At 70.4% G+C, this 454,634-nt stretch carries 419 protein-coding genes, 1 tRNA gene and 10 pseudogenes (2 of these 430 running past the window's edge); 202 read left to right on the top strand and 228 right to left on the bottom strand.

Annotated features, from left to right (window positions below; translation table 11 throughout):
• Positions 1–1,585, bottom strand: partial view of a substrate-binding domain-containing protein gene (locus ACGFY5_RS12555; RefSeq protein WP_392719709.1) — the 5' portion only. Its footprint begins 41 nt before the window's first position; 1,585 of the gene's 1,626 nt are visible here — the first part of the coding sequence; it begins with the start codon at positions 1,583–1,585; its stop codon lies beyond the left edge, outside the window.
• Positions 1,585–2,361 (bottom strand): DUF4062 domain-containing protein, encoded by a 777-nt coding sequence (locus ACGFY5_RS12560; RefSeq protein ID WP_392719710.1) that lies wholly within the window; start codon positions 2,359–2,361, stop codon positions 1,585–1,587. The genes ACGFY5_RS12555 and ACGFY5_RS12560 overlap by 1 nt, the downstream gene beginning before the upstream one ends.
• A gap of 103 nt (positions 2,362–2,464) precedes the next feature.
• Here ACGFY5_RS12560 and ACGFY5_RS12565 point away from each other — a divergent pair, with 103 nt between their 5' ends.
• Both ACGFY5_RS12565 and ACGFY5_RS12570 read left to right on the top strand, forming a co-directional pair.
• Positions 2,465–2,863 carry a hypothetical protein gene (locus tag ACGFY5_RS12565; RefSeq protein ID WP_392719711.1) on the top strand — a complete coding sequence of 133 codons (399 nt, stop codon included), beginning with the start codon at positions 2,465–2,467 and terminating at the stop codon, positions 2,861–2,863.
• A 24-nt stretch (positions 2,864–2,887) separates the two neighbouring features.
• Positions 2,888–3,478, top strand: a complete 591-nt coding sequence (locus ACGFY5_RS12570; RefSeq protein ID WP_392719712.1) for a class I SAM-dependent methyltransferase — start codon at positions 2,888–2,890, stop codon at positions 3,476–3,478.
• Here ACGFY5_RS12570 and ACGFY5_RS12575 read toward each other — a convergent pair.
• The 4 genes from ACGFY5_RS12575 to boxC are packed head-to-tail and all read right to left on the bottom strand — an operon-like array spanning position 3,475 to position 9,863.
• On the bottom strand, positions 3,475–5,073 hold the full coding sequence (locus ACGFY5_RS12575) for a diguanylate cyclase domain-containing protein (RefSeq protein WP_392719713.1): 1,599 nt from the start codon (positions 5,071–5,073) through the stop codon (positions 3,475–3,477). The two genes, ACGFY5_RS12570 and ACGFY5_RS12575, sit on opposite strands and share 4 nt — an antisense overlap.
• A 26-nt stretch (positions 5,074–5,099) precedes the next feature.
• A complete protein-coding gene (locus tag ACGFY5_RS12580) occupies positions 5,100–6,647 on the bottom strand; it encodes a benzoate-CoA ligase family protein (RefSeq protein WP_392719714.1) in 1,548 nt (515 codons plus the stop codon).
• Positions 6,648–6,659: 12 nt separating this feature from the next.
• A complete protein-coding gene (boxB, locus tag ACGFY5_RS12585; RefSeq protein ID WP_392719715.1) occupies positions 6,660–8,102 on the bottom strand; it encodes a benzoyl-CoA 2,3-epoxidase subunit BoxB in 1,443 nt (480 codons plus the stop codon).
• Positions 8,103–8,147: 45 nt separating this feature from the next.
• Positions 8,148–9,863, bottom strand: coding sequence for a 2,3-epoxybenzoyl-CoA dihydrolase (boxC, locus tag ACGFY5_RS12590; protein ID WP_392719716.1), 1,716 nt, complete (start codon positions 9,861–9,863; stop codon positions 8,148–8,150).
• Positions 9,864–9,933: 70 nt separating this feature from the next.
• Here boxC and ACGFY5_RS12595 point away from each other — a divergent pair, with 70 nt between their 5' ends.
• The 4 genes from ACGFY5_RS12595 to ACGFY5_RS12610 all read left to right on the top strand — a co-directional run bounded on the left by ACGFY5_RS12595 (position 9,934) and on the right by ACGFY5_RS12610 (position 13,644).
• Positions 9,934–10,767: a PaaX family transcriptional regulator C-terminal domain-containing protein gene (locus ACGFY5_RS12595; RefSeq protein WP_392719717.1), complete on the top strand. Its 834-nt coding sequence runs from the start codon at positions 9,934–9,936 to the stop codon at positions 10,765–10,767.
• A 1-nt stretch (position 10,768) separates the two neighbouring features.
• Entirely contained in the window at positions 10,769–11,617 is an 849-nt protein-coding gene (locus ACGFY5_RS12600; protein ID WP_392719718.1) for an amidohydrolase family protein, read from the top strand.
• Entirely contained in the window at positions 11,614–12,807 is a 1,194-nt protein-coding gene (locus ACGFY5_RS12605) for an MFS transporter (RefSeq protein WP_392719719.1), read from the top strand. The genes ACGFY5_RS12600 and ACGFY5_RS12605 overlap by 4 nt, the downstream gene beginning before the upstream one ends.
• Before the next feature lie 135 nt (positions 12,808–12,942).
• Positions 12,943–13,644, top strand: coding sequence for a hypothetical protein (locus ACGFY5_RS12610; RefSeq protein WP_392719720.1), 702 nt, complete (start codon positions 12,943–12,945; stop codon positions 13,642–13,644).
• 16 nt (positions 13,645–13,660) lie between these two features.
• On the opposite strand, the gene ACGFY5_RS12615 is transcribed toward ACGFY5_RS12610, so the two are convergent.
• From ACGFY5_RS12615 to ACGFY5_RS12645, 7 genes are read right to left on the bottom strand one after another with little or no spacing between them, the layout of a single operon-like run.
• On the bottom strand, positions 13,661–14,680 hold the full coding sequence (locus ACGFY5_RS12615; protein WP_392719721.1) for a LacI family DNA-binding transcriptional regulator: 1,020 nt from the start codon (positions 14,678–14,680) through the stop codon (positions 13,661–13,663).
• Positions 14,677–15,558, bottom strand: coding sequence for a PmoA family protein (locus ACGFY5_RS12620; RefSeq protein ID WP_392719722.1), 882 nt, complete (start codon positions 15,556–15,558; stop codon positions 14,677–14,679). The genes ACGFY5_RS12615 and ACGFY5_RS12620 overlap by 4 nt, the downstream gene beginning before the upstream one ends.
• Entirely contained in the window at positions 15,540–16,637 is a 1,098-nt protein-coding gene (locus ACGFY5_RS12625) for a Gfo/Idh/MocA family protein (RefSeq protein WP_392719723.1), read from the bottom strand. The genes ACGFY5_RS12620 and ACGFY5_RS12625 overlap by 19 nt, the downstream gene beginning before the upstream one ends.
• Positions 16,634–17,242 (bottom strand): hypothetical protein, encoded by a 609-nt coding sequence (locus tag ACGFY5_RS12630; protein ID WP_392719724.1) that lies wholly within the window; start codon positions 17,240–17,242, stop codon positions 16,634–16,636. The genes ACGFY5_RS12625 and ACGFY5_RS12630 overlap by 4 nt, the downstream gene beginning before the upstream one ends.
• 2 nt (positions 17,243–17,244) lie before the next feature.
• The gene (locus ACGFY5_RS12635; protein WP_392719725.1) at positions 17,245–18,072 is read right to left on the bottom strand and encodes a carbohydrate ABC transporter permease; all 828 of its coding nucleotides are present in this window, start codon (positions 18,070–18,072) and stop codon (positions 17,245–17,247) included.
• Entirely contained in the window at positions 18,069–19,022 is a 954-nt protein-coding gene (locus ACGFY5_RS12640) for a carbohydrate ABC transporter permease (protein ID WP_392719726.1), read from the bottom strand. Before ACGFY5_RS12640 ends, ACGFY5_RS12635 begins: the two co-directional genes overlap by 4 nt.
• Positions 19,022–20,293: an ABC transporter substrate-binding protein gene (locus tag ACGFY5_RS12645; RefSeq protein ID WP_392719727.1), complete on the bottom strand. Its 1,272-nt coding sequence runs from the start codon at positions 20,291–20,293 to the stop codon at positions 19,022–19,024. The genes ACGFY5_RS12640 and ACGFY5_RS12645 overlap by 1 nt, the downstream gene beginning before the upstream one ends.
• Before the next feature lie 216 nt (positions 20,294–20,509).
• Between ACGFY5_RS12645 and ACGFY5_RS12650 the strand changes: the two genes are divergently transcribed.
• The 3 genes from ACGFY5_RS12650 (at position 20,510) to ACGFY5_RS12660 (ending at position 23,604) form a co-directional block, all read left to right on the top strand.
• Positions 20,510–21,616, top strand: a complete 1,107-nt coding sequence (locus ACGFY5_RS12650; protein ID WP_392720488.1) for a Gfo/Idh/MocA family protein — start codon at positions 20,510–20,512, stop codon at positions 21,614–21,616.
• A complete protein-coding gene (locus ACGFY5_RS12655) occupies positions 21,609–22,682 on the top strand; it encodes a dihydrodipicolinate synthase family protein (protein WP_392719728.1) in 1,074 nt (357 codons plus the stop codon). Before ACGFY5_RS12650 ends, ACGFY5_RS12655 begins: the two co-directional genes overlap by 8 nt.
• A 124-nt stretch (positions 22,683–22,806) precedes the next feature.
• A complete protein-coding gene (locus ACGFY5_RS12660; protein WP_392719729.1) occupies positions 22,807–23,604 on the top strand; it encodes a sugar phosphate isomerase/epimerase family protein in 798 nt (265 codons plus the stop codon).
• Here ACGFY5_RS12660 and ACGFY5_RS12665 read toward each other — a convergent pair.
• Positions 23,596–24,291, bottom strand: coding sequence for an alpha/beta hydrolase (locus tag ACGFY5_RS12665; RefSeq protein WP_392719730.1), 696 nt, complete (start codon positions 24,289–24,291; stop codon positions 23,596–23,598). The two genes, ACGFY5_RS12660 and ACGFY5_RS12665, sit on opposite strands and share 9 nt — an antisense overlap.
• 79 nt (positions 24,292–24,370) lie before the next feature.
• Here ACGFY5_RS12665 and ACGFY5_RS12670 point away from each other — a divergent pair, with 79 nt between their 5' ends.
• Positions 24,371–24,925 (top strand): TetR/AcrR family transcriptional regulator, encoded by a 555-nt coding sequence (locus tag ACGFY5_RS12670; RefSeq protein WP_392719731.1) that lies wholly within the window; start codon positions 24,371–24,373, stop codon positions 24,923–24,925.
• Here ACGFY5_RS12670 and ACGFY5_RS12675 read toward each other — a convergent pair.
• Positions 24,913–25,776, bottom strand: a complete 864-nt coding sequence (locus tag ACGFY5_RS12675; RefSeq protein ID WP_392719732.1) for an AraC family transcriptional regulator — start codon at positions 25,774–25,776, stop codon at positions 24,913–24,915. The two genes, ACGFY5_RS12670 and ACGFY5_RS12675, sit on opposite strands and share 13 nt — an antisense overlap.
• 80 nt (positions 25,777–25,856) lie before the next feature.
• On the opposite strand from ACGFY5_RS12675, the gene ACGFY5_RS12680 reads away from it, so the two are divergent.
• The gene (locus ACGFY5_RS12680; RefSeq protein ID WP_392719733.1) at positions 25,857–26,891 is read left to right on the top strand and encodes an acyl-CoA dehydrogenase family protein; all 1,035 of its coding nucleotides are present in this window, start codon (positions 25,857–25,859) and stop codon (positions 26,889–26,891) included.
• Between the two features lie 7 nt (positions 26,892–26,898).
• The gene (locus ACGFY5_RS12685) at positions 26,899–27,270 is read left to right on the top strand and encodes a VOC family protein (RefSeq protein WP_392719734.1); all 372 of its coding nucleotides are present in this window, start codon (positions 26,899–26,901) and stop codon (positions 27,268–27,270) included.
• 39 nt (positions 27,271–27,309) lie between these two features.
• On the opposite strand, the gene ACGFY5_RS12690 is transcribed toward ACGFY5_RS12685, so the two are convergent.
• From ACGFY5_RS12690 to ACGFY5_RS12705, 4 genes are all read right to left on the bottom strand, one after another.
• The gene (locus ACGFY5_RS12690) at positions 27,310–28,320 is read right to left on the bottom strand and encodes a LacI family DNA-binding transcriptional regulator (protein WP_392719735.1); all 1,011 of its coding nucleotides are present in this window, start codon (positions 28,318–28,320) and stop codon (positions 27,310–27,312) included.
• Complete coding sequence (locus ACGFY5_RS12695; RefSeq protein ID WP_392719736.1) at positions 28,317–29,126, bottom strand: carbohydrate ABC transporter permease; 810 nt, start codon at positions 29,124–29,126, stop codon at positions 28,317–28,319. Before ACGFY5_RS12695 ends, ACGFY5_RS12690 begins: the two co-directional genes overlap by 4 nt.
• A complete protein-coding gene (locus ACGFY5_RS12700; protein WP_392719737.1) occupies positions 29,123–29,953 on the bottom strand; it encodes a carbohydrate ABC transporter permease in 831 nt (276 codons plus the stop codon). The genes ACGFY5_RS12695 and ACGFY5_RS12700 overlap by 4 nt, the downstream gene beginning before the upstream one ends.
• 65 nt (positions 29,954–30,018) lie before the next feature.
• Positions 30,019–31,344, bottom strand: coding sequence for an ABC transporter substrate-binding protein (locus tag ACGFY5_RS12705; RefSeq protein ID WP_392719738.1), 1,326 nt, complete (start codon positions 31,342–31,344; stop codon positions 30,019–30,021).
• A gap of 137 nt (positions 31,345–31,481) precedes the next feature.
• Here ACGFY5_RS12705 and ACGFY5_RS12710 point away from each other — a divergent pair, with 137 nt between their 5' ends.
• The 3 genes from ACGFY5_RS12710 (at position 31,482) to ACGFY5_RS12720 (ending at position 35,837) form a co-directional block, all read left to right on the top strand.
• Positions 31,482–33,266, top strand: coding sequence for a hypothetical protein (locus ACGFY5_RS12710; protein ID WP_392719739.1), 1,785 nt, complete (start codon positions 31,482–31,484; stop codon positions 33,264–33,266).
• Entirely contained in the window at positions 33,263–34,924 is a 1,662-nt protein-coding gene (locus ACGFY5_RS12715) for an amylo-alpha-1,6-glucosidase (RefSeq protein ID WP_392719740.1), read from the top strand. Before ACGFY5_RS12710 ends, ACGFY5_RS12715 begins: the two co-directional genes overlap by 4 nt.
• Before the next feature lie 61 nt (positions 34,925–34,985).
• Positions 34,986–35,837, top strand: a complete 852-nt coding sequence (locus ACGFY5_RS12720; protein ID WP_392719741.1) for a hypothetical protein — start codon at positions 34,986–34,988, stop codon at positions 35,835–35,837.
• 1 nt (position 35,838) lies between these two features.
• On the opposite strand, the gene ACGFY5_RS12725 is transcribed toward ACGFY5_RS12720, so the two are convergent.
• Positions 35,839–36,228: a VOC family protein gene (locus ACGFY5_RS12725; protein ID WP_392719742.1), complete on the bottom strand. Its 390-nt coding sequence runs from the start codon at positions 36,226–36,228 to the stop codon at positions 35,839–35,841.
• 69 nt (positions 36,229–36,297) lie between these two features.
• On the opposite strand from ACGFY5_RS12725, the gene ACGFY5_RS12730 reads away from it, so the two are divergent.
• Both ACGFY5_RS12730 and ACGFY5_RS12735 read left to right on the top strand, forming a co-directional pair.
• Positions 36,298–37,209, top strand: a complete 912-nt coding sequence (locus ACGFY5_RS12730) for an ATP-binding cassette domain-containing protein (protein WP_392719743.1) — start codon at positions 36,298–36,300, stop codon at positions 37,207–37,209.
• Positions 37,206–37,976: an ABC transporter permease gene (locus ACGFY5_RS12735; protein WP_392719744.1), complete on the top strand. Its 771-nt coding sequence runs from the start codon at positions 37,206–37,208 to the stop codon at positions 37,974–37,976. Before ACGFY5_RS12730 ends, ACGFY5_RS12735 begins: the two co-directional genes overlap by 4 nt.
• Before the next feature lie 26 nt (positions 37,977–38,002).
• Here ACGFY5_RS12735 and ACGFY5_RS12740 read toward each other — a convergent pair whose 3' ends face one another.
• Entirely contained in the window at positions 38,003–41,215 is a 3,213-nt protein-coding gene (locus ACGFY5_RS12740) for an ATP-binding protein (RefSeq protein WP_392719745.1), read from the bottom strand.
• Positions 41,216–41,248: 33 nt separating this feature from the next.
• Between ACGFY5_RS12740 and ACGFY5_RS12745 the strand changes: the two genes are divergently transcribed.
• Entirely contained in the window at positions 41,249–41,725 is a 477-nt protein-coding gene (locus ACGFY5_RS12745) for a nucleoside deaminase (RefSeq protein ID WP_392719746.1), read from the top strand.
• Here ACGFY5_RS12745 and ACGFY5_RS12750 read toward each other — a convergent pair.
• Both ACGFY5_RS12750 and ACGFY5_RS12755 read right to left on the bottom strand, forming a co-directional pair.
• The gene (locus tag ACGFY5_RS12750) at positions 41,722–42,885 is read right to left on the bottom strand and encodes an LLM class flavin-dependent oxidoreductase (protein ID WP_392719747.1); all 1,164 of its coding nucleotides are present in this window, start codon (positions 42,883–42,885) and stop codon (positions 41,722–41,724) included. The genes ACGFY5_RS12745 and ACGFY5_RS12750 overlap by 4 nt on opposite strands.
• 19 nt (positions 42,886–42,904) lie before the next feature.
• Positions 42,905–43,879, bottom strand: a complete 975-nt coding sequence (locus ACGFY5_RS12755; RefSeq protein WP_392719748.1) for an NADP-dependent oxidoreductase — start codon at positions 43,877–43,879, stop codon at positions 42,905–42,907.
• Positions 43,880–43,960: 81 nt separating this feature from the next.
• On the opposite strand from ACGFY5_RS12755, the gene ACGFY5_RS12760 reads away from it, so the two are divergent.
• Positions 43,961–44,557 carry a TetR/AcrR family transcriptional regulator gene (locus ACGFY5_RS12760; protein WP_392719749.1) on the top strand — a complete coding sequence of 199 codons (597 nt, stop codon included), beginning with the start codon at positions 43,961–43,963 and terminating at the stop codon, positions 44,555–44,557.
• Here ACGFY5_RS12760 and ACGFY5_RS12765 read toward each other — a convergent pair.
• On the bottom strand, positions 44,487–44,978 hold the full coding sequence (locus tag ACGFY5_RS12765; RefSeq protein ID WP_392719750.1) for a MarR family winged helix-turn-helix transcriptional regulator: 492 nt from the start codon (positions 44,976–44,978) through the stop codon (positions 44,487–44,489). The two genes, ACGFY5_RS12760 and ACGFY5_RS12765, sit on opposite strands and share 71 nt — an antisense overlap.
• 77 nt (positions 44,979–45,055) lie before the next feature.
• Here ACGFY5_RS12765 and wrbA point away from each other — a divergent pair, with 77 nt between their 5' ends.
• The gene (gene wrbA / locus ACGFY5_RS12770; RefSeq protein ID WP_392719751.1) at positions 45,056–45,673 is read left to right on the top strand and encodes an NAD(P)H:quinone oxidoreductase; all 618 of its coding nucleotides are present in this window, start codon (positions 45,056–45,058) and stop codon (positions 45,671–45,673) included.
• Entirely contained in the window at positions 45,670–47,001 is a 1,332-nt protein-coding gene (locus ACGFY5_RS12775) for an MFS transporter (RefSeq protein WP_392719752.1), read from the top strand. Before wrbA ends, ACGFY5_RS12775 begins: the two co-directional genes overlap by 4 nt.
• On the opposite strand, the gene ACGFY5_RS12780 is transcribed toward ACGFY5_RS12775, so the two are convergent.
• Complete coding sequence (locus ACGFY5_RS12780; protein WP_392719753.1) at positions 46,975–47,385, bottom strand: MarR family winged helix-turn-helix transcriptional regulator; 411 nt, start codon at positions 47,383–47,385, stop codon at positions 46,975–46,977. The two genes, ACGFY5_RS12775 and ACGFY5_RS12780, sit on opposite strands and share 27 nt — an antisense overlap.
• A gap of 54 nt (positions 47,386–47,439) precedes the next feature.
• Between ACGFY5_RS12780 and ACGFY5_RS12785 the strand changes: the two genes are divergently transcribed.
• From ACGFY5_RS12785 to ACGFY5_RS12795, 3 genes are all read left to right on the top strand, one after another.
• Positions 47,440–48,114 carry an alpha/beta fold hydrolase gene (locus ACGFY5_RS12785; RefSeq protein ID WP_392719754.1) on the top strand — a complete coding sequence of 225 codons (675 nt, stop codon included), beginning with the start codon at positions 47,440–47,442 and terminating at the stop codon, positions 48,112–48,114.
• Between the two features lie 12 nt (positions 48,115–48,126).
• On the top strand, positions 48,127–49,536 hold the full coding sequence (locus ACGFY5_RS12790) for a diguanylate cyclase (RefSeq protein WP_392719755.1): 1,410 nt from the start codon (positions 48,127–48,129) through the stop codon (positions 49,534–49,536).
• Between the two features lie 68 nt (positions 49,537–49,604).
• The gene (locus ACGFY5_RS12795; RefSeq protein ID WP_392719756.1) at positions 49,605–50,354 is read left to right on the top strand and encodes a TetR/AcrR family transcriptional regulator; all 750 of its coding nucleotides are present in this window, start codon (positions 49,605–49,607) and stop codon (positions 50,352–50,354) included.
• On the opposite strand, the gene ACGFY5_RS12800 is transcribed toward ACGFY5_RS12795, so the two are convergent.
• From ACGFY5_RS12800 to ACGFY5_RS12810, 3 genes are read right to left on the bottom strand one after another with little or no spacing between them, the layout of a single operon-like run.
• Positions 50,251–50,790: a MarR family winged helix-turn-helix transcriptional regulator gene (locus ACGFY5_RS12800; protein WP_392719757.1), complete on the bottom strand. Its 540-nt coding sequence runs from the start codon at positions 50,788–50,790 to the stop codon at positions 50,251–50,253. The genes ACGFY5_RS12795 and ACGFY5_RS12800 overlap by 104 nt on opposite strands.
• Positions 50,787–52,007, bottom strand: coding sequence for a 2-hydroxyacyl-CoA dehydratase (locus tag ACGFY5_RS12805; protein WP_392719758.1), 1,221 nt, complete (start codon positions 52,005–52,007; stop codon positions 50,787–50,789). The genes ACGFY5_RS12800 and ACGFY5_RS12805 overlap by 4 nt, the downstream gene beginning before the upstream one ends.
• On the bottom strand, positions 52,004–52,987 hold the full coding sequence (locus tag ACGFY5_RS12810) for a 2-hydroxyacyl-CoA dehydratase (protein WP_392719759.1): 984 nt from the start codon (positions 52,985–52,987) through the stop codon (positions 52,004–52,006). The genes ACGFY5_RS12805 and ACGFY5_RS12810 overlap by 4 nt, the downstream gene beginning before the upstream one ends.
• 50 nt (positions 52,988–53,037) lie before the next feature.
• On the opposite strand from ACGFY5_RS12810, the gene ACGFY5_RS12815 reads away from it, so the two are divergent.
• The gene (locus ACGFY5_RS12815) at positions 53,038–53,430 is read left to right on the top strand and encodes a nuclear transport factor 2 family protein (protein ID WP_392719760.1); all 393 of its coding nucleotides are present in this window, start codon (positions 53,038–53,040) and stop codon (positions 53,428–53,430) included.
• Here ACGFY5_RS12815 and ACGFY5_RS12820 read toward each other — a convergent pair.
• From ACGFY5_RS12820 to ACGFY5_RS12835, 4 genes and pseudogenes are all read right to left on the bottom strand, one after another.
• Positions 53,417–53,617: a hypothetical protein gene (locus ACGFY5_RS12820; protein WP_392719761.1), complete on the bottom strand. Its 201-nt coding sequence runs from the start codon at positions 53,615–53,617 to the stop codon at positions 53,417–53,419. The genes ACGFY5_RS12815 and ACGFY5_RS12820 overlap by 14 nt on opposite strands.
• 61 nt (positions 53,618–53,678) lie before the next feature.
• Complete coding sequence (locus ACGFY5_RS12825; protein WP_392719762.1) at positions 53,679–54,275, bottom strand: cadmium resistance transporter; 597 nt, start codon at positions 54,273–54,275, stop codon at positions 53,679–53,681.
• Entirely contained in the window at positions 54,272–55,462 is a 1,191-nt protein-coding gene (locus ACGFY5_RS12830) for a CaiB/BaiF CoA transferase family protein (RefSeq protein WP_392719763.1), read from the bottom strand. The genes ACGFY5_RS12825 and ACGFY5_RS12830 overlap by 4 nt, the downstream gene beginning before the upstream one ends.
• Before the next feature lie 8 nt (positions 55,463–55,470).
• Positions 55,471–55,809: pseudogene (locus ACGFY5_RS12835) on the bottom strand (Lrp/AsnC family transcriptional regulator); the annotation flags it as partial.
• Between the two features lie 4 nt (positions 55,810–55,813).
• On the opposite strand from ACGFY5_RS12835, the gene ACGFY5_RS12840 reads away from it, so the two are divergent.
• Positions 55,814–56,467 (top strand): AzlC family ABC transporter permease, encoded by a 654-nt coding sequence (locus ACGFY5_RS12840; protein ID WP_392719764.1) that lies wholly within the window; start codon positions 55,814–55,816, stop codon positions 56,465–56,467.
• Entirely contained in the window at positions 56,460–56,783 is a 324-nt protein-coding gene (locus ACGFY5_RS12845; protein ID WP_392719765.1) for a branched-chain amino acid transporter permease, read from the top strand. The genes ACGFY5_RS12840 and ACGFY5_RS12845 overlap by 8 nt, the downstream gene beginning before the upstream one ends.
• Here the strand turns inward: ACGFY5_RS12845 and ACGFY5_RS12850 are convergent.
• Together ACGFY5_RS12850 and ACGFY5_RS12855 are read right to left on the bottom strand one after the other, a co-directional pair.
• Positions 56,780–57,469 carry an alpha-ketoglutarate-dependent dioxygenase AlkB gene (locus tag ACGFY5_RS12850; RefSeq protein ID WP_392719766.1) on the bottom strand — a complete coding sequence of 230 codons (690 nt, stop codon included), beginning with the start codon at positions 57,467–57,469 and terminating at the stop codon, positions 56,780–56,782. The genes ACGFY5_RS12845 and ACGFY5_RS12850 overlap by 4 nt on opposite strands.
• Before the next feature lie 69 nt (positions 57,470–57,538).
• Positions 57,539–58,612 (bottom strand): BMP family ABC transporter substrate-binding protein, encoded by a 1,074-nt coding sequence (locus tag ACGFY5_RS12855; RefSeq protein ID WP_392719767.1) that lies wholly within the window; start codon positions 58,610–58,612, stop codon positions 57,539–57,541.
• Positions 58,613–58,984: 372 nt separating this feature from the next.
• Between ACGFY5_RS12855 and ACGFY5_RS12860 the strand changes: the two genes are divergently transcribed.
• Together ACGFY5_RS12860 and ACGFY5_RS12865 are read left to right on the top strand one after the other, a co-directional pair.
• Entirely contained in the window at positions 58,985–59,719 is a 735-nt protein-coding gene (locus ACGFY5_RS12860) for a GntR family transcriptional regulator (RefSeq protein WP_392719768.1), read from the top strand.
• 10 nt (positions 59,720–59,729) lie between these two features.
• Positions 59,730–60,899: an alpha-hydroxy-acid oxidizing protein gene (locus ACGFY5_RS12865; protein WP_392719769.1), complete on the top strand. Its 1,170-nt coding sequence runs from the start codon at positions 59,730–59,732 to the stop codon at positions 60,897–60,899.
• Here the strand turns inward: ACGFY5_RS12865 and ACGFY5_RS12870 are convergent.
• The 5 genes from ACGFY5_RS12870 to ACGFY5_RS12890 all read right to left on the bottom strand — a co-directional run bounded on the left by ACGFY5_RS12870 (position 60,896) and on the right by ACGFY5_RS12890 (position 64,895).
• A complete protein-coding gene (locus ACGFY5_RS12870) occupies positions 60,896–61,102 on the bottom strand; it encodes a hypothetical protein (RefSeq protein WP_392719770.1) in 207 nt (68 codons plus the stop codon). The two genes, ACGFY5_RS12865 and ACGFY5_RS12870, sit on opposite strands and share 4 nt — an antisense overlap.
• Positions 61,103–61,317: 215 nt before the next feature.
• Positions 61,318–61,953: a hypothetical protein gene (locus ACGFY5_RS12875; protein ID WP_392719771.1), complete on the bottom strand. Its 636-nt coding sequence runs from the start codon at positions 61,951–61,953 to the stop codon at positions 61,318–61,320.
• Positions 61,954–62,389: 436 nt separating this feature from the next.
• Positions 62,390–63,202 carry a siderophore-interacting protein gene (locus ACGFY5_RS12880; protein ID WP_392719772.1) on the bottom strand — a complete coding sequence of 271 codons (813 nt, stop codon included), beginning with the start codon at positions 63,200–63,202 and terminating at the stop codon, positions 62,390–62,392.
• 53 nt (positions 63,203–63,255) lie between these two features.
• Positions 63,256–64,074 (bottom strand): alpha/beta hydrolase, encoded by an 819-nt coding sequence (locus tag ACGFY5_RS12885; RefSeq protein ID WP_392719773.1) that lies wholly within the window; start codon positions 64,072–64,074, stop codon positions 63,256–63,258.
• Positions 64,071–64,895: an MBL fold metallo-hydrolase gene (locus ACGFY5_RS12890; RefSeq protein ID WP_392719774.1), complete on the bottom strand. Its 825-nt coding sequence runs from the start codon at positions 64,893–64,895 to the stop codon at positions 64,071–64,073. The genes ACGFY5_RS12885 and ACGFY5_RS12890 overlap by 4 nt, the downstream gene beginning before the upstream one ends.
• Before the next feature lie 70 nt (positions 64,896–64,965).
• On the opposite strand from ACGFY5_RS12890, the gene ACGFY5_RS12895 reads away from it, so the two are divergent.
• Positions 64,966–65,298, top strand: a complete 333-nt coding sequence (locus ACGFY5_RS12895) for a winged helix-turn-helix transcriptional regulator (protein ID WP_392719775.1) — start codon at positions 64,966–64,968, stop codon at positions 65,296–65,298.
• Between the two features lie 33 nt (positions 65,299–65,331).
• Here ACGFY5_RS12895 and ACGFY5_RS12900 read toward each other — a convergent pair whose 3' ends face one another.
• From ACGFY5_RS12900 to ACGFY5_RS12930, 7 genes are all read right to left on the bottom strand, one after another.
• Positions 65,332–66,900 carry a long-chain fatty acid--CoA ligase gene (locus ACGFY5_RS12900; protein WP_392719776.1) on the bottom strand — a complete coding sequence of 523 codons (1,569 nt, stop codon included), beginning with the start codon at positions 66,898–66,900 and terminating at the stop codon, positions 65,332–65,334.
• Positions 66,901–66,909: 9 nt separating this feature from the next.
• Positions 66,910–67,956 carry an ABC transporter ATP-binding protein gene (locus ACGFY5_RS12905; RefSeq protein WP_392719777.1) on the bottom strand — a complete coding sequence of 349 codons (1,047 nt, stop codon included), beginning with the start codon at positions 67,954–67,956 and terminating at the stop codon, positions 66,910–66,912.
• On the bottom strand, positions 67,949–69,655 hold the full coding sequence (locus tag ACGFY5_RS12910; RefSeq protein ID WP_392719778.1) for an ABC transporter permease: 1,707 nt from the start codon (positions 69,653–69,655) through the stop codon (positions 67,949–67,951). The genes ACGFY5_RS12905 and ACGFY5_RS12910 overlap by 8 nt, the downstream gene beginning before the upstream one ends.
• Positions 69,652–70,764, bottom strand: a complete 1,113-nt coding sequence (locus tag ACGFY5_RS12915; RefSeq protein WP_392719779.1) for an ABC transporter substrate-binding protein — start codon at positions 70,762–70,764, stop codon at positions 69,652–69,654. The genes ACGFY5_RS12910 and ACGFY5_RS12915 overlap by 4 nt, the downstream gene beginning before the upstream one ends.
• A gap of 148 nt (positions 70,765–70,912) precedes the next feature.
• Positions 70,913–72,562 (bottom strand): FAD-binding dehydrogenase, encoded by a 1,650-nt coding sequence (locus ACGFY5_RS12920; RefSeq protein ID WP_392719780.1) that lies wholly within the window; start codon positions 72,560–72,562, stop codon positions 70,913–70,915.
• Entirely contained in the window at positions 72,555–72,860 is a 306-nt protein-coding gene (locus ACGFY5_RS12925) for a DUF4387 domain-containing protein (RefSeq protein WP_392719781.1), read from the bottom strand. Before ACGFY5_RS12925 ends, ACGFY5_RS12920 begins: the two co-directional genes overlap by 8 nt.
• A complete protein-coding gene (locus ACGFY5_RS12930; protein ID WP_392719782.1) occupies positions 72,857–74,209 on the bottom strand; it encodes an acyclic terpene utilization AtuA family protein in 1,353 nt (450 codons plus the stop codon). The genes ACGFY5_RS12925 and ACGFY5_RS12930 overlap by 4 nt, the downstream gene beginning before the upstream one ends.
• Before the next feature lie 99 nt (positions 74,210–74,308).
• On the opposite strand from ACGFY5_RS12930, the gene ACGFY5_RS12935 reads away from it, so the two are divergent.
• Positions 74,309–75,037 carry a GntR family transcriptional regulator gene (locus ACGFY5_RS12935; RefSeq protein WP_392719783.1) on the top strand — a complete coding sequence of 243 codons (729 nt, stop codon included), beginning with the start codon at positions 74,309–74,311 and terminating at the stop codon, positions 75,035–75,037.
• A gap of 55 nt (positions 75,038–75,092) precedes the next feature.
• The gene (locus ACGFY5_RS12940; protein ID WP_392719784.1) at positions 75,093–76,415 is read left to right on the top strand and encodes an alpha/beta hydrolase family protein; all 1,323 of its coding nucleotides are present in this window, start codon (positions 75,093–75,095) and stop codon (positions 76,413–76,415) included.
• A gap of 54 nt (positions 76,416–76,469) precedes the next feature.
• Here ACGFY5_RS12940 and ACGFY5_RS12945 read toward each other — a convergent pair whose 3' ends face one another.
• Positions 76,470–77,132 carry a response regulator gene (locus tag ACGFY5_RS12945; protein ID WP_392719785.1) on the bottom strand — a complete coding sequence of 221 codons (663 nt, stop codon included), beginning with the start codon at positions 77,130–77,132 and terminating at the stop codon, positions 76,470–76,472.
• Positions 77,129–78,283 carry a sensor histidine kinase gene (locus ACGFY5_RS12950; RefSeq protein WP_392719786.1) on the bottom strand — a complete coding sequence of 385 codons (1,155 nt, stop codon included), beginning with the start codon at positions 78,281–78,283 and terminating at the stop codon, positions 77,129–77,131. The genes ACGFY5_RS12945 and ACGFY5_RS12950 overlap by 4 nt, the downstream gene beginning before the upstream one ends.
• A 95-nt stretch (positions 78,284–78,378) precedes the next feature.
• Here ACGFY5_RS12950 and ACGFY5_RS12955 point away from each other — a divergent pair, with 95 nt between their 5' ends.
• The gene (locus ACGFY5_RS12955; protein ID WP_392719787.1) at positions 78,379–79,083 is read left to right on the top strand and encodes a glycosyltransferase; all 705 of its coding nucleotides are present in this window, start codon (positions 78,379–78,381) and stop codon (positions 79,081–79,083) included.
• A gap of 48 nt (positions 79,084–79,131) precedes the next feature.
• Here ACGFY5_RS12955 and ACGFY5_RS12960 read toward each other — a convergent pair whose 3' ends face one another.
• Positions 79,132–80,031 (bottom strand): LysR family transcriptional regulator, encoded by a 900-nt coding sequence (locus ACGFY5_RS12960; RefSeq protein ID WP_392719788.1) that lies wholly within the window; start codon positions 80,029–80,031, stop codon positions 79,132–79,134.
• Between the two features lie 76 nt (positions 80,032–80,107).
• On the opposite strand from ACGFY5_RS12960, the gene ACGFY5_RS12965 reads away from it, so the two are divergent.
• Together ACGFY5_RS12965 and ACGFY5_RS12970 are read left to right on the top strand one after the other, a co-directional pair.
• Positions 80,108–81,196 (top strand): tartrate dehydrogenase, encoded by a 1,089-nt coding sequence (locus ACGFY5_RS12965; protein WP_392719789.1) that lies wholly within the window; start codon positions 80,108–80,110, stop codon positions 81,194–81,196.
• 78 nt (positions 81,197–81,274) lie between these two features.
• A complete protein-coding gene (locus ACGFY5_RS12970) occupies positions 81,275–81,772 on the top strand; it encodes an RDD family protein (RefSeq protein ID WP_392719790.1) in 498 nt (165 codons plus the stop codon).
• A gap of 42 nt (positions 81,773–81,814) precedes the next feature.
• Here ACGFY5_RS12970 and ACGFY5_RS12975 read toward each other — a convergent pair whose 3' ends face one another.
• Complete coding sequence (locus tag ACGFY5_RS12975) at positions 81,815–82,246, bottom strand: amino acid permease (RefSeq protein ID WP_392719791.1); 432 nt, start codon at positions 82,244–82,246, stop codon at positions 81,815–81,817.
• The gene (locus ACGFY5_RS12980) at positions 82,206–82,439 is read right to left on the bottom strand and encodes a hypothetical protein (protein WP_392719792.1); all 234 of its coding nucleotides are present in this window, start codon (positions 82,437–82,439) and stop codon (positions 82,206–82,208) included. The genes ACGFY5_RS12975 and ACGFY5_RS12980 overlap by 41 nt, the downstream gene beginning before the upstream one ends.
• A gap of 42 nt (positions 82,440–82,481) precedes the next feature.
• On the opposite strand from ACGFY5_RS12980, the gene ACGFY5_RS12985 reads away from it, so the two are divergent.
• Both ACGFY5_RS12985 and ACGFY5_RS12990 read left to right on the top strand, forming a co-directional pair.
• Entirely contained in the window at positions 82,482–82,658 is a 177-nt protein-coding gene (locus ACGFY5_RS12985) for a hypothetical protein (RefSeq protein WP_392719793.1), read from the top strand.
• Between the two features lie 116 nt (positions 82,659–82,774).
• Positions 82,775–84,169 (top strand): alkaline phosphatase PhoX, encoded by a 1,395-nt coding sequence (locus ACGFY5_RS12990; protein WP_392719794.1) that lies wholly within the window; start codon positions 82,775–82,777, stop codon positions 84,167–84,169.
• 39 nt (positions 84,170–84,208) lie between these two features.
• On the opposite strand, the gene ACGFY5_RS12995 is transcribed toward ACGFY5_RS12990, so the two are convergent.
• Both ACGFY5_RS12995 and ACGFY5_RS13000 read right to left on the bottom strand, forming a co-directional pair.
• Positions 84,209–85,108, bottom strand: coding sequence for an SMP-30/gluconolactonase/LRE family protein (locus ACGFY5_RS12995; RefSeq protein WP_392719795.1), 900 nt, complete (start codon positions 85,106–85,108; stop codon positions 84,209–84,211).
• 23 nt (positions 85,109–85,131) lie between these two features.
• Complete coding sequence (locus tag ACGFY5_RS13000) at positions 85,132–85,893, bottom strand: SGNH/GDSL hydrolase family protein (RefSeq protein ID WP_392719796.1); 762 nt, start codon at positions 85,891–85,893, stop codon at positions 85,132–85,134.
• 133 nt (positions 85,894–86,026) lie between these two features.
• Here ACGFY5_RS13000 and ACGFY5_RS13005 point away from each other — a divergent pair, with 133 nt between their 5' ends.
• Positions 86,027–87,277 carry a SpoIID/LytB domain-containing protein gene (locus tag ACGFY5_RS13005; protein WP_392719797.1) on the top strand — a complete coding sequence of 417 codons (1,251 nt, stop codon included), beginning with the start codon at positions 86,027–86,029 and terminating at the stop codon, positions 87,275–87,277.
• A 46-nt stretch (positions 87,278–87,323) separates the two neighbouring features.
• On the opposite strand, the gene ACGFY5_RS13010 is transcribed toward ACGFY5_RS13005, so the two are convergent.
• Positions 87,324–87,740 carry a CBS domain-containing protein gene (locus ACGFY5_RS13010; protein ID WP_392719798.1) on the bottom strand — a complete coding sequence of 139 codons (417 nt, stop codon included), beginning with the start codon at positions 87,738–87,740 and terminating at the stop codon, positions 87,324–87,326.
• 168 nt (positions 87,741–87,908) lie between these two features.
• Between ACGFY5_RS13010 and ACGFY5_RS13015 the strand changes: the two genes are divergently transcribed.
• The 7 genes and pseudogenes from ACGFY5_RS13015 (at position 87,909) to ACGFY5_RS13045 (ending at position 94,554) form a co-directional block, all read left to right on the top strand.
• Complete coding sequence (locus ACGFY5_RS13015; protein ID WP_392719799.1) at positions 87,909–88,478, top strand: DUF4142 domain-containing protein; 570 nt, start codon at positions 87,909–87,911, stop codon at positions 88,476–88,478.
• Between the two features lie 58 nt (positions 88,479–88,536).
• Positions 88,537–89,050, top strand: a pseudogene (locus ACGFY5_RS13020) (DUF3626 domain-containing protein).
• A 15-nt stretch (positions 89,051–89,065) separates the two neighbouring features.
• Entirely contained in the window at positions 89,066–90,187 is a 1,122-nt protein-coding gene (locus ACGFY5_RS13025; RefSeq protein WP_392719800.1) for a YibE/F family protein, read from the top strand.
• Positions 90,188–90,268: 81 nt separating this feature from the next.
• A complete protein-coding gene (locus ACGFY5_RS13030; protein WP_392719801.1) occupies positions 90,269–91,738 on the top strand; it encodes a diguanylate cyclase in 1,470 nt (489 codons plus the stop codon).
• A gap of 39 nt (positions 91,739–91,777) precedes the next feature.
• Positions 91,778–92,329 carry an RNA polymerase sigma factor gene (locus ACGFY5_RS13035; protein WP_392719802.1) on the top strand — a complete coding sequence of 184 codons (552 nt, stop codon included), beginning with the start codon at positions 91,778–91,780 and terminating at the stop codon, positions 92,327–92,329.
• Positions 92,326–93,357: a hypothetical protein gene (locus ACGFY5_RS13040; RefSeq protein ID WP_392719803.1), complete on the top strand. Its 1,032-nt coding sequence runs from the start codon at positions 92,326–92,328 to the stop codon at positions 93,355–93,357. Before ACGFY5_RS13035 ends, ACGFY5_RS13040 begins: the two co-directional genes overlap by 4 nt.
• A gap of 102 nt (positions 93,358–93,459) precedes the next feature.
• Positions 93,460–94,554, top strand: a complete 1,095-nt coding sequence (locus ACGFY5_RS13045) for a hypothetical protein (RefSeq protein ID WP_392719804.1) — start codon at positions 93,460–93,462, stop codon at positions 94,552–94,554.
• Positions 94,555–94,560: 6 nt separating this feature from the next.
• Here ACGFY5_RS13045 and ACGFY5_RS13050 read toward each other — a convergent pair whose 3' ends face one another.
• From ACGFY5_RS13050 to ACGFY5_RS13095, 10 genes are all read right to left on the bottom strand, one after another.
• Positions 94,561–97,203 carry an ABC transporter substrate-binding protein gene (locus ACGFY5_RS13050; protein ID WP_392719805.1) on the bottom strand — a complete coding sequence of 881 codons (2,643 nt, stop codon included), beginning with the start codon at positions 97,201–97,203 and terminating at the stop codon, positions 94,561–94,563.
• Positions 97,204–97,359: 156 nt separating this feature from the next.
• Positions 97,360–98,106, bottom strand: coding sequence for an SRPBCC family protein (locus tag ACGFY5_RS13055; protein WP_392719806.1), 747 nt, complete (start codon positions 98,104–98,106; stop codon positions 97,360–97,362).
• A 4-nt stretch (positions 98,107–98,110) separates the two neighbouring features.
• Positions 98,111–98,965, bottom strand: a complete 855-nt coding sequence (locus ACGFY5_RS13060) for an FAD binding domain-containing protein (protein WP_392719807.1) — start codon at positions 98,963–98,965, stop codon at positions 98,111–98,113.
• Positions 98,962–101,439: a xanthine dehydrogenase family protein molybdopterin-binding subunit gene (locus tag ACGFY5_RS13065; protein ID WP_392719808.1), complete on the bottom strand. Its 2,478-nt coding sequence runs from the start codon at positions 101,437–101,439 to the stop codon at positions 98,962–98,964. The genes ACGFY5_RS13060 and ACGFY5_RS13065 overlap by 4 nt, the downstream gene beginning before the upstream one ends.
• Complete coding sequence (locus ACGFY5_RS13070; protein WP_392719809.1) at positions 101,436–101,903, bottom strand: (2Fe-2S)-binding protein; 468 nt, start codon at positions 101,901–101,903, stop codon at positions 101,436–101,438. Before ACGFY5_RS13070 ends, ACGFY5_RS13065 begins: the two co-directional genes overlap by 4 nt.
• Before the next feature lie 51 nt (positions 101,904–101,954).
• Positions 101,955–103,175, bottom strand: coding sequence for a transcriptional regulator (locus tag ACGFY5_RS13075; protein ID WP_392719810.1), 1,221 nt, complete (start codon positions 103,173–103,175; stop codon positions 101,955–101,957).
• A gap of 37 nt (positions 103,176–103,212) precedes the next feature.
• Positions 103,213–104,370, bottom strand: coding sequence for a VWA domain-containing protein (locus ACGFY5_RS13080; RefSeq protein WP_392719811.1), 1,158 nt, complete (start codon positions 104,368–104,370; stop codon positions 103,213–103,215).
• The gene (locus ACGFY5_RS13085; RefSeq protein ID WP_392719812.1) at positions 104,367–105,236 is read right to left on the bottom strand and encodes an AAA family ATPase; all 870 of its coding nucleotides are present in this window, start codon (positions 105,234–105,236) and stop codon (positions 104,367–104,369) included. Before ACGFY5_RS13085 ends, ACGFY5_RS13080 begins: the two co-directional genes overlap by 4 nt.
• On the bottom strand, positions 105,237–106,346 hold the full coding sequence (locus ACGFY5_RS13090; RefSeq protein WP_392719813.1) for a CDP-glycerol glycerophosphotransferase family protein: 1,110 nt from the start codon (positions 106,344–106,346) through the stop codon (positions 105,237–105,239). It lies immediately after the preceding gene.
• A 53-nt stretch (positions 106,347–106,399) separates the two neighbouring features.
• Positions 106,400–107,989, bottom strand: coding sequence for a methyl-accepting chemotaxis protein (locus ACGFY5_RS13095; RefSeq protein ID WP_392719814.1), 1,590 nt, complete (start codon positions 107,987–107,989; stop codon positions 106,400–106,402).
• Positions 107,990–108,093: 104 nt separating this feature from the next.
• On the opposite strand from ACGFY5_RS13095, the gene ACGFY5_RS13100 reads away from it, so the two are divergent.
• Genes ACGFY5_RS13100 through nrfD form a run of 4 tightly spaced genes read left to right on the top strand, consistent with a single transcriptional unit; the run spans position 108,094 to position 114,050 of the window.
• Positions 108,094–108,807 carry an ANTAR domain-containing protein gene (locus ACGFY5_RS13100; protein ID WP_392719815.1) on the top strand — a complete coding sequence of 238 codons (714 nt, stop codon included), beginning with the start codon at positions 108,094–108,096 and terminating at the stop codon, positions 108,805–108,807.
• Positions 108,808–108,836: 29 nt separating this feature from the next.
• A complete protein-coding gene (gene fdh, locus ACGFY5_RS13105; protein WP_392720491.1) occupies positions 108,837–112,133 on the top strand; it encodes a formate dehydrogenase in 3,297 nt (1,098 codons plus the stop codon).
• The gene (locus tag ACGFY5_RS13110) at positions 112,126–113,019 is read left to right on the top strand and encodes a 4Fe-4S dicluster domain-containing protein (RefSeq protein ID WP_392719816.1); all 894 of its coding nucleotides are present in this window, start codon (positions 112,126–112,128) and stop codon (positions 113,017–113,019) included. Before fdh ends, ACGFY5_RS13110 begins: the two co-directional genes overlap by 8 nt.
• Positions 113,020–113,078: 59 nt before the next feature.
• Entirely contained in the window at positions 113,079–114,050 is a 972-nt protein-coding gene (gene nrfD / locus ACGFY5_RS13115) for an NrfD/PsrC family molybdoenzyme membrane anchor subunit (RefSeq protein WP_392720492.1), read from the top strand.
• 40 nt (positions 114,051–114,090) lie between these two features.
• Here nrfD and selD read toward each other — a convergent pair whose 3' ends face one another.
• Positions 114,091–115,083 (bottom strand): selenide, water dikinase SelD, encoded by a 993-nt coding sequence (gene selD / locus ACGFY5_RS13120; protein ID WP_392719817.1) that lies wholly within the window; start codon positions 115,081–115,083, stop codon positions 114,091–114,093.
• A gap of 26 nt (positions 115,084–115,109) precedes the next feature.
• Between selD and ACGFY5_RS13125 the strand changes: the two genes are divergently transcribed.
• The 5 genes from ACGFY5_RS13125 to ACGFY5_RS13145 all read left to right on the top strand — a co-directional run bounded on the left by ACGFY5_RS13125 (position 115,110) and on the right by ACGFY5_RS13145 (position 119,452).
• On the top strand, positions 115,110–115,820 hold the full coding sequence (locus tag ACGFY5_RS13125) for an NADPH-dependent F420 reductase (protein WP_392719818.1): 711 nt from the start codon (positions 115,110–115,112) through the stop codon (positions 115,818–115,820).
• 5 nt (positions 115,821–115,825) lie between these two features.
• A tRNA-Sec gene (locus ACGFY5_RS13130) sits at positions 115,826–115,921 on the top strand.
• A 27-nt stretch (positions 115,922–115,948) separates the two neighbouring features.
• The gene (selA, locus tag ACGFY5_RS13135) at positions 115,949–117,250 is read left to right on the top strand and encodes an L-seryl-tRNA(Sec) selenium transferase (protein ID WP_392719819.1); all 1,302 of its coding nucleotides are present in this window, start codon (positions 115,949–115,951) and stop codon (positions 117,248–117,250) included.
• Positions 117,238–119,160, top strand: a complete 1,923-nt coding sequence (gene selB, locus ACGFY5_RS13140; protein ID WP_392719820.1) for a selenocysteine-specific translation elongation factor — start codon at positions 117,238–117,240, stop codon at positions 119,158–119,160. The genes selA and selB overlap by 13 nt, the downstream gene beginning before the upstream one ends.
• A 64-nt stretch (positions 119,161–119,224) precedes the next feature.
• A complete protein-coding gene (locus ACGFY5_RS13145; protein WP_392719821.1) occupies positions 119,225–119,452 on the top strand; it encodes a hypothetical protein in 228 nt (75 codons plus the stop codon).
• Here ACGFY5_RS13145 and ACGFY5_RS13150 read toward each other — a convergent pair.
• Entirely contained in the window at positions 119,449–119,862 is a 414-nt protein-coding gene (locus ACGFY5_RS13150; protein WP_392719822.1) for a rhodanese-like domain-containing protein, read from the bottom strand. The two genes, ACGFY5_RS13145 and ACGFY5_RS13150, sit on opposite strands and share 4 nt — an antisense overlap.
• A 91-nt stretch (positions 119,863–119,953) precedes the next feature.
• On the opposite strand from ACGFY5_RS13150, the gene ACGFY5_RS13155 reads away from it, so the two are divergent.
• From ACGFY5_RS13155 to ACGFY5_RS13195, 9 genes are all read left to right on the top strand, one after another.
• Complete coding sequence (locus ACGFY5_RS13155; protein ID WP_392719823.1) at positions 119,954–120,727, top strand: GntR family transcriptional regulator; 774 nt, start codon at positions 119,954–119,956, stop codon at positions 120,725–120,727.
• 85 nt (positions 120,728–120,812) lie between these two features.
• Positions 120,813–121,952, top strand: coding sequence for a trans-sulfuration enzyme family protein (locus ACGFY5_RS13160; RefSeq protein WP_392719824.1), 1,140 nt, complete (start codon positions 120,813–120,815; stop codon positions 121,950–121,952).
• A 31-nt stretch (positions 121,953–121,983) separates the two neighbouring features.
• The gene (locus ACGFY5_RS13165; protein ID WP_392719825.1) at positions 121,984–123,117 is read left to right on the top strand and encodes a PucR family transcriptional regulator; all 1,134 of its coding nucleotides are present in this window, start codon (positions 121,984–121,986) and stop codon (positions 123,115–123,117) included.
• An 80-nt stretch (positions 123,118–123,197) separates the two neighbouring features.
• On the top strand, positions 123,198–124,373 hold the full coding sequence (solA, locus tag ACGFY5_RS13170; protein WP_392719826.1) for an N-methyl-L-tryptophan oxidase: 1,176 nt from the start codon (positions 123,198–123,200) through the stop codon (positions 124,371–124,373).
• 17 nt (positions 124,374–124,390) lie between these two features.
• Complete coding sequence (locus ACGFY5_RS13175; protein WP_392719827.1) at positions 124,391–125,038, top strand: ABC transporter permease; 648 nt, start codon at positions 124,391–124,393, stop codon at positions 125,036–125,038.
• A complete protein-coding gene (locus ACGFY5_RS13180) occupies positions 125,031–125,999 on the top strand; it encodes an ABC transporter ATP-binding protein (protein WP_392719828.1) in 969 nt (322 codons plus the stop codon). Before ACGFY5_RS13175 ends, ACGFY5_RS13180 begins: the two co-directional genes overlap by 8 nt.
• Positions 125,989–126,780 (top strand): ABC transporter permease, encoded by a 792-nt coding sequence (locus tag ACGFY5_RS13185; RefSeq protein WP_392719829.1) that lies wholly within the window; start codon positions 125,989–125,991, stop codon positions 126,778–126,780. Before ACGFY5_RS13180 ends, ACGFY5_RS13185 begins: the two co-directional genes overlap by 11 nt.
• A 9-nt stretch (positions 126,781–126,789) precedes the next feature.
• Positions 126,790–127,719, top strand: coding sequence for a glycine betaine ABC transporter substrate-binding protein (locus ACGFY5_RS13190; protein WP_392719830.1), 930 nt, complete (start codon positions 126,790–126,792; stop codon positions 127,717–127,719).
• An 11-nt stretch (positions 127,720–127,730) separates the two neighbouring features.
• Positions 127,731–128,852, top strand: coding sequence for an aromatic ring-hydroxylating dioxygenase subunit alpha (locus ACGFY5_RS13195; protein ID WP_392719831.1), 1,122 nt, complete (start codon positions 127,731–127,733; stop codon positions 128,850–128,852).
• On the opposite strand, the gene iolC is transcribed toward ACGFY5_RS13195, so the two are convergent.
• Positions 128,841–129,773, bottom strand: a complete 933-nt coding sequence (iolC, locus tag ACGFY5_RS13200; protein ID WP_392719832.1) for a 5-dehydro-2-deoxygluconokinase — start codon at positions 129,771–129,773, stop codon at positions 128,841–128,843. The two genes, ACGFY5_RS13195 and iolC, sit on opposite strands and share 12 nt — an antisense overlap.
• A gap of 155 nt (positions 129,774–129,928) precedes the next feature.
• On the opposite strand from iolC, the gene ACGFY5_RS13205 reads away from it, so the two are divergent.
• Positions 129,929–131,167 (top strand): alpha-hydroxy-acid oxidizing protein, encoded by a 1,239-nt coding sequence (locus ACGFY5_RS13205; protein ID WP_392719833.1) that lies wholly within the window; start codon positions 129,929–129,931, stop codon positions 131,165–131,167.
• On the opposite strand, the gene ACGFY5_RS13210 is transcribed toward ACGFY5_RS13205, so the two are convergent.
• Positions 131,151–131,792 (bottom strand): CoA transferase subunit B, encoded by a 642-nt coding sequence (locus tag ACGFY5_RS13210; RefSeq protein ID WP_392719834.1) that lies wholly within the window; start codon positions 131,790–131,792, stop codon positions 131,151–131,153. The genes ACGFY5_RS13205 and ACGFY5_RS13210 overlap by 17 nt on opposite strands.
• A complete protein-coding gene (locus ACGFY5_RS13215; protein WP_392719835.1) occupies positions 131,789–132,541 on the bottom strand; it encodes a CoA transferase subunit A in 753 nt (250 codons plus the stop codon). Before ACGFY5_RS13215 ends, ACGFY5_RS13210 begins: the two co-directional genes overlap by 4 nt.
• A gap of 91 nt (positions 132,542–132,632) precedes the next feature.
• Here ACGFY5_RS13215 and ACGFY5_RS13220 point away from each other — a divergent pair, with 91 nt between their 5' ends.
• Positions 132,633–133,415 carry an IclR family transcriptional regulator gene (locus ACGFY5_RS13220; protein ID WP_392719836.1) on the top strand — a complete coding sequence of 261 codons (783 nt, stop codon included), beginning with the start codon at positions 132,633–132,635 and terminating at the stop codon, positions 133,413–133,415.
• Positions 133,416–133,433: 18 nt separating this feature from the next.
• Here ACGFY5_RS13220 and ACGFY5_RS13225 read toward each other — a convergent pair whose 3' ends face one another.
• Complete coding sequence (locus ACGFY5_RS13225; protein ID WP_392719837.1) at positions 133,434–133,907, bottom strand: MarR family winged helix-turn-helix transcriptional regulator; 474 nt, start codon at positions 133,905–133,907, stop codon at positions 133,434–133,436.
• 105 nt (positions 133,908–134,012) lie between these two features.
• On the opposite strand from ACGFY5_RS13225, the gene ACGFY5_RS13230 reads away from it, so the two are divergent.
• A complete protein-coding gene (locus ACGFY5_RS13230; RefSeq protein ID WP_392719838.1) occupies positions 134,013–135,167 on the top strand; it encodes an FAD-dependent monooxygenase in 1,155 nt (384 codons plus the stop codon).
• Here ACGFY5_RS13230 and ACGFY5_RS13235 read toward each other — a convergent pair.
• Together ACGFY5_RS13235 and ACGFY5_RS13240 are read right to left on the bottom strand one after the other, a co-directional pair.
• Complete coding sequence (locus ACGFY5_RS13235; protein WP_392719839.1) at positions 135,164–135,844, bottom strand: potassium channel family protein; 681 nt, start codon at positions 135,842–135,844, stop codon at positions 135,164–135,166. The two genes, ACGFY5_RS13230 and ACGFY5_RS13235, sit on opposite strands and share 4 nt — an antisense overlap.
• Complete coding sequence (locus ACGFY5_RS13240) at positions 135,837–137,168, bottom strand: TrkH family potassium uptake protein (protein WP_392719840.1); 1,332 nt, start codon at positions 137,166–137,168, stop codon at positions 135,837–135,839. Before ACGFY5_RS13240 ends, ACGFY5_RS13235 begins: the two co-directional genes overlap by 8 nt.
• Positions 137,169–137,201: 33 nt before the next feature.
• Between ACGFY5_RS13240 and ACGFY5_RS13245 the strand changes: the two genes are divergently transcribed.
• Positions 137,202–138,005, top strand: coding sequence for an inositol monophosphatase family protein (locus ACGFY5_RS13245; RefSeq protein ID WP_392719841.1), 804 nt, complete (start codon positions 137,202–137,204; stop codon positions 138,003–138,005).
• A gap of 321 nt (positions 138,006–138,326) precedes the next feature.
• Positions 138,327–139,385, top strand: coding sequence for a hypothetical protein (locus ACGFY5_RS13250; protein ID WP_392719842.1), 1,059 nt, complete (start codon positions 138,327–138,329; stop codon positions 139,383–139,385).
• On the opposite strand, the gene ACGFY5_RS13255 is transcribed toward ACGFY5_RS13250, so the two are convergent.
• Positions 139,332–142,088: a glycoside hydrolase family 2 TIM barrel-domain containing protein gene (locus ACGFY5_RS13255; RefSeq protein ID WP_392719843.1), complete on the bottom strand. Its 2,757-nt coding sequence runs from the start codon at positions 142,086–142,088 to the stop codon at positions 139,332–139,334. The genes ACGFY5_RS13250 and ACGFY5_RS13255 overlap by 54 nt on opposite strands.
• Before the next feature lie 172 nt (positions 142,089–142,260).
• On the opposite strand from ACGFY5_RS13255, the gene ACGFY5_RS13260 reads away from it, so the two are divergent.
• Positions 142,261–143,151, top strand: coding sequence for a DMT family transporter (locus tag ACGFY5_RS13260; RefSeq protein WP_392719844.1), 891 nt, complete (start codon positions 142,261–142,263; stop codon positions 143,149–143,151).
• Here ACGFY5_RS13260 and ACGFY5_RS13265 read toward each other — a convergent pair.
• Genes ACGFY5_RS13265 through ACGFY5_RS13285 form a run of 5 tightly spaced genes read right to left on the bottom strand, consistent with a single transcriptional unit; the run spans position 143,056 to position 148,505 of the window.
• Entirely contained in the window at positions 143,056–144,189 is a 1,134-nt protein-coding gene (locus ACGFY5_RS13265; protein WP_392719845.1) for an SIS domain-containing protein, read from the bottom strand. The two genes, ACGFY5_RS13260 and ACGFY5_RS13265, sit on opposite strands and share 96 nt — an antisense overlap.
• Positions 144,186–145,439, bottom strand: a complete 1,254-nt coding sequence (locus ACGFY5_RS13270) for a hypothetical protein (protein ID WP_392719846.1) — start codon at positions 145,437–145,439, stop codon at positions 144,186–144,188. The genes ACGFY5_RS13265 and ACGFY5_RS13270 overlap by 4 nt, the downstream gene beginning before the upstream one ends.
• Positions 145,436–146,245 carry a carbohydrate ABC transporter permease gene (locus ACGFY5_RS13275; protein ID WP_392720494.1) on the bottom strand — a complete coding sequence of 270 codons (810 nt, stop codon included), beginning with the start codon at positions 146,243–146,245 and terminating at the stop codon, positions 145,436–145,438. The genes ACGFY5_RS13270 and ACGFY5_RS13275 overlap by 4 nt, the downstream gene beginning before the upstream one ends.
• Positions 146,245–147,168 carry a carbohydrate ABC transporter permease gene (locus ACGFY5_RS13280; RefSeq protein ID WP_392719847.1) on the bottom strand — a complete coding sequence of 308 codons (924 nt, stop codon included), beginning with the start codon at positions 147,166–147,168 and terminating at the stop codon, positions 146,245–146,247. Before ACGFY5_RS13280 ends, ACGFY5_RS13275 begins: the two co-directional genes overlap by 1 nt.
• A complete protein-coding gene (locus ACGFY5_RS13285; protein WP_392719848.1) occupies positions 147,168–148,505 on the bottom strand; it encodes an ABC transporter substrate-binding protein in 1,338 nt (445 codons plus the stop codon). Before ACGFY5_RS13285 ends, ACGFY5_RS13280 begins: the two co-directional genes overlap by 1 nt.
• Positions 148,506–148,672: 167 nt before the next feature.
• On the opposite strand from ACGFY5_RS13285, the gene ACGFY5_RS13290 reads away from it, so the two are divergent.
• Entirely contained in the window at positions 148,673–149,428 is a 756-nt protein-coding gene (locus ACGFY5_RS13290; protein WP_392719849.1) for a DeoR/GlpR family DNA-binding transcription regulator, read from the top strand.
• 34 nt (positions 149,429–149,462) lie between these two features.
• Here the strand turns inward: ACGFY5_RS13290 and ACGFY5_RS13295 are convergent, their stop codons facing one another.
• Positions 149,463–150,422, bottom strand: coding sequence for an NADPH:quinone oxidoreductase family protein (locus tag ACGFY5_RS13295; RefSeq protein ID WP_392719850.1), 960 nt, complete (start codon positions 150,420–150,422; stop codon positions 149,463–149,465).
• A 191-nt stretch (positions 150,423–150,613) separates the two neighbouring features.
• Between ACGFY5_RS13295 and ACGFY5_RS13300 the strand changes: the two genes are divergently transcribed.
• From ACGFY5_RS13300 to ACGFY5_RS13325, 6 genes are read left to right on the top strand one after another with little or no spacing between them, the layout of a single operon-like run.
• The gene (locus ACGFY5_RS13300) at positions 150,614–151,441 is read left to right on the top strand and encodes an STAS domain-containing protein (protein WP_392719851.1); all 828 of its coding nucleotides are present in this window, start codon (positions 150,614–150,616) and stop codon (positions 151,439–151,441) included.
• 1 nt (position 151,442) lies between these two features.
• Positions 151,443–151,856: an STAS domain-containing protein gene (locus ACGFY5_RS13305; protein WP_392719852.1), complete on the top strand. Its 414-nt coding sequence runs from the start codon at positions 151,443–151,445 to the stop codon at positions 151,854–151,856.
• A gap of 8 nt (positions 151,857–151,864) precedes the next feature.
• A complete protein-coding gene (locus ACGFY5_RS13310) occupies positions 151,865–152,281 on the top strand; it encodes an anti-sigma regulatory factor (RefSeq protein ID WP_392719853.1) in 417 nt (138 codons plus the stop codon).
• Complete coding sequence (locus tag ACGFY5_RS13315) at positions 152,269–153,339, top strand: ATP-binding protein (RefSeq protein WP_392719854.1); 1,071 nt, start codon at positions 152,269–152,271, stop codon at positions 153,337–153,339. The genes ACGFY5_RS13310 and ACGFY5_RS13315 overlap by 13 nt, the downstream gene beginning before the upstream one ends.
• Positions 153,336–155,063: an ATP-binding protein gene (locus ACGFY5_RS13320; RefSeq protein WP_392719855.1), complete on the top strand. Its 1,728-nt coding sequence runs from the start codon at positions 153,336–153,338 to the stop codon at positions 155,061–155,063. The genes ACGFY5_RS13315 and ACGFY5_RS13320 overlap by 4 nt, the downstream gene beginning before the upstream one ends.
• Complete coding sequence (locus tag ACGFY5_RS13325) at positions 155,060–156,637, top strand: SpoIIE family protein phosphatase (RefSeq protein WP_392719856.1); 1,578 nt, start codon at positions 155,060–155,062, stop codon at positions 156,635–156,637. Before ACGFY5_RS13320 ends, ACGFY5_RS13325 begins: the two co-directional genes overlap by 4 nt.
• Here the strand turns inward: ACGFY5_RS13325 and ACGFY5_RS13330 are convergent.
• Positions 156,623–157,774, bottom strand: coding sequence for an acyl-CoA dehydrogenase family protein (locus ACGFY5_RS13330; RefSeq protein ID WP_392719857.1), 1,152 nt, complete (start codon positions 157,772–157,774; stop codon positions 156,623–156,625). The genes ACGFY5_RS13325 and ACGFY5_RS13330 overlap by 15 nt on opposite strands.
• Positions 157,771–158,622, bottom strand: a complete 852-nt coding sequence (locus tag ACGFY5_RS13335; RefSeq protein ID WP_392719858.1) for a 3-hydroxybutyryl-CoA dehydrogenase — start codon at positions 158,620–158,622, stop codon at positions 157,771–157,773. The genes ACGFY5_RS13330 and ACGFY5_RS13335 overlap by 4 nt, the downstream gene beginning before the upstream one ends.
• A 73-nt stretch (positions 158,623–158,695) precedes the next feature.
• Here ACGFY5_RS13335 and ACGFY5_RS13340 point away from each other — a divergent pair, with 73 nt between their 5' ends.
• On the top strand, positions 158,696–159,382 hold the full coding sequence (locus tag ACGFY5_RS13340; RefSeq protein ID WP_392719859.1) for a TetR/AcrR family transcriptional regulator: 687 nt from the start codon (positions 158,696–158,698) through the stop codon (positions 159,380–159,382).
• Between the two features lie 3 nt (positions 159,383–159,385).
• On the opposite strand, the gene ACGFY5_RS13345 is transcribed toward ACGFY5_RS13340, so the two are convergent.
• On the bottom strand, positions 159,386–159,748 hold the full coding sequence (locus ACGFY5_RS13345) for a winged helix-turn-helix transcriptional regulator (protein ID WP_392719860.1): 363 nt from the start codon (positions 159,746–159,748) through the stop codon (positions 159,386–159,388).
• A 49-nt stretch (positions 159,749–159,797) separates the two neighbouring features.
• Between ACGFY5_RS13345 and ACGFY5_RS13350 the strand changes: the two genes are divergently transcribed.
• Complete coding sequence (locus ACGFY5_RS13350) at positions 159,798–160,661, top strand: aldo/keto reductase family oxidoreductase (protein WP_392719861.1); 864 nt, start codon at positions 159,798–159,800, stop codon at positions 160,659–160,661.
• 44 nt (positions 160,662–160,705) lie between these two features.
• Here the strand turns inward: ACGFY5_RS13350 and katG (ACGFY5_RS13355) are convergent, their stop codons facing one another.
• The 3 genes from katG (ACGFY5_RS13355) to ACGFY5_RS13365 form a co-directional block, all read right to left on the bottom strand.
• The gene (katG, locus tag ACGFY5_RS13355) at positions 160,706–162,973 is read right to left on the bottom strand and encodes a catalase/peroxidase HPI (RefSeq protein WP_392719862.1); all 2,268 of its coding nucleotides are present in this window, start codon (positions 162,971–162,973) and stop codon (positions 160,706–160,708) included.
• Positions 162,974–163,017: 44 nt separating this feature from the next.
• A complete protein-coding gene (locus ACGFY5_RS13360; RefSeq protein WP_392719863.1) occupies positions 163,018–163,443 on the bottom strand; it encodes a Fur family transcriptional regulator in 426 nt (141 codons plus the stop codon).
• Between the two features lie 70 nt (positions 163,444–163,513).
• Positions 163,514–164,371, bottom strand: a complete 858-nt coding sequence (locus ACGFY5_RS13365) for a Gfo/Idh/MocA family protein (protein WP_392719864.1) — start codon at positions 164,369–164,371, stop codon at positions 163,514–163,516.
• Between the two features lie 36 nt (positions 164,372–164,407).
• Between ACGFY5_RS13365 and ACGFY5_RS13370 the strand changes: the two genes are divergently transcribed.
• A complete protein-coding gene (locus ACGFY5_RS13370) occupies positions 164,408–165,868 on the top strand; it encodes a cryptochrome/photolyase family protein (RefSeq protein ID WP_392719865.1) in 1,461 nt (486 codons plus the stop codon).
• A 76-nt stretch (positions 165,869–165,944) separates the two neighbouring features.
• Here ACGFY5_RS13370 and ACGFY5_RS13375 read toward each other — a convergent pair whose 3' ends face one another.
• The gene (locus ACGFY5_RS13375; protein ID WP_392719866.1) at positions 165,945–167,666 is read right to left on the bottom strand and encodes a sensor histidine kinase; all 1,722 of its coding nucleotides are present in this window, start codon (positions 167,664–167,666) and stop codon (positions 165,945–165,947) included.
• A gap of 53 nt (positions 167,667–167,719) precedes the next feature.
• Between ACGFY5_RS13375 and ACGFY5_RS13380 the strand changes: the two genes are divergently transcribed.
• Together ACGFY5_RS13380 and ACGFY5_RS13385 are read left to right on the top strand one after the other, a co-directional pair.
• Positions 167,720–168,961 carry an APC family permease gene (locus ACGFY5_RS13380; protein WP_392719867.1) on the top strand — a complete coding sequence of 414 codons (1,242 nt, stop codon included), beginning with the start codon at positions 167,720–167,722 and terminating at the stop codon, positions 168,959–168,961.
• 219 nt (positions 168,962–169,180) lie between these two features.
• Positions 169,181–170,479 (top strand): citrate synthase, encoded by a 1,299-nt coding sequence (locus ACGFY5_RS13385; RefSeq protein WP_392719868.1) that lies wholly within the window; start codon positions 169,181–169,183, stop codon positions 170,477–170,479.
• An 82-nt stretch (positions 170,480–170,561) separates the two neighbouring features.
• Here ACGFY5_RS13385 and ACGFY5_RS13390 read toward each other — a convergent pair whose 3' ends face one another.
• The gene (locus tag ACGFY5_RS13390; RefSeq protein WP_392719869.1) at positions 170,562–170,906 is read right to left on the bottom strand and encodes a VOC family protein; all 345 of its coding nucleotides are present in this window, start codon (positions 170,904–170,906) and stop codon (positions 170,562–170,564) included.
• A gap of 53 nt (positions 170,907–170,959) precedes the next feature.
• Here ACGFY5_RS13390 and ACGFY5_RS13395 point away from each other — a divergent pair, with 53 nt between their 5' ends.
• Complete coding sequence (locus ACGFY5_RS13395) at positions 170,960–171,946, top strand: helix-turn-helix transcriptional regulator (RefSeq protein WP_392719870.1); 987 nt, start codon at positions 170,960–170,962, stop codon at positions 171,944–171,946.
• Here the strand turns inward: ACGFY5_RS13395 and ACGFY5_RS13400 are convergent.
• Positions 171,870–172,538 (bottom strand): response regulator, encoded by a 669-nt coding sequence (locus ACGFY5_RS13400; RefSeq protein ID WP_392719871.1) that lies wholly within the window; start codon positions 172,536–172,538, stop codon positions 171,870–171,872. The two genes, ACGFY5_RS13395 and ACGFY5_RS13400, sit on opposite strands and share 77 nt — an antisense overlap.
• On the bottom strand, positions 172,535–173,683 hold the full coding sequence (locus ACGFY5_RS13405) for a sensor histidine kinase (RefSeq protein WP_392719872.1): 1,149 nt from the start codon (positions 173,681–173,683) through the stop codon (positions 172,535–172,537). Before ACGFY5_RS13405 ends, ACGFY5_RS13400 begins: the two co-directional genes overlap by 4 nt.
• A gap of 142 nt (positions 173,684–173,825) precedes the next feature.
• Between ACGFY5_RS13405 and ACGFY5_RS13410 the strand changes: the two genes are divergently transcribed.
• The 5 genes from ACGFY5_RS13410 (at position 173,826) to ACGFY5_RS13430 (ending at position 183,460) form a co-directional block, all read left to right on the top strand.
• Entirely contained in the window at positions 173,826–175,946 is a 2,121-nt protein-coding gene (locus ACGFY5_RS13410; RefSeq protein ID WP_392719873.1) for an MMPL family transporter, read from the top strand.
• Between the two features lie 141 nt (positions 175,947–176,087).
• Positions 176,088–176,978: an ABC transporter ATP-binding protein gene (locus tag ACGFY5_RS13415; protein WP_392720496.1), complete on the top strand. Its 891-nt coding sequence runs from the start codon at positions 176,088–176,090 to the stop codon at positions 176,976–176,978.
• Positions 176,979–176,989: 11 nt separating this feature from the next.
• The gene (locus ACGFY5_RS13420) at positions 176,990–177,634 is read left to right on the top strand and encodes an ABC transporter ATP-binding protein (RefSeq protein WP_392719874.1); all 645 of its coding nucleotides are present in this window, start codon (positions 176,990–176,992) and stop codon (positions 177,632–177,634) included.
• A gap of 16 nt (positions 177,635–177,650) precedes the next feature.
• Positions 177,651–180,758, top strand: coding sequence for an FtsX-like permease family protein (locus ACGFY5_RS13425; protein ID WP_392719875.1), 3,108 nt, complete (start codon positions 177,651–177,653; stop codon positions 180,756–180,758).
• Positions 180,755–183,460, top strand: coding sequence for an FtsX-like permease family protein (locus ACGFY5_RS13430; protein ID WP_392719876.1), 2,706 nt, complete (start codon positions 180,755–180,757; stop codon positions 183,458–183,460). Before ACGFY5_RS13425 ends, ACGFY5_RS13430 begins: the two co-directional genes overlap by 4 nt.
• Before the next feature lie 81 nt (positions 183,461–183,541).
• On the opposite strand, the gene ACGFY5_RS13435 is transcribed toward ACGFY5_RS13430, so the two are convergent.
• Entirely contained in the window at positions 183,542–184,507 is a 966-nt protein-coding gene (locus ACGFY5_RS13435) for an aldo/keto reductase (protein WP_392719877.1), read from the bottom strand.
• Between the two features lie 77 nt (positions 184,508–184,584).
• Here ACGFY5_RS13435 and ACGFY5_RS13440 point away from each other — a divergent pair, with 77 nt between their 5' ends.
• Entirely contained in the window at positions 184,585–185,154 is a 570-nt protein-coding gene (locus ACGFY5_RS13440) for a TetR family transcriptional regulator (protein ID WP_392720497.1), read from the top strand.
• 19 nt (positions 185,155–185,173) lie between these two features.
• Here the strand turns inward: ACGFY5_RS13440 and ACGFY5_RS13445 are convergent, their stop codons facing one another.
• Entirely contained in the window at positions 185,174–185,860 is a 687-nt protein-coding gene (locus ACGFY5_RS13445) for a FadR/GntR family transcriptional regulator (protein ID WP_392720498.1), read from the bottom strand.
• Positions 185,861–185,975: 115 nt separating this feature from the next.
• On the opposite strand from ACGFY5_RS13445, the gene ACGFY5_RS13450 reads away from it, so the two are divergent.
• Genes ACGFY5_RS13450 through ACGFY5_RS13475 form a run of 6 tightly spaced genes read left to right on the top strand, consistent with a single transcriptional unit; the run spans position 185,976 to position 192,776 of the window.
• Positions 185,976–187,268: an enolase C-terminal domain-like protein gene (locus ACGFY5_RS13450; protein ID WP_392719878.1), complete on the top strand. Its 1,293-nt coding sequence runs from the start codon at positions 185,976–185,978 to the stop codon at positions 187,266–187,268.
• A 30-nt stretch (positions 187,269–187,298) separates the two neighbouring features.
• Positions 187,299–188,339, top strand: coding sequence for a sugar ABC transporter substrate-binding protein (locus ACGFY5_RS13455; protein ID WP_392720500.1), 1,041 nt, complete (start codon positions 187,299–187,301; stop codon positions 188,337–188,339).
• On the top strand, positions 188,329–189,831 hold the full coding sequence (locus tag ACGFY5_RS13460; protein ID WP_392719879.1) for a sugar ABC transporter ATP-binding protein: 1,503 nt from the start codon (positions 188,329–188,331) through the stop codon (positions 189,829–189,831). Before ACGFY5_RS13455 ends, ACGFY5_RS13460 begins: the two co-directional genes overlap by 11 nt.
• Positions 189,821–190,891 carry an ABC transporter permease gene (locus ACGFY5_RS13465; RefSeq protein ID WP_392720502.1) on the top strand — a complete coding sequence of 357 codons (1,071 nt, stop codon included), beginning with the start codon at positions 189,821–189,823 and terminating at the stop codon, positions 190,889–190,891. Before ACGFY5_RS13460 ends, ACGFY5_RS13465 begins: the two co-directional genes overlap by 11 nt.
• Positions 190,888–191,781: an aldo/keto reductase gene (locus ACGFY5_RS13470; RefSeq protein WP_392719880.1), complete on the top strand. Its 894-nt coding sequence runs from the start codon at positions 190,888–190,890 to the stop codon at positions 191,779–191,781. The genes ACGFY5_RS13465 and ACGFY5_RS13470 overlap by 4 nt, the downstream gene beginning before the upstream one ends.
• Positions 191,782–191,792: 11 nt before the next feature.
• Positions 191,793–192,776, top strand: a complete 984-nt coding sequence (locus ACGFY5_RS13475; protein ID WP_392719881.1) for a DUF3500 domain-containing protein — start codon at positions 191,793–191,795, stop codon at positions 192,774–192,776.
• Here the strand turns inward: ACGFY5_RS13475 and ACGFY5_RS13480 are convergent.
• Positions 192,773–193,630 (bottom strand): LLM class F420-dependent oxidoreductase, encoded by an 858-nt coding sequence (locus ACGFY5_RS13480; protein ID WP_392720503.1) that lies wholly within the window; start codon positions 193,628–193,630, stop codon positions 192,773–192,775. The two genes, ACGFY5_RS13475 and ACGFY5_RS13480, sit on opposite strands and share 4 nt — an antisense overlap.
• 87 nt (positions 193,631–193,717) lie before the next feature.
• Between ACGFY5_RS13480 and ACGFY5_RS13485 the strand changes: the two genes are divergently transcribed.
• Entirely contained in the window at positions 193,718–194,389 is a 672-nt protein-coding gene (locus tag ACGFY5_RS13485) for a hypothetical protein (RefSeq protein ID WP_392719882.1), read from the top strand.
• Between the two features lie 86 nt (positions 194,390–194,475).
• Here ACGFY5_RS13485 and ACGFY5_RS13490 read toward each other — a convergent pair whose 3' ends face one another.
• The 3 genes from ACGFY5_RS13490 to ACGFY5_RS13500 form a co-directional block, all read right to left on the bottom strand.
• Entirely contained in the window at positions 194,476–195,963 is a 1,488-nt protein-coding gene (locus ACGFY5_RS13490; RefSeq protein WP_392719883.1) for a DUF222 domain-containing protein, read from the bottom strand.
• A gap of 222 nt (positions 195,964–196,185) precedes the next feature.
• The gene (locus ACGFY5_RS13495) at positions 196,186–197,637 is read right to left on the bottom strand and encodes an FAD-binding protein (RefSeq protein WP_392719884.1); all 1,452 of its coding nucleotides are present in this window, start codon (positions 197,635–197,637) and stop codon (positions 196,186–196,188) included.
• Between the two features lie 36 nt (positions 197,638–197,673).
• Positions 197,674–198,996, bottom strand: a complete 1,323-nt coding sequence (locus ACGFY5_RS13500; protein WP_392719885.1) for a cytochrome P450 — start codon at positions 198,994–198,996, stop codon at positions 197,674–197,676.
• A gap of 75 nt (positions 198,997–199,071) precedes the next feature.
• Between ACGFY5_RS13500 and ACGFY5_RS13505 the strand changes: the two genes are divergently transcribed.
• Entirely contained in the window at positions 199,072–199,725 is a 654-nt protein-coding gene (locus ACGFY5_RS13505) for a TetR/AcrR family transcriptional regulator (protein WP_392719886.1), read from the top strand.
• A 20-nt stretch (positions 199,726–199,745) separates the two neighbouring features.
• Here ACGFY5_RS13505 and ACGFY5_RS13510 read toward each other — a convergent pair whose 3' ends face one another.
• On the bottom strand, positions 199,746–201,152 hold the full coding sequence (locus tag ACGFY5_RS13510) for an L-serine ammonia-lyase (protein WP_392719887.1): 1,407 nt from the start codon (positions 201,150–201,152) through the stop codon (positions 199,746–199,748).
• A gap of 26 nt (positions 201,153–201,178) precedes the next feature.
• Between ACGFY5_RS13510 and ACGFY5_RS13515 the strand changes: the two genes are divergently transcribed.
• On the top strand, positions 201,179–201,841 hold the full coding sequence (locus ACGFY5_RS13515; protein ID WP_392719888.1) for a GntR family transcriptional regulator: 663 nt from the start codon (positions 201,179–201,181) through the stop codon (positions 201,839–201,841).
• Here ACGFY5_RS13515 and ACGFY5_RS13520 read toward each other — a convergent pair.
• From ACGFY5_RS13520 to glyA, 5 genes are read right to left on the bottom strand one after another with little or no spacing between them, the layout of a single operon-like run.
• Positions 201,834–202,343, bottom strand: coding sequence for a sarcosine oxidase subunit gamma (locus ACGFY5_RS13520; RefSeq protein ID WP_392719889.1), 510 nt, complete (start codon positions 202,341–202,343; stop codon positions 201,834–201,836). The genes ACGFY5_RS13515 and ACGFY5_RS13520 overlap by 8 nt on opposite strands.
• A complete protein-coding gene (locus ACGFY5_RS13525) occupies positions 202,336–205,020 on the bottom strand; it encodes a 2Fe-2S iron-sulfur cluster-binding protein (RefSeq protein ID WP_392719890.1) in 2,685 nt (894 codons plus the stop codon). The genes ACGFY5_RS13520 and ACGFY5_RS13525 overlap by 8 nt, the downstream gene beginning before the upstream one ends.
• Entirely contained in the window at positions 205,017–205,265 is a 249-nt protein-coding gene (locus ACGFY5_RS13530; protein ID WP_392719891.1) for a sarcosine oxidase subunit delta, read from the bottom strand. The genes ACGFY5_RS13525 and ACGFY5_RS13530 overlap by 4 nt, the downstream gene beginning before the upstream one ends.
• Before the next feature lie 10 nt (positions 205,266–205,275).
• On the bottom strand, positions 205,276–206,490 hold the full coding sequence (locus ACGFY5_RS13535; protein ID WP_392719892.1) for a sarcosine oxidase subunit beta family protein: 1,215 nt from the start codon (positions 206,488–206,490) through the stop codon (positions 205,276–205,278).
• Positions 206,490–207,752, bottom strand: a complete 1,263-nt coding sequence (glyA, locus tag ACGFY5_RS13540; protein ID WP_392719893.1) for a serine hydroxymethyltransferase — start codon at positions 207,750–207,752, stop codon at positions 206,490–206,492. The genes ACGFY5_RS13535 and glyA overlap by 1 nt, the downstream gene beginning before the upstream one ends.
• Before the next feature lie 164 nt (positions 207,753–207,916).
• On the opposite strand from glyA, the gene ACGFY5_RS13545 reads away from it, so the two are divergent.
• Positions 207,917–209,923 carry an Hsp70 family protein gene (locus ACGFY5_RS13545; protein ID WP_392719894.1) on the top strand — a complete coding sequence of 669 codons (2,007 nt, stop codon included), beginning with the start codon at positions 207,917–207,919 and terminating at the stop codon, positions 209,921–209,923.
• Here the strand turns inward: ACGFY5_RS13545 and ACGFY5_RS13550 are convergent.
• The 10 genes from ACGFY5_RS13550 to ACGFY5_RS13595 all read right to left on the bottom strand — a co-directional run bounded on the left by ACGFY5_RS13550 (position 209,846) and on the right by ACGFY5_RS13595 (position 219,705).
• Entirely contained in the window at positions 209,846–210,988 is a 1,143-nt protein-coding gene (locus tag ACGFY5_RS13550; protein WP_392719895.1) for a sodium:calcium antiporter, read from the bottom strand. The two genes, ACGFY5_RS13545 and ACGFY5_RS13550, sit on opposite strands and share 78 nt — an antisense overlap.
• A 13-nt stretch (positions 210,989–211,001) precedes the next feature.
• On the bottom strand, positions 211,002–212,069 hold the full coding sequence (gene pqqE, locus ACGFY5_RS13555) for a pyrroloquinoline quinone biosynthesis protein PqqE (RefSeq protein ID WP_392719896.1): 1,068 nt from the start codon (positions 212,067–212,069) through the stop codon (positions 211,002–211,004).
• Positions 212,062–212,337, bottom strand: coding sequence for a pyrroloquinoline quinone biosynthesis peptide chaperone PqqD (gene pqqD / locus ACGFY5_RS13560; protein ID WP_392719897.1), 276 nt, complete (start codon positions 212,335–212,337; stop codon positions 212,062–212,064). The genes pqqE and pqqD overlap by 8 nt, the downstream gene beginning before the upstream one ends.
• Entirely contained in the window at positions 212,334–213,053 is a 720-nt protein-coding gene (gene pqqC / locus ACGFY5_RS13565; protein WP_392719898.1) for a pyrroloquinoline-quinone synthase PqqC, read from the bottom strand. Before pqqC ends, pqqD begins: the two co-directional genes overlap by 4 nt.
• Positions 213,050–213,874: a pyrroloquinoline quinone biosynthesis protein PqqB gene (gene pqqB / locus ACGFY5_RS13570; RefSeq protein ID WP_392719899.1), complete on the bottom strand. Its 825-nt coding sequence runs from the start codon at positions 213,872–213,874 to the stop codon at positions 213,050–213,052. The genes pqqC and pqqB overlap by 4 nt, the downstream gene beginning before the upstream one ends.
• A 1-nt stretch (position 213,875) precedes the next feature.
• Positions 213,876–213,959, bottom strand: a complete 84-nt coding sequence (gene pqqA, locus ACGFY5_RS13575; RefSeq protein WP_063725736.1) for a pyrroloquinoline quinone precursor peptide PqqA — start codon at positions 213,957–213,959, stop codon at positions 213,876–213,878.
• Between the two features lie 30 nt (positions 213,960–213,989).
• A complete protein-coding gene (locus tag ACGFY5_RS13580) occupies positions 213,990–215,687 on the bottom strand; it encodes a PQQ-dependent dehydrogenase, methanol/ethanol family (protein ID WP_392719900.1) in 1,698 nt (565 codons plus the stop codon).
• Positions 215,688–215,701: 14 nt separating this feature from the next.
• Entirely contained in the window at positions 215,702–216,163 is a 462-nt protein-coding gene (locus tag ACGFY5_RS13585; protein WP_392719901.1) for an MSMEG_3727 family PQQ-associated protein, read from the bottom strand.
• Positions 216,164–216,275: 112 nt separating this feature from the next.
• Positions 216,276–218,270, bottom strand: coding sequence for a catalase/peroxidase HPI (katG, locus tag ACGFY5_RS13590; protein ID WP_392719902.1), 1,995 nt, complete (start codon positions 218,268–218,270; stop codon positions 216,276–216,278).
• A 91-nt stretch (positions 218,271–218,361) separates the two neighbouring features.
• Entirely contained in the window at positions 218,362–219,705 is a 1,344-nt protein-coding gene (locus ACGFY5_RS13595) for a LytTR family transcriptional regulator DNA-binding domain-containing protein (RefSeq protein ID WP_392719903.1), read from the bottom strand.
• 120 nt (positions 219,706–219,825) lie between these two features.
• Here ACGFY5_RS13595 and ACGFY5_RS13600 point away from each other — a divergent pair, with 120 nt between their 5' ends.
• Positions 219,826–220,284 carry a DUF3237 domain-containing protein gene (locus ACGFY5_RS13600; protein ID WP_392719904.1) on the top strand — a complete coding sequence of 153 codons (459 nt, stop codon included), beginning with the start codon at positions 219,826–219,828 and terminating at the stop codon, positions 220,282–220,284.
• A 57-nt stretch (positions 220,285–220,341) separates the two neighbouring features.
• Here ACGFY5_RS13600 and ACGFY5_RS13605 read toward each other — a convergent pair whose 3' ends face one another.
• On the bottom strand, positions 220,342–221,502 hold the full coding sequence (locus ACGFY5_RS13605) for a phosphotransferase family protein (RefSeq protein WP_392719905.1): 1,161 nt from the start codon (positions 221,500–221,502) through the stop codon (positions 220,342–220,344).
• A 243-nt stretch (positions 221,503–221,745) separates the two neighbouring features.
• Here ACGFY5_RS13605 and ACGFY5_RS13610 point away from each other — a divergent pair, with 243 nt between their 5' ends.
• Complete coding sequence (locus ACGFY5_RS13610; protein WP_392719906.1) at positions 221,746–223,626, top strand: glycoside hydrolase family 3 protein; 1,881 nt, start codon at positions 221,746–221,748, stop codon at positions 223,624–223,626.
• 44 nt (positions 223,627–223,670) lie between these two features.
• Positions 223,671–224,723 (top strand): flavin-containing monooxygenase, encoded by a 1,053-nt coding sequence (locus ACGFY5_RS13615; protein ID WP_392719907.1) that lies wholly within the window; start codon positions 223,671–223,673, stop codon positions 224,721–224,723.
• On the opposite strand, the gene ACGFY5_RS13620 is transcribed toward ACGFY5_RS13615, so the two are convergent.
• Positions 224,707–226,416, bottom strand: coding sequence for an acyl-CoA synthetase (locus tag ACGFY5_RS13620; RefSeq protein WP_392719908.1), 1,710 nt, complete (start codon positions 226,414–226,416; stop codon positions 224,707–224,709). The genes ACGFY5_RS13615 and ACGFY5_RS13620 overlap by 17 nt on opposite strands.
• 138 nt (positions 226,417–226,554) lie before the next feature.
• Between ACGFY5_RS13620 and ACGFY5_RS13625 the strand changes: the two genes are divergently transcribed.
• Entirely contained in the window at positions 226,555–227,181 is a 627-nt protein-coding gene (locus ACGFY5_RS13625; RefSeq protein WP_392719909.1) for a lysoplasmalogenase, read from the top strand.
• On the opposite strand, the gene ACGFY5_RS13630 is transcribed toward ACGFY5_RS13625, so the two are convergent.
• From ACGFY5_RS13630 to ACGFY5_RS13640, 3 genes are read right to left on the bottom strand one after another with little or no spacing between them, the layout of a single operon-like run.
• Entirely contained in the window at positions 227,178–228,017 is an 840-nt protein-coding gene (locus ACGFY5_RS13630) for an LLM class flavin-dependent oxidoreductase (protein WP_392719910.1), read from the bottom strand. The genes ACGFY5_RS13625 and ACGFY5_RS13630 overlap by 4 nt on opposite strands.
• Before the next feature lie 19 nt (positions 228,018–228,036).
• Positions 228,037–229,275 (bottom strand): alpha/beta fold hydrolase, encoded by a 1,239-nt coding sequence (locus tag ACGFY5_RS13635; RefSeq protein WP_392719911.1) that lies wholly within the window; start codon positions 229,273–229,275, stop codon positions 228,037–228,039.
• A gap of 12 nt (positions 229,276–229,287) precedes the next feature.
• A complete protein-coding gene (locus tag ACGFY5_RS13640) occupies positions 229,288–230,829 on the bottom strand; it encodes a S8 family peptidase (RefSeq protein WP_392719912.1) in 1,542 nt (513 codons plus the stop codon).
• A gap of 108 nt (positions 230,830–230,937) precedes the next feature.
• On the opposite strand from ACGFY5_RS13640, the gene ACGFY5_RS13645 reads away from it, so the two are divergent.
• The 5 genes from ACGFY5_RS13645 to ACGFY5_RS13665 all read left to right on the top strand — a co-directional run bounded on the left by ACGFY5_RS13645 (position 230,938) and on the right by ACGFY5_RS13665 (position 235,559).
• On the top strand, positions 230,938–231,117 hold the full coding sequence (locus tag ACGFY5_RS13645) for a hypothetical protein (protein ID WP_392719913.1): 180 nt from the start codon (positions 230,938–230,940) through the stop codon (positions 231,115–231,117).
• Positions 231,118–231,238: 121 nt separating this feature from the next.
• Positions 231,239–232,063, top strand: coding sequence for an alpha/beta fold hydrolase (locus tag ACGFY5_RS13650; protein ID WP_392719914.1), 825 nt, complete (start codon positions 231,239–231,241; stop codon positions 232,061–232,063).
• A 68-nt stretch (positions 232,064–232,131) separates the two neighbouring features.
• The gene (locus ACGFY5_RS13655; protein ID WP_392719915.1) at positions 232,132–232,977 is read left to right on the top strand and encodes an arpA protein; all 846 of its coding nucleotides are present in this window, start codon (positions 232,132–232,134) and stop codon (positions 232,975–232,977) included.
• A gap of 12 nt (positions 232,978–232,989) precedes the next feature.
• Positions 232,990–233,796, top strand: a complete 807-nt coding sequence (locus tag ACGFY5_RS13660; protein ID WP_392719916.1) for a class I SAM-dependent methyltransferase — start codon at positions 232,990–232,992, stop codon at positions 233,794–233,796.
• A complete protein-coding gene (locus ACGFY5_RS13665) occupies positions 233,793–235,559 on the top strand; it encodes a choline/carnitine O-acyltransferase (RefSeq protein ID WP_392719917.1) in 1,767 nt (588 codons plus the stop codon). Before ACGFY5_RS13660 ends, ACGFY5_RS13665 begins: the two co-directional genes overlap by 4 nt.
• On the opposite strand, the gene ACGFY5_RS13670 is transcribed toward ACGFY5_RS13665, so the two are convergent.
• Together ACGFY5_RS13670 and ACGFY5_RS13675 are read right to left on the bottom strand one after the other, a co-directional pair.
• On the bottom strand, positions 235,545–237,584 hold the full coding sequence (locus tag ACGFY5_RS13670) for a WD40 repeat domain-containing protein (RefSeq protein WP_392719918.1): 2,040 nt from the start codon (positions 237,582–237,584) through the stop codon (positions 235,545–235,547). The two genes, ACGFY5_RS13665 and ACGFY5_RS13670, sit on opposite strands and share 15 nt — an antisense overlap.
• A 36-nt stretch (positions 237,585–237,620) precedes the next feature.
• Entirely contained in the window at positions 237,621–239,075 is a 1,455-nt protein-coding gene (locus ACGFY5_RS13675) for an MDR family MFS transporter (protein WP_392719919.1), read from the bottom strand.
• A gap of 80 nt (positions 239,076–239,155) precedes the next feature.
• On the opposite strand from ACGFY5_RS13675, the gene ACGFY5_RS13680 reads away from it, so the two are divergent.
• Positions 239,156–239,755 (top strand): TetR family transcriptional regulator, encoded by a 600-nt coding sequence (locus tag ACGFY5_RS13680; RefSeq protein ID WP_392719920.1) that lies wholly within the window; start codon positions 239,156–239,158, stop codon positions 239,753–239,755.
• Here the strand turns inward: ACGFY5_RS13680 and ACGFY5_RS13685 are convergent.
• A complete protein-coding gene (locus tag ACGFY5_RS13685; RefSeq protein WP_392719921.1) occupies positions 239,742–239,888 on the bottom strand; it encodes a DUF1059 domain-containing protein in 147 nt (48 codons plus the stop codon). The two genes, ACGFY5_RS13680 and ACGFY5_RS13685, sit on opposite strands and share 14 nt — an antisense overlap.
• Positions 239,889–239,944: 56 nt before the next feature.
• Here ACGFY5_RS13685 and ACGFY5_RS13690 point away from each other — a divergent pair, with 56 nt between their 5' ends.
• Complete coding sequence (locus tag ACGFY5_RS13690) at positions 239,945–241,477, top strand: alpha/beta hydrolase (protein ID WP_392719922.1); 1,533 nt, start codon at positions 239,945–239,947, stop codon at positions 241,475–241,477.
• Here the strand turns inward: ACGFY5_RS13690 and ACGFY5_RS13695 are convergent.
• Positions 241,440–242,117, bottom strand: coding sequence for a DNA alkylation repair protein (locus tag ACGFY5_RS13695; RefSeq protein WP_392719923.1), 678 nt, complete (start codon positions 242,115–242,117; stop codon positions 241,440–241,442). The genes ACGFY5_RS13690 and ACGFY5_RS13695 overlap by 38 nt on opposite strands.
• Before the next feature lie 125 nt (positions 242,118–242,242).
• Here ACGFY5_RS13695 and ACGFY5_RS13700 point away from each other — a divergent pair, with 125 nt between their 5' ends.
• Entirely contained in the window at positions 242,243–243,166 is a 924-nt protein-coding gene (locus ACGFY5_RS13700) for a DUF808 domain-containing protein (protein ID WP_392719924.1), read from the top strand.
• Here the strand turns inward: ACGFY5_RS13700 and ACGFY5_RS13705 are convergent.
• Genes ACGFY5_RS13705 through ACGFY5_RS13715 form a run of 3 tightly spaced genes read right to left on the bottom strand, consistent with a single transcriptional unit; the run spans position 243,160 to position 245,644 of the window.
• Entirely contained in the window at positions 243,160–243,720 is a 561-nt protein-coding gene (locus ACGFY5_RS13705) for a TetR/AcrR family transcriptional regulator (RefSeq protein WP_392719925.1), read from the bottom strand. The genes ACGFY5_RS13700 and ACGFY5_RS13705 overlap by 7 nt on opposite strands.
• Positions 243,717–244,649, bottom strand: a complete 933-nt coding sequence (locus ACGFY5_RS13710; protein WP_392719926.1) for a carbohydrate kinase family protein — start codon at positions 244,647–244,649, stop codon at positions 243,717–243,719. The genes ACGFY5_RS13705 and ACGFY5_RS13710 overlap by 4 nt, the downstream gene beginning before the upstream one ends.
• Positions 244,650–244,663: 14 nt before the next feature.
• On the bottom strand, positions 244,664–245,644 hold the full coding sequence (locus tag ACGFY5_RS13715) for a GlxA family transcriptional regulator (RefSeq protein WP_392719927.1): 981 nt from the start codon (positions 245,642–245,644) through the stop codon (positions 244,664–244,666).
• Positions 245,645–245,696: 52 nt separating this feature from the next.
• Here ACGFY5_RS13715 and ACGFY5_RS13720 point away from each other — a divergent pair, with 52 nt between their 5' ends.
• Positions 245,697–246,038 carry a cupin domain-containing protein gene (locus tag ACGFY5_RS13720; RefSeq protein ID WP_392719928.1) on the top strand — a complete coding sequence of 114 codons (342 nt, stop codon included), beginning with the start codon at positions 245,697–245,699 and terminating at the stop codon, positions 246,036–246,038.
• Positions 246,039–246,049: 11 nt separating this feature from the next.
• On the opposite strand, the gene ACGFY5_RS13725 is transcribed toward ACGFY5_RS13720, so the two are convergent.
• Both ACGFY5_RS13725 and ACGFY5_RS13730 read right to left on the bottom strand, forming a co-directional pair.
• Complete coding sequence (locus ACGFY5_RS13725) at positions 246,050–246,580, bottom strand: hypothetical protein (protein ID WP_392719930.1); 531 nt, start codon at positions 246,578–246,580, stop codon at positions 246,050–246,052.
• A gap of 90 nt (positions 246,581–246,670) precedes the next feature.
• Entirely contained in the window at positions 246,671–248,065 is a 1,395-nt protein-coding gene (locus ACGFY5_RS13730; RefSeq protein ID WP_392719931.1) for a sugar porter family MFS transporter, read from the bottom strand.
• Between the two features lie 95 nt (positions 248,066–248,160).
• Here ACGFY5_RS13730 and lexA point away from each other — a divergent pair, with 95 nt between their 5' ends.
• Positions 248,161–248,790, top strand: a complete 630-nt coding sequence (gene lexA / locus ACGFY5_RS13735; RefSeq protein ID WP_392719932.1) for a transcriptional repressor LexA — start codon at positions 248,161–248,163, stop codon at positions 248,788–248,790.
• Positions 248,791–248,798: 8 nt separating this feature from the next.
• Positions 248,799–249,815, top strand: a complete 1,017-nt coding sequence (locus tag ACGFY5_RS13740) for a MaoC family dehydratase (RefSeq protein ID WP_392719933.1) — start codon at positions 248,799–248,801, stop codon at positions 249,813–249,815.
• Positions 249,816–249,819: 4 nt separating this feature from the next.
• On the opposite strand, the gene ACGFY5_RS13745 is transcribed toward ACGFY5_RS13740, so the two are convergent.
• The 7 genes from ACGFY5_RS13745 to ACGFY5_RS13775 all read right to left on the bottom strand — a co-directional run bounded on the left by ACGFY5_RS13745 (position 249,820) and on the right by ACGFY5_RS13775 (position 257,318).
• Positions 249,820–251,028, bottom strand: coding sequence for a CoA transferase (locus ACGFY5_RS13745; RefSeq protein WP_392719934.1), 1,209 nt, complete (start codon positions 251,026–251,028; stop codon positions 249,820–249,822).
• A complete protein-coding gene (locus ACGFY5_RS13750; RefSeq protein WP_392719935.1) occupies positions 251,025–251,879 on the bottom strand; it encodes an SWIM zinc finger family protein in 855 nt (284 codons plus the stop codon). Before ACGFY5_RS13750 ends, ACGFY5_RS13745 begins: the two co-directional genes overlap by 4 nt.
• 4 nt (positions 251,880–251,883) lie before the next feature.
• Positions 251,884–254,895: an SNF2-related protein gene (locus ACGFY5_RS13755; RefSeq protein WP_392719936.1), complete on the bottom strand. Its 3,012-nt coding sequence runs from the start codon at positions 254,893–254,895 to the stop codon at positions 251,884–251,886.
• Positions 254,896–254,927: 32 nt separating this feature from the next.
• Positions 254,928–255,164, bottom strand: coding sequence for an Atu4866 domain-containing protein (locus tag ACGFY5_RS13760; RefSeq protein ID WP_392719937.1), 237 nt, complete (start codon positions 255,162–255,164; stop codon positions 254,928–254,930).
• A gap of 245 nt (positions 255,165–255,409) precedes the next feature.
• Positions 255,410–256,420 carry a Clp protease N-terminal domain-containing protein gene (locus ACGFY5_RS13765; protein ID WP_392719939.1) on the bottom strand — a complete coding sequence of 337 codons (1,011 nt, stop codon included), beginning with the start codon at positions 256,418–256,420 and terminating at the stop codon, positions 255,410–255,412.
• A 69-nt stretch (positions 256,421–256,489) separates the two neighbouring features.
• Positions 256,490–257,014, bottom strand: a complete 525-nt coding sequence (locus ACGFY5_RS13770) for an SRPBCC domain-containing protein (RefSeq protein WP_392719940.1) — start codon at positions 257,012–257,014, stop codon at positions 256,490–256,492.
• On the bottom strand, positions 257,004–257,318 hold the full coding sequence (locus ACGFY5_RS13775; protein WP_392719941.1) for an ArsR/SmtB family transcription factor: 315 nt from the start codon (positions 257,316–257,318) through the stop codon (positions 257,004–257,006). The genes ACGFY5_RS13770 and ACGFY5_RS13775 overlap by 11 nt, the downstream gene beginning before the upstream one ends.
• 57 nt (positions 257,319–257,375) lie before the next feature.
• Here ACGFY5_RS13775 and ACGFY5_RS13780 point away from each other — a divergent pair, with 57 nt between their 5' ends.
• The 5 genes and pseudogenes from ACGFY5_RS13780 to ACGFY5_RS13800 all read left to right on the top strand — a co-directional run bounded on the left by ACGFY5_RS13780 (position 257,376) and on the right by ACGFY5_RS13800 (position 263,701).
• On the top strand, positions 257,376–258,986 hold the full coding sequence (locus ACGFY5_RS13780) for a PucR family transcriptional regulator (RefSeq protein ID WP_392719942.1): 1,611 nt from the start codon (positions 257,376–257,378) through the stop codon (positions 258,984–258,986).
• Positions 258,987–258,996: 10 nt separating this feature from the next.
• On the top strand, positions 258,997–259,602 hold the full coding sequence (locus ACGFY5_RS13785) for an FMN-binding negative transcriptional regulator (protein ID WP_392719943.1): 606 nt from the start codon (positions 258,997–258,999) through the stop codon (positions 259,600–259,602).
• A complete protein-coding gene (locus ACGFY5_RS13790; RefSeq protein WP_392719944.1) occupies positions 259,599–261,017 on the top strand; it encodes an amidohydrolase in 1,419 nt (472 codons plus the stop codon). Before ACGFY5_RS13785 ends, ACGFY5_RS13790 begins: the two co-directional genes overlap by 4 nt.
• The gene (locus ACGFY5_RS13795; protein WP_392719945.1) at positions 261,014–262,630 is read left to right on the top strand and encodes an MOSC domain-containing protein; all 1,617 of its coding nucleotides are present in this window, start codon (positions 261,014–261,016) and stop codon (positions 262,628–262,630) included. The genes ACGFY5_RS13790 and ACGFY5_RS13795 overlap by 4 nt, the downstream gene beginning before the upstream one ends.
• 83 nt (positions 262,631–262,713) lie before the next feature.
• Positions 262,714–263,701: pseudogene (locus ACGFY5_RS13800) on the top strand (FAD-dependent oxidoreductase).
• Positions 263,702–263,757: 56 nt separating this feature from the next.
• On the opposite strand, the gene ACGFY5_RS13805 reads toward ACGFY5_RS13800, so the two are convergent.
• From ACGFY5_RS13805 to ACGFY5_RS13815, 3 genes are read right to left on the bottom strand one after another with little or no spacing between them, the layout of a single operon-like run.
• Complete coding sequence (locus ACGFY5_RS13805) at positions 263,758–264,936, bottom strand: M20 family metallopeptidase (RefSeq protein ID WP_392719946.1); 1,179 nt, start codon at positions 264,934–264,936, stop codon at positions 263,758–263,760.
• Positions 264,933–266,507, bottom strand: a complete 1,575-nt coding sequence (locus ACGFY5_RS13810; protein WP_392719947.1) for a hydantoinase/oxoprolinase N-terminal domain-containing protein — start codon at positions 266,505–266,507, stop codon at positions 264,933–264,935. Before ACGFY5_RS13810 ends, ACGFY5_RS13805 begins: the two co-directional genes overlap by 4 nt.
• On the bottom strand, positions 266,504–267,574 hold the full coding sequence (locus ACGFY5_RS13815; protein ID WP_392719948.1) for a DUF917 domain-containing protein: 1,071 nt from the start codon (positions 267,572–267,574) through the stop codon (positions 266,504–266,506). Before ACGFY5_RS13815 ends, ACGFY5_RS13810 begins: the two co-directional genes overlap by 4 nt.
• Positions 267,575–267,647: 73 nt before the next feature.
• Here ACGFY5_RS13815 and ACGFY5_RS13820 point away from each other — a divergent pair, with 73 nt between their 5' ends.
• The gene (locus tag ACGFY5_RS13820) at positions 267,648–269,120 is read left to right on the top strand and encodes a PucR family transcriptional regulator (RefSeq protein ID WP_392719949.1); all 1,473 of its coding nucleotides are present in this window, start codon (positions 267,648–267,650) and stop codon (positions 269,118–269,120) included.
• A 14-nt stretch (positions 269,121–269,134) separates the two neighbouring features.
• Here the strand turns inward: ACGFY5_RS13820 and ACGFY5_RS13825 are convergent, their stop codons facing one another.
• From ACGFY5_RS13825 to ACGFY5_RS13845, 5 genes are read right to left on the bottom strand one after another with little or no spacing between them, the layout of a single operon-like run.
• Entirely contained in the window at positions 269,135–269,986 is an 852-nt protein-coding gene (locus ACGFY5_RS13825) for an alpha/beta fold hydrolase (RefSeq protein WP_392719951.1), read from the bottom strand.
• The gene (locus ACGFY5_RS13830) at positions 269,986–270,747 is read right to left on the bottom strand and encodes an ABC transporter ATP-binding protein (protein WP_392719952.1); all 762 of its coding nucleotides are present in this window, start codon (positions 270,745–270,747) and stop codon (positions 269,986–269,988) included. Before ACGFY5_RS13830 ends, ACGFY5_RS13825 begins: the two co-directional genes overlap by 1 nt.
• Positions 270,744–272,504, bottom strand: a complete 1,761-nt coding sequence (locus ACGFY5_RS13835; RefSeq protein ID WP_392719953.1) for a dipeptide/oligopeptide/nickel ABC transporter permease/ATP-binding protein — start codon at positions 272,502–272,504, stop codon at positions 270,744–270,746. The genes ACGFY5_RS13830 and ACGFY5_RS13835 overlap by 4 nt, the downstream gene beginning before the upstream one ends.
• Positions 272,504–273,508 (bottom strand): ABC transporter permease, encoded by a 1,005-nt coding sequence (locus ACGFY5_RS13840; RefSeq protein ID WP_392719954.1) that lies wholly within the window; start codon positions 273,506–273,508, stop codon positions 272,504–272,506. The genes ACGFY5_RS13835 and ACGFY5_RS13840 overlap by 1 nt, the downstream gene beginning before the upstream one ends.
• A complete protein-coding gene (locus tag ACGFY5_RS13845; protein WP_392719955.1) occupies positions 273,508–275,103 on the bottom strand; it encodes an ABC transporter substrate-binding protein in 1,596 nt (531 codons plus the stop codon). The genes ACGFY5_RS13840 and ACGFY5_RS13845 overlap by 1 nt, the downstream gene beginning before the upstream one ends.
• Before the next feature lie 654 nt (positions 275,104–275,757).
• Here ACGFY5_RS13845 and ACGFY5_RS13850 point away from each other — a divergent pair.
• Positions 275,758–276,348, top strand: a complete 591-nt coding sequence (locus tag ACGFY5_RS13850) for a hypothetical protein (RefSeq protein ID WP_392719956.1) — start codon at positions 275,758–275,760, stop codon at positions 276,346–276,348.
• A 9-nt stretch (positions 276,349–276,357) separates the two neighbouring features.
• Here ACGFY5_RS13850 and ACGFY5_RS13855 read toward each other — a convergent pair whose 3' ends face one another.
• Entirely contained in the window at positions 276,358–277,782 is a 1,425-nt protein-coding gene (locus tag ACGFY5_RS13855) for an NAD-dependent succinate-semialdehyde dehydrogenase (RefSeq protein WP_392719957.1), read from the bottom strand.
• Positions 277,783–277,865: 83 nt separating this feature from the next.
• On the opposite strand from ACGFY5_RS13855, the gene ACGFY5_RS13860 reads away from it, so the two are divergent.
• Positions 277,866–278,744, top strand: a complete 879-nt coding sequence (locus tag ACGFY5_RS13860) for a LysR family transcriptional regulator (protein ID WP_392719959.1) — start codon at positions 277,866–277,868, stop codon at positions 278,742–278,744.
• Here the strand turns inward: ACGFY5_RS13860 and ACGFY5_RS13865 are convergent.
• The 10 genes and pseudogenes from ACGFY5_RS13865 to ACGFY5_RS13910 form a co-directional block, all read right to left on the bottom strand.
• Positions 278,717–280,330: a PucR family transcriptional regulator gene (locus ACGFY5_RS13865; protein WP_392719960.1), complete on the bottom strand. Its 1,614-nt coding sequence runs from the start codon at positions 280,328–280,330 to the stop codon at positions 278,717–278,719. The genes ACGFY5_RS13860 and ACGFY5_RS13865 overlap by 28 nt on opposite strands.
• A gap of 9 nt (positions 280,331–280,339) precedes the next feature.
• A complete protein-coding gene (menC, locus tag ACGFY5_RS13870) occupies positions 280,340–281,446 on the bottom strand; it encodes an o-succinylbenzoate synthase (protein WP_392719961.1) in 1,107 nt (368 codons plus the stop codon).
• A complete protein-coding gene (locus ACGFY5_RS13875) occupies positions 281,443–282,261 on the bottom strand; it encodes a GNAT family N-acetyltransferase (protein WP_392719962.1) in 819 nt (272 codons plus the stop codon). The genes menC and ACGFY5_RS13875 overlap by 4 nt, the downstream gene beginning before the upstream one ends.
• Complete coding sequence (locus ACGFY5_RS13880; RefSeq protein ID WP_392719963.1) at positions 282,258–283,349, bottom strand: M20 family metallopeptidase; 1,092 nt, start codon at positions 283,347–283,349, stop codon at positions 282,258–282,260. Before ACGFY5_RS13880 ends, ACGFY5_RS13875 begins: the two co-directional genes overlap by 4 nt.
• A complete protein-coding gene (locus tag ACGFY5_RS13885; protein ID WP_392719964.1) occupies positions 283,349–286,540 on the bottom strand; it encodes a serine hydrolase in 3,192 nt (1,063 codons plus the stop codon). Before ACGFY5_RS13885 ends, ACGFY5_RS13880 begins: the two co-directional genes overlap by 1 nt.
• Positions 286,541–286,557: 17 nt before the next feature.
• A pseudogene (locus tag ACGFY5_RS13890) lies at positions 286,558–287,274 on the bottom strand (ABC transporter ATP-binding protein); the annotation flags it as partial.
• Positions 287,271–289,064, bottom strand: a complete 1,794-nt coding sequence (locus ACGFY5_RS13895) for a dipeptide/oligopeptide/nickel ABC transporter permease/ATP-binding protein (RefSeq protein WP_392720505.1) — start codon at positions 289,062–289,064, stop codon at positions 287,271–287,273. The gene ACGFY5_RS13895 and the pseudogene ACGFY5_RS13890, both read right to left, overlap by 4 nt.
• Before the next feature lie 60 nt (positions 289,065–289,124).
• Positions 289,125–290,108 carry an ABC transporter permease gene (locus ACGFY5_RS13900; RefSeq protein ID WP_392719965.1) on the bottom strand — a complete coding sequence of 328 codons (984 nt, stop codon included), beginning with the start codon at positions 290,106–290,108 and terminating at the stop codon, positions 289,125–289,127.
• A gap of 1 nt (position 290,109) precedes the next feature.
• Complete coding sequence (locus ACGFY5_RS13905; RefSeq protein ID WP_392719966.1) at positions 290,110–291,699, bottom strand: ABC transporter substrate-binding protein; 1,590 nt, start codon at positions 291,697–291,699, stop codon at positions 290,110–290,112.
• Positions 291,696–293,090: a serine hydrolase domain-containing protein gene (locus tag ACGFY5_RS13910; protein WP_392719967.1), complete on the bottom strand. Its 1,395-nt coding sequence runs from the start codon at positions 293,088–293,090 to the stop codon at positions 291,696–291,698. Before ACGFY5_RS13910 ends, ACGFY5_RS13905 begins: the two co-directional genes overlap by 4 nt.
• A 151-nt stretch (positions 293,091–293,241) precedes the next feature.
• Between ACGFY5_RS13910 and ACGFY5_RS13915 the strand changes: the two genes are divergently transcribed.
• From ACGFY5_RS13915 to ACGFY5_RS13930, 4 genes are all read left to right on the top strand, one after another.
• The gene (locus tag ACGFY5_RS13915; RefSeq protein ID WP_392719968.1) at positions 293,242–294,453 is read left to right on the top strand and encodes a glycosyl hydrolase family 8; all 1,212 of its coding nucleotides are present in this window, start codon (positions 293,242–293,244) and stop codon (positions 294,451–294,453) included.
• Between the two features lie 37 nt (positions 294,454–294,490).
• The gene (locus ACGFY5_RS13920) at positions 294,491–295,396 is read left to right on the top strand and encodes a pentapeptide repeat-containing protein (RefSeq protein ID WP_392719969.1); all 906 of its coding nucleotides are present in this window, start codon (positions 294,491–294,493) and stop codon (positions 295,394–295,396) included.
• A 205-nt stretch (positions 295,397–295,601) separates the two neighbouring features.
• On the top strand, positions 295,602–295,760 hold the full coding sequence (locus tag ACGFY5_RS13925; RefSeq protein WP_392719970.1) for a hypothetical protein: 159 nt from the start codon (positions 295,602–295,604) through the stop codon (positions 295,758–295,760).
• Positions 295,760–295,927: a hypothetical protein gene (locus ACGFY5_RS13930; RefSeq protein WP_392719971.1), complete on the top strand. Its 168-nt coding sequence runs from the start codon at positions 295,760–295,762 to the stop codon at positions 295,925–295,927. Before ACGFY5_RS13925 ends, ACGFY5_RS13930 begins: the two co-directional genes overlap by 1 nt.
• A gap of 3 nt (positions 295,928–295,930) precedes the next feature.
• Here the strand turns inward: ACGFY5_RS13930 and ACGFY5_RS13935 are convergent, their stop codons facing one another.
• Both ACGFY5_RS13935 and ACGFY5_RS13940 read right to left on the bottom strand, forming a co-directional pair.
• Positions 295,931–298,831, bottom strand: a complete 2,901-nt coding sequence (locus tag ACGFY5_RS13935; protein ID WP_392719972.1) for a BTAD domain-containing putative transcriptional regulator — start codon at positions 298,829–298,831, stop codon at positions 295,931–295,933.
• Positions 298,832–298,841: 10 nt separating this feature from the next.
• Positions 298,842–299,099: a PspC domain-containing protein gene (locus ACGFY5_RS13940; protein WP_392719973.1), complete on the bottom strand. Its 258-nt coding sequence runs from the start codon at positions 299,097–299,099 to the stop codon at positions 298,842–298,844.
• A 140-nt stretch (positions 299,100–299,239) separates the two neighbouring features.
• Between ACGFY5_RS13940 and ACGFY5_RS13945 the strand changes: the two genes are divergently transcribed.
• The gene (locus tag ACGFY5_RS13945) at positions 299,240–301,381 is read left to right on the top strand and encodes a hypothetical protein (protein WP_392719974.1); all 2,142 of its coding nucleotides are present in this window, start codon (positions 299,240–299,242) and stop codon (positions 301,379–301,381) included.
• Here the strand turns inward: ACGFY5_RS13945 and ACGFY5_RS13950 are convergent.
• Entirely contained in the window at positions 301,351–302,097 is a 747-nt protein-coding gene (locus ACGFY5_RS13950) for an alpha/beta fold hydrolase (protein WP_392719975.1), read from the bottom strand. The two genes, ACGFY5_RS13945 and ACGFY5_RS13950, sit on opposite strands and share 31 nt — an antisense overlap.
• 5 nt (positions 302,098–302,102) lie before the next feature.
• A pseudogene (locus ACGFY5_RS13955) lies at positions 302,103–302,297 on the bottom strand (LLM class flavin-dependent oxidoreductase); the annotation flags it as partial.
• 98 nt (positions 302,298–302,395) lie between these two features.
• Between ACGFY5_RS13955 and ACGFY5_RS13960 the strand changes: the two are divergent.
• Both ACGFY5_RS13960 and ACGFY5_RS13965 read left to right on the top strand, forming a co-directional pair.
• The gene (locus tag ACGFY5_RS13960; protein ID WP_392719976.1) at positions 302,396–302,887 is read left to right on the top strand and encodes a sensor histidine kinase; all 492 of its coding nucleotides are present in this window, start codon (positions 302,396–302,398) and stop codon (positions 302,885–302,887) included.
• A gap of 26 nt (positions 302,888–302,913) precedes the next feature.
• The gene (locus ACGFY5_RS13965) at positions 302,914–304,215 is read left to right on the top strand and encodes a PQQ-binding-like beta-propeller repeat protein (RefSeq protein ID WP_392719977.1); all 1,302 of its coding nucleotides are present in this window, start codon (positions 302,914–302,916) and stop codon (positions 304,213–304,215) included.
• A 6-nt stretch (positions 304,216–304,221) separates the two neighbouring features.
• Here ACGFY5_RS13965 and ACGFY5_RS13970 read toward each other — a convergent pair whose 3' ends face one another.
• On the bottom strand, positions 304,222–305,373 hold the full coding sequence (locus ACGFY5_RS13970; RefSeq protein WP_392719978.1) for a heme-binding protein: 1,152 nt from the start codon (positions 305,371–305,373) through the stop codon (positions 304,222–304,224).
• 182 nt (positions 305,374–305,555) lie between these two features.
• Between ACGFY5_RS13970 and ACGFY5_RS13975 the strand changes: the two genes are divergently transcribed.
• Complete coding sequence (locus ACGFY5_RS13975) at positions 305,556–305,936, top strand: hypothetical protein (protein ID WP_392719979.1); 381 nt, start codon at positions 305,556–305,558, stop codon at positions 305,934–305,936.
• On the opposite strand, the gene ACGFY5_RS13980 is transcribed toward ACGFY5_RS13975, so the two are convergent.
• Complete coding sequence (locus ACGFY5_RS13980; protein WP_392719980.1) at positions 305,933–306,979, bottom strand: aldo/keto reductase; 1,047 nt, start codon at positions 306,977–306,979, stop codon at positions 305,933–305,935. The genes ACGFY5_RS13975 and ACGFY5_RS13980 overlap by 4 nt on opposite strands.
• A 77-nt stretch (positions 306,980–307,056) precedes the next feature.
• Between ACGFY5_RS13980 and ACGFY5_RS13985 the strand changes: the two genes are divergently transcribed.
• The gene (locus tag ACGFY5_RS13985; RefSeq protein WP_392719981.1) at positions 307,057–307,587 is read left to right on the top strand and encodes a TetR/AcrR family transcriptional regulator; all 531 of its coding nucleotides are present in this window, start codon (positions 307,057–307,059) and stop codon (positions 307,585–307,587) included.
• A 29-nt stretch (positions 307,588–307,616) separates the two neighbouring features.
• Here ACGFY5_RS13985 and ACGFY5_RS13990 read toward each other — a convergent pair whose 3' ends face one another.
• Positions 307,617–308,741 carry a nucleotide disphospho-sugar-binding domain-containing protein gene (locus ACGFY5_RS13990; protein WP_392719982.1) on the bottom strand — a complete coding sequence of 375 codons (1,125 nt, stop codon included), beginning with the start codon at positions 308,739–308,741 and terminating at the stop codon, positions 307,617–307,619.
• A 75-nt stretch (positions 308,742–308,816) separates the two neighbouring features.
• Between ACGFY5_RS13990 and ACGFY5_RS13995 the strand changes: the two genes are divergently transcribed.
• The gene (locus ACGFY5_RS13995; RefSeq protein WP_392719983.1) at positions 308,817–309,419 is read left to right on the top strand and encodes a TetR/AcrR family transcriptional regulator; all 603 of its coding nucleotides are present in this window, start codon (positions 308,817–308,819) and stop codon (positions 309,417–309,419) included.
• A gap of 26 nt (positions 309,420–309,445) precedes the next feature.
• On the opposite strand, the pseudogene ACGFY5_RS14000 reads toward ACGFY5_RS13995, so the two are convergent.
• Positions 309,446–310,864 (bottom strand): annotated as a pseudogene (locus ACGFY5_RS14000) (diguanylate cyclase); the annotation flags it as partial.
• Positions 310,865–310,970: 106 nt separating this feature from the next.
• On the opposite strand from ACGFY5_RS14000, the gene ACGFY5_RS14005 reads away from it, so the two are divergent.
• Complete coding sequence (locus tag ACGFY5_RS14005) at positions 310,971–311,432, top strand: hypothetical protein (RefSeq protein WP_392719985.1); 462 nt, start codon at positions 310,971–310,973, stop codon at positions 311,430–311,432.
• On the opposite strand, the gene ACGFY5_RS14010 is transcribed toward ACGFY5_RS14005, so the two are convergent.
• Positions 311,424–312,227 (bottom strand): crotonase/enoyl-CoA hydratase family protein, encoded by an 804-nt coding sequence (locus ACGFY5_RS14010; protein ID WP_392719986.1) that lies wholly within the window; start codon positions 312,225–312,227, stop codon positions 311,424–311,426. The two genes, ACGFY5_RS14005 and ACGFY5_RS14010, sit on opposite strands and share 9 nt — an antisense overlap.
• A 102-nt stretch (positions 312,228–312,329) precedes the next feature.
• On the opposite strand from ACGFY5_RS14010, the gene ACGFY5_RS14015 reads away from it, so the two are divergent.
• The 9 genes from ACGFY5_RS14015 (at position 312,330) to ACGFY5_RS14055 (ending at position 321,518) form a co-directional block, all read left to right on the top strand.
• Entirely contained in the window at positions 312,330–313,481 is a 1,152-nt protein-coding gene (locus ACGFY5_RS14015) for an ROK family protein (RefSeq protein ID WP_392719988.1), read from the top strand.
• 16 nt (positions 313,482–313,497) lie between these two features.
• A complete protein-coding gene (locus ACGFY5_RS14020) occupies positions 313,498–314,811 on the top strand; it encodes an ABC transporter substrate-binding protein (protein ID WP_392719989.1) in 1,314 nt (437 codons plus the stop codon).
• Positions 314,808–315,734 (top strand): carbohydrate ABC transporter permease, encoded by a 927-nt coding sequence (locus ACGFY5_RS14025; RefSeq protein WP_392719990.1) that lies wholly within the window; start codon positions 314,808–314,810, stop codon positions 315,732–315,734. The genes ACGFY5_RS14020 and ACGFY5_RS14025 overlap by 4 nt, the downstream gene beginning before the upstream one ends.
• A complete protein-coding gene (locus ACGFY5_RS14030) occupies positions 315,731–316,564 on the top strand; it encodes a carbohydrate ABC transporter permease (protein WP_392719991.1) in 834 nt (277 codons plus the stop codon). The genes ACGFY5_RS14025 and ACGFY5_RS14030 overlap by 4 nt, the downstream gene beginning before the upstream one ends.
• Positions 316,561–317,793 carry a 6-phospho-beta-glucosidase gene (locus tag ACGFY5_RS14035; RefSeq protein WP_392719993.1) on the top strand — a complete coding sequence of 411 codons (1,233 nt, stop codon included), beginning with the start codon at positions 316,561–316,563 and terminating at the stop codon, positions 317,791–317,793. The genes ACGFY5_RS14030 and ACGFY5_RS14035 overlap by 4 nt, the downstream gene beginning before the upstream one ends.
• Positions 317,790–318,761: an N-acetylglucosamine kinase gene (locus ACGFY5_RS14040; RefSeq protein WP_392720506.1), complete on the top strand. Its 972-nt coding sequence runs from the start codon at positions 317,790–317,792 to the stop codon at positions 318,759–318,761. Before ACGFY5_RS14035 ends, ACGFY5_RS14040 begins: the two co-directional genes overlap by 4 nt.
• Positions 318,762–318,844: 83 nt before the next feature.
• Complete coding sequence (locus tag ACGFY5_RS14045; protein ID WP_392719994.1) at positions 318,845–320,032, top strand: glucose-1-phosphate adenylyltransferase family protein; 1,188 nt, start codon at positions 318,845–318,847, stop codon at positions 320,030–320,032.
• A 30-nt stretch (positions 320,033–320,062) separates the two neighbouring features.
• Positions 320,063–321,037, top strand: coding sequence for an SDR family NAD(P)-dependent oxidoreductase (locus tag ACGFY5_RS14050; protein WP_392719995.1), 975 nt, complete (start codon positions 320,063–320,065; stop codon positions 321,035–321,037).
• On the top strand, positions 320,994–321,518 hold the full coding sequence (locus tag ACGFY5_RS14055) for a TetR/AcrR family transcriptional regulator (RefSeq protein WP_392719997.1): 525 nt from the start codon (positions 320,994–320,996) through the stop codon (positions 321,516–321,518). The genes ACGFY5_RS14050 and ACGFY5_RS14055 overlap by 44 nt, the downstream gene beginning before the upstream one ends.
• Positions 321,519–321,521: 3 nt before the next feature.
• Here ACGFY5_RS14055 and ACGFY5_RS14060 read toward each other — a convergent pair whose 3' ends face one another.
• Complete coding sequence (locus ACGFY5_RS14060) at positions 321,522–322,538, bottom strand: NAD(P)-dependent alcohol dehydrogenase (RefSeq protein ID WP_392719998.1); 1,017 nt, start codon at positions 322,536–322,538, stop codon at positions 321,522–321,524.
• Between the two features lie 75 nt (positions 322,539–322,613).
• On the opposite strand from ACGFY5_RS14060, the gene ACGFY5_RS14065 reads away from it, so the two are divergent.
• Positions 322,614–323,015: a YchJ family protein gene (locus ACGFY5_RS14065; RefSeq protein WP_392719999.1), complete on the top strand. Its 402-nt coding sequence runs from the start codon at positions 322,614–322,616 to the stop codon at positions 323,013–323,015.
• A gap of 38 nt (positions 323,016–323,053) precedes the next feature.
• On the top strand, positions 323,054–324,883 hold the full coding sequence (locus ACGFY5_RS14070) for a protein kinase (protein ID WP_392720507.1): 1,830 nt from the start codon (positions 323,054–323,056) through the stop codon (positions 324,881–324,883).
• Here ACGFY5_RS14070 and ACGFY5_RS14075 read toward each other — a convergent pair.
• The 6 genes from ACGFY5_RS14075 to ACGFY5_RS14100 form a co-directional block, all read right to left on the bottom strand.
• Positions 324,877–326,640: a flavin-containing monooxygenase gene (locus ACGFY5_RS14075; protein WP_392720000.1), complete on the bottom strand. Its 1,764-nt coding sequence runs from the start codon at positions 326,638–326,640 to the stop codon at positions 324,877–324,879. The two genes, ACGFY5_RS14070 and ACGFY5_RS14075, sit on opposite strands and share 7 nt — an antisense overlap.
• A gap of 61 nt (positions 326,641–326,701) precedes the next feature.
• Positions 326,702–327,124 carry a S26 family signal peptidase gene (locus ACGFY5_RS14080; RefSeq protein ID WP_392720001.1) on the bottom strand — a complete coding sequence of 141 codons (423 nt, stop codon included), beginning with the start codon at positions 327,122–327,124 and terminating at the stop codon, positions 326,702–326,704.
• Positions 327,121–328,968, bottom strand: a complete 1,848-nt coding sequence (locus ACGFY5_RS14085; protein ID WP_392720002.1) for an ABC transporter ATP-binding protein — start codon at positions 328,966–328,968, stop codon at positions 327,121–327,123. Before ACGFY5_RS14085 ends, ACGFY5_RS14080 begins: the two co-directional genes overlap by 4 nt.
• A 1-nt stretch (position 328,969) precedes the next feature.
• Positions 328,970–329,512, bottom strand: a complete 543-nt coding sequence (locus tag ACGFY5_RS14090) for a hypothetical protein (RefSeq protein WP_392720003.1) — start codon at positions 329,510–329,512, stop codon at positions 328,970–328,972.
• Between the two features lie 14 nt (positions 329,513–329,526).
• On the bottom strand, positions 329,527–330,090 hold the full coding sequence (locus tag ACGFY5_RS14095; RefSeq protein ID WP_392720004.1) for a MauE/DoxX family redox-associated membrane protein: 564 nt from the start codon (positions 330,088–330,090) through the stop codon (positions 329,527–329,529).
• A gap of 13 nt (positions 330,091–330,103) precedes the next feature.
• The gene (locus ACGFY5_RS14100; protein ID WP_392720005.1) at positions 330,104–330,298 is read right to left on the bottom strand and encodes a hypothetical protein; all 195 of its coding nucleotides are present in this window, start codon (positions 330,296–330,298) and stop codon (positions 330,104–330,106) included.
• Positions 330,299–330,521: 223 nt separating this feature from the next.
• On the opposite strand from ACGFY5_RS14100, the gene ACGFY5_RS14105 reads away from it, so the two are divergent.
• The 6 genes from ACGFY5_RS14105 to ACGFY5_RS14130 all read left to right on the top strand — a co-directional run bounded on the left by ACGFY5_RS14105 (position 330,522) and on the right by ACGFY5_RS14130 (position 338,123).
• A complete protein-coding gene (locus ACGFY5_RS14105) occupies positions 330,522–330,701 on the top strand; it encodes a hypothetical protein (RefSeq protein ID WP_392720006.1) in 180 nt (59 codons plus the stop codon).
• A gap of 14 nt (positions 330,702–330,715) precedes the next feature.
• On the top strand, positions 330,716–332,521 hold the full coding sequence (locus tag ACGFY5_RS14110) for an ABC transporter ATP-binding protein (RefSeq protein ID WP_392720008.1): 1,806 nt from the start codon (positions 330,716–330,718) through the stop codon (positions 332,519–332,521).
• The gene (locus tag ACGFY5_RS14115; protein ID WP_392720009.1) at positions 332,518–333,006 is read left to right on the top strand and encodes a S26 family signal peptidase; all 489 of its coding nucleotides are present in this window, start codon (positions 332,518–332,520) and stop codon (positions 333,004–333,006) included. The genes ACGFY5_RS14110 and ACGFY5_RS14115 overlap by 4 nt, the downstream gene beginning before the upstream one ends.
• Before the next feature lie 83 nt (positions 333,007–333,089).
• Positions 333,090–335,174, top strand: a complete 2,085-nt coding sequence (locus ACGFY5_RS14120; protein ID WP_392720010.1) for a transglycosylase domain-containing protein — start codon at positions 333,090–333,092, stop codon at positions 335,172–335,174.
• A 31-nt stretch (positions 335,175–335,205) separates the two neighbouring features.
• Complete coding sequence (locus tag ACGFY5_RS14125) at positions 335,206–335,826, top strand: phosphatase PAP2 family protein (RefSeq protein ID WP_392720011.1); 621 nt, start codon at positions 335,206–335,208, stop codon at positions 335,824–335,826.
• Positions 335,827–335,873: 47 nt separating this feature from the next.
• Positions 335,874–338,123 carry a hypothetical protein gene (locus ACGFY5_RS14130; RefSeq protein ID WP_392720012.1) on the top strand — a complete coding sequence of 750 codons (2,250 nt, stop codon included), beginning with the start codon at positions 335,874–335,876 and terminating at the stop codon, positions 338,121–338,123.
• Positions 338,124–338,402: 279 nt separating this feature from the next.
• Here the strand turns inward: ACGFY5_RS14130 and ACGFY5_RS14135 are convergent, their stop codons facing one another.
• Positions 338,403–342,119, bottom strand: a complete 3,717-nt coding sequence (locus ACGFY5_RS14135; protein WP_392720013.1) for an ABC transporter ATP-binding protein — start codon at positions 342,117–342,119, stop codon at positions 338,403–338,405.
• 97 nt (positions 342,120–342,216) lie between these two features.
• On the opposite strand from ACGFY5_RS14135, the gene ACGFY5_RS14140 reads away from it, so the two are divergent.
• Positions 342,217–342,681, top strand: a complete 465-nt coding sequence (locus ACGFY5_RS14140; RefSeq protein ID WP_392720014.1) for a heme-degrading domain-containing protein — start codon at positions 342,217–342,219, stop codon at positions 342,679–342,681.
• 33 nt (positions 342,682–342,714) lie between these two features.
• Positions 342,715–344,961, top strand: a complete 2,247-nt coding sequence (locus tag ACGFY5_RS14145) for a glycoside hydrolase family 3 C-terminal domain-containing protein (RefSeq protein ID WP_392720015.1) — start codon at positions 342,715–342,717, stop codon at positions 344,959–344,961.
• A 40-nt stretch (positions 344,962–345,001) separates the two neighbouring features.
• Here ACGFY5_RS14145 and ACGFY5_RS14150 read toward each other — a convergent pair whose 3' ends face one another.
• Together ACGFY5_RS14150 and ACGFY5_RS14155 are read right to left on the bottom strand one after the other, a co-directional pair.
• Entirely contained in the window at positions 345,002–346,561 is a 1,560-nt protein-coding gene (locus ACGFY5_RS14150; RefSeq protein ID WP_392720016.1) for a phosphatidylserine/phosphatidylglycerophosphate/cardiolipin synthase family protein, read from the bottom strand.
• A 10-nt stretch (positions 346,562–346,571) separates the two neighbouring features.
• Positions 346,572–347,228 (bottom strand): TetR/AcrR family transcriptional regulator, encoded by a 657-nt coding sequence (locus tag ACGFY5_RS14155; RefSeq protein WP_392720017.1) that lies wholly within the window; start codon positions 347,226–347,228, stop codon positions 346,572–346,574.
• A 91-nt stretch (positions 347,229–347,319) separates the two neighbouring features.
• Here ACGFY5_RS14155 and ACGFY5_RS14160 point away from each other — a divergent pair, with 91 nt between their 5' ends.
• Both ACGFY5_RS14160 and ACGFY5_RS14165 read left to right on the top strand, forming a co-directional pair.
• Positions 347,320–349,344, top strand: a complete 2,025-nt coding sequence (locus tag ACGFY5_RS14160) for a 2Fe-2S iron-sulfur cluster-binding protein (RefSeq protein ID WP_392720508.1) — start codon at positions 347,320–347,322, stop codon at positions 349,342–349,344.
• 9 nt (positions 349,345–349,353) lie between these two features.
• Positions 349,354–350,370, top strand: a complete 1,017-nt coding sequence (locus ACGFY5_RS14165) for a Gfo/Idh/MocA family protein (RefSeq protein WP_392720018.1) — start codon at positions 349,354–349,356, stop codon at positions 350,368–350,370.
• A 2-nt stretch (positions 350,371–350,372) separates the two neighbouring features.
• On the opposite strand, the gene ACGFY5_RS14170 is transcribed toward ACGFY5_RS14165, so the two are convergent.
• Positions 350,373–351,044: a GPP34 family phosphoprotein gene (locus tag ACGFY5_RS14170; protein WP_392720019.1), complete on the bottom strand. Its 672-nt coding sequence runs from the start codon at positions 351,042–351,044 to the stop codon at positions 350,373–350,375.
• On the bottom strand, positions 351,041–352,558 hold the full coding sequence (locus ACGFY5_RS14175) for an alpha/beta hydrolase (RefSeq protein ID WP_392720020.1): 1,518 nt from the start codon (positions 352,556–352,558) through the stop codon (positions 351,041–351,043). The genes ACGFY5_RS14170 and ACGFY5_RS14175 overlap by 4 nt, the downstream gene beginning before the upstream one ends.
• A gap of 214 nt (positions 352,559–352,772) precedes the next feature.
• Here ACGFY5_RS14175 and ACGFY5_RS14180 point away from each other — a divergent pair, with 214 nt between their 5' ends.
• Positions 352,773–353,432, top strand: coding sequence for a bifunctional DNA primase/polymerase (locus ACGFY5_RS14180; RefSeq protein ID WP_392720021.1), 660 nt, complete (start codon positions 352,773–352,775; stop codon positions 353,430–353,432).
• Between the two features lie 108 nt (positions 353,433–353,540).
• Here the strand turns inward: ACGFY5_RS14180 and ACGFY5_RS14185 are convergent, their stop codons facing one another.
• The 3 genes and pseudogenes from ACGFY5_RS14185 to ACGFY5_RS14195 all read right to left on the bottom strand — a co-directional run.
• Positions 353,541–354,611 (bottom strand): hypothetical protein, encoded by a 1,071-nt coding sequence (locus ACGFY5_RS14185; RefSeq protein ID WP_392720022.1) that lies wholly within the window; start codon positions 354,609–354,611, stop codon positions 353,541–353,543.
• Between the two features lie 4 nt (positions 354,612–354,615).
• A complete protein-coding gene (locus ACGFY5_RS14190; RefSeq protein ID WP_392720023.1) occupies positions 354,616–354,963 on the bottom strand; it encodes a sigma-70 family RNA polymerase sigma factor in 348 nt (115 codons plus the stop codon).
• Between the two features lie 10 nt (positions 354,964–354,973).
• Positions 354,974–355,195 (bottom strand): annotated as a pseudogene (locus tag ACGFY5_RS14195) (hypothetical protein); the annotation flags it as partial.
• A gap of 27 nt (positions 355,196–355,222) precedes the next feature.
• Here ACGFY5_RS14195 and ACGFY5_RS14200 point away from each other — a divergent pair.
• A pseudogene (locus ACGFY5_RS14200) lies at positions 355,223–355,618 on the top strand (class I SAM-dependent methyltransferase); the annotation flags it as partial.
• 7 nt (positions 355,619–355,625) lie between these two features.
• Here the strand turns inward: ACGFY5_RS14200 and ACGFY5_RS14205 are convergent.
• A complete protein-coding gene (locus ACGFY5_RS14205; protein WP_392720024.1) occupies positions 355,626–356,273 on the bottom strand; it encodes a phosphonatase-like hydrolase in 648 nt (215 codons plus the stop codon).
• Positions 356,273–357,016 carry a GntR family transcriptional regulator gene (locus ACGFY5_RS14210; RefSeq protein WP_392720025.1) on the bottom strand — a complete coding sequence of 248 codons (744 nt, stop codon included), beginning with the start codon at positions 357,014–357,016 and terminating at the stop codon, positions 356,273–356,275. Before ACGFY5_RS14210 ends, ACGFY5_RS14205 begins: the two co-directional genes overlap by 1 nt.
• A 142-nt stretch (positions 357,017–357,158) precedes the next feature.
• Between ACGFY5_RS14210 and ACGFY5_RS14215 the strand changes: the two genes are divergently transcribed.
• From ACGFY5_RS14215 to ACGFY5_RS14230, 4 genes are read left to right on the top strand one after another with little or no spacing between them, the layout of a single operon-like run.
• Entirely contained in the window at positions 357,159–358,274 is a 1,116-nt protein-coding gene (locus ACGFY5_RS14215; RefSeq protein ID WP_392720026.1) for a TIGR03364 family FAD-dependent oxidoreductase, read from the top strand.
• A gap of 19 nt (positions 358,275–358,293) precedes the next feature.
• Complete coding sequence (locus tag ACGFY5_RS14220; protein ID WP_392720027.1) at positions 358,294–359,262, top strand: phosphate/phosphite/phosphonate ABC transporter substrate-binding protein; 969 nt, start codon at positions 358,294–358,296, stop codon at positions 359,260–359,262.
• Between the two features lie 10 nt (positions 359,263–359,272).
• On the top strand, positions 359,273–360,097 hold the full coding sequence (gene phnC, locus ACGFY5_RS14225; protein WP_392720029.1) for a phosphonate ABC transporter ATP-binding protein: 825 nt from the start codon (positions 359,273–359,275) through the stop codon (positions 360,095–360,097).
• Complete coding sequence (locus tag ACGFY5_RS14230) at positions 360,094–361,800, top strand: PhnE/PtxC family ABC transporter permease (RefSeq protein ID WP_392720030.1); 1,707 nt, start codon at positions 360,094–360,096, stop codon at positions 361,798–361,800. Before phnC ends, ACGFY5_RS14230 begins: the two co-directional genes overlap by 4 nt.
• Here the strand turns inward: ACGFY5_RS14230 and ACGFY5_RS14235 are convergent.
• From ACGFY5_RS14235 to phnG, 8 genes are read right to left on the bottom strand one after another with little or no spacing between them, the layout of a single operon-like run.
• Positions 361,797–362,939 (bottom strand): alpha-D-ribose 1-methylphosphonate 5-triphosphate diphosphatase, encoded by a 1,143-nt coding sequence (locus ACGFY5_RS14235; protein ID WP_392720031.1) that lies wholly within the window; start codon positions 362,937–362,939, stop codon positions 361,797–361,799. The two genes, ACGFY5_RS14230 and ACGFY5_RS14235, sit on opposite strands and share 4 nt — an antisense overlap.
• A complete protein-coding gene (locus ACGFY5_RS14240) occupies positions 362,936–363,649 on the bottom strand; it encodes a DUF1045 domain-containing protein (protein WP_392720032.1) in 714 nt (237 codons plus the stop codon). The genes ACGFY5_RS14235 and ACGFY5_RS14240 overlap by 4 nt, the downstream gene beginning before the upstream one ends.
• A complete protein-coding gene (gene phnL / locus ACGFY5_RS14245) occupies positions 363,646–364,323 on the bottom strand; it encodes a phosphonate C-P lyase system protein PhnL (RefSeq protein WP_392720033.1) in 678 nt (225 codons plus the stop codon). Before phnL ends, ACGFY5_RS14240 begins: the two co-directional genes overlap by 4 nt.
• A complete protein-coding gene (gene phnK / locus ACGFY5_RS14250) occupies positions 364,320–365,069 on the bottom strand; it encodes a phosphonate C-P lyase system protein PhnK (protein WP_392720034.1) in 750 nt (249 codons plus the stop codon). Before phnK ends, phnL begins: the two co-directional genes overlap by 4 nt.
• A complete protein-coding gene (locus ACGFY5_RS14255) occupies positions 365,066–365,887 on the bottom strand; it encodes an alpha-D-ribose 1-methylphosphonate 5-phosphate C-P-lyase PhnJ (RefSeq protein ID WP_392720035.1) in 822 nt (273 codons plus the stop codon). Before ACGFY5_RS14255 ends, phnK begins: the two co-directional genes overlap by 4 nt.
• Positions 365,880–367,004, bottom strand: a complete 1,125-nt coding sequence (locus ACGFY5_RS14260) for a carbon-phosphorus lyase complex subunit PhnI (RefSeq protein ID WP_392720036.1) — start codon at positions 367,002–367,004, stop codon at positions 365,880–365,882. The genes ACGFY5_RS14255 and ACGFY5_RS14260 overlap by 8 nt, the downstream gene beginning before the upstream one ends.
• Positions 367,004–367,993, bottom strand: coding sequence for a phosphonate C-P lyase system protein PhnH (locus ACGFY5_RS14265; protein WP_392720037.1), 990 nt, complete (start codon positions 367,991–367,993; stop codon positions 367,004–367,006). Before ACGFY5_RS14265 ends, ACGFY5_RS14260 begins: the two co-directional genes overlap by 1 nt.
• Entirely contained in the window at positions 367,990–368,427 is a 438-nt protein-coding gene (gene phnG, locus ACGFY5_RS14270) for a phosphonate C-P lyase system protein PhnG (RefSeq protein WP_392720038.1), read from the bottom strand. Before phnG ends, ACGFY5_RS14265 begins: the two co-directional genes overlap by 4 nt.
• 93 nt (positions 368,428–368,520) lie before the next feature.
• Here phnG and phnF point away from each other — a divergent pair, with 93 nt between their 5' ends.
• Complete coding sequence (phnF, locus tag ACGFY5_RS14275; RefSeq protein ID WP_392720039.1) at positions 368,521–369,249, top strand: phosphonate metabolism transcriptional regulator PhnF; 729 nt, start codon at positions 368,521–368,523, stop codon at positions 369,247–369,249.
• Positions 369,250–369,293: 44 nt separating this feature from the next.
• Here the strand turns inward: phnF and ACGFY5_RS14280 are convergent, their stop codons facing one another.
• Positions 369,294–370,010: an NIPSNAP family protein gene (locus ACGFY5_RS14280; protein WP_392720040.1), complete on the bottom strand. Its 717-nt coding sequence runs from the start codon at positions 370,008–370,010 to the stop codon at positions 369,294–369,296.
• Between the two features lie 42 nt (positions 370,011–370,052).
• Here ACGFY5_RS14280 and ACGFY5_RS14285 point away from each other — a divergent pair, with 42 nt between their 5' ends.
• The 3 genes from ACGFY5_RS14285 to ACGFY5_RS14295 all read left to right on the top strand — a co-directional run bounded on the left by ACGFY5_RS14285 (position 370,053) and on the right by ACGFY5_RS14295 (position 372,524).
• Complete coding sequence (locus ACGFY5_RS14285; protein ID WP_392720041.1) at positions 370,053–370,634, top strand: TetR/AcrR family transcriptional regulator; 582 nt, start codon at positions 370,053–370,055, stop codon at positions 370,632–370,634.
• Between the two features lie 73 nt (positions 370,635–370,707).
• Positions 370,708–371,913, top strand: coding sequence for a sensor histidine kinase (locus tag ACGFY5_RS14290; protein ID WP_392720042.1), 1,206 nt, complete (start codon positions 370,708–370,710; stop codon positions 371,911–371,913).
• The gene (locus tag ACGFY5_RS14295) at positions 371,910–372,524 is read left to right on the top strand and encodes a response regulator (protein WP_392720043.1); all 615 of its coding nucleotides are present in this window, start codon (positions 371,910–371,912) and stop codon (positions 372,522–372,524) included. The genes ACGFY5_RS14290 and ACGFY5_RS14295 overlap by 4 nt, the downstream gene beginning before the upstream one ends.
• Positions 372,525–372,559: 35 nt before the next feature.
• Here the strand turns inward: ACGFY5_RS14295 and ACGFY5_RS14300 are convergent, their stop codons facing one another.
• The 3 genes from ACGFY5_RS14300 to ACGFY5_RS14310 all read right to left on the bottom strand — a co-directional run bounded on the left by ACGFY5_RS14300 (position 372,560) and on the right by ACGFY5_RS14310 (position 375,296).
• The gene (locus ACGFY5_RS14300; protein ID WP_392720044.1) at positions 372,560–373,021 is read right to left on the bottom strand and encodes an Lrp/AsnC family transcriptional regulator; all 462 of its coding nucleotides are present in this window, start codon (positions 373,019–373,021) and stop codon (positions 372,560–372,562) included.
• Positions 373,008–374,282: an APC family permease gene (locus tag ACGFY5_RS14305; protein WP_392720045.1), complete on the bottom strand. Its 1,275-nt coding sequence runs from the start codon at positions 374,280–374,282 to the stop codon at positions 373,008–373,010. The genes ACGFY5_RS14300 and ACGFY5_RS14305 overlap by 14 nt, the downstream gene beginning before the upstream one ends.
• 108 nt (positions 374,283–374,390) lie before the next feature.
• Positions 374,391–375,296: a LysR family transcriptional regulator gene (locus ACGFY5_RS14310; protein ID WP_392720047.1), complete on the bottom strand. Its 906-nt coding sequence runs from the start codon at positions 375,294–375,296 to the stop codon at positions 374,391–374,393.
• A 70-nt stretch (positions 375,297–375,366) separates the two neighbouring features.
• Here ACGFY5_RS14310 and ACGFY5_RS14315 point away from each other — a divergent pair, with 70 nt between their 5' ends.
• Positions 375,367–376,182, top strand: coding sequence for an SDR family NAD(P)-dependent oxidoreductase (locus ACGFY5_RS14315; protein ID WP_392720048.1), 816 nt, complete (start codon positions 375,367–375,369; stop codon positions 376,180–376,182).
• Here ACGFY5_RS14315 and ACGFY5_RS14320 read toward each other — a convergent pair.
• Positions 376,175–377,437: a glycosyltransferase gene (locus ACGFY5_RS14320; protein WP_392720049.1), complete on the bottom strand. Its 1,263-nt coding sequence runs from the start codon at positions 377,435–377,437 to the stop codon at positions 376,175–376,177. The genes ACGFY5_RS14315 and ACGFY5_RS14320 overlap by 8 nt on opposite strands.
• 92 nt (positions 377,438–377,529) lie before the next feature.
• Here ACGFY5_RS14320 and ACGFY5_RS14325 point away from each other — a divergent pair, with 92 nt between their 5' ends.
• On the top strand, positions 377,530–379,284 hold the full coding sequence (locus ACGFY5_RS14325) for a BTAD domain-containing putative transcriptional regulator (RefSeq protein ID WP_392720050.1): 1,755 nt from the start codon (positions 377,530–377,532) through the stop codon (positions 379,282–379,284).
• A gap of 55 nt (positions 379,285–379,339) precedes the next feature.
• Positions 379,340–380,542 carry an alpha/beta fold hydrolase gene (locus ACGFY5_RS14330; protein ID WP_392720051.1) on the top strand — a complete coding sequence of 401 codons (1,203 nt, stop codon included), beginning with the start codon at positions 379,340–379,342 and terminating at the stop codon, positions 380,540–380,542.
• Here ACGFY5_RS14330 and ACGFY5_RS14335 read toward each other — a convergent pair.
• Positions 380,539–381,189 carry a response regulator gene (locus tag ACGFY5_RS14335; protein WP_392720052.1) on the bottom strand — a complete coding sequence of 217 codons (651 nt, stop codon included), beginning with the start codon at positions 381,187–381,189 and terminating at the stop codon, positions 380,539–380,541. The two genes, ACGFY5_RS14330 and ACGFY5_RS14335, sit on opposite strands and share 4 nt — an antisense overlap.
• A complete protein-coding gene (locus tag ACGFY5_RS14340) occupies positions 381,182–382,348 on the bottom strand; it encodes a sensor histidine kinase (RefSeq protein WP_392720053.1) in 1,167 nt (388 codons plus the stop codon). The genes ACGFY5_RS14335 and ACGFY5_RS14340 overlap by 8 nt, the downstream gene beginning before the upstream one ends.
• Positions 382,349–382,545: 197 nt before the next feature.
• Here ACGFY5_RS14340 and ACGFY5_RS14345 point away from each other — a divergent pair, with 197 nt between their 5' ends.
• Positions 382,546–383,976 (top strand): FAD-dependent monooxygenase, encoded by a 1,431-nt coding sequence (locus ACGFY5_RS14345; RefSeq protein ID WP_392720054.1) that lies wholly within the window; start codon positions 382,546–382,548, stop codon positions 383,974–383,976.
• On the opposite strand, the gene ACGFY5_RS14350 is transcribed toward ACGFY5_RS14345, so the two are convergent.
• The 3 genes from ACGFY5_RS14350 to hppD are packed head-to-tail and all read right to left on the bottom strand — an operon-like array spanning position 383,973 to position 386,970.
• Positions 383,973–385,139, bottom strand: a complete 1,167-nt coding sequence (locus ACGFY5_RS14350) for a mandelate racemase/muconate lactonizing enzyme family protein (RefSeq protein ID WP_392720055.1) — start codon at positions 385,137–385,139, stop codon at positions 383,973–383,975. The two genes, ACGFY5_RS14345 and ACGFY5_RS14350, sit on opposite strands and share 4 nt — an antisense overlap.
• Positions 385,140–385,191: 52 nt before the next feature.
• On the bottom strand, positions 385,192–385,785 hold the full coding sequence (locus ACGFY5_RS14355) for a GNAT family N-acetyltransferase (protein WP_392720056.1): 594 nt from the start codon (positions 385,783–385,785) through the stop codon (positions 385,192–385,194).
• Between the two features lie 39 nt (positions 385,786–385,824).
• Positions 385,825–386,970 carry a 4-hydroxyphenylpyruvate dioxygenase gene (gene hppD / locus ACGFY5_RS14360; RefSeq protein WP_392720057.1) on the bottom strand — a complete coding sequence of 382 codons (1,146 nt, stop codon included), beginning with the start codon at positions 386,968–386,970 and terminating at the stop codon, positions 385,825–385,827.
• Between the two features lie 117 nt (positions 386,971–387,087).
• Here hppD and ACGFY5_RS14365 point away from each other — a divergent pair, with 117 nt between their 5' ends.
• The gene (locus tag ACGFY5_RS14365) at positions 387,088–387,582 is read left to right on the top strand and encodes an Lrp/AsnC family transcriptional regulator (protein ID WP_392720058.1); all 495 of its coding nucleotides are present in this window, start codon (positions 387,088–387,090) and stop codon (positions 387,580–387,582) included.
• Here the strand turns inward: ACGFY5_RS14365 and ACGFY5_RS14370 are convergent.
• Positions 387,559–388,374, bottom strand: a complete 816-nt coding sequence (locus tag ACGFY5_RS14370; protein WP_392720059.1) for a PaaX family transcriptional regulator C-terminal domain-containing protein — start codon at positions 388,372–388,374, stop codon at positions 387,559–387,561. The two genes, ACGFY5_RS14365 and ACGFY5_RS14370, sit on opposite strands and share 24 nt — an antisense overlap.
• Positions 388,375–388,410: 36 nt before the next feature.
• On the opposite strand from ACGFY5_RS14370, the gene ACGFY5_RS14375 reads away from it, so the two are divergent.
• Positions 388,411–389,106 (top strand): VC0807 family protein, encoded by a 696-nt coding sequence (locus ACGFY5_RS14375; protein ID WP_392720060.1) that lies wholly within the window; start codon positions 388,411–388,413, stop codon positions 389,104–389,106.
• 7 nt (positions 389,107–389,113) lie between these two features.
• On the opposite strand, the gene ACGFY5_RS14380 is transcribed toward ACGFY5_RS14375, so the two are convergent.
• Positions 389,114–390,571, bottom strand: coding sequence for an MFS transporter (locus ACGFY5_RS14380; protein WP_392720061.1), 1,458 nt, complete (start codon positions 390,569–390,571; stop codon positions 389,114–389,116).
• A gap of 86 nt (positions 390,572–390,657) precedes the next feature.
• Here ACGFY5_RS14380 and ACGFY5_RS14385 point away from each other — a divergent pair, with 86 nt between their 5' ends.
• The 4 genes from ACGFY5_RS14385 to ACGFY5_RS14400 all read left to right on the top strand — a co-directional run bounded on the left by ACGFY5_RS14385 (position 390,658) and on the right by ACGFY5_RS14400 (position 394,588).
• The gene (locus tag ACGFY5_RS14385) at positions 390,658–391,269 is read left to right on the top strand and encodes a TetR/AcrR family transcriptional regulator (RefSeq protein WP_392720062.1); all 612 of its coding nucleotides are present in this window, start codon (positions 390,658–390,660) and stop codon (positions 391,267–391,269) included.
• Between the two features lie 169 nt (positions 391,270–391,438).
• Positions 391,439–393,025: an amino acid permease gene (locus ACGFY5_RS14390; protein ID WP_392720063.1), complete on the top strand. Its 1,587-nt coding sequence runs from the start codon at positions 391,439–391,441 to the stop codon at positions 393,023–393,025.
• A complete protein-coding gene (locus tag ACGFY5_RS14395; RefSeq protein ID WP_392720064.1) occupies positions 393,022–393,771 on the top strand; it encodes an SDR family NAD(P)-dependent oxidoreductase in 750 nt (249 codons plus the stop codon). The genes ACGFY5_RS14390 and ACGFY5_RS14395 overlap by 4 nt, the downstream gene beginning before the upstream one ends.
• 109 nt (positions 393,772–393,880) lie before the next feature.
• The gene (locus ACGFY5_RS14400; RefSeq protein ID WP_392720065.1) at positions 393,881–394,588 is read left to right on the top strand and encodes a hypothetical protein; all 708 of its coding nucleotides are present in this window, start codon (positions 393,881–393,883) and stop codon (positions 394,586–394,588) included.
• On the opposite strand, the gene yicI is transcribed toward ACGFY5_RS14400, so the two are convergent.
• From yicI to ACGFY5_RS14440, 8 genes are all read right to left on the bottom strand, one after another.
• Positions 394,528–396,804 (bottom strand): alpha-xylosidase, encoded by a 2,277-nt coding sequence (gene yicI, locus ACGFY5_RS14405; RefSeq protein WP_392720510.1) that lies wholly within the window; start codon positions 396,802–396,804, stop codon positions 394,528–394,530. The genes ACGFY5_RS14400 and yicI overlap by 61 nt on opposite strands.
• On the bottom strand, positions 396,801–399,011 hold the full coding sequence (locus ACGFY5_RS14410) for a glycoside hydrolase N-terminal domain-containing protein (protein ID WP_392720066.1): 2,211 nt from the start codon (positions 399,009–399,011) through the stop codon (positions 396,801–396,803). Before ACGFY5_RS14410 ends, yicI begins: the two co-directional genes overlap by 4 nt.
• Positions 399,011–399,883, bottom strand: coding sequence for a carbohydrate ABC transporter permease (locus tag ACGFY5_RS14415; protein ID WP_392720067.1), 873 nt, complete (start codon positions 399,881–399,883; stop codon positions 399,011–399,013). Before ACGFY5_RS14415 ends, ACGFY5_RS14410 begins: the two co-directional genes overlap by 1 nt.
• Positions 399,873–400,769: a carbohydrate ABC transporter permease gene (locus ACGFY5_RS14420; protein ID WP_392720068.1), complete on the bottom strand. Its 897-nt coding sequence runs from the start codon at positions 400,767–400,769 to the stop codon at positions 399,873–399,875. Before ACGFY5_RS14420 ends, ACGFY5_RS14415 begins: the two co-directional genes overlap by 11 nt.
• Positions 400,769–402,070 (bottom strand): ABC transporter substrate-binding protein, encoded by a 1,302-nt coding sequence (locus ACGFY5_RS14425; RefSeq protein WP_392720069.1) that lies wholly within the window; start codon positions 402,068–402,070, stop codon positions 400,769–400,771. The genes ACGFY5_RS14420 and ACGFY5_RS14425 overlap by 1 nt, the downstream gene beginning before the upstream one ends.
• Positions 402,071–402,136: 66 nt before the next feature.
• The gene (locus ACGFY5_RS14430) at positions 402,137–404,080 is read right to left on the bottom strand and encodes a beta-galactosidase (RefSeq protein WP_392720070.1); all 1,944 of its coding nucleotides are present in this window, start codon (positions 404,078–404,080) and stop codon (positions 402,137–402,139) included.
• Positions 404,077–405,234, bottom strand: coding sequence for an ROK family protein (locus ACGFY5_RS14435; protein WP_392720071.1), 1,158 nt, complete (start codon positions 405,232–405,234; stop codon positions 404,077–404,079). Before ACGFY5_RS14435 ends, ACGFY5_RS14430 begins: the two co-directional genes overlap by 4 nt.
• A 38-nt stretch (positions 405,235–405,272) precedes the next feature.
• The gene (locus ACGFY5_RS14440) at positions 405,273–406,001 is read right to left on the bottom strand and encodes a class I SAM-dependent methyltransferase (protein ID WP_392720072.1); all 729 of its coding nucleotides are present in this window, start codon (positions 405,999–406,001) and stop codon (positions 405,273–405,275) included.
• An 81-nt stretch (positions 406,002–406,082) separates the two neighbouring features.
• On the opposite strand from ACGFY5_RS14440, the gene ACGFY5_RS14445 reads away from it, so the two are divergent.
• Positions 406,083–406,943 carry an AraC family transcriptional regulator gene (locus ACGFY5_RS14445; protein WP_392720073.1) on the top strand — a complete coding sequence of 287 codons (861 nt, stop codon included), beginning with the start codon at positions 406,083–406,085 and terminating at the stop codon, positions 406,941–406,943.
• A complete protein-coding gene (locus tag ACGFY5_RS14450; protein ID WP_392720074.1) occupies positions 406,944–407,501 on the top strand; it encodes a maleylpyruvate isomerase N-terminal domain-containing protein in 558 nt (185 codons plus the stop codon).
• Between the two features lie 4 nt (positions 407,502–407,505).
• Here the strand turns inward: ACGFY5_RS14450 and ACGFY5_RS14455 are convergent, their stop codons facing one another.
• The 8 genes from ACGFY5_RS14455 to ACGFY5_RS14490 form a co-directional block, all read right to left on the bottom strand.
• Positions 407,506–408,201, bottom strand: coding sequence for a TetR/AcrR family transcriptional regulator (locus tag ACGFY5_RS14455; protein WP_392720075.1), 696 nt, complete (start codon positions 408,199–408,201; stop codon positions 407,506–407,508).
• On the bottom strand, positions 408,183–409,166 hold the full coding sequence (locus ACGFY5_RS14460) for a branched-chain amino acid ABC transporter permease (RefSeq protein WP_392720076.1): 984 nt from the start codon (positions 409,164–409,166) through the stop codon (positions 408,183–408,185). Before ACGFY5_RS14460 ends, ACGFY5_RS14455 begins: the two co-directional genes overlap by 19 nt.
• Positions 409,163–410,035 carry a branched-chain amino acid ABC transporter permease gene (locus tag ACGFY5_RS14465; protein WP_392720512.1) on the bottom strand — a complete coding sequence of 291 codons (873 nt, stop codon included), beginning with the start codon at positions 410,033–410,035 and terminating at the stop codon, positions 409,163–409,165. Before ACGFY5_RS14465 ends, ACGFY5_RS14460 begins: the two co-directional genes overlap by 4 nt.
• Complete coding sequence (locus ACGFY5_RS14470) at positions 410,032–411,264, bottom strand: ABC transporter substrate-binding protein (RefSeq protein WP_392720077.1); 1,233 nt, start codon at positions 411,262–411,264, stop codon at positions 410,032–410,034. Before ACGFY5_RS14470 ends, ACGFY5_RS14465 begins: the two co-directional genes overlap by 4 nt.
• A gap of 22 nt (positions 411,265–411,286) precedes the next feature.
• On the bottom strand, positions 411,287–411,979 hold the full coding sequence (locus ACGFY5_RS14475; RefSeq protein ID WP_392720079.1) for an ABC transporter ATP-binding protein: 693 nt from the start codon (positions 411,977–411,979) through the stop codon (positions 411,287–411,289).
• On the bottom strand, positions 411,972–412,721 hold the full coding sequence (locus ACGFY5_RS14480) for an ABC transporter ATP-binding protein (protein ID WP_392720080.1): 750 nt from the start codon (positions 412,719–412,721) through the stop codon (positions 411,972–411,974). Before ACGFY5_RS14480 ends, ACGFY5_RS14475 begins: the two co-directional genes overlap by 8 nt.
• Positions 412,718–414,328, bottom strand: coding sequence for a tannase/feruloyl esterase family alpha/beta hydrolase (locus tag ACGFY5_RS14485; protein ID WP_392720081.1), 1,611 nt, complete (start codon positions 414,326–414,328; stop codon positions 412,718–412,720). The genes ACGFY5_RS14480 and ACGFY5_RS14485 overlap by 4 nt, the downstream gene beginning before the upstream one ends.
• 110 nt (positions 414,329–414,438) lie before the next feature.
• Positions 414,439–416,190 carry a helix-turn-helix domain-containing protein gene (locus tag ACGFY5_RS14490; RefSeq protein WP_392720082.1) on the bottom strand — a complete coding sequence of 584 codons (1,752 nt, stop codon included), beginning with the start codon at positions 416,188–416,190 and terminating at the stop codon, positions 414,439–414,441.
• A 124-nt stretch (positions 416,191–416,314) separates the two neighbouring features.
• Here ACGFY5_RS14490 and ACGFY5_RS14495 point away from each other — a divergent pair, with 124 nt between their 5' ends.
• From ACGFY5_RS14495 to ACGFY5_RS14525, 7 genes are read left to right on the top strand one after another with little or no spacing between them, the layout of a single operon-like run.
• Positions 416,315–417,922 carry a long-chain fatty acid--CoA ligase gene (locus ACGFY5_RS14495; RefSeq protein ID WP_392720083.1) on the top strand — a complete coding sequence of 536 codons (1,608 nt, stop codon included), beginning with the start codon at positions 416,315–416,317 and terminating at the stop codon, positions 417,920–417,922.
• Entirely contained in the window at positions 417,912–418,436 is a 525-nt protein-coding gene (locus ACGFY5_RS14500) for a cupin domain-containing protein (RefSeq protein ID WP_392720084.1), read from the top strand. The genes ACGFY5_RS14495 and ACGFY5_RS14500 overlap by 11 nt, the downstream gene beginning before the upstream one ends.
• 13 nt (positions 418,437–418,449) lie before the next feature.
• On the top strand, positions 418,450–419,451 hold the full coding sequence (locus ACGFY5_RS14505; RefSeq protein WP_392720085.1) for a sugar ABC transporter substrate-binding protein: 1,002 nt from the start codon (positions 418,450–418,452) through the stop codon (positions 419,449–419,451).
• A complete protein-coding gene (locus ACGFY5_RS14510; protein ID WP_392720086.1) occupies positions 419,448–420,935 on the top strand; it encodes a sugar ABC transporter ATP-binding protein in 1,488 nt (495 codons plus the stop codon). The genes ACGFY5_RS14505 and ACGFY5_RS14510 overlap by 4 nt, the downstream gene beginning before the upstream one ends.
• A complete protein-coding gene (locus ACGFY5_RS14515) occupies positions 420,932–421,888 on the top strand; it encodes an ABC transporter permease (RefSeq protein WP_392720087.1) in 957 nt (318 codons plus the stop codon). The genes ACGFY5_RS14510 and ACGFY5_RS14515 overlap by 4 nt, the downstream gene beginning before the upstream one ends.
• Positions 421,885–422,850 carry an ABC transporter permease gene (locus ACGFY5_RS14520; RefSeq protein WP_392720088.1) on the top strand — a complete coding sequence of 322 codons (966 nt, stop codon included), beginning with the start codon at positions 421,885–421,887 and terminating at the stop codon, positions 422,848–422,850. The genes ACGFY5_RS14515 and ACGFY5_RS14520 overlap by 4 nt, the downstream gene beginning before the upstream one ends.
• Positions 422,847–423,662 carry an SMP-30/gluconolactonase/LRE family protein gene (locus ACGFY5_RS14525; protein WP_392720089.1) on the top strand — a complete coding sequence of 272 codons (816 nt, stop codon included), beginning with the start codon at positions 422,847–422,849 and terminating at the stop codon, positions 423,660–423,662. The genes ACGFY5_RS14520 and ACGFY5_RS14525 overlap by 4 nt, the downstream gene beginning before the upstream one ends.
• Before the next feature lie 4 nt (positions 423,663–423,666).
• On the opposite strand, the gene ACGFY5_RS14530 is transcribed toward ACGFY5_RS14525, so the two are convergent.
• From ACGFY5_RS14530 to ACGFY5_RS14540, 3 genes are read right to left on the bottom strand one after another with little or no spacing between them, the layout of a single operon-like run.
• Positions 423,667–424,551, bottom strand: a complete 885-nt coding sequence (locus ACGFY5_RS14530; protein WP_392720090.1) for an MBL fold metallo-hydrolase — start codon at positions 424,549–424,551, stop codon at positions 423,667–423,669.
• Positions 424,551–425,444: a helix-turn-helix domain-containing protein gene (locus ACGFY5_RS14535; RefSeq protein WP_392720091.1), complete on the bottom strand. Its 894-nt coding sequence runs from the start codon at positions 425,442–425,444 to the stop codon at positions 424,551–424,553. Before ACGFY5_RS14535 ends, ACGFY5_RS14530 begins: the two co-directional genes overlap by 1 nt.
• Positions 425,445–425,496: 52 nt before the next feature.
• The gene (locus ACGFY5_RS14540) at positions 425,497–426,687 is read right to left on the bottom strand and encodes an MFS transporter (protein WP_392720092.1); all 1,191 of its coding nucleotides are present in this window, start codon (positions 426,685–426,687) and stop codon (positions 425,497–425,499) included.
• A gap of 80 nt (positions 426,688–426,767) precedes the next feature.
• Here ACGFY5_RS14540 and ACGFY5_RS14545 point away from each other — a divergent pair, with 80 nt between their 5' ends.
• Together ACGFY5_RS14545 and ACGFY5_RS14550 are read left to right on the top strand one after the other, a co-directional pair.
• On the top strand, positions 426,768–427,127 hold the full coding sequence (locus ACGFY5_RS14545) for an ArsR/SmtB family transcription factor (RefSeq protein WP_392720093.1): 360 nt from the start codon (positions 426,768–426,770) through the stop codon (positions 427,125–427,127).
• A gap of 16 nt (positions 427,128–427,143) precedes the next feature.
• Positions 427,144–427,314, top strand: a pseudogene (locus ACGFY5_RS14550) (phytanoyl-CoA dioxygenase); the annotation flags it as partial.
• On the opposite strand, the gene ACGFY5_RS14555 reads toward ACGFY5_RS14550, so the two are convergent.
• From ACGFY5_RS14555 to ACGFY5_RS14580, 6 genes and pseudogenes are all read right to left on the bottom strand, one after another.
• On the bottom strand, positions 427,298–428,107 hold the full coding sequence (locus ACGFY5_RS14555; protein ID WP_392720094.1) for a nitroreductase family protein: 810 nt from the start codon (positions 428,105–428,107) through the stop codon (positions 427,298–427,300). The pseudogene ACGFY5_RS14550 and the gene ACGFY5_RS14555 overlap by 17 nt on opposite strands.
• Entirely contained in the window at positions 428,107–428,445 is a 339-nt protein-coding gene (locus ACGFY5_RS14560; RefSeq protein WP_392720095.1) for a hypothetical protein, read from the bottom strand. Before ACGFY5_RS14560 ends, ACGFY5_RS14555 begins: the two co-directional genes overlap by 1 nt.
• The gene (locus tag ACGFY5_RS14565) at positions 428,442–430,283 is read right to left on the bottom strand and encodes a glycosyltransferase (RefSeq protein WP_392720096.1); all 1,842 of its coding nucleotides are present in this window, start codon (positions 430,281–430,283) and stop codon (positions 428,442–428,444) included. The genes ACGFY5_RS14560 and ACGFY5_RS14565 overlap by 4 nt, the downstream gene beginning before the upstream one ends.
• A gap of 14 nt (positions 430,284–430,297) precedes the next feature.
• Positions 430,298–430,749: pseudogene (locus ACGFY5_RS14570) on the bottom strand (bile acid:sodium symporter family protein); the annotation flags it as partial.
• 87 nt (positions 430,750–430,836) lie between these two features.
• On the bottom strand, positions 430,837–431,958 hold the full coding sequence (locus ACGFY5_RS14575; RefSeq protein WP_392720097.1) for a hypothetical protein: 1,122 nt from the start codon (positions 431,956–431,958) through the stop codon (positions 430,837–430,839).
• Between the two features lie 80 nt (positions 431,959–432,038).
• The gene (locus tag ACGFY5_RS14580; RefSeq protein WP_392720098.1) at positions 432,039–432,941 is read right to left on the bottom strand and encodes a LysR family transcriptional regulator; all 903 of its coding nucleotides are present in this window, start codon (positions 432,939–432,941) and stop codon (positions 432,039–432,041) included.
• 96 nt (positions 432,942–433,037) lie between these two features.
• On the opposite strand from ACGFY5_RS14580, the gene ACGFY5_RS14585 reads away from it, so the two are divergent.
• Genes ACGFY5_RS14585 through ACGFY5_RS14630 form a run of 10 tightly spaced genes read left to right on the top strand, consistent with a single transcriptional unit; the run spans position 433,038 to position 442,076 of the window.
• A complete protein-coding gene (locus ACGFY5_RS14585) occupies positions 433,038–434,162 on the top strand; it encodes an LLM class flavin-dependent oxidoreductase (RefSeq protein ID WP_392720100.1) in 1,125 nt (374 codons plus the stop codon).
• Positions 434,159–434,983: a fumarylacetoacetate hydrolase family protein gene (locus tag ACGFY5_RS14590; protein WP_392720101.1), complete on the top strand. Its 825-nt coding sequence runs from the start codon at positions 434,159–434,161 to the stop codon at positions 434,981–434,983. The genes ACGFY5_RS14585 and ACGFY5_RS14590 overlap by 4 nt, the downstream gene beginning before the upstream one ends.
• Positions 434,980–435,876: an ornithine cyclodeaminase family protein gene (locus ACGFY5_RS14595; RefSeq protein ID WP_392720102.1), complete on the top strand. Its 897-nt coding sequence runs from the start codon at positions 434,980–434,982 to the stop codon at positions 435,874–435,876. The genes ACGFY5_RS14590 and ACGFY5_RS14595 overlap by 4 nt, the downstream gene beginning before the upstream one ends.
• Positions 435,873–436,784, top strand: coding sequence for a 4-hydroxy-tetrahydrodipicolinate synthase (dapA, locus tag ACGFY5_RS14600; RefSeq protein WP_392720103.1), 912 nt, complete (start codon positions 435,873–435,875; stop codon positions 436,782–436,784). Before ACGFY5_RS14595 ends, dapA begins: the two co-directional genes overlap by 4 nt.
• The gene (locus tag ACGFY5_RS14605) at positions 436,774–437,898 is read left to right on the top strand and encodes a cytochrome P450 (protein WP_392720104.1); all 1,125 of its coding nucleotides are present in this window, start codon (positions 436,774–436,776) and stop codon (positions 437,896–437,898) included. The genes dapA and ACGFY5_RS14605 overlap by 11 nt, the downstream gene beginning before the upstream one ends.
• 2 nt (positions 437,899–437,900) lie before the next feature.
• Positions 437,901–438,104: a ferredoxin gene (locus ACGFY5_RS14610; protein ID WP_392720105.1), complete on the top strand. Its 204-nt coding sequence runs from the start codon at positions 437,901–437,903 to the stop codon at positions 438,102–438,104.
• Positions 438,101–438,577 carry a flavin reductase family protein gene (locus tag ACGFY5_RS14615; RefSeq protein ID WP_392720107.1) on the top strand — a complete coding sequence of 159 codons (477 nt, stop codon included), beginning with the start codon at positions 438,101–438,103 and terminating at the stop codon, positions 438,575–438,577. Before ACGFY5_RS14610 ends, ACGFY5_RS14615 begins: the two co-directional genes overlap by 4 nt.
• Complete coding sequence (locus ACGFY5_RS14620) at positions 438,574–440,094, top strand: AMP-binding protein (protein WP_392720108.1); 1,521 nt, start codon at positions 438,574–438,576, stop codon at positions 440,092–440,094. The genes ACGFY5_RS14615 and ACGFY5_RS14620 overlap by 4 nt, the downstream gene beginning before the upstream one ends.
• Positions 440,081–441,223, top strand: a complete 1,143-nt coding sequence (locus ACGFY5_RS14625) for a cupin domain-containing protein (protein ID WP_392720109.1) — start codon at positions 440,081–440,083, stop codon at positions 441,221–441,223. The genes ACGFY5_RS14620 and ACGFY5_RS14625 overlap by 14 nt, the downstream gene beginning before the upstream one ends.
• A gap of 55 nt (positions 441,224–441,278) precedes the next feature.
• Positions 441,279–442,076 carry an META domain-containing protein gene (locus ACGFY5_RS14630; RefSeq protein WP_392720110.1) on the top strand — a complete coding sequence of 266 codons (798 nt, stop codon included), beginning with the start codon at positions 441,279–441,281 and terminating at the stop codon, positions 442,074–442,076.
• Here the strand turns inward: ACGFY5_RS14630 and ACGFY5_RS14635 are convergent.
• Positions 442,053–442,913, bottom strand: coding sequence for a helix-turn-helix transcriptional regulator (locus ACGFY5_RS14635; RefSeq protein WP_392720111.1), 861 nt, complete (start codon positions 442,911–442,913; stop codon positions 442,053–442,055). The genes ACGFY5_RS14630 and ACGFY5_RS14635 overlap by 24 nt on opposite strands.
• Positions 442,914–443,000: 87 nt before the next feature.
• On the opposite strand from ACGFY5_RS14635, the gene ACGFY5_RS14640 reads away from it, so the two are divergent.
• Positions 443,001–443,504 (top strand): SRPBCC family protein, encoded by a 504-nt coding sequence (locus tag ACGFY5_RS14640; protein WP_392720112.1) that lies wholly within the window; start codon positions 443,001–443,003, stop codon positions 443,502–443,504.
• Here the strand turns inward: ACGFY5_RS14640 and ACGFY5_RS14645 are convergent.
• Positions 443,489–443,839 carry a GNAT family N-acetyltransferase gene (locus ACGFY5_RS14645; protein ID WP_392720113.1) on the bottom strand — a complete coding sequence of 117 codons (351 nt, stop codon included), beginning with the start codon at positions 443,837–443,839 and terminating at the stop codon, positions 443,489–443,491. The two genes, ACGFY5_RS14640 and ACGFY5_RS14645, sit on opposite strands and share 16 nt — an antisense overlap.
• Positions 443,840–443,963: 124 nt before the next feature.
• Here ACGFY5_RS14645 and ACGFY5_RS14650 point away from each other — a divergent pair, with 124 nt between their 5' ends.
• The 5 genes from ACGFY5_RS14650 to ACGFY5_RS14670 are packed head-to-tail and all read left to right on the top strand — an operon-like array spanning position 443,964 to position 447,727.
• Positions 443,964–445,019, top strand: a complete 1,056-nt coding sequence (locus ACGFY5_RS14650; RefSeq protein WP_392720114.1) for a Rieske 2Fe-2S domain-containing protein — start codon at positions 443,964–443,966, stop codon at positions 445,017–445,019.
• Positions 445,016–445,255 carry a hypothetical protein gene (locus ACGFY5_RS14655; RefSeq protein ID WP_392720115.1) on the top strand — a complete coding sequence of 80 codons (240 nt, stop codon included), beginning with the start codon at positions 445,016–445,018 and terminating at the stop codon, positions 445,253–445,255. The genes ACGFY5_RS14650 and ACGFY5_RS14655 overlap by 4 nt, the downstream gene beginning before the upstream one ends.
• Before the next feature lie 11 nt (positions 445,256–445,266).
• On the top strand, positions 445,267–446,178 hold the full coding sequence (locus tag ACGFY5_RS14660; RefSeq protein WP_392720116.1) for a PDR/VanB family oxidoreductase: 912 nt from the start codon (positions 445,267–445,269) through the stop codon (positions 446,176–446,178).
• Positions 446,179–446,198: 20 nt separating this feature from the next.
• Positions 446,199–446,966, top strand: coding sequence for an IclR family transcriptional regulator (locus tag ACGFY5_RS14665; protein ID WP_392720117.1), 768 nt, complete (start codon positions 446,199–446,201; stop codon positions 446,964–446,966).
• A gap of 17 nt (positions 446,967–446,983) precedes the next feature.
• On the top strand, positions 446,984–447,727 hold the full coding sequence (locus ACGFY5_RS14670) for a phosphotransferase family protein (protein WP_392720118.1): 744 nt from the start codon (positions 446,984–446,986) through the stop codon (positions 447,725–447,727).
• On the opposite strand, the gene ACGFY5_RS14675 is transcribed toward ACGFY5_RS14670, so the two are convergent.
• Entirely contained in the window at positions 447,716–449,152 is a 1,437-nt protein-coding gene (locus tag ACGFY5_RS14675) for a hypothetical protein (protein WP_392720119.1), read from the bottom strand. The genes ACGFY5_RS14670 and ACGFY5_RS14675 overlap by 12 nt on opposite strands.
• Before the next feature lie 219 nt (positions 449,153–449,371).
• On the opposite strand from ACGFY5_RS14675, the gene ACGFY5_RS14680 reads away from it, so the two are divergent.
• Both ACGFY5_RS14680 and ACGFY5_RS14685 read left to right on the top strand, forming a co-directional pair.
• A complete protein-coding gene (locus tag ACGFY5_RS14680; protein ID WP_392720120.1) occupies positions 449,372–450,481 on the top strand; it encodes a HesA/MoeB/ThiF family protein in 1,110 nt (369 codons plus the stop codon).
• Entirely contained in the window at positions 450,478–451,716 is a 1,239-nt protein-coding gene (locus tag ACGFY5_RS14685) for a hypothetical protein (RefSeq protein ID WP_392720122.1), read from the top strand. Before ACGFY5_RS14680 ends, ACGFY5_RS14685 begins: the two co-directional genes overlap by 4 nt.
• A gap of 174 nt (positions 451,717–451,890) precedes the next feature.
• Here ACGFY5_RS14685 and ACGFY5_RS14690 read toward each other — a convergent pair whose 3' ends face one another.
• The 3 genes from ACGFY5_RS14690 to ACGFY5_RS14700 all read right to left on the bottom strand — a co-directional run.
• On the bottom strand, positions 451,891–453,327 hold the full coding sequence (locus ACGFY5_RS14690) for a flotillin family protein (protein ID WP_392720124.1): 1,437 nt from the start codon (positions 453,325–453,327) through the stop codon (positions 451,891–451,893).
• A gap of 10 nt (positions 453,328–453,337) precedes the next feature.
• Positions 453,338–453,859 carry a hypothetical protein gene (locus ACGFY5_RS14695; protein WP_392720125.1) on the bottom strand — a complete coding sequence of 174 codons (522 nt, stop codon included), beginning with the start codon at positions 453,857–453,859 and terminating at the stop codon, positions 453,338–453,340.
• Positions 453,860–454,004: 145 nt separating this feature from the next.
• A protein-coding gene (locus ACGFY5_RS14700) for a hypothetical protein (RefSeq protein WP_392720126.1) crosses the window boundary here: on the bottom strand, positions 454,005–454,634 show its 3' portion. Its footprint extends 627 nt past the window's final position; 630 of the gene's 1,257 nt are visible here — the last part of the coding sequence; the start codon falls outside the window, past its right edge; its stop codon occupies positions 454,005–454,007.

Consider the following 454,634-nt stretch of genomic DNA (forward strand, 5'->3'; position numbering starts at 1 on the left):
CGGTGGTGAGATCGCCGGTGCGGCCGAGCACGGGGGCGTGCCGGTCGAGTTCGTCGAGCATCGGATGCGGCAGGCGGATCGGCACGACGTAATGGACGACGTTCGGTTTGGACGTCGCCACAGCCTCCAGCAGTTCACGCCGGCGCCCTTCCGACGCCACCGTGTCCGCGCGGGCGGTCAGCGTGATCACCGCGCGCGTCTCGGGGTTCTGCGGGTCCGGGTCGAGTTTCTCGAGGTGTTCGGCGGCGCCGACCATGGCTTCGAGCAGCGGCGTCCGCCGGGTGGTCGTCGCGGTGGCGTCACGCAGGGCGTCGGGGAGCGTGTCGGCGAGTTCCTGGGGACGCTCGAAGCGCGGATCGTCGGGCGCGCCCGGCCGCCGCGGCAGCGGATCGACGAGCCCGTCGGACGGATCGGGGAACCCGACGAGCGCCACGTGGTCGGTGTCGGACAGGCGCCGCAGCGAGGTCCGCAGACCGGCCCGCAGCGCGGCGCGCTCGGCGTCGGTGAGCGGCACCGACTCGTCGAGCAGGATCGTCAGCCGGACGCGACGGCGCAGCTCGTCGGTCCATTTCTGCAGGACGGCCTGCACGACGCTGCTCTCCCGGAACCACTCCGACCCCCTCCGCACCGGCCCTTCGAACCGACGCGCGGCGAACTCCTTCCGGCCGACGGTCCCGGCCAGCCGGCGCTCGAACGCGTCGGCGAGGGTCTTCACCGCGCCGCTCAGGTGCGGCCGACGCACGTACGGGTGGTCGGTGCGCGCGCTCTCGTTGCGGATCGGCAGCGCTTCCAGCGTCGACGCGAGCTTCGGGTACTGCGCGAACAACGCGCCCTGCAGAACGATCGCGTCCGCGCCGTGCAGGAGCGACCGCGGCTGCTGGGCGGCGTCGAGTTTGCCGAGGAAATCGACGATCTCGGCGGGATACCAGGCGACCGCGCGTTCGATCTGCAGGGCGAGCGCCGGTGAGGGTCCGCTCCGGATGCGCTCGACGCCCGGCAGCGGTCGAGTCGACCCGGCGCGGTAGGCCAGCAGCGTGGACATCGCGCCGGACGTCGAGTCGCGGGCGTTCTCCTTGATCAGGAGCAGACGCTGCTCGGCGACGGCGTCGCGGATGTCGCTCCAGGTGGGGGGCTCTGTCGGAGTCCAGCCCAGCGCGGCCGCCCGGTCCTTCGTCACCGCGATGACCATCCGGCTCGAGGCGAGCGAACGTCCGATCCGGACCCGTTCGGACGCGGGCAGGCTGCTGTTGAGCAGGTTGACCCAGAGCGAGTCCGACGGGAGCCAGACGTCGGGGGCGTCACCGGGCGCGCCGCCCCACAGGTCCTCCAGCTCCTTCTCCGCGAGCCCGGACGACTTGCCCTCGACGCGCACACACGTGCCGATCGACCGCGCGACCGCCTCCACGGCACCGGGGCGTTGCCGCTTCCCCGTGTACTTACCGGGTTCGATCGAGGACCACACCTGCAATATCGCCGAACCACCGCACAGGTTGGCCGACTTCGTCGGCACCAGGATCCACGCCGCCAGGATCACCACCGACCCCGCGAGCACACTCACCGCGTTCGCGATCGCCGCCCGCCGCATCACACCACCCGCAGCGCGGCCAGCCGCACCAGGCAGCACACGGCGAACGTGGCCAACCCGACACCGACCACGATCGGCTGGCCGATCCCCGCGTGGTGCACGAGATTCCGGGCGACGAGAGCCGCCGACCCGAGCGTCGCCATGACACCGGCGATCGTGATGCCGCCGGGCGATGTGACGTCGGCGAGCAGCTGACGGCCCCGGCTCCGGCGGGTGCGGGTCAGCACCGCCTGCTCGACCTCGCGGGCCAGCGCGTGCGGAGCCGACGGCAGCGTCCGCTTCCCCGGATCGACGCCGATCCGGGCGCGGAAGTGTTCGATCGGTCCGCGGTCGGAGTCCATGTCGCTGGGAAGCCACGGCAGGTTGTCGGGGGCGACCCAGAGAATCCGCGGACGACCGGCGCCGGTCGCGTGGGCCAGCTCCAGGTCGGTGAGCGACTCGTCGTGCCGGTTCGGGCGGGGACCGTAGCGCCAGGCGTAGAGGCCCAGGAACAGGTCGCAGCCCTCGATCTCCGCGAGCCGGGCCGGTAACGGCGCTTTCGGCCGGCCCGGACCGGGAGGGTCGCCCAGGGGCTGCGCGCCCAGCCGGCGGAGCGTCTCGATCACCGTCGTGCGGTAGCGATTGAGGTCGTCGAGCGTCGCGGAGACGTAGACGTGCAGGCAGGGCGTCACGGTGCGGCGCCGGAGCTTCCGCAGCGCCGCCTGCGCGAGTAACGACACGACGATCACGATGCCGACGCCGGACTGCTGGTACATCCCCAGCACGACTTCATCCATAGTGGATCCCACCCCGATCCGAGCTGACGTATGTGTACGTACCGCCCGGACGGGGGCGATCGTAGCAAACAGTCAGTGGTGGGACAAACGTTCGCGTTGATCGGTGGCCCGAGCGAGGGCGAACGTCCTACCTTCCGGCCATGGCCGAGATCCAGGGTTCCGCGACGGATGCCGCACCCGCTCGATCGCCCTCGCCACGTCCTGCGCGGCATTCGTCGCGGTCCCGAATCTCGGCGCGCTGTTCGGCCGCGGCGAGCGCCGCTCCGGCGGCCGCGAGACGAGCCGCCGCACGGGCTGGCCACTGACCGGCGCGTACGTCACGAACCCGGCCTGGTCGCTGGCCGCCCCGGCCGCGGCCACGTCCGGCTGGGGCCTGCTCACCACCGCGCTCTCCCCCGCACGGCCCCGCAGCGTCCGCCTGGCCGCCGCAGCGGGCGCCGCCGCGATCACCACCGGCCTGGCGATCTCCCGCCGCGCGACGAGCAGGACAATGGACGGGTAGACCCCGACCAGGATGAGGTAGCCGGTGACCGAGGAGAACGCCTGGCTCCGGATCGTCGCGAAGGATCCCGGGCACTCGGAGCGGTACGTCCAGCGGTTCCGGCGCCTGGCGGCGCAGGGCCGTGACCTGGCCGGTGAGGCCCGCTTCATCGACGCGATGGTGCCGCGCAACGCCCGCGTGCTGGACGCCGGTTGCGGCACCGGCCGGGTGAGCGGCTTCCTCGCCGACGCCGGCCACCACGTCGTCGGCGTGGATCTGGACCCGCTGCTGATCGCCGAGGCGCGGGCCAACCATCCGGGGGCCGAGTGGATCGTCGGTGACCTGTCGGAGCTGGCCCTGCCGGGCGCCTTCCACGTGGTCGTGTGTGCGGGCAACGTGATGACGTTCGTCGCGCCGTCGACCCGCGTCGAGATCCTGCGCCGTTTCCGGACACACCTCGCGCCCGGCGGTCGGGTCGTGACCGGCTTCGGCGCCGGCCGCGAATACGAGTTCGACGACTTCCTGGCCGACGCGAAGGAGGCCGGGCTCACGCCGGACGTGCTGCTCGGCACCTGGGACCTCCGCCCCTTCGCCCCGAGCTCGGACTTCCTGGTGGCCGTGCTCAGCGTGCCCTAGGCCTCCACGTACCGGTTCTTGCCGGCGTTCTTCGCCGTGTACATCGCGGCGTCGGCCTCGCGGATGAGCTCGTCGGCGTCGGTTCCGGCACCGCTGATCACGATGCCGATGCTCGCCGAGATCTGCGCCTGCGCGCCCTCGACGTCGATCGGTGCCTGCAGTTCCGCGATGACCCGTTCCGCGGTCCGGCGGGCGTCGGCGGCGGCGGTGAGCCCTTCGAGGATGATCGCGAACTCGTCGCCGCCGAACCGGGCCACGGTGTCCACCGCGCGCAGGCCGTCGCGGAGTCGCTCGGCCACCGTGCGCAGCACCGCGTCCCCGGCCTGGTGCCCGAGTTGGTCGTTGACCTGCTTGAACCCGTCCAGATCGACGAAGAGCAGCGCGACCATGCGTTCGGCGCGGGCGTGCGTGGCCAGAGCGTGGGTGAGGCGGTCGTAGAACAGCGTCCGGTTGGCCAGGCCGGTCAGTGGGTCGTGGAACGCCAGCCGCTGCAGTTCCTGTTCGCGTTCCCGCAGTTGGGCCTCGACGCGTTCGCGCCGGGCGATGTCCAGGCGCAGGGCGGCCGTTGCGTCGTCGACCTGCTGCAACGCGCGGCCACGGCTGCCGGCGAGCACCCCGGTCAGGACGCCGAGCAACAGCGTCAGCGCGATGCCGGCCGCGAGCGTGAACCGGCTCATCCCCCGGTCGGTCGCGGCGATCAGCCGCGTCGTGGGCCAGATCGTGAGGTGCCACCGGCGCTGCCCGACCAGGACCGTGCGCTCGCGCATCAGCGAGTCGTCGCGCACCAGTTTGGCCGGTTCGACGCTGGAGAGGACAGTGCCCTGCGCCGTCGCCTCGGTGACGTCGGCTTGCACCGCGCTCTGGCTGCGTTCGAGCAGTTCGCTGGAGAGGAAGTCCTGCCCGCGCACCGGCATGACGATCCACCCGGCGAACACGTGCCGCGACGTGGTGCCGAGCCCGGTGTAGACCGGCACCGCCAGCAACACCGACTGTTGCCGCTCACGTGCGGGCAGACCCTGGTCACGCAGGAGGGTGTACGCGGGACTGATCGCCAGCGCTCCGTTCGCCCGAGCGGTCTCGAGGGCTTCTGCGGGCTGCGCGCGTTGCATCAGATCGGCGCCGATGACACCATTCGAATTGTCGAGCACATGTTCGATGACGATGAACGCGTGCTCGGACTTTCGTGGCGCGGGACGCAGCGTCAATGCGGACGCACCCCGCTTGCGCCAATACGCCTGCACGCCCGGAACCTGCGCGGTCGTCGCGGGGACGATGAAGTTGACACTGGCGGCACCGGCCAGCCGCGAGTTGTCCAGCCCGGCGGTGATCCGGGCGAAGTCGTCGCTGCTCAGGTCGGACTGGGCGCCGACCGCGGCGGCCAGGTCGTGCAGCGTCTCGCCGTAGCGGATGACCCGGTCGCTGACCGCCGTCGACAACTCGTCGGCATAACGGTTCATGACCTGCCCCGTGTACCGCTCCTCACCGGTGTCGACGACGTCGTACACGGCGGTGGTGACCACACCGCCGATGATCAGGACAGCGGCGACCAGGGCGAGGCCACTCCGCCTCCACCCACCCAGCCAGCGCACCCCCACACGGTCACAATCGGCACGGTCGGCCGCTAGGTGAGGCGCTCCACTGCTATCTCGCGGACGCGGAAGCGCTGGAGCTTGCCGGTCGCGGTCACCGGCATCGCGTCGAACAGGAGTATGTGGCGTGGGCGTTTGAACGCGGCCAACCCGTCCCGGCAGAACTCGGTCAGGTCCGCTGCCGTGACCTCCGAACCCGGTGCGAGCACCACGCACGCGACCGGCTTGTCGAGCCCCGCGGCGTCCGGCACCGACACGACGGCGACCTGAACGACGTCGGGATGGGCTCGCAGATGCTCTTCGACCTCGGTCGGAGACACCCAGATCCCGCCGGCCTTGATGATGTCGTCGGTGCGGCCGAGCGAGCTGTAATAGCCGTCCGAGCTCCGGACGTACGTGTCGCCGGTGCGCACCCACGGGCCCTGGAACACCCGCCGGGTGATCTCGGTCCGCGACCAGTACCCCGACGCGGCCGAACTACCCCGGACGTACAGGTGCCCGGGGGTACCGTCCGGCACCGCGAGACCGTCGTCGTCGACGATCTTCGCCTCGTACCCGGCGACGATTTCCCCGGTGGTCCCCGCCCGGGTGCGTCCGGGCCGACCGCTGATGAAGATGTGGAGCATCTCCGTCGACCCGATCCCGTCCAGCATCTCGACGCCGAAGAACTCGGTGAAACGGGTGAACAGGGGCGCCGGGAACGCCTCACCGGCCGACACGCACGCCCGGACCCCGGCGAACGTGTCCGGCGGCAACCCCGCCGACAGCAGCGCCGCGTAGTACGTGGGCCCGGCGAAGAACAACGTGGGCCGGTGTTCCTGCAGCGTCCGCATCGTCGCTTTGGGGTTGGGACGCGAGCGGTCGAGCACGGTGCGGGCGCCGACGGAGAACGGGAACGTCAGGCTGTTGCCCAGGCCGTAGGCGAAGAAGATCTTGGCGACCGAGAAGCAGACGTCGTCGGGCCCGATGCCCAGAACGTCGGTCGCGTAGGTCTCGGCGGTGTCGCGCAGGGACCCGTGCCGGTGGACCGCGGCTTTCGGCGTGCCGGTGGTGCCCGAGGTGTAGAGCCAGAACGCTGTCGACTCGGCAGTGGTCGGGTATGCGCCCACGGGGGTTCCGGCAGCCAGGAACGACTCCCACGGCCACACGGGGACTCCGCGCACCGTCGGCACCGGCCCTTCGAACACCACCACGTGCGCCAGGTCCGGCAGCCCCTCCAGCGCCGGGGCCAGCTCCGCGAACTCCGACGACAGGACGACGACGCGCGCCCGGCTGTCGGTGGCCAGCAGCCGGATGTCCTTGGGCTTGAGCATCGTGCTCACCGGAACCGGTACGGCCCCGATCCGCATCGTGCCGAGGAACGCGGCGACGAGTTCGGGTGAGTCGCCCATGCAGAGCAGGACCCGTTCCTCGGGGCGCAGGCCGGTGGAGTGCAGTGCGGAGCCGAATGCTTTCACCGACGTGTCGAGCTCGGAGTAGGTCACCTCGCGCACGGAGGAGTCGAGGTCGATCGCGGTGATCGCGACGCGGTCGGGAGCGTGCCTGCCGATCAGCCAGTCGGCGGCGTTGAAGAGATCCACGGTGACCCCTCGTCAGAACCGGACGTAGTCGTATTCGACCGGTAGGTCGTTGATGCCGTGCGCGGGCGGGGAGATCCAGCCGGCGAAGTCGCCGGGTTCGTGATGGGGCACCATCAACGCGGCGACCCGGGCGCGGTCTTCGTCCGACGGCAGGCACGCTGCGACGGCCGCCGGGTCGTCGGTGATCGTGCCATCGGGCAGCACGTGGTGCCCCGAGAACACCCCGACCCGCCGGTTGAAACCCTCGTGCGGCAGGTACAGCCGTGCGTCGACCCCGGCCTTCTCCAGCTCGGTGTTCCAGCGCTTGACGCCGGTCGCGCAGTCGGCCGCGTACTCGTTGCGCAGGTCGAGGTTGAGCGCGGTGAGCAACGGCACGGTGTCGTGCGCAATGCGCCCGTCGCGGATCGCCGGCACGTCCATCGTGAGGTCGGTGAGCTGGTGGTCGTCGTTGCGCCGCGTCTCCATCCAACGGCCCTTGAGGCCCGCGGCGTAGTAGGCCGCCGCGTTGGACGAGGTTTCGGCGCCGAACAGGTCCATCGAGACCGCGTACTGGAAATTCAAATACTTCTGGATGACGCTCAGCGGGATGCCACCGTGGTCCCAGATGTCGTCGGTGCCGTGCTGTTTCATGAGCTCGGCGGTGCGCTGGACCGTGCGCTGCACCCCGGTGGTGCCCACGAACATGTGGTGCGCTTCTTCTTTCAGCATGAACGTGCAGGTGCGGGCCAGCGGGTCGAAGCCTGACTCCTTGAGCGTGCCGAGCTGGTACTTGCCGTCACGGTCGGTGAAGTACGTGAACATGAAGAACGACAGCCAGTCGGTCGTCTCCTCGTTGAACGCACCGAGGATGCGCGGCGAGTCGTAGTCACCGGAATTGCGTGTGAGCAGCTCGTCGGCCTCTTCCCGGCCGTCGCGCCCGAAGTAGGCGTGCAGCAGGTACACCATCGCCCAGAGGTGACGCCCCTCTTCGACGTTGACCTGGAACAGGTTGCGCATGTCGTAGAGCGACGGGGCGGTCATGCCCAGGTGCCGCTGCTGTTCGACGCTGGCCGGCTCGGTGTCGCCCTGGATGACGATCAGGCGGCGCAGCTCGCTGCGGTACTCCCCCGGCACCTCCTGCCAGGCCGGTTCGCCTTTGTGGCGGCCGAAGTTCACCTGGCGGGCCGGGTCGCGCTCGGCGAGGAAAATGCCCCAGCGGTACTGCTCCATCGGGACGCGGTCGAAGTGCGCCCAGCCGTCGCGGCCCACGGCGATCGCGGTGCGGAGGTAGACGTCGTGCGTCGGGATCGACGGGCCGAGCGTCTTCCACCAGTCGAGGAACTTCGGCTGCCAACCTTCGAGGGCACGCTGTAAGCGCCGGTCCCCGGCGAGGTTGACGTTGTTCGGGATCCGTTCGCTGTAGTCGATCCGCGAAATGGGGCCGTCGGGCGCCGGGGCGTTGCCGATCTCAGACATGTCGAGCTCGCTTCCGGTGGCTGGGTTGGCGCCGCGCCATGGGGGTCACACGCGCTTGCGGTCGAAGTCAGCGCGCTGACCGGTGCCGTAGCGGCGCAGGGCGCCCTCCGGGCCGGCGGCGTTCGGACGCTGGAAGATCCAGTTCTGCCAGGCGGTGAGGCGGCCGAAGACCTTGGTTTCCGGGGTCTCGGCGCCGGCGAAGCGCAGGTTGGCTTCCAGGCCGGTGAGGGCGTCGGGTGAGAAGCTGGCCCGCTCTTCGAGGGCCAGGCGGATCTCGTCGGCCCAGTCGAGGTCGTCGGGGGCGCTGGTGACGAGGCCGAGTTCGTCGGCTTGTTCCGCGTTCAGATCCCGGTTCGCGGCGCCCAGGGCCGCTGACAGGTCGTCCGCGCTGCCGACGAATCGGGTCCGGAGCCGCGAGGCGCCGTTGCCCATCGTCAGCAGGCCGTCGTTGAAGGCGTCGAGCCTGAGCACCGCCGGGGGTAGGGGCCTCCCCTCCTGATCGAACGGCCCGTCCTCCTCGAACTGGCCGGTGAGCATGTACTGCCGGTCCGCGGCGAACGCGATCTCGGCCAGCGTTCCGACGAAGCAGCTGCCCGGTTCGATCAGCGCGAACAGGCTGCGTGAGCTGGTGTCGAGCCGCTTGAGCGTCCGCCGGTAGTAGCCCACGATCTCGGCGACGAGCCAGTCGTCGAGGTTGTCCAGCAGGAACGCGTCGTAGGCGACCACGTCGGCCGGATCCCCCGACGTCGTGAGCAGCCAGGTGCCGACGTCCAACTCGTTCGTGCGCAACCGCAGGATCGCGTCGTCCAGTTCGCGGGTGGTGGCCAGCAGCCACGAGGCGTCGCCCTCTTTGTGCAGCTGATCGACGTCGCCCGGAATCGCAGTAGGCCCGGCCACGACGAACGTGGCCGTCCCCGCCTCCCGATCGATGTCCACCCGGACGTGCGGATACGCGAGCCCGTTAGCGCTCATCTCCCGCCGGAGCGGCGTGAGAGCGACGCCGCCTCCCCCGGCCGCGGGTGTGCTGCCGGTCGCGGGAGCGGTGCCGGCGCCGTCCGCGCGGGTGCCTCGGCGGGGGGAGCGGGCGGCTGCGTCGGTGGCGCGGCGGGCCACCTCGGCGTCGAAGTCGCGAGCCTTGGCGACGGCGTCCACCAGCCGCCACTGCACGGCGCGCTTCCCGCGCACGCCTTCCGCCGTGGTCGCGAACACGTCCGCCAGATCACGACGAACACCCCGCTTGTCGACGACACGAGTGAGCCCACCGGTACCGGGCAGCACACCGAGCAACGGAACCTCGGGTAACGACACCGCCGAGGAGTTGTCGTCGATCAGCACGATCTCGTCGCACGCCAGCGCCAGCTCGTAGCCCCCGCCGGCCGCGGTGCCGTTCACCGCCGCGATGAAGTGCAGCCCCGGCTCGTCCATGCTGTTACGCGTCTCGTTCGTGAACTTGCAGAAGTTGACCTTCCAGCTGTGCGCCGACCCGGCCAGCATCTTGATGTTGGCGCCCGCACAGAACATGCGCTCGAGCCCACTGGTGACCACGATCACTCGCACGTCAGGGTGCTCGAATCGGACCCGCTGCAGGGCGTCGTGGAGCTCGATGTCGACGCCGAGGTCGTAGCTGTTCATCTTCAGCTCGTAGCCGGGAACGAGCCCGCCGGTCTCGTCGACGGCGAGCGTCAGCGTGGCGACGGCACCGTCCACGGCGAGCGACCAGTGCCGGTAGCGGTCGGGAGCGGTGTCGAACGAGATGTCCACGCCCCCATCCTGAAACCTGCTACATCTGATCCGCAAGGGTTCGGACCGATGTAGTGAATAGAATGAAGGCGTGACCACGGAACCGGTCGTCTCGCGACGGCAGCAACTGGGGGCGGCGAGCGCACCGAGTCTCCTGCTGACGGTCCTGGGCGAGTTCGTGCTCCCCGGCGGCCGCCCGGTCTGGACCGCGACGCTGCTCGAGGTGATGAGCGAGCTGGAGATCGCGGAGAAGGCGATCCGGCAGGCGATCATGCGCACCGCCGACAGCGGGTGGATCGCCGGTTCGCGGGTGGGCCGCGAGACCCAGTGGGAGCTGACCGAGGCCGGTGTTCGCCTGCTGCGCGAGGGCACCGACCGGATCTTCGGATTCGCCGGTGCCGCCCGCCCCTGGGACGGACGCTGGCTCGTGACCAGCGTCAACGCACCGGAGAACCAGCGCGCACTGCGCTCCAAACTGCGGACGCAACTCGGCTGGGCGGGCCTGGGCGCGCTGAACGGCGTCACGTGGGTGACGCCGTGGGTCGACCGCGAGCCGGAGGTCGCGGACGTGCTCGCGGGGCTCGGACTGCCGGGCTGGTCGTTCGTGGCCTCGTCCGGCCGGATCGGCGACGAACGGTCGCTCACCCGTACCGCGTGGGACCTCGACGAGATCGAACGCCGCTACGAGTCGTTCCTGGATCTCGTCGGACGCCGCCGTCCCCGTACCGACCGCCAGGCCCTGCTCGCCCAGATCCGCCTGGTACAGGAGTGGCGCCGGTTCCCGCTGCTGGACCCCGGGTTGCCGCGGGAACTGCTTCCGCCGCGCTGGAACGGGCATCGTGCCGCTGAGGTGTTCCGGGAACGGCACGCGGTGTGGGCGCCGCGGGCCCAGGCGGCGTGGGCAGTGCTGAGCAGGAGGTCCTGACGTGCTGGATGGTCATCGGCTGGTCGACGCGCACGTGCACGTGCCGGTGCTGGGCTCGGTGAAGCCCGCGTGGACGGAGTGGGCGCGCCAGTTCGGGCGAACCGGGATCCTCGAGGAGGTGTGGGACGCCGACGGGCTTCCCCGCCCCGCTGCCCTCGACCAACTTTTCGCCGACGAAGGCGTCGATACGGCGCTGTTGTTCTGTGAGTACAGCCCTCTCGCGACCGGCTACCAGAACTTCGACGACCTGTTGCCGCTCGTGGAGCAGAACCCGGTGCGGTTCCGGCCGGTCGCGAACGTGAACCCGCACCTGCACCACCCGATCGCCGCGGAGCTGACGCGACAGCTCGATCTGGGTGCGGCGGCGCTGAAGCTGCATCCGGTGCACGGCGGGTTCCGGGTGTCCGACGCGGCGCTGTACCCCGCGTACTCCGTGCTGGGGGAGCGGGGCGTGCCGCTGATCGTGCACTGCGGCACGTCGAGTTTCCCGGGGTCGACGAATGCGAACGCGGACCCGGTGTTCGTCGACACCGTGCTCCGCGACTTCCCTGATCTGACGGTCGTTCTCGCCCATGGTGGGCGCGGTTGGTGGTACGACGCGGCCGCGTTCCTCGCGCTCTCGCGGGAGAACGTCTGGATCGAGCTGTCCGGGCTCCCGCCGAAGCGCCTGCCGGAGTACTACGCGCGGTTCGACCTGGCGCGGTTGTCGCGCAAATGGATCTACGGCACGGACTGGCCGGGCGTTCCCGGTCAGGCGTTGAACGCGCGGGCGATCGCGTCGTTGATACCGGCGGAGGTCGTGCCGCTGGTGTGGGCCGGGAACGCGTCTCACGTGTACGTGGGCCTGTGAACGATCAGCGCCGGATCCTGTTCGTTCTCGTCGTCTCGCAGGTTCTGAGCGGCGCTGGGCTGGCCGCCGGCCTCACGGTCGGTGCGCTGCTGGCCGAGGAGATGCTCGGCTCGACGACGCTGGCCGGGTTGCCGAGCGCGCTGTTCACCGCCGGGTCGGCGCTGGCCGCGGTCGTGGTGGGGCGCGTGTCGAACTCGTACGGCCGGCGTCCGGGGCTCGCGCTGGGGTATCTCACCGGGGCGCTCGGCAGCCTCGGAGTGCTGGTGGCCGCGGTCACGGACAATGCGGTGCTGTTGTTCGTGTCGCTGTTCGTGTACGGGGCCGGTGTCGCGACGAACCTGCAGGCGCGGTACGCCGGAGCGGACCTGGCCTCGCCGGAGCGACGGGCCCGGTCGGTGTCGCTGGTGCTGGTGGCGACGACGCTCGGCGGGGTCGTGGGACCGAATCTGGCCGCTCCGACCGGCGCGTTGGCGTCGTCGTTCGGTATTCCGTCGCTGGCGGGGCCGTTCCTGCTGGGTGGGACCGCGTACGGGCTGGCTGCCCTGGTGTTGTTCGTGTGGTTGCGGCCGGATCCGTTGCTGGCGGCGCGGAAGCTCGCGTCTGTCGCTCCCGAGGCCCCGGCGGCTCTGCGGCCCGGGCTTTCGCTCGGGGTGACGGTCATGGTGGTGACCCAGCTGGTGATGGTCGCGATCATGACGATGACGCCGGTGCACCTGTTCGACCACGGCCACGGGACGGGAGCCGCCGGGCTGGTGATCGCGATCCACGTGGCGGCGATGTATCTCCCGTCGCCGGTGACGGGGTGGCTCGTCGACCGGTTCGGGCCGGTGACGGTGTCGGTGGTGTCGGGGGTGACGCTGCTGGCGTCGGGGTTGCTGGCGGCGGTTGGCACCGGGGTCGCGCTGCTTTCCCTCGCGTTGGCGCTGCTCGGGCTGGGGTGGAACTTCGGGCTCCTCGCGGGGACCGCGCTGATCACCGACGCGGTGCCGTTGGAGACGCGGGCCCGCGTTCAGGGGCTGGTGGACGTCTCGATCGCGGTGTCCGGCACCGCCGGTGGGCTGGCGTCCGGGGTGGTCGTGGCGGCGGTCGGGTTCCCGTGGCTCGCGGCCGTGGCCGGCGTCCTGTCCCTGGCGATCCTCCCGGCCGCGTTGCCCACGATCGCCCGCACCCGCGAGCCCGCCCGCTCCTGAGCGGTTGTGCGTGGGCTCCGCCTCCCCCGTGGCGACGGAGCCGCTGCTGAGAACGTCGCATGTGTACGCAGTCGGCAGAAGGGGAAGGGCCACAAGTCGCCAGGATCGAACACATCGATTGACGGGGTGCGATTCGTGGACACGGATGCCATCCGGGAACAGCTGGCCGAATCGCGCTTCTACGCCGCACGCGGTGAGCGACCGCCCACGCGCGAGATCCGCGATACCGTCGCCGTGCAGAACACGCTGGTGGAGCTGTGCCGACGGGCCGCGTCGGAGTTCCTGGAGGTGCACGACCCGACGACCGGCAGCACCGCGGGGCCGCCGCCGGGGCACCACCAGTCGATGCTCGACATCGATCGCGCCATGATGCGCCGAGGTGTCACGCTCCGGCTGCTGCGCCCGCTCGCCGCCCCGACCGGGGACTACCTGCCGCGCGTGCGCGCCGAGGGCGCGGGTGTCCGCTTGTTCCGATCGACGTCACCTAAGCTGACCATCGTCGACCGGCGCGTGGCGATGCTCCCCCGGCACCCCGGCACGCAGTCGTTCCGCGAGGGCGCGTTACTGATCACCGACCCGTCGGTGGTCGTTGCGCTCACGGCGCTGCACCGCACGGTGTGGCAGTCGTCGTCACCGCTGGAGGGCGCGGCACCCCCGCACCTGGCCCCGGTACTGGACCTCGTGCTAGCGGGCATCCCCGACGTGGCAGCCGCCCGCCGCCTCAACATCTCCCCGCGCACCTACACCCGCCGAGTAGCCGAACTCCTCGACCTCCTGGGTGCCCGCTCCCGAGCCATGGCCGGCGCCGCAGCCGAACGCCGAGGCTGGCTCCGCTAGATGCGCCGGCGGGGCGTCAGGTGGGGAGGGGGCGGGTGCTTTCGCGGAGGACCACCTCACCCGGGATGGTCACTACTCGAGGGGATGGTGAGGGGTCGGGGGCGAGGGCTAGTTCGGCGGCGTTGCGGCCGAGGTCGCCCAGAGGTAGGCGCACGGTGGTGAGGGACGGGGCGACGTCGCGCAGCGTCGGGATGTCGTCGAAGCCCGCTACCGACAGATCGCCGGGCACCGAGACACCTCGTTCACGCAGGGCCGCCATCGCCCCGACCGCCATCACGTCGTTCACCGCGAACACGCACGTGACGTCCGAGGGAAGGTCGCCGACGGCGTGGTAGCCGCCGTCGCGGGTGAACGGCCCGTGCAGGACGTGACGCACCTCCCCACCGGCGGCGGTGACGCCGGCGCGGAAGCCCGCGAGTCGGTCGCGGGCGGTGAGGAGCGGTTCCGGGCCGGCGAGGACGGCGAACCGGCGGTGGCCGAGGCCCGCGAGTGCGACCGCCAGTGCGCGGGCTCCCTCGGTGTTTTCCGGCTCGACGGTGTCGGTGCCGAGCAGCGGCTGGCTGATGCACGCGACCCGACCGCCCCCCGAGCGGAACGCCTGAACCTCGCGGGCCAGGCGGCGCGTCTGTGTCGCGTTCGACGTGCGACTCCCGGCGAGGATCAGCGCTCGTGCGCGCTGGGCCCGCAGTAACGCCACGTGGTCGAGTTCGCGCTCCGCGCTGGCCAGCGTGGATCCCAGCGACACGATGAGGCCCCGCTCGTCGGCGGCGGCCATGACTCCCGCGGCGATCGTGGAGAAGTACGGGTCGGCGATGTCGTGCACCACGAGGCCCACGAGGCTGCTGGATCCTCGGGCGACTGCCTGTGCGTGCAGGTTCGGCACGTAGTCCAGTTCCGCGGCCGCGGCGAGCACCCGATGGCGCAGGTCCGCGCCGACCGACCGCTCACTGCCGTTGAGCACCCGTGACGCCGTGGCGACCGAAACCCCCGCTCGACGCGCCACTTCGGACAGCGTCGCCGCCGGTTGGCTCGTCATCCCGTCCCTCCCCACCCCTCTGCGGCCGCGGCCAGGGCGGATATCTCGTCGGCTGGGCGGCGGCCGTCGGTGATCAGGATTCGCACTCGCCGTGTGAGCGTGTCGCCGGGCGCCAGGTGCACCGGGTCGGTGTACGCGAGTGCCGAGCCGACGCCCGGGTAGGCCGCCACCCGGACGAACCACGGATCGGCCGCGGTGGCGGCGTCTCCCGGTAGGAAGACCAGCGTATATGCCTGCGACGGCGCCCCCGAGTCACCACCCACGGCCACCCACGGCGCCACCCGCCCGTGCACCCCTTCCTCACCGTGCACCACGCCCACGGATTCGTCCGATCGGAGCGGCCCGAAGACGTTCACGGGCGCCGCAGAGGCGGGGAGGCGCCAGAAGAAGCCTCCGTAGCCTGCGTTGGCGCGGCCGTTGGTGCCGGGGCTGCCCAGGATGACCGGGTCGGTCAGGGCCTGGAGGGTGAAGGAGAAGTCCAGTTGCCAGTGGTCGTTGGCCGCCGTGGCGCGCAGCGTGCGGTCTTCGGTCAGCACTACCCGACCGTCCCTCGCCACCCAGTCGTGCACGCTCGTCAGCGGATCGTCGCTCAGGAACGCGCGGTGACGCACGTGGCCTCGGTCGTCGCGGTCCTGGTAGCCGTCCTCGCGGCGGTACGTCCGCCCGCCCCAGAAGTTCGTGCCGTTGACGTCCTGGATGCCCACGTTGCACCCGAGGTGCCAGCGGTGGTCCACGGGCGCGGCATCCGTGACGCCGACCCCGCCCAGCGTCCGCACCGGATGCAGGTACGGCCGCGGTGACACGAACGGTTCGAGCTCGGGCTCGTACACGTGCCGGGCCACTTCGCGACCGGAAACGATCAACGGCCGGTCGCCCATGGCACTCCCTGTTCGGTGAACGTCCGCAGGGTCTCGGCGGCGGCTAGTACTGCGTCGTCGACGCCGAGGACTTCGCGGCGCGTGTCGGGGCCCGTTCCGGTCTCGCGGTAGTACTCGGCGGGGATCGGTCTCGGGTCCGGGGCCCGGCGCACCGCGTCCAGGACCTGCGTGAAACCCGCTGTCGACGCCAGCGGGACGCGCAGGTCCCCCGGGGCGTGGAGGTGCTCGATCAGGTCGGTGAGCAGGTCGACGCGGTCGTAGCGGCGGTGGTGGACCGCGTCGGCGGTGGTCACCTCGACCACGTCCTCGGTGTAGTGGAGGGTCACGCGGCCGCGGTTCCCGTGGACGACGATCGTCGGAGTGCGGTGGTGCGTGGCGCAGAGCGTGACGGCAAGGGTCACTGGCACGCCGTGAGCGGTGACGATGCGGATCGCGGCGGTGTCGTCGGACTCGATCGGGTAGGCGCGGAAGAGTTCGGGGACAGTTCCGGTGACCGTGCCGTCGGTGAGGGCTAGTGCGGTGGCCACCATGTGTGCGAACGGGTTGGTGAGGGCGCCGTCGACGACGGGGACGTCGCCGAGGCGGCGGCGGCCCGCCCAGGGGGCGCGGTCGTAGTAGCCGATCGTCCGGATCCAGGTTCCGGCGCCGCCGATGCCGTGGATCTCGCCGATCTGCCCGGACGCGATCACGTCGCGGACGGCGTCCACGGCGGAGGAACCCAGGCTCTGGAAGCCGACCTGGCACGGGACGCCGGTTTCGTCGACGCCGGCGCGGAGGCGTTCGAACTCGCCGAGCGTGGGGGCCGGGGGCTTCTCGAGGAGGACCGCGCGGCCGGCGCGGAGGGCGGTGAGGGCCAGGTCGACGTGCGTGTGGATCGGGGTCGCGATGAGGACCACGTCCGGGTCGACGCGTTCGATCAGCTCGCCGAGGTCCGCGGACCACGGAGTACCGGACACCTCGACCGGATCACACACCCCCACCAACTCGGCCTCACCCTGCTCCGCCAGCCGCGCGATGTTCGCGCGATGCCACTTGCCATGCCCGTGAGCCCCCACCAACACCACCCGAGCCCGCCTCACGCGTGCGCCTTCGAGTGGTCCCGTTCGGACGGGCCCCAGCTCGCCCGAACGGGACCGGTCTCGGGTGGCACGCGCGATGCCGCGAGGGCCACCGTGCGGCGGTAGGGGATGGCCACGGCGGCCAGCGCCAGGACGCCGGGGACCAGGGTGATCATCAGCGGCACGGTCAGGGACAGAATCACGGAGACCGCCACCGCGGCGAGCAACAGGGCCGTGTCCGTGGGGTGGCGGAGGAGGTCCACCCCGGCCCGACGAACAACCGCGCTCCACGGCACACCCGGCTCCCAGCGTGCGGCCGCCGCGAGCCCGAGCAGGGCGATCACTCCCAGCGTCCCCGCCAGCAGCGCACCGCCCGGAGCTCCCCTGGCCACCGCCATGGCGTCGCCCAAAAGCAGTAACGGAAACCCGAGCACCCCCGGGTGCGAGCGGAGCACCCCCAGCAACTCGGTGCCGTAACCGCGCACGGTGACCGTGGCGCCGGGCGACAGCACGCGGCAGGCGGCGGTCAGCGCCGCATAGGCGGTCACGACAGGCAACGACGCCAGGAACGTCAAAACCCCGACCAGCAGCACGTCGGCAAAAAGCGTGAACCGGTTGGAAAACATCGTCACCCCTTCAACCCGGACGTGCTCACGCCCTCGACGAGGAATCGCTGGAACGCGAGGAAGAACAGTCCGATCGGCACGAGCGTGAGCACCGACATCGCGAACATCGGGCCGTACTGCGACGTACCGGTCTGGTCGATGAACAGTCGCAGTGCGAGCGGCAACGTGTAGTTCTCGGGCGTATTCAGATAGAGGAGCTGGCTGAAGAAGTCGTTCCACGTCCAGATGAACGTGAAGATCGTCGTGGTGATGAGAGCAGGCCTGATCAGCGGCAGCATGATGTGCCAGAACGTGCGAGCGGGTCCGCACCCGTCGATGCGCGCGGCTTCGTCCAACTCGGACGGGATACCGCGCATGAACTGCACGATGAGGAACACGAAGAAGGCGTCGGTCGCAAGGAACTTCGGCAGGATGAGCGGCCAGAACGTGTCGACCATGTCCAGCGACTGGAAAATCGCGTACTGCGGAATGATGACGACGTGGTGCGGCAGCATGATCGTCGCGATCATGAAGGCGAACAGCGGGCCGGAAAGCCGGAACCGCAACCGGGCGAACGCGTACGCCGCGAGTGAGCACGAGACGACGTTCCCGATCACCGCTCCCCCGGCGACGATCACCGAATTGAGCAGGAACCGCCAGAACGACGTCCCGCCGATGCCGTCCAGCGCGTGCGCGTAGTTCGAGAAGTCCCAGTGCCGCGGGAGCAGCGACAGGCTCGACGTCACCTCGTCCGGGGGCTTGAACGACGTGCCGAGCAGCCACACGATCGGGTAGAGCAGCACCACGAGCCCGGCCAGACAGACCAGGTGCCAGCCCAGTCGGCGCGTCATGACTGCCCCTTGTCGTCCGTGTAGAACACCCACAGGCGGGCCGACCGGAAGATCACCGCTGTCACGATCGCGATGACGATCAGCAGCATCCAGGCCATTGCCGACGCGTAGCCCATGCGAAAGTCGGTGAAGCCGCGTTGGTAGAGGTAGAGGGTGTAGAACAGCGTGGCGTCCGAAGGACCACCACGCCCCCCACTCACCACGTACGCCGGTGTGAAGGCCTGGAACGCGTGAATCGTCTCCAGCACGAGGTTGAAGAAGATCACCGGCGACAGCATCGGCAGGGTGATGGCCCGGAACGTCTGCCAGCGGTTCGCGCCGTCCACCGCCACGGCGTCGTACAAATCAGTGGGGATCTGTTTGAGCCCGGCCAGGAAGATCACCATCGGGGCACCGAACTGCCACGCGGCCAGAAAGATCAGCGTGAACAACGCGTACTGCGGCTGCCCCACCCAACTCCCGGTCTCCCAGCCCAGCGCCGCGAGCCCCCGCTCGAAGCCGGCGCCCTCTCCGAACAGAGTGCGCCATACCAGCGCGATGCTCACCGACGCCCCGAGCAGCGACGGGGCATAGAACGCCGAGCGGTACAGCCCCTGCCCGGAGCGCGTCCGGTTCAGCAGCAGCGCCACCGCGAGCGCCAGCGCCAGCTTCAGCGGCACCGCGAGGAGCACGTACTTGAGCGTCACCCAGACCGACGTCAGGAAGCGCCCGTCCTCGGTGAACATGCGCCGGTAGTTCTCCAGCCCGACCCACGTCGGCGCGGAGAACAGGTCGTAGTCGGTGAACGAGAGGTACAGCGACGCGACCATCGGGCCGATCGTCAGCAGCAGCGCGCCGGCGATCCACGGCGAGAGGAACAGGTAGGCGATGCCGCCGGTGCCTCGCCGCCGCACCGGCCGTTCCACGCCACCGACCGGCGGCGTGGAACGGGTGGGGGTGGCGAGCGCCATTAGCCGTTCAGCTCCTGCGCGGCCCTGGTGAAGAACTCCTCGGCCGCCTTGTCAACGGTGAGCTTCCCGAACGCGATGTCCTCGTTCATCGTCTGCCAGTAGTCCTTGATCGCGCTGTTGCCCTTCGGCGGTGCGGGCGGCGCCGGCACGAGCTCGCTCTCGATGCTCTTCTCGTACTCGTAGACCGCCTTCTGCGCCCCGGTCAGCGTCGCGCCGACCGCGTCGCGGTTGGTGGTGTTCGGCGGCAACCCGCGGCCGACGCCGAGAATCGTGGCCGCCTCGGGGTCGTTGGTCAGGAAGTCGACGAGTTTGTCGGCGGCGGATCGGACCTTTGTCTTCTGCGAGATCGACAGGTACATCGACGGCTTGGCGTAGGCGCCGAGCTTGCCGGTGTCCGACGGGTACGGCGCCAGTCCGACCGGCTTGCCGAGCACCTCGTAGTACGACGGGACGGTGGAGTCCCAGCTGTTCTCGGTGTACGAGAGCCGCATGCCCATCGGCATCTTCTCGATCGAGCCGTCGATCGTGGCGGTGACCTTGCCCGGCGTCGACGCCTTCTGGGTGCGCAGGTCGTTGATCAGCGTCAGGTACTCCGTGAGCTGGTCCTTGCCGAAGCCGAGCTTGCCGTCTTCGGTGTAGAGGTTGCCGCCGTTCTGCAGCAGCCAGGCCTCGTACGACTCCCACTGCCAGCCGATGTCCGTGACGCCGCTCGCCTTGCCGCCGGACGTCTGCGTGAGCTTCTTGCCGTTGCTGAGGAAGTCCGCCCACGTCCAGCCCTTGGCGGGCGGCTTCAGGCCCGCCTTCTGGTAGGCCTCCGGGTCGAACACCATCACGTAGGTCGTCTGGCCCATCGGGACGGCGTACAGCTTGTCGTCGACGACGCCGGAGTCCTTCACCGACTCGGCGACCTTGTCGGTGACGCCCTCGTCGAGCTCGGCCAGCACGTGCCGGTCGGCGTATTCGCGCAGGTAGGCGCGGTCCATCTGGAAGACGTCCGGCGCGTTGCCGCCGGCGGTCTCGGTGGCCAGCTTCTCCCAGTAGGGGTTGAAGGCCGAGTACGACGTCTTGATCGTGATGTTCGGGTTCTTGGTGTGGAACGCGTCGAGAGCCTGCTGCGTGGTCTTGGCCCGGTCGGCGCTTCCCCACCAGGAGAACCGGAGGGTCACCTTGGCGTTCGGGTCTTCGCTGGAGTCACCGCCGCCGCCGCAGGCCGCAGTGGCGAGCAGTGCGGTCGCGGCGAGCGTGGCGAACACGGAACGGAGTGTGGGCATTGGGGGTCGTCCCTTCCCGCGGGGCGGAGCCGCGATGACGGGGAAGCACGCTGGGAAAGCGCTTGCCGACGGACCATAGGGGCGGCCCCGCTCCACTGTCAACGGTCCGTTTCCCGGGTATTTCAACGGTTGACACACGGGCGTTCCACCCGCCACTTTGGAAAGCGGTTTCCGACGTGAGGAGGCAGCGTGAAACAACGCACGCTCGGCATCGCCATGAACGGTGTGACCGGCCGGATGGGCTATCGCCAGCATCTGGTCCGATCGATCCTGGCGATCCGGGACGAGGGTGGCGTCGCCCTACCGGACGGCACCCGCGTGGTACCCGAGCCGGTGCTCGTCGGCCGGGACGCGTCCAAACTCGAGGCGCTCGCCGCGAAACACGGCCTGGAACGTTGGACCACCGACCTCGACGAAGCCCTCGCCACCTGCGACGTCTACTTCGACTCGCAGGTCACGCAGGCCCGCGAGAAGGCGATCAAGTCCGCGCTCGCCGCCGGGAAGCACGTCTACACCGAGAAGCCGCTCGCGGAGACGCATGCCGGGGCGCTCGAGCTCGCGAACCTGGCGTCGCAGGCGGGCGTGCGGCACGGCGTCGTGCAGGACAAGCTGTTCCTGCCCGGTCTGCTCAAGCTGCACCGGCTACTGGAGGGCGGCTTCTTCGGCCGGGTGCTCTCGATCCGCGGCGAGTTCGGCTACTGGGTGTTCGAGGGTGACTGGCAGGACGCGCAGCGTCCGAGCTGGAACTACCGCGCCGAGGACGGTGGCGGCATCACGCTCGACATGTTCTGCCACTGGTCGTACGTGCTCGAACAGCTCTTCGCGCCGGTTTCCGCAGTGACCGCGGTGACCGCGACGCACATCCCGACGCGCTGGGATGCCGGCGCGGAGTACCCGGCCACGGCCGACGATGCCGCATACGGGATCTTCGAGCTCACGAACGGGGTGATCGCGCAGATCAACTCGTCCTGGGCCACTCGGGTCAACCGCGACGAGCTGGTCGAATTCCAGGTCGACGGGGTGGAGGGCAGTGCGGTCGCCGGCCTGCACCACTGCCGGATCCAGCATCGCGCGGCCACGCCGAAGCCGAGCTGGGACCCGGACGCGCCGACCACGGAGCGGTTCCGTGCGCAGTGGCAGGACGTGCCCGACAACGGCGTCCTCGAGAACGGTTTCAAGGTGCAGTGGGCCGCGTTCCTGCGCCACGTGTGTGCCGATGCTCCGTTCCCGCACGATTTCTACGCCGGGGCGCGGGGGGTGGCGCTCGCCGAGGCCGGATTGCGGTCCGCGGCGCAGCGGCGGCGGGTGGTGCTGGATGCCTGAGGTCCGCACCGTGTTCAGTTCTCGGGTCGCGTTCGCGGCCGCACACGTGGTGGCCGATCCGTCCGCTCTGACCGCACCGGGGGCGCCCGCCGCGCTGGATTGGGACGCCACGCTGGCGTTCCGGCAGCACCTGTGGTCGTGGGGGTTCGGAGTCGCGGACGCGATGGACACCGCGCAGCGCAACGCGGGGTTGGACTGGGCGGCGACGCGGACCCTGATCACGCGTTCGGCGTCAGTGGCGTCGGGGCCGCTGGCCTGCGGCGCGGGGACCGACCACGTCGGTGACGTGGTGTCGCTCGCGGAGGTGGTGGCCGCCTACGAGGAGCAGGTCGCGTTCGTCGAGGGCGCCGGGGCGCAGGTCGTACTGATGGCGTCGCGGCAGTTGGTGCGGGTCGCGCGGGGGCCCGAGGACTACATGGCGGTGTATTCGGGGCTGTTGAAGCAGACCGCCCGGCCGGTGATCCTGCACTGGCTGGGGCCGATGTTCGACCCGCACCTGGCCGGTTACTGGGGCTCGTCGGACGTGCCGGTCGCGACCGAGACGCTGCTGTCGATCATCGGTGAGAATCCCGGGGCCGTGGACGGGGTGAAGGTGTCGCTGTTGGATGCCGCGCACGAGGTGGAGTTGCGGCGGCGGTTGCCGTCGGGGGTTCGCCTGTACACGGGGGACGACTTCCACTATCCAGCCCTGATCCGGGGTGACGAGTTCGGCTACTCGGACGCGTTGCTCGGAATTCTCGACCCGATCGCGCCGGTGGCCGCGACGGCGTTCGCGTGCCTGGACGCGGGGGATCTCGCCGGGTACGACGCCGCGCTGGAGCCGACCGTGCCGCTCGCCCGGCACCTGTTCGGGGCGCCGACGTCGGCGTACAAGACCGGGATCGTGTTCCTGGCGTGGCTGGCCGGGTACCAGCCGGCGTTCGCCATGGTCAACGGGGCAACCACGGCACGCAGCGTGCCCCACCTGATCGAGGCGTTCCGCCTCGCCGACCAGGCCGGCCTCTTCCCCGACCCGGATCTGACGGCGGCCCGGATGCGCGCGTTCCGCACGGTGCACGGCGCATGAGCGGCCTCCCGCGCTCCGCGCCGAGCGGGCGTGCGCGCTCCGCGCCGAGCGGGCGTGCGCGCGGCCGGGGACCGATCTACCCGGCCTGTCCCGCGCTGAGGGAGCCGACCGCGGAGGTTGAGGCGTGAGCCTGTCGTTGAATCAGAAGACGATCAATCGGGCCTCGCTGGCGGAGGCCGTGGAGGTGTGTGCGCGGCACGGCATCGAGGCGATCGGGGTCTGGCGGGAGCCGCTCAACGACTCCGGGGTCGAGCGGGGCGCCAAGCTCGTGCGTGACGCGGGGCTGCGCGTGTCGTCGCTGTGCCGGGGCGGTTTCCTCACCGGCGACGACACCGAGGCCGCGCTCGCCGACAACCGAAGGGCCATCGACGAAGCCGTAGCCCTCGGCACCGACACGCTGGTGCTCGTGGTGGGCGGCCTACCACCGCGCTCCCGCGACCTGGCGGGAGCCCGGCAGCGCGTCGCCACGCGTATCGCAGAGCTGGCGCCGTACGCGGGGGAAGCCGGCGTACGGCTCGCCCTCGAACCCATGCACCCCATCTACTGCGCCGACCGAGGCGTCCTCTCCACCCTCGACCAGGCCCTGGACCTCGCGGAAACCTTCCCGGAAGACCGGGTCGCCGTCGTCGTCGACACCTTCCACGTGTGGTGGGACCCCCGCGTACTCCCGGCCATCGCCCGCGCCGGCGCCCGCATCGCCGCCTACCAGGTCTGCGACTGGATCACGCCCCTGCCACCCGACGCCCTCCTCGCCCGCGGTCTCCCCGGCGACGGTCACATCGACTTCCGGACGCTCGGCGCAGCCGTCACCGAGGCGGGGTACCGCGGCGACACCGAGGTCGAGATCTTCCATGCCGACGTCTGGGCGGCCCCGTTCGACGACGTCGTCGCCGAAGTCGTCCGTCGCTTCGCATCAACCTAGCTTGAGCAGCAGCTCGGCGAGCTCGTCCGGCACCGTGACCATGCAGTCGTGGCCGCTGTGCAGCTCCCACACGGTCTCCCCCGCCGGAACGGGCCGGCGCGTGATGCCGTCGATCTCGAAGCCCACGCAGTGGATGTGCGTCCGCGGAATCGTGGCCACCGCCGGGTGGTCCAGCCGCACCGGCTGCTGGTACGCCAGCACCGGCTCGTCGACCAGCATCGACCGCACCCAGGCGACGTCGTCCGGGTCCGTGACGCCGAACAGGCCGTGCGGTGCGGGCAACTCGGGCAGCGGCCCGACCCGCCCGTCGGCTGCGGCGTCGATCAGGACCTGGGTGATCGGCATGACGTCGACAGCGGTCTCTCCGTCGACCGGCACCATCGCGTCCAGGTAGACGAGAGTGGCGATCCGGTCCGGGACGCGGTTCGCGACCGAGGACACGACCAGCCCGGCGTAGCTGTGGCCGACGAGAATCACGTCGGTGAGGTTTTCCGCGACGATGAGCCCGGCGACGTCGTCGACGTACGTCTCGAGCCCCACCGACGGGGTCATCGGGTGTGGGGAGTCGCCGTGGCCGGTCAGCGACGGAGCCAGGACACGGTGGCCGGCCGCGGTCAGCAGCGGAACGACGCGGTCCCAGGCGCGGCCGTCGTGCCAGGCGCCGTGGACCAGCAGGTAGGTGCTCATGAGGTAACCTTTTCGAGTAAGCGGGACACCGTCCCGTTTGAAGATACGGGACAGTGTCCCGGTTAACCAGGGGGGTGGCGTGAAAGAGAAGCGCGCCGACGCCCGGCGGAACGAATCCGTGCTGCTCAACGCGGCCGCCGCCGTGTTCGTCCGGTCCGGCGTCGAGGCGCCGATCCGGGAGATCGCGACCGAGGCCGGGGTCGGAACCGCCACGATCTACCGGCACTTCCCCACCCGGGCGGACCTCATCGTCGCGGTGTACCGGCATCAGGTGGAGGCGCTCGCCGAGTCGGGCCCCGCCCTACTCGGATCCGCCGCGACGCCGTTCGAAGCGCTCCAGCGATGGTTCGACGAGTTCGTCGACTTCGTCGTCACGAAGTTGGGGCTCGCCGCCGTGCTGCAGTCCGACGACCCGTGTTACGACCCGCTGCACGCCTACTTCCTCGAGCGCCTCGAGCCGGTGTGCACGCAGCTCCTCGCCGCCGCGGCCGCGTCCGGTGAGATCCGCGCCGGCCAGGACGCGCAGGAACTCATGCGCGGCGTCGGCGGCCTCTGCGCCGGCCACAACCACCCGCGCTACGACGCCCGCCACCTCGTCCGCCTACTGATCGGCGGTTTGCGTCAGCCGGCCTGAGACCGGAAGCGGCCGGGGGCGATGCCGTAGCGGCGGCGGAACGCCGCGGCGAAGCCGAACTCGGTCGCGTACCCCACGCGCCGCGCGATACCGGCGAGCGGCGTCGACGTCTGTCGCAGCAGCCGGGCGCCGGTGCTCAGCCGCCAGTCGGTCAGGTACGCCATCGGCGGGACGCCGACCGCCGCGGTGAACCGCCGCGCGAACGACGTGCGTGACATCCCGGCGACGTCGCTGAGCTGCGGCACGGTCCAGGGGCGCTCGGGCGCCGCGTGGATCGCGTGCAGCGCCTCGGCGATGCCCGGCTCGGCGCCCAGCGCCCAGCCCTGTTCCTCCAGCTGACGCAACGCGTGCACGATCAGCAGGTCGACCAGGGCCGCACGCCCGGCATCCGACCCGGCCCCCGTGAAATCCGCGACCAGCATCTCCACCAGCGCTCGCAGGCCAGGATTCGCGGCGTGGTCCGGGGTGAGCGCGACCAGGCCGGGTAACCGCTGGAGCAGCGCGGGCGGGCGCCCGTCGAGGGCATAGGCACCGCAGAGGAACTCGAAGTCGGCGGCGCCCTCCGGCTCCGGCCGGTGATCGACGTCGAACACCGGCAGCTCGTCGAGGCGGCACGGTGCGTGCGCCAACCCGTGCTCGGCGAGCGCCGCGGTGAAGATCATGTCGCCGGGGCGCACCCTCACCGGGGCGTCGTCCGCGGTGACCAGCCAGCCCTCACCGCGCAGCAGGACGTGGAAACCCAGTACCGCGATCGGCGGGAACCGGATCCCCCAGGCCCCCGACGACGTGATCCGCCGCGCCTTGGCGCGTCCGATCCGGACGCTGTCGATCGCAGCGGTGATCATGTCCATCAGCACCGATGGTAGCCGTGCGTATCTACCCGGGCGGCTGACGCATGGTGACCGACGTCGGTAGCTGCTGAGGTTGGCGCATGAACGAGATCCTGGCCGCCAACGCCGAGAAGACCGAAGAACAAGGCCATCCGACGGCGGAAAGCCTGCAGGCCGCGCGGGAGGTCGGCGCCTTCGCGCTACGGACGCCGCAGAAGTACGGAGGCACGTGGGCGGACGCCACGCGGGTCGCGCGCCTGCTCAGCGAACTCGGCCGGGACTGCCCGTCCACCGCGTGGGTCGCCGGGACGTGTCTGACGTCGAAGGCGCTGGCGGTGGGCACGGTGAGCGCGGACGTCGAGCGGGAAATATTCGCTGACCCGGACGCGCTGTTCTGCGGGTCGGGCAGCCCGGCCGGTGGGCATGCCGAGCGCGTTCCCGGCGGGGTTCGGCTGACCGGCCGGTGGGCCAGCGCCTCCGGTTGTGAGGACGCCACGTGGGCCGGCGTCGGCGTGATGCTCGACGGCGTGTTCTCGTACGCGCTGGTGCCCACCGCCGACCTGACGATCGACCGCACGTGGCACGTGGCCGGGATGCGTGGCACCGGCAGTCACACGCTCGTCGCGGACCTCGTCGTGCCGGACGAGCGGATCGGCCCGTTGCGGCTTCCCGGCCCGCCGGAGGACATGCTGGTCTACGGCCTGACCGCGCTCGGTCCGGTCGTCGGCGCGACGTTCGGCGCGCTCGACGTCATCAACCGGATGTTCGCCTCGGACCGCAAGCCGTACATGACGCAGTACGCGAGCATGGGCGAGTCTCCCGGCGCCCGCCACTGGCTAGCCGACGCCACCCGGCTGGCCCACCGCGCGGAACGCACGATGCTGGCCCTCGCCGCGGCGGCGGACGCCGAAGGCTTGACCGCCGACGACTACGCGCTGCTGCACGCCGACATGGCCGACTCCGCCCGCGACTGCCGCACCGCCGTCGAGCTCATGCTCGACCTCCACGGCGCGAGCGGCTTCACCACCAGCAACCCCCTCCAGCGCTTCTGGCGCGACGTCGCCGTCGGCAGCCGCCATCCCCACCTCAACCCGTACCTCGCAACCGAACGCCTCGGAGCCGCGCTGAGGGGATGATGCACGCATGACGGACTCCGTGTTCCCGGTCATCAACGCCCGCGAGATCGCACCTGTCCGCGCCTTCTACGAGCGGGTCTTCGGCGCGCAACTGGCCTACCGGTTCCCGGAGGAGGGTGAGGCGGTCTACCTCACCCTCCGTATCGGCACCGGCCAGGTCGCGATCGGGCTCGGCACCGAGCCCGCCCTCTACGGCGAGGTGCCGCTCCCCGCGACCGGTCACGCCGTCGACCTGTGCCTCTACGTCGAGAACCTCGACGCGGCGGTGACTGCCGCGGACACCGCGGTGGTCACCGCCCCGGCCGACATGCCCTGGGGCGAACGCGTCGCCTACCTCCGCGACCCGGCCGGCACGATGCTCCTGGTGATCCAGGCCTGAACGTCCTGGGGGCGGATGACCCACCAGAGTGTTCACGGCTCAGCGAGGCGCCGCGCCCGTCGAACCGCGCAGCCTGATCTCCGGCTCGATCAGCATCTCGTCGGTGCTCACCGGCCGCCCCCCGATCAGCGTGGTCACCATTCGGCCCACGTTTTCGGCAATGCGATCGGTCGGCTGACGCACTGTCGTGAGCGGCGGGTTCGTGTAGTCCAACAGCGGCGAGTCGTCGTACCCGATGATCGACACGTCGCCCGGCACTGTGAGCTTCGCCCGGGACACCGCCCGGTACGCGCCGAGTGCCATCTCGTCGCTGGACGCGACCAGGCCCGTGGCACCCATCTCGAGCAGCGTCGCCGCGGCCTGCTGCCCACCCTCGAAGTTGAAGTGCCGCCGCACCACGAAGTCGGGCCCGTCGGGCAGGCCGAGGCCGTCCATCGCCGCGACGAACCCCTCCACCCGCCGGTCGGCCGGAATGTTGTCCACCGGCCCGGCCAGGAGACCGATCCGTCGGTGCCCGAAATCGTACAGATGCGACACTGCAAGTGACGCCGCCTGCCAATCGTCGGTGGAGACCACCGGCGACTCCACGTCGGGGAATCCGCCGTTGATGCACACGAACGGAATCCCGCGCGACTGGATCAGCTGCGTCACCCGATGGTCGGCGTTCGCCAGCGTGTTGCTCGACGACAGGAAGATGATCGCCGCGACACCGGAGTCGATCAGCGCCTCGACGTAGTCACGCTCCTGCGGCGTGCCCGGATACACCGGACAGATCACGGTCTTGAGCCCGTGCGGGCTGAGCTCGTTCTCGATCCGCTCGGCCTGCTGCGCGAAGATCGGGTTCTTCAGCGACGGCGCCAGCACGAGCACGAGCGAGCTGTCCAGCGGCCGCTCGTACCCGATCTTCCGCAGCGCCTGCTCCACCGCCTGCCGGGTGGCGGCCGACACCCCGTACTTGCGGTTGAGCACCCGGCTCACCGTCGCTTCGCTGACGTCGGCCAGCGACGCGACCTCGGCGAGACTGAAACGCTTGCGGGAGGGGGAACTCACTGCTTCACCGACCCGGCGAGAAGGCCCGCGACGAACTGACGCTGCAGGAAGAGGAAGAGGATCAGCACCGGGACCACGGAGAGAAAGGTACCGGTCAACAACTGGCCGTAGTCCGTCGAGCTGACGCCCTGCAACGACGCCAGCGCCACCGGGATCGTGTACGCGTCCTGGGTCCGCAGCACGGTCAGCGGATACACGAAGTCGTTCCACTGCCCGAGGAACAGGAAGATCGCGAGCGCGGACAGCGCCGGCTTCATCACCGGCAGCACGATCCCGAAGAAGATCCGCAGCTCACCGGCACCGTCGACGCGCGCCGCGTGGATCAGCTCGTCGGGCACCGCGTACATCGACTGGCGCATCAGGAAGATGCCGAACGGCACCGCGAGGTTCGGCAGGATCAGCGCCGGATAGGTGTTGAGCCACCCCGCCGACACCATGATCTTGAACAGCGGCACGAGCGTGACCTGCGACGGCAGCGTCATCGACGCGAGAATGACGCCGAACAGCAGGCCCCGGCCACGGAACGTGAACTTGGCGAACGCGTATCCCGCCGAACTGCAGATGATGACGCCCAGCACGGTGGAGATCGTCGACACGAGCACCGAATTGCGGATCGCGGCCCCGAACTGGTGCTCGGTGAACAGCCCGCGCAGGTTGTCCCAGAACGCCGACCCCGGTAGCAGGTGCGGTGGGGTCGAGAAGATGTCGCCGGTCGTGTGCGTGGTCGCGATGACCAGCCACACGAACGGCGCGACCATGATCAGCGCCCCGAGCGCGATCAAACCCGTCAAGAACCGAGAGGTCACGACCGCCTCCGCAAGAGGAGCATCTGCCCGACGGCCACCAGCACCACGAGCAGCGTCAGCGCGTACCCGATCGCCGACGCGTAGCCGAAGTCGAAGTACTGGAACGCGTTCTGGTAGAGGTACATCCCGATCGTCAGCGTCGCGTTGTCGGGCCCACCGTTCGTCAGCACGTACGGCTCCTCGAACAGCTGCAGCGTCCCGATCGTCGACAGCACGACGGTCAGCACGATCGACGGACGCAGACCCGGCACCGTCACGTGCCAGAACTTCTGCCACGGCGACGCCCCGTCCACCGACGCGGCCTCGTACAGCTCCTGCGGGATCGACTGCAGCTGCGCCAGGTAGATCACCGCGTTGTACCCGAGGTAGTGCCAGGTCAGCCCCATCACGATCGACATGCGAGCCCAGAACGGGTCACCGAGCCAGCTGATCCGCGGCAACCCGATCGACGTCAACACGTAGTTGAGGAAGCCCTCGTCGGTGTTGAGCAGCGCGGAGAACAGGATCCCGTAGGCGATCAGGCCCATCACGATCGGGACGAAGTACGCGACCCGGAAGATCGACCGGCCCTTCAAGAGCCGGGAGTTGAACGCCACCGCCAGGAACACGGCGATGACCAGCATGATCGGCACCTGAATCGTCAGGATCAGCACCGTGTTGCGTACCGCGGTCCAGAACAGCGGGTCGCCGACGAGCCGGGAGAAGTTCTCCGTGCCGACCCACGTCGTCGCCCCGCCCTGGTTTCGCGTGAACGAAAGGTACAGCGCATAGAGCACCGGGTACGCCTTGAACGCCAGGAACAGCACCAGGACTGGCGTCAGGAACATAAAGGGCGTGAAACGCCCACGGCGGGGCCGTCGAACCGACGGCGCCCGCGTGAGAGAAACAGACATCAGGCGACGTCACGCCCGGTCTGCGAGGCCAGCAGATCCGCGGCCTTGTCCAGGGCGGCCTTGGGCTGCGCACCCTTGAGCAGCACCTGCGTCTGCGCGTCGGTGTAGGCCTTCAACGCCCGCGAATAGTCCTTCGTGTAGTAGCTGCGGGTGACCGGTTTCTTCAGCTCCTCGACGAAGAACCGGTTGGCGTCGAAGCCGTCGAAGTACGGCAGCGGTGCCGTGAACTCCGGTGTCGCCCACATCGGCTCGTAGCCCGGGAACAACCCGGACGCCTTGTAGACGAGCTTCCAGCCCTCGACGCTGCCCAGCGCGAACTTCACGAACTCGTAGGCGGCCTTCTTGTGCTCACTGGCGTTCGCTATCGCCAGGTACGTCGACCCGGCGAGCGCCGAGGTCTGACCGCCCTGCTTCGTGGCGAGCGGCGAGCGGATCCCCCATTTGCTCTTCAGCGCCGGCGCGTTCTCCGGGAACACCCCCGCGACCCATGCGGCGCCCGGGATGATCGCGACCTTGGTGTCGCCCTTGACCTGCGCGATGAAGTTGTCCCAGCCGCCCGGCACGTCGGCGACCACACCGGCGTCGTTGGCCTTCTTCAAGAACGTGAGCGCATCGACGCTGCCCGCGTCGTTCAGCGAGATCTTGCCGTCCTTGTCGAAGAAGAACGTGCCGTTGAGCCGGGCCAGCAGCTGCCAGAAGTTCGCGGAATCGGCCTCCGAGGCGGCCTTGTCCATCGAGAACAGCGACGCTCCGGTCTTCTGCTTGAGCTTGACGCCGGCGGCCAGCAGGTCGTCCCAGGTGGCGATCGCGGACATGTCGACGCCGGCCTGCGCGAACAGGTCCTTGCGGTAGTAGACGGCCGAGGTGTTCACCTCGTACGGAATCCCGTAGGCATTGCCCCTGGTGTCCGACCCGTCGGCCCAGACCCCTTCCGGGTAATCCTTCTCGAGGTCCTTGGCGCCGAGTTCGTTCAGGTTGGCCAGGCCGTCCGGGAACGTCTCGATGTAGTTGGCCATGTAGTCGCTGCCGAGGTTGACGACGTCGGCCAGCCCGACACCACCGGCGGCCATACCCGTCGTGACCTTGTCGTAGATCGCGGGGTTGCCGACGTTCTCGATCGTGACCGTGATGTTCGGGTGCAGCTTCTGAAACGCCGGCACAGCGGCTTTGAGGCCGTCGCCGGGCTGGTCCCACGTCCACACGGTGATCGTCTGGGTGTCCCCGAGGTCGTTGCCGCTGCCGCTGTTGCCGCCGCAGCCGGACAGGGCGGTGACGCCGAGGGTGACCCCGATCAGCGCGAGGGCTCCTAACCGCAGTGGTCGCATGACTCCGGATCTCCTCTGATCTGGATGAGTGTTACGGTCATTCTTGCAAAAAAGATCTGCAAATTTGCATGACAGGCCTGCAAGGTACCGAGCAGGTGTGACGACCGCAACCCCCGCCACCAGCCAGGAAGGGTTCGATGACGCCCTCCACCACCGCCGAGCTCACGCGCGTCGACGCGAGAACCTGGACCGCGACCGGCGCCGGCCCCCTCGAGTTCGGCTTCCCGCCCGGCCCGGTGTTCCTGCTCGACGGCGACCACGTCCTGCCGGGCGGCGGGACCGGACGCGACCGCTGCTGGGTCCTCCCGGCGGCAGCGGGCACGGCCTGGTTGATCAGCGCCGATGGCGAGATCTCGGCGGAACAGGGCCACGTGCGCGTCCACGCCGGCACGGCGACACTCGTCGAACACCGCGCCCGCCCGCACGCCGACGTCACCGGCGCCGAGTTCACGCTCGACTTCCCCGGCGCGGACGAACTCGCCGACGCGTTCGCCGGCTTCTACTGGGGCACGATGCTCCCCTCCGTGGTGGAGCGCACGCTCGCCGCCGACTACCCCGACTCCGAGGGGTACGTGCTCAGCACGCTCGCGGACAAGTACGCCGGCACCTATCCCGACGTCGACCACGAATTCCAGGTCAAAGGCCGCATCGCGGCCGGAAGCACGCTCGATCTGGCCGTCGTCCGCCGCATGATCGAACTGCAGCTGCGCATGATGCGCGAGGATCCGCAGCAGCTCTGGCGCGACCCGTGCGCGGTACAGCCCGACGGCACCCGCGAGTACCACGTCCGCCGCAACAGCCGGGACGGCCGGGAGAACGCGGTGATGTTCCTGGTCACCGGCAACGTCGAGGTAATCGAATCGATCTGGCTGTACGTCGCACGCAGCAAGGACCTCGACTGGCTCCGCGCCCACATCGACGACATCGAGGGCGCCGCGTCCTGCGTCGAGGACTGCATGGACCCGCTCGGGCGTCTCTGGTCGGACGTCTACTACGAGGACCAGGTCATCAAGGACGGCCGCGAGACGATGGCCGCGTCACTCGCCGCGCACTCGTTCGAGCTGCTGGCTTCACTGGAAGCGCTGCTGGGCCGCGACGGCTCGCGGTGGCTGACGCTCGCGGAGAAGCTGACGGCCGCGATCGCCCAACCGCTCCCCGTCGGCTACTGGGATCCGGAGCACAACCGATTCGTCGACTGGGTCGACCGCTCCGCGGTCGTCCACGACCACGTGCACCTGCTGGCCAACGTGCTTCCGGTTCTCTTCGGTCAGGCCGACGTCGATCAAGCGCGCGACGTTCTCGCACTGGTCGAACGCGAGCTGGACGAGTTCCAGCGCTTCCCCACGTTCCTGGCTGCCCGGATCGCCGACTACACCGACAGCGAGATCGGCGACGGCGGACCGTACGACCTGTGCGCGGCCGGGCGCTACTGGTGCTGGGACGCCGCGTTCTGGTCCTGGCGCCGCAACGGCCGGATGTTGTTCGACCAGCTCACGACCGTGGCCCGGCAGGGCGCCGCCGAGGACTACGTCATGGGCGAGCGCTACGACATGAACCACGTCTACTACACCGACGGGACGCCCTGGCACGGCGCCGCGCACTACTACGAGTACCCGTGCGTCTTCACGTGGGTGCTGTTCTGCGAGTTCCTCGGCGTCCGGCCGTCGCTGGACGCGGACCTGGCGGTCGCGCCGCGGCTCGTCTCACCGGGAACGGTGACGCTGCCCCAGGACGCCTATCAGCTGCACTACGCCTACCGCCCGGACGGGTTCACGCTGCAAAACCTCGCGTCCACTCCGCGCACGTTCGCGCTCGATCTGCGCGCTCTGTTCCCCGCCGAGCCGCGGACCGTCGAGCTCGGTCCCGGCGAAACCCTCACCGTCGCGCGCGAAGACCGACTCCCCCGAAGGACCCCCCGTTGAGCCTCCCGATCGACATCACCGGCACCCCGTTCTCCCGGCGCGGCTCGTACTTCGCGATCTCACGGGTCCCGGACGGCATCCATCTGCGCACCGTCCGCGGTGACGCCCGCCAGCGCGAGATCCTCCGGTTCAGCCTCGGCGGCGTTCCGACGGTGGACGTCCGCCCGGGGATGCTGACGCTGGCCCGCGACCCCGCGCGCGTCGATGTCGCCCTGTCCGGGAGCGGCCGGGCGATCCTGCGCGTCACCGGGAACGTGACGCTCGACCTGCGCGTACGCGACCAGTACGACGTCGTCGTCGAGGAGAGTGCCACCGCGTGGCGCTTCGTCGACGCCGGCGCCAACCGGAACTACCGGCTGCGCCTCGCCGGTGGCGCCGCGCACCTCGACTCCGCCTGGGACGGTGTCCGCAACATCCGGGCCCGTCTCGTCGTGAACGGCCCGGCGCTCCTCGTCGTCGACGAATTCGGCAGTTCGGCGCCCGCCGACGCCGAACCGGACTTCGACGCGGTCGTCACGTCCGCCGAGGCAGACTTCGCGTCCTGGCTCCACCGCCACGCCCCGGCGGCCGACGTCGGCGCGGGTGGGTTCGACGCGGCGGTGCGAGTCGCCGCGTTCGTCACGTGGGCGGCGATGGTGCCGGCGGGCGGCCTGCTGCGCCGCGAATCGATGCTGATGTCCAAGAACCGGATGACGAACATCTGGAGCTGGGACCACTGCTTCAACGCGATGGCGCTGTGGCGTGACCCGACCGCGGCCGCCGACCAGATCCGCACGCTCTTCGACCACCAGGACGAGCACGGCTGCCTGCCCGACTACGTCAACGACGCGGTCGTCGAGCGCAACTTCGTGAAGCCGCCGGTGCACGGGTGGTCGATCGCCTGGCTGCTGGACCGGGGCGGCCTGCCGTTCGCGGAGGCCGAGACGCTCTACGAGCCGCTGGCGCGCTGGACCGACTGGTGGTTCACGCACCGTGTCTACGGCGACGACGGCATCCCGTCCTACAACCACGGCAACGACTCCGGCTGGGACAACTCGACGGTGTTCGGCACCGGAGTGCCCGTGCAGAGCCCCGACCTGCTCGCGTTCCTGGCCCTGCAGATGCTCGCGCTGGCCCGCATCGCCGACCACCTGGGGCGGCCGAACGACTGGCGCGAACGCGCCGAAGCCACGGTGCAGACGATGTCCGATCACTTCTGGCTCGACGGCCGGTTCATCGCCCGGCACACCGTCTCGCAGCGGCCGATCGAGTCCGACAGCCTCATCACGCTGATGCCCCTGGTGCTCGGTGAACTGCTTCCACGAGCCCAGTTCGACGCCACGGTGCGGCGCCTGCTCGACGGCGGGTACCTCACCGCCCACGGCCCCGCCACCGAACCACCGCACAGCCCCGAGTACGTCGCCGACGGCTACTGGCGCGGACCGATCTGGGCGCCCACCACGATGTTGCTGGTCGACGGGTTGCGTCGCGGAGGTCGCCAGGACATCGCCGACGAGATCACCCGCCGGTTCGTGGCGACGTGCGCGGCGGCCGGCATGGCGGAGAACTTCGACGCGGTCACCGGCGACGGTCTGCGCGACCCGAGCATGACGTGGACCGCGTCGGTGTTCCTGTGTCTGGTCGGCACGGGCGCGCCGTTACTGCCGACGGGCGTCTGAGCGCGGGCGGCAGCCGTCCGTCCGCAGTAGAACGGCAGTGGCGGTTGAAACGCTGCACCCCATGCTCACACCGTTCAAGCCCCGCGTGCGTGCGCTGGGCGCCGTCGCCGTGCTCGCGCTCCTGCTGGCCGGCTGCAGTCCGATCCTCGACGAAGCCGAGAATGCCGCGACGGCGAGCCCGTCGGTCGCCCCGCCGTCGAGCGCGCCGGCGAAGACACCTCGCGAGAAGCTGACCGGGTCGGTGCCGACCTACCGGACGCCGTCCTACTCGTGGTCGATGGTCAACGAGGGCGTGCGGGACGGCTGGACGGCGAGCAAGGGTGTCGTGGACCCGCCCGGCAAGACGTTCCTGCTCGAGAATGTCGTCCGGGACGCCGCGTCCGGAGTGAGCACGATCTGGCACATCCGCGTCGTCCATCCGAAGACCTGGGTGTGGATCGAACTCGACAACCCACGGAACGAAGACGGCTTCCCGGAGTTCCCGACGAAGTGGGGGCTGCTCGAGCAGGAGCAGGTCGAGGACAGCGGGCCCGCACTCGGCTGGGACCTCTGGAGCAAGGACCCCGCCAACGTCGGACTCCTGTTCCGCGAGATCGTCGACGCCAAAGAGGCGGGTCCGGGCGTGTTCACGGGCACGATCAACATCCAGAAGGCCAAGCTCGCCGAGGTCGTCGACGAGAAGACCCTGACGGCGCTCGGCGCAAAGGCGAAGGCCGTCCCGTTCCGTGCGCTGCTCGACCCGCAGGGACGGATCCTGGACCTCGTGCTGAAGGTGCCGGGCACCGCGAAGACCAAGCCGATCACGCACTGGATCGCCTACCGCGACTACGGGGCGGCCACCGTGACCAAGCCGCCCACCGCCGCCGAGACCGCCCCGACCACCGACGACGTGTACGAGCTCATCAACTCGTGAGTCAGTCGAGGCAGAACTCGTTGCCTTCGACGTCCTTCATCGCGATCATCGACTCGTTCTCCTCGTCGGCGTACAGGATGTACAGGCGCTCCGCGCCGAGTGCGACCAGCCGGGCGCACTCGGCTTCCAGCACCGCCACGCGCTCGTCGCCGACGAGCCCGGTGCCGGCGCGGACGTCGAGGTGCACGCGGTTCTTGACGACTTTTCCTTCGGGAACACGCTGGAAGTACAGGCGCGGCCCGGCGCCGGTCGGGTCGCTGCACGCGCAGTTCCCACCCGGCTCGTCCGGCGGCGCCGACAGCTCGTAGCCCAGCACCTCGCACCAGAAGCGAGCGACCCGCTCGGGTTCCGCGCAGTCGAACGTGACCTGAACCTCTTTGACCGTTGGCACGGGTCCACCTTAGGGCGCTGAAACCGCCGTGAAACCGCGGTGATCCGGTGTCGGCCCAGGCTCTGCCGCATGACGAATGCCATCGAACTGACCGGCCTGCGCCGGTCCTACGGAAACCAGGTCGTGCTCGACGACCTGGACCTGCAGGTGCCCGAGGGCACGATCTTCGCACTGCTCGGCCCGAACGGGGCCGGGAAAACGACGACGGTCCAGATCCTGTCGACGCTCATCCGCCCCGATTCGGGCCAGGCGCGCGTTTTCGGCCACGACGTCGTGAAAGCCCCCGACGCGGTGCGGAAAGCGATCGGCGTCACCGGCCAGTTCTCCGCGGTGGACGACTACCTCACCGGCGAGGAGAACCTGCGCCTGATGGCCGATCTCCACCACCTGGGCCGGGCGCAGGGTCGCCGGAAGATCGGTGATCTGCTCGGACGGTTCGGTCTCACCGACGCCGCCCGTCAGGGCGCGGCGACGTACTCCGGTGGCATGCGGCGCCGCCTCGATCTCGCGATGGGCCTGGTCGGCAGCCCGCGGGTGATCTTCCTCGACGAACCGACCACCGGCCTGGACCCCCGCAGCCGCCGTGACCTGTGGCAGATCGTGCGGGACCTGGTCACCGACGGCGTCACGATCTTCCTCACCACGCAGTACCTGGAGGAAGCCGATCAGCTCGCCGACCGTATTGCGCTGCTCGACCGCGGCCGGCTCGTCGCGCACGGCACTCCGGCTGAGCTCAAGCGGTTGGTGCCCGGTGGTCACGTCGAACTGCACTTCGCTGACGAGACCCAGCTCGCTACCGCCGCCGCGCTGTTGGGCGCGACTCCGGACGGGGACTCGCTCGTCCTGCGGGTGCCCGCCGATGGCAGCGTGCAGTCGCTCAAGGCCCTGCTCGACCGCCTCGACACCGCCGCGATCGGTGTGGACGCACTCACCGTCCACACCCCCGATCTCGACGACGTCTTCCTGGCGGTGACCCGATGAGGGACTCGCTGACGATGACCCGCCGCCAGTTGCGGCACCTGACCCGCGGGTTCGCGACAACGCTGATGCTGCTGGCGGTGCCGGTCATCTTTCTGCTGCTGTTCGTGTACGTGCTCGGCGACACGCTCGGCAACGGCCTGGGCGGCGGCTCCGGCGGCCGCGGCGCCTACGTCAACTACGTGACGCCGGGCATCCTGCTGATCACGATCACCGGTGCCGTGCAGGGCACGGCGATCGCGGTCGCGATGGACATGACCGGGGGCATCGTGGCCCGCTTCCGCACGATGGCGATCGCGCGGGTGTCGGTGCTGACCGGGCACGTCGTCGCGAGCGTGCTGCAGAACGTCGTCAGCCTGGCGTTGGTGCTGGGTGTGGCCGTGCTGATCGGGTTCCGGGCGTCCGCGTCGGCGGTGGAGTGGCTCGCGGCCGCGGGGCTGCTCGCGTTCACCGCGTTCGGGTTGATCTGGCTGTCGGTCGCGCTCGGGTTGGCGACGAAGAGCGTCGAGGCTGCGAGCAACCTGCCGATGCCACTGCTCCTGCTGCCGTTCTTCGGCAGCGGATTCGTGCCCACCGACTCGATGCCGACCGCTCTGCGCTGGTTCGCCGAGTACCAGCCCTTCACGCCGATCATGGAGACCGTGCGTGGTCTGCTGCTCGGCACGCCGATCGGCTCCGGCGGCGCGCTCGCGCTCGGGTGGTGCGCGGCGATCGCGCTGATCGGCTACGCGTGGTCCAAACACCTCTACAACCGCGACCGCACCCGCTGAGCGAGGACCGCCGCCCGCCCCGGGCGCTAGGCCGGGCGGCGCTCCGCGAGCAGGGCCAGGGCGGCCGCGCGGAGACCGGCGCGGTCGTGACCGGCGTAGTGGGCCACCGCGTCGTGGTACGCGGTGGCATCCGCGCGTTCGGCGTCGGCGCGGGCGGACCTGGCGGACATCGTCGGCTGGAAGTTGCGCAGGAAACGGAAACGTTCGGCAAGCGCGATCATCCGCGCGGGGTTCGCGGTGTCACCGCGGGCGAGGTCGGCGGTCGCGATCGCGCGGAGCAGCGTGCCGCACAGCGCCTGCTCGACCAGGTACGGCGGCGGATTGGCGGGCGGGTCGGTGAGCAGCTCGACGAGGCGGCCGGGCAGGGCGTCGGCGACGTCGCGGATGCGGTCGAGGTGACCGTGACGCGCGTGCGCGACGACGGCGACCGCGCGGGCCTCCACCACCCAGGGGTCGAGCTCGTGCGGAATGACGGTGTCCACCGCGTTCTGCACGAGGTCGACGGCCCGCCGCCACAGCTGGAGCCCACGCTCGGTATCGCCACGCGCGAACGCCACCTCCGCGCGGACGCCGGCGTCGTACCCCGCGGTCTTGGCGACGATCTCCTGGTCGAACGCGAGCTGGGCGAGTCCGTCCAGCCAGCGTTCGGCCTCGTCGACGTCGCCGATCTGGAGGTTGGCCAGCACGAGCCAGGACCGGGTGCCGACCGCGTTCGTCGGAGCGCCGAGCCGCTGGAGCACCGGCAGTGCCGCGGTGAGCTCGTCCCGGGCCTCGACCCCCTGCTCGAGCTGCAGACAGAGTTCCGCGACCCGACAGCGGGCGGTCGCGTTCATCCACGCCACGCTGGTGTCGGGCAGCAGGTCGAGAGCGCGCCTGGCGGCTTCCAGCGCCGCGTCGACGTTGCCGTCGGCTTCCCAGTAGTAGCTGGCGAGCGCGTTCGCGGCCCCGGCGACGAGGGGTTCGGTGCTGTGGCAGAGCCGGTACAGGGCGGCCGGGTCCTCGAGCGCGCTCACGACGTGGCCGCCGGCGCGGACGAGGGTGTCCGGTGGGGCGGTGCCGAGGCGGCGCAGGGCGACCAGCGAGCGCACCGGTCGCGCTCCGGCGATACCGAAGGTGGCCGCGGCCGACATCGTGAGGGCGGTGCGGGTGGCTTCGACGAGCTCGGGCTCGGGACGATAGTGCGAGAGGGGCCAGGACGTCTGCTCGATGAGCGTCGTCAGGCGGGTGTAGTTGGAGTCGAGCGTCCAGAGGGTGCTCAGGACCGCGGTGACGGCGGCGGTGGTCGGGCGGTCGTCGTGCGCCAGGGCGAGGCGTAGGGCGTGGAGCAGGTTCTCGTGTTCGGCGTGGACGGTGGCTGCCGTGGCGTAGGGGTCGGGACCGAGGAGCGCGTCGGAATGGGCTGCGCCGAAGTGTCGGGCCCAGGTGAGAAAGTGTCCGGCGACGTCGGCAGGGCGGTTTTGGGCGCTGAACTCCCGGACGGTCTCGAGCATGCGCAGGCGGGTGTCGGTGACTTCGAGGAGGGAGTGGTCGGCGAGGCGTTCCAGCGTCCCGGTCGAGACGCCGAGGGCTGCGGCGGCGTCGGTGGTGAAGCCGTCGGGGAAGATCGAGAGGGCGCGCATCGCGTCTTGAGCGCCGGTTTCCAGGAGGTTCCAGCTCCAGTCGACGACGGCGCGCAGGGTGTGGTGGCGGGCCGGGGTGTCGCGGGTGCCGCCCCGGAGGAGCGCGAACCGGTCGTCGAGTCGTTTCGCCAGGTCGGCGACCGGCATGATGCGCACCCGGGCGGCGGCGAGCTCGATCGCGAGCGGAAGGCCGTCGAGGTGGTCGCAGATTTCTCGGACTTCCGCCGAGGGCAGCTCGGCGTTCGGCCGCGCCGCACGGGCGCGTTGTTCGAAGAGTTCGACGCTGGTGGGCCGGTCGAGTTCGGGGAGGTGGTACACGGCTTCGGACGAGAGGCCGAGGGGTGTGCGGCTGGTCGTGAGGATGCGTAGCTCGCCGGTGTGCGCGACGAGCGTTGCGACCACGTCGGCGACGGCGCCGACGACGTGCTCGCAGTTGTCGAGCACGAGGAGCGCGGGGCCGGCCGCGAGCGCGGCGACGACGGCCCCGACCGGGTCCGCGGCCGGTCCGCGCGCCCCGGGCCCACGCGCCTCCCCCGCACCGAGCACGGCCGCGATCTCGTGCGCGACATCGTCAGCGGAGGTGCCGCCGCGGCCGGCGGCCACGGGTGTGGCGGGAGTTTCGGGGGGTAGGCCGGCCAGGGGGACGGCGGTGATGGTGGGGAAGGTGGCTCGGCGGGCTACCGCGTTGGCCAGGCGGGTTTTGCCCAGGCCGCCGGGGCCGAGGACGGAGGTCACGCGGGAGGAACGGAGGAGCGCCTCGACCGCAGTGACGTCGTCGTCCCGGCCGAGGAGCGGGTTCGGTTCGTGGATGACACCGCGGCGGAGCGTCGGGGCCGTACCGCGGAGGAGGCGCTCGTACTCGGCCTGGAGGGCGGGACCCGGATCGGTGCCGAGGTCGTCGCGGAGTGCGCGTCGGTACGTGTCGTAGCGGGCCAGGGCGGTGGCCGGGCCCATCGTCGCGGCCTCGCACCGAAGCAGCTCCCGCAGCACCTCCTCGTCGCGGGGTTGCGCGGCGGCGAGCTCCCCCAGCGGCCCCGCCGCCTCGGCGACCCGCCCGAGCCGCGCCAGCGCGAGCGCCCGAGCCCGTACCAACCCCCGGAACGTGCTGACACGCTGCGCCCGCAGGACCTCGAGCGCCCCCTCGGCTCCATCCGCGGCGCCGCCGGCAGGGCCCCCTGACGCCGCGGCGGCCGCAACGCCGCCTGCTGCCGTCGGCGGGACGGCCGGCGACAGGGGGTCGTACAGCGCCAGGCCGGACTCGGCGTGGGAGAGGGCGCTGGCGGGGTCGTCGTTGCGTTCGGCGCGGGCTGCTGCGGCGGCATGGAGTTGGACGGCGGTGGTGTCGACCTGGTCGTCGGGGAGTGTGAGCCGATAGCCGGTCGGGGTGCGGGCGATCGCGTCGGCGCCGAGCTGGGACCGTGCCCGGGACACGAGAATCTGCAGCGCCTTGGGCGGATTGTCCGGGCTCTCGTCGGGCCAGAGCCCCTGGACGAGCCTCCCGACCCCGCACCCACTCCGCAGGTCAGCGGCCAACAACGCGATCAACGCCTGGACACGCGGGCCCGTGATCTCCCGGCCACGGTAGGCAACCCGTGACAACAGGAGAAGATCAGGGCTCACCGAGTCAGCGTATCGATCCACCGTGGAGGATCCATGACCGATTTCGACACCGCTCACCTCGAACGCTGCGTCGAGCTCGCCGAGGAGGCGAAGCGGCGTGGCGACGGGCCGTTCGGGTCCGTGCTCGTCGGCGCCGACGGTGTGCGGCTCCACGAGGACAGCAACCGGGAGGCCAGTGACGGTGACCCGACCGCCCACCCCGAGTTCACGCTCGCGCAGTGGGCCGCGGCGAACCTCTCGCCGGAGGCGCGGGCCGCCGCCACGGTGTACACCTCCGGGGAGCACTGCCCGATGTGCTCGGCGGCCCACGCGTGGGTGGGTCTCGGCCGCGTCGTGATCGCCGCTTCCGGCGCGCAGCTGGCGTCGTGGCGGCAGGAGTGGGGCCTTCCGGCATCACCGGTGCGCCCCCTCTCCATCACCGACATCGCCCCGGGGATCGAGGTCGTCGGTCCCGTGCCCCCGTTCGACGACCGCATGCGGTCGATCCATCAGGCGGCCGCCGGCCGCTAGCCCTTCTCCTGCTCGTACTTCTGCGTCATGTGGGCCACGGCGTCCAGCTGCGTCTGCGCGTGGGCCGACCGGGCGCCACTCGCGCGGTCCTTCGCCGCCAGCGTGCTGGCCGCCTGCCCCTGGAACTCCGGGAACACCTGCTGCGCGATCAGTTCGAACGACCGCTTCGTGGCTTGCGGGTTGGCCCACTCGTGCCCGAGCAGCAGGAACGCCCCGAAGCCGCCGGACTGGTCGACGAGCCTGCGCACCTGCGCCCGCGCGTCCTCCACGGTGCCGATCGCACCGATCCCGGCCTCGTTGATGTAGTCGATCATGCCTTTGACGTCGGCGCTGCTCCCGACGTCCATCTGCGGGAACGCGGCCACCTTCTGGAAGTACGTGAACCAGTGCTCGATGCCGTACTCGACGTCGCGGTAGGCCTGTTCCCGGGTCTCCGCGATGTGCATGAGCCCGACGAGCCGCCACCCCGCCCGGTCCGGCGTCGGCTGCCCGAAGTGCGCGGCCCGTTCCTCGACGACGTTCCAGTGGTGGGCCAGCGCGTCGAACCCGTCGGGGGTGAGCGTCGCCCCGATCGAGAGCAGGCCGATGCCGTGCTGGCCGGCCATGCGCGGCCCGGTCGGCGAGGCCACCGCGGCCACCGCCACCTCGAAGCACGGATCCGTGTACGGCCGCAGCTGCAGCTGGGCGTCGACGAGGGTGTGGGTCGTGGTCTGACGGGTCACCGTTTCGCCGCGGAGCAACCGCAGGATGATGTCGAGGTTCTCGCCGAGCAGCTCGCGGGTGTCGGTGGGGTTGAGGCCGATCATCGCGGAGTCGGTGGGCAGGGAGCCCGGCCCGCAGCCGAGCATCGCGCGGCCGCGGGTGAGGTGGTCGAGCATGACCATGCGGTCGGCCACCCACAGTGGATTGTGGTACGCGATCGAGGTGACGCCGGTCCCGAGCTTGATGTGCCGCGTCCGTTCGGCCGCCGCCGCAATGAAGATCTCGGGCGACGCGATGAGCTCGGACCCCGCGGAGTGGTGCTCGCCGATCCAGGCTTCGTCGTAGCCCAGGGCGTCGAGATGTTCGACGAGTTCCAGGTCGCGCTGCAGGGCGAGCGTCGGGTTTTGACCGGGCTTGTGGAAGGGGGCCAGGAAGGTGCCAAAACGAAGTCGGCTCATCGTCCGAGTATGACCCAGATCACACTCCATGGGCCGTCTGGAAATTGGACACGATGAGCTTGCCGGTGGTGTGGCGGCGGGCGAAGTCGACGCAGGCCTGCGGGGCGTCCTCGAACGTGTAGCGGCGGCCGATCGTGACCGGTAATTCCCCGGCGACGAGAAGTTCGGCGACCTCGCGCATTCCGCCGTGGGTCGCGTCGAGGTCGAGCACGAACCGGGCGTCGATGTCGTCCCGGAGCTCGCCGGCGACGGGCGCGGTGATCGTCAGCAGCCGACCGCCGGGGCGGAGTGCCCGGGCGATGCCATCGAGCTGGTCACCGGGCAGCGTCAGGTTGAATGCGATGTCCACGTCCGACGGATAGTCGCCGTACCCGATCGTGGTGCCGGCGCCGAGCTTCTCGAGGAGCTCGGCGTCGGCCGGGGTGGTCGTGGCGATCACCCGCGCGCCGGCGCGGGCCAGCACCGGAAGCAGCGCGGTGCCGACGCCGCCGGTGGCGCCGACCACCAGGGCGGTCTCGCCGGGCTGCACCGCCGCGGTGCCCATCAGCGCGAGGACGGTCAGACCGACGGTGGGCACTGCCGCCGCCTGGTCGACGGGCAGCGCGGCCGGGCGGTGGGCGATCAGCGGGGTGTCGGCCTCGAACACTCCGTACTCGGCCAGCGCGCCCGTGCCGAGCGACGGCCGCGTGGCGCTCGCCATCACGCGAAGCGCGCGCGGAACGGACTGGCCGAACACCTCGTCGCCGACGCGGTAGGCAGTGACGCCCGCTCCGACGGCGGTGACCGTACCGGCGAAGTCGTTGCCCACGACGTGCGGGAACACGAGCGGGATGACGTCGCGGAAGTCACCGCTGGGCAGCCGGACGTCCGCGGGGTTGATCGACGCGGCGGCGATCCGCACCTGGATCTGACCGGGACCCGCCTCCGGCGTCGGGACGTCGGTGACGACGTAGTTCTCCGGTGCTCCGTAGGCGATCGCAGCGACAGCTTTCATGACGTCCCCCAAGCGGACCGAGCGGTCAGGTTAACGCCGCCGACCGTAGCCAGAAACGGACCGCCGGGTCAACTTGTTAGGATGCGGGACGTGAGTCCGCTCCGCGCCGATGCCGCACGCAACCGCGCGCTCCTGCTGGCCGCGGCGGCCGACGAGTTCGCGGAGCACGGTGTGGACGCGTCCGTCGCCGACATCGCGCGCCGGGCAGGCGTCGGCAAGGGCACTGTTTTTCGGCATTTCCCGACGAAGGACGACCTGGTCGCGGCGATCGTGCGCAGCCGGGTCGAGGAGCTCAACGCGGTCGCCGAGGAGCTGCTCACCGCCGATGAGCCGGGCGCCGCGCTGTTCGAGTTCGTCACCGTGGCCGCGCGGCGGCAGCGCGAGCGGGACCTGTCGTTTCTGCAGAGCGCCGGGGCGCAGACCCCGATCGACGCCCAGCAGCGGATGGCCGAGCTCATCGACCGGCTCGTCGACCGGGCCCGCGACCACGGCGCCGTCCGGCCGGACATCACCGGTACCGACGTGCTGCTGCTGATGTGCGCGCCGAACTACGTCGTCGGGTACGCGCCGAACGCGTCGCCGGACCTCTGGCAGCGCTACCTCGCGATCATTGTCGACGGTCTGCGCCCGGAAGGCGCCCGGCCGCTGCCCCAGCCTCCGCCGGACGGCCTGGGCTGACCACGTTCTCGCTCATCGCGGTGAGGATGGTCGGGAGGTCGGCGACGACGCGGTCCGGCAGGCCGGCGACGGTCTCTTCCGCGAGTCCGATCCAGAGCTTTTTGACCTGGTCAGCCAGGGTTTGGCCGCTCTCGGTGAGCTCGACGACGGTCGCGCGCTTGTCCGAGGGCGCCGGCGCGCGGCGGATGTGGCCGGACGCTTCGAGCTTGCGTGCCATCAGCGTGACGCTGGGCGGCTCGCAGCCGAGCGCGTCGCTGAGCTGAGCCTGGATCCGCGGTCCGGTCCGGTCGAGTTCGAGCAGGAACGCCTCCTGGCCGGGGTGCAGGCCGAGCGGCGCGATCAGCGCCGCGGCCCGCGCGCGGTGACGCAGGCTCAGCAGGCGAACGGCCTGATTGAGCGCGTCGGCATACCCAGCGTCCACAGTGCCTCCTTGACAACCGATTTAGTTATGCGCATAACATTATGCGCGTAACTAAATGCTACCGCGAGGAGCCGGCCGTGGCCGTGAAGATCGCCGTCATCTACTACAGCGCGACGGGCACCGTGCACGCGCTCGCGCAGGCCGTCGCCGAGGGTGCGGCCGCGACCGGGGCCGACGTGCGATTGCGGCAGGTCGCCGAACTGGCGTCCGCGACGGCGATCGACGCGAACCCGCGGTGGCGGCAGCACGCCGACGCCACCGCGTCGTTGCGAGAGGCGTCGATCGACGACCTGGTGTGGGCCGACGCCTTCGCATTCGGAACGCCGACGCGATTCGGGGCTCCGGCCGCGCAACTCAAGCAGTTCATCGATCAGACCGGTGGCCTGTGGCGGGACGGAAAGCTGGCCGACAAGCCGGTGACCGCGTTCACCTCGGCGTTCAACCGGCACGGCGGCAGCGAGGCCACGATCTTGTCGCTGAGCAACGTCTTCTACCACTGGGGTGCGTTGATCGTCCCGCCCGGATTCACCGACCCGGCGGTGTCCGCGGCCGGGGGCAACCCGTACGGAACGTCGTCGACCGGGGAAGGTCCCGACGCCGCGGCGCTGGCGGCGGCCCGGTACCAGGGGCAGCGGCTGGCCGCGACGACGATCCGGCTGGTCGAAGGCCGGAACCTCGCGGCCGTGACGTCGTGACGACCGACGCCGTACGGACCGGAGCGGCTCGCCTGGTCCTGCCGCTGGTGTGTGCCTGTCAGTTCATGGTGATTCTGGACGCGTCGATCGTGAACGTCGCGCTGCCGTCGGTCCGGCACGATCTGGGCTTCTCCCCTACCGGTCTGGCGTGGGTGGTGAACGGCTACCTGCTGACTTTCGCCGGCCTGCTGCTGCTCGGGGGGCGCGCCGCGGATCTGTTCGGCCGGCGCCGGATGCTCGTCGCCGGGCTCGTGCTGTTCTCCGGGGCGAGCCTCGTCGCCGGGCTGGCGACCACGCCGGAGGTGTTGGTCGCCGCCCGTGCCGTGCAGGGTTCGGGGGCCGCGCTGCTGGCGCCCGCCACGCTCGCGGTGATCACGACGTACTACACGGCACCGCAGGAACGGGCCCGCGCGTTCGGCGCCTGGTCCGCGGCCGGTGGGGTGGGCGGGATGGCCGGTGCGATCGCCGGGGGCGCGCTCACCGCGGGTCTGTCGTGGCGGTGGGTGTTCCTGATCAACGTCCCGATCGGGGCGGTGCTGATCGCGACCGCGCTCGCGTCGCTGGACGGTGCGCGCGCCGAACGGCGGGAGACGCTCGACGTCGCCGGGGCGGTGACCGGGACGGTGGGCCTCGCCACGCTGGTCTACGGGGTCATGGAGGGGGCGTGGGCGCCGGTGCTGGCGGGCGTGTTCCTGCTCGTCGTGTTCGTCGGAGTGGAGGCGCGGTTCGCTGCGCACCCGATGATGCCGCTGCGCCTGTTCCGAAGTCGGGCGGTGTCGGTCAGCAACGTGCTGCTGGTGCTGTTCGGTGGGATCGCGATCGCGATGTGGTACTTCACGTCGCTGTTGCTGCAGAACGTGCTCGGGTACGGCCCGCTGCGGGCCGGGCTCGGCCAGACGCCCGCGGCAGTGACGTTCGTGGTGGTCGCGGGTCTGCTGCCGCGCGCCCGGCCACGGGCGCTGGTACTGGCGGGGTGCGCGTTCTTCACCGCCGGTTTCTGCTGGCTCGCGGCGAGCAGCGACAGCGGGTACCTCACCGGCGTTCTCGGACCCACGCTGCTGATCGCGGTCGGCATCGGGCTGACGTTCCCCACGCTCATGGCCGCGGCGACCGCGGATGCCCCGGAGAGCGACGCCGGCACCGTCGGCGGCCTCGCCAACACCGCGAGCCAGGTCGGCGGCTCGATCGGCCTGGCCGTCCTGGCGACGGCCGCCGCCGGTCCCTCGCCGGCTCGCGGCTACGACCTGGTGTTCCTCCTCGCAGCCGGACTCGCCGTGGCGATCGCAACGCTCAGCACGCTCCTACCCCGCCAGCGCCTTCTGCAGTAGCGCGAACAGCGCGCCACGCTCCCCCGCGTTCAGCACCCCGAGCGTCTCGGCGAGCACCTCGTCGAGGATGCCGGAACCGGCCTCGTAGGCAGCCCAGCCGTCCGACGTGAGGCGGTGCTTCACCGCCCGACCCCTACCCTCCACCCGCTCGAGCAACCCGCGCTCGATCATGCGCCTGCTCAGCTCCCCCATCGACTGATCCGTCTGGAACGTCAGCTCCGCGAGGGCATGCAGCGACGCGTCGGGATTGCGGTGCACGTGGCGGAGGACGTCCCACTGCACCAACGACAATCCGGCGCGCTCCGAGAGCCGGCGATTGCCCTCGCGGTGATGGCGCCACTGCAGCCGCTTGAGCGCGAGACCGACGTCCTGGTTCGAAGGCACGTCCCGACCTTACCAAGGTTGCTTACCTAAGGAACCTGATCTACGGTTCCTTACATGACTTCCTACCTTCTCCTCCACGGCGGCGGCGGTCCCGCCACGATGACCGGCTTCGCCGACCTCCTCGCCGAGCGCACCTCCGCCCGGGTCGACGTCCCGACCCACCCCGGCTTCAGCGGCACCACCCGGCCGGACTCCCTGTCCTCGACCCGTGACCTCGCCGCGCACTACGTCGCCCACCTGGAGGAAGACACCGTCGTCATCGGCAACTCGTTCGGCGGCTGGCTCGCCGCCGAGATCGCCCTGTCGAACAGCCCCCACGTCAGCGGCGTGGTGATCGTCGACGGCATCGGGATCGACGTCGAAGGCCACCCGGTGACGAACGTCCGAGGCCTGGCTCCGGCGCAGATCCAGCAGCTGTCGTGGCACGACCCGTGCAAAGCCCCGCCGGCCGGCAAGCCCGACGTCGAGGCACTGCTCGCCTACACTGGCCCGACGATGTCCGACCCGACCCTGCGCGACCGGCTGGCCGACGTCGACGTCGACGTTCACGTCGTCTGGGGTGAGAGCGACGGCATCGTCGACATCGAATACGGCAAGGCATACGCGAACGCGATCGGCCAGTCTACGTTCACGGTGTTACCCGAGACGGGGCACCTACCCCAGGTCGAGACGCCCGAGGAACTGCTCAACTCGGTGCTCGGCCGGACGATGGGTCGGCATAGCCGTTGACCAGGAGCGGCCGTGAAGAGAACGCGTCTGATCGTCGGTGTGCCGCTGCTCGCCGTGCCCCTGCTCGTCGTCGCGTTCGTCGACGGCGGCGGTCTCTCGGCCGTCGGGATGCACACCTTTGCGGTCGCGGACGCGATCGGGCTCGTCGGGATCGTCATCGGCCTGGTGCGCTACCGTCCGCGCTTCGTCGCGCCCTGGCTGTGTCTCGTCGGAGTCGGTGTCGTCCAGGTGTCGGCGGACATCGCGATCACCGTCGGCGGTCTGATCGATGCGGCCGGCGTCGTCTTCCTCCCTCGCTACCCGCTCTACGCGCTGGCGCTGCTGCTCTGGGCACGCCGACGACATCCCGGGCGCGACGCGGCGACCTGGATCGACCTGGGCATCGTCGGGGTCGCGCTGGCGCTGGTGTCGTGGGTCTTCCTCATCTCACCCCAGCTCTTCGACGGTGAGCACCACGGCTGGACGACCGGGACGACGCTGGCCTACCCGGTGATCGAGCTGGTGCTGATCTCGCTGGGGCTGCGGCTCTGGCTCGGCGCCCCGCAGCGCACGCCGGCGATGTATCTGCTGGGAGCCGCGCTCCTGCTCTACCTGGCCGCCGAGATCGTGTTCTCGACGTTCACCGTCGCCGGTGAGGCCGCGGTGTCCGACCTGTGGAACGTGCTGTTCCTGGTGCCCGGCCCGCTGACCGCGGCGGCGGCACTGCACCCGTCGATGGCACGGCTGGGCGACCGGGTGCCCGAGACGACCGCGTCGGTGACCGGGCGCCGGCTGTTCGTGCTGGCCGTCGTCGCGGCGGTACCGCCGGGCGTGTTGGTCGTTCAGTACTGGCGCGGAGCCGACCTGCACGTGCTGCCGATCGCCGCCGCGTGCGCCGCGCTGACGTCGCTGGTGCTCACCCGGATGTGGCTGCTGGTGGTCGAGCAGCGGCGCATCGCGGTGACTGACGGCCTGACCGGCCTGAACACCCGGCGCCGGTTCGAGGAGGAGCTCACCGCGCAGTTCGATCGTTCGCGCGCGATCGGCGTCATGCTGCTCGACGTCGATCACTTCAAACAGGTGAACGACGTCTACGGGCACCAGGCCGGGGACGCCGTGCTCGAAGAGCTGGCGCACCGCCTGACGAAGGCGGTGCGGGCCGGTGACCTGGTCGCGCGCTACGGCGGCGAGGAATTCGCGGTGCTGCTCGGTTCGTCGGACCTCGCGACGACCGAGGTCATCGCCGAACGCACGCGGCAGGCGGTCGCGTCGGAGCGGTTCGTCGTCGACGGTGGCCTCGAACTGCCGGTCACCGTCTCGATCGGCGTCGCCGTGTGGAACGGGACGCCCGACATCGAGGCACCGGCCGACCTGCTGCGGGAGGCCGACCGACGCCTCTACAAAGCCAAGGCCGACGGCCGGAACCTCGTCGTCACGACCTGACGAAGTACGGTGACCGGCGATACCACTTCGCGCACTAGGAACAACGGTGTTGTCATAAGCTTCCTCGCATGACTCGGGTGCCGACGACACGGCGGCGACGCCGGCCGACCAAAACGGGCGTCGTGCTCAGCCACGAGCTCATCGTGAAGACCGCGATCCGGTTGATGCACGAGCACGGGTCGGAGGGGCTGAGCGTGCGGCGGCTCGGCATCGCGCTGGGCGCCGACCCGTCGAGCGTCTACCGGTACTTCCGTAACACCGACGACCTGATCCGTGCGGTCGCCGACGACCTGATCGGCCAGTACCTCGCGGACTTCGCGCCCGGACCCGACTACCGCAGCACGCTGCGTGACCTCGGCATCCGGATCCACGCGGCGCTGGTGGCCGAGCCGCGCATCTCCACGCTGACCGCCTCCCGCGTCACCGGCCGGCCGCACGAGATCCGCGTGATCGAGCTCGGCCTCGGGATCCTGCGGAACGCGGGGTTCTCCACCGCGGAGTCGGCCCGGCACTACCACGCGTTCATCGACCTGACGCTCGGCTTCGCCTCGCTCGACTCGTCCGCGGCGACGCTCGTGCACGGCACCGAGGAATCCGACGACGCCGTCTGGGGTGCCGTCTACGCGCAGCTGCCGGGCGACGCCCACCCTAACATCGCGGCCTGCGCGCATGCGCTCGAAGAGACGATGCGCACGAGCGCCTACCCGCGTGCCCTCACGGTGTTCCTCGACGGGCTCGAGGCGCAGCTGCGACCCGGCGAGCCACCACGTCCGGCTGAGCGCGGTTCCACTGCGGACCGTTCTCGGTCGGCCCGGTGATCGGTGCGCCCAGCCCTTCGGCGCAGCGGTGCAGCAGCTCTTCGAGTTGGGTCCGTTCGGGATCCGTGAGCCCGGAGCACATCGTGTTCTCCAGGTCGGCGCCCTCGCGCTCGCACGCCTCGACGACGTCCGTGCCGGCGGCGGTGAGCCGGGAGAGCAGCACCCGCGCGTTCTCCCTCGACACCTGCCGGGACACCCACCCGGCCGCGATCAGCGTCTGCAGTACCTGGTTCGCGCCCTGTGCCGAGACGCCCAGCGTGCGGGCGAGCGCCGCGTTCGACAGGTCCGGTTGGCGGCGCAGCAGGAACATCGCCCGGTACTCGGCCTCGCTCATTCCGTGCCCGGCCAGTCGGGCGGTGAACTCCGCCTGGTACAGCCGGGAGACGTAGCGCAGCGCGTGCCGGAGGTTCGGCTCGGGACTGCGGACCGGCTTCACAGCCGCGTGTCCAGGAACTCGGCGATCCGCCGCCGGATCTCGTCGGGATCGGCGGTGCGGGCGTCGGCGTTGCTCGCGCGGAGCTCCAGGACCGGGATGCCGTGGTCTTCGAGGGCGCGGGTGGTGAAGGAGCTTCCCGGTACGTCGTCGGCGACGAGGTGCACGACTCCGTCGACGCGGTGGGATTTCGCTTCCTTGACGTACCACTCCCCTGCCCACGGGGGTGTGTAGAGCCCGTCGGTGAGGCCGACGAACCGTGCCGCGAGGGTTCTGATCGGGTCGTCGCCGTAGCGGGCGTACCCGTCGGCGGCGATCGCGAGGTACATCGACCAGACGAACACCGCGTGGTGGCTTTCCTCGAAGCTCGTGAACAGCGACATGTCACCCCAGAGGCCTCGGCCGATCCACATGAGCCGGATCTTCTCGCCGGGGCAGACCGCGTCGCCGCGGGTCACCGCCTCGCGGACCTCGTCGTTGAGGCGCGTCGCCGCCTCGACCGCCCATTCCGAGCCGCGGTGCCACTGCGGGATCATCACGCCCGGGATCACGTCGCCGAGGTTCACCGGCAGACGCTCCGCGCCCGCGATCAGATCCCGGGTGGAGCGGTTGATCTCCGCCTGCCGGTTGCCCAGGTCCAGGATCAACTGCAATTTCTCGACGTCGAACGCGCGGTCGGTGAGGCGTTCCGTGGCGGCGATCAGGAGCCGGATCTCGGCTTCCATGAGGTCGAGCCGTTCGCTGCCGTAGGCGCGTTCCCAGTCGTGGGGCAACAGGTCCCACCATCCTGGCGGCGCGGGATCGAGCGCGGTGCGTTCGAACGGGAACACCTCGGTGCCGAACTGTTCGTGCCAGGCGTCGCAGATCTTGCCGACCGCGTCGTCGGACAGGTCGGCGACGAACATCGACGGGGTCGGCAGGCCGCCCCAGGGGCGGTCGGCGGTTTCCAGGAACATCTCGCCCAGCGACAGGACGTCGTACTGGCGGATGTAGTCGGGGTAGCCCAGCTCCGCCAGCTTCCGGAGCGCCGGGGTCGCCTGCCGCTTGGCCGCGATGATCGATGCCCACCACTGGTTGACGACGTACGGCACGTCCATCGCGCGGAAGATCTCGTGCGGGGTGTCGGCATTGGCCAGCACCAGTGGGGCGCCGGCGGGGCGCTCGTGCAGCGCGGCGAACCACGCCTTCTGGTACTCGGCCACGGAGGAGCGGGTCTTCATGCCGTGCCTTTCCGCAGCGCGTCGACAGCGTCCAGCACGTCGTCGTAATTGTTCTGTTGCCGGAGGCAGACCGCGGACGGCTCCACCGCCGCCCGTTGCCCCGGCACATCCCACGCCGGCCCGGTGTCGTGCTCGCGCACCACCGCGAGCAGCGCATCCGCCCGGCACGCGCGAAACTCCTGCGCCGTCCAACCGGCGCGCGCAGTCTGGGTAGCGCTCGGGCCCGCGGGGCCACCGTTGAGGTGCAGGTCGCCCCAGTCGTGGTCCTCGCCGACGATGTTCGCGCCGCGGTCTTCGACGGCTCGGTAGAGGTCGGGGTGGTGCTGGGTGCTGCCGGTGTAGAAGAGCCGGAACGCCGGGGCCTCCTCGTCGCCGACCGCCTCGACGAGCCGGCGCGCCTCCTCCGGCGGGTACGTCGCCGCGATGCCGACGCACTGCAGGAACGTCGTGCCCCGCACGGTGCCGGTCGTGCGCCGACGCTGTTGCAGCGCCCGGAGCGTGTCGTCGAGAGCGGCGTACCGGTTCGCGGCGTCGTGCTGGCGGTCGGCGTCGAACTCGACGCCGACCCAGCGACCGACCACGTCGACGGTCCGCCGGAGCTGACCGGCGTTGAAGGCCACTGTCGACGGTCGATCCAGGTGGAGCACCTGGCAGAGATGCACCGGAAACGGCAGCCGGAGCCCGCGCAGCACGTAGAACAGGTTCAGCGACCCGACGCTGTCCCGGCACACGACGAGCCCGGCGAGGTAGTCGAAGCGCCCGTCGAGGATCTGCGTGAGGATCGAGAGCACGGGGGCGTCGGTAGCGGCACCGAGCAGATCGAGCGCGGCCGACGACGGCGCTTCGCCCGTACCCGCGAGCCGCACGGGGTGCGCGCCGAGCCCGGCCACCAGCGACGGCGGCAGGTCACCGCCCACCACCCCCACGACCGGCCCGGCCAGGGCACCCGCTGCTTCGTACCGCTCGACGTACGCTCGCACGACCACCCCTTATCAAGGAGCTTGACACTACCACGGTCTACGGTGACCCGATGGACATCACGACCGCGGTCGAGGAGCACTGGCGCGCGTCAGAGATCGGCGACGTGGACGCCGAGCACGCGATCTACGCCACCGACGCGATCCTCGACTATCCCCAGTCGGGCGAGCGCTACCGAGGCCGCGCCGCGATCGCCGCCCAGCGCGGTGGGCACCCGGCGAACCGCCACTTCACGCTGCTGCGCGTCACCGGCAGTGACAACCTCCGGGTGAGCGAGTGCGTCATCACCTACGACGGTGCGCCCAGCTACTCGGTCAGCATCATGGAGTTCGCCGACGGGCAGGTGGTGCACGAAACGCAGTACTTCGCCGACCCGTTCGGCACGCCCTCGTCCCGGATCCGGCTCGCTGAGCCGATGCCGGGGCGCACGATCACACCGGCGTGAGTGCGATCGCCCCATCGCACCAGTCGGTGTACGCGTCGAACAGGTGCTCGTCGCTGATGTCCGGCGTGCGCTTGCTCTCGAGGAGCTCGCGGCCGGCCGCGGTGTCGGAGACGATCCGGCCGTCGACCAGGCGAATCGTGTCGAGCACGTCGCCGGTGTCGACGTCGATCATCTGTAGTGCCGTCACAGCGCGCTCCTTTGTGCGCCCCCATGCTCTGCCGCCATGGTCTCGTATCCAACCAAACCGGCTAGAGCCCGAACGCACCGCCATCGACGAGGATCAGCACGCCGAGACCGATGAGGACGATCGGCAGCAGCACGTGCCCCCACCGCGAGAGCACCCGCGCGATCGCGGGACGCGTGGCGAAGTAGCGCCCGGCCGCCACCCACACCGCGACCAGGATCAGGAACACGACGACGTACACGCTGGTGCTGCCCGCTCCGGCGGTGGCGAAGACCGGCACGTAGACGCCGATGTTGTCACCGCCGTTGGCGAACGTGACAGCGGCGACCTCGAGGGCACGCGGGCCTTTCGCCGACGCCTCCCGTGCGTCCTCGGAATCGTGCCGGTGCCTCCACGCGCTCACCGCCGCCTTGATGCCGAGCGCGAGCGGCAGCAACCCGAGGTACGGGATCACACCCTCGGGCAGGAACGACGCCCCGAACGCGGCGGCGCCGGCGACGACCAGAATCCCGACGAACCCGAGGTACTGCCCGACGGCGATGTTCCGGGCCGTGCCGCGGTGCCCAGTGCCCTGCGCGAAGAACAACGCCAGGATCAGGATGTCGTCGATGTTGGTGACGGCGAACAGGCCGACCGCCTGACCGATGACGTCGAGGTTCACGCGGATTGTTCGGCGATGCCGCGGGTGAGGAGGTCGTCGGTCTCGTGGGCACTGAGGCCCGCTTCCAGCAGCAGGGCCCGCGTATGGGAGCCGAGCGCCGGGACGTCACCCATCCGCGCCTCCACGTCCGCGAACGTCACCGGCGGCAGCAGTGCTTTGACGGAGGCGTTCTCGGTGCGGACGTCCCGCCACCGGTTGCGGGCCTCCAGCTGCGGATGCGCGATCACCTCGTCCAGCTCCCGGATGTCGGCCGCCGGAACCCCGGCCGCCGCGAGCCGCTCGTCGAGCTCTTCCGTCGACCATTTGACGGACTGTTCCGCGACGGCGGCGTCGCATTCGGCCCGGTGGGTCACCCGGTCGACGTTCGTCGCGAACCGCGGATCGTCGGCCAGCTCCGGGACGTCGAGGACCTCGCTGACCAGCGTCCGCCATCCCGAGTCGTTCTGCACGCCGATCAGGATCGTGCCGTCCTTGGTCGGGTACGAGTCATATGGCGCGATCGCGGTGTGGCTCAGCCCCATCCGCGCGGGCTGCTGCCCCGTGTACATCGACGTGTACAGCGGATACCCCATCCACTCGACGGTCGCCTCGAGCATCGACACGTCGACGGCGGCGCCGACCCCCGTGCGCGAACGGCGCAGTAAGGCCGCCAGTACCGACTGCACGCAGTACATACCCGCCGCGATGTCCGACGTCGCGATGCCGGTCTTGGACGGTGTCTCGGCGGTCCCGGTGATCGAGACCAGCCCGGACTCGGCCTGGATGAGCATGTCGTAGGCCTTGCGCTGCTCGTACGGTCCGCCGACGCCATAGCCGGAGAGGCTCACGGTGACCAGCTCCGGGTGCTCGGCGCGCAATTCGTCGGCGCCGAGCCCGAGGCGCTTCGCGGCACCGGGCGCCAGGTTCTGCACGAACACGTCCGCGTTCGCGATGAGGGTCTGCACGATGGCGACGCCTTCGGCCGACTTCAGGTCGACGGCCAGCGACTCCTTGCCTCGGTTCAGCCAGACGAAATGCGCGCCGGTGCCGTGGACGACGTGGTCGTAGTCCCGGGCGAAGTCGCCGCGCCCGGTCCGCTCGACCTTGATCACCCGGGCGCCCATGTCTGCGAGGTGCCGGCTAGCCAGGGGCGCGGCCACGGCTTGCTCCAGTGCGACGACCGTGACGCCGTCCAGGGGTTGTTCCATGTCCCCCATCATCGACGAAGCTTCAGGAGTTTCATCGTGATGCGGGAGTCGACGCGGGCGATGGCGGGGTCCCCCATCAGTTGGGTGGTGAGCCACCGCTCGTAGGCGGGCAGGTCGGCGACCTGCACCCGGATCAGGTAGTCGGGCAGGCCGAACATGCGACGCAGCTCGGCGACCTCGTCCATCGCGGCGAGCCGCGCCTCGAACGCTTCGACGGTCGCGAGGTCCTTGGCGACGAGGTCGGCGTGGATGATGACCTCGAAGCCGCGGCCGAGCGCGTCGGGATCGACGATCGCCGCGTAGCCGGTGATGACGCCGTCGGCTTCGAGCCGGCGGACGCGGCGCAGCGGCATGGTCGATCTACGCGCCGCCGCCCGCGAAAGTGGCGTCATCTGGGCAGGGCTGTTCGCGCTGGGCATCGGGCTCGGCGTGCTCGTCACCAGCCACGACCTGCCGTGGTGGCTCGCCCCGGCGCTCTCCGCGACGGTGTTCGCCGGCTCGGCCGAGTTCATCCTCGTCGGCATGCTGGCCGCCGCCGCCCCGGTGGCGACGATCGCGCTGACCACGTTCCTGATCAACTCCCGGCACCTCTTCTACGGCCTGTCGTTCCCGCTGCACCGGGTGCGCGGGCGGCTGCGCAAGGTCTACAGCGTGTTCGCGCTCATCGACGAGGCGTACGTGTTGCTGGCCGGTCGGTCGCGCAGCAGCGCCCGGATGCTGTGGACGCAGTTCGGGCTGCACGCGTCGTGGGTCGCCGGTTCGCTGACCGGCGCGCTGGCCGGGAACAGCGTGCTCAGTGACGTCCGCGGGATGGGTTTCGTTCTGACGGCTCTTTTTGTCGTTCTCACGCTCGACGCGTTCCGCGCCCGACCCGACTGGGTGACCGCCGCTCTGGCCGCCGGGTCCGCGGGCGTGGCGCTGGTGGTGGCGCCGGGATCGATGCTCCTGGTCGCGATGACCGTTTTCACCGCGAGCCTGGCCGTGCGCCACTACCGCCATGCCTGACCCGGCCTATCTCGCGGGCGCGCTGGGCGCGGCCGTGGCGATCACGGTGACGCTCCGCGCGCTGCCGTTCGTGGTGAAGGGCGCGATCGCCGAGTCCCCGTTGCTGGCGAACATCGGCCGGTGGATGCCGCTGGGCGCGGTCGGGATCCTGGCGGTGTACTGCCTGGCCCAGATCGACCTGTCACCGGGCGGCCTGGCCCAGGTCGTCGGTGTGGCGGTAACTGTTGTCATCCACTGGTGGCGCCGCAACGCGGTGCTGAGCATCGTGGCCGGCACTGCGGCCTGCCTCGCCTTGACGAACTGGGCGCTCGCCTAGCTCGAACGCGCATCCGATCGAGCTGGTGGCGCTGTTCGCCCCACGGCTGGGACGGTTGCCACCGAGAAGTTCACGCTCAGGCGCGCGCCGGCGACCTGCTTCTGCTTGGGCACGGAGTGCCGGTAGTCGCGCTGGCAGCGCCCACCCATGACGACGAGGTCTCCCCCATGGGTGACGATCGTCGTGCTGGGGCCGCCGGCCTCGGGGCGGATCAGGAACCGGCGGGTCGCGCCGAGGCTGAGCACCGGGATGACGGCCTCGGCCTGCTTGTCGGCCGGACGGTCGGCGTGCCAGCCGGTGCCGTCGTTGTGGTCGCGGTACCAGTTCATCCAGAGCCGCGCGTAGGGCCGCTCGTACTGGGCCGACAGAATCTCGGTGACGTAGTGCAGGACCGGCTGCGGAGCGTCGGCGAGGACCGGGCACTCGGCGGTGAGGCGCGGTTCGTCGACCTCCCGCGTGTACATCCAGCGCGACCGCTGCTCCCAGTCGGCCTCGTCCATCAGCATGCGCATGAGCGCTTCGTCGCCGCCGAGCCAGCCGCGGACGTGATCGACCCACGAGGTCTCGTCGAGCTGGATCCGCTCGGCAGTGGCGAACGTGGCGTCGACCGTGACGGGGAGCCCGCCGGTGCGCGTCAGATCAGGTTCACCGGAAGGCCCGAGCGAGAACAACGCCTGCTCGATCATCGCCTCGAGACTATCTCGCTGACCGTGGTCAGCGGCGCGCTCGTTGGTCGAGCGCGCCGGGCCGACCACTCAGGCGCCGAGCTTCGCTACCTCGGCGTCGACGTTGATCTTGCCGCTGCCGACGTCCTTGATGAACGTCTCCAGCGCAGTGTTCTGCTCCGGCGTTCCGCCGCAGATCTTCACGGTCGGGACCGGGTCCTTACCGAGGTGCCATTCACGGGCGACGCCCATTTTGAGCTTGCCGTCGGCGAAGTCCTGCAGGGCCGCGGCGAAGTACTCACCCGGGTCGAAGATCGACGAAACCTGGAACGTGGGGCTGGTCGAGTCGCAGCGGTCGGTGCCCGGCGTCGACAGGATCAGGTTCTTGCTGTTGCCGAACTTGGCGACCGCGTCGGTCGCGCCACCCAGGTAGGGATAGAGCGCCTTGACGCCCTGGTTGGCCTGCGCCTGCGCGGCTTCGGTGGCCTTGCCGGAGTCGTTGAAGTCACCGGTGTAGGTGGTCACCAGCGTGGCCTGCGGAATCACCGTGCGGATGCCGGCCTTGAACGCCTTCGCGGCCTGCACGGAGAAGTCGGCCTCCGGTCCGGTCACGTACCCGGCCTTGGTGTAGCCCTTCTCCTTCATCAGCAGCCCGTTGGCGTAACCGGTGGCGAAGATGACCTCGTTGATGAAGTCACGCGAGATCGTGATCTTCGGCGTCTGCTTCAGGTCCTGCTGCGCCGGCACGTACCAGGCGGTGTTGCCGCAGACCGACTCCTCGGACGCGCTGATCGCGTCCTTCAGCTCGCTGGCGCCGAGCGCGACCATGTCGACCTTCTGGCGGCACAGGTTGCGGGCCTGGTTGAGGGCGTCGGCCTGGTTGACCGAGCCGACCTTGATGAGCTGCCAGCCCTGCTTGTCGGTGAACTCCTGCGCCTTCGCGACGAAGCTCTCGTAGTAGCCGTTGTCGTTGAGGTCACCGGGGCTGAGAACGCCGATGACGACCTTGCCGTCGCCGTTGATGTCCGGGCCGGACGTGCTGGTTCCCGTTCCGGCCGACGACGCGGAGCTGGTGTCCGCGGTGTCGTCGGGACTTGTGCACGCCGCGAGCGGGACGACGAGGCAGGCCACTACAGCGGCTGCCCGCAGGGAGAGGCGTCTCATTACTGCTCCTCGATGGAGAGGGAGGGGGCGCGGTGAACAGCGAGAGCCCTGGTCAGAGCTATGCGCGTGGGGTCAGCGTCATCTCGGCATATTTCAGCGCTGCGTCTCTCACGTCAAGAGATGATGTCGCGCAATGCGAAACGCGAGCGGTAGTCGACCGGGTAAGTCGCGTCCCGAGCAACATCCAGGGCCGGGAAGCACACGCTTCCCGGCCCGTGCCACGTCTCCCCCTCGTGACCGCCTGCAGATAGTCAGGCCTACGACCGCGAGGTGGACCGGGCCGCCGGTCGGGTCGGCGTCGGCCACCAGCCGAACGGGACGCGGAAGACGCGTCCCGGGGCGGCTGGCCACGGCACCTCTAGGGTGTCAACCGTGGGAACGAGAATTAGCAAGTCGGCAACCGCGCCCCGGTACGTGGCGATCGCCGGTGAGCTGCGTGACCGCATCACGCAGGAGAAACTCGCGCCCCACACGCTCATGCCGTCCGAGCGGGAGCTCAGCGAGTCCTACGGCGTCAGCCGCATGACCGCCCGGCACGCCCTGTCGCTCCTGGAGAACGAGGGCTACGTCTACCGGCGCCCGCCCCGTGGCACGTTCGTCGCCGAGCCCCGCGTCGCCTTTCGCATCGGCAGTTTTTCGGACGAGATCACCCGGGTCGGTCGACGGCCGGCCGCCGTCGTGCTCTGGGCCGAGGAGCGGGAGCCGACGCCGTCGGCGCGGGCGGCGTTCGACCTCGCCCCGGGCGAGACCGTGCACGCGCTGCACCGGCTGCGCACCGCCGACGACGAGCCGATCGCGCTGGAGACCACCTATTTCCCCAGCGCGCTGACTCCCGGTCTGCTCGGCCAGCCGCTGACCGGGTCGCTGTGGGAGCTGCTGCGCCTGCACTACCGGATCGTGCCGACGCACGCGCAGGCCACGATCCAGTCGATCGTCATCGACGACGCGTCCTGCGCGCGCCTGCAGGTGCGCCTCGCGTCCCGCGGCATCCTGCTCACCCGCCGCACCTTCGATGACGAGGGTCGCTGCATCGAATTCGCGCGCGACGCGTACCGCGCCGACCGCGCGTCCTTCGAAGTCGAGGCGCAGATTCCGGTGCCGATCTAGGCTCTGACGCATGTCCCAGCCGTTCGGGAATTACCAGAACGAGATCTACTTCAACGGTCTCTCGGGCGTCCAGCCGCCGTATCCGATGGTGTTCGCCGAGCTGGCGGAGCGGGCCGAGGCCGCGCTGCCGCCCGGCATCTGGTCGTACGTCGCGGGTGGGGCCGGGGACGAGCACACGCAGCGCGCGAACGTCGCCGCGTTCGCGCGGTGGGGGCTGATGCCGCGGATGTTCGTCGGCGCGTCCCAGCGCGACCTGACCGTCGAGCTGTTCGGGCACACGTACGCGTCGCCGCTGTTCATGAGCCCGATCGGCGTCATCGGGCTGTGCGCGCAGGACGGTCACGGCGACCTGGCGACCGCGCAGGCCGCCGCCCGCACCGGCGTGCCGATGGTCGCGTCGACGCTGTCGGTGGATCCACTCGAGGACGTCGCCGCATCGTTCGGCGACACTCCCGGCTTCTTCCAGCTGTACACGCCCACCGACCGCGAGGTCGCCGAGAGCCTCGTGCACCGCGCGGAGAAGGCCGGCTACGCGGGCATCGTCGTCACGCTCGACACGTGGGTGACCGGCTGGCGCCCCCGCGACCTGCGCACCGCCAACTTCCCCCAGCTGCGCGGCCACTGCCTGGCGAACTACCTGGACGATCCGGTGTTCAAGTCCCGGCTCGCCAAGCCGGTCGAGGACGATCCGCAGGGCGCGATCCTGCACTGGGCGCTTTCCTTCGGAAACCCGCTCACCTGGGATGACCTGCCCTGGCTGCGGTCGCTCACGTCGCTTCCGCTCCTCGTCAAAGGCATCTGCCATCCTGACGACGTGCGCCGCGCCGCCGACGGCGGGGTCGACGGCATCTACTGCTCCAACCACGGCGGACGTCAGGCGAACGGCGGGTTGCCCGCACTGGATTGCCTGCCCGGTGTCGTGGAGGCGGCGAACGGGCTGCCGGTGTTGTTCGACTCCGGGGTGCGCAGCGGTGTCGACGTCGTCAAGGCACTGGCGCTGGGGGCCACCGCGGTGGGCGTCGGGCGTCCGTACGCGTACGGGTTGGCGCTCGGTGGGGTCGACGGGATCGTGCACGTGCTGCGGTCGCTGCTCGCCGAGGCGGATCTGACGATGGCCGTCGACGGCTACCCGACGATCGCCGATCTCACCCCGGACACCGTGCGCGCGGTGGCGTACTAGTAGCCGAGTCCGTTGAGGATTCGTTGGACTGTTTCGGCTACGCCGGACTTGCCCTTCGGGGGGCGGGCGGCGGCTAATTCCTTCTCGCCGACGATGAGGCGCATCAGGTCGTCGACCTTGGCGGTGACGTCCGGGCGGTCCGCGTCCACGGCGGCGGCCCTGAGCTCCAACGAGAGCTGCAGCAAGCGGGCGGATTGCGTCATGCACCGAGCGTAATCAGGTGATGCCACTCCCACCGGGGTGCTCCCCCACGCGGTGCGGCGCACCACCGCATCCCGTGCACTCCGGCCACGACACGACGAGCGGCACCGGCGCGAGTCGGACGGAGTTTCGGTCGATGTCGCCAGCGCGGACGGACCTGGTCGTGCCTCGTTCGTCGCGCATCGGACGTGCCTGGCCGAACGGCTCGATGCGCGTTTCAGAGGCGACCGGGCGAGGGTCGCGAGTCGGCGATCGCGGCGTTGCGCTCGGAGACGAGGCGCGCGTAGGTGGAGGGCGACAGCCGGTCGAGTCGGAGGGTCCAGGGGACGCCGACGCCCTCGGGCTTGGTGGCACCGAGCCGGACGGTGTAGGGGGCCGCTGTCCCGTTCGTGACGTTCAGCGCGCCGTCCAGATAGCACCGGCCGGCGACGCAGATCGAGAGCGCCAACACCGGTGCGTTCACCGAGCTGTCCGCCGTGGACACCGTGAAGCGTGCCGTGAAAGGCCACGACACCCGGCTGCCGTTCGCCGGCGACACGATCCGCGTGCGGGTCGCTGGCTTCTGCGCCGAGGGCGTGGTTGACGCCGCGGGCGTCGCGGCCGTAGGCGCCGTCGGGGCCGGGGCGGTGGGCGTCGGGGCCGCGGGCGTGGGAGCGGCCCCGCCTGCCGGATCGGGCGCGGTCCCGGTGCCGCGGATGACGCGCTCCGGCGCGGAGGGTTCCGCGCGAACGGTCCCGTCCGTGCCCTCCGGTCGCACGAGCACAACCGCCACAACCACCACCGCGACGACACCCGCGAGCCCAGCGAGCAGCCCTCCCACCACGCGCCGCCGCCGCCCGGACCGCGACCTCACCGCACCAGCCGATGCCGCCGCACCAGGCGGTCCTGCTACGCCGGAGGGTGCCGCCAGGCCAGTTGGTGCCGCTAAGCCAGGCCGTGCCGTCACGCCCGTGGGTGTTGGGGAGAGAGGCGGGTCGGTGGAGGGCCAGAGGCGGGGTATGGCTTCGGAGGGCCAGGGGATCGGCCCCACTGCGGGCGGCCACCGCCTCGCCGAGCAGTTGCCGAGCCCTGGCCAGGTCACCGTCGCGAGCCTGCAGGCCCGCGAGTTGCCGCATCGAGCCCAGTACCTCGGGGTCGCCCTGCGCCAACCGCGGCCGCCGCTGCCAGACGGCACGCTCGAGAAGCTCCCTCTGTGGCGACGCGGAAGACTCGGACACACGGCCAATGCTGCCCGCCAGCCCCACGGGGATTCCCCCGGGGGCCCGCTTAGCGTCGCGTCCGGTGACGAATCACGCGGGTGAGCCGGGGTGCTTCCAGAAGCCGGAGAACGTGATGCGGTCCTTGGGCAGGCCGGAGCGCACCAGGTGGCGGCGGCCCTCGGTGGCCAGCGTCGACTCGCCGACGACGAACGCGTAGCCGTCCGACGCGGGCCGGAACTCCCGGACCGCCTCGAGCGCCGCACGGCCGGGTACGGCGTCGGGGTCGTTGCGGGCGATCCACGTGATGTCGACGCCGGGCGGGGCGTCGAGCACTCGGCGGTCGGCGCTGGTGGGCACTTCCTGGATGACCCGGCCGACGGCGTCCGCCGGCAGGGAACGCACGATCGCGACGGTGGACGGCAGGCCGCTCTCGTCGGCGGCGATCAGGTACTCGGACGTGTCGGCCGGCGGGTCGAACAGGACGCCCTGGTCGAGCAGGGCGAGCGGGTCGCCGGCCCGGGCGTCGCAGGCCCAGAGGGCAGCCCGGCCCTCGAGGCTCCCGTCCGGGCCGCGGTGCAGCACGAACTCGATGTCGAGCTCGGCCTTGTCGGCGCGGAAGTCGGCGACCGTGTAGTTGGCGCAGTGCGGGCGCTGGTCCTCGGGGATCGCCAGGTAGGGCTGCCACCACGTCGAGCCTTCGAACGCCGGGAGGACCAGGCACTCCTGGTGCTTGAACGGGACGAAGAAGCGGAACCAGTGGTCGAAGCCGCGCCACTCGAAAGCGGCCAGTTCCTCGCCGGTGACGGTGACGCGCTGCATCGAGGGCGTCAGTTGCTCGGTGCGGACCACGTTCGCACGGAACATCCGAGGGTTCTCGGGCATCAGCCGGGGCTTCTTCGACACCAGGTAAGGCTAACCTGTATTAGGTCACTCTGTGCGACAGGGAGTGGTGTGGATCACTTCACGTATCGGTGCAGAAAGGTGGTTGTGGCGTCGGCTGCTTGCGTGACGTAGGGCTCGACGTCGTACAGGTCGATGTGTTGTTCGGCGTCGAGCCAGCGGATCTCCTTCGGGCCCGGGGCGGCGTCGTAGACGGCTTCCGCGAGTGCCGGCGAGCAATACGCGTCCGTTCGGCCGTGGACGACGAGGAGCGGGACGTCGTGCAGGAGGGGTGCCGCGCCCAGGGCGTCGAACGTGAGCAGTGAGTGCAGGGAGCCGTAGGTGACCCGGTTGTCCCAGTGAGCGGCGGCCGAGCGTTCGGTGCCGTAGTAGGCGAATGGTTCGTCGCCGCCCATGGCGGCTTCGGCGCCGTTCGGGGCCACGGCGGGGAGGGTTTCGTCGTAGCGGTCGAGGAATCCGCGCAGGGTGGTGCGGTAGTTCGCGTCCGCGAAGTGGGCCGGACTGTTGTAGCCGCCGGCGATGCCGACGACGGCCCGGATCCGCGGGTCGGTGGCTGCCGCTGTGAGCGCGTAGCCGCCGCCCAGGCAGACGCCGACGACGGCGACGCGGTCGGTGCCCAGGAACGTGACCGCGGCGCGGAGGTCGGCGAGCTTGCCCTGGCTGTCTTCGTGGCCGCGGCGGCCTTCGCTCTCGCCGAAGCCGCGGTGGTCGAAGGCGAGCGTCGTGAAGCCCCGCTCGTGCAGCAACTCCGCATACCGTCCGACCACCTGCTCCTTCACCCCCGTGAACGGCCCGGTCAACACCACCGCCGGCCCGTCGGTCTGCCGGAGCTCGCCGACGAGCTGGAGGCCCTCGGCCTCGAACTGAACCCTCATGCCGGCACGCTCTCATTCGCCAGTTCGGCGGCGACCGCGTCTGCGCCGAGGCTGATCATCCAGGTCAGGGGCGCGTCCGGAAGGAAGCTCGTCATCATGGCGGTGAGTTCGTCCTTCTGTACCTCGTCGAGTCGCGGAACCCCGGCGGAAAGCCGACGCACCACCTCCCGGTACATCAACAGGTAACGCCGCTGGTCGGCGAACATGCCGACGTCACCCGGCGCACCGTGCCCCGGATACAACCTGGCCCCGGCCAACGCCTCCGGCAGCGACGACAGCGCGTCGAGCCAGCGCCCCGTGTGCCCGTCGGCGGTGTACGGATGCGTACCCGGGAACGCGAGGTCACCGATGAACGCGTCGTCGCCGAGCGTCACGTACGAGTCGGCGTGACTCTCGGCCTCCCCCACCGTGTGCACGGTGAACCAGAGCCCGCCGAGCCGCACCGCCTCACCGTCGGCGAGCCGAGCAGAAGGCACCCGATAAGTACCGGGCCACTCTTCGCCGTAGACCGGCTTCCACTGCTCCCGCTTCGCGTCGGCGATCGACGCGATCGCGTCCGCGACCGGCGCGGCGGCGTACACCGGCACGTCGTCGCCCGCGAGCAACGGAAGCCCGTTGAAATGATCCGGGTGCGCGTGCGTGACGAACACGCCGAGCAGCGGCTTCTTCAGTGCGTCGATCCGGGCGGCCAGCGCCGTGACGTCCGAGACCAGGAGATTCGCGTCGATCAGGACGAGGCCGGAAGCTGCCTCGACGATGTAACTGTTGACGAGCAGGCCCGCCTCGGCGGCGGTGTAGGTGTGGATGCGGTAGTCCCTCATGGACTTCACGCTAGGTTGGGAGTCCCGGGTCGGACAGAAGGCACTTTCTGGTGCCCTTTCGGAGGTGCTGATGTCGCTCGTCATCCCCGACGTCCTCGAGGAGAGCTGCACGACGCGCCAGGCGCTGGAACGGCTCGCGTCGAAGTGGCGCGTGCTGGTGATCTATGCGCTGCTCACCGGTCCGCAGCGCCACGCCGAGCTGCGGCGTCGCGTCGCCGGGATCACGCAGAAAGTGTTGACGCAGACGCTCCGGGAGATGGAGCAGGACGGCCTGGTGGAACGGCGGGTCCTCAAAGAGGACCCGCCGCAGCACGTCGAATACGCCCTGACGCCCCTCGGCAAAACACTGCAGGAACCGTTAGCGGCGATCTGCGCCTGGGCCACCGACCACGGCCGCCCGTGACCCGGCACCCGAGGGCGCCGGGCCGAACGGACGTCAGGACAGTTCGCGCTTGAGGATCTTGCCGGTCGCGGTCATCGGCAACGAGTCGACGATCTCGATGACGCGCGGGTACTTGTAGGCCGCCATCTTCTCGCGTGCCCACGCGCCGAGCTCGTCGGCGGTCAGGGTCGCCCCCGGCGCCAGGATCACGTACGCCTTGATCTCTTGACCGTGGCTCTCGTGCGGTATCCCGATGACCGCGCACAGTGAGACGTCGGGGTGCTGCATCAGCGCCTCCTCCACCTCACGCGGGTAGACGTTGAAGCCGCCCCGGATGATCATCTCCTTGGCGCGGTCGACGATGTAGTACCAGCCGTCGGAGTCGGTGCGCGCCAGGTCGCCGGTGCGGAACCAGCCCTCCTCGTCCAGCACCTCGGCGGTGGCGTCAGGCCGACCCAGGTACCCCTTCATGACGTTGTGCCCGCGGATCGCGATCTCGCCGACCTCGTCGGGACCCTCGATCGTCTTCCCGGTGGGGTCGACCAGCTTCATCTCGACGCCGGGGATCGGGATACCGATCGAACCGGGCCGCACCGGCGCCTCGGGCCGCGAGAACGACGCGATCGGTGAGGTCTCCGAGAGCCCGTACCCCTCGAGGATCGTCACGCCGAACCGCTCCTGGAACCGAGTGTGCACGTCCACCGGCAGCGCAGAACCACCCGACGACGCGATCCGCAGCCGCGACGCCATCGCCTCGACCTCGGACGCGCGGTCCGGCCCCACCGAGTCCAGCGCCCCGAGCAGGCCCCAGTACATCGTCGGGACCCCGGAGAAGAACGTGATGTTCTCGCGCAGCATGAGCTCGAGCGCCGCTTTCGGATCCCAGCGCGGCAGCATCACGATCGTGCCACCGTAGGCGATCGGCCCGTTCTGGCAGACGGTCTGCCCGAACGAGTGGAACAGCGGCAGCACGCAGAGGATCGTGTCGGGCCGCTCGGCGTCCGACCCGACCAGCGACGACCCGGCCACCGCGTTGTCACGCATGTTGCGGTGCCGCAGCTCCGCACCCTTGGGCTGACCGGTGGTGCCCGAGGTGTAGAGGATCACCGCCGTGTCGTCCTCGTCGGTGTCGACGGTGGTGAACGTCGCCGGCTGGGTCAGGGCGGCCGACGCCAGCGTTTCGACACCCTCGATGGGCGACGGCGCCGAAAGTTCCGCCGTGATGACGAAGAAGTCCGTGCAGCCCTCGACTTCGGAGAAGCCCTCGTGGCCCCACTGCGCCATCGGCAGTTCCGGCGTTCCTTCGAAGCAGAAGTACGCCTTCGCGCCGGAGTCACGCAGGTGGTAGGCGATCTCCGAGCCTTTGAGCAGGACGTTCAGCGGTACGACCGCCGCGCCGGCCTTCAGGATGCCGAAGTAGGCGATCGTGAAGTACGGCAGGTTCGGGCAGCTCAGGGCGACGCGGTCACCCCGGCCGATCCCCCGCGCGGCCAGGGCACCGGCGACCATGTTCGCCATCGTGTTCACGGCCCCGTAGTTCAACCGGGTGTCGCCGATGACGATCGCATCCCGCTCGGGGTACGAGGCGGCGGTCTTCTCTAGCAACGTTGCGAGGTTGTACACACAATCCCCTCAGGATTCGAAGACGCGGATCGCGTCGGGCGGTAACTCCACGATCATCTCGGAGCCTTCGTCGATTGGAGTGAGACTTCGGACAAGAATGTCTCGGTCCCCCAGTCCAAGGATCGCGCGGTAGTGGTCTCCGAGAAACGCCCGAGAACGGACTTTTGCCGTCACAGTGTTGGTTCTACCCGAGTCAACGTTCTGCACGAGGATGCGTTCCGGACGGATGGCCAGCCGGACGTCACCCTCTGCCTGAAGGGGAATCGTCAGCGGCGTCCCCAGCCCCGACAGCCACACCTGATTGCCCGCGGCCCGCCCCGGCAGCACGTTGACCGTCCCGACGAAGTCGGCGACGAACTCGTCGGCCGGCTCGTGGTAGATCTCCTCCGGCGTCCCGATCTGGCGCACGCGACCGGCGTCCATCACCACGATCCGGTCGCTCATCGAGAGCGCCTCGTCCTGGTCGTGGGTCACGAACACTGTCGTCACGCCGATCCGCTGCTGCAGCCCACGGAGCCACTCGCGCGCGCGTTCGCGCAGCTTGGCGTCAAGACTGGAGAACGGTTCGTCGAGCAGCAGCAGGTCCGGCGGGTGAGCCAGCGCGCGGGCCAGCGCCACGCGCTGCTGTTGCCCGCCCGAGAGCTCGTGCGGGTAGCGCTTCTCGTACTTCCCGAGTTCGACGAGCTCCAGCACCTCGCGCACGCGCGCGGCCCGTTCGGCCCGTCCGACCCGGCGCAGTTTCAGCGGGTACGCCACGTTGTCGTGCACCGACAGGTGCGGCCACACCGCGTACGACTGAAAAACAACACCACAATTGCGACGTTCTGGAGCGACGTCGATCCGGCCGGCGTCGAACACGACGGTGTCGCCGAACGCGATAGTGCCGCGGTCGGGCGAGTGGAGGCCGGCGATCGACCAGAGCGTGGTCGACTTGCCGCACCCGCTCGGGCCGAGCAGCGTGAAGAACTCGCCGTCACGCACGTGCAGGTCGAGGTCCTCGAGCACCGTCTGGGCGCCGAAGCTCTTCGCGACTCCGGTCAGCGTCAGATCAGGCATGGGCGCGCACCCCCGGGAAGAGTCGGCCCGCGCCGAGAACAGCGAGCGTGATGGCCATTTGGATGACGCCGAACGCGGCGACGGCTCCGCCGGCGCTGGTCGCGGCGAGCTGCAGCATCGTCAGCCCCATGACCGGGGTCCGGTCCGTGACGAGGAAGACGGCCGGGTCGGCATCGTTGAGCAGGGAGACGAACAGCAGGATGAAGCAGGCCGCCATCGCGGGGGCGGACAGGCGTAGCGCCACGCTGACCGATGCTTGCCACCACGTGGCCCCGGACGTACGGGCCGCCCGATCGAGGTCCTGCCCGATCGCGGCCAACGCCGGATAGAACACCCCGTACCCGAGCGCGAGACTCCGCACCGCGAACGCGAGCCCGATCCCCCACAGCGAGCCCCGCACGACGCCACTCGGGTCGAGGATCGCGAACGACCAGAAGAACGCCATGCCGGTGACGAGCCCCGGCATCATCCGCGGCCACATCACGGCCTGCTGCAGCGAGCCGCGGAACCGGAACGTCGAGCGGTGCGCGACGACGGAGATCACCGCGATCGCACCCGTCGCGAGCAGCCCGCCGACACCGGCGATGAGCAGGCTGTTGATGATCGAGTCCGACCAGATCGGGTTGTCGGAGATCGCGGAGAAGTTGTCGAGCGTCAGTACCGACCACGGGGTGATCAGCGGCGTCAGGATCGACGTGAAGGCCGACAGGAGGACGCCGGCCAAGGGCACCACGACGAGGACGCCGAGCACGAACGCGAATGCGGCGGCGACGGCCCACCGGGTGCGCCCGAGATCCACGGTGCGCGATGCGGACGCTTTCCCGGTGACAGTGGTGTAGCGGGCGGTGTCGCCGACCAGCTTGTTCCGGGCCACGAGGAGCCCCGATACGCAGATCAGGAGGAAAACGGCGCCGGCCGACACCAGCCCCTGGTTCGGCGCCGCCGCGGTGACCCAGTTGCGGTAGAGGTACGTCGACACGAACGTGATGTTCTTGGAGAAGCCGAGGATCAGCGGCAGCCCGAGCACCTCGAACGACACCGCGAAGACGAGGATCGCCGAGTTCAGCACGGCCGGGCGCAGCAGCGGCACGGTCACCGAGATCAGCGCCCGCAGCGGACGGGCACCGGCGCTGCGGGCCGCGTCCTCCAGCGCCGGGTCGATCTGAACCACCGTCGAGCGGCAGAACAGGAACACCGTCGGCGCGGCTACCGTCGTCGCGACCAGCGCCATGCCCGGCAGCGAGTACAGGTCCACCGGGAACGTGACGAACGTGTTGAGCGACAGCCACGACGACACGTATCCCGACGGCGCCCACATCGCCATCCAGCCGACGATCAGCACCAGGCCCGGGAGCATCACCGGCAGGATCAGCACCCCGGTGAGCACCCGCCGGAACGGCACGTTCGTCCGGGTCAGCAGCACTGCCGACCCGACCCCGAGCGCTACCGACAGCACTGTCGTCAGTCCCGCGAACACCGCGCTGTTGCCCACTGCCGACCACCACGCCGAGTCGGTGAGCAGGTCGGCGAAGTTCGCGAGCGTGACGTGCCCGCCCGACCGGTAGAGCGGCGTCGACCACAGCGACGCGAGCGCGATCGGCACGACCGGCCCCACGACGACGACCAGCGTCAGCACCCAGATGGCGTAGTGACTGACGCTGACCCGCCGTCCCCGCAGGGCCGGGAGGGCCAGACTCATCGCCCGAAAGCCTTGTTGAAGCGGGAGATCAGCGCCGGTCCACCGGACGCCAGCGACGGGTCGTAGGTGCCGACGAGCAGGTTGTCCTTCCCCACGATCGCCGTGACCTGCGCCAGGCCGAAGTCGCACTTCACCCCGTCGCGGTAGGGCGTGAAGCCGCCCTGGCACGCGGCCTCCTGGCCCTTGACCGACAGCAGCCAGTTCAGCCAGACCTTCGCGGCGTTCGGGTGCGCGGCCTTGGTGGTCACGCCGATGCCGCGCGGCAGCAGCGGGGTGCCGTCGGTGAGGTAGGTGTAATTCACGACCTTGGCGACGTCGTCGACGATGAACGCGCGCACGTTCCCGGAGACGAAGAACGCCGCGGCGTATTGTCCCTGGGCGAGCTTGGTCACCAGCGGCCCGTTGTCCGATTCCACGGCCGCGTGCGCGCCGATCGTCTCCAGCGTCTTCCAGCCGGCGTCGCCGTACTTGTCCAGGTAGGCGCTGGTGGCGCCGAACTGGATGACGTTCGAGATGTCGGTGGCGCCGATCTTGCCGTCAAGTTGCGGCGCCATCGTCGCGAGCTCGGCCATCGTCTTGGGCTGCTTGGCTTCGGGCAGCAGGGCCTTGTTGAAGACCGCGATGACCGGGTCCTCGGAGAACGCGTACAGGCCCGGGGCGAGCACGGCGTAGTCGGGCAGGTTCGCCTGGTTCGGGTCCTCGTATTTCAGGACGTTGCCGCCCTGCAGGAACGAGAGCCAGCCGACGGCGTCGCTGCTCATGATCACGTCGCCGGTCGAGCCGCCCGAGGCCACCTCGGTCTCATAGCGCTGGAACATCTCCTTGTTGCCGAGCGTCAGGCTGCGGACCTTGATGCCGGGGTTGGCCGCTTCGAACGCCTTGATGAGCGGCGTCATCTGCTGATCTTCGCTGTTGGTGTAGAGCAGCACCTCGCCCTCTTTCTTGGCCGCCGCGAGCGTCGCAGCGTCGACGGGCGTGACCGCGGAGGCCTGGCCGACGTCCGCGGTGGCGGAAGGCTGGGACGTGGTGCTGTCACCGGCGTTGCTGCCGCACGCGGCGAGGGTCAGCGCGGCGGTGAGGGCGAGGGGCAGTAGCGCGGTCCTTCGCATGATGAACCTCGGAGGGTCGTCGGCGGCGTCGCCGGAAGGAAGCAGGAGGCGATGCTATTGCAAAGATTTAGCGAGTTGCAGATGTCTTTTGCGATGGAAACCTTTCGCTGAGCGAAAGGTGCTGGCGGGGGGTGCTGAGCGAAAGGCGTCAGACGATCGCGCGTGCTGCGGCGCGGCCGGCCACCCGGCCGGAGAAGAGACAGCCCCCGAGGAACGTGCCTTCGAGCGCGTTGTAGCCCATCATTCCGCCGCCGCCGAAGCCGTTGACCTCGCCGGCCGCGTACAGGCCGGGGAACGGGGTGCCATCGGCGCGCAGGCACCGGCCGTCCAGGTCGGACTCGAGGCCGCCGAGCGTCTTGCGGGAGAGGATCTGCAGCCGTACCGCGATCAGCGGCCCGGACGCGGGGTCGAGCAGTTTGTGCGGTGCGGCGGTGCGCGAAAGCTTGTCGCCGCGGTAGTTGCGTGCACCGCGGATCGCGGTCAGCTGCGCGTCCTTGCTGAACGCGTTGTCCACTTCCCGGTCGCGCGCTTCGATCAGCGTCCGCAGCTCGTTCTCGCCCAGCTCCGGGGCGTCGGCATCGGCGATCTTGTTCATGCCCGCCACCAGCTCGGCGAGCGTGTCCGCGACGACGAAGTCGGCGCCGTGCTTCATGAACGCCTCGACCGGACCCGGCGCCCCGCCGCGGACCCGGGACAGGACCAGCTTGACGTCCTTGCCGGTCAGGTCCGGGTTCTGCTCGGAGCCGGAGAGCGCGAACTCCTTCTCGATGATCTTCTGGGTGAGCACGAACCACGAGTAGTCGTAGCCGGTCGTCCGCAGGTGGGCGAGCGTGCCGAGCGTGTCGAAGCCCGGGAAGTACGGTGCGGGCAGCCGTTTCCCGGTCGCGTCCAGCCACAGCGACGACGGGCCCGGCAGGATCCGGATGCCGTGGTTCTCCCAGACCGGATCCCAGTTGCGGATGCCCTCGACGTAGTGCCACATCCGGTCCGGGTTGATCACCCGGGCGCCGGCGGCCTCGGTGATGCCCAGCATCCGGCCGTCGACGTGCGCGGGGACCCCGGAGACCATCGTCTTCGGCGGCGTTCCCAGCCGGGCGGGCCAGACCTTCCGCACCAGGTCGTGGTCCCCGCCGATGCCGCCGCTGGTGACGATCACGGCCTGCGCGCGCAGTGCGAAGTCCTCGACGACGATCCGGGACGACGCCTGTCCGCGGCGCGCCGCCGTCGCCTCGAGCACCCTTCCGTGCACCCCGACGACCGTCCCGTTCTCGACGACCAGACCGTCGACGCGGTGCCGGAACGCCAGCCGGATGTGTGCACTCGCCCGCACGCGCCGTTCGAACGGCGCCACCACTCCGGGTCCGGTCCCCCACGTGATGTGGAACCGCGGCACCGAGTTCCCGTGCCCCTCGGCCCGGCCGTCACCGCGCTCTGCCCACCCGACCAGCGGGAACACCCGGTGGCCCATCCCCCGGAGCCATTCGCGCTTCTCACCGGCCGCGAAGTCGAGGTAGGCCTCGGCCCACGCGCGGGGCCAGTGGTCCTCCTCGCGGTCGAACTGGGCGCTGCCCAGCCAGTCCTGCCGGGCCAGTTCCCGCGAGTCGCGGATGCCCATGCGCCGCTGCTCCGGCGTGTCCACGAGGAACAGTCCGCCGAGACTCCAGAACGCCTGGCCGCCGAGCGACTGCTCGCCTTCCTGGTCGAGCAGGATCACCGAACGGCCGGCGTCGGCCGCCTCGGCGGCGGCGACCAGGCCGGCGAGGCCGGCCCCGACCACGAGAACGTCCGCGTCAGCCACGGTGCACCTCTAATATCGCCAGGGGGACGTGATGCTGGCCGGCGTGCATGTCGCGGTCACGCAGCGAGCCCTGCGAGACCGGGCGCGGGAACGAGATCTTCACGATGTTCAGCGACGGGATGCGAAAGATCTGGATCGTGTCGGCGTCGACCCGGTAGAGGTCGGCGACCAGCCGTTCGTCGATGAACTGGACGGCCTCGTAGCCGTCCGGGTCGCGCATGAACAGTTCCATCGTCACCCAGAACGGGCCGGCGTTCTTCGACCGCACCTCGAGCGCGAGGTCGCTGATCGTCGTCATTTCGTGGCTCCGTACTCGATGCGGAACAGGTCGGTCGGTTCGCTGTCCACGACGTGGTTGAGCACGAACTCGTACGCGGCGCCCCGCTCGGTCTCCGCGGGTGAGCCCGCGAACGCGAGGCTGGGCAGGTAGTGCATCTCGGCCGTCGGCAGGTGCAGCATCAGCGGGTTCGCGACCTTCGCGACCGCGGTGGCGGTGGCCTGATCGGGTGCGTTGACCAGCAGCATCACGCCGACCTCGCGCGGCGGCCCGGCCTCGAACTCCAGCTCGTCGAGTACCCCGTTGTAGCCGTAGAGGCGCAGGTCGAACGCGTACTCGTCGTCGTTCAGGCCGAGCGTCTGGGACACCCGCTGACGCAGGTGCGTGCGTAACAGATCCGCCCACGACTCGACGTCCGCGAGGATCAGCGGGTCGCGGATCGCGGTGAACGAGGTCGTTTCGTAGCCGGTGATACGGGCGCCTTCGAGCTTGATCGTGTGCTGGTCGGCGGTGTGGAACTTCGAGCCTTCGACGCGGACCGTGCGGTCGTCGACGGCCACGTAGGTCGCGTCGCGGACGTCGAGCGTGCCGTCCGGCTCGCGCATCTCGAACGGGTTCACGGTCTCGTAGAGCATGTGGGCGGCGACGGTGAACGGCGTGCAGGCGCTGTCCGCGGCGAGCGGCTCGATCGTGAAGCCGGTCCCATCGATCGTGGTGTAGACGCCGCCGCCGCGCGGGTTCGTCGTGCACTGGCCCCCGCACTCGACGATCTTCGACGCGTGCCAGGTGGGACCGGCCGGCATGCCCTGCATCAGGGGGAACGCAGCGGCGACGGCGGTGTCGGTGGCCCGACCCGCGAAGACGATCTGGGCACCCGCCCGCAACGCCTCGACGATCGGGTGGTGGCCCATCATGCCGACGATGTGCGTGCAGCTCTCGAGCGTTTCGGCGGTGAGCTCGCCGAGCGGCGGGAGCGGGTGGATGTGGTCCAGACGCTCTTTGAGCGCGGCCGGGGTTTGTTCACTGTAGATCCGGGCGACGCGCAGATTCAGGCCCTCCTCGGCCATGATCTCGGCGGCGATCCCGGCCACCCAGTCGACGCCGGCGTCGGTGCCGCTCGTGCCGCACGACCCGATGATCAGCGGCACCCCGGCCCGGGCCGCGGCTCGGAGCAGGCTGCGCAGGTCACGGGCCACGGCCTTCGCTGTCGTCTTCGCGCTGGCCGAGCCGAGGTAGTACGGCCCGGAGTCGGTGGAGCCGCCGTCCACCGTGATCACGTCGACGCCGAGCTCGAGGCCGCGCTCGATGGTGGCCTCGTCCCAGCCGGCGCCGAGCATGCCGGTCGGCGTCAGCATGCGTACTTGGTCCATGTGACTCCTCTGTCGCTGGAGCGCTCACCGTAATTTGCTATAGCAAGTTCGTCAACCATTGCTTAAATCATTGCGATGGCTGAGCGATAAGCTCGCTCGGTGGTCACCGAATCGCTCGCAACGCTCACCAGCGACACGCTCGCCGACCAGGCCTACCGGTCGGTACGGGCGGCGATCGTTACGGGCGAACTCCGGCCCGGCCAGAAGGTGACCGAGCGCGGCCTCGCCGAGCGGCTGTCGGTGAGCCCGACGCCCGTCCGGGAGGCGATTCGTCGGCTGGAGCAGGACGGGCTGCTCGAACGCACCGGTCCCCGCACGGTGAAAGTCTCCGACCTCGGCGACACCGCGCTGCAGGACCTCGCCGAGGTCGAGGTGGCGTTGCGCGGCATGGTCGCGCGGTTCGCGGCCCGCCACGCGACGCCGGAGAAGCTCGACAACCTCGACACGATCCTCGACGAGGCCGACGACCTGCGGATCCTGATCACGCAGCGGCTCGCCGACGGCGCCTCGACGACACGGCACATCAACCAGCTGCTCGACACCGTGCAGCGGTTCAACGACGCGGTCAACGCGTGTGCCGGCAACCCCGTGCTGGTGCGCCTGCTCGACCAGACCCGGGTGTTCTCGCAAGCGGAGAGCCGTGCCCGGCGGCTCGAGCGCGCCACCGAGGACCCGCACTTCGGCGAGGAGCGCTGGGCGACCCACCGCGCGCTGGTCGACGCCCTGCGTGAGGGGGACGAAGTCACTGCCGAAGCCGTCGTCATCGAAGACGCGCGGGGCGGGCTGGACGCGTTGTTGTCCGCGGGGCATCCCTCCACGGAGGTATAGCCGCTACCTCCCGCAGGGGACGACACTCCTGATCGGGCACTCCTACCTTTCGGCCGTGATCGATGTGACGAAGCTCTTACAGCGAACCGTGTCCGGCGCGCTCGTCGCCGCGGCACTCGTGACGACGCTCGGCGGCGCCGCGATCGCCGCACCGCACGCGTGCCCGGAACCGCTCACCGACACGGCCTCCTGCTACTCCGGCCAGGACGCCGACGGCGCGTACTACACGATCGCCGTCCCGAAACGCTGGAACCGCTCGCTCGTCGTGTACGCCCACGGCGGGCCGGGCTTCACCGCCACGGCCGAGGAACCGGCCGCGGACCTCGCCGAGTGGGCGGTGCTGGTCGAGAAGGGATACGCCTGGGTCGCCTCGTCGTACCGCCGGGGTGGTTACGGCGTGCGGATGGCCGCCGCGGACACCGAGAACGCCCGGAAGACGTTCGTCGAGACGATCGGCCGGCCGTCGCGGACGTACCTGCACGGCCAGTCATGGGGAGGCAACGTCGCCGCGAAGGCCGCCGAGGTGTATCCCCGCTCGTGGGACGGTGTGCTGCTGACCAACGGGCTGCTCGCCGGTGGGTCGCGCGGTTACGACGCCCGCGTCGACCTGCGCGCGGTGTACCAGTACTACTGCCGCAACCTCCCGGGACCGGCCTGGCAGGGCCTGCCGAAGGACTCGACGCTGACCCCGGACGATGTTCAGGCGGGGCTCGAGGCGTGCACCGGGAAGGCCGGGAAACGTACCCCCGCACAGCAACGGAACCTCGACGACATCCTCGCGGTGACCCGCCTGCCCGAGCGCACGCTCGACGTCCACCTGCAGTACGCCACGTTCCTGTTCCAGGACATCGTGTGGAAGCGCCTGGGCGGCCGGAATCCGTTCAGCAACCAGGGCGTGCGCTACACCGGGTCGCACGACGACCGGGCGCTGAACGCCGGGATCGAGCGGTTCGCCGCGGATCCCACCGCGCGCCGGGACCTGTCCTACGACAGCGACCTCACCGGGCAGGCACGCATGCCGGTGCTGACGTTGCACGCGATCGGTGACCCGCAGGTGTTCGTCGAGAACGAGTCGGCCTACCGGGCGCACCGCCTGGTGCAGACGTTCACGACCGAGACCGAACACGGAGGTCTGGCCACCGGCGAGTACGTCGCCTCGATCGACGCACTGGACGCGTGGGTGCGCACGGGTCGCGCGCCGTCGCCGCGGTCGATCGCGGCGTCCTGCACCGGGACGTGTTTCTACGATCCGGGGTACGACCCGGCGCCGTTCGCCACGAAGGTGCGGCCCCGTCCCGGGGGCACGACGTGGCCGGCGATGACCGCCGCGCAGGAGCACGCGTGGAGCCGGATCGACGGGGTGGGGATAGCTCCCTAGGGAGCGAGCGTGCGGCGGAGGGCTGGGTGCGCCCAGTCGGCGCGCGGCGGGAATCTACTGCTGCTGGCCCGGCTTGACCAGGCCGTTCTCGTAGCCGAAGACGACGGCATGGACGCGGTCGCGCAGGCCGAGCTTGTGCAGGATGCGGCTGACGTGGGTCTTCGTGGTCTGCTCGGCGATGAACAGCGTCTCCGCGATCTCGGCGTTGGACTTGCCGGTCGCCACCTGCACGAGCACTTCCCTCTCGCGGTCGGTCAGCGCGGCGAGGGCACCCATCCCTGTTCCGGCAACCGGCTGAGCGTCGATGAAATTCTCGATCAACCGACGCGTGACGCGCGGGGACAGCAGAGCTTCACCCTCCGCGACGACGCGGACCGCACGCATCAGCTCGTCGGGACCGGTGTCCTTGAGCAGGAACCCGCTCGCGCCGGCACGCAGGGCTTCGTAGACGTAGTCGTCGATGTCGAACGTGGTCAGCATGAGCACGCGCGCTGACTGTCGCCCGCCGAGGATCTCGCGGGTCGCGGCGAGACCATCGAGCACCGGCATCCGGACGTCCATCAGGATCACGTCCGGGCGCAGGCTCCGGCAGCGGTCGACGGCCTCCTTCCCGTTCTCCGCTTCGCCGACGACAGTCATGTCCTCGGGCGAGTCGAGGATCGCGCGCAGCCCTGCGCGGATCATCGGCTGGTCGTCGACGACGAGAATGCGAATCACTTCTGCTCCAGGGGGAAGAGGGCCTCGACGCGGTACCCGCCGTCGGGTCGGTAACCGGTGGTCAGCTGCCCGCCGGCCGAGCGGACCCGTTCACGCATGCCGAGCAGGCCGTGCTTGACGCGGTTGGCGTCCTCCATCGGCGCCGGCGGCCGCGTGGGCGGCTCGTTGACCACCTCGACGTGCAGCTCACCGTCCGCGGTGGCGACGTCCACCCGCACGCGCGCGCCCGGTGCGTGCCGCACGACGTTGCTCAGTGACTCCTGCACCAGCCGGAACACGGTGAGCTCCAGCGCTTCCGGCAGCTGTCCGACGGGACCGACCCGCAGGTCCACCTCGACGCCGCCGTTCTTCGCGGACTCGACGAGTTCGCCGAGGTGCCCGAGGTCGGGCATCGGTGCCAGTTGCCGACCGGCGTCCTCCTCGCGGAGCACGGACAGCAGCTGACGCATTTCGCGCAGTGTCGTCTTCGTGCCGGCGGCGATCCGGTCGAACTCGGTGCGCGACTCGGGGTCCATGTTCGGGATCCGGTACGCGGCCGACGTCGCCTGCATGTGGATCACCGACATGCCGTGCGCGACGACGTCGTGCAGCTCGCGGGCGATGCGGTTGCGCTCCTCGACCAGCGCCCGCTGCGCCTGTTCCAGCTCGACGTCACGACGCGCCTTGGCCAGCTCACGCCGGACCGTGCCCCGCTGCCGGACGACGACCGCGGCGAACAGGATCAGCACCGAGATCAGCGCGTAGATGATCTGGTTCTCGGCGGTGTCGTCGCCGGATCGATCGTTCGGGTCGAGCAGCACGAGCACGATGCAGAGCAGCACGCTGCACCACCAGGTCGCCACGGCCGCGCGCCAACCGGTGCGCAGTCCGATCAGGCCGATGTGCGCGATGAGCACCGCAGTGACCGGCGCGGGCAGGGGCCACGACGCGGCGAGCGCGAGCACCGACGCCCCCGCGAACTGCACGGCGGTCGCCGGCCAGGGCCGGATCAGGGCGAGCGGCAGCGCGGCGCACTGCGCGCTCGCGGCGGCGAAAGCGACGAGTGGCGGCACGTCGAAGGCCGTCGCGGTGGTCGACGTGACGACGACGAGCAGGAGCAGCGCCACGGCGCCGACCGCGAGCCACGCCCGGCGAGGTACGGATTCATCCATCACGAGCCACGGTACCTAGGGGTGACCTCCGGAAACGTCGGCCCGCAGGGGCATCGGGCCCCCTACCGGAGAGTGACACCGTTCGGCTCTCCCGCGTGACGCCCGGTGCGGAACCTTCGTACGCGGCGTCGTTGGCGATGGCGGCCGGGGTGCGGGGGCGGGTGATGCCGATCTCGTGCGGGATCGATCTGTCGCGGTTCGCCGCAGGGACGTCGGGGGCTTCGTTCCGGGCGAAGCACCGGCTCGATTCGCGGCCGGTGGTCACGTATGTCGGGCGGCTGGACGTCGAGAAGAATGTGGACGTCGTCATTCGGGCTTGTGCGGTTTTGGGGCTCGACGCTCAGCTGTTGATCGTGGGGGTGGGGGCGGAGCGGCGGCGGCTTTCCGCGCTGGCCTCGTCGTTGGGCGTTCCGGTGACGTTCGCGGGGTTCGTTGCGGACTGTGACCTGCCGGCCGCGTATGCCGCGACCGACGTCTTCGTCAACGCGGGCACCGCTGAGTTGCAGAGTCTGGTGACGTTGGAGGCGCTCGCGTCCGGGAAGCCGGTGGTGGCGGCGGATGCTTCGGCGCTGCCGCACCTGGTGCTCGACGGCACGACCGGGTATCTGTTCCCGCCGGGGGATGCTGCGGCGTTGGCGGACCGGTTACGGCGGATGGTGTCGGACCCGGAGGGGCGGGAGCGGATGGGGGCGGCTGCGCGTCGGCTCGCGAAGCATCACGATCAGGACCGGACGATCCGGGCGTTCGAGCAGTTGTATGCGTTCGGTACCGATCGGGTGGCGCTCAAGGCGGTCAGCTGATGCCGTTGCCGCTGCTGTTTCTGGTCACGACGCGCGATGCGGGCGACATCACTTTCCTGCCGTAGCAAGTCGCGCCGGCAACGTAGCGGCGAGGTGATCGATGAAGTCGCTGGTCCGCCGCGGCACGTGCCGATCGCTGTCCAACAGTGCGTAGATGTCCGCGGGCGGCGTCGGCACGTCGGGCAGCACCCGCACCAGCGACCCGTCGTCCAGGAATCGCTGCACTTGCCACATCGAGCGCATGATGATTCCCCGCCCCTCCCGCGCCCAGTCGGTGACGATGTCGCCGTCGTTGCTGGAGAGCGACCCACCCACCCGGATCCGCTTCTGGTTCGCGGCGTCCCCGAAGCGCCACAGCGCGAAGTCGCCCTCGTTCTCGCGCAGCACGATGCAGTCGTGCGACGCGAGATCTTCCACGGAGGCGGGCTCGCCCCGGGCCGCCACGTACGCGGGCGCGGCGCACGGCACCCGCCGGTTCTCCGCGAGCCGCCGCAGCCGCAGCGTCGAATCCGGCGGTGAACCGACGTGGATCGCCACGTCGAACTCCCGGCGGTGCGGCCGCAGCGGCAGCGCGGACGTCCGCAGTTCGCAGTGCAACGCCGGCCGGGCCGCCGCGAACTCGCCCAGCAGCGGGGCGATGTGCGCCCGGCCCAGCCCGAGCGTGGCGTGCACGATCAGCGAGCCGCGGACGTCACCGCTGACCAGATCGTCCAGCTCCCGGACCTGGTCCAGGATCTGCTCGACCCGCTCGGCGTAAACGTCGCCCTCCGACGTGAGCGTCAACCGCCGGGTACCGCGCTGCACCAGACGGACGCCGAGCCGCTGCTCCAGCGCCGACAGCCGCTTGCTGACCACGGGCAGCGACCAGCCCAGTTCGCGCGCCGCGGCGGTGAGCGTCTCGTTGCGCGCGACGACACGGAAGAACGCCAGATCGTCGATGGAGCTCATTGCTTTTCCGTACGTGAAAGGCAGCCTTGCCGTCAAGCGTCTTGCGATGCCCCCGCAGCTCACGCAGGGTACGGGAATGTCTCAGCGCTACCGCATCGCGGTGATCCCCGGTGACGGGATCGGAACCGAGGTCGTCCCCGAAGGCCTCCGAGCCCTGCGGAAGGCAGCCGACGCGTACGACTTCGAACTCGACGTCGAGGAGTTCGACTTCGCCAGCGCGGCCTACTGGGAGCGCCACGGCACGATGCTGCCGGGTGACTGGCAGTCGACGCTCGAAGCGTTCGACGCGATCTACTTCGGCGCGGTGGGGTGGCCGGAGGTCGTGCCCGACCACGTGTCGCTCTGGGGCAGTCTGCTGCAGTTCCGCCGGGTGTTCGACCAGTACGTGAACCTGCGGCCGTGCAAGCTCATGCCGGGTGTTCGCAGCCCGTTGGCCGGGCGCGCGCCGGGTGAGATCGACTTCGTCGTCGTGCGGGAGAACACCGAGGGTGAGTACTCCAGCATCGGTGGACGCATCTTCGAGGGCACGGAACGCGAGACCGTGCTGCAGGAGACGGTCATGACGCGGCACGGCGTCGACCGGGTGCTGCGGTTCGCGTTCGACTACGCGCGGAAGCGGGACGCGAAGCACCTGACCTCGGCCACGAAGAGCAACGGGATCTCGATCACGATGCCCTATTGGGACGAACGGGTCGAGAAGATGGCCGCTGACTTCTCGGAAATTCGAACGGACAAATACCATATCGACGCTCTGGCAGCGCATTTCGTGCTGAACCCCGATCGTTTTGACGTCGTGGTGGCCAGCAATTTGTTCGGCGACATCCTGTCCGACCTCGGACCGGCGTGCACCGGGACGCTCGGCATCGCACCGAGCGCGAACATCAATCCCGAGCGGCGGTACCCGAGCCTGTTCGAACCCGTGCACGGCTCGGCGCCCGACATCGCCGGCCAGGGCATCGCGAATCCCATCGGCCAGATCTGGTGCGGCGCGATGATGCTCGAACACCTGGGCCAACCCGATGCCGCCGCAGACGTTCTCGCCGCCATCGAGGCGGTACTGGCCGAGCAGCCCGAGACCCTCACTCCCGACCTCGGCGGACCCGGGACCACAGCAGGCCTCGGCCGAGCCGTCGCCGCCCGCCTGGGCAGCCCGGCCGGCGGGTAGCTCGCCGTCGACCGCTGAACCGGAGGGCCGGGGCGGCCGTGTTGGGCTCAGACACCGGCGAAGGAAGAATCCTCTCTCGTGACGCAGCCATCCCAGACCGCGCAGCCCGACAACGACGCCCTGCCCGACGACTCCGCCGACTCGGCCGAGTGGACCGAGGTCAACTCCCAGGGCACGCGGGCCGGGCGGCCCGCCGCGCTGGTCCGTCGCGCCGGCGCGCGGATCGTCGACTTCGCGGTGTGCGGCGCCGTGGCGTCCGCGCTGCCGTGGTGGGTCGCGGCGCCCGTGTCCGTCGTTTGGCTCGTCGTGCCGGCGTGGCTGGCCGGTGCCACCGCCGGTAAGTGGCTGTTCGGAATGCGCCTGACCCGCTACGACGGCGCCCGGCTCACGTTCGGCCGGGCGCTCGCCCGCGAGGCGTTCGTCGTCGGCAGCTTCGTTCTCACGCTGATCGCCATGCTCAACACGCTGGTCATGGTCAACGACCCGCGCGGGCAGGGCTTCCAGGACAAGATCGCCGACACCGTCGTAGTCGACGCGAAAACGACGGGGCGAACCCCGGCGCCCCGTCGGCAGTGACGCATCGCCAGGCTCCGCCGCCGCCGCGGCGGTGATGCTTCCTCAGGCCTCGTCGACGGCCACGTGCGTGTGCGGGATGTGGATCACGCCTGGTAGATCACCGCGATGGCGAACCAACCCCATCGAGAACAGCGGTTTGCCGTCCTCGTCGTGACCGGCCGGGAAGTGGTCGGTGCTGCGGTGCCTGATCCGCACGACCAGCAACGGCAGCGTGACGCCCGCCCCCACCACGATCGACGTGACGACCGGCGTACCGGTACGCGGCGAGACTTTGCCGAGCGCCTTCGAAAACGGCAGCGCACCTTCGCGGGCCATCGAGTACGTCATCCGCGCGCCCAGGATCAGCAGGCCACCACCGAGACCGGACGTGGTCAGCGCCCTGATGATCGTCTTCGGCGTCGTCTTGCGCGGTGAGTGCGTCTCCTCGGCGAGCTCACCGGCGGAGTCGAACCCCACCATGACGTACGCGGCCATCAGCGACGACGCCAGCCAGGCCATAGAGGTAGGTGCCGCTGCCCTCCCAGCCGGTCGTGTGCAGCACCACCGACGGGCCACGCTCCGACAGCGCGAACAGCACCCCGATGAGGATGACCACGCCGACGATCTCGATCGCCACGACCTGGCACCCCGCCCTCGACCAGGTCGCCGCGAACCCGATCGGCGCCAACGCGAGAATGGTCGCTACACGAACTTCGCCAACCTCCTCGGCATGGCGTCACTCGCGATACCGGCCGGCGCCTCCTGCCTCGGCAAGGCGATCGGCGCGGTCACCCTCGCCGACGGCCGTACCGTCCGGGGATTCCTCGCCGAACCCATCGCGACCCACGGCGCGGACGACATCACCTCCCACGGCTCCTGGCCCGCAGCGCTCGCGGCGATCCCGTGACTACTGGGCGGACCGACAGTTCGCCGAGACGTCAGCGCGCGTTTGTCCGCTACACGCTGTACTTGCCCTTACTGTCCACGGTGCATCGGGAAACGCGTCGACAAGGAGCTCTCCCCATGACCGAGGCAGTATCCCGCCGTTCCGCACTAGCCCTCGGCACCGCCGGTGCCCTGGGCATCACGTTCGCTGGAAGCATCGACGCGATCGCGGGCACCGCCGCCACGGCCGCGGCGACGAGCCAGACCGGGACCTCGGGCTACGGCCCGCTGGTGGCTGACCCGGCCGGCCTGCTCGCCCTTCCGAAGGGCTTCAAGTACACGATCGTGGCGGAGGCCGGCAAGACGAAGCTCGAGTCGGGCCAGCCGACGCCCAGCGACGCCGACGGCACCGCGAGCTTCCCCGGCCAGCGCGGTCTGACGCTGGTCAACAACCACGAGAACGACGGCACCGAGCCCTACCCGGTGCCCGCGCTCGAAGGCCTCACGTACGACCCGGCCGCCAAGGGAGGCACGACGAACATCGACGTCGACCACCACGGCAAGCGGATCCGCGAGTACGTCAGCCTGGCCGGCACCCACAACAACTGCGCCGGTGGCAAGACTCCGTGGGGCACGTGGCTGACGTGCGAGGAGACCGAGCAGAAGGCCGTCGCGCCGTTCACGAAGGACCACGGGTACGTCTTCGAGGTCGACCCGTTCGACCGCGCGGCCAACAAGAACCCGGTGGCGCTGAAGTTCCTCGGCCGGTACTCGCACGAGGCGGTCGCCGTCGACCCGCACAACCACACGATCTACCTCACCGAGGACGCCAACGAGCCGCACGGCCTGTTCTACCGCTGGACGCCCCCGGAGGGCTTCCACGGCGGCAAGGGCGCCCTGCGGCGGCTGGCGGCCAAGAGCGACACGGCCGGCAAACTGCAGGCCCTGAGCGCCTCCGCCGACGGCAAGCACGTCGCCGACCTGTCCCAGGCGACGAAGCCGGGCACGAGGTACAAGGTCACCTGGGTGGACGTGCCGGACCGCGACGCCAAGAGCGTCTCGGTGCGCAAGCAGTTCCCGGCCGGGCAGGTCACCGGTAGCCGGAAGCTCGAGGGCGCGTGGTGGGGTCACCACGGCGCGTACTTCGTCGCCAGCTACGCGCGCAAGGACGACGGCAGCGTCGCCGAGCACGACGGCCAGGTGTGGTTCTACGACCCGCGGTCCAGCACGATCACGCTGGAGACGATCTTCGGTGTCAACAAGACCCCGGAGAAGGACGGCGCGTTCGACGGGCCGGACAACATCACGGTGTCGCCCTATGGCGGCGTGATCCTCGCCGAGGACGGCGAGGGCGTCCAGCACCTGATCGGCGTCACCGACCGGGGTGCGTCGTACGCGCTGGCGCGCAACGACTTCAACGGCAGCGAGTTCACCGGCCCGAACTTCAGCGCCGACGGTTCGATCCTGTTCGCGAACATCCAGACGCCGGGTTACGTCTTCGCGATCACGGGCCCCTGGACCCGCGTTCGCTGACCCACTGGCCCGGCCGTCGACGACGGCCGGGCCACCGGGTTACGGGCGGCCGGCGTGCGGGACGTCGACGGTGGCGCTCAGGAGAACAGCTTCCCGCACCGGCGCGCGCAGGTGCTCGTAGAAGTCCGGTGCGGCGCACATCAGCAGCGTCCGTCCGTCCTCGCCGCCGAGCGCGCAGGCGAACACGCCGAGGTTGTCGGGCGCGCGGATCTCGTCGACGATCTCGCCGCCCGGCGAGACCCGGATGACCCGGTTGCCGACGGCGTCCGCGGCCCAGAGGTGACCGTCCGCGTCGAGCGTGCAGCCGTCGGGAGCGACGACGAGCTGCCCGAGGACCTCCTCGGTGGTGGTGCCGGTCGGCGCGGGAGCGAATTCGGCCCACACCCGCCGGTTGGACAGCGACCCGTCCGCGCCCAGGTCGAACGCGGTGTACCGGTTGCCGAGCGTCTCGCCGACGAGCAGCGTCGAGCCGTCCGGGGTGATCACCGAGCCGTTCGGGAAGAACAGTCCGTCGGCGACGACGGTCACCGTGCCGTCGGGGTCGACGCGCTTGAGCCGGGCGGTCTGCAGGTTGCCGCCGCCCATGAGGTCGAAGCCGAAGTCACCGACGTAGATGCGGCCGGCCTCGTCGATCACCAGGTCGTTGAGGTGGCCGCCGCAGTGCGGGGACAGGTCGGCGTACTCGGTGAGCGCGCCGTCGGCCCACCGGAGCAGGCGGTGGTCCTTCATCGAGACGATGACGAGTGAACCGTCGGGCAGCCAGCCCAGCCCGGACGGCTGCGCGTCCACCTCGGTGAGCACCGTTTCCGTGCCGTCCGGGGTGATCCGGCTGACCGTGTGCCGGTAGAAGTCCGACACCCACCAGGTGCCGTCCCGCCATCGGGGTCCCTCGAAGAATCCGCCGCCGCTGAAGACCGTCCGAACGTCTCTGTCCGTCATGAGCAGCACGTTAACCGTGGGACTCAGGTCACGGCCAGGGTCAGGAGCAGTTCGTCCGCGATCGCCCGCATCCCCGCGGCGTTCGGGTGGAACGCCCCCGTGTTCGCCTGGAACCCGTTCACCCACGGTTCGGGAGTACCGACGCCGTGCCCGGCGCTGAGCACGGACGCCTGGATGAGGTCGGTGCCGGTGTTCTGCGCGGCCATCGTGAACGCACCGTTGACCCGGCGTCCGAGGGCACGCAGCGCCCGGTGCTGGGCGTCGTCGAACGGTTCCGCGGTGATCTTCTCGTCGAAGATCGTGAGGTAGTCGACGAGGACCACCCGCGCGCCCGGCGCCCGGGAACGGACCGCCTCGACGATCGTCCCCAGCCCTTCCACGACAACGTCGGTGTCCAGCACCGGCACCGGACCGCGGGCCAGCCGGTTGCCCAGCGGGCGGGTGAACCAGCGGCGCCGGAAGCGGTTCGCGAAGGCCAGGCGGAGCACGGTGGCGAGGTAGCCGAGGTCGTTGCCGCCGACGGTGACCGTGACCAGGTCCGCGCCCTCCGGCACACCGCTGAGCTGCGGCGGGAACGTCTTCCGGGCGACCCGCTGCGGTTGGTCGAGGACCGTCGCGATCGTGGCGCCGCCCACCGTGAGGTCGGTGAGCTCCGCGCCGAGCCCCTCGGCGACGAGATGGGCGTAGTTGGCCCCGGAGCGCCCCGCGGCCCCGTCGACGACCGGCGGGATCCCCGGCCCGGACGCGAACGAACTACCCAGCGCTACGACGTGTCGGTACGGCATGGGCCCATCCGATCAGGTGCCGCTCGGTTACCGGACAGGAGGGCCCTGGTTGCGCGGGGCAACGCGTCCTCATCCCGCAACCGAACGCGCCGAAATGCCTGGTGTAACCCACGAGACGAAGGGGGGCGCACCAATGGCCCGCACCGCCACGATGCTCCGCCGCAGCGCCCTCCTGCCGGCTGCCGCGCTCGTCGCCGCCATGGTCGGCGGCGGACTCGCGTCACCCGCCCAGGCGGCCGCGCCCACGGCCAACGCCACCGCCGTCTCGACGACCGGCGTCACCGTCTACGGCGCGGGCTTCGGCCACGGCCGTGGCCTGAGCCAGTACGGCGCCAAGGCGGCCGCGAAGAAGGGCCTGACCGGTGCGAAGATCGCCGGCTTCTACTACCCGGGTGCGGCGCTGACCTCGAAGGGCAACCCCGCGCTGCGGATCCGCCTCTCCGCGATCGACGGCGGCAACTTCACGTTCTCGCCGGTCACCGGCACGACCGTGAGTGGCATCGTCGCCACCGCCGCCACCGGCAAGAAGGTGACGCTCCCCGCGCAGCCCGGCTGGCACGTGGCCCGCAGCGGCGCGAACTACGTCGTCCAGAAGAAGGTCGGCAACCGCTGGACGACCGCCTACACGCTCGCCGCGCCGGTGACGTTCAGCGGACCGAAGACGCTCAAGCTGACGTACAACAAGGCCAAGACCGACTGCCGCGGCGGTGGCACGGTGACGTTCGACGGGTCACTGACCGCGACGACCTCGGACAACGCCCCCCGCTACGTCGCGAAGATGCCGATCGACACCTACCTGCGCGGGGTCGTGGCGTCCGAGATGCCCTCCAGCTGGCCGGCCGCGGCGCTCCAGGCGCAGACCCTGGCCGCCCGCACCTACGCCACCGCGAAGATCTCCGCGAGCCGCTACTACGACGTGATCGACACGCAACAGAACCAGTGCTGGGACGGTGCGGTGTCCGAGACCGCCGCCACGAACGCGGCGATCACCGCGACCGCGGGCAAGGTGCTCACGGTCGGCGGCAAGGTCATCAGCGCGGAGTTCTCCTCGGACTCCGGTGGCTTCACCGCGACCGGCGGCGTCAGCTACCTGCCGACGAAGGCCGACCCGTACTCGCTGGCGTCCGGCTCGCCGGCGATCAACTGGGTGAAGGTCGTGACGCCGGCGCAGCTCGCCGCGATCGACGGCCCCGCCGGCCTGCTGAAGGTCACCGCCGTGAAGGTGACGAAGCGCTCGAGCGGCGGACGGTGGGGCGGACGCGCGGATTCGTTCGACCTGACCGGCACGGTGGCCGGTGGCAAGACGACCACGGTGTCGATCACCGGTACGACGTTCCGCGTGAAGCTCGGCCTGAAGAGCACCTACCTCGGCTTCAGGAAGTAAGCCCGACTGACCGGCCGGCGTCCTCCAGGACGCCGGCCGGCTGCGTTCACGGGCTGGTGAGCGCGTCGAGCAAGTCCCCGACCGGCTGATCGGACAGCGCCCTCGCCACGTCGGCGAGCGCGACGATCCCGACCAGGTCGTGACCGTCGATGACCGGCAGCCGTCGCACCTGGTGCGTCTTCATCGTCTGCAGGATCTCGGCCGCGTCGTCGTCGGCGCCGATCGTGACGGGCTTCCCCTGGGCGAGTTCGCCCGCGCGGACGTCACCGGGCGCGCGGCCCTGGGCGATCGCCTTCACGACGATGTCCCGGTCGGTGATCATGCCTTTGAGCCGATCGTCCGAGCCACAGATCGGCAGCGCGCCGACGTCGAGCTCGGCCATCCGCCGGGCGGCGTCGGCCAGGGTTTCGGTCTCCGCGACGCAGTCCGGTTGTGGCGTCATGATTTCTCGGGCGGTGGGCACGGGTGCCTCCTCGAGTCGTCGGACTTCGGTGCCCCCGGATACCCGCCTGCGCCCGCCTGATTCGGTGACCGCGCGAAATCATTCGGCAACACAATCGACGCAACGCCGCATGGGGCGCGCCGTCCAGGGCATTCGGCGGCGGCCATGCCCCACACACAGGGAGTTCCCATGCAGGCACAGCACGCTTCGCCACGCCGCGTCATCGTCGCGGGAGTGGCTGCGCTCGCCACGCTCTTAGCCGTCCTGATCGGTTCAGCGGCTCCGGCAAGCGCGACGACAGGTGTGAACACGCAGGACCGCACCTACCTTCGGGCAGCCCACCAGGCGAACCTGGCCGAGATAACGGCGGCCAAGATCGCGCTGGACAAGGCCACCGAACCGGTGACCAAGCAGCTCGCCCGGGTGTGGATCCGGGACCATAGCAGGCTGGACGCCGCTCTGCGCCCGGTTGCCCGCAAGCTCGGCGTCGCCCTGCCGGCGGCGCCGAACGCGCAGCAGCGGGCGCTGGCCGCGAAATACCGGGCCACGTCCGGCCCGGCATTCGACCGGCTCTGGATCTCCACCCAGATGACCGCTCACCACCAGGCGATGGCCCTCGGTGACGCGGAGCTCCAGAAGGGCTCGGCGGCGCCGGTCAAGAAGCTCGCGCGCGACGCGGCACCGGTGATCGCCAAGCACGGCACGCTGCTCGACAAGGCGGCGAAGATCGTCGACGGCGAGCACTGCAAGCACCATTGAGTAGGACGGGCGGGGCGGCGCGTGATCTGCGCGCCGCCGCGTTCGGCAGGATGAGCCCGTGCTCGACCTGACCTACGCCGCTCTCGCGCTCGCGCACGTCGACTCGCTGGCCCGTGGTGAAGCGCTCGATCCGTCGCTTCGGGTCACGCTGCACTTCCACCCCGACCGCGTCGCGAATGGCGTCGACATTCTGCGGTTGATGGCCGCTGACGGCCGGTACCGGTCGCAGTTCGAGACCGGCACCAGCAACGGCGGGCTGACCGCCCACCCGGGCGGCGACCGCTGGCGCTGGGAGAGCCGCCTGTTCGCGCAGGCGTACGACGACGCCCCACCCGACGCCCGGCCGGTCTACGGGTCGCTCAACCCTGCTAGCGCGGTACGCGTGTCGAAACCGCCGCTCAGGCCCTCGGCGTGCCGATCGAGTGGCACACCGGGTTCGCGACACCGTCGACACGATCGCGGCGAACCCCGACTTCCGCGGCCCGCACATCGTCACGGCCGCCCGCACCGGCGCGGAGGACGAGCAGGTGCTCAAACGGATCTGGCACTACACCGCCCGATTCGGCGGCTGACTAGGGTCGACGGCTATGCGTGCTCCGTGGCGACCCGTCCTGGTGGTCATTCTTCCGATCGCGCTGCTCACGATCGTCGCAATGGTCTGGCTGTGGCCGTCCGGAGCAAGGACGGCCGCGGACGACACGCAGTACGTCGACGGCACCGTCAGCACGGTGGTCCACGCGGCCTGCACGTCGGAGGAGGCCGCGCAGGCGGCCGGTCGCACCGACTGCGGCGGTATCGTGCTCCGCCTGACCAGCGGCCCGGACGCCGGCGAAGACGTCACCACCGACGTCCCGAGCGGCCCCGGCGCCCCGGACGTCCACGAAGGCGACGACGTCGTCCTGCTGTACCTGCCCGACACGCCGGTGGGCGAGCCGTACCAGATCGCCGACCACCAGCGCGGCACCCAGCTGTGGGTACTCGGCGCGGCATTCGTGCTGGCAGTCCTCGCGTTCGGACGGTGGCGCGGACTGAGCGCGCTGGCCGGCCTCGCGGTGACGTTCGCCGTCCTGCTGTTCTTCGTCGTACCGGCGATCCTCCACGGTGAGCCGCCGCTGCTCGTCGCGATCGTCGGCTCCGCGGCGATCATGCTCGCTGTGCTCTACCTGACGCACGGCGTCGGCACGTCGACGTCGGTCGCGGTGATCGGCACGCTGACCAGCCTCGCCCTGACCGGCGCGCTGTCCTGGCTCGCGGTGCGCGCCCTGCACCTGACCGGCGTCGCCGACGAGCAGGCCAACTACGTCGGCATCACCCACGACGTCAACCTGCAGGGCCTGCTGCTGGCGGGCATCCTGATCGGTTCGCTCGGCGTGCTCGACGACGTCACCGTCACCCAGGCGGCCACCGTCGACGAGCTGGCGCGGGCCAATCCGGCGTACCGGTTCGGGCAGCTCTACCGGTCGGCCACCCGGGTCGGCCGAGCGCACATCGCCTCGGTCGTGAACACGATCATCCTGGCCTACGCCGGGGCGTCGCTGCCGCTGCTGATCCTGATCACCGACAGCGGGCAGGGCATCGGCCGCGTCCTGACCAATCAGTTGGTCGCCCAGGAACTGGTCCGCAGCGCCGTCGGGACGCTCGGCCTGATCTCCGCGGTACCGATCACCACTGCGCTGGCCGCCCTCACCGCGTCGAGGGAATTGCGCTGAACATCCGCCCGGGGACGGAGCGCGCGTTAACCTGAGCCACAGTGGCTCCCTCCCCGACAAGCCTCAACCGATGATGAGCGCATGAGACGTGTCCCCGCGGTGCTCGTACCGGTCTTCGCCGCTGTCTGCGGTCTGCCGGCCGCGTTCCTGCCGGGGAGTACGTTCGCACACGTTTCGTACCTGATCGGCTTCAGCACCCTGGTCGGCCTCGGCTGGGCGCGTCTGCGCATGCTGTCGGGCCCGCAGCGCACGGGGTACGCGTTCATCGTCGCCGCGCTCAGCGTCTGGCTCACCGGTGACCTGCTGCAGGACGCGCTGCGTTGGCTGACCGGGCCGGTCGGCGACGTGTCGCCGGCCGATCTGCTGTGGATCAGCGGCTACCCGCTGCTCGGGATCGGACTGGTGCGGCTGGTCCGCTTACGCGCGCCCACCCGCCTGCGCGAAGCCGTGCTCGACGCCCTCGCGATGGCCACCGTCATGGCATGGCTGTGCTGGCAGTTCGTGATCCGGCCCGCCGTCGAGAGCGCCCAGCTGTCGCTGGCGGTCGTGATCGGCTCGATCTATCCGCTGGGTGACGTCCTGCTGTTCGCCGCCGGCGCGATCCTGGTGCTGGCCCCCGGCTCCAAGCGCGGCCCGACCCGCTACCTGATCGCCGCGCTCGCGATCTCGCTGATCGGCGACATCGCGATCTCCCTGCTTCCCACGCTGGTCGACGATCTGTCCCGCATCGTGCAGGCCGACCGCCTCGACGGCGTCCTCTTGGTGTCCAACAGCCTCTACGTCGCCGCGGTGCTGCACCCGGACGCCGCCCGCATCGCCGAGCCCGACAGCTCCCGCGAGGAACGCCTGCACCCGGCGCGCGTGATCTTCCTGGGTATCGCGCTGGCGGCGCTGCCGATGTTCGCCGGGCTCCAGTCGATCGAGGGCATGGTCGGCCGGGTGTCGCTCCTCGTCTCGATCGCGGTGCTGACCGCGTTGATCCTGGTCCGGTTCGTCCTGGTGGTGCGTGAACAGGAGTCGGTGCGCGCGATGCTCGCGCACCAGGCTCATCACGACCAGCTCACCGGGCTGGCCAACCGGCAGGCGCTGCACGCGGCGCTGGATCTGGCGCTCAACCGCGCGCGCGAGATCGGCGCGCCCTACGCGCCCGTCCTGTTCTATCTCGACCTCGACGGCTTCAAGCAGGTCAACGACCACTACGGACACGCCGCCGGCGACTTCGTCCTCGCCGAGTTCTCCCGCCGCCTCAAGGCAGAACTGCGCACTGGCGACGTCGCAGCGCGGCTCGGTGGGGACGAGTTCGTCGTGCTGTCGGAGAACATCAACACCGACGACGAGGCCCAGGCACTCGCGGACCGGCTCCGGGGCCTCACCGTCGAACCGGTGACCCGCGCGACCGACGAGCGGTTCTCCATCGGCGTCAGCGTCGGCGTCGCGGCGGCCGGCCAACTCGACCAGCTCGACTCCGACGCCCTGCTCGCCGCGGCCGACGGGAGCATGTACTCCCAGAAATCCCGCCGCTTCCCACCCCCGGACCTCGTTTCCGCCTGAAAGCCGTCACGATGCGGGCCAGCCGAACATGGAGTAGGCGTGACCTCCGGATCAGAGGACCGTTTCCGACGGATCTACGCCGCGAACTTCGACCCGCTGCTCGCGTACGCGCTCCGACGCGTCGAGCAGCCCGAGGACGCCGCGGACGTCGTCGCCGAAACGTTTGTCGTCGTGTGGCGGCGCAGCCGCGACGTGCCACCCGACGACGAAGTCCGGCTGTGGCTCTACGGGGTGGCCCGGCGGGTGCTGGCCAACCACCACCGCGGCGGGCAGCGACGGGAGCGCCTCGGCGAGCGATTACGGCAGCGGCTGAAGGCCGCGGTCCCGGTCGATCCCGGTACCGAGGTGCCGCAGCGGCTCGTGGTGCGCGACGCGCTGGCGCGCCTGGGCGAACTCGACCGCGAGGTCCTCATGCTGACGTTCTGGGAAGGGCTCGAGCCCCGCGAGATCGCCGCCGTACTGGGGCTGAGCGCGCCGACAGTGCGGTCGCGCCTGTCCCGGGCCCGTTCCCGGTTGCGTGAACTCGTCGGTCACGATTTCGACGTGCCCGGACATGTAGTCGATGTCATGCCGACCGAGGAGGGCCGATGACCGACGACTTCGACCGGGCGATCCGCGACGCGGATCCCTACCGACCGGGTGTGAGCGACGGGCTCGGCACCGCGGCACAGGATCTGCTGGAGGACATCGTGTCGATCACCGAAACCCCCGCGCGAAGGCGCCTGTACATACCGCTGGTGGGCACCGGAGTGGCCGCCGCGGTGATCGCCGGCGTGTTCGCGCTCTCGACACCGGACGCCACCCCGCCCGACCGGGCCCCGGTGACCAGCTCGTCGTCCAGTGCGGTGACGTACTCGGCGCTCGCGCTCAAAGCAGCCGAGCAGAACCCGCGGCTGCTGATCGACGAGCCCGGATGGACGGTGAACTACCTCGTCGGATTCGCGGACAAGACCGGGTCGATCCGGTGGGCCCGCAACGGCGTGGAGGTCGAGATCAACTGGCGTCCGGCCGAGTACTACGAGAGCTACCACGCAGACCGCCTCGACGCCGGGAAGTCCGAGCCGGTGACGATGGCCGGCCGCAAGGGCGTTCTGTTCACGAACAGCCCGACCGACTACGGGGTGATGCTCCCGCCGAGCGGGGCGAACTTCGTCGAACTGCAGACGACCGGGCAGTGGACGCGGGCACGGTTCGACGAGGTGGTCTCGCACGTGGTGCAGGTGGACGTGCAGCAGTGGCTCGCCGCGTTGCCACCGGAGATCGTGACGCCGGACCGGATCCGAGAGCGGGCGGACGAGGTACTGGCCGGGGTGCCGCTTCCGCCCGGGTTCGACAAGGCGTCACTCGCTGACCTCGGCACGAACGACGCGTACCAGTTCGGTGCGCAGGTGGCGGGCCGGGTGGGGTGCGGATGGATCGCGGAGTGGGAGCGGGCCACGAAGGCCGGCGACGCCGCTGCGGTGAAGCGAGCCGCCGCCGCGTTACGGAGCAGCCACGGCTGGAAGTTCCTGAAAGACATGGACGCCGAAGGGGACTACCCCGAAGTGTTCTGGGAGCTGGCCGACCAGGTGGTGGCCGGGACCGCGCCCGAGGGGTACCAGGACTCGCTGGGTTGCTGATCCCTGGCGTGCCGTAGCGACGCGTGACGCGGTGACTACGATGTTCCGCAGTGTGCCGGACGCATCGGGGGCTCCGGACGCAGTGCGGAACGGGGACCGTGCATGCCCGACGAGTTGAATCCGGTCGACGGTCCGATCCGGACGGCGACTGCGGCTGAGTTCGTCGGGGAGTTGAACCGCCTGCACCACTGGGCGGGGCGCCCGCCCTACCGGACCCTCCACGATCAGCTGTCGCCGAGCACGGTGTCCGACGCGCTGCGCGGTAAGCACCTCCCACGGCCGCCTCGGCTGGAGTTCGTCGAGGCGTTCGTGGGGGCGTGTCTGCGGTTCGCGGGCTTAGCGGACGCGCGGGTCGAGGTCGGCGTCGAGACGTGGCGCCAGGCCTGGCGTCGGATCGGCACACCGGCCACCCCGGACACGGCGGCCGGGACGGCGGCCGGGACCGCCGGGGCCGCCGAGGCGTCGGCGGACGACCCGGCCGTCGCGCCGGCGGGCGCCGAGGCGGCCGACACTGTTGCCGACGCCCCAGATGGAACGAACGTGCCGGTCGCGTCGCCGCGGCCGGAGCCGACCGGCGGCCCCTACTCCCGGCGGGGAGCCTCCCGGCGGGGAGCCCTGCTGGCGCTGGCAGCCGCGTTCCTCGTCGGCGTCGTCGTCGGCGGGGCCACCCTCTGGCTGGTCGACCCCCGCGATCCTCCGGCGGTCCACGCCTCGGACCCCGCACCCAGCGACTGCCTCCCCGCCGACGCGCCGCCCCCGCCGGGCCGCGAAATGTTCGATCCGGCCGAGGACACGTCGGCCTGGCTCCCGAACAACAACCGGGTCGACCTCCGTCGCGTCGACAAGGGCGTCTGGCGCGCCGGTGTGCACGGCGGCGGCATCGCGAGACCCTCTGACCTGCTCGTGATCCGACGCCCCGTCTCCGTCGTCGACAACCACCACTACGCGCTCACGGTCACCGCGTCCGCCAGCCGTCCGGTCACGGTCCGGATCCGCTTCCAGAACAGGAACTCGGCCGACTACGACCCCTTTCACAATGTCCCGTACACCGTGACGCCGCAGGCGTGCCGACGGACGATGTCGTTCCTCGTCCACACGACGACCACCGGCGGCGAGTTGATCTTCCTCGTCGGCGGTCTCGAGGACTTCGACCTGACGCTGACCGCGGTGTCGCTCGTCGACCAGGGGCCGAAGTAGGCGCGCTCAATCGGCCGGACACCCGGTGTCCGGACCGGGCCGGTTCGACGAGCTCAGCCGACCGCAGAGAAACACCCTCGTCGGTTCGTCGCCGTCGCGCTCCGGATCGACCCGCAGGATCACCACCATCTTCCCGCGGGAGACCTGGGCGTTGTTCTTCAGGTTGATCACACCGCTCGTGCCCCGCTGCTCCCCTCTCTCGTTCAGACCGTTGTGGACGTCGTTCCTGCGCTGGTTCCCCGGCCCCTTCACCCACCGCAGTGCACCGCGGAGCAGCGTGATGCTGTCGTGCGCGAGCAGTGCGTGCCCGTCCAGAGCATCGCGAGTGCACGGCTGGTCGAACAACTTCCGGTACCCGGCATAGAACGTCTCGGGCGCGACCTTCGCGGCTCCCGGCGCGACCTCCGGGCAACCTGCGTCGCCCCAGGCCGCGCTGCTGGCGAACGAGAGGTAGTCGACGGTGGGGGTCGGATAGTCGTCGGTGTTTCCGTCGGCCACGTACCGGGTCACGTCGTCGCCGGCGAGCACGTACGCGCTGCGGCTCTCGCACGAAACCGCGTTCAGGAACTGGCTGAACGTCGCGTCCCCACGACCCGCGTAGAAGAGAATCTCGTCCGCCGGGCAGCGGTCGTTGAAATCCCCGATGATGTCCTGGGCCGTGTTGCCGGCCGTGTAGCCGTGGACGTCGACGACGTCGAGACCCTCGGCCTCGAACGCCGTTGTCGCGTCCTCGGCGAGGTTCCGGCTGTACGCGTCGTCGGGGTCGTCGGAGTAGAAGATGCGGACCTTCTTCCGCGGAATCTTCTGCCGGGCGTAGGCGGCCGCGACCTTGGCCTCCCGGCTGTTCTGCGGGTTGACCTGGCGATAGTAGTTGGGTGCCGCGTCCGGCAGCGTGTCCGCGGACGTCGCGATCCCGATCATCGGCAGGTACGCCGCTTCGAAGATCCGCAGTGCCGCCTCGGTCTCCGCCCGGCTCACGCTGAATCCGACGACCGCACCCACTGACGGGTCCTCGTCGGCATAGTCCCGCACACGTTCGGCGACCTCCACGGCGTCACGCATGGCGGGTCCGGCGTTGGCCAGCAGGACGCGCGTCGGGAGCCCGGACACGTTGTTGGCGTCCTGCGCCACCGCGATGCCGCGGAGTTCCTCGACCGTCGCCGCGCTGCTCCGGGTCTCCTCGGGTGAGAGATCGGCGAAATAGACGACGGTCAGGTGCCGGTCCGCCTTCGCTGCGATCGCGTTCTGGGAGTGGATCGCATCGAGTGCCTGACGCGTCTCGGGATCGTCGGCGAAGCCGCGGAACGTGGGTTCGGCGAGGCCGACGCAGGAATCCGAGGACTCACTGACCCAGACGTCGGTGACACCGCCGAGCTGCCATCGATCGCAGCGGTCCTCGTACCAGCGGACAGCCGTCCACCCGGCCGCGACCAGCGCGACGACGACGATCGTGGTCAGCACCCCCCGCATCGCCCCCGCCGAGCGACGGATCGTCGGCAGGACCACATCGTTGACGTCCTTGTCCTCGCGGTTCGCCGTGCCGGAGTCGACGTCGTCCTGCCACGCGAGCGGAACGAGATACGCCTGATCCGCCCGGCCGATCCGGGGCGGGTTCGCTGTCCAGCCGTCGACGACGTTCCTCGCCTCGGTCACGGAGCGCACGTCGGCGCCGTCCGCGAACAGGCTGCGGTCACCGGTAGCGAGGACGACCAGCGGATCGCCGACGCCCACGTCGTAGCGGACCTGGCTGATCGAATGCAGCAGCAGGCCGGCGGCATTGGACCCGGCACCACGCACCAGCAACACCGGGTAGACCGGTCGCCGCGCAGGGCGGAGGCGACTGAGGAGGCGACGGCGGTACGCGCGGCGGAGGTCCTCCAGGAAGGCGTGAACCAGGAGCAGCCGCGCGTGCTTCTCGGCCTCGTCCGTCTCGCGGTAGCCCTGCCGGCCGGTGACCTCGGCGGCGAAGGACAGGAACGAACGCGGTGTGGCTGCGCCGCGGAGGTAGGGCTGTCGGCGGAACCATCGGTACGGACGCCGGAACCTGACGGTGTAGGAGAACCACAGCGGCCGGAAGATCCACCAGCCACCGATGATCGCCGCGCCGAGCACGCCCGTCAGAGCCTGACCGAGGGCGCTCACTCTCTTGGTGTCGTCGTCCGCGGGTGTCTGCGTGGCATTGCCCAATAAGCGGGTCAACTCGCGCTTCCGGGCTTCGGACGTGGTGATCGCGGACTGGTTCTGGTTCAGCAGCCAGACGGCCAGTTCGAGGTGCGGGAACTTCAGCCCGTTTCGACGGTCCTGGTCGCGCGACAATGCATTGACGGCCTGGTCGAGCGCTGGATAGACCTGCCGCGCTTCGTCGCCGAGTGAATTGTCCGGGACGGGGTCGGTGCCCGCCGCGGTGAGGACGGCGAGCGGCACCTTCTCCGTTCTGATCTCCGCGAGCTTGTCGTGTGTCTTCCCGAGGGACCACGAACCGCGATCCTCGTGCTGGTCGGTCCCCCCCGTCGCGGGACCGACCAGCACGAGGATCGGCCGGGCGCGTTTCCCGGCTTCCTCGGGTAGGAGCCGCGCCGGGCGCCGGACGTAGCCGACGACGATGTCGACGACACCGGCGGCGCCGATGAACCAGCGTGGCGACGACACAGGCTCCCCCGTCGTGACTCGGAGCCCTCGTGGGCATCACTGAGCTCGACTGTGTCAGTCACGGTTCTGTCCCGACACGTGCGCGGACAACGCCGGACATCCCCGAACAGCACCGGACGCCCGAGCGGGTGCTCGGGCGTCCGGTGCTGTTCGGGGTCAGCTGGAGCGGCGGCGGAGCAGGCGGACGATCACCGCCAGCGCCACCAGCACGGCCAGCGCCGGTTTCCAGTAGGACCTGGCGAGGACCGGGAGCACTGTCGCCCCGAGGTCCAACGCCTCCGGCTGCGGAGGCGAAGTCCGAACCACCCGCCCCGCCGAGGCCGTAGCCACCGCCTGCGCCGCAGGCGAAGGCGTCCTGGCCGCAGGCGTGTCCGCCGCGGGCGAAGGCGTCCTGGCCGCAGGCGTGTCCGCCGCGGGCGGCGGGGGCGGGGGCGTGGGCGTGGGCGCCGGATCTGCGGCGGGGGCTAGTTGTTGGGCTAGGCAGTCCACGAACTGCCCGAGGAGTTTGTCGGAGACGTCCTGGATCAGCCCGCGACCGAATTGCGCCGGCTTCCCGGTGATCGCGAGGTCCGTCACGACCTCGACGTCGGTGCCCCCGTCGGCAGCCGCCGCCATCGAAAGCGTCGCGGTCGCCGACGCGGTCCCGTTACCGCGCTTGTCCCGTCCCTTCGCCTCCACCACCATCCGGTGCTTGCTCTCGTCCCGCTCGGAGAACGACCCGCTCCCGTTGTAGACGAGCGCGATCGGACCGAGCTTCACCTTGCACGACCCGGTGAACTCGTCCCCTTCCACCGACGTCACCTGCGCCCCGGGGAAGCACGCAGCCACCCCCGACACGTCCTGGAAGTGCGCCCACGCGTCGTCGATCCCCGCAGGAACGTGGAATTGGTGAGTCAGATCCATCCGATCACGCTCCCGCAGCGGCCAGCACGGCTCGCCTGGTGAGTACCCGCGCGAGGTGCTGCCGATACGCGGCGTCGCCATTGAGATCCGACGGCGGACTGGTCCCGTCTGCGGCATGCGCGGCCGCGGCACCGACCGCCTCGGCGGTCACCGCAGCCCCGACCAGCGCGGACTCCACCGACGACGCCCGCAACGGCGTCGACCCCATGTTCGCCAGGGCTATCTTCGCCTCCGCGATCGTGTCACCGGAGACCCGCACGGTCGCCGCCACCGCCACGATCGGCCACTGGTGCGCGATCCGCACGAACTTGGCGTGGTGCGCGCCCCAGCCGGTGTGCTTCGGGATCCGCACCTCGGTGAGGATCTCGTCCTCGCCGATCGCAGTCTCGAACAGACCGGTGAAGAACTCCGTCGCCGGCACCGTACGGGCGCCCCCGGGGCCGGTGATGACGAACTCGGCCCCCAGCGCGAGCGCCGGTCCGCCCAGGTCACCGGCCGGGTCGGCGTGGGCCAACGCCCCGCCGAACGTCCCGCGGTGGCGGATCTGCGCGTCGGCCAGGTGCTCCACGGCCTGCGTGATCAGGTTCGCGTGCGCGGCGACCAGCGGATCCCGCCCGACGTCGGCATGCGAGGTCATCGCACCGATGACGATCGCGTCGCCCTCCTCGCGGATCCCGCGCAGCGACGGGATGCGACCGAGGTCGATCACCACCTCGGGCGCGTTGAGCCGCATCCGCAGCACCGGCAGCAGGCTCTGCCCACCCGCCAGGATCTTGGCGTCGTCACCGTGCTGCGACAGCGCCGCGACCGCCTCCTCCAGCGTGGTCGGCGCCAGGTAGTCGAACTGTACGGGGATCACTGACCCGCCCCTTCCTGGTTGCCCTGCGTCGCCGGATCGGCGTCACCGAAGTGCGGCGCGGCCGCCTCGACCGTCGGCGTGTGCGCGGAAGCGCCGTTGATCGCTTTCCACACCCGCTCCGGCGTGCACGGCATCTGGATGTCGTGCACCCCGAGGTGCCGCACCGCATCCACCACCGCGTTCACCACCGCCGGAGTCGACGCGATCGTCCCGGCCTCCCCCACGCCCTTCGTCCCCAGGGTGTTGCTGGTCGCGGGTGTGATCGTGTGGTCGATGTCGAAGCTGATCGTGTCCGCCGCGGTCGGCAGCAGGTAGTCGACGAACGAGCCGCTGACCAGCGTCCCCGCGTCGTCGTACACCGCCTCCTCCCACAGCGCCTGCGCGATGCCCTGCACGAGCCCGCCGTGCACCTGACCGGCGACGATCAGCGGGTTGATCACGGTGCCGATGTCGTCGCACGCCACGTACTTGCGCATGTTCAGCTCACCGGTCTCGGTGTCGATCTCCATCGCGCACAGGTGGGTGCCGTGCGGGAAGCTGAAGTTCACCGGGTCGTACGTGGCGTCGGAGTCCAGCGAGGGCTCCACACCGTCGGGAAGGTTGTGCGCGGCGAACGTGGCCAGCGCGACCTCCGCGATCGACGTCCCCTGGTCGGTGCCCCGCACGGAGAACCGGCCACCGGAGAACTCCAGGTCGTCGACCGACGCTTCGAGCAGGTGCGCCGCGACGACCTTCGCCTTCTCGATCACCTTGTCCGCCGCACGAACAACTGCCTCGCCACCGACGACCAGCGACCGCGACCCGTAGGTGTCCAGCCCGCGATGCGAGATCTGGGTGTCGCCGTGCAGCACCTCGACGTCCTCGAACGGCACCCCGAGACGGTCGGCCACGATCTGACTGAACGCCGTCTCGTGCCCCTGCCCGTGCGGCGACGCGCCGGTGACCACCTCCACCTTGCCGGTCGCGAGCATCCGCACCGACGCGTGCTCCCAACCGCCGGCGCCGTAGTCCAGCGACCCCAGCACCCGCGAGGGCGCCAGCCCGCACATCTCGGTGAACGTCGAGATGCCGATGCCCAGTTGCACGGGGTCGTTCGACTCGCGCCGCTTGGCCTGCTCGGCGCGCAGCTCGTCGTATCCGAACATCTCCTTGGCGCGCGCGGTCGCCGCCTCGTAGTTGCCCGAGTCGTAGGTCAGCCCGGCGACCGTCGTGAACGGGAACTCCTCGTGGGTGATCCAGTTCTTCTCCCGGATCTCCAGCGGATCGACGCCCACCTCGGCGGCGAGCTCGTCCATGATCCGCTCGATGCCGAACGTGGCCTCGGGCCGACCCGCACCGCGGTACGCGTCCGTCCAGGTCTTGTTCGTGAGCACGGTCTGGCACGCGAAGTGGTACGCCGGGATCTTGTAGATCGCGTTGAACATGAACGCGCCGAGCACCGGCACACCACCGCCGACCAGCGCCACGTACGAGCCGAGATCGGCGAGCAGCTCGACCTTCAGGCCGGTCACGGTGCCGTCCGCTGTCGCCGCGAGCGTCAGCTTCTGCCACTGGTCACGGCCGTGGTGACCGGCGACCAGCGACTCCGAGCGCGTCTCGGTGTACTTCACCGGCTTGCCCAGGCGCCGGGCCAGCAGGAACGTGATGAACTCCTCCGGCGTCGACTGCAGCTTCCCGCCGAAACCGCCGCCGACGTCCGGCGCGATCACGCGCACCTTCGACTCGGAGATGCCGGTGACAGCGGCCAGCAGGAACCGCAGGATGTGCGGGATCTGGGTGGCCGACCACATCGTGACCTGCTCGCCGGTCGGGTCGACGACCACCGACCGCGGTTCCATGAACGCCGGGATCAGCCGCTGCTGGCGGTATTCGCGCTCGAGCACGATCCCGCCGTTGCGCGCCTCGGCGATCGCGCTCTCGACATCGCCGCCCGTGCCGGCGGTCCCGGAGTCGAAGACCCACAGCGCCGACTTGTTCGTCCCGAGGTCGGGGTGGGCGAGGACCGCGCCCTCCTCCACCGCGGCACGGAGATCCAGCGCCGCCGGCAGTTCCTCGTAATCGACGTCGACGAGCTCGGCGGCGTCGCGTGCCTCCGCGGCGCTGCGGGCCACGATCACGGCGACGACCTCACCCGCGAACGTGGCGCGGTCGACCGCGATCGGCGGGTGCACGGGCGTGACCTGGTCGGGTGTGATCGGCCAGGCGTTCGGCAGACCGCCCTGCTCCTCGGCCACGTCCCGGCCGGTGATGACGCTGACGACGTTCGGCGCCTCCGCCGCCGCGGACGTGTCGATCGACAGGATCCGCGCGTGGGCGAACGGTGACCGCACCATCGCCAGGTGCAGCATGCCGGGCAGCACGATGTTGTCGGTCCAGCGCGTGCGGCCGGTGATCAGCCGCTGGTCTTCCTTACGGCGCCGATCGCGCCCGATCTCGGCCGCCGGCGTGCTCGGGTGTTCGTCGAGGGCGGTCATTTCTGACCGCCTTCCGCCGCGTACTGCACGGCCTTCACGATGTTGTGGTAGCCGGTGCAGCGGCAGAGGTTGCCCTCCAGCCCGAGGCGGATCTCCTCCTCGGTCGGGTTCGGGTTCTCGTTCAGCAGGTCGACCGACTGCATGATCATCCCGGGTGTGCAGTAGCCGCACTGCAGGCCGTGGCACTCGCGGAACGCTTCCTGGACGGGATGCAGGCGACCGTTCGTCGACAGTCCCTCGATCGTGGTCACTTCCGAGCCGTCGGCCTGCACGGCGAGGACGTTGCAGGATTTGACGCTACGGCCGTCGAGATGGACCGTGCACGCGCCACAGTTGCTCGTGTCGCATCCGATGACGGTGCCGGTCTTACCGAGTTGTTCTCGCAGGTAGTGGACCAGCAGCGTGCGCGGTTCGACATCGTCCGACACGTTCTGGCCGTCGACTTTGAGGCTGATCCGAGTCATGTGCGTCACACTAGGCAGCGCCTGGTTGGCTGCCGGTTGGACACACTGTGACTACCCGATTGCGAGCCGAGCCTTCAGTAGCGGGATCGCGGGGTGCGGCGGGACCAACCGGCGCAGGCAGGCGTCCACCACCTCCCGGTCGTACGGCGCGAGCTCCTCGCTGTAGCGCAGCACGGCGTCGGGCTGGGGATCGGCGAGCAGCGCCTCGCGCAGCGCGACCGCCACGTAGTCGGCGAGTTCGCTCAGCGCCGGGGAGTTCGTGCCGGGCAGCAGGTCTCCCCCGTACGCGTCGACGGCCTCGGACACGTGACCGCCGCGGATCAGCGCGAGCACGTGCTGGACGTCGGTGGCGGCGGGCATCAGCAGCCGGTACGGCCGGGACGCCAGCTGGCCGCCGAGCGCTCGGCGCAGGTGGCTGACCTCGGCTTTCAGCGTCGAGAACGTCACCGCTTGGTCGCCGTAGACCATCGCGTGCAGCTGTTCGAGCGAGAGCCCCTCGGGGTGGAGGGCCAAGAGCGCCAGCACCTCGGTCTGGCGTCGGTTGAGCAGGAGCCGGTAGCCGTCGAGCCGGGTCTCGGCGGTGCCGAGCAGCGTCATGACCAGCCCCGGGTCAGCCGTCTCCGGCTGCGCGGTGGGGTGCGAGACGGAGTACGGAATGGCGTTCTCGATCAGCCGCGCCATCACCCGGGCGGTGGCCAGCCCGATCGGGTGCGTGCGGTCCCACGTCGTCGACAGGTCGAGGACGCCGAGCCGCCGGCCGGTGACCGGGTCGTGCACGGGCGCCGCCCAGCACACCCAGTTGCCGACGATCCGCGCGTAGTGCTCCGCGCTGAACACCATCGACGGGGCGTCCAGGCGGTTGGCCAGGTCGAGCGCGTTCGTGCCCATCGACTCGTCGTCCCAGCGCGCCCCGGCGACGAAGTGCACCTGCTCGGCCTTGTTGCGCATCACGCGGCCGCCGTACGTCCAGAGGATGCGGGTATCGGCGTCGGTCACCGCGATCACGAGGTCGCCGTCCTCGGCGGTGCGGCGCAGTTCGGACTCGACCGACTCGACAGCGGCCTGCAGCGGCGTGTCCCGCCAGACCGCGTCGGTCTCGGATTCGTCGGTCATCGGCGCGGCCGCGACCTCGGTGGAGACCCGCGCTTTCACCGAGCGCCCCCAGCTCAGCAGAATTTCCGGGCGCACTTCCGCCGTGACGTCACCGTGCTCGGTGAACATCGTCCACGCGCAGACCGCTTCCATCCGGCGCGTGTGCAGGTCATCAGCCATCGCGGACCTCGGTGTCCTCGGGATGGGCCCACGGTAACTACGCCCGCGCGACGACGTCCAGCAACTCGGCGAACGCCGCCAGTGAGTGCCCGGCGACGAAGTCGTCCACATGCGGCAAAGCCGCCCTAATACCGCCCTGAACGGGGGCGTACGAGGCCTTCCCTCGGTGCGGGTTCACCCAGACGACGCGGTGCGCGATCCGCTGCAGACGCGCCATCTGCTCTCCCAGCAGCGCCGCGTCGCCGCGCTCCCAGCCGTCGGAGAACACGACGACGACGGCGCCCCGGGCCACACCCCGGCGGCCCCACCGGTCGAGGAACACCTTCAACGTCTCGCCGAGCCGGGTGCCGCCGGACCAGTCCGGCACGGCCTGGCCGGCGGCGATCAGCGCCCGCTCGGCGTCGCGGGCGTCCAGCGCCCGGGTGAGGCGCGTCAGCCGGGTACCGAGCGCGAACGTCTCGACGCTCTTCGAACCCACGCCGACGCGATGGGCCAGCCTCAGCAGGGCGTCCGCATAGGCACTCATGGAGCCGGACACGTCGACGAGCAGCACCACCGGACGTGCCCGAAGGGCGCGGCGACGCCACTCGAGCTCGGCGGGCTCGCCCATCCGGCGCAGGCTCGCACGCAGGGTGCGGGACGCGTCCAGCGAACCCCGGTGCCAGGGCCGCAGGCGACCGGAGCGACGCACCGGCAGCCGGACGTCGAGCGTGGCGAACATCGCGGCCAGCCGCGCCTTCTCGTTCGCGCTGAGCACCGCGATGTCACGGTGCCGGAGCACCTCCGCCGCACTGGCCTTGGCCTGCACGATGTCCTCGTCACCGGCCTCGCCGGCTCCGCCGGACTCGTTCTCGGGCAACGGCGAGTACGACGTCGTGGCGCTGGGCGGTGCCTGGCGACGCCGGGGGAGGCCGGCGCGGGGATCGAAGTAGGCCTCGTAGACCTGGTCGTAGCGCTCGAGGTCGGCCGGGGAGCCGCAGAGCGTGGCGCGGCCGGCGAAGTAGGTCGCCCGCGCCTCGTTCGCCCCCGCCAGCGATGCCGCCTCCAGGAAGCTGGCAGCTCGGTCGTGCGTGACCGGCACGCCCGCGGCGCGGAGCGCGACGCTGAACCCCAGCAGGATCTCGTCCGCCTCACGGACCGTCGCGGCCGAGGTCGACGAGGCCGCCGAGTCGGCGATGCCGGCCAGCTCGGTCATGCCGCCAGCAGCCGGTCCAGCGCGTGGCGCACCTTCTCGGCGTCCTCCCGGTACTTGACCAGCGCGCCGAGCGTGCTCGCCGCGGACTCCAGGTCGAGGTTCGCGACGCCGAGCATGTGCAGTGCGCGGGCCCAGTCGAGCGTCTCGGCGACGCCCGGCGGCTTCTGCAGGTCGATCTCGCGCAACGCCTGCACCGCGGCGACGACCTGCCGGTTGAGCTCGGACGACACTTCCGGTGCCCGCGAGCGGACGATCTCGATCTCGCGCTCCAGGCCCGGGTGGTCGATCCAGTGGTAGAGGCAGCGCCGCTTGAGCGCGTCGTGCAGCTCCCGGGTGCGGTTGGAGGTCAGCAGCACGATCGGCGGCACGGCGGCGGTCACCGTCCCGTACTCGGGGATCGAAACCTGGTAGGTGGAGAGCACCTCGAGCAGGAACGCCTCGAACTCGTCGTCGGCGCGGTCGATCTCGTCGACCAGCAGCACCGCCGGCGCCTCGCGCAGCGCGGCCAGCACCGGCCGGGCGAGCAGGAACCGGTCGTCGTACAGCGACTTCTCGGCCTGCTCGGCGTCGACGCCACCGGAAGCCTCGAGCGTGCGCAGATGCAGGATCTGCCGGGGGAAGTCCCAGTCGTAGAGCGCCTGGGTGGCGTCGATGCCCTCGTAACACTGCAGCCGGATCAGCGGCAGCGCGAGCGTCTGCGCGATCGCCTCGGCGAGCGCGGTCTTGCCGGTGCCGGGTTCGCCCTCCAGCAGCAGCGGCCGCCGCATGCCGAGTGCCAGGAACGTGACGGTGGCCAGCGCGTCGTCGCACAGGTAGCCGGTCTCTCCGAGGCGAGCGGAGATGTCAGCGGCCGAACGGAGCTCCATTCACCGAAGGCTACGTGTCGAACCGCCGGGCCGGGGCGGGGTCGTCACGCCGAGCAGTTCGACGACGCGGTCCGCGGCGTGGCCGTCGTCGGCGTGGCAGAACGTGGCGCGGAACCGGTCGTACGCCGACTGGTAGCGGGTGACCACCGCGTCGAGGGCAGCCAGTGCCGCCAGCACCTGCTCCTCGGTCCGCAGCACCGGTCCGGGCGGGTCCGCGGTGAGGTCGAAGTAGAACCCGCGCAGCCGGTCGCGGTAGTCGTCGAGGTCGTAGGCGTAGAACAGCAGCGGTTTGCCGGTGACGGCGAAGTCGAACATCGTCGAGGAGTAGTCGGTGATCAGGACGTCGACGGCCAGGTAGAGGTCGCGGATGTCCGGATAGTCGGAGACGTCGATCAGTGAGCGGTGCTCCGCCGGGTCCAGTCGGTGGGTCACCAGGCTGTGCGTGCGGAGCAGGAGCGCGTGGTCGCCGCCGAGCACGTCGGTGAACGTCGCCGGGTCGAGGCGGAGCGCGAAGTCAGGCCGGCCCCCGGCAAGGAACACCTGGTCGTCGCGCCAGGTGGGGGTGTACAGCACCGCGGTCGTGGAGTCGGCGATACCCAGGCTCGCGCGCAGGTCCGCCCGGACCTTGTCGCCGTCGGGTGAGCTGAGCAGGTCGTTGCGCGGGTAGCCGGTCTCGTGGATCGGGCCGCTGAAGCCGAACGCGCGCCGCAGCCGCGGTGTGCTGGCCCGGTTGGGCGAGAGCAGGTCGTCCCAGCGCGCGACGTCCTTGCTCAGGGTCTCCAGCCGGCCTTCCGGCGCCCAGCGGACGTCGTGGTGGATGCGCTTGAGCGGCGTGCCGTGCCAGGTTTGCACGTAGCGGGTGCCAGGCCGCTTCTGCCAGTCCAGCGCCAGGTGGTCATTGGAGATCACCAGGTCGGCGTCCTCGAGCGCCGCCACGCACTCGGCGCCGCCGAAGGGCACGGTCTCGACGTCCGGCGGGAAGTCGGCCCGCCGCGCCGGAGCGGCGAGCCAGCGGTGCTCCCAGTCCGGCCGGACGTCGCGGAGACGCTCGTACACCGCCCGCGGGTTGCAGCTGTAACGCCCGGAAAACGAGTTGTAGACGACCCGCACTGAGCCTCCCCGATCCGGCAGACGAGGAGCCTCTACTACCCAGACGCCGGACGTCAGTAACGCAAACTGCTGAGGCTGGTGCGTACCGCCGAGGCGATCTCGGTGAGCCGGGCGGCGGTGTCGGCGGCCGTCGCCGCCCCGCGGGTGGTCTGGGCGGCGACGTCGGCGACGCCGGAGACGTTGTCGCTGATGTCGCGCGAGCGGGTGGCGACCTCGTTGACGTTGCGGCTCATCTCGGTCGTCGTCGCCGACTGCTCCTCCACGGCGGCGGCGATCGTGCTCTGGGCGTCGTTGATGCGGTTGATGACGTCGGTGATCTCGGCGATCGCGTCGACGGCAGCGGTCGAGTCACGCTGGATGGCCGCGACTCGGCCGGCGATGTCCTCGGTCGCCCGGGCGGTCTCCTGCGCCAGGTCCTTGACCTCGTTCGCGACGACAGCGAAGCCCTTGCCGGCCTCCCCCGCCCGCGCGGCCTCGATCGTGGCGTTCAGCGCCAGCAGGTTGGTCTGCTCGGCGATCGACGTGATCAGCCGCACGACCGTGTTGATCTCCTCGGACGACTCCCCGAGCTGCCGCAGCACCGCCTCGGTGTTCGCCGTCGACTGCACGGCGTGCGACGCCACCGACGCCGCTTCGCTGGTGTTGCGGGCGATCTCACCGATCGACGCGCCGATCTCGTCGGAGCCGGCGGCAACCGTGAGGATGTTCTGGGTGATCGTCGCCGAGGCGTCCGACGCGGTCTCCGCCCGGGCCGCGGACTCCTCCGCGTTGCCCCGCAGCTGGTTGGCGACGCCGGTCAGCTCGTCGGAGGCGCCCGCCAGCGCGGTCACGTTGCTGTCGACGTCACGCAGCACCGCGCCGAGGCGTTCGGTGGCCGTGTCGAGGGCCGCGCTCATCCGGCCGACCTCGTCCCGGCCGGTCACCTCGGTGCGCTGGTCCAGCCGCCCCTGCGCCATGCCCTCCAGCACCGTGACGGTGCGTCCCAGCCGCGCCGCGATCGAGCGTCCGACCAGCAGCGCGAGTGCCACGCCCAGCACGATTCCGAGCAGGATCAGGCCGACGATCAGCAGCCGGGCCGAGGCGTAGGCGCTCTGCGCGGCCTTTATCGAGGCGGCGGCTGCCTTGTCCTCGATCTCCCTGAGGTCGTCCAGCGCGTCCGACATCGCGTTGATCAGCGGCGTGGCCTTCGCCTTGCGCACGGCGATGAACTCGACGTCCGCGTTCGCCATCGCCAGCGGGATGAGCTGCGTGTCACGCACCGTGCGGTAGGAGGCCAGCGCGGCGGCGAACGCGTCGCGCGCCTTTTCCCGACCCGTCATGTCGGTCGCGATGTACGCCTCCCACCGCTCGGTCAGGTGGGCGTCGGCCGCCTGCAAAGCGGTCTTCGCGGCGGTCAGATCTGCGACCTGGGACTCGATCAGCAGGTTCAGCAGCTGGACGCGCATCTCACCGACGTCCGCGTCCACGTCGCCGAGCTCGGACACGGCCTGTAGCGAGTCCCGGTAGAGGCCCTTGATCCGGTCCTGCGCGCCCCCGAGCTTCGACAGCCCGACGCTGCCCACCACCAGCAACAACGCGCACACCACCGCGACGACCAGCAGCAGCTTGCGGGACACGGGCAAGTCGGAGAAGACGCGCCGCACCTGTTCACCCCCGGAAGACGTTTTCCGTAGCATCGGCGGCTGCGGCAGCCGCATGAGACGAACACGACGACGACTCCGGTAGCCGGAGGGGCAGGATGGAGCCCATGGATCTCACCTCGGACCAGATTCGTGAACTCACGGCCCTCGGCGGGTTGGTCCTCGGTCAGGACGATCTGGTCGGCACGCTGCAGGAAATCACCCGGGTCGCCTGCCGCGTCGTCCCGGGTGGAGAAGCCTGTTCGATCACGACGTTCGAGAACGGCCGGCCCTCGGCCCCCGCGTTCAGCGACGAATGGGCCCGGTCGCTGGACGAGCTGCAGTTCGCCGAGCAGGAAGGCCCCTGCCTGGACGCGGCCCGCACCGGAAACGTCTTCCGCACCCGCGACCTCGCCGGCGAGAGCCGCTGGCCCGCGTACGCCGAGCGGGCCGTCGACTCCGGTGCGCGCAGCTCGCTGTCCATTCCGCTGCACAGCGACGGCGTGAACTTCGGCGCACTCAACGTCTACTCGCGCAAACCCGACGCGTTCACCGGTGAGGCGGTCGCGCTGGCCCAGCTGCTCGGCGGCCTCGCCGGGCAGTCCAGCCAGGTGGCCGCGGCGTTCTTCCACCACCGCGACCTGGCCGGGCAGCTGCGTGAGGCGATGCGGTCCCGCGCGGTCATCGACCAGGCGATCGGCGTCCTCATGGCACAGCGGAAGATCACCGCGGACGCGGGGTTCAACGTCCTCCGGGAGACATCCCAGCATTTGAACGTCAAACTGCGGCAGGTGGCGCAGGAACTCGTCGAAACCGGCGAACTACCAACCCGACGCGTTTAGGACTTCTCTGCGGTGGCATGCTGGCGCTCGTGGGAGTGCGGACGTGGATCGAGAGCTGGCCGGTCTACCGGCAGCTGACCGGTACGGACCCGTTGGGCCGAGGCGCGGCGACCCAGTCGCCCCATTCGAAGACGCTCACGCCGCGGACGGCCGAGGCCGACCGTGTGGCGCATTCGGTCTGCCCCTACTGCGCGGTCGGCTGCGCCCAGAAGGTGTACGTCAAAGACGACGAGGTCGTCCAGATCGAGGGCAACCCGGACTCGCCGCACAGCCGCGGCCGGCTCTGCCCGAAGGGGTCGGCCAGCAAGCAGCTGGTCACCGGTCCGCACCGTGAGCAGAAGGTGCTCTACCGGAAGCCCTACGCCACCGAGTGGACCGAGCTCGACCTCGAAACGGCCATGGACATGGTCACCGACCGGTTCCTCGACGCCCGGCGGCGCGGCTGGCAGGACACCGACGAGAACGGCCACGTCGTCCGGCGGACGCTCGGCATCGCCAGCCTCGGCGGCGCCACGCTGGACAACGAAGAGAACTACATCATCAAGAAGTTGTTCACGGCGGCCGGCGCGATCCAGATCGAGAACCAGGCCCGTATTTGACACTCCTCCACGGTCCCCGGTCTGGGGACCTCGTTCGGGCGCGGCGGCGCCACCAACACGCAGCAGGACCTGGCGAACGCTGACTGCATCGTCATCATGGGTTCGAACATGGCCGAAGCGCACCCGGTGGGTTTCCAGTGGGTGATCGAAGCCAAGAAGCGCGGCGCGCGGATCATCCACGTCGACCCGCGGTTCACCCGGACGAGCGCGTTGGCGCACCAGTACGTCTCGCTGCGCGCGGGTAGTGACGTCGTCTTCCTGGGTGCTGTCGTCAACTACATCCTGAGCAACAACAAGGACTTCCGGGAGTACGTCACCGCGTACACGAACGCGTCCTACCTGGTCGACGAGAAGTTCCAGGACACCGACGAGCTCGACGGGCTGTTCAGCGGGTACGACCCGGAGACGGCCAGCTACGACATGTCGTCGTGGCAGTACCAGGGCGCGGAAGAGGTCGACGACGAGCCGGGGCAGAGCAGCTCCGAGGCCAAGGAGCAGGCCACCGGGCTGCAGCACGAGTCCGGCGGTCCGCCGCTGCACGGGCCGACGCACCCGCCGTCCGACCCGACGCTGCAGGACCCCAACTGCGTCTTCCAGGTGCTCAAGCGACACTTCGCGCGGTACACGCCGGAGATGGTCGAGGAAGTCTGCGGAGTCTCGCCGCAGGACTTCCTGGAGGTCTGCGAAGCGTGGACGTCGAACTCCGGGCGCGAGCGCACCACCGCGGTGGTCTACGCGGTCGGCTGGACCCAGCACACCGTCGGCGTGCAGTACATCCGCACGTCAGCGATCATCCAGCTGCTGCTGGGCAACATGGGCCGGCCGGGCGGCGGGATCATGGCGATGCGCGGGCACGCCAGCATCCAGGGCTCCACCGACATCCCGACGCTGTTCAACCTGCTGCCGGGCTACCTGCCGATGCCGAGCGCGTCCACCCACACCGACCTGGACACCTACATCGACGGGATCGTCGGCGACAAACAAAAAGGCTTCTGGGCCAATGCCGACGCCTACACCGTGTCGCTCCTCAAGGAGTACTGGGGCTCGGCGGCGACCGCGGAGAACGACTACTGCTACGACTACCTGCCCCGGCTCACCGGCGACCACGGCACGTACCGCACGGTGATGGACATGGTGGACGGGAAGGTCAGCGGGTACTTCCTGCTCGGTCAGAACCCGGCGGTCGGCTCCGCGCACGGCAAGCTGCAGCGCCTGGGCATGGCCAACCTGGACTGGGTCGTCGTCCGCGACCTGGCGATGATCGAGAGCGCCACGTTCTGGAAGGACTCGCCGGAGATCGAGACCGGCGAGATCGTGCCCGAAGAGTGCCGCACCGAGGTGTTCTTCTTCCCGGCCGCGGCGCACACCGAGAAGGAAGGCACGTTCACCCAGACGCAGCGGCTGCTGCAGTGGCGCGAGAAGGCCGTCGAGCCCACGGGCGACCAGCGTTCCGACCTGTGGTTCTTCTACCACCTCGGCCGCCGGCTCAAGGCCAGGCTGGCCGACTCGAACGACCCGCGCGACAAGCCGATCCAGGACCTCAACTGGAACTACGGCTTCACCCCCGACCCGGAGCGCGGCGACGAACCCGATGCCGCGTCGATCCTGAAGGCGATCAACGGCTACAACCTGACCACCGGCGAGCTCGTCGACGGCTACCTGGACCTGAAGGCCGACGGCACGACGGCCTGCGGCTGCTGGATCTACTCGGGCGTCTTCGCCGACGGGGTGAACCAGTCGGCGCGCCGGGAGCCGCGCGACGAGCAGGACGAGACCGCTGCCGAATGGGGCTGGGCGTGGCCGTACAACCGGCGCATTCTCTACAACCGCGCCTCGGCCGACCCCGACGGCAAGCCGTGGAGCGAGCGGAAGAAGTACATCTGGTGGGACGAGGAGAAGGGCGAGTGGACCGGTAAGGACGTTCCGGACTTCGAGAAGACGAAGCCGCCGTCCTACCGGGCGCCGGACGGTGCCACCGGCGTCGACGCACTGCAGGGCGACGACCCGTTCGTGATGCAGGCCGACGGCAAGGGCTGGCTGTTCGCGCCGAGCGGGCTGCAGGACGGTCCGATGCCGACACACTACGAGCCGCACGAGTCGCCGTTCGGCAACGCGCTGTACCGCCAGGCCGGCAACCCGACCCGGAAAGTCTACGGGCGGGCCGACAACCCGTCCGACCCGTCGCCGCCCGAGGAGCACGCGGACGTGTTCCCGTTCGTGCTCACGACGTCGCGGTTGACCGAGCACCACACGGCCGGTGGCATGAGCCGCACGCTCCCGTACCTCTCGGAGCTCCAGCCGGCACTGACCATCGAGGTCTCCCCGCAACTGGCGGCCGAGCGCGGGCTGGAACACCTGGGCTGGGCCACAGTGGTCACGTCGCGGACGGCGATCGAGGCCCGGGTGATGGTGACCGAGCGGATGCGTCCGCTGCGCGTGCAGAACACGACCGTCCACCAGGTGTGGATGCCCTACCACTGGGGCAGTGTGGGGCTGGTGACCGGTGACTCCACGAACGACCTGTTCGGTGTGGCGCTGGACCCGAACGTGCTGATCCAGGAGTCGAAGGTCGCCACCTGCGACGTGCGCCCGGGACGGCGTCCGCGCGGGCCGGAGCTGCTGGACTACGTCGCCGACTACCGGAAGCGGGCCGGCATCACCACCGAGACCGGGACGCACGTGCAGACGGGTGGCCCGGCGCACGTGGAAGAGGACGCGAGTGAATAGTTTCTACGGCCCCCTCGAGAATCCTGCCGCGGACGCGGGGTACGTCGAGCCGCCCGCGCGTAAGGGATTCTTCACCGACACGTCGGTGTGCATCGGCTGCAAGGCGTGTGAGGTCGCGTGCAAGGAGTGGAACGGGGTTCCTGACGATGGGTTCAACCTGCTCGGGATGTCGTTCGACAACACCGGTGAGTTGAGTGCCAACACGTGGCGGCACGTAGCCTTCATCGAACAACCGGCTCCCCCGGCGCGGGAGCTGGTGGAACTCGGCATGCCCGGTCTTTCGCGGCCCGGTGACGGTAGCGGGGCCGAGACGCGGCAGGACTTCCGGTGGTTGATGTCGTCGGACGTCTGCAAGCACTGCACGCACGCCGGGTGCCTGGACGTGTGCCCCACCGGTGCGTTGTTCCGCACCGAGTTCGGCACGGTCGTCGTCCAGCAGGACATCTGCAACGGGTGCGGGTACTGCGTCTCCGGGTGCCCCTACGGGGTCATCGATCGACGTGAAGACGACGGGCGTGCGTGGAAGTGCACGCTGTGTTACGACCGGTTGCGTGACGGGGAGGAGCCGGCGTGCGCCAAAGCCTGCCCCACGGACTCGATCCAGTTCGGTGATCTGGACGAACTGCGGGCCCGGGCCGCGGAACGGCTCGACACGTTGCACGCGGAAGGCGTCGGCGAAGCGCGGTTGTACGGCGAGAACCCCGAGGACGGGGTGGGCGGCGACGGCGCGTTCTTCCTGCTCCTGGACGAGCCGGAGGTGTACGGCCTGCCGCCCGACCCGGTGGTTCCCACCCGCGACGCGGGACGCATGTGGAAAGCCGCGGGCCTGGCCGGTCTCGGCCTCGTCGCCGGGGCCGTCGCGGCCTTCGTCGGGAAGCGGCCGTGAGCGGCGAGGGGCGCCGAGGCGGCGGGCGGCGGGGGGCCGATGGTGGACGCGAGCAGTCGATGGTGCCCCGGGCCGAGTTCCAGTCGTATTACGGGCGCCAGATCCTCAAGACGCCGGTGTGGAAGGAGGACATCGCCTACTACTTCTTCCTGGGCGGGCTGTCGGCCGGATCGTCGCTGCTCGCGGCGGGCGGTGACCTGACCGGTCGACCCGCACTGCGCAAGGGCGGGCGGATTGGCGGGCTGCTGGCGCTGACCGCCGGTACCTATTACCTGATCGTGGACCTCGGGCGGCCCGAGCGGTTCCACCACATGCTGCGGGTCGCGAAGCCGACGTCACCCATGAGCATGGGGACGTGGGCGCTGTCGGCGTACGGAGCGGCGCTCGGGGCGGCGGCGACCGCCGAGTTCGTGCCGCGGCGCTGGTCGCGGCTGCACCGGTTCGCGCAGCTGGCCGCGCGGCCGGCCGGGCTGGTCGCGGCGGCCGTGGCGCCGGCGGTCGCTTCCTACACCGCGGTGCTGATCTCGCACACCGCGGTGCCGTTCTGGAACACCGCGAAGGACGAGTTGCCGTTCGTGTTCGTCGGGAGCGCGGCGGCGAGTGGGGCGGGGTTGGGGATGATCCTTGCTCCGCGTGATCAGGCCGGTCCCGCGCGACGGCTCGCCGTGATCGGGGCCGGGATCGAGCTCGCGGCATCCCATCGGATGGAGGGGCGCCTCGGGCTCGTCGAGGACGTTCTGCACGAGGAGAAGCCGCATCGGTACCTGACCGCGGCGAAGTGGCTCACGGTCGGTGGCGCGGTGGGCGCCGCGCTGTTCGCCCGCCGCTCCCGCACTGCCGCCGCGATCTCCGGCGCGGCCCTCCTGGCCGGCAGCCTCTGCCAACGCCTGGGCGTCTTCCATGCCGGCGTCGAGTCGACCCAGGACCCCAAGTACGTCGTAGCCCCCCAACGCGAACGCCTGGCCCAACGCGACCGCGCGGCCGCACCCGAGCAGCCGGCCCCACCGAAGCAGCCGGCCCAACCCGAGTAGCCGGCGTAGCCCCGCGGACAGCCGTCGCGGGCGGCGCGTGTCAGCGGACGCGTACGGTGATCCCGGGCTCGGCCGGCACCAGGCGGCCCACTACCGGGTAGCCGGGGATCTCGCCGGCTACGAGGAGGCCGCCGGAGGTCTGGGCGTCGGCCAGGAGGAGGGCCTCGTCCTCGGACACGGCGCCGGCGTCGAGGTGCGGGCGGACCCAGTCGAGATTGCGCCGGGTCCCACCGCTGACGAACCCGTCACGGAGTGCCTCGCGCGCGCCGTCGAGATACGGCACCGCAGCGGCCTCGATCTCCGCGGTCACCCCGCTGGCCCGGGCGAGCTTGTGCAGGTGACCCAACAGACCGAACCCGGTCACATCAGTGGCCGCCAACGCCCCGGCCTCCAACGCCGCCACCGACGCCTTGTCGTTCAACGTCGTCATCGCGTCAATAGCCTGCGGGAACACGTCACCGGTCTGCTTGTGACGCGAGTTCAGCACACCGATCCCGAGCGGCTTCGTGAGCGTGAGCGCGACCCCCGGCGTCCCGGCGTCGTTACGCAGGATGCGATGGGGGTCCACGAGCCCCGTCACCGCCATCCCGTACTTCGGCTCCGGGTCGTCGACGCTGTGCCCGCCCGCGACGTGACACCCGGCTGCGCGCCCCACGTCCAGTCCCCCGCGCAGCACCTCGCGCACCAGGTCGAACGGCAGAACCTCCCGCGGCCACCCGAGCAGATTCACCGCGACGACCGGACTCCCGCCCATCGCGTACACGTCGGACAACGCATTGGTCGCAGCGATCCGCCCCCAGTCGTACGGGTCGTCGACCACCGGCGTGAAGAAGTCCGCGGTAACCACCACCGCACCGGCGGGCGTCCGCACGACCGCGGCGTCATCCCCGTCGTCGAGCCCCACGAGCAGCTCGTTCTCCGACGAAATCGGGGCTCCGACGAGCCCCTTGACCGCGTCCTCGAGCTCCCCGGGCGGAATCTTGCACGCACATCCGCCGCCGTGCGCGTACTGGGTCAGCCGGTAGATCGTCACGCGGGCAACCCTATGCCGGGGGAATCATGCGCGCCCGTCGGCGGTTGCCGGTTCACATGACGACCATCGGACTCATCGGTAGCGGCAACATCGGCAGCACCCTGGCGCGACTCGCGGTGGGCGCGGGCCACCACGTCGTGCTCAGCAACAGTCGCGGACCGGAAACGCTCACCGAGCTGGTCAGCGAGCTCGGACCCCGCGCTCGGGCGGCGTCCGCGGTCCAGGCCGCAGCGGCCGGTGATGTCGTCGTCGTGACGGTGCCGCTCAAGAACTACACCCAGGTGCCGGTGGAGCCGCTGCGCGGCAAGGTCGTCATCGACACGAACAACTACTACCCGGACCGCGACGGCCGGATCGCCGAGCTCGACGACGAGTCGACCACCACGAGCGAGCTGCTCCAGGCGCACCTGCCCGAGTCGTTCGTCGTCAAGGCGTTCAACAACATCTTCTTCAAGCACCTCGCTGGGCAGGTGGGCGAGGAGGACCGCTCGACGCTGCCGATCGCCGGTGACAACGAGGGCGCGAAGGTGACAGTCACCACGCTCCTGGACTCCCTCGGATACGACGCGTACGACGTCGGGCCGCTCTCCGAAGGCTGGCGGTTCCAGCGCGACACCGCCGCGTACGTGACGCCCTACGCCGGGCCGGACCAGGACTTCAACGGGGCGGGCCACCGGGTCGGTGTCGACGAGCTGAAGGCGCGTTTGGCCGAGGCGGTACGGTACCGGGACATGTGACACAGGGAGACGTTTGGGTGGCTGGTGCCCCCCGCGGTCTTCAAAACCGTAGTGGCCGAGGATCTCGGTCAGGCGGGTTCGATTCCCGTCCGTCTCCGCCACGTTCGTTCCGACCTAGAGTTCGCAGCATGGATGTTCGTCGTTCGATCCCCCGCACCGACGCGGCGCTGGCCGACCCACTGCTGGCCGACGCCGTCGCCCGGCTCGGACGGGCCCGGGTGAAGGCGGCGGTCGTCGAGGCGCAGCAGCAGGCGCGCGCCGGGGCGCTGGCCCCGTCGGACGTCGTGGCCTCGGCGGCGGCCAGCTTGCCGCGGCTGGCCACGTCGCTGCGGCCCGTGCTCAACGCGACCGGCGTGGTGCTCCACACGAACCTCGGTCGGGCGGTGCTGTCCGACGCCGCAGTGGAGGCGCTGCGGGCGGCGGCCGGCTCGACGGACGTCGAAATGGATTTGGAGTCCGGACGGCGGGCGAAGCGCGGCCGGGCGACGCTCGGCGCACTGGCGGCAGCGGTGCCCGACGCGGGCGGTGTGCACGTGGTGAACAACGGTGCCGCCGCGCTGGTGCTCGCCGCAACCGCGCTGGCCGCCGGACGGGAGATCGTGGTGAGCCGGGGTGAGCTCGTCGAGATCGGGGACGGGTTCCGGCTTCCTGACCTGCTGGAATCCACCGGTGCGCGGTTGCGCGAGGTGGGTACGACGAACCGGACGACGCTGGCGGACTACCAGGCGGCGATCGGGCCGGAGACCGGGTTCGTGCTGAAGGTGCATCCGTCGAACTTCGTGGTGACGGGGTTCACCGCGGACGTGTCGGTGGATGCGCTGAGCACGTTGGACGTGCCGGTGGTGGTCGACATCGGATCGGGGCTGCTGGCCCCGGACCCGCTGTTGCCGAACGAGCCGGACGCGGCTACGGCCTTGCGGGCCGGGGCCTCGCTGGTGACCGCGAGTGGCGACAAGTTGCTGGGCGGGCCGCAGGCGGGGTTGGTGCTCGGGCAGGCTTCGCTCGTCGAGCAGTTGCGGCGGCACCCGCTGGCTCGCGCGTTGCGGGTGGACAAGCTGACGCTGGCGGCTTTGGAAGCCACGCTGACCGGCCCGTCGACGCCGACCGCCGAGGCGCTGCACGCCGACGTGGAGTCGCTGCGCGAACGGGCGCTGAAACTGGCCGCGGCTCTGCAAGCCGACGGCATCGCGGCCGAGGCCGGTCCGAGCGACGGGGTCGTGGGCGGGGGCGGCGCGCCCGGGGTGGTGCTGCCGTCGTACGCGGTGATGCTCCCCGAGGCCTGGTCCGCGCTCCTTCGGACCGGAAACCCTCCGGTCGTCGGCCGGGTCGAGCGCGGCGCACTCCTCCTCGACCTGCGCTGCCTCCCTCCCTCCTCCGACGACGCCCTCCGCGCCGCCGTCCGAGCAGTGGCCGAGACATGCACGTCGTAGCTACGGCCGGGCATGTGGACCATGGAAAGTCGACGTTGGTTCGGGCGTTGACCGGGATGGAGCCGGATCGGTGGGCCGAGGAGCGGCGCCGGGGCATGACGATCGACCTCGGGTTCGCGTGGACGCGGTTGCCCGGGGGCGCCGAAGTGGCGTTCGTGGACGTGCCGGGGCACGAGCGGTTCGTGCCGAACATGCTGGCGGGGGTCGGGCCGGTGCCGGCGGCGATGCTGGTGGTGGCCGCGGATTCGGGGTGGATGCCGCAGACCGCGGAGCACGTGGCGGCGCTGGACGCGCTCGGGGTTTCGCACGCGGTGCTGGCGGTGACGCGCTCGGATCTCGCGGATCCGGAGCCGGCGATCGCGGAGGTGCGGGCTGAGCTGCGGGGCACGTCGCTCGACGGGTTGCCCGCGGTGGCGGTGAGTGGCGTGACCGGGCTCGGGCTCGAGGAGCTGCGGGCTCGGCTGTCGGAGCTGGTCGAGGCGTTGCCGGCGCCGGACGTTTCCCGGCCCGTGCGGCTGTGGGTGGACCGGTCGTTCACGATCCGGGGCAGTGGCACGGTGGTGACCGGCACGCTCAGCGCGGGAAGTTTGCGCGTCGGCGACGAGCTGGTGCTGAACGGGCGCAGTGTGCACGTGCGGGGGCTTCAGGCGCTCGGCGTCGCGCACGAAACGGTGACCGCGGTGGCCCGGGTCGCGGTCAATGTGCGGAACGTCGACAAGAACGACGTGGGGCGCGGCGATGCGCTCCTCACGCCCGGAGCATGGAGGTCCACCGCGCTGATCGACGTGCGCGTGGACGGCGACGACCTCGACGCGGCGCCCACCGAGCTCACCCTGCACGTGGGCTCGGCCGCCATCCCGGTCCGCGTCCGCCCCCTGGGAACCGGCCCCGTTCCGACCGGCCCCGTTCCGACCCGCCCCGTTCCGACCGGTCCCGTTCCGACCCGCCCCGTTCCGACCGGTCCCGTTCCGACCCGCTCCGGCCCGTCCGAACGGGACCACTCCGCGGCCCTCGCCGGCGCAGCGAGCGACGGGCGCGAGGAGCGCGCGCAGTTCGCGCGGCTCACGCTCGCCGGCCCGCTCCCCCTGGCGGCGAGGGATCGCGCGCTGTTGCGCGATCCGGGCGCGCACCGCGTGATCGGGCGGGTCACCGTTCTGGACACCGACCCGCCGCTCCTCTCCCGCCGAGGCGCCGCCGCAGCCCGCGCCGCACAACTGGCCGGGGGCGTCGGGCCGGATCTGCTGCAGTCGCGAGGGGTGCTGCGGGTCGCGGAGCTCACGGGGCTCGGGGCCGTGCCCCCGGATGACGCCGTCCGGGCCGGTGAGTGGCTCGTTGCTGCTTCGCACGCCGCCGAACTGCGGGAACGGCTCGCGAAGCTGATCGCTGAGCATCGGGGAACCGGCAGCCTCGAGGCCGGGCCGACGGTCGATGCGGCCCGGATCGCGCTCCGGCTTCCCGATCGCGTGATCGTGCTCGCCCTCGTGCGGGCCCCGCTCACGGTGCGCGACGGCCGGATCGTCGACCGCGATGCGCCTCCGCCGCTCCCCCCGAACGTGCGCGCCGCCGTCGAGACGGTCACGGAAGAGCTCGCACACACCCCCTTCCGCGCCCCGGAAGCCAACCGCCTCACCGCGCTGGGCCTGGGCCCGCGCGAACTCGCCGCCGCCGAGCGCGCCGGGGCCCTGCTCCGGCTCGCGGACAACGTCGTGCTGCTGCCGGGAGCCGACGACCAGGCGATCCAGGTACTACGGACCCTGGATCAACCGTTCACGACGAGCCAGGCCCGCCAGGCCCTCGACACGAGCCGCCGGGTCGTGCTCCCGCTCCTGGCCCTGCTCGACCGCCAGCTCCGCACCCGCCGCCACCCCGACGACCGCCGCGAGGTCACGAGCAGCGAGAACGCCCCGTGATACACGTCGAGACGATGTTCACGAAGCCGCGCTGACCAGCCACAACGAGCCTACCGTGATCAGCATGGCTCCCCGATTGACGGTCACCGAGTTCGTGCGTGAGGTCCTCGACCAGCGCACGCCGCTGTTCTACGCGATCGCCGCGGTCCTCGGCGCCAGCCGCGCCGGCGACGTCTACGCCGCCACGGCGAACATCCCCGAGGCGTTACTTCTCGGCACCACCCTCGGGCTGGCCCTTTTCGTCCTGATGTGCACCGTCACCTGGTTCGTGATGCGCATTCGCGGCGCCTAGCGGCGGACGTCCGCCGGGCCGGTGGACACCGGCAGACCCGCGGCCACCCACCCCTCGAACCCCCCGACCATGTCGGTAGCCCGCCACAACCCCACCTCGCGCAGACTCGCGGCAGCCAGCCCGGAGCTGTACCCCTGCCGGCACACGACCACGACGAGCACGTCGTAGCTCGTCGCCTCCGGAATACTCACCCCGCTCAACGGATCGAGCCGCCACTCCAGCACCGTCCGGTCGATCACGATCGCCCCGGGCAGCTCCCCCTGCTCGGCGCGCTGCGTCTCCGTCCGCGTGTCGATCAACAACGCACCCTGCGCGACCGCCGCAGAAGCCTCCTGGGGCGTCAGCCGGGATAGTCCAGAACGGGCCTTAGCAAGCAGAGCATCCACCCCAGAAGAAGACACGGGCCCCATTCTGCTCCATACATCCGACCGGCCAACGGATCCTCGGAATGTCCTAAACTGCAAACAAAGCCCGACGTTTGTCAGCTGGAGGAGCCGGGACATGGCACCCGCTATCGACGGAACGCCGACGATGCTCCCCGAGGATCTCTTCCTCGACATCGATCGCACCAGCGCGATCCCGCTCTACTTCCAGATCGCCACCCGCATCGAGAAGGCGATAGTCGACGGCCAGCTCGCCCCGGGCGCCCGCCTGGAGAACGAGGTCTCGCTCGGGCAGCGCCTGAACATGTCCCGCCCCACGATCCGCCGCGCGATGCAGGAACTCGTCAACAAAGGCTTTCTGGTCCGACGCCGGGGCATCGGCACCCAGGTCGTGCACGGCCCCGTCACCCGCAAGGTGGAACTCACCAGCCTCTACGACGACCTCGACCGCGGCGGCCAGCAGCCGGCCACGACCCTGCTCCTCCACGAACTCGTGACCGCGGACGCCGGAGTGGCGGAGCGCCTGTCGGTGAACGAAGGAACCCCGGTCCTCCACCTGCGGCGCCTGCGCCTGTCCGACGGCGTGCCGCTGGCCGTCATGGAGAACTACCTCCCCGAGGACTACACCGACCTCACCGCCGACTCGCTCACCGGCCGTGGCCTCTACCAGCTTCTCCGGGGCCGCGGCACGCAGATCCGCGTCGCGCAGCAGCGCATCGGTGCCCGGGCGGCCACCGTCGAGGAGAGCCGCCTGCTGGAGATCAAGCGCAACGGCCCGGTGCTGACCATGGACCGCACTGCCTACGACACGTTCGGCAAGGCCGTCGAGTACGGCCACCACTGCTACCGGCCCGACAACTACTCGTTCGAGATCACGCTCGTCAACAACTGAGCTTCGACAGATGACGAACAGCGCCCGGTAGACGTGCGACGCGGTGCCGGATGCCCCCGCCGCCGCGAAAGCCCACGCTCGATCCATGGACGACGATTCCCCGGCGGTTCGGGCCTCCACCAGGGCGGTGCACGCCGGCCACCGCGCCGCGGAACACCTCGGGGCGCTGTCGGTGCCGATCTACCAGGCCTCCGCATTCGAACGCCCGGTGGTGCTGGACGGCGGCTACGACTACTCCCGCATCGCCAATCCCACCCGCACCGCCCTCGAGGAGAGTCTGGCCGCGCTGGAAGGTGGCACCGCCGGTTTCGCGTTCGCGTCCGGCATGGCCGCCGCGACGACCACCGTCCTCGCCCTCTGCGAGGCCGGCGACCACGTCGTCATCCCCGACAACACCTACGGCGGCACCTGGGATCTGTTCAGCCGCGTACTCCCCCGCTGGGGCCTGGAGTTCGACGTCGTCGACCTGGCCGACCCGGCAGCACTCGAGCGCGCCCTCAAACCGCACACGACGCTGATCTGGGCGGAAACCCCTTCCAACCCGAGCCTCAAGATCACCGACATCGCGGCGGTCGCCGACATCGCCCACGCGCACGGCGTGCGGCTGCTCGTCGACAACACGTTCGGCTCCCCCGTCCTGCAACAGCCGATCGCGCTGGGCGCCGACGCCGTCATGCACTCCACCACCAAATACCTGTCCGGCCATTCCGACGTCACGGGCGGCGCCGTCGTCACGAGCGACACCGCGATCGCCGAGGCGCTGAAGTTCCACAGCGGCGCGCTCGGCACGATGGGCCAGCCGTTCGACAGCTGGCTCGTGCTCCGCGGCATCAAGACGCTGCCGATCCGGATGGCGCAGGTCAGCCGGTCCGCGCTCGCGATCGCCCAGTACCTGGAGGCGCACCCCAGGGTCCACCGGGTCCACTACCCCGGGCTGCCGAACGACCCCGGGCACGACGTCGCCAAGCGCCAGATGAGCGACTTCGGTGGCGTCGTGAGCTTCGAAGTGGACGACCCCGCAGCGGTCTGCGCGGCCACGAAAGTCTTCACGCTCGCGGTCTCGCTCGGCGGCATCGAGTCGCTGATCCAGAATCCGGGCCGGATGACGCACTGCACCACCCCCGGCGGCCCGATCCGGATCCCCGAGACGCTGATCCGCCTCTCGATCGGCCTCGAAGACGTCGACGACCTGCTGGCCGACCTCGATGCCGGACTCCGCTGCTGACGCGCGGAGCAGCGCCGACTACCGTGCGACGGTGGCGGCTGAGCAGGTGCAGGACATCGTGGACGCGTTGGCCTCGGCACTCCGGCGTGCCGTCGCCGTCGACGACCACACGCTCCGGCTCATCGCGGTCAGCGAGGACTTCGGCGACTCCGATCCGCCCCGCATCTGGTCGCTGCTGCACCGGCGCACCCGCCCCGAGGACGTCCAGTTCGACCGGTTCGCCACCGCGGAGGAGCCCGTCCGCATCCCGGCCAACCCGGAGCTGGAACTCGCGCCCCGCCTGGTGATCCCGCTGCGCCACGAGGGCCTGCTCGTCGGCTACATGTGGCTGATCGAGCGGCACTCCGCGGTCGACGAGCCGGCCCTCCGCGCCTGTCTCGCGGCCGGTGGCCGGATCGCCGAGCTCCTGCACGAACGCCTGGTGGTCGGCGGGCGCGACCGGGAGCTCGCCGGTCGGCTCGTGGACGAGGTCACCAGCGGCGACGCCGCTGCGGTGGCGCGCGCCGCGTCCGACCTCCGCTCCAAGAGCCTTCTTGCCGACGAGATGCCGCTGGGCGTTCTGGTGTTGCGTCCTGCCGCAGGCCGCATCGTGCGAGATGCCGACGTCCACCGGTTCGCCGGCACGTACCCGGCCCGCACGATGCTGGTGCTGTGCGCGCCGCAGGAGGCCGTGGTGCTGGTCAGCCGCCCGGCCCTCACCGTCGACGCGCTCACCGAACTGGCCGGCGAACTGCGGCGCGCGCAGTACGTCGTCGGCGTCAGTGATGTGGTGAGCGGACTGACGAACGCGGCGCAGGCGCGGCGCAAGGCGACGGTGGCCGCGGACGTGGCGGCTCTGTTACCGCAGTTCGACGGGATCGTGTCGTGGAACCGGGTCGGACCCTACGCGTTTCTCCGGCAGATTCCGCGCGGGGCGCTGGAGATGCTGCCGGCGGGGCTCGCCGCGCTGTTCGAACCGGGCGCGAACGAGCAACTCCTGGCCACCGCGGAGACCTACCTGGACTGCGGGGGCGACAAGCAGAAAACCGCCCGTCTACTGCACATCCACCGCGCGACGCTGTACTACCGGCTCGAACGCATCGAGGCGCTCACCGGCCTGTCGCTCGCCGACGGCACGGACCGGCTCCTCGTCCACATGGCGATCAAGCTGAGACGACTTCATTAGACAGCTGTCAAAGGCCTCGTGGTCGACGCCCGACGCGGTGCGGATGACTGCGGTACGAGCGACGCGAGACCGTGCTCGCCATGGCGCGCTACCGACACATCGTCCTGGGCTGCGGCGCGATCGGCGCGGCCACCGCCTGCCGGCTCGCGGAACGGGGCGGCGGGCCGGTGCTGGTGCTGGAGCAGTACACGCTGGGGCACGGGTTCGGAGCCTCCGAGGACCACTCGCGCATCATCCGGCACGCCTATCACAGCACCGACTACACGCGACTGACCCCGGCCGCCTACGACGCCTGGCGCCAGATCGAGCAACGCAGCGGCGACCAGTTGATCGTCACCACCGGCGGGCTTGATCTCGCGGCCGGTGAACCGGGTGAACGTCAAGCGGAGAGTTACACCGCCGCGCTCAGTGCCGTCGGCATCGCGTCGGAGACGTTCGACGCGGCCGAGGTCCGGCGGCGCTGGCCGCAGTGGCGGATCGACGACGATGTCGTGGCGCTCTACCAGGCCGAATCCGGGATCCTCGACATCCGCCGCGCGACCGCCGCCCACGTTGCCCTCGCGCGGTCGGCCGGGGTCACCTTCGTCGAGAACTCCCCAGTGCAGCGGCTGGTCTCGCACCCGGACCGGGTCGAGGTCCACACGCCCGACGAGGTGCACGAGGCCGACTCCGTGGTGGTGGCCGCCAGTTCGTGGACCGGGCCGCTGCTCGACGGACTGGACGTGACGATCCCGATCACGCTCACCCAGGAACAGGTCACGTACTTCTCGGCTCCCGACCTGGCGCCGTTCTCACCCGACCGGTTCGGCATCTGGATCTGGCACGGCCCGGACAGCACGTACTACGGCTTCCCGGTGTACGGGGAGAACGCGGTCAAGGCCGCGCGTGACGTCAGCGGGCGGATCGTCACCCAGGAGACCCGCCAGTTCGAACCGGACGCCACCCAGCGCGACGAGGTCGTGGCGTTCCTCGCCGCCCATCTACCGGATGCGGTCGGACCGGAGCTACTGAGCAAGACGTGCGTCTACGATCTGACTCCGGATCGGAACTTCGTACTGGACCTGCTGCCCGGTCATCCGCGGATCGCCGTGTTCGTCGGCGCGGGACACGCGGCCAAATTCGCGAGCCTGGTCGGCGTCATCCTGGCCGACCTGGCCACCGACGGTGGCACCACCTACCCGATCACACCCTTCGCGGCCGACCGGCCGGCCCTGACCGATCCGGACTACCCCGTCGACTATCTGTTCGCGGGCTGAACCTTCGGAGGGCGTGCATGTCGTTCTGGGAGTACCTGCAGTACCGACAGGATTGGCTGTTCTACGAAGCGGGCCAGCACGCGTTACTGGTGTTCCTCGCCGTGGCGATCGCGTCCGTGCTCGGTGTCGCCCTCGGGGCGGTCATCCGGCACGACCCGCGGCTCTCCGCGGTGACGATCGCGATCACCGGCGGGCTGTTCACGGTGCCGTCGCTGGCGCTGATGACGCTGCTGTTACCGCTGCTCGGGCTCGGCTGGGCGACGTCACTGACCGCGCTGGTGATCTATTCGCTGCTGCCGATCGTGCGCAACACGGTCGCGGGGTTACGTGCCGTCGACCCGGCCGTCGTGGAAGCCGCCCGGGGCATGGGGCTCGGCCCGGTGCGGACGCTGTGGCGCATCGAGTTGCCGCTCGCGTGGCCGGTCGTCCTCGCCGGGATCCGAGTCGCGACCCAGCTGGTGATGGGCATCGCGGCGATCGCGGCCTACGTCGCCGGGCCGGGGCTCGGCAACCGCATCTTCACCGGCCTGCAGCGCCTCGGGTCGGCCAACGCGTTGAACGACGCGCTGGCCGGGACGCTCGGCGTCCTGGTTCTCGCGCTGGCGTTCGACGCCGGGTTCGTAATTCTGCGCCGCCTGACGACCTCGAGGGGTATCCGTGTCTGAGCCAGTGGTTCTCACCGATGTCACGAAGCGCTACCCCGGTCAGGCGGACGCGGCTGTCGAGGACGTGAGCCTGCACATCCGCGCCGGGGAGACCGTGTGTCTGCTCGGGCCGTCGGGGTGCGGCAAGACGACGACGATGAAGATGATCAACCGGCTGATCGAGCCGACGTCGGGGCGGATCACGCTCGGGGGTGTCGACGTCCTGTCGCTCGACCCGAACACGCTGCGACGCGGGATCGGGTACGTGATCCAGCAGATCGGGTTGTTCCCGCACCTGACGATCGCGGACAACATCGCGGTGGTGCCGCAGCTGCTCGGGTGGTCGCGGTCGCGGGTCCGCGAGCGGGTCGACGAGTTGCTCCAGCTCGTCGATCTGGACCCGGGGACGTATGCCCGGCGGTTTCCCCGGGAGCTGTCCGGTGGGCAGCAGCAGCGGGTGGGGGTGGCCCGGGCGTTGGCGGCGGATCCACCGGTGATGCTGATGGACGAGCCGTTCGGGGCGACCGACCCGATCACCCGGGACCGCTTGCAGCGGCAGTTCCGCTTGTTGCAGCAGACGCTGCACAAGACGGTCGTGTTCGTCACGCACGACTTCCAGGAGGCGGTGAAGCTCGGCGACCGGATCGTCGTGCTCGCCGAGCGGTCACGTGTGGTGCAGTTCGACACGCCCGAGCGGATCCTCGCCGCACCCGCCGACGACTACGTGGCCGGCTTCGTAGGCTCCGACGCCACCCTCCAGCGTCTGGGCCTGGCCCCCGTGGCCAGCGCGGCCTTGCTGGACACACCAGCGCCCGGTGCACCCGAGGTCGCGGCCGACGCGTCGCTCAAGGAGGCACTCAACGCGCTGATGGCCGCCCCGGGCGGCCAGGTCGCGGTCCGGGACGGCGACACCGTCAAAGGCACCCTCACGTTCGACGCCATCCGCGCTGCCCTCGTGTCCGAGGTGCGCGATGAGCGCTGAGGCCGCGGTGTTGGCCGAGGAGGTCACCACCGATCCGCTGGGGCAGACGCCGGGACGTGGGCCGGGATGGCGCGGAATCGTCGGGGTGCCACTCGCGCTGGCCGCCGTGCTGCTCGCGCTCTGGGCCTGGGTAGGCGCCCAGGACCTCGACGCGATCGAGCAGCGCACGCTCAACGCCGAATACGTCCGCACCGCGGTCACCCAGCACCTGCAACTGACGTTCGTCGCCGCGTTCTTCGTCGTGATCCTGGCCGTCCCGACCGGCATCGCCCTGACCCGGCCGAAAGCTCGCCGCCTCACCCCGATCGTGCTCGCCCTCGCCAACGGCGGCCAGGCCATCCCCGCGATCGGCCTCCTCGTGCTCCTGACCATCCGATTCGGCGTCGGCTTCACCATCGCGATCATCGGGCTCGTCGCCTCCAGCGTCCTCCCCGTCCTGCGCAACACGATCGCCGGCGTCCAGCAGGTCGACCCCACGCTCGTCGAAGCCGCCCGCGGTATGGGCCTCAAACCCCTCCAGGTGCTCTGGCGCATCGAGATCCCCCTCGCGGTCCCGGTGATGCTCGCCGGCCTCCGCACCGCGCTGGTGCTCTGCGTCGGCGTCGCCACGCTCGCGACGTTCGTCGACGCCGGCGGCCTCGGCGACATGATCATCAACGGGCTCAAGCTCCAGCGCACCGTCGTCGAAGTCACGGGTGCCGTCCTCACCTGCGCGATCGCGTTCTTCGTCGACTGGCTCGGCGGCGTGGTCGAACGAATTCTCCGTCCCCGCGGCCTCTAGGAGACCAGCATGCGCAGAACGCTGACAGCCGTCCTCGCCCTGACACTCACGCTCGCGGCCTGCAGCAAACCCAGCGATGATGTCGAAACCTCGAGCCAGTCCGACGACCTCGCCGGCGCCACGTTCGTCGTCGGCTCGAAGGACTTCACCGAGTCGATCCTGCTCGGCCAGCTCACGATGCAGCTACTCAAAGCGAACGGCGCGAAGGTCGTCGACAAAACGAACATCAAGGGGTCGGTCACCACGCGCCAGGCGCTCCTCACCGGCGACATCGACGTCTACTGGGAGTACACCGGCACCGGCTGGATCAGCTACCTCAAGAACACCACGCCCATTCCCGACGCGAAGCAGCAGTTCGACGAGGTGGCCACAGCGGACCTGGCGAAGAACAAGATCGTCTGGTCCGACCCCGCGCCGCTGAACAACACCTACGCGATGGCGATCAAGAAGGAGAAGGCGCAGGAACTCGGCGTCTCGAAGCTCTCCGACCTCGCGACGATCCAGCCCAAAGATGCGACGTTCTGCATCGAGAGCGAGTTCTCGACCCGCGACGACGGCATGCCCGGAATGCTGAAGGCCTACGGCATCGACGTGCCGAAGACCAACATCAAGATGCTCGAGACCGGCGTCATCTACAACGAGACCGCCAAGGGCAAGACCTGCAACTTCGGCGAGGTCTTCGCGACCGACGGCCGGATCAGCCCGCTCGGCCTGACCGTTCTCGACGACGACAAGAGCTTCTTCCCGATCTACAACGCCGCCGTCACGATGCGCAAGGACACCTCCGACAAGTACCCGAAGGTCGCGGAGCTCCTCGCCCCGGTCGCGCAGAAGCTGACCAACGAGGCCATGCAGGAGCTCAACTCGCAGGTCGACACCGAAGGAATGGAGCCGGCCGACGTCGCCCGGACCTGGCTCACCGAACAGAAGCTGCTCTAGGGGGTAACTTCATGCCCACTGCTCTGACTCCCACGCTGCCCGGCCGCGCCTACACCGACCCGGAGATCTTCGCGGCCGAGCAGCAGCGGATCTTCTCCCACGAGTGGATGTACGTCGTCCGCGCCGACGAACTGGCGACGAAGGGCTCCGCGGTGCGGCGCCAGGTCGGCCAGGACAACGTCATCGTCGTCCGGGACCGTTCCGGCGGACTGCGGGCGTTCCTCAACGTCTGCCGGCACCGGGGTGCCCGGCTCTGTCTCACCGACACCGCGGAGTTCGGCAACGCGATCCGCTGCCCGTACCACGCGTGGACGTACGGGTTGGACGGTCGGCTGATCACCGCGCCGAACTGGTCGTCGATGCCCGATCTGGACAAGAACCGGTACGGTCTCGAGCCCGTCGCGGTCGACGAGTGGGCTGGGCTCGTCTTCGTCAACGTCAGCGAGGCCCCGCAGCCGCTGCGGACGCAGCTCGAGCCGCAGCTGACCTACCGGTTCGGCGGGCGGCCCGAACGCGCCGACCGGTGGGACATCGGGAACCTGGTCGTGGGCGCGCGGAAGACGTACGAGGTGAAGGCCAACTGGAAGATCATCCAGGAGAACTTCCAGGAGTGTTACCACTGCGGCACGATCCACCCCGAGCTCGTCGAAGCCGTCCCGTCGTTCGCGGACTTCGACGAGCTCGGCGGCGGGGACTACTTCACCGACGGCTACGGGTTCGCCGAAGGGCAGGACGCGTTCTCGATCACCGGTGAGGCCCGGCACCCGCTCCTGCCGGGGCTCCACGACGAGGACCACCGCAAGTACTTCGGCATGGTGCTGCGGCCGAACTGCTTCGTCTCGCTCCTGCCCGACCACGTGATCGTGCACCGGTTCGAACCGGTCTCGGCCGACACGACCGTCGTCGAATGCGATTGGCTGTTCCACCCGTCGGTGGCCACTGCGCCCGGCTTCGATCCCGACGACACCGTGGAGATCTTCCACCGCATCAACCAGCAGGACTTCGCGGCCTCCGAGTGGTGCCAGCCGAACATGACCTCACGGCTCTACCGCAACGGCGGCGCGCTGGTTCCGCTCGAGGCCACGATCATCGGGAACTGGTACTACTCCTGGTACCGGGGGCTAATGGAGTAGCCGCTCGACCTCGTCGGTGGTGGGCATGGCGGTCGAGCACTCCCGCCTGCCCGCCACGATGGCGCCGGCGACGTTGGCGAAGCGCAGTGTCCGCTCGAGCGGCCAGCCCTCGAGCAGGCCGTGGCACAGAGCGCCGCCGAACCCGTCGCCGGCGCCGAGCCCGTTGACGACGTCGACGGGGAACGGCGCCACCTCGACGGTTTCGCCGCGCGTCTTCGCCAGTACTCCACGCGGCCCCTGCTTGACGATCGCGAGCTCGATACCGCGCTCGAGCAACGCGTCCGCGGCGCGGTTCGGCTCGGTCTCGCCGACCGCGACCTCGCACTCCTCCCGGTTACCGACCGCGACCGTGACGTGCTGCAGCGCCTTCTCGATCTCGCCGCGGGCCGTCTCCGGCGAGGGCCAGAACATCGGCCGCCAGTCGAGGTCCAGCACCGTGATCGACTTCCGGCCGCGGGCCTGCCAGGCCGCGTGGTGCGTGGCGCGGCTGGGCTCACGCGACAGGCCGGTGACGGTGGCCCAGAAGATCCGGGCGTCCGCGATCGCTGCCTCGTCGATCGAGTCGATCATCAGGTCGGGCGCCACGGGATCACGGTAGAAGTACAGCGGGAAGTTGTCGGGCGGAAAGATCTCGCAGAACGTCACCGGCGTGTTCAGGTGGCCGATCGTCGCGACCCACCGGTCGTCGACGCCGAGGCGGGTCAGCTCCCGGTGCGCGTACCGCCCGAACGGGTCGTCGCCGGTGGCCGTGATCACCGCGCTGCGTAGGCCGTGCCGCGCCGCCGCGATCGCCACGTTCGTCGCGCTGCCGCCCAGGTACTTGCCGAACGTCTCGACGTCCTCCAGGCCGACGCCGTCCTGCAGCGGATAGAGGTCGACGCCGATCCGGCCGATCGTGATCAAGTCGTACGGTGCGGACATACCGGCGCCACCCCACCTCGGTTTGTCCGGACAAACTATCAATGCCCTCACAGCCGTACAAGGTGTTCCGCTCAGTGACACAGGATCGGGGTCACCGCGACAGCGTGACGGGCATGGGAGTTGACTAGAAGTCCCACAACCTGAAGGAGCAGTTCGTGGTCCGACGCCAACTCCCCAAGCCCACCGAGCTGCGTGAGCTGATGCAGTTCAAGAAGCCGCAGCTCAACGGCCGTACGCGGCGGCTGGATGCGGCGCTGACCATCGCGGACCTGCGCCGGATCGCCAAGCGACGCACCCCCCGGGCCGCCTTCGACTACACCGACGGCGCCGCCGAGGCCGAGCTCTCGCTCCGCCGTGCCCGTCAGGCGTTCTCCGACGTCGAGTTCCACCCGTCGATCCTGTCCGACGTCGCGAACGTCGACACGTCCACGACCGTGTTCGGCGGCCCGTCGGCGATGCCGTTCGGTATCGCGCCGACCGGCTTCACCCGGCTGATGCAGACCGAGGGCGAGACCGCTGGTGCGAGCGCGGCCGGTGCCGCAGGTATTCCGTTCACTCTCTCGACGCTCGGCACGACGTCGATCGAAGACGTGAAGAAGGCGAACCCGAACGGCCGGAACTGGTTCCAGCTGTACGTGATGCGCCAGCGCGAGATCTCCTACGGGCTGGTCGAGCGGGCCTCGAAGGCCGGGTTCGACACGCTGTTCTTCACCGTCGACACCCCGGTCGCCGGCGCGCGCCTGCGCGACAAGCGCAACGGCTTCTCGATCCCGCCGCAGCTGTCCGTGCGCACGATCGCCAACGCGATCCCCCGCCCCTGGTGGTGGTACGACTTCCTCACCACCCCGAAGCTGGAGTTCGCGTCGCTGAGCTCCACCGGCGGCACCGTCGGGGAACTGCTCGACGCCGCGATGGACCCCACCATCTCCTTCGAGGACCTCAAGGTCATCCGGGAGATGTGGCCCGGCAAGCTGGCGATCAAGGGTGTGCAGACCGTCGAGGACGCGAAGAAGCTCGCGGACTTCGGCGTCGACGGCATCCTGCTGTCCAACCACGGCGGCCGCCAGCTCGACCGGGCCCCGATCCCGTTCCACCTGCTGCCCGACGTGGTCCGTGAGGTCGGCAAGGACGTCGAGGTCAGCGTCGACACCGGCATCATGAACGGCGCGGACATCGTCGCCTGCATCGCGCTCGGCGCGAAGTTCACGCTGGTGGGCCGGGCCTATCTGTACGGGCTGATGGCCGGCGGCCGGGCCGGCGTCGACAAGATGATCGAAATCCTGTCGACCGAGGTCGTGCGCACCATGAAACTCCTCGGCGCGCACTCCCTCGCCGAACTCACCCCCGAGCACGTCACCCAGCTGGTGCGGCTGGCTCCTATGCCCCGGCCCTAGCGAGCAGAGGAGGTTCGGTCTTCGACCGGACCTCCTCCTCGGTCACGTCCGGCGCGAGCTCTACGAGCCGGAGCCCGGCAGGGGTCACATCCAGGACCGCCAGGTCGGTGATGATCCGGTGCACGACCGCCCGCCCCGTATAGGGCAGCGAGCACTCGTCGACGATCTTGTACGAACCGTCGCGGGCGACGTGCTCCATCAGCACGATGACGCGGGCGGCGCCGTGGACCAGGTCCATCGCCCCGCCCATGCCCTTGACCATCTTCCCGGGGATCATCCAGTTCGCGAGATCCCCGGCGGCCGAGACCTGCATCGCGCCGAGGATCGCCGCGTCGATCTTGCCGCCGCGGATCATGCCGAACGACGTCGCGGAGTCGAAGAACGACGCCCCGCGCCGCACGGTGACGGTCTCCTTGCCGGCGTTGATCAAATCCGGATCGACGTCGGAATCCGCTGGGTACGCACCCACCCCGAGGATCCCGTTCTCGCTCTGCAGCACCAGTTCGACGTCGTCCGGAACGTAGTTCGGCACGAGCGTCGGCAGGCCGATGCCGAGGTTCACGTACGACCCGTCGGTCAGTTCTGCGGCCGCCCTGGCGGCCATCTGCTCGCGCGTCCAGCTCATCGGACGGTCCTCTTCTCGATCCGCTTCTCGTCGGCCTGGGCTTCGGTCAGAGCAACGACCCGGTGCACGTAGACGCCCGGCGTGTGGACGTCGTCCGGGTCGATCTCGCCCGGTTCGACGAGGTGCTCGACCTCGGCGATCGTGACCTTGCCGCACATCGCGGCGAGGGGGTTGAAGTTGCGCGCCGCGCGGCGGAACACGAGGTTGCCGTGCCGGTCGCCCTTCCAGGCCCGGACCAGGCCGTAGTCGGCGACGATCGCCTCTTCGAGGACGTGGTCGCGGCCGCCGAAGACGCGGGTCTCCTTGGGCGGGGAGGCGACGAGCACCGTGCCGTCGTTCGCGTACTTCCACGGCAGGCCACCGTCGGCCACCTGCGTCCCGGCGCCGGTCACCGTGAAGAACGCCGGGATGCCCGAGCCGCCGGCGCGCATCCGCTCAGCAAGCGTGCCCTGCGGGGTCAGCTCGACCTCGAGCTCACCGGCCAGGTACTGGCGGGCGAACTCCTTGTTCTCCCCCACGTACGACGCGACGATCCGGCGCAGACGGTGGGCGCCGAGCAGAACGCCCAGCCCCCAGTCGTCGACGCCGGCGTTGTTCGACACGACTTCGAGGTCCTTCGTGCCGGACTCCAGCAGCGCCTGGATCAGCACCGAGGGGATCCCGCACAGCCCGAACCCGCCGACGGACAGCGTCGCGCCGTCCGGAATGTCCGCCACCGCTGCCGCGGCGCTCTCCACGACTTTGTGCATGACGCACGATGGTCCGCGTGGGGGAGGCCGGTCAACCAGTGGACGCGAACATCTCGGCCAGCGGACGGCTCGACGGGGTAGCGTCCACTGAGTGAACGCTCCGGTCGACGTTCTGGGGCGCGCCGCCACGGTGCTGCGTGCGTTGTCGGCGCGTGAGCCCGACGGGGCGACGACGTCGGAGCTCGCGCGCGAGACCGGGCTCGCGCGCCCGACCGCTCACCGGCTGCTCTCCGCGTTGCTCGGCGAGGGGTTGGTCGACCGGGATCCGGCCGGGCGCTGGCAGCTCGGCCCCGAGCTGTACCTGCTCGGCACCGCCGCGGCGGCCCGGTACGACGTCACCGCGCTCGCCCAGCCGTCGGTGCGCCGCCTCGCCGATGCCACCGGCGAGAGCGCGTTCTTCTCCGTCCGTCGCGGTGACGAGACCGTCTGCCTGGTTCGCGAGGACGGCAGCTTTCCGGTTCGTTCCCACGTGCTCTACGCCGGCATCCGTTTTCCGCTCGGCGTCGCGTCCGCCGGTTTGGCGATCCTCGCCTACCTGCCTGATGCCGACGTCGAGCGCTACCTGTCGGGGGCCTCGGTATCGGGGGCCTCGGTGTCGGGGGCCTCGCGCACCGCCGCGTACGGTCCGGAGCACACGCCGGACGCGATCCGCGATCGCATCGCGGCGACCCGCCGGGACGGGTACGCGGTGAACCCGGGCTTGATCGTCGAGGGCAGCTGGGGCATGGGCGCCGCGGTCTTCGACGCGCGCTCCGCGCCGGTCGGCGCGCTGAGCCTCACCGGCGTGGCCCACCGCTTCGCCCCCCACCGCCAGCCCCAACTGGGCCGCCTACTCCTAGCCGAAGCCCACCGCCTCTCCACCGCCGTCCGCTGACCATGGACGGCGAGCCGGCTAGTCCTCGGTGTCGAGGCGGGCTATTCGGCCGGCGAAGTCGTCGGCGAAGCGTTGGATCAGCGTGAGCAGCATCGTGCGGTCCTCGGGGGACCAGCCCTCGAGCGCGTCACGCATCCAGCCGACCACCGTGCCCAGGTACCGCTGAACCACGCGCGTGCCGTCGTCGGTCACGGCGATCAGTCGGGCGCGCTGGTCGTCCGGATCGACGACCCGCTTCACCAGGCCACGTTTCTCCAGGTCAGGCAGCAACCGCGTGACGTGCGGGCCCACCACCTGCATCCGGGTGGCGATCTCCCCGATCCGCAGCGGCTGCCCCGCCGTCTGCAGCGTGATCAGCACGCTCAGCGCGGGCCGGTCGAGCTCGATCCCGGAGCGCTGCATCGCGCGCTCTTCGATCCGCCCCCGCCGGATCGCGTTCCCCACCCGGCTGATGCCGGCGAAAACCGCACCCAGATCCGACTCGTCGTTCATATAGATGCCTAAGTTAGGTATATAGTTGGCGCTGTCGCAGTGCGGGGCGTCGAGGCCCCACTCTGCACTCAGAAAGCTTACCTAACTTAGGTATTGGAGTTTGTCATGACCTCGGTACTCGTCTCCGGCGCCAGCATCGCCGGCCCCGCCCTCGCCTACTGGCTGCGCCGGTACGGCTTCGACGTCACGATCGTCGAGAAGGCCGACGCCCTCCGCGGCGGCGGCTACCCGATCGACATCCGCGGCACCGCCCTGGACGTCGTCGATCGGATGGGCCTCCTGCCCGCCTTACGGGACGCCCACGTCGACACCCGCACGATCTCGTTCCTCAATCCGGACGGCAGCCTGCTGACGTCATTCAACCCGGTGACGCTCACCGCCAGCGAGAACAACGACCTCGAGATCCGCCGCGGCGACCTCGCAACGATCCTCTACGGCACGATCCGCGACGACGTCGAAATCATCTTCAACGACTCGATCGAAGCGATCGACGACCGCGACGTGCTGTTCGCCAGCGGCACCCGCCGCACGTTCGACCTGATCATCGGCGCCGACGGCCTTCACTCCCGCACCCGGAGCCTGATCCTCGGCCCGGAAGCCCCGTTCCACCACTACATCGGCTACTCGTTCGTCGGCTTCCGAATGCCCAACCGCCTCGGGCTCTCCCACGAGGGCGTGATGTGGAACGTCCCCGGCCGCGCGGCGGCGCTCTACGCCGTCGGCGACGACCCCGACTACGTGCACGCGTTTCTCAACTTCAGCCTCGCCGAGCCGCCCCTGGACGCCCACCGCGACCCGGTCGCCCAGCGTCGGCTCATCGAGTCGATCTTCACCGATCAGCAGTGGGAGATCCCCCGCATGCTCGACGCACTGCGCAGCTCCGACGACTCGTTCTTCGATGTCGTCAGCCAGATCCACCTGCCGCGCTGGTCGGAGGGGCGGGTCGCGCTGGTCGGTGACGCGGCGTACGCGCCGTCGTTCCTCACCGGCCAGGGCTCGAGCCTGGCTCTGGTCGGCGCGTACGTGCTGGCCGGTGAACTGTCCACGCACAGCGACCACACCGCGGCGTACGCGGCCTACGAGAAGAACACGCGCGACTTCGTCGAGCTGAACCAGTCGCTGGTCACCGCCGGTGAGGCGACGATGTTCCCGTCGACCGCGGCGACGCTGGAGCGGCGCAACACGATGCTCGTCAACCTGAGCGAGATCCCGTCCGACGCCGAGCCGGCGCACTCGGCGATGGCGCTGCCGACGTACTAACTCGTGACGAAGTTCTGCACCTGCTCGGTCGTGCCGGTGACGATCAGCGCGCCGGTCTCCGGTACGACCGTCTGCGGGGTGGCCCACTCGACCTCGCCGCCGGGCGGCTTGATGCCGACGACCGTCACCCCGTACGTGGTGCGCACGCCGAGGTCGGCGATCGTCCGGCCGACGGCGTCGCGCGGGGGCCGGGCGGTCGCGATCGCGTACCCGTCACCGAGGTCGATCAGGTCGAGCATGCGGCTGGCGATCAGGCGGGCGACCCGCTCCCCCATCGTCGCCTCGGGATAGATGACGTGGTGGGCGCCGACGGACGTCAGGATCTTGCCGTGTTTCCCGGAGACGGCCTTGGCCCAGATGTCGGGGACGCCCAGTTCGCTGAGCGTCAGTACGGTGAGCACGCTCGCTTCGATGTCGGTGCCGATGCCGACGACGGCGCGGGAGAACTCCCGGATCCCGACCTGCTCGAGCGCCTCCCCGTCGGTCGAGTCGACCTGCACCACGTGCGTCAGCCGGTCCGACCACTGCTGGACGATCTTCGTGTTCTCGTCGACGCCCATCACCTCGTGGCCGAGGAACAGCAGTGACTCGGCGACCTGACCACCGAACCGGCCCAGTCCGATCACGACGACGTTGTCGCTGTCGTCGCCCGACGTGGATTTCTTGCGCTCAGCCAACGAGGGGCCTTTCCTCCGGGTACCGGTACATCCGGTGGCGGGTGTTGAGTGCCAAGGCCGACGCGACGGCAACCGTACCGACACGCCCGATGAACATCATGACGACCAGCACGAATTGTCCCTGGCCCGAGAGTTGCGCGGTGAGCCCGGTGGTCAGGCCGGCGGTGCTGAACGCCGACATGACCTCGAACAGCGCGCGGTCGAACGCCACGTCGTCGGTCAGCCGGAGCAGCAGCAGCGTTCCGGCCGCGACCGCGGCGACACCGAGGAGCGCGACGGCCGTGGCCTGACGCTGGGTGGATTCGGCGATCCGCCGGCGCCCGACCACGACGTCACGCTCGCCGCGCACCTCGGTCCAGATCACGTACGCGAGGAGGAAGAACGTGGTGACCTTGATGCCACCGGCGGTGCTTGCGCTGCCACCACCGATGAACATCAGGCCGGTGATGACCGCTGTCGTCTCCTGGTCGAACGCGCCGAAGTCGAGCGTGTTGAAGCCACCGGACCGCGGGATCGTGCCTTGCACGAACGATGCCAGGACTTTGTCGACGACGCTCAGCGGGCCGAGCGCGTTGTTCCACTCGAAGCCGAGCACGGTGCCGAACCCGATGACGAGCAGCACCAACGAGCCCCAGACGGTGAGCCGGGTGTGCGTCGACCAGGCGGACGGGCGTCGCAACTCCTTGGCGATCTCGTAGAGCACCGGGACGCCGAGACCGCCGACGATCACGCCGAGCGTCAGCGGGACGCAGATCCACCAGTCGCCGACGAAGCTGGTCATGCCGTCGCTGCGCAGCGAGAACCCGCAGTTGTTGAACGCCTGGACCGCGTTGAACGCCCCCTCGCGGAGCGCGGAGACGAACGGCTGGTCGTGCCCGAGCCAGAGCCGTCCCGTCACGATCGTGGCGATCAGGGTCTCGCTGGCGAACATGACGACGGCGGCGAGCAGAAGGACGCGCCGGACGTCACCGTGCGCGACCCCCGTGCTCGTCTCGGCCCCGGCCATCATCCGGCCGCGCAGCCCGAGGCGCTGCGACACCAGGAAGCCGAGCAGGGTCGCTGCCGCGGTGATACCGAAGCCGCCGGCCTGGGTCAGCAGGGCGAGGAACAGGTGCCCGAGCCCGGACCAGTACGTCGCGGTGTCGACGGTCGTGATGCCCGAGGTGGTGATCGCCGAGGTCGCGGTGAACAGCGCGGTGAAGAACGGAGCGCCGCCCTCGCCGCGCCGGGAAGCGGGCAGCAGGAGGAGTGCGGTGCCGACGGCGATCGCCGCGACGAAGGCGAGCACCACGGCACGCGCCGGGCGCGGAGTGTTCCCACGCATCAGGCAGGTTGTACCACGCCGTTAGATGGTCGTATGCGAAACGACCTCCTGCTCGCCCGTCACGCCGCTCTCGCGGGCGCCGCCGTCGGCCTCCGGTACTTCGCGGCGCTCGCGGAACTGCCCCGCGAGTACAAGACCGACGGCAGCGTCGTCACCGAGGCGGACCGCGCCGTGGAGGCCGCGATCCGCTCGGTTCTGGCCGACGAGTGCCCCGAGGACGCCGTTCTCGGTGAGGAGACCGGGCAGACCGGTGAGGGGAACCGGCGCTGGATCATCGACCCGATCGACGGCACCGCGATGTTCGTCGCCGGGGACGATCGGTGGCTGGTTCTCGTCGCCCTCGAGGAGGACGGCGAGATCGTCGCCGGGGTGGTGGTCGTTCCCGCGCAGGGGAAGATCTGGTGGGCCGAGCGGGGCGGTGGGGCGTTCGAGGCTCGCTTCTCCGCCTCCGAGGTGAGTTCGGAGCGGCGGATCGGCGTGGATCGGGGGCGGCCGGACACGTTGTCCGGGAGCCTGCTGGGGGTGATCCCGGACGGCGACGGGTTGTTCCCGGCCGAACGGGAGTGGCTGGTGCCGCTGAGCGACGTGGCCACGGTGACGCGGTGGGGTGTGCACGCCGCGTTGCTGGTCGCGTCAGGGCAGTTCGATCTCGCGGTGCAGACCCGCGGGCACGTGTGGGACTTCGCGGCGACGTCGTTGATCGTCACGGAGGCGGGCGGGCTCTACAGCGGCCTGGACGGCAGCACCCGCCCCGCCCGCGGTCCGTCCCTGTTCGCCCGCAGCCCGGCTCTCCACGCCGCAGCACTGCGTCTCCTGCAGGAAAGCAGGTCGAGCTGAGGGCCGCCCGTGTAGGACGCGGGGTCGATGCGGTAGGACGGGGACATGTCGTTACCTCCACCCCCGTCGTACACCGACGGCCCTCTCCCGTATGGCTCCAGTCCGGCCGCGGGGGCCGGACCGCAGCCGATCGGATCTCAGCCGAGCGGGCTACCGTACGGAACGCAGCCCAGCGGACCGGCATACGGCACCAGCGGACCGGCGCACGGGACGCAGCCCGGCGGGCCGGCGTACGGAGTTCCGACAAGTGGGCCGGCTGATGGGCCGCCGGCGAGCGGGTCGCGGTCCGGGTCGTCTGCTCGGCGGGCTGGGGCTGTGCGGGTGGCTCGGGTTGCTGGGTGGGTGGGGCTGGTCGGCGCGGTGGTTGCTACCGCGGCGTTCGTGACGTGGGCGATTGCCGATGTCGTGCATCAGCAGAACGACTCGTTCGAGTTCAACGACTACGGCGACGACACGTACTTCGCGATGATCGGCACCTGTCTGGTGCTCGCGTTGGTGACGACGGCGGCGCCGTGGGGGTCGTTGATCGGGGCGGCCGGCTTCTCCGGTGGGCGGGCCGTGGCCTGGACGTTTCTTCCGCTCGCGCTGATGGCGGATGTCGTCGCCGTGGCGGGGAACGCGGCCGCCACGTTCGCGGGGGACGACTTCCCCATTCCGGTACGGATCGTTGCCGGGATCGGTATCGGGGGCGCGGTGGTGGCCGTGCTCGCGCTTCTCGTCGCGGCCGTCGCGTGGGCGCTGCCCGGTGCGCGCGACTTCCTGCACGCGCAGCGGCGTCCCGGGAGGGAACGCCGCGGCAAGGTCACGCTGGTGGCCGTCGCCGCGCTGGCGGGGCTCGCACTGGTGCTCTACGGGGTCACGATCGCGCTGATCGTCTACGGCGGCGACCACATCGACCTGACGCCGAAGAACGACGCGTACTACTACGGCGACGACGACGTCCCGGCGTTCTTCCTCGCCGGGATCGTCGTCGCCGCGGTGCTGCTGGTGACCGAGATCGTGCTGATCGCCGGTGCACTCGTGACCCGGTTCGCGCGGATCGCGTGGGTGCGCGGCGTTGCGTACGCCCTGGCCTGGATGACGCTGGGCGGCAGCGTTCCCGCGCTGGCCTACCTCGCGAACCTCAAGTGGATCGCCAGCGGCAACGGCAGCGGCGACGTCGCCGAAGACGCCGCCTTCACCGCCTTTTTCATCGCCCTGACCGCAGGCCTACTCCACCTCATCGCGCTACTGATGCTGGCGATGCCCTCCGTCTCCGCCTGGATCGCCACGCGGCCGCCGCGCGGTCCAGCCGGGGCCGCGCCGGGGCCCGCCGCGGGAAGTGGGTCAGGTGGAGCTCGCTTCCACGAGGAGGGATATGCGCGCAGGGTGGGCGGGTAGGCGGTAGCGCTGGAGGACGCCGGGACCGCACGCGGCGGTACCGACGCCGGACTGGGCGAGGTCCAGCGACACGTGCGTCCGCTCGTCGGCCACCAGGTCGTGGTGGTGCAGCGTGCTCGCGAGCGTGGCTCGGCTCCACGGCGAGACCGTCACGGCGAGTTCGTCGTCCCCGAGCACCGTCACTCGGAACACCCCCTCGGACGTCCTGATCGACGCGTTGCGCACGCCGCGCCGGGCCCCGCTCTCCTGCGGCCGCACGTACGGCGTGTACAGCTCGTCCGCACCGGCCGAGAACTGCCCGTACCGCACACCGGCGGCCAGGTCAGGATACGCGGGCCCCGGCCCGAGCCCGAGCCACTCCATGCCGGTCGGGCTGCCGGGCAGCACGACGTCGAGACCGAGCCGCGCCCACTCGACCGGCCAGACGCCCCGCGGCGTCACGACCACGTCGAGCTGCAGCGCGTTCCCCGAGACCGAACGCCAGCGCAGGTCCGCGTCGACACCGAAGTCACGCCCGGGCGGCGTGGACCGGTGCACGACCCGTAGCGCGCCGTCGACCTCGTCGACCGATACCAGCCGGGTACGGAGCCGGTCGATGCCGGCGTCGCGCCAGCGGTCGGCGTACGGCGGTAGGTGCCGCTCGCCCCAGCCGGGGTACCGGTCGTTGTCGGTGGGGACGCGCCAGAGGCTCACGACCGGGCCCTCGACGGTCAGGCCGCCCAACGTCCGCAGTCGCATCGACGACCTGTCGAACGCGGCGCGGTCGGGGAGGGTCGTGGACCGCGGATGTCCCGTTGGCGCGAAGCGCGTGAGCTGCCCGCTCCCGATCACGTGATCGGCGTCGATCACAGCTTCTACCGTCACGATGGGGCCGGAAGCCTCGGACGGGAGCGGGACCTCGACGGTCTGTCCGGGCGTGGCCGTCGGGACGTCGAGGACGCCCTCCGCGCTGTCGGTGCGCCAGCGGAACGTGACGTGACCGAGGTCGACGTGGTCGTAGCGGTTGCGGATCCGGATCGTGGATTCGCCGACCTCGATGCGGACCGGCGAGTACCAGTGCGCGAGCGCGGTGAGGCCGGGGCGCACCTCGCGGTCGGCGCTGACCAGGCCGTCGGTGACGAAGTTGCCGTCATGGACGTCTTCGCCGAAGTCACCGCCGTAGTAGATCTTGCGCTTACCGTCCTCGTTGACGGCGAGGCCGTGCTCGACCCACTCCCAGATGAAGCCGCCCGCGAGGCGGGGGTAGCTGTCGAACAGGTCCTGGTACTCCTCGAGGCCGCCGGGGCCGTTGCCCATCGCGTGCGCGTACTCGCACTGGATGAAGGGCAGCTCACGGCGGTGGATCTCGGCGGGGGTGGCGTCGAACGGCGCCGGGGTGAGCACCTCCTCGCCGATCTGACGCACCTCGTCGTGGCTGGCGTACATGCGCGAGTAGACGTCGACGTAGGTGCTGGCCCAGTCGTGCTCGTAGTGGATGAGGCGGGACGGGTCGAACGAACGGGTCCACGCCGCCATCGCCTCGAGGTTCGAGCCGGTGCCGGACTCGTTGCCCAACGACCAGATGACGACGCTGGCGTGGTTCTTGTCGCGGTGGACCGTGCGGCGCATGCGGTCGAGGTACGCGGACTCCCACTCCGGGTCGTCGCTCGGGTTGCTGCGCCAGCCGACCTCGACGAATCCGTGGGTCTCCAGGTCGCACTCGAGGATGACGTAGAAGCCGAGCTCGTCGGTGAGGTCGAGGAAGCCGGGGGCCGGCGGGTAGTGCGAGGTGCGGACCGCGTTGATGTTGTGCCGCTTCATGAGTTCGAGTTCGGCGCGGGCCTTGTCGAGGGAGATCGCGCGGCCGTGGTCGGGGTCGTGCTCGTGGCGGTTGACGCCGCGGAACTGGATGGGGTTGCCGTTGATCTTCAGGACGGAGTCCTGCACCTCGATGCGGCGGAAGCCGAGCTTGAGCGTGATCTGCTCGGCGTCGGTGCTGACCGTGGCCTCATAGAGGCGAGGGGTCTCGGGGTTCCACGGGTCGACGGTGCCGACGGCGATTTCCGTGTCGTCGACCACCTGGTCGATGCCGAGTTCGTCGATCGTCAGGCGGGCTTCGCTGCTGGTCCGGATCGTCAGCGTGCCGGTGCCGCGCGCCGCGTCGTAGTCGGCGACCGCGAACACGTCCCAGAGGCCGTTCGTCGGCGTGGCGACGAGGTCGACGTCCCGGAAGATGCCGGGGAGCCACCACATGTCCTGGTCTTCGAGGTAGCTGGCGTCGGAGAACTGGGCGACGCGGACTTCGAGGAGGTTGTTCGTGGGTTGGAGGTCCACGGCGAACTCGTGGGTGAGGCGGCTGCCGCGGGTCGTGCCGAGGAGCTGGCCGTTGAGACGCACCTCCGCCGCGGATTCGATGCCGTCGAAGCGGAGGACGGCGCCGTCGCGGAACTCGGGCTCGGCGTCGAAGGTCAGGCGGTAGTCGCCGATCGGGTTCTCGTCCGGCGGGTGCGGCGGGTCGATCGCGAACGGGTAGCGGACGTTCGTATATGCGGGCTTACCGTGGCCCTCGAGGACCCAGTGCGCGGGGACGGGGATCGTGGTCCAGTCGCCCTCGTCCAGGCGGAACTCCCAGGTTCCGTTCAGGCTCTTGCGCGGCGCCGACGAGTTCAGGCGGGCGCGGGGAGGCTTGGACCCCTCACCAGGGGCTTTCCGGGCAAGTTCCATACCGCCAGCCTCACATACGCACGGCGGACGCTAGAGTTTGGGGCGTGCACCGGAAGCTGCTTCTCGTCACCCCGCCGCCCCGCTCCTGAGCGAGGGCTCTCCGGGCTTTCCTAGGGCTGGCTGAACGCCCTCGCTCCTTTGCGACCCCATTTCTTCGTCGCTGGAGCTTCTTTTGTCTGCCTTTGTTCTGCTTGTCGTTGCAGGGATCTGTTGGGGTACCGGTGGGGTGACCGGTCGGGCGCTCGCTTCGGCGGGAGACGTCTCCGCACCGAGCGTGGCCGCGTACCGGCTGCTCGTCGGCGGTGCGCTTCTCGTCCTCGTGCTGTTGGTGATGCGGCGGTGGCCCCGGTCGCGTGCGGCCTGGCTCCGGGTGCTGACGGTCGCCGCGCTGGCCGCCGCGTTCCAGGCCAGTTACTTCGCGGCGATCGCGGTCAGCTCGGTCACGCTCGCGACGCTCATCGCGATCGGGTCGGCGCCGCTGCTGGTGCTGGTCGCGGACACGGTGTCGACCCGGCGGCTGCCGCACCGGGGCACGGTGCGTCCCGTCGTCGTCGGGATCGCGGGACTCGCGCTGCTGGTCGGCGCCCCGTCCGGGGGCACGGTCGCCGGGGTCGGGCTGGCCGTCCTGGCCGGGGCCGGTTTCGCGGCGTTGACGCTGATCGGGCGCCGTCCGGTCGCCGGCCTCGACGAGGCGACGACGACCGGGTACGGGTTCCTGCTGGGCGGGATGCTGCTGCTGCCCGTCGCGGACGGCGTAGCGGTGAACGCGTCGACGGTCGGGTTGCTGGCGTTCCTGGGCACGGTGCCGACGGCACTGGCGTACACGCTGTACTTCCGCGGCCTGCGGAGCAGCTCCGCGGTCACCGCCACCGTCGTCGCGCTGCTGGAACCGTTGACCGCCGCCGTGCTGGCCGCTGCCTTGTTCGGCGAGCGGCTCAGCGTTCCGGCGACGGTCGGCGCGGTATTGCTATTGGGCTCGATCGTAGATCGTTACGCCCTGGACAACGCGGTTCACCTCACCCGACGGGAACGGGTTGTCGGGGGTGTGGCCGAGCGCGAGTGAGAACCGGAGCGCGAGCTGCTGCGCCACGACGACGAACGGCAACGACAGGACGACGTCCGACTCACCGGACACCCCGTCCACGTACCACACCCCCTCGTCGCCGAGGCGCTCGCTCGGAGCCCCGGCCACCACCCGCACGTGGTCAGCCCCCAGCGCGGCCCGCAACTCGAGCGCGATGTCCTCGTCGTACCGGCGGGTGTACGGGTCGTCGGACACGTACACCACCGCGAGGGTCCGGTCGTCGAGCACGGACTTCGGCCCGTGCCGGAACCCCAGCGGGCTGTCGGCGTAGGCGACGATGTCGCCGGCGGTCAGCTCCAGCAGCTTGAGCGCCGATTCGCGCGCGAGGCTCTGGAGCGGGCCGCTGCCCAGGTACACGACGCGCTGGTACCCGCGGGCGGCGAGCTCGCGGGTGTCGGCGTCGCGATTGGCGAGCACCCGTTCGGCGGCGGCGGCCATCTCCTCGACCGGGGCGTCGCCGCCCAGCGCTACCCACGCCGCCAGCACCATGCAGGTGTAGCTGGACGTCATCGCGAAGCTGCGGTCGTTCGACGCCGCCGGCATCAGCAGGACGTGCGACCGCTCGCGAACCCCGTGCTCGCGGGCGAGTCGCCCGTCCGCGTTGCAGGTGACGACCAGGTGGTGGACGTCCGTCAGGCACTGATCGGCCAGCGCGGTGGCCGCCGCGCTCTCCGGGCTGTCACCGGACCGGGCGAACGAGACGAGCAGCGTCGGCAGGTCCTCGGCGAAGTAGTCGGCCGGGTTCGAGACGATGTCCGTCGTCGCCACGGCCTCGACCCGGCGGCGCAGCTTCCGGACCAGCGCCGGGGCGAGCAGCCCGCCGGCGAACGCCGAGGTGCCGGCGCCCGTGAGGACGATCCGAAGGCGCGGATCGGCGAGCAGCGGGGCGAGGAAGTCCGTGGCCGCGGCCGCGGAGACCTCCCGCCACAGCGAGGGCTGCTGCCAGATCTCCCGGGTGGTGGCGTCCGCTCCCCCTTCGGCGGCGGAGATGTCGGCGGTGGTGGTCTCGGCGCTCATGCCGCGAATCCGTTCAGGAGAGGTGCATGGGCGGTGATCGCGTCGTCCAGGATCGCGACGGCGGTCGCCGGATCCGGGACGAGCGGGTCCAGCGCGAGCGCTTGCAGAGCCATCGCACGATCTCCGTTCAACGCCGCCGACACGGTGAGCTCCTGTTGCTCCGCTCTCGCGGTGAGCACCGCCGCGATCGCCGGTGGGAGCGCACCGACGGCCACTCCGTTCACCCCGGCCGCGCTCACCACGGCCGGTAACTCGACGACAGCACTCGACGGCACGTTCGGGATCTTCCCTTCGTTCGGTAGGTTCACGGCGAGCTCGACGCTCTCCCGCCCGGTGACGATCGACGCCAGGATCGACACCAGCCGCTCGGCCTCCTGATCACGCGTGGTGTCGAGCGGTATCCGTCCCGCGGCCTGGTCGTGCAGCCGCTCCCACAGGTCGGTCTTCTCGCCGATGTAGCGCATGGTGTCGTCCAACCCCGGAGGCGAATCGTTCCCGCGCAGGTACCACGGGAAGAACTCGGCCACGTGCCGATCACCGGGCGCAGGGTAGAGCCCGAATGTCCGCATCAGATCGGTCGACACCGGTTCGAGCGAGAGTTCCCGCAGCCGCGGGTACAGGTCGGTGGGCCCGTGGTGCAGCGACAGCAGCCAGCACAGGTGGTTGAGCCCGGCCCACACCGCGTGCACCTCGTTCGCCGGTACGCCGAGCTCGGCGGCCAGCGTCGACGTCGTGTGCATGGTGCCGTGGCAGAGCCCGATGACCGGCACCCCGGTCGCGCGGTGAATGGCTCGGACGTTCGCCGTCAACGGATTGCTGTAGTTGACGATCGTCGCTCCCGGAGCGAGATCGGCGACGTCGCGCGCGATCGAAACCAGCTCGGGCACGTGACGCAACGCCCGCAGCACTCCCCCGGGCCCCACGCTGTCCCCCACGGTCTGCGTGACGCCGTACTTGGCAGGTACCGCCAGGTCGGCATTCCAGCCGGACGCGCCCCCGACCGCGATCGTCGTGGTCACGAACCGCGCCCCGGGCAGCGCCTCACGCCGATCGGTGTGCGCCTCGAACGTCAGATCGGCCCCGGCCGAAGCCGCGATCCGGGTCCCGAGCCGCGCCATCGTGTCGGCCGCGTCCGCGTTCAGATCCACCAGGTGCACGGTCCAGCCGGCGAAGGCCGGCGCAGCCGCCAGGTCGGTCAGCAGACCGGGCGTGAACACGGTGCTACCAGCACCGATCAGGACGATGCTCACTTCGTGCTGCCGGCCAGCAGGCCGTTGACGATGTACCGGTTGAACACCAGCGCGACGACGGTGGGCACCGCGATCGCGATCATGCCCGCCGCGCTGAGCAGCGTGGTCGGAACCACGTGCCGGCCCTGCAGCGACGCGATGACGACGGTGAGCGGCTGCGTCGACGTGTCGGTCGTGAGCACCAGCGGGAACAGGAACTGCGCCCAGGCGAACAGGAACGTGATCAGCGCGGTCGAGATGATGCCGGGCCGGGCCAGCGGGAGCACCAGGTGCCAGAACACCTGGAGGCGGTTGGCGCCGTCGATGAGACCGGCTTCCTCGATGGAGGACGGCAACCCGGAGAAGTAGTTGTGCAGCACCCAGGTGGCCAGCGGCAGGAACCCGGAGACGTACACGAGCACCACACCGGTGTACGTGTTCACCAGGTACAGGTCCGACATGATCCGGTACAGCGGGATCAGCGTCGTGTACGCGGGGAACGCCATCGTCAACAGCACGCCGTAGAACAGGATCGTGTGCCCGCGGAACTTCATCCGGGCGAACGCGTACGCGGCCAGCGCCGCGAGCACGACCGTCACGATGGTCGCCGCACCGCACTCGATGATGATGTTGAGCAGCGACGACCGGATGCCGGTCGCGGTGTCGCTGTCCCCGGAGAGCAGCGCCGAGTAGTTGTCGAACGTCGGGTGGAACGGCAGGTACTGCCCGTCCCGGGCGTCGCCCTCGGTCTGGATGCTGGTCTTGAACGCCCAGTAGATCGGCAGCACCGACCACACCACGACGAGGAATATCCCGATTCGCCTCATCACAGCTCGACCCTCCGGTACACCGCTCGCACCACGCCCAGCGAGATCACCAGCGTCGTGATCGTGATCAGCAGCGACAGCGCGTATCCCTGACCGAAGTCGAGGTTCTGGAAGCTCACGTAATACGTCTGCATCGTCACCGACGCGCCGGTCGTCGCCGCCCCGTTGAGGACGAACGGCTGGTCGAACACGTTGAGCGTCGCGATCACCGCCTGCACCATCGACACCGCGATGCCCGGCCGGGCCATCGGCAGCGTCAAATGCCAGAACGACCGCCAGGTCGACGCTCCGTCGATGACCGCGGCCTCGTAGAGCTCGTCCGGGATCAATTGGAGCGACGCCAGGATCAGCAGCGCCGAAAGCGGCGTGATCTGCCAGACCTGCACCAACTCGATGAGGACGATCGTCAGCAGCTTGTTGTGGCCGAGCAGGACCGCGCCCTCGTCCGCGCCGAACGTCCGCATGACGCTGGCGATCAGGCCGGAGTTGGGGTCGAAGATGCCGGTCCAGAGAATGCCTTCGACGACGCCCGGCAGCGCCCACGGCAGGATCAGGATCGCGATGATGACGCTGCGGCCCCGGAACGGGCGCTGCAGCAGCACGGCCATGCCGATGCCCAGCAGCGTCGAGAGCGTCACCCCAATGACGACGTAGAGCCCGGTGTTGCCGATGCTGCCGACGATCGCGTCGTTCTTGAAGAGCCGGGTGAAGTTGCCGAAGCCGTCGAACCGCGTGGGCGGATCGAGCGCGTCCACCCGGAAGAACGCCTGGATGATCGTGAACGCGGCCGGCACCAGTGCCAGCGCGACGATGAACAGCGCGACGGGTGTGACCAGCACGTAAGGCAGGACATCGAACCGGCGGCGCCGCCGCCGGGCCTCGGGACGGGTGTCCGAGGCCGGCGGCGTGAGCGTAGATACCATCAGGAACCGTTGGAGAGATCGTTGGCGGTGTCGCTCATCGCCTTGATCGCCTGCTCCACGGTCTCCGAGCCGGCGGCCGCGGCGTGCAGGTGCGTGTAGACGGCGTTGGAGAACTTCGAGTACCAGGCCGGAGCGCCCTCGGGGAAGACGGGCTTGGACGTCTTGAGCAGCGCAGCCAGTTCGGTGCCGCCGATGAGCTTCCCGCCGCTGGCGAGCTTCTCCACGGCCGAGAGGTGCGAGGGCAGCGCGTAGGAGGCCCACGCCTTGTCCGGGCCGTTCAGTCCGGCGAACTCGGCCTGCCGGTCGGACTGGGTGAACCAGTCGATGAACTTCGCGGCGGCCTTCGGGTACTTGGCCGTCTTCATGATGCCGACGCCGTCGGGGTTCGACAGGTTCGCGGCCGGACCGGTCGTGCCGGGCGTCGGGAGGTAGGCGACCTTGTTCACGACCGACGAGGAGTCCGGCACGTTGTAGAGCGTGCCGACCAGGCCGGAGTAGTCGGAGAAGATGCTGGCCACGGTGCCGCGGGCCATCAGCGTCTGCTCACCCTGGCTGTCGGTGACGTTGATGTTGCCGGGCGGGACCAGGCCGGTCTTGAGCGCGTCGACCATCCACTGGGCGGCCTGGTAACCCGGGGAGCCCGGGTCGGAGAACTGCGGCTTGCCCTTGCCGTCGAGGATCGTGCCACCGAACGCGTTGGTGGTCTCGTACCAGTAGGTGGAGAGGCCCTCGGCGGCCGCGAACGGGATGTTCAGCGGGTACTTGACGGTGCCGGACGACTTGATCTTCTTGAGCGCCGCGGTGTACTCGTCCATCGTCTTCGGCGCGGGGTCGGCGCCGGCCTTCTTGAACAGCTCGGTGTTGACGGTCGTCACCATGAACGAGGCGTCATAGGGAACGCCGACGACCTTGTCCTGGTAGGTGAACGAGGCCAGCTGCGGCACGTCGGCCTTCATCGAGGCGACGTCGACGTAGTCGTCCATCGGGTAGTACCAGCCGAGCTTGCCCAGCTCACCGACGCGCGACCAGTCGACGTTCGTCGCGTCGGCGAAGTAGGTCTTGGCCGTTGCCGCGGCGGAGATCTTGGTCTGCAGGCTGTCCCAGTCGATGTTCACCCAGTTGACCGTGATGCCGGTCTCCTGCTTGAACTGCTCGAGCGCGGCCTTCGGCGGCGGGTCGGCCGCCAGCGCGACCGTGATCGTGACGTCGGTGTCCTTGTCCGACGGGGCGTTGCCGCCGCCGCCACAGGCCGCGGTCGCCACGAGCGTCAGGCCCAGCACCGCGGCCAGCGTGGGCGCCCGCCACCGACCGGCGCGACGGGAGAACGACCTACGCATGATGCCTCCGAGGGGTTCTGTACAGATGCGCAATTCTGAGTGCGCGAACCTGCGCGATGGAGCCAGAACGTACGCCCGCTTGCAGGTTGTGGTCAACGACTGCGCGCTTCCGCACAGAAGTGCGCAACTTCTATTGCGCGAATGTGCATTCGTTTTACAGTGTCGAAGTGCGGAAGACACCTCGGCTCAACGCGATCCTGGAACGGGTCAACGACACCCGCAGCGTCGACGTCGGCGACCTCGCCGGGACGCTCGGGGTGTCCGAGGCGACGATCAGACGGGACCTGCAGTCGCTCAGCCGCAGCGGCCTGCTCGTGCGCACCCACGGCGGTGCGGTCGCCAACGACCTGGACGGGGAACTCCCGACGCAGATCAAGGCCGTGCGCAGACAGACCGAAAAGGGACGGATCGCGCTCGCCGCGGCGTCACTGATTCCCGACGGGGCCGTGATCGGCATGACCGGCGGCACGACGACGCTGGAACTCGCCCGCGCGCTCGCCGACCGGCGCAACATCGCGATCGTCACGAACGCGGTGAACATCGGCGCGGAGCTGATCGGGCGGCCCGGGGTGCACCTCGTGGTGATCGGCGGGGTCGCCCGGCCGTCCGCGGAGCTGGTCGGGCCCGCCGCCGAGGCGATGCTCGCGAACTACCACCTGGACATGGCGTTCATCGGCGTCGACGGTCTGACCGCCGAACACGGCTGCACCACCTACGACGAGATGGAGGCGCAGACCGACCGGGCGTTCCTCCAGCGCGCATCGCGCGCGGTGGTGCTCACCGACCACTCCAAGCTGGGCCTGGTGCGGTTCGCGCAGATCATGCCGCTGGCGAGCATCGATCAGGTGGTCACCGACCGGGACGCCGATCCGACCCAACTGACGACGCTGCGGACGGCCGGCGTCGAGGTGACGACCGTCTAGGCCCCAGGGCCTGAGCGCCCGGCTGCTCGCCGTGTCATCGCACGGTGAGCAGCACCTTCCCGGTCGCACGGCGCTCGTCGAGCTCCAGTAGCGCCTGGCTCGCCTGCTCCAGCGGGAACGACCGGCCGATCACCGGCTCGAGCTTCCCCGCTTCGAGCAGCGGGCTCAGGTCGGCCCACTGCTCCTGCAGGTACGTCGGCTCCGCCGTCCAGAACGCACCCCAGCCGACGCCCACGACGCTGATGTTGTTCAGCAGCAGCCGGTTGACCTTGACCTGCGGGATCTCCCCGCCGGTGAAGCCGATGACGAGCAGCCGGCCTTCACGGGCGAGGCTGCGCAGCGAGTCGGTGAACCGGTCGCCGCCCACCGGGTCCACGACGATGTCGACGCCCCGGCCGCCGGTCAGCTCCTTCGCGGCGTCCTTGAAGCCGTCCGCGAGGATCACCTCGTCGGCGCCGGCGGCTTTGGCAGTCTCGATCTTGTCCGTGGTGGAGACGACCGCGATCACCCGCGCGCCGAGCGCGGACGCCAGCTGCACGGCCGCGGTGCCGATGCCGCCGGCCGCGCCGTGCACCAGCACCGTGTCACCCTGGCGCAGCTGCCCGCGCCGGACCAGGCCGAAGTGCACGGTCAGGTAGTTCATCGGCAGCGAGGCGCCGGCCTCGAACGACACCGCGTCGGGCAGCGGGAACACGTTCGCGGGCGACGCCGCGACCACCTCGGCGAACCCGCCGAGGCCCGGGAACGCGGCGACGCGCTGTCCCGGCGCGAAACCGGGCCCCGACCGCACCACTCCGGCGACCTCCGACCCCGGCACGAACGGCAGCGGCGGCTTCACCTGGTACTGCCCGCGGCTCTGCAGCACCTCGGGGAACGTCACCCCGGCGACGCGCACGTCGATGACGACGTTCTCCGGGCCGACCGTGGGCTCGTCCACCGTGACCACCTCGAGGGCGGCCGGACCGTCGAGGCTGGTGATCTGCACTGCGCGCACGCGGGCTCCTCCGAACGACGTCGTCGATCGCAGGTTACCGACGCGTAGCGCGGGCCGCTCGTGAACACAACACGGTGAGTCGTCACTCACACACGATCGGACGCACCACGTTGGTTCGCTCCCGTCCTCTGTCATAGTTGCCGGGGTCGTCGTCACCGATGGCCAGGTACCTCGCGGATCGGAGCTCACGGATGTCCTTACCCCACTCGCCACAGGGCCTCGTGCCCGTCCTCGCGGACGACCCGGAGGGCATTGTCGACGAGTGGTCCGCGGTCGTCGCGGACAGCCTTCGTGGACGCGTGAGCCGCGCCGAGGTCCGTGCCGAGCTGGCCGACCTCTACCGGGCGCTGCGTGCGGGCCTGGACGACGCTGCCGACACCGCTTCGTTCGGCGAGTTGCGCGCACTGCTGTCTGAGTTGTCCCGTGCCCGGGCGATCCAGGGCTTCTCCCCGCGCGAGACCGCGGTGAGCGTCTTCGCGCTCAAGGAGGTCGTCAGCCGCCGCGTCGGGAGCGACTTCCCGCTTCCTGAGTTCCTCGATTTCTCCCGCCTGATCGACGACCTGGGCCTCCAGACGTTCGAGGCGTACTCGGAGGCGCGCGAGCAGGTCATCGCGGAGCAGGCCGAGCAGCTGCTGGAGCTCTCCACGCCGGTCGTGAAGCTCTGGGACGGCATCATCGCGGTGCCGCTCGTCGGCACGCTCGACTCGGCGCGGGCGCAGGCCGTCATGGAGCAGTTACTCGAGGCCCTCACCAGCAGCAACGCCGACTACGCGATCATCGACATCACCGGCGTTCCCGCGGTGGACACGCAGGTCGCGCAGCACCTGCTCAAGACCGTGATGGCCGCCCGCCTCATGGGCGCCGAGGCCATCATCTCCGGCATCCGGCCCCAGATCGCCCAGACGATCGTCGCGCTCGGCATCGAGTTCGGCGACATCGCGACCAAGGCCAGCCTCGCCGACGCGCTGTCGCTGGCCCTGCGTCGCCAGGAAGCGAACCGCGCGGCGGCCGGTGCCTGACGTGGACGCCATCCCGATTCTCAAGCTCGACGACGTCCTGTTGCTCTCGATCCAGGTCGACCTGTCCGACCAGACCGCGTTGGCGATGCAGGACGCGCTGGCCGAGCGGATCACGGCCACCGGCGCGCGGGGTGTCGTCATCGACATCACCGCGCTGGAGATCGTGGACTCGTTCATCGGCCGGATCCTCGCGACCACCGCGTCGGTGTCCCGGCTGCTCGACGCCGACACCGTTGTCGTCGGGATGCGACCCGCGGTCGCGATCACGCTCGTCGAGCTGGGGTTGTCGCTGGGTGAGGTGCGTACCGCGCTGAACCTGGAGAAAGGCCTCGCGCTGCTGCGCCGGGCCTGGGCGGCGGGCGCGGATCCGTCCCGGTCGATCGCGCCGCTGCTGCGCGCACCCGAGAGCCAGTGAGACCGGCCGTGACCCTCCCGGCCACCGGTCAACCGCAGCGGCTCCCGATCGCGTCCGACGAGGACGTGGTGCGGGTGCGTCAGCTCGTCCGGTCCGTCGCGGTGGCGGCCAAGCTCTCGCTCATCGACCAGACGAAGCTCGTCACCGCGGCGAGCGAGCTGGCCCGCAACACGCTGCTCTACGGCGGCGGCGGCTCCGCGGAGGTCACCGCGGTCCGGAACGGCCTCAAGCGTGGCGTCCGCGTCGTGTTCTCCGACGATGGTCCCGGCATCGCCGACATCGACCTGGCGATGACCGACGGCTGGACCTCCGGTGGAGGGTTGGGCCTCGGGCTGTCCGGTTCCCGGCGTCTGGTCGACGAATTCGACCTCGACACCGAGGTCGGCCGGGGAACCCGGATCACGGTGGCCAAGTGGAGCCGTTGATCGGGGCGGAGGTTCTCTGGATCCCCATCGACGACACGAGTGCGGTCGGCGCCGCCCGCCGCATGGCAACCGGTCTGGCGACAAGAGCCGGCTTCGGCGAGACCCGCTCCGGCGAGCTGGCGATCGCGGTCACCGAGCTGGCCGGTAACCTGCACCGTCACGCCCGCGACGGTGCGGTGGCGTTACGGCTCACCCGCCCGTACCTGTCGACCGACGACAGCGGCGAGGCGGCCGTCGAAGTGATCGCGCTGGACGCCGGGCCCGGCATGGAGGACTTCGAGACGCATCTGCGGGACGGGTACTCCACCGGCGGCACGCTCGGCGTCGGTCTCGGCGCTGTCACCCGGCTGGCGTCGACGCTCGACGCCTGGTCGCAGGCCGGGCGCGGCACCGTCGTCGTCGCGCGGTTCGGCGCCGCGCGCCGCCCGTTCACCCGGATCGGCGACCCGGCACCGGTCGGCACCGAGCTCGCTGCCGGGCTCACCCGGTCGATCGCCGGGGAGACCGCGTGCGGTGACGCCTACGCGGTGCGGCGCACCGACGACGGCGTGGTGGCGGTGCTGTGCGACGGCCTCGGGCACGGCCCGCTGGCCGCCCGTGCCGCCCAGCGTGGCGTCGAGGTGTTCCTGGATTCCGCCGAGGTGGACGTGACCGCGCTGGTCACCCGTCTGCACCGCGAGCTGCGGCCGACCCGCGGCGCGGCGATCGGCGTCGTTCGGCATGACGTCGATCGCGGGCTCGTGCAGTTCGCCGGGCTCGGCAACATCGCCGGCGCGGTGGTACCGATCGCGCGGTCCGGCGAGCGCAGCCGCCACGTCACGTCGATGCCGGGCATCGCCGGGCATCAGGCCCGCACGATCCGGTCGTTCGACTACCCGGCCGACGACAGCACGCTGGTCGTGCTGCACACCGACGGCGTGAGCACCCGCTGGTCGCTCGACGGACAGTGGGCCCTCACCCGCCACGACCCGCTGGTCATCGCTGCGGCCCTGATGCGCGACGCCGCTACCCGCCGCGACGACGCCGGTGTCCTGGTACTGAAGGCCAACCCGCGATGACCGACGACGTCGTCCTGCGCGTCCACCTCCGCGGCGAAGCGGACGTGTTCGCGCTCCGGCACAGCGGACGCTCGGTCGCCGCGGCCGTGGGCCTGGACGCGTCCGACCAGACCCGGGTCGCCACCGCGCTGAGCGAGGTCGGCCGGGTCCTGCTCGCCGAGCCCGCGGCCGTCACCACGCTGTTCCGGGCCACTCCCCGCGCGCTGAACATCGAGCTCTCCGGCGTCACCCACCGGACGCTCGCCGACGTGCGCGAACGCCCGGGACCGGACGGACTGGCCGGCGCCGCCCGGCTCGTCGACGACCTGCGCGTCGTGCAGGACGCAACACTCGTCACGATCACGCTGGTCAAGACGCTGCGGACCCCGCCGAACCCGGCGAAGGTGCGCGCCGAACTCGCCGCCCTGCGTCCGACGACCCCCGCCGACGAACTCTGGCGGCAGAACCAGGACCTGCTCACCGCTCTGGACGAGGCCGAACGAAGCCGGGACGCGCAGATCCGCATGAACGAGGAGTTGGAGGAGACCAACCGCGGTGTGCTGGCGCTGTACAACGAGCTGACCGAGGAACTGGAGCACACGAACCAGGGTGTGGTCGCTCTCTACGCCGAGCTGGAGGACCGCTCCCAGCTCCTGCGCGAGGCCAACGACGCCAAGACCCGCTTCCTCCGGCACGTCAACCACGAGCTGCGCGCCCCGGTGAATTCGATCCTCGGGCTGGTCCGCGTGATGACGTCGGTGGCCGACCCGCCGTTCTCCGCCGAGCAGGAACACCAGATCGAGCTCGTCGGACGTTCCGCGGCCGACCTGCTGCGGATGGTGAACGACCTGCTGGACCTCGCGAAGGCCGAGGCGACCCGGATCCAGCCGTCCTGGGAGCCGGTGGACCTGCGTGTCCTGCTCGGGCAGCTGCGCGCCGCGCTGGCCCCCGCGCACTCCCGCCCGGACGTGACGCTCGCGGTGGCCGACCCCGACCCGCCACCCAGCATGGTCAGCGACCCCCTGCTGCTCACCCAGGTCCTGCGCAACCTGACGACGAACGCGCTGAAGTACACGGTGCGCGGCGACGTGCGCCTGGACGTGCGGACCGACGCCGACACGATCACGTTCGTCGTCACCGACACCGGCATCGGGATCGCGGCCGACCAGCAGGAACGCATCTTCGAGGAGTTCTACCAGGTGCCCGGCGCGCTACAGGCCCAAGTGGGCGGCACCGGCCTCGGTCTGGCGCTGGTCCGCCGCCTGGTGACGGCCCTCGGCGGTGAGCTCGACCTGCGCAGCGCGCCCGACGACGGCACCACGGTCACCGTCGTGCTCCCCCGCGAGCCGCAGCGGCCGACCGACGAGGTTCCACCGGCGAGCGAAGGCCCCACCCGCATCGTCGTGGTGGACGACGACCCCACGTTCCGGCGGGTGCTGCGCTCCGCCCTGGACGCCCTGGACGGCGACGACCGGGAGATCGCCGAGGTCGCCGACGCCCGCGAGGCGCTGCCGGTGATCGCGCGGGTACGCCCGCACGTCGTCTTCCTCGACCTGCGGATGCCCGGGGTGAGCGGCGAGGAGATCCTGGCCGGGCTGCGCGCCGACCCGGCGCTGGCCACCACCCCGGTCGTCGTCGTGACGTCGGAGCCCAGCTGGGCGCCCTCCGACGACCCGTACGTCACCGTGCTGTCGAAGACCAGCCTCGACGTGGACGCCGTCGCCGAGGCGGTCCGCCGCTCGTGACCGCTCCGGAACGCGCCGCCACGATCCTCGTCGTCGACGATGCCGCGGCCAACCGCTACGTCCTCGGCACCTGGCTGCGCCGGGCCGGGCACCGCGTGGTGGAGGCGGCGACCGGCGGCGAGGCCCTCGCCCGGGTGGACGACACCGACGTCGAACTCGTCTTCCTCGACGTCAACCTGCCGGACCTCGACGGGTTCACCGTCTGCGACCGGATCAAGAACAACCCGGCGGCAGCCGGTGTCCCGGTCGTGTTCGTGTCCGCGACGTCGGTCGACGTCACCGACCGCACCCGGGGTCTGTCCGAGGGCGCCGACGCGTACCTGACCGAGCCGATCGACCCCGACGAGCTCGTCGCCACCGCCCACGCCATGCTGCGCTACTCACGGGCACGCCAACGCGCCGAGCGGCTGGCCCGCCGGCTGGCGCTGCTGGCCGAGGCCACGCTGCACATCAACGCCGCGCGCTCGGTGGAGGACGTCCTGACCGCGGCGGCGAGCGGTGCGGCCACCGTCTTCGACGCACCGGCGGTGGCCAGCGCGGTCGACCACGACGGCGAGGGCATCACGGTGGCCGCGTCCGAGGGCCGCTCGCAGGTATGCCGTCACCCGGCGGTCGGTGGGCAGTCCGAGGAAGGCGTCCACGTCGTGACGGACCCGCCGCAGCACTGGCTTCAGGCCCTCGACTCGACCGATTCGGACACCCCGTGGCTGGCGTCCGTCGTCCCCGCGCGCCCACGGCGCACGCCCACGGCCGTGGCGCTGCTCCGGCAGGGCAAAGCGCACGAGGACGAGGACGGCGACCTGCTCAGCCAGCTGGGTCAGGCCACCGCGCTCGCCGTCGACGCACTGCGGTCCTACGCCGAGGAGCGCACTGTCGCGCTGACGATCCAGCGCAGCCTGCTCCCCCGTGACCTGCCGCGGGTCCGGGGCGCGCAGGTCGCGGTCCGGTACGTGCCGGCGATCGCGACGGCCGAGATCGGCGGTGACTTCTACGAGATCGCCGACCTCGACGGGCGTCTGCTCGTCGCGATCGGGGACGTGGTCGGCCACTCGCTGCGCGCGGCCACCGTGATGGCCGAGGTGCGCCACGCGCTGCGGGCGTACGCGGTGGACGGCCACGGACCGGCCGAGATCCTCGCCCGCCTGGACGCGATGCTGCAGCGCTACCACCCCGGGACGCTGGCCACCGTGCTGCTGCTGACGGTCGACCCGGCCACCGGTACCGCAGTCGCCGCCAGCGGGGGTCACCTACCGCCGCTGCTGTCCACCGCGGCGGACGCGGAGTACGTCGACGTCCGGGGCACGATCCTCGGCGTCGGCGCGCCGCACCGGCCGGAGGTGACGTTCACGATCCCGGACGGCGGCAGCCTCGTCCTGGTGACCGACGGCCTGGTCGAGATGCGTGGCGTGGCCATCGACGAGGGCATGGAGCAGCTGCGCCGGCTGTCCCTGCCCGTCGACGTCGATCTGGAGAAGTTCTGCGACCGGGTGCTCAGCGTCCTCGCCGAGAGCCGCGGCGAGGACGACATCGCGCTGCTGGTGCTGCGCCGGGACGCCGGACTAGCGGAGCAGTGACCGGGCAGCCACCAGGCGCTGGATCTGATTGGTGCCCTCGTAGATCTGCGTGATCTTCGCGTCGCGCATCATCCGCTCGACCGGGAAGTCCTGCGTGTACCCGGCGCCACCGAGCAGCTGCACGGCGTCGGTGGTGATCTTCATGGCCGTGTCGGAGGCGTGGCTCTTCGCCGCCGCACCGAAGAACGACAGGTCCTCGTCGTTGCGCTCGGACTTGGCCGCCGCCACGTACACGAGCTGCCGCGCGGCCTCCAGGCTGATCGCCATGTCGGCCAGCATGAACTGGATGGCCTGGAACTCGGCGACGGCCTTGCCGAACTGCTTGCGTTCCTTCACGTACTCGGTCGCCACGTCCAGCGCGCCCTGGGCGATGCCGACGGCCTGCGCACCGATCGTGATCCGCGTGTGGTCCAGCGTCCGCAGCGCGATCTTCAGGCCCTCACCCACGTCACCGACGCGCCGGTCGTCCGGGATCCGCACGTTGTCCAACAGCACTTCGCGCGTCGGGGATCCCTTGATCCCCAGCTTCCGCTCCGGTGCTCCGAAGCTCACACCCACATCGTTCTTCTCGACGACGAACGCGGTGGCGTTCGCCCCGCGCCGACCGTCCGGATCGGTGATCGCGAGCACCGTGTAGTAGTCCGAGACGCCGGCGTTGGTGATCCACGCCTTGACCCCGTTGAGCACCCACTCGTCACCGTCGCGGGTCGCCCGGGTGCGCATCGACGCGGTGTCGCTGCCGGCCTCGCGCTCGCTGAGTGCGTAGGAGAACGCCGCCTCGCCGCGGGCCAGCGGCGGCAGGTAACGCTGCTTGACCTCCTCGGACGCGCCGAGGATGAGCGGCATGCTGCCGAGCTTGTTGACCGCCGGGATCAGCGACGAGGACGCGCAGCCCCGCGCCACCTCCTCGATGATCAGGCAGACCGCGAGCGCATCGGCGCCGACGCCCTCGTACTCCTCGGGGACGTGGGCGGCGTGGAAGTCGCCGGCCACGAGGGCCGCGTGGGCCTCCCTGGGGTACGACGCGGTCGCGTCCACCTCGGCGGCGTGCGGGGTGATCTTGTCCGCGACCAGGTCACGCACGGCGGCGCGGAGGTCCTGGTGGTCGTCGGAAAGCCGGAACAGATCGAACGTCATTTTTTGTCCTCGTAAGCGTAGAAGCCACGGCCGGCCTTCCGGCCGAGCAGCCCGGCGTCGACCATCCGCGACAGCAGCGGCGGCGGGGCGTAGAGCGGCTCTTTGAACTCGGCGTAGAGCGACTCGGCGACGGCCTTCACCGTGTCGAGGCCGATCAGGTCGCAGAGCGCCAACGGGCCCATCGGGTGGGCGGCGCCGCGCACCATGCCCTGGTCGATGTCGTCGGCGGTGGCGAACCCCGACTCCATCATCCGGACCGCCGAGAGCGTGTACGGGATGAGCAGCGCGTTGACGATGAACCCGGCCCGGTCCTGGGCGACGATCACGTGCTTGCCGAGCGAGCCGGCGATGAAGTCGCGGGCCGCATCGGCGACGTCGGGGTCGGTGAGCAGGCTCGGCACCAGCTCGACCAGGTTCAGCACCGGCACCGGGTTGAAGAAGTGGATGCCGACGACGTGCTCGGGGCGGGAGGTGGCCACGCCGAGCCGCATGATCGGGATCGACGACGTGTTCGACGCCAGGATCGCGTCGGGCGACTCGACGATCTTGTCCAGCTGTTCGAAGATCGCGACCTTGGCGGCCTCGTCCTCCGCGACCGCCTCGATGACCAGTTCGCGGTCTGCGAGGTCGTTCAGGTCGGTGCTGAATCGGATGCGTGCCAGCACGCTCTCGGCGTCGTCGACCTTCCGGCGCGCCGCCGAGCGCTGCAGAGAGGTGGCCAGGCGCTTCTGTCCGCGTTCCAGGGCGTCGTCGCTCGTCTCGACGACGATCACGTCGAGGTCGGCCAGCGCGCAGACCTCGGCGATGCCGGACCCCATCAGCCCGCAGCCCACGATTCCGACTCTCATGCGACCTCCTGGTACTCGGTTCCGCTCTATGGTACTCAGTACCATGCTTTCTGAATAACGGGGAGGTGTTGCGATGGTCAACGAGTCATCGCGTGAACGGCTGACGGCAGCGGCGTTCGCGCTGTTCGAGGAACAGGGATACGAGCAGACGACGGTCGAGGACATCGCCGCGCGGGCCGGCGTCGGCCGGACGACGTTCTTCCGGGCCTTCGGCTCCAAGGACGACGTGATCTTCCCCCACCACGAGTCGCTCGTCGTCGCCGTGCGTGACCGCCTCAACGCGGCCGCGCCCGACGCCGGGGTGCCCGCGATCGTCGAGGGCGCCCGATTGGTACTTACCCACTACCTCGACGAGGGCGACCTGGCCCGGGCCCGCTACCGGCTGACCCGCACGGTGCCCGCACTGCGTCAGCGCGAAATCAGCGGCATGCAGCAGTACCAGCGGCTGTTCCGCGCCTTCATCGCGGAGCGAGGGCTCAGTGCCGCATCACGCGGCATCGGCGGGGACCCCCTGCACGCGGAACTGCTCGCGAACGCCGTCGTCACGGCACACAACTATGTGCTGAGGCGTTGGCTGCGCGACGTGGGCGCAGATCCCCTCGCCGAGTTCGACCGCGCGATGGCCGACGTCCTGCGCCTGTTCGGCGGCGGCTCGTCCGCCACTACCGACGACCGCGCCGCCGTCGTGGTCTTCCGTTCGCAACGCGATCTCGACGCCGTCCTGCCGAGCATCCGACTCGTACTGGACGTGTCCGAATAACGCTCAGCGGTGGTCGTACTCCTCCCGGCGCGCGAACACGTCGTCCATGTGGTTCTCGGCCCAGCTCTTCACGCCGCGGACCGCGAGGACCAGCGACCGTCCGAGATCGGTCAGCGCGTAGGTGACCGTGACCGGCACGGTCGCCTCCACGGTGCGGGTGACCAGCCCGTCCCGCTCCAGCGCGCGCAACGTCTGCGTCAGCATTTTCTGGCTGACCCCGTCCAGCGTCCGGGCCAGCTCCGAGTAGCGCATCTCGCTGCCGTCCAGCGCGCACAGGGTGAGCGTGGACCACTTGTCGGAGATGCGGTCCAGCAGCTGGCGGCTCGGGCACTGCGCCGAGAACGCGTCGTACTGAGTGTTACGCACTTTGAGGTGCCTACTTCCCGATGGAGAGTTACCGAGTAATAGTAGACGCATGACAGAACTTCCCGGTGGAACATGGAACCTGGGCGACGACCTGACCGTCACCCGCTTCGGCTACGGCGCGATGCAGCTGGCCGGGCCGTGGGTGATGGGGCCGCCCGCCGACCGGGCCGGTGCGCTCGCCGTGCTCCGCGAGGCGGTCGCGCTCGGCATCACCCACATCGACACGTCGGACGCCTACGGGCCGTACGTCACCAACGAGCTGATCCGCGAGGCGTTGGCGCCGTACCCCACGGCGCTGCACGTCGTCACCAAGGTCGGCGCGCGCCGGGATGCGGACGGCGGCTGGCCGACGGCCCGGGACCCCGAGAGCCTGCGACGGCAGGTCGACGAGAACCTCGAACACCTCGGCGTCGACGTGCTCGACGTCGTCAATCTGCGACTGGGCGACGCCGGCGGACCGGTGGCCGGACCGGTCGCGGAGGCGTTCGAAACGCTCGTCGAGCTCCAACGGCAGGGCCTGATCCGGCACCTCGGGGTGAGCAACGCGACCGCCGAGCAGGTCGCCGAGGCCCGGTCGATCGCGCCGATCGTCTGCGTGCAGAACCTCTACAACCTGGCGAACCGCCAGGACGACGAGTTGATCGACGCGCTCGCCGAGGACGGGATCGCCTACGTGCCGTTCTTCCCGCTGGGCGGGTTCAGTCCGCTGCAGTCCGAGGCGCTTTCGGCGGTGGCGACCCGGCTGGGGTCGACGCCGATGTCCGTGGCGCTCGCGTGGCTGCTGCAGCGCTCGCCGAACATCCTGCTGATCCCGGGCACGTCGTCGGTCGCGCACCTGCGGGAGAACGTCGCCGGCGCAGGGCTCGTCCTGTCGGCGGACGACGTCGCCGAACTCGACAAGATCGGCCGATAGCAAACGGGCCCGGCCGGATGGCCGGGCCCGTGCTTCTGGCTATCTCAGGCGATGTCGAACCGGTCGAGCTCGGCGACCTTCGTCCACGCGGCGACGAAGTCCTTGACGAACTTGTCCCGCGCGTCCTCGCTCGCGTACACCTCGGCGAGGGCGCGCAGCTGCGAGTTCGAACCGAAGATGAGGTCGACCGCGGTGGCGGTCCACTTCAGCTCACCGGTGGCGACATCGGTGATGTCGTAGACGTTCTCGTCGCTCTCCGACGCCTTCCACTTCGTCCCCGGCGACAGCAGGTTGACGAAGAAGTCGTTGGTGAGGACGCCCGGCTTGTCGGTGAAGACACCGTGCTTCGCGCCACCGGCGTTGTTGCCCAGCACCCGCAGGCCACCGATGAGTGCGGTCATCTCCGGCGCGCTGAGGTTCAGCATGTACGCGCGGTCGACGAGGAGCGTCTCCGGCTGGAGCTTCTCGCCGGACCGCAGGTAGTTGCGGAAACCGTCGGCCCGCGGCTCGAGCACCGCGAACGACTCGACGTCGGTCTGCTCCTGCGTGGCGTCGGTGCGGCCCGCGCGGAACGGCACGGTCACGTCGACGCCGGCGTCCTTCGCGGCCTTCTCGATCGCGGCGTTTCCGGCCAGGACGATCAGGTCGGCGACCGAGATCTGCGCGCCGCCCGCGGCGTTGAACTCCGACGCGATGCTCTCGAGCTTCTCGATGACCGCGCCGGTGCCCTCGTTCACGGCCCAGCTGCGCTGCGGCTCGAGACGGAGACGGGCACCGTTGGCGCCACCGCGCTTGTCGGTGGCGCGGTAGCTCGCAACCGACGCCCACGCGGTCCGCACGAGCTCGGAGACGCCCAGCCCGGAGTCGAGCACCTTCGCCTTGAGCGAGGCCACGTCGGAGTCGCCGACCAGCTGGCCCTCGGCGGCCGGCACCGGGTCCTGCCACAGCTGCGGCTCGGCGACCCAGGGGCCGAGGAAGCGGCTGACCGGGCCCATGTCACGGTGCAGCAGCTTGTACCAGGCCTTGGCGAACGCCAGCGCGAACTCGTCCGGGTTCTGGAGGAACCGGCGCGAGATCTTGTCGTACTCCGGGTCCATGCGCAGCGACAGGTCCGTCGTGAGCATCGTCGGACGGTACTTCTTGTTCGCGTCGTACGGATCCGGGATGATCTCGTCGGTCGTCTTCGCCACGTACTGCTTGGCGCCGCCGGGGCTCGTGGTGAGCTCCCACTCGTAGCCGTACAGGATCTCGAAGAAGCGGTTGCTCCACTGGGTCGGCTTGTCGGTCCACGTGACCTCGAGGCCGGACGTGATCGCGTCCTTGCCCTTGCCGCTCTCGTAGGTGCTCAGCCAGCCGAGGCCCTGGGCCTCGATCGGCGCGCCCTCGGGCTCGGCGCCCACGTGGTCGTCGGCGATGCCGGCGCCGTGGGTCTTGCCGAACGTGTGACCACCGGCGATGAGGGCGACGGTCTCCTCGTCGTTCATCGCCATGCGGCCGAACGTCTCGCGGATGAAGTGCGCGGCCGCGATCGGGTCCGCGCTGCCGCGGGGGCCCTCGGGGTTGACGTAGATGAGGCCCATCTCGGTGGCGCCGACGTCCTCGGCCATCTCCGAGTCGGAGACGTAGCGCTCGTCACCCAGCCAGGCGTCCTCGGGACCCCAGAAGATCTCCTCCGGCTCCCAGGTGTCGACGCGTCCGAAACCGAAGCCGAACGTCTTGAAGCCCATCGACTCCAGGGCGACGTTGCCGGCCAGCACCAGCAGGTCGGCCCACGAGATCTTCTGGCCGTACTTCTGCTTGACCGGCCAGAGCAGGCGGCGGGCCTTGTCGAGGTTGGCGTTGTCGGGCCAGCTGTTCAGCGGGGCGAACCGCTGACCGCCGTCGCCCGCGCCACCGCGGCCGTCGCCGATGCGGTACGTACCCGCGGCGTGCCAGCTCAGGCGGATCATCAGGCCGCCGTAGTGACCGAAGTCCGCCGGCCACCAGTCCTGCGAGGTGGTGAGGACCTCGGTGATGTCGCGCTTGAGGGCCTCGACGTCGAGCTTCTTGAATTCCTCGGCGTAGCTGAAGTCCTCGCCCAGCGGGTTGACCTTCGACGAGTGCGCGTGCAGCACGGTCAGGTCGAGGCTGTTGGGCCACCAGTCCCGGATGGTGTGCGGGCGGCCACCGGTCTTCGGCGTCGGCGAGTCGATCGCCGGGTTCTCGCTCTCGCTGCCGTGCGAGGTCACCGAGTCGTGCGCGACCGGGCAACCGGACGCGGCCTTCTGGTCTACGCCTTGCGCGCTGGAGGGAGCGTTGTCTGGGGAGCTCATCTGCTTCCTTCCGAACTGCGGGGTTTGCTGGGCTCTGCGTCTAGCTAGGCACTACGGCTTGTCGAACAATCGGGGCAGATACCCCAAAAGACGACCTCCGCCTCATCGATCACAAAACCATGGTCGTCCGAGGCAGTGAGACAGGGGGCATGGCCGACGGCGCAATCGACGTCGGCGATCGTGCCGCAGGAACGGCACACGATGTGGTGGTGGTTGTCGCCGACCCGCGATTCGTACCGGGCGGTGGCCCCGGCCGGCTCGATCCGCCGCACCAGCCGTGCGGTGGTGAGCGCGTGCAGGACGTCGTACACCGCCTGGCGCGAGACAGTGGGGAGTTCCTCCCTGACCAGCGCGAAGACCGTGTCGGTGTCCACGTGCGGATTGCCGTGCAGCGCGGCCAGCACCGCGAGGCGGGGACGGGTCACACGCAGCTCGGCCGTCCGCAGCTGAGCTACGAAGTCGGGCGTCACGGAGCGAAACCCTAGTCCCCTTTTCTGGACTAAATCAAGTCTAGCCGGGAACAGATCACGTTTGTGCGGGTCAGAGGGCCTTCTCGGCTGCGGTGAGAAGCTTCTGGAGCAGGACGCCGCGGTGGACGTCGGAGGCCGGGCTCGTGCCGGACGCGATGGCTTCGGCGAAGCTGGTGGCGATGCGGGACCGGAGGGCCATCGGGTCCTCGGCGCCCGGGTCGGCGAGCTCTATACGGCCGGAGTCGGTGATCGCTTCGCACTTCAGCGGCCCGTGCGCGCCGGGCGTCGCGATCGAGAGCACGGCGGAGCTGACCGCGCCGCTCTCGTGCTCGAACGTCACAGCGGTCACGGCACCGGCCCGGCGTGCGTGCACGACGGTCGCGGGACCTCCAGCGGCTTCGAGCAGGTCGAACACGTGCGGTCCGACGTCCTGGAGCGCGGCCTCGGGCTGACGCCACGGCGTGGCGAAGAACGACCCCGGCAGGGCGCCGCTCCCGACGAACTCGGCGCGGAGCACGCGCGGACCGGCCGCCCGCACCTTCTCCACGAACGCCGGCACGGCCGGCGACCACCGGTTGGTGAGCATCAACTGGGTGACGACACCGGCTTCGTCCACGGCCGCAGCGACGCGCTCCGCGTCCTCGATGGTGAACGCGATCGGCTTCTCGAGCAGCAGGTGCTTGCCCGCGGCGGCCGCCTGCGGCGCGAGCGAGGCCTGCACGTTCGGCGGCACGGCGAACGCGACCGCGTCGCAGGTCTCGAGCAACTCCTCGAAGGTCCCGGCGACGGGCACACCCAGCTCTGCCGCGGCCTCGGGCCGCCGCGCCCACACCCCCGCCAGGGTCGTGCCCGGCCCGGCCGCGAGCAGCGGCCCCGTAAAACTCGTCGCCCAGGGCCCAGCCCCGACCAGCCCGACACGCACTGTCATCCCTCGATCCTACGGGCGGCGAAATAGCCTCGGGACGTGGAGAGACGCTGGCTGTTTGCCGACCAGTTGGGACCGCACTTCCTGGACGCGCCGGACCAGCCGGTGCTGCTCGTCGAGTCGAAGGGCGTGTTCCGGCGGCGGGTGTTCCACCGGCAGAAAGCCCACCTGGTGCTCTCCGCGTTGCGTCACCGGGCGCAGGAGGGCGACGACGTCCGGTTCGTCCAGGCCGAGACGTACGCGGAAGCCCTCACCGGCCCGGTCAGCGTGTGCCACCCGACCTCGCGTGCCGCCCGGGCGCTCGTCCAGCGGCTGCCCGACGTGGAGATGCTGCCGCCGCGTGGCTTCGTCACCGAGCCACAGGACTTCGTGACCTGGGCGAACGGCAGGAAGCACCTCCTGCTCGAGGACTTCTACCGCTTCGCCCGGCGTCGTCATGACGTTCTGATGGACGGGGACGAACCCGCCGGCGGGCAGTGGAACCTCGACGCCGAGAACCGGGAACCACCACCCCGCGGCACGACGAAACTCGACGTCCCGGCGCCCCCGACGATCACCGAGGACGCCATCGACGACGAGGTCCGCGCCGACCTCGACCGGTGGCAGCACGACGAGGGCATCGAGTTCGTCGGCAACGACGGGCCGCGCCTGTTCCCGGTCACCCGACGCGAGGCCCTGGCCCGCCTGCGGCACTTCGTCGGGCACCGGTTGACGTCGTTCGGACCGTACGAGGACGCGATGCTCGCGGGCGACCCGCTGATGTCCCACAGCATGCTCAGCGCGTCGATCAACCTCGGGTTGCTGGACCCGCGTGAGGTCGTCGAACGCGCCGAGAAGGCGTACCGCGAGGGCGATGCCCCGCTCGCGTCGGTCGAAGGCTTCACCCGCCAGATCCTCGGCTGGCGCGATTTCGTCTGGCACCTGTACTGGTACTTCGAACCCCGCTACCGCGCGGCCAACGAACTGAACGCCAGGAAAGAACTCCCCGGGTGGTTCGCCGAACTCGACGCCGACGCCGTCGAGGCGCGCTGCCTGTCCGACGTGCTCGCCGGGGTCCGGGACCGCGGCTGGGTGCACCACATCCCCCGCCTGATGGTGCTCGGCAACTACGCGATGCAACGCGGGTGGCGGCCCGGCGCGGTCTCCGACTGGTTCCACCGCTGCTTCGTCGACGGCTACGAGTGGGTGATGACCGCGAACGTCATCGGGATGAGCCAGTTCGCCGACGGCGGCCGGATGAGCACCAAGCCGTACGCGGCGGGCGGCGCCTACATCAACCGGATGAGCGACTACTGCGGCGGCTGCCGCTACGACCCCAAACACCGGACCGGCGACGACGCCTGCCCGTACACGGCCGGGTACTGGAGTTTCCTCGCGCGCCACGAGGAGACGCTCGAGGGCAACCACCGCATGCGCCAACCGTTGCGCGGCCTGCACCGCCTCGACGACCTCCACGCGCTCGTCGAACAGGAGAAGGCCCGCGGCTCCCGCGCGCCCTAGCCGAGCGCCGTCGCGTCGAGAGCCTCGCGCACCGCGCACGCGCGACCCGCCGCGCCCGTCGCGGCGCGCTGGCCGCCTAACCGCTCGGTAGGCTCACCCGGAGGCGGGTTCCGGTGCCCGCCTCGCTCTCGACGAACGTCCGGCCGTGCAGGGCCCGGATCCGGTCGTCGATGCCGGCCAGCCCTCCCCCGGGGATCACCCGCGCCCCGCCCGGCCCGTCGTCGGCGACGAGGCCGTGCAGCCATCCGTCGGCCTCGGTGATCTCGATGCGCACCCGCGCGGTGGGCGCGTACTTCGCGACGTTGGTCAGCCCCTCGCACAGCGCGAAGTACGCCGTCGCCTCCACCGCGGGTGGCTTGCGCCCGGCGTCGACCGCGAGCTGGGCGGCCAGCCCGAGCCGGGCCGCCACTTCGTCCAGGGCAGCACCCAGCCCGTCGGTGCGCAGCACCGACGGGTGCAGTCCGCGCGCCAGCGCCTCGAGGTCGGAGATCGTGCTCAGCACCTCCGCGCGGCACGCTTCCGCCACCGACCGGGCCGGCTCGGGCAGCCCGTCGAGCCGGTCCAGCTGGACGGCCAGCGCGGCCAGCTGCTGCTGCGCGCCGTCACGCAGGTCCTTCTCCAGGCGGTGCCGTTCCGCGGTCTCCCGCTCCTCGACGCGTGCCTGCGCGGCCAGCACCTGCTTCAGCTGCGCGGTCGCCACCGCCTGGAGCTGTGCGGTGAGCAGCGCCTGCGACCCGGCGCGCAGCACGGCGTCGACCATGGTCCGTCTCTGGCGGAGACCGTCGTCGAGCTCCACCAGAGCCAACGGCTGACGGTCGTCGATGCGGGCCTCGGCCATCCAGCGGCCGTCGGCCGCGAACGGATCGGCCACCAAACGACCGCCCCGATCGACGTAACTGCGCTCAGCGGGCACCCAGAACAGCAGTCGCAGCGCAGGGTCGCGCAGCGCGGCGGCGAGCGCGTCGCGCACCGTGGCCACCGACGACGTCGCCGACGTCATCCGGACGACGCGGTGCGGCGCGTTCACCTCGCGCCAGCGTTCCCGCAGCGCCCCCGAGAGCACGGCGAGCGGCACCGCGATCGCCAGCAGGTTCACGACGACGTAGAACGTCAGCAGCGCGTCGAGGTCGGTCCAGGCCTCGGAACCGGTCGTGAGCACCGCGGCGCCGACACCGAAGAACCCGGTCGCGAGCAGCAGCGGGATCACCGGGCCCCGCTCCAGGTCGGACAGGCGCCGAGCGCGTCGGAACAGCAGCACGAGGTACCAGACGACCAGCACCAGCTGGAGCACGATCACGGCCTGGACGGCCCGGTCGAAGATCCACCGCTCCGTCGCGACGTTCGGCCACACGATGTCGGCCTGCAGGCCGTTCCACTCCGGACGGGACACGAGCGCGACGGCCACCTGACCGCCGATCAGCGTGACGACCGCGTACCCGACCCACCCCCGTTCGAGCCGGCCCGTCAGCCGCCCACCGGGATAGAGCAGCACCGCGCTGCCGGCCAGTACATAGGCCGAGCCCTGCGCGAAGAACGAGACCAGCGGCCAGATGCCGCTGTTCCACGCCACGACCCAGGCCAGCGCCGCGCAGAACGCGCCGGCCATCAGCAGCAGACCGGGGCGGCGGCGCCCGTCGTCGCTCCCGGCGAGCAGGCCGCCGGCCGCGGCGAAACCCGCGCAGGACAGGCACGTGAGCAGGGCAGCCGGCAGATGGTGCTGCCAGTACGGCAGGCCGCAGACGAGCGTGAACAATCCGGCCGCCGACCCGGCCAGCAGCGGCACAGCGCGCGGCTTCACCCAGGCATCGTACGGAGTTCCGCCCGGGCGGAAGCCCCTGCCACAGTGTTCGCATGACATCGGGCGCGTTGGCGCGGCGGCTGGGCACGACGGACGCGGTTGTCATCGGGCTCGGCTCCATGGTCGGAGCCGGAGTGTTCGCCGCGTTCGGTCCGGCCGCTCGCGCCGCCGGAGCGGGCCTGCTGATCGGTCTGGCCCTGGCCGCGGTGATCGCGTACTGCAACGCGACGGCGTCGGCCCGGCTGGCGGCCGAGTACCCCACCTCGGGCGGCACGTACATCTACGGCCGGGAGCGGCTCGGGCACTGGTGGGGCTACACGGCCGGTTGGGGCTTCGTCGTCGGCAAGACCGCCTCGTGCGCGGCGATGGCGCTGACGTTCGCCACGTACGCGGTGCCGGGGCCGTGGTGGGTGCAGCGACCGGTCGCGGTGGCCGCTGTCGTCGCCTTGGCAGCGCTCAACTACCGGGGCGTCACCCGAACGGCGTTGCTGACCCGGGCGCTCGTGGCCCTTACCCTCACCGCGCTGGGCGTGGTCGTGATCGCCGGGCTGTCCTCCGGCGTGGACACCGGGAACCTCCACCTCGACGCGAGCCCTTACGGCGTCCTCCAGGCGGCCGGCCTGCTGTTCTTCGCGTTCGCCGGCTACGCGCGCATCGCGACGATGGGCGAGGAGGTGCGCGACCCTGCACGCACGATCCCCCGGGCGATCCCGATCGCGCTGTTCCTCGCGGTCGGTGTGTACGCGATCGTCGGGGTCACCGCATTGCTGGTCGCCGGGCCGGACCGGCTCGCGGCCGCGGCGGCGCCGCTGACCACGCTCGGCGGCCCCGGCCCGGTCGTGCGGGTCGGCGCCGCCGTCGCGTCCCTCGGCGCGCTGCTCGCGCTGATCGCGGGAATCGGCCGCACGACGCTGGCCATGGCGCGCCACGGCGATCTGCCCGGGTGGCTGGCCGGCGTGCACCCGCGGTACCAGGTTCCGCATCACGCCGAGATCGCGCTCGCGATCGTCGTCAGCATCGTGGTCTTGGTAGTCGACGTGCGGGGCGTGATCGGGTTCTCGTCGTTCGGGGTGCTGGTGTATTACGCGATCGCGAACGCGGCAGCCTTTACGCTCCGGCGTAGCGGGTTGTGCGTGCTGGGCGGGGTCGGCTGCCTGGTCCTGGTAGCGACGCTGCCCTGGCAGTCGATCGTCGCCGGGCTGGTCATTTTTGTCATTGGCCTGGCGGGACGGGCGAAATTTCGTGGCGATCGTCACCTTCGGTCCACGCCGTCCGGTTCGAAGGCGGGCTCATGAGGGTCCTGCGCGTCGGTCCGTCATCCGCTTGCTACAGACTGCACTGGACATACCGCAAGGCCGCCCAGCAGGCGAGATATCGGGAGTGTGACCTGTCCCGCACCCGACTTCCGACTCACGGCTGTAACGATGGGTGGATACAGGACCCTCCGGCGAAACCCGTCCGGAACATGGGCCCGCGGCCGCGCACCCTGCACGTCGACATCCGGGAGGAAGAGCATGACCGATGAGCGCAAGGACGACTTCGTACTGCAGTACGGGGACGAAAGCCTGCCGCTGCCGGTGCGCGAAGCCTCTGAGGGCTCCGGCGGCCTCGACATCGCGCCGCTGCTGAAAAAAACCGGCAAGGTCACGCTGGACACCGGTTTCGTGAACACGGCGTCGTGTACGTCGGCGATCACGTACATCGACGGCGACGCCGGCATCCTGCGGTACCGGGGCTACCCGATCGAACAGCTGGCCGAGAAATCGTCGTTCCTCGAGGTCGCGCACCTGCTGATCCACGGCGAGCTGCCGACCGAGACCGAGCTGGCCGACTTCACCGAGGACGTCAAGGAGCACACGCTCATCCGCGAGGAGATGCGTCGCTTCTTCGACGGGTTCCCCCGTGACGCGCACCCGATGGCGGTGCTCTCGTCGGGTGTCAGCGCGCTGTCGACGTTCTATCAGGACAGCCTCGACCCGTTCGACAAGGACCAGGTCGAGATCTCCACGGTTCGGTTGCTCGCGAAGCTACCCACGATCGCTGCGCACTCGTACAAGAATTCGATCGGGCACCCGACGCTCTACCCCGACAACTCGCTCTCGTACGTCGAGAACTTCCAGCGGATGACGTTCGGTCTGCCGACGACGCCGTACGAGGTCAACCCGCTGCACTCGCGGGTGCTCGACATGCTGCTGGTGCTGCACGCCGACCACGAGCAGAACTGCTCCACGTCGACGGTGCGGCTGGTCGGTTCGAGCCAGGCGAACCTGTTCGCCTCGGTGTCGGCCGGGGTGAACGCGCTGTTCGGGCCGCTGCACGGCGGTGCGAACGAGGCCGTGCTGAGCATGCTCAGCAAGATCAACGCCGAGGGCGGTGACGTCGGCTCGTTCGTCAGTGCGGTCAAGGACAAGTCGGCCGGCACCCGTCTGATGGGCTTCGGTCACCGCGTGTACCGCAACTACGACCCGCGGGCGACGATCGTCAAGAAGGCCGCGCGCGAGGTCATCGACGCGATGCCGAACCCGGACCCGATGCTCGACATCGCGCTGCAGCTCGAGGAGATCGCGCTGTCGGACGACTACTTCGTCGAGCGCAAGCTGTACCCGAACGTGGACTTCTACACCGGCCTGATCTACCGGGCGATGGGCTTCCCGCCGCGGATGTTCACCGTGCTGTTCGCCCTGGGCCGGCTGCCGGGCTGGATCGCGCAGTGGCGCGAGATGATCAACGACCCGGCGACGAAGATCGGCCGTCCGCGGCAGGTGTACACCGGCGCGACCGAGCGCGACTACGTGGCGGTCAAGGAGCGCTGAGCCCGCAACCGCGGCGGCCGGTGTCGAACCGGTCGCCGCGGTTTCGGCCGTCTTTCGGCCTGCTGTGATCGGCTGGGTGGACTCAGCGCTTGAAGAAGTTGACGAGGTTGCCGTCGGGGTCGCGCAGGAGCAGCGAGCGGTTGCCCCACGGCATCGTGGTCGGTTCCATGACCACGTCGACGTCGGTGAGCGTTCCGTAGAAGGCATCGACGTCGTCGACGAGGAACTCGACGATGACCGACCGGTTGGTGGCCGGGGTGGCCAGGGGCGCGGTGCGCTCGCTGCCGATCGCGAGCGTCAGGCCGCGCGTGGTGATCGAGGCGAACTCGGGAGTGGCCCAGTCCGCCGGCACCCCGGTCGTCTTCTCGTAGAACCCGACCAGACGGGCGACGTCAGCAGTGATGATCCGAATCGATACGAAGTTCATACTCACACGCTAGAACCAATACCGGACAGAACCCGCCCGGTATTGTCGCGGGCATGGTCAGACCCACCGCACGGGTGCTCTCGCTGCTGGAGTTGCTGCAGTCCGGTGGCACCCGCACGGTCGGTGACCTGGCCGAACGACTCGGCGTCGACGAGCGCACCGTCCGCCGGTACGTGCAGCACCTGCTCGACCTCGACGTGCCGATCGAGTCGGTGCGCGGCCGCTACGGCGGCTACCGTCTGGCCCGGGGTCACCGCCTGCCCCCGCTGATGTTCAGCGAGGACGAGGCCCTGGCGGTGGTGCTCAGCCTGACCACGGCGGGAACCAGGGACGCCGCGCACGAAACCGCCCAGGCCAAACTTCGCCGCGTCCTCCCCGCGGCGTTGGCCCAGCGACTCGACGCCGTTCTCGAATCGGTGTCGTGGACCTCCCGCGGCACAGCCCGCACACCGGACGGCGAAACCTTGCTCCCCCTGGCTGCCGCCGTCCGCGACCACCAGCCGGTGCGGCTGAGCTACACCTCCGCCGACGGTCGGCACAGCGACCGCACGCTGCACCCGCACGCGCTCGTCGTCCACTCCGACCACTGGTACGTCACCGGCACCGACCCCGACGCGGGCGACCGCACGCTGCGCCTCGACCGCATCACGAACGTCCACACCCTGCCCGGCACGTTCGACCCGCCGGCGGAGCACGACCCCGCCGAACGGCTCCTCCACCGGCTCGCGACGGTGCCCTACCGCCACCACGTCCGCCTGCGGGTCCACGCCACCGCGGCACAGGTCCGTCGCCGGCTGCCCGCCGGTCTCGCGGTCCTGCACGAGAACGAGCACTGGATCGACGTCGAACTGCGCGTCGACAGCCTGGACTGGCTTCCCGCGGTTCTGGCCTCCCTCGACGCACCGTTCGAGATCGAGCAGCCCGACGAGCTGCGGCACCTCGTCGCCGCGTTCGCCGATCGGCTCAGGGAATGGGCCCCGGCACGACCAGGCCACTCTGGTACGCGACCACCACCAGCTGCGCCCGATCGCGGGCGTTGAGTTTGGTCATCGCACGGTTGACGTGCGTCTTCGCGGTGAGCGGCGAGACCGTGAGCCGGGCGGCGATCTCCTCGTTGGACAGTCCGTGGGCGACCAGGACGAGCACCTCGCGTTCGCGGTCGGTGAGGTACTTCAGGCCGGGGTACTCCGGGGCGTCGGGGCGCCGCTGGGCGATGAACCGGGCCACGAGTCCCCGGGTCGCGCGCGGGGAGAGCAGCGCCTCGCCGTCGGCGACCACCCGGATCGCCGCGACCAGGTCGTCGGGGGCGACGTTCTTGCCGAGGAAACCGCTGGCGCCGGCTTCGAGCGCGAGCACCACGTTGTCGTCCTCCTCGAACGTCGTGAGGACGAGCACGCGCACGCCGGCGAGTCGGTCGTCCTCGCCGATGCGGCGGGTGGCTTCGATGCCGTCCATCGTCGGCATGCGCAGGTCCATCAGGACGACGTCAGCCATCGCGCGGTAGGCGAGGTCGACCGCGGCTTTGCCGTCCTCGGCCTCACCGACGACCTCGAGCCCCGGCTCGGCGTCGATGATCATCCGGAATCCCGCGCGGATCAACGCCTGATCATCCACCAGCAGTACCCGGATCACCGGTCCTCCTCGGCCGAACTGCCCGAGGCCAGGGCGCGCGCGCCGATGGGCAGGGTCGCGTGCACACGGAACGCACCGTCGGTCGTCGGCCCGGCGGTCAGCGTGCCGTGGGCGGCCGACGCACGTTCATGCATGCCGAGGAGGCCGAACCCCGATCCCGCGGTCGCGGCGGGCCGCGTCCGGTTCGCCACCTCGATGGACAACTCCTCGGCGTCGAACGTCACCGTGAGCGACGCCGCGCCGTCGCCGTACCGGTGGGCGTTGGTCAGGGCCTCCTGAACGATCCGGAACGCGGTGATGTCGGTGATCGTCGGCAACACCGCCGACTCTCCGGTTCGGGAGAACGACACCCGGAACCCCATCGCCCGGAAGTCCTCCAGCAACGCCGGCAACCGGTCCATCCCCGGAGTGGGCTCCGTACTCGTGACCTCGTTCGGATCACGCAACACCCCCACCACCGACTGGATCTCGGTCAGCACCGTGTCCGCCGCCGACCGGATGTGCGTCAGCACCGGCCACACCTGCTCCGGATCCGAGCGCAACACGTGCGTCGCGGCCCCGGCCTGCACCGAGATCACCGCGATGTGGTGCGCAACCACGTCGTGCAGCTCCCGCGCGATCCGCAGCCGCTCGTCGATCACGCGTCGCCGCGCCTCCTCCTCGCGCGTGAGCTCGGCCTGACGCGCACGCTCCATCACCTCGGCGACGTACGCGCGCCGCGACCGGGCGGAGTCCCCGATCGCCGCTCCCCCGAACACCCAGACCGGCAGTGCCAACGAGTTCAGACCCCACCACTCGGAAAAGTACAGGAACAGGCCGGGGAGGCAGATGGTCGCGGACACCACGAACGCGTAGAGCCAGGGACGGCGCCCGTCGAGCTCGAGCGCGACCGAATACATCAGCACGCCGAGCAGGAGAGCCAGCGCCGGGAACAGGTGACCGAACATCACCCCCACGGCCACGATCCCGGTGACGACCACGAGCGTCGCCGTCGGATAACGGCGGCGCAGCAGGATCGCCACGACGCCGATCGCGGCGAGCGGGAACCGCCACGGCATCTCGACGGTCTGCTCCGACTGGAGACCCAGGAACACCACCAGCGCCGCGATCAGCAGGTCTACCAGCAGTTCCCGATGTCGCCTCATCGCTTACGACAGTAAACGAGCACGTCGGATGCCACCTCGTCCGCTCGCGGTACGTGCCGTCGGCGTGGATACCGCGGTTGTAGTAGGGCTCGGCCTGCGTTCGCACGACGACGACGCACGTCGCCCCAGCGATCGTCGATGCGTGGCTACTCTCCTGTACCGGCTGGGCCGGTTCTCGTATCGGCGGCGTGGACGTGTGACCGCCGTCTGGGTCGTGCTGTTGGTGTTGTTCGGCGTGGGTGCGGCCACCTTGTCGGGGCCCACGGAAGAGGCGCTCTCGATTCCCGGCACGGAGTCGTCGCGGGCGATGGATGTCATCGCCGAGAAGATGGGGACCGGGGCCGGGGACAACGCGTCGGCGAACGTGGTGTTCACGGGCTCGGATCTCACCGGGGCCTCGCAGCGGGCCGCGATCGCCGGGGCCCTCGCGGAGCTGCGTGAGCTTCCGGACGTCGCTGCGGTGGCTGAGCCGGTCGTCTCCGCGGACCGGCAGACTGCGTACGCGACCGTCGCGTACGGCGTCTCTCCGGTCGATCTTCCTGACGACGCGCGCGACGCGTTGCTGGATGCCGGCCGGTCCGCGGAGTCGGCGGGGATCGCGGTGGAGTTCTCCGGGACGGCGGCTCAGGAGGGCGGGGAGGCTCCCGTCGGTGAGGTGCTCGGGGTCGTCGTCGCGGCGCTCGTTCTGGTGCTGACGTTCGGCTCGCTGGTCGCGGCAGGGTTGCCGTTGCTCACGGCGTTGATCGGGGTCGGGCTCGGGATGCTCGGGATCCAGGTCGCGACCGGGTTCTTCGATCTGAGCGCGACGACGTCGACGCTCGCGCTGATGCTGGGGCTCGCGGTCGGGATCGACTACGCGCTGTTCATCCTGTCGCGGTACCGCCACGAGCTGCGCGAGGGGCGCAGCGGCGAGGACGCCGCGGGCCGCGCGATCGGCACCGCTGGTTCCGCCGTGGTCTTCGCGGGCCTCACCGTGGTCATCGCACTGGCCGCCCTCTCCGTGGTCGGCATCTCCTTCCTCACCTCCATGGGCCTGGCCGCCGCAGCCACCGTAGCCATTGCTGTCCTGATCAGCCTGACCCTCCTCCCCGCCCTCCTCGGCTTCGCGGGCACGAAGGTCCTGCCCCGGCGCGAGGCACGTAAGCAGCCTCGCGCTCCCCTCGGCGCGCGGTGGGCCAAGGCTGTGGTTCGGCATCGGGTCGGGGTGGTGCTGGCGGCTACCGGGATCCTGGTGCTGACGGCGGTGCCTGCGCTCGATCTGCGGCTCGCGTTGCCCGACGACGGGTCCGCACCGACCACCACGACGCAGCGCAAGGCCTACGACCAGCTCAGCGAGGGCTTCGGCGCGGGCTTCAACGGGCCGCTCCTCGTGCTGGTGCAAGCCGCCCCGGGCCAGGCCGACGCCACCGCCACGGAAGCGGCCACGCTCCTCACGGCCCTCGACGACGTCGTCGCGGTCACCCCACCGACCGTGAACCCGGCCGGCGACACCGCCCTGATGACCGTGATCCCCGGGGGCGGCCCCAACGACGAAAGTACGAAAAAACTCGTCGAAGCGATCCGGGACCTCCCCGCCCCACTAGCGGTCACCGGCGCCACCGCAGTCGGCATCGACGTTTCCGACAAGCTCACCGACGCCCTCGCGCCGTACCTGGCGGTCGTCGTCGGCCTGGCGTTCCTCCTGCTCATGCTGGTGTTCCGCAGCATCGCCGTACCCCTCAAAGCGACGCTGGGCTTCCTGCTCTCGATCGCGGCCACGTTCGGCGCGACCGTCGCGGTGTTCCAGTGGGGCTGGCTGGCGAGCGTCCTCGGCGTCGACACGACCGCGCCGATCGTCAGCATCATGCCGATCTTCCTCGTCGGCATCCTGTTCGGCCTGGCGATGGACTACGAAGTCTTCCTCGTGACGCGTGCACGCGAGGAATTCGTCCACGGCGCCGACCCGGACGACGCCGTGATCAGCGGTGTCAGCCACGGGGCCCGGGTCGTCAGCGCGGCCGCGGTCATCATGATCAGCGTCTTCGCCGGCTTCATCCTCAGCCCGGAGCCGATCATCAAGTCGCTCGGGTTCGCGCTCGCGTTCGGCGTCGCCGTGGATGCATTCGTCGTTCGCATGACGATCGTGCCCGCCGTGCTCTCCCTGCTCGGCAGGTCCGCGTGGTGGCTTCCCGATTGGCTGGACCGCCTCCTCCCCGACATTGACGTGGAGGGCACGAGCCTCACGAAGCCAGACGTCTCACCGGTAGCAGTACGAGTCGGATGACGCGTCGCCACCCGGCAGGCGGATCCGGTGCACGCGTCGGCCGCGGAACGCTTCCCCGTTGAGGTATCGCGGGCGAGTGCGACAGTAGTCCGGGCAAGCCGTAGTGTGAGCGCTGTCACCGGGCCGGGAGGTAGCTTGTCTCTGTCGTTGCCTGCTCCTCCTCCCAGGGCACCGGAGTTCGGCGCGGACGCGCTGATCGTCTGCGAGAGCCTGGTCCGGATCTACCAGTCGGGCCCGGTCGAGGTGCAGGCGCTGCAGGGGCTCGACCTGCTCGTCAACCGCGGTGAGATGGTCGCCGTCGTCGGTGCGTCCGGTTCGGGCAAGTCGACGCTGCTCTCGATCCTCGCGGGCATCGACGCGCCGACCGCCGGGCGGGCACGCGTCGGCACGTGGGACCTGCTGGCGATGTCACGCCGGGACCGGGTGCAGTACCGGCGGCACACCGTGGGCTTCGTCCGCCAGCAGACCGCGACGAACCTCGTGCCGTACCTGACCGCCCGGCAGATGGTCGACCTGCCGATGACCGCCGCCCGCGTTCCCGCCGCCACCCGCACGGCCCGCAGCCTGGACCTGCTGGGAACGCTCGGCGTGGCGGACTGCGCCGACCGCCGCCCCGGTCAGCTCTCCGGCGGCCAGCAGCAGCGGGTCGCGATCGCGGTGGCGCTCGCCAACGAGCCCGAGGTGCTGTTCGCCGACGAACCGACCGGTGAGCTCGACACGGCCACGTCGGCCGAGGTGTTCGGCGCGATGCGGAACGTCAACCAGGAGCTCGGCGTCACGGTCGTCGTCGTCACGCACGACCCGGAGGTCAGCGGGCAGGTGGAGCGCACGGTCGCGATCCGCGACGGCCGCACCAGCAGCGAGGTGCTGCGCCGGACCAACGGCGAGGAGCTCGTCGCCGAGGAGTACGCGGTGATGGACCGCGCCGGCCGCGTGCAGATCCCGCGCGACTACCGCGAGGCGCTGGCGCTCACCCGCCGGGTGCGGCTGGCGCTGGAGTCCGACCACGTCACGATCCGGCCCGACGCGTGAGCCTCCTTGCCGTGAGGAACGTGCACCGCACGTTCGGGACCGTGCACGCGCTCCGCGACATCTCGTTCGAGGTGGAACCGGGGACGATGGTCGCGCTCGTGGGCCGCTCCGGCTCCGGCAAGACGTCGCTGCTGAACATCGTCGGCGGGCTGGACCGGCCGGACGAGGGCACGGTGACCGTCGACGGCGTCGACGTCACCGCGCTGGACGAGGACGGGCTCTCGCAGCTCCGGCGCGAGCGGGTCTCGTACGTCTTCCAGACGTTCGGCCTGATCCCGGTCCTGTCGGCCGCCGAGAACATCGGGGTGCCGCTGCGGCTCGCGCGCCTCGACCGGAAGGAGCGGGAGAAGCGGGTGCAGTTGCTGCTGGAGCTGGTCGGTCTCGCCGACCACGCGCAGCAGCGCCCCGGCGAGCTCTCCGGCGGCCAGCAGCAGCGCGTCGCGATCGCGCGGGCCCTCGCCGCGTCGCCCCGGCTGCTGATCGCCGACGAACCGACCGGCCAGCTCGACGCCGAGACCGGCCTCGCGGTGATGGCGCTGATCAAGGGTGTGGTGGAGTCCGAGGGTGTCACCGCGCTGGTCGCCACCCACGACCCGGTGATGATGGCGCCGGCCGACCGGGTCGTGCACATCGCGGACGGACAGCTGGCTCTGTGATCAGACAGCCAGAACAGTGATCCGCCTGCTGCCGCGGCGGGCTCGGGCGCAGTGGGCCCTGCTCGCCTGCCTGCTCAGCGTCCTGACGCTCGGCGCGACGCTGCTCGGCACGTGCGCGCTGCTGGTGACCCGCACGTCCGAGCGGGCCGTGGAGGTGGCCGCGTCCCGCACCGACCCGGTCGACGTCCGGGCCACCGCGTACACGGTGACGATCAAGGCCGCCGACGCGCGGTCGGTGGCCGACGACGCCCGCGACGTCCTGCTCGACGCGGTGGCGCCGTTCCGCGCGACCACGACCACCCGGGCGAGCGCCGTGATGCAGCGGATCCCGGCGGCCACCGACGACCGCCGCGGCCTGCTGAGCGAGGCGTACCTGTCCGGCGTCGATGATCTCGACGACGGAGCCACCCTGGTGGCCGGACGCTGGCCGCGGACCGGCGCGGGCGAAGCCGTTCTGTTCGACACCACGGCGCGGCTCCTCGGCGTGACGGTCGGCGGCACGCTGGGGCTGGGGACGCAGATCGGCCGGGAAACCGCTCAGCCGCTCGACGTGACGGTCGTCGGGCTGGTGCGCCCGCTGCCCGACTCCGGCTGGGACCGGGACCCACTCGGCGGAGCGGGGTTCGACCCGAAGCCGGCCGACGCGATCTACGCGCCGCAGGTCAACGCGTACGGGCCGATCCTGGTGACGCTCGACGACCTGCTGTCCAGCGGCTCGTCGCTCGACCGGCTCGAGGTCACCGCACGGCCGGACCTCTCCGCGCCGACCGGACGCGACCTGGACCGGCTGACGCAGGCACTGCTCGGCGCCGACCGGCGGCTGTCGGGGACGCTCGGCCAGCGCGTCCAGTACGAGCGGATCACGTCGCCGATCCCCGACACGGTTCTCGACGCCCGGGGCCAGCAGGAGCTGATCTCGGGGTCCGTGCTCGCGTTCGCGCTGATCGGGGTCCTGCTCACCGCGATCGCCCTGGCCCTGGCCGGACGGCTGGCCACGGGAGTGCGGGCCGAGGAGACGGCGCTGCTCGCCGCGCTGGGCACGAGCCCGAGGCAACTGGCCGCGGTGTCATCTCTCGAGGCGGCGATCCTGGCGGGGCTCGCGGCGGTGCTGTCGATCCCGGCATCTTCGCTGCTCCACGCCGCGCTGACGCGGCTTCCCCCGCTGTCGGGAGCAGGACTCGGAGCTGATCCCACGGTCACCGGCGCGCAAGTCCTGGCCGTCGTGGGCGGCGCGGTGGCGCTCGCAGTCCTCCACGTCGTACTGGCAGTGCGGCGCGCCCCCGACAGCGGTGACCGCCGGTCGCGGCGGGAACTGCTCGCCCGGTCCGGCGGGGACGTGCTCCTGTGTGCCCTGGCCGTGCTCGGCTGGTGGCAGCTCCACGCCCAGCCCGACGGCGCCGACACCCGGACCGACGTCGTGCGGGTGCTCGCCCCGGCGTTGATCCTCGCGGCGTGCGTGGCGATCATCCTCCGGTTGCTCCCGCCAGTGCTGCGCCGAACCGAACGCCTCGCAGCAGGAGTACGCGGGCTGGTCCTGCCCCTCGCCGCGTTCCAGGCCGCGCGTCGACCGCAGGCGTTCGCGGCCGGGCTGCTGATCGGGCTGGCCTGCGCGGCCGCGACGTTCGGAACGGCGTTCGGTGCGACGTGGACGGCGTCGCAGCACGACCAGGCCGATCTGGCGGTGGGGACCGATTTGGCGGTGACGCTCACCGAGCCGCCGACGGCGGGCCAGACCGCCGTTGTCCGAGCGGCTACGGGGGGTGTGGTGAGTCCGGTCGCTGTCCGTCACGTCGCGGTGGGCCAGTACCTCGGTGGGCCCGGCGACGCTCCGGAGCTGATCGCCGTGGACACCCCGCACGCGGACGCAGTGGTGCGGGGGCGCACCGGCGGGACCTGGGACGGACTCGCCCCGACGACAGCGGTGACCGGTCCGGCGCTGACCAGGGGCGACGTCCTGACGGTCACCGGCACCGCCACCGACGGGCCGCTCCTGGTCACCCCGCGGTTCGTGCTGCAGGACGACGCCGGCCTGCGCACCACCTGCGACGGACCGCCCGTGCCCCTCGACGGGAAGCCGCACGCCGTGCCGAACTGCGCGCCGATCGCCGGGCTGCGCCTGGTGGCGCTGTCGCTGCCGGTCACCGGCCTGCCGCAGCGCGGGGCGCTGTCGACGATCGGCGTCGCGGTCCGGCTGCCCGGTGCGCCGTTCCCCGCGCCGTGGCGGATGGGCGTGGCGTCGCCGGGGTCCGGTCAGGTCTCGGCGTCGTCGCTCACCACGGCCGGCGCCGAGCTCCGCGTCACAGCGACGGTGAACTTCAGGGATCCCCGCGAGGGCAGCCGCACACTGGTCGCGACCGGGTTTCCCGAGCTCGGTCCGGTGCCGGTCGTGGTCTCCGAGCGGCTCGCCCGCGCGGTGGGCGCGAAGCCCGGAGCGAAGCTGAGCCTCTCGTTCGGTACGACGCCGATCGAAGCCGTCGTGAAGCGGATCGTGCCGCGGGTCCCGTCCGCGCCGACCACGGCCGCGGCGCTGGCCGATGTGGACGCACTGTCGCGAGCCCTGATCGTCCGCGGGAACCTCGACGCGCCGGTCACGGCGTGGTGGGTCGGGAACCCCCGCTCGTCCGCCGACGACCTGCACCTCGGCCAGGTCACGACCCGGGCGGACGAGACCGAGCGGCTGGCCGGCGGCCCGCTGCGCGCGTCGCTTCCCGCGGTGCTCCGCGTGGTCGTCGCCGCATCGGTGCTGCTGCTGTTCGGCGGTGTGGTGCTGCACGTCGCCTACGACGTCCAGCTCCGCGCTCTGGAGGTCGCGCGGCTGCGCGGACTGGGCATGTCCCGGCGCGACATCCGTTCGGCGCTGCTGCTCGAGCACGCCGCCGTGCTGCTGCCGCTGCTGATCGCGGGTGCCGTGGTCGGCGCGGCCGCCACCTGGGCGGTCACGCCACTGCTGATCCGCTCCGACACCGGGGCAGCGCCGGTACCGCCGGTCGTCGGGCACTGGCCGTGGCTCGCGATCTGCGGACTGCTCACGTTGCTGGTCGTCGGATCGGGGTTGGCGGTGGCCGCGGTGGTGACCGTCCAGGCCCGCCGCGCCGACGCCGCCCACCTGCGGGTGGCGTCATGATCCACTGGCCCAGCATTCATTGGCCCAGCATTCATTGGCCCAGCATCCACTGGCCCAGCGTTAGGGGGCGCGCCCGCGCCGACCGCGGCCCGCTCCTGCTGGTCGCCGCCGTCGTCCTCGTCGTGACGCTGCTCGCGGCGGCCGTCCCGCCGCTGATGCGCTCCACCGCCGACGACGCCGCCCGCGACTCGATCCGCCGCGCCGGTCCGGACGCCGCCGTGCAGGTCGAGGCCCTGTTCAACGACGACTACGGGCCGACCGGCGGGCGGCTGCGCGACGACGACCTCGCCGGGGACGTCGAGAACGTCCAGCGGGTGGCGGTCGACAAACTCGTCCCGGAGCTGCGCACCGCGCTCCGGGCACCCGTCACGGCCGTCACCAGCGTTTCGCTGCTGGTCACCGACGGCAGCGTCCAGCGGCGCTTCCAGCTCAACTACGTGCTCAACGACCACGGCGGCCCAGCCGTGACTTGGCTCGCCGGCCACGCGCCCCGCGGCACCGCGGAGGGCGACGTCGAAACGCCGTACGCCGGACCGCCGTGGGAAGCCCAGGTGGGTCTGTCGGAGGCCAACGCCGCCGCGCTGAACCTGCGCCCCGGCGACCACATCGAGCTCCAGGACGAGCAGCGCAACCCGTACAACGTCCTGGTCAGCGGCATTTTCCGGCCGGTCGACGCGAACGACGCCGCGTGGGGAACCGTCCCCTGGGTGCTGCGTCCGGTACCCGGTCTGGACGGAGCGGGCACCACCCGGATGGGCGGACTGCTCTCCGCGGAGTCCCTTCCGGACGGGCGGCTCGCGCTGCTGCCCGACCAGTTCCGGCGCACGGTCTGGTTCACGCCCGACGCGGACGCGCTCACCTGGGACTCCGCACAGCGGCTCGCCGACACGGTCACCGCACTCAAGGCCGGCTCCGGGTCGTCGGCCCAGACCGACGCCGCGCTGAAGTGGGACACCCAGCTCGACGGAGTGCTGCGCGACGTGCAGCAGCAGGTGACCGCTGCGCAAGCCCAGGCGTCCGTGCTGCTGATCGCGGTACTGGCCGGAGCCGTACTGGTGCTGCTCCTGGCCGCGGACCTGCTCGCGCGTCGACGTTCCGCGGCGCTGATCACCGCCCGTGAGCGCGGTGCCTCGCTGCCGGGCGTCGCGAGTGAGCTGTTGCTGGAGTCGTTGGCGGTCACCCTGCCGGCGGTGGCCCTCGGGCTCGGGTTGTCGGCGCTGTTCGCCGGTGGTGCGGCGCTTCCCGGCGCGGCAGTGGTGGGCGGAGCCGCCCTCGTCGCCGGGCCGGTGTTCGGCACGCTGGTCGCCGCCCGGGCCACCCGCGACCGTCGCGCGCCCGCGAATCGTGCCGCGCGTCGCTGGCAGGAACGCACGCGCCAACTGCGTCGTGCCGCGGTCGACGTCGCGTTCGTGGCCGCGGCGGCCGGTGCGGTCGTCGCGCTACGCCAACGGGGTGTCGAGGGCGGGTCGCTCGCGGCGGCCGCACCCGCGCTCGGCCTGGTCGCGGGCACGTTGCTGCTGCTGCGGTCGATGCCCGCCGGGATCGGGCTGGTCCTGCGTCAGACGCTGCGGTCCCGGCTCGCGTTGGCCGTGTTCGGCGCGGCACGGGCGGCAGCGACGGCCGCCCGCGCGCTCCCGTTGCTGGTCCTGGTGACGACGATCGGACTCGCCACGTTCGCGCTGACGCTCGACACGACCGCTGCGCGGGGCACGGTGGAGGGCGCGTGGCGCACTGTCGGCGCCGACGCCCGCCTGGACGTGGCCGCCGACGCCACCGGCACCACCGCCGATCTGGCCCGCACGATCGGCGCCGCGCCCGGCGTCACCCAGGTCGCTACGGCGCAGATCGACGACAGCGTGCGCGTGATCGCGGGCGCCGACCAATTCACGCCGAGCTTGATGATCACGGACGCGGCCGCGCTCGAGCGGCTGCTGGCGGGCAACCCGCTGCCGGACGCGCCGGACCTGAACCGGCTGAAGCGCACGAGCCCGATCCCGGTGCTGGTGCGCACGCACGACGACAGCCTGCGCCCCGGAATGTCGATCCAGTTGATCCGGGAGAGCACCAAACCCCTCGACCTCGTCGCCGTCGGTGTCGCACCCGCTGTCAACGACGACGAGGACGTGATCGTGATGGACGCCAGTGCGGCGCCGGACGACTACGTGCCGAACACGATCTGGGCGAACGGGCCGGGCGCGGCCCACGCGATGGCCGACGCCGAGGGACGGGTTCTGACGCAGGCCGCGGTGCTCCACGATCGACAGGTCGCCCCGCTGAACGCCGGCCTGACTCTGCTGGAACGGGCGGCCGCCGCGACCCTGCTGCTCCTGGGCCTGCTCGGCTTCGCGCTGAGCGCCGCGGCCAGCGCCCCGGAGCGGTGGGTGACACTCGCGCGACTGCGCACGCTCGGCCTGCGGCCGCGCGACACCCATCGGGTCGCGGCTGCCGAGTTGCTGCCACCGGTGCTGGTCGCGATCGTCTGCGGGCCCCTGCTGGGGCTCCTGCTCGTGAAGCTGACGTTCGGCGCGCTGTCGCTCCGCACGCTGACCGATCAGACCGAGGACCCCGTCACCGTGCTCCCGTGGTGGCCGCTCGGCGCGATGGCGGTCACGATGATCGGGATGCTGGCGGCGATCGTGGCCGCCGAGGCAGCCACCCGCCGGAAACGCCGCCTGGGCGACGTCCTCCGCGTGGGCGGATAGCTCAGTGGGCGGCTAGCTCAGTGGGCGGCTAGCTCAGTGGGCGGCTAGCTCAGTGGGCGGCTAGCTCAGTGGGCGGCTAGCTCAGTCCCAGGTCGGGACCATCCCGCCGCCGTAGCGGGCGCCGAAGCTGCCGTCGGGTAGGACCTCGCGGATCGTGGCCAGGTCCTCGTCGGTGAGCTTCACCTCGGCGGCGGCCGCGTTCTCCTCGATGCGCGCGACGCTGCGGGTGCCGGGGATCGGCACGACGTAGTCGCGCTGCGCGAGCAGCCACGCCAGGGCGAGCTGGGCGGCGCTGATGCCCTTCGACTCGGCGAGCGCGCGCAGCTTCTCGACCGCCTCGACGTTCTTCTCGTAGTTGCCCGGCTGCCAGCGCGGGTCGAGGTCGTGGCGCATGTCGGTCGGGTCGTACTCGCTGGCGGGCTTGACGGCACCGGTCAGGAACCCGCGTCCGAGCGGTGAGTACGCGACGAAGCCGATGCCGAGCTCCTCCAGTGTGCCGAACAGCTGCTCGACGTCACGCTCGAACACCGAGTACTCGGTCTGCAGCACCGAGACCGGCTGCACGGCGTGTGCCCGCCGGATCGTCTGCGACCCGGCTTCGCTCAGCCCGAAGTAGCGCACCTTGCCGGCGTCGATGAGTTCCTTGACGGTGCCCGCGACGTCCTCGATCGGTACCTGCGGGTCGACGCGGTGCTGGTAGAGCACGTCGATCGTGTCGATGCCGAGGTAGCGCAGGCTGTTCTCGGTGACCTGGCGGATGTGGTCCGGCCGGCTGTCGAAGCCGAATTCGCGGGTGAAGCCGAACTTCGTGGCGATGACGACGTCGTCGCGGACGTCCTGGAGCGCGCGGCCGACGATCTGCTCGCTCTCGCCCCAGCCGTAGAGCTCCGCGGTGTCGAAGAACGTGACGCCGACCTCGTAGGCACGGCGGATCGTCGCGATGCTGGCCTGCTCGTCGCTGGGTCCGTAGGCCATCGAGACCCCCATGGCGCCGTAGCCCAAAGCCGAGACGGTGAGTCCCTGGGTACCCAGTGAACGTTGCTGCATGGTTCCTCCTGAGCCAAACCAAACGGTTCGGTTTGACCGTACTCCCGAACCAATCGGTTCGGTAGCCTGCAACCGTGATGTCCGACTCCACCCGCGAGCGCATCGTCGCCGCGGCCCGCGCCGAGTTCGCCCAGCACGGCATCGCCGGCGCGCGGGTAGCGCGGATCGCCGCGAACGCCAAGACGAGCAAGGAACGCGTCTACGCGTACTTCAGCAGCAAGGAAGCCCTGTATCGCGAGATCACGGTGCAGGAGCTCGCGGCGATCGCCCGCGCCACCCGCATCGACGTCGCCGATCTGCCCGGGTACGCCGGGCGGGTGCACGACTACTTCACCGAGCACCCCGAGCGGGCCCGGCTCCTGGCCTGGGGCCGCCTGGAGCTCAGCGCCGCCGAAGAGGACGACCCGCTCCGACGTGCCGTCAAGGGCAAGCTGCACCAGCTGCGCAAGGCCCAGGACACCGGTCACCTCGACCCGTCCTGGGACCCCGTCGACGTCCTCATGCTGATCAACCAGATGGCGATGACCTGGGCCGACCAGCCCGACTTCGTCGCGGCCGTGCCCGAAGCCGACCGCGAGACCTACCTGGCCGCCCGGCGCGCAGCGATCGTCACCGCCGTGGAACGCTTGTTTCCTGCCGCGACCTGACGGGGAAACGCGGCGCGCGCTAGCGGCCCTCGGCCAACGTGTGACGGAGCCACCGCGCGGAGGAGCTCACGTGGAGTAGGGCAGCCGCCCGGGCCAACTCCGGATCACCGCTGGCCAGCGCGTCGTAGATCGCCTGGTGCTCGGCCAGCGTGTTCGCCGCGGCATCCGCGCTCAGCAACCCGCGCCACACCCGCGCCCGCGCCGTCCGCCCCGACAGCCCGTCCAGCACAGACGTCAGCGACTGGTTTCCGGTGGCCGCCACCACCGTCCGGTGAAAGTCCATGTCGTACCGCACCAACTCTTCGGCGTCCGACGCCGCCGCACGCATCCGCCCGAGCAGGAAATCCAGCTCCGCGAGCTGCTCCGGCGTGATCCGCAGCGCGGCCGCGGACGTCGCCGCCGGCTCGAGCATCGACCGGATCTCCATGACCTCCAGCAGCGTGTCGTCACGCAACAGATCCACGGCCGACCCCAACCCGGCCAGCAGCAGATCCGGCGCCAGGCTCGTGACGTACGTGCCGTCCCCGGGGCGCGCGTCCAGCACCCGCGCGAACTGCAGGGCCTTCACCGCCTCGCGCATCGAGTTGCGCGATATCCCCAGCTCCGCAGCGAGCTGATTCTCCGGCGGCAACCGGCTCCCCGGCGCGAGCTCGCCGGACTGGATCAACCCGCGGATCCGGGCGATCGCGTCATCGGTCAGCGACAGAGCACCCACCTCCCTTCACAAAACAATCCCACGGGTGTAAACATCCTATGTCTTACCGCCTTCTGAGAGACCGATCACGTCTCAAATCCCGGAATTCAGTAAATCGCTCGGAGGATTGCCCGTGTCAGCCACGTTCACCGAGGTGGAGGCGCGCGACGTGCGCTTCCCCACCTCCCGCTTTCTCGACGGCTCCGACGCGATGAACCCGGTCCCCGACTACTCGGCCGCGTACGTGAGCGTGCGGACCAGCGACGGGGACGAAGGCCACTCGCTCGTCTTCACGATCGGGAAGGGCAACGACGTCCAGGTCGCCGCGATCCGGGCCTACGCGTCGCTGGTGGTCGGGCTCCCGGTGGACGACGTCCTGGCAGACCTCGGAGCGTTCTCCCGCCGGCTCTCCGGTGACAGCCAACTGCGCTGGCTGGGGCCCGACAAGGGCGTCGTCTCGATGGCCGCGGGCGCGCTCGTCAACGCCGCGTGGGACCTGCGGGCCCGCCGCGAGAACCTGCCCCTCTGGCAGTTGCTCGCCCGCCTCTCCCCCGAGGAGATCGTCGGCCTCGTCGACTTCCGCTATTTGCGCGATGCGCTGACCGAAGACGAGGCGCTGGAAATCGTCCGGAAAGAAGGCAGAAGCGACCGCGAGGCGCAGCTGATCAGCACGGGCTATCCCGCCTACACCACCACCCCCGGCTGGCTCGGCTACGACGACGAGAAGCTGGCCCGCCTCTCGAAGGAGGCCGTCGCCGACGGCTTCGGCATGATCAAGCTAAAGGTCGGCGGCGACCGCGAGGCCGACCTGCGCCGCCTGCGCATCGCCCGCGAAGCGGTCGGTCCCGACCTGCCGATCGCCGTCGACGCCAACCAGGTCTGGGGCGTCGGCGAGGCGATCGAGTGGATGGCCGACCTCGCGCCCTATCGTCCCTATTGGATCGAAGAGCCCACGTTCCCCGACGACGTCCTGGGCCACGCCCGCATCCGCGAAGCCGTCCACCCGATCCGGGTGGCCACCGGCGAGCACGGCGCCAACCCCGTGCTTTTCAAGCAACTACTTCAAGCCAACGCCATCGACGTCGTGCAGATCGACGCCACCCGCGTGGGCGGAATCAACGACAACGTCGCGATCCTCCTGCTGGCCGCGAAGTTCGGCGTGCCGGTCTGCCCGCACGCCGGGGGTGTGGGCCTGTGCGAGATGGTGCAGCACCTCGCGATGTTCGACTTCGTGGCGGTCAGCGGCACTCACGACGACCGAATGATCGAGTACGTCGACCACCTGCACGAACACTTCGTCGATCCGGTCGAGATCCGCGGCGGGCGCTACGTCGCCCCGACGACTCCCGGCGCCGGCGCACGCATGCACGCCACCTCGCTCACCGAGTTCAGCTACCCCGATGGCCCCGCCTGGACCTGATCGCACCCGACGAAGGAGTCACCCGTGCGAATGCTTCGTGTCTTAGCCGTCGTCGCCGCCGCGACCGTACTCGCCGCCTGTAACTCGTCGAGCGGAGGAACGAGCGCCGACCCCGTCATCGGGTCGGACTATCCCCGCTCCGACACCGACTTCTGGAACGCCTACGTGCGGTACAGCCCGCAGGAGGCGGAGAAGCTCGGCATCAAGAACCTCAAGACGACCAACTCCGAGAACGACGTCGCGAAGCTCACCGCGAACGTCCAGACGCTACTCAGCCAGGGCGCCAAGGGCATCGTGATGGCCCCGCAGGACACCGCGGCCGTGGCTCCCACGCTGCAGCAGCTGGAGTCCAAGAAGATCCCGGTCGTCACGATCGACACCCGGCCCGACACCGGCAACGTGTTCATGGTCGTCCGCGCCGACAACCGGGCGTACGGCGAGAAGGCCTGCCAGTTCCTCGGGGCGAAGCTCAAGGGCAAGGGCAAGGTCGTCGAGTTGATGGGTGACGTGGCCTCGATCAACGGCCGCGACCGCACCGAGGCGTTCGACGAGTGCATGAAGAAGAACTTCCCCGGCATCACGGTGTTCGCCGAACCGTCGAAGTGGGACGGTGCCACCGCCGCGAACCAGCTCCAGACCCGGCTGGCCGCACACCCCGATATCAAGGGCGTCTACATGCAGGCCAGCTTCGCCCTCTCCGGAACGCTGCAGGTTCTGAAGCAACGCGGCCTCCTCACAGCGCCGGAAGACCCGAAGCACGTGTTCATCGTCTCGAATGACGGCATTCCGGAAGAACTCAAGGACATCGAAGCCGGTCAGATCGACGCCACGGTCTCGCAGCCCGCGGACCTGTACGCGAAGTACGGCCTGTACTACGTGCAGGAGGCGATCGCCGGCAAGACGTTCGAGCCCGGCCCCACGGACCACGGCAGCACGATCATCAAGGTCCGCGACGGTGTGCTCGAGGACCAGCTGGCCGCTCCCCTGGTGACGCGTGACGGCGCCACGATCGGGGCTGAGAAGACGCTGAAGTTCGACGACAAGACGCTCTGGGGCAACAGTGTCAGCTAGTTCCCTCGTCGAGGCGGCCGGCGTCACGAAGCGCTACGGCACCACCGTGGCGCTTCGTGACGCGGGCCTGGTGGTGAACGCCGGTGCGACGCACGCCCTCGTGGGACGCAACGGCGCCGGCAAATCGACGCTGGTCAGCATCCTGACCGGGCTCCAGGCGCCGGACTCGGGGACGGTCGCCTTCGCCGGCTCCCCCGCGCCGCCCCTGGCCGACCGGAACGCGTGGCGGCAGAGAGTGGCCTGCGTCTATCAGAAGTCGACGATCATCCCGACGCTGACCGTCGCGGAAAATCTGTACCTCAACCGGCAGCCCGGCCGGGTGATCCGCTGGGGTGAGCTGCGGCGGAACGCCGCGGAGCTGTTGGCCACCTGGGACGTGGAGGTCGACGTCACCCGGCCGGCCGGCGACCTGACGGTCGAGCAGCGTCAGCTGGTCGAGATCGCGCGGGCGCTCTCGTACGACGCGCGGTTCATCATCCTCGACGAGCCGACCGCGCAGCTGGACGGACCGGCGATCAACCGGCTGTTCGACCGGATGCGCGGCCTGCAGGAACGCGGGATCACGTTCCTGTTCATCAGCCACCACCTCGAGGAGATCTATCGCGTCTGCGACGAGGTGACAGTGTTCCGCGACGCCAGGCACATCGTTACCGCGAGGGTCTCGGAGGTGCCCCCGTCCGACCTGATCGCGGCGATGACCGGCGACGCGACCACGCTCATCGAGCGTCCCGCCAGGCCGCCGGTGCCGGCGGACACCGAGGTCGTCCTGAAGGTCCGGGACATCGGCGGGGTGTCGTTCGAGGTCCGCGCCGGTGAGGTCGTCGGGCTGGCCGGAGGCGGCGGTAGCGGTAAGCGCGAGATCGCCGAGACCGTGGTGGGTCTCCGGCGCCCCGAGTCCGGCACGATCGAGGTGGCGGGCGCGCCGCTCAAGCCCGGCAGCGTGCCGGCGTCGCTCGCCGCCGGTGTGGGCCTCGTGCCGCAGGACCGGCACGCGGAGGGCTTCGTCGCCGACCTCTCGATCGCCGAGAACCTCACGATGACGATCCCGCGCCGTCTCGGCCGGTTCGGCACGATCTCCCGCCGACAGCGCCACCGCCTGGCGAACACGCTCATCGACGACCTCGCGGTGAAGACGCCCGGCCCCGACCTGCCGGTGTCGGCGCTGTCCGGCGGGAACCAGCAGAAGGTCGTGATGGGCCGGGCGCTGGCCAACGACCCGAAACTGCTGGTGCTCATCCAGCCCACGGCGGGCGTCGACGTGCGCTCCAAGGAGACGCTGCTCGGCGTCGTCGACCGGGTCCGCGAGGGCGGCACCGGCGTCCTCGTCGCGTCCGACGAGCTCGACGACCTGCGCACCTGCGACCGCGTGCTCGTGCTGTTCCAGGGCCGCCAAGTGGCCGAATTCGGCAGCGACTGGAGCGACCACGACCTGGTCGCCGCAATGGAAGGTCTGATCTCCGATGACCAAGGACGCGGTCTCGATGACGAGTGACACCCCCGCATCCGCGATCGACGCATCCGCGACCGAGGCACCCGCGGCCGAGCCGACGGACGCCAGCGCGGCCGGCGCGAGCAGCGGGGCCTCGCGCCGGCTGCAGATCGCGCGGTTGCGCGATCTCGCGCTCGTGCCGGCGATCATCGTGATCGCGATCGTCGGGTACTTCGTGAACCCGGTGTTCCTGAGCTCGACGAACCTGGTCAACATCCTCCAGACGATGGCCGAGATCGGCCTGCTCGTCCTGGCCCAGACCCTCGTTCTCATCGCCGGCAAGATGGACCTCTCGCTCGAGTCGACGTTCGGCCTCGCCCCGGGTCTGGCGGCCTGGCTCGTCGTCGAGCCCGGCGTCACCCACGGTCTGGGCGCGGTACCCGACTGGGCCGGCGTCCCGATCACCCTCGCCGCCGGCGCGGTGATCGGTCTGATCAACGGACTGCTGATCGTCCGCTTCCGCCTGCACGGCTTCGTCGTCACGCTCGGCATGCTGATCGTGCTCCGGGGCCTTCTCACCGGCATCTCCGGTGGCCAGACCTTCTTCGGCCTCCCGCCGTCGATGATGTACCTCGGCTCCACGGTGTGGCTGGGCGTGCCGGTGAGCGTCTACGTCTGCTTCGCGCTGTTCGCGATCGGCATCGCGGCCCTCGGCTACACCCGCGTCGGACGGTCCCTGTACGCGATCGGCGGCAACCCCAACGCCGCCCGCGCCGCCGGCATCCGCACCGACCGCGTGCTCTGGATCGTGCTCGTCGTGGCCAGCGTGCTCGCCGCGCTGGGCGGCCTCATGCTGTCGGGCCGACTCGCCTCGGTGGCCGCTGCCCAGGGCAACGGCGCGATCTTCACGGTCTTCGCGGCCGCGGTGATCGGCGGGGTCAGCCTCAACGGCGGCAAGGGCACGGTGTTCGGTGCGTTCACCGGCATCCTGCTGCTCTACGTCATCCAGAACGTCCTGACGCTCGCGGGCGTACCGGCCCAGTGGATCGCCGCGCTCAACGGCGCGATCATCCTCTGCGCGCTGATCATCTCCCGCATCACGAGCGGCAGGGCCCAGGAATGAGCACCCTGGCCCTCGGCGGGGCCGCGCTCGGCGGCGAGTACGGCTCGATCGACTCGTCCACCGCCCACGCCACGGTCCGAGCAGCCCTCGACGAGGGCATCACGGTCATCGACACCTCCCCCTACTACGGCCGCACCGCCTCCGAGTCGGTTCTCGGCGAGGCACTGCGCGGAGTCCCCCGCGACACGTACCGGTTGGCCACCAAGGTCGGCCGCTACGACGTCGCCGAGTTCGACTTCAGCGCCGCGCGGGTCGTCCGCAGCGTCGAAGAAAGCTTGAAACGCCTGCGCACCGACCACATCGACCTCGTTCAATGCCACGACATCGAGTTCGGCGACCTCGACCAGATCGTCGAGGAAACCGTCCCCGCCCTCCGCGGCCTGCAGGACAAAGGCCTCGTGGGATCGGTCGGCATCACCGGCTTCCCCCTGCCCGCGCTGGTGTCGGTCGCCGGGCGCGTACCCGTCGACACGGTCCTCTCCTACTGTCACTACACACTGCAGAATTCGACGCTCAGCGAGCACCTGCCGTTCTTCGCCGACCGCGGCATCGGAGTGCTGAACGCGTCACCGCTCAGCATGGGGCTGCTCACGGATGCCGGACCTCCCGATTGGCACCCCGCGCCACCCGCGATCCGGTCCGCGTGTGCCGAGGCCGCTGCCTACTGCCGGGAACAGGGCGCGAACATCGTCGAACTGGGTTTGAAGTTCGCAGTGGCTCTGCCCGGTGTGGCGTACACGATCGTCGGTGCGTCCGATCCGGAGGCGGTGCGGCGGACCGTACGCTGGGCCACGGAGCCGGTGGACCACGAGCTGCTGCGCGCCGTGCAGGACATCCTCGCTCCGGTGCACGACCTGGATTGGCCGGTGGGGCGCGCGGACAATAGGTGATCGTGCAACGCATGGTGACCGCAGCAAGGGACTGGCTGGATTCGCTCGACGACACGCAGCGCGCTTCAGCTGTGCTGCCGTGGCCGTCCGAGGAAGAGCGGCACCGCTGGTTCTACACGCCAGTGGACCACGGCGGGCTCCCGCTGGGCCGGATGACCGCGGCGCAGCAGAGCCTGGCGATGCGGTTGCTCGCGAGCGGTCTGTCCGAGGCCGGGTACGTGACCGCGTCGACGATCATGAGCCTGGAGAACGTACTCGACCAGGTCGAGGGCTGGCAGGTCACGCGGGGTGCGCGGCGCCGGCGTGACCCGCAGTTGTACTGGGTGCGCGTGTTCGGCGACCCGAGCGCGGACGGGCCGTGGGCGTGGCGCTTCGGTGGGCACCACGTGTCCGTTCACCACCTGGTGGTGGACGGCGAGGTCGCGGCGAGCTCACCGTGTTTCCTCGGCGCCGATCCGGCGGAGACGCCGCTGCTCGGCGGGCACCTGCTCCGGCCGCTGGGGGCCGCCGAGGATCTCGCGCGCGACCTGGTGCGGTCGCTGGATCCTGCGCAGCTGGCGGGGGCGGTGCTGACGACCGTCGCTCCGGACGATGTCGTCAGCCGCAACCAGCCGCGCGTGCGCTTCTCCGGCGCCGACCCGCTCAGCCTCACCGCGTTCCCCAAGGGGCTGCCGGCCGCGGCATTGACGGCGTCGCAACAGGACCAGTTGCGTGCTGTGCTCGGCGTGTTCCTGGACCGCATTCCCGCGGATCTGGCTGACCGCGAGGGGGCGAAATTCGCCGGCGACCGTCTGCACGACGTGCACTTCGCATGGGCCGGCGGCGTCGAGCGCGGCGAACCGCACTACTACCGCCTGCAGGGTCCGCGGCTGCTCGCCGAGTACGACAACACCCAGCGCGACGCCAACCACGTCCACACGGTGTGGCGCGACCCGGAAGGCGATTTCGGCGACGACGTCCTCCGCCGCCATCGGGCCGCGCACCACTCGCGTTAGCTCAGCTTGGGTACCGCCGCGGCGAAGAGGTCGATGATCGACTTCCGGTCGGTGACGTCGTGGGCGTAGACGTACGCGGCCGTGAAACCGAGGTCGCGCATCGTGCTCGCGTTCCGGACGATGTCGTCGGCGGTGCTGCTCGGGTCGATGTTGAAGATCGTGGTCTTCTCGATCGTGTCGTAGTCGCGGCCGACGTCGTCGCAGTGCCGGCGCAGCACCTCGAGCTTGTGCTTCACGGTGTCGGGGGCCCCGGCGATGTTGCACTGGTCGGCGTACTGCGCGACCAGCCGCAGCGTCTTCTTCTCGCCACCGCCGCCGATCATGATGGGCGGGCGCGACTGCAGGTTCTGCGGGGAGTTGAGCGTGCGTCCGAGCTGGTAATACTTGCCCTCGAACGGCTCCTCGGAGTCCGACCACATCTGCAGGCAGATCTGCAGCGCCTCCTCGAGCCGCTCGAACCGCTCGGTGACCGAGGGGAAGTCGAACCCGAGCCCCCGCGACTCGTCCTCGTTCCACGCGGCGCCGATGCCGAGGCCGGCGCGACCACCGGTGAGTACGTCCAGCGTCGAGATCTGCTTGGCCAGGAGCGCGGGCTCGCGGTAGATGACGCCGGTGACCAGCGTCGACAGCCGCGCCTTCTCGGTGTGCGCGGCGAGGAAGCCGAGCGTGGTGTAGGCCTCGAGCATCTCGTGTTCCGCGGGGCCCACGCCCTGGATCTGCCAGAAGTGGTCCATGACCGTGATCCGGGTGACGCCCGCAGCCTCGGCCTCCCGCACGTGGTCGGCGAGCGCCCGGCGGAGCTGTGCGGGTCCGCCGTCCCACGTGAAGTCAGCGATGTGCAGTCCGAGTTCCATCATGGGGACGACGCTACGGGTTAGAGCGCGCTCGAAGTCAACGGCGGCGCGCTGGAACGTGTTCTAGTTCGGTGCTAGGTTCGCGGCGTGCGGAAGGTCATTGTCGCGTTGCACGGTGCGGAGCTCGGTGCGCGCCTGTCGGCGCGTTCGTTCCGGGACTCGCTCGCAGCCGTCGGGGCGGGTGCTGTTCAGATCAATGTCGACGACGATCACGTCGCGCCTGCGCTGAGGTTCGGGCCCGGCGAGCGGATCACCGCACTGGTCAGTGTGTGGACCGCCCGGGATCCGGCGGAGGCGGTTGCCGCGGTGGGTGAGTCTTCGTGCGAGGCCGCGCCGCACGCGTATCTGGTGAGTGAGCGGGTGCGGCTCGATCCGGCGCCGGTGCCGGACGGGGAGCGCGCGGAGGTGCTCGCGCAGGTGGCGCTGTTGCGGCGGCCGGCCGGGATGACGCGGGAGCAGTACCTCGAGTACTGGCTGGTGCATCACACGCCGATCGCGATTCGGACGCAGGGCACTGTGTGTTACGTGCAGAACGTCGTCGAGGAGGTGCTGACGCCGTCGTCGCCGCCGGTCGCGGCGATCGTGGAGGAGCACTTCCCGATGGACGCGATGACCGATCCGCACGTGTTCTACGGCAGCCGGGGCGACGAGGCGGAACTCCGCCGCCACACCAAGGAGCTACTGACCAGCTGCGCCGAATTCGGCGCCGACCAGGGCTTGGACCTGATCCCAACCAGCCGCTACCACTGGACGCTGTAGCGCCGGGGGTCGCCGCGCGGAACACGTGGCCCTGCCGGGCCTCCGTGGTGCGGGTGGAGGCCCGGTGGGGTGGTGGCTCGCGGCGCTCAGAAGGGCGGCGGGTCGTCGGCCTCGGTGGGTGCCGGCGCTCCCGCGGGGACCGGGTCGGGGGCGAGAGGTGTGGTCCAGTCGGCGGGGACTGTCAGGGCGTCGGTGCCATCGCTCTGGTCGGGCGGGGTGACGGTGTAGGTGAAGCCGCCGGGGCTGGTCCAGTGGCAGGCTCCTGTCGCCGGGTCGTGCACGACCTGCCAGCCGGCCTCGTCCTTGGCACGATGATGCCTTCGGCAGAGCGGCACCAGATTCTTGGCGCTGGTCTCGCCGCCATCGACGCGGCGGACGTTGTGGTCGAGGTCGCAGCGATACGACGGCATCGAGCACCCGGGGAACACACACGTCGGGTAGGTGGCCCGCACGAGCCGGGCGAGCTCCGCCGACGGCCGGTACGTCGACCGCCCGAGGTCGGTGACCACCCCACCGGCATCGGTGATCCACTTCTCCCAGTACCCGTCGGCAGCCACCTCCCGCACGATCGTGGCGCAGACCGGTCCGTACCCGGTGAGCTCACCGGGCGCGTCACTAGCCCCGAGCACCGTCGAGAGCGGCGCGGTCAACGCGATCCGGGGTGGCACCGCCCGCTTACCGGCCAGCACGGTCCGAACGAGTTCGAGCGTCTTCTCGTCGGGCTCTTCGCTCCCGGCCGCGCTCCGCAACCCGGGCATCCCGGCGACCGCGGCGGGTGCGGGAAGGACGCCGGTGGCGGTGAGGACCCCGAGCTCGACGGCCGCAACGCACGCGTCGGCGCGACGCTGGTCGAGGGTGCGGGTGTCACCGGCCTGCCGGGACTTGCCGGCGAGCACGTCGATCCCGGCGCGCATCCGGGCGCCGTGGTCAGCGGGCACGATCAACCGCACGTCGACCATGCCGTCGGGCAGCGGAGTGAAGTCCACCCGGCGGCCCTTGCGTGCCTTCTTGTGCCGGCGGTCCGCGCCGGCCGGGTCGGCTTTGGCGATCTCCCTGCGCGCCCGGCTGCCCAGTTGCGCCGCGGTCTTCGTCGCCGCGAGATTCAACAGCTTGGCCTCGATCAGGGCCGCGGTTTCGTCGTCCTCGACGGCGTCGAGCCGGTGCACGATCTCGACCGCGTGCCGGAACGGAATCGCCCCCGCCGCCAGCGCTTTGCCGGTCAGCACGCACCGACCGGCCAGCGCCCGCGCGACGGTGAAACGGTCAGCCATGGCCTGACCGGACCAGCGCAGGGCCGTGGCGGCTTCTTCCCGGCCCCAGTCCTCGTCCTCCGCGCACGACCACTCGCCGGCGATCTGCAGCAGGTCCCGATTGAGCTCCGACTCCATCCACGACAGACACCGCTGCCGCGCCTGAGCCACCAGCACCTGCTCGGTCGCGTCCGGCAGCACCTCACGGGTGCCGTGGGCATCGACCAACCGACGCCGCACCGGCCCGATACCGGCCAGCGCCGTCACCAGCTCGGGCCCGGCCGTGATTCGCTCCAGACCCGCGATCAGTTCGCTCTGACTCATGCCAATGACGATCGCACACCCGTACGACGAAATCGCCGTCGTCCACAGCCGATCGAAACCTCAGGTTGGCACTGTGGACACAGCCACCCGATGATCCTCGGCGCAGCCGTGCAGCGGGCACACCCACCTCGCCGGCGCCGCGGCCGTCCCGGCGAGGACGCGTCCTGCAACCGGTGGTCGTACGGATCGACGTCCAGCACCGACCAGGAATAGAACGTGTTCTCATGAATGGGCACGGGCCGCGTGGCGTCCGGCGCGCCGCCCGAAGTACGACGCTTCGCCCATCTGGGTGCCCGAGGAGTAGCCGCGGCCGTCCACGGCGATGTTCGACGCGCACGCCCCCGCCGCATACACACCGGCGACCACCGAGCCGTCGGCCTGCAGCAGCTGGCCGTCCGGCGTCACGCGCAGCCCCCCGCAGCTGAACCCCGAGTAGAAGCACGCCCCGGGCGTGAGGTCGTACGCGCCCCAGGGACCCTGGTCGAGCGGCACGACGTACTCCGGAGCCTTGTGGAACTCGGGGTCGTCCGGAGCCGCCGCGTTGTAGGCGCCCAGCGTCGCGACCAGCGAACCTTCCGGAAGGTTCAGGCCGCGCTCCATCTCCGGAACGGTTTCCCACCCGTCGATCAGTGGCTGGAATCCGTAGCTGGGCCGCTCCAGCGTGGCCGAGTCGAGGATCAGGTACGCAGCCTGGTCGGGCTGGTCGAACACGTACGCCGAGACCCGCGAGTGGTACGCGTCCTCGTTCACGAACCGACAACCGCTCTTGTTGACGACGATCCCGCGCACGTTCCCCTCGGGCGGATAGAACGGCGAGGTGAAGAACGCGCCCTCCATGTGGTCGGCCACGCCACCCACCGACTCGCCGAGGCGGATGCCCAGCCCGTCGTCGTGCGCGTTGCCGAGCGCCATGCCGCGGGTGAACAGCGCGCCGAGCTGCGGCGCGTAGGCGTCGACCATCTCGGGGTTGAGCACGAACCCACCGGCCGCGAGCACGACGCTCCTCGCCCGGATCGCCCCCGACTCACCGAACCGCCGCCAGGTAGCGCCTACCACCGCCCCGTCCGTCACGACCAGCGCCGTAGCGCCCGTGTCGTACCGAACGTCGACGGCAAGCTCTTCGAGCTTTTTCAACGCCAATTCGACGACGAAGCCGCCGCCGCCCATGTCGCCGGGAAAAGGCGGCTTGTGGCCGCGGGGAGCCGGCCGGGCGATCTCGGAGAACGGCCAGCACTTCTCGTTGCCGGTGAACATCAGGCCCTGCGTCTCGGGCTGCACCACGGCCTTGTGCGGGTAGTACGAGCGCTCGAACTCGAACCCGAGCGACTCCAGCCAGTTGAAATGCTCGACGCTGTCGGACGCGTAGAGCCGGATCTTCTCGGGGTCACAACGAGGCGACATCTCGCGCAGGTACGCCGCCATGTCGGCGGGCGTGTCGTCCCAGCCGGTGGCCTGTTGCACGGCGGTGCCGCCGCCGAGGTAGAAGTGACCGCCGGACATCGCGCTGGTGCAGGTCAGGCGCCCGCCCCGGTCGATGACGAGCACCCGGGCACCAGCACTCGCAGCGGAGATCGCAGCGCTGACACCGGCCATCCCCGCGCCGATGACCAACACGTCGACCTCATCCGACCACGCGTCCACCTCGTGCGCACCCACCGCCGGCACCGCCTCCACGCCGACCTCCGAGAACAAAATTGGAACGTGTTCTCGCTAGGTTAGCGCGATCGGCAGCCCGTCTTTGGGAAACGGAAGGGAGTGGTTGTCCAACGGCGGTTCGTACGCCGGATCGACGGTCCAGCGGTGTTCGCGCAGCAGCCGGTGCATGATCGCCTTCACCTCCAACCCGGCGAAGTACAGGCCGATGCACTTGTGTACTCCCCCGCCGAACGGCTCCCACGCGAACCGGTGCGACCGGTCCTCCCGACGCGAGGGCCCGAACCGCTCGGGGTCGAACACCGTCGGGTTCGTCCAGTAGTCGTCCATCAGATGGGTGAACTGCAGACCCAGGGCGGCACTCGTGCCGCGTGGTATCCGAACGCCCTGGACCACGGTGTCCTTGACCGTGTACCGCACCAGCACCGGAACCGGCGCCCGCAGCCGCAGCGCCTCCTTCATCACCAGGTCGAGCGAGACCAGGCCCTCCAGCTCGGCCATCGACGGCGCGGGCCCGAGCGCGAGCGCCTCCTCGCGGCACCGCCCCTGCCAGGACGGATACTGCCCGAGGTACTGCAGGATCGTCGACGTGGTAACCGTTGACGTGTCGTGTGCGGCCATCATCAGAAAGATCATGTGGTTGACGACGTCGTCGTCGGAGAAGCGGTCGCCGTCCTCGGTCTCGATGTGGCACAGCACCGAGAAGATGTCGTCGGTCTGCTGGGCCCGCTTGGCCGGCAGGTAGTGGCGCAGGAACTTCTCCAGCACCGTGCGGCCGCGGTACGCCCGACCCCACCGGGTGAACGGCACGTCGGCGCGCACGATGCCGGCCGCTGCCTGGACGCAGGCGATGAACGCCCGGTTGACCTGGTCCATCTCCTCGCGGCTGGTGTCCTGCGCGCCGCCCATGAACAGGTCCGCGGCGATGTCGAGCGTGAGCTGCTTGAGCCGCCAGTACGACGGAAACGCCGGGTCGGCGCCCCAGCCGGCCACACCGGTCTCGACGGCCGGATGTAAGCGGCGGGTGTAGCTCTCCAGGCGTGGCCTGGTGAACGCCTCCTGCATGATCCGCCGGTGGCCCTTGTGCTCGTCGAAGTCGAGCAGCATGAGGCCGCGGTTGAAGAACGGACCGACCAGCTGCGACCAGGCCGGGCCGTTGGCGAATGCCTTGTCGCGGTTCTGGAGCGCCTCGCCGCACGCGTCCGGGCCGAGCAGCATGACCGACGTGCGGCCGAGCGCGTACCACGGCGCCACCGGGCCGTAGCGCTCGTAGTGGTGGCGGAACAGTCCGACCGGGTCTTTGGCGTAGTCGAGCACCCGGCCGACGAACGGTAGGCCGCGGTCGTCGCGGCGGAGCGATGGGATGTCCACAGCCGTCATTGGCTCACCTCCCAGACGCCTCTCAGCGTGATTCAGGAAGGGCGCCCTGTCAATTAGCTCGCTAAGATCGGACCCATGGCGGTGCGGTCAGGTGTCTACCGCGGAGTTCCCGCGGCCGACCGGGTCGCCGAGCGCCGCGCCAAGCTGCTTGCCGCCGGTCTCGCGGTCTGGGCCGATCCGGACACGCGGACGACGATGACGGCGGTCTGCGCCCGGGCCGGCCTGAGCGAGCGGTACTTCTACGAGAGCTTCACCGGGCTCGACGCGCTGCTCGAGGCCGTGATGGACGGCATCGCCGCCGAGATCGAGGCGACCAGCCGGAAAGCCGCCGACGCGGCCACCGGCGGCCCGGCCGAGCGGGTGCGCGCCGCCGTACGCGCGTTCGTGGACCTGCTGCTCGACGACCCGCGCAAGGGCCGGGTGGCGATCGTCGAGTCGGTCGCCGTGCCGAAGCTGCGCCAGCGCCGCACCGAGCTGCTGCGCTACCTCGCCCACCAGTCCGCCGTCGAGGCCCAGCGGCTCTTCGGAACCACTGTGGACGACGTCGCGGGGCTGCTGTTCATCGGCGGCATGGCCGAGCTCGTCACCGCCTGGCTCGACGGCACCGTCGACGCGTCCGCCGACGAAATCGTCGACGCGGCCACGCGCGCACTGCTCAGTTCTACCGCTGAGTCACCGAGAGAAGACAACAGCGTGCCTACCGCCGTTGAGCGCCAAGCCGCCGGGTGATGCAGTGGTCTCCTCGTCGGTCAGCATTCAACGACGTTGAGCGCCAAGCCGCCTCGTGCGGTCTCCTTGTACTTGTCCTTCATGTCGGCGCCGGTCTCGCGCATGGTCTTGATCGCCTTGTCGAGCGTCACGTAATGCTGGCCGTCGCCGCGCACCGCCATGCGTGCGGCGGTGATCGCCTTGACCGAGCCGATCGCGTTCCGCTCGATGCACGGGATCTGCACGAGGCCGCCCACCGGGTCGCAGGTGAGCCCGAGGTTGTGCTCGATGCCGATCTCGGCGGCGTTCTCCACCTGCTCGGGCGTGCCGCCGAGCACCTCGGCGAGGCCTCCGGCCGCCATCGAACAGGCCGATCCGACCTCACCCTGACAGCCGACCTCGGCGCCGGAGATCGAGGCGTTCTCCTTGAACAGCAGCCCGATCGCGGACGCGGTGAGCAGGAAACGCACCACGCCGTCCTCGTCGTAGGAGTCGAGGAAGTCGCGGTAGTAGTGCAGCACGGCCGGGACGATCCCCGCGGCGCCGTTCGTGGGCGCGGTGACCACCCTGCCCCCGGCGGCGTTCTCCTCGTTCACCGCGAGCGCGTAGAGCGTCACCCACTCCATCGCGCGCAGGGGATCGGCACTTTCGACACTGTCGCTCTGCTCGTCGAGCTGTTCGCGCAGTGCCGCGGCCCGCCGCCGGACCTTCAGCCCACCGGGGAGCACGCCGGGCGTGTGCGTGCCGCGTTCCACGCACTCCTGCATCACCGACCAGATGTGCAGCAGGCCGCTGCGGACCTCGTCCTCGGTACGCCAGGACAGCTCGTTCGCGAGCATGATGTCGCTGATCCGCAGGCCCGTGGCCTCGGCGTGGTCCAGCAGTTCCCGGCCGGTCGTGAACGGGTAGCGCACGGGCGTCGCGTCCTCGACGATCACCGGGCGGCCGGCCTCGTCCTCGTCGAGCACACTGTTCTTATTGTCGTCGAGCACGAAGCCACCGCCGATCGAGTAGTACTCGCGCCGGTCGAGCTCGTCGCCGTTGACGTCGAAAGCCTGGAACAGCATGCCGTTGGTGTGGAAGTCCAGACGCTTGCGTCGGTGCAGCACGACGTCGTCGTCGATCGCGAACTCGATCGGGTGCTCACCGGCGAGCGAGAGCTTGCCGCAGCCACGCACGGTCTCGACACGCGGATCGGCCGCCACCGGATCCACCAGTTCCGGACGCTCGCCCTCCAGGCCGAGCACCACGGCCTTCACGCTGCCGTGGCCGTGGCCGGTGGCGCCGAGGGAGCCGAACAGTTCGCAGCGGACCCGCGCGACACCGGCCAGCACGCCGCTCTCGCGCAACCGCGTCGCGAACGACCAGGCGGCTCGCATCGGTCCCACGGTGTGCGAACTGGACGGACCGATCCCCACCGTGAACAGGTCGAAGGCGCTGATGGTCATTCGTTCACCCTTGATATATTAGTTTCATGACTGCTGCACCGGTCGAGCTCGGCTCGGCGTCGATGGCCGACCGTGCCTACCGTGCCCTGCGTGACCGGCTGATCATGCTGGAAATCGCGCCGGGTGAGCCGATCGACGACGACGAGCTCGCCAAAGAGCTCGGTATGGGACGTACCCCGGTTCGGGAGGCCTTGAAGCGTCTCGAACAGGACCGGCTGGTCATCTCGTTCCCCCGTCGCGGCACGTTCGCCACCGGCATGGACATCGCCGATCTCGCGCACATCTCCGAGATCCGGGTGCAGCTCGAGCCGATGGCCGCGCGCCGGGCAGCCGAGCGGGCCTCGCGTGCGTCCCGCGCGGAAATTCTCGACCTCGCCGCCCGCACCGGACAGCTGGACGTCCAGCACGAAGACCGCAGCGACGTCATGCGCTGGGACCTCACCGTGCACCGGGCGATCTACCGCGCGGCGAACAACCCGCACCTCGAAGACGTGCTGATCCGCTACGACAACCTGGCGACGCGCATCCACTGCATGTTCCTCGACCGGTTGAAGACCACGGACCTGAACGTCGTCGCCGAGCACGTGGCGCTGCTGTCGGCCATCGCGGAGGGCGAGGCCGACCGCGCCGACGAGTTGGCGCGCGACCACGTGCTCGGCTTCGAACGCGCGATCCGCGCCGTCATCTGAACTCATCGACCGCGTCGAGCAGCCAGTCGGCCAGGTACCCGGCGAACGAGGACCTGACGATCACCAGGTAGCCCTCGGTCAGCGACAGGAGAATCACCCCGGCCTGACCCAGTCGGGTCTGGGCGGCGCTGCCCGCGGGGAAGACCGTCGGGTGCAGGTCGATCGCGCAGCCCTTGGCCAACACGTCCCGGGCGTGCTCGCCGGTCAGGTGCAGCTGAATACGCTGGGCCGAAACGTCTGTCACGACGTCCTCGCCCGCGGCCAGCTCCGCGCGGATCCGCGCCTCGTACTCCCACGGCGCCTCGGTGGCGTTCGTCAGTAGCCGCTCGTCCGGGCCGAGCCAGATCTCCCGGCCGTCGTTGACCGTCACCCAGGTGTTCGGCTGCAGCACCGAGGTGCCGCGCACGTTCACCATCGCGACGTAGGGCTCCACCGTGATCCCGGCCTCGGCCAGCGCCGGGGCCCGGGACTCCAACGGATGTGTGCGCAGCAGCTCAGCCATCGCGGCGGGCTCCTTCCGGGTCGACCAGCACCGAGCCGGTGACCTCGACGGGGACGAGGGTGCCGTCGACGGGGACCTGCAGGGTCTCGCCGATCCGCTCCCGCCCGCCCTTGACCAGCGCGAGCGCGAACGGCCGGCCGAGCTCCGCGCTGCGGTAGCTGGAGGTCACGTGGCCCAGCATCGGCACCGGCGGAGCGGTCAGCTCCTCGATGATCTGCGAGCCCTCGGGCAGCACCGTCTCGCGGTCCACGGTCAGCAGCCCGACCAGGTGCTTGCGCAGCGGGTCGAGGTTCGCGGGCCGTGCGAACGACCGCTTGCCGACGAAGTCCACCTTCTTCTTCGACACCACCCACGCCATACCGAGGTCCTGGGGCGTCACCGTGCCGTCGGTGTCCTGGCCGATGATCGGATAGCCCTTCTCGGCGCGGAGGACGTGCATCGTCTCGGTGCCGTACGGGGTGATGTCGTACCGGGCCCCCGCGGCCAGCAGCCGCTCCCATACCGCGACGGCATACCACGAGTTGACGTACACCTCATAGGCCAGCTCACCGGAGAAGCTGATCCGGGCCAGCCGGACCGGCACGCCGTCCAGCGTGGTCTCCCGGATGGCCATGAACGGAAACGCCTCCTTCGACGCGTCCACGTCCGGAAAAACTGCAGTGATGACGTCGCGCGAGCGCGGCCCAACCACGGGGAACGTGGCCCACTGCTCGGTGACCGACGTGCACCGTACGCGGAGCTCGGGCCACTCGGTCTGGAGCCACTCCTCCATCCAGTCGAGGATCTTCGCCGCTCCACCCGTGGTGGTCATGACCAGGAAGTGGTCGTCGGCCAGGCGCAGCACGGTGCCGTCGTCGATCACCATGCCGTCGACGCCACACATGACGCCGTAGCGCACCATGCCGGGCTTCAGGCTGCTCATCATGTTCGTGTAGAGCCGGTCGAGCAGCACGCCGGCGTCGGGGCCCTGCACGTCGATCTTGCCGAGCGTGGAGCCGTCCAGGATGCCGACGCTCGTGCGGGTGGCAGCGCATTCGCGCAGCACCGCGGTTTCCATGTCCTCCCCCGAGGCTGTGCCATGACTGCGGGGGTAGTAGCGCGGGCGCTTCCACTGGCCGACGTCCTCGAACACCGCCCCGGCGGAGACGTGCCAGTCGTGCAGCGCGGTGTAGCGCTCGGGGTCGAAGAGGTGGCCGCGGTCGCGTCCGGCCAGCGCCGCGAACGCCACCGGCGTGTACGGCGGGCGGAACGTCGTGGTGCCGGTGTCCTGTATCGGGACGCCGAGGAGCTCCGCGACGATTCCCGAGGTGAGCACCCCGGACGTCTTGCCCTGGTCGTGGGCGGTGCCGATCGTCGTGAAGCGCTTGACGTGTTCGATCGAACGCAGCCCGGCGCCGACCGCGTGGCGGATGTCCGCGGCCGTCGCGTCGCGCTGGAGGTCGACGAATTGGGTCTCCTCCGGCCCCGGCACCCGCCAGAGCACCTTCGCCGGGTCGACCTCCCCCGCAGCCGAGCCGATCACGCTCAGGCCCTCGAGGTCCTCGCCCGGCACGAACGCGCCGAGCGTCTCGTCGTAGCGCAGCTTCCCGCGGGCCTGGCTGAACAGGTGCACAGCGGGGTTCCAGCCGCCGCTGACCAGGAGCAGGTCGCAGGCGATCGGGTCGGTGCCGATCAGCGCGTGCGTGATCCGGTCCTCGCCGCGGGTGCCGGTGACGACGGAGCCGGTCACGAGCCAGATCCCCGCGCGTGCGCACTCGTCCGTGAGCCGCTCGGGGACCTCGTCTCGCGCGTCGACGATCGCTCGCACTTTCGCCCCGGCGCGCTGCAAATCGAACGCCGCGTCGTAGGCGCTGTCGTTCGTGGTGAAGACGACGGCCTCGCGGCCCGGGAGAACGCCGTAGCGGTTGAGGAACGTGCGTGCCGCAGAGGCGAGCATGATCCCGGGCCGGTCGTTGTCGGCGAACACGATGGGGCGCTCATGGGCACCGGTCGCGACGACGACGTTCCGCGCCCGGATCCGCCAGACCCGCTGGCGTGACACGTTCTTCGGGGCCGCTGCCCCGAGGTGGTCGGTCCGTCGCTCCAGGGCCAGCACGAAGCCGTCGTCGTAGCTGCCGAACGCCGTGGTGCGTTGCAGGTGCAGCACGTCGGGGAACGTCGCCAGCTCAGCGACCGCGGCCGAGACCCACGCCGGGAGCTCGGGCTCGCTCAGCAGCGACCCGCCGGCCTCGGAGTGTTCGTCGACCAGCGCGACGCGCTTCCCGCCTCGGGCCGCGTCCAAGGCCGCGTGGAGTCCCGCGGGGCCCGCGCCCACCACCAGAACGTCGACATGGTGGTGTGTGGAGTCGTAACGGGCGGAGTCGGGGACGTTGGCCAACCGTCCTTGGCCGGCCAGCCCGCGGGCAGCCAGACCGTCGTACAGCTCGACGGTGGTGGCCAGCAGCATCGGCTCGGGGAACGGCTCCTCGATCTGCACGAGGCCGCCGGAGTCCTCGGTCCAGGCCGCCGTGAAGCCGCGGGGCCGGCCGAACTTGATCGACCTGGCGACCGAGTGCCGACCCGCGGCCAGCAGCGCCGAGGCGAGCGTGTCACCGGGGTGGCCGGTGTAGGTCTCGCCGTCGAACGTGAACGTGAGCGTCGTGTCGCGGTCGATCCGACCGCCGGAACCGGTCCTCATTTTCCAGCCTCGAAACGGTAGGTCACGGTGTCGCGGACCGCGTTGAACCAGCGGCGGCAGCCCACGCTGTGGTTCCAGCGCTCGGCGAACCGGCCCTTCGTGTTGTCGCGGAAGAAGACGTAATGCGCCCACTGCTGGTCGTCGAGCGCGGCCGGGTTCTCCGGGTAAGCCACCCCGGCCTGGCCGCCGTAGGAGAACTCGACCTCCTCGCGGGGGCCGCACCAGGGGCATTCGATGAGTTGCACGGCAGTCTCCTCAGTGGGCCACGGCGGCGGCGCCGTGCTCGTCGACGAGCGCGCCGGTGACGAAGCGGTCGAGCGCGAACGGCGCCACGTACGGGTGCGGCTCGCCGTTGGCGACCGTGTCGGCCAGGCACCAGCCGATACCCGGCGTGGCCTTGAATCCGCCGGTGCCCCAGCCGCAGTTGAGGTACAGGTTCTCGAACGGTGTCCGGCCGACGATCGGCGACGCGTCGGGGCTGACGTCGACGATGCCCGCCCAGCTGCGCAGCAGGTGCGCGCGGGCGAAGATCGGGAACAGCTCCACCGCGGCGGCCATCTGACGCTCGATGATGTGGAACGCACCGCGCTGGCCGTAGCCGTTGTACGAGTCGACGCCGGCGCCCATGACCAGCTCACCCTTGTGGGCCTGCGACACGTACACGTGCACGGCGTTGGACATGACGATCGTCGGGTGCACGGGTTCGAGCAGTTCGGAGACCAGCGCCTGCAGAGGGTGGCTCTGCACGGGGATGCGGAAGCCGAGCATGTCGGTGAGCGTGGACGTGTGCCCCGCGGCGCAGAGGAGGACACGGCCGGCGGCGATGTCGCCGCGCGACGTCCTCACGGTCGTGACCCGCTCGCCGTCGGTGGCGAATCCTTGGACCTCGCAGTCCTGGATCAGGTCGATGCCGGCTTCGTCGGCGCGCCGCGCGAAGCCCCACGCCACGTAGTCGTGCTTCGCGATGCCCGCGCGCGGCTGGTAGGTGGCGCCCATGACCGGGTAGCGGAGGTCGCTCGAGATGTTGACGATCGGGCAGATCTTGCGGACCTCGTCGGGGTCGAGCCACTCGGCGTCGATTCCGTTGAGTTTGTTGGCCTCCACCCGGCGCACGCTGTCGCGCACGTCCTGCAGCGAGTGCGCGAGGTTGAGCACCCCGCGCTGGCTGAGCAGGATCGGGTAGCCGAGGTCCTCCTCGAGGCCCTCCCAGAGCTTGAGCGAGTGCTCGTAGATCGCGGAGCTCTCGTCCCACAGGTAGTTCGACCGGATGATCGTGGTGTTGCGGGCCATGTTGCCGCCGGCCAGCCAGCCCTTTTCGAGCACCGCGACGTTCGTGATGCCGTGGTTCTTGGCCAGGTAGTGCGCGGTGGCCAGGCCGTGTCCGCCGCCGCCGACGATGACGACGTCGTACGAGCTCTTCGGCTCCGGATTCCGCCAGAGAAACCTCGGGTGGTCGGGGACGGGATTCATCAGACCCCTTCCGGGTAGAGCGGGTGCTTCTCGACCAGCGCGGTGACCCGTTCCCGCAGCTTGTCGACGTCCGGCGAGGGCTGGAGCGCGGCCGCGATGACGTCGGCGACCTCGGTGAAGTCCTCGGCGTCGAAGCCGCGGGCGGCGAGCGCCGGGGTGCCGACGCGGATTCCGGAGCTGATCATCGGCGGACGCGGGTCGAACGGCACCGCGTTGCGGTTCACGGTGATGCCGACGTCGTGCAGGCGGTCCTCGGCCTGCTTGCCGTCGAGCGGCGATTCGCGCAGGTCGACGAGGACCAGGTGGACGTCGGTGCCGCCGCTGACCACGCCGATCCCGGCCTCGCGGCAGTCGTCGGCGAGCAGGCGGTCGGCGAGGATGCGCGCCCCGGCGAGCGTGCGCTGCTGCCGCTCGGCGAACGCGGGCTCGGCCGCGAGCTTGAACGACACCGCCTTCGCCGCGATGACGTGCTCCAGCGGCCCGCCCTGCTGACCGGGGAACACCGACGAGTTGAACTTCTTCGCGAGGTCCTCGGGAGCCAGGATGAAACCGCCGCGCGGCCCGCCGAGCGTCTTGTGCGTGGTGGACGTGACGACGTGCGCGTGCGGCACCGGCGAGGGGTGCAGCCCCGCGGCGACCAGGCCCGCGAAGTGCGCCATGTCGACCATCAGGTACGCGCCGACCTCGTCGGCGATGCGCCGGAACTCCGCGAAGTCCAGCTGCCGCGGGTACGCCGACCACCCGGCGACGATGAGCCTCGGACGACGTTCGTGGGCCAACCGCTCCACTTCGGCCATGTCGACGCGATGGGTCTCGCGGTCGACGTGGTACGCGGCGACGTCGTAGAGCTTGCCGGAGAAGTTCAGCTTCATGCCGTGGGTCAGGTGACCCCCGTGGGCGAGGTCCAGCCCGAGGATCGTGTCGCCGGGCTGCAGCAGCGCGGCCATCGCGGCGGCGTTGGCCTGCGCGCCGGAGTGCGGCTGCACGTTCGCGTACCCGGCGCCGAACAGCGCCGTGATGCGGTCGATCGCCAACTGCTCGATGACGTCGACGTTCTCGCAGCCGCCGTAGTAGCGGCGGCCGGGGTAGCCCTCGGCGTACTTGTTCGTCAGCACCGAGCCCTGCGCCTGCATCACGGCCACCGGCGCGAAGTTCTCGCTGGCGATCATCTCCAGCGTCGTCTGCTGGCGGCGGAGTTCGGCGTCGATGGCGGCGGCGACGTCGGGGTCGATCTCGGCGAGCGGACGATGCAGGTCGGTCATCGACATCTCCAGTCGGACTGATATATCAATTGCCTACAAGTTAAGCCGCCGCCAGATCTGCGTCAAGCTCCGAGCCGGACACTCGACGGTCACGTGATCGCGTCGGGACGAGATCTCTCAGCGTCACGGGTATCCCCGGCGGGGGTGACCGATAGGTTCGCGTTGTGCCCCTCCTCGCCGTCGATCACAGCCTCGCCGTCGATTACGGGACCTCCAACACGGTGGCGATGGTCGGGTGGCCCGACGGACGCATTCGGCCACTGTTGTTCGACGGGTCGCCGTTGCTGCCCTCCGGGGTGTGCCTCGAGCCTGACGGGCAGTTGCTGGCCGGGCGGGCCGCGGAGCGCGCCGGGCGGGTGTCGCCGCAGTCGTACGAACCGAACCCGAAACGCCGGATCGACGACCTGGATCTGCTGCTCGGGGACCGAGGCGTGCCGGTCGTCACGATGATCGCGGCCACGCTGAACCGGGTGTGGCAGGAAGTGTCTCGCACGCTGCCGGAACCGCCGGGGCGGATCGTGGTCACGTGCCCGGTGACGTGGGGCCCGGCGCGTCGCTCGGTGCTGCTCGACGCCGCCCGCCAGGCCGGGCTGCCGGACGTCACACTGTTGGCGGAGCCGGTGGCGGCCGCCACGTACTACACGACGGTGCTCGACGGGCACCTGCCGGCCGACGGTTGCCTCGTGGTCTACGACCTAGGGGCGGGCACGTTCGACGTGTCGGTGGTGCGGCGGGGTGGTGAGCCGCTGTCGTACGGGGGGCTCGACACGTTCGGCAGCGTGGATCTCGATGCGCTCGTGGTGTCGATCGTGTCGGAGGTGGTTCCGCCCTCAGAATGGGAGCCGTTGCGGGCGCCGCGGACGCTCGCCGAGCAGCGGGCGTTCCGGGCGTTGTGGCGTGATGCCTCCGAGACGAAGGAGGCGTTGTCGTCGCAGTCGTCAGCTGTGTTGGTCGTGCCGCTCGTGGAGCGGGATGTCGTGATCGGTCGCGAACAGTTCGAGAGGCTGGCGCGGCCGCGCCTGGCGGAGACGATCGATGTGACTGTGCAGTGCATGCGTGCAGCGCGCGTGCCTGCGTCGCAGGTCAGCGGCGTGTTCCTGGTCGGCGGCGGCTCGCGGACCCCGCTCATCGGCACACTCCTCCATCGGGCCACGGGCATCGCGCCCACCGTCCTGGACCAGCCCGAGCTGGTGGTGGCCGAGGGCGCCCTCCACTTCCTCCTGACCGAGCCGTCACCCGCCCGGGAACTCCCGCTGGCTCCCCCACCGATCGACCCGGGCCCCTCCCCCGACCCACCGTCTTACACCCCGGATGCGGCTCCGCCGCCGGAGCCGCATCGGTATCCGGAGGTGGATCGGTATCGCCACCCGCCGGGGGCCGCGGAGCCGCCGCACGTCCCGGAGCCCGAGCCTGGGCCCTTCCTGGCCTCGGCGCTGCCGCCGGAGACGTTCGGGGCGCGCGCGAGCGGGTTGGCCCTCGGTGGACTGGTGCTCGCGCTCGTGGGGTTCTTGGCCTTCGGGGTGTCGGTGCCGGTCATTTTGCAGACGCTGTCCTACGGCGCCCGGTACGTGCCGCTCACCTGGGTCGCGCTGAGCGCGGGCAGCGCGCCCAGCCTGTTGCTGATCACCGCGGGCTTCTACCGCATCGGCAGGCTGCGGCGCGCCGCGCGGCTGCGCGTCGACGACCTCGGCCTGCACGTACTCCCCGGCGATCGGGGCGCCGAGCGCCGCTGGCGGGCGCTGGGCTGGACGCTCCCCTCCCCGCTGCTGATCCTCGCCGCGCTGATCTTCCAGTACGCCTGGCACGACCGCGCCAACTCGGTGAGCGCCCTCGCCCTCCTGTCCGGAGTAGCAGCGCTCCTCACCGGCATGGTGATCGGCGCCCGGAGCATCCTCCCGCCGAGCCGGGAAGACGTGCTCGCCTGGCGCCAGATCAGAGCGGTGACCCTCGCCCGCACCGGCCCGCTCCGACGCCGCGTCCTGGTCGTCACCTCGACCGATGCCTCCGCGAAGCCCCGGAAGCTCGACGTCCGGGGCTTCCCGGCACGGCGGCTGGCCGCCGCCCTGGAGCGCCACGGCGACGGCCGGTACGAGTCAGTCCGCGTCGATCGGCACCTCCCCGAGCAGCGTCCAGCTGACGATCCAGTACAGGACGTACAGCGCCAGCAGTAGGAACCCGTGCCAGCGGCGTAACCGGCCGGTGGAGATGAAGTACGCGGAGAGTCCGGTCATCACGACCAGCACCGGCAGGTGCCACGCGAGCACGTCGTCACCCACGACGATGCTGCCCCCGGTCAGCAGGATGATGCCGAGTTTCGCGGTAACCCCGAACACCACGCTGCCGATGACGTTCCCGATACCGATCTCCGGCGCACCCCGCCGACTCGGCTCCACGGTCAGGAAGATGTCCTCCAGCGACAACACGAGCGTCGCGATCGTCGCCCCGAACAGCGTCCCCTCGATCGCGTAATCGTCCAGAATCCCCTCGATCCCCGCACTGGTGATGATCGCCGCCACCACCAACCCCACCAGCGCCACCACCGCCAGCCCGATCCCACCCCACTTGGGCAGCGGCCGCCCTTTCACGAACGGCACCGAAACCACGAACGGCGGTTCATCCCCGACCCGCCGCCCGCCAGCGCCGGCCACCCCGGAAGCGCCGGCCACCCCGGAAGCGCCGGCCACCCCACCGCCGCCGCTGCCTGACGCCGGTTCGGCGGCCGCCGTGCCACCCGCGGGGGGCTGCTCGCCGGGTGCCGCGATGCGTTCGAGGATTTCGGCGTTGCGGAAGATCGGGGTGGAGCTCTGGAGTTCGCGGGTGGCGATGTAGGCGATGAACGCGACGAACAGCAGCACGAGGACGACGCCGTCCGCGGCGGTGAGGGGCGCGGACAACACGAACGGCACCATCATGAGTGGGGAGGCCGCAAACAGCGCGAGATAGCTCCGCGGAATGTTCACGCGCGTGGGCGCGAAGATCGCGGCCAGCGCCAGCACGATCCCGGTCATCGAGATCGCCGTGCCGAACACCGTGCCCAGCGCCACCCCGCCGAGGTCCTCGGCATTGAGCGCCACGCCCAGCGCCAGATCGTCGAACTCGATACCGGTGAAGATGATCGCCAGCAGGAACACCGAGATCCGCAACCCGTGGGCGGCCCCCACGAGATACACGATCAGTTTCTCGGCGCAGTACACGAGTAACCCCGCGCCGACGATGAAGATCAAAATCGACGTCATACCGCACCCCCGGTCAACGGTGTGGGCGAGGAATCAACTCCAGATGCACGAGCGAGTTCGCCGCCGCGACGGCATCAGCCACCACGGCGTGGTCCGGCGAGAGGTGACACACCGGGTCGGTACGGGCCGGGTCCCCGGTGAGCTGGAACGCCTGACACCGGCACCCACCGAAGTCGACGTCCTGCCGCTCACAACTCCGGCACGGATCCGGCATCCAGTCCGTGCCCCGGAACGCGTTCATCACCGGCGACTCACCCCAGATCCACGCCAGCGGCGACGAACGCACGCTCGCCCGGGGCAGGGGCAACGACTGCGCCGCGGGACACGGCAGCACGTCCCCGTTGGGCGTCACCGTGAGCTGACGCGACGCCCACCCACCCATGCACGGTTTGGGGTACTTGCTGTAGTAGTCCGGGATCACGTAGATCACGTCCATGGCCAGCCGCGAGCGCGCGTCCCGCACCACCTGCTCGGCGGCCTCGAGCTGCGCCCGGCTCGGCAGCAGCGCGTCCCGGTTGCGCCACGCCCACCCGTAGTACTGCGTGTTCGCGAGCTCGACCCGGTCGGCTCCGGCATCCTCGGCGAGCGTCAGGAGATCGGCGATCCGGTCGATGTTCTGCCGGTGCAGCACGACGTTGACGGTCAACGGCCAGCCGAGCTCCTTCACCACGCGCATCGCGTCGATTTTGCGCTGGAAGGAAGGGATGCCGGCGATCTCGTCGGACAGCGCCGGCGCATCGGCCTGGACGCTGACCTGCACGTGGTCGAGGCCGGCGTCCTTCAACTGCTCTGCCTTCGGCCGGGAAAGCCCGACGGCGCTGGTGACGAGGTTGGTGTACAGGCCCAATGCGCTTGCCGACGCCACGAGCGGCACCAGGTCACGCCGGAGCAGCGGCTCCCCGCCGGAGAGGTGGCACTGCAGGACGCCCAGGTCGCGGGCCTCGGTGAAGACGCGGGTCCACTCGTCGGTGGAGAGCTCGTCGGTGTACTCGGCCATGTTCAGTGGGTTGGAGCAGTAGGCGCAGGACAGCGGGCAGCGGTAGGTGAGTTCGGCGAGCAGGCCGAACGGGCTGCTAGTCATCGACCGACACCACGTAACGGCGTTCGCGCATGCCGGCGAGGAAGCGTTCCACCTCACCGTCCGGCACGGTCGTGAACTGGCCGGCCAGCGATTCTTCGATCTCGGCGACGGTGTGCTGCCCGTCGCAGCGTTCCAGGATCGCAGCGCCGGTTTTGTTGAGCACGACGACGGTTTCGGGAAGGAGCAGGATCGGGCGCTGTCGGGTGTTGTCGAAACTCAGCCGACAGTGCCTGGCCAGTTTGGGTCGGGCCAGCCCCGGGCGGCTCATTCCTCGTAGGCCTTGTCGATCGCGTCCATCAGGCTCCAGAGCACGTCGCATTTGAACGACAGCGCGTCGACGGCGGCGGCCTGGGACTCGACGGTGAGGCAGTGCTGGGTGACGATCTCCAGCGCGTGCTCGCAGTCGCGCGGGGCCTGGTGCAGGCGGTTGCGGAAGTACGTGAGACCGGCGGGCTCGATCCACGGGTAGTAGCGCTCGAACGCGGTGATGCGCTCGGCCATGAGGTCCGGGGCGAACAGCTCGGTGAGCGACGAGGCCACCGCCTCCACCCACGGGCGGGTGCGGGTGAAGTTGACGTAAGCATCCACCGCGAACCGCACCCCGGGGACCAGGTGCCGGTGGTCGACGACTTCGTCCCGGGTGAGCCCGGCGGCCTCCGCGAGCCGCAGCCACGCCTCGATCCCGCCCTCCACCGGCGCCCCATCGCCGGGTGCGGGCCCGTCGTGGTCGGTGATCCGCCGGATCCAGCGCCGCCGCACCTCGACGTCGGGGCAGTTGGAGAGGATCGCGGCGTCCTTCCGCGGGATGTTCTCCTGGTAGTAGTAGCGGTTCGCGATCCAGCCACGGATCTGCCGTGGGCTGCACAGACCGGTGTTCATCCGGACGTGGAGCGGATGCTGGTCGTGGTAGCGCCGGGAATGGGCTCGGAGAGTCGCGACGAAAGGCGTGTCGGCTAGGTGGCTGGTACCCAGTGTCGCGGTCATAGCTGCACCTCGAGGCCGTCCATTGCTACCTCCATGCCGTTCGCCTCGACCACACGCCGCTCGGGTGTGTCGTCGAGCAGGATCGGATTGGTGTTGTTGATGTGGACGAAGATCGTCCGGCGCGCATGCCGCTTCTGGTCACCCAGCCGCGGCAGGCTGTCCTCGATCGGGATGTGCCCCATGTCGCGGGCCGTGCGGGTGGCCGACAGCTCGTCGTCGCGGAAGAAGCTGCCGTCGAGCATCAGGCAGTCGCACGGGCCGATGTCGGGCAGTTCCTGGGCGCCGGGAAGGTAGACGAGCGTGCCACCGGTGTGCTGGTCGGTGATCCGGTAGCCCACCACCCGACCGTCGCTGACAGTGACCCCGAAACGGTCCTTCTTGGTCGTGGGGACGTCGAAGGCTTCGCAGGTCAGGCCGGGTGTGAGCTCGATCGCGACGCCGAAGTCCACCGGCCGCCAGTCGACGGTGCAGTACCGCTCCAGCAGGGGCAGCAGCCCGGAGCCGTCGCGCAGTGTCGTGACGATCGCCGGGGTCGCGTACAGGACCAGCTCGCGGCCCTCGCGCAGGATCAGCAGCCCCAGCGTGTGGTCGAGCTCGGCGTCGGTGAGGAGAACGGCGTTCACGGTCAGGCCGTCGATCTGCCGATGGACGTCGGGAGAGGCGTTGAACAGGAACCACTCGCGGCGGTCGAGGCTGACCGCCATCGACGACTGGGTGCGCGGGTGCCCGGCTCCGGCGCGCACCGAGCCGCAGACCGCGCAGTGGCAGTTCCACTGCGGTGATCCGCCGCCGGCCGCTGAGCCGAGCACCCGCGCGAACACGTCAGGGCTCCAGAGTGCCCATGTACATCGTCACCTCGGGGGCGACGGCGACCTCAACGAACTCCGGGGTCTCCCATTCAGCCATTTCTCCTCCTCTCCTATGCCTCGGGCAGGACTAGCTTTCGGGTAGGGCGAACACGATCAGGGCGCTGCCGTGGCCGGCGCCGAGCATTCCGGGAAGGAAGCCCTCGGCCCAGCCGCCCCAGCCGACCGGCACGGCCACGTACTGCCGGCCGTCGACCGCGTACGTGATCGGGCTGCTGTGGTGCCCACTGCCGCACTGGAACTGCCACAGCTGTTCACCAGTATTGGCGTCGAGTGCGTTGAATTCACCGGACGGCTCGCCGGCAAACACGACATCACCGCCGGTCACGAGCGTCGACGCGCACATCGGCAGCTCGTTGCGCCAGCGCCACTTCTCCTCGCCGTCGGCGTCGAACGCACTGATGTAGCCGACCGCTTCCTCGATGTCGACCTGCACGCCCGCACCCCAGTACGGGATGCTCTCCTTGAACTCCCGGCGCCGCCGTGTGGCCGTGGCACCGACGTCCTGCACCGGGACGTAGAACCACCCGGTGCGAGGGCTGTAGGACGCGTGCGTCCACTCCTTCGCGCCGGCCGGGCCCGGGTAGAAGTGCACCGGCACGCCCTCTTCGTCGGGGTAGACCTTGGCCGCGACCTGGCCGTCGCGGGTGATCGCGCCCCAGGTGATGCGGTCGACGAACGGGGTGATCGAGACGCGCTCACCGTTCGTGCGGTCGAGGACGAAGAAGTAGCCGTTCTTGTCGAAGTGGCCGAGCAGCTTGCGCCCGTCCTTCTCGAACAGGATGCACTCGGAGATGCTGTCGTAGTCCCACACGTCGTGCGGGGTGCACTGGTAGTGCCAGCGGATGTCGCCGGTGTCGACGTCGATCGCGACGACGCTGTCGGTGTAGAGGTTGTCGCCTTCGCGGACGCCACCGTCGAAGTCCGGGGCCGGGTTGCCGGTGCCCCAGTACATCAGGTTGGTGTCGGGGTCGAACGTGCCGACCAGCCAGGGGTTTCCGCCCCCTCGCGCCCAGGCTTCGCCGTCCGCGGGCCAGGTCTCCGCACCGGGCTCGCCCGGCTTGGGAACCATGTAGGAACGCCAGCGGTGCTCTCCGGTCTCGAAGTCGAACGCGTCGAGGTGACCGCGCACCCCGAACTCGCCACCGGCGCTGCCGACGATGACCATGTCCTTGACGATGATCGGCGCGCTGGTGGCGCTCTCACCGGCGCGGACGTCGCCCTTGACCTTGTCCCAGATCTTCTTGCCGGTCTCGGCGTTGAGGGCGATCAGGTGGGCGTTCGCGGTGACGAAGAAGACCTTGCCCTTGGCGACAGCCACGCCCCGGTTGACGTTCCCGCAGCACAGCGAGACGTCGAACGGGATCGCGTGCTTGTACCGCCAGATCTCCTTGCCGGTCTTCGCGTCGAGGGCCCACACCCAGCCGTCCCAGCCGGACAGGAACATGATCCCGTCGACGACGAGCGGGGTGGCCTCGAACGAGTACGTCGACGCACCGGCGATGATGCCGCTCGAGCCGGCCTGGAACACCCAGGCGGGTGCGAGGCGCTTGACGTTCTCGGTGTTGATCTGGTCGAGCGGGCTGAAGCGCTGGCCGTCGTGGGCACCGTAGTAGGTGATCCAGTTCTCCGGCTCGGAGCGCGCGTCGAGGATCCGCTCGTAGGTGAGGTTCTCCGTCACCGGCGGCGCGACTTCGCCACCGGCGACCTTGCCGGACAGGCGTCCCTGGTCGACGGCCTCGCCCGCGTCCACGTATTCGATCGTCATTGGTTGCTCCTCCGCTACGGACGCGGCTGGTCGGGACGGTCGAGGCGGGCTTCGGGTGGCACGTCACCGAGGACGACGATCGTGCCGGTCAGACCGCGGCCTTCGTCGTTGCCGGTCGGCGAGCTGTACCAGTAGTAGCCGGGCCCGTCGAGGTTGAGCAGCGCCTTGCCCTTCGAGTGGTTGACCAGCCAGATGAACTTCCGGTCGCCATTGCTCGGCAGGAGCGCGCAGTGTGTGTTCTGGTCGTCGTTGATGAGCGTCAGCTCGAGGTCACCGCCGTGGGGAAGGACCAGGATCGACGGATCCCAGCAGATCTCGTCCGGCTTGATCCGGACCGTCGCTTCCATCGTGCCGTCGTCCCGCTCGGTGGCTTCACCGATCGATCCGGTGTTGAGCACCTTGCCGAGTCCGGCCTTGTTCTGGGCGTTGAGCCCGAGTTCGTCGAGCAGGAGCTCTCGGTCTTGCGCAGTCGTCATCGACCTCACCCGTTCTCTTGGGAGTCACGGTGGATCGGAAAATTACGCCGGTTTGCTCAGGGCCGAACAGGGGTCACCGTTCGTCCGCGAGAGGCCACCGTTCACACCGGGATCAGTACCGGCCGAGGTTCATGACCTTGTCCCAGGCGCGGACGAAGTCGCGAACGAAAGTTTCGGCGGCGTCGTCGGCCGCGTAGGCCTCCGCGAAGGCGCGCAGTTCGCCCTGTGAACCGAACAGCAGGTCGACGCGGGTCGCGTCGTCCGGTGGCGCGTCGAGCAGGCCGGCGTAGAAGTCATTGCTGAGCACACCCCGGCTGAGCGTCCGCATACCCCCGACCAGCACCGTCATCTCCACGGCGGTGAGCGTGAGCTGCCTGGCCCGATCCAGCAGCAGGTGCTCGGCCGGTCGTCGGGCGTGGGGTCCCACGTAGTTGCGGAAGCCATCGGCGAGGGGTTCCAGCGCGGCGAACGAGACTACGTCGGTCCACTCCTGGGTGGCGTCGGTTCGCCCCGGTGTGAACGGCACCTGTACGTCGTCGAAACCGGCGTTTCGAGCGGCCTGTTCGACGGCGGTGCAGCCGGCGAGCACGATCAGGTCGGCCATCGAGATGCCGCTTCTCAGCTCTTCGAGTGTGCGCAGCACACGGTCCAGCTGCTCCGGTTGGTTGACGGCCCAGCTGCGTTGGGGTTCCAGCCGGAGACGTCCGCCGTCCGAGCCGCCGCGCTTGTCGCTGTTGCGGAAGGTGGACGCCGAGGCCCAGGCGGTTTCGACGAGTTCGGGGATCGTGAGGCCGGAGTCTTCGATCTTTTCCTTGAGGACGGCGATGTCCGGTGCGTGCTCTTCGGTGGGCACCGGGTCTTGCCAGAGCAGCGGTTCCTCGGGAACCAGGGGCCCCAGGTAGCGACTCTTCGGCCCCAGGTCGATGTGGGTGAGCTTGAACCACGCCCTGGCGAACGCATCGGCCAGCTGATCGGGGTTCTCGTGGAACCGTTTCGCGATCGGGCCGTAGACGCGGTCGTACCGGAGTGCCAGGTCCGTGGTCAGGAACGTCGGCGGGTGCTTTTTCGACGGGTCGTGCGCGTCGGGCACCGTGTCCGCACCGGCGCCGTTCTTCGGCACCCACTGCCAGAGCCCGGCGGGGCTCAGCGCGACGTCCCACTCGTAGCCGAACAGGTTGTCCAGGTAGCTGTTGTCCCATTGGGTGGGGGTGGGTGTCCAGGTGCCGTCGAGGCCGCTGGTGATCGTGTGCGTGCCGACACCGGAGTGGTAGCTGTTCTTCCAGCCCAGACCCTGGTGTTCGAGGGGGGCTTTCGCCGGTTCGGCGCCGAGGTAGTACTCGGGGTTCGCGACGCCGTGCGTCTTGCCGAACGTGTGACCGCCGGCGATGAGCGCGACGGTCTCCTCGTCGGTGAAGCCCATCCGGCGGAACGTGACGCGGATGTCGCGGGCGGACGCGACGGCGTCCGGCACCGTGTTCGGGCCCTCCGGGTTCACGTAGATCAAGCCGAGCTGGTCGGCCGCGAGCGGTTCGTCGAGCGTGCGGACACCGGTGTGCCGCTCGTCGCCGAGCCACGCGGATTCCGGTCCCCAGTCGACGTCGTCGGGTTCGAACACGTCGTCGCGCCCACCGGCGAACCCGAATGTGCGGAAGCCCATCGTCTCGAGCGCGCGGTTGCCGGCGAAGACCATCAGGTCGGCCCAGGAGATCGCGCGGCCGTACTTCTTCTTCACCGGCCAGAGCAGGCGGCGGGCCTTGTCGAGGTTGCGGTTGTCGGGCCAGCTGTCGACCGGCGCGAACCGCTGCAGGCTCGCGCTCGCGCCGCCGCGGCCGTCGCCGACGCGGTACGTGCCCGCGCAGTGCCACACCATCCGGACGATCAGCGGGCCGTAATGGCCGAAGTCGGCAGGCCACCAGTCCTGCGACGTGGTGAGCACGGCGTCGACATCGTGCGCGAGAGCGTCCAGGTCGAGCGTGCGGAAGGCGGCGGGGTAGTCGAAGTCGTCGCCGAGGGGGTCGGGGCGTTTCTGCAGTCTGCGGAGGTCGAGCTTTTCCTGCGTCACCGCGGAGGGAGGTTTCCCGAGCGAGGCGGAGTACGGACGTTCCACCGAGGCGTAGTAATCCGGGGTGGGAGCGGGGAGGCCGAGACCTCCGCCCCGGCCCTCTGAACTGCGTCGGCCTTCAGGCACAGGGAACCTCCTAGATGTCGAGCGCGCGACGCACCGCCGGTGCGTTCCGGCGGGAGACCGGCACCATGCCGTCCGCCGTGTCCATGACCAGGAAGAGCTCACCTCCCCGCCGACGCTCGACCTCGCGGATGCGGCTCAGGTTGACGACGTACCGGCGGTGCACGCGCAGGAATCCGGCGGAGGCCAGCTCGTCGCCGAGACCGTCGAGACTGGACGACGCGGCGCGCAACCGTCCCTGGTCGGTGGAGAGCCACACCTCGTTGCCTTCGGACTCGGCGAAGGCCACTTCGGTCAGCGGCAGGAGCACCGTGCGGTTCTCCCGGGTCGCGACCACCCGGCGGGGCAACGTCCGCGCCGGACTCTCCGCCGGGGTCGGGGGCTCGTCTGAATCACCGAACGAGACCAGCATCCCGATCAGCTGACCCGACAGGAACACCGGCCGCAGCGTGATCGGCGTCGGATCGGCGGTCAGGTAGGTGAAGACCTGGGTCGAGCCGATGTAGTCCGGGTTGCGTGCCGCCTGCCGGGCCGCGTACCGGGCGGCGCCGATCAGCTCGGGCAACCCGGGGGTCCATCGGACAGTGGGGTCGAGCGCCGGAACGCGCGCGGGGACACCCATCAGCGCGCTCGCCGTCTCGTCGGCGATCACGACCTTGCCGGCGGTGTCGACCGCGGCCAGCGCCTCGGTGGAGTTCGCCCTGGCCTGTGTGTACGCCGCAACCAGCTCGGACGCGCTGTCGCGGGCGCGGTCACGCAGCAGGCACTGGGTCTTCGTCGCCGCGTTCGCCAGCCAGCTTCCCGCCATCGCGGGCAGCTGGTTGCGGTAACACGAAATGTTCAGCACCGCGATCGGTTCGCGGTTCACCGCGTCCCGCACGGCGACGCCCGCGCAGACCCAGTCGTGGAACGCTCGGCACCAGTGCTCGGCGCCCCGGACCAGCACCGGGCCGTGCGCCTCCAGCGCCATGCCCATGCCGTTCGTGCCCGCTGCGGCCTCCGACCAGCAGAACCACGGTGCGAGGTTCGCCTGCTCGGCCCGTTCCACGGTGGCCGGGTCACCCCACTCCGCGAGGATCCGGCCGGTCGAGTCGCAGATCGTCACGACCCCACCGGCGACACTGACGTCGTGCGCCAGCGACGCCGCGCGGAAGCCCAGCTCGGCGAACACGACGTCGTGCTCCGGCGTGTGGTCGATCTCTGCCACCGCGATCGGCGCCTCGGTGAGGTGAGGGTCGACGCGGTACTGCTCCCGACAGCGATGCCAGGAGATGGCTACTTCGGGACGGACGCCCAGCACGTGGTCGTCGCCCCGCACGAATTTTTCCCAGGCTGCGTATACGGATCCGTGGGTCATGGTGGAAGACCGCCTTTGGTCCGTCACCGTCGGTTTCGCCTCTGTGACAGAACTGCAGTCCCACTCTAAATACGGTCGTCCCCCTTGGCTACCTTTCGGTCGACCGTATACACACGACTGATGATCGCACCTACCCTGAAGTTCTTCGTCCGTCTCCGGGTCGACGTTGGTGAGCCGATCGACCTCGGCGCCGCCCCGGCCGGTCACCGGCGGCTCGTGCCGGTGCTCGGTGGCACCTTCGACGGACCCCAGCTCCGCGGCCGGGTCCTCCCCGGCGGAGCCGACGACCAACGACTGGTGTCCGACACCCTCACCGAGCTCGACGCCCGCTACGCGCTCGAGACCGATGACGGCGCCCGGATCGGCGTCCGGAACGTCGGCATCCGGGTCGGCGCCGCGGCCGACATCGCGGCGATCATCCGGGGTGAACCGGTGCCCGCGGAGCGGATCTACTTCCGCACGCAGCCGCGCTTCAGCACGGCCGACGCCGGGTTGGCATGGCTGAACGAGCGGCTGTTCGTGGCCCGCGGGTTCCGCGAGCCGTCCGCGGTCTCGCTCGAGGTGTACCTCGTCGAATGATTCAGACCAGCGTGTGACGTTCCGGCCCGCCGCGAGGGTCCGCCTCGCGACGCGGGTTCACAGGCGGTCGAGGGCGGCACTGGCCGCGTCGGCCAAGCGCTCGACCAGTTGGGCCTGGGCCCGCAGGTCGACGTCGCCCTCGCCCATCGCGCCGCTGGAGTAGCGGGCGTAGATGCCCTCGCCGATGCACGCCAGCCGCCACATCGCGAACGCCTGGTACCAGCCGATGTCCGAGACGTCCCGTCCCGTGGAGCGCTGGTACTCCGCGATCACCTCGTCCCGGCTCCAGTAGCCCGGGTTCGACGTCGGTGATTCGAGCAGTTCGCTCTCGCCCGGCTCGAGCCAGAACGCGGTCATCCAGCCGAGATCGGCCATCGTGTCACCGAGCGTGGCCAGCTCCCAGTCCAGCACCGCGGTGACCCGCCCGTCGTCGCCGAGCAGCACGTTGCCGGGGCGGTAGTCGCCGTGCACCAGTCCGGTGTAGCGCTGCGGCGGGATCGTGGCGACCAGCCGGTCGTGCACCTCGTCGACCAGCGGCAGATCCCGGGACAACGACGCGTGGAACTGACGCTGCCAGCGACGTAACTGCCGCGCGCTGTAGTCGGCCTTGCGCCCCAGCTCCCCCAGCCCGACCGCGTCGACGTCGACCGCGTGGATCGCGGCCTGCACCCGCACGAGGTCGCGGCACGCGTCCGCGCGCGACGCCTCGGGGTACCGCGCACCGTCGTCGGTGCCCGCCACCACGGTGCCCGGCACCAGGTTCATGACGTAGAACGGCGCGCCGAGCACGGCGGGGTCGTCGCACAGCCCGTACGAGTGCGGCACCGGCACCGCTGTCGGCTCCAGCGCGCTGATGATCCGGTGCTCCCGGCCGACGTCGTGCGCGCTCTGCAGGACGTTGCTCATCGGCGGGCGACGCAGCACGTACGTGTCGTTCACGCGGTACGTGAGGTTCGAGCGCCCACCGGCGATCAGCGTGAGCTCCGGCTCGCGGTCGAGGGGAATCCCCTGCTCGTCGAACCAAGCCGTCAGTGCGGTCGTTGCCTTCGGGAGGGTCACGGCACCACCTCGTGTGTGTGAGCGTCCGGCGTACCGGGATCGCGTTCCCAGCATCGGCTTTCCCGTCGACGCGCGCACGGCTTTGAGGATCTCGTCCACCCGCCCGGCGACCTGCCCCAACGTCAGGATCGGCACGTCGACGCCCAGCACACGCGTCACGCGATTGGCGTCGCCCGGAGCGCGCGCGTGCTGATCTGCCTCGCCGTCCCACGTGATGCCAACCGTGGTTGTCAGATGATCCGCGCCATAGGGCGGGATATCTGACAACGACGCAGCCCACTGCGCCTGCCACGGTGCTGGGACCGTAACCGTGGGCCGCACCATTCCTCGGAAAACTCCACATTGCGCACCCTTCGGGGCCACAATCGGCGACGCGGTTCCCTCATCGTCGAGGAGGACGTCATGCGTCGGTTGCTCGTAGCCCTGACCCTGCTCGCGGCAGCGCTGGTCGCCGTTCCGGTCTCGGCCGAGGAACTGCCCTACCTCGACGCGGGGCTACCCGTCGAGAAGCGGGTCGACGACCTGCTCGCCCGCATGACGCTCGACGAGAAGATCGGGCAGATGACGCAGGCCGAGCGGGCGCCGGCCATCGCCGACCCCTCGATGGTGACCACGCTGGGCCTCGGGTCCGTACTGTCCGGCGGCGGTTCCGCGCCCACGCCGAACACCCCCGAGGCCTGGGTGTCGACGGTCAACACGGTCCAGAAGGCCGCGCTGGCCACCCGGCTGCGCATTCCGATCATCTACGGCGTCGACGCCGTGCACGGCCACGGCCACCTGCTCGGCGCCACGGTGTTCCCGCACAACATCGGGCTGGGCGCCACCCGGGACCCCGACCTGGTGCGGGACGTCTACGCGGCGACGGCCGAGGAGACGAAAGCCAGCGGCGTGCCGTGGAACTTCTCGCCGTGCGTCTGCGTCACCCGCGACGAACGCTGGGGACGCACCTACGAGAGCTTCGGCGAGGACCCGTCGCTGGTCATCGACATGGAGGGCGCGATCGACGCCCTGCAGAACAACGGCGTGCTCGCCACCGCGAAGCACTACGCGGGCGACGGCGACACCGAGTTCGGCACCGGCAACGGCGACTTCACGATCGACCAGGGTGTCACGGTCACCAGCCGGAAGGACTTCGCCCGCATCGACCTGGCGCCCTACGTCGCTGCCATCCGGAAGCACGGGGTCGGCGCGGTCATGCCGTCGTTCTCCAGCGTCGACTGGACCGAGGACGGCGTCGGCAACCCCGTAAAGTTGCACGCGTCGCGCGAGCTGATCACCGGCGTGCTCAAGGGTGACCTCGGTTTCGACGGGCTCGTCGTCACCGACTGGGAGGGCATCCACCAGCTGCCCGACCCGTCCACCGCTCCGCGCCCGACGCCGCTTCAGGTCCGCACCGCGGTCAACGCCGGAATCGACCTCTTCATGGAACCGAACACGGCCCCACGGTTCGTCTCGGTCCTGAAAGCGGAGGTCGGCGCCGGTCGCATCACGCCGGCGCGGATCGACGACGCGGTCCGCCGCATCCTCCGCACCAAGTTCCGCATGGGCTTGTTCGAGCACCCCTACGCCGAGGCCGGCGAGGTCGGCACGCCTGAGCACCGGGCCGTGGCCCGCGAAGCCGTCGCGAAGTCGCAGGTGCTGCTGAAGAACGCGGGCCACGCCCTCCCCCTCGACCCCGGGCAACGCCTCTACGTCGCCGGCCGCAACGCCGACGACATCGGCAACCAAGCGGGCGGCTGGACCCTCGACTGGCAGGGCCGACCCGGCAAGGACACGATCCCCGGCACGACGATCCTCGAGGGCATCCGCGACGTCACGCCGAACGTCACCTACAGCGCCGACGCATCCGCGCCGATCGCGAAGACCGACGTCGGCGTCGTGGTCGTCGGCGAGACCCCGTACGCCGAGGGCTTCGGCGACGTCGGCGCGCCACCCTGGCAGACCGGCACCCCGGAGCAGAAGGAGAAGAAGCTCCTGACCCTCCAGCCCGGCGACCGCGCCGTCGTGGACACGGTCTGCAAGGCCGCCCGCACCTGCGTGGTGCTGCTCGTCTCCGGCCGCCCGCAGGTCGTCACCGATCAACTGCCGGTGATCGACGCGTTGGTGGCGTCCTGGCTGCCCGGCAGCGAGGGAGCCGGAGTCGCCGACGTGCTCTTCGGCAAGCGCGGCTTCACCGGACGCCTCCCGGTGAGCTGGCCACGCAGCGTGGCCCAGGTGCCGGTCAACGTCGGCGACACGAACTACGACCCGCTCTTCCGCTACGGCTGGGGGCTGCGCACCTGAGTCGCCTCCCGGAATAGCCGCCGCGCGGGAACGTTCTGGAGAACGTGCAGCGCGTGGCGGTGGTGGTGGTCGGGGGCGGGCAGGCCGGGTTGTCGGCGGCCTACCACCTCAAGCGCAAAGACATCGACTTCGTCGTGCTCGACGCCGACGCGGCGCCCGGTGGCGCGTGGCAGCACCGGTGGAACTCGTTGCGGATGGCCACCGTCAACGGGATCTTCGACCTCCCGGGCTTCCCGAAGCCCCCGATCGACCCCGACGAGCCGAGCCGCACCGCCGTTCCGCGGTATTTCGCCGCGTTCGAGCGGGAGTTCGATCTGCCGATCGTTCGGCCGGTCAGGGTGCACAGCGTCCACGACGACGGCGGCCTCGTCGTGGAAACCAACCACGGCACCTGGCACGCCGAGGCCCTGATCAACGCGACCGGCACCTGGACCAACCCCGTCCTCCCCCGCTACCCCGGCCACTTCGACGGCATCCAGCTGCACACCCACGACTACGTCCGCGCCGAGGACTTCGCCGGGCTGCGCGTCGCCGTCGTCGGTGGCGGCATCTCCGCGGTGCAGCAACTCGAGGAGATCAGCCGGTTCGCGACGACGTACTGGTACACGCGGCGCGAACCGGTCTTCCGCGCGGGCGAATTCGACCCCGAAGCCGGACGCCAGACGATCGCCAAGGTCACCGCCGACGTCGAGGCGGGCAACCCGACCGGCAGCGTCGTCTCCTACACCGGCCTCGCCTGGACGCCGTACGCCGTCGCGGCGAAGGAGCGGGGCGCGCTCGAACGCCGCCCGATGTTCACCGCGCTCGAGCCCGGCGGCGTCCGCGAGCACGACGGCGCCTTCACCCCGGTCGACGCCATCCTCTGGGCCACCGGCTTCAAGGCCGCGCTCGCCCACCTCGATCCGCTGCACCTGCGCAACGTGCGCGGCGGCATTCCGCTGATCGGCACCCAGGTCGCCGCCGAGCCCCGCGTCCACCTGATCGGGTTCGGTCCCTCCCAGTCGACAGTCGGCGCCAACCGCGCCGGCCGCGAAGCGGTCGTCGCGATCTCGAAGTACCTGAAAGCTCGGCGCAGCCGCCCTATCCCCGCTGCTTGACCTGCTCCTTCGCCCAGCGATAATCGGCCTTGCCGGACGGCGACCGGGCGATCTCCGGTACCCGGATCACCGCTTTCGGCAGCTTGTAGCGCGCGATGTGCCGCGCGCTCTCCGCGATGAGTTCCTCGTCGCTGACGGGATCGTTCAGCTCGACGATCGCCACCACCTCACTGCCCCACCGCGACGACGGCCGGCCCGCGACGATCACGTCGCGCACCGCGGGATGCGCCAGCAACGACCGCTCCACCTCCTCGGCGAACACCTTCTCGCCGCCGGTGTTGATCGTGGCGCTGTCCCGGCCGAGCAGCCGGACCCGCCCGTCGGCCAGAAGCTCGGCGCGATCGCCCGGCAGTGACCACCGCACTCCGTCGACGACCGGGAACGTGCGGGCCGTCTTCTCCGCGTCGCCGTGATACCCGAGCGGAATGCGGCCCCGCCGGGCCAGCCACCCCTCGCCTTCGCCCGGCTTCAGCGATCGGGTGAGCGTGTCGTCGATCACCGCTGTTTGTTCGTGGGCGTCGAAGACGCCTGCCTCGACCATCGCGCCGGTCGCGGACAGCGCGCTCATCTGGATGCCGGTCTCCGACGCACCGCCGGCGTCGAGCAGCATGAGGTTCGGGAGCACGGCCAGCAGGCGGTCGCGCATGCCGGGCGAGAGCGGTGCGCCGCCGTTGGAGATCACCGCGAGGGCCGAGAGGTCGTAGGGCTCGCCGGCGTCGATCGCCCGCTCGATCTCTTCGACGACCGGCAGCACGACGGCGTCGCCCAGGACCGGCACCGACACGACGCCCTCGGAGACGAGCAGCCGCAGCGCCTCGGGCCCGGACAGGTGCTGGGTGTCGTCGAGCAGGATCACCGTGCCGCCGTTGGTGAACGTGTAGAACGCGCTCCACTGCGCGGCGCCGTGGATGAACGGCGGGATCATGAGCACCCGCTGGCCGCCCGGGTTCGCGGCCGCGGCGGCAGCGATGGCCTCGTAGGAGGGGTACGGGTCCGGGGAGCCGAACGGGGTGCCGCCCATCGCGGCGACGTAGATGTCGTCCTGGCGCCACAGAACGCCCTTGGGCATGCCGGTGGTGCCGCCGGTGTAGAGGATGAGCAGGTCGTCGCCGCTGGCCGGGGCCAGATCCCCCGTCGTGTCCAGGATCGACTCGAAGGCCACGGCGCCCTCGAGCAGCGCGTTGCCGCTGTCGTCGTCGACCTGGATCAGGACCTCCAGATCGGGCAACCGGTCCCGGATCTCCTGCACGCGGGGGGCGAACTCCGCGTGGTAGACGAGCGCGCGGGCGCGCGCGTCGGTCAAGAGGTACGACAGCTCTTCGGCGACGTACCGGTAGTTGACGTTGAACGGGGCGAGCCGCGCGCGGTGCCCCGCGACCATCGCCTCGATGTACTCGGGGCAGTTGCGCAGGTAGAGACCGATGTGGTCCTGCCCGGACTCGTGCCCCGCCAGCTCGGCGCGGTTCTTGCGGACCCCGAGCCCGCGATCGGCCAGGTAGTGCGCGATGCCGTCGGCGTGCTCGTTCATCTCTCGGTAGGTGAGGCGGCGGTTTCGCAAAACCACGGCCTCAGTGTCCGGAATGGAGTCGGCAACCGTCTGGAAAACCTGAGCCAGGTTGAAACTGACCACGGGCGTCTCCCGAAATAGTGGGGAAACCTCGACGCAATGCCGCGATCCTAAGTGAACGAGCATTCCGGCGAAGCGCTATCGCCGGATCGCGACCTCCGACGCCGGGAGCGGCTTGCCGTACAGCCAGTCCTGGCCCAGGTCACAGCCCTGATTCCGCGGCCAGTTCGGCATTTCGGCGCATCTCTTGGATAGGGTCCCTCGATGCTGACGTTGTTCGCCGTCGCCGCAACGCTCGAGCTCCTTGCCGTCGCGCTGGACGTCACCGTGCTGCAGTGGGTTGCCAAGCCGCTGCTCGCGCCGCTGTTGGCGGTCTATCTGGTGCGTCGGCGGCGGCCGGATCCGGTGGTGGTTGCGCTCGGCTTCGCCACGGCTGGGGACGTCGCACTGCTGATCGACGACGAGCGCGCGTTTCTCGTCGGCATGTTGTTCTTTGCGGGTACGCAGGTATGCCTGACCAGCGCGTTCGTGCGCCGGGCGCGGCTGCGGGTACCCGCGCTCGCGGGGTACGGGGTGCTCTGGGCGGTGGCGAACGCGCTGTTGTGGGAGCGGCTCGGTGACCTGCGGGTTCCTGTGCTGGTGTACAGCCTTGCGCTGAGTCTGATGGCCGCTGCCGCCTGTGGGGTGTCGCGGCGGGTCGCGGTCGGGGGTGCGTTCTTTCTGGTGTCCGACTTCTTGATCGGGCTGGGCGCGGCTGAGATCGAGCTGCCGGGGCAGGATCTGCTGGTGATGGCGACGTACATCGCCGCGCTGGTCCTGATCGTCACCGGATGGGCACGTCTTGACCACGGAGCGGATCGAGGTAAGCCCCGACGAGCTCCGGTCGCCTAATCCTCGTCGAGCTTGCGTAGTTGGGGCAGCACCGTCTCTCCGAAGCGGAGCATGTCCTCGTCGTACTCCGGGAAGATCAGCATCAACCCGTCCAGCTCCGCCTCGCGGACGATCGTGCGGATGTGCTCGACGACGGTGTCGGTCGAACCGCTGACGTACGGGGTCTGGAACACCGCCGACCCGGTCGCCCCCTCGGCCCACGCCCTCGCCGACAGGAACGCCCCGTCGGCGTACGCGGCCTGGAACGCGCGCCCGGCCGGCGACTGACCGGCACTGATGATCGTGGGCCGCACCGCAGGATGAGGCCGCGACTCCGCCTCGCGCAGCTGGTAGAACTCGCCGTCGAGCGTGACGCTGTCCTCCGACCAGAGCCGCAGCACCGCGTCGGTCCACTCGGCCGTCATGCGGTAGCGGTCCTCTTTGGAGAGGTCGCTCCACAGGCCGTACTGCGCGAACTCCGCCGCGTACGCCCCGTTGACGATGTTCATGCCGGCGCGTCCACCGGAGATCTGCTGCAGCGTGGTGAACATCTTCGCCGCGATCCCCGGGTTGTGGACGTTGGCGTGCACCGTGGCCCAGATCTTGACGTTCTCGGTGGCTTCCGCGAGGGCCGCCATCATCGTCATCGACTCGAGGCTCTCGCCCCAGTGGTCCGTGGTGCCGCCGAACCCGCGCCACTTCGCCATCGACATGATGAAGTCGAGCCCGATGGCTTCGGCGTGCATCGCCGCGCGCTTGTTGTACGCGTAGGTCGCCTCCGGGTGCGGCGCGGTGGTGGAGAGCATCCAGCCTCCGCTACCGATGGGCAGGAAGATTCCGTACTCCTTGGCGGCCACGCGGCGACACTACTACCGCTCACTTCCCCGCCGAGATCGCGCTCAGCACCGCCTGGGCGGTCCCCGCGTTCGCCACGTCGCCGTGGTTCCGGATGAAGTCGTCGGCCAGCAGGTTGTACACCCGCGCGGGGCCGCCGGCGTAGGACTTGCCGGCCACGGTGCCGGGCGTCTTCTGCGCACCGTTGCGTCCCAGCCCGCCGAAGCGGTCGTTCTTGTCTCCGAGTCCGCTTCCCACCTGCTTGCGCAAGAGTGACGCCAACGGATACGCGACGCCGACCGCCTCGTCGTTCTGGGTGTGGGTGATCAGGATCGGGCCGGACACCAACCCGTCCTTCACCACCCGATGGAAGGCGCCGTTCTTCGTCCCGTCGTAGCGCTCGGCGAAGCCGTAGTGCGAGAACGCGGCCTGCAGCAGGCTCAGGCTGGCCACCCGCAGCGGCGGGCGCTCGCGAGGACCCGCCACCGCAGCGGTCACCACCCGCGCACCGAAACTGTGCCCGACCAGGTGCAGCCGCTGGTTCCGCGCGCCGGTGAGCACGTCGTACAGGCCGCCGGCGCCCACAATGCCCGCCCGCTCTTTCATCGCGTAGTACGTCAGATAGTTGGCGAGGTTGCGCGCGGCACCCAGCGGGCCACCGGCGAAGAGCCGCCCGAGCCCCGCGGCGCTGCCGCCCGCGCCGGCCCGCCCACCGGCGCCGAAAACCGGCTTGGCCAGGCGTTCCATCACCTCGGCGCCGGGCAGCCGGAACAGGTCGGACGAGGCGTCCTCGTCCTCTGTGGCGTCCCCGGCGGCCGCCGACCGCAGCAGCTCCGCGAACTTCTGCCGCGCGGTCCGGCGCGTCTCGAGCTCCGGCACCAGCTTGCGCGCCTCGTCGAGCGCGGCTGTCGCCGCCGGGTCGTCGATCAGTTCCGCCAGTTGTCGCAACTGCCCGTCCAGAACAGCACCGTCGACGACGGATGCCGTGCCAGCGGCGCCGCTCGCGGTGAGCTCGGACGGCGCGAACTTCTTGGACGGCCACAGCACACCGAGGACCGCGAACGTCCGGTCGGCCAGGCCCGGCACGCGGTTCGCGGCCAGCTCGGCGCGCAGGTGCCCCAGTAGCTTCGTGTAGAAGTTCTCGGCCTCGGTCATCGTGTTGTTCCAGCCGTGGCACAGCACCACCAGGTCGGTGGCCTCGGGGATCTTCGCCCGCTCGTGCACCGCGCCGTCCTTCGTGAACTGGACGGAGACGTACGGGAAGCCTTCGATGGTCCGCACGGTGGAACCTCCTCAGACCGACTGGATGGCGCGCATCAGATCGACCAGCCCGCGGCCCTGGAAGTTCACGTCCCGGCGCAGGTCGGTGGCGGTGTTCAAAAAGATGTCCTTGACGGCTTCCGGCTTGCCGACGAACTCCTGCCGGATCGAGAGGAACGCGGCGATCACGCCCGACACGTGGGGCGCGGCCATGCTGGTGCCGCTGTCCTCCACGTACGCGACGTCACCCACCGCGCCCCGCGCGTCCGACAGCTTCGTGCCCGCGGCGCACGACAGGATCTTCTCGCCGGGGGCCACGAGGTCGGGCTTGAGCCGGCCGTCGCCGGTCGGGCCCTTCGACGAAAAGTAGCTGACGCCGTAGACGTGCGGCATGTCGCGGTGCGTCGACCCGACAGTGATACCCAGCTCCGCGTTGCCCGGGTCGTTGATCGTGAGGTCCAGCCCGGCCGCGACCGCACCCTTGCGGTAGTCCTGGTTCCAGCCGTAGCCGGTGTTGCCGGAGGCCACCACGACGACCACTCCCGACCGGACGAGCTGGTCCACCTCGACGCACAGCGGGCTCTGCCCGCACGCGAACCACTCCGGCTCGAACTCGTAGCCGACGCTCAGATTGACGCCGTGGATCAGCAACCGCCTGCCGTAGCTGTTGATCCGGCGGATGTCCTCCATCGCGGCGATGAGGCTGCTCGCCAACCCGTCGCCGTTCTCGTCGAGCACTTTGATGCTGACGATCCGGCACTTCGGAGCCATTCCGCTGATCCTGGGGAGATCGATCAGCTCCCAGTCGGTATCGCCGTGCTCGTCGCGTCGCCGGGAGAACGCCCGGATCGGTTTCCTCTTGGTCGCTGTCAACTCCCCCGCGAGAATCCCCGCCACGTGCGTGCCGTGACCGAACGCGTCGTCGAACGGATCGGCGTCCGGACCGGTGCGGGTGAAGTCGCGGTGTTTGATCGCCGGATCGAGGTCGAGGTTGCGGTGTTTGGCGAAATGCGGATGCGTGCGGTCGACGCCGGAATCGACGACCGCCCACACGATTCCGTCACCGAGTGCTGCGAACGCCGCCGCGGCCGCATCCGCTTTGACGGTCGCGATCGATCGGTTCGTGAGCGCGCGGACCGGGAAGTCGGGCCAGACCCGGTAAATGGTGCGGTGGCTGGTTCCGCTGGTCGGTCCCTCGGCACGCACCGCGGGACGGGCGGCGTCGTCGAGCCGGACCAGCTCCTCGATCGTGGGACCGTCCAGCCGCGCGAAGAGGTACTGACGGCTGAACTCGCTCTTCACCTCGTCGACACCCTGGCCCGGCCGGTTGCCGGTGCGTTCGATCGCGTCCCGGATCCGTTCGGCCGCGCGGATGCGGCCTTCGGGCACTCCGTCGCGGTAGCCGAAATTGAGGTCGATGACGAGGTCGTAGAGGCGTGGTTTTCCGCCGCTTTCCCGGTCGGCGCGCAATTGTCGTAGTAACGGAATCGCGATGACTGTTCGGTCGAGATTTCCCGGATCAAAAATGCCTCGGCCGTCGCCGCGCTCTGGATCGCTGAACGGTAGATCGCTCATTCCGCGGCCCCTCGCCAATGGGATCGGGCACGCATTTTCCCCTGCGCGATCATCCACGTCCAGCCCTCCGGAATGCCGAGGCTGGCGCGAAGGCGCTACCGTCTGCGCATGGCCAAGCGTAGGCGTCTGAAGACGGTTCTGTTCCTGACGGCACTGGGGGTTTCCGCGACCGCGGTCGCTGTCGTCGTCGCGCGCCGGCGGGAGGAGGCGGAGCTCCGCGAGAGTGGTGTGCTGCCGCTGGAGTACGGCGCCGAGCCGGTGCTCGACGCCGTGACCACCGAGCCGTAGGACGAGCCGGTGCGGGCCCGAGGGCCCGCACCGCTGCCCATCCACCAGCTGCCTCGAGTGACGGGATAGTGTTCGCCTGAACGGCTTAAACGATTCAGGCCTCAGCACACCGGAGGTAGGCATGGGCACGATCACCACGAACGACGGCACGGAGATCTTCTTCAAGGACTGGGGCACCGGCCAGCCGATCGTCTTCAGCCACGGGTGGCCCCTCTCGGCCGACGACTGGGACGCCCAGCTGCTGTTCTTCCTCCAGCACGGCTACCGCGTCATCGCGCACGACCGCCGTGGTCACGGGCGTTCCACCCAGACCAGCGACGGTCACGACATGGACCACTACGCCGACGACCTGGCCGCGCTCACCGCGCACCTGGACCTGCGCGACGCCGTGCACGTCGGGCACTCCACCGGCGGTGGCGAGGTCGTGCACTACATCGCCCGCCACGGTGAGGAGCGCGTCGCCAAGGCCGTGCTGATCAGCGCGGTTCCCCCGCTCATGGTGCGGACCGAGGCCAACCCCGGAGGCCTGCCCAAGAGCGTGTTCGACGACATCCAGACCCAGGTCGCCACCCGGCGTTCGGAGTTCTACCGGGACCTGCCCGCGACCGCGTTCTACGGCTTCAACCGCGACGGCGTCGAGCCGATCGAGGCCGTCATCCAGAACTGGTGGCGCCAGGGCATGATGGGCGGCGCGAAGGCGCACTACGACGGCGTCGTGGCGTTCTCGCAGACCGACTTCACCGAAGACCTCACGAAGATCACCGTGCCGGTGCTGGTCATGCACGGCGACGACGACCAGGTCGTTCCCTACGCCGACTCCGCGCCGCTCTCGGCCGAGCTCGTGCAGAACGGCACGCTCAAGACCTACGCCGGGTTCCCGCACGGCATGCCCACCACGCAGGCCGAGACGATCAACGCCGACATCCTGGCCTTCCTGCAGAGCTGACCGTGTAAAGCGTCACAGCCCTATTGGGACGCATGTGTTTAGTCTGAACGCCTTCGAGTGGATTCGATGTGGAATCCGAGGAGGCGACAGTGTGGGACACCGAGCGTTATCCGTTATCCGACCCCGGCAGTACCACCTGGCATGACGTTGTCGCAGCCGTCCGCGCGGAGTTGGCCGCGGACGGCTGCAGCGTCATTCCGGACTTCGTCCGCGAGGATCTCCGTCCGGCGCTGCGCGCCGAAGGCGCTGCGGTGGCTCCGCGCGCGCATTACGACGTCGAGACCGTGAACGTCTACAACATCGCGGTCGACGATTCGCTGCCCGACGATCACCCCGCGCGGATACCGATGCGCCGGGAGAACGCGTTCGTCGCGCGCGATCTGATTCCTGCCGACGCGCTGATCCAGCAGCTGTATCGGGATGCGGACTTCCAGCGGTTTCTCGCCGCGTGTTTCGGCAAGCCGCAGATCTACGAGCTCGCCGATCCGCTCGCCGGACTGTGCCTGAACGTGGTCTCGCCCGGCATGGGCCACCCGTGGCACTTCGACACGAACGAGTTCGCGGTCAGCCTGCTGACGCAGGCGCCCGAGGACGGCGGCATGTTCGAGTACTGCCCGGAGATCCGCACGGCCGTCTCCGAGAACTTCTCCGCGGTACGAGCAGTGCTGGAAGGCGCCGAAGGGGCTAGAAGCCTTTCGCTGCACCCCGGTGACCTGCAGTTGTTCCGGGGTCGGTTCGCGATGCACCGGGTGACGACCGTTCGCGGGGCCCGGCAGCGGCACACGGCGATCTTCTCGTACACCGAGCGGCCGGGGGTCATCGGCAGCGTGGCGCGAACCCGGCAGCTCTTCGGCCGTGTCTCGGCCCAGCACGACGCTGCTGTGGCCGTGCGCGGTGACCAGTTACTCGACTGAAGGGTGAGGCGCGTGCCGAGCGACGAGACCGGCAAGGTGTCCTTCGACCACATCTACTCCCAGACCGATCCGCGGCCGTTCTTCCGGACGTTACGGCCGCTCGAGTACGGCATCCCGGCGCTGGCCGCGCCGCGGTTCGCTGCGCTGATCGACGAGTACCGGGTGGCGCGGGGTGTGCCGGCGCCGAAGCTTCTCGATCTGGGGTGTTCGTACGGCATCAACGCTGCTCTCCTCCGTTGTGACATCACTCTGGACGAGCTCTACGACAGGTATTCCCGGTGGGAAGGCTCCCGGGCGGAACTGCTCACCGCGGACCGGGATCTCGTCCGCTCCCGCGCTCGGCCGGAGCGCGCCTGGTACGCAGGGCTGGACGCCTCGGCCGCGGCCCTGGACTACGCCGTCGCCGCCGGTTACCTCGACGAAGCGATCCGCGCCGACCTCGAGGCCGGTGAGCCCGAGCCGGCCCAGCGCGACCAGATCGACGGCACCGACCTGGTGCTCTCCACCGGCTGCATCGGGTACGTCACCGAGAAGACGCTGCTGCGTATCGTCGACGCAGCCGGGACGCGGCTTCCGTGGATGGCGCACTTCTGCCTGCGGATGTTCCCCTACGATGCGATCTCCGGGCACCTGGACGACCTCGGCTACGAGACCGTGACGGTGGGCGAGCCGGTGCGACAGCGGAAGTTCGCCACGCGTGCGGAACAGTCGTCCGTCCTGGATCGTCTGTCCGAACTGGGCATCGACCCGACCGGCTGGGAATCCGACGGTTGGTTCTACGCTCAGCTGCACATCTCGCGCCCCCGGAGCTCGCTGTGACTCGCACGTTCGCCCACGAGGACTCGCTTCCCCGCTCGCCGCTGCCCGCTCTGGAGGACAGCGGCGCGCGGTTCCTGCAGTGGTGCGCGCCGCTGTTGTCGTCGTCGCAGCTCGCGGAGACGTCAGCGTCGGTGACCGAGTTCCTCGACGGTCCCGGGCGCACGCTGCACGCCGCGCTGGAGAAGTACGACGCCAGCGAAGGCGTGCACAGCTGGCTCGACACGTTCTGGCCCTACCGGTACCTGGGCCGGCGCGACCGGATCGCGCTCAACGCGAACTTCTTCTTCCTGTTCCGCGATGCGCCGCTGAACCAGGTGGAACGGGCGACGGCGCTCATCGCGGGTGCGCTCGCGTTCAAGCATCTGGTCGACGTCGAGCAGCTGCCGCCCGCTGTCGTGCGCGGTGCCCCGCAGACCATGGAGCAGAACAAGTATCTGTTCTCGACGACGCGAATCCCCGGTGAGGTGCAGGACACGGTCCGTGGCCCGTACGGGAAGGGGTGGGAGGGGCCGTCGGCTGCTCGGCACATCGTGGTGTTGCATCGCGGCACGATGTACCGGCTAGAGGTGGTCGGACACACGCTGGAGGAAATTTCGGCGGGGTTGCGGGCCGTGCTCGAGTCCGGTTTCGTGACCGATCATCCCGTGGGGCACCTGACGACGAAGGCTCGCGCGGAGTGGGCGGCGGATCGGCGGCAGTTGGATCCTGCGCTGCTGGAGGAGATCGAGAGCGCGCTGTTCTGCGTGTGCCTGGAGGACGTCGTGCCGGCCTCCGATCTCGAGGCGGCGGATCACTTGCTGCACGGGGACAGTGGGAATCGGTGGTTCGACAAGGCGGTGTCGTTCGTCGTTTTCGCTGATGGGCGGGCCGGAATCAACGTGGAGCACTGCGAGCTCGACGGCACGACAATCCTGGGCTTCACGGATTTCGTGCTCGGTTTCGAGCCGGCGAGTCATGAAGCGGCCTCTTCTGGTGTGCCGGTTCCGCGTCGCCTCGATTTCGCATTGGACGACGCCCTGCGCGCCTCGGTGCAGGAGGCCGCGCAATCGTTCGCGGACTATGCCGCGGCCACCGCGACGAACGTGGTGACGTTCCGTCATCTGGGAGCTGATCACGCGAAGCGGCTGAAGATTTCGCCCGACGCGTTCATGCAGCTGGCGTACCAACTCGCCCACCGCCGAGCCAAGGGCATCACCGGCGCCACCTACGAATCCATCGCCACCCGCCAGTACCGACGAGGCCGCACCGAGGCCATGCGGGTCGTCACCCCCGAGGCCGTGGCCTTCGTCAACGCCATGGAGGCGTCCGCCCCACCGGCGCAGGCCGACGCGGCGTCGGTGGCGGCGCGGGCGCGGGCTTTGCGGGAGGCGGCGGGGGCTCATGTTCGGCGTGCCAAGGAGTGTCAGGTCGGGGAGGCTCCGGAGCAGCATTTGTGGGAGTTGCAGCTCATTCAGCGTCGGCGTGGAGCGGAGCTGGGGGTCGATGATGAGCCCTCGCTGTTTTCGTCGCCCGGCTGGTTGATCATGCGCGACGACTATCTGAGCACGAGTTCGGCGCCGTCGACCTCGATCGACTACTTCGGGTTCGGATCGACGAGCAGCCAGTGCATCGGCGTCGGCTACGTACTGTTGCCGGATCGCGTAGCGATCCACCTGAGCACGCCCCGCGCCGTCGAAGACGGCATGAACGCGTTCGCCGAGCAGCTCGGCGTCGCTCTCCGCGAGCTGACCGAGCTGCTCGAGGCCGAGCTACTCGAGGCCTAGCTGCTCGAGGCCTAGCTGCTCAAGGCCTAGCTGCTCGAGGCCTAGTGCCACGACGCCGGTGTCGGTGCCGACGACGAGCACCGTGCCGGCGGCCCAGAGGGTGCGGGGGGTCGCGTCGAGGTCGATCAGCGTGGTCCCACCGGTGGTGGGTGTCCACAGCCGCAGGTTGTGGTCCGGGGCGCTCACCGTGGCGACGACCAGGGTGTCGTCCGCCGTGGTCAGGGCCGCGACGGCGCCCACGCCGGTGTGGGCGGGGTCGGGGGGCAACGGGTCGCCGAGCCGGACGCCGAACGTCGTCCAGAGGGAGACGCGGCCGTCACCGTCGGCGAGCGCGATGCCGCCGGGTGTGCCGGCCACGCCGACCAGGGTGCGATGGCCGATCGCGGCGAGCCTCGGGGCCGACGGGGCCATCGTCGAGCGTTGGCCGGTGACGGCGGCGGAGCTCCAGACGTCGACGGTGAGCTCACCGGACACCGCGACGACCTGGTCCCCGAACGTGACATCGGGCACCGACGTGAGCGCCCGGATCTCGCCCGTCCGGTACAGCTCCCCCAGTGGTTCAGCGGCCACGGGGTCCCAGAGCTGCACGGACCCGTCAGCGTGCCCGGTCACCACGACGGTCCGCCCATCCCGCAAATCCGCCAGCCATCCCGGATCATCCGGATGCCGCCCGTGCACCGGCGCGGGAACGACCGCCGGCGCGACCGCCCGAATCGCCCCAGGCCGCGCGCTCAGCAACTCACCGGTCGCGACATCCCACCACCGAAACGCGTCTCCTCCCGCAACGACATACGCCCGCCCGTCGGGCATCGTCACCGAGGCGGCTCCCCCACCGGCCGACACAGCCACGCCTCCACCCGGGGCCGACGCTGCGGCAGCGCCTCCGGCCGCGGATGTGCCGGTGGCTGGCAGGGAGGTGCCGGTGGTCAGGTCCCAGCGGTCCAGGCCGTCGGGGCCTACGCCCGCGAGGATTGTTTGACCGGTGTGCAGGGTGGCTGCGGTCAGGGCCGTGATCGGGCCGGATTCGGCGCGCCACCGGACCTGTGCCAGCGGCGCCGGGGCGGACCTCGGCCAGCCGCGCGGGGCGGGCTTGAAGCCGTTGGCGTCGGCGAAGGTCGCGGGATCGAGGCCGGCGGCGTCCACGGGCTCCGCGAACTCGTCCTCGGCGATCAGATCGCCGATCCAGTACACGTCCTCGCACGTCACACACTGGTAATGCCCGGCCAACCGGGCAATCGTCCGCCCCCACGCCGCATCACCCCGCAACGCCACCATCGCGGCGATCAAACACCACACCGCCGCGGGCGGCGTCGTCTCCGGAACGCCGGCCCGCGCCACCCGCACCGCGACCCGCGCGAACTCCTCCCAGCCCGGCCCGAACAACTCCCGAGCCGCCTCGATCTCCTCGGCCAACGAAATCCACCCGGGAACAGACCGGGCATCCGCAGCAAGGTCCGGCACCGGCGGCGGCGCACACGGCGGCCCCAACGGGTCACCGAACCCGTCCACCTCGTCCTGCTCCTCGCACCCGGGACACGTCAACGTCACGTACGCCTCACCGGGCGAGAGGAACGACCACATCGCGCCCCCGCTCGGGTGCCCCGCGAGCGTCACACACGCCAAAGCGAAATAGCTGCCACCGAACTCGGCACGCTCCCGGAACACCTCCAGCGCCCCGGTCTCCGCGACACCGATCGCCGCGGTCACGCTCTCCTGCAGCCCCTCGGCCGGCGGGCCCTCGTAGTAATCCGCCCCGGCCGTCACCCAGAACCCGATCTCGGTCCAGAGCTCGGCGCGCTCCTCGGCGTCCAACGACGGGGCGAGGTCCACCAGGTGCGGGATCGCCGCCGACGTGACGTCGTACACCGTGCCCTGGTGCAGCAGCTCGGACCGAAGCGAGTCCCACGGCTCCCCGAGCTGCCGCCGCGTCAGTACCTCACGGAGCGATTCGAGGGCCTGCTCCGTGGAAAAGCAGGCGTCGAATTCGAGCCAGAGCGGACTGTCGAGCGGCAACTTCGCGAGCATGCCGCACCCTACCGAACGCCGTACATAGTGGATCGATCAGTGCACGGGAACGCGTCCGCCGTCCGGAGCGCCGCGGACCAGCAGCGACGCGGCGACCGCGGCCAGCGAGATGACCCCGCCCCAGACGAACGCCGCCTGCACACCGTCCGCGGTCGCGGTGACCGTGTCCGCGCCGTCGGCGAGCCCGGACGCCGTGGTGCGCGACAGCACCGTCACGAACAGTGCGGTACCGGCCGCTCCGGCCACCTGCTGCAACGTGCTGATGACCGCGCTGCCGTGCCCGTACCGGGAGGGTGGTAGGCCCGCCAGGGCTGACGTCATCAGCGGCGTGAGCATCAGCGCGAGGGCTGACGTCAGCATCACGTGGAAGAGCACGACGAGAGCGGTGGACGTCGACGGACCGGCGGTAGCCAGCAGCCAGAGGGCTGCGCTGAGCACGACGGTGCCGGGGAGGACCAGCGGACGCGGGCCGAACCGGTCGTAGAGGCGCCCGACGATCGGGGAGAGCGCGCCCATCGCGAGCCCACCGGGGAGCACGAGCAGACCGGCCGCGAGCGTGCTCATGCCGTGGACGCTCTGCAGGTAGATCGGCAGCAGGATCAGTGCGCCGAACAGCGACATGAAGCCGGCGATCATCACGAGGACCGAGACCGTGAACGAGCGGTGGGCGAAGACGCGCAGGTCCATGAGCGGTCCGCGGCCATGCTGCAGGGCACGTTGACGCCGGACGAACAACGCGAGTGCGACGACGCCGACCAGCACCGGGATCCATGGGGAGGCGTGGCCGCTGCCTTCGCCGAGGCTCGAGAGGCCGTAGATCAGGCCGCCGAAGCCGGCTGCGGAGAGCAGGAGCGAGAGGACGTCGAGGTGCGCGCGCCGGGGTGTGGTGACATTACGTACTTTCCATGCACCCAGCGCCAGGCTGAGAAGCGCAATGGGCAGTACGACGAGGAACAGCCAGCGCCAACTCAGCCGCGAGAGCACCAGCCCGGACACTGTCGGTCCGATTGCCGGGGCGACCGAGATGACGATCGAGATGACGCCCATGATCCGGCCCCGGGCGCTGGGCGCGACCAGGCTCATCGCGGTGGTCATCAGCAAGGGGATCATCACGCCGGTGCCGGCGGCCTGCACGACCCGGCCGACGAGCAGCACGGCGAATCCGGGTGCGACGGCGGCGATCAGGGTGCCGGTGCTGAAGAGCCCCATCGCGGCGACGAACACCTGCCGGACGGTGAACCGCTCCATGATGAAGCCGGTCGCGGGGATCACGACCGCCATCGTGAGCAGGAAGCCCGTGGTGAGCCACTGGCCGGTGGCGGCGGAGACGTTCAGGTCGCTCATCAGGCGCGGTAAGGCCAGCGACATGACTGTTTCGTTGAAGATGACGACGAACGTCGAGATGACCAGCAGGCCGATGAGGGTGCGGTCGGCGGGGCTCAGCGATCGTTCGATCGAGGTGGTCGTCGTGGGTTCGGCTGCGATGGCCACCGATGCGCTCCAATGATTGTTGCTCGAAGCACAGCTTAGTGGCAGTCACTGCCACATCGGCACGCGCTAGCATGTCGGCCGTGACTGACATCACCAGTCTTCGGGAGCGCCGCCGGCTGGCCACGTCCGCCGAGATCGAGGCGGCCGCGTTCGAGCTGTTCGCCGAACGCGGGTCGGAACACACCACTGTCGACGACATCGCGGCGGCGGCGGGCGTTTCGCCGCGCACGTTCTTCCGCTACTTCCCCACCAAGGAAGACGCCGTCCTAGGCGTCAAACGAGACTTCTACGCCGCGGTGAGCGAGCACATGTTTCCGCGCGCGGACGACCCCGGCGGCGCGGCCGCGGTCGGGCTGGGCGAGCTGGCCGGTGCGACCGCGGCGGCGCTCGACTCGTTCGGGGCGGCGGCGCGGGAGCGGATGGTGCGGGTGCGGTGCCTGTGCGAGCAGGACGCCAACCTGCGGCACCGGTCGCTGCTCCTCGACGCCGAACAGTGCCGATTGCGGCAGGATCAGATCGGCGGCTCGCATCCCAGGCTACTGGTGGAAAGCCTCAACGTCGCGCTGACCGCAGCCCTCGACGACTGGGCCATTCGGTCCGCGGCCGGAGAGGACGCCGACCTCGTCGAGGTCTTCCGCACGACCTGCGACGTCCAACGCCAGCTGTTCAGTACGCGATGAAGAGGATCTCGTCGCGGGAGTACTCGTGATCGGGGTGTTGGGCCGCGAGGTGCGCCTGGGCCTTGGCGACGAGATCGTCCTCGTCCACACCCTCGATGAATTCCCCGCACGGACAGCTCAGCCTCGTCTTCATCCACCCATTATGGAGTGAAGTGTTTTCGGCCTAGCCGACTAGGGCACTGGGTGGGCATGCCTCCCTCGGAACTCAGTGCGGCGCTGGCGGCCGGAGTGCTCGTGCTCGCGGCGTGCTCACCGTCGTCCACCGCTTCGCAGACCGACGACTCCTTACAACGGTTCTACGACCAGAAGCTGACGTTCTCCGCGTGTGACGGATACGCCACCACCCCGGCCGACACGAAGCTGTTCGCGAGCAGCACGACCTACCAGTGCGCGCGCCTCGAGGTACCGCTCGACTACGACGACCCCGACGGCGACACCGCCCAGATCGCGATGCTGCGCGTGCCCGCCCGGGGAAAGTCCCTCGGCCCGCTGGTGCTGAACTCTGGCGGACCGGGTGGAACCGGCATGAACTTCGCGGCGATCACGGCGACGAACCTCGCGAAGAGCCCGGTCACCGAACGCTTCGACCTGATCGGCTTCGACCCCCGCGGTATCGGCGCCACGAAACCGGCCGCCAAGTGCTTCACCCCCGAGGACCTCGCCAACGAGAACGGCGCGATCGACTTCCTCGTGACCGACACGAAGGGCACGGCAGCCGACACCCAGCGCCTCGCCGACCACTGCACGGAGCTGTCCGGTGGCGAGAAGGTCGTGGGCTCGTTCGCGTCGCGTGACGTCGCCCGCGACATGGACGTCCTGCGCGCCGCACTAGGCCAGGACAAGCTCAACTTCCTAGGCCAAAGCTACGGCACCCGCATCGGCGCCCTGTACGCCCGCGAGTTCCCGCAGAACGTCCGCGCGATGGTCATCGACGGCGCGGTCGATCCGCAGCTCGGATTCGCCGACCGGCGCGTCGGAAGCTTCGCCGCGTTCCAGAAAGCGTTCGACGGGATGGCCGCCGACTGCGCGAGCAAGCCGAACTGCGGTCTCGGGCAGGACCCGAACCGTGCGCTCGAGGTGTACCAGAGCGCGATGCAGCCCCTGGTCACCAAGCCGCTGGCGGCAACGGACGGCCGCAAGCTGACGTTCAACGCGGCCACCGGCTTCGTGATCAGCGCGCTGTACGACCCGGTGGCGTGGCCGTTCGTCACCAAGGCCGTCGGTGACATCGCCCAGGGCGACCCCGCCTCGATGCTCGCCGTCATCGATCGGCTCGCCACCGCGAGCGCCGCCGGCGGCAACTTCCCCGACGCCAGTTTCGCGATCAACTGCATGGACAACGAGCGCTTGACGCCGGAGCAGGCCGTCGACCTGCGGAAGCGACTTTGGGAGGCCGCACCGTTCCTCGACCCCGGTCACGGCCCCGAGGGCGCCCGGGACGCGTGCGAGGCGTGGCCGGTCGAGTCGAAGCCGACGACCCCGTTCCCCGAGCGGGTCGAGGGCCTGCCCCCGACGCTGACGGTCTCGATCACGAATGACACGACCACGCCGCACTCGGGTGGCATCAGCCTCGCGAAGACGCTCGGCGGCAGCCTGCTCACCGTCGACGGCTGGGGACACACGATCGCGCCGGGCGGCAAGAACGCCTGCGTGAACGCGTACGTGGCGGACTACCTGGTGAACCTCACGACTCCGCCGGCTGACGCTCGGTGCGCCGGCTGACGATCTCGTTGATCCAGACGGGTGCGAACGGCGACGTGCAGCCGGGTGGCGTCGGGTAGTCCTTGAGCACCTGCAGTCGCTCCCCGATGTCGAGCGCCCGGGCGCGGTGCTCCGCGTGCTCGATCCCGATCTGGGCCAGGCAGTGGTTCATCGCCCACTGCAGACGGTCCGGCGCGCCCTTCAGATCGGCCTCGATCTCGTCGAGCAAAACGACGAGGTCGAGGCCGTCGGGCTTCTTCGCGACGCGCTCGGTGGTCAGCGCCCAGCCGGCGCTGGCCACCACGGGGTCGGGGTCAGCCGACCACGCGACGCGCAGGGCGTCGGAATGAGCGTTTTTCTTGACGACGTAGTTGACGAGCCAGTCGTGCACCTTGGGAGTACGCGACTCGCGGAGCATCGTGTCGAGCTCGTCGCGCTCGAACGCTTTCGGACGGCAGATCAGGAGCGCGAGGAGGCGCGCCGCGCTGTCGCCGGTCCGCCAGAGCTCGCGGGCGAGGTCCTGCTGGGTCTTCAGCCGCTTCGCGATCGCGCGCAGCTTGCCGAGGTTCACGGCGTGGTCGTCGCCGTGTTTCTCGTTCACCTCGCGGATCTTCGGGTCCTCGAGTGCGGCCAGCTCCACCATCACGTCCGCCACCGTCATGACGTATAAGCCTACACTTATTCGAGACGGGATCCGACCGATGCTCGCAGCAACCAACCGGGGTTCCGGGAAGACTTGCGACAATGACCAGCACGGACGCTGTCTAGCCCTGGAAGGACTACCCCGTGGCCGGTGGACTTGTTGCTCTGTTGGACGACGTCGCGGTGTTGGCGCGCACTGCTGCCGCCTCGCTCGATGACATCGGTGCGGCCGCGGCCAAGGCGAGTACCAAGGCGGCGGGTGTCGTCGTCGACGATGCCGCCGTCACCCCGCAGTACGTGCGGGGCCTCGCCGCCAAGCGTGAACTGCCGATCATCAAGCGCATCGCGCTCGGCTCGCTGCGTAACAAGTTCCTGATCATCCTGCCGGTGGTGCTGCTGCTCAGCCAGTTCCTGCCGGGGCTGCTCACCCCGATCCTGATGATCGGCGGCGCGTACCTCTGCTACGAGGGCGCGGAGAAGGTGTGGCACAAGATCGCCCATCGCGGCGCCCACCAGGAGGAAGAGGGCGCCAAGGACGAGAAGGCCCTGATCTCCGGCGCGGTGCGCACGGACCTGATCCTGTCCGCCGAGATCCTGGTCATCTCGCTGAACGAGGTCATCGACGAGCCGTTCTGGTCCCGCCTGGCGATCCTGGCCGTCGTCGCGCTGATCATGACCGTCGTCGTCTACGGCGCCGTCGGGCTCATCGTCAAGATGGACGACGCCGGGCTGCGGCTGGCCGCGGGCCCCGGCGCCGTCGCCGCGCTCGGTCGCGGACTGGTGAAGGCGATGCCGATCGTGCTCACCGCACTGACGATCATCGGCACCGCGGCGATGCTCTGGGTCGGCGGGCACATCCTGCTGGTCGGCACCGACGATCTCGGCTGGCACGCCCTGTACGGCGCGGTGCACCACATGGAGGAGGCCGCGCACGACGCCACCGGCGCTCTCGGCGGGGTCGTCGGCTGGCTCGTCAACACCGTGTTCAGCGCGATCCTCGGGCTGATCGTCGGCGCGCTGATCGTCGTCGTGATGACGTTGATCGCCAAGCGTCGCAAGGCTCACTGAGCAGGCAGGTACATCCCGGCGAAGAGCCGGACCGCGTCCCGGAGCACGTCGCGGTCGTCGGGACGCGGATGGGCGATGCGCTGGAGCGCGAAGCCGTCGAGCAGCGCGATGAGATGACGCGCGGCCCTGCCCGGTTCGGCCGCGCCCAACGCGCGCAGCACTGTCGTCGCTGCGCTCTCGTAGGCCTCGACGATGCGGGTGACCGGCTCGACGAGGTCGGGCCGGCGGGTCCGCCCGAGGTACGCCTCGAACTGCACGAGCACCGTCGGGGCGGTGACCACCTCCACCAGCAGGTCGATCGTCTCGTCGAGCGGGACGTCGTCGGCCAGGAAGTCGGCCGACTCCAGGATGGTGTCGGCGACGCGCGTCACGGCGGCGCCGATGAGCTCGTCCAGCGACGAGAAGAAGTACGACGTCGTGGAGAGCGGCACGCCGGCCGCCGCGGCGACCGCGCGGTGCGTGACGCCCTCGAGCCCGTGGTCGGCGATCACCTCGACGGCGGCGTCGAGGAGCTGCGTCCGGCGCAGCTCCCCTCTGGTGTAGCGCTTCGTCACCATGTCGGTGTCGACACGGCGAACGCGTCGACGGACGCCAGGTCGTAGGAGCCGGCGTCGGTGCCGATGCCCTGCGCGACCTGCGCCGCGGCTGCGCACCCCAGCCGGGCGGACTCCTCGAGCGAGCGGCCCTCGGCGCGGCCCAGGATGAAGCCGGCCGAGAACGCGTCGCCGCAGCCGGTCGTGTCGACGACGTCGATGCGGAACGCCGGCACCTCGATCACCTCGTCGCGGGTCACGACGAGGGCGCCCTTCTTACCCTGCGTGGTCGCGACGAGCCCAGCACCCGCCTCGATCAGGGCGCGAGAACCGCTGACCAGGTCCTTCGCACCGGTGAAGCCGAGGACCTGCTCGTCGTTGGGCAGGAAGTAGTCGGTGTGCGGCAGGGCCTGCGCGATCCACTCGAGCATGCCCGGGTCACCGGGGGCGAGCAGGTCGATCGACGTGGTCAACCCGCGCTCCTTCGCCGAGGCGAGCAGCTCACCGGCGGCCTCTCCCCCGAGGAACTCCGGGCCACCCAGGTGGAGGTGGGTGCAGCCGTTCAGGGCTTCCCGGTCGAGGAGGTCGAGCGTGAACGCGCCGTTGGCGCCGATGCAGTGCCAGGCCGGTCGGTCGCCGTTGGGCCGCACCGGGATCACGGACGACGAAGTCTGCGCGGCCTCGGTGCGGGTGATCCCCGTGGTGTCGACGCCCTCGCGGCCCAGTGCGGCGAGGAGCGCGTCGCCGAGCGGGTCGGCGCCGACCGCGCCCTGGGAGCGCACCGTCGCGCCGAGGCGGCTCAGTACCACCGCGGTGCCGCCCGCGGTGCCCGCCGGGGAGAGGCGGATCGTCTCGACGAGTTGGCCCTCGGAGCCCTCGGGAATCGACTGGATTCCGATGACGTGGGTGTCGAGGACATGGACGCCGATCGTGGCGACGGTGACGGTCATGCCGCACCCTAGCGTCAACCTTGGACGGATGTCCGAGGTTGAGCGAAGCGCTTGCGGTACTCCGTGGGGCTCACGCCCAGGTGGCGGCGGAAGAGGTTACGGAGGTTGGCGCCCGTGCCGAGGCCCGCGTGGTGGGCGACCGATTCGACCCCGCTGGCGCCCTGCTCGATCAAGCGACACGCCAGCTCGACCCGTTGCGCGGTGAGCCACTCGACCGGCGTGCTCCCCACCTCCCGGCGGAACCGCCGGTGGAACGTGCCGGGCGTGAGCCCCGCCCGCCGCGCCAACTCGTCCACCGTGAGCTTCCGGTGCAGATTCGACGACGCCCACTCCAACACCGGAGCCAACGAATCCACCGTCGCCGGCGGCAACGGCTGCTCGACGAACTGCCGCTGTCCCCCGTCCCGCACCGCAGCGAACACGAGCCTGCGCGCGACGTGGTTGGCCACCTCCGCGCCGAAGTCCCGGCGGACGATGTGCAGCCCCAGGTCCAGGGCGGCCGCACTGCCCGCCGACGTCAGCACGTCCCCGTCGTCGACAAAGAGAACGTCCGGTTCCAGCCGGACGGACGGGAACCGCCGACGGAACTCCGACGCGAGCTGCCAGTGCACTGTCGCCCGCCGACCGTCGAGAACCCCCGCCTCGGCGAGCGTGAACGCGCCGGTGCACAGCCCCACCAGGCGCGCACCCCGCTCGTGTGCCCGCCGGATCGCCCGGAGCACCGCCGGCCTCGACGGCAGCTCCACCTCCGGACGATTCGGGACGATCACCATGTCCGCGGACTCGATGTCAGCCAGCCGCCCCTGCGCACTGATCGTGAACAGCCCGTCCCGCATCCGAACCCCCGGCCGGGGCGTCACGACCGTCATCCGATACGGCTCGAAGCCGAGCAACTCACGCCGGCTGATGCCGAAGATCTCGGTCGCGCACCCGACCTCGAACGGGTTCGAATTCTCGTCAACGACGAGCACGACCGCGCAGGATCCTTTCGACATGAATCATTTCTAACACTGTCGGTGCCGCGCGCCACGAGACAGGATTCGGACCATGCTCCAGAAGATCTCGCTTCGCAGCGAAGCCGACCAACTCACCGAGTTCTGGTCACAGCGCGTGCTCGCCGCCGGCAACGGCAACCTGTTCAAGGTCGCCAAAGGCACCGGCTCCACGAACTGGCACAGCCACGACGACCAGGACGAGACGTTCCTCCTTCTGGAGGGCCGCCTCACCGTGCAGCTGCGCGACGGTGACGTCGACCTCGCGCCCGGCGACCTGCTGGTCATCCCCCGGGGCGTCGAGCACTGCCCGCGGGCCGACGGGGAGGCACGATTCCTCCTCGTCGGCCCGGAGATCACGTCGACCGCCGCGGGCGGCAAGCCGGACTGGAGTTAGGGCGGGCGCCGTCAGATACCGGCGGTGTGCGTCGCCCAGATCGCGTTCGTGCCCGCGATACCGCAGTAGATGACGAGATTGTTGTCGCTCTGAGTCGCCAGGATCGGGAACTCGGTGTACCGATTGCACTTGTTGTACGTGCCGCTCGACCAGACCGCCCGCGCGTACCCGGACGTGTAGAGCACGAGGTTGCCGTCCTGTTGCCAGAGCATCTGGGTCGCTCCGGAACCCGCGGTGTTCGTGTGCCACTTCCGGACGCCGGCCTTGTTGTAGACGCCCAGGTCACCGTTGACCATCCGGAGCGTCGCGGTGCCCTTGTAGAACGTCCAGCGATTGCCGTTGTCGAGCCACTGGCAGCCGTACATGTTGTGCGTCCACACCGTGTTGTTGATCGGGCTCAGGTAGTCCTTGGCCTCCCCGGGCCTGCCCTCGGGCCCGGCAGTGCGGTCGCACGCCGTCGCCGGGAAGGCCTGCGCCGGACTGCCGAGGAAAAGTACCGAAGCCGCCGCTAACACGAGCGCCGCGATGACACGTCGGAACATACGCGTCCCTCTCTACCTCCGGGCGCCCCCGTGACGCACCGGTTCGGCACACCTTAGAGGTTCGATCCGCTCCACTGTGAACAACGCGAATCAACGGAAATCGGCGGGCGTGAACTTGCGGTTGGCCAAATGCTCCTCGATCTGCTCGAGGCTCTGGCCGGTCAGCTCCGGCATCTTGAGGTACAGGAACACGAACGCGATGACGTTGAACAGCGCGTACAGCCAGAACGTCTGGCCGGTTCCGATCGCGTTCATGATGCTGAGCAGCGTCAGCGTGATGATGACGTTGGTGCCCCACAGCGACGCCGACTGGGCCGCGGCACCCGCCGCCCGCGTGGCGAGCGGGTAGATCTCCGAGCCGGTCAGCCAGCCCATGAGCTGGATACCACCGGCGGTGAACGCCATGAACGCGATGAGCGTCGCGACGATCCACGGCACCATCGACTTGCCGTCGTTGCCGGACACGAAGAACCACCCGAGCACGATCAGCGCGAGCGCGGCGAACGGCAAAGTCAACAGCGTCAGCCGACGACGTCCGACGCGGTCGATGATGGCCAGGCCGATGAGCTGGGCGATCAGATAGGTCAGACCGAGTGCGACGGAGACGCGCAGCGCGGTGGAGTCCGAGAAGCCGTTGTCGGTGAGGATCGTGGGCGTGTAGTACACGATCATCTCGATGCCGGACAGCTGGGTGAAGATCGCGAGTCCACACCCGACGACGAGCGCGGGTCGCACCCACGCGGCCTTGAGCCCGGCCCAGCCGCGGGTGCTGGCTTCCCGCTCGGCTTTGACGTTGTCCTGGATCTCGCCGAACTCGGCGGACAGGTCGGCGTCGGGGTGGCGAACCCGGCCCAGCGCCTCGCGCGCCTTGTCGTCCTGGCCCTCGCGGGCGAGCCAGCGCGGGCTCTCCGGCAGCCGCAGCATCAGCAGGAACATGAGACCGGCCGGGATCGCGGCCATGCCGATCGAAACGCGCCAGTCGATGACCTCCGCCGCGCCGACGATCGTCGCGATCACGATGCCGACGCCGATCGCGATCTGGAAGAACAGCACCAGGCGGCCCCGGTAGGCGGACGGGGCGAGCTCGGCGACGTACACGGGCGCGGTCTGGGTGGCGCCGCCGACCGCGAAGCCCAGGATCAGGCGACTGATCGACAGGCTGATCGGCTCCGGCGAGAGCGACGCCGCGAGCGCACCGACGACGAAGATGATGCCGATGAGCAGCAGCGTGCCGTGACGGCCGCGCCGCTCGGCCAACCGGCTGCAGGTGAGGGCACCGATGACGGCGCCGACGAGGATCGACGCGGTGATCGCCTGTTCCCAGAGGTGGCCGATGTCGAAGTCGTCGCCGATCTGGAGCAACGCGCCGGAGATGATGCCGGTGTCGTAGCCGTAGAGCAGCCCCGAAATGGCCGAGACCAGGGCTACCACGATCACTGATCCGGTAAGACGGTCGTTGTCGGTCTTCACGGCATTCTGGGTCACTGCGACCTCCCGGTGGCGCACCGTCGCGTGGCGGCCCTACTACCCAGAACGGCGTTCATTAACGCACGGTCTCCACGTTGAGGCAGGATGCGGACATGGATGAGGACCTCGACACGTCGATGTTGAGCGAACGGCAGCGTCAGATCCTCGTGGTCATCCAGGAGTCGGCGCTGCGCAACGGCTACTCGCCGTCGACGCGCGAGATCGCCGACGCGCTGGGGTTGGCGTCGACGTCGACGGTGAGTCGGCAGTTACGGAACTTGGAGGACCTCGGGTTCCTGCGACGGGGCCGGGCCACACGCCCGATCGACGTTCGGATGTTCTTGGAGCCGGTTGCCGTCGACGCTCCGGGCACCATCGGGGTGCCCGTGCTCGGGGACATCGCTGCCGGCACGCCGATCCTCGCCGAGGAGACGTCGGACGAAGTGCTGTCGCTCCCCCGCGACCTGGTGGGTAAGGGCACGCTGTTCGGTCTGCGGGTGCGCGGCGATTCGATGATCGACGCCGCGATCTGCGACGGGGACCTGGTCGTCGTCAAGCAGCAACCGGAGGCGTACAACGGCGAGATCGTGGCGGCGATGATCGACGACGAAGCCACCGTGAAGGTGTTCCGGCGTCGCAACGGGCACGTGATCCTCGAACCGCGCAACCCCGCGTACTCCGACATCGACGGGGATCGAGCCGTGATTCTCGGCAAGGTCGTGTCGGTGTTGCGTCGCACCTAAGGAGCGTCATGCGTGCCGAAGGGCCTTATTTCGACGAGTTGAGCGTCGGGCAGGTGTTCGCGGACGCGCCGGCGTACACGTTGAGTTCGGGGCGCGCTGCCACGCACCAGGCGATTCTGGGTGATCGGCTGCGGCTCGCACTGGACACCGAGCTGGCCGATGCGGTGGCGGGGCGGGGGGCGTTGGCGCACCCGGCGTTCGTGTGGGACGTGGCGATCGGGCAGTCGACGGTCGTGACGCATCACGTGCGGGCGAATTTGTTCTACCGGAACCTGGCCTTCCATCGGCTGCCGGCGATCGGCGACACGTTGCACACCGTGACGACGGTGGCCGGGTTGCGCCAGAACACCCGGCGCGAGGGACGGCCGCCGACGGGGTTGGCGGCGTTGCGGATCGTGACGGTGGATCAGGAGGGTCGGTCGGTTCTCGACTTCTACCGCTGCGCGATGGTGCTGTTGGGTGCGGACGTGGAGACGGATCACCGCGACGACCTCGACGCGCTGGGAAGCGCGGGGCGAGGCACTGGCGCGGGCAGCCCCGGCGCTGTGGGCTCAGGCGCGGGCGGGCCTGGCGCGGCGGGCCAGGCTGCTGCCGGGTGGGACCTGGGGGCTTGGCGGGCTCGGGTGCCTTCTGGGCGGGCGTTGGAGGTCGGGGCGCGTATCGAGGTAGTGGGTGGGGATGTGGTGAGCAGTGCGCCGGAGTTGGCGCGGCTCACGCTGAACGTCGCTCGGGTGCACCACGATTCGGCGGCCGGCGGCGGGCAGCGGCTCGTGTACGGCGGCCACACGATCGGGCTGGCGCTCAGTCAGGTCAGCCGGGCGCTCCCGGACCTGGTCACCGTGCTGGGCTGGGAGAGCTGCGACCACGTCGGCCCGGTCCACGAGGGCGACACCGTGCACAGCGTGATCACTGTCGAGGACGTGTCGCCCGCCCCCACGGGGGGCCGGATAGCCGCCCTCCGTAGCGAAGTCACATCAGCCGGGCGCCCCGTGCTCGACTGGCGCTTCCACGCCCTCTTCGCCTGACCAGTCAGCGGATCGCGCCTGCCTCGGCGAGGGCGGCGACGTCGGACGGGCCCAGCCCGAGCCAATCCTCGAGCACATCACCGGTGTCCCCGCCCACCGCCGGCGCGGGCCCGGGAGCGGGCGGCGTCCACCCGGTAGGCCGCCCCACCGGCGCCGGCACCGGATACCGCCCGAGCTCCGGATCGTCGACCTCGGTGAACAACCCACTCGCCGCGAGCAACCCGTCCCGCGACCGGGTCATCTCCTCGATCGTCCGGTAGTCACCCCACAACACCTTCGCCTTCTCCAACGAAGCCACGACCTCGGCATGCGTCCGCTGCTCGAACCACGGCCGCAGCAACGCCGAAATCACGTCCCGGTACCGGTACCGGGCCTCCTCCTCGGCGAACGTCACCCCGATCGCCTTCTCCATCGCCGCCAGCACGTCCTCCGTGCCGGTCAACGTGATCAGGCTGTTCCAGTGCCGGTTCGTCAACGCGACCACCATCACCCGCCGCGAGTCCGCGGTAGCGAAGTCACACCCGTACGACCCGTACAGATAGTTCCCCTCGCGCAACCGCTGCGACCCGTTCACCACCACGTCCGCGACGAACCCCAGCTGCGCCATCGTCGCCACGGCCACGTCGGCCAGGTTGATCTCGACGTACTGCGGCGCACCGGTCGCCCGTCGCAACCGCTCCGCGGACACCACCGACAGCGCCGCGTGCGCCCCCGTGATCAGGTCCCACGCCGGCAGCACGTGGTTCACCGGAGAGCTGGCGTCCACCGGCCCGGTCACCCACGGCAACCCGACCTCGCAGTTGACCGTGTAATCCACCGCCGGACGCCCGTCCGAGCGTCCGCCGATCTGGACCTGGATCAGGTCGGGCCGCACCGCGAGCAGCTCGGAGTGCCGCAACCACGACTGCCCGACCGCGTTCGTGACCAGGATGCCGTGCCCGTCGCCCGGCACACCCAGCAACCGCCGGACGACGTCCCGGCCACCCTCACTGCGCAGGTCGACCTCGATCGACCGCTTGCCCCGGTTGAGCCCGGCCCAGTACAGGCTGCGCCCACCCGGGGCAAGCGGCAGCCGCCGCGTGTCGGTCGCGCCACCGATCGGGTCGATCCGCACGACGTCGGCGCCGAGCTGCGCCAGCGTCATGCACGCGGACGGCCCGGCCACGTACGTGCACAGGTCGACGACGTGGAGCCCGGCGAGCGGAAGAGTCATGACCCGACCGTATCGGGCCGGCGGCGATCGCTCGGCCGGTCCTCTTCCGGGTCCGCGGTCAGCATGGTGTATGCGGTGCCGAGCAGGTCCATGAGCGGCGTGCCGCGCACGGTGGCGGTCAGCGGCGTCAAAGTGCGCACCAAGGCGTCGCCGGCGCCGGGGTGTACCGCGCTCCGCGGCGGCGGGGTTTCGTCGGCCGCCGCCCAGAACGCGTCGACGCAGTCCGCCAGCGGCCGGTCGGCCACCCCCGCGGACCAGCTCGGCGCGCTGTTCTCCACCGTCGTGCGGCGTAGCGCGTCGAGCAGCGCCTCCTGATCGCGGCCCCGCCACGCCAGCACCAGGAACGGATCGTCGTCGAACGCTTCGGCGAGCACGTAGCAGACCGCGGCGACGTGCTTGCACGGCACGCTCCAGTCCGGGCAGGAGCATTTCATCCCCACCGACGTCGGGAACAGCGGCGTCCCGCAGTCGGCGAAGACCTGCTCGATCTCGGGGGGCAGCTCCCCGGCAAGCAGCGCGGCCCGGTACAGCGCGGCGGCGGCGAGCGACTCCTCCACCTGCGCCCACTGCGGTTCGGTCACTGCGGGCACGGTCAGCCGCACCGCGTAGGGGGTGGTCCGGCTGCCCTGGACGTCCGCCCGGACGACCCCCGGCTCGATGGCGAGGCTCAGCACCTGACCCTGGCGGGCGTACGTGCGCCCCCGCGTCAGCCGACCGCCGAGGTTCAGCGCCTCCAACACCGCGAGGAAACGGCGCGACCACCACTCCTCGCCGATCTGCCCACGCTTGTTGCGCACCGCGATCCCGCCGGACACGCGCAGCGGGCCAGTGCCGTAGTGATCAAAAGCCATCCCGCTACTCCGATACCGCATCGGCGGACAGGGCGACCAACGAGCGGAGCTCGCCGACGCTCAACTCCGTCAGCCACCCCTCGCCGGTTCCCACGATGCGCTCAGCCAGCGCGCGCTTTTCCGCGATCATCGCGTCGATCCGCTCCTCGAGCGTCCCGACGCAGGTGAACTTGCGGACCTGCACGTTCTTGCGCTGGCCGATCCGGAACGCCCGGTCGGTGGCCTGGTCCTCGACCGCGGGGTTCCACCACCGGTCGTAGTGGATCACGTGGTTGGCGGCGGTCAGGTTGAGACCCGAACCGCCGGCCTTCAGCGACAGCAGGAGCACTCCGGGGCCGTCGGTCCGCTGGAACTTCTCCACCAGGGCGTCGCGCGCCTTCTTCGGGACGCCCCCGTGCAGGAACGACACCGGCGCGGTGAGCCGGGCCGCCAGATAGGGCTCGAGCATCCGGCCGAACTCGGCGAACTGAGTGAAGCAGAGCGCCTTGTCCCCCTCTGCGACCGCCTCGCCCAGGATTTCCTCCAGGCGGGCCAGCTTGCCCGATCGTCCCGCCAGCGCCGACCGGTCACCGAGCAGGTGGGCGGGGTGATTGCAGATCTGCTTGAGCTTGGCCATGGTCGCCAGCACCAGTCCGCGCCGCTCCATGCCGTCGCTGCCCCCGATCCGGTCCAGCATGTCGTCGACAGTGGCTTGGTAGAGGGTGGCCTGTTCGGCGGTCAGGTTGCACCAGACGACCATCTCCTGCTTGTCAGGGAGATCGTCGATGATCGATGTGTCGGTCTTGACGCGGCGCAGGATGAAGGGACCGGTAGCCCGTTTCAAGGCTTCCGCGGCCGACGCGGAGCCTTCCCGTTCGATCGGTACGGCGAACGCCGTGCGGAAGCCGGTGGCCGACCCCAGCAGACCGGGGTTGGTGAAGTCGAACAGCGACCACAGATCGCCGAGATGGTTCTCCACCGGCGTTCCGGTGAGCGCGATCCGGCTGCTGGCCGGCAGTGCACGCACGGCCCGGGCGGCTTTCGTCGCGCTGTTCTTGATGAACTGTGCCTCGTCGCAGACCACGCGCCGCCAGGTGACCGCCGCGAGGTCCGCCTGATCCCGCGCGGCCACCGCATAGGTGGTCAGGACGACGTCGGAGGCGGCGAGAGTGTCCCGGAGTTCGGAGCCGGTGAGCCGGCCACCGCCGTGGTGGACGTGGACGCGCAGGTTCGGCGCGAATTTCTGCGCTTCCCGTTGCCAGTTGCCCACCAGCGACATCGGGCAGATCAGCAGCGTCGGTCCGGGCTCGGTGAGGAGCAGCGCGAGGAGCTGGACGGTCTTGCCCAGCCCCATGTCGTCGGCCAGGATGCCGCCGAAGCCGAGCGTGCCGAGGAAGGCCAGCCAGGACACGCCGCGCTCCTGATAGGGGCGCAGGGTGCCCGCGAAGTCCGCCGGGGTTTCGATCGGCTCGAGTGTCCGCTCGGTCGCGTCGGCGAGCAGGTCGCCGAGCCAGCCGTCGGCGTCCACCTGGGTCACCGGAAGATCGGTGGCCCCGACCGCGGCCGGGTGGCCGTCGGCGTCGGTGCCGTACATCGCCAGACGCATGGCCTCGCCGGCCGTCATCGTTCCGCTGCCCCGCCGTTCCAGGACCGCGAGTACTTTCCGCAGGTGACCCTGGTCGAGCTCCACCCATCGGCCGCGCAGACGCACCAGGGGCGCCTTGAGACGGGCCAGGTCGGCCAGCTCGTCCTCGCTGAGCACGTCGTCGCCGAGCGCCAGCTCGAACCGGAAGTCGACGAGGTCGTCTTGGCCGAAGCCGCCGGTGCGGACCGAACCGACCTTGCTGGTGGCGCGCGTCGTCAGCTTCAGCGACGGCCGGGTGCGGCCCAGCCCGGCCGGCAGCTGGACGCCGAAGCCGGCGGCCAGCAGCAACGGGGCGGTCCGGGTGACGAACCGGTGGGCGCCGGACGCGTCGGTCTCGACGGCCGAGGGCGCGGCCTTCCGCAGTTCGTCCCGCAGCTCCGGATAGAGGCGCGCGGCCCGGCCGAGCCCCGCCAGCAGCTCTTCCTCTCCCCGCGCGAAGCCGCGCGTCTCCCCCGCCCAGATCGCGGCGGCGGGCAGGATCAGGCTGGGGTCCTCGGGCGATTGCAATGCGGCTTCGACGATCCACGGGGCGGTCCCGTCGGCGGTTGGCTCGATCAGCCGGAACCGCAGCTGACGCGGGGCGGCAACCTCGTCTTCCCAGGTGGCCAGGCCCGCGGTCAGGGCGCGGAGGTCGTCGCCGTCCTCCGGTGCGACGGCGAACGACGGCGAGCCGGTGAGTGCCGCGACCCAGCGTTCGGCGACCGGAACCGGCCTGCGGCTCGGCGGCAGCAACGCGGGCAGCCGGCTTCGCGCGGCGGCGTCGGTCAGCGCGTCGAGTGCGGCGCCGACGACACCCGTCGCACTCGATCCGGCCATCGCCGCCCGGGCGGAAGGGGCGAGCATCGCCGCGAGTTCCCGCGCCCGAGCGGCGTCGGCGCCGACCAGCACCGGACGCCAGCGCGCTTCGGCGGCCCCGTCCACCGTCAGGGTCGGCAGCACCCGACCGCGCCGGACCAGGTCGTCGACCAGCTCGCACAGGTTGGCCATCGACCGCCACGAACCACCGAACAACAAGAACTCACTGCACTCCGACGCCACGGCGACGAGTTGAGGAACGAGGTGAAGGACCGCGCCGGCCGCGAACGACAGCGCCGGAACGCGCCACGGGGTGAGTGTCGTCGCGCCGGAACGCGCCGGTCGCGGAGACAGGGCGAGCATCTGCGGGGAGGGCACCGGGCGGCGGCCCACCGTGGGCAGCGCGAGTTCGGCGTCGACCTCGGTGGCTTTTCGCAGTAGTTCTGCTGCTGCGGGGGCCGCTCGCTCGAGCGTGTCGAGGAGTTCGGGCAGCTCCGCCACTCCGGACCGGGAGTCGGCGCTCTCGGCCCACACCAGCAGCGACTGCCCTGACCACGCCACGTGCGTCGCGATCGCCCTCGGCGTGGCACGGACCATGATTCCGAAGTCTAGTGTGCAGCCCAGCTGAGTTACTCCCGGTAGAGCACCAGATGCTCGTGGTACAGCACTCCGTCACGGACGTCACCGGTCGCGGTGAAACCGGTGTCGTCAACGTAATCGAGGTGACTGCCGGTGACCGTGTAGCGGCCCGTGTAGGCGCTGGCCTTGGTCCCCCGCGCCTCGTCGTACCGGCCGTCCGCGCGGAGCTCTTGCCGGATGTGCCCGTCCGCGGTGACCCACATACCGACGACATCGATGTCGGTCATGACCGACTCCTTTTCACTCGAAGACCCGCCCAGTCTCCGACGCCCACCGACCACGTACCAGGGTGCGTTACTCCCAGGGCGCGTCGTGCTGAGCCATCTCGCCGGCCTCGACTCCGGTCCGCCCCAGCTGCGCCACGACTCGCTGCGCCCGCGGCGCTCCGCAATCCAACGCCCGCGATGCCGCAGCCGTGGCTTCCCGCCGGTCTCCGCAGTCGAGGTACGACACTTCTGGCGCGGGCCGGGAATCAAGCCAGGGCCGCGAGGATTCGTGCGGAGCGGTTACCCGGGTGGGCGGTGAGGCGCTCGAGGAGCACGCCGGTGTCTTCGGGCCAGTCCGGGCCGGGCTTCAGGATCTTGTCGGCCGGTACCTCGTCCGGACGGTCGTCCAGGGTGACCGCGCGAACCCGGCGGTGGTCGATGCCGCGGGCGAGCAACGTGTCGCCACCGCCGTAGCGCCCGGCGGCCGGGGCTTCCCCGTCGGCGGCCCCGGCGGCCATGTGCGGGTATCCGGCCGCGACCTCGTGCGTGACCAGCAGCGCCAGGAGCAGGTCGTCGGTGCGGGTGGCGCGTTTCTGCCGCCGTGCCCGCTCGTCGGCCTCCGCGCGGATCCACATCACGGGGTGGGCCGCGTGGTTGACCTCCCGCGCGAAGACGGAGAACAGCAGCTTGTCCTTGAGCCCGCGGCCGCGGTAGCGCACCCGCCCGAGCAGCGCGTCCCGGGCCGGGCGCAGCTCCGGCGGCACCCGGTCCTCACCGCGCTCCGCGTGGCCGGCCCGTGCGGCAGCCCGCACCGCGTCGACGTCGACTCCCGCGCTGCGGAGCACCCCGCACGCCTCGGACGCGGGATCCTCCAGCAGCGCCGCGAGCAACGCGACCCGGGAGTCGTCGGCGACCGACCGCACCGCGGCCCGGGAGCCGTCACCGGCCGACCGCACCGCGGCCTGGGAATCGGCGACCGACCGCAGCGCGGCCTCCGCCGTGGCCGATACCGGCAGGGGCCGACCGTCGGCGGTCCGCACCGTCGGGCTGTCCGTCGGTGCCGGATCGACGGGCTCGTTGGTCACCCGCCCGGCCGTCTTCACCACCGTCACGACGACGATCGGCGTGACGTCGAACGTGTCCAGCAGCGCCCCGGCATGCTCGTCGTGGGCGACCGCATACAGCAGGTGATCGGTGCCGACCGGTCCAGCGGTCAGGCCCCTGGCGCGAGCCAGCGTCCGCGTCAGCCGATCGTCCACAGTGAGTTCGTCCGTCACCGGTCGTCCACCTCCGTCGTCGGTCCCCACCCCAGCATCGCGGGGCCCGCAACAAGGATCACGCGATGATCATGACCAACCCGATTCGTAGGAGTCGCGGAGGTCCGGCCAGCCGTAGTCCAGGGCCCGCGGCCCGGTGACCCGCTCGCGGTCGGTGTCGTCCTCGGCCGCGAGCCGACCCAGGCACACCTGCCAGCCCGCCGCGTAGGCGGGCGCCATCGAGCGGTCGTCGAAGGTCTGCCGCAGTTCGAGGACGCACCCGTCATCGGAGGGCGTGACCGTCCAACGCATCAGGTCGGTGCCCCAGCGGTGCACGAGCACGTGCGGCGGATCGACGAGCAGCACCTCGGCGTCGTTCGGCGCGTCGTCCGGGTTCTCGCGGCAGGTCGCCGGGCCCACCGACGTCAGGGGCCGGTCGGGCACGATCGGAGACCACTTCCGCAACCGCGCGGGGTCCACGAGCATCTCCCAGAGCCGCTTCGCATCGTGCCGGAACGCCCGGCGCAGCACGAGCGTCCAGCGGGTTTCGTCGCGCTCCACAACCGCATCAAGAGGGCCGTGGATTTCAGAAAAGACGACTTCGTCACGTGCCATCGGAATCCTCCGCATCGAGTGCTTCGTCCAACCGGTCAAAGCTGGCGGTCCACACCCGCAGATACGGCTGCACCCAGGCGACCACGTCGGGCAGCGGGTCCGCGGAGAGGCGGTACACGCGGCGCTTCCCGACGATCTGCGCCTCGACGACACCGGCGTCACGCAGCACCCGCAGGTGCTTGGAGACCAGCGACTGCGACAGCTCCAACGCCCGGACCAGCGCGCCGACGTCACTCTCCGCGACCCGCAGGCGATCGACGATGGCCCGCCGGGTCGGCTCCGCGATGACCGTGAACCCGTCCACGCGCCAAGTATTACCGCTCGTTCATATGAACTGCAAGGCATTCATTAGAGTGGGCCGATGGACCCGGGGGACGTGTACGCGCGATCGACGACGGTGCTGACACCCGCCCAGCCGGAACCCATCACCCTGCGGGAACTCCTCGGTGCCCTCGGCCCGCACGCGCTGCGCCTGATCGCCGGCCACCGGCTCGACCAACCGGTCGGCGAACCGCTGGTCCACGGTCCGGGTGAGCCGCTCCCCCACGTCGGCGAGAGCATCGTGTTCCTCACCGGCGCCCACGCCGGCCAGCAGGAGAGCCTCCGCCAGATCGCCGCCGCCGGCGGACACACCGTCGTCCTCAAGGCCTGGAAGCACGAGATCGCCGACGACCACGGCCTCACGCTGCTCTGCACTCCCGACGAGATGACCTGGCGCCATCTCGACGCGCTGATCACCACCGCCCGGCTCGCGGGCTCGACGGTGAACGAGCCCAGCGGCGACCTGTTCAGCCTCGCCAACGCGATCGCCGCGTCGCTCGGCGGCCCGGTCACGATCGAAGAGACCTCGGGCCGGATCATGGCCTACTCCAACCTGCCGGGCCAGGACATCGACGACATCCGGCGCCGGGCGATCCTCGGCCGCCAGACGCCCGAGCGGCCCACGAACGCCGTGGAGTACCAGGCCGTGCTCACCGCGCCGGGCCCGGTGTTCTTCGAGAGCTCGCACCCCGACTACGCCGACCGGCTGGCCGTCGCGGTCCGCGCCGGTCACCAGGTGCTGGGCGTCATCTTCGTGCTGTGCGACCGTCCCCGGCTCGTCGACGACGCCGACCGGGTGCTGTTCGACGCGGCGCGCACCACGGCGATGCACCTGTTGCGCCTCCGCGGCTCGCACGACCCGGACCGCACCCGGCGCGGTGAGGCCCTGCGCGGCCTGCTCGCCGACACGCTCGACGCCCCCGCGGCGGCCGCGGCGCTGGGTCTCCCGGTGACGACAAGCCTGGTGGTCGCGGTCGTCCGGCCCGTCGCTCAGCCGGGCCTGCACGCGGCCCAGGTCGCCGACCTGGTCGCGCTGCACGGCGAGTACTGGCACGCGGGCGCCGCGTCGGTGCTCGACGGCGGCGACCTCGTGCTGTTGCTCCCCGGCCCGACGTCGACGAACCGGCTGCGGAAACTCGGCGCGGACCTCGCCACGGCTGCCCGCCGCTCCGCGGGCGTCGAGCTGCGGATCGGCTTCGGGCCCGAGGTGAGCGGCCTCGAATGCGCGCGCCGATCACGGCAGCTCGCCGACCGGGTGCTGCGAGCGGGCCGCGACGTGGCCCTCCTTGACGACGTCCGCAGCGAGCTCGTCCTGACAGCACTGCCGGACGACGACGAAGCACTGCTGCTCCCCCAGGTCAGGGCGGTACTGGACCACGACACCACCCAGGGCACCGACTACGCGGCCACCCTCCTGACCTACCTCGGCACGTCCGGCAACATCACCGCGACCGCCCAGGCGCTCAACGTCCACGAGAACACCGCCCGCTACCGGGTGCGCCGCCTGACCGAGCGGTTCGGCATCGAGCTCGGCGCGGGCGACGAAACGCTGGTGACCTGGCTCCAGCTGCGCAACGCCTGTCGTCGCCCACAAGACGGGCCCCACCGGTCGGTGTCTGACGACAGTGAACGCACGGACCCCGGCGCCTAACGTCGTCGGTATGCACACGCGCGCCGAATACGCGTGGCCCGCGGACGACGCCGAGCTGGCGCGTTTCGTCGAGGCCCACCCGTGGGTGACGATGATCAGCGAGGGGCTGGTCGTCTCGCACCTGCCGGTCGTCGTCGACCACACCGCCGACGAGCTGACGCTGCTGGGTCACCTGTCCGCGTCCGACGCCGAGAAGCACGAGCTGGGCCAGTCGGACACGGTGCTGGTCGTGCACGGACCCCACGGCTACGTCAGCGCCGGCTGGTACGCGCACGGCCCCAGCGTCTCCACCTGGAACTTCGTCGTCGCCCACCTGTACGGACGCCCGTCGGTGCTCGACCACGACCAGACCCTCGACGTCCTGACCCGAACCCAGGACCACTTCGAATCCGGCCGCCCCCACCCCTACCTGACCGAGCAGGTCGCCGAGTACGCCGCGAAGCTCACGCCGTACGTCGCGGGCTTCCGGCTGGTGCCGAGCCGGGTCGAGACCAAGCGGAAATTGAGCCAGGACAAGCCCGCCGACGACGTCGCGGGTGTGCTCCGCGGCTTGGAGGACCCCATGGATCCGCACGCCAACCCCGTTCTGGCCCTCGCGATGCGGGGCATCCGATGAGCGTGGTCCTGCGGGGTGGTCGCCTCGGCCTCGGTGGCCCCGCGTCCGACGTCGAAATAGAAGACGGAACCGTGACGGCGGTCGGGCCGGCAGGCAGCCTGGACGGTGACGAGGTCGTGGCGCTCGGCGACGCGACGGTGCTGCCCGGCCTGGTCGACGGACACGTGCACGTCGAGCAGTGGGTGCGCCACCGGCGCAGCGTCGACTTGTCCGCGGTGCGGAGCCCGGCGGAAGCGGCCCGGGCGCTGCGCGGTTCGTCGGGCGATCAGTGGGTCTCCGGCCGGGACATCGTCCCCGCGCTCTGGGCAGAACAACCGCACAAGCACTTTCTGGACGACGAACTGGGCGACGTTCCGGTCGTCGTGCGCAGTATCGACCTGCACACGACGTGGTTCAGCAGTGCGGCGCTGGCGCTCGTCGGTCTCCCCGACCACCCGACCGGGGTGCTGCGCGAGACGGAGTCGATCGAGGCGAACCACCGGCTGAGCGAGCTCACGCCAGCTTCGGAGGTGGACGGCTGGATCGCCGAGGCGCTCGCGGGGTTGCCCGCACTGGGACTGACCGCGCTGATCGACCTGGAGTTCAGCGACAACCTGGTGGCGTGGAAGCGCCGTGCGGCTCCGCCGGTCCGGGTGCACGCCGGGATCTGGACGCCGTGGCTGGACGAGGCGATCGCATCCGGCAGGCGCACCGGTGACGCCTGTGCGGACCGGGTGCAGGTGGGCCCCTACAAGATCGTCAGCGACGGTTCGCTCAACACGCGGACGGCCTGGTGCTGCGACCCCTACCCGGACGACTCCTATGGGCTGTGCCTGGTGCCGGCCGACCAGCTCGAAGCGTTGATGCGCAGGGCGTGGGAGGCGGGGTTGGTGCCCGCGATCCACGCGATCGGGGATCGCGCCAACACTGCCGTGCTCGACGCGTTCGAACGGATCGGCTGCACCGGGCGGATCGAACACGCGCAGCTGGTGACGGCGGAAGACGCACCCCGGTTCGGCGCTCTCGGCGTCGTCGCGTCCGTGCAGCCGCAGCACGCGGTGACCGACCGGGACGTCGCCGACCGCCTGTGGGCCGGACGCACCGACCGCGCGTTCGCCTACCGGACGCTGCACGACGCCGGGGCCAGGCTCGAACTCGGCTCGGACGCACCGGTCAGCCCGCTGAACCCGTGGCAGGCCATCGCCGACGCCGTCTACCGCAGCGACGACGGGCGGCCGGCGTGGCACCCGGAGCAGGCGTTGCCGCTCGACGTGGCGGTCACCGCGGCCTGTGCCGGGCGCTCGTCCGTGGAGGTCGGCGCGGTGGCCGATCTGACCGTCGTAGCCGGGGACCTGCTGTCGTCCTCCGAGACGGAACTGCGGCAGCCCACCGTGTTGGCGACAGTGGTCGGCGGCGACTTCACGTACCTGCGGTGAGGGTCCTCGGCTTCAACGTCGGCACGGTGCAGACGCAACTGATCGACGGTGAAGAGGTGCAGACGGCGTACCTGAAGTCGCCGGTCGCGCCGCCGTGGGTCATCACCGCCGGCGGGGCCGCCGGTGACGAGGTCGCCGTCCACACCAACCACCTGTACGCGATCGACCGCGAAAGTTACGCGTACTGGGGCTATTCCCGCGCCGAGGACGGGCTGTTCGCCGAGAACCTGACGCTCGATGTGCTGGATCAGTCGGAGTTGCGGGTCGGGGACCGGTTCCTGATCGGCACCGCGGTCATCGTGGTGACCGGCCCGCGGATCCCGTGCTGGAAGCTCACGTGGCGGCTGGGGCGGCCGAAGACGTTCATGCGCGAGTTCCGGCTGTCGGGGCGCTCCGGCTCGTACTTCGGCGTGATCTCGCCCGGGGTGGTGGGGCCCGGTGACGATCTCGTGTTGCTCGATCGGGATGGTGATGCCCCCACCGTGGCGGAGCTGTCGCGGCTGTGCGACTCGGGCACCGAGATCACGGAGGCGGACCGGGACGTCATCGACCGGGCGCTGGCGTGCGAGCACCTCAGTGACGGCGTACGCGGCACGCTGGACCTGAAGATGGCGAACCTGGCCCGCGACGCCGCGGGCGGTGGCTGGCGGGGGTGGCGCCGGTTCACTGTCGACGAGGTCGTGCCGGAGACGCGGGATGTTCACTCGTTCGTGCTGCGCCCTGTCGATTCCCGGGAGCTTCCCGGGTTCCGCGCGGGCCAGCACGTCGTCGTCCGGATCGGCGACGTCGTCCGCACGTGGAGCCTGTCGGCCTACACCGGCGACCACTACCGGATCACGGTGAAGCTGCGCGGGGCCGGGAGTGCGGCGCTGCTGGCCGCCGCGGAAGTCGACCTGCGGGCGCCCGCCGGGCGGTTCCACCTCGACCGAGGCAGCTTCCGGCCGGTCGTGCTCGTGGCGTCGGGGATCGGCATCACCCCGATGATCGCGATGGTGCAGGCGCATCTCGCTCGGAACGGGTTCGTGCCGCCGCTGTGGCTGCTGTACCGCACGCGGGCGGAGCGGGTCGCTTTCGGGGCGTACCTCGACGAGGTGTTCGCGGCGCACGAGGACCTGCACGTGCGGTACTTCCACGGCCCGCCGTTGACGGCTTCGTCGGTGGTGGACGTGATGCGCGACAACTATTTGCCGACTCCGGACGGCCCCGCCGACATCCCGTGGTTCGAGAGCGACATCTACGTCTGCGGGTCACCTGCCTTCACCGCTGACGTTCGCGAGGGCCTGATCGAGCTCGGCGCGAACCCGGATCTCGTGTTCACCGAGGACTTCGTGGCGGCAGCCGTGGTGCCGTCCGGGCCTCGCCGACGTACCGACGCGGTCGTGCGTTTCGGGAGTCTCGAGGCCAACTGGTCGGCGGACAAGGAACAGACGCTCCTCGAGCTGGCCGAATCGCACGGCCTCGACCTGCCGTACGACTGCCGGGCCGGTACGTGCCGCACCTGCGAGGCGCACCTCGTGTCCGGCGACGCCGACGGCGCCGTGACCGGACGTCGTGTGCTGTTGTGCTCCAGCTATCCGCTCTCCGACCGGGTCGTCATCGAACCGCCCGCGTAGTTGTTCGGCGGCACAAAACCGCCCCCGCTGATCGGGAGCTGGCAACAGTGGCTCCGCGCCGTCCGGTGCCTAGCGTTCTGCTCATGACTCAGAGCTTCGACGTCGCCGTTGTCGGCCTCGGCGCCCTCGGTAGCGCCGCCGCCTACCACCTCGCGCGGCGCGGCGTGAACGTCGTCGCGTTCGAGCAGTTCGAGCTGGGGCACGTGCGTGGGGCCTCGCACGACACCTCACGGATCCTGCGGACCTCGTACGGCGAGACGCGGTACGTGCGGCTCGCCCAGTCGGCGTACGAGGACTGGGCCGACCTCTCGAAAGTCTCCGGCGAGGAGCTGGTCACGACCACCGGCGGCCTGATCTTCGCGCCGGTCGACGGCCCGTACTCCGCCAGTGCGTTCGTCACGAGCCTGAGCGAGGTCGGGCTGCCGTTCGAGCAGCTCACGCCCGCGGAGGTGCACGAGCGCTGGCCGCAGTTCCGCCTGCCCGACGGCGTCGAGACGATCTGGACGGACGACACCGCGATCGTCCACGCCTCGCGCACGGTCGCGGTGCTGCAGATGCAGGCGCGGGCCCACGGCACCGAGCTGCGGGCCAACACGCCGGTGGTCTCGTTGCGCCCGGACGCGTCCGGAGTGGTCGTCAACGGCGACATCCGCGCGCGCACGGTGATCCTCGCGACCGACGCGTGGACGAACGCACTGCTTGCACCGCTCGGCGCGGAGATACCGCTCGTGACCATGCAGGAGCAGGTCACCTACTTCAAGCCGGCCGATCCCGCGGCGTACGACCGCGACCGGTTCCCCGTCCGCTTCACTCCTGGCGGAGCTGTCTTCGTTCATGGGGGCGACGATCCCCGGCAGCGGTACGGCCCTGCGCACGGTGACGTGTCAGTACGCCCTCACCGCCGACCGCGAATTCGTCCTCAGCCCCTTACCCACCCATCCCGACATCATCGTCGCCCTGGGCTCCGGCCACGCCTTCAAGTTCACCCCGACCATCGGCCGCATTCTCGCCGACCTGGCCCTCACCGGCGAAACCACTGACGACATCTCCGCCTTCACCGTCCCGGCCTAGTCCCCGGCGCCCGCCCGCACAGGGATGCACTGTGGCGGCCGCACGACGGAGCGCGGTCAGCGGGTGAGACGGCGGACCGCGAGGTCGGCGAGGAGGGCTGCGTGTTCGTCGAGGTAGGAGTCGTCGAAGAGGGCTCGTTCGGAGTGCATGGGGCCACCTGAACCGTCCTTGGGCTGGACTCCCAGAAAGACGAGCGTCCCCGGGATCTCGTCCAGGACGTAGGCGAAGTCTTCGGAGGCCATGCCGGGGAACGGGAGGCGTACGACGCGGTCGCCGTAGCGTTCGTCGAGTAGCGCGAGGGTGTGCGCGGTCTCGGTCGGGTCGTTGACCGTCACCGGGTAGGAGTCGATGAACTGCACCTCGACGGTGCAGCCGTGCGCCTCGCCGATCGCGACCATGATCGCCGGGAGGTCCGTGCGCACGAGCGCGAGCGTTTCGCGGGAGAGCGCGCGGATGTTGAGTTCGAGGCTGACGCTACCCGCGAGCACGTTGCTCGCCGCGGAGTCCGACGACAGCCTGGTCACCGAGATCACGGCCGGGTCCGAGACCGGCACGCGGCGGGCGGTGAACGACTGGATGGCGAGGATGACCTCGGCGGCGACGGGCACCGGGTCCACACCGTGGTGCGGGTAGGCGGCGTGGCCGCCGGTTCCGACGACTCGGACGCGCAGGGCGCTGGCGCTCGACATGATCGGGCCCGGGCGGGTGACGGCCTGGCCGCCCGGGGTCACGCAGTCGACGTGCACGGCGTAGGCGGCGATCGGGCGTTCGCCGGCGACGTCGAGGACGCCCTCGTCGATCATCATGCGGCCGCCCGCGTAGCCTTCTTCGCCCGGTTGGAACATGAAGACGACAGTGCCGGGAAGTTCGTCGCGTCGGGCGGTCAGGAGCCGGGCGGCCCCGACCAGGCCGGCCATGTGCAGGTCGTGCCCGCAGGCGTGCATCGCGCCGTTCTCCGCGGCGAACGGCAACCCCGTGGCTTCCACGATCGGCAGCCCATCCATGTCGGACCGCAACAACACCACTGGCCCCGGCCCCCCGCGCAAAACAGCGGTCACCGACGAAAGCCCACGTCCAGTCGTGATCTCCAGCCCGAGCCCCTCGAGCGCCGCCAGAACCTTCGCCTGCGTGGCCGGCAGGTTCAAGCCCACCTCGGGCTCCGCATGCAGCGCCCGCCGCAGCGCCACCAGATCCGACCGCAAATCCGCGCCGGCAGCGCTCGGAGAGCCCGTCATGACGACCTCGCCCCTGCGCGCTCACCCAGCCTGGCCAAGGGGCCGGCGGCTTTGACGGAGACCTTGACCGTGGGGCGGTCGGTATAGGTCACCGGAACCTCCAGGATGTCCACGACCGCGACCTGGAGCGGATCCGCCCCCGCCTGGATCGCCTTCGCGATCGCCGCCTCGGAGGCCCCCGCGATCGCCGTCTCGCGACTCTCCAGCGGGCTGATCCGATCAGCCCGCCCACCCGCGAGCGAAATCGCCGCCCCCACCGCGTTGGCGACGTCCCCGTGCGACGTCCGCACGATCGCCCCGGCCCCCGGCAGATCGTCGGGAACGAGGAACCCGCCTCCCCCGACCACCACGAGCGGCAGATCCGCCCGCCCGAGCGACAATCGCTCCACGGCGTCGGCCAAGCGCGTTTGAGCAGTTTCGAGCGCGGCGCGCAGCGCCGACCGGACCGCGGACGGCTGCGCGGGCAACGACCGCCCCGCGATCGCCGCACCCGCGAGTGCGGCGGCATCCGTCAGCGTCGGGGTACTGCCCCCGAACAACAACGCTTCGGACGCGATGCGATAGCCGACCGAGCCCGGCCCCACCGCCCCGGTCGCCACGTCGACGACGGTGCCCCCGCCGACGCCGAGGCTCACGACGTCAGGCATCCGGAAGTTCGTCCGGACGCCACCGATCTCCCGGGGAAGCGTGGACTCACGCGGGAAGCCGTTGACGACGACCCCCAGGTCGGAGGTGGTGCCGCCGACGTCGATCACGATCGCGTCGGCGGCACCGGACAGGTACGCCGCACCGCGGATCGAGTTCGCCGGACCGGACCCGATCGTCAGCACCGGGTACTGCGCGGCGTAGTCGAGCGACATCAGCGTGCCGTCGTTCTGCGCGAAGAACGTGACGGCGTCCAGGCCTTCTTCCGCGACGACGGTCACGAGCGCCTCGGTCACGGCCCTGGCGACGCTGTAGAGCGCGGCGTTGAGCACCGTCGCGTTCTCACGTTCGAGCAGCCCGGTGGGGCCGATGTCGTGGCTCAGGAACACCCGGGCATCGGGGCCGAGGTGCGCCCGGATCAACTCGGCGACCTCCAGCTCCTGGTCCGGCGTGGAGGGGCTAAAAATGCCGCTCACGGCCACCGCGTCGAACTGGGTCCCGTCGAGGAACCGCAGAATGCCGTCCCGGTCCAACGGAGCGATCGGCGTGCCGTCGACCATGTGCCCACCGCCCACCATCGCCGACCCCGCGAGCACGAGCCCCGCCAGGTCCGACGGCCAGCCCAGCAGCGGCGGGTACTCGGTCGCCGCCGGGGCGCCCAGGCGGATCGCCGCGACCCGGTCGAGCTGACGCCGGGCGACGATCGCGTTCGTCGCGTGCGTGGTGCCGAGCATGACCCGCGAGACCCGCGAGCGGTCGTCACCGAGCGCCGCCAGCACCGCCGCGATCGCCGCGCGGATCCCGCCGGTGACGTCGTCGGTCGTCGCCTGCTTGGTGTGCGCGAGCACCGTGCCGGCACCGTCGATCACGACCGCGTCGGTGTTCGTGCCGCCGACGTCGACGCCGAGAGACAGATCGCGCGTCATCGAGCGCCCCCTTCGAATGGGGTGTAGGTGAGGTCGTAACCGAAGGCCTGCGGCCCGGCGAGCTCCAGACCGCGCGGCGAGCGCCAGATCGGGTCGCAGGCCCAGGCCAGCACCGACACCCGCTGGCCGTAGCGGAGCATCTCGGTCGTGATCGCGTGCCCGGTCTCGGCGTCGATGATCGTGACGTTGTCGGGGACGCTGACGAGCACCTCGCCGTCCTCGAGCACGATCAGGTTCTCGTTCTGCAGTTCCAGGCGCTGGAGCCGGTCGCGGTCGGCGCCCGTGCCGGCGATCGTCACCGAGCCGCGGGCGAAGCCGCCCTCGGTGCGCCGGTCGAGGTCGGCGATCTTGCCGGTGAGCAGGATCCGGCCGTTCAGAGCGTCCGCGACCGCGGCGACCGGTTCAGAGGACGACAACAGCGCGTGCCCGACGCGGATCGCCGCGCTCACCGTTCCCTCGATCACCGCGCCGCGAGCCGTCTCGTGCGTGAGCGGGTAGTGCACACCCAGGCAGATCGAGCCGCTCGCGACCGTGAGGGCCCGTGCGTGGCGCTCCAGCCAGTGCAGGTTGACGGTCTTGATCACCGAGACGTTGCCGACGACGTCGCTGAGCACCGAGAAGTCGCACGGCACCCCGGCGACGTTCATGGCCACCATCGCGGCGTCGGGGAACGCTCTGCCCATGCCGTCGGCGTCGAGGAGTTTCAGTCCGAGGCGGGATGCCCAGCCGACCGGACCGACACCGTTGCTGCCCCCGATCTCGGCAGCCATCAGCGTCGTGATCGGACGCCCGGCCGCGACTTCCGCCTCGCGCACCAGCAGTTCGATCTGACCGGCCGACGAGAGCATCTCGATGCCGACGGTCGGCGCACCGATGCCCGACATCGAGATCACGAGGTCGTCGGGGCCCAGGTCGTCGACGGTCACGAGCGGAACCGGCCCGTTGTCGCGCAGGGCCGCCTCGGCGACGATCTGCGCGGTGTAGACCGCCCCGCCGCCCCCGGTGCCGAAGATCGCCGCACCGGCCGCGAGTGCGCGGACGTCGGCCGCGGAAACACGTTGAGCCATGCGCTCACGATATGGCCGCCCGAGAATCGCAGAAATGGTTCGCTGACCCAGAGAATCTGGTCACACTGTGCCAATGGCACAACTGACGGTCCTTGAGCTTCTCGGCCACGGCGAGCGGCTCGGGGTGAGCCACAGCGCCGGGCCGGCCGACGAACGGCCCGTCGCACGGGTGACCGTGACGCCGCTCGACCTGCTGAGCACGGTGCCCGCCGACACGCTCGTGATCGTTCCCGGCGACGCCCATCCGGCGCCGTACCGCCTGGACGTCGCGCTGCGTCAGGCGAGCGCACGCCGGCTCGCGGGGCTGGTGTTCACGACCGAGCTCGCACTGCCCGAAACCGCCAGGGCGCTCGCGATCCGCGGCAACGTACCGGTCTTCGCCGCCGTGGGCACGACGCCTGCCGACCTCGCGCTCGCCGTCGACCGGCTGCTGTCCGGTGGCGCGTCCGAGGCGATCATGCGCGCGACGCACGGCATCTCGCGGGCCACCGATGCGGCGGCGAAACCCGACTGCACGCCCGAGAGCATCCTCGCTGCCGCGAACAGGGCCCTCGGCGCGGAGCTCACGCTGATCGAGGACGCGAGCGTCCCGTGGTCGGCGGCCGACGCGGTGTGCGTGGGTGAGGTGCCGATCGGGCGGCTCGTCGGGTCGGCCGATCCCGCGTCGGCGCTCGCGCTGCCGGTCATCGCGTCGCTGCTCTCGCGCATCGCGCAGCGCCGGATCTCCGACCGGTTCGCGCCGACCCAGTCGCGCGCGGACCTCATCGTCGAACTCGTGCTCGCCGAGTCGTCGCGGGTTGAGGGGTTCGTCGGGCAGGCCGCGCGGCTCGGGCTCCCGCTCCAGCTTTCGCACGTGGCGGCCTGGCTGATCCCGGTCGGGCTGGCCAACCCGGAGGCCCGGGCCCCGCGCAGCCTGCAACCGGCGCTCGAACTGTTCGCGTTACAGCTGGTCGACGGCCGCAGCGAGATGTGGCACGTGGCGTTCGTGCAGGACGATCTGATCCTCGTCAGCACGGAGGAGCACGGTGCCGGTGACCATCAGCGGCGCCTGCGCGGGGTGGCCGAGCGCATCCAGGAGTACGCGCGCAACCTGGCCGGGGAGGGCTGGGAGTACACGCTCGGGCTGGGTACCCCGTCCAGCGGTGCCACCGGGCTGCGGTCGTCCGCCGCGGAGGCGCGGATCGCCGCCGAGTCGGCGATCGCCGCCGGACGCTTCGGCGGTGTCGAGCTGACCGACGTCACGGGGCTGCGTCGGGTGCTCCTCGACGTCTACGCGTCCCCCACCAGCCGCAGCCTGCTGGCCGACATCCTGCATCCGCTGGACGCCCTGGGGCCGGAGCGCGCTCACACCGCGGTGCAGACGCTGCTCGCCTACCTCGCGCACCGCAACTCGCTGGCCCACGCCGGGCGTGAGCTGAACCTGCACCCGAACGCGGTCGGGTACCGGCTCAAGCGGGTGCGCGAGGTACTGCACCTCGACCTCGACGACCCCGACACGCGCTTCGCAGTCGAACTCGCCTGCCGAGTGCGCTTACTGAGCGCGTAGCGCGCCTGGCTGGGTCACCCAGCGCGGGCGGCCGCGCGGGTCAGACCGCGGACGAAGTCGGGCCACAGCTCACGCGGGATGTCGTGGCCCATGCCCTCGTAAATCAGCACCTCGGCGTGGGGCATGAGCTCGGCGAACGCCAGCGCCGCGCGCCAGTGCAAGGTTCCGTCACCGCGGCCGTGGATCACCACCGCGGGTACGTCGACCTTCCGCAGGTCCTCGCGACGCTCCAGCGGCCCGTTCAGCATCGCGTTCCACTGCCGGATCAGCCCATCCGGCCGGTAGATGCGGTCGTAATACCGAGCCGCCAACGCGGCGGACTCCTCCTCGTCGAACGGGAACCCGGGCGAGTGCCAATGCCGCTGCCCGTTCACGAACATCGTGATGTACGCGTCGCGGTCGAGGAGCTCCGGCGGGGTCGTCACCGGCGTCCCGTCCCCGTGGGTACCGACGAGGAACTCCGGTTCGCTCGACGGGGACGTCGACATCAACCCGAGGCTCGCCACACGCGACGGGTGCTCGATCGCGACCACCTGCACGATGTACCCACCCAGCGACATGCCGGTCAGATGCGCCCGCTCGATGCCGAGGTGGTCGAGCACCGCGACGACGTCGCCGGCCATGTCGGAGATGTCGTAGGTGGCGGCGAGGTCGTCCGGGCCGCCGGTCTGCTGCGAGAGCCCGACGTCGCGGTTGTCGGGGCGCACGACGAAGAACCCGGCCTCGACGAGTTGCGCGACGAATTCGTCGTGCCAGCCGATGAGCTGTGCGCCACCGCCGTGCACGAGGACGAGCGGCTTCCCGGACGGGTCGCCGTCGGTCTCGTAGTAGATCGTGATGCCTTTGGCCGTGGTGAGGGTGGGCATCAAACCTCCAGGTCGAGCGGACGACCCATCACCGGGATCGAGCGCAGCAGTTCACGGGTGTAGGGGTCGGCCGGGTCGGCCAGCACGGCGTCGGTGGCGCCGTGTTCCACGACGCGGCCGTTGCGCAGCACCGTCACGTCGTCGCTCACGTAGCGCACGACGGCGAGGTTGTGCGAGATGAACAGCATCGTGAGGTTGAGGTCCGCTTGCAGCTCGCGCAGAAGATTCAAGACGACGCCCTGCACGCTGACGTCGAGCGCGGAGGTGATCTCGTCGGCGACGAGCACGGCGGGTTCCGCGGCGAGAGCGCGGGCGATCGTGAGGCGTTGGCGCTGGCCGCCGGAGAAGCGCGCCGGTCGTTCGTCCGCCCGTGCGGGGTCGATGTGCACGAGTTCGAGGAGCTCGCGGACGCGTTTGTCGCGGTCGGCGCGGCTCCATTTCCGGCCGGTGGCGAGGAGACCCTCGGCTACCGAGGCGGCAACGGGCATGCGGGGATCCAGCGCCGCGAAGGGGTCCTGGAAGATCATCTGGACCTTGCGTCTGGCGGCCTTCGCCCTGGTCAGGTCGGCGCCGTCCAGGCTCACCGCGCCGAGGCTCGCCCGCTCGAGCCCCACAGCCACCCGCGCCATCGTCGACTTCCCGGACCCCGACTCCCCCACGAGCCCATGCGTAGTCCCCGACCGCACCACCAGCGAAGCATCATCCACCGCCGTGAACGGCCCGAACCGCACAGTCACATGATCGAACACGAGCTCGCTCACGCCGTGACCTCCGTCTTCGCGCCACCAGCCGCAGCCTCGTCAGCGGCGGAATCGCCGGCGGCGGACTCCTCGCTCGCTGCTACGCCGATCACGGGGAGCGCGCGGGAGCGGTCCGTCGTCATGTCGGGCACGCAGGCGATGAGGCCCCGGGTGTAGGGATGCTCCGCCTTGTCCAGGTCGTGAACGGCTAGCTGTTCGACTATTTCGCCGTCGCGCATGACGACGACCCGGTCGCAGAAGCCGCTCACGAGCGCGATGTCGTGCGAGATCAACAGGATCGCGGCACCGGTGCGCTCCTTCGCGTCGGCGAGCGCGCGCAACACCTGGCGCTGCACTGTCACGTCCAGCGCCGTGGTCGGCTCGTCGGCGATGATCAACCGCGGCGACCCCATCAACCCCATGGCGATCATCGCGCGCTGCCGCATCCCCCCGGAGAACTCGTGCGGCAACTGCTTGATCCGCTTCGACGGCTGCGGGATCCGCACGAGCGCCAGCGCCTCGAGCGCCCGCTTCGTCGCGGCGCCCCGCGACGACCCCGCGTGCACCTCGCTGGCTTCGGTGAGCTGCCGCCCGATCGTCAGCGCCGGGTTCATCGACGACAGCGGATCCTGGAAGATCATCGCCTGCTCCAGGCCGAGCTTCCGCCGGTCGGCAGCTGACGGCCGCGCCCGCATGTCGATCCCGCGGAACTGCAACCGCTCGCTCTCGACGAGAGCCTCCGGCCCGAGCAGCCCGGCAACGGCCATCGCCGTGACCGACTTGCCCGACCCGGACTCACCGACGATCCCCACGACCTCGCCGGGCCCGATCGTGAGATCCACCCCGTGGACCCGCTCGATCAGCGACCCGTCGTCTCCCCGGAACGAAACGCGCAGCTGCTTGACGTCGACGATGGCGTCGTCGTCGATGGTGTTGGTCGTGTGAACCGCAGCCGACCGCACCGCCCGCACCGTGCGCGGCCCCGACTCACTCAGCAGCTCACCGAGCAGCGAGAACAGCACGCCGGTGAGCACGATCGCGATGCCCGGCCCGATCGCGGCCATCGGCTCGACGTAGATCTGCTTGGAGCCCTCGTTGAGCAGCCGGCCCCAGTCGTACTCGGGTGCCTGCACGCCGAGCCCGAGGAACGAGAGCGCGGCGAACGAGAGCAGGGTGACCGACGCGTGCGCCGCGGTGTTGACGACCAGCGGCGGCAGGATGTTCGGCAGCACGTGCCGGACCGCGGTGCGCAGCGGCGAGCTGCCGAGCAGCCGCGCGGCGTGCACGTAGTCGGTGTTGGCGACCGACGACGCGAGCGTCGAGACGAGCCGCGCGAACACCGGAATGCCGGCGAAGCCGATCGCGAGCATGGCGCCGGTGGCGGTCGCGCCCCAGATGACCGAGAAGAACAGCGCGAGCAGCAGCCAGGGGAACGACAGCAGGATGTCGATGAACGCGGTGACGAGCCGACGCAGGAACCGCGGGAGCACGGCCGCGATGACGCCGAGCACGACGCCGAGGCCGACCGAGATGCCCACCGCACCGAGCGTGAGCAGCACCGAGAGGCGGGTGGCGACGACGGTGCGGGCGAGCAGGTCACGCCCGAGGGGATCGGTGCCGAAGAGGTGCGCGAGCGACGCGGGCGCCTGGCGGTTCGCGATGTCGCGGGCGGTCGCGGAGTCGCCGAACACGGTGGGCCCGAACAGCGTCGCGAGCACGATGACGACCAGGCCGAGCAGGACAGCGATGCCCTGGGGCGTTTTCAGAACCCGCTTCATCACGCCTCCGCGATCGTCGAGCGCGGGTCGAGCACCGCGAGAGCGAGGTCGATCAGCAGGTTCACGCCGAGCACCAGCAGCGCGTACACGAGCACCACCCCCTGGATGAGGGGATAGTCCTTCGCGGTGATCGACGAGACGATCGTCGAACCGATGCCGGGCACTGTGAACACGGTTTCGACGAGCACAGTTCCCGCAACCAGCCCGACGAGCACGACACCCCCCGCGGTCAGCGTCGCCGCGACGATGTTCGGCAGCGCGTGCCGCAGGTACAGCAGGCGGCCGGGCAGGCGTTTGCTGCGCGCGGTCGTCAGGTACGGCGCATCCAGCACCCGGAGCATCTCGATGTGCACGATCCGGGCCAGGTACGCCAGCGGGCCGATCGCGAGAGCGAGCACCGGCAGTACCGCCTGGCTCGGCTCGCCCCACCCGGCTGGCGGGAACGCCTGCAGACCGATGCTGAACACCGCGACGAGCAGCACCGCGAGCAGGAAGTTCGGGATCGCGATGAGCACGCCGAGCAGCCCCGACACCCCGAGGTCGAGCGCGCGGCGGCGGCCCGCGCGCGCCGAGACCGCCGTCGCGACCCCGATCGGGAACGCGCCGATCGCCGCGAGGAGGAACGCGAGGAACGCGAGCGTGAGCGTGGTCGGGAGCCGCTCGCCGAGCGTCTCGGCGACCGACCGCTGCGACGTGATCGACGTGCCGAGGTCACCGTGCAGCAATCCGGTGACGTAGTGCGTGAACTGGGTCATCAGCGGCTGGTCGAGGCCGAGCTGCGAGCGCAGCGCGTCGACGGTGGCGACCGGCGCGGTGGGCCCGAGGGCCGCGCGCACCGGGTCGCCCGGCACGAATTGCACCATGAAGAACGACGCGACCAGCACGATGACGAACGAGATCGCGGCCCGGCCCAACCTTCGCAGCACGAAGGTGAGCCGGGGCGAGGAGGCGAACGAGCGCAGACTCCCCCCGTCGACCGGAACAGTGCTCGGGGGGAGAGTCATCAGCCCAGCATCCGGATCGAGCTCGGCCGGATCGTCCAGAGCACGTCGGCCGTGGCGCCGCTGAAGAAGATCGGCGACTCCGTCTGTGCCAGCGGGTAGACGTCGACGCGGTCGATGAGCTCCTTCTCGGCGTTCTGCCACAGACCGCACGCGGTGTCGGGGTCGGCGGCAGTCATCGCCTGACGCGCGATGCCGTTGTACTTCTCGTTCTGCACGTTCATGAAGTTGTAGCCGCCCTTTTCGCTGGTAGCGCCCAGGAAGAACAGGCTAAGCACCACGGGCGTGCCGGGGGCGAGCTGGATGAAACCGGTGTCCCAGTCGTATGTCTGGTACAGGTCGGTCGACCAGCCGTTGGGGTCCTCCGCGACGAGCTTCGTCTCGACGCCGATCTTCTTCCACTGCTCCTGGACCTCTTCGGCCGCCGCCGCGTGGCTCGGGGTGCCCGCGTCGTACAGGAAGCGGATGACGAGCGGTTTGCCACCCTTCGCCCGCATTCCGCCGGCGCCCTTGGTGTACCCCGCCTCGTCGAGGAGCTGGCCGGCCTTCGCCGCGTCCGCCGGCGGCAGCGTCCACTTCGGTCCGCCGTCGACGCACAGCTCCGGTGACTGCACCACCAACGACTTCATTTCGACGTAATGACCGTTGGTGACCAGTTCGCCGACGGATTTGCGGTCGAGTCCGAGCGTGAGGGCCTTTCGGACGCGTTCGTCGGCGGTCGGGCGGTTGGCGCGCTCGTTGAAGAGCATCTCGCCGAGCGGGTTCGGCACGCCCTGGGACTTCTTGCCTGCCGCCTCGACGCGGTCGCGGTCGGGACCGGCGATCGTCACGGCGTTGAGGTCGCCGGAGAGCAGCAGGTTCGCCGACGTCGATTCGCTGGTGACGACCTTGCCGACGACCTTGTCGGGCAGACCCTTCGTGTCGCTGGTGACGCCGTCGGGGCCCCACTTGTAGTCGGTCCGCTTGGTGTAGGTGTACTCGCTGCCACCCTTGGCGGAGGTCAGCTTGAACAGGCCCGTGCCGTTGGTGGCGTTCTTCAACGAGTCGGGCTTGTCGAGGCCGGCCTGGCAGACCATCTCGATCGTGCCGGTCGAGGTGAGCAGGAACGGGTTGTTCGTCTTGCTCGTGATCGTCACCGTGTTACCGCTCGATGTCGCGGTCATGTCGGCGGTGATCGTCGAGCCGTGCCAGAACGTACCGTTCTTCGCATTGGCCTGGAACTTGATGTTGTTGGCGGCGGTCTCGGCGCTGAACGCGCTACCGTCCGAGCAGGTCACGCCGTCTTTGAGCGTGTAGGTGATCGAGGTGGGCGTGGCTTTCCAACTCGCGGCGAGGAGGGGTTTCGCCTCGCCGTCCTTGTCGAGGGCCACGAGCGAGTCGTACGCATACGGAACGAGCCCGCGCTGGACGAGGGACACGCCCGTGAGCGGCGACAAGCTGCCGGGATCCTCGTTGAGCGCGATGTTGAACGTGCCGCCCGAGACGAAGTTGGCCGGGTCGTCGTTCGTCGTCGTGTTACCGCCGCAGGCGGAGATCGTCACCGCCGCGACGCTCGCCATGGCGACTGCCGCGGACGCCCGGAAAGGTCTCCTGGTCATGGTGTCGTCCTTCGGGTCGACTGGCCTCGTGGGGGCGGAGGCCATGGACTGAGGCTAGGAAGGTGTGACCCACCGGACAATGTGCTGACAGTTCAGAGAATCGCGGCTGGCTGTGTTGAGAACACAAGGTGGCTACGAATCCTCGACGATGCGGCGGGGCGGGTGGTCGGCGTCGAGGTCGTGGCGGGCGATTCGGAGGGGCTCGGCTCCGCGTTTCCGCGGCCTCGGCGGGGTCCTCGGCGACCACGGTCAGGCTAACCGCAAACCCCGATCCCCCCGCACCAGCCGGTATCCCGCAGGCTCCCGGTGCGGATGGAGAGAGCGACCGCGGTAGATGCCGCGCAGGTGCAGGCGGCGGCCCGCCAGAGGGACGGTAGGGCCACGCTCCGCCGACGACTGGCGACGCCTCACGAGCCGGTACCCCGTCGGAACCACGGTCATCGGCAGAGTCACAGCGGTCTCTGCGAACCGCGAAATGCTCCGTGCTGTTCGACGACGACCACTACGGCGCCACTTTCGGGTGATTCGCCACGTGGAAGCGATCCGGACCCTGCTGCTCGAAGCAACCGACAACCCTGGAACCTGAGGTTTTCCTGTGTGGATAGTGTGCGTCCGGGTCGACTTCGACGACCCGCGAAACACGGGGGAAGTACAGTGTCGCGAATTTTGCCGGATTTCAACGTCGGTGTTGCCACTCCGGAGCAACTCTGGGACCGATTGGGAGAAAGCGTCAAGGCACGGATCAACGTACGAGCGGGAACGATCCTCGAGTGGTGGGCGGCGCCCGGCGCGGACCAGCGGCCCGCGGTGACGGTGCTCGGCACCAACGCGCTGATCGTCGCGGAACCCATCCTGGGCAGCGATGGTCGTCTCGCCAACCGGCTGACCAGCGTGCCCCTGGACCCGGCGTCGCTCCGCCGGGCCAGGATCCTGGAGAAGTCGGAAGCCAAGGTGCCGGAGAACAGGCGCAGATCGGAGATCGTCGACCTCCGTGACCACCTCCCACCGCAGGTCCGCGAGCTGATGGACGAACCGTTCGCCGCCCGTCCGCCCGAGACGCTCCAGCACGTGCAGTACTACGTGCCCGTACTCGAACGGGCGATCCTGCGGATCTGGTACTACATCACCGACCAGCGGTCGCTGACGTTCGCCACCGGCCTCGGGCACGGCTTCCGGGACGGCGTCGGCGCCGACTCGTGGGACGTCACGTGCTGGCGGGCCACCGTGCGCCAGCCGGAGAGGTGACGGGGCTACCTACCAGGCGACGGAGAAGTACTGCGTCTCGCGGAACTCCTCGATACCCGCCCGGGCCCCCTCCCGACCGAGGCCGGACTGCTTCGTCCCACCGAACGGGGCAGCCGGGTCGGACACCAGACCCCGGTTGACACCGACCATGCCGGCGTCGATGCGCTCGGCGAGCCGGAGGGCGTGGCCGAGGTCGCCCGCGTAGACGTACGCGGCGAGCCCCGCCTCGCTGGCGTTGACGCGACGCAGCAGATCGTCCTCGTCGGTCCAGGTGACGATCGGCGCGACCGGCCCGAAGATCTCCTCGTCGAGGATCATGGCGTCGGCGGGGACGCCGGTGAGGATCGTGGGGGCGAGGAACCAGCCCTCCGCGGGCACGGGAGCGGAAAACGCCACCCGGGCCCCGGCCGTGACCGCGTCGTCGACCAGAGCAGTGATCGTCGAAACCGCCGCCGCGGAGATCAGCGGACCGATTTCCGCTCCCGTGTCGGACGGCCCCACTGAAAGGCGCGAAACCCGCGCGCCGAACCGCGCGACGAACTCGTCGGCGACCGTGGCGTGGACGTAGAAGCGGTTCGCCGCCGTACACGCCTGGCCCCCACCGCGGAACTTCGCGATCATCGCGCCGTCCACGGCCGCGTCGAGGTCCGCGTCGGCAGTGACGACGAACGGCGCGTTCCCGCCGAGCTCCATCGACGCGTTGACGACCCGGTCGGCTGCCTGCTTGAGCAGCAGTTGCCCGACCCGCGTCGATCCCGTGAACGAGATCTTCCGGACCCGCGGGTCGGCCAGCCACGTGCCGACGACACCCCCGGCGTCGGTCGTCGGAACGAGGTTGACGACACCGTCGGGTACCCCGGCCTCGGCGAGCAACCGCACGACCGCGATCGCGGTCAGCGGGGTCTCGGCGGCCGGCTTGAGCACCACCGTGCACCCGGCGGCCAGCGCGGGCGCGATCTTGCGCGTGGCCATCGCGGCCGGGAAGTTCCACGGCGTCACGAGCGCCGCGACCCCGACCGGGCGATGGGTCACGATCGTGCGGGTGCCGCCCGCCGGGGAGGAGCCGTAGTCGCCGCCGGTGCGCACGGCTTCCTCGGCGAACCAGCGGAAGAACTCGGCGGCGTAGACGACCTCGCCGCGGGCGTCCACCAGCGACTTGCCGTTCTCCGACGCGATCAGGGCCGCGAGTTCGTCGGCGTCGCGGAGCATCAGCGCGTGGGCGCGGGCCAGGATCTCCGAGCGGGCGCGGGGGGCGAGTGCGGCCCAGTCGTCGAACGCCGCTGCCGCCGCGTCCACTGCTGCGGTCGCGTCGTGCACGTCGGCGTCGGCGACCGACGCCACGACCCGGCCCGAGGCGGGGTCCTGCACGTCGAACTGGCCGGAGCCGCCGGGGAGGTGCTTTCCGCCGATGATCAGGCCGGACGAATCGATCATCGTTCCATGGTTCGCCACGGCTTCCTATGCTGTCCAATACTTGCTTTCCATAGAGTCCATACCTGTTGGGCATAATGTGCAGCATGGAACTGCGCTGGGTGACGTACTTCGTGGCGGTGGCCGAGGCCGGCACGGTGAGCGCGGCCGCGGAAGCCGTGCACGTGGCCCAGCCCTCGCTGTCGCGGCAACTCCGCGCGCTCGAGCAGGACCTGAAGGTCGACCTGTTCGAGCGGGCCCAGGGGCGGCTGCGTCTCTCCCCCGCCGGGCGCGCGCTCCTGCCGTACGCCCGCGACGTGCTCGCGCAGGTCGACGACCTGCGCACCGCCGCCGACCTGCAGGTCCGCGGTCGGCTCACGCACGTCACGATCGCCGCGCCCACCACCACGCTGACCGACGTCGTGTCCCCGTTCCTGGTGACGCTCACTCCCGACGATCCGGTGCCCGCCGTCTTCGTCTCCGACGGGAACACTGTCGACGACGCCCTGCGCCGCGGCGCGGACCTGGTGATCACCGCCGATCCCCCGCACCCCCGCCTGGCGTTCCACCCACTCCCGCCCCTACCGGTCTGGGCCTACGTGCCGCCCGGTCACGACCGCGCCGGGCAACCGACCGTCGACCTCACCGCGCTGGCCGCCGAGCCGTTGATCCTCCTCCCACCCGGTCACCCGGCCCGCGACGCATTCGACCAGACGATCGGGGCGCCGGCAGCGATCGAAGCGAGCAATGGCACCGTGGCGCAGGCGCTCGCTGCTGCCGGGCGGGGCATCGCGGTGGTGTCCGACGACCCGCGCTACGACCTCGTCCCCCTCGCCGTGGTCACCACCGACGGCACCCCGGTCAGCGTCCGCCTGGCCTGCGCGTGGAACCCGCGGCACCCGGCCGCCGAAGCACTGGCCGACCTCGCCGCCCGCATCGAGCAGTACGTCGTCCGTCGCTACCCGAGCCGCAGCACGCGCAACTGAACCATCAGCCCGAACCGCTGATCGGGATCGGTCAGATCGCACTGACCGACGTCCGCGACCCGCCGCAGCCGGTACCGGAACGTGTTCTGGTGGACGCCCACCGACTCCGCAGCGAGGACGGAATCGCCGAACGCGTCCAGCCACGCCGTGAGCGTCTCCACGAGGTTGCCCCGATGCTGAGTGTCGTAGTCCGCCAACCGCGCCAGCGCCCCCGCCGGCTTTTCACCCCGTGCGGTGGCCAGATCCCGCAACTCGGACACCAGCGCCTCGCCCTGGAGCTCGTCGAAGCGTCCGATCCGCCGGTCCGGCCGGCCGTCGCGCAGCACCCGCAGTACCCGGTCGACGCTCGAACGACTCCGGGCGACGTCGGACAAGCCCCGCGCCACCGGACCCACCGCCGTGATCGAGGGCAGCCGGTCCCCGACCCGGTCCACGAAGCCCTGCAGGATCCGCACCGCGCGCGTCTCGGCCCTCTCCGGGACACCGGTCATCGGCAGCAACCCGTACGTCACCGCACCGATCGCCGCCGCGACCGCACGCGGGTGCACCGCGTTGAGGTGCAGCGCGAACGCGTCGCTGAGCCCCTGCCGGTCCTGCATCACGCCGGCGCTCTCCGCGTTGTCGCGTTCGTCGAGGGCGACGCCCAGCACGAGCAGCGGCTGGCTGGAGAGCCCGAGCCGCTCGAGCGCCTCCCGGGCACCGTGACCGCCCTCCAGCGCGGTGTTGAGCAGGTCGGCACGCATCCGCCGCTGCACGTCGGCGCCCGCGCGGATCCGCAGCAGGTGCAGCGCGACCAGGTTCGCGGCCTCACGCAGCGCGGCGCTGCGCTCGTCGGTGAGCGGCCCGGGGACGGCCGCCCAGATCGACCCCAGCACCTCGTCACCGGCGCGCACCGAGATCGCGATGCGCGGCAGGCTGAAGCCGGCGATCTGTTCCGGGATCGGCTCCACGTACACCGGCTGGTCGCCGCGGAGCAGCTCCCGGAACACGCCCCGCTCGTGCAGCACGCGCGCGTACCGCTCCGGCACCTGCCGCCCGAGGATCGTGTCGACCCGCGGCGGGTCGGCCTCGTCCTGGCGTCCGGAGAACGCGAGCACGCGGGAGCTGCGGTCCTCGATCGTGACCGGCGCGTCCAGCAGCGCCGCGATCGCGTTGGCGACAGCGAACAGATCGCCCGCCGGGATACCGCCGAGCAGTGCGTCGTCGTCCTGCCCGGCGTCGACGCCCGGCGCGAGCAGCGACCGCAGCAGGTCGCTCAGGTGCCCCCAGGCGGCCCCGCGGCGCAGCCCGAGCACGGTGACGCCCGACTCGTCGACGGCGGCGCGCACGGATTCGGTGACGTCCACCGGGGCACGGACGACGAGCGCGGCGGCGTTCTGCTTGCCCAGCGCGCGCAGGAGTTCGGGCGTGGCGTCGACGCCGATACCGAGCACCAGCGCGTGCGCGGGCAGCATCGGCTGGTCGGCCGGGTCGTGGAAGACGACCGCACCGATCTCCTCGGGGCGGTCGACGTCCCCGTAGGCGTGTTCCAGCAGCGTGGCACCGAGGTCGTCGACGACCCGGCCGAGGTTCACGCGAGGCCGCACGTGCTCACGTTAACCCGCGAGCCACTCGACCGACGTGGTCACCTCCTCGAGGAGGTCCGGTATCGGCGTCACGCCGAGCCCCGGCCCGGTGGGCACGTCCAGATATCCGCCGTCCAGCACGAACGGTTCGGTGATGTCGGTGGCGTAGTACCGCCCCGATCCCGAGGTGTCACCGGGCAGCGTGAACCCGGGCAGTGCGGCGAGCGCGACGTTCGCCGCCCGCCCGAGGCCGGTCTCGAGCATGCCGCCGCACCACACCGGGACGCCGTGCGCCACGCACACGTCGTGGATCCGCCGCGCCTCCAGGTAGCCGCCGACCCGCCCCGGCTTGATGTTGACGATCGAGCACGCCTCCAGCCGGATCGCGGCCGCCGCGGTGCGCGCCGACGTGATCGACTCGTCCAGGCACACCGGCGTCCGGATCAGCCGGGCCAGCTGAGCGTGCCCGAGGATGTCGTCCTCCTCCAGGGGCTGCTCGATCAGCAGCAGGTCGAACGGGTCGAGCCGGGCCAGCTGCCGGGCGTCGCCCAGCGTGTAGGCGGTGTTGGCGTCGACCTGCAGCAGCACGTCGTCGCCGAAGCGCTCGCGGACCGCGCGGACGGGCTCGGTGTCCCAGCCGGGCTCGATCTTGAGCTTGATCCGGACGTACCCCTCGTCGAGGTATCCGCCGACCGCGTCGAGCAGCTGCGGAACGCTGTCCATGATCCCGACCGACACCCCGCACGGAACGCGGTCACGCACCGCGCCGAGCTCCTGGCCGAACGACCGGCCCGACGCCCGCAGTTCGGCGTCGAGAATCGCCATCTCGAGCGCTGCCTTGGCCATGTAGTGGCCCTTGAACGGCAACAGCACCCGGGCGACGTCCTGCGCGGCGATGGATCCGGCGGCGCGGATCGCCGGGACGAAGAACTGGCGCAGTACGTCGGCGGCCGCGTCGAGGTACTCCGCGGAGTAGACGGGGCTGGTCATCGCCACGCACTCGCCCCAGCCCTCGACGTCGTCGACCGTCACGCCGACGAGCAGCAGGTCCCGGGCGGTCTGCGTGCCGAACGACGTGCGGAACGGCGACACCAGGGGCATGGAGATGCGTCGCAGTTGGACGCCGGTGAGCTTCACGATTCCCTCCGCACTACGTAGAAACCGGCGGGATCGAAGCTCTCGATCTGGCCCACCAGCGCTTCGCGAACGGCGAGCCGCCAGCGCCGCGCCAGGGCCGGATCGCTCGCGCGCATCGCTTCGATGTCCCGGGGAACGGCGACGAGGAACACCGGAGCGTCGAGCTGACCGCTCACCGGGCCCCCGTCGTCGTCGATGCCGAGCGCCACCACCGCGTCGGGCGGCGTCGCGGGCCGGGCCCGGCCGTACTCACGCAGCCTCCACTGGACGAGCAGCCGGTCGGAGTCTTCGTCACCGTTGATCGCGTCGGACATCGCGCCGTAGAAGTTCGGCAGGTACTCGGCCGGACGTGCCCCGAGTTTGCCCAGGTTGAAGTAGGCGTTACGGGCCACCAGCGGGTCGAACGTCCAGACGATGTCGGCGACGTCACGCCGCAGCGCCCACGCCCGCTGGTGCAGTTTGAGCGCGAACCCGACGCCCCGCCCGGCGGCGTCCTTCGACACCCCCGCGATGTGGCTGTGCAGGGCGCTGCCCGCCGGTTCGTGGAAGAACGCCACGCACGCGCCGACCAACCGGTCACCCTCGAAGGCACCGGCCACGTAGTTGCCGGCCTTGCTGAAGGCACGCAGCAGCTCGGAGGTCACCGGCGGGTTCCCCGCCCGGCCCCAGATCGAGGCGAGCAGGTTGACCGCCTCGATGATGCGGGTCATGTCGTCGAGTTCGCGCACGACGACGCCCGCGGCCCGTGCCGCGGCCTCCGCCGATGGATCCGCGGTCGCCGCGCTGATGTCGGTCACGACGTTCGTGCTCCTCATCGGTGAGAGGCCAGCAGATGCTCGACCAGCGCACGCAGCAGCGTGGTCCGCGGGGAGATCTCCGCGACGACGACGTGTTCGTCGTCGGCGTGCGCGCCACCACCGACCGCGCCGAGCCCGTCGAGGGTGGGGGTGCCGACGCCGGCGGTGAAGTTGCCGTCGGACGCCCCGCCGACGGCTGCGCGGCCGGGCACCGCCAGACCACGGGCCACCGCGATCCGGCACAGCGTCTCGTAGAGCGCGTCCGAGGCCGACGCCTCGAGCGGGGGCCGGTTCACCCCGCCGGTCGTCTCGAGCCGCGCTCCCTCGTCGACGGCCCAGAGCGACCGCATCGCGCGATCGACCCGCTCCTGTTCGGCCACGGAGCCGGCCCGGACGTCGACGGCGAACGTGGCCTCGGCCGGCACCGTGTTGGTCGTGACACCGGCGCGCGCCACCGTGGGGGTGACCGTCGTCCCGGCCGCCGGATCGGCGAGGGCACTGACGGCCAGCACCTGGTGCGCGAGCTCGACCGTGGAGTTCACCCCGCGCTCCGGCTCGAGCCCGGCGTGGGCGGCCCGTCCGTGCACCCGCACCTCGTAGAGCGAGACGCCTTTGCGCTCGCACTTGAGATGACCGTCGGCCGACGCCTCGAGTACCAACGCGGCGGCCGCCGTCTTCGCCTCCTGCTCGATCAGCTCGCGGGAGCTCGGCGACCCGATCTCCTCGTCGCCGGTGACCAGGAGCGTCACCCCGTCGAGCCCGGCGGCGGCGTGCAACGCCATCACCAGCCCGACCTTCATGTCGAAGCAGCCCGGCCCGCGCAGGATCCCGGCGTCGATCGCGAACGGGCGGCCGGCGAGCGTGCCGATCGGCCACACGGTGTCGTGGTGGCCCACCAGCAGAACCCGGGACGGGTCCGCGCCGAGCCGCCAGCGCAGGTGCGTCCGGCCGTCCAGCACGATCCGCTCCGGAGCGACGCCCAGCACCCCGGTGCCGACCTCGGTGACGACGTCGGCCGAGCGGGCGACGGCAGCCAGATCGGACGACGGCGACTCGCACTCGATGAGCGCCCGCGCGTCGGCGAGCATGTCGCGGAGGTCGGCCATCAGCCGACCTTCGGAGTGGCACGCACACCGAAGTGCAGGTACGGCTCCCCAGTGGGAAGCGTGTAGAACGTGACCGGCATCCAGTTCTCCGCCTCGGGCGGCTTCACCGCGAACACTGCGGGACCGGCGGGCACGAGCGTGTACTCGTCCACGGTGTCGTGCTCCAGTTCGGCCAGCGGCCCGATGATCGTCGTGCGCAGCAGTGGCGGGTTCGCCTCGACCTCCATGCGTACCCCGGCCCGCTCGTACGTGCCGACGTACGGCGTCACGTCGCCGTCGAACGGCTTCTCCGGCGGCGCGAACGGACGCGGCATCGCGACGTCGGCGAGCTCCGCGAAGATCTCCCGGAACAGGTCCTCGTACAGGTCGCGGGTCTGGCCGCCGTTGGTCAGCAGCGCCACGGCCAGCCCCTGCTCGGGCAGGATCCGCAGGAACGCCGCCTGGCCCAGCGTGGTTCCGTCGTGGCCGATCAGGCGGTGGCCGTCCCAGTCGAACCGGATCCAGCCGAGCCCCCACGAGTCGCCGAGGACCCGCTTGTCGGGCAGGTCGGCCTGGTGCGCGGCCATCGCCGCGGTGCTCTCCGGCGTCAGCAGGCTGCCGGTCAGGTGCGCACGCGCGAAAGCCAGAACGTCGGCGACGGTGGAGTTGATCAGCCCGGCGGGCCCGAGTGCACGGGGCAGCATCCAGACGCCGACCGGCTTGGAGTCCTGGTGCCCGACCGCGGCCGAGGACAGCAGGGCCTCCTCGGGCAGCGTCGACGTGGACGTCAGCCCGAGCGGGGTGAACAGCCGCTCGCGCAGCGCCTGGTCCCACGTCAGGCCGGTGATCTTCTCGATCACCCGACCCAGCAGCGTGTAGCCGGCGTTGCAGTAGGAGAACGTGACGCCCAGCGGGTGGTTCTGTCCCTGCTCCGCCAGCAGATCGACGTACTTCTCGAGGCAGTCGTCGCCCCGGCCGGTGTCGGTGAACACGTCGCCGTCGATGCCGCTGGTGTGGGTCAGCAGGTGCCGCACGGTGACCGCCTTGGTCACCTCGGGGTCGGCCAGGCGCAGTTCCGGCACGATCTCCGCAACCGGCGTGTCCAGCGTCAACTGGCCTTCGTCGATCAGGGCCATGATCACGGTGGCCGTCCAGACCTTCGTGATCGAGCCGATCTGGAACACCGAGTCGGTGCGCACCGGCGCCCGGCTCCCGGTGTGGAGGACGCCGTGCGCGAGCTCGACGACCTGGTCGCCGGAGAGGATCCCGAGCTGCGCCCCCGGCACGTCGTGCCGCTCGGCGAGGCGCGACAGCCGCTCCTGCCAATGGGTGACGTCGATCCGGGCGCGGCCGCCGGAGTGCTCCTCGAGCCAGTCCACGACGCGGCGACCGTAGTCGACCCGCTGCGAGGGCGGCCCGAGCAGGATGAATGCGTGCGAGGCGTCCGGGTACACGACCAGGCGGGTCGGCACGCCCAGCTGACGCAGCGCCGTGTGCCACTGCTGAGCCTGGCCGATCGGGCAGGTCAGGTCGTTCGCGCCGTGCAGCAGCAGCGTCGGCGTGCGCACGTCCGCCACGTGGGTGAGCGGTGACATCGCGGCGTACTCGGCCGGCTTCTGCCAGGGCGGGCCGCCGAGCTCGTAGGCGCTGAGGAAGTGCGCGTCGTCGCTGGAGCCACTGATGCTCACCAGGTCGCTGACCGTGCCGCCGGCCACCGCGACCGCGAACCGGTTGTCGTGGGCGGTCAGCCAGCAGGTCATGAACCCGCCGTAGCTGTAGCCGCCGACCGCGAGCCGATCGGCGTCGGCGAAGCCCTCGGCGACGAGCTGGTCGATCGGCTCGAGGAAGTCGGCAGCGTCCATCAGACCCCAGCCGCTGTGCGCGCCGTCGTAGAACGCGGCGCCGTAGCCGTCGCTGCCACGCGGGTTGACCAGCAGCACCGCCCAGCCGCGGTCGACCAGCTCCTGGTGGTAGGGGTGCATCTCGTCCGCGGCGGCGTTCCACGCGTTGTGCGGGCCCCCGTGAATGTCGAGCAGCAGCGGCAGCGGGCCGGTGCGGGTGGGGTCGCGCAGGATCCAGGACTGCACGCGGGTGCCGTCGGAGATCGTGAACCACCGCTCCTCGCGGGGGTGCAGCTCCACCGGGGTGTCGGTGAGCGCGGTCTCCGCGCCGGTCGCCAGGTCCACGGTCACGACCTCGCCGAACGACGTCGGCGTGGCCAGCACGACCGCGGCACGTCCGCCGCCGATCGACAGCCCGGACACGACCCGGCCCGGTCCGTCGACGACCGGACGGGCGTCCCCGCCGTCGAGCGCGACCGACCACAGGTGGGAACACCCGTGGTCGCGCAGGCAGAAGTACACCCGGCCATCGACCTCGACCGGCAGGCCGCCGGGGTAGGCGGTAGCGCCCGGCATCACGTTGCGATCCAGCGCGCCCGAGAGGTCGGTGACCGTGTCGCCGACCAGGTACAGGTTGGCGTGTCCGCGCGGGTCACCCTCCCAGCCCACGACGAGCAGCGCCGACCCGTCGGCCGTCCAGCCCACGGTGCCCGCCACCCCGTCGGCGAACGCGCGCGGACGCGGGCGGGCGTGCGGCGCGTCCACCTCCAGCAGGTACACCGGCGTGCGGTGGCGCAGGTCGCTGTCCGCGCCGGTCGGGCGGGTGAACGCGAGCGTCGTGCCGTCGGGCGACCAGGCCGGCGCACCCGCGTTCTGCGGTCCGTCCGTCACCTGCCGCACGTCGCCACTGCTCAGATCGACGATGTGGAGCTGCTGTCGGATCGCGCCGAAGAAGCCCGCACCGTCCGCCTGGTAGTCCAGACCGTCGGACACCATCGGCCCGGTGGCGCCGCCCGCCGGGTCGACCGGCGCGGTGAACGCGAGCCGCGTGCCGTCCGGGCTCCACCGCGGCGCTCCGGCGCCCAGTGGGAGCCCGGTCACGACCTCGGGCTCACCACCGGCGACGTCGAGCACGGCGATCTGGGAGTCGCGGAGGAACGCGAGCCGGGTGCCGTCGGGTGACCAGCTGGGCGCGGTGTCCGAGTCGCCGCGGGTGAGGCGTCGCGGCGTGCCGCCGTCGGTGTCGACCAGCCACAGCTGATCGACGTTCCGGTCGCGCTCGACGTCGAGCGTGCGCAGCACGTAGGCGATCCGGGTGCCGTCCGCGGAGAGCGTCGGCTGGGACGGAACCACCACATCGGCGAGGTTCACGGGTTGCTCCTTCGGCCGGGTACGGCGGCCAGCAATTCTCGGGTGTAGTCGTGTTCCGGGTCGGCGAGCACCTGGGCCGTGGGGCCGTGCTCGACGAGCCGGCCGTTACGCATCACCGCGACGTGCGAGGCGACGTACCGGACGACGGCGAGGTTGTGGGAGATGAACAGCATCGACAGACCCAGCTCGCGCTGGAGCTCCCGGACGAGGTTGAGCACGGCTCCCTGCACCGAGACGTCGAGCGCGGAGGTGATCTCGTCGGCGATGATCACCTGCGGGTCCGCCGCGAGCGCCCGGGCCAGCGCCACCCGCTGCCGCTGACCGCCGGAGAGCCGCGACGGCAGCGCGTCGATGGTTCCGGGATCCAGGTGGACCTGCTCGAGCAGACGCGCCACGGCCGCTTTCCGCTCGGCACGCGACCGGCCGGGGGGCATGGCCTCGGCGATGCTCGCACCGACCGTCATCCGCGGATCGAGCGACGAATACGGGTCCTGGAAGACCATCTGCAGTGGACGGGGCCGTCCGCGGGTCGGCACCGGCGCACCGTCGAGCGTGATCGCTCCGCCGGCCAGCGGTGCCAGCCCGACGGCGGCGCGGGCCAGCGTCGACTTGCCGGACCCCGACTCGCCGACCAGCCCGATCACCGCGCCGTCCGGCACGGTCAGGCTCACGTCGTCGACAGCAGTGTGTTTGCCGTAGCGGACCGTGACGTTCCGGAAATCCAGTTCGCTCATGGTGCTTCCTCCCCCGCGTGCCAGCAGGCCACCCAGTGGTTGGGTGAGTCGGGGGCCAGCGGTGGGTCCTCGGTGCGGCAGTGGTCGTCGGCGAGCGGGCAGCGCGCCGCGTAGGGGCAGCCGGGCGGCACGTCCGCCGGGTCGACCGGGCGGCCCGGGATCGTCGCGAGCGGCCGGGTCAGGTCCGTGGCCATGTCGGGCACCGCGTCCATCAGCGCCCGCGTGTACGGGTGCAGCGGTTTGACGCCGGTCGGCAGCTCCTCGACGATCCGGCCGGCGTACATCACCAGCACCCGGTCGCAGACGTCGCCGATCACCGCGACGTCGTGGCTGATCAGCATGAGCGCAGCGCCGTCGGACTCGCGGATCGTGGCGAGCAGGTCGAGCACCTGCTGCTGCACGGTGACGTCGAGGGCGGTGGTGGGCTCGTCGGCCACGATCAGGGCCGGGGTGTTCATCAGCCCCATGCCGATCATCGCCCGCTGGCGCATGCCGCCGGAGAACTCGTGCGGGTAGAGGCGCGCCCGGCTGTCCGGATCGGGGATCTGGACGGCGTTCAGCCGGTCGACCGCGCGGGTCATCGCCTCCTTCCGCGTCACCTTCTGGTGGTGGGTGGCCACCTCAGCGAGTTGGGCGCCGATGCGGCGGGTCGGGTTGAACGCGGTCATCGGATCCTGGAAGACCATGGCGAGCTTCGTACCGAGCGTGCGCCGCTGCGCCGTGGTGCGCGGCGCCAACAGGTCGGTGCCGAGGAACTCCAGGCGGGTGGCGTCGACGCGCCCGTGGTCGGCGATCAGCTTCGTGACGGCCAGCGCGGTCATCGACTTGCCGGAACCTGACTCCCCCACGATGCCGACGGCCTCACCGCGTCGAATGTGGAACGAGACGCCGCGGACCGGCCGGATCGGGCCGGCGGGACCGGCCAGCGTGACCTCGAGGTCCCGGACGTCGAGTACGACGTCGGACTCTTTCTCGGCCGCCGGTGCGGCCGCGCGCTTCTTCCGGACGAGGGAGGGCAACCGGGCGTCGGCCGGGACGCCGAGCCCCTTCGCGATCGACTCGCCGAAGAAGTTGAACGCCAGACCGGCCAGGACGATCGCGCCGCCGGGAGCGAGCGCCGCCGCCGGGTTCACGTAGATCGTGCCGATGCCGTCGAAGAGCAGGCGCCCCCAGTCGTAGGCGGGCGGCTGGACGCCGAGGCCGAGGAACGACAGGCCCGCGAACGACAGCAGCGCGGTGCCGGCGCCGATCGTCGCGTTGACGACCAGCGGCTCGGCGACGTTCGGCAGCACGTGGCGGACGAGGATCCGGCCCCGGCCGATGCCCACGGTGCGAGCGGCCGATACGTAGTCCCGCGCCTCGACGTCGGCGACGAGTGTCTGGGTGAGACGCGCGAACCCCGGCGCGCCCGCCAGGCCGATCGCGAGCACCGCGCCGGTGGCGCCGATGCCGAACACGACAGCGAAGAACAGCGCCAGCAGGATGCCGGGGAACGCGACGGCGATGTTGACCGCCGCCACGACGACCCGGCCCGAGCGTTTGCCGAGCAGGAACGGCGCCGCGCCGAGCAGCAGCCCGGCGACGACGGCGATCACGGTGGCCAGCAGCGCGAGCACGATCGACAGCCGGGTGGCGACCAGCACCCGCAGGAGGATGTCGCGGCCGAGGTTGTCCGTTCCGGCCCAGTGCTCACCCGAGGGTGGCGCGAGGATCTGATCGGTGTCGACGGCGTCGGCGCCGTCGCCCCAGACGATCGGCGCGACGATCGCGAGCACGATGAGCGCGACCATGAGCGCCGTGGCCGTGAGGCCCAGCGGGGTGCGTGCGACGCGGGTCCAGCGGGACACGACTCAGCCCTCCCGGATCGTCGAGCGCGGATCGAGCAGGGCGAGGAACACGTCGACGACGAGGTTCGTGACCAGCACGCCGATGCCGTAGACGAGCACGATCGCCTGCACGACCGGATAGTCCTTGGTGAGGATCGACTGGACGATCGTGCTGCCCAGGCCGGGCCAGGCGAAGACGTTCTCGACCAGGACGGTGCCGGCGATCATCGCGCTCAGCAGCAGCCCGCCGATCGTCAGCGCGCCGGTGACCGCGTTCGGCAGCGCGTGGCCCAGATAGATCGTCCGGGACGGCAGGCGTTTGGCGCGTGCGGTGCGGACGAAGTCGGCTTCCAGCACGGCGGCCATCTCGACCCGCACGATGCGCGCCAGGATCGCCGCCGGCCCGATCGCCAGCGAGAACACCGGCAGCACGTACGACGCCGCGGTGTCGTTGCCGGCGATCGGGAACCACGCGAACCGGATCCCGAACAGGTAGACCAGTGCGACGCCGATCAGGAAGTCGGGAATCGTCGCCACGATCGTGCTGGTCGTCGTGAACCCGACCTCCGTGCGCCGCCCGTGACCCCGTCGGGTCAGTACCCCCATCGCCACGCCCAGCGGAATGGCCACGAGCACGGCCGCCAGGAACGCGAGGACGGCCAGCATCAGCGTGGCGGGCAGCCGCTGGGCGACGACGTCGGAGACCGGGAGCCGCGACGCGAGCGACGTGCCCAGATCGCCGGTGAACAGCCCCTTGAGGTAGTCGACGTACTGGATCACGAGCGGGTCGTTCAGCCCGAGCGCCTCCCGGCGCGCTTCCACCAGGTCGGCCGGGGCGGTGGGACCGAGCGCGCCGCGCACCGGGTCACCCGGGATCAGGTGGATCATCGCGAACGACGCCGTCACCAGCACCCACAGCGAGACGAGCAACCGCCCCAGGCGCCGCACGCCGAACCCCACCCACGGACTGGCCGTGGGCAGGGGACGGAGGGTCAGAGTGGCCGACATGCTATTTCGCCAGCATCCGGATGCTCGTCGGGACCAGCTGGCCGGGGACGGCGAACTTGGCGGCCTTGCCGAACGTCTGCAGGTCGATCTCGGCGAACGGCACGATCGACGCCTTGCTGATCAGCGCGGACTCCGCGGCGAGCCAGGAGTCGCAGCCCTCCGCGCCGTTCGTCGCCGACGCGGTCGTCGCGGCCTTCGTGTACTCCGCGTCGTTGATCGCCGCGAAGTTCGTGCCCTTCGGCGCGGCCGGACCCGACAGGAACGGCACGAGCTGGTCGGGGGTGCTGACGTTGAGCGACACCCAGGCGACGTCCCAGTCGCCCGCGCCGAAGAGCGTGCCGGTCAGCGTCGTCTCGGTCTGTGCGGTCGCGGTGGCGTCGACGCCGATCGCCTTCCACTGCTGTACCGCGAGCTCGGCGGCCGCAGGACCGCCGCTGCCCTGGTTGTTCTCGTAGAGGAACTTGAGCGCCAATGGCTTGCCGGCCTTGGCACGCACGCCGTTGGCACCCTTGACCCATCCGGCCTTGTCGAGCAGAGCGGCAGCGGCCGCGGGGTCCTTCACGGGCAACGACTTGGACACCGAATCGCCGGGGCAGGCGACCGGTGCGTTCGCCGCCAGGTGGGTCGCGGCGGAACCCTTGCCCGCCGTCAGCACCTTCTGCAGCTGCGGCAGGTCGAGCGCCTGGGTCAACGCCTGGCGGACCTGCGGGTCCTCGGTGACGCGACCCTTCGCGTGGTTGTACCACTGCTCACCCGAGAGGTACGGCGTGCCGGCGGTGAACAGCCCCGCCTTCTCCAGGCGCGCCGCGTCGGGGCCGGCGATGTGCGCGGCGCTCAGGCCGCCCGAGAGCAGCAGGTTCGCCGCGGTGGTCTCGTTCGGCACGACCTTGATGACGACGGTCTTCGGCAGACCCTTCTCCGCTGTCGTCGCGCCGTCGGGACCCCAGGTGTAGCCCTCGCGGAGCTCGTAGGTGTAGTGGTCACCCGGAGCCGCTTCGACGAGCTTGTACGGGCCGGTGCCCGCCGTCGTCTTCGCCAGCGCCGCGCGGTTCTTCAGGCCGCTGGGGCACACGATCGGGGTGTCGCCCAGCCCGTTCAGCACGAACGGGGCGGGCTGCGCCAGCGTGAGCGTCACGACGCCGGAGGCGTTCTCGCCGGCGGCCTTCGCACCGGCCGGCACGAACACGCCGAGGAACGGGCTGGCATTCTTCGGGTCGGCGATGAAGTTGAGGTTGTCCGCCACGTCGGTAGCGGTCAGCTTGGCGCCGTCGGCGCACGTGATGCCCTCGTTGAGCGTCATCGTCACCGTGGTGCCGTCGACTTTCCAGTCCTTGGCCAGGTGCGGCTTGATCTCGCCGTTCTCGTCGACGCTGACCAGCGCGTCGTACGCGAACTTCGTCACGGCGAACAGGTTGGAACCCGCGCCCATCTGCGGATCGAGCGCACCGGGGTCCGACGCGAGGCCGTACGTGAACGTGCCCCCCTCGACGACCGGCGCGTCACCGGCACCGGCACTGTTCGACGCGCTGGTACAGCCGGCGAGGGCCAGGGTGAGACACAGGCCGGACGTGACCACTCTGGTCAGCTTCATACGGATTCCGTTCCCGCGCGGCGGATGGCGCGTCCGAGGTGGAGGTACAGCGCGTGGCCCGTGCCGTCGTCGCCCAGGAACGCGTGGGGTACGTACATCCCGCGGTCGGCTTCGACGGGGATCAGCATGTCGGGTCGGTACGACACAAGTTCGGTCCGCTCGGCCCGGCCGCCGATCTCCTCGAAGAATCCCTTGGGGACCTGCTCGATCCAGATCCGCTGGTCGGCGTCCTGGCTGACCGTGAGGTCGAAGACCTTGGCCGAGTACGTGCCGACGAACCGCTCGGCGTCGATCGTCGCCGGCTCGTCGGGAGGGGTGGGCAGCGCGGGGAGCCGCACGTCGGTGAGGTCGCCCAGGACCCGGTCGAAGACGTCGCGGTAGAGCGACATCGCGTCGCCGCCGTTGGTCAGCAGCGCGATCGCCACGCCGGTACCCGGCACCAGGCGCAGGAACGCGGCCTGCCCCACCGTGTTGCCGTCGTGGCCGACGATCGTGCCGGTCGGGAAGTCGTAGCGCTCGAACCCGAGCCCCCACGACGTGCCCATCAGGCCGAGTTCGGGCAGATCCACCTCGCGCTCCTGCATCCGGGCGGCGGTGCCGGCAGCCACTACCTGGTTCTCTCCCGCGCGGCCGTCCTCCAGGTGCATCCGCGCGAAGGCAACCAGGTCGCGGGGGCGCATGCTGAGCATCGCGCCGGCCGGCGCGTTGGAGCGGAACATCGCCCAGATGGGGGCGGGTACGTACCCTTCGCCCTTCTCGACCTCGATGTGGCCCATCGCGGCGCGGTACTTGATCGCCTCGTAGGCGTCGGTCGCGGCGTGGGTGAGTCCGAGCGGCGTGATCAGGTGTTCGCGCAGCGCGGCGTCGAAGGGCTGTTCGCGCAGTACCTCGACGAGCCGTCCGAGCACGCAGTAGCCGGCGTTGTTGTACGAGAACTGCTCGCCGGGCGGGAAGAGCTGCGGCACGTCGTGCAGGGCGTCGACGTACTTCTCGACGCAGTCGTCACCGACGCCGGTGTCGAGGAAGACGTCACCCTCGAATCCGGCGGTGTGGTTGAGCAAGTGCCGCACGGTGATCCGCGCCGCTGCCTGCTCGTCGCCGATCCGGAACGTCGGTAAGTAGTCGCGCACCGGCCGGTCGAGCTCGACCTTGCCTTCGTCGACCAGCTGCATCACCAGCGTGCTGGTCCACAGCTTGGTGATCGACCCGATCTGGAAGACCGAGTCCACTGTCGCTTCCACCCCGGTCGCCCTGTTGAGCAGACCGGCCGCACCGTCCACCACTTCGCTGCCCCGCACGACGGCCCACCCCGCAGCGGGAACGTCGTACTTCTCGAGCATCGAAGGGAGCTCGTCGTTGAGCCAGTCCCGGATGTCGTCTAGATCGCCCATGCGCGGTGATCGTAGGGAGCTGCGCAGCCCAGCTGTTGGTCGTCGACGACCAGTTCACGCCTCCGGCTGGTCGGCTCCGACGAACGAGCTCTCGTGCTCTAGGCTTCGCGTATGGCCGGATCATCCCTGGAAAGCAGGTAAGCGCCCGTTCATGCGTATCCGGATCTTTACCGCCGCGCTTGTCGCCGCGGCCGCAACGCTCGTCTCGTGTTCTTCCGAGCCTGACCTGGCCTTTTCGGGTTCGCCGACGGAACTGCCGCACGCCGCGATCCGCCCCTCGGCGTCGCAGGACGAACGCGATCAGGCACTCGTCGACTTCTACCAAGCGTGGAAGGACGAGTACGTCCACGACGACTGCGGTGACGGCGCGTTCCAGATCTACTCGCCGGACGCGGCCTACCCGTTCGTCTCCGAAGCCCAGGGCTACGGGCTGACGATCGCCGCGATGATGTCGAAGGCCGACCCGGACGCGAAGGGCCTGTTCGACGGGCTGCTGACCTACGTGCTGGACCACCCGTCCACGCGGACGCCCGACCTGATGGCCGCCGAGCAGGACAGCAAGTGCAACGACAAGGCCGGCGGCGACTCCGCGACCGACGGCGACATGGACATCGCCTACGGCCTGCTGCTCGCCGACTCGCTGTGGGGCAGCGACGGCGACTTCGACTACCGCGACCTGGCCGGCAAGCGGATCAACGCGGTCAAGGCCAAGACCGTCAACACGTCGTCGGACCTGATGCTGCTCGGCGACTGGGACACGGCGATGGACGCCGGCCTCTACGCCACCACCCGGACGTCGGACTGGATGCCGTACTACTTCGGGGTGTTCGAGGCCGCCACCGGGGACGACGGGTGGTCGACGATCGCGGACGCCCATCAGCAGGCGGTCGCCGACCTGCAGAACTCCGACACCGGGCTGCTGCCCGACTTCGCCCGCACCACCGACGACGGAATCCAGGCGGTCAGCGGCAAGGTGCTGGAGACCGCCAACGACGGCGACTACTCGTTCAACGCGTGCCGGGTGCCGTGGCGCCTGGGCACCGACGCGCTGCTGACCGGCGCGGAGTCGTCGACGACCGCCGCGCGCACGATCGACGCCTGGTTCCGGGCCACGACCGACGGGGATCCCGGCAAGGTCGGCTCGGGCTACCGCCTCGACGGCACCGCGGAGGACGCCGATCCGGCGAACGCGTTCTGGGCGCCCCTGGCTGTCAGTGCGATGACCGACCCGGACGGCCAGGAGTGGCTCGACGCGCTCTGGCGCAAGCTCGCCGAGAACGACGTCGAACGCGGCAATTATTACGGCGACACGATTCAACTGCAGGTGATGATTCTTCTCGCTGGCCGCTATCTGACCGTTTGAGCAGCGATTTCCGCGCGGAACTGGCATGCTGCCGTGCGTGCGCCGTACGGATCTGACCGACCGTTGGCATTCGGAGTCCGCGCGCGACGTCATCGAGCGAATGACCGCGGGGAGTTCGCTCGACGACGTGGGGCTGGCGACCGTCGACGGTTTGCTGGACCTGCGCGGATTACCGGCGGCAGGGCTGGTCGCGGAGGGGGCGCGACTCGTCGGGCTCGACCTGAGTTACGCCTCGCTGACCGAGGCGCGCCTGAATGACGTCCATTGGCGACAGTGCCGGTTCGACGGCGTCGATCTGTCGGCCGCCGTTTTCCGGGGCGGTTCGGTGAGCGAATCCACGGTGCGGCGCGCCGATTTACGTGACGCGTTCGTCGGTGGTGCCGAGTGGTCGTCGGTGGATCTCGTCGGGAGCAAATCGGCGTACTTCGCGGCGGAGCGCACGACGTTCGCGCGCACCACGTTTCCGGCGCTGGCGAGTGTCGGATTCACTCGGTGTTCCTTCGACGACTGTCGCTTTCTCGGCGGCCTGTCCGGCGTGCGGTTCCTCGGGCGGCAGACGCGGGCCGACCCGGAGCGTGCCGTCCTGCGGCGGGTGTCGTTCTTCTCGGACAACCTGCGGTACGCGGAGTTCGACGGCATGGAGTTCGAGGACGTCAGCTTTCCCGCCAGCGATGCGATCGTCGTCGTGCCGCACGGGTTCCGGGCGGTCGCCGAACGCGCGAGCGACCTGTCGCTGCTCCGGCGCGACGACATCGGCGAGGCGTTCCGGAAGTTCATGTCGCGCGAATCGATGCGGCCGGGGTTGAGCGTCACGGCCGGCTGGGCGATCGGCCGGCGTGACTTCACCGACGACCACCCGAACGGCCCGGAGCTGGCCGAATTCGCGGTCCGGACGCTGCGGAAGGCTCAGAAGCAACTCCGCTCGGAGGGCGTCATCCCCTGATGAGGCCTTCCTGAAGGCTCCGGGGTGTTCCGGCCTGGATCGAGGGGTTGCACGGGGATCCGAACACGTGGCCCTAGCGCTGAAGGGTTCCTGAAGGGCACGAAGTGTTCCGGCGCGGTCACGGGTTGCGTAGCGTGACCCACGCGTCGGCCGACCTGCGGGGGCCGTCGGCCGACGCCCCATCCGACCAGCGACGAGGAATGAGATGGTCCGGCACATCTGGCTAGCGGTAGTGGTGGTCATCGTCGGAGGGCTGGTGCTCCTCGGAGTCGCCGGCGCCCCGGACGCTCCACCGACCGGCATCGCCGACCACGGGATCTACCTAGCCGAGAATCCCGAGATCAACCCGAACAAGTGGCCGTGATGGCGAACCGACTGTGGATCCGGCGGGCGGTACTGGTCGTGGTGATCGGGGGGTTCGCGCTTCTCGGGGTGGACGCCGCGGCGGCCGACGCGACCATCCCGATCCACGCGGGCGACTACTGCCACTGCGGCGTTCAGATCGATCCGGATCCGAACAAGTGGCCGTAGGGGTCAGTCGGCAGCGCGGGCGACGTTGATCGCGCCGGGAAGGTCGAGCGCGGCGCCAACCCGCGCCGCAGCCCGGTAGGCCCGGTCGCCGAGCGCGCCCCGGCACTGCGCCTCCACCTCCGCGCGCACCCGCCGATCCCGCGGCAAGGCCACCAACCCGGCATCCGCCCGCACCGCCGCCGCGGCTCCCAACAAGGTCGCCGCACGCCGAGGATCCGCCCCACCGTGCGCGCCGCCGACGGCGGCTGCGGCGACTACTTCGAGGTCGTGGGCTACGGCCCAGGGGTGGGCGATGGTTCCGTGCAGGTCGAAGGCCTCACGAACGAGGTCGGCAGCATCGGAATGCCGCCCGTCCCGCCCCACGACCGCCGCGAGCAACACCGCGGCACGCGCGAGTTGTTCGAGGCTCTCGTGCCGCCGAAACGTGCCGAGCACCCGCCCGAGCATCGCCTCGGACCCGTCGAGGTCCCCCCGCTCCAGCAGGATCTCCCCCACGAGCAGGCGCGCGTCCGCCTGACCCGCCTCGTCCTCGTCCCGCGCGAACACCGCAGCCGCCTCGGTCGCCCAGCGCTCGGCGTCGTCCAGTCGAACGTCAGAAAAGTAGTTGTACGCGACGGAGAGCCCACACCGTCCGATCTCGAACGACTCACCGCCGCGGGCGGCGAGCCGCCAGGCGAGATCGCCGGACTGCCGGGCGGTCTCCAGATCCCCGAGCTCCAGCGCGATGTCGGACACGTGCTGCGCGGCCCGCACCATCCCGGCACGGTCGTCCAACGACGTCGCGGTCGCACTCGCCGCCTTCGCGTACTCCATCGCCTCCGGCAGCGTCACGTACGACGCCACCACCGCCGCGGTCAACTGCACACGCAGCAGCAACTCCGGCGGAACGGCACAGGCCGCGGCCTCCCGCAGCGCCAATCGGTACCACTCCAACCCCGCCCGCGGCGAATTGCTCCACCACCAGCGCAGATCCGCGATCATCGGCAACCCGATCGCGAACCGCCCACCGCGCAACGTCCGGTCGAGCGCGCCCAGCAGATCCGGGCGGGCCGCGTCGAGCCGACGCTGCCAGCGCAGCCGGTCGGGCCCGAACTGCTCGGCGACCGCCGAGGAAGCCAACCGGGCCAGGTACTCGTCGCGCAGATCGAGCGCGGCCTCGGTGTCGGCCAGCGACCGGCCGTACTGCCGCACCGACTCGAGCATCCGGAACTGCGTGTCCACGCCGCTGACGTCGGCCACCAAGAGGGACGCGTCCACGAGCCGGTGCAGAACGTCGAGCGAATCCGGACCGCCGAGCGCCTCGGCGGCCGCCAGCGGAAACGTGTCGGCGAACACCGAGAGCCGCGCGAACAACGAACGCTCCGCCGGCGACAGCCGGTCGACAGCGGCTTCGAGTGCGGCAGCCAGCGAACCGTGCCGCCCACCGATCGCACCACCCACCGGCCGCAGCACCCGCAGCTGATCGGCGAGGCGGGTCGCGATGTCGGCCGGGCTGAGCACGGCGGTACGTGCGCTGGCCAGCTCGAGCGCGAGCGGCAGACCGTCCACCGCCCGGCAGATCTCGGCCACCGTCGGGGTGATCTCGTCGGAGAGCTCGAACGTCGGACGCACCGCGCGGGCCCGCGCGCAGAACAGCGCGACCGCGTCGTTGGCCAGGGCGTCGTTCGCACTGCGCACCGCGTCACCCGGAAGCGCCAAGGGCGCCAGGCGGTACACCGACTCACCGAGCGCACGCAGCGGAACCGTGGACGTGGCCAGCACCCGCAGATCGTCGGCACCGGCGAGCAGCTGCTCGACCAGCTCCGCGCAGGCCGGGGCCGCGTGCTCGCAGTTGTCGAGGACCAGCAGCACCGCCTGCCCCAGCAGCCGATCGACGATCGGAGTGTCGGTCGCACGCACGGCCTCGGCGACCTTCGAAACGACGTCCGAACTGCCTTCGAGCCGGACGACGACCACCCGCACGCCGTGCAGCCGGGTGACGACCTCGGCGGCCAACCGCGACTTCCCGACGCCGGGCGGGCCGGTGAGCGTGACGAGCCCGGGCTCGGCCAGGAGCGTGCCCAGCTCGGTCAGCTCCGCCGAGCGTCCGACGAACTCACCGGACCAGGCCGCTCCGGGGGCGTCGGGGTGACGGAGCGGCTCGGGTCGCAGGCGGCTGTCGTCGGCGAGCACCGCCGCGTGCATGCGGCGCAGCCGCTCGCCGGGTTCGACGCCGAGTTCGTCGACCAGCCGGTCGCGGGTCTCGCGGTAGACCGCGAGCGCCTGGGCGCGCTGTCCGTCCTGGTGCAGCGCGTGCATGAGCTGGCTGGCGAACCGCTCGTCGAGCGGGTAGGCGCGCACCAGGCCCGTCAACTCACCGACGAGGCCACCGCGGCCGGTCGCGAGGTCCGCGGCGATCCGGTCGCTGAGCGCGGACATCCGGACCGACTCCATCCGCGGCACGAACAGATCGCGCAGCGGGCTCGCGGTGACGTCGGCGAGCGGGACGCCGTCCCAGAGCGTCAGGGCCCGCCGGAGGAGGTCGGCGGCGGTCTGCTGGTCGCCGTCGCGCGTCCACCGGCGGGCCTGGACGCTGAGCGTCTCGAACAGGTGCCAGTCGATCTGCTCGCGTCTCCCGGCCAGCCGGTAGCCGGCCGGGAGACGGTCGAGCCGTAGCGCCGACCCGGCGGCCTCCAGCCCGCGGCGTACCGCGGACACGTACACCTGCACGGTGTTGCGCGCGGTCGCGGGCGGCGAATCGGCCCACAGGTCGTCGATCAGTTGGTCGACGGGAACGACGTTGTTGAGGCGGAGGCCGAGCGCGGCGAGGACCGCCCGGCCCTTCGCCCCGCTGACCGCGTGCTCACCACCGGTTCCGTTCAGCCGCACCGGCCCCAGCAGTCGGAGGTCGAGCTGCGGGGTCACGCACCGAAGCTTAGGCGGCGGTCGGCAGGTAGGGCGCGGAGTATTTCCGGGCCTTCTCCTGCGACGGCATCAGGACCCACATGATCGGGTAGAGCCAGAAGATCTGGGTGCCGGGGATCAGCGCCAGCGCGATGAGGAACAGGATCCGGGTGGGCCACGGGTCGAGGCCGACGCGGGCGCCGAGGCCGGCGAGCACACCGCCCAGGAAGCGTCCCTCCTGCGGCCGGATCAGGCCGATCTTGGCAAAGCTGCGGTGGACGTCGTTCATGGCGGGGTTCCCTTTCGCGGTGGGGCGGGCCTACGTGCCCGACACCGTCACTGTGCGGCTTCGGCGCAGGTCAGCGCATCGGGCACCACCCTGTTCCGGACCCTGAAGTTCGGTCGGGGGTGCCCCTTAGGCTGGGGTGCGTGCCTCTTGCCGGACGACGTCGTGAGCTCGGCGCGATCGCCCGGTTCCTGGATCGCGCCGGGGGCCATCTCGTACTGACCGGACCGGCGGGAGCGGGCAAGACCGCGCTCGCCGAAGAGGCGGTGGTGATGGCTGCCGCTCGTGGTCTGTCGGTTGCCCGGACGGCCGGCGCCGAGGCGTCGCTGCTCGTGCTCGACGACTTCGATCCGGCGGACGCCGGCGCCCTGGCTTCGCTGGCGTCCGGGGGCCGTGCGGTGCTGGTCACCGCTGCGGTGCCGCTCGGGGTGCCGCCGGAGCTTCACCTGGGTGGTCTGGCCGAGCCCGACCTTGCCGTTCTCCTGCCGACGCTGTCCGCCGCGGCGGTGCACGCGGTGTGGCTGGCCACCGGAGGCGTGCCCGGCCCCGCCCTGGACCTCGCCGCCACTCTGGACGGCTCCGGCCCCGACGCCGTCCTCCGCGCGGCCCTGGCAACTCCGTCCCGCGCCGGCTTCCTGGAACTGGACCCCGGCCTCATCCGCCTCCTCCGCGCCGCCGATGGGTGGTCGCTGTCGGCTGGATTGCGCGCGAGAGTGTCGTCGCGGTTGGCGCGGCAGTTGCTCGCTGACGCGTCGGCTGCCGGGCGGCGGCGGGAGTTGGCGGATGAGGCGTTGGGGCTGGCGCGTCGCAGTGGCGATCCCGGCACGATCGCGGCGGTGCTGGACGATCGTCTACACGCGCTGTGGGATCCGGCTGCCGCCGAGGAGCGCCTGGCCGTGGCCGCCGAGATCGTCGAGCAGGCGTGCCGGGCCGGCGACGCACTCGCCGAGCTCCGCGGCCTGTTCTGGCGGTTCACGGCCCTCGTCGAGCTCGCCGACCTGGAAGCGGCGGAGGCGACGCTGATCGCCTACGAGCGCATCGCGGAACTCGCCGGCGACGTCGAGGCACCGGTGGTGGTGCTCTCCCGGCAGGCCATGTTCGCCCTGATCCGCGGCCGCTTCGACGTCGCGGAGGACCTCATCGCACACGTCCGGGAACGCGGCCGCGCCGCCGGGCTCCCCGACACCGAGCGGCTCGTCGCCACCCTGACCGGCCGCCTGGCGCTCCTCCGGGGCACGCCCGGCGCGAACATCGAGCTGCTGCGGGCGCTGGCCCAGCGCCTGCCCGGCCACTTCTTCGAGGCGACGATCGCGAGCGTGCTCGTCGAGTCCGGCGCCGAGGACGAGGCGGCAGAGGAACTGGCCCGCCTGCTGCCGTCGGTTCTGGCCGGCACCGGGCCCCGCTGGCTCGGCGCGGTCGCCGACCTGGGCATCGTCGCCGCACGCGTGGGCGAACCCGCCGCGGCGAAAGCCCTGTACGACACCCTCCTGCCCTATCGCGGCCGGCTGGTCGTCTGGGGCGGCGCCAACACGATCACCGGCCCGGTCGACGACGTCCTCGGCCGCCTAGCCGCCCGCCTGGGCCGCACCACTGAGTCCGAGAAGCACTTCGACCACGCGATCGCCGTGGAAGAACGCTTCGGCGCCCTCCCCTGGCTAGCCACCACCCGCGCCGCCCGCAGCCAGCTGAATGCCACGCCGAGCGAGATGCGCGGAGCCCACGACACGCCCGGCGGTGGTCTGCCTGCGCCTACTGACGAGTGGGCGCTGACCAGGGACGGCACCGACTGGGTGCTGCGCGCGGGCACCGAGACCGCGCGCCTCCGCGACACCCGCGGAGTGGCTTACCTCCGCGCGCTCCTCGCCGCGCCGGGGCAGGAGATCGCCGCACTGGACCTGGCGGCCGATGGAGCCGGCCTGCGCGTCCCGAACGCCGACCCGGTCCTCGACGACACCGCCCGCCGCACCTACCGCGCCCGCCTGGCCACACTGGACGACGAACTGGCCGCCGCCGACCGCGCCGGCGACGCCGATGCGGCGCGAGCAGCCACCGCCGAACGCCAGGCGATCATCGCCGAGCTCCGCCGCACCATAGGATTGGGCGGCCGCCCCCGCACCACCACCGGCGAGGCCGAACGCGCCCGGGTCAACACCACCCGGGCACTACGCACGACGATCGCACGGATCGCCGCCCAGGCTCCGCTGGCCGGCGCGCACCTGGACGCCTCGATACGCACCGGCCGCTACTCCCGGTATCAGCCCGGCTCGGTCGGCTGGAAGCTCTGAGTGATGATCCGCGCCACGGCGCCGGGGTGTGCGAGGTGCGGAAAGTGTCCGGCATCGGGAAAATCCCCCGACATCACGGACACATAAGGCACCGAGATGGACGCCAACTCCTCGCGACGCTGCGCGTCGATCACCTCGTCCGGCAACCGCAGAATCTCCTCCCAGTACCCGAGCAGCAGGTCGGCGCGAGGCCGGCTGTCCTCGGCCAACCCCCGAACCTCAGCGGGAAGCGAATCGATCCCCATCCCGGCAACGAACCGGTCCCACACCGTGCGCCACTCCGGCCCCCGCAACACCGGCTCCGCAGCCCGGACCACAGCCCCGAACCGGCCGAGCGTCAACGGCTGATCGACGTTCACCACACCCCGCGTCGGATACCGAGCGGCGTACACCGTGACGAGCACCCCACCGAGCGAGTGCCCCACCACGATCGGCGCCTCGAACCCCGCCGCCTCGATCGCCCGGTGCAGCACCTCGGCGACCTCACCGGACACGTACGAATCACGCCGTGGCGACTGGCCGTGCCCGGGTAGATCCAGCGCGAGAACCCGGCGCCCCGGATCCAGCTCGCGCACGAGCGGCCCCCACTGCCGCCGGTCGTACGAGAGCCCGTGCACCAGCACCACCGGGGGCCGGTCGTCCGCGACGCCGGTAAGCGTCGCGCTGATCTGATCGAACATCGTCATGCCCGAACGGCGTAACTCCGGCATGAACATTTTGTTCACACCTTCGGCATGATCTCCTGCGTCAGCCGCTTGAGGTCGTCGAGCGTCTTGGACGTCGGCACGTCCCGGAACGGCGGCCACAGCAGCGGCATCGTCATGCCGGCCGGGCTCCGGTCCATCGGCTCGTCGGTGATGACGAACCAGATCATGCTGCTGACGTCGAAGTTCTCCGGTAGACCCCGGCCGAGCTCTCGGTCAACGTCCTCGACATCACGGGCCGGCGCGCAGCGGAGCGTGAACGCAGCACATCGACGCGGCGGCCGGCCACATCCTCGCGATGGTCGACGACGTGCTCGACGTCGCCCGGATCGAGGCGAACGTGCTGCCGCTGGCCGTGACCGCGGTGCCGCTGGAACCGGTGGTGGCGGACGTGGTTGCGATGCTGGAGCCGCTGGCCACGGCCGAGCGGGTGGCGTTGCGCATTTCCGCTGGTGAAAGCCTCGACCTGCGGGCCGACAATCGACGGCTCCGGCAGGTGCTGCTCAACCTGGTCGGCAACGCGGTGCGCTACAACCGGGCGGAGGGGACGGTCCACATCGGCTGGGCGGTTCGTGAGCGCACCGTGGAAATTACGGTCCGCGACACCGGGCCCGGGATGGCTCCCGAATACCTCGACCGACTCTTCGTTCCGTTCGACCGGCTCGGCGCGGACTCCGAAGAAGGCGTCGGCCTCGGGCTCCCGCTCGCTCGCGGGCTGACCGAAGCGATGGCCGGAACACTCGATGTGTGCAGTGTGACGGGTGAGGGCACTAGGGTGACTGTCGCGCTGCCGCTGGCGTAGTCCGCCACCTCCACATGGGAGTTCCCTTGCTCCGCCGCTACGCCGCCATCGGGGCGGTCTCCCTTCTCGTACTCGCCGGTTGCAGCAACGGTGAGGAGTCCGAGCCCGAGAAGTCACCGGCCCCGTCCGCGCCGAAGTCGACCGGCCCGAGCCCGGCCCCGCGGCCGGCCTTCGATCCGCCGACGAAGTTCGGCCCGCAGGGCGCCGCACTCCCCGCCGAGGCCAGCGACGCCAAGGTCAGCGCCGGCGGCACCACGGTGGAGCCGCTCCCGGTGACGCTGTCCGGGACCACGGCGTTCATCGCGTCCACCGCGTCGCTGCTGGCCGTGGACACCGTGACCGGCCGGAGCCTGGCCACGATCACCCCGACGGGCGGTAGTCCCGAGGCCACCACGGGCAGCACCTGGGTCGGCACGAACCCCGCGAAGGCACCGGTCCTGTGGGCCAACAACGGCGGGCCCACGATCCTGACGACGTTCGTCGTCCAGCGGCCCGCGTCCGGAACGCAGAAAGCGGGACGCGCGGTCGAGGTCGTCGCGGTCGACGCCAAGACCGCGAAATCGGTCTGGACCGCGCAGGTGGACGTGCCGCCCGGCCTCGACCAGGGTGCCGGCGAGCTGGCCGCCAACCCGATCGCCGGCGACGGCACGACGCTCGTCGTCGGTGTCCGGAACGGCACGGACGAGGGTGTGGTCGCCGTCGACCTGGCCACGAAGAAGGCGCTGTGGTCCCGCACCGACTTCCGGGCGGGCGTGGTGAGCACCGGCGTCGTCGTCGGTGCCACCGGATCGACGTCCGACCAGTCGTCGGTGCTCGCGCTGAACCTCGCCGACGGCAAGCAGAAGTGGTCGGCGCTGCCCGGCTCCCTCGGGTTGACCGTGTCCACGCTGGGCCCGGCGCTGGTCATCGCCGCGGGCAAGAACTACTCCAGCGCGGAGGCCGTCGTCGCCTATCTCGACATCGCCACCGGAAAGGTGCGCGACCGGTCCGCGACCGACTACACCGACGTCCGGTGCCGCTTCGACGGCAAGGACGTCACCGTCTGCGCGAGGACCGGATGGGCCGCGGCCCTCGACGCCGCCACCGGCAAGACGCTGTGGGAGCTGCCCGACCAGGCGAACACCCGGGTGGCGCCGCAGGTCACCGCCGTGTGGCACGGCGCGGTCTACGGCACCACCGACAACGGCCCGGTGGTGCTGGACGCCCGCTCCGGCAAGGACCGCGAGGTCGCTCCCGGCTTGGCGCCCATGGTCGTCAACGAGTACATCGGCATCGGCCAGCCGCCGAACGGCGGCTCCGGCGTCCGCGCCTACCCCGCCGCGAAGTAGCCGGTCTCAGATCGTCACGTCGATCGGTTCGGTCGGGACCAGCGTCGCCACGGAGACGTGCGGCCAGCTCAGGCCGTTGAAGTTGAGTAGCACGGTCTGGGTGTACTGGATCTGGGTCCAGTTCACCTCGACCGCCGTCTCCTTCGTGATCGGCGTCGCGGAGTTCACCCGGAACGACGGCGCGGGGGCCGGGCCGCTGCCCCGGACGATCACCGGCTGACCGGCGCCGGGCGGCCGGACCGTGATCGTCTCCGACACCGTCTCGACCCAGAAGATCGCCGACATCGTGACCGCGTCGGCGTTCGGGTTGGCGCCCTGCTTGTCGCCGCGCAAGAACGCGATGTTGCCGGCGCCGCCGCCGAACAGCGGGTCGGCGGGGTCCGTGCTCGTCACGATCACCGTCGTCGAGGTGATCGTCTGTGCATCGGCCCGCTTTTTCAGGACGACGTTGGGGTTGTCCAGGATCTCCTGGGTGATCGTGCCCGCGGTGATGAACTCGGACAGGTCCTGTGGGATCCGGAACGTGTCGGTGGCCGCCGCGGTCTGACTCGGGAACTTGATCGGCGTCCCCGGGGCACCGATCGGGAACGGCGTGATGTCCACCGGTTGGATGTCCGGGCCGCCGTCGACAGTGACCGAGAAGCCCTGCGCCTCGATCGTCGTGCCGTGCGGAATCGACGCCATGCGCGCGACGCTCGGCTGCAGCGCCGGCGCTGTGGTGGCCGGAACGCTCAACCAGATCCCGGGTTCGAAGTGGATGCCCACCGCCTGGCCCGGCTCGGTGACGTCGTTGATCGACTGCAGGTACGGAATGCCGTTGAGGAAGATGTCGCCCTGCACCATGCCGCGGTTGGGGATCGAGCCCAGCGGCTGCGAGAACGACAGGGTCTCCTCGGTCAGGTTGATCTCGAGCACGTTGTCGTCGGGCCCGCTCGCGGGGTTCGGCAGTGGCGTCGGCGTCGCCCCGAAGTTCTGCGGACGGAAGATCGTGTTGAGCCCGGTTCCGGTGAACGTGCCGCGGAATCCGGCGATGCCGCCGAGGTCCGGGTCGGCCACCGCAACCGCAGCTCGCCGCTGGTGGCGGTCAGCGGGTACTTCTCCCCAGCGGAAGCCGCGGGTTTGTTCGAGGACTGGCTCTATGGAATTGCTGTCGGTCATCGTTCCCCCATATAGGCGTGCTATTCGGTGCTTTCGGGAGTAGACCACTCGACTTTGGAGGCAGTCGTCGCAGAAGCGACAGATCACTGGATAATCGGATTACGGACAGTGAGTCCTCACCATCCGTAGTCGCCGCCCTACGCTGACAGGACGGACGACGACGCACGGGGGCTCCGAATCCGATGGAATCCAATCTCGACACGATGGCCGCGCCGATCGCGGACAGAGGCATCTCACTGGTCGGGCTCGGGGCGATGTTCGCCCTGGCCGCACTCGACCTCGCCGCCGCGTACTGCGCGGTGCGCTATCTCCGCACCGGCCACTGGGGATGGTGGACGGTCGGCGCCGCCGGAATGGTCGCGCTGTTCGCGGTCTACGCCGCCAGCCTCGAATACGCCGAGCTGGCCACGGTCACCCTGGGCTGGATCGTCATCCTGCAGGTCGGCGTCGTGGTGATGGACCGCTACGCCAACGGCATCGTGCTCCCGCCAGGCAAATGGCTCGCAATCGCCGCCATCCTGGTGTTGATGACCTATCTGCTGCTGGCACCGAACCGGCGTTAGAGCGCCATGCCGGGGACGCGGCGGCGGATGGACTCCAGCTCGGCCTCGTCGGAGATGCCCTGCCAGTCGAAGCGCGGTGTGTACGGGCTCACGAGCGCGCGCAGCTCGTCGTCGGTGAGTTCGACGTCCAGGGAGGCGACCGCGTCGTCGATCTGCTCGATCGAACCCGCGCCGACCAGCGGAGCGGTCACGACCGGCTGGTGGCGGAGCCAGGCCAACGCGATCTGTGCGCGGCTGACGCCGTGCGCTCCCGCGACCCGGCCCACGGCGTCGACAATGGCTTTGTTGGACGTTTCTTCCGCTGGCGAGTAGAGCAGGTCGGCGAACGCGCCGTCGGTCTCGGAGCGGGTCGTCGTGCGGGCGTCGTCCCAGGCGCGGGCGAGACGGCCGCGGGCGAGCGGGGACCAGATGATCGTGCCGACGCCCTCGTCGAGGCAGAGCGGAATCATCTCGCGTTCCTCTTCGCGAGCGAGCAGGTTGTAGTGGTCCTGCATCGACACGAACCGCGCCCAGCCGTGCTGTTTCTGCAGGTGCAATGCCTTTGCGAACTCCCAGGCGCGCATGGAGGACGCACCGAGGTAGCGCACCTTGCCCGCTGTCACGAGGTGGTCGAGCGCCTCGAGGGTCTCCTCCCACGGGGTCGAGTGGTCGTTGCGGTGGATCTGGTACAGGTCGATGTAGTCGGTGCCCAGGCGGCGCAGCGAGTGCTCGACCTCGGTGAGAATCGCCTTGCGGGAGAGACCCCGGCCGTTCGGGCCGAGCCGCATCGGGTGCCGCAGCTTCGTGGCGATGACGACGGCGTCGCGGTCGGCGAAGTCCGCGAGCGCGCGGCCGAGGATCTCTTCGCTCGAGCCGTTGGAGTACATGTTCGCGGTGTCGAAGAAGTTGATGCCGGCGTCGAGCGCGTGCCTGATGAGTGGGCGGGCGTCCTCCTCGCCCTTCGACCAGACCGGGTGACCGCGGTCGGGTTCGCCGTAGGTCATGGCGCCGATCGCGATCGGCGACACGTCGAGGCCGGTGGTGCCCAGCTTGATGTAGTGCATGACGCACCCCTAAAGTAAGTGGAGAACTCTCCACTTGACGGTAGTGGAGAGTTCTCCGCTTAGCAAGAGAGGGCCTGATGGTTCGGTCGGACGCCCGGGAGAACCGGGCACGCATCCTCGCCGCGGCGCGCGAGGCATTCGTCGACGCCGGTGACACGTCGATGAATCAGATCGCCCAGCGGGCGGGGGTCGGGGCGGGCACGCTGTACCGCAACTTCCCGACGCGCGAGGCGCTGGTGCTCGCCGTGTACCAGGACGAGGTCGAGCGCATCGTCGGCTCGGTGTCGGGGCTGCTCGGGCAGCACGGGCCGGTCGAGGCGCTGCGGCTCTGGACGCTGGAGCTCGTCGAGGCGATGCGGCGCAAACACGGCCTCGGCGATGCGCTGAGCCCCGGCGCGCACCAGGCGATGTCCGAGCAGTCCTACGGCCCGGTGATCACCGCGATCACCGAGCTGCTCGAGGCCGGCAAGCGCGCCGGCACCATTCGCGACGACGCCGACCCCGGCGACTTCCTCCAGCTCACCGCCGCCCTCTGGCGCGCCGAGGCGGACCGCGCCCCGCGCATGCTCGCCCTGATCCTCGACGGCCTCCGCCCCCAACCCGGCTGAGCCTCCGCCCGGCTCAACCGGTGCCGTACTCAGCCGAGGCGAGTGCGCAGTTCGGACCAGACGTCTTCCGGGGAAGGGCGCTCGGCGAGTAGGGCGCGCGCTTCGGCGGCCCGGGCGCGCAGATTCGCGTCGGACAACAACCTCGGCACACCCTCGGCCGGGGAGCCCGGCGTGAGGCCGGCGCCGAACTCCGTCACCGCCGCCGCCACCTGCGGCTGATTCGCGATCTTCGGCACGAACAGCATCGGCAGACCCCGCGACAACGCGGCGAGCGTCGTGCCCGACCCACCAGCCGCCACCACCGCCTGCACCCGATCCAGCAACTGCCCGATCGGCGCGAACGAAACCGCGCGCACGCGCGAGGCGTCCGCCTCGAGCGCGCCTGTCTCGAGCATTGTCGGTGTCGCCGTGAACCCAGTGGTGACCAGCGCGTCCGCACCGGCGGACAGCACCGCCCGCACCGCCGACCGCAGCAACTCCAGGTCCTCCACCACCGTGCCGAGCGTGACCAGCACAACCGGACGCGAGCCCGAGAACGCCGGTAGGTCCACCCGCGCCGAGACGTCGTACGCGCTGCTCCGCACGGCAAGGCGGGAGTCCGCGGAAACCGGCAACGTCTCGAGCCACTCCGGCCACAACTGGACAGTGGCCAACGGGGAAGGCACCCGAAGACCCCGCTGTGCCCCCGCCTTCTCGGCTCCGGCCGCCAACACCGGGTCGATGACGGTAGCCGGACTATGCGTGAACGTCACGTATGGAACGCCGAGCTTCTGCGCCACCAACGGCGTCACGAAGTCCCACATCTCGCACACGATCACGTCGGGCTGCGAATCGGTCACCAACTCGAGCCGCTCGTCGAACGCAAGGTCCGCGTACGTCGTGCTGAACAACGCCACGGTGGCCGCGAGCACGCCGTCGCCCTCGGTGTCACTGCGGTACTCGAGCACGTCCTCCGAGAAGCGCGCCGAGTTCTCCGCGAGAAGCGCCGGTAACCCCGGCCCCGCGTCGCGCATCGTCAGCTCGGGCGCGGTGCCGTGCAGGTCGCGATGCGCAGCGATCACCACCGAGTCACCCGCCGCCGCGACCGCCCGGGCCAGCGGAAGCATCGGCAGCAGGTGACCGTACGCCGGAAACGTCGTGAAGAGAGCCTTCACAGCACACCTTTCTCAGAGTTAGCTATACGAATCAGAGTCGACTCTGACGAAAGGCTAGCAAGTAGCATCCACCAGGTGCAGAAGAGCGGTCGCCGGGCCGAATACGCCCAACAAACGCGCCAGGCGATCGTCGACGCCGCCCGCGCGCTGTTCGTCGAAAAAGGGTATTTCGGCACGAAGGTCGACGAGATCGCCGCCGCAGCCCGGGTCGCGCCGGCAACCGTGTACGCGGTCGGCGGCGGAAAGCACGGCCTGCTGCGGACCCTCATCGAGTCCGGCACCAACTCCGAGGAGATCCCGAAGATCCTCACCCGGATCACCGCATCCACCGACCCGGACGACCTCGTCCGCTTCATCGTCCGCGCCACGCGAGAGCAGTTCGAGCAGTGGTCCGACCTGATGCGCCAGGTCACCGCGGCGAGCCCGCAGGAGCCGACGGTCCGCGAGATCCAGCGGATCGCGCACGCCAGCATGCGCCACGGCCTGGCGCTGACCGCCCGTCAGCTGGCCGAGCTCGGTGCTCTCCGCGACGACGTCGACGTGGACCGCGCCACGGACCTGCTCTGGCTGCATCTCTGCAATTCCGCGTACTTCATCCGCACCGACGACCTCGGCTGGTCGCTGGACGAGTCCGAGGCCTGGCTCAACGAGGCACTGCCCCGCGCCCTGCTCAGATGACCGTCCACGGACGCCGCCACCTGATCGCGACCGGTCTCCTTCGCCGTATACAGCAACCGGTCGGCGACCTGCACCAACTCGTCCGGAGTACACGCGTCACCCGGCATCGTGGCCACACCGAGCGAGACGGTGACCGGCACGGCGACGCCCGCACCGGCCACGATGGGCGCGGTCCGGATCGCCCGGTGCACCCGGTCGGCGATCCGGCGCGCCTCGGCGGGCGTGGTGTGCGGAAGAACGACGGCGAACTCCTCGCCGCCGTACCGCGCGACCAGGTCACCGGGGCGCACGGCCTGACGTAGCCGGTCGGCCACCTCGCAGAGCACCCGGTCGCCGCCGTGGTGGCCGTAGGTGTCGTTGACCTTCTTGAAATGATCGACGTCCAGCAGCAGGACGGCGAGCTCGGCGTCGCGGTCGCTCTCGCTCGTGAGCACCTCGGTGAAGTAGCGCCGGGTACGGAGGCCGGTCAGGCCGTCGGTGATCGCCATGTTGCGCTGCACGGCCACCAGCGCCGCCAGCCGGACCATCACGAGCAGGAACAGCACCGCGCACACGGCGCACGCCAGCGGGAGGTGCAGTGGGCCCCCGGTCAGGTATTGCAGGGTGAGCGTCGCGGGGGCGAGCAGGGACGCGACGGCGAGCACGACCAGGCGCCCGGCGGTCGCGTCCGGAGCGGCGGCCGGAGAAGATTCGTCAGCCGTACGCATCGACGGGTGCAAGCCGCTCAGCCCCAGCAGGACCGCCGAGCCCATCCACAGCGTCTCGAGCCACCCGCCTTCCTGGTAGGTACCGGCCAGGGTCTGCCAGGTGTAGAGCGCGTCAGGGACGATGACCAGCAGCAGATAGCCGGTGAGCAGGTGCAGCGCCACCGGACGCCGACCGGCGCCGAGCAGGAGCCGGGCCGCGACAGCCAGCAGTACCAGGTCACCGATCGGGTAGGCACCCGACACGATCCGTCCGAGGACGCTCAGCCCGCCGCCCGATGCCGCGGGGCTGATGAGATACACCCACGCCAGCAGTGAGGCGGAGGCCGCGACGATCGCTGCGTCGATCAGGCTGGGCAGGTCCCAGCCGGGGGTGCGTCGCCGGATGATCAGCAGCAGCCCCGCGGCGGCCAAGGGGTAGCTCGCCAGATACAGCACGTCGGCGAAGCTCGGGTACGGCAACGGCGCGCCGATCGCGTTCGCGCCGTAGAACAGGATGTCGGCGGCCACGCCGGACACCTGACTCGCCGCCAGCAGCAACCACGGTGCCCGGAACGCCGGCCGGTACCGACGGATCCCGACCAGGATGGCGACCGCGGCCGCACCGTTCGTCAGCCAGTACAGCACCGTACGCGCGAACTCCGGGATCGCCAGCCGGTAGGCGACGACGAGCACCAGCCCGCCAACCAGGAAGCCGACCCACCGTCTCTCGATCACTTCCTGACGATCGCCGGTAGCCATTGCCGCGACGGGAGCGGAACGGGTGCCGCCGAGGAGCGTCGAATCTGTCTTTCGGCCGGCCACACACCGTCGTTTCCCAGTGGACCGAAGCGGTCACGTTCCTGTCATGACCTTGACGGCGAAGCGGACCGGATTGTTGAAGAGCGGATACGAGATCAGCCTGGCCGGGCGGGCGTTGGTGCGGTGGGATGCCAAGACCTGGAAGGTCGGTGGTTCGTTCACGCTCGACGACCAGCGGTACGACGTACGCACCAACGCGCTGGCCACGAAGTACGAGCTGCTCGACCAGGACGGGGCTTCGGTTGCCGTCGCGCACCGCGTCGGCCGCAAGCAGTGGACCGTGGAGGCCGACGGACAGACGTACACGTTCGAGCGCGGCTCGATGTGGCGCGAAGAGCAGAAGCTGACGCTCGGCGGGCAGCAGGTCGGCACGATTCGGCGCACCAGCGTGTGGAGCGGCGCGGCGGCGGCCGACCTCCCCGGCTTGCCGCTCCTCGTCCAGGTCTTCGTCCTGTTGGTGGCGCTCAGCAGCTGGGACGTGACCGCCGCGGTCGCCGCGTCAGCGTGAGGTGAAGTTCGGGGCCCGCTTCTCGAGGCCCGCGGCGACCGCTTCGGCCTGGTTGGGCGTGCCGATCAGCGCGGAGATCTCCTTCTGCTCGGCGGCGAAGCCGGTCTCCAGGTCGACCCGGTCCGCGAGGTCGAGCAGCCGCTTCGCCGCCCGCACCGCGTCCGGGCTGCGGCCGGCGATCTCCCGCGCCAACTCGAACGCGGCCGCGAGCGGATCGTCGGCGGTACGGGTGGCCAGGCCGATCGCCGCCGCCTCGGTGCCGGACACCGTGCGGCCGGTGAACACGAGCTCTCGGGCCTTGTCCGGCCCGACCAGCCGGGGCAGGAGCTGCGTACCGGTCATGTCCGGAATCAGCCCCCACCGCACCTCCATCACGCTGAGTACCGCGTCCGGCGCGACGATCCGGATGTCGGCGCCGAGCGCGACCTGCAGGCCGCCGCCCAGCGCGTTGCCGCGCACCGCGGCGATCACCGGTACCGGCACCTCCGCCCACACGTAGGCGGCGCGCTGCCCAAGGGCCTTGGCGGGCCCGTCACTCGGCGGGACGTCCGCCTGCAGGGTGACCCGGTCACCGCTGCCCAGCGCCGCCATCGCCCCGAGGTCCAGCCCGGCGCAGAAGTCCTTGCCCTCGCCGGAGAGGACGACGACGCGCAGGCCTGGCTCGCCGCGCAGCTGCTCACCGGTGCGGACCAGCGCCTCGAACATCGCCGGGTCCAATGCGTTGCGCTTCTCCGGCCGGGCCAGCCGCACATCGGCGATCCCGTCGGCGATCTCGACCGTGACGCGAGTTGACACGCTCGCGACTTTAGCTCCGCCCCTTGACCTCGTTCACCGTTATGGCTAACTTCCTCGAATCGATAAGAAAGTTCCCTATCGATTCCCGGAGGGAGGTCTCAGGTGTCCGGAAGCCCCAGCGCGCTGCGCTTCCTCAACGACCGCGCCGCACTCGAGGCGCTGCTGCAGAACGAAGCGATCACCCGCGCTCAGCTCGAGGCCCTCGTGGGCCTCTCGAAGCCGGCCACGTCCCAGCTGCTGACCCGTCTGGAGAAGGCCGGCCTCGTCGAGCGCCTCGGCCGCCGCGAGGTCGGGCCCGGCCCCCGCGCCCAGCTGTGGGGCCTGAAGGCCGACGCCGGGTTCGCCGCCGGTGTCGACGTCACCAGCCACGGCATCGACGTCGAGATCGCCGACCTGCGTGGCACCACTGTCGCCCAGCACCTGGCCCCCGCCGGAGATCCCGCCGAGGCTCTGACGGATGCTCTCGACGAGGCCTGCCGCCAGGCCGGGATCGACGTCGACCGCCTCGCGCACGTCGCCATCGGCACCCCGGGATCGGTCGATGCCGTGACCGGCACGCTCCGGTACGCGTCCGACATCCCGTCCTGGAACGGCGTCAACCTGCTGGAGGCGATCGGCGCCGTCCTCGACGTTTCGTTCACGATCGAGAACGACGTCAACCTCGTCGCGCTCAACGAAATGGCCCGCGGCAGCGCCCGGGACGTGCGCGACTTCGTCCTGCTCTGGATCTCCGAGCACAGCGTCGGCTCGTCGGTGGTCGTCCAGGGCGGCCTGGTCCGCGGCGCCACCCTCGGCGCCGGGGAGCTCGGCTTCACCCCTGTACCCGATCTGGCCCGCACTCCCCTGCCGGGCGTCCACCGGTTCGGGGACCTGCTGGCCAATTCAGCGCTGCTGACGCTGGCCGGAACGCACGGCATCACTGCCGACGGCGCGGTCGACGCGATCCGCCAGAGCCTCGAACACGACAACAACTTCCTGATCGACGTCGCCCGGCGGATCGCCGCAGGTCTGGCGGCCGTCGTCAGCCTCCTCGACCCGGAACTGATCGTTCTCGGCGGCGCGGTGTGCAGCACCGGCGGTTCGGCGCTCCGCACGGCGATCAGCGAGGCGCTGGCCGAGTTCGTCGAGCCGCGCGTTCGTCTCGTTCCCGGCCGTCCCGACTCCGACTCGGTCCGCGCCGGCGCGGTCCAAGCCGCGCTGGTGCCCGCTCGCGAGCACTACTTTTCCGCCGGTTCCTCACTCGGTGACAGCTGACCCCCGGAGATCTGACATGAAGAGATTCACCGCCGCGGTGGCCGCGGTACTCGTACTCAGCGCCTGTGGTGGCACCGGCGGAGGCGATCAGAAGGTCGCGGACGCCCCCGGCGACAAGGACAAGGTGACGCTCACGGTGTGGAGCGGTTTCGCCGACAAGGAACTGGCCGCCCTCGATTCGGCGCTCGACGGGTTCCACCAGCTGCACCCCAACATCACGATCAAGAGCCAGGGCAGCCAGGACGACGACAAGATCTCGCAGGCCGTCCGCGGTGGTACCGCACCGGACGTCGCGATCTCCAGCAACGCCAACGCGCTGGGCCAGTACTGCAAGACCGGCGCGTTCCAGGACCTCAAGGGCTACCTGGACCGCGACAAGGTCGATCTGAGCATCTTCCCGCAGGCAGTGCGCGACTACACCGAGCACGACAACGTGCGCTGCGCGATGCCGCTCCTGGCCGACGCCTACGGCCTCTACTACAACAAGAAGCTGTTCGCGGAGGCCGGCATCACCGCGCCGCCGAAGACGATGACCGAGCTCGCGGCCGACGCGAAGAAGCTCACGAAGTTCAACGCCGACGGCTCGATCAAGGTCGCCGGCTTCGTCCCGACGCTGGGCTTCTACAACAACCGGGTCGACGTCTGGGCGCCGCAGTTCGGAGCCGAATGGCAGAACTCCAGCGGCAAGTCGAGCCTCTCGACCAGCCCCGGGTGGACGAACCTGTTCCAGTGGCAGAAGCAGCTGACCGACTTCTACACCGAGAAGAAGCTGACCGCGTTCACGGCCGCCGCGGGGCAGAAGTACTCCCCGGACAACGCGTTCCAGACCGGCCAGATCGCGATGATGTTCGACGGTGAGTTCCGCACCGGGTTCGTCGACTCGGAAGCCCCGAACCTCTCGTACGGCACCGCGCCGCTCCCGGTGTCCGACGACCGCACCGACAAGTACGGCGGCAGCGACGTCGGCGGCAACATCATCGGCATCCCGAAGGGCGCGAAGCAGGCCGGCGCGGCCTGGGAACTGATCAAGTACCTGGCGACCGAGACCAAGCCGCTCGTCTCGCTGGCCAACGGGCTGAAGAACCTGCCGACGACCACCGACGCGCTGAAGTCGCCGGACCTGAAGTTCACCGGCACGCTCGCGCCGTTCATCGACATCTTCACGAACCCGAACTCCAGCTCGCTGCCCACCACCCCGAACGGCGCGGCGTACCTGAAGACCACGCTGGACTTCGCGGTGAAGTGGCAGACCGGCGGCGTTCCCGACCTGAAGAAGGGCCTCCAGGACGCCGACCAGCAGATCGACGACGATCTCGCGCTACAGAAGTGACGCTGCACCGCCGGTTGGTCGTGCTGGCGTTCATGTCGCCGTGGATCGTCGGGTTCAGCGTCTTCTTCGTCTACCCGCTGCTCTCGACGCTCTACTACAGCCTGACCAGCTTCGACCTAATCAACGACCCGGTGTTCGTCGGCGCGCGCAACTTCGTGTTCCTGTTCACCAAGGACCCGCTGGTGCGCACGTCGGCGGCGAACACCGCCTACCTGGTGGTGGCCATCACCGTCGGCCGGGTGGGCTACGGGCTGCTGACCGCACTGGTGCTCAGCAAGCTCAAGAGCCGGGCGAGCGGCGTCTTCCGGACGCTGTTCTACCTCCCGGCGCTGGCACCGCCGGTGGCCGCGGCGCTGGCGTTCGTCTTCGTGTTCAACCCGGGCACCGGGCCGGTCAACAACCTGCTCGACGTCGTCGGGATCAAGGGTCCGCTCTGGTTCAACGACCCGTCCTGGTCCAAGCCGTCGTTGACGGTGCTGGCGCTCTGGGCGTCGGGCGAGGTCATGGTGATCCTGCTGGCCGCGCTGCTGGACGTCCCCACTGACTACTACGAGGCGGCGTCCCTCGACGGCGCCGGTCCGTTCACGAAGTTCTGGCACATCACGTTGCCGTCGATCTCGCCGGTACTGCTGTTCGCGATCATCAACTCGATCATCGTCGGCCTGCAGTACTTCACGGAGTCGACGGTCGCCGGGGCCGTGGCGTCGGGCTCCTCCGACGCGGTCGGCAACGTCGCCTCGCTCGGTTACCCCGACAACTCGACGCTCACGTTCCCGATGTGGCTCTACGAGCGGGGCTTCCACTCCTACAACATGGGCTACGCCTCCGCGATGGCCACGGTGCTGTTCGGGGTGTCCGCGATCTTCACGGTGATCCTCGTCCAGCGGCTGCGGGCGACGGCCGGCGGGCAGGAGGACTCATGAGCGCGCAGGTTCGCTCCGCGCTGGCCTGGTGCGGGCTGCACGCGGTGGCGCTGGCGATGGCCGTCGGGTTCCTCGCCCCGCTGCTGTTCCTGCTCCTGACGTCGGTCATGACCGACCAGCAGGCGCTGACCAGCGACCTGTGGCCGCACGACTGGCAGTGGAGCAACTTCACCACGGTGTTCGACAAGGCGCCGATGCTGGGCTACTTCGCCCACAGCCTGCTGTACTCGATCACCGCGACGGCCGCGATGCTGATCTCCAGCGTCCCGGTGGCGTACGCGCTGGCCAAGCTGCAGTGGCGTGGCCGGACCTGGGCGTTCTACCTGGTCATCGTCGCCATGCTGCTGCCGCCGCAGGTCATCGCCGTGCCGATGTACGTCATGTGGGCCAAGCTGGGGTTGACCGGCTCACTCTGGCCGCTCATTCTGCCCAACCTGTTCGGCGACGCGTTCAGCATCTTCCTGCTGCGCCAGTTCCTCGTCGCCATCCCGCAGTCGTACATCGACTCCGCGCGCATCGACGGCGCCTCGGAACTCGGCGTGCTGCTGCGGATCGTGGTGCCGATGGCCCGGCCGGGAATCGCGGCCGCCGGGCTGTTCATGTTCCTCAAGACCTGGAACGACTACTTCGGCCCGCTGCTCTACACCGGCGAGAACCGCGCCAACTGGACGCTGTCGCTCGGGCTCGCGGCGTTCCGCAGCACGCACCAGGTCCAGTGGAACCTGACGATGGCCGCCACCGTGCTGGTGATGCTGCCGGTCGTCGTCCTGTTCTTCTTCGCCCAGAAATCGTTCATCGAAGGAATCAAATTGAGCGGGGTCAAAGGATGAAGCTCGCCGTCGTCGGCGGAGGGTCGACGTACACACCGGAGCTGATCGACGGGCTGTTGACGTCACCGGTCGACGAGATCACACTCATCGATCCCGACGCGGAACGTCTGGACGTCGTGGCCGGGTTCGCGCGCCGCATGGTGGGCGCGGCCGGGAAACACACCTTGATCACCGCGACCGACGACCTGGACAAGGGCGTCGACGGCGCCTCCGCGGTGCTCGTCCAACTGCGTGTGGGCGGCCAGAAGACCCGGCTGTCGGACGAGACGTTCCCGCACGCCTGCGGCTGCATCGGCCAGGAGACCACCGGAGCCGGCGGGTTCGCGAAGGCGCTGCGCACGGTGCCGATACTGCTCGACATCGCGTCGCGGGTGGACCCGGACACCTGGATCGTCGACTTCACCAATCCGGTCGGCATCGTCACCCGTAGCCTGCTCGACGCCGGTCACAAGGCCGTCGGTCTCTGCAACGTGGCGATCAACTTCCAACGCAACTTCGCCGGCTTGCTCGACGTCGATCCGGCGCGGGTGGGCTTGAAGCATGTCGGGCTGAACCACCTCAGCTGGGAAACGGCGGTGTACCTCGACGGCGAGGACGTGTTGCCGTCGTTGATCGCGTCGCGCGCCGAGGAGCTCGGCGAGACGTTCCGGATCACGCCGGAGCACATCCGCGTCGCGAGCGCGGTGCCGTCGTACTACCTGCGGTACTACTACGCGCACGACGTCGTCTTCGCCGAGCAGCAGACCGAGCGGCCGCGGGCGGCGGTGGTCAGCGACGTCGAGCAGGAGCTGCTCGCGCTGTACCGCGACGAGTCGGTGGTGAGCAAGCCGGATGCGCTGCAGAACCGGGGCGGCAGGCACTACTCGCTGGCCGCGATCAACCTGGTGTCGTCACTGCTGCACGACGCTGGTGACACCCAGGTCGTCAACGTCCGCAACCGGGGTACGTTGCCGTTCCTACCCGACGAGGCGGTCATCGAGGCCGCCTCGACGATCAACGCCACCGGGCCGACGCCGCTGCCGATCGGGCCGGTCGACCCGTCGCTGCGCGGGCTGATCGCGCACACCGCCGCCTACGAGGAGCTCGCCGTGGAGGCCGCGCTGCACGGCGGACGCGACCGGGTGGTCAAGGCGCTGCTGGCGCATCCGCTGGTAGGCCAGTACGCGCTGGCCGAGGGGCTGGCGGATCGGTTGTTGGCGGAAAACGCACAGTTCCTTTCGTGGGCATGAGCCTGCTGCTCGCCATCGACGGGGGCAACAGCAAGACCGACGTCGCGGTGCTCGACCACGAGGGCACGCTGCTGGCGCGCGGGCGCGGACCGGGGTTCTCCCCGCACGTGCTCGGGATCTCCGGCTCCGTGCTCGCGGTCGAGGAACTGGCCCGCTCGACGTTGCGCGGGATCGCACTCGAGCTCGGGCCGGATTCGGTCGCCCACACGGCCGCGTACCTGGCCGGCGTCGACCTGACCCGGGAACGGGAGGAGATGCTCGCCGTCGTGACCGCCCGCGGCTGGTCGCGCTCGGCTGTCGTCGACAACGACACGTTCGCGGTGCTGCGGCTCGGCTCGCCCGACGGCGACGGGGTGGCTGTGGTCTGCGGCGCCGGGATCAACTGCGTCGGGGTCTCGGGCACGCGGATCGTCCGGTTCCCGTCGCTGGGCACCGTATCCGGCGACTGGGGCGGCGGCCTGCAGCTGGGTGCGGAGGTCATGTCGGCCGCCGCGCGGGTCGAGGACGGGCGGGGGCCGGCAACCGTGCTGGCGGAAGCGGTGGTCGCACACTTCGGCGTGGCTTCCGTGCTGGAGGCGGTCGAGGCGTTCCACTTCGGCGAGTTCCCCTCGTCGCGGTTCGCGGAGCTGAGTCCGGTGGTGTTCCGGTGTGCCGCGCAGGGTGACGCGGTCTCCCGCGACCTGGTCGACCGGCTCGCCGGGGAGATCGCCGACTACGTACGGGCGTCCCTGCGGCGCCTGGACCTCGGGGGCCGCGACGTTCCGGTGGTGCTCGGCGGCGGCATCCTCGCCGGGGGCGACCAGCGGCTGCTGACCGGGGTGTTCGACCGGGTGCACTCCGAGTTCCCGCGGGCCCGGTTCGTGCGCGTGGACGAGCCACCGGTGATCGGGGCGGCGCTGCTGGGGCTCGACCATCTCGGGATCGCCGGTGACGCCGTGGTCCGCGCGGCGTTCCGGGTGGCGGCATAAGCCTGTGCAGGGGCCAACTGCCGTCGTTCGCACGCATAAGTCAAGCTCGGGGTGAAACGCCACGTTCCACCCGGGAGGGCTCCATGGCCAGGCCACGTACTCTGCTCCTCGTGCTCGCCGGTGGTGCCGGTGGACGCCTGGAGCTGCTGACCGACCACCGGGCCAAGCCCGCCGTTCCGTACGGCGGTTCCTACCGCCTCATCGACGTTCCGCTCTCCAACGCCCATCACGCCGGGATCGACGACGTCTGGGTGATCGAGCAGTTCCACCCCGTCTCGCTCACCGACCACCTCGCCAACGGGCGGCCCTGGGACCTCGACCGCACCCACGGCGGGCTGCTCACGCTCCACCCGCACCTGGGCACCGAACGGGAAGGCTGGCACCAGGGAACCGCCGACGCGCTCTGGCGGCAGGCGCCGCTGATCCGCGAGTTCGACCCGGAGCACCTGGTCGTGGTGAGCGCGGACGCCGTCTACGCGCTGGACTACGCCGAGGTGGTCGCCGCGCACGCCGAGGGCGGCGGGGACGTCACGATGGTGACCACGCACCGGCCGATCGAGGAGGCCGGCCGGTACGGGGTGGTCGAGGCCGGTGAGGGTGACCGGATCACCGGTTACACCCTGAAGCCCGACGAGCCCGCCACGGACCTGATCGCCAACGAGGTCTTCGTGTTCCGCCCGTCCGAGCTGCTCGAACTGCTGGGGACGCTGGTTTCGGAGGACGAAGAGTTGAAGGACCTCGGCCACCAGGTTCTCCCCCAGCTGGTCGACGCCGGTCGGGCCCGGAACTACCGGTTCGACCGGTACTGGCGTGACGTCGGGACGGTGACCGCCTACCTGGAGTCGCACCTGGAGCTGGTCGGGGACGATCCGGCGATCCGGCTGGACGACCCCGCGTGGCCGATGCTGACCCGCGGCGGGTACCACGCCCCGTCGCGGCTGGCACGCGGCGCGGAGGTCGCCGACGCGATGGTCGCGCCGGGCTGTGAGATCGCTGGGCGGGTCGAGCGGTCGGTGCTCTCCCCCGGCGTGATCGTGGAGCCGGGGGCGTCGGTGGTGGATTCGGTGCTGCTGCACGGCGCTGTGGTCCGGCGGGGTGCGCGGGTCCGCGGCGCGGTGATCGACGCCGGCGCCGAGATCGGTGCGGACGCCGACCTCGGTGTTCCGTCCGAGAACGGGGACGACGACGTGGTGCTGGTCGGTGCCGGTGCCCGCGTCCCCAAGGGCGCTTCGGTGACTGCTGGGACCCGCCTTCCGGCCGAAAAGGAGTAGCGCGCCTGCCATCGATGGCAAGGTCAGGCCATGACTCCGAGCTTTTCCGCAGCGTCGACGGCGGACGACGTCCTCGCGGGCCTCGACCTGACGGGCAAGAACGTCGTCGTCACGGCGGGCCACGTCGGGCTCGGGCTGGAGACCACCCGTGCGCTCAGCAGGGCGGGCGCCTCGGTCATCGTGGGCTCGCGCGATCCGGAGCGGGCCGCGTCGGCGCTGGCCGGGGTCGAGCGGGTCGAGATCGGTCGGCTGGACCTGCTCGACCCCGGCTCGATCGACGCGTTCGCCGAGGGCTACCTGGGCTCCGATCGCCCGCTCCATGTCCTGGTCAACGGGGCCGGGATCATGGGCGGGCCGCTGGTCCGCGACGCGCGCGGCTACGAGCGGCAGTTCGCGACCAACCACCTCGGCCACTTCCAGCTGACCCTGCGCCTGCACCCCGCGTTACGCGGCGGCCGGGTCGTGAACGTGTCGTCCGAGGCCCACCGGGCCGGTGGTATCCGCTGGGACGATCCGCACTTCACCGCCGGCTACCGGCCGTTCCTCGCCTACGCCCAGTCGAAGACGGCCAACATCCTGTTCGCCGTCGAGCTGGACCGGCGATGGTCGGACGCCGGCATCCGGGGCTACGCGGTGCACCCGGGCATGGTCGTCGGCACCGAGCTCGGATCGTCCATGCCGGCGGACAAGGCGCACGAGACCAACCGGCGGATGGGCCTGATCGACGACGCCGGCAATCCGGTCATCGACCCCGCCCGCGACCAGAAGACCCCGCAGCAGGGCGCGAGCACGATCGTGTTCGCCGCGACCAGCCCGTCGCTCGCCGACGCCGGTGGCGTCTACCTCAAAGACAACGACGTCACGTCCGACGTCGCACCGCATGCCGTCGACCCGCGGGCGGCCGCGCGCCTCTGGGACCTGAGTGAGCAGCTGATAGCTTCGGCCGGTGGAAGCTCTGTCGATGCGGCGGAAGATACTCGAGTCCGCGGTCGCGACGATCGCTGACGAGGGTGTCAGCGTCTCTACTGCGGTGATCGCGAAGCGCGGCGGCCTGGCCCAGGGGTCGATCTTCCACCACTTCGGTACCAAGGCCGGGCTCCTCAACGCGCTCTACCTCCAGCTCAAAGCGGAACAGCACGCCGCGGCCGTCGGCGCTGCGCCCGAGTCGCTGCGTACCGTGTGGGACCGGTGGCTGGACTGGGGCACCGCCAACCAGCAGCGCCGCCGTGCGCTGCTGGCGCTGCGGGGCTCCGACGTCGTCACGCCGGAGAGCCGGGCCGCCTCCGAGGACAGCAATCAGTCCGGCGTCGATCTGTTCCGGCAGTTGACCGCGGACGGCCCACTGGCGGGACTGCCGATGCAGTACATCGGCGACCTGGTCGAAGCGGTCGCCGGCACGACGATGGACGCGATCGTGCGCGACCCGGCGAACGCCGCGGTCTACCGGGACCGCGGCTTCGACGCGCTGCGCGGCATGCTCGCCTGACGCTCACATCTCCAACACGGCCCGGTAGCGCGCACTGCCGGTGCGGACCCGGTCGAGCGCGGCGCCAGAGTCGGCGACCGGGAACGTCTCGATCACCGGCCGGACGTCGTGCGCGGCGGCGAACGCCAGCATGCGCCGGGTGTCGTCGACCGAGCCGGGGACGCCGCCGACCAACGCTTTAGCCTGGGGCAGGAGCGCCATCGGCCCGACCGTGAACGGCTTCTGCGGCACCCCGACGAGGCACAGCGTGCCGCCGGGCGCGAGCAGGCCGAGGTAGTCGTCCCAGGGCAGGTCGGCGGAGACCGTGCTGAGGATGAAGTCGAACTCGCCCCGATGGGCGTCGAGCGCGCCGTTCTCGCTGCTGGCGATCACCGCGGCCGCGCCGAACCCGCGGGCGTCGTCCTCCTTGGACCGTGACGACGAGATCGCGGTCACCGTGCACCCCCAGGCGGCGTAGAACTGGATCGCGACGTGCCCCAGGCCGCCGACGCCGACGATCGCGACGCGGTCGGTCGGCCGGACGTCGTAGCGGAGCAACTGGCCGAAGACCGTCGTGCCCGCGCACAGCAGGGGCGCGGCCTCCGCGGACGAGAGGGCGTCCGGGATGCGGTAGGCGTGACGCCAGTCGCTGGCGCGGACGTGCTGGGCGAACGCGCCGCGGTGACCACGCAGGACGGTGTCGTCGCGCTGCGGGCAGAACTGGTGCCGGCCGCGGAGGCACCACTCGCAGCCAAAACAGGATCCGGCGATCGCACCGATGCCGACCCGGCTTCCGATCGGGAGGGCGTCCGGGTCGACGTCGTCCCCCACGGCCTCCACGACGCCGACCGCCTCGTGACCGGCCACCACCGGGAACGACGCGTAGCCGAACTCGTCGTCGATCATGCCGAGGTCGGTGTGGCAGACCCCGCAGTGGGTCACCCGGACGTCGACCTCCAACCGGCCCAGCGGACCGGCGTCGTACTCGTACGGCAGCAGTTCCGCTCCGGCCTCGTGGGCCGCGTACGCCAGGACCTTCACGCCGTCGCCTCCTCGCTTTGATTGATCAATCAATCGAAGCCTAGCGGTGGTGTCCAGCGGGCTACTCTCACGGGCGTGAGTACCGATCGGTGTCCGTGCGGGTCCCGCCGGGAGTACGCGGAGTGCTGCGGGCCGTACCACCGCGGCGGTGCGGCGCCGACCGCCGAGGCGCTGATGCGGTCGCGGTACAGCGCGTTCGCGCGGAACCTCGCGCCCTACCTGCTCGGTACGTGGCATCCCTCGACGCGCCCCGACCACCTGGAACTCGACGCCGGGATCACCTGGCGCGCGCTGCAGATCGTCGACACGGTGGACGGCGCGGCAGGAGACGACGCCGGCGTCGTGGAATTCCGCGCGGTCGCGCGGACCGCTGACGGTGAGCGACTCGAGCAACACGAACGGAGCACTTTCACACGCGTCCAGGGCCGCTGGCTCTACGTCGACGGCGGAACGGGGCCCCTCGTCCGGGATCGCTGAGGGCCCTGTGGTTTGTGGACGCTAATGTGGGGTACGTGGTGACCCCCCTTCTACCCAGTGATCCAACCCTGATCGGCCGTTACACCGTTCAGGGCAGACTGGGCGCGGGGGGCATGGGCACCGTGTACCTCGGTCAATCGCCTGGTGGGCGGCCCGCCGCGATCAAGGTGATCAACGAGCGGTTCGCCATGCAGGACGACTCGTTGGCGCGGTTCCGCCGCGAGGTCGAGGTGCTGCGTACGGTTCGCAGCGCCTACACCGCTGCGCTGATCGACTGCCAGCTGGAGCAGCCGCCGTTCTGGTTCGCCACCGAATACATTCCTGGTCCGACGTTGGCCGACGCGATCGCTCAGCGCGGGCCGTTACCGCCGGACGGGGCGTACCGGCTGATCGCGGCGTTGGCCGAGGGTCTGACCGACATCCACCAGCACGGGATCTGTCACCGCGACCTCAAGCCGCAGAACGTCATCCTGGCCTCGACCGGGCCGCAGCTCATCGACTTCGGGATCGCCCGCGGGGCGGAGCACGTCGGGTTGACGCAGGTGGGTGCGGCGATCGGGTCGCCGGGGTATGCGGCGCCGGAGGTGTTGGCGCGCAACGAGGTGGCGCCGCCGGCGGACGTGTTCGCGCTCGGTGCGACGACCGCGTACGCGGTGACCGGGCGGAAGCCGTTCGGGGACGGGACCGTGGCGACGATCCTGATCCGGTCGATGAACGGTGAGATCGATCTGACCGGGGTGGAGCCGCGGTTGGCGGAGCTGTTGCGCGCCTGCGTGGCGGTGGAGCCCGGGTACCGGCCGACGCCCGAGCAGATCATCGACGCGTGCCGGTCGCAGATTCCGGCGTTCCAGCCTCCTACCGACAAGCTGTCCGTCGCGGGCCCGGTCTCGGCGACGCCGATGCCGATGCCGACATCGGGGACTCCGTTACCGGAGGCCGACGCCGTCACGGTGTCGGTGCCGAATGCCCACTTCGGCCAGACTCCCATTCCGCCCGCGGGCGCGAACGTTCACTTCGTGCAGCCGCCAGACCCGACCGCGGGCCCAACCGCGGTCATCAGCGGCGCCGGCGCACCCCCGGTCTCCGGCGGCCCGTACCCCGGCGGCGCGTCCCCGGTATCGGGCGGCCCGTACCCCGGCGGCGCGCCGCCCGTGTCCGGCGGGCCGTATCCCGGCGCCGTGCCGCCGGGCGCGGTACCTCCGGGGGTACCGCCGCAGTTCAGCGCGGCGCCGCCGCCGGCCTCCCGGACGGGCAAGACCGCGCTGCTCGTGGGCGCGGCGGTGCTCGTGTTGATCCTCGTGCTCGGCGGTGGAGCCTTCGCCTTCGTCGGCCTGAGCTCCGACAGCTCCGAAGCCAACCCCGAGGCCGCCGCCTCGAAGCCGGCCCCCACCGCGTCCGCGGCCCCGGCGACCAGCGCCGCCGCCCCGTCCGAGTCACCGGACGCCACCCCGAGCGACAGCCCGTCCGCGGAACCCGGCAAGGACGACGGCGCCGCCACCGCAGCCCCGGTGACCTGGGTCGACAAGGCCACCAGCCGCTGCCTCGACGGCGACAAGGGCGGCAACGTCTACACCTTCCCGTGCAACGACGGCGACTACCAACGCTGGATCCCCACCCCGATAGACGGCGGCTTCACCTTCACCAGCAAAGCCACCGGCCTCTGCCTGGACAGCAACGCCGCACGCAGCGTCTACGCGATGCCCTGTAACCAGGGCGACTACCAGGTCTGGTCCGTCGCCGAGAACGGCGACGGCCAGTACAACCTCACGAACAAGGCCACCGGCTTCCTCCTCGACAGCAACGAGGACGGCCAGACCTACGCGTTCGACGCCAACGACGGCGACTACCAACGCTGGAGCCGTCAGTAGGTGTGGTGCACCTCCTGCAGCGCGTACACCGGCGTCGGAATCCCCTCCTGCCGAGCCTTCAGCTGCAACGCGAGATACAACGAGTAGTACCGCGACTGGTGCAGGTTGCCACCGTGGAACCACAACCCCTCCTGCTGGGTGGGCTTCCACATGTTCCGCTCCTCGCCCTCCCAGGGCCCGGGGTCCTTGGTGGTCTCCGAGCCGAGCCCCCACACCTTCCCGACCCGGTCGGCCATCTCCTGTCCGACGATGTCCGCCGCCAGGCCGTTCATCGAGCTGTACCCCGTGGCGTACACGACCACGTCGGCCGGTAGCTCCTGACCGGTGTCGAGCGTCACCGCGTGCGCCGACAGCGAGACGACCTGGCCGTGCGCCAGCTTCACCTCACCGTTGGCCACCAGGTCCGCCGCACCGACGTCGATGTAGTAGCCCGAGCCCCGGCGCAGATACTTCAGGAACAGCCCGGACCCGTCGTCACCCCAGTCGTGACGGAAGCCCGACTTCTCCAGGCGGTCGTAGAACTCCTTGTCGTGTTCGGCGATCGCCTCGTACGTCGGAATCTGGAACGTGTGCAGGATCCGGTACGGCAGCGACGCGAAGATCGTGTCGGCCTTGTGCGTGGTGACGCCCGCGGCGAGCGCCCGCTCGGAGTACAGGTCACCGAGCGCGAACTCCATCAGCGAGTCCGACCGCACGATGTGCGTCGAGCTGCGCTGCACCATCGTGACGTCGGCCCCCACCTCCCACAGGGCGCCGCAGATGTCGAACGCCGAGTTGTTCGACCCGATGACGACGACCTTCGAGTCCCGGTACGCGTCCGGGCCGGGGTGCTGGGAGCTGTGGTGCTGCTCGCCGGCGAACACGTCCTGCCCGGGGATGACCGGGACGTTGGGCTTGCCGGAGACCCCGAGCGCGAACACGAGGTGCGCCGGGTGCAGCACGACTTCCTCGCCGGCCCGGTCGACGGTGACCGCCCAGCGTCCGCTTTCGTCCCGCACGGCGCTCTTCGCGGTCGTGGAGCCCCAGAAGTTGACCTCCATGACGGTTGAGTACATCTCGAGCCAGTCGCCGATCTTGTCCTTCGGCGCGAACACCGGCCAGTTCTTCGGGAACGGGAGGTACGGCAGGTGGTCGTACCAGATCGGGTCGTGCAGGCACAGCGACTTGTAGCGGCTGCGCCACTGGTCACCGGGCCGTTCGTGCTTGTCGACGACCACGTGATCGACGCCGAGCTGCCGCAGTCGTGCACCCAGCGCGATGCCGCCCTGCCCACCGCCGATGACCACCACGTACGGGTCGGGGTTCTCGATCTCGGCGGTACGCCGTTCCTTCCACGTGACGCGGTCCCTGCGAGCGCCGTGCTCCACGCCCTTGGGACGGGTCTCCTCGTGGCCTTTGAGCTCGTCGAGCGTCGTCAGGAGTGTGAACGCGCCCTCGTCGGTGAGGCGTAAGAGTCCGGAGCCGCGCCCGATTGCGGTCTCGAACGTGAAGTACGCGGTGATGACGCCGTCCGCTTCCTCGGGTTCCTCGCTGAGCCGGAAGTTCGAGGCGTTCGTGGTGTCGGCGGTCGCCGTCACGAGATCGCGTACCCCGTCGCGGTTCTCGACGGTCGTGATGTTCCAGGAGAACGCGACGAGGTCGCGCCAGAAGCTGGTCGGTGCGAACAGCTGCGCCGCGCGTTCCGCGTCCCGGGCGGCGAGTGCGGCTTCGAAGTCGGTGAGCCAGGAGGTGATCTTTTCGGACGCCGTCAGAGACATGAGACTCCCTTGTTTCATGCGCTCAGGTGCCTGTCCACGTTCGTCGCTCGACGCGAATAGGTCAACGGGGCAGAACGCGCTGCACGACGCCGAGCAGGCTCCCCGCCGGGAAGTAGCCGGCCCGGCGCGAGTCGTAGCTCCGGCCGACGTTGTCGCCGAGGACGACGATGCTGCCGGACGGCACCCGGTCGCCGCGCAGCTCCTCGATCTCGTCGGGAACCGCGTCACCCGGTAGCGCCACGGCCCGCTTGATCAGCCACGGTGGGTTGTCCGGCAGGTTCCGGAGCTCCGCGGGCTGGGCGAGGACGACGACCTGGCCCCGTTCGATCCGGTGCAGCGGGACACGCCGGACGAGCACTCGGTCCCCCGGTCGGAACGCGGGCAGCATGCTGTCGCCGGACACGGTCACGACGGTGAATCCCCGCCGCAGTGCCCAGAGCCCCACGAGCACGACGACGCCGAACGCGGCGGCCACTGCTTTCACGTGGGCAGCTCCTCGGCGTCGCGGTAGCCGTCGGCCTGCATGCGGAACAGGTCCGCGTACTGTCCGCCGGTCGCGAGCAGTTCCGCGTGGGTTCCCTGTTCGACCACGGCACCGTCGCTCAGGACGACGATCTGGTCGGCGTCGCGGATGGCGCCCAGCCGGTGCGAGATCAGCAGGCTCGTCGCGCCGGCGCGGTGCTCGCGCAGGCCGTGGTGGATCGTGTACTCCGCCGCGGCGTCCAGCCCGGAGCTCGGCTCGTCGAGGATCAGCAGGTCCCGCTGGTCGCGGAGGAACGTGCGGGCCAGCGCTACCCGCTGCCACTGCCCACCGGACAGCAGAGCTCCGGTGGTGGCGTCCTCGTCCGGCTCGTCGTGGAACGTCCGGGACAGCATCGTCCGGTAGCCGCGGGGCAGCCTCTCCAGCGTGGAGTCGATGCCGGCTCGGCCGGCCGCGGCGCGGATCCCTGCGTCGTCGTCCATCCTTTCGACGTCGCCGAGGCCGATGTTCTCCGCCGCGGACAGGTCGTAGCTCATGTAGTCCTGGAACAGCGCACCGATCCGCGCACGGAGGGCGACGATGTCCAGCTCACGGACGTCGACGCCGTCCCACCGCACCGCACCGCGGTCGGGATCGTAGAACCGGCACAGCAGCTTGACGATCGTGCTCTTGCCGGCACCGTTCAGGCCGACGAGCCCCACCGCCGTACCGTGCGGGATCCACAGGTTGACGCCGCGCAGCACCCAGTCCTGATCCGGGGTGTACCGGAACCACACGTCACGCAGCTCGACGCCCCGCCGCAGCGCCGGGACCGGCCTCGGGTCGGTGGCGAGCGGAAGATCGGGCTCGGCCTCCAGCACCGCGCGGAAGTGGTCGTACATCAGCAGCGAGTGGTGCGTCGACGACACCCCGCCCACCAGCGACGCGAGTGTGCCCTGCAGCGCCGCGATGCCCGCCACCAACGCCGCTACGTCGCCGACCGTCAGGCGTCCGTCGGTCGCCGACCGGACCGCCCACACCAGTCCCCCGGCCAGCACGAACGACGACAGCACGCTGAGCCCCAGCTGCGCCCGCAACTGCTGGCGGTCGACGCCGCGCCGGTATTCGTCGGACACCGCGAGCTGGCTGAGCATGCGCTGCCGGAACAGCCCCGAGAGGCCGAGCAGCCGCATCTCCTTGGCGGCGGGCAGACTGCTCTGCAACTCGGCATAGAAGAATTCGCGCCGCTCGTGCGGGCTGATGCGCCACACCATCGCCGCACGCACCCGGCTCAGCCGGATCTCGGCCAGCAGCGCCGGCACGAGGCCCAGCAGGTTCACCGCGGCGATCGCGGGACTGATCGCGGCGAGCACCACGACCAGCCCGCTGACGGTGATCGCCAGCTGGGCGGTGCCGAGCACGCCGTTGATGACCTGACCCGGGCTCGCGCGGCCCGCTGCCTGGGCCATCCGCAGCCGGTCGTGGAAGACCGGATCCTCCAACCGCCCCAGGCCGTGGAGCCTGGCCATCGCCGTGTAGATCTCCGACTGCGCCTGACGTCCGACGCGGCGCCCGATCTCGCCGTGCGAGTAGTCCGACAACGAGGGCAGGGCTGCGGCGGCCAGTCCGGTCAGCACCAGGCCCACGACGGCCGGAGTGGCCGCCGTGGGTCCTCGTCCGTCGGCCAGGTCGTCCAACACGGTTTTGAGCAGCCACACCGTGACGACTGGCACGAACGCGGCGACGAGTGTCGTCGCGACGTTGCCGAGCAGCCACGGGCGGGAGGCGCGCAGACCAAGGTGCACGGCCCGGCCGGCGTTGCCGAGTGCGCGCCGGAGCCCGACCCCGTCGGCGTCGACGGCCGACACGTCAGACCTGGGTGCCGACCGTCGACGCGCTCGGCACGGCCGACCCGCTCGCCAGCACGACTCCGTCGTCGTCGAGCAGGGCGAACGCGGGGTAGGCGTCGACCCGGAATGCGGTCGGGACGTCGCCGGTCGGAAGCTGGCGGACCACCCTGCTCACCGGCGTCAGCTCGTCCAGGTACGCGGACACGTCACCGTCGCCGTCGTCGCCGACCACCACGGCGAGCACCCGGTCCCGGCCCCCGGGGTGTTCACGGGCGACGTCGGCGAAGACCGGGCGCTTGGCGGTGCACGGCTCACAGCCGAGCGAGAAGAAGCCGACGAGTGTCGCGCCGCCGGTCACCGGTGTGTCGTCGACCGCCGTGGCGGTGTACGGCCCCACCGTGCGGCCGGGCCCCAGGAGATTGCGGCCGGTGAGGCCGCCGTCGTTCAGGCGATTGAAGAGTTCGGTGTGTTCTCGCAGGCGGCGGACCACGCCGAAGGTGAACACCAGGTTGGCCAGCGCCACTGCACCGACCACGACGACCGCCGCCACCAGGACACCCATGCTCGCTCCCCGAGTTAGTTCGTTCGATAGCTGAACAGGTCGATCAGGTCGTCGAGCCGGGCCACCAGCAGGCCGACCACGGCTCCGGCGAAGGTCGCGACGATCGTTCCCGCCGGGTCGGTCGCGTGGCTGCCCGCGCCCACGGCAAGCGCGACACCCACTGCACAGGCCAGTACCAGGACGACGTCACGCCAGAGATGCCCCGCGTTGAGCGGCCGTTCGGTGGCACCGAAGCACGCGCAGGTCGCTCCCGGGCCGCGCCGCAGGGCCAGCGCGATCCCTCCGCTCAGCCCGGCGAGCAGGATCGCGGAGAGGCCGAGCGTGCCGACCGCGAACGGACGCCACGCACTTCCCGCCGCCGAGGTGGCGAGCGCCGCGAGGGCGCCCGCCACGACGACGATCTCGAGACCGGCAACCGCCACCGCCACCGCACCGACCAGCGGAACCGGCACCACCCGCCAGCCACGCAGCGAGGTGGTGAAGCCGCGCAGCGCCGCTCGGCTACGTGCCTTCCCGAAGGCCGACACTCCGAAGATCACCGCGAGAGCGGCCACCAAGCCGACGACTGCCGTCTGCATCAACCGGTCGGTTTCAGCAGTAGGTCGGGTTGTAGTTGCACGCCGAGCACGTCGTGCTCGTGCAGTGGCAGTTCGTGCAGCAGCGTTTGCAGTAACCGTTCGAACAGTAGCTGTAGTAACAGTCGTTGCACTCACACGCACCGGCGGTGGTTTTCGGCACGAACGCCGAGACGAACCGGTCAGCCATCTTCTCGAATGCCCTGGTCATCGCGCAGTCCCTTCAATCGGGCAACAGTGGCGAAGCACGAGGCGAAGGCACGACGAACCCGCACGGCGCCAGGCCCCGTAACCGGCGAAAGCCGCACATGGGCAACGTACGCCTATGTGGACAGTATTAAGAGAGCATTACGAGAATTCGTTGACATCCAACTGCTCTGCGCGGAGTCTCGAAGAGGACCAAGCACTGTGGACTGTCGAAAGGTGAGATCGACATGACCCAGACCATCGGAAAGCTGGCGGACCGTCTGCTGTCCGCCGTCGTGCCGCGTACCACGGCGGCGGCCGGATACGAGACATGGTGCTTCTCGTGCGGCGGCACCAATCAGCGCTGCACGCGGTACTGCTCGGGTAACTGCAGTCCGTGGTACTGCGACGCCTGCGGCACCTGCTGAGCACAGAACCGTCGGTGGCGCGGACCGTCGGCGCCGCCTTCCGACTGGCCGGGCGCGCCGCGCCCGGCCATCTGGCCGGTGCCGTCGTCGTCGCGGCCCTCAGCGCCGCGGCGCCGGCGGCGACGGCCTGGCTGACCCGCGCGACGATCGACGGAATCGTCGCCGGGACGAGCGACGGCACGCTGCTGGCACTCGTCGGCGGGCTGGCCGCGGCGGGTATCGCGGTCGGCGCACTACCGCACGCCGCCACGTACGCACGCGCGGAACTCGGCAGGCGGAGCGCCGTACTGGCCCTCGACGAGCTCTATCGCGCGGTCGAACGCCAGGTGGGCCTGCGCCGATTCGAGGATCCGCCGTTTCTCGACCGGCTGCGGATGGCGGGTACGGGCGGTCGGGCGCCGGGCGAGCTGTGCGCCGCCGTCCTGGGCGCCGCGACCGGCCTACTGAGCGCCGCGGGCCTGATCGCGGCGCTGCTCGTGGTGAGCCCGCTGATGACCGTCATCGTGCTCGCCGCCACCATGCCCGTGCTGGGCATGGAGCTGAGGCTCGCGCGACAGCGGGCCACCGTACTGTGGCGGATGAGCCCGACGGCCCGACGCGAGTTCTTCTTCAGCCACCTGCTCGCCCATCCGGTAGCGGCGAAGGAGGTCAGGCTCTTCGGCCTCGCCGGCTTCCTGCGGCAACGGATGCTTACCGAACATCGCACCATCGACGTCGCACAGCGGGCGGTCGACCGGCGCGAACTCGTCACGCAAGGCGGCTTGGCCCTGCTCGGCGCATGCGTCGCGGGCGGTGGCCTGATCTGGGCGGTGTTCGCCGCGCGCGACGGTCGGCTCAGCGTCGGTGACGTGTCGATGTTCGTCGTCACGGTCACCGGTCTGCAGGCCGCTCTCGCCGGGGTGGTCAGCTCGTTCGCCGGTGGCCACGCGTCCGCGCTCCTCTTCGCGCACCATCGCGCGATCCTGGCCGCCGCGCCGGATCTGCCGGAGCCCGCCGACCCGCGGCCGGTGCCCGCGCTGCGTCGCGGCATCGAGCTGCGCGACGTGTGGTTCCGGTACTCCGAGGACAAGCCGTGGGTGCTCCGTGGCGTCAGTTTCACGGTTCCGCACGGCCTGAGCGTCGCCCTCGCGGGGCGCAACGGCGCCGGCAAGACGACGCTCGTGAAGTTGCTGTGCCGGCTGTACGACCCGACCCGCGGCGCGATCCTGTGGGACGGCGTCGACCTGCGGCAACTGCCGATCGACGAACTCCGCACGCGGATCGCCGCCGTGTTCCAGGACTACATGGAGTACGACCTCACCGCAGCCGAGAACGTCGGCGTGGGCGACGTGACCGCGGTGCACGACAAGCAGCGGATAACCGACGCGGCACGGCTGGCCGGGATCGACGACGTCCTGGCCGGCCTTCCGCGGGGCTACGACACGATGCTCTCGCAGGTGTTCGCCGAGGGCGACGCTCTGGACGACGGGCGGTCCGGCACGATGTTGTCCGGCGGCCAGTGGCAGCGGCTGGCGCTTGCCCGTGCGCTCATGCGCGGAGACCGCGACCTGCTGATCCTCGACGAACCGAGTGCCGGCCTGGACGCCGAGGCCGAACACGAGGTGCACACCCGGCTGCGCCGTCATCGGACCGGCCGCACCAGCCTGCTCATCTCGCACCGGCTCGGAGCGGTCGCCGACGCCGACCGCATCGTGGTCCTCGACGACGGGGTCGTCGCCGAGGAAGGTGCCCACGCTGCTCTCATGGCGGCCGGTGGCACGTATTCGCGTCTCTTCACGCTGCAGGCAAGTGGTTACACCCGGGCCGGGGCCGAGTCGTGACGATCCGGTGGGGCATTGCCGGGTTCGCTGTGCTCGCGAGCGTCGGGGCGGGCACGTGGTGGCTGCGTCGGCGGTTCGTCGCCGTCACCGTGCTCGGCGACAGCATGGCCCCCACGTTCGCGCACGGTGATCGGGTGCTCGTCCGGCGCGTCCGGCTCTCCCGCGTGCGGGCGGGTGACGTCGTCGTGGCCGCGTGGGGTTCGCCCGTCCCCGGCGGTCCGTTCCCGCTCACCGCTTCCGAGCCGGTACCGGGGCTCCCGCCGAGCCGGGACCCGTGGATGGTGAAGCGCCTGGTCGCCGGGCCGGGCGATCCCGTGCCAGAGGCGGTCGGGGCCGTCGTGCCGGACCGCGAGGTTCCGCCCGGCCGGTTCCTGATGGTCGGCGACAACGTGGCCGCCAGTGCCGATTCCCGTGAGCTCGGTTACGCCCACGCCGAATATCTGCTCGGGGTCGTGGTCGGCCGGATGACGCGCCGATCGGGGTAGCGTCTCCGACGCGCCCACGTCACCGTGCGTTCGACCCACCGGCTGGCGCCGGAGCCATGATCCGGTACATGAACCGTGGCAAAATGCCAAAATCGCCCCGGAAGGCGTCCTGGTGGCGGGTGGTCGGCATCGTCCTGGCCCTCGGCCCGACGTTGTTCCTGCTGGGCGTCGCCGGTGCGTATTTCACTCTGAACGTGCCGAAGTTTCCGGATCAGAGCCTGACCACGCGGATCCGGTACGCGGACGGCACCCAGTTCGCCACGTTCGCCCTTCAGAACCGCGTCGAGGTCCAGCTCGCGGACGTCCCGAAGCACGTGCAGGACGCGGTGGTCGCCGCCGAGGACGCGGATTTCTGGCAGAACAGCGGCGTGTCACTCCGCGGCACCGCCCGGGCGATCTGGGGTGTGGCGACCGGCGACCAGAGCGCCGGCGGCGGTTCGACGATCACCCAGCAGTACGTCCGCAACGCGCTGGACCTGACCCGCAGCCGGAGCGTCACCCGCAAGTTCCGGGAGATCATGCTGGCCCGCAAGCTCAACAGCCGGATGAGTAAACCGGACATCCTGCAGGCCTACCTGAACACCATCTACTTCGGCCGCGGCGCCTGGGGCATCCAGGTGGCCGCGAAGGCGTACTTCGGGAAGACCGTCGACCAACTGACCGTCTCCGAGGGGGCGGTGCTCGCCGCGGTGATCAAGGACCCGTCGAACTTCGATCCCGCCAACAAACCCGCGGGGGCGAAGGACCGGTGGGCCTACGTGCTGGACCGGATGGAGCAGAAGGGGTTCCTGTCCTCGTCGAATCGGGACCGGCAGACCTATCCGGTGCTGCGCAGCGGGCGGAGTTCCGGCAACAGCGCGTGGCGGACCGGCTCGAACGGCGTCCTGGGGTACCGGATCGAGCAGGAGCTGAAGAAGCTCGGCTTCTCCGAGCAGGTCATCAACACCGGCGGTCTGATCGTGAAGACCACGATCAGCCGGAACGCGCAGTCCGCGGCCACCCGGGCCGCTCACCGGTACGTGAACAGCCGCGTCCAGGACTCGCGGCTGGCCTCGGCCGTCGTCTCGATCGACCCGCGGAACGGCGCGGTCCGGGCGTACTACGGCGGTGACCGCGGCTACGGCAACCTCGATCTCGCGTCGGCCGGGGCACCTCACCCGGCGGGCTCCTCGTTCAAGCCGTACGTGCTGGCCGCGGGCATCGACGCGGGTTACGGAATCGACTCGCTGTGGAACGGCACGTCCGGACAGACGTTCCCGGACCGATCGACACCGCTGCGCAACTCCGGCGACGACAACTCCTGCGGTTCCCGCTGCTCGCTGACGAGCGCCACGGTGAAGTCGCTGAACACCGTGTACTGGGCGCTCACGGACGACGTCGGCCCCCGCACCGTCGCCAGGACCGCCGCGGCGGCCGGGATCACGTCGCTGGACGGCGAGCCGATCCGGATGGAGATGGCACAGGGGATCAACGCGGGGATCGGCATCGGTCAGTACTCGGTCCCGGTGCTCGACCACGCTGCCGGCTACGCGACGCTGGCCGCGTACGGCAAATACCATGAGCCCTACTTCGTCGACGAGGTCCTCGCCTCGGACGGCAAGGCGGTGCTGTGGAGCCACGCCACCCATGCCGACCCCGGCACCCAGGCCATCAACCGCGACGTCGCCCGGGACGTCGGTTACGTCCTCCAGCGCGTTTACGAGGCGAACAGCAAGAACCGGATCGGTCGACCGGCAGCCGTCAAAACCGGAACGCAGCAGTACCGGGACACCTCGGAGAACGCGCACGCGTGGCTCTGCGGCTTCACGCCGCAACTGGCGACCGCCGTCTGGGTCGGCAGCGGCGGGAAGGACTTTCCGCTGCGTGACAGGGCGAACGGGAACATCCGCGTCTACGGCAGCGGCCTGCCCGGCTCCATCTGGCGGGACTACATGCGCGACGCGCTGCGCGGGCAGAAGATCGAGGAGTTCCTCGATCCGGTCCACGTCGGCACCAAGAAGGGCAACGCGCCGGCAGCACCTCCGCCCCGGAGCGCGACGCCCACCGACTCCCCCACGTCGAGCGAGACGCCGAGCGACGCACCGAGCGACGCACCGAGCGAGACGCCGGTCGAGCAGATCACCGAGGATCCGACGCTGAGCCCGAGCCCGCTCGTCGAGACGCCATGACCCGGGATCGCCTACCCGGTAACGTCGGGTGATGCGGCGGGCGCTGGCGGCGGACGGGGCCCTGCTCGGCGGGTTCGTCGCGCTCACCGCGGGGCTGGTCTGGTGGCCGCCGCTGCTGGACGTCGACCGCGCCGTGCGGGACTGGTGCGACGCGCACCGGCCGCCCGCGCTGCACACCGTGGCCGTGGGGTTCGACCTGCTCGGGCAACGAGGGCTGGCGTTGCCGCTGCTGCTCGTCGTGGCAAGCGTGCTGGCTCTGCGACAGCGCACGATCCGCCCCCTTCTGCTGGCGGTCACCGCCGCGGCTGTGACGAGCGTGGTGGTCGAGGTGCTGAAGCGGTGGACGTCACGCGGTGCCCCGCACCACGGATCGATCGAGATGTTCAGCGGTGACCCGGCGGTGGAGTACCCCTCGGGGCACGTCGCCAACGGTCTCGTCTATTACGCGGTGCTGGCGATCCTGCTGGCGAATTACCTGCACCCGGTGCTGCGCGAGCTGCTGCGGTGGCTTCCCGGCGTCCTCGTCTTCATCGGTACGACGTACCTGGCCTGGCACTGGCTCACCGACGCCATCGGTGGCTATCTGCTGGGTCTGCTGCTGGTCCGCACGCTCACTCATTGCGTAACGCGGCACTTTCGTCTAAGTACTTGAGTGTCCTATGTGATCAATGAGCCGGACCGTAGCGAATGGGGTTTGCCATGCGTCCGACCGGGGCGAATCATCCGGACGAACTCGGGTTCCGCCTGCGGCGACATCTGCCGCTGGCGTACAACCTCGTCGGCCGTGCCATGGAATCCACGCCGGCGACGCTGGCCGTTCTGCGTCGCACCGTGGCCGAGGTGCGGGCGGCACCCGCCGCCGATCCTGAGGCCCTGCGCCTCCAACTGGTGCTGGGAGCGTCCCGGGCGCTCCGCGTGTCCGACCGCATCGGGGTGATCGTCCCCGACGATCCGGCGCTCGCGGCCGCCGGCTTCGCCGATCGGGCCGTCATCCAGCTCGGATTGTCCGGCCAGCGACGCGACGCCGTCGAAGCGACCCGGTGGTTCGGTGACGACGATCGGCGCCCGCTGTCGCTCTGGTGGCTGGAAGCCTCCGGCCAGCTCACCCGCTCCGAGCTCGAAACCGGGTTGGGTCTGTCCGCGAGCGTGGCCTCGATCGTCGTCCGGCAGGTCGAAGCACGGTTCGAGGACGCCAGGACGGCGGTGCACGTCCTGGGGGCGACCCCCGAATGTCCGGGGCTGACCAGCGCGTTGGCCTGGTGGAACGGAGAACCGTCGGACCGGTGCCGACGCCAGATCGCGCGGCACGTCGAGGACTGCTCGGTCTGCGCGTACCGTGCGTCCGACCTGATCCGGGCCGATCGGCTGCTCCGGGGATTTTCGCTGGTGCCGCCGCCGGCGTGGCTGGCCGACCAGGTGATCGGCGGCGCCGCGTTGGCGGCCGGTTCCGGCCGGGCCGCGTTGGCGGCCGGTTCCGGCCGGGCCGCGTTGGCGGCCGGTTCCGGCCGGGCCGCGTTGGCGGCCGGGTCTGCGTCGCGTGCACTGGTTCGTCGGGCCGTGTTCGGCACCGGGCCGGGTTCGGTGGCTGTCCGGAACGACCGGATGGGTGGCGCGGCGGACCTGGCGACCCCGGTGGCGGCGCGGCTGGTGGCGGCAGCCGCGCTGACCGCGGTGGTGACCACCGGCGTGGTCGCCGCCTATTCCCAGGGCGACGCCGAGAACGCCCCGCCGTCCGAGGCCGCAGCGGATCGTGTCGGCGGCACCTCCGTGGCGCAGGCCGTGTCGCCCTCCATCGAGCAGATCGAGCTGGCGGGGGCGCCCGGCGTCAGGTCGGATCCGGGATCCGCGGCTCCTTCCACGGACCCGGCGACGCAGCAGTCCCCGTCGTCGGCCGACGGCCGCCCTGCGGCGCGCTCCGGGGGCCGACACCGCGCCCCCGAGACTTCCGACGCGGACCAGCAGGACCGGCCCAGCCAATCCGCCGACTACAACAACGCCGACTACCAGAACCCGTCGTTCCGGAACCCCGACCCGGCACCCCAGCAATCCGATCCCCAGCCCCCCACATCCCAACGCTCCACATCCCAGGACCGCGCGTCCCAGGCACCCACATTCCAACGCTCCACATCCCAAACACGCATGGCCCAAGCGCCTGCATCCCAGACCCCCGCGTCCCAGGCCCGCACGGCCCAGACGCCCACATCCCAAGCCCGCACGGCCCAAGCGCCCACATCCCAAGCCCGCACGGCCCAAGCGCCCGCGTCCCAAGCACGCACGGCCCAAGCGCCCGCGTCCCAAGCACGCACGGCCCAAGCGCCCGCGTCCCAAGCACGCACGGCGCAAGATCCCGGCCCCCAGAGCCGCACAGCGCAGAGCGCCGAGGCTCGGAGCTCCGTGGCGCAAGCGCCCGCACGCGAGAGCCGCGCGCGGCAAAGCACCACGCCGCAAGCACAAGCCCCCGCGCCCGAGAGCCGCGCACCCCAGGGCCGCGAATTCTCCGGTCCCGGTCCTCAAGACCGGGCCTCCCAAGGCCGCGCCAGCCAGGACGGGGAACCCCAGGACTTCGCCCCTCAAGGTCCCGGGCCGCAGCAACCCGGCCGCCACAGCCGTGCACCGCAGAACCCAGAACCGCAGAACCCAGAACCGCAGAACTTCGGTCCCCAGGACTCCGGACCGCAGGACTCCGGACCGCAGGACTCCGGACCGCAGGACTCCGGACCGCAGGACTCCGGACCGCAGGACTCCGGACCGCAGGACTCCGGACCGCAGGGCTCCAGTCCGCAGGACTTCGATTTCCGGAACCCCGGACCGCGCGATTCCCGGTCGCAGGAGTCTCGGCCCCAAGACTCCGCACCTCACGATTCCGGGTCACGAGATTCCGGATCACACAACTCCGGACCGGAGCGCTTCACACCTCGCGGCCCCGGGCAGCAGGACTTCGAGCACTAGGGCCGGGGCCGGGGCCGCGGGCCGGGGCCGCGGGCCGGGGCCGGGGCCGCGGGCCGGGGCCGGGGCCGCGGGCCGCGGGCCGCGGGCGACGACGGCTTTTCGGTCTTACGACGGGTTCTCGGGCCTACGGTTGCCGGTTGTAGGCCCGGGAAGTTGTCGTTGGCCCGAAAAGTCGTCGGCGGCCGCGAACTCCGGCGATACGGGCCTCGGAATCCGGCGCTCGCCACCACGAACCGACCGGGATGTTCGGCGGCGACCCGGCCGCGCAACAACCCCGGGTCACCGAGCCGTGGGCTGCTGGGCCATCGCGGCCCAGAGTGCGGCGTACCGGCCACCGAGCGCGATCAGCTCCTCGTGCGACCCGTCCTCGACGATCGCGCCGTCGTCGACCACGAGGATGCGGTGGGTCGCCCGGGCCGTGTGCAGCCGGTGGGCGATCAGCAACGTGGTCCGTCCACTCGCCACCAACCCCATCGCGCGCTGCACGCGGGCTTCGGTGGCCAGGTCGAGGTTGGCGGTCGCCTCGTCCAGCAGCAGGATCGCCGGATCGACCAGCAGCGCCCGTGCCAGGCTGAGCAACTGCCGCTGCCCGGCGGAGAGCGAGCGGCCCTGCTCCCGCACCGGCGTGAGGTAGCCCTGCGGCAGGCCGGCGATGAACTCGTGCGCGCCGACCGCCCGCGCCGCCCGCTCCACGTCCAGATCGGTGGCGCCGGTGCGCCCGTAGGCGATGTTGGAGCGGATCGTGCCGGAGAACAGGAACGGCTCCTGCGGCACGAACCCCAGCTGGTGACGGTAGGCGGCCAGGTCCAGGTCCCGGATCGGAACCCCGTCCACCCGCACGGTTCCGGCCGTGGCGTCGTAGAACCGCGCGACCAGCTTGACCAGCGTCGACTTGCCCGCGCCGGTGGTGCCGACCAGCCCGACGACCTGCCCGGGCGGGATAGTGAGGCTCACGTCGTCCATGGCGGTCAGGCCGGTACTCGGGTAGGCGAACGTGACCCGGTCGAGCGTGATCTCGCCGCGGATCCGACCCGGCGTCACCGGCTCGCGTGAGTCGGGTGTGGCGCTCGGCGTCCGCAACAGTTCGCGCAGTTGGCCGACCGCGACCGTCGCCTGTAACCACTGGTCGAAGACCGTCGACAGTTGCTGGATCGGCGTGAAGAACTGGTCGAGGTAGAGCAGGAACGCGATCAGGATGCCGACGCTCAGCGAGCCTTCCGCGACCTGGTGCGCGCCGACCGCCAGCGCGATGGCCTTCGCCCCCGTGCTCAACAGTTGCAGGAACGGGAAGAAGCGGGCCATCAGCTCGTACGAGCGCGACCGGGCGTCGCAGTACGACCCGGCCAGCCGACGGAAGCGCGCCTCGTTGGCCGGCTGCTGGCTGTACGCCTGGCTGACCAGGACGCCGGACAGGCTTTCCTGCATGTCGGCGTAGAGCACCGAGATGCGTTCCCTGGCGGCCAGATAGGTGCGGGTCGACGTCCGCCGGAACCACAGCGTCGAAATGAGCAGCGGTACGAGCACCACGGAGATCGCCAGCGCGAGGCCCGGGTCGAAGACGGTGAGGACGACCGCAATGCCACCGCAGGTCAGCAGGCTGACCATCGCGGTGACGAGCCCCTGCTGGAGCAGCAGCGCGAACGCCTCGACGTCCGACGTCATCCGGGTCATGATCTTGCCGGCCTGCTGACGCTCGTAGTAGTCCAGCGACAGCCGCTGCAGGTGCGCGAACGTGCGCACCCGCAGGCCGAACAGCATCCGCTCCGCGGTGCGCTGGGTGTAGAGCGTCATCCCCCGCTGGTTGGCCCAGATGACGGTCTGCAGCACCAGCAGCGTCAGACACGTGGCCAGCAGCACGTTCAGGGAGTGCTGCAGCACGCCGCGGTCGACGCCGAAACGGATCAGCGCGGGCGCCGCGAGTCCACTGACCGTGTCGACGACGACCAGTCCCGCCGCGAACAGCAGCGGCCGTTGGAACGGGCGGAACACCTCGCGCATCGTGAAGTCGGCGTGGTGGGCGATCACTTCGTCGAGGTCGACCGCCGGATCACCGGCCAGCGGCGGCAGCGCCTCGACGCTGGCCAGCAGTTCGGGCGACGCGGTCGCGACGCCGGCGAGCCGCGCGGAGTCGGACCCGGAGTGCGGTGACCCGGCCGCCTGCAGTCCGCCGCCGAACGTGCTGACCTTCGGCGCCCCGTCCCGCGACGCGTCGACCGGCCAGGCGGTGGCGTCGACGGCCTCCACCGGATCGTCGCCCGCCGGGATGTCGTCGGCGTCCGGACCGGTCAGGAGCTCGCGGAAGAGCTCGGACCGGTCCATCAGCTCCGCGGTGGTCCCCTGGTCGACGACGCGCCCCGCGTCGAGCAGGATCACCCGGTCGGCCAGTTGCAGCGTGCTCGCGCGCTTGGCGATCAGCACGGTCGTCCGACGGGCGAGTACGTCCTCGAACGACTGGTGGATGGCGTGTTCGGTGCGCGCGTCGATCGCCGAGGTCGCGTCGTCGAGCACCAGCACGCGGGGGTTCGCGAGCGCGGCCCTGGCGAGCGCGATCCGCTGCCGCTGCCCGCCGGACAGCGTGAAACCGCGCTCCCCCACCGCGGTGCGGTAGCCGTCCGGCAGACCGGAGACGAAGCCGTGCGCGTGCGCGGCCACGGCGGCGCGCTCGACGTCCTCGTCGGAGGCCCCGGGCTGTCCGAACGCGATGTTCTCGCGAATCGTCGTGGAGAACAGAAATCCTTCTTCAAAAACGATGCCGACGCCGGCCCGCAGCGATTCCAGCGTGTAGTCCCGGGCGTCCCGGCCGTCGACGCGCAGCGTGCCCGCGGTCGGGTCGTAGAAGCGCGCCAGTAACAGGGCCAGCGTGGACTTGCCGGAGCCGGATGCGCCCACGATCGCGATCCGCTCCCCCGGTTCGATGCGCAGCGTGACGTCGATCAGCACCGGGTCTCCGCCGGGGTAGGCGAAGTCGACGTGGTCCAGCTCGATCCGCCCGGCCGGCGCCTCCAACTCCACGGCGTCGGAGCGCACGGTCACTGCCGACTCGGCCGACAGCAACTCGACGATGCGCGCGGCGCCCGCTCGGGCCTGCTGGCTCGTCGTCAAGATGCTGGACAGGAAGCGGACCGGTGTCACCAGCTGGAGCACGTAGCTGGAGAACGCGAGGAACACGCCGAGCGTGACGTGCCCCTCCATCACCAGCCAGCCACCGAAGCCGAGCACTGCGAGCTGGGTGAGCCCGGGGAAAGCGTCCAGCGCGGCGCTGAACGCTGCGGTGATCCGGATCGTGCGCAGCCGGGATCGGAACAGGGTTCGTGCGGCGTCGTTGAGCGAGTCCTGTTCCTGGCTCTCCTGCCCGAACGCCTTCACGACGCGGACGCCGGTCACCGCTTCCTCGACCACACCGGCGACCGCGCTCTTGTGGAGCTGATCACTCCAGCTCGCCGGGAACGACTTGCTCCGGAAGCGGGTCGCGACGATAAGGAAGATCGGCACCGACACGGCCATCACCAGGGCCAGCAGCGGCGACAGCGAGATCATCACGACGAGCGCGACGAAGAGCAGCGTGAGGTTGCCGTAGGCGATCCCGAGCTGCTGCAGGAACATCTGGATGAGGCTCAGGTCGGACGTCGCGCGCGACATGATGTCGCCGACGGTGAACTGGTCGCGTCCGGACGGGTCGAGGTGCTGGAGCCGGCGGTGCACCTGGATCTGCAGGTCGCGCTGGCTGCGCGCAGCCGCCTTGCCGCTCACCGACCGGCGGAGGTACTGGAAGACGAAGCTCACGGCGCCGGCGACGCCGAAGATGCCGATCCACAGTGTCAGCGACACCCGGCGGTGCAGGATCGCGTCGTCGATGATCACTTGCTGGATGAGCGGAAGTGTTGCCAGCAACGCCTGCCCGGTAACGGCCAACGCGATGCCGGCGCGGATCATCCGCAGGTTACGGCCGAGATAGGGGGCCAGCGTCCGCAGCGCGCCGGGGTTCGTGGCACTCAAGCCGGGCGTCCGTCTAAAAGATTGCTCACCCCAACAAACTAATCCGTTTGGGTAGGTTTGGTCACCGGACCGGAACGATCGTGGAGGTCACGTCCCGATGACTGACGAGAAGCTCGACACGCTGCTGGCCCAGGAGCAGCGCCTGGTCTTTCCCCGTTTCGACGAACACACCGCCTGGGAGCTCGGCAGTGCGCTGCGCGCCGCGGCGGACGCCGAGCGTCTCCCGGTCGCGATCGCGATCCGGCGCGGCAGCCAGCAGCTGTTCCACACCGCACTGCCCGGGGCCTCGGCCGACAACGACGGATGGCTGCAGCGCAAGGCCGCGGTCGTGGCGCGGTACCGCCACTCGTCGTACTACGTCGGGTGCCTGTTCCGCGCCGACGGTGGCGACTTCGACACCGACGCGCGGCTCGACACCCGGGAGTTCGCGGCCCACGGCGGTGCGTTCCCGTTGATCGTCGAGGGCAGCGGCTGCATCGGCTCGATCGCGGTCTCCGGCCTGCCCCAGGTCGATGACCATCGTTTCGTCGTCACGCAGCTGGAACGGTTCCTCAATACCTAAGGCGTACTCGGTTTTCGGGAGTACCGTGAACGGATGACCACTCGGCTCGATGTCCCCGCCGTCCTCGCCGACCTGACCCTCGAGGAGAAGGCCGCCCTCCTCGACGGGTCCGACTTCTGGCACACCCAGCCGGTCGAACGGCTCGGCGTCCCGGCGATCATGGTCACCGACGGCCCGCACGGCCTGCGCAAACAGGCAGCGGAGAGCGACCACCTCGGGCTGACCGCCAGCGTCCCGGCGACCTGCTTCCCGCCGGCCGCCGGACTCGCGTCGACGTGGGACACCGAGCTGCTGCACCGCGTCGGCGCCGCGCTCGCCGCCGAGTGCCGGGCGTCCGGCGTCTCCGTGCTGCTCGGCCCGGGCATCAACATGAAGCGGACGCCCCTCTGCGGCCGCAACTTCGAGTACTTCTCCGAGGATCCGCTGCTGGCCGGTGAACTCGCGGTGTCGCTGGTCAACGGCATCCAGGAGAACGGCGTCGGCACGTCGCTCAAGCACTTCGCCGCGAACAACCAGGAGACCGACCGGATGACGGTCTCCGCCGACGTCGACGAGCGCACGCTGCGCGAGATCTACCTGCCGGCGTTCGAACGGGTGGTCACGAAGGCACAGCCGTGGACGGTCATGTGCTCGTACAACCGGATCAACGGTGTGTACGCGTCGGAGGACCCGTGGCTGCTCACCGACGTCCTGCGCGGCGACTGGGGCTTCGACGGCCTGGTCGTCTCCGACTGGGGCGCGGTGAACGAGCGGGAGACCGCCGTCGCGGCCGGTCTCGACCTGGAGATGCCGTCGTCGGGCGGGAGCGGCACGCGCCGGGTCCTCGACGCGGTCCGCGAGGGGCGGCTCACCGAAGAGGACGTCGACCGCGCGGTGACCCGCGTGCTGACGCTCGTCGACCGGTCGCTGCCCGCGCTCGCCGAGAGCGGCACGTTCGACGTCGACGCCCATCACGCGCTGGCCCGCGAGGCCGCCGTCGCGAGCGCGGTCCTGCTCAAGAACGAGGGCGGGCTGTTGCCGCTCGACCCCTCGACGGGTGGTGCGATCGCGGTGATCGGCGAGTTCGCCCGGTCGCCGCGTTTCCAGGGCGCCGGATCGTCGCAGGTCAACCCGGTGCGCGTCGACTCGGCGCTGGACGCGCTCACCGCCGCGGTGGACGGTCGTCGTGAGGTCACGTTCGCGGCCGGATTTGCGATCGAGTCCGACGCCGCCGACCCGGAGCTGGTCGCCGAGGCCGTGCGCGTTGCGTCCGCTGCCGAGGTGGCAGTGGTGTTCCTCGGCCTGCCGCCCTCGTACGAGTCGGAGGGCTACGACCGGGCGCACATGGACCTGCCCGCGCACCAGCTCGAGCTGCTCGACGCGGTCGCCGACGTCAACCAGAAGGTTGTTGTCGTTCTCTCGAACGGTTCGGTCGTCACGGTTGCGGGGTGGCAGGACCGCGCGCAGGCGCTGCTGGAGGGCTGGCTGCTCGGCCAGGCCGGTGGTGCGGCGACCGCGGATCTGCTGGTGGGCGCCGCGAGCCCGTCCGGGAAGCTCGCCGAGACGATCCCCGTGCGGTACGAGGACAACCCGACGCTCGGCGCGTTCCCCGGTGAGCACGGGCACGTCCGCTACGGCGAGGGGCTGCTGATCGGTTACCGCTGGTACGACGCGCACCGGCTGGCGGTCGCGTACCCGTTCGGTCACGGGCTGAGCTACACCACGTTCGCCTACGACGACCTGGTGGTCGAGGCCCAGGGTGACACGGTCGAGGTGCGGCTCACCGTGACGAACACCGGCGAGCGGGCCGGCAGCGAGACCGTCCAGGTGTACGTGACCGACCCGGAGGCGACGGTCTACCGGCCCGAGCAGGAGCTGCGCGCGTTCGCGAAAGTGACGCTGGAGCCGGGGGCCGGCGCTCCGGTGAGCCTGACGCTCGACCGGCGTGCGTTCGCGTTCTGGAGCACCGGCACCGGTGGGTGGGTCGTCGAAGGCGGCGCGTTCGGGGTCCGGGTCGGTGCGTCGTCGCGGGACATCCGCGGTGAGGCGACGGTGGAGCTCGCCGGGGACGCGATCTCGCTGCCGGTCACGCCGGAATCCAGTGTGGACGCCTGGCTCGCGCACCCGTCGGCCGGCGAGTGGCTCCGCTCCTCGCTCGACGAGACCGGGTTCGGCGCGATGCTGTTCGACCCGCGCAACGGCCAGATGCTCCGCGCCGTTCCGCTCCAGCGCCTCTCCCGCTTCCCGGGCTTCCCCATCACCGAGTCCGACGTCGACGACGCGGTGAAGCGCTTCGCCTGACCCCCCCGATCAGCGCAGAGGCCGCGGAGGCGGCGGGAAGTCAAGCGCGCGGGTCGCGGCGCCAGCGGGAGTAGCGGGCTGGGATCAGGACCTCCTCGGCGGGTGCGAAGCCGTGCGGCGCGCCCGCGCGGCGCCAGGTATCGGGTGGCTGGCCCTCGGCCAGCCACTCGGTGCGCCAGATCCCGAGCGACGTGTCGAGGTCGATCAGCGAGTCCGTGACCGGCGCACGCAGGTGCTCGGCCCACAGCCGAACCCGCAAATTCGCCACCTCGGCCCCGGTGCACACCATCGCACTGGTCAACTCACTGTCCGTCCCGACCATCGACCGACTGAAGAAGTTCGCCGAGCCGATGCTCGCGAACACGTCGTCGATCAGCATCAACTTGGTGTGCACGGTCAGATCCCGGATGCGGTACATGACGACGTTCTGCCGAGCCCCCGCCGGAAGCCGGTCGATCACGTGCCGCCGCAGGTCACGCGTGATCACCGGCCGAACCGTGCTGTCCCCGCCGTCGGCCGGATCCCGACGCCCGGATCCGACCAGGATCACCTTCACCCCCCGCTCAGCAGCGGCACGCAACTCCCCGTACAGCTCGTAGTGCCGGTTCCCACCGGGCGACTCGTGGAAGTACTGGTCCTCCAGGTAGATGTACCGCTGCGCGGCCCGGATCGCGGTGATCAGCGTCCCGTACACCTCGTACGTACCGGCCCGCACGACCGCGGGCGTCCGCATCCCTCGCCGGTACACCCGCCACGGCGCGTACGACCGCAGCACCCGTAACGCGACACCGGGCGTCGCGCACGCGAGCTGCGCCGGGGGCGGTGGCGCGGTCGGCGGCGCGTCCGCGGGGTTGAGCGCCGTGGCACCACCCCGCGGATACACGAACCAGCGACGCGGCAGGAACCGCGGCGGCAGCTTCGCGGCGTTCTCCCACCGCGAGCGGAACACCTCCCAGACCTGCGCGGCCGCCGGCCCGCTCAACCGCGCGGCCGCATCGTGCCACCCCCACCGGTGCGGACCGAGCCGCAGCCGGTCGTGGGGCACCGCGTCCCACCGGCTCGGCACCAAATCCAGGCCCCCGACGAACGCGGTGACGACTCCCCCGATGCTGAACACGACCAGTTTCTGGTGGTTCGAGCCCAGGATCGGCCCGGACCAGTCCAGCAGCACCCGGTCGTGCAGCGGAGGCTCGGCGGCGTACCGGTTCGTGGGTTGCCAGCCACGCATCGCGCGCGCCGAGACGAGGTTGGCCCGGAACGGGCCGAACGGAAGCCACGGCACGCCGCCGGAGTACTCGGCCGCGCTGAGCACCACGCGGACGTCGGCCCCGTCGACGACCTTCTCCGCCAGGATGTCCTTGAGCGGGCGTCCGTTCAGGTCCAGGTCCGGGTCGGCCTGGTAACTGGCGATGTACACCGCGTCGCCGAGCCCGACCTGGTCGAGCAGCTCCGCCAGCTCGCGGAAGTAGTCGACCCCGTCGACGATCGGCTGCCAGTCCGAGTTCTCCAGGAACGTCGGGCAGGCGTCGGTCGCCGGAGGAAAAAACCGGGCGGTCAACGCTTCCAGCGACGCCTGCGCGTCGTCGACGTCCGAGCTCACCGCCCAGATCTTAGATCGACGCCGAACGCTCGGGCTCGGGCGCCCGCTGGACGTCTCCGCGCAGGTAGCGGGTGAGCATGCCAACCAACTCCCGCTCCAGCGCCTCGACGCTGACGTTGCGCGGGTCGGCCATCACCTTGTGGGCGTTCAGCTCCACGGTGTTGACGATCAGCTCGGCCGCGGTGTCGAGGTCGGTGACCCGGACGTCCGCGTGCCGGGCGAGCACGTCGCGCACCTGACCGACGCGGAGCCGTCCGTGCCGGTCGATCGTGTCGAGCAGCTCCTGCGACAGCGGCGCCTCCTCGATCATGATCCGGAGCAGCTGCGGATCGTCCTGGTGGTTGCTGATCGCGTCCCGCACCAGCGCCCGCACCGCCGCCTCCAGCGTCCCCGGGCTCAGGTCGAGGTGATCGGCCTCGGTCCAGACCCCGCGGTCGATGTGCCGGACCAGCAACTCGGCGAGCACGGAGTCCTTGTTCGGAAAGTACTGGTACAGCGAACCGATCGAGATCCGGGCCCGCTCGGCGATGCGATTCGTGGTGCCCGCGGCGTAGCCGTGCTCGACGAAAACGTGAGCAGCCGCGGCGAGGATCCGCTCGCGGGTGAGCTCCGCGCGCACCTGCGAGGGCTTGCGACGTGGCTGAAGACGACGATCGGCCGACGGCATTCCGAACGCTCCTGACCGTGGGAAAAGCGAGTAGGCAAAGACCTGAGCTATCACTCACAATATCCCTGTGAGCAGCAAAAACAAGACACTGATGACGGTGGATGAGGTCGAGTCGGTCGTCGGCCGCCCGCCGGCGGTGATCATGCTCAAGCAGATCAGCACGCTCGACGAGGGGTGCCGCACGATCCTGGGACGGAGCCCGATCGCGGCCTTCGGCTACCGGGACGCGACCGGCACGAGCAGGACGACGTTCGTCGGCGGGCGGCCGGGGTTCGCCCGCGTGCACTCGCCGACGCGGATCTCGTTCACGCTGCCCGAAGGCGGTGAGCCGCACGGCCCGGTCTCGCTCTTCTTCCTACTGCCGGGCGTCGGGGAGCTCCTGCGGGTGAACGGTGTGACAGCCACTCGAAAGGGCGCGCTGATCGGCGTCGATATCGAAGAGGCGTACGTGCACTGTGCGCAGGCGGTCCTGCGGTCGCGGCTGTGGCAGCCGCAGGCTGCTGGAACGGAAGCGGCAGCCGACGTCGACGGGCCGCTGGGCGCACCGGGGATCACCGGCTTCCTGGCTGCGGCGCCGTTCCTCGCGCTGTCGACCTGGGACGCCGAAGGTGGCAGCGACACGAGCCCGCGCGGGGACCGGCAGACCGCCATGCGGGTCCTGGACGGGCGGACGCTCGTGATCCCGGACCGGAAGGGCAACAAACGCGCCGACACCCTGCACAACCTGCTGCAGGACGACCGGCTTTCGCTGGCCGCGCTCGTGCCGGGACGCAACGCGGTGCTGCACGTCCGCGGCCGCGGCACGATCACCGACGAGCCCGCGCTGCTGGAGACGATGGCGCTGCGCGGCATGCCGCCGCACCTGGCGCTGGTCATCGACGTCGAGCATGCCGAGCTGACCAGTAACGATGCGATCGTGCGGTCGCGGGTCTGGTCACCGGGGACGCACCTCGACCGCCGCACGGCGCCGGACCTGATGCTGATCGGGAGCCGGCACCTCGCCGCGGGCAGCGGACGGTCGGGCTTCCTGCTGCGGGGCCTCGGTGCGATCCCGGGGATCGGGGGCCTGCTGCGGCGGGTGATGAACAGCGCCTACCGGTCCGGCCTGCGGAAGGAGGGGTACGCCGACGTCGAGGACACCGAGCGCGCCCCCGCGAGCGAGGTCCGGGTGGTCGAGGTGCGCCGGGAGACGCCGAGCGCGGTCACGCTCGTGCTGGAGAACATCGCCGGGACGCCGTTCGACTTCCGGCCCGGCCAGTTCTTCACGCTGGTCACCGACATCGACGGCCGCCCGGTGCGACGCGCGTACTCGGCGTCGTCGGCGCCCGGGTCGACCAGGTTGGAGGTCACCGTCAAGCAGGTCGAGGGTGGCCGGTTTTCCGGGCACGTGCACCGGGGCCTGCGTGCGGGGGACCGCCTCACGCTGCGTGGGCCGTCCGGGTCGTTCCACGCCGAGCCGGGTGAGCTGGTGCTCGTGGCCGCGGGCAGCGGTGTGACACCGATGATGAGCATCATCCGCTCGACGATCGAGCGCAGCCGGATCTCGCTGCTCTACAGCAGCCGCGACGTGTCGGAGATCATCTTCGCCGACGAGCTCGCGCGGCTGGCGCGGGAGCACCCCGGCCGACTGTCGGTCACACACGTCCTGACCAGCACCGACGGGCGCCTCGACGCGGACGGGGTGCGCCGCTGGGTGACTGGCTTGTCCGTTTCGGACGACGCCAGGTACTACATCTGCGGCCCCGAGCCGCTGATGGACGTCGTGGTGGCCGGGCTCGGCGCGCCGAGCGACCGGCTGCACCTCGAGCGTTACGCCAGCGGCGCCGACCCCGCGGTCACCACGACCGAACCGCAGCAGATGACTGTCGAGAACGTAGGCTCGGTCGTCGTCGAGCCCGGTCAGACGCTGCTCGACGCGGGCCTCGCCGCCGGCCTGCCGATGCCGTACTCGTGCACGGTCGGCAACTGCGGCGACTGCACGGTGAAGCTCGTCCGGGGCGACGTCACGCAGAGCGAACCGAACTGCCTCACACCCCAGCAGAAGGTCGGCGGGTACGTGCTCGCGTGCGTGGGATACCCGCTCTCCGCGGTCACCGTCGACATCGCGGAGCCCTAGGGTTTCCTCATGACAACGCCAGTGCGGTTCGGTCTCGTCGGGTACGGCTTCGGGGGCCGCTACTTCCATGCCCCGCTGCTCCGTTCGGCGCCGGAGTGCGAGCTGATCGCGGTGCTCACGTCGGCGCCGGAGCGGCGCTCGCTGGTTTTCCGCGAGCATCCGAGCGTCGCGGCGGTGACGAGCCTAGGCGAGCTGGCCGCGCTCGGCGTCGAGGCGGTCGCGATCTCCACGCCCGCCGACACCCACACCGCGCTGACCGAGGAGGCGCTGCGGCTGGGACTCGCGGTCGTCTGCGACAAGCCGTTCGCGCTCGACGCGTCGGCCGCCCGCGCCTCGGTCGCGCTCGCTGCGCAGCTGGGGCTCGCGCTCAGCCCGTACCAGAACCGCCGGGAGGACTCGGACTTCCGCACGGTGCGGGCCCTGGTGGAGAACGGCACGCTCGGGACGGTCACGCGGCTGGAGTCGCGGTTCGAGCGGTACGCGCCGCAGGACGGGCCGGGGCGCTCGGGCGGTGGCACGCTGCTGGACTTCGGCAGCCACCTCGTCGATCAGGCGTTGTTCCTGCTCGGCCCGGTGCGGGCGGTGTACGCGGAGTTCCGAAAGCGCGAGTCGGGGCTGGACGACGACGTGTTCGTGGCGTTGACGCACGCGTCCGGGGTGCGGTCGCAGCTGTGGGGCAGTTGGAGCCAGGCCGCGCCCGGGCCCCGGTGGCGGGTGACCGGGACCGAGGGCACGTACGTGGTGGCGGCCGGTGACAGCCAGGAGCAGCAGCTGATCGACGGAGCGGCTGCTGTGGGCGTGGAGCGCGAGGAGGACTTCGGCACCCTGTACTCAGGCGGTTCCGCGCGTCGTCACCCCACTGAGCGGGGCCGCTGGGACACGTTCTACCCGCGCTTCGCCGCGGCCGTCCGCGGTGAGGGCCCGCCACCGGTCGCCGCGGCCGACGCCGTCGCGACCGCTGTCGTCCTCGACGCGGCCCGCACCAGCGCCCTCACCGGCGCAGTCGTGGACGTGCCCCAGGGCTGACGTCAGGTGGGGTTGGGAGGCACCGCGGTGATCACGCTGTTGATGATCGTCGCGGTGACCGTGCGGGTGACGGCTTCGGCGGCGGCGCCGGCTCCCCAGTTGCCCTGTTCGAGCTCCTTGGCGCGGGTGATCACCGCGGAGCTCCATGGGATGTCCGGGTCGAACTGCGGAAGCGTCCCGCTCCCCGAGAGCAGCGCACCCAGCGCGGCGACGCGGGGTTCGGGTTCCGCGCCGTCGACGAGCACGCGCCGGACGTCGTCGAGCAGGTGGGCGCGGCGTCCGGTGCCGCCGTCCTCGAGGACCTTCCGGTCGAACAGGCCCAGGGTCTTCTTCGTGACCTGGCGGATCTCGCCGCGTTCGATCAGCCGGTCGAGGAGCGGGCCGCGCAGCGGGGGCCCGACCGCGGCGAGCACGGTCTGCACGCCGCGGGGCTTCGGCAGCACGTAGTCCCACGCGGACCGGAGCACCGCATCCGTCGGCGGGTTGTCCTCGACGGCCTCCACGAGCGTCGCCCCGGACCGGCCGGTGCTGGTGCGCACGTGCTCGGAGAGCCCGAGGTCCGCGAGCACGGCCCCCGCAAGGGTGTAGAAGAGCGTGTTCTCGCCCGCGATCGTGCCGGACTTCGGCTGGAACAGCAGGAGCAGCAGGTCCTCGGCCAGCGTCGGGGCGCTCATGCCGCACACTCCGGGAGAGTGGCGGGGAGCTCCAGATCGATCAGGTAGGCGGCGGCGACCTTCTCGACGCACGCGTTCGCACCCGACGACACGACAGTGTGGCCCTCTCCCCGCACTGTCAGCAGGGCACTGCCCAGGGTCTCGGCCAGGCTGATCCCACCCGAGTGCGGAGTGGTGGGGTCACCGGTGATCGACACGACCAGAGTATGCGGCAGACCTCCGACGTTCTGGGCGTACGGAATGCCGAGTGTCGGCGGCGCGGGCCAGAACTCGCACCCGTCGCGTGCACCCTTCGCTGCCTCCGCGGCGTCGCCGCCGGGGAACATGAACGGAGCGACCTCGAACGTCCGGATGCGGAGCTGGACGGCGTCCTCCGGCGTCAGGCGTTGTTCGTCCATGCAGTTGATCGCGTAGATCGCCTCGGTGAAGTTGCCGTTCACCGCGGTGGCGGCCTCACCACCTTCGATGTTCCGCAGCATCGTCAGCAACGTGTCTCCCTTCCCCTGCTTGACCTCGGTCAGTCCGGCGACGATCGTCGGCCACATCTTCGGGTCGTACAGCCCGGCCATGACGCCGCCGAGCGCGTCGTCGAAATCGAGCTGTTGATCGAGGGCCAGAACGGGTGCGTCCCGCAGCGGCTGCACGATCGTCTGGAACGTCGTCGTCCAGGCCTTCGGGTCGGTGCCCAGCGGGCAGGTCGCGGCCTTCGCGCAGGCCGCGGCCATCACGTCGAAGGCCCGCTGGAAGCCCTGGTACGCCGCGAGGCGACGGTCGACGGTCCCGAGGCGGGGATCGAACGCTCCGTCGAGCACCATCGCCCGCACCCGTTGCGGGAACTGCTCCGCGTAGACGGCTCCCAGGCGGGTGCCGTAGCTCTGGCCCAGGAACGTCAGCTTCTCCTCGCCCAGTGCGGCGCGTAGCACGTCCATGTCACGGGCGGTGGTGCGCGAGCCCATCTGCGCGAGCGCCTCCTCACCGCCGGAGCCGGCCGCGCAGCGCTCGGCCACTGCGCGAGTGTCCTCCTCGGTCAGATCGACGTTCGTCGCGAGCAGCGGGAAGACGGTGTCCGCCCGGCTCGTGCCGCCCTCGTCGTAACAGTCGGCGGCCGGTTTGGTGGCGCCGACGCCACGCGGGTCGAAACTGACGACGTCGAACGTCTCGGTGATGCGGCTCTTCGCCAACGCGCGCGCCAGGGCCAGGCTGGAGAGCACGCCGGAACCGCCCGGGCCACCAGGGTTGAAGACCAGCGAGCCCCGCGACTGCTTGCGCGCCTTGACGCGCGAGACCGCCACGGACGCGGTGGCGCCGTCGGCGTCGTCGTGGTCGAGCGGGACGGTCAACCACGCGCACTCGACAGCGGGATCCGCGAGGATCTCCGCTTCCCGGTCACTGGTGGCGAAGTCCGCGCACTTCGTCCACTCCAGCTTGGGGGCCGCTACCTCCTCGGGGGAGCACGCCACCACAGTGGTCGCGATCATCAGCAGGCCGAGAACGGCGCTCGTCGTTGATTTCACGGCACGTAGCCAAAACCGTGTGCCAGGAACCAGGTCAAGCCGATCGGCTGCGTGGCGTCTCGCGGGCTCCGGCGAGGATCGTGGCCGGGTCGCGGAAGTCCGACATGGTACTGACCGCGAACAGAATTCGTACTGCGGGCTAATTTGCGCGGATCGCCTTGATCGGGCGTGAACTACTGTCACCATTGGTGGCGGGCCGGCAACCAACTGTTCGATGTTGTGTTGCGGAGGCCGCGTGGGTGTCGTCGGTGGGGCAAAGGGTCGACGGAGGACGCTGGCGTCTCTCGCCGCTGCGGCGCGCGGGTATCTCGCGGCCGGGTGGCCGATCGTGCCCGGGGCATATTGGTCTCCGCAGACCTGCGCGTACCGGTGTGGTCGGCCTGGTTGTGACAACGGGAGTCCGCATCCGGTGGACAGTGCGGAGCGTGGGCGCTGTGATCAGCGGTCCCAGCCGCGTTCCATTCAGCCCGACCATGTCGAGCGGTGGTGGAACAACCGGGGGTACAACGTGTTGATGCCGACCGGTGTCGCGGCGGCCACCGTCATCGAGGGGCCGGGGCGGCTGATCGACGACGTCGACGCCCGGTTGACCGCGCGCGGCTGTCCGCCGCCGTTGTTGGTGCTGCCGACCGGTGAGCGTCAGTTGTTCAGTGCACCTCTTCCGGTCGACGACGAGCTGTGGCTGGCCACCGCGGTCGGTGGCGCGACCTTGCATGGCGACGACGGCTGGATACCGCTGCCGCCCTCGATCGTCAGCGCGGGCATGTTGCGCTGGGTGCGCCCTCCCGAGGCCACCGGCTGGCGCCTACCCCCCGCCACCGAGGTACGCACGGCCCTACGAGCCGCCCTGGGCCTGGGCCGCGCCGCAGCCTGACCCCGACCCGGGCCGCGCGCACGTCGACGTCGCCCGAGTGCGACTCGATCGCTACCGGACCGATGCGCAGGCCGGTGGCGGTGATCGCGCCGCCCAGCGCCTGCGACATCACCGCAAATAATCTGGTGTCCACTTGCGGTAGTCGCCGGGGTCCGAAACGGGCGTGATCGACTCGGTCAGCGCGATGATCTGAGCCCGGTTCCGGAAGTACCGCCCCTCGTTCGCGGCGTCCATGCTCCCGACCGTCAGACCTCCGTCTAACTGCAGCCAGACGTTCACCCCGTTCTCGGGCGGCCCCTCGCTGAGCCGAGCGGGCCGCCCGTGGAGCGTGGTCGTCGGCTTGACGACGTGGTCCGAACGACCGTCCCGAGCGAGCCAGAACGTGACGTGCGACGGGTTCTCCCTGGTGTCGGTGATCTGCTTGAACGTCACCGCGCCGGAGTAGTGCCCGTTGTCGTACCGGGCCACGTCCGTGCCCATGATCTCCAGGTCCTTCTGCCGCGGCAGGCTGAACGGCAGCACGACCGGCCCGGTCCGGTCGGTCCGCACCGAGTCGGCGATCTGTGCCGCCTCCTCTTTGCTGCCGGCGACCACCGTCGCCCGCAACCCGGGGGACGGCGTCCACGTCAGCGTTCCGCCGGGCGCGTCGCCGTAGGTGATCGTCGCCCAGGTGCTCGAGCTACCGCGGACGTCGGGCCCGGGCTCGGCGCGATCGTTCGGCCCCACCATGGTCAGGCTGGACGTGGCCTCCATCAGCCACACGCTCGCCGGCCCGTACCCGGGCAGTGGGCCGCCTCCGCCGCCGTCCGGGCTCTCCTTCTTCACGAACTCGATCGACTGGTAGTCCCCGCCGGTGTGGGTGAACGTGCCGATCATCCCGTCGGGCTCCCGGCCGACCGACAGGCGCAGATTGCCCGGCACCAGGTCGGACCCGGTGGCCTTGTCGACGAGCCCGGGGGCCGCCGGGCTGATCGCCTTCGGGTCGTCGCGCAGCCCGGGGGCCGTCGCGACGCCGATGCCCGCGACGAGCACCGCTGCGGCCGCGGCGATCCATCCCAGCGTCCGCTTCCGCCGGCGACGCCGACCGCCGCGGATCGCCTCGTCCACGTCCACTGTCGTCTCCCCGAAGTCTCGCTCGGCCAACTGCCGGAACATCGTGCGTGCGCTCCGCTCGTCCATGTCGTCAGCTCCTCGCGGCCGAAGCGGAGTCGTTCGCGCTCAGTACTTCGCGCAGCTTGTCCAGGCCGCGGGCGGACTGGCTCTTCACCGTGCCGGTCGCGCAGCGCAGGACCGTGGCGGTCTGTTCGACCGACAGGTCGCAGTAGAACCGGAGCACCAGCACGGCCCGCTGGCGCGGCGGCAGCTCGCGCAGTGCGGCTTCCATCTCCAGCCGCGCCTCGACGTCGAACCCGCTGCCGGCGGACTCCTCGCGGCTCCCGTTGACGAGCACGACCCGGCGCGCCCAGTTCGTCCGCTGGCTCGGACAGGAACACCCGGACCAGCACGGTGCGGGCGTACGCCATGGGCTCATCGGCCTTCCGGGCTTTGCCCCAGTGCACGTAGAGGCGCTCCAACGCACCCTGGACCAGGTCGTCCGCCCGGTGCGTGTCCTGGCAGAGCAGGTACGCGACCCGCCGTAACCCGGGCAGCACCCCGAGGACGTACTCGCGGTACGCCTCGTCCTCGTCGTCGGACACCCTGACGGCCTCCCTGCTCGCTGACACCAAAACCCTGGACGCGAGGGGGCCGGGGTTCGGTTGCATCGCCCAGGTCAGGGATACGGTGAACGTATGCTGCGCTCGTCGTTCGGGGTGGCGGCGGCCGCCTATGCCGAGCACCGGCCGGGGTACGCGCTCGACGCGGTGCGCTGGGCGTTGGAGCCCGCCCCCGGGTCGCGTGTCCTCGATCTCGGCGCCGGAACGGGCAGGCTCACCGCCGCGCTGCTCACGCTCGGCGCCGATGTCACCGCTGTCGAGCCCGACCCGGCAATGCGCGCGGAGCTACGCGGCGCAGGCGTTCTGGCGGGAAGCGCCGAGGCCATCCCACTCCTGGACGACTCCGTCGACGCGGTGCTCGCCGGCCACTGCCTGCACTGGTTCGACATGGCGGTCGCCGGCCCCGAGATCGCTCGAGTACTCCGGCCCGGCGGCGTCCTAACCGGCCTGTGGAACGTCCTCGACGACCGCGCCGCACCTACGACAGTACGAGCGAGGGAACCTCCGCCACGCTGTCGAGAACATGGGTGGCAGACGCCAGGTGAGCGTCGTCGACTCCCCCGCTCCGTACCCCGACCACGAACCCGGCCCCGGCATTCCGCCCGGCCTCCACGTCGAGCACGGTGTCACCCGCCACGAGCACCCGCCGGACGTCGGTGACGCCGGTCAGCTCCATCGCCCGGAAGATCATGTCCGGCGCCGGCCGCCCGGCACCCACCTCCTCCGCGCACACCACGGCATCCACGACACCGGAAGTCCAGCCCAACGCGTCGAGCAGCGGACCGGTGATCTCCCGGTCGAACCCGGTCGTCAGCACGACCCGCACCCCCGCCTCCCGCAGCGAAGCAACAGCTTCCGGAACGCCGGGCAACGGAGTCGGCGGCTGCTCCTCGTACGCCGCCGCGAGCCGCGTCTTGAACTCGACGAACGCCTCCTCGGTCCGCGACGGACCACCCAGTAACGCGGTGATCGCCTCGCGCTTGTCCGCCCCCATCCACCGGAAGATGTCGTCCTGGGTGGGCGTCGCCCCGAACGCCTCCACGGTCTGGCGCAGCGTCACGTACACGGTGCCGTGTTCCTGCACGGTGGTGCCCGCGATGTCCAGGGCGGCCAAGTCGATCAGCATTACAGAACTCCTGTCCGGAGGAGCGCGGGAACGGACTGTCGGGCGTTCTCGATCGTGAACGTGACGAGATCGGATCGGTAACGGTCGTCGGAGTACTCCAGCGGCTCGCCGTCGGCGGTGCACGCGCGTCGGCGCTCCCGCAGCAGCGGCGCGCCCGGGTCGACGTCGAGCAGCGTCGCATCGGTGTCGTCGGCGGGCACCGCGTCGAACACATGACGGGCGACCGACAGGTCGACCCCGCGGCCGATCAGGTACTCGTAGAGCGACCCGGAGTCGCAGTCGAAATCAAAGAGCAACTGCCCCACCGGTGCGACGAAAGTCGTGCGCTCGACCATCACCGGGGCACCGTCGAGCAGGCGCTGCCGGAGCACCTGCACCACGTGTTCACCCTCGTCCAGGCCGAGCACGTCGGCGGCTTCGCGCGTCACCGGGCGCCGGGCCACCTCCAGCGTGTGCTGGCCCGGGACCCGGCCGAGTTGCCGCGCCCAGCGCGAGAACGAGAGGAAGTCCTCGAACGGCTGCGCGAGCCGCTCGGCGCGCACCACCGGTGGCCGGCCGCGGCCACCGCCGATCAGCCCTTCGGCCCGGAGCGCGGCCAGCGCTTGCCGCACGGGACCGCGCGAGGCGTCCCACTCGTCGCACAGCTGCGACTCCGAGGGAAGGGCATCGCCGACCGCGAGCTCGCCGGTCGCGATCCGACGGCGGAGGTCGTCGGCGATGCGTCGGTGCAGGGCCGGTTCCATGGCGGCTGACTATACAAGTTTCACGACCACGTCTTGGGGCTCCAACCGCAGCATTCATCAGGGTGAACGCCCGGCGAACTTGTCCATACACGTTGCCTCCGAGGGTTGACCGCACCGGTGAGCACCGAGGATTTTCGTCGGCGTGAACACCAGCCCGGACCTCCTCGTCGTCGGTGGGGGCATCGTCGGCCTCGCGCACGCCGTCGAGGCCGTCCGACGTGGCCTTTCAGTCGTCGTCGTCGACCGCGACGACTTTGCCCGGGGCGCGTCCGTGCGCAACTTCGGCCACGGGTGCGTGACCGGGCAGAGCGGCCCGGCGCTGGAGTACGCGCTGCTGGCGCGGGAGCGCTGGCTGGAACTCGGCGCCACGGCCGGCTTCGGCATCTGGAACTCCGGCACTGTCGTCGCCGCCCGGGCCGAGGACGAACTGGCGGTGCTCGCCGAATTCGTGCAGCGCAGCACCCACCCGGTGCGGCTGCTCGACCGCAACGCCCTGCTCGAGCGGGCGCCGCTCAACCCGGCGACAGTGCTCGGCGGAGCGTGGTTGCCGCTGGACGTCCGGGTCGATCCGCGGGAAGCGCTGCCCGCGATCGCCGGCTGGCTGGCCGATCAGGGCGTGGAGTTCCGCTGGGGCACCAACGTCCTGTCCGTCGAGCCGGGCGTCGTCCACACCAGCCGCGGAGAGATCCGCGCGACACGGACGGTGGTGGCGGTCGGCCACGACCTCGACCGGCTCTTTCCCCAGGTCACCGAACCGATCGGGATGCGCCGCTGCGTCCTGCACATGCTGCGCGTCGATTCCCCCGACGGGCGGCGCTTCGAACCGGCGGTGCTCACCGGGCTCTCGCTCCTGCGCTACGACGGCTTCGCCGCCTGTCCGTCGGCCGCTGACGTACGCGCCCGCTACGCCTCCGAACAGCCGGAACTTCTCGACGCCGAGATGAACCTGATGTTCACCCAACAGCCGAACGGCGAGTTGACGATCGGCGACACCCACACGTATGCCCGCACACCTGAGCCGTTCCGCACCGAGGCGTACGACGAGCTGCTGCTCGCCGAGACCGCCGCGCTGCTGGGCGTGCCCGAGCTGCGGGTACGCGAACGCTGGCACGGCGTGTACGCGTCCTCCCCCACCCAGAACTTCCTGATCGACGCCCCGCTGCCGACCGTGCGGACGGTGGCGGTGACGACAGGAATCGGCATGACTACGGCGCTCGGTCTCGCACCGAGCGTTCTGACTGAACTACTCGCCACATGACGAACCCGGAAGGTTCACCATGCGCCTCAACCGCCTGAAGTCAGCCGCCAGTGCGGCAGCTGCGGTCTTCCTCGTCGCCGCCGCGTTAGCCGGCTGCTCCTCCGACTCCGACAGCGACAGCGGTTCCGGCGACGGGAAGTGGGCCTCCAAGGAAGGCACGCTGGTCTTCGGCACCGTGCCCGACAAGGCCGGCTCGGACTCGAACTGGAAGCCGCTCGAGGACTACGTCGCCAAGCAGACCGGCTACCAGGTCGAGTTCTACCCGACCAGCGACTACACCGCGCTGATCGCCGCGGCCGTCGCCGGCAAGGTGGACGTCGCTTCGTTCTCCGGCCTCACCTACGTGCAGGCGACGAACAAGGGCGCCGAGCTCACCGTCGCCTCGGCGTACATCGCCTCGAAGGGCCTCACGGACCCCGGCTACTACTCCGAGGCCATCGTCCCCGCGGGCTCGACGATCACCACGCTCGCCCAGGCCAAGGGCAAGAAGGTCTGCTTCGTCGACCCGAACTCGACCTCGGGCTTCCTGTTCGGCCTGCTCGCGCTGAAGAAGGCCGGGCTGAGCGTCGAGACCAGCGGCAAGGACGCCAGCGGCGCCCCGAAGTTCACCGACTTCACCGCGTCGTTCGCCGGCTCGCACGACAAGTCGGTGCAGGCCGTCGAGGCCAAGCAGTGCGACATCGGCTTCGCCGAGGACTCCGAGGCGGAGCCCGCCGCCAAGGCCGGTAAGGCCAAGGTCGTCAGCAAGGAGTACGTCCCCGGTGGTCCGCTGGTGTACGCCAGCACCCTGCCGCAGGACGTCCAGGACAAGCTCAAGACGACGCTGTCCAGCATCTCGCTCGACCAGATGAAGTCCGCGGGTGTGACCACCACCGACGAGTTCCTCGAGGGCTTCCAGGGTGCCCAGCCGCAGACCGACGACTACTACAAGGCGATCCGGGACATCTGCACCGACATCCCCGCCGCGAACTGCGCACCGAAGAGCTAGGGATCCTGCGATGAGCAGCACGGCGATCATCTCCGTCCACGGAGTCTCCAAGCAGTTCGGCTCCACGCGAGCGCTGACCGAGGTGAACCTGCGCGTGGAGCGAGGGGAGGTCGTCGTGCTGCTCGGGCTTTCCGGTTCCGGGAAGTCCACACTGCTGCGGCACCTCAACGGCCTCGAGTTCCCGACGTCGGGGACCGTCGAGGTGCTCGGCACCAACGTCCCTTCGTTGGGGACGAAAGCCCTGCGCGGGCTGCGTGGCCGCGTCGGCATGATCTTTCAGCAGTTCGAGCTCGTGCCCTCGCTGACCGCGCTGGAGAACGTGCTCACCGGCGCGCTGGGGGCGCTTCGCGGCCCGCGGCTCGGGCTGTGGGCCTACCCGAAGGCGCAGAAGCACCAGGCGCTCACCCATCTCGAGCGGGTCGGGCTGCTCGACCGGGCGTACCACCGCGCCGACCAGCTCTCCGGTGGCCAGCAGCAGCGCGTCGCGATCGCGCGGGCGCTGATGCAGAGCCCGGAGATCTTGCTTGCCGACGAGCCCGTCGCCTCGCTCGACCCCGAGTCGAGCAATCAGGTGATGGCGCTCATCCGTGAAATCGCCGCCGACGACGGCCTGACCGTCGTGTGCAGCCTGCACCAGGTCGACATCGCGCTCGACTGGGGTGACCGGATCGTCGGCCTGCGCCACGGCGAGGTCGTGCTCGACACCCCGGCCACCGGCCTGTCCAAGGCCGAGGTCATGGAAATCTACGGCCGCGTCACCACCTCCACCGCCGAATTCGCCGCCATCGAGGCCGAACTAGCGACCATTCGTACGTCCACACAGGTCGAGGGATGACTACCCTTCAGGTTCCTCCACCGGATGTCGCCGAGCGGGCTCCGCGGCGGCCCGTGCCGGTCGAGAAGATCTCGGGGACCGTCGTCGTCCTGGCGATGCTGGGCTTCGCGATCTACTCGGTGTCGACGCTCGACTTCTCCTGGGACAGCATCCTGGAGAGCGCCGACAACGCCGCCAAGGTCTTCGAACGCATGGACCCGATCAGCCTCCCGCCCCTGGGCGACCTGGCCCACCTGATCGGTCTCACCGTCGGCATCGTCGTCCTGGGAACCCTGCTCGCGGCACTCGTCTCGGTGCCGGTCGCGTGGCTGATGGCGTCGAACACACGCTTCGCCTGGGTCGCCCGGGCCGTCAGCGTGCTCACTCGCGCCATCCCCGACGTCGTCCTCGCGCTCGCCTTCTCGCTGACCTTCGTCCTCGGCAGCCCCCTGCCGGGCGTCTTCGCGATCGGCATCCACTCGATCGGCATGATCTCCAAGCTGTTCGCCGACGCGATCGAGGCCAGCGACAACGGCCCGCGCCTCGCGATCCGCGCCGCCGGCGGCTCGCGCGCTCAGGAGTTCTGGTCGGGCGTGTTCCCGCAGGTCCTGCCGTCGTGGATCGCCACGGTGCTGCACCGCTTCGACATCAACCTCCGCGGCTCGGCGATCCTGGGTTACGCCGGTGTCGGCGGCCTCGGCTACGCGATGCGCCTCGCGTTCGAGGACTTCCCCCAGGGCTACGGACGCGGCCTCGGCATCGCGGCCGTCATCTTCGTGCTGTGCGTCGTCCTCGAGATCGTGTCGTCGACGATCCGCCGCAACCTGCTGGGCATCAACCCCGCAGGCAAGGGCCTGGGCGACCGCGTGGTCCGCCGCGCCACGTCGGGCCGATCCCCGAGCCGCGCAGCCGCAGCCTCCGCCCACCCCGCCACCGTCGAGTCGATGATGAAGCGGCCCTGGACCCGGGACCGGGTGCGGAAACTGACCTGGTCGCTGGGGGCGCTCGTCGTCATCGTCGGCAGCTGGTTCACCGCAGACGTGCACTTCGACGACATCACCTGGAACTACGTCTGGCCGACGATGCAGAGCTTCTGGCCCCCGAACCTCGGCAACCACACGCTCACCGAGTTCGCCGAGGCGCTGCTCATCACCGTGCAGGTCGCCTTCGCCGCCGCGCTGCTCTCGCTGGTGTTCTCACTGATCTTCGGCTCGCTCGCCGCGCGTAACGTCGCCCCGAACGGCACGGTGCGCAACACGTTCCGCGTCATCCTGGTCGTGTTCCGCGGCGTGCCGGAACTGGTGCTGGCGATCTTCCTGATCATGGTCACGGGCCTGGGCAACCAGGCCGGAGCCGTCGCACTCGCTTTCGGCGGCATCGGACTCCTCGGCAAGCTGATCGCCGACTCGTTCGAGGAGGTCCCGGCCGGCCCCGAGCATGCCCTCACCGCGGTGGGGGCCAGCCGGTCGCAGCGGTACGCCTCGGCCACCTGGCCGCAGGGGTTGCCGCAGCTCATCAGCAACTCGCTGTACCTCGTGGACACGAACATCCGCGCGGCGACGATCCTCGGCATCGTCGGCGGCAGCGGCATCGGCTTCTACCTCACCAACGCCTCGACCGTGCTCGACCTGCACGGCCAGGTGACGACGCTGGTGCTCATGGTGCTGATCACCGTCCTCGTCCTCGAGGGCGTCTCCACCTGGCTCCGCAGAGTGTTCCGCTAACACACTCGTCGTCCTGCACGCCACACACCTCGAACTACGGGGTGGGTGGCGTGCTGGTGTACCCGGATCACATCGGCACGCTTGCCTACCGCGATGAGCCCGCGGTCGTCGAGGCCGACCGCGTGGGCGGGGTTCGTGCTCACCAGGTGGACCGCGGCCTCGATCGGCAACGTCCCGGCGTCAGCCAGCTGAAACACCGCCTGCAACGGGCTGGACGGCACGTAGTCCGACGACAGCACGTGCAGCAACCCCGCCGAGAGGATCTCGGACGCCGACACGTTCCCCGACTGCGACCCACCCAGCACCAGGTTCGGCGCCCCCATCACGGTCTGCTGACCAGCCGCCACGGCCGCCTCCGCCGCGGCGACCGTCGTCGGGAACTCCGCGATCGTCCCTCCGATCGCGACCGACTCCGCGACGTGCTCGACCGTCGCGTCGTCGTGCGTCGCGAGCCGGAACCCCCGCTCGCGCACCCGCTCCGCGATCGCCGTGCGGTTCACGTCGGAGTACCGGGCCCCGTACTCCTGCAGGTACCGCACGTACTCGTCGAACTCCGCCGCGGAGACCCGCCCCTTACCGATCGTGTATCGGCGGAACGCGTCGATGCTCGCGAACTGACGCGCCCCGGGCGTGTGATCCATCAACGAGACCAGCAGCACCAACGGGTTACCGGCGAACGTGTCGAACACGTCGACGCAGTCCGGCGCAGGTACTTCGCAGCGCAGGTGCAGGTAGTGGTCGGCGCGCAGGATACCGGCCTGCGCGCTGTGCTCGATCGCCTCGGCCATCCGCGGCGCCATCGCCGGTGCTGGATCATCCAGGGCGGAATCGTACGAACGCGGATCACTGCCCACCCGCAACGCGTCGAGCACGGTCGTGACCCCGGACGCCGCGAGCTGTGCGTCGTGCGCCAGCACCGCGGGTACCGCGTCCCACTCGGTTCCGGGGCGGGGCTTGAAGTGGTATTCGAGGTGGTCGGTGTGCACTTCGACGAGGCCCGGCAGGAGGTAGTCGCCGTCCATGTCCTCGCCGCCGGCGCCATCGGGCCCGATGTCGGTGATCACACCGTCGCGGATCTCGACGGACCCGGTGAACACGGAGTCGGGGAGAACGACACGGGCATTGCGCAGAACGGTCACTGTGCCCCCTTGAACGGGTACGACTCGACGAGTTGGAACGGCTGGCCGGCATCGGGCTCGACGAACAGCGCCAGCGAGGAGAGAACGAGGTCCTGACCGAGAACACCCGCGAAGTGCTGGGTCAGCACCGACTGGACGTGCTCGCGGCGCTCCATCGGAACGGCGTCGGTGAGCGTGAGATGGAACAGGAAACGGTCGAGGACGTGCGGGTAGCCGTAGGTGAGCAGCAGCGCCCGCGCCTGGTCGTCGAGCCGCTCGGGCCGCCGCCGGGCGATCTCGGCGTCGGTCGCCGGTGCGCGCAGGTCGTCGAAGTCGCGCACGACGTCGTCGGCGAGCGCGTGCAGGGCGGGTTCGTGGCGACCGGTGACCAGCGCGAAGAACCCCGCCAGGCATGCCAGCCGCAGCTCCGGCGCCACGACCGGCCCCCGCCGCCCCGCGAAGTCCCCGAGCCGCTCCCGCAACTCCGTCAACGTATGCCCCGGCGCCAGTCGAAACGGCGCCTTCAACGTCGCATGAAACCCGTACCGCCGAGCATCCCGAGTGATCGCATCAACCTCGTCGCGAGTCCAGCCGCCCGCCGCAGGACCGAAGCCGTCGGCAGCCGCGCGGGTCGGCCCATCCGGCGCGGCGCCGGGGCCGAGCCAGGAGTCGGCGGCTGCGCGGAGCGGACCGTCGTCGGGGGCGTAGTAGATCGCGTAGCGGTAGGTCATGGTGCGAACGCGCTCACGTCGACGACACGATCGGCGAGCGCGTCCCGCACGTCGGGGTCGTGAAAAATCGCCAGCATCCCGACCCCGTCTGCCAACTGCTCCTTCAAGAGACCAACGACGATCTCCCGATTGACGACGTCGAGCGAGGCCGTCGGCTCGTCGAGCAACAACAACGGCAACCCGACGATCAACCCCCGGGCGATGTTGACACGCTGCTGCTCCCCACCGGAGAACGTCGCGGGAGGCAACGACCAGAGCCGCTCCGGAATCCCGAGCCGCCGCAACAGCGCAGCAGCCCGCTCGTGCGCCTCGTCCCGCCCCACACCCCGCTCGACCAGCGGCTCAGCCACCACCGGCAACGCACCGACCCGAGGCACGCAGTGCAGGAACTGACTCACGTATCCCACCGTGTCGCGCCGGGCGGCGAGCACCTCCCGGGGAGCCGCGGCGGCAAGATCCCTGCCCGCGACGAGCACGCGCCCGACGTCGACCTGGTAGTTGCCGTAGATCATTTTGAGTATCGAGCTCTTGCCGACGCCCGACGGACCGCCGAGCACGACGCACTCCCCCGGCTGCACCTCCAGCGCGAGCCCGCGCAGCACGGGAAGCTGCGAGCCCCCATGCAGGTGCATCGTGAACGTCTTGGCCACGTTCTCCACGCTGAGCAGCGTCATTGCAGCACCGACGAGACGAGCAGCTGGGCGTACGCGGACTGGGGGTCGTCGAGGACGCGGTCGGTCAGTCCCGACTCGATCACGGCACCGTCCTTCATCACGAGCGTGCGGTCGGAGATGAGCCGGGCGACGCCGAGGTCGTGGGTCACGATCACGACCGACAGGGAGAGCTCCCGGACGAGCGAGCGGATCAGGTCGAGCAGCCGGGCCTGCACGGAGACGTCCAGGCCGCTGGTGGGCTCGTCGAGGAACACCAGGCGCGGTGAGACGACGAGGTTGCGTGCGATCTGGAGTCGCTGGCGCATGCCGCCGGAGAACGTGGTCGGGGGGTCGTCGATGCGGTCGACGGGGATCTCGACCCGCGCGAGCCATTCCTGTGCCGCTGCCCGGATCTCGCCGTAGTGGCGCCAGCCGTTGGCCATGAGCGGCTCGCCGATGTTGCCGCCGGCGCTGACGTGCATGCGGAGACCGTCGGCGGGATTCTGGTGGACGAAGCCCCATTCGCTGCGCCACAGGCGGCGCAGTTCGCTCTCGGATCGCTCCGCCAGCGACCGCCCCGCGTAGACCACGTCCCCTTCAGTGCGGTCCAACCGCCCGCTCAGTGTGTTGAGTAGCGTGGTCTTGCCGGAACCGGACTCACCGACGATCGCGAGAACCTCACCGGGCCACAGTTCGAAGTTCACATCCCGACATCCGAACCGCGCCCCGTACCGGTGCCCCACTCCCTGTGCGCTGAGCAGCGTCATGATGCCCGGCTCCGCTCGCAGTGGTCGGTGTCGGAGCAGACGTACATCGCGGTGCCCGCATCGTCGGTGATCACTTCGTCCAAATAGACGTTCTGCGAGCCGCAGAGGGCGCACGGACGGTCGAACCGCTGGGGTTCGAAGGGGTGATCGACGAAGCCGAGGCTCTCGACCTTCGTGTAGGGCGGCACCGCGTAGATGCGCTTCTCCCGGCCGGCGCCGAACAGCTGCAGCGCGGGGTTGAGGTGCATCTTCGGATTGTCGAAACTCGGGATCGGCGACGGCGACATCAGGTACCGGTCGTTCACCATCACCGGATAGTCGTACGTGGTGGCGATGTGACCGAACCGGGCGATGTCCTCGTACAGCTTCACGTACATCGAGCCGTATTCCTCCAGCGCGTGGAGTCGGCGCGTCTCGGTGACGCGGGGCTCGAGGTAACGCATCGGTTCGGGAAGCGGCACCTGGTAGACGATGATCTGACCCTCGCTCAGGGGCGTCTCCGGGATGCGGTGACGCGTCTGGATGACTGTCGCGTCCTCGGTGCGGGTCGTGGTGTCCGCGTTCGTCATGCGGGCGAAGAAGGCACGGATCGACACCGCGTTGGTCGTGTCGTCGGCGCCCTGGTCGATGACCTTGAGCGTGTCGGTCTTGCCCAGGACGCTCGCGGTGACCTGCACACCGCCCGTGCCCCAGCCACGCGGCATCGGCACCTCGCGGGACGCGAACGGCACCTGGAACCCCGGGATGGCGACCGCCTTGAGCAGCGCCCGCCGGATGCTGCGCTTGGTCTGTTCGTCGAGGTAACCGACGTTATACATTTTTCGCGCTCCGGAGCTGCCGCACCAGGCCCAGCTCGGCCTGGAAGTCGACGTAGTGGGGCAGTTTGAGGTGCTCGACGAAGCCGGTGGCCTGGACGTTGTCGGCGTGACTGATCACGAACTCCTCGTCCTGCGCGGGGCCGACCTTTCGCTCACCGAGTTCGTCGGAGCGGAGGGCGCGGTCCACTATCGACATCGACATCGCCTTGCGTTCGCCGCGGCCGAAGACGAGGCCGTAGCCGCGGGTGAACTGGGCGGGGGCCTCGGCACTGCCGATGAACTGGTTGACCATCTGGCACTCGGTCAGCTCGATGCGGCCCATCGGGACCGCGAAGCCGAGTTCCGGGGCCTCGAACTCGACTTCGATCTCGCCGGTGCGGATCTCACCGGCGAAGGGGTGGGTGCCGCCGTAGCCGCGCTGGGTGCTGTAGGCGAGGCCCAGCAGGAACCCCTCGTCGCCGCGGGCGAGCGCTTGGAGGCGTTCGGGGCGACTCATCGGGAAGATCGTGGGGTCGCGGGTGAGGTCCGCCGGCTCGGGATCCCCCGTTGCCGTGGGGTCGGCCTCGAGCAGCGCCTCGGCCCCGAGGAGCTCGGTGATCCGAGGCATCGAAACCTCCTCGTCGCGCGAGCCAGCCGTCCCACCATCCGCCCCCGCGGCGGGCGGAGCGCTGTTTGGTTGTGCGGAGAGTGGACCGCTGAGGGGGTGGTGGGAGTCGGCGTCGGGTGGGGTGAACAGGCGGTGGGTGTAGTCGAAGGTGGCGCCCAGTTGTTGGCCGCCGGGGAGGTCTTTGAAGGTGGCGGAGATGCGGCGCTGGGGTGGGAGGCCCGTCGTGTCGACGGGGAGCGTTGCGCCGAAGCGTGGCAGGGTCGTTCGGTACGAGCGAACGAGGGTGATCGCTTCGAGCACGTCGCCCTGGGCCTGGACGATCGCCCGGGCCGCGAGCTCGGGGTCGTAGAGGGACCCTTCCGACATCACCCGCGCGACCAGCACGCCGAGCTGATCGGCTACTTGCCGGGCGTCGATCCGAGGCAGTTCCGTATTTCCTCGACCGCGTTTGGCGAGCAACGCGTGCGCGTTGGCGATCGCGCGTTCGCCGCCTTTGACCGCGACGTACATCAGGCCGCTCCTTCCAGCGTGGTCGTGCGGGGTAGGCCGGTGATGTGCGTGTCCTGCACGAACAAGAAATCGACGCCCATCGGGAACCGCGCAACGTTGCGCTGCCATACCTCAACGAACTCCCCGGGCACGACGAACTCGGCCGAGCCGTCGATTCCGGGCCCAGTAGCCCGCATCGTGTGCCCGCGGCCCGCCGCGCCAAGGCTCTCGGCGGCCAGGTTCCGGCCGGCGTGACCCGCGTCGCGCAGTCCGGCCGGGGGCACACCCTCGGTGCGCGCGTCCCCGGAGAGCGCGTCCCCGGCGGACGCGACCCCGGCGGACGAGAGCCCAGGGGGCGCGTCCCCGGCGGACGAGAGCCCAGCGGAGGAGAGCCCAGCGGGCGCGTCCCCGGAGGGCGCGAGGCCGGCGGACGGGAGCCCAGCGGGCGCGTCCCCGGCGGGCGCGAGGCCGGCGGGTGGGCCTTCGGGGGTGGGGGTGGGGGCGGCGGTGGTGAGCACCACGGTGGCTGAGCGGTGGGGCTCCTCGGCGGTGCCCACGGCCAGCTCGGCCAGGGGCGGCAGGTTCTCGAACCGGGTCGCGAAGACGAAGGCGGCCTCCGCGTGATCGGCCACCACCGGCGCGCCGGTGTGGAACGCGAACCACGCCGCGACCGCGCCACTCCCGGCCAGCGCCCGGTCGAGCCAGACCGGGGTGTCCTCATCACACAGCGTCTGCGCAACAGCCGCCGCAGCCGCACTCAGCGGCGCGGGCGGCCGCGCCGCCGAACCGCCGAAGAACGGCGCAGAAGCTGCCGCAGCGTCAGTGGGCGGCGCTGCCGCAGCGTCAGTGGGCGGCGCTGCCGCAGCGTCAGTGGGCGGCGCTGCCGCAGCGTCAGTGGGCGGCGCTGACGGGGCTGTGGGTGGCGTGTCGGGGAGAGGGATCGGGCGGGTGGGGTGGGAGAGGGCTTCCAGGATTGCTCGGAAGGTTTGTTGGGCCTGGTCGGGGGTCATTCGTGCTCCCGCGCGACGGTGAAGAAATCGACAACGGTCTCCCGGGCTTCCTGCCTGGTGGCGGCGTCGCGAGCGTGCTGAGCCGCCTCGAGCGGCTCGATCAGCTCGACGCGGATCTCGTCGTGGTGATCGGGATCCTGCAGCAGGGCGTCGAACAGCGCCCCGTACCGCGCACGGTCCAGATCGCTGCCCAGCACGTACGACGTGCCGACGATGTCGCTGCCGGTCAGCCGCACGGTCGCCCGGGTGACCGTCGCCTCACCCAGGTTGAACCGGTCACCAGTTCCCCCGATCCGCCCGCGCACCATCACGAGCCCCGCCTCCGGCCCGCGCAACCATTCGACGTCGGGAGCCGGCTCGCGGTGGGCCCACCCGTCCGCGAGCTCGGAAACCCCGGCACCCGCCAGCACCCGCATCCATCGGCGCCTGTCCATTCGGCACCTCCAAGTTGTCTAGTTCGTTAGACAACTTAGGCAGAGACCGCGCCCGAACGCGAGACCTTTAGGGTGAACATCCGGGGAGGTTCGGTGACCGAGACACGTAGTGGATATGCCGCCTGGCGTCTCATCGCGGAGGAACTCCGCGTCGACGTCACCGACGGTCGGATCCCCGTGGGCGGACGGCTCCCGACCGAAGCCGAACTCGCCGAACGCTTCTCGGTCAACCGGCACACCGTGCGCAGGGCGGTCGCCGCGCTGGCGGCGGAAGGGCTGGTCACCGCGCGACGGGGCAGTGGCACGTTCGTCGCGTCGCACGCGCTGCTCACGCACCGGATCGGCACGCGGACACGCCTGACCGAGTCCCTCGGTAGCCGGTCCGGCGACGTCGCGGGGCGGCTGCTCGGCACCGCGGTCGAGGCGCCGCCGCCGGACGTCGCAGCAGCACTGCAACTGCGCGGAAGCGACGCGTTGCGCCTCGAGGCCGTGCGTACGGTGTCGGGGCGGCCGGTCAGTCGTGGCACTCACTGGCTCGATCTGGACCGGGCGCCCGACCTCGGGAAGCATTTCCGGCGCACCGGGTCGATCACGTCGTCGCTGCGTGCCAGTGGTATCGAGGACTACGTCCGCGTTTCGACCACGATCGGCGCTCGCCACGCTACAGCTGACGAGCTGGCCGATCTGGAGCTTTCACCGGGCGCGGTGGTGCTCGTTTCCCGCGCCCTGGGCGCGTTGCCGGGCGGTGAACCGTTGCTCTACGGCCTCACCCGTTTCCCCGCCCACCTTGTCGAGCTAGACGTCGATCACCGACAGTTCTAGCCCGCTCCCCCGCGCCCAAGCAGCGCGCCCGAGAAGCGCCGCGATCAGCGCAGCTTGGATCGGTCGGTCGGCTCGAGGCGCAACTCGTGGGGCGGTGCGAGCAGATGCTCGGCGAGGAGCGCCGCCGCTGCGGCCCGGCCCTGCTCGGCCGCCGCGTGATCGGTCCAGCGCGCGAACCGCACCAGAACGTTCTCGCCCTCGCGCACGGGTAGCGCCGGGAAGTTGTTCGGCGCCGGCTCGGTGCGCAGCAGCGCGATGCGCTCGCCGTCTTTCAGAAGCGGCTCGACGTCGGCCTCGAACAGGCGCAGGAGCTCCGGCGTCACCGCCAGCGCGAGCGAATACACAGTGGCCGTCACCAGGCCGTGCGAGTCAGGGCGGGCGGAGGGGCCGCTGCCCGCGCCCTTGGCGGACGGATCATCGCGCGTCTCGCGGAACTCCGCGGGGAAGCCCGAGGCGGGGCTTGCGGGGCTGAGGAGTAGGACGTCGTCCGAGTCGATCATCGTCGCGTTCGCCGCGTCCCGGTACGCAGCCCAGACCGGCCCACCGTAGAACGCCCGAAGGCCCTGCGCCCGGGCGGCCATGTCGGCGAACCCACGCACCCACACGAACCGGTCCGGACCGTCCAGATCCCGGAACTGCCCAACGACCTCCATCCCGACGTCTTCCTGCGTCTCGATGAACTCCGCGTCGAACAGATCGATCAGCTCGTCCCGCCGACCGGGAAACAATGTGTACTGCCGCAGTTCGTAAACCTGGTTCACCAAGGCTCCCCAACTAGTAGAGCGCTCTGTATAGTCCAGCACGTGAAGCGCCCGCAACCGTCCGCCCGCGATCGCCTGGTGACCTCCACCGTGACGCTGCTCAGCCGCCAGGGCTACGAGGCGACCGGCGTCAAACAGATCACTGTCGAGGCCTCCGCCCCGATGGGCTCGTTCTACTTCCACTTCCCCGGCGGCAAGGAGGAACTGGCCCTCGCCGCGCTGCGCCAGGGCGCGGACGGCGTCGACATGCTGTTGCGGGAGACGCTGAGCGCGGCGACGAGCCCGGAGGAGTCCCTCGCCGACTGCGCCCTGGCGCTGGCCGACGTGCTCAAGCGGTCGGACTGGCTCGACGGCTGCCCGGTCGCGGCCACCGCCCTGGAGTCCATCGGCCGCTCCCCCACCCTGCGCGAGGCCGCCGCGGACGCGTTCGAACGATGGGTGACCACGATCGGCGACCACCTGCGCACGATCGGAGTCGCCGACCGGCAGACCAGACCACTGGCGACCACCGCGCTCGCCCTCCTCGAAGGCGCCGAGATGATCGCCCGGGTCCGCGCCGACCCCGAGCCGCTGCACGACGCCGCCGCCAGCCTGCGGGTCCTCGCCCGCGACGCCCTGCGGTAACTACCGAATGCGCGGTCCATGCCGCACCTGTGCGGCATGGATCGTCCACTCAGGCCATGTCAAACTGCGGGACGTGGACAGCGCCGAGGCGGTCGATCTGCGCCAGCGGATCAGAGCGATCACCACGGGCGTGATCCTGCTCGCCCGGGTCGGAACGCTGGTCATGGTGGTGCTCAGCATCGCGTCGGTGAGCCGGATGGACGGGTTCACGAACACACCGTTGGCCGCCGGCGCCTACCTGACGGTCGCGGCGTGGAACGTCGTGTTCCTGCCGGTCGTCGCCTGGCGCGAGCGGATTCCCCGCGCGGTGCTGGCCGGGGACGTCGTGGTCACCGCGACGGCCGCGGCCGCCCTGCCGTGGGCCCTGACCGGGGAGGCCTTCGCCACCGTGGCGGTCCCGGACTTCGAACCGGTCGCTGTCTCCACCGGGGTCGCGGTCGGCTTGGCCACCGCATCCTGGCGGGCCACGATCGCCGGGTGTCTGGCGCTGGCGGCCGGGTACGCCGTCGCCGACGCCGCGTCGCCCGACTACCCCGATCTGGCGTCCACGGCCAACATCATCGGCTGGCAGGCCGTCACCGCCGTCTGCTGCTGCCTGTTCATCCGGCGGCTGTGGGCGGTCGCCGACGCGGTGGACGTCGCCACCGAACAGGTGATCACCGCGCGGGAACGGGTAGCCGCCCGGCGCAGCCAGGACGAGGAGCGCATGCGCCACTTCCACGAGCAGGTGCGTCGGCACCGCGCCCTGCACGACGGGCCGCTGCGCCTGCTGACCGCGATCGCCGGCCAGGGCCCGGCCGCCCACCCCGACACCCGGGTCCGGCGTCAGGCCGCGATCAGCGCGAACGTGCTGCGCGGAGTCACGCCCGACGACCCCGACGGCACCCTCACCGAGCTCTCGCTCGCGCTGATCGAGGCCGGCAACGACAGCGCCACCCAGGGATTACGGGTGGAGTACCACTTCGCCAACCTGCCCGACACGCTGCCCACCGAGGTGCTGCACGCGTTCCGGCACGCGACCGGCGAGGCTCTCGCGAACGTCGCCCGGCACGCCGGCAGCAGCCGGGTACGGCTCACCGCGCTCGCGGAGCGCGGAACCACGTCCACCGTGACCGTGGCGGTCGTCGACCAGGGCAAGGGCTTCGACCCCGAGACGACCGAGCTCGGCTACGGCATCCAGCAGTCGATCACCGCCCGGATGACGGAGGTCGGCGGCGCGGCCGGCGTAGACAGCCACCCCGGTGAGGGCACGCGTGTCGACCTGCGGTGGCCGGCATGATCCGGGTCGCGATCGTCGACAACGACAAGCTGGTGCCCGCCGGTCTGCGTGCGCTGCTCGCCGAGGCCGGTGACATCGAGGTCGTGCACGCCGCCACCACGGTCAGCGCCCACCTCGCGGGCTCACCCCCGGCCGACGTCGTCCTGCTGGACCTCCGCCTCGAGGACGGCACCGAGGCGGCCGTGAACGTGGCGAGGTTGCGCCGCCACGGCGTCCGCGTGCTGGTGATCTCGGTGCACGGGGAGCGACGCCACGTCCGGGCCACCGTGCGCGCCGGAGCGAGCGGTTACCTCGTCAAGGACGACGACGCCGCCAAGCTCGCCGACGCCATCCGCAGCGTCCACAACGGGCAATCGGCACTGACCGCCGAGCTGATGAGCATCATCAACGACGACCCACCGGAACTGTCCCCGCAGGAAGCCCGCGCGCTCTACCTCTACGGCACCGGGAGCACGCTGGCCGCCACGGCCCGCCGCATGGGCGTCACGATCCCGACCGTCCGCTCGTACCTGACCCGCATCCGCGCCAAGTGGGCCGCTGTCGACGAACCGGTCGACGACATCCGCACGCTGCTCGACGAGTACCGGCCGCATCGCGGGTCCGACGATTGAGGGGCGCCGGTCCTCGGCCACGTCGAGGGCAGGCGTCACGCTCCGCTGAGCAGTCCCGGGGTCAGGTTCGCGACCTGCTGGAAGATCACCGACGTGCGGAAGCCGGTGACCTCGCGGCGCTTGGCGAGCTTGTCGGTGAGGAAGGCGTGCAGGCTGTCGAGGTCCTGCACGCCGACGTGCAGCAGGAAGTCGTCGCCACCGGCGAGCACGAACACGTTGAGCACCTCGGGCATCGTCGACGCCGCAGCCTTGAACGCGTCGATGACGGCGCGGCTCAGCGGGCGGACCTGCACCGACACCATCGCCTGGACGCTCCGGTTGAGCGCGGCGGGGTCGATGTCGGCGTGGTAACCCCGGATCACGCCGCGACGGACGAGGGCCCGCACCCGCTCGAGACACGTCGACGGCGCGATCCCGGCCATTCGGGCCAGCTCACGGTTCGACAACCGTGCATCTGCCTGGAGAAGCGCCACGATCTGCGCATCAAGTTCGTCCATCAGCCCATGATCCCGGACGAATGGCTGACGTCGACCGGGTGGCGAGAAGTGCACCCACGGCCAGCGTCACCGGAACGAGCACGAGGAAACCGCAGAAGGCCAGCACCACAGCGGTGAACCCCAGCCCGGCGGCGGCGCTGAACCAGAGCACCGAGCGCCCGGGCAGCAGACGCAGGGCAGCGGCCATTCCGGCGAAGGAGACGGCGGCGAGGCACGCCGAGGTGACGCGCATGAGGCTGTCGAGGTCGATCGCGAGCACGGTGGTGACCACGACGACAATCACGCAGAGGACCAGCTGAACCGTAAGGCTGCGTCGAGGAACGGTGTCACTCTTCGCCAGTGCGCGTGGTAGCCCTCCGTCGCGGCCGAGCGCCGCGCCCAGACGGGCCGCACCGGCGATGTACGTGTTGACCGCGATGAAGCTGAGGAACACGGCAGCCACGGCGGTGACGCTCCGCCCGACCGGCCCGAACGCCGCCTCCAGGAGCAGGCTCAGCGGCACCGACGTGCTTCCGGCCTGGTCACCGAGAACGCCGATCGTCACGCTGGCGATCGACAGGTACAGCACCGAGACGAGCACCAGCGTCAGCGCGGTCGCGCGCGGCAGGTGGCGGCGCGGATCGCGGAACTCGCCGGAGAGGTGGCTGGCCGCTTCCCAGCCGGAGAACGCGAAGAACAGCACGGTGGCGGCCGATCCGATCGCCGGCCAGCCGTGCGGGGCGAACGGCGTGAAGTTGGCCGGCCGAGCGTCCGGTGCCGCGGCGATCACGGTGACGAGCAGCAGCACGGCTAACACCGCGACCATCGCCAGTTGCATCCGCCCGGAGACGTGCAGCCCGACGTAGTTCGCGCCGAACGCGGCGCCCAGGATCGCCAGCGCGATCCCCAGCGCCACGCCCCGACCGGCACCGAGCGCCGCCGCGACGTACTCCCCACCCACCAACCCACCGGCCAGCACTCCGACCGGCACCGCGAAGTAGAACCACCACCCGACCGGCACGGCGAACCGCGGCCCGAACGCCCGGGTGACGAACGTGGCGACCCCACCACCGTCGGGATGCCGCGCGCCGAGCGCCGCGAACGTGGCGGCCACCGGCACGCTGAACGCCAGCAGCACGACCCACGCCACGACCGACGCCGGGCCCGCCGCCTTGGCCGCCAGCGCCGGGAGCACCATCACCCCGGGCCCGAGCACCGCCCCGACGAACAGGGCGGTGCCTTCCGCCACACCCAGCTGATGCTTCCCGTTGTTACTGGTCACGGCGGGAAAAGCTAGCCGCGCGAACGGTTGGGATCCACCGCTGCCGAACGTCGTTCGAAATTCTCCGTCCGACGCCGGTCGCCACCGAATCTCGTTCGGCAACGGGCCCTACTTCGCGATCAGACGCGCCTCTTCGATGAGGGCCGCGCGGAGGGCGGCAGCCGGGCCGGTCACCGCGCCGATGCGGGCGAGCCCCATCGAGCGACCCGTCCAGTCCGGGTCGTCCACCTCGAGACAGACGACGCCCGCGGGCAGGGCCGCCGCGACGAGACGCGGAACCGTCGTGACGCCGAGACCGGCGGCCACGAAGCCGAACCGCGCCGACCAGTCACCGAGCTCCGCAACCACCCGCGGCTGCGACAGCGTCGGCCAGGCGCCGAACTGCGGTTCGCCGCGCGCGCCCCGCCCGGCGATCCAGCCCTCGTCAGCGAGGTCGGCGACCGGCACCCGTTCCGCGCTGGCCAGCCGGTGCCGGCGACCGACGGCGAGCATCAGCGCACCCGCGGGCAACGGCTCCACCTCGATCCCGGTCAGGTCCCAGCCGGGCAGCCCCTCCCCCGACGCCAGGATCGCCAGGTCCAGCCGGCCCGCCCGCAGCCGCCGGATCTGCACCGGCGTCGACGATTCCAGGAAGTCGACGTCGACCGAGGGGTGTTCGGCGCGGACCCGGGCGATCGTGCGGGGCACCAGCCGCAGCGCGGTGGCCGGGAAGCCGCCGAGCGCGACCCGGCCTCCGAGCGGCGCCGGAAGGTCCTCGAGCTCGCGGTGCGCGGCGTCGTACTGGTCGAGGATCACCGCCGCCCGGGCGGCCAGCCGGGTCCCCGCCTCGGTCGGCTCGACACCACGCGGGCCGCGCTCGAACAGCCGCGTACCGGCTGCGGACTCCAGCGTGGCGATTTGCTTGGACAGCGCCGACTGCGTGAACCCCAGCCGCTCCGACGCCGCGGTGAGCGACCCGGTCTCGATCACCGCCCGCAACGCCCGCAGCAGTTGCGGATGAACGTCCAGACCCATGCCAGCTGAGAATACCTGTGTTGACCAACAGTCGCTGGTGGCATGCCGCGTTCCGACGCAGGCTGGGGCCATGAGCAAAACCTGGTTCATCACCGGCACGTCCACCGGCTTCGGCCGCCTCTGGACGGAGGCCGCCCTGGAGCGCGGCGACCGCGTGGTCGCCACCGCACGCACCACCGACTCGTTGAAAGACCTGACCGACCGCTTCGGCGACGCCGTTCTGCCCCTGGAGCTCGACGTCACCGACCGCGAGGGCGTCTTCGCGGCCGTCGACCGCGCGGTGCAGCGCTTCGGGCGCATCGACGTCGTCGTCAACAACGCCGGCTACGGCCACTTCGGCATGGTCGAGGAACTCACCGAGCGCGAGCTGCGCCAGCAGCTGGAGACGAACTTCTTCGGCGCGGTCTGGGTCACCCAGGCCGTGCTGCCCGTTCTGCGCCGGCAGGGCAGCGGGCACATCCTGCAGGTGACCAGCGAGGGTGGCGTCCGCGCCTACCCCGGCATCGGCGCGTACCACGCCTCCAAGTGGGCCCTCGAAGGCATCACGGAGTCCCTGGCCCAGGAGGTCGCGGGCTTCGGCATCCACGTCACCTGCGTCGAGCCGGGCCCGTACCGGACCGACTGGCTCGACCGCGGCTCCCGCCACAGCGCTCAGCACCCGGACTACGCCCAGACCCACGTCGACACGGCCGCGGAGTTCGAGATCGGTGAGGCGGCCGCCACGAAGCCGGCGGTCCTCGCGCTCGTCGACGCCGAGAACCCGCCGCGTCGGCTGATCCTCGGCCGCCTCTTCCCGACCATCGAAGCGACCTACCAGGAGCGCCTGCAGACCTGGCGCGACTGGCAGGACGTGTCGGTCGCCGCGTTCGGCACCCAGGTCAACTGAACAGCAGCCGCTCGATCCCGTCGACCGGGTCGTGCTCGCTGTAGACCTTCGCGAGCTGCCGCACGTTCTCGCGGATCTCGCCGTCGCCGAGCAGCGCCCGCACCGCTTCCGCGACGGCTCCCGGCGTCGGGGTGGCAGTACCGAGGTTGACGCCGAGCCCGTGATAGGCGACCCGGGCGGCGTTGGCCGGCTTGTCCTCCGTCTCGCCGGCCACCACGACCGGCACCCCGGCAGCGAGCGCCTGGTGCACCCCGCCGGAGCCGCCGTTGGTGACGAGCACGTCGGCACGCGGCAGCAGCCGATCGAACGGGACGAACGCCTCCACCCGAGCGTTGTCCGGCGTCGGGATCGAGAGCGCCTTGGGTCCGCCCAGCGCCGCGACGACCGTGACGTCGAGCCCGGCCAGACCGGTCAGCGCCGGCTCGATCAGCTGCCCGAGGTCGTGGTTGGCCAGCGTGCCCTGGGTGACGACCACGACCGGGCGTCGCCCGTCCAGCTCCTGCCACCAGGCGGGCGGCTCCCAACCGTCCGTCTGCAGGGCGGGGAGGAGGCCGACCAGGTGCACGGTCTCCGGCAGGTCGCTCCGGTGGAACTCGAACCCCGGCACGGTCAGCGCCGCTGTCGCGTCCGGCGCGAGGATGATCGTGTCGGTGAACGCCGAGTCCGGCACGGCGTCCGCGCCCATCTCGCGCAAGACGTCCTCCAGCCGCTCCCTCGACGGCGCGAGCGCGGCCGCGAACTCGGCGTTCGCGGCGCGGTTCGCCGCGCGCTGATCGTCGCCGGGGCCGACGGGTACCGGCCCCATGAACGACGTGTCGTCGCTGCTCAGCGGGAGCGGAACCACGCTGACGCCGACCCACCGGCGCGGGCGCAGGCCGGGCGCGCCGCACGCGACCGGCAGCGCACCGAGGAACAGCACGTTGGCGATGAGGTGCTGGTCCGGATCGGCGGCGAGCAAGTCCTGCAGAGCCTCGTGCTCGGCCGGCATCGGATTGATGAAGCTGGAGATCCAGTCGAAGTTCAGCTGAACCGGCCCGGGCGGGAGACCCTCCCGACCCGCCACGAGGTCCGCGACGTCGTAGTCGGCGGCCCCGCGGAGCGACGCGAACGTCAGGCCCGCCTCCTCGGCCGCAGCGCGGAATCCGCTGCCCGCCAGCATCGTCACCTGGTGCCCGCGCCCCGCCAAAGCCTTCGCGAGCTGGAGCAGGGGCAACGTCTCACCCGGAATCGGTGGCGCCGCGACGATGATTTTCATGTGTTCCTCCCGTGTGTGCACAGAGGACACATCACCCGAACTAGTTCAACGTTTGATCGACGGCCGCTCAACACGCTGCGTAGTGTGGGTGCGTGTCGTCAGCGAACGAGCGGAAACGCCTGCGTTTCTCGGCCCTGGGACCGTTACGCCTGTGGCACGACGGCCGGGAACTGCCCGTCGGATCGCCGCAGCAGCAGGCGCTGCTCGCCGCGTTGGTACTGCGCGAAGGCCGTCCGGCGACGCCCGACGAGTTGATCCGAGCGATCTGGGACGACGATCCACCCCGGGCCGCACTGGGTACCGCCCGCACGTACATCTCGCGCTTGCGGCGCCTCCTCACGGACACCGGCGCGGCGATCGTCACCGTCGGTGAGACCTATGTGCTCACCGGCGACCACTTGTCCGCCGACGTCTGGGACCTGCGCGCCGCACTGGACCGCGCTCAGGCGTTGCTCCGTGCCGGCGACCCCGTTGCCGCCGCGGCCGCACTCGACGCCGTGCTCGCGGAGGAATCCGGTGTGCCGCTGTCCGGCATCTCCGGCGCCTGGGCGGAGGCGCAGCGCACCCGTCTCACCGAGCTTCGCGCCTCCGCCGCCGAAGTACGACTGAGCGCCCGGCTGGAGAGCACGGATCCGACCCCCGAGGACGTCGCGGAGCTGACCCGGATGGTGGCGGGCCATCCGCTGCGCGAAGGCCCCCGCGCGCTGCTCATGCTCGCGCTGTACCGACGTGGACGACGGGCCGAGGCCCTCGACGTCTACCGCGACGGGCACCGGTTGCTCCGCGACGCACTCGGCCTCGATCCGGGCCCGGCGCTGAGCGACATGCACGGACGCATCCTGCGCGGAGACGTGCCGACCGTCACGGCGGCTCGGCCTGCCGCCCTCCTCCCGCCGGACCTCGCGGACTTCGTCGGGCGCCGGACGGAGGTCGACGCGCTCGTGGCGGCGCTGGAAGGCAGGGCGAGGCTCGCGGGTGTGTACGGCCTGGCCGGCATCGGCCGGACGGCCACCGCGGTGCACACCGCTCGCCGCATCGCCGCCGCGTTCCCGGCGGGGGTCCTGTACTCCGATCTTCGCGACGCGGGCGGCATCGACGGCGTGTTGCTGGAGTGGCTGAAGCTGCTCGGCGCGGACCACGACGTCCCCGCTACCCGTGGCGGGCGCGCCGCCGCGCTCGGTGCGCTGACCGCCGGCCGTGAGTTGCTCCTCGTGCTGGACAACGTGGACGACGCCGCTCAGATCGACCTGGTGCGGCGCGTCGCCCCCGATGCCGCACTGCTGGTCACGGCGGACCGACAACTCGTCGCCACGGCCGCCCTGACGTGGGTCCGGCTGGGTGGTCTGTCCGATCCGGACAGCGTGGACCTGTTCGCCAGCGTGGCCGGCGCGGCGCGTGCCGCCGCGGAGCCCGAGGCGGTCCGCCGCATCGTCGAGCTGTGCGGTGGCTATCCGATCGGGATCCGCATGGCCGCGCATCGGGTCCGGACCCGCCCCCGCTGGAGCATCGCGGAGGTGGCCGAACAGTTGGCCGGGGACATGGACGACCCCTACGGCGAGGTCCACCACGACTGTGTCGTGGCCACCGCCGCGATCATGCGCGCTTATGGGCAACTCGAGCCGTTCGCAGCCCGCGTTCTGCGGCTCGTCGGCGTCCTGCCCGCAGAACAGGTGTCTGCCCACGACGTTGCCGTTCGGCTCGACGTGCCCGCGCACCGGGCGTTTTTCACGCTGGACACGCTCGCCGACGTCGCGCTGCTGGTCGAGGCCGGTGACGGCTACCGACCCACGAATCCACTGATCCGCTCGGTCGCCAAACGCGCCGCGGCGGTACCGCAGTACCACTAGATGACGGCACCGCGGGTGGATGGGGGCGCCGGTCCGCGTCCCTAGCGTCGAAGCCATGATCAAAGGAATCGCCGCGGTGTTCGCCGCCGTGCTGTTCTTCTTCGTCGCCCTGCTGGTCACCGCACAGACGACGGGGAACGCGCTGCTGGCGTACGCCGTGGCCACCCTCGTTGCGGTCGGGTGCGCGACCGGCTTGAAGAGACGGCGAATCGCAGCCGCCCGCCTCGCGGTTTCGCTCTCGCTGGTGGCGGGACTGTCCTGGGCCTGGTTCGGGGCGTCCGCGACCTACACGCCGTTGCCCGACTCGCCGGCCGTCCGGTACTGGGATCTGCCGACCGGTTCCCGGATCGCCTACGTCCGCACCGCCGACACCGTGACGCACAGCGAACCGGTGGTGCTCGTCCACGGCGGTCCCGGAGCCCCGACCAGCAGCAGGAACGAGTTCGCCGAGCGCCTCGCCGACGCCGGCTTCGCCGTCTACAACTACCAGCAGGTCGGCGCGGGCCAGTCGAGCCGACTCGATCCGAGCGAATACACGGTTGCCCGGCACGTCGCCGACCTCGAAGCCATCCGGCTGGAGCTGGGCGTCCCGAAGATGGTGCTGATCGGCTCGTCGTGGGGTGGGCAGCTCCTCGCCCACTACCTCGCCGCGCACCCGGACAACGTCGCGAAGGCGGTCGTCGCGAGTCCCGGAGCCATGTCGAGCAACTCTTTCGGCGACGGCAGCCTGACACCGAACGGCAACGCAGACCAGCGCCGGAAGCTCGCCGCACACACCCGCTTCGCGGCGACGTTCTTCCTGGGCCAGGTGGGCGGATCGCGGGCGGCCAGGACGTTGATCTCCGACCGCACGGCGGACGGGCTCTACCAACAGTTCGTGCGCAGCCTCGACCTGAGCGCCGGCTGCCGGAATGCCCGCACGATCGAACGGCCCGTCGACGCCACCGCCGGCTACAGCCTGTGGGTCAACATCGCGACCGTCAGCTCTGCGTCGAAGGCCGCCGACCCCCGACCGGCGTTGCGCCGCAATCAGACGCCCGTGCTGGTTCTGCGGGCCGAGTGCGACTACCTCCGCTGGGAGATCACCCGCGAGTACCGCGACACGTTCCCGCGAGCGACGATGCTGACGATCGACGGCGCCGGACACTCCGTTCTCGCCGACGAGCCGGCCGAAACCGCCGCGGCCACCGTCGCCTTTCTGACCGGAGGGGCCTTACCGGCCGCGCCGTACACCGCCGCCGAGCAGCCTTGGCATTAGACGAGGCCGTGGCGATGCGCCCAGATGACGGCGTGCACTCGGTCCCGTGCGTCGAGTTTGGCGAGGATCCGCCCCACGTACGTCTTCACCGTCGACTCGGAGAGGAAGAGCTTCTCGGCGATCTCGGGGTTGGAGAGCCCGCGGCCGATGGCCACCAGGACCTCGCGTTCCCGGTCGGTCAGCGCGTCCAGCACCCGGGCGTCCGGTGGCGGGGCGGCGGGCCCGGCGCGGTAGTGCTCGAGCAGCGTCCGGGTGATGCGCGGCGAGACCACCGCCTCGCCGGCCGCCACCGTGTGGACCGCCGCCACCAGCTCCGCCGAGCGCGCGTCCTTGAGCAGGAAGCCGCTCGCCCCGGCGCGCAGCGCGTTGAAGGCGTACTCGTCGAGGTTGAACGTGGTGAGGATGAGCACCCGCGTCTCCGCGCAGTGCTCCACGATCTCGCGGGTCGCCTCGATGCCGTCCAGCACCGGCATCCGGACGTCCATCACCACCACGTCCGGCCGGTGCAGGCGGGCGAGTTCGACTCCGGCGCGGCCGTCGTCGGCCTCGCCGACGACCCGGAGCTCGGGTTCCCGGCTGAGGACCATCGCCATCCCCTCGCGTACCAGGGCCTGGTCGTCCACGAGGAGCACTGACGTCTCATCCATCGGTTTCCTTGGCGTGCTGGGGCAGGGTGACCTGGACGGCCCATCCGTGCGGAGAGCGAGGCCCCGCGTCGACGGTACCGCCGTACAGCAGCAGTCTCTCCGCCAAGCCGTTCAGCCCCTGCTGGGAGCCCACCGACGGCGCCGGCCCGACGCTGCGCCCGTCGTCGGTGACCGCGATGAGGATCGGATCGTCGCGGTAGTCGATGTCGACGAGCACCCGTTGCGGATCCTCGGCGTAGCGCAGCGCGTTGGTCAGAGACTCCTGCACGGCGCGGAAAATCGCGTTCCGCAGGCTCGGTGACGCAGGCTCCTCCCCCTGGCTGCGGACGTCGACCGGCAGCCCGGCGGCCCGGAACGTGGCGACGAGTGCGTCCAGGTCCTGGGACGGCTGCTCATCGGGCGGGTCCTCGCGGAGCACCCCCAGCAACCGGCGCATGTCGGTCATCGCGTCCCGGCCGATGTCGGCGATCCGCTCGGACGCCGAGGTCGCCCGGCGGGGGTCGCTGTCCGTCACCGCCGCGGCGCCGTCGGCGAGCCGCACCATCACGGTCAGGCTGTGCGCCACGATGTCGTGCAGGTCAGCGGCGATACGCGTGCGCTCGCGTGCCGCCGCCAGCTGGCCCTCCTGCTCCTTCTCCCGCGCCAGTTGAGCCGTGCGGTCCAGCAGGGCCTGCAGGTAGCTGCGCCGGATCCGGGCGTTCGCACCCGGCAGCACCGCGATCACCGCGATCGCCACCAGCCCGATCACGGTGCCGCGTAAGTCGTCCGGGCTGCCCGCTGCCAGCAGGACGATCGTGGCAAGAACAGCGCCGAGCACGGCGTCGCGCGTGGACCGGTAGGCGGCGAGGGCGTAGAGCGCGCAGGCCAGCGCGACGCCGATGAAATGGTCACTCATCACGGCGCCGCCCACCGTCACCGCCAGCAGCGTCCACCAGGGCCGGGACCGACGCAGCAGCATCGTGACCGAGACGGTCAGGTTGACCGCCAACCACGCGCCGTCGACGGGTTGGGGCACCGTGATGCCGTCTCCGGTGTCGAAACTCCACACGGCGCAGAGCAGGACCAGCGACGCGTCGACCAGCCTCGGATGGCGCGCCCAGAAAGCGCGCACCGCACCCACCGGCTTCGGCAGACGCGGTGACTCGATAGCTTCGCCCACGCTCAGGCATCCTTGCGCACCCGTAATTGAGTGGACGGCGAAACCCCCGGCTTGTACCTTGACGTCGACCGTGACACCGCCCGAGGAGGTGAGACCCATGAACCTAGCGACGTGGGTGCTCCCCGACCCGTCACGGGCTGGCGACTGACGTAGGTGTCGCCGGGAGCGCCTCGAGCACTCCCGAAAGGCAACACCACATGTTCGACGTCATCATTGCCGGCTGCGGTCCGACGGGCGCCATGCTGGCCGCCGAGTTGCGGCTGCACGACGTGCGCGTCCTCGTCCTGGAAGCCGAGACCGAGCCCGCCGCGTTCGTCCGCATCGTCGGCCTGCACATCCGCAGCCTGGAGCTGCTCGCGATGCGCGGCCTGCTGGACCGCGTTCGCGAACACGCACGACAGCGCCCCGCGGGCGGGTTCTTCGCCGCCATCGACAAACCCGCGCCGACCGGTCTGGACTCCCCGTACGCCTATCTGCTCGGCATCCCGCAGCCGGTGCTCGTCCGCCTGCTCGAGGAACACGCGATCGCCCTGGGGACGGAGGTCCGGCGCGGGTCCGCGGTGGCCGCGTTCGCACAGGACGACGACGGGGTCACCGTTGAACTGGCCGACGGCGAGCAGTTGCGCGCGCGGTATTTCGTCGGGTGTGACGGGGCGCGCAGCACGGTGCGCAGACTGCTCGGCGTCGGCTTCCCCGGCGAGCCCTCGCGGAATGACACGCTGATGGGCGAGATGGAAGCGGCGCTGCCGCGCGACGAGGTCACGGCCACCGTCGCCACGCTACGGGAGACCGACCGGCGGTTCATGTTCCTGCCGTTCGGCGAGCGGAGCTACCGGGTCATCATCCCCGCGGCGGGGGTCGGCGACCGGGCCGTACCGCCCACCCTCGAGGACTTCGCCGCACAGTTGCGCGCTCTCGCCGGAACCGACTTCGGCGTGCACTCCCCGCGCTGGCTGTCACGCTTCGGCGACGCCACCCGGCTGGTCGACAGCTACCGCGTCGGCCGGGTGCTGCTGGCCGGCGACGCCGCGCACATCCATCCTCCGCTCGGCGGGCAGGGCCTCAACCTGGGGATCCAGGACGCGATCAACCTGGGCTGGAAACTGGCCGCGCAGGTTCGCGGCTGGGCGCCGGACACGCTGCTCGACACGTACCAGGCCGAACGTCATCCGGTCGCCGCGGACGTGCTGGACAACACCCGGGCCCAGACGGAGCTGTCGGCGACCGGGCCGGGCCCGCAGGCCGTGCGCAGACTGTTCAGCGAATTGATGGACATCAACGCGGTGAACCGCCACCTGATCGAGAAGATCGCGGCCGTCAGCATCCGGTACGACTTCGGCGACGGTCCTGACCTGCTCGGTCGGCGCTTGCCGGACGTCGATCTGAAAGAGGGGAACCTGTACGGGCGGCTGCACCGCGGCCGTGGCCTGGTGCTCGACCGGACGGAGCGGCTGTCGGTCGGCGACTGGTCGGACCGGGTCGACCACCTCGCGGACTCCACGGTGGCCCTGGATGTCCCGGCCCTCCTGCTCCGTCCCGACGGCCACGTCGCCTGGCTCGGTGACGACCAGCACGCCCTGAACGGCCAGCTCTCCCGCTGGTTCGGTGCTGGTCGCCGCAGCGCTTAGCGGTCGCCGACGAAGCGGTCCAGGACACCCGCGACCGTGCCGACGACCCGGGCTCCGGGCAGCTGGTACGGGAACTGGGCCGCGACGTCGTCGGCCAGGCGGAACCCGAGGCCGGGTCCGCTCGGCACGGCGAGCGAGCCGTCCCGGATCGCCTCGATCCCGAACTGCTCGCTCGCCCCGAGCGCGTCCCATGCGGGGGCCAGGAAGAACGGGTACTCGAGAAGGCTGATCGTGCGCACCGACGCCGCGAGGGCCAGGTTCGCCGCGAGCGCAACCGGTCCGGCACAGGTGTGCGGCACGACCCGGGCACCGTAGTACGTCGCGAGACCGGCCATGGCCCGCGCCTCGGCGATCCCACCGGACGTCGAGGCGTCGGGCTGCAGCACCGAGACGCCGTCCTCCGCGAGTGCGGCCAACGCGTCCTCACGCCCGTACAGGTGCTCGCCGTACGCGATCGGCACCGCCGACTTCGCCGAGAGCGCGGCGATGGCGGCCCGGTTTGCCTGGGGAATCGGCTCCTCGAACCAGCGAATGTTCAGGTCACCCAGCCGCTCGGCCACCTGCATCGCGGTGGCCAGCGTGAACGTGTCACTGCCGTCGATCATCAGCTCCAGGTCGTCCGGGAGCAGTCCCCGCAGCTCGGTCAGCGTGCGCAGGTCCTTCTGCCACTCCGGACCGACCCGGACCTTCGCGTACCGCACTCCGCGCTCGAGGAGCGGGGCGAGCAGATCCGCGTGGAACTGCGCCGGCCCCTCGTCCAGGAACGTCGACGACGCGTAGATGTTGACGCGGTCGCGGACCTGCCCGAGCTGCTCGCTCACCGACCGTCCGGCGGCCTGCGCGACGAGGTCCCAGAGCGCGATCTCGATCGAACTGAGCGCCTGACCCGCGACGCCGTGGTCACCGAGCCGACGCCGGGTCGACAGGCGCAGGCGCTCGACCACCGGCTCGACAGCGACCAGGTCGTGCCCGACGAGCATCGGCGCGAACGCCTGGGTGATGATCTCGCCGATCACACCCGCGTAGGTGGCGCCGTAACTGTCACAGGCCTCGCCGTACCCGACCAGTCCGTTGTCCGTCTCGATCCGCACGAACGAGAGGGACATCGGCTCACGTGCCGACTTCAGCGTCACCGGAATCGGCGAGACATCCGTGATCTTCATGAAAGCCGATACTCGGCCGTCCGCATCGCGTAAGTCAAGACGCCATCTCGAATTATGACGGCTCGCGGCGCATCGGGATCATGATCGGACGGCTGCCCTGCCGGAACTCCGGGCCGACCCGCACGAAACCGTGCTGCTCGCACAGCGTCACGCCGCGTCGGGAGACCGCCTCGACCGTCGCCACCCGGTCCAGCCGCGCGAGGTGGTGGGCCAGCAACGCCGAGCCCAGCCCCACCCCGCGTCGATCCGGGACGACCGCCAGGAACCGCAGGTAGTCCTCGTCGTCACCGGAATGGGTGGCGAGCAGGAACTCCTCCATCTGCCGAAGCCGGGCGGCAGCGGTCCCGACGCCGGTCAGGTACTTCGCGAACGGCTCCGGCGGGAACGCCGGACGCCCGGCGAACCACACGGCCGCGCCGAGCACCTCGCCGTCCTCCGTAACGACGTCCACCTGGCCGCCCGGCGTCGACCAGGCCTGCTCCACGGCCAGCCGGCAACTCGCCGCCAACGCCTCGGCGCGCATCGCGGCCTGCGGAAACACCCAGCGGTAGACGTCCAGCTCTGCGCAGGACGCGGTGACCAGCTCGGTCACCCGCTCCGCGAGCAGCGGCGACGCCGGGGTGACGATCTGCTCGGCGAGTGTCATGGGCGGCCTCCTCGGTGCTCCCGATCAGCCAACCACTTATCAGAAGTTGCCGCGACGCTCCTGTTCGCGCTCGATCGCCTCGAACAGCGCCTTGAAGTTGCCCTTGCCGAAGCCGAGCGAGCCGTGCCGCTCGATCAGCTCGAAGAACACCGTCGGCCGGTCACCAGTGGGCTTCGTGAAGATCTGCAGCAGGTAGCCGTCCTCGTCCCGGTCGACGAGGATCCCGCGCTTCTGCAGCTCCTCGATCGGCGCCCGCACCTGCCCGATCCGCGCCCGCAGTTCCGGCTCCTCGTAGTACGAGTCCGGCGTCGTCAGGAACTCGACGCCCTGCGCGCGCATGGCGTCCACAGTGGTGAGGATGTCGTTGGTGGCCAGCGCGACGTGCTGGGCGCCCGGCCCGCCGTAGAACTCCAGGTACTCGTCGATCTGGGACTTCTTCTTGCCGACGGCCGGCTCGTTGAGCGGGAACTTCACCCGGTGGTTGCCGTTGGCCACGACCTTGCTCATCAGCGCCGAGTAGTCGGTGGCGATGTCGTCGCCGATGAACTCGGCCATGTTCGTGAAGCCCATGATCCGGTTGTAGAAGTCCACCCACCGGTCCATCGCGCCGAGTTCGACGTTGCCGACGACGTGGTCGACGGCCTGGAACATGCGCTTCGCCGGGCGCCCCAGGGTCGAGGTGCGCGCCACGTATCCGGGCAGGTAGGGACCGTCGTAGCGGGAGCGGTCGACCAGCGTGTGGCGGGTGTCGCCGTAGGCGGCGATCGCGGCGATCCGCACCGTGCCGTGCTCGTCGCTCACGTCGTGCGGCTCCTCGAGCACCGTGGCGCCCTCGGCACGCGCGTGGTCGATGCAGCGGTCCACATCGGGCACGGTGAGCGCGATGTCGACGATGCCGTCGCCGTGCGCGCGGTGGTGGTCGGCCAGCGGGCTCGCCGGGTCGTAGGCGCCCTTGATGACGAACCGTGCGCCGCCGGACCGCAGCACGTAGGCGTGGTGGTCGCGGTTGCCGTTCTCCGGACCGGAGTACGCGACCAGCTCCATACCGAACGCCGTCTGAAGGTAGTGCGCGGTCTGCAGGGCGTTGCCCACCGACCAGACCAGGGCGTCCCAGCCGGACACCGGGAAGGGGTCGGCGGACGCGTCGTACTCGACCAGTCCTACGAGCTGCTGTTCCAGGGTCATGCCGATATTGCAGACCGGCGGCGCCGAGGTGGGCAAGCAGTGCACGTTTGACTGCACCAGCTGGTCATCTGGGGCAGTAAAGTGCCAGTGCAACTGCTCAAACTGCAAAGGCCATAGATGGACGCTCTGGATCTCGCACTCCTCCGCGCGGTGAACGAGAACACCCGCGCCGGAGTCCTGGAACTCGCGCGGGTGACCGGCGTCGCCAGGGCCACCGTGGCCGCGCGACTGCAACGCCTCGAGGACGCGGGCGTCATCACCGGCTTCGGACCCTACGTCGACGTCGCCGCGGCCGGATTCGCCGTGCAGGCCTTCGTGACGCTGGAGATCGCCCAGGGCGCGATCGAGGCGGTGCGCGCCCACCTCGTCGCGATCCCCGGCGTCCTCGAGGCGTATGCGACCACCGGAACCGGCGACGTCCTGTGCCGCATCGCCGCGACGTCGCACGACGCGTTGCAGCAGACCCTGGTGCAGCTCAACAAGTCGACGCTCGTCGCCCGCTCGACGAGCGTCGTCATCCTTTCGCAGTTGGTGCCGTGGCGGACGCTTCCGCTGCTGGCCACCGAGGCGGACGCCGGTGCGGGACGGTCAGCGATGGACCCCACCCGCTAGCTCGGCCACGTACGGGTGGACCCGCGGCATCACGGCCCCCGAGAACCGGCCGACGGCCGCGCGGAGCTCGGTGCCCGGCCAGTCGGCGGGCATCAGCGGCGCCGGGAGCCGCGGCTCGCGCAGCGTCTCCACCAGGACGGGCATCACCGTCTCGGCGTAGGCCCGGAGCGCCTCCCCGGGGTCGTCCGGGACGGCGTCGGTCGCGTCCAGCCGCGTCAGGTGGCTCCGGTAGGAGCGCGCGAGGCCCGGCAGGTCCCAGGCGATCGACGCCGCTTCGGCCGCGTCCTCGACGCTCAGCGCGAGCCGCGCCGGCCAGACCCGCGCCGAACCCGGCCGCTCGGCGAGCACACCGTCGAGCCGGTCGCCGAGCTCGGACATGGAGATCAGCACCCCGGGCTGCAGAACGCCGTACCCGGCGAGCACCGCGGCCCGCCGCATCGCGTCCCGAAACGCGCGGTGCTCCTCGGGCACCTGGTACATCACCGCGGCGAACGAGCCGGGCCACTCGACCGGCCCCGATTGGTCGCTCGAGCGGATCCGCTCGAAGCCCCGGGCGAGATCACCGGCGAGGCGGTAGTCGACGGTCCGGCCGTGCCGCTCGCTGACCAGTTGTCCGGCCCGGGTCAGCCGGGCCAGCAGCGCACGGGCGGCATCGTCGGAGACGCCCAGATCACCGAGCAACCGCCGGAGCCCGACGCCCGGCAGCGTCGGGCTACCGGCGAGCCCGAACAGGAACGGCACCAGCCCGACCGACCGCCCACGGCTCGTTCGATCGGTGATAACGTCGTTCACGGTCGTATCCTACAGCGTCACCTATGGAGGCCCGACGTGGTCGACACTCCCCCCGCCGGCCGGCCCGCGAGCACGCAGTCCGCGGTCCAGTCGTGGTTGATCCCGATCGTCGCCAACATCGTGCTGCCGATCGTGACGTACTTCGTCCTCACCGGTGCGGGCGTGGGTGAGGTTCCGGCGCTGCTGCTGTCGGGCATCTGGCCCGCTGCCGAGCTGGCCTGGACCCTGCACCGGCAGCGTCACGTGGACGAGTTCAGCGTGTTCGTGCTTCTCGGCCTGGTCGCCGGGATCGCCACCACGGTGTTCTCCGACGACGCGCGGGCGGTGTTCCTCAAGGACTCGATCACGAACGGCGTGGTCGGGCTGGCGTTCCTCGTCACGCTGTTCGTCGGCAAGCCGCTGACGTTCTACTTCGGCAGGCGCTTCGCCACCGACGGCTCCAAGGTGCAGCGGGACTGGTGGGACGGGCTGTGGGTGCACCCGAACTTCCGGAGCGTCCAGCGGCTGCTCACCATCGTCTGGGGCGCCACGCTGCTCGGCGAAGCGGTGATCCGGGCGGTGCTCACCTGGAGCCTGGGCACCGGCCCGATGGTCGTCGTCAACAACGTCGTGCCGTACGTCGTGATCGCGGCCCTGGTCTTCGTCAGCATCACCGTGGGGCGCCGGTCGCAGGCCGCCGCCCAGCGGCGCGGCGCGGCCGGCGCCCTCCCGCCGGCCGCGGCCACCAGCTGACGGTCCCTCAACGGGGTGCCGGCACCTCCAACCCGGCGGCGCCGAGCACCTCGTCGGCCTCCACTTCGCGCACCGTGAGGTGGGCCTCGCGTGCCCGGGGCAGAGCCCAGGCGACCAGGGCGGCGGCCAGCGCCGCGAGCACCGCGCCGACCACGAACGTGGTGACGAACTGCGTCTCCCGCGGCAGCGGCACCGGCCCGGAGATCGGGTTGCGGGTCATCATCGTGACGACGAACGCGGTGCCCAGCGACATGCCGACCGACCGGGCGATCGAGTTCACGCTGTTGGCGATGCCGGTCTCGGCGGGCTCGACGTGCGCGACGAGCAGCGCGGGCAGGGCCGCGTACCCGAACGTGACCGCTGTGTTGACCACCAGGGCGCCGACGATGACCTCCCACGTGGTCGAGTGCAGCACCGCGAGCATGGCGAAGCCGACGCCGGCCAGCACCGCCGCGATCACCAGCGTCGCCTTCGCACCGAAGCGGGAGACGAGCCGACCGCCGAGCGGCGCGGAGATCACGCCGCTGGCCGTGCCCGGCAGCAGGTAGACCAGGCTGGCGGCGAGCACGGAGGCACCGAAACCGTAACCGGCGACGCCGTGCGGCGTCTGCACCAGCGCGGAGACGGCCAGGAACACGGCGAACATCGAGAAACCGAGGAACAGGCCGACGGTGTTGGCCACCACGATCGGGCGGTGGCTGAGCATCCGCGGGCTGACCAGCGGGTGGGTGATCCGCCGCTCGAGCAGGACGAATCCCACCAGGACGACGACCGCGGCGGCCAGGCAGCCGAGCACCCGGGCCGAACCCCAGCCCCAGCCGTTGCCCTCCTCCAGCGGCAGGATCAGCAGGACGAGGCCCAGGCCGAGCAGCGCGGCACCGGCCCAATCGAGGCTGCCGGTGGCGGCACCGGCGCGCCGGGGAAGCTGCCACACACCGATCAGACCGATCGCCGTCAGCGCGGCGGCCAGCCAGAACAGCTCGTGGTAGTCACCGCCGTCGCGCATCAACAAGCCGGTGACCACCAGGCCGAATCCGGCGCCGACCGAGAGCATGCCGCTGACGAGGGCCATCGCGCCGGTCAGTCGCCGCGGCGGGAGTTCTTCGCGGAGCATGCCGATGGCCAGCGGGAAGAGCCCGAAGCTGGCCGCCTGGGCGACCCGCCCGGCGAGGAGCAGCGGAAGGCTGGACGTGGTGGCGGCGAGCACCGAGCCGACCAGCACCACGGCCAGGACCCCGAGCATCACCGGGCGGCGGCCGTACAGGTCGCCGAGCCGGCCGAGCATCGGGGTCAGGACGGCGGCGGCGAGCAGGTTGGCGGTCACGACCCAGCTGGCCGCGCTGGTCGAGACGCCCAGGTCGGCCTGGATATCGGCGACGACCGGGACGACGAGGGTCTGCAGCGCCGAGACGAGGAGCACCACGTAGCAGGCGACGGGTAACGCAAGGCGCGTTCTCATGGACATGACCCGAACGTAGACGCGTCGCCGATAATTCTCAACACCATGTCGAAAAACAACGACGTGGCGTCGATCGCTGTTAAGGTCGAGTCATGCCCCCGATCAAGAGCCGCCGCGCCCCGACGAAAGGCGACCAGCGGGAGCAGGCCCTGATCGATGCCGCGCGGACCGTCTTCCGCGACAAACCGATCAGCCAGGTGACGATCGACGAGCTGGCCGGGGCCGCCGGCATCGCACGGTCGGGTTTCTACTTCTACTTCGAGTCCAAGCAGGCCCTGCTCGCAGCGCTCGTCGACCAGCGGATCGCCGAGGCCGATCTGGAGATGGCCGAGTGGCTCGCCGCCGACGGGCTCGGCCGGGACGAGCTGCGCCGGGGCTTGGCCGCGGGGCTGGCGCGCTGGAAGACCGACGGGCGCTGGCTGCGCGAAGCGTTCGTCACGCCCGACCCCGGTCCCGAGGTGATGCACGTCCGCGACCGGTTGGTCGACGAGGGCTGCACGCTGTTCAGCAAGCGCATCACGCGCGACGCGGAGGCCGGCCGAACGGTGTCCGGTCCGCCCGACCTGATCGCCAAGATGGCCGTCCATCTGCGCAGCGTGATGTTCGCCGATGTCTACGGCAATCCGGGCGCCTACGACGAGGACGAACTGCTCGACACCCTCGCCGACGCGGTCCTGCGCCTCGTCTACGGCACCACCCCCTGAGTAACGGTCTGATCAGGGCGGACACCGACCTTCAGGAATGACGGTCCGTCCACGTCTGCGCGTGGTAGTACAGACTCCGCAGCGTCGCGACCCTCAACAGAGGGCATGCCGCATTTCGACACATTCCTTTCAAGGTCTGACGCTTTCGTCCGGCAGAATCGAGGGGCGCATGGCATCAACAGGTCGGAAGAGAACCGCGGCCGCGGAATACACCGAGGACGACCGACACGAGGACTCCAAGACCCTGCACGGGATGGGCTACGCCCAGGAGCTCGAGCGACGAATGAGCAAGTTCTCGAACTTCGCCATCTCGTTCTCGATCATCTGCATCCTCTCCGGTGGCATCAACTCGTTAGGCCAGGCCACCTCCGGCGCCGGTGGCGCCGCGATCGGCATCGGCTGGCCGATCGGCGTGCTCATCTCGGGTGTCTTCGCTCTGGGCCTGGCCCAGATCTCCTCCGCGTACCCGACCGCCGGCGGGCTCTACCACTGGGGCTCGATCCTCGGTAACCGGTTCACCGGTTGGCTGTCGGCGTGGCTGAACCTGCTCGGCCTGGTCACCGTCCTGGGCGCGATCAACATCGGCACGTTCTACTTCGTGTTCGGCGCGTTCGGCGAGCGGCTCGGCCTCGAGGACAACCTCACCACCCGGGTCGTCTTCATGGCGCTGATCACCGGCGCCCAGGCGCTGATCAACCACTTCGGTATCGGGCTGACCGCCAAGCTCACCGACCTGTCCGGCTACCTGATCTTCGCCACGGCGATCGCGCTGACGATCGCCTGCCTGGTCGCCGCGAAGGACATCGACGTCTCCCGGCTGTGGACGTTCCACGACTACACCGGCGGCGAGGGCTCCGACGCCGTGTGGCCGAAGACCGTCGGCATCGGCATGGCGTTCCTGCTCGGCCTGCTGCTGCCCGTCTACACGATCACCGGTTACGACGCCTCCGCGCACACGTCCGAGGAGACGGTGAAGGCCGCCCGCAACGTGCCGTCGGGCATGGTGTCGTCGGTGCTGTGGTCCGGGCTGGCCGGCTGGGTCATGCTCTCGGCGTTCGTGCTGATGATCCCCAACATGGACCAGGCGGCCCAGCAGGGCTGGAACGTCTTCTTCTGGGCCATGGACGAGCGGATGAACCACGCCGTCCGCGACATCCTCTACGTCCTGATCTTCGTCTGCCAGTTCCTGTGCGGTCTGGCGACGGTCACCAGCGTCTCGCGGATGCTGTTCGCGTTCTCCCGCGACGGCGGCATCCCCGGGGTGTCCAAGGCCCTGGCCCGGGTCAGCCCCAAGCGGCGCGTGCCGATCGGGTCGATCTGGGTCGCCGGCACGCTGGCCACGCTGTTCGTCTGGTTCACCTCGTCGATCACGATCGCGGGCACGCCGGCGTACTCGATCGTCGTCTCCTGCACGGTGATCTTCCTGTTCCTCTCGTTCACGGTTCCGATCGCGCTCGGCCTGGTCGCCATCGGTGGACCGAAGTGGCCGCACATGGGTCCCTGGAACATGGGGATTCTGCAGTTCAAGGTGATTGCGGTGCTGTCGATCGTCGCCATGGCGCTGTTGATCTTCATCGGTGTGCAGCCGCCGAACGACTACGCGCTGGAGATCACCATCGGGTTCATCGTGCTGGCGCTGGTCATCTGGTTCGCCGTCGAGCGACGCCGGTTCCAGGGCCCGCCGACCGGTGACATCATCGCGGCGCGCGAGAGCGCCATCCGGGCCGCCGAGGAAGCGGTGGGTGAGAAGTCGTGACCCGTTTCGCGGACCGCGTCGCGCTGGTCTCCGGTGGGGCCAGCGGTGCCGGCGCGGCCGCGGTCCGGCTCCTGGCGCAGCAGGGCGCCTCGGTGATCGTGGTCGATCGCCAGGAGGAACTCGGGCGTGCGTTGGCGACGGAGGTGGGCGGGTTCTTCGCCCACGCCGACGTCAGCAAGCCTTCCGAGGTGCACGCGGCGGTGGCCGAGGGGACCGCCGCTCTCGGGACGCCGACTCTGCTGTTCAACCACGCCGGCACGATCGTCGTGAAGCCGTTCCTGGAGACCACCCAGGAGGATTACGACTTCCTGATGGACGTCAACGTCCGCTCGATGTTCGTGATGACGCAGGCGGTGCTGCCCGGCATGCTTGCCGCGGGCGGTGGTGCGATCGTGTGCACGTCGTCGATCTCGGCGGTCGCGGCGACGCCGGCCGAGGTGCTGTACGACGTCACCAAGGGCGCGGTGCACCAGTTCGCCCGCGCGATCGCCGTCGAGTACCGGGACCAGGGCATCCGCTGCAACGCGGTCTGCCCCGGTTTCATCGAGACTCCGCACGGCCGGCGCGAGGTCGAACTGCTCACCAAGTACGGCGTGGACGTGTCCCCCGAGGCCATCGCCGCTGCGCAGGGGCGGATGTGCACCCCGGAGGAGGTCGCCACGGCGACGCTCTTCCTGCTCAGCAACGAGGCATCGTTCGTCAACGGCACCCAGCTGTTCGTCGACAACGCGTTCACCGCTGTGTGACGCCTGGGCCTTGCGGGCAACGCCCGCAAGGCCCGCGGTCCAGCGACTCCGAATCGGAGCACGCCGTGACCGGGGCTCACGCCGGTAGCGGGCGTGAGAGGGTTGGTCGATGCGCATCGTCGTTCTCGTTGCCGTGTGCGTGCTGCTGGCCGGGTGCGCCGGTCAGCCGCCCGTGGTGGATCGGCTCGTCGCGGGCACGGGCCTGGCTCAGGCCTCCGCGACACCGACCGCGTCGGCTTCGGTGGCCGCCGAGCCCCGGGACGGGCGGCTGCTGACGCCGGAGCAGGCCCGCAGCGCCCTGCCGGACATCCGCGAACTCCCCGGCACGGGCTGGGACTCACCGGCCAGTGGTGAGGACCTCGCCACCCCCACGAAGCCGGCGGAGTGCAGCCAGGTCGGGCGCCGCGGCCCCGCGGTCCAGCGCGCCGAGCCGACGGTCCTGGAGAGCATCGTCTACCGCACCCAGTCGCCGCCCGTCGTCGACGCGAAGTTCTTCATCGGTTCCTGGACGAACGCCGCCGACGGATTCGACGTCGACGATGCCACCGCTCTCGCGAAGCGGTGCGCGAAGTTCACCGCGTTCGGCAACGGCAAGGAGTACCCGGTCATCGTCGAGCAGCTCGAGCCGCCGCCGATCGGCGAGAAGCAGTTCGCCGTGCGGATGACTGTCGTCGGGGACGGCTACCTGACGATCTTCTGGTCCCGTACCGGCCACGACATGGTGCAGATGTCGGTCATCCACAACACGACCGACGATCAGCTCACGCCGTTCCGGTCCGTGCTCGAGTCGATCGACAAGGACCTCGCCGCAGCCTGACCGTCGACGGCGTTCACCGGGTCACCGCCCGGCACTCGCAGCGACCATCCGGAGTCGAGCGCCGACCGGGCGATCACGCCCTCGTCCGACGTCGTCACGGTGAACGTCGCAGAACTCACCGCCAGGGTCTTCGTCGCCGGGCCCCCGGGATAGGCGTGCAGCTCCAGGCCGGACAGGTAGTCGTAGTCCGGCCGGTCGCTGCGCGCCCCGATCGGGAGCACCGCTCCTTCGCGGACGTACAGCGGCAGGCTGGTGAAGCCGTGCGTCTCCCGCAACCACCGGCCACCGGCCACCCGGGCGCCGGTCCAGTAGTCGGTCCACTCCCCGTCGGGCAGATAGAAGTCGACGGTGCCCTCGGCGCTGAACACCGGCGCCACCATCAGGTCGGAGCCGAGCAGATATTGCCGGTCGAGATAGGCCACCGCCGGATCGTCCGGGAACTCCAGCTGCACCGGCCGCAGCACCGGCAGCCCGGTCTCGGCCGCCTGCCGTCCGGCTGCGAACAGGTACGGCATCAGCCGGTTCTTCAGCTGAGCGAATCGACGGGTCACCTCGACCGACTCCGCGTCGATCGACCAGGGGACGCGGTAGGAGCCGTTGCCGTGCAACCGGCTGTGGCTGGAGAGCAGACCGAACGCCAGCCAGCGCTTGAACACCGCCGGTTCGGGCTCGCCCTCGAAACCGCCGATGTCGTGGCTCCAGAACGCGAACCCGCTCATCGCCAGCGAGAGGCCGCCGCGCAGCGTCTCGGCCATCGACGTGAACGAGGACGTCGAGTCGCCACCCCAGTGCACCGGCAGCGCCTGACCGCCGGTGGTCGCGGACCGGGCGAACACGACAGCGTCGTGATCGGGACGGGCGCGGCGCAGGACGTCGGTCACCGCGCGGTTGTAGAGGTGCGTGTAGTAGTTGTGCATCCGGAACGGGTCGGACCCGTCGGCGAAGACCACGGCGGTCGGGATGCGCTCGCCGAAGTCGGTCTTGAACGCGTCGACGCCCTGCGCGACCAGCGCCTCGAGCTTGCCCTGGAACCAGGCGGTGGCGTCGGGGTTGGTGAAGTCGACGAGGGCCATCCCGGCCTGCCACATGTCGCTCTGCCACACCTCGCCGGTGGGGCGGCGCACCAGGTAGCCGGCGGCCTTGGCCTCGGCGAACAGCGGCGACCGCTGCCCGATGTACGGGTTGATCCAGACGCTGACGCGCAGGTCCCGCTCGTGCAGCCGGGCGAGCATGCCCTCGGGGTCCGGGAACACCCGCGGATCCCACTCGAAGTCGCACCAGTTGAACTCGCGCATCCAGAAGCAGTCGAAGTGGAACACCGACAGCGGCAGGTCCCGGCGGGCCATCTCGGCGACGAAGCCGGTGACCGTGTCCTCGTCGTAGGCGGTGGTGAAGCTCGTCGACAGCCACAGGCCGTACGACCAGGCGGGCACCTGCGCCGGCCGGCCGGTCAGCTGGGTGTACCGGTCGAGCACCTGCTTCGGGTCGCCCGCGATCAGGTAGTAGTCGATCCGCTCCCCCGGCACGGAGAACTGCACCTGGCTGACCACTTCCGATCCGACCTCGAACGACACGCGGCCAGGGTGGTCGACCAGCACGCCGTACCCGCGGTTGGTCAGGTAGAACGGCACGTTCTTGTAGGCCTGCTCGCTGGCGGTGCCACCGTCGGCGTTCCAGATGTCGACGCTCTGACCGTTCTTGACCAGCGGCCCGAACCGCTCGCCGAGCCCGTAGACGAGCTCACCGACGTCGAGCGCGAGACGTTGGTGGACGTAGTGCTCGGACCCGTCGACGGTGAGGTACGCGACCGACTTGCCGGTCGACGCGGTGAGCGGCTGCCCGCCGGAGGAGAACGTGAGGTTCCACGGGGCGCCGCGCTCGATCGTCGCCGTCAGTTCGCCGCTGGACAACGTCGCACGCTGCGGTTCGATCTGCACGCAACCGTGCCCGGGCTCCGCGCCCACGAGATCGAACCCGACGTAATCCGCCCCACCGGCGAAGTGCTCGACCCGCACCCCGATGACGCCGGGCAGCGGCGAGCTCAGCGTCACCGTCAGCACCGGACGGTTGAGCGTGTCACCGCGCCGCTCGATCCGTTTCGTCGGTGCGGTGATCTGCAGCCGCCCGTCACCGAGGTCGGCGAGGTCGTACGCCTCCTGCGCGTACAGGGCGTCGACCCCGGGCCGGCGTTCCCAGAATCCGTCGGTGAATTTCAGCGGAAGTCCTTCGCGGTCAGTCGAATGGGAGCGGTCACCGTGAGCGTCGTGTTCAGGTACCGCACCTGCAGCTCGGGGTGGTTTCCTCGCAGGGCCACCGACGTCAGCTCGCCGTCACTCCAGTTCAGATCGACGAGGACCCCGGGCCGGGCCACCAGCCCGCGGACCCGCCCGGTGGACAGTTCGCGCGGCACCGCCGGGAGCAGGTCGATCACCCCCGCATGGCTCTGCAGCAGCGCTTCACAGAGCGCCGCGACGTAGCCCAGGTTGCCGTCGATCTGAAAAGGCGGATGCGCCGCGAACAGGTTCGGGTACAGACCGCCCTGCCACGGGCCGGCGCCGCCGCCCGCGTCGCGGAAGATGAGGGCCAGCAGGTCGGAGACTTTCTCGGGCACGCGGAGGCGGGCCCACAGTGCCAGCTTCCAGGCCAGCGACCAGCCGGTGGAGTCGTCGCCGCGTTCGGTCAGCGTGGCGATCGCCGCGTCCCGCAGCGCCTCGGTGAGCGGCTCTTCGCCGGGATAGACGAAGTACAGGTGGGACACGTGCCGGTGCTGCGGATCGACGGCGACCGCGTCGTCGCCCCACTCCCGGATCAGGCCGTCCGGGGTGATGTGCGGACCGGGAAGCCCGATCGATCGCACTGCTTTCGTGAGCTCGTCGTCGATGCCTAGTTGCGTTGCTGCGTCGAGCGTCGTCCGGAACAGCTCGCGCAGCAGCGCGAGGTCCATTGCCGACGCGTAGGTCAGAGCGGTGGGCTCGCCGTCGGCGTCGCGGTACTTGTTCTCCGGCGACGTGGAGGGCACGGTGCCCCAGTCGCCGGTCGGTAGCCGTACCAGCCAGTCCACGCCGAACCGGGCGGCTCCGGCGATCAGCGGCCAGGCACGTCGCAGGAACTCGTCGTCGCCGAAGCGCACGTGATCCCACAGATGGCGCACCAGCCACGCGCCGGCGAGCGGCCAGAACGCCCAGGAGGGATCGCCGCGTCGCGCGCCGACCATCGACGTGTAGAGCCAGGCGTCGCTGTTGGGGTGGGCGGTCCAGCCGCCGGCGTCGTAGATCCGGCGGGCGGTCTCCGCACCCGGCCCGGCCAGCGCGGCGATGAAGTCGTGCAGGGGTTCCGCGGTCTCCGGCAGGTTCGTGACCTCGGCCGGCCAGTAGTTCATCTGCAGGTTGACGTTGAGCGTGTAGTTGCTGCTCCAGGGTGGCTGCATCGAGTCGTTCCAGATGCCCTGGAGGTTGGCGGGCAGGCCGCCGGGCCGGGAGCTGGCGACCAGCAGGTACCGGCCGTAGTGGAACAGCAGTGCGGCGAGGCCGGGGTCGTTGGCCAGCGGCCCGGCCGGGTCGGCGTAGGCACGCGCGAGCCGCCGATCGGTCGTGTCGTTCACGAGGGCCCCACCGAAGTCCAGCTCCACCCGACCGAGCAACCGGGCGTGGTCCGCGCAGGCCCGCTCGATGAGCACGTCGGCGTCGTCGGCCGCAGCCAGCTCGGCCGCCACCCGGCCCAGCGCATCCCGGCCGGACCCGGCCGGTGGTCGGCCGAGACCCGCGAACGTCGTGTCGGTGGAAATCAGCACCACGATCCGGCCGGGGGTCCGGATGACCCGCACCGCGACGGCCGCCTCCAACGCGTCGGGCCCCCAGGTCGCGGCGGGGAAATCCGGCTCGTGCGTCGGCGCGACATCGCTCGGCAGCCGCAGCACGAGAGAGGACGAGGTACGGGACAGCTCCAGCAACGGGCTGCTCAGCCGCACCTCGAACGGCGCCTCGGAGGTCACCCCGTCGATGACGTGCACCAGCATCCCGTCCGGAGCGGACACCACAGTGCGCTGGACGACCCCACCGCTGGTCACGGTGTGCAAGCCGGTGCGGAGGTCGAGCGTCCGCCGATAGTTCGGGCCGTCGAACGACGTCATCTCGACCGTGGCGACCGGCAGGTACGCCTGCGAGTAGTTCGACTGCAGCCGCCGCACCGCCGCCTCGGCGGCCCGGCCGCGTCCGGCGAGGATCAGCCGCCGGGCCTCCTCGATGGCGGCCCGCGACGAATCGGCCGACGGCCGAGGCTGCCGCGACTCGCTCCGCGGACTACCCGACCACGCGGTCTCGTCGTTGAGATCGAACCGCGAGCCGTACGCCATCGCCCCGAGCCGCCCGTTGCCCAGCGGCAACGCTTCGAGCCAGGAACCGGCCGGCCGATCGAATGTCAGCATCAGAACCGGATGCCGCCCGCCGTGAGACCGGCCCGCCAGAAGCGCTGCAGGAACACGAAGGCCGCCGCCACCGGCACCACCGACAACAGCGAGCCGATGACCGTCAACGTCTGCAAGGCGGGGATCGTGATCGACGCCTGGTTCCAGCCGCTCAGGCCGACGGTCAGCGGCATCAGGTCCTGGTCGGTGAGCACGAGCAGCGGCAGCAGGTAGCTGTTCCAGCTCCCCAGGAACGCGAACAGCAGCACCGTGACCAGCCCGCTGGTCATCAGCCGCAGCCCGATCGACAGAAAGATCCGCAGCTCGCTCGCCCCGTCGATCCGCGCGGCCTCGACCAGCGACGGCGGCACCGACGACTGCGCGTAGACGTAACACAGCAGCACACCGAACGGGTACACCAGCGCCGGGAGCAGCAGCCCCGCGTAGGTGTTGTTCAGCCCCAGGTTGACCAGCAGTCCGTACGTGGGCTGCGCGATCACCGTGCCCGGGATGAGCATGCTGCCCAGGACCACGCCCATCACCAGCTTGCGGCCCCGGAACCGGTACATCGCCAGCGCGTAGCCCGTGATCGCGCTGACCAGCGTCGTCGCGGCGCTGCCGAGCACCGAGTAGATGATCGAGTTCATCGCCCAGCGCCAGAAGATTCCGCCGTCGTAGCTGCTCAGGTCCGCGATGTTGTCCCACAGGTGGAACTTCGCGAACGCGAAGCCCGGGGTGGCGAACAGGTCCGTGTTGGACTTGGTCGATGCGACGACCAGCCACACCACCGGAATCAGGAAGTACAGCGAGACGAGCACCATGACGCCGGTGACCACGATGGTCCAGCCGGTGCTGCCGCGATCGCCGGCCGCGCCGCGGCGGTCAGACTGCATCGTCAGCCACCATCGTTCGCCGGTTGGTCAGCCGCAGCACGATCAGCGACACGGTGAGGGTCACCGCGCCGAGGATGACGGCCATCGCGGAGGACAGGTTCTGGTTCTGCCCGAGCGTCGCTGTCGCGTACACGGCCATGTTGGGCGTGTAGTCGCTCGCGATGTTCGCGGTGATCGACTTGAGCACCTGCGGTTCGTTGAACAGCTGGAGCGTGCCGATGATCGACGACAGCGTGGTGAGCACCACCGCCGGCGCGATCATCGGCAGCTTGATGCTCCAGGCGATGCGCAGCTGCCCCGCACCGTCGATCCGGGCCGACTCGTACATCTCCCGAGGCACGGACTGCAACGCGGTGTACAGGATGATCATGTTGATGCCGGTGTAGGACCAGACACTCACGTTGGCGATCGACCACAGGATGGTGCCGGGCGCCAGCAGGTCCGCGGAGATCCCGATGTCCCGCAGAAAGCCGACCAGCGGACTCACCGACGGCTGGTACAGGAACCCCCACAGCAGTGCCGCGATCACGCCGGGCACCGCGTACGGCAGGAAGACCGCGAACTGGAAGAACCGCTTGGCCTTGAGCACCGCGGAGTCGAACAGCAGAGCAAGGCCCGCGGCGACGATCATCATGAACGGAACCTGCACCGCGCCGAACAACGCGACCCGGCCGAAGCCGGTCACGAAGTCCGAGTCACGGAACGCCCGGCTGTAGTTCTCCACGCCGACGAAGACCGTCCTGGCCGTGCCGAAGCCCAGCCCCGACGACTTCGTCGCGTGCAGGCTGTTCCAGATCGCGACGCCGATCGGCGCGACGAGGAACAGCAGGAACAGGATCGTGAACGGCAGCAGGAAGAGGTACGGGGCCCATCGGGAGCGGGTCATTACTGCGCCACGCTGAGCCCGCGGCTCTTCAGGTCGTCGATCGTGGCGGCTTGGGCTTTGTCGAGGGCCTGCAGGAACGTCTGGTTGCCGGTGACGACCTTGGAGAACTCGTCGGTGACCGCCGTCTGGGCGGTGCCGTAGTTCGGCCCTTCCTTCCAGGTAGCCGGGGTGCGGGCCGCGGCGTCCGCGAACACCTCGTTGATGACCTGGTTGCCGAAGAACGGCTGCGGCTTCATCAACGCCGGCGACGCCAGCCCGTTCTTCGTCGACGGGAACAGGCCGCCGACCGAGATCAGCGTCTCCTGCGTCTCGTCGGAGTCGTTGAGCCAGCTGGCGAACTTCGCCGCGATCGAGACGTTCTTCGAGCCCTTGAGTGCCACGACCGCGGCGCCGCCGGAGTCACCGGAGTTGTTCGACCCGGCGTTCGTCGGCAGCGGGGCGATCTTCCACTTGCCCGACGTCTTCCCGGCGTTCTCGACCACCTGCGAGGGGAACCAGGCCGCGTAGGAGATCGTGGCGATCTTGCCCGCGTTGACCGACGCCCAGTACTCCGGCGTCCACATCTTCTGGGTGGTGACCAGCTTCTCGTCGAGCAGCGTCTGCCAGCGCGCGGCGACCTTCTTGCTCGCGGCGTCGTTCACCCCGACGGTCCACGCGTCGCCCTTGGTGCCGTACCAGCTGCCTTCGGCCTGCTGGACCTCCTGCATCCACTGCCCGATCTCGGTGGGCGAGAGGTTCGCGAGGTAGACCTTCGGGTCGGCCTTGTGGATCGCACGCGCGGCGGCGAGGTACTCGTCCCAGGTCTTGGGCACCGCGATTTTGTACTTCGCCAGCAGGTCCGTCCGGTACATCAGCCCGGCCGGCCCGATGCCCTGCGGCACGCCGTAGACCTCGTCGCCGAACGTCACCGACGCCCACGAGCTGGCCGTGTTGTTGTCCTTGATGTCCTGCACGTACTTGGTGATCGGCTTGACCCGGCCGGCGATCACGTAGTCCGGAAGGTCGTGGGTGCTCAACTGCACCAGGTCGGGGCCGGCGCCGGCGTCGACCGCCGCCTCGACCTTCTCGCCGTCGTCTCCGGTCATCCGGTGGAAATTGACCTTGATCCCGTTGTTCTTGCCGTTCCACTTCGCGACGAGGTCCTCGAGGCCGGGCACCCAGCCCCAGAACTCGACGGTTCCGGTGGCGGCCTCGCTGGTCTCTTCGCTGGAGCTGTCGGAGGAGCAGGCAGTGGTCAGCGCACCGGCGGTCACGAGAGCGAGCACGGCCGCGACTAACCGACGACGGCGATGGATAGTCACACGGGTTCCTTCCGGTAACTGCCGTTAGCAGCAGGTGACAGATTTTGTGCCACCCCGGAACAAAAATCAAGAGCGCACGACGGCTACCTCGCCGGGCGCGAGACGCAGACTTCCGCCGACCGCGCGGTCGGCCACCAGATCGTGGCCCTGAGCTGCGATGTCGTACTCCACATCGGAGTGGTTGAGGAGGAACAGATACCGGCCCCGCCGGACCGCCTCCAGCCCGTCCCGGGGCGGAACCACCGGCGGCACGGCCACCGCGGCGTCCAGAATCCGATCGATTCCCGCGTCGTCGAGCCGCGCGGCGACGTACCAGGCCTCCCCCGCGCCGACCGCACGACGGGTCACCGCCGGAACGCCCGCCAGGGGCCCGGTCGTGAACCGCGCGACCACGTCCGCCGCGTCGGCGTGGACCCATTCCGTCCAGTCCGAGGCCGCCGCGCCGTCGTCCAGCTCCGTCCGTTCACCGTCCGCCAGAACGAAGAACTCCTCCACGACGACGCCCAGCAGGTCGCGGAACGCACCGGGGTAACCACCGGCGCGCACGCGGTTGGTCTCGTCGACGATGCCGGACAGGTACGTCACGAGCACCGTCGCACCTCGCTCGGCGGCCGCCGTCACCGCGCGGGCGTTCGCGTCGGACACCAGGTACAGCGCCGGCACCACCACGACCGCGTACCCGGACAGGTCGGCCCACGGGGGCACCACGTCGACGGTCACTCCCCGTCGCCAGAAAGCCCGGTGGTAGTCCCGCGCGGCATGCGCCGGTGGCAGGTCGTGATGCGGTTTCTGGCCCGCGCGCCACGCCCAGCCGGCCTCGTCGTCGTAGAGCAGCGCGACGTCCGCCGTTACGCGCGATCCGGCGACCTCGCTCAGGCGCCCCAGCAGCGCACCGAGCTCGCAGACCTCGCGCCAAACCTTGGTGCGGGTACCCGCGTGCGGCACCATCGCGGAGTGCCACTGCTCGGCACCGGCCGTCGACGCCCGCCACTGGAAGAACATCGCGCCGTCGGCGCCGCGCGCCACGTGCGCGAGACTGTGCCGGACCAGCTCGCCGGGTGCGTTCGACCGGTTGCGCGGTTGCCAGTTGACCGCGCTGGTGGCGTGCTCCATCAACAGCCAGGGCCGGTCGCGGTCCAGGCCGCGGGTGCGGTCGGCAGCGAACGCCAATTCGACGTGGCGCAGCGGGTCCGCGGAAATCGTGTAATGGTCGTTGGCGACGACGTCGACGTGCGGTGCCCAGCGCGCGTAGTCGACGACACCCGGACCGGTGCCCACCATGAAGTTCGTGGTCACGGGGGTGTCGCCGACGATCGAGCGCAGCAGGTCGCGTTCGGCGAGGTAGTGCTCCAGCAGGGCGTCCGAGCTGAACCGGTCGAAGTCCAGCAGCAGCCCGGGGTTCGCCGCGGACTCGCTGTCCCGGGGCGGCAGCACCTGCGCGAACTCGCGGTACCGGTGGCCCCAGAACGCGGTTCCCCAGGCCTTGTTCAGTGCGTCGACGGTGCCGTGCCGCTGCTGCAGCCAGCCCTGGAACGCCTGCGCTGTGACGTCGCAATAGCAGTGGCGGTTACCGCCGCCGAGCTCGTTGCTGACGTGCCACATCCGGACGGCGGGATGGGACCCGTACCGCTGCGCCAGCCGCTCGACGATCCGCAGCGCGTAGCGGCGGAACACCGGTGAACTCGGGCACCACCCGAGGCGGCCGCCCTGCCAGTAGCGGGTTCCTTCGCGGGACACCGGAAGTACTTCGCGGTGCGCCTGGTGCAGCCAGATCGGGGGTGACGCGGTGGGCGTCGCCAGATCGACGCCGATTCCGTTCGCGTGCAGCAGGTCCATTACGCGGTCGAGCCAGCCGAAGTCGAAGACACCGTCGGAGAGCTCGAGGTTGCCCCACGAGAAGACGCCCAGCGTCACCATCGCGACGCCGGCCTCGCGCATCAGGTGGACGTCCTCGTCCCAGACGTTTTCGTCCCACTGGTCGGGGTTGTAGTCACCGCCGAACGTGATCACACGACGTGCCGGATGGCAGTAATGGCGGCGGCCCAGGCATAGGCGCCGAAGTCGAACTCGTGGCGGGTGATGGGCACCGGTTCGGCTGCGGGGTCGAGGCGGTCGCGCATGCCTCGCGTGGTGGCTGCCTCGGCCAGCTCCAATACCGGCAAGCCTTCGCCGGTGACCACGACCTTCTCCGGGTCGACCAGGTTGACGATCGCCGCGATGGCGGCGCCGAGTGCCTCACCCGCGCTGGTGAACGCGTTCTGGGCTACCCGGTCACCGACGCGGGCCTTTCTCACCGCGTCGGCATAGCTGTCGGCTTCGGCGTTCCTGATGATCGCGGGCGCGGTCGCGTACGCGGACACGCAGCCGACATGGCCCCGGTCGCAGCTGGGGCCCTCCGCCGTCACCGGCAGGTGCCCGACCTTGCCCGGATGCCCGCGCGAACCCTTGATGATCGTGCCGTTGACGACGATGCCGGCGGCGATGCCCATGCCGAGTCCGATCACCGCGAACGACCGCAGTCCGACCCCCGCCCCGAACCAGTGATGGGCGGCGGTGAGCGACTGCACGTCGTTGGAGGCCACGGCGGGAAGTCCGGTCGCTTCCCTGACCAGGTCGGACAGCGGTACCTGGTCCCAGCCGAGGAAGTGCGAGCCGACGATCAGCTCGCGGTCGCCGGAGCCGCTGACGTCACCGGCTCCGGCGACGTCACCGGCCAGACAGACGCCGACGGCCGCGAGAGCCGGAAAGTCCGCGCGCAGCGCCTCGACGGCCGCGCCGATCTGCGCGACGACGTCGGCGACCTCGCGAGATTCGATCGCCTGCTCCTGCTGGTGCACCACGGTGGCGTGCAGATCGGTGACCGCGAGGTAGAGCGCGTCACCGGTGAGCTTGATGCCGACGAACGCGGCCGCTTCCGGGCGGATCAGCAGCATCTCGGACGGCCGGCCGCGGCCCGCCACCGGCCGGATCTCGCCCTCGGCCACGATGCCCAGATCGACCAGTTCGCGCGAGAGCCGCGACAGGCTGGTGCGGGAGAGCCCCAGCCGCCGCGAGAGGTCGGCGCGGGAACGGGATCCGTGGATGAGGACTTCCAGCAGGACCGCTCGTTGGGCCTCGGAGAGCTTGGGCCAGGCTCTCTCCTGCCGCTTCGCCACCGGTGCCACGGAAGTGGAGCCTAGTCGACCTTTGTTTCATGGTGGCACTAAATGCGCCGCGCGGTGATCAGCCGGGCGGTCGCGGGCAGACGATAACCGCCGGACCCCGTGCGGTAGCGGGCGATCACGTCGGCCATCGTCTGCTGCGCGTCGCCCCGGTCGAGGGCGCCGAACAGTGGCTCGAGCGGTCCGAAGCCGGCGACGAACTCCCACCAGTCCCCGAAGCTCGGGTATTCGGTGTCCCAGCGGTAGTCCGTTCCCTCGACGTCGTCCAGACCGGCGTCGACCAGGTAGCTCTCGAAGGAGCGCGGACGCGCGAACGCGGTATCGAGGGCGGTGGGCCCGGAATGCCGACGCAGGACCTCGAGCCCGAACCGGGTGTACGGGCTGTCGTTCACATCGCTCCACGTCGCGATGCTGAGCAACCCGCCCGGGCGCAGGATCCGGGCCGCTTCGGCAGCCGCTGCGTCGAAGGGTGCGGTCCCGGCCAGCAGCAGACCCATCCGCGAGATGACCGCGTCGACGCTGCCGTCGGCGAACGTCAGGTTCGTCATGTCCATCTGCTGGAAGTCGACGGTGTCCGCGTCGATCACCTGGGGGTTGATGTCGATCGCCGTGATCTTCAAGCCGGGGCGACGACGGGCCAGCGCCCGGCTGAGTCCTCCCGTCCCGCTCGCGATCTGGACGACGTGCGCGTCCTCCGGCAAGTCGTTCAACGGGTCGAGCAGTGGGGCGACCAGCCCGGACAGCAGCCGCATGATGTTCTCGGTGTTCACGACGTCCAGTACATCGGCGTCCCGGACCGGCTGCCATGCGTGCGTGGACCGCGCGCATACGCGTCCGACTACCATCAGTCGGTGGACGTGATCACGGCGGCAATCGGCAGCGTCAGCGTCGGCCGTGCCAACGGACGCCGGATCGCCGAGGCCGGACCCTACGGGTTGCGCTTACCAGCATCGCGGCTCATCGGCTTCCACGTGCTGCTGTCCGGCGAGGGCTGGTTGATCACCGCAGCGGATCCACCGGTGCCGCTACGAGCCGGGGACGTCGTGTTCGTGGCCGCCGGCGCCGAGCACGGCATCGCCCGGGTTCCGTGCACGCTTGCCGGACTCCCGCCGATCGTGCTGGGCGAGGTGCCGCCGCCGCCCGCGCCGGTCGATTTCGAGTTCCTGTGCGGCACGTACCCGCTGCCCGACGGTCGGGTGCCCGCCGTGCTGCGCAACCTGCCGGACGTCGCCGCGTTCACCCCCGACTACGACCGTCATCCGCATTTGCGCTCGGTCGTCGACATGCTGAGCGCCGACTACGCGCGGCCGGAGCCCGGCAGCGGCGCGGCACGCGCAGCGCTGATCGACCTGATGATCGTGCACATCCTGCGCCATCTGCAGGATCGCTGGCCGCTGAGCGACGAGCCGGGCATCGCCAAGGCGCTGAGCGCCGTCCACGAGCAGCCGGCGCGACCGTGGACCGTGCAGCAGCTCAGTGCTCTGGCGGGCCTGTCGCGCAGTGCGTTCACCCGGCACTTCCGTTCGGTCACCGGCTCGGCACCGATGACGTACGTGACGGACTGGCGGCTCGCGTCGGGAGCGCGGCTGCTGCGGGAGACGAGTGAGCCGCTGGCCACGGTGGCGCGGCGCGTCGGCTACGCGACGCCGTTCGCGTTCGCCACCGCGTTCCGCCGCAAATACGGTGTCCCTCCTGGGCGGTACCGTCGCTGAGTGGACACTCGTGCCATGAACGCCGAGGACCTGGAGCGGGCCGTCGAGGTGATGAGCGAAGTTCTGCGGCCGGCTCTGGACGACGACTGGTCCGTGCCGGCGGGGGTCCTCGAGTGGAGCTGCCGGGAGACGCTGGCGCACATCGCGCACGATCTGTTCGCCTACGCGGCGCAGCTGGCCGGTCGGCGCCTGAGCAGATACCTGCCACAGGACCTGGTGATGCGCGCCGAGGCGACCACCACCGACGTGCTGGCAGCCGCCGAGGCGAGCGGCGCGCTTCTCACGACCACGATCCGCGCCGCGGACCCCGAAACCCGCGCGTGGCACTACGGCCCCTGCGACCCCTGCGGCTTCGCAGCACTCGGAGTCGCCGAGATCCTCGTGCACACCCACGACATCACCCAGGGCCTGGGTATCCCCTGGCACCTTCCGGCGGAACTCGGCGCAGCAGCCCTCCGCCGCCTGGCCCCCGACGCCGATCCCGATCTGCTCCGCTACACCGGCCGCCTGGGCGACGTCGGCGAATGGCACTGGCACGCCGCCCGCCCCGATCAGTGACGCGCTACCGCAGCTCTGCGGCTTCGTCCTTCAGCGACGTCAGGACGCGACGGGTCTGGGGCGTGTCCGGGAGCACCGCGAGCAGCAGCGGCGCGGACGAGAACGTGGACTGGTGGTCCACGAGTCGCCGAACCCACTCCATGCCCGCCGCCAGCTCGGCGAGCGGATCGGTCGCGCCGCCGGTACGCACCCAGTTCCCCAGGGCCGAGCGGTGGATCGCGTCGATCAGGGCGGCAAGCGCCATCGGCTGGAACGGCGGGGCGTCGGGCGGCAGGTGATCGCGGAGGAACGACCGGGTGAGCGCCACGTACCGCTCGTGCTCGATCACCTCGCGCTTACGCAGCTCCGGCACGACGCGCGTCAGTTGGTACCGCCGGAGGACGAGGTCCGGCCGGCTGATGAACTCGCGCAGCGACTCCTCCGTCGCCGCGATGACGGCGTCGACCGGATCGGCGTCGGGGGCGGACGCGAGCAGACAGCGCTCGACCAGACCGCGGCGTTCGGGGTGGTCGGGGAAGACCAGCTCGTCTTTGCTCTCGAAGTGCCGGAAGATCGTCCGGCGCGAGACGCTGGACGCCTCCGCGACCGCCTCGACGGTGACGTTCGCGTACCCCTCCTTCAAGAAGAGGGCCATCGCCGTCTCGGAGATCCGGTACTTCGTGTCGAGGATCTTCCGCGAGGTCACCGCCGGTTCAGCCATTGGTGCCGAACGGTACCCCAGATGCCCCGGCGGAACAGCAGCACGACGAGGACGAAGACCGACCCGGTGACCAGGTCGATGCCGTGGAAGCCGGACGAAGCCAAGTAGTCGGCGAGCATCACGACCAGGAACGCACCGAGGATCCCTCCCCAGAGCGTGCCGATGCCGCCCAGCACCGTCATCAGGACCACTTCGCCCGACGTGCTCCAGTGCAGCTCGGTCAGCGCGACGAAACCGTGGTTGATGGCGAACACCCCGCCGGCCAGCCCGGTCAGTCCGGCCGAGAGCACGAACGCGACGACCTTGTACTTGTCCACCTCGTACCCGAGCGCCCGGGCCCGCGGGGTGTTGTCGCGGATCGACACCAGAACCCGTCCGAACGGTGAGTGCACGATCCGCCAGGCCGCCCACATGCCGAGCAGGAGGATCGGCAGGGCCGCGTAGTAGAAGTAGAACGAGTTGGTCTCCACCGGCTCGATGCCGAAGAAGGACCGCGGCACGCCCTGCAGCCCGTTCTCACCGCCGGTCAGGTCGCTCCACTGGTAGCCGACGAAGTAGACCATCTGCGCGAACGCGAGCGTCACCATCGCGAAGTAGATCCCGGATCGACGCACCGACAGGTATCCCAGCGGCAGCGCGAGGATCATCGCGAACACCGCACCACCGAGAACGGCCAGCGGGAACGGCACTCCGTAATGCGTCGCGATCAGGCCGGTCACGTACGCCGAGCTGCCCCAGAACGCAGCGTGCCCGAACGAGAGCAACCCCGTGTACCCGAGCAGGATGTCCAGGGCGATCGCGAACAGCGCCATCGCGACGATGTCCATCGCCACCGGCGGGTAGACGAACCAGGGCAGCGCCAACGCGGCCACGAGGCCGACGGCCAGCAGCACCCAGCGCCGCCTCGAACTCCGCGTCGTCACCGGAGCGTCCGCCCCCGTGACCGGCGCCTCGGTGACCGTCATGCCGTCGCCTCCCTACGTCCGAACAGTCCCGCCGGCCGGACCAGAATGATCAGAGCCATCAGGACGAAGATGAGGATCTGCGCGAACGTCGGGGCGTACGCCTGCCCGAACGCCTCGACCAGGCCCACCAGGAAGCCCGCGACGACAGCGCCGACGATCGAGCCGAGCCCGCCGATGACCACGACCGCGAACAGGATGATCGCGAAGTTGTTGCCCATGTCGGCCGTGATCGCTCGGAACGGTGCGGCGAGCACGCCGGCCACTCCGGCGAGCGCGACGCCGAAACCGAAGACCGGCGTCACCCAGCGACCGACGTTGATGCCCAGCGCCCGGGCGAGTTCCGGCTTCTCGGTCGAGGCCCGGACGATCATGCCGACCCGGGTCCGCGTCATCACCAGCCAGACGAGCACGCAGACCACCGCGGACGACAGCAGCACGAACAGCTGGTAGCGCGGCAGCACGACACCGGCCAGCTCGACGCGTCCCCGGAGCACACCCGGGAGCTCGTACGGCAGCCCGGAGACGCCATAGCGCTGTTTGACCAGCTCGACGACGACCAACGTGAGGCCGAACGTCAGCAGGAAGTTGTAGAGCGGATCGAGCCGGAGCAGCCACTGCACGAGCAACCGCTCGACGACGACGCCGACGGCGAACATCAGCACCGGCACGATCAGCAGGGCCCACCACAGCGACAGGTCGAAGGAGTCGAGCAGGACGGCCGCGGTGACGGCGCCGAGCATGTAGAACGCGCCGTGGGCGAAGTTCACGACGCCCAGGACCCCGAAGATGATCGCCAACCCCAGGGCGGCCAGCGCGTAGAAACTGCCGGCCGCCAGGCCCTGGACGGTGTACTGCAGCGCCGCGTTCACATCGAGCACCCGGCTGCCTCGGCGGGAGCGAAGGCCTCCGCCGCGGGGATCGTGGCCACGATCTCCTCGTAGTCCCAGGGTTCCTTTACCTCCGACGGCTTCTTGACCCGCACGAGGTACGCGTCGTGGACGACCGAGTGGTCCTTGGCCCGGATCTCCCCGTTGCGCAGGAACGCGTCGTCGACCTTCGTGCCTTCCAGCTTGCCGACGACCTCGTCGGCGTCGTCGGTGCCCGCGGCCTGGACAGCCTCCAGGTACTGGAGCGCGGCGGAGTAGTTGCCGGCGTGTTCGAAGCTCGGGCGGGCGCCGGTCTCGTCGCGGAACCGGTCGGCGAACGCGCGCGACTCGTCGTCCATGTTCCAGTACCAGGCGTCGGTGAACATCGTGCCGGCGAACTGGTCCACCCCCAGCGAATGGATGTCGTTGATGAGCATCAGCCCGACGGCCAGCTCGATGCCCTTTTCCTTCAACCCCGACTCGTTGAACTGCTTGACCAGGTTGATCAGGTCACCGCCCGCGTGCATCGTGCCGATGACGTCGGGGTTGGTGCTGCCTGCCTTGGTGAGGAACGTCGCGAAGTTCTCGTTCGGGAAGGGCGTGGGGATCGTGTCCTGCACCGTGCCGCCGGCCTTGGTGATCGCGTTGGTGAACGACTTGGTCATGTTCTGACCGAACTCGTAGTCGGGGTAGAGGATGGTCCAGTTCTTGCCACCGTTCTTCGTCACTGTCGTGCCGGTGCCGTGGGCGAGCATGTAGGTGTTGTAGGCCCACTGGAACGTGTACTTGTTGCACTGGGCGCCGGTCAGTGCGGTGGTCGCCGCGCTGACGTCGAGGAAGAGCTTTTTGTGGTTCTTGGCCTGGGTGGCGACGGCCAGTGCCGCGGACGAGGTCGGCACGTCGAGGATGACGTCCGCTCCCCCGCGCTCGTACAGCTCCTGCGCCTTGGTGTTGGCGATGTCCGGCTTGTTCTGGTGGTCGGTCGACGTCACCTCGATCGTGTCGACGACGGCCTTGTCGCCGTACTTCTTCCGGTAGTCGGCGACGGCCATCTCGACCGCCTTGACCGAGTTGGGTCCCGACGCGTCCTTGTAGATCCCGGACTGGTCGTTCATCACGGCCAGCACGAGTTTGTCTCCGGTGAAGTCACCACCGGACGCCCCGGGACCGCCTTGCCCACAGGCACCGAGTGCCAATACCGCTGCCATCGCGATGAGTCGCGCCCTCTTCATGGGAGTCCTCCCGGTCGAGCGGTCAGATGCCGAGGTGCTTGAGGAGTTCGCCCTCGCGTCGCTGGAATTCGGAGTTGTCGAGGGTCTCGACGATGCGGCCCTGGCTGAGCAGGTAGTGCCGGTCGGCCACGGTGGCGGCGAACTTGACGTTCTGCTCGATGAGCAGCACGCCCACGCCGGTGGCCTTGATCTCGCGGATGATCGCCCCGATCCGGGCGACGATCACCGGGGCCAGGCCCTCGGAAGGCTCGTCCAGGAGCAGCAGCCGGGCGCCGGTCCGCAGCACCCTGGCGATGGCCAGCATCTGCTGCTCGCCGCCCGAGAGCGTGGTGCCCGACGCCCTGCGTCGTTCGGCGAGCGCGGGGAACTCCTCGTAGACCCGCGTGAGCGGCCAGGCCAGGTCGGAGACCGTCGGCGGGAGGAGCAGGTTCTCCTCCACGGTCAGGCCGGCGTAGATGCCGCGGTCGTCCTGGACCCAGCCCATGGCGGCGCGGGCCCGCTGATGCGCGGGGGTACGGCTGACGTCCCGGCCGAGGAAGCTCACGGTGCCGCCGACCTGCCGGTGCAGACCGATCAGACAGCGCACGAGAGTGGTCTTGCCGGCGCCGTTGCGTCCGGCCAGCGCGACGACCTCGCCCTCGCCGACGTGCACGTCCACCCCGTGCAGCGCCTGCGCCTGGCCGTACCACGCGGTCAGCCCGGTGACGTCAAGCATGGTCGGCCTCGCCCAGATAGGCCGTGATCACCCGGTCGTCGGTGCGGACCTCGTCGTACTTCCCTTCGGCCAGTACCTTGCCCTGCTGGAGGACCGTCACCCGGTCCGCGAGGCTGCCGACGACGTGCATGTTGTGGTCGACCAACACCACGGTCCGGCCGTCGGCGATGCGTCGGACCAGCTCGATCGTGCGGTCGACGTCCTCGATGCCCATCCCGGCGGTCGGCTCGTCGAGGAGCATCACTTTCGGATCGAGCGCCAGCACCAGCGCCAGTTCCAGCGTGCGTTTCTGCCCGTAGGCGAGGGAACCGACCGGCTTGTCCGCCGCCGATGCCAGCCCCACCTGAGCGAGCAGCTCGTCCACGCGGGCCCGGTTCCGGCCCAGCAGCTTCTCCGACCGCCAGAACCGGAACCCCTGGTCGGTCAGTGCGAGCTCCACGTGTTCGCGGCTCGTCAGCGTCTCGAAGAGGCTGGTGATCTGGAACGACCGGGCGACGCCCCGGCGCGCGACCTGCTCGGGCGGCCGACCGGTGACGTCCTCGTCGAACACCGCGATCACGCCGGACGTCGGGGCCACGAAGCCGGTCAGGAGGTTGAACAGGGTGGTCTTGCCCGCACCGTTGGGGCCCACCAGCGCGTGCACGCTGCCTTCGCGAACCTCCAGATCGACCGCATCGACGGCGCGGAAGCCCCGGAACTCCTTCGTCAGGGCCTGCGTGCGTACCGCCACCCGGGCCGTCATCGCGAGCACTCGAAGCTCTGGGCACGGTCGGGATCGCCCGAGCGGTACTTCGGCCAGCGCGGGTACTCGCAGAGCGGGCGGGTCCGGCCGTCCCGGCTGTCCGCGCTCACGGGGTCGACCGGCGCCCGTCCGTTCTCCACCCAGTGTTCGAGGGCGGTGAGCGAGTCCCAGGTGGCGGCGAACGCCGGCGCGCCGACGTTGGCGTGGTTGGCGCCGGGCACGAGGTAGTAGCGCAGGAATTGCTTCGTCTGCCGACTCCCGACCGTGTCGACCACCCGCTGGTAATAGTCGTTGGTGGAGCGGTGGGACACCAGTTCGTCCGCGGCGCCGTGCAGCAGGAGCAGTTTCCCGCCGGACCGCGCGAAAGGACGCAGGTCTGTCTCATTGCGGTCCTGAATGGTGGATAAATGGCTGATGCGGGAAAGCCACTTCCCCGGTCGCAACGGGTCGAGCGCGAGGGAATCATAACCGCGATCCCGGGTGACGAAATACTTCACCCATTGATCCCAGAACTGGAATCCGTACGCGCTCGTCGTCGGCATCGGGTTGGCCGGCGCGGTCGTACCGAATCCGAGGTAGGGCGTCCTCATGTCCGCGCCCGAGAGGAGAGGGAAGCCGGGGTAAAGACGTTCGCCGCTGGCGAGGCGGTACGGCCAGCGCAACGGGGTGGAGGCGGCGATCACCGAGGCGATCTGGGCGTCGGAGAAGCAGCCCGCCTTTCCGGGACACCGCAGTACCCGAGGGTCGAAGTGGCAGTCTTCCTCGTTCGAAATGATCTTGTCCTCGACGCCGTCCTTTCCGTCGCACGCGGCCATCACGCTGTTGTAGAGGAGGGCCTGCTGTTCCGGTCCGGGAAACGCACCGGGGCGGGACATCACCCGCGCGAGATACCCGAGGAACAGGATCTCGGCCGCGTTGTTCCAGGCCGGATAGGCGGAAATGACGCCGTCGAAAGCGCCCGGCCACCGTTGTGCGACGACGAGCGCCTCGCGGCCGCCCGTCGATCCGCCCGCGAAGAACGCTCGCGCGGGTTTCGCGCCATAGGCCCGGCGAATCACATACATGGCGGCGTCGTGGGTCTTCTTCAGTGCGTCGCCGGCCGCGAAGTTGCGGAGGGCCTCGTCGTTGGTGCCGAACGACCCGTCCAAGGATGCGGTGGGGCCGGCCTGATGGCCGGAGTCACTTCCGTACGTCGCATATCCGCGGGCCAACGGCGTCGGTTGATCGGGACGGCCGAACGGCACGTTCTGCGTGACGTCGGGGATCGTGCCGTCGTATCCGCCGCCGCCGAACATCAGCGTGTGGCGATTCCAGTCGACCGGCATTCCGATCTGGAGCTCGATGTCCGGAGCGGACCGATCAACCGGGGAAAGCTTCGCCCGGACGTCGCAGTATTCGATCGTCGTGCCGGTGACGACTTTGGTCTTGATGGCCGCCGATTCGACGCGACCGCCCCGGGTCGGTGAGCTGATCACCGATGCCGGAATCACCTGCGCGGCCAATTCCGCACAGCGCGGACCCTTGTCCGCCGCAGCGGCCGGTGTGGTCATCACTGCGGTGACGAGTACAAGAGCGATAGTGATGGGAACTGGCAGGATTCGCCTCATTGCGTCCCTCCAAGAGAGCACGCCGTGCCGTCAATTCGTCCAAGGACGACACTCGGTGCCAGACACTGTGACAGCCGCCACAAGCCTCCGCAAGAGGCTCCACAGAGGAGCTAGGAGATCCGGGACCGCAGCGCGTGCAGCCGCAGCGCCAGCTGGAGCGCCAGGGCGCGGTCCGGCGCGCGCCAGTCCGGACCGAGGATGCTCTCGACCCGCTCCAGCCGCTTGAGCAGCGTGTTCAGGTGGATGTGGAGCGCGCCGGCAGTGCGCGTGAGGTTGCCGGAATGCGCGTAGTACGTCGACAGCGTGGCCACGAGCTGGGTCGACTTCCGCGCGTCGTAGGCCAGCAGCTCCGCCAGCGCGTCGGCGAGGAACCGGTCGAGGTCCGGTCCGCGCTTCGCGTCGAAGAGCAGAGCGAACATCGCGTACGGCTCGGCCGTCGATCCGCGGTCGGTCGCGCCGAGGCTCGGCATGAGGTCGCAGCACTTTCCGGCGATCTCGAACGCGCGGCCCCAGTCGTCAGCATCCGCGTTGTGCGCGACGACCCGGACCGCCGATCCCAACTCCCGGCGGAGGCGACAGTGGATCGTGTCCGCGAGCGCGGCGGGATCCGACGCGGCGGCGAGCAGCGCCGCGCGGCCCAGGTGCTCGCCGGCGAGCCCGTTCCACTCGGCCGACATCGCGTGCAGCCGACGCCCCAGGTCGGACGCCGGACGCGTCTCCGACTCCGCCACCACGACGACGTTCAACGCCGCGATGTCCACGCCCCGAGCGTGCGCCCGGGCGCGCTGGGCCGGGCCCACCGGCGCGGTGGACACCAGCAGCTCGGTGAGCAGGCTGCCGCTGACCCGCTCCTCGGCTTCGGCGACAGCGGTCTCCTTGAGGATGAGCAGCCCCATGATCTGCGCGGCCCGCTCCAGCGTGCGCAGGTCGACGGCGGTGGGCTCCTCGGTCTGGGCCAGCAGGAGCGCGCCGAGGTAGGTGTCGCCCGCCTGAACCGTGGCCGCGCTGTGCCAGATCCCGCTGCGGTCGGTGGCGGTGGCCCACCGTCCGGTGCGGCGCGCCTGCTCGACCACGTCGGTCGCGGACGGCCCGATCGGAACGTCGAACGCGCAGGTCGCGGTGACCGCACCGGTCCGGTCGAAGACCGTGACCTCGCCTCGCAGATGTTCGACCAGCAGCCGGGCGATCTCGTCGGCGCCCCCGCCCGTCAGCACCACCCGAGCCAGGGCTTCGTGGACCGACTGAGCGCGTTCGGTGACAGCGACCTGGTGCTCGATCGTGCGGTACGCGGCCTGCAACTGCTTGAGCGCGGAGCGGCTCTCGTCGTAGAGCCGAGCGTTGTTGAGCGCGATGGCCGCGTGGTCGGCGAATGCGCTCAGCAGCGCGACCTCGTCGTGCTCGAAGGGCCGTTCGGTGCGGTCCGCGGCGAACAGCACACCGATGACCTCCTCGCCCACCAGGAGCGGGACGCCGAGCAGCGCGACCATGCCTTCCGGAACGACGAGACCGTCGAACGTCCGGTCGTGCGGGACGTCCTGGGTCTCGAGGTAGTTGCTCACCCAGGCCGGTGCTCCGGTGGCGATGACCCGGCCTCCGACGCCGGTGCCGGAGGGCACGCTGGCCTCGTTGAACGTCGAGGAGATCGTGCCCTGGGACGCCTTCAGCGTCAGCTTTCCGTCGGGGCCGACCAGCGAGAGGTACGTGAAGTCCGTACCGACCAGCTCGTGCGCCTCACGCACGATCGACTCCAGCACCGCGTCGATCTCTCCGAGGGCGGTCAGGGATCGCGCGGTCGCGTAGAGAGCGCTGAGTTCGCGCTCGCGCCGCCGACGGTAGGACGCGAGGTCCGGTGACTCGCTCACGGTGTGATGTACCTCCACCACGGTGACCAGGGAAGTGGAGTGATCATCCCTCACCCGGGCGCTCCAGCCCTCCTAGAGTTCTCCGGGACGCGGGTGTGACCCGCGCCACAACTAGGGGGCTGTGATGCACGGACTGATGCAACACCGCCCGCTGACGATCCCCACGTTGCTCTCGCGTGTCGAGACCAACTTCGGGCACAAGCGGGTCATCACCGGCGAGACCACCTCGACGTGGAGCGACGTGGCGCCCCGCGTCCGCCGCCTGGCCCGGGTGCTCGACCACCTCGACGTTCCGGTGGGCGCCTGCGTCGGCACGTTCGCCTGGAACAGCCAGCGCCATCTGGAGCTCTACCTCGGGATCCCCAGTTCCGGGCGGATCCTGCACACGATCAACCATCGCCTGTACGGCGAGCAGGTCACGTTCATCGTGAACGACGCCGCCGACGACGTTCTCTTCGTCGACCGGACGATCCTGCCGGTGGTCTGGCCGTTGGTGTCGTCGTTCGCATCGGTCCGGTACGTCGTCGTTCTGGACGACGGTGGCGACTTCCCGCTACCGGACGACCCCCGCGTCCTCGACTACGAAGACCTCCTCGCTCAACAGAGCGGCGACCCGCTCGACTTCGCCGTCGACGACGAGAACGCCGCCGCGTCGCTCTGCTACACGTCCGGCACGACCGGCAACCCCAAGGGGGTTCTCTACAGCCACCGGTCGGTGGTCCTGCACAGCCTGCTCCTGCTCGGCGCCGACGTGTTCGCGCTGAGCGAGCGGGACGTCGTCGCGCCGATCGTGCCGATGTTCCACGTCAACGCATGGGGACTCCCCTACGCCGCGATGCAGTGCGGTGCCGACCTGGTCCTGCCCGGGCCGGCCACGAGCCCGGAGGAACTCGTCACGCTCCTCTCCCGTCACCGGGTGACGTTCTCCGCCGCCGTCGCGACGGTCTGGCGGGACCTGATCCCGGTGCTGGCCGACCACGACCTGGGCAGCCTGCGCCACATCGCGTGCGGCGGCGGTGCCGTCGACGACGCGCTGTCCAGCGCCTACGAGCGGATCATCGGGATCCCGCTGACCAACGCGTGGGGAATGACCGAAACCAGTCCCGTCGTCACCTCCTCCCGCCTGGCGACCCACCATGCCGGGCTGACCGGCGAGGACCGACGCCTCCTGCTCGGCTCGCCCGGCCCGGCGGTCCCGCTCACCGAGATGCGCGTCGTCGCCGACGACGGCACTCTGCAACCCCGCGACGGGAGCACCCCGGGAGAGCTGCAGGTCGCCGGCGCGACGATCGCGAGCGCCTACTTCGGCGCCGACAGCGGTGCGGACTCCTTCACCACCGACGGATGGCTGCGCACCGGGGACGTCGCGACGATCGACGAGTGGGGCTACCTGCGCATCGTCGACCGCACCAAGGACCTGGTGAAGTCGGGCGGCGAGTGGATCTCGTCCGTCGCGCTCGAGAACGCGATCATGGCCGATCCTCGGGTCCGCGAGGCAGCGGTGATCGGCATCGCCGACCCCCGGTGGGGCGAGCGCCCGGTGGCCTGCGTCGTTCCCGCCGCCGGTACGCACCTCACGGGGGACGACGTGCGCGCGCACCTGCGTGGCCGGGTCGCCTCGTGGTGGATCCCCGAACGCATCGAGCTGCTGGACGAGATCCCGAAGACCGCTACCGGAAAATGGTCGAAACAGACATTACGCCAGCAACTGGGAGCCCGTCGTGCCGATTGAACCGCGCCTGATCGTCACCGGTCACAACGACGACGGTGACGCCGTCTTCGTGGAGGACCGTCACCCCGAACCGGTGCGGGTCCAGGCTCTGCCCGGCGCCGACTTCTACCTGCTGTGGGGCACCCCGGACGGGGTCGCGACGGTCGGCGAACGCGACGCGGCGCCGATCCTGCGGCCGTACTTCCCCGGCCTCGGAGGGAGCCGGGCGCTCTTCCTCCGCTGGGCCCCGCACGCCGACGAGCCCTCGACCGGCGACCACAGCGAGGTCGAGGAGAAGCTCCCGGGCCTGCTGGACCCGTTCGAAGAAGGCGGCGACGGCATGCACACGACCGACACCGTCGACTACGCGATCTGCCTCGAGGGCGAGCTGAGCCTGACGCTCGACCACGGCGCCGAAGTGACGCTCACCCCCGGCACCTGTGTGGTCCAGCTCGGCACCCGGCACGCCTGGAAGAACAAGAGCGATCAGCCGGCGCTGATGTGTTACGTCCAAATCGGAGCTGTACGTGCTTGAGAAGGAGTTCGGCATGCCGCAAAGACCCTGGCGTCACGTCGCTGCCGCCGTCGCGTTACTCGCAGCGGCCGGGTGTGCCAGCTCGCCGCAGAGCACGTCCGCGAACGCCGGCGGCGGCCCGAAGGGAAAGACCGTCAGCTTCGTCGGGTACGGCAGCACGAACCAGTGGGGCGCCTACTTCAACGGCGTGTTCACCAAGAAGCTGGACGCGGAGGGCGTCGAGGTCAAGGACCTGACGACGATGGACCCCGGCACGGCGGTGCAGAACTTCAACCAGGCCATCGCCGAGAAGCCCGACCTGATCGTGACGGCCCTGCTCGACACCACCTCGATGGCGGTCCCGATCCAGAAGGCCAAGCAGGCCGGCGTTCCGGTGCTGGTCTTCGACGGGCGCCCCGATCCCAAGGTCGACGGCGACGTCATGCAGGTCGTCTCGGACAACGTCGCGCTCGGAAGCGCCGCCGCGCAGAACATCGTCGAAGGCCTCACCGCGCAGGGGAAGAAGCGCGGCAAGGTCTTCGTGATCACGGGCACCGCCTCGTCCCTGGTCACCCAGGACCGGATGAAGGGGTTCGAGGCCGAGATGGCGTCCGCGCCGCAGTTCCAGGTGGTCGACGTCCAGGACGGCAACTGGGACCCGACCCGCTCCGGCCAGATCGCCACCCAACTGCTGGCGAAGTACGGCTGCTCCGGCATCCAGGCGGCCTACGGAATGGCCGACTACATGGCACTGCCGATCATCGCGTCGGCAAAGCAGGCCGGCTGCCCGGTCGCCGGCCCCAACGGCCTGGTCGTGACCAGCAGCAACTGCTTCAAAGCCGGTATCGACGCCATCAAGGCCGGCACGCTCTACGGCACCGCGACCGAGGACCCGGGCACGATCGCGGAGCAGACCGCCGACTACGTCATCCGGTACTTCAACGGCGAGAACCCGCCGAAGAAGGAGACCGTCCGCGAGGAGCGGGTGACCGCGAAAAACGTCGACCAGTTCGCAGCGCAGTGCAGCAACGCATGAGCCTGGTCCGGGTCGAGGGTCTGTCGAAGTCGTACGCGGGCACTGTCGCGATCGACGGCGTCGATCTGGAGATCCGGGCCGGGGAGATCCACGCGCTCTGCGGGCACAACGGCGCGGGCAAGAGCACAGTGGTCCGGCTCCTCTCCGGACAGGAGAGCCCCGACGGCGGGACGATCGTCGTCGACGGCGATCCGGTCGAGCTGAAGACCCGGCGCGACGCCCAGACCGCCGGCGTGGCACTGGTGGACCAGGAGCTCAGCGTGGTCCCGTCGCTGACCGTCGGCGAGAACCTGCTCCTCGGCGACCGCGACGCCGGTTGGCTCAATCGACGCGGGGCGCAGCGCCGCCGTGCCCGGCAGGTGCTGGACGCTCTCGGGCTCACTCACGTGCGGCCCGAGCAGCCGCTCTCGACGCTCGGCCTGGGCGAGCGTCAGCTCGTCGAGATCGCGCGTGCGCTGGGCCAGCGTGCCCGCCTGGTCATTCTCGACGAGCCGACCGCCACGCTCACCGACGTCGAGAGCGAGCACGTCTACGCCGCGGTGCGCAGCGTCGCCGCGGCCGGCTGCGCGGTGCTGTTCGTCTCCCACCGCCTGGGCGAGGTCCTCGCCCTCTGCGACCGGGTGACTGTCATGCGCGACGGCGCGGTCGTCACCACGAACGACGCCGCCGAGCTGACAGTGCCCACGCTGATCCGGCACATGCTCGGCGAGGCTCCGGAGACGGCGCCGCGGAGCCGCGCGGAGTCCGGGGACACGGTGCTCGAGCTGGCCAGCGTCCGCGTGCCCGACCGTTTCGGCGCGCTCTCCCTCCGGGTGCGCTCCGGCACCATCTACGCGATCGCCGGTCAGCTGGGGTCCGGCGCCTCGGACGTCCTGCGCGGCCTGGCCGGCCTGGTTCCGGCGATGGCGGGTGACGTCACGGTGGGCAGCACGCGGCTGCGGTTGGCCGACCCGGTCGCCGCGGCCCGCTCGGGCATCGCGTTCGCGTCCAACGACAGGAAGTCCGAGGGCCTGTTCCTCGACCGCTCCACGGCGGTCAACCTGCTCGCGACGCGGATCCCGGCGCTGAGCCGGTTCGGCCTGGTCGGTCCCCGACGCTGGACGGAGACCGAGAGCCGGATGGCCGAGCTGTGCGGGTTCTCGGACCGCCAGCTGGGTCAGCCGGTCGGCAGGCTCAGCGGCGGCAACCAGCAGAAGGCGTTCGTGGGTCGCTCGCTGGAGCGCCCCGGCACCCGCGTCCTCCTCCTCGACGACCCGACGCGCGGCGTCGACGTCGGCGGCCGGTCCGCCGTGCACCGCCTGATCCGGGAAGCCGCCGCCCGGGGCGTGGCGGTCGTGTTCTCGTCCACCGAGCTGGACGAGCTGGTGGACCTGGCCGACGTCGTGCTCACGATGTACCAGGGCCGGCTGGTCGCCCGGCACTCCTCGGGCGTCCCGGGCGACGTCCTGCTGTACGAGATGACCCACGGCGTGGAGCCCGGATGAGCGCGGTCACCGTCGGCCGTCTCCGGCTCGTCCGTCCGGACTGGTCCGGCGTGCTCGCCGTCGCGGCGCTCGTCGCGCTCCTCGTCGTCGGGGCGTCCACCCACCGCTTCCTGAGCTTCGACAACCTCAAGGCCATCCTCAACTCGGCCAGCCTGATCGGCATCGCCGGGCTGGGGCTGACCCTGATCGTCATCGGCGGAACCTCGGTCTCGCTGGCGATCTCGCAGTCGGTCGCGGTCAGCGCCATGGTCTTCCTCGCGACGCAGTCGGCGGGCCTGGTCGTCGCGCTGATCGCGACGATCGCCGTGGGAGCGGTGGTCAGCGGGGTCCAGGGCCTGGCCGTGGGGTACGGAGCGGCCAACCCGATCGTCCTGACCATCGCCGCCAGCTTCGCGCTGACCGGGCTGGCCACGTGGTTCGGCGGCGGCACGTCGGTGTCCCCGACCGGCACCGGCTACACCGTGCTGAACGCGACACCCGGCGGCATCCCGCTCAGCGTCTGGACGTTGGTGCTGCTCACCGTCGCCCTGCAGGCCGTTCTCGACCGCAGCACCTTCGGCCGGCAGCTCTACCTGACGGGAGAGAACCGGCCGGCGGCCCGCGCCGCGGGCCTGCCGGTCGGGCGGGTGGTGACGATCGCCTGGGTGCTGGCCGGCGTGCTGTTCGCGGTCGCCGCCGCGTTCAGCGGTGCGTTCAACACCAGCGCGAACATCAACCTCGGCGGAACGCTCACGTTCGACGCCATCGCCGCGGTGCTGGCCGGTGGGACGCCGATCGCGGGCGGCAAGGGCTCGGCGTGGCGGACGCTCGCCGGTGTCCTGCTGATCGCGACGGTCTCGGACATCCTGCTGCTCCGCGGTTACAGCACGGGCGCCCAGATCATGGTGAAGGGCCTGATCGTCCTGGCCGTGATCCTCGTGGTGCACCTTCGCGCGACGAGAGGTCGCCCATGAACCGGCTCGCCCGGCCCGATGTCCTCGTTCCCGGCGTCGCGCTCGGGGCCACGATCGTCGTCTTCCTGGCGCTCCCGCTGCGTACCGGTCAGCTGTTGACGCCGTTCGACGCGTACAACGCGCTCCAGGTGCTGGCCCGGCTCGGACCGCTGATCCTGGCGCTCGGACTCACGATGATCGCCGGTGAGTTCGACCTGTCCGTCGTCGGCACCTACGCGTTCGGCGGGATGCTCGCGGTCACCTACGGACAGGGGAACTGGGCGCTCGGCCTGGCGCTGGCGCTCGCCGCCGGAGCCGCCGTCGGTGTCCTGCAGGGATTCGTCATCGCCCGGTTCCGCATCTCGTCGATGCCGGTGACGCTGGCGACCTACATCACCCTGCTGGGGCTGACCAGCTCGCTGTCCGGAGGCCTGAGCAAGACGTTCGACGACGCGGGCGTCACGCTCTGGGTGGATCGCCCGATTCTCCAGGTGTTCTCCCCGCGCAGCCTGCTCGTCCTCGTCGTCTTCCTGCTGTTGGCAGTTGTTCTGACCGGTTCCCGCTGGGGCCGGGAGATCCGGGCGATCGGCGGCGACCGTCGCGCGAGCCGGGTCTCCGGCGTGCGCGACGACCGCTTGCTCGTCGGTCTGTTCGCGACCTCCGGTCTGCTCGCCGCCGGTGGTGGCACGCTGTTGAACTTCAGCCTCGGTTCGGCCAACCCCGATCCCGGCGTCCAGCCGCTCATCCTCGCGGCGGTCGCGGCGCTGCTCGGTGGGGTCTCGCTGGTCGGCGGGCGGGGAAGCGTCCTCGGGCTGCTGGCCGGAGCGCTGACGATCGCGTTTCTGGCGCAGATCGTGACAGTGGCCGGTCTACCCACGTACGTCAGTCAGCTGTTCTACGCGCTGTTGCTCGCGGGAGTGGTCGCGGTCGACGCGCCGGGCCTGCGCCGCGGTGTGGTCCGACTCAGGAAGGTATTGCGGTGAATCTGTACGAAGGACTCCGGTTCCCCGAGGGTGCCCGGTGGAAAGATGGGCGGCTCTGGTTCTCCGACATGCACACCGGCGAGATCTTCCGGGCCGACCCCGGGCAGCCTCCTGAGATCGTCGTCCGCATCGACGACCAGCCGTCCGGGCTCGGCTGGGCGCCCGACGGCTCCCTCCTGGTCAGTTCGATGACCCGTCGGCAGGTGATCCGCGTCGATCCGGCCGGGGTGCAGAGCGTCTTCGCCGATCTCTCCGGATACACCGACGCCCCGATCAACGACATGGTCGTCGATCACGACGGGCGCGCGTTCGTCGGTGGTTTCGGTTACGACCTGTACGGCGACGCTCCCCAGCGCCCCGGCCCGATCTTCGTGCTCGAGCCGAACGGGGACGCCCGGATCGCCCGCGACGATCTGGTGTTCCCGAACGGCTTGGTGATACTGCCCGGATCACGCACGCTCGTCGTCGCCGAGACGTGGGCCGCGCGGCTCACGGCCTTCACGATCACCGGGGCCGGAGACCTGGTCGACAAGCGGATCTGGGCACCGCTGCCGGCAGGCGCGACCCCCGACGGACTGTGCGTGGACGCCGAGAGCGGCATCTGGGTCGCGGACATCAGCAACGGGCGGTTCCTGCGCGTGACGTCCGGAGGAACCGTCACTGATCACATCGACGTCGGCGACCGGGCGCCGGCCGACTGCGCGCTGGGCGGACGGACCCTGTACCTGCTCACCGCCAACAGCTGGCAGCCGTCGGAGACGGGGATCCGCGCCGGTCGGATCGAGGCGGTGAAGGTTTCCGTACCCGGGTAGGTGCTCAGAGGCGGTCGAACGGGGCCCACTGCGTAATGGCGAACGCCTCACCGTCGTTCCGGATCTCCAGCGCCCCGTGACCGCTCAGGTGCGCCGGGAGCACCAGGGCGTCGTTCTCCGCGGCCCAACCCAGCAGCTCACGACGGGTCGCGGCGGCGGTGACCGGGTCCTCGCAGAAGCAGCTGCTGTGGCCCAGCTCCGTCAGCTGCAGCGGGGTGTGGATCAGGTCGCCGGCGAACAGCGCCCGGTCGCCTCCGGAGTGGAGTTTCAGCACGCTGGAACCCGGGGTGTGCCCGGGTGCGGCCTCCAGGCGCAGGTTCGCGTCGATGGTGTGACTGCCTTCCCACAGCTCCACCTGACCGGCCGCACGGACCGGTGCGACGCTGTCCGCGAACGCGTTCTCGTTGACGCTTCCGACGAGCCCGTCGTGGTTCGCCGGGTCCCAGAACGTGACGTCGATCCGGGGCATGAGGTACGTGGCGTTGGGGAACGTCGGGACCCATTCGCCGTCGACCAGGCGGGTGTTCCAGCCGATGTGGTCGACGTGCAGGTGGGTGTTGATCACGAGGTCGACGTCGTCCGGGTGCACACCGGCCCGCGCGAGGTTGCCCAGGTAGTCCAGCTCGAGGTGGTCCCACGCCTCGACGGCCGGCCGGGACTTGTCGTTGCCCACCCCGGTGTCGATCAGGATCGTGCGGCCCTCGCTCCGCAGCACCCAGGTCTGCATGGCCGCGTGCACCATGCCGTCGACGAGGTGGTCGGGCCCGAGTGCGGACTCGTGCCACGCCTCGGCGGGAATCGAGGGGAAGAACGTTGCCGCCGGCATGATCGGGCCGTGCATCTCCTCGACCCGCGCAACGGTGACGTCGCCTAATTTGATCTCGCTCATCAGTTTTTTCTCTCTGGTTCGGGAACTGTGCAGGGCACAGACGTGGTGAACGCGGTGCTGTGCGCGAGCAGCGCCATCGCCTCGCGGGACGGCGAATCGGGTGCGGTGGTGGCGATCACGACCGTCTGCCCCTGCTCGGTGCGCAGCGCCTGCTGCGTGACGGTCAGGGCGCCCACCAGCGGATGCCGCATCTCGTAGGTGGCTTCGCTACCGGCCTTGACCCGGTGCGTCGCCCACAGGTCGGCGAACTCGGCACTGCGGACGGTGAGCTCACCGATGAGGGCGGAGAGCGCCGCGTCGTCGGGGCGCTCCCCCGCGGCCACCCGGAGGGTGCCCACGACGGCCCGCGCCTTGGCCGGCCAGTCCGCGTACAGGTCGCGGGTGTGGCCGTCCAGGAAGACCAGCCGGGCCATGTTCGGCCGCTCTCGCGGCCGGTCCGGACCGGCCGGATCGAGGTGCCCGGCGAACAGCGCGTGGCCGGTCCGGTTCCAGGCCAGCACGTCGCTGTGGTGGCCCAGGACCAGCGCCGGGGTGTCTCCCAGCGCCTCCAGGATCTGATCCAGCGCGGGCGTCGTCCGCTCCGGCGTTTTCCGCCGTGGAACGGGCCGGGCGCGGGTGCCGGCGGCCAGCGCGTCCAGATGCCGACGCTCGGCCTGGTTGAGCCGCAGCACCCGGGCGATCGCGTCGAGCACCGCAGGTGAGGCGTTCAGTGAGTAGCCCTGCTCCAGGCGGGCGTAGTAGGACGCGCTGACGCCGGCCAGCTGGGCGAGCTCCTCCCGACGCAGTCCGGGCACCCGCCGACGATCGTCGTACCGTGCCAGTCCCACGTCCTCCGGCTGCACCTGCGACCGGCGGATCTGCAGGAACTCTCCGAGCTGCCGCCTGCTGTCCATGAGTCGAGTATCAGCAGCGTTCCGACGCCCGACCACACCCTGCGAGGGTGGGTCACGGACGGGTCACCGCGACCGGGCGGCGGATGCGGGGCATGACGACGGTCAGGGCGAGCACGATCACGACGAGGCCGTAACCGACCGCGGTCTCGCGCAGACCGAACCGCGGGATCAACACGCCCGCGATCACCGCGGGCACACTGAACCCCACGTACGAGACCGTGTAGATCGCGCCGAACAATCCCCCGCGCTCGGCCGGCGCCGCCAGCGGTGCGAGCGACCGGAGCGCGCCGAGGAATCCCGATCCGAAGCCCAGCCCGGCGACGGCGGACCCGACGAAGAACCCTACCGTCGTCCCCTCCACCAGCGCGATCAGCGACCCGGCGGTGCCGACCGCCAGCAGTCCGGCGCCCACGGTCATCACCCGCGCGGGGTTGCGGTCACTGGCGACGACACCCGCGACCGCGCCCGCTCCGGCGAGCACCGTGACGGCGAGCCCGGCGACCACGTGGTTCTGCACCCCGAGCACCCCCGAGGTCAGCGAGGCCCCGAGCGAGAGGTACAGGCCGCCCATCGCCCAGGTAGCGAGCAGCACCGAGGAGGTCGCGACGAACGTCGCCCTGGCCCCGCGCGGAACGCCGAGGCGTGGCCGCAGCGCGGCGAGCGCGCCCGGGCGGCGCTCGATCGTCTCCGGCAGCGTTGTGACCAGTACCGCCAGCAGCACGAACGCGATCGTCAGCGCGGTGAACACCACGGTCGCGGGCGCGGCGGCGTACTGCACCAGCAGGCCGGTGGCCAGCGCCCCGAAGGCCAGCCCGGTCAGGGGCGCCGCGCTGTTGAGGATCGCGCCGAGCCGGGCGCGCCCGGGCGGCAGCAGGTCGATCAGCGCGGCGCTGATGGTCCCGGTGGCGGCGCCGGTGGCCAGCCCTTGGATCACGCGTGCCAGCAGCAGGTCGCCGAGCCCGTCGGCGGAAAGGAACACCGCCATGCCGACCGCCTCGACGACCAGGCTCGCCAGGAGCACCGGGCGGCGTCCGAGGTGGTCCGACAGTCGTCCGACGGTGATCAGTGCGGCCAGCAGGGCCACCACGTACACGGCGAAGACGACGGTCAGCATCAGCGTCGAGAAACCCCATCGCGCCTGGTAGACGACATACAGCGGCGACGGGGCGCTGGCCGCGACCATGATCGTGAACAGCGTCAGGGCCACCAGCCAGAAGCCCAACGTGTGCCGAGTCGAACGCACGACCCCTCCAACGGTTCCAGTTTTCTCGAACTGTGCGAACCGTACGCGCGACTTCGCGACTGTTCAACTATTCTGGAACCATGCCCGAGTCCACGCGTGAGCTGACGCATCCGGCGCCGGCCGACTTCGTGCTCACCGACGTCCTGTTCGCGTTGAGCGACCCGTCACGGCTGGCGATCGTCCGGCAGCTCGCCGACGGTCCGGTGGAGACGATCGGCTGTCAGACGCTCGGGGGCGAGATCCCGAAGTCCACCCGCTCGCACTACCTCAAGACACTGCGCGAGGCGGGGGTCATCCGCAACGTCGCGCGCGGCCGGGAACGCCTGATCAGCCTGCGCACCGACGAACTCGAGACCCGCTTCCCAGGCCTCCTCACCACGGTCCTGGCGGCCGCTACCGACATCCACCCGGCCGACGCCCCGCTCACCCCGATCCCATGACGAGCGTTCGCGACGCGACGCCGCCGACGCCACGAACAGCGACAAGCACGATCTCGCCGTGACCGAGGACTACTGGGCGACGCTACCGGCCGACGTCCGCGCCCACCTGAGCTGCCCGATCGTCGACCGGCTGACTCCGATCACGCAGAAGCACACGATCGAGGGCCTTGTCATGGGTGAGGCGTGACGGTCTCGTCCCAGCCTTCCTGGGGGGTCGCGCACGTGCCGCGGAACACGTACTGCGAGGGCAGTTTGCGCTGGTGGCTGGACCAGTCGATCGGCGGACGGCGCTGCTCGGCGGGCACGTAACCGAGGCGGTACACGGCCATCAACTCGAGGTCGTCCGGCACCTCGAGGAGCCTGACGATCTCGTCCCAGCGGCCGGGGACCTCCATCGGGAACGAGACGAACTGGATCCCCATCCCGAGCTCGACGGTGGTCAGCCAGACGTTCTCCATCGCCGCGCCCATGCTGAACACCGAGTAGAACGACGAGAGTTCCCCGGGCCGGTACTCGGCCCGGTCGAGCATCACGCCGAGCAGCAGTGGCGACCCGGCGACCAGTTTGCGGTTCTCCGCGCCCAGATTCTGCGGCACCCGTAACGCGTTCATCAGCTTCTGCCCCCGCGAGGTGAACACCTGGCCGGTGAACGGACGCAACGGTGCGGGCAGCCGGTCGAAGAGCATCCCGTCGCGGCGGCGCTCCATCTCCTCCGTGCTGAACCGGAAGTACGGCTTGTACCGCTCGAAGAACGTGCCGTTGGACATCGCCGTGGTCATGCTCTCGCCGCTGATCCGGGCGATGGCCTCGATCGTCTCCCGTTCCTCCACGATCACGAACCGCCACGGCTGGCTGTTCAGCTGCGACGGAGCCCGCCCGGCGACCTCCATCAACAGCCGCTGGTGCTCCTCGGAGACCGGATCGGGTAGGAACGCGCCGTTCGTCGTCTTGCGGCGACGCAGCACATCGAGGAACTCCATCAGTGACTCCTCCAGGCCAGGGCCAGGGCGGCTCCGAAAGCGGGTGCGGCAGTCCCGGCGAGGACGGCGTGCCGACGGAGCCGTCCCCCGGCGTACGGCAGCGCGGCCAACGGCCCGATCGCCGGTAACAGCGCGAGACCGACAGCCCTACGCTCGACGGCACTCGCAACCAGCGCGGTCACGGTCAGCGACGCGGTTGCCGCGTACAGCGCATGGTGCACCCAGCGAATGCGCCGGTTGTCGACCACACCCACGGCGACGGCGGTCCCGAACGCCACGTTGGCCCCGTATCCCGCGGCCGCCGCGGTGACCAGGCCCCGGGTCGCTCGTCCGTTCACCGCATGTCTGTGCCCGCACCAGCCTGGTCGAAACGAGACGTCAGGGCCACTGACTGCCCGCGCACGGCCCGCTCGGCGAGCACGGCCATCAACGGGGCGCAACCGTAGACCAGCGCTTGCCACGCGAAGCCCAGCGAGAACAGCCCCGTCGCCACGCTCGCCGGCGCGACGAACGGCAACCCGACCGCCACGACGAGGCACCCGACGGCCATGACGATCTCCGACCAGGCGTCCTGCACGAACCGGAACCGGTTCGGCAGCACCCGGAACTTGTTCGTGCGCTGCCACTGCGCCGGACGTCCCAGCAGAACGCCGAAGGCCGCGCTGGACATCGTCGGCTTCACCGCCAGCAGCGCGATGCAGGCACCGAGGAACGTCCCGAACCCGGCGCCGACCGCCGTCCGGAACAGCGTCCACCGCATCACGCGCCGCGCCACCAGTCCGGCTCCCAGCGGGAGCAGCAACGCCGCCGAGACGTCCGGGACGTCGGACCGCAGGAACATCATCGCGACGAGGACCAGGCTGACCGGCAGCGAGAGCACGCCCAGGCCGGTGACCAGCACGACCAGGCCGTAGTGACCGTGGCGAACGCGCTGGGACGGGGTCAGGCGGGACGACGCCCCCAGATACAGCCGGGCGTGGGCCTTGAACTCCTGGCCCGGACCGTAGGTCCAGCGGAATCGCTGCCTCTTGAGCTCGGCCACCGTCTCCGGGATAAGACCCCAGCCGTACGCACGGTCGAGCAGGATCGACGTGTAACCCACGGCGTGGGCCCGGATCGCGAACTCGGAGTCTTCGGTCTGGCACCACTCGGCCCACCCACCGGCGGCGTCGAGCGTCTCCAGCCGGATCAACGACATCGTGCCCACCGTGATGCCGGCCCCGTGCTCGTTGCGTGACCGCATCTCGGTGACCTGCGCCCACTCGTATCCCGTGTTGGCCCAGCGGCCGTACGCGGAGTGCTCGAAGTCGCGGTAGGCGTGCGGGCACTGCACGAAGCCGAGCTCGGGGTCCTCGAACAGTCCGACGGTGTGCCGCAGCCAGCGCGGGTCGACCTGGTAGTCGGCGTCGACGAGCGCGACCAGCGCCGTACGCGGGTCGAGGTGCGGGCGGGCCCAGTTGAGCGCGCCGGCCTTCGCGCCGGTGATGCCCTCGACGTGCAGGAACCGGAAGCGATCGCCGAGCTCGGCGCAGTGCCGTTCGACCGGTCGCCAGAGGTCCTCGTCGCTCGTGTTGTTGTCGATGACGAGCACTTCGACGTTCGGGTAGTCGAGCCGGGCCAGCGCGTCGAGCGTCGCGATGACGACCGGAGGCGGCTCCGCGTGGATCGGCACCTGCACGGTGACCATCGGCGCGTCGTCCGTCGGCTGCCAGTCGGCGAGCGGAGCGAGGCTACGCCGCCAGCGGCGACGCAACCCGACCTCCCAGTTCTCGTAGAGCTGCATCAGACTCGACGGCGTGCGCACGAGGCCCACGGCCGCGACCAGCCACATCAACGCCAGGCTGACGGGATGGAGGTCGAACTCGGCCAGGTGCGCGAGGCCGACGGCCGTTCCCGCCACCGTGCTGACCAGCAGCGTCGCCCACGCGACCGCGCCGGACGTCCGCAGGGCCGGGGCGCGGCGGGCGGCCACGACGCCCAACAGCAGCACCCCCACCGTTGCGGCCGCCACCACCACCGGTCGGTGGCCGGTGATCAGAGCGCCACCGGCACCCACCACGGCGCAGACCCCGGGCACCACTGCGCCGGGCGGTCTCCACCCACGGACCAACTCGACGCTGAGCAGAACAACCGCGCACAGGTGCGCGACGGCCGTCACGACGAAAACGGTCTCCACAGCTCCATTGTGGCCTAAGTGACGGATGTGGCGTTCACACGCCTACGCGTGATCGCGATCCCGAACGCCGTCGCGAGCACGTACATCAGGATCGAGTAGACGGCGGCGGGGATCGCCACCTCGGTGTTGTCCAGGACGCTGAGCGCGATCGTGAGGGCGACCGTCGTGTTGTGGATCCCGACCTCCATCGCACGGCCAGCACCGAGTTGATCGCGGTCAGCGAGATGTTGAGCGCCACGTCGCCGCGGAACAGGTGGCTGAAGAGGTTGGCCGTGGTGCCGCCGGGCGAGGCGGCCAGGAGCATCACGCCCACGGCCAGCAGCGGTTCGACGTCGAACGCGATGACCAGGCCGAATGCGACCACCGGCAGCACCACCACCTGCAGGAGCAGAGCGACGAGCATCGCCCTGGGCGAGCGTGCGACCCGGCGGAAGTCGTCGGTGGTCAGCGAGAGCCCGAGGCCGAACCCGACCTGGTCCGAGCTCGCCGCGCACTGCTACCAGGTGGCGCTGCACGCGGACGAGCTGCAGAACGCGATCTTCGGCGGCGACGACTAGCGCGGTGCCACCGCGAACGTCGTCACGGTCTTGCTGATGACCTGCGGTTCACCGTCGCCGATCAGCTGTAGCGTGCCGCGCGAGGACTGCTGGATCCGGCTCGGGCCGACGGTGAGCGGGCCGGCGAACTCCAGGCGTCGGCCGTCGCCGAGTTCCGCGCCGTCCTGCGCCTGGCTACCGACGGCTTTCCAGCTCGTCCCGGTGCGTTCGTAGACGGTGGCCGTCGTGGCGCGGGTGGGGGTGTCGGGGGGTTCGGCCGTCCCTGGCGCGCAGGGCACCGGTCCCGGGACGTACGCGGCGAACACCCGTCCGCCCGCACCGAACCACAGCCCCGCGACGAACATCGCCGCGGTCGAGGACGGGGGAACCAGCGTGGTCGCCTTCCCGGATCGAAGGTCGATCACGACGACGGACTCGGTGACGTTGCAGCCCGGCGCGGCGCCGCTCACCGAGTACGCCAACTGCGAGCCGTCCGGGCTCACCGTGCCGTTGAGCGGAAGGCCGGTCGGGCCGGCCGGCTGCACGGACGTCGCTTTCGGGCTCGGATCGACGCGGTAGATCGCTTTCGGTGCGCTCGTCGACTCACCGGTGACGAAGTAGAGCGCGTCGCCCGTCGGCGAGCCGGTCAGGAGACTGCGGTAGCTCAAGCCGACGAGGTCGGCCGCTCCCGGTAGCCCGTCGGGGACGAAGGCGTCCGGCTCGCCACCGGACGCCGGATAGGTCGCCGGGCCGTTGATCGAACTCTCCCCGACCAGGTCGGCGCCGAGGAACCTCACCTGGCCGCAGAACAGGGCGCAGTCCCAGTGCTGGACCGAGCTGCCCGTCGCCGCCGCACGGTAGATCCGCGCCTGCGACAGGTCGTTGGGGTTCGACGCCACCCACGCCAGCTCTGTGCCGTCCCCGGACCAGGTCAGGGCCTCGGCCTGCCAGCCACCCGGCAGCGCCGCGACCCGCTTCGTCGTGCCGTCGGAAGCGCGGACGTGCACCGCGGATCCGTCGGCGAACGCGACGCGCGGCACCGCAGGTGGGGGCTCCTCCGGATCCTCGCCGCCACAGGCAGCGACCCCGAGCAGCGCAGCAACCACAAGGATCCTCGAAGCGGCGCGAAGCATCATCACGAAGCCACTGTGGAGTCTGCGTTCGCGCTCGTCCATGCCGCACCGGTGCGGCATGGACGGTGCCCGCGAGGCCTGCCAGACTAGGCCGCGCCTTTCTCGCGCAGCATGGTGATGGCGGCCTGCTGCAGGGGCGAGAAGTACTTGGCCGCGCGGTGAAAAAGCCCGATCCCTTCGACGATCCGCGCGTCGCGGATCGTCACGGCGCGCAGCCGACCCGCGGCGACGTCGTCGGCCACCGTGTAGTGCGGAGCGAAGCACACCCACCCGTTCGCGGCGACGGCCCGCTTCATCGCCTCGGCGTGCCCCAGCCGGATCACGTAGGACACCCGGGGCATTCCGTGGCGGCGGAGCTGGTCGGTCAGGACACGGTCGAACGCCACCCCGCCCGGTACGCCGACGACGTCGAGTTCCGCGATGTCGGACAGGTCGACGGCGTCGGCGTCGGGCGGCCCGTCGGGAGCGCACGCGAGCACCATCGGTTCCTCCCACAGCTTCTCGGCGTGCAACGCTCCGGGCTCGATCTCCTCGGTCCAGGTGGCGACCGCAAAGTCCACTTCCCCCACCTCGACGCTCCGCAGCGCGGCGGCCGGTTCGCTGATGCGGACCGTGATGTCGGCCCCGGCGCGCTCCTTGCGCAACTCGCTGAGCAGCGGCGGAACGAGATAGGTGCCGATCGCCATGCTCGAGGCAACGACGAGCGACCCGGCGGTGCCCGAACTGAGCTGCGCGATGTCCCGCTGCACCTGGACGCTGCCGGCGAGCACCTCGGTGGCCCACGCGTAGAGCCGCAGCCCGGCCTCGGTCAGGGCCAGGCCGCGGCCGTCGCGGACGAACAGTGGCGCGTCGACGGCCTTCTCCAGTGAGCGCAACTGCGCGGACACCCACGGTTGCGCGACGTGGAGCCGTTCCGCGGCCCGCGTGACGCCACCCTCGTCGACAACGGTGCAGAACAGCTCGAGTCGGCGCAGCGGCAGCTGAAGCATAAGAAGGATCGTATCGGTCCATGCCGATACTCGTCATGGTGTTATGCGTTCGCGGTACCTACCGTCAGAACATCACCACGGACGAGGAGGTCTGCGATGAATCCGCTGTTCGGCGGCAACACGCTCAAGCTGGGCCTGTTCTGCACCAACGGATCCGGCGCGTCCCAGACGCTGGCCCCGGAAGCACACGAGATGTCGTGGGACCTGTCACTGCGGACCGCGCGGGCTGCCGATCGCGCCGGCTTCGAAGCCGTGGTCCCGTTCGCCCGGTGGAAGGGTTACCCGGAGAACCGTCCCGAGCACCGGTCCGGGCGGGTGCTGGAGCCGTTCACCTGGGCGGCCGGGATCGCCGCCGCCACCGAGAACATCGCGGTGTTCGCCACCTCGCACGCGCCGACCATCCACCCGATCGTGGCCGCCAAGCAGGCCGCGACGATCGACCACATCTCCGGCGGCCGGTTCGCGCTGAACGTCGTCGGTGGCTGGAACAAGCCCGAGTTGGAGATGTTCGGCGCTCCGCTACGTGAGCACGACGAGCGCTACGACCACCTCGCGGAGTGGCTCGAGGTGCTCCGCACGTTGTGGGCCGAGACCGACGAGTTCGACTTCCACGGCTCGTTCTTCGACGTCGTCGGGGGTGTGTCGCAGCCCAAGCCGGTGCAGCCCACGATCCCGATCATGAACGCGGGTGGTTCGTCGCGGGGGATGCGGTTCGCGGCCGAGCACGCCGACCTGTGCTTCGTGATCGTGCATTCCGAGGACGAGGCCGCGATCCGCGACCAGATCGGGGCCTACAAGGAGATGGCGCTCGCCGAGTTCGGCCGGGAGGTGCGGGTCTGGACCCACACCGTCGTCGTGCAACGGGACACCGACGCGGAGGCGGAGGCGTTCTACCGGCGGTTCTCGGTCGAGCAGGAGGACGTCGAGAGCGTCGACGCGTGGATGCGGCTGCAGGGGGCGAACACGCAGCTGATGCCGCCGGAGGTCATGGCCGCGATGCGTCAGCGGTTCGCCGCCGGGGCCGGGGGCTTTCCGCTGGTCGGCACCGCCGACACGATTGCGGAGCGGCTCGGGGTTCTCAGCGGCGCCGGGATCGACGGAGCCCTCCTGACCTGGGTGGACTACGACACCGGCCTCGCCGACTTCACCACCGGCGTGCTCCCCCTCCTGGAAAAAGCGGGCCTCCGCGAGCCGGCTCCGCAGGCGGCGGTGGCCGGATGAGGCTCGCCCGTTTTCGGCTCGCCTCGGGTGAGCGGGGATTCGGTGTCGTGGAGGGCGACGTGGTCGCCCGGGTCGACCACCGGATCGCCTCGTTCGACGAGGTTCTCACCGAGCCGCCGACCGTGAATGCCGACGACCCCCGCGTCCCGACGAGCGAGCTCGCCTGGGAACCCCCGATCGGCGACCACCCCAAGATCGTCTGCGTCGGCTTCAACTACGCCGACCACGCCACGGAGGCGGGCCGCCCCGGCGCCACCCCGACCCTGTTCACCCGCTTCCCCGACTCGTTCGTCGGCGCGGGCACCCCGGTCGTCCGCCCCGCCGACGAGGACTCCCTCGACTGGGAAGGCGAAGCCGCCCTCGTCATCGGCAAGCCAGGCCGACGAATCGCCCCGGACGCCGCGTGGGACCACGTCGCCGGCGTCACCTGCGTCGCGGAGAACAGCGTCCGCACCTGGCAGCTGCACTCCCCGCAGGCCACCGCGGGCAAGAACGTCCACCGCAGCGGCGCCGTAGGCCCGTGGGTGACCACCCGCGACGAGATCGGCACCGCCCCGCTCCGCGTCACGACCCGACTGAACGGCGAGACCGTACAGGACGACACCACCGACCGGCTCACGTTCTCCTTCAGCCACCTGATCGCTTACGTCAGCTCGTTCACACCGTTACGCGCCGGGGACCTGATCGCGACCGGCACTCCGAAGGGCATCGGGTTCCGCATGGACCCGCCCCGGTTCCTGCGCCCCGGCGACGAGATCGAGGTCGAGGTCTCGGGCGTCGGAGTGCTGCGCCACGGCGTCACCGGGGAGGTGCTCGCATGAGGTTCTGGACCGAGGACGACGTCCGCAACGGGCCGACGCTCCCGCAGGTGATCGACTCCCTGGAACAGGTGCTCACTCACGAGGCCCACGGCACCGCGTGGAACGTCGACAAGACGATGACCACCTGGCCGGGCAGCGCAAGCGCACACGCCCTGGGCGCCGTCGACCGAGACACCGACCTGGTGATCTTCAAAACCTGGGTGAACACGCCCGCCGGGGCCAGCGCGCTGATGTCGCTGTTCTCCGCCGCCGACGGGGCCGCGATCGGCGTCGCCGAGGCGGGCGCGGCCGGTTCGCTCCGGACGGCGGCGGCGTCCGGGCTCGCGACCCGCTGGATGGCGGCCGAGGACGCCGACGAGCTCGCCGTGCTCGGCGCCGGTCGGCAGGCGAGGCGCCAGGTCGAGGCGGTCGCCGCAGTCCGCCCGCTGCGTCGCGTCCGGCTGTGGAACCGCACCACCGACGCGGCGCACGCGCTCGCCGCGCAGGTCCGCGCGGACCTCGATGTCGAGGTCGTCGTCGCGGACACCGTCGCCCACGCCACGAACGACGTCCCGATCGTCACCCTCATCACCCGCGCGCAGGACCCGTTCCTGCACCTGGAGCACCTCGCAGAAGGCGCCCACCTCAACGCAGTCGGCGCGATCCTCCCCTCCCACGCGGAGTTCGACCCAACCGTGCTCGAACACTCGTCACTCACCGTGGTGGACAGCCTGGAAAACGCCCGCCGCGCCTCCCGTGAGCTCCACGGCTGGGATGCCATCGAAACGCTGGCTGACGTCGTCACCGGGAAAGTCAAGCGACCGGCCGACCCGCGCTGCACCGTCTTCAAGGGCATGGGAATGGGCCTGTCCGATCTGGCGGTCGCCCGCCTTCTCGTAGGAGGCACGCCGTGAAGTACCGCTCCGACCCGTCCCGCATCCGCGGCTCGATCGCCCCACTGATCACCCCGTTCACCGCCGACGGCACCCTCGACCTGGCCTCACTCCGAGGCCTGACCCGCTGGCAACTCGAAGCGGGTTCCCACGGCATCTCGATCGGCGGCTCGACCGGTGAACCGTCCTCCCAGACCGTCGCCGAACGCATCGCGGCGATCCGCGCGGTCGCCGAGGAGGTCGACGACGCCGTCCCGTTCCTGCCCGGCACCGGCTCGGCCAAACTCGACGAGACGCTGGAACTCACCGCCGCAGCTCAGGACGCCGGCGCCGACGCGGCCCTGGTCATCACGCCCTACTACGCCCGGCCGACCCAGGAAGCGCTGTACCAGTGGTACCGCACGATCGCGTCGGAGTTCCCCGACCTGCCGATCGTCATCTACAACGTGCCGTCCCGCACCGCCGTCGACCTGGCCCCGGAGACCGTGGCCCGCCTGTTCCGCGACTGCGAGAACGTCGTCGGCATCAAGGAGACCACAAAGGACTTCGAGCACTTCTCCCGGGTTCTGCACCTGTGCGGCCGCGACCTGCTGGTCTGGTCGGGCATCGAACTGCTCGGCCTCCCGCTGCTGGCCCTGGGCGGTGCCGGGTTCATCTCCGCGGTGAGCAACCTGGCGCCCTCGGCCGTCGCGCGCATGTACGAGGCCTGGGAGGCCGGCGACCACGAGGCCGCCCGCGAGCTGCACTACGGCCTGCACCCGCTGGTCGACCTGCTGTTCGTCGAGACGAACCCCGCGCCGGCGAAGTGGGTGCTGCACCAGCGGGGCCGGCTGGCGTCGGCCCACGTCCGGCCTCCGCTGCTGCCGCTCACCGATGACGGTGTCCCGCGCGTGCGCGCCCTGCTCGGGCAGGTGTCCGATGTCCTTTGACCCGTACGACGCGCAGCTGACCGACCCCGGGATCTGGGACGTCTACGCAGCGGCCCGGCCGGTGGTGCACTCCGACCGTCGCGGTGGGTTCTGGCTACTGACCGATTACGACGACGTCCGCAGCGCACTGCGCGACCCGGCGACGTTCTCCTCGGCCTCCGGGCACCGCATCCCGACCGACGGCACCCAACGCGCGATCCCCATCGACTTCGACCCGCCCCTGCACACGGCCTATCGACGGCTGATGGCCACCGCCTTGACCCCGGCGCGGGTGCGGGAGATGAAGCCGTTCCTGGAACGCACGATCACCGATCTCGTCGGGCGCTTCGCCGCCGCGGGCGGTGGTGACGTCGTCCGTGAGGTCGCGCTCCCCCTGCCGCTGCTCGTCCTGACCGAGCTCGTCGGCTTCGCGCCCGACACGGTGCAGCAGTTCCGGGAGGTCACCGAGCAGATGTGGGGGTTCCTCGCCGGAGGTGGCGATTTCGCCGCCGCCCGCACCCGCATCGACGAGCTCATGCGTCGAGAACTCACTGAGCGTCGGCCCGGATTCGTCACCGAACTCCTCGACGCCGACCTCACCGACGACGAGCGCGTCAGCATCCTCGCCACGTTCGCCGTCGCCGGGCACGAGACCACGATGAACTCGGTGAGCACGCTCGTGCACCTGCTCGTCACGCAGCCGGACCTGCAGGACCGGTTACGCGCCGACCCCGGCCTGGCGCCTCGCGTCGTCGAAGAGATGCTGCGCCACCGCAGCCCCGCCCAGAACTTCGCCCGCCGCACGACCTGCCCGGTGCGCGTGGCCGGCCAGGACATCGCGGAAGGCGACGCGGTTCTGCTGTCCTTCGCCGCGGCCAACCGGGACCCGGCCCGCTTCGGTGACCCGGACCGTTTCGACGTCGATCGCGACACCCGTGGCCACCTGGCGTTCGGCTGGGGCATCCACCAGTGCCTCGGTGCCGCGCTGGCCCGCTCCGAGCTGTCGATCCTGCTCACCGCGCTCACCACCCACCCGCCGATCCGGGCGGCCGGTGACGTCGTCTGGAGCGGTTTGCAGGGCGGCAACCACCTCGGCCCGACCCGGTTGCCCATCCGCTTCGTCCAGGAAGGCTGACGATGACCTACCGCGTGGACATCGACGAGAACCTCTGCAACAGCTACGGCAACTGCGTCGTCGCCGCACCTGAGATCTTCGACCTGGACGACGAGACGAACATCGCGGTCGTCCAGCCGGGTCACCCGGCCGACGACGAGGCTCTCCGTGAGGCTGCAGCCGACTGTCCGGCCCGCGCCATCACCCTGCAGCGGGTCGGACCATGACCACCGACACCCTCCGTACCGCCTTCGGCAGCTACCCCACCGGTGTGGTCGCGGTCTGCGGGATGGTGGCGGGTGAGCGCGTCGGCATGGCGATGAGCACGTTCGTCCCGATCTCCCTCGACCCACCGCTCGTCGGCGTCTGCGTGCAGCGCACCTCGCGCACGTGGCCGCTGCTGCGCACCGCGGAGCGTCTCGGGATCAGCGTCCTGGCCCACCACCACGCGCACGCCGCGCGGGCCCTCGCCGCCCGCGACGGTGACCGGTTCGCCGGGATCGACCTCGAGTTCGGTGACGGCACCGTGCACGTCGCGGGCAGCACCGCGCGACTCGTCTGCACTGTCGAGAACGAGGTCGACGCCGGCGACCACGTCCTGGCCGTGCTGCGCGTGCACACCGCGTCGACGACCACCGGCACCGAACCGCTCGTCTTCCACCGCAGCGCGTTCGTCGAACTGGCGGGCAGCCGCCGATGATGTCCTTCGAACCGCTGACGCCCACCGCGTTCCTCACCCGTGCCGCGGCAGCGCACGCGGACCGCACGGCCGTGGTCGACGGTGATCTCAGGTTCACGTACGAGCAGTTCCACGAACGCAGCGCCCGCCTCGCCGGCGCGCTGGCCCCGCTGGCCGACGGACGGCCGGTCGCAGTGCTGGCCGCGAACACCCACCAGATGCTGGAGGCACACTTCGGGGTGCCGTGGGCGGGCGTGCCACTGGTGACGATCAACACCCGGCTCTCCGCGTCCGAGATCGGCTACATCCTCCGGCACTCCCGCGCGTCGGTGCTGATCCATGATGCGGCGTTCGACGACACCGTGGCCGAACTGCCCGATCTGCCGGTCCGGATCCGCACCGACGACGACTACGAGACCCGCCTCGACGCGGCACGCCCGCTCGCCCGGGGCGTCGACGACGAGCGGGGACTCCTGTCGATCAACTACACCTCCGGGACGACCGGGCGCCCGAAGGGTGTCATGTACCACCACCGCGGCGCCTACCTGCAGGCACTCGCGATGGTCGGGCACACCGGACTGTCGCCGGACAGCGTGCACCTGTGGACCCTGCCGATGTTCCACTGCAACGGCTGGTGCTTCCCGTGGGCCGTCACCGCGGCGGCCGCCACCCACGTCTGCCTGCCGAAGGTCGACCCGGCGATCGCGTGGGACCTCATCCGGACCGAGGGCGTCACCCACCTCGAAGGGGCGCCCACCGTCCTGTCGATGCTCGGGCACGCACCGCAGGCCACACCGCTGCCGCATCCGGTTCGGCTGGCGACGGGCGGCGCCCCGCCGACGCCGACGATCCTGCGGCACATGGAGGGTCTCGGCTTCGACGTGACCCACCTCTACGGCCTCACCGAGACCTACGGGCCGGCCATGATCTGCGACTGGCGTCCGGAGTGGAATTCGGCCGACGCCGACACGCGCGCCCGGCTCAAGGCCCGCCAGGGCGTCGGCAACCTGATCGCGTGCACTCCCCGCGTCGTGCGCACGGACGGCTCGGACGTACCCGCCGACGGGACGACCGTCGGTGAGATCGCGCTGCGCGGCAACAATCTCATGCTGGGCTATCTCGACGACCCCGAGGCGACGGCGGCTGCGGCACCGGACGGCTGGTTCCGCACCGGCGACCTCGGCGTGATCCACCCCGACGGGTACGTCGAACTGCGCGACCGCAGCAAGGACGTGATCATCTCGGGCGGGGAGAACATCGCCTCCGTCGAGGTCGAGCAGGTCATCGCCGAGCATCCGGCGGTCCTCGAGGTCGCCGTCGTCGCCGCACCCGACGAGCGCTGGGGCGAGGTGCCCGCCGCCTACGTCGCACTGCACGCCGGTGCGACGGCCAGTGCCGACGACATCATCGAGCACGTCAAGGCCCGGATCGCGCGCTTCAAGGCCCCCCGCTCGGTGGTCTTCGGTGAGCTGCCCAAGACGTCCACCGGAAAAGTCCAGAAGTACCTCCTCCGGAAGGAATCCCATGACCGCCCTTGACCACCCGGTCGCCCTGGACGCACGAGCCCAAATCGTCGATGCCTCCGGCGAGGGTCCCGTCCGGCCCACGCCGTGGGCGCCGCTGCGGGTGACCGCCGCCGAGATCCGCGCCGCCATCGACCAGATCTCCGCCGGTCCCGCGCCCGTGGACGGCCGCCGGGCCGCGCTGCTGGTGCACCCCGAGTCGACGAGCGGGCGCAGCTTCGCGCCGGGCGTCGAGGTCGCGGTGGAGGTCCTGCTGCCCGGCGAGTCGACGACGCCGCTGCGTCGCAATTCGAGCCTCGTCCAGATCGGTGTGGCCGGGGCCGGCCGGGTCCACGTGGCCGACGCGGCGGTCGAGATGGTGCGGAACGACGTCGTGACCGTGCCGTCGATGAAACCGCACCGGTTCGTCAACACAGGGGACGAGCCGTGGATCCGGCTGGCGTACTCCAACGCGCCGCTGCTGGCCCACCTGGGGACGCTGTACTCCGAGGTTCTCCCGCCCGACTGGACCCCCGGCACCGTCGGCGACGGCCCGATCGACATGGACGAACCCGATGCCGTGGCCGACCGGGGCAGCGCCCCGGACCACGAGGTGTCACCCACCGGCGCCCGGCTGCGCGGCTACGAGTACCTCGTCGACATCGAGCCCGTCCCGAACCGCCTGCGGCACTGGCCGTACCGGACGATCTCCGGTCTCATGTCGCAGTCCACCGGCGACGGCAAGCGCACGATCATGGCGCTCTACAACCCGGCGACCGAACGCAGGCAGGGCGCCACCGGCAGCTTCTTCGTCACGCTGTCGCAGATCCCGCACGGTCACCGGCCCCGGCCGGAGGGGCCCGGGCACCGCCACAGCTCGGTGGCGATCAACTACCACGTCGAGGGCGTCGGCTACTCCGTCGTCGACGGCCAGCGGATCGACTTCGGCCCCGGCGACCTGCTGCTGTCGGCCCCGTCGTGGCGGGAGCACGCACACTACCCCAGCGAGACCGGCCTGACCGTGTTCACCGTCCAGGACCACCCCCAGCACATCGGCCTGGAGTCGCTCATCTGGCAGGAAGACCTGACCGGCCCCATCCTCGCCCTGGGTCTCGAACGAGGCCAAACCGGCTACGTAGCCCCCCGCAACTGGGACAAACCCTGACGCCTCCCACCGGTTCGCCGGGAACCGACATCTGGCCGTGCTGCGTCCAAGAAGGATGAGACTCCTCCGGATCGCGGTCGCAGCCGTCCTCCTGTTCGTCGTCGTCGGCTGCGCCGACCGGAGCTCGTCCGTGACGCCGCACAACAGCGCCGGGCCGATCTCGCTGATCGGCTCGTGGACGGTGGCCGGCACCGACGACGTTCTGCGGATCGCCCCGAACAGGCAGTTGTCCCTGTGGCGCACGTGCGGCACGCTCACCGGTAGCTGGGCCGCGAGCCAAGACCTGTTCATCGGAGACGTGCACGGCGGCAGCGCGCCGTGTGGATCGCCGGTCACGCCCGGCTGGCTGCAGGCGGCGAACGGTTATCGATCGTCCGGCGAGAACCTCGAGTTCCTCGACCGGTCCGGAGAATTGGTGGCCCGGCTGATTTCGGGCGGCACACCGAAGGTCGGGCCGAACGTCGCCGCGTCCGAGGCCGACCCCCCGGTGATCACCGCCAAGGACCGGACCGAGCTCGCACGGGTCCCGCGCCGACCGGCCACGCTGACCCCCGTCGAGTCGACGGCCATCGTCGGCCGATGGGCACCGGCCACCCCGGCCGGGAAGGCCTTCGTCGAATTCACGAATGACGGCACCTGGACGGGCTCGGACGGCTGCAATGCCCACGGCGGTCGCTGGGCAGCCACCCCGACGTCGATGCTGGCCACCACCGGAATGAGCACGCTGATCGGCTGCGACGGCCCACCGGTGGCCAGGTGGCTTTCCCATACGGCGATCGCCGGCCTGGACGACGACGCGCTGGTGCTCCTCGACGCGACCGGCGCCGAACTAACGCGCCTCACGAGGAGCTAGCGCGAACGACTGGCCGGCCATCACCCGCAGCAGATCCAGCTTGCCGGCGTCGGGCGAGCCCGCCGCCGCGGTGTACGTGACGATGCGCAGGTCAGCGCCGGGAACCGTGAGCACGTCGCAGTCCACCGTGATGTCGCCGACGTCCGGATGGCCGATCGTCTTCTCGTCGCTGGCCAGCGATGCGGTGCCCACCGTCGTCCACAGCTTTTCGAACTCCGGCGACGACTTCCGGAAGCCGGCCACCAGCGCCGCCAGCCGGAGGTCCGCCGGGTACCGGGCCGTGGTCTCTTTGAGGTCGGCGACGATCGTGGCCGCGAATGCGTCCGGCCCGGCCGTCGATCGCAGCGGCCGGATGTAGCCGGCCGCCGGTCCGGTGCCGAACAGCATGTGCCCGATGGTGCGCTCCTCCGGAGGGAGGACGGCCGGGTCACCGTGCAGCGCGGTCCACATGTCGTTCCACCAGAGCAGGCTCCAGTCGGCGGCGAAGATCCCGATCGGTACGTCGCCGAGCCGGGACGCGAGCCGCTGGACGCCCGGCGGCACGTGGCCGTCGATCATGCCGTCCTGCGGAGGCAGCAGCCCCGCGGCGCGGTAGAGCTGGTCGCGCTCGGCGCGCCGCAGGTGCAGAGCGCGGGTGATCGCGGCCACCACCTGCGCCGACGGGTTCGTAGCGCGGCCCTGCTCGAGGCGCAGCACGTACTCGACCGACAGGCCGGCGAGGTCCGCCAACTCCTCGCGCCGCAGGCCGGGCGCGCGACGCTTGGTCGTCCGGGGGAAACCGGCGTCCGCCGGGTCGAGCCGATCCCGCCATTGCCGCACCAACGCACCGAAACTCACCACCCCATGATTCCAGCCTGTGTACCGCTGGTACCAGGGCTGAGCAGGTGGCTGGTTGCTCTGCGGCCCGCGCCGGAAGCTGGTCACATGCTCATCAACAGCACCGACACGACCGTTCCGATCACCGTCTTCGCCCGGACGTCCGCGGCCCCCGCCGACGCGTTCCGGATCATCGCTCCGATCGACCTGAGCAAGGTCTTCATCGCCGACCGGCTGTTCCCCGGGATCGCCGAGGTGACGGGGCAGACCGATTCGTGGGACCACCCCGGGGTCTCTCGGCATCCGCGGTTCACCGACGGCTCGACGGTCACCGAGTCGCTCACCGAGTACGTCGAGGGCCACGGCTTCGCGTACGAGCTGACCGGCTTCACCAACGCCCTGGCCGCGCTCGCTGTCGGCGTCCGCGGCGAGTTCTCGTTCCTGCCCGACGGCACCGGCACGAATGTCCGCTGGACCTACGAGTTCAAGCCGCGCCCCGGACGCCGCCTGGTCATCGCCGGCCCGTTCCGCCCGCTCTGGCAGCGCTACATGCAGGCCGCTCTGAACCGCATGGTCGCCATCGCGGAAGACGACCGTCAGTCCGCCGGGTGACCACCCGGAGCCCCGAAGATCTGGTCGTAGCCGTTGGCGTCGTCGTAAAGATGGGTGAAACCGGTCCGCTCGTAGAGGCGGCGGGCCGCGCTCCCACGGTCGATCGCGAGCCGGAACGGCCGCTCGTCGGCGTGTGTGCTCAGCACGTGCCGGAGCACCTGGCCACCCGTACCGCGCCCCTGGGCGGCGGCGTCGAGATAAACGTGCTCGATCCACTGCGCGTCTGCTTCGGCGCGCACGGCGATCGAGCCCACCGGCTCTCCGTCCACCTCGATGACCTGGGTGTTGGCGGGCACGAACGAATCCAGGAACCGGAGGGTCCAGGCTCCGCTCACGGACTCAGTATGACGCGGTCCGCTGACGATCTTCTCCTTCCGCAGTGCGGAAGGAGACGCCCTCGCGGACGGAGCCGCTCGCACACTGGCAACCCAGCCGGGCTGACCGAGTGGAGGGCTGACGATGACGTCAATCGTGCGCAATCAGTGGTACGTGGCCGCCTATGGCCGGGAGATCGGCCGGGACCTGTTCTCCCGCACGATCTGCGGGGAGTCGATCCTGTTCTGGCGTACCGAGGACGGCGCGGTGACAGCGATGTCCGACCGGTGCGTGCACCGGCGGTTCCCGCTCTCGCAGGCTCCCAGCCACCTGGTCGGTGACACCGTGGTGTGCGGTTACCACGGGTTCACGTACGGGTCCGACGGGAAGTGCGTCGCCGTGCCCGGCCAGACCCGGGTGCCTCGCACCGCGCGGCTGCGGTCGTATCCGATCGTCGAGCAGGACTCGTTCGTCTGGGTGTTCATCGGAGACCCGACGCTGGCGGAGTCCACCCGGATTCCTCGCGCTCCATGGCTGGACCTCGATGGTTGGACTGCCGTGTCCGGGATGGAGCCGTTGGCCGCCCGCGCGAGCCTGCTCGTCGACAACCTGCTCGACCTGTCGCACGAGACGTACCTGCACGGTGGGTACATCGGCACGCCCGAGGTCGCCGAGACGCCAATCACCACCGAGGTCGACGAGGACGCCGGGGTCGTCTACGTGTCCCGGCGCATGGCGGACGCCGCCTGCCCGCCGTTCTACGCGAAGTCCACGGGTATCACCGGGCGGATCACCCGGTGGCAGGACATCGAGTACACGCCGCCGTGCCTGTACAAGCTGCACTCGCGCATCGCGCCGGCCGGGGTGCTGCCGAACGAGGACGGCACCGACCCGGACGCGTTCCACGTCGAGGTCGTGTACGCGATCACGCCGGAGACCGAGCACTCGACGCACGACTTCTGGGCGGTCGCGCGGGACTTCGCGCTGGATGACCAGGGCGTCTCGGACTTCCTCGCCGAGAACAACCGCACTGTCGTGCTCCAGGACGTGGCCGCGCTCGACGTTCTCGAGCGGGTCATCGCCACCGAGCCCGACGGCTACCAGGAACTCTCGATCAACATCGACACCGGCGGCCTGGCCGCCCGCCGAATGCTCACCAACCTCGCGGCTGGTGTCACCACGGATTCGGTGAGCCGATGAGCGAGCGGGTTCTGCGGGTCGAGTGGATTCCGGGGACTGACCGGCTGTCCGGGCGGTGCCACTGCGGTGCCGAGTCCGAGGCCGACGACCCGGTCGTGATGTGGGAGTGGCTGCTCGCGCACCCCGACCACCCCTCCGGTGGCCCCGGCGAAACGCCCGCACCGCCGGCGCCACCCCCGGCCCACGTCGTCACCGACCCCGCGAGCATCCGCGGACGCGTCCCCGTCCTCGCGTGAGGAGCACTCCCGTGCCCAAAACCGACCTCCGGCTCCGCGTCGACCGGCGCGAGGCCGTGGCCGACGGCGTCATCAGCCTGGACTTGCGCGCCCCCGACGGCGGGAACCTCCCACCGTGGGAACCCGGCGCACACATCGACCTGAACCTCGGCCCGGACCTCGTCCGCCAGTACTCCCTGTGCGGCGACCCCGCAGACCCCTCCGTCTGGCGCATCGCGATCCTCCGCGAGCTTGACAGCCGCGGCGGCTCGCAATACGTCCACGACAAGCTGCACGAAGGCGCAACTGTCGACGTCCGCGGCCCCCGCAACCACTTCCCGCTCGAACCCGCGGAGAAGTACATCTTCATCGCTGGCGGCATCGGCATCACACCGATACTGCCGATGCTCGCCGCAGCAACAGCAGCCGGCGCCGACTGGGAACTGCACTACGGCGGCCGCTCCCACGCCTCGATGGCGTTCCGCGACGAACTCACCGGCCCCCAGGTGCACCTCCAGGAAGGCCTCCTCGACCTCACCACCATCCTGGGTGAACATGCCCTGATCTACTGCTGCGGCCCCGAGCCGCTCCTCAGCGCCGTCGAGCAGCTCGTCCCGGCCGAGGCGCTGCGCCTCGAACGCTTCACACCCAAAGCCCAGGGCGACGTCGTCCGCCACGAATCGTTCGAGGTGGAGCTCACCCAGAGCGGAATCACACTCACCGTGCCGACCGACCGCTCGATCCTCGAGGTCGTCGAAGCAGCAGGCGTCACCGTGCTCTCCTCCTGCCAGGAGGGCACCTGCGGCACCTGCGAAACCGCGGTCCTGTCCGGCGAGGTCGACCACCGCGACAGCCTCCTCACCGACGACGAGCAGGCCGCCAACGACACCATGTTCATCTGCGTCTCCCGCGCCGCGTGCCCGCGGCTGGTCCTGGAGCTCTGACGAGCCACTACGCTGACGTCGTGGACCCGGCCCCACGACGCAGTGAGTCCGGCCTGGCCATCCGCCGGGCCACGCACCTACTCGCGGCCTTCACCCCCGACCGGCCCGCGATGAGCCTCACCCAGCTGGCCCAACGCACCGGCCTTCCCCTCACGACCGCGCACCGGCTCCTCGGCGTCCTCGTCGACTGCGGTCTGCTCGAACGCGACGAGGACGGCCTCTTCCACGTGGGCCTGCGGCTGTGGGAGATCGCGTCGCTGGCGCCGCGCGGCCTCGGGCTCCGCGAAGTGGCGCTGCCGTTCATGGAGGACCTCTACGCGGTGACGCACGAGAACGTGCAGCTGGGGATCCGCGACGGGCTGGAATCGGTCTTCGTCGAACGGATCGCCGGTCGCACCGCGGTTCCGGTCCTCACCCGGGTCGGTGGCCGCTTCCCGCTGCACCCGACCGGCATCGGCCGCGTTCTGCTCGCCCACGCTCCGGTCGACGTCCAGGACGAGGTGCTGGCCGCCCCGTTGCAGTCGTTCACTCCACGGACGATCACGGACCCCGCGGCGCTGCGGCGGATCCTGAGCGACGTCCGGTCACACGGCTATGCGGTCAACGACCGGCAGGTGACGATGGACTCCCTCTCGGTGGCCGCACCGATCCACGCCACCGACGGCAGCGTCGTCGCCGCGCTCTCCATCGTCGTACCGGCCGGGATCGCCCACCCCGCGGCACTCGCCCCCATGGTGCAGACCGCCGCACGAGGCATCTCCCGCTCCCTGCGCCAGTTCGCGAAGTAGGGCGCAGGATGCCGGGTATGGACGAGGTTGAAGTGGTCGTCGCCCACAGCCAGCGCGCGACCCTGCGCGTCGGCAACGTGTTCCTGAAGATCGACGTCGACCCGGCGCACGCTGCCACCGAAGCGCGGGCGATGGCCATGGCTCCGATACCGACCCCGGCGATCCTCTGGCGCGAGCCGCCCGTGCTTGCCATCGCCGCAGTACCCGGCACGGCGCTCGGCGTCCTCGGCGAACCGTCCGCCGCGTCACCAGCCGCGTGGGCCGCTGCGGGTGCCGCCGTCCGGCGGCTCCACGATGCGCCGTTGCCGCCGTGGCCGGGGCGCCGGCTCGACGACGTGGCGGCGGAGCTCGACAGCGAGTGCGCGTGGCTGCTCGCCAACGCCGTACTGCCCGCCGAGGTGATCCGGCGCAACCGCGAGATCGCCGAGACCGCGCTGCGGCCGTGGAAATCGGTGTTCATCCACGGCGACCTGCAGATCACCCACGTCTTCGTCGACGGCGACGAGGTCACCGGCGTCATCGACTGGTCCGAGGCCGCCCCCGGTGATGCCATGTACGACCTCGCCATCCTGACGCTCGGGCACGAGGAACGGTTGGACGATCTGCTCGCCGGTTACGGCGACGACGCGGACCGGGAGGTGATCCGCGCCTGGTGGTCGCTCCGCAGCCTGGTGGCGTCGCGTTGGCTGATCGAGCACGGCTTCGATCCGGACGCCCCGGGATGCGAGTTCGACGTGCTCAGGGCCGGGTCACGCCAGTGAGGCGTTGGTCCAGGAGAGGCGGCCGGCGTTGGTGAGGGTCTTGTTGAGGACGACGAAGGCGGCGCTGTACGCGTGCCAGCCCTCGCGGCCCGGGTAGCGGTCCTCGTCGTCGTTGAGCACGATCTGACCACCGGGCATGACCCCGGTCCGGTCCTGCATCGCCTTGGCCGCGCGGCCGTGGACCGAGTCCCAGTGCGTCGCGCTGACCGGGATCGCGTCCGACGTGCCGATGTGCGTCTCGACCAGGGAGTCCCACAGCCAGAAGCCGGTGTGCCGGGCAGTCCCCCAGTCCTTGCCGTCCGGGAAGTACAGCGAAGGACTGGCGGTGTCCTTGTACATCGGCTTGGCCGGGCTGACAGTGCCCGGATAGACGACCGTCCGCATCGCGCCGTAGATCTTCGCGCTGTTCCACCGCACCCACTCGGGGGTCGGCTCGTCGGCCAGCGAGTGGTGCAGCGACATTCCGAGGCGCATGGCGTCGGACTGCATGTAGTCGGGATTGCGTTTCCCGTGGTTGGTGATCACGTACCGCTCGGACCAGTTGTAGCCGGGCTTCCCTACCGCGCCGACCGTCCAGTGGTTCGGACTGTCGCCGTTGATGTCCGTGGTCGTGTCCCAGAGGTCGTTCCGCGACATCGCACCGACGATCCCGAACTGCGCGGCCTTCTTCCGCCAGGCGGCGGCGCGCGGGTGCCCCGGCATCATCGTGGCGGCGAGGTCGAGGACTGTCGCCTGCCACATGTCCTCCTCGGCCGCGCTGTCGCCGGCCCGGATCCCCGTCCGGTAGACGCCGCTGAACGGCTGGTCGGCGCCGGTCGAGTCGCGCCAGATCTCCGGCCGGTTGCGGTTCAGCTGCAGGTCCGCCTCGTACTCGAGGACGGCGCCGACGGCCTCCCGGTCCCAGGCGTTGGTCAGCTGCCTGTTCCAGAGCAGCCACGCCGCCAGGCCGAGCGAGTACGCCCAGTAGGCGGACTGCCAGTTGCCACCCCACATTGCTCCGCCCGCTCCGTACGTGACGTGCTTCCGGGCCACCCCGACCACGAGCCGCGCCGCGCGGTTGCGCACGTCACCGATGTTGAGCGAGATCGCCGACGGCAGGTAGCCGCCCCAGTCGGCGCACACCGCCATCGTGATCGCGGCGTTGCACGCCTCGCGGACCGTGATCTCCATGTCGAATGCCGTCGTCCACGTGATGGTCGGGATGCCGGTGGCGGCATAGCGGTTCTTCGTCTTCCACCAGTAGGTGGAGAAGTAGTACGACGACTTGCTCACCATGCTGCGGCAGCGGACGTCGGAGATCGCGGGCGCGAACGCCACCGGTGGCACGACGTAGGTGTAGGCGGGTGCCGCCGCCGTGCGGTGGGTCGCGACCGACCGCTGACGCGGAATCAGCACCGTCGGTAGCTGTGGATTCGACTGCGTCATGAAGGGGCTCCCCGTAAGCCGTGTGGTGTGCCCGTGAGTGTCGGCCGGGAAGAAGTCCAATTCCCACGTTCCGTCGCCACCACGACTACACGGAGAAGTAATACCGGGCACAAGAATCAATGGTTCACACCGGTATCAGATAGTCCGAAGTAGATTGACAGCCGCTCGACGCTCCTTTGAGGATGGTGCCGATCCGTTGCCGCAACGCACGGGAGAGCCATGCAGCGTCCACGCATCAAGCCGGAGCACGCACCCAATCGGATCTCCGACAGCCGCATCCGGCTCGGCGGCCACACCTACGGCGTCGCGGCCGAGGTGGACGACCCGAGCGGCGCGGTGTGGACCCTCCTGGAAAGCATGGACGGCAACCGTGACATCGAGCAGATCATCAGCCGGGTCCGAGCCGTGCACCCCGGCGAGTCGGAGGAATCGGTCCGGGCCGGGCTCGGGACCTTCGTCGGATCCGGTTACGTGGAAGACTTCGGGGCGCCTGACCCACCGGAGCTGACCGAGTACGACAAGGATCGCTATTCGCGCAGTCGGGCGTACTTCCGGTGGCTGGACGTCACTCCGCGCGCGAGTACCTGGGAGCCGCAGGTGGCCCTGAGCCGGGCCACGGTCACGCTGATCGGGCTGGGCGGAACCGGCGGGACCGCGGCGATGGCACTGGCTGCCAGCGGCGTGGCCCAGCTCCGCTGCGTCGATCCCGACGTCGTGGAGCTGTCCAACCTCAACCGCCAGGTGCTGTACGGCGAAGCCGATCTCGGCCGGCCCAAGGTGGAGGCGGCCGCCGACCGGCTCGCCCAGCTGAACTCGGCCGTCGAGGTGGTTCCGATCCAGGAGCGCGTCACCAGCACTGACGACGTCAAACGGCTCGTCGCCGACAGCGACGTCCTGGTGCTCTCCGCCGATCGCCCGACGGCCATGCGCCGGTGGACGAACCGAGCGTGTCTGGCCACCGGTACACCCTGGGTCGATGCCGGCTACCACGGCCCGATGGTGCAGGTCGGTCGCTACGTGCCCGGCGTCGGCGCGTGCTGGGAGTGCATTCGCACCGTCGACAACGACCACTACCGCGAGATCGACGTCAATCTGCGGGACTCCGAGCCGCGCAACGCAGCCGTCGCGAACGCCGTCGCCGCTCCCACCGCCGGCATCTCCGGCTATCTCGCCGCTCACCACGCGATGGCGCTGATCACCGGCATCCCCTCGCTCCCCGCCGGCCGGATCGACGCGCTGAACCTGCTGGCGCCGGACGCAACGTTCGTCCGGGACGATCCACGCCGGCCGGACTGCCCCGCCTGCGCACCGACCGGGACCGCGGGTTGAGCGCCCCAACGGCGGTCAGCGACACGTCGCGGGTCCGCCTGCACAGCCTCCACCTGCGCGAAGACGGCGAATCGTGGATCGTCGGACGGGTCGAGACCGGTGACTTCATCGCGATCCCGCCGGTCGGACGCCGTGCACTGACGTTACTTCCGGACCACACGGTCGCCGAGGTCCACAGCCGGATATTGGACGAGACCGGGGACGAGGTGGACGTCGCCGAATTCGTGTCGTCTCTCGTCGACATCGGTTTCGTCGCCGAAGTCGACGGCCATCAGGTGGATTCGGCGCCGGTGCCGCGGTCGATGCTGGCCTGGCTGCGTCCGGAGCACGTGCGGTGGCTGTTGCACCCGGCGGTCGCGCTGGTCTCCGCTGCCGTCGTCCTGGTCGCGCTGGCGGCGCTCGGCGTCGATCCCGAACTCGTGCCCGAGCCGCACGACCTGCTCTGGAGCAGCCTCGGCGCGTTGGTCCTGCTCGGCAACCTGGCCATCGTCTGGACGCTGATCCTGTTCCACGAACTCGCGCACCTGCTCGTGGCCCGCGCTGCCGGCGCGCCGGGGCGCATGAGTCTCGGCACCAGGCTGCAGTTCCTGGCCGCACAGACCGACGTCAGCGGGGTGTGGGCGGCGCCGCGACGAGCCCGCTTCAGCGTCTATCTGGCCGGCATCGTCACGAATCTGGTCATCGCCGCGGTGGCTGTGCTGGTCCGCGCCGCCGGAGTTCACGGGCGTCCCGGCGAACTGCTCGCCGCCGTGGCCCTGCTGTCGCTCAGCCTGATCCCGCCTCAGTTCCTGGTGTTCATGCGCACCGATCTCTACTTCATCCTCCAGGATGTCGCCGGCTGCGCGAACCTGTACGCCGACGGCTCCGCCTACGCCCGCTACCTGGCCGGACGCCTCGTACGCCGGAGGACGTCGGAGGACGACCCGAGCCTCCGGCTGTCAGGTCGGGAGCGCATCGCCGTCCGGTGGTACACCCTCGTGCTGGTGGTGGGGACCGTTGCCTGCCTCACGGTGGAGCTCCTCGTGACGCTGCCGGTGGCGATCGCTCTGCTGGCCTCCGCCGTCGACTCGGCGCTGATCGGAGGGACCGGCACCCAGCTCGTCGATGCGGGTGCCGTGGCCTTCACCACCGTCCTGTTCTTCGTCCTGTGGACCCGCGCCTGGTGGCGCCAGCACGGGTCTCAGGTCGGTGGAGCCATCAGCCGCATCCGCGGCTCCGAGCGCGGAGGGAGGTGAACGGCCATGAAGAAGACCGAGACGCAGAAGGTCGAGGCGGTCAAGCCTGGCAAGCTCAGCAAGATCGAGATCAGGAAGCTCGACAAGATCGAGACGACCTCTGTCAGCAGCAATCCGTCGGGGTGACCGACGCGGGGGGCGGGCGCCGGCATCCCACCGGCGCCCGCGCCGCACTCACTCGACGTCACTGCGGTGGTGGCCGTCCGCTGACGGCTCGACGGTGCGGCCGACACGGCCGAGCAGGCGTCCGAGGTCCACGCCGGTGAGGTCGGTACCGAGCTGCAACCCCTGCGCGACATTGTCGGCCACCGACCGCGTCAGCGACGACATCCCGTCGGTGGAGATCACCGTCATCTTGTCGATCGCACCGATCGGACGGCTGGCCGCCTCCACCACCTGCGGCAGGACGCGAGCCAACAGATCGAGCACGGCCGCCTCTCCGTACTGCGCGAACGCGTCCGCCTTCAGACGCATCGCCTCCGCGTCGCCACGGCCGCGGGCCAGCGCGGCAGCGCCCTCCGCGAGGCCTTCGCGCTCGGCCGCCTCGGCCAGCGCGGACCGGCGGGCACGCTCACCCTCACCGGTCAGCCGGGCCTGCTCGGCGTCGGCCTGCGCGGCGGCGATCGTCGACTGCCGGCGGGCGTCCGCGGCGAACACGTCCGCGTTGCGCGTCGCCTCCGCTGCCTGCTCCACCCGGTAACGCTCCGCGTCCGCCGGTCGGCGCACTTCGACGTCGAGCTGGCGCTGTTTGAGCTCGGCCTGCCGCTCGGCGACCTTCTGCTGCTCGCTGATGATCGCCTGTTCCTGCTCGGCCTCGGCCAGCGGGCCGGCCGCGGCCGAACGTGCCTGGGCGGCCTCGACCTCCGCGCGGATCAGTGCCTTCTTGAGGTTGAGGTCACGTTCGGCGACGGCGATCGCCTCCTCGGCGAGCAGCCGCGCCTCCTCGGACGCCTGGGTGGCCCTCGCCTCGGCGACCGCCGCGTCCTTGAGGATCCGGGCGGCCTCGGGACGGCCCAGGTCCTGCAGGTACGTGCCCTCGGTGGTGATGTCCTGCACCTGGAACGTGTCGAGGACCAGGCCCTGGTTGGTCATCGAATGTTCCGCTTCCTCGGCGACGGCGCTGGCGAACGTCACCCGGTCGCCGATGATCTCCTCGATCGTGAGCCGGCCGACGATCGCGCGGAGCGAACCGGCCAGCACCTCCCGGGTGAACTGCTCGATCTCCTTCTGCTGGTGCAGGAAGCGCTGGGCGGCGGCCCGGACTGCGTCCTCGGTGCCGCCGACCTTGACGATCGCGACCCCGTGCAGGTTCGCCCGGATGCCCTGCTTGCTCACCGCACCCTGGATATCGACGGAGATCCGCCGGCTGGACAGGTCCAGCGACTGTTTGCGCTGGACGACCGGGACCACGAAGACCGAGGCGCCCATGACGACCTTCTGCCCCGACAGGTCGGTGATGCGGCTCCCCTGCGCGTTCGTCATCGAGCGGCCGCGACGTCCGGTGATGATGAACGCCTCGTTCGGGCCGGCGACCTTGATGCGGGAGAGCACGAGCATGACGAGAAGGTAGACGACGAGCACGCCGCCGCCGATGACGATCAGTAGTTCCACTGGACACTCCTCAACTCAGCGGTGGAAGCGGCTCGACGACGACGGTGGCGTGGCTGGTCGCCTCGATCACGAAGACGTCCGCACCGAGCGGAAGCGCCTCATCGGCGCGGGCGTGCAGTTTCACCGGGTGACCGGCCACCCGCACCCGTACCTCGCCGGAGCGCGGCGGCGAGATCGGGGTGACCACCACGCCGATGGCTCCGACGAGGTCGGCGCGCCGCGGCGTCGCGTCGGTAGGGATGTTCTCCGCCCACCGGGACAGCCGGATCACCAGCACGGCGGTGGGCAGCGCGGCGGACACGCCGATCGCACCGGCCGCGGCCACCGCACCGGGCCCGCGGGCGTCGAGCAGCAGGCTGGCGCCGGCCGCCGCGAACCCGAACATGCCGACGAACGCGGCGACGGTCTGGCCGGAGGCACCGCCGACGCCGGTGGACACCAGACCGATCAGGCCGGCGCCCACGAGGCCGAGCAGCAGCAGTCCGGCACCGCACGCGCCGATCAGCACGAAGACCCCGGTGGCGCCGTCCATGCTCCGAGCGCCCCCTCTGGCGAGTGTGGACAGATGCTGTCCACGAGTGTGGGGCGCGGTACCGGGCCTGCGTCCATGCCGCACCGGTGCGGCATGGACCGCGGCCGGAACGCGGTGAGATGCTGCGAAGGCGTGCGCTGAACCGTCAGCGCTTGCGGTGGATCGTGTAGTGCAGCACCAGGAACGGGAGCCCGTACAGCGAGAAAGCGTGCTCGGCCCGGAGGTCTCCGTCGACGACGTGGACGTCGAGCTGCTCGGCGAAGCCGTGCACGGCCAGCGTGGTGAGCTCGCGCGTCGCCGGGTCGATGTAGGTGAGGTAATGGCCGGGGTGCTGGAGGTCGCTCCGGCTGGTGAGCACGAGCCCGCCGTCCGGGCGGGGCTGCGGCAGCAGGGTCGCGGTGAAGCTGCCCTGGGGCACCGGGAACCCGACGCTCACGTAGCCGCGGCCGTCGTGCCGGTACGTCGTGTAGATGCCGACGTAGATCGGCTCGTCGGTGTCGGCGAACGAGCGGATCCAGCCCCGCACCCCGATCGCGTCCGTGCCCTCGGGGGTGATCGTGTCGATCCGGCTCCGGACGCCGCGCATGGTCTCCCGCTGGTTCATCGGCACGTTCGCCTGGCCGAGTGGCCGCGCCACGAACGTCCGGTAGAGCAGGTAGCCGGGGCGTACCCAGAGCCGCCACTCCGGGACGATGTCGAGCGTGAACCGGGTGGTGTGCTCGTAGAACTCCCGGACGAGGGGGTCGACGTCCGCCGGGTCGAACTGAGGTCCGGC

The sequence above is a fragment of the Cryptosporangium sp. NPDC048952 genome (assembly GCF_043197895.1).
In the GTDB taxonomy this organism is placed as follows: Bacteria; Actinomycetota; Actinomycetes; order Mycobacteriales; family Cryptosporangiaceae; genus Cryptosporangium.

Bases quoted from the DNA above. Each gene is read 5' to 3' on its own strand.
- ACGFY5_RS12560 (WP_392719710.1), bottom strand. From the start codon at position 2,361: ATGGATGAAGTCGTGCTGGGGATGTACCAGCAGTCCGGCGTCGGCATC.
- boxB (WP_392719715.1), bottom strand. From the start codon at position 8,102: ATGTCTGAGATCGGCAACGCCCCGGCGCCCGACGGCCCCATTTCGCGG.
- ACGFY5_RS12615 (WP_392719721.1), bottom strand. From the start codon at position 14,680: ATGACGAGCCAACCGGCGGCGACGCTGTCCGAAGTGGCGCGTCGAGCG.
- ACGFY5_RS12620 (WP_392719722.1), bottom strand. From the start codon at position 15,558: ATGGGCGACCGGCCGTTGATCGTTTCCGGTCGCGAAGTGGCCCGGCAC.
- ACGFY5_RS12630 (WP_392719724.1), bottom strand. From the start codon at position 17,242: ATGTTTTCCAACCGGTTCACGCTTTTTGCCGACGTGCTGCTGGTCGGG.
- ACGFY5_RS12635 (WP_392719725.1), bottom strand. From the start codon at position 18,072: ATGACGCGCCGACTGGGCTGGCACCTGGTCTGTCTGGCCGGGCTCGTG.
- ACGFY5_RS12640 (WP_392719726.1), bottom strand. From the start codon at position 19,022: ATGGCGCTCGCCACCCCCACCCGTTCCACGCCGCCGGTCGGTGGCGTG.
- ACGFY5_RS12645 (WP_392719727.1), bottom strand. From the start codon at position 20,293: ATGCCCACACTCCGTTCCGTGTTCGCCACGCTCGCCGCGACCGCACTG.
- ACGFY5_RS12650 (WP_392720488.1), top strand. From the start codon at position 20,510: ATGAACGGTGTGACCGGCCGGATGGGCTATCGCCAGCATCTGGTCCGA.
- ACGFY5_RS12655 (WP_392719728.1), top strand. From the start codon at position 21,609: ATGCCTGAGGTCCGCACCGTGTTCAGTTCTCGGGTCGCGTTCGCGGCC.
- ACGFY5_RS12665 (WP_392719730.1), bottom strand. From the start codon at position 24,291: ATGAGCACCTACCTGCTGGTCCACGGCGCCTGGCACGACGGCCGCGCC.
- ACGFY5_RS12675 (WP_392719732.1), bottom strand. From the start codon at position 25,776: ATGGACATGATCACCGCTGCGATCGACAGCGTCCGGATCGGACGCGCC.
- ACGFY5_RS12680 (WP_392719733.1), top strand. From the start codon at position 25,857: ATGAACGAGATCCTGGCCGCCAACGCCGAGAAGACCGAAGAACAAGGC.
- ACGFY5_RS12685 (WP_392719734.1), top strand. From the start codon at position 26,899: ATGACGGACTCCGTGTTCCCGGTCATCAACGCCCGCGAGATCGCACCT.
- ACGFY5_RS12700 (WP_392719737.1), bottom strand. From the start codon at position 29,953: ATGTTCCTGACGCCAGTCCTGGTGCTGTTCCTGGCGTTCAAGGCGTAC.
- ACGFY5_RS12705 (WP_392719738.1), bottom strand. From the start codon at position 31,344: ATGCGACCACTGCGGTTAGGAGCCCTCGCGCTGATCGGGGTCACCCTC.
- ACGFY5_RS12710 (WP_392719739.1), top strand. From the start codon at position 31,482: ATGACGCCCTCCACCACCGCCGAGCTCACGCGCGTCGACGCGAGAACC.
- ACGFY5_RS12720 (WP_392719741.1), top strand. From the start codon at position 34,986: ATGCTCACACCGTTCAAGCCCCGCGTGCGTGCGCTGGGCGCCGTCGCC.
- ACGFY5_RS12730 (WP_392719743.1), top strand. From the start codon at position 36,298: ATGACGAATGCCATCGAACTGACCGGCCTGCGCCGGTCCTACGGAAAC.
- ACGFY5_RS12735 (WP_392719744.1), top strand. From the start codon at position 37,206: ATGAGGGACTCGCTGACGATGACCCGCCGCCAGTTGCGGCACCTGACC.
- ACGFY5_RS12745 (WP_392719746.1), top strand. From the start codon at position 41,249: ATGACCGATTTCGACACCGCTCACCTCGAACGCTGCGTCGAGCTCGCC.
- ACGFY5_RS12750 (WP_392719747.1), bottom strand. From the start codon at position 42,885: ATGAGCCGACTTCGTTTTGGCACCTTCCTGGCCCCCTTCCACAAGCCC.
- ACGFY5_RS12755 (WP_392719748.1), bottom strand. From the start codon at position 43,879: ATGAAAGCTGTCGCTGCGATCGCCTACGGAGCACCGGAGAACTACGTC.
- ACGFY5_RS12760 (WP_392719749.1), top strand. From the start codon at position 43,961: ATGCGGGACGTGAGTCCGCTCCGCGCCGATGCCGCACGCAACCGCGCG.
- ACGFY5_RS12785 (WP_392719754.1), top strand. From the start codon at position 47,440: ATGACTTCCTACCTTCTCCTCCACGGCGGCGGCGGTCCCGCCACGATG.
- ACGFY5_RS12795 (WP_392719756.1), top strand. From the start codon at position 49,605: ATGACTCGGGTGCCGACGACACGGCGGCGACGCCGGCCGACCAAAACG.
- ACGFY5_RS12805 (WP_392719758.1), bottom strand. From the start codon at position 52,007: ATGAAGACCCGCTCCTCCGTGGCCGAGTACCAGAAGGCGTGGTTCGCC.
- ACGFY5_RS12815 (WP_392719760.1), top strand. From the start codon at position 53,038: ATGGACATCACGACCGCGGTCGAGGAGCACTGGCGCGCGTCAGAGATC.
- ACGFY5_RS12830 (WP_392719763.1), bottom strand. From the start codon at position 55,462: ATGGAACAACCCCTGGACGGCGTCACGGTCGTCGCACTGGAGCAAGCC.
- ACGFY5_RS12840 (WP_392719764.1), top strand. From the start codon at position 55,814: ATGGTCGATCTACGCGCCGCCGCCCGCGAAAGTGGCGTCATCTGGGCA.
- ACGFY5_RS12845 (WP_392719765.1), top strand. From the start codon at position 56,460: ATGCCTGACCCGGCCTATCTCGCGGGCGCGCTGGGCGCGGCCGTGGCG.
- ACGFY5_RS12850 (WP_392719766.1), bottom strand. From the start codon at position 57,469: ATGATCGAGCAGGCGTTGTTCTCGCTCGGGCCTTCCGGTGAACCTGAT.
- ACGFY5_RS12855 (WP_392719767.1), bottom strand. From the start codon at position 58,612: ATGAGACGCCTCTCCCTGCGGGCAGCCGCTGTAGTGGCCTGCCTCGTC.
- ACGFY5_RS12865 (WP_392719769.1), top strand. From the start codon at position 59,730: ATGTCCCAGCCGTTCGGGAATTACCAGAACGAGATCTACTTCAACGGT.
- ACGFY5_RS12870 (WP_392719770.1), bottom strand. From the start codon at position 61,102: ATGACGCAATCCGCCCGCTTGCTGCAGCTCTCGTTGGAGCTCAGGGCC.
- ACGFY5_RS12885 (WP_392719773.1), bottom strand. From the start codon at position 64,074: ATGAGGGTTCAGTTCGAGGCCGAGGGCCTCCAGCTCGTCGGCGAGCTC.
- ACGFY5_RS12890 (WP_392719774.1), bottom strand. From the start codon at position 64,895: ATGAGGGACTACCGCATCCACACCTACACCGCCGCCGAGGCGGGCCTG.
- ACGFY5_RS12895 (WP_392719775.1), top strand. From the start codon at position 64,966: ATGTCGCTCGTCATCCCCGACGTCCTCGAGGAGAGCTGCACGACGCGC.
- ACGFY5_RS12905 (WP_392719777.1), bottom strand. From the start codon at position 67,956: ATGCCTGATCTGACGCTGACCGGAGTCGCGAAGAGCTTCGGCGCCCAG.
- ACGFY5_RS12910 (WP_392719778.1), bottom strand. From the start codon at position 69,655: ATGAGTCTGGCCCTCCCGGCCCTGCGGGGACGGCGGGTCAGCGTCAGT.
- ACGFY5_RS12915 (WP_392719779.1), bottom strand. From the start codon at position 70,764: ATGCGAAGGACCGCGCTACTGCCCCTCGCCCTCACCGCCGCGCTGACC.
- ACGFY5_RS12925 (WP_392719781.1), bottom strand. From the start codon at position 72,860: ATGACGACGATCAGCGACCTCGCGCTCGAGGTGCGGTCGAAGAACGCC.
- ACGFY5_RS12930 (WP_392719782.1), bottom strand. From the start codon at position 74,209: ATGGACCAAGTACGCATGCTGACGCCGACCGGCATGCTCGGCGCCGGC.
- ACGFY5_RS12950 (WP_392719786.1), bottom strand. From the start codon at position 78,283: ATGGATGAATCCGTACCTCGCCGGGCGTGGCTCGCGGTCGGCGCCGTG.
- ACGFY5_RS12960 (WP_392719788.1), bottom strand. From the start codon at position 80,031: ATGAGCTCCATCGACGATCTGGCGTTCTTCCGTGTCGTCGCGCGCAAC.
- ACGFY5_RS12965 (WP_392719789.1), top strand. From the start codon at position 80,108: ATGTCTCAGCGCTACCGCATCGCGGTGATCCCCGGTGACGGGATCGGA.
- ACGFY5_RS12975 (WP_392719791.1), bottom strand. From the start codon at position 82,246: ATGGCCGCGTACGTCATGGTGGGGTTCGACTCCGCCGGTGAGCTCGCC.
- ACGFY5_RS12985 (WP_392719793.1), top strand. From the start codon at position 82,482: ATGGCGTCACTCGCGATACCGGCCGGCGCCTCCTGCCTCGGCAAGGCG.
- ACGFY5_RS12990 (WP_392719794.1), top strand. From the start codon at position 82,775: ATGACCGAGGCAGTATCCCGCCGTTCCGCACTAGCCCTCGGCACCGCC.
- ACGFY5_RS12995 (WP_392719795.1), bottom strand. From the start codon at position 85,108: ATGACGGACAGAGACGTTCGGACGGTCTTCAGCGGCGGCGGATTCTTC.
- ACGFY5_RS13000 (WP_392719796.1), bottom strand. From the start codon at position 85,893: ATGCCGTACCGACACGTCGTAGCGCTGGGTAGTTCGTTCGCGTCCGGG.
- ACGFY5_RS13005 (WP_392719797.1), top strand. From the start codon at position 86,027: ATGGCCCGCACCGCCACGATGCTCCGCCGCAGCGCCCTCCTGCCGGCT.
- ACGFY5_RS13015 (WP_392719799.1), top strand. From the start codon at position 87,909: ATGCAGGCACAGCACGCTTCGCCACGCCGCGTCATCGTCGCGGGAGTG.
- ACGFY5_RS13025 (WP_392719800.1), top strand. From the start codon at position 89,066: ATGCGTGCTCCGTGGCGACCCGTCCTGGTGGTCATTCTTCCGATCGCG.
- ACGFY5_RS13030 (WP_392719801.1), top strand. From the start codon at position 90,269: ATGAGACGTGTCCCCGCGGTGCTCGTACCGGTCTTCGCCGCTGTCTGC.
- ACGFY5_RS13040 (WP_392719803.1), top strand. From the start codon at position 92,326: ATGACCGACGACTTCGACCGGGCGATCCGCGACGCGGATCCCTACCGA.
- ACGFY5_RS13045 (WP_392719804.1), top strand. From the start codon at position 93,460: ATGCCCGACGAGTTGAATCCGGTCGACGGTCCGATCCGGACGGCGACT.
- ACGFY5_RS13055 (WP_392719806.1), bottom strand. From the start codon at position 98,106: ATGGATCTGACTCACCAATTCCACGTTCCTGCGGGGATCGACGACGCG.
- ACGFY5_RS13065 (WP_392719808.1), bottom strand. From the start codon at position 101,439: ATGACCGCCCTCGACGAACACCCGAGCACGCCGGCGGCCGAGATCGGG.
- ACGFY5_RS13070 (WP_392719809.1), bottom strand. From the start codon at position 101,903: ATGACTCGGATCAGCCTCAAAGTCGACGGCCAGAACGTGTCGGACGAT.
- ACGFY5_RS13075 (WP_392719810.1), bottom strand. From the start codon at position 103,175: ATGGCTGATGACCTGCACACGCGCCGGATGGAAGCGGTCTGCGCGTGG.
- ACGFY5_RS13080 (WP_392719811.1), bottom strand. From the start codon at position 104,370: ATGACCGAGCTGGCCGGCATCGCCGACTCGGCGGCCTCGTCGACCTCG.
- ACGFY5_RS13085 (WP_392719812.1), bottom strand. From the start codon at position 105,236: ATGGAGCTCCGTTCGGCCGCTGACATCTCCGCTCGCCTCGGAGAGACC.
- ACGFY5_RS13100 (WP_392719815.1), top strand. From the start codon at position 108,094: ATGGATCTCACCTCGGACCAGATTCGTGAACTCACGGCCCTCGGCGGG.
- nrfD (WP_392720492.1), top strand. From the start codon at position 113,079: ATGGTGCCCCGGGCCGAGTTCCAGTCGTATTACGGGCGCCAGATCCTC.
- ACGFY5_RS13125 (WP_392719818.1), top strand. From the start codon at position 115,110: ATGCGCGCCCGTCGGCGGTTGCCGGTTCACATGACGACCATCGGACTC.
- selA (WP_392719819.1), top strand. From the start codon at position 115,949: ATGGATGTTCGTCGTTCGATCCCCCGCACCGACGCGGCGCTGGCCGAC.
- selB (WP_392719820.1), top strand. From the start codon at position 117,238: ATGCACGTCGTAGCTACGGCCGGGCATGTGGACCATGGAAAGTCGACG.
- ACGFY5_RS13145 (WP_392719821.1), top strand. From the start codon at position 119,225: ATGGCTCCCCGATTGACGGTCACCGAGTTCGTGCGTGAGGTCCTCGAC.
- ACGFY5_RS13150 (WP_392719822.1), bottom strand. From the start codon at position 119,862: ATGGGGCCCGTGTCTTCTTCTGGGGTGGATGCTCTGCTTGCTAAGGCC.
- ACGFY5_RS13155 (WP_392719823.1), top strand. From the start codon at position 119,954: ATGGCACCCGCTATCGACGGAACGCCGACGATGCTCCCCGAGGATCTC.
- ACGFY5_RS13160 (WP_392719824.1), top strand. From the start codon at position 120,813: ATGGACGACGATTCCCCGGCGGTTCGGGCCTCCACCAGGGCGGTGCAC.
- solA (WP_392719826.1), top strand. From the start codon at position 123,198: ATGGCGCGCTACCGACACATCGTCCTGGGCTGCGGCGCGATCGGCGCG.
- ACGFY5_RS13175 (WP_392719827.1), top strand. From the start codon at position 124,391: ATGTCGTTCTGGGAGTACCTGCAGTACCGACAGGATTGGCTGTTCTAC.
- ACGFY5_RS13185 (WP_392719829.1), top strand. From the start codon at position 125,989: ATGAGCGCTGAGGCCGCGGTGTTGGCCGAGGAGGTCACCACCGATCCG.
- ACGFY5_RS13190 (WP_392719830.1), top strand. From the start codon at position 126,790: ATGCGCAGAACGCTGACAGCCGTCCTCGCCCTGACACTCACGCTCGCG.
- ACGFY5_RS13195 (WP_392719831.1), top strand. From the start codon at position 127,731: ATGCCCACTGCTCTGACTCCCACGCTGCCCGGCCGCGCCTACACCGAC.
- iolC (WP_392719832.1), bottom strand. From the start codon at position 129,773: ATGTCCGCACCGTACGACTTGATCACGATCGGCCGGATCGGCGTCGAC.
- ACGFY5_RS13210 (WP_392719834.1), bottom strand. From the start codon at position 131,792: ATGAGCTGGACGCGCGAGCAGATGGCCGCCAGGGCGGCCGCAGAACTG.
- ACGFY5_RS13215 (WP_392719835.1), bottom strand. From the start codon at position 132,541: ATGCACAAAGTCGTGGAGAGCGCCGCGGCAGCGGTGGCGGACATTCCG.
- ACGFY5_RS13225 (WP_392719837.1), bottom strand. From the start codon at position 133,907: ATGAACGACGAGTCGGATCTGGGTGCGGTTTTCGCCGGCATCAGCCGG.
- ACGFY5_RS13230 (WP_392719838.1), top strand. From the start codon at position 134,013: ATGACCTCGGTACTCGTCTCCGGCGCCAGCATCGCCGGCCCCGCCCTC.
- ACGFY5_RS13240 (WP_392719840.1), bottom strand. From the start codon at position 137,168: ATGCGTGGGAACACTCCGCGCCCGGCGCGTGCCGTGGTGCTCGCCTTC.
- ACGFY5_RS13245 (WP_392719841.1), top strand. From the start codon at position 137,202: ATGCGAAACGACCTCCTGCTCGCCCGTCACGCCGCTCTCGCGGGCGCC.
- ACGFY5_RS13255 (WP_392719843.1), bottom strand. From the start codon at position 142,088: ATGGAACTTGCCCGGAAAGCCCCTGGTGAGGGGTCCAAGCCTCCCCGC.
- ACGFY5_RS13265 (WP_392719845.1), bottom strand. From the start codon at position 144,189: ATGAGCGCCGAGACCACCACCGCCGACATCTCCGCCGCCGAAGGGGGA.
- ACGFY5_RS13275 (WP_392720494.1), bottom strand. From the start codon at position 146,245: ATGAGGCGAATCGGGATATTCCTCGTCGTGGTGTGGTCGGTGCTGCCG.
- ACGFY5_RS13280 (WP_392719847.1), bottom strand. From the start codon at position 147,168: ATGGTATCTACGCTCACGCCGCCGGCCTCGGACACCCGTCCCGAGGCC.
- ACGFY5_RS13285 (WP_392719848.1), bottom strand. From the start codon at position 148,505: ATGCGTAGGTCGTTCTCCCGTCGCGCCGGTCGGTGGCGGGCGCCCACG.
- ACGFY5_RS13300 (WP_392719851.1), top strand. From the start codon at position 150,614: ATGTCCTTACCCCACTCGCCACAGGGCCTCGTGCCCGTCCTCGCGGAC.
- ACGFY5_RS13320 (WP_392719855.1), top strand. From the start codon at position 153,336: ATGACCGACGACGTCGTCCTGCGCGTCCACCTCCGCGGCGAAGCGGAC.
- ACGFY5_RS13330 (WP_392719857.1), bottom strand. From the start codon at position 157,774: ATGACGTTCGATCTGTTCCGGCTTTCCGACGACCACCAGGACCTCCGC.
- ACGFY5_RS13335 (WP_392719858.1), bottom strand. From the start codon at position 158,622: ATGAGAGTCGGAATCGTGGGCTGCGGGCTGATGGGGTCCGGCATCGCC.
- ACGFY5_RS13340 (WP_392719859.1), top strand. From the start codon at position 158,696: ATGGTCAACGAGTCATCGCGTGAACGGCTGACGGCAGCGGCGTTCGCG.
- ACGFY5_RS13350 (WP_392719861.1), top strand. From the start codon at position 159,798: ATGACAGAACTTCCCGGTGGAACATGGAACCTGGGCGACGACCTGACC.
- katG (WP_392719862.1), bottom strand. From the start codon at position 162,973: ATGAGCTCCCCAGACAACGCTCCCTCCAGCGCGCAAGGCGTAGACCAG.
- ACGFY5_RS13365 (WP_392719864.1), bottom strand. From the start codon at position 164,371: ATGACAGTGCGTGTCGGGCTGGTCGGGGCTGGGCCCTGGGCGACGAGT.
- ACGFY5_RS13380 (WP_392719867.1), top strand. From the start codon at position 167,720: ATGACATCGGGCGCGTTGGCGCGGCGGCTGGGCACGACGGACGCGGTT.
- ACGFY5_RS13385 (WP_392719868.1), top strand. From the start codon at position 169,181: ATGACCGATGAGCGCAAGGACGACTTCGTACTGCAGTACGGGGACGAA.
- ACGFY5_RS13390 (WP_392719869.1), bottom strand. From the start codon at position 170,906: ATGAACTTCGTATCGATTCGGATCATCACTGCTGACGTCGCCCGTCTG.
- ACGFY5_RS13395 (WP_392719870.1), top strand. From the start codon at position 170,960: ATGGTCAGACCCACCGCACGGGTGCTCTCGCTGCTGGAGTTGCTGCAG.
- ACGFY5_RS13405 (WP_392719872.1), bottom strand. From the start codon at position 173,683: ATGAGGCGACATCGGGAACTGCTGGTAGACCTGCTGATCGCGGCGCTG.
- ACGFY5_RS13430 (WP_392719876.1), top strand. From the start codon at position 180,755: ATGATCCACTGGCCCAGCATTCATTGGCCCAGCATTCATTGGCCCAGC.
- ACGFY5_RS13435 (WP_392719877.1), bottom strand. From the start codon at position 184,507: ATGCAGCAACGTTCACTGGGTACCCAGGGACTCACCGTCTCGGCTTTG.
- ACGFY5_RS13440 (WP_392720497.1), top strand. From the start codon at position 184,585: ATGTCCGACTCCACCCGCGAGCGCATCGTCGCCGCGGCCCGCGCCGAG.
- ACGFY5_RS13455 (WP_392720500.1), top strand. From the start codon at position 187,299: ATGCTTCGTGTCTTAGCCGTCGTCGCCGCCGCGACCGTACTCGCCGCC.
- ACGFY5_RS13465 (WP_392720502.1), top strand. From the start codon at position 189,821: ATGACGAGTGACACCCCCGCATCCGCGATCGACGCATCCGCGACCGAG.
- ACGFY5_RS13470 (WP_392719880.1), top strand. From the start codon at position 190,888: ATGAGCACCCTGGCCCTCGGCGGGGCCGCGCTCGGCGGCGAGTACGGC.
- ACGFY5_RS13475 (WP_392719881.1), top strand. From the start codon at position 191,793: ATGGTGACCGCAGCAAGGGACTGGCTGGATTCGCTCGACGACACGCAG.
- ACGFY5_RS13480 (WP_392720503.1), bottom strand. From the start codon at position 193,630: ATGGAACTCGGACTGCACATCGCTGACTTCACGTGGGACGGCGGACCC.
- ACGFY5_RS13490 (WP_392719883.1), bottom strand. From the start codon at position 195,963: ATGAGTCAGAGCGAACTGATCGCGGGTCTGGAGCGAATCACGGCCGGG.
- ACGFY5_RS13500 (WP_392719885.1), bottom strand. From the start codon at position 198,996: ATGACGGCTGTGGACATCCCATCGCTCCGCCGCGACGACCGCGGCCTA.
- ACGFY5_RS13505 (WP_392719886.1), top strand. From the start codon at position 199,072: ATGGCGGTGCGGTCAGGTGTCTACCGCGGAGTTCCCGCGGCCGACCGG.
- ACGFY5_RS13510 (WP_392719887.1), bottom strand. From the start codon at position 201,152: ATGACCATCAGCGCCTTCGACCTGTTCACGGTGGGGATCGGTCCGTCC.
- ACGFY5_RS13515 (WP_392719888.1), top strand. From the start codon at position 201,179: ATGACTGCTGCACCGGTCGAGCTCGGCTCGGCGTCGATGGCCGACCGT.
- ACGFY5_RS13520 (WP_392719889.1), bottom strand. From the start codon at position 202,343: ATGGCTGAGCTGCTGCGCACACATCCGTTGGAGTCCCGGGCCCCGGCG.
- ACGFY5_RS13525 (WP_392719890.1), bottom strand. From the start codon at position 205,020: ATGAGGACCGGTTCCGGCGGTCGGATCGACCGCGACACGACGCTCACG.
- ACGFY5_RS13535 (WP_392719892.1), bottom strand. From the start codon at position 206,490: ATGAATCCCGTCCCCGACCACCCGAGGTTTCTCTGGCGGAATCCGGAG.
- glyA (WP_392719893.1), bottom strand. From the start codon at position 207,752: ATGACCGACCTGCATCGTCCGCTCGCCGAGATCGACCCCGACGTCGCC.
- ACGFY5_RS13550 (WP_392719895.1), bottom strand. From the start codon at position 210,988: ATGACGTCGATTTTGATCTTCATCGTCGGCGCGGGGTTACTCGTGTAC.
- pqqE (WP_392719896.1), bottom strand. From the start codon at position 212,069: ATGACTAGCAGCCCGTTCGGCCTGCTCGCCGAACTCACCTACCGCTGC.
- pqqD (WP_392719897.1), bottom strand. From the start codon at position 212,337: ATGAGCCGCCCGGGGCTGGCCCGACCCAAACTGGCCAGGCACTGTCGG.
- pqqC (WP_392719898.1), bottom strand. From the start codon at position 213,053: ATGACCGCGACACTGGGTACCAGCCACCTAGCCGACACGCCTTTCGTC.
- pqqA (WP_063725736.1), bottom strand. From the start codon at position 213,959: ATGGCTGAATGGGAGACCCCGGAGTTCGTTGAGGTCGCCGTCGCCCCC.
- ACGFY5_RS13580 (WP_392719900.1), bottom strand. From the start codon at position 215,687: ATGACGATCGAATACGTGGACGCGGGCGAGGCCGTCGACCAGGGACGC.
- ACGFY5_RS13585 (WP_392719901.1), bottom strand. From the start codon at position 216,163: ATGACGACTGCGCAAGACCGAGAGCTCCTGCTCGACGAACTCGGGCTC.
- ACGFY5_RS13595 (WP_392719903.1), bottom strand. From the start codon at position 219,705: ATGACCCACGGATCCGTATACGCAGCCTGGGAAAAATTCGTGCGGGGC.
- ACGFY5_RS13600 (WP_392719904.1), top strand. From the start codon at position 219,826: ATGATCGCACCTACCCTGAAGTTCTTCGTCCGTCTCCGGGTCGACGTT.
- ACGFY5_RS13610 (WP_392719906.1), top strand. From the start codon at position 221,746: ATGCGTCGGTTGCTCGTAGCCCTGACCCTGCTCGCGGCAGCGCTGGTC.
- ACGFY5_RS13620 (WP_392719908.1), bottom strand. From the start codon at position 226,416: ATGCTCGTTCACTTAGGATCGCGGCATTGCGTCGAGGTTTCCCCACTA.
- ACGFY5_RS13625 (WP_392719909.1), top strand. From the start codon at position 226,555: ATGCTGACGTTGTTCGCCGTCGCCGCAACGCTCGAGCTCCTTGCCGTC.
- ACGFY5_RS13640 (WP_392719912.1), bottom strand. From the start codon at position 230,829: ATGAGCGATCTACCGTTCAGCGATCCAGAGCGCGGCGACGGCCGAGGC.
- ACGFY5_RS13645 (WP_392719913.1), top strand. From the start codon at position 230,938: ATGGCCAAGCGTAGGCGTCTGAAGACGGTTCTGTTCCTGACGGCACTG.
- ACGFY5_RS13650 (WP_392719914.1), top strand. From the start codon at position 231,239: ATGGGCACGATCACCACGAACGACGGCACGGAGATCTTCTTCAAGGAC.
- ACGFY5_RS13670 (WP_392719918.1), bottom strand. From the start codon at position 237,584: ATGCTCGCGAAGTTGCCGCTCGACAGTCCGCTCTGGCTCGAATTCGAC.
- ACGFY5_RS13685 (WP_392719921.1), bottom strand. From the start codon at position 239,888: ATGAAGACGAGGCTGAGCTGTCCGTGCGGGGAATTCATCGAGGGTGTG.
- ACGFY5_RS13690 (WP_392719922.1), top strand. From the start codon at position 239,945: ATGCCTCCCTCGGAACTCAGTGCGGCGCTGGCGGCCGGAGTGCTCGTG.
- ACGFY5_RS13695 (WP_392719923.1), bottom strand. From the start codon at position 242,117: ATGACGGTGGCGGACGTGATGGTGGAGCTGGCCGCACTCGAGGACCCG.
- ACGFY5_RS13710 (WP_392719926.1), bottom strand. From the start codon at position 244,649: ATGACCGTCACCGTCGCCACGATCGGCGTCCATGTCCTCGACACCCAC.
- ACGFY5_RS13715 (WP_392719927.1), bottom strand. From the start codon at position 245,644: ATGTCGAAAGGATCCTGCGCGGTCGTGCTCGTCGTTGACGAGAATTCG.
- ACGFY5_RS13720 (WP_392719928.1), top strand. From the start codon at position 245,697: ATGCTCCAGAAGATCTCGCTTCGCAGCGAAGCCGACCAACTCACCGAG.
- ACGFY5_RS13725 (WP_392719930.1), bottom strand. From the start codon at position 246,580: ATGTTCCGACGTGTCATCGCGGCGCTCGTGTTAGCGGCGGCTTCGGTA.
- lexA (WP_392719932.1), top strand. From the start codon at position 248,161: ATGGATGAGGACCTCGACACGTCGATGTTGAGCGAACGGCAGCGTCAG.
- ACGFY5_RS13740 (WP_392719933.1), top strand. From the start codon at position 248,799: ATGCGTGCCGAAGGGCCTTATTTCGACGAGTTGAGCGTCGGGCAGGTG.
- ACGFY5_RS13745 (WP_392719934.1), bottom strand. From the start codon at position 251,028: ATGACTCTTCCGCTCGCCGGGCTCCACGTCGTCGACCTGTGCACGTAC.
- ACGFY5_RS13750 (WP_392719935.1), bottom strand. From the start codon at position 251,879: ATGGCTTTTGATCACTACGGCACTGGCCCGCTGCGCGTGTCCGGCGGG.
- ACGFY5_RS13755 (WP_392719936.1), bottom strand. From the start codon at position 254,895: ATGGTCCGTGCCACGCCGAGGGCGATCGCGACGCACGTGGCGTGGTCA.
- ACGFY5_RS13760 (WP_392719937.1), bottom strand. From the start codon at position 255,164: ATGACCGACATCGATGTCGTCGGTATGTGGGTCACCGCGGACGGGCAC.
- ACGFY5_RS13770 (WP_392719940.1), bottom strand. From the start codon at position 257,014: ATGGCACGTGACGAAGTCGTCTTTTCTGAAATCCACGGCCCTCTTGAT.
- ACGFY5_RS13780 (WP_392719942.1), top strand. From the start codon at position 257,376: ATGGACCCGGGGGACGTGTACGCGCGATCGACGACGGTGCTGACACCC.
- ACGFY5_RS13785 (WP_392719943.1), top strand. From the start codon at position 258,997: ATGCACACGCGCGCCGAATACGCGTGGCCCGCGGACGACGCCGAGCTG.
- ACGFY5_RS13790 (WP_392719944.1), top strand. From the start codon at position 259,599: ATGAGCGTGGTCCTGCGGGGTGGTCGCCTCGGCCTCGGTGGCCCCGCG.
- ACGFY5_RS13805 (WP_392719946.1), bottom strand. From the start codon at position 264,936: ATGACGGGCTCTCCGAGCGCTGCCGGCGCGGATTTGCGGTCGGATCTG.
- ACGFY5_RS13810 (WP_392719947.1), bottom strand. From the start codon at position 266,507: ATGACGCGCGATCTGTCTCTCGGCGTCGACGTCGGCGGCACGAACACC.
- ACGFY5_RS13815 (WP_392719948.1), bottom strand. From the start codon at position 267,574: ATGGCTCAACGTGTTTCCGCGGCCGACGTCCGCGCACTCGCGGCCGGT.
- ACGFY5_RS13820 (WP_392719949.1), top strand. From the start codon at position 267,648: ATGGCACAACTGACGGTCCTTGAGCTTCTCGGCCACGGCGAGCGGCTC.
- ACGFY5_RS13825 (WP_392719951.1), bottom strand. From the start codon at position 269,986: ATGCCCACCCTCACCACGGCCAAAGGCATCACGATCTACTACGAGACC.
- ACGFY5_RS13835 (WP_392719953.1), bottom strand. From the start codon at position 272,504: ATGAAGCGGGTTCTGAAAACGCCCCAGGGCATCGCTGTCCTGCTCGGC.
- ACGFY5_RS13840 (WP_392719954.1), bottom strand. From the start codon at position 273,508: ATGACTCTCCCCCCGAGCACTGTTCCGGTCGACGGGGGGAGTCTGCGC.
- ACGFY5_RS13845 (WP_392719955.1), bottom strand. From the start codon at position 275,103: ATGACCAGGAGACCTTTCCGGGCGTCCGCGGCAGTCGCCATGGCGAGC.
- ACGFY5_RS13855 (WP_392719957.1), bottom strand. From the start codon at position 277,782: ATGATCGATTCGTCCGGCCTGATCATCGGCGGAAAGCACCTCCCCGGC.
- ACGFY5_RS13860 (WP_392719959.1), top strand. From the start codon at position 277,866: ATGGAACTGCGCTGGGTGACGTACTTCGTGGCGGTGGCCGAGGCCGGC.
- ACGFY5_RS13875 (WP_392719962.1), bottom strand. From the start codon at position 282,261: ATGAGGAGCACGAACGTCGTGACCGACATCAGCGCGGCGACCGCGGAT.
- ACGFY5_RS13880 (WP_392719963.1), bottom strand. From the start codon at position 283,349: ATGGCCGACCTCCGCGACATGCTCGCCGACGCGCGGGCGCTCATCGAG.
- ACGFY5_RS13895 (WP_392720505.1), bottom strand. From the start codon at position 289,064: ATGGTCGCGCTCATCGTGCTCGCGATCGTCGCGCCGATCGTCTGGGGC.
- ACGFY5_RS13900 (WP_392719965.1), bottom strand. From the start codon at position 290,108: ATGTCGGCCACTCTGACCCTCCGTCCCCTGCCCACGGCCAGTCCGTGG.
- ACGFY5_RS13905 (WP_392719966.1), bottom strand. From the start codon at position 291,699: ATGAAGCTGACCAGAGTGGTCACGTCCGGCCTGTGTCTCACCCTGGCC.
- ACGFY5_RS13910 (WP_392719967.1), bottom strand. From the start codon at position 293,090: ATGGGCGATCTAGACGACATCCGGGACTGGCTCAACGACGAGCTCCCT.
- ACGFY5_RS13915 (WP_392719968.1), top strand. From the start codon at position 293,242: ATGCGTATCCGGATCTTTACCGCCGCGCTTGTCGCCGCGGCCGCAACG.
- ACGFY5_RS13925 (WP_392719970.1), top strand. From the start codon at position 295,602: ATGGTCCGGCACATCTGGCTAGCGGTAGTGGTGGTCATCGTCGGAGGG.
- ACGFY5_RS13930 (WP_392719971.1), top strand. From the start codon at position 295,760: ATGGCGAACCGACTGTGGATCCGGCGGGCGGTACTGGTCGTGGTGATC.
- ACGFY5_RS13940 (WP_392719973.1), bottom strand. From the start codon at position 299,099: ATGAACGACGTCCACCGCAGCTTTGCCAAGATCGGCCTGATCCGGCCG.
- ACGFY5_RS13950 (WP_392719975.1), bottom strand. From the start codon at position 302,097: ATGTTCATGCCGGAGTTACGCCGTTCGGGCATGACGATGTTCGATCAG.
- ACGFY5_RS13970 (WP_392719978.1), bottom strand. From the start codon at position 305,373: ATGACCGACAGCAATTCCATAGAGCCAGTCCTCGAACAAACCCGCGGC.
- ACGFY5_RS13975 (WP_392719979.1), top strand. From the start codon at position 305,556: ATGGAATCCAATCTCGACACGATGGCCGCGCCGATCGCGGACAGAGGC.
- ACGFY5_RS13980 (WP_392719980.1), bottom strand. From the start codon at position 306,979: ATGCACTACATCAAGCTGGGCACCACCGGCCTCGACGTGTCGCCGATC.
- ACGFY5_RS13985 (WP_392719981.1), top strand. From the start codon at position 307,057: ATGGTTCGGTCGGACGCCCGGGAGAACCGGGCACGCATCCTCGCCGCG.
- ACGFY5_RS14005 (WP_392719985.1), top strand. From the start codon at position 310,971: ATGACCTTGACGGCGAAGCGGACCGGATTGTTGAAGAGCGGATACGAG.
- ACGFY5_RS14020 (WP_392719989.1), top strand. From the start codon at position 313,498: ATGAAGAGATTCACCGCCGCGGTGGCCGCGGTACTCGTACTCAGCGCC.
- ACGFY5_RS14030 (WP_392719991.1), top strand. From the start codon at position 315,731: ATGAGCGCGCAGGTTCGCTCCGCGCTGGCCTGGTGCGGGCTGCACGCG.
- ACGFY5_RS14035 (WP_392719993.1), top strand. From the start codon at position 316,561: ATGAAGCTCGCCGTCGTCGGCGGAGGGTCGACGTACACACCGGAGCTG.
- ACGFY5_RS14040 (WP_392720506.1), top strand. From the start codon at position 317,790: ATGAGCCTGCTGCTCGCCATCGACGGGGGCAACAGCAAGACCGACGTC.
- ACGFY5_RS14045 (WP_392719994.1), top strand. From the start codon at position 318,845: ATGGCCAGGCCACGTACTCTGCTCCTCGTGCTCGCCGGTGGTGCCGGT.
- ACGFY5_RS14050 (WP_392719995.1), top strand. From the start codon at position 320,063: ATGACTCCGAGCTTTTCCGCAGCGTCGACGGCGGACGACGTCCTCGCG.
- ACGFY5_RS14055 (WP_392719997.1), top strand. From the start codon at position 320,994: ATGCGGCGGAAGATACTCGAGTCCGCGGTCGCGACGATCGCTGACGAG.
- ACGFY5_RS14075 (WP_392720000.1), bottom strand. From the start codon at position 326,640: ATGTCTCTGACGGCGTCCGAAAAGATCACCTCCTGGCTCACCGACTTC.
- ACGFY5_RS14090 (WP_392720003.1), bottom strand. From the start codon at position 329,512: ATGGGTGTCCTGGTGGCGGCGGTCGTCGTGGTCGGTGCAGTGGCGCTG.
- ACGFY5_RS14095 (WP_392720004.1), bottom strand. From the start codon at position 330,090: ATGCAGACGGCAGTCGTCGGCTTGGTGGCCGCTCTCGCGGTGATCTTC.
- ACGFY5_RS14100 (WP_392720005.1), bottom strand. From the start codon at position 330,298: ATGACCAGGGCATTCGAGAAGATGGCTGACCGGTTCGTCTCGGCGTTC.
- ACGFY5_RS14105 (WP_392720006.1), top strand. From the start codon at position 330,522: ATGACCCAGACCATCGGAAAGCTGGCGGACCGTCTGCTGTCCGCCGTC.
- ACGFY5_RS14120 (WP_392720010.1), top strand. From the start codon at position 333,090: ATGCCAAAATCGCCCCGGAAGGCGTCCTGGTGGCGGGTGGTCGGCATC.
- ACGFY5_RS14125 (WP_392720011.1), top strand. From the start codon at position 335,206: ATGCGGCGGGCGCTGGCGGCGGACGGGGCCCTGCTCGGCGGGTTCGTC.
- ACGFY5_RS14130 (WP_392720012.1), top strand. From the start codon at position 335,874: ATGCGTCCGACCGGGGCGAATCATCCGGACGAACTCGGGTTCCGCCTG.
- ACGFY5_RS14140 (WP_392720014.1), top strand. From the start codon at position 342,217: ATGACTGACGAGAAGCTCGACACGCTGCTGGCCCAGGAGCAGCGCCTG.
- ACGFY5_RS14145 (WP_392720015.1), top strand. From the start codon at position 342,715: ATGACCACTCGGCTCGATGTCCCCGCCGTCCTCGCCGACCTGACCCTC.
- ACGFY5_RS14155 (WP_392720017.1), bottom strand. From the start codon at position 347,228: ATGCCGTCGGCCGATCGTCGTCTTCAGCCACGTCGCAAGCCCTCGCAG.
- ACGFY5_RS14160 (WP_392720508.1), top strand. From the start codon at position 347,320: ATGACGGTGGATGAGGTCGAGTCGGTCGTCGGCCGCCCGCCGGCGGTG.
- ACGFY5_RS14165 (WP_392720018.1), top strand. From the start codon at position 349,354: ATGACAACGCCAGTGCGGTTCGGTCTCGTCGGGTACGGCTTCGGGGGC.
- ACGFY5_RS14170 (WP_392720019.1), bottom strand. From the start codon at position 351,044: ATGAGCGCCCCGACGCTGGCCGAGGACCTGCTGCTCCTGCTGTTCCAG.
- ACGFY5_RS14180 (WP_392720021.1), top strand. From the start codon at position 352,773: ATGTTGTGTTGCGGAGGCCGCGTGGGTGTCGTCGGTGGGGCAAAGGGT.
- ACGFY5_RS14185 (WP_392720022.1), bottom strand. From the start codon at position 354,611: ATGGACGAGCGGAGCGCACGCACGATGTTCCGGCAGTTGGCCGAGCGA.
- ACGFY5_RS14190 (WP_392720023.1), bottom strand. From the start codon at position 354,963: ATGAGCCCATGGCGTACGCCCGCACCGTGCTGGTCCGGGTGTTCCTGT.
- ACGFY5_RS14205 (WP_392720024.1), bottom strand. From the start codon at position 356,273: ATGCTGATCGACTTGGCCGCCCTGGACATCGCGGGCACCACCGTGCAG.
- ACGFY5_RS14210 (WP_392720025.1), bottom strand. From the start codon at position 357,016: ATGGAACCGGCCCTGCACCGACGCATCGCCGACGACCTCCGCCGTCGG.
- ACGFY5_RS14220 (WP_392720027.1), top strand. From the start codon at position 358,294: ATGCGCCTCAACCGCCTGAAGTCAGCCGCCAGTGCGGCAGCTGCGGTC.
- phnC (WP_392720029.1), top strand. From the start codon at position 359,273: ATGAGCAGCACGGCGATCATCTCCGTCCACGGAGTCTCCAAGCAGTTC.
- ACGFY5_RS14230 (WP_392720030.1), top strand. From the start codon at position 360,094: ATGACTACCCTTCAGGTTCCTCCACCGGATGTCGCCGAGCGGGCTCCG.
- ACGFY5_RS14240 (WP_392720032.1), bottom strand. From the start codon at position 363,649: ATGACCTACCGCTACGCGATCTACTACGCCCCCGACGACGGTCCGCTC.
- phnL (WP_392720033.1), bottom strand. From the start codon at position 364,323: ATGACGCTGCTCAGCGTGGAGAACGTGGCCAAGACGTTCACGATGCAC.
- phnK (WP_392720034.1), bottom strand. From the start codon at position 365,069: ATGACGCTGCTCAGCGCACAGGGAGTGGGGCACCGGTACGGGGCGCGG.
- ACGFY5_RS14255 (WP_392720035.1), bottom strand. From the start codon at position 365,887: ATGTATAACGTCGGTTACCTCGACGAACAGACCAAGCGCAGCATCCGG.
- ACGFY5_RS14260 (WP_392720036.1), bottom strand. From the start codon at position 367,004: ATGTACGTCGCGGTCAAAGGCGGCGAACGCGCGATCGCCAACGCGCAC.
- ACGFY5_RS14265 (WP_392720037.1), bottom strand. From the start codon at position 367,993: ATGACCCCCGACCAGGCCCAACAAACCTTCCGAGCAATCCTGGAAGCC.
- phnG (WP_392720038.1), bottom strand. From the start codon at position 368,427: ATGGACAGGCGCCGATGGATGCGGGTGCTGGCGGGTGCCGGGGTTTCC.
- ACGFY5_RS14295 (WP_392720043.1), top strand. From the start codon at position 371,910: ATGATCCGGGTCGCGATCGTCGACAACGACAAGCTGGTGCCCGCCGGT.
- ACGFY5_RS14300 (WP_392720044.1), bottom strand. From the start codon at position 373,021: ATGGACGAACTTGATGCGCAGATCGTGGCGCTTCTCCAGGCAGATGCA.
- ACGFY5_RS14310 (WP_392720047.1), bottom strand. From the start codon at position 375,296: ATGGGTCTGGACGTTCATCCGCAACTGCTGCGGGCGTTGCGGGCGGTG.
- ACGFY5_RS14315 (WP_392720048.1), top strand. From the start codon at position 375,367: ATGAGCAAAACCTGGTTCATCACCGGCACGTCCACCGGCTTCGGCCGC.
- ACGFY5_RS14320 (WP_392720049.1), bottom strand. From the start codon at position 377,437: ATGAAAATCATCGTCGCGGCGCCACCGATTCCGGGTGAGACGTTGCCC.
- ACGFY5_RS14330 (WP_392720051.1), top strand. From the start codon at position 379,340: ATGATCAAAGGAATCGCCGCGGTGTTCGCCGCCGTGCTGTTCTTCTTC.
- ACGFY5_RS14335 (WP_392720052.1), bottom strand. From the start codon at position 381,189: ATGGATGAGACGTCAGTGCTCCTCGTGGACGACCAGGCCCTGGTACGC.
- ACGFY5_RS14345 (WP_392720054.1), top strand. From the start codon at position 382,546: ATGTTCGACGTCATCATTGCCGGCTGCGGTCCGACGGGCGCCATGCTG.
- ACGFY5_RS14350 (WP_392720055.1), bottom strand. From the start codon at position 385,139: ATGAAGATCACGGATGTCTCGCCGATTCCGGTGACGCTGAAGTCGGCA.
- ACGFY5_RS14355 (WP_392720056.1), bottom strand. From the start codon at position 385,785: ATGACACTCGCCGAGCAGATCGTCACCCCGGCGTCGCCGCTGCTCGCG.
- hppD (WP_392720057.1), bottom strand. From the start codon at position 386,970: ATGACCCTGGAACAGCAGCTCGTAGGACTGGTCGAGTACGACGCGTCC.
- ACGFY5_RS14365 (WP_392720058.1), top strand. From the start codon at position 387,088: ATGGACGCTCTGGATCTCGCACTCCTCCGCGCGGTGAACGAGAACACC.
- ACGFY5_RS14380 (WP_392720061.1), bottom strand. From the start codon at position 390,571: ATGTCCATGAGAACGCGCCTTGCGTTACCCGTCGCCTGCTACGTGGTG.
- ACGFY5_RS14385 (WP_392720062.1), top strand. From the start codon at position 390,658: ATGCCCCCGATCAAGAGCCGCCGCGCCCCGACGAAAGGCGACCAGCGG.
- ACGFY5_RS14390 (WP_392720063.1), top strand. From the start codon at position 391,439: ATGGCATCAACAGGTCGGAAGAGAACCGCGGCCGCGGAATACACCGAG.
- ACGFY5_RS14400 (WP_392720065.1), top strand. From the start codon at position 393,881: ATGCGCATCGTCGTTCTCGTTGCCGTGTGCGTGCTGCTGGCCGGGTGC.
- ACGFY5_RS14410 (WP_392720066.1), bottom strand. From the start codon at position 399,011: ATGCTGACATTCGATCGGCCGGCCGGTTCCTGGCTCGAAGCGTTGCCG.
- ACGFY5_RS14415 (WP_392720067.1), bottom strand. From the start codon at position 399,883: ATGCAGTCTGACCGCCGCGGCGCGGCCGGCGATCGCGGCAGCACCGGC.
- ACGFY5_RS14420 (WP_392720068.1), bottom strand. From the start codon at position 400,769: ATGACCCGCTCCCGATGGGCCCCGTACCTCTTCCTGCTGCCGTTCACG.
- ACGFY5_RS14455 (WP_392720075.1), bottom strand. From the start codon at position 408,201: ATGGCTGAACCGGCGGTGACCTCGCGGAAGATCCTCGACACGAAGTAC.
- ACGFY5_RS14460 (WP_392720076.1), bottom strand. From the start codon at position 409,166: ATGACGGTCACCGAGGCGCCGGTCACGGGGGCGGACGCTCCGGTGACG.
- ACGFY5_RS14470 (WP_392720077.1), bottom strand. From the start codon at position 411,264: ATGAAGAGGGCGCGACTCATCGCGATGGCAGCGGTATTGGCACTCGGT.
- ACGFY5_RS14475 (WP_392720079.1), bottom strand. From the start codon at position 411,979: ATGCTTGACGTCACCGGGCTGACCGCGTGGTACGGCCAGGCGCAGGCG.
- ACGFY5_RS14480 (WP_392720080.1), bottom strand. From the start codon at position 412,721: ATGACGGCCCGGGTGGCGGTACGCACGCAGGCCCTGACGAAGGAGTTC.
- ACGFY5_RS14485 (WP_392720081.1), bottom strand. From the start codon at position 414,328: ATGAGGCGAATCCTGCCAGTTCCCATCACTATCGCTCTTGTACTCGTC.
- ACGFY5_RS14495 (WP_392720083.1), top strand. From the start codon at position 416,315: ATGCACGGACTGATGCAACACCGCCCGCTGACGATCCCCACGTTGCTC.
- ACGFY5_RS14505 (WP_392720085.1), top strand. From the start codon at position 418,450: ATGCCGCAAAGACCCTGGCGTCACGTCGCTGCCGCCGTCGCGTTACTC.
- ACGFY5_RS14510 (WP_392720086.1), top strand. From the start codon at position 419,448: ATGAGCCTGGTCCGGGTCGAGGGTCTGTCGAAGTCGTACGCGGGCACT.
- ACGFY5_RS14515 (WP_392720087.1), top strand. From the start codon at position 420,932: ATGAGCGCGGTCACCGTCGGCCGTCTCCGGCTCGTCCGTCCGGACTGG.
- ACGFY5_RS14520 (WP_392720088.1), top strand. From the start codon at position 421,885: ATGAACCGGCTCGCCCGGCCCGATGTCCTCGTTCCCGGCGTCGCGCTC.
- ACGFY5_RS14530 (WP_392720090.1), bottom strand. From the start codon at position 424,551: ATGAGCGAGATCAAATTAGGCGACGTCACCGTTGCGCGGGTCGAGGAG.
- ACGFY5_RS14535 (WP_392720091.1), bottom strand. From the start codon at position 425,444: ATGGACAGCAGGCGGCAGCTCGGAGAGTTCCTGCAGATCCGCCGGTCG.
- ACGFY5_RS14545 (WP_392720093.1), top strand. From the start codon at position 426,768: ATGCCCGAGTCCACGCGTGAGCTGACGCATCCGGCGCCGGCCGACTTC.
- ACGFY5_RS14555 (WP_392720094.1), bottom strand. From the start codon at position 428,107: ATGGAGTTCCTCGATGTGCTGCGTCGCCGCAAGACGACGAACGGCGCG.
- ACGFY5_RS14580 (WP_392720098.1), bottom strand. From the start codon at position 432,941: ATGCTTCAGCTGCCGCTGCGCCGACTCGAGCTGTTCTGCACCGTTGTC.
- ACGFY5_RS14585 (WP_392720100.1), top strand. From the start codon at position 433,038: ATGAATCCGCTGTTCGGCGGCAACACGCTCAAGCTGGGCCTGTTCTGC.
- ACGFY5_RS14590 (WP_392720101.1), top strand. From the start codon at position 434,159: ATGAGGCTCGCCCGTTTTCGGCTCGCCTCGGGTGAGCGGGGATTCGGT.
- ACGFY5_RS14595 (WP_392720102.1), top strand. From the start codon at position 434,980: ATGAGGTTCTGGACCGAGGACGACGTCCGCAACGGGCCGACGCTCCCG.
- ACGFY5_RS14605 (WP_392720104.1), top strand. From the start codon at position 436,774: ATGTCCTTTGACCCGTACGACGCGCAGCTGACCGACCCCGGGATCTGG.
- ACGFY5_RS14610 (WP_392720105.1), top strand. From the start codon at position 437,901: ATGACCTACCGCGTGGACATCGACGAGAACCTCTGCAACAGCTACGGC.
- ACGFY5_RS14615 (WP_392720107.1), top strand. From the start codon at position 438,101: ATGACCACCGACACCCTCCGTACCGCCTTCGGCAGCTACCCCACCGGT.
- ACGFY5_RS14620 (WP_392720108.1), top strand. From the start codon at position 438,574: ATGATGTCCTTCGAACCGCTGACGCCCACCGCGTTCCTCACCCGTGCC.
- ACGFY5_RS14625 (WP_392720109.1), top strand. From the start codon at position 440,081: ATGACCGCCCTTGACCACCCGGTCGCCCTGGACGCACGAGCCCAAATC.
- ACGFY5_RS14630 (WP_392720110.1), top strand. From the start codon at position 441,279: ATGAGACTCCTCCGGATCGCGGTCGCAGCCGTCCTCCTGTTCGTCGTC.
- ACGFY5_RS14640 (WP_392720112.1), top strand. From the start codon at position 443,001: ATGCTCATCAACAGCACCGACACGACCGTTCCGATCACCGTCTTCGCC.
- ACGFY5_RS14650 (WP_392720114.1), top strand. From the start codon at position 443,964: ATGACGTCAATCGTGCGCAATCAGTGGTACGTGGCCGCCTATGGCCGG.
- ACGFY5_RS14655 (WP_392720115.1), top strand. From the start codon at position 445,016: ATGAGCGAGCGGGTTCTGCGGGTCGAGTGGATTCCGGGGACTGACCGG.
- ACGFY5_RS14670 (WP_392720118.1), top strand. From the start codon at position 446,984: ATGGACGAGGTTGAAGTGGTCGTCGCCCACAGCCAGCGCGCGACCCTG.
- ACGFY5_RS14675 (WP_392720119.1), bottom strand. From the start codon at position 449,152: ATGACGCAGTCGAATCCACAGCTACCGACGGTGCTGATTCCGCGTCAG.
- ACGFY5_RS14680 (WP_392720120.1), top strand. From the start codon at position 449,372: ATGCAGCGTCCACGCATCAAGCCGGAGCACGCACCCAATCGGATCTCC.
- ACGFY5_RS14695 (WP_392720125.1), bottom strand. From the start codon at position 453,859: ATGGACGGCGCCACCGGGGTCTTCGTGCTGATCGGCGCGTGCGGTGCC.